The organism is Bacillus sp. Medicinal_06 (genome assembly GCF_056711665.1).
Map to the genome: position 1 here is coordinate 1 of NZ_JBWYHD010000004.1, position 461,373 is coordinate 461,373.

The 461,373-nt window shown below is 35.9% G+C and carries 423 protein-coding genes, 7 tRNA genes, 15 pseudogenes, 6 riboswitches and 1 other annotated feature (1 of these 452 only partly in view); of the genes and pseudogenes, 290 read left to right on the forward strand and 155 right to left on the reverse strand.

The genetic code is table 11. The features are described from left to right. Positions 1 to 49 precede the first annotated feature (49 nt). The 9 genes from AC1M36_RS10240 to AC1M36_RS10280 all read left to right on the forward strand — a co-directional run bounded on the left by AC1M36_RS10240 (position 50) and on the right by AC1M36_RS10280 (position 2,694). Positions 50 to 125: transfer RNA gene (locus AC1M36_RS10240), tRNA-Asp, on the forward strand. 10 nt (positions 126 to 135) lie between these two features. Then, positions 136 to 208 (forward strand) — tRNA-Phe (locus AC1M36_RS10245). Positions 209 to 226: 18 nt separating this feature from the next. Continuing rightward, positions 227 to 302, forward strand: a tRNA-Thr gene (locus AC1M36_RS10250). A gap of 3 nt (positions 303 to 305) precedes the next feature. Next, positions 306 to 376, forward strand: a tRNA-Trp gene (locus AC1M36_RS10255). Between the two features lie 10 nt (positions 377 to 386). Beyond that, positions 387 to 463: transfer RNA gene (locus tag AC1M36_RS10260), tRNA-Ile, on the forward strand. Between the two features lie 3 nt (positions 464 to 466). Then, positions 467 to 541: transfer RNA gene (locus AC1M36_RS10265), tRNA-Asn, on the forward strand. Between the two features lies 1 nt (position 542). Beyond that, positions 543 to 614 (forward strand) — tRNA-Glu (locus AC1M36_RS10270). 170 nt (positions 615 to 784) lie between these two features. Continuing rightward, on the forward strand, positions 785 to 1,204 hold the full coding sequence (locus tag AC1M36_RS10275; RefSeq protein ID WP_336450638.1) for a CBS domain-containing protein: 420 nt from the start codon (positions 785 to 787) through the stop codon (positions 1,202 to 1,204). A gap of 338 nt (positions 1,205 to 1,542) precedes the next feature. After that, the gene (locus AC1M36_RS10280; protein ID WP_336450639.1) at positions 1,543 to 2,694 is read left to right on the forward strand and encodes a DUF3965 domain-containing protein; all 1,152 of its coding nucleotides are present in this window, start codon (positions 1,543 to 1,545) and stop codon (positions 2,692 to 2,694) included. 90 nt (positions 2,695 to 2,784) lie between these two features. On the opposite strand, the gene AC1M36_RS10285 is transcribed toward AC1M36_RS10280, so the two are convergent. Both AC1M36_RS10285 and AC1M36_RS10290 read right to left on the reverse strand, forming a co-directional pair. Continuing rightward, entirely contained in the window at positions 2,785 to 3,117 is a 333-nt protein-coding gene (locus AC1M36_RS10285; protein WP_336450640.1) for a hypothetical protein, read from the reverse strand. 6 nt (positions 3,118 to 3,123) lie between these two features. Beyond that, positions 3,124 to 4,197 (reverse strand): SH3 domain-containing protein, encoded by a 1,074-nt coding sequence (locus AC1M36_RS10290; RefSeq protein WP_479845821.1) that lies wholly within the window; start codon positions 4,195 to 4,197, stop codon positions 3,124 to 3,126. Positions 4,198 to 4,751: 554 nt separating this feature from the next. Continuing rightward, positions 4,752 to 4,863, forward strand: a riboswitch (TPP riboswitch). Between the two features lie 61 nt (positions 4,864 to 4,924). Further along, positions 4,925 to 5,027, forward strand: a riboswitch (TPP riboswitch). An 84-nt stretch (positions 5,028 to 5,111) separates the two neighbouring features. Between AC1M36_RS10290 and tenA the strand changes: the two genes are divergently transcribed. The 19 genes from tenA (at position 5,112) to AC1M36_RS10385 (ending at position 20,981) form a co-directional block, all read left to right on the forward strand. Then, on the forward strand, positions 5,112 to 5,807 hold the full coding sequence (tenA, locus tag AC1M36_RS10295; protein ID WP_336450642.1) for a thiaminase II: 696 nt from the start codon (positions 5,112 to 5,114) through the stop codon (positions 5,805 to 5,807). Next, positions 5,776 to 6,525 (forward strand): ABC transporter ATP-binding protein, encoded by a 750-nt coding sequence (locus AC1M36_RS10300; RefSeq protein ID WP_479845822.1) that lies wholly within the window; start codon positions 5,776 to 5,778, stop codon positions 6,523 to 6,525. Before tenA ends, AC1M36_RS10300 begins: the two co-directional genes overlap by 32 nt. Continuing rightward, positions 6,522 to 7,274 carry an ABC transporter permease gene (locus tag AC1M36_RS10305; RefSeq protein ID WP_479845823.1) on the forward strand — a complete coding sequence of 251 codons (753 nt, stop codon included), beginning with the start codon at positions 6,522 to 6,524 and terminating at the stop codon, positions 7,272 to 7,274. Before AC1M36_RS10300 ends, AC1M36_RS10305 begins: the two co-directional genes overlap by 4 nt. Continuing rightward, positions 7,271 to 8,272 carry an ABC transporter substrate-binding protein gene (locus tag AC1M36_RS10310; RefSeq protein ID WP_479845824.1) on the forward strand — a complete coding sequence of 334 codons (1,002 nt, stop codon included), beginning with the start codon at positions 7,271 to 7,273 and terminating at the stop codon, positions 8,270 to 8,272. Before AC1M36_RS10305 ends, AC1M36_RS10310 begins: the two co-directional genes overlap by 4 nt. A gap of 10 nt (positions 8,273 to 8,282) precedes the next feature. Next, positions 8,283 to 8,903, forward strand: coding sequence for a thiazole tautomerase TenI (gene tenI, locus AC1M36_RS10315; RefSeq protein ID WP_479845825.1), 621 nt, complete (start codon positions 8,283 to 8,285; stop codon positions 8,901 to 8,903). Further along, entirely contained in the window at positions 8,896 to 10,005 is a 1,110-nt protein-coding gene (gene thiO, locus AC1M36_RS10320; protein ID WP_479845826.1) for a glycine oxidase ThiO, read from the forward strand. The genes tenI and thiO overlap by 8 nt, the downstream gene beginning before the upstream one ends. A 15-nt stretch (positions 10,006 to 10,020) precedes the next feature. Beyond that, positions 10,021 to 10,224 (forward strand): sulfur carrier protein ThiS, encoded by a 204-nt coding sequence (gene thiS, locus AC1M36_RS10325; RefSeq protein WP_336450648.1) that lies wholly within the window; start codon positions 10,021 to 10,023, stop codon positions 10,222 to 10,224. Between the two features lie 2 nt (positions 10,225 to 10,226). Continuing rightward, positions 10,227 to 10,997: a thiazole synthase gene (locus tag AC1M36_RS10330; protein WP_336450649.1), complete on the forward strand. Its 771-nt coding sequence runs from the start codon at positions 10,227 to 10,229 to the stop codon at positions 10,995 to 10,997. Beyond that, a complete protein-coding gene (locus AC1M36_RS10335; RefSeq protein ID WP_479845827.1) occupies positions 10,990 to 12,009 on the forward strand; it encodes a thiazole biosynthesis adenylyltransferase ThiF in 1,020 nt (339 codons plus the stop codon). The genes AC1M36_RS10330 and AC1M36_RS10335 overlap by 8 nt, the downstream gene beginning before the upstream one ends. 16 nt (positions 12,010 to 12,025) lie before the next feature. Further along, the gene (gene thiD, locus AC1M36_RS10340; RefSeq protein ID WP_479845828.1) at positions 12,026 to 12,838 is read left to right on the forward strand and encodes a bifunctional hydroxymethylpyrimidine kinase/phosphomethylpyrimidine kinase; all 813 of its coding nucleotides are present in this window, start codon (positions 12,026 to 12,028) and stop codon (positions 12,836 to 12,838) included. A 281-nt stretch (positions 12,839 to 13,119) separates the two neighbouring features. Then, a riboswitch (cyclic di-AMP (ydaO/yuaA leader) is annotated at positions 13,120 to 13,267 on the forward strand. Between the two features lie 93 nt (positions 13,268 to 13,360). Further along, a complete protein-coding gene (locus AC1M36_RS10345; RefSeq protein WP_431613305.1) occupies positions 13,361 to 13,759 on the forward strand; it encodes a hypothetical protein in 399 nt (132 codons plus the stop codon). Between the two features lie 16 nt (positions 13,760 to 13,775). Further along, positions 13,776 to 14,006, forward strand: a complete 231-nt coding sequence (locus tag AC1M36_RS10350) for a hypothetical protein (RefSeq protein WP_336450653.1) — start codon at positions 13,776 to 13,778, stop codon at positions 14,004 to 14,006. A 263-nt stretch (positions 14,007 to 14,269) separates the two neighbouring features. Further along, positions 14,270 to 14,415: riboswitch (cyclic di-AMP (ydaO/yuaA leader) on the forward strand. Between the two features lie 101 nt (positions 14,416 to 14,516). Then, positions 14,517 to 14,621, forward strand: a complete 105-nt coding sequence (locus tag AC1M36_RS10355; RefSeq protein WP_336450654.1) for a signal peptide protein — start codon at positions 14,517 to 14,519, stop codon at positions 14,619 to 14,621. Beyond that, a complete protein-coding gene (gene kdpF, locus AC1M36_RS10360; RefSeq protein WP_000972378.1) occupies positions 14,618 to 14,698 on the forward strand; it encodes a K(+)-transporting ATPase subunit F in 81 nt (26 codons plus the stop codon). The genes AC1M36_RS10355 and kdpF overlap by 4 nt, the downstream gene beginning before the upstream one ends. A 19-nt stretch (positions 14,699 to 14,717) precedes the next feature. Further along, positions 14,718 to 16,382 carry a potassium-transporting ATPase subunit KdpA gene (gene kdpA, locus AC1M36_RS10365; protein ID WP_431613307.1) on the forward strand — a complete coding sequence of 555 codons (1,665 nt, stop codon included), beginning with the start codon at positions 14,718 to 14,720 and terminating at the stop codon, positions 16,380 to 16,382. Between the two features lie 22 nt (positions 16,383 to 16,404). After that, positions 16,405 to 18,498: a potassium-transporting ATPase subunit KdpB gene (gene kdpB / locus AC1M36_RS10370; protein WP_479845829.1), complete on the forward strand. Its 2,094-nt coding sequence runs from the start codon at positions 16,405 to 16,407 to the stop codon at positions 18,496 to 18,498. 19 nt (positions 18,499 to 18,517) lie between these two features. Further along, on the forward strand, positions 18,518 to 19,096 hold the full coding sequence (kdpC, locus tag AC1M36_RS10375; protein WP_431613302.1) for a K(+)-transporting ATPase subunit C: 579 nt from the start codon (positions 18,518 to 18,520) through the stop codon (positions 19,094 to 19,096). A gap of 63 nt (positions 19,097 to 19,159) precedes the next feature. Next, a complete protein-coding gene (kdpDN, locus tag AC1M36_RS10380) occupies positions 19,160 to 20,305 on the forward strand; it encodes a KdpD-like non-kinase potassium sensor (RefSeq protein WP_431613301.1) in 1,146 nt (381 codons plus the stop codon). A 121-nt stretch (positions 20,306 to 20,426) separates the two neighbouring features. After that, on the forward strand, positions 20,427 to 20,981 hold the full coding sequence (locus AC1M36_RS10385) for a cupin domain-containing protein (RefSeq protein WP_336450658.1): 555 nt from the start codon (positions 20,427 to 20,429) through the stop codon (positions 20,979 to 20,981). 246 nt (positions 20,982 to 21,227) lie between these two features. On the opposite strand, the gene AC1M36_RS10390 is transcribed toward AC1M36_RS10385, so the two are convergent. After that, entirely contained in the window at positions 21,228 to 22,436 is a 1,209-nt protein-coding gene (locus AC1M36_RS10390; RefSeq protein ID WP_479845830.1) for an MFS transporter, read from the reverse strand. A 149-nt stretch (positions 22,437 to 22,585) separates the two neighbouring features. Between AC1M36_RS10390 and AC1M36_RS10395 the strand changes: the two genes are divergently transcribed. The 3 genes from AC1M36_RS10395 (at position 22,586) to AC1M36_RS10405 (ending at position 24,348) form a co-directional block, all read left to right on the forward strand. Beyond that, positions 22,586 to 23,047 carry a MarR family transcriptional regulator gene (locus AC1M36_RS10395; protein WP_336450660.1) on the forward strand — a complete coding sequence of 154 codons (462 nt, stop codon included), beginning with the start codon at positions 22,586 to 22,588 and terminating at the stop codon, positions 23,045 to 23,047. 127 nt (positions 23,048 to 23,174) lie between these two features. Beyond that, a complete protein-coding gene (locus tag AC1M36_RS10400) occupies positions 23,175 to 24,029 on the forward strand; it encodes a patatin-like phospholipase family protein (RefSeq protein ID WP_336450661.1) in 855 nt (284 codons plus the stop codon). Between the two features lie 85 nt (positions 24,030 to 24,114). Beyond that, positions 24,115 to 24,348 carry a hypothetical protein gene (locus tag AC1M36_RS10405; protein ID WP_336450662.1) on the forward strand — a complete coding sequence of 78 codons (234 nt, stop codon included), beginning with the start codon at positions 24,115 to 24,117 and terminating at the stop codon, positions 24,346 to 24,348. Positions 24,349 to 24,402: 54 nt separating this feature from the next. Here AC1M36_RS10405 and AC1M36_RS10410 read toward each other — a convergent pair whose 3' ends face one another. The 4 genes from AC1M36_RS10410 to AC1M36_RS10425 all read right to left on the reverse strand — a co-directional run bounded on the left by AC1M36_RS10410 (position 24,403) and on the right by AC1M36_RS10425 (position 29,577). Beyond that, positions 24,403 to 25,416: an ABC transporter permease gene (locus AC1M36_RS10410; protein ID WP_479845831.1), complete on the reverse strand. Its 1,014-nt coding sequence runs from the start codon at positions 25,414 to 25,416 to the stop codon at positions 24,403 to 24,405. Continuing rightward, positions 25,394 to 26,881, reverse strand: a complete 1,488-nt coding sequence (locus AC1M36_RS10415) for a sugar ABC transporter ATP-binding protein (protein WP_479845832.1) — start codon at positions 26,879 to 26,881, stop codon at positions 25,394 to 25,396. The genes AC1M36_RS10410 and AC1M36_RS10415 overlap by 23 nt, the downstream gene beginning before the upstream one ends. Then, the gene (locus AC1M36_RS10420) at positions 26,878 to 27,993 is read right to left on the reverse strand and encodes a sugar ABC transporter substrate-binding protein (RefSeq protein ID WP_431613297.1); all 1,116 of its coding nucleotides are present in this window, start codon (positions 27,991 to 27,993) and stop codon (positions 26,878 to 26,880) included. The genes AC1M36_RS10415 and AC1M36_RS10420 overlap by 4 nt, the downstream gene beginning before the upstream one ends. Positions 27,994 to 28,081: 88 nt before the next feature. Continuing rightward, a riboswitch (SAM riboswitch) is annotated at positions 28,082 to 28,186 on the reverse strand. Positions 28,187 to 28,275: 89 nt separating this feature from the next. Next, positions 28,276 to 29,577 carry an NCS2 family permease gene (locus tag AC1M36_RS10425; RefSeq protein ID WP_241818212.1) on the reverse strand — a complete coding sequence of 434 codons (1,302 nt, stop codon included), beginning with the start codon at positions 29,575 to 29,577 and terminating at the stop codon, positions 28,276 to 28,278. A 231-nt stretch (positions 29,578 to 29,808) separates the two neighbouring features. Between AC1M36_RS10425 and AC1M36_RS10430 the strand changes: the two genes are divergently transcribed. The 3 genes from AC1M36_RS10430 to AC1M36_RS10440 all read left to right on the forward strand — a co-directional run bounded on the left by AC1M36_RS10430 (position 29,809) and on the right by AC1M36_RS10440 (position 32,044). Then, a complete protein-coding gene (locus AC1M36_RS10430) occupies positions 29,809 to 30,675 on the forward strand; it encodes an SDR family oxidoreductase (protein WP_479845833.1) in 867 nt (288 codons plus the stop codon). Between the two features lie 119 nt (positions 30,676 to 30,794). After that, complete coding sequence (locus AC1M36_RS10435; protein ID WP_336450667.1) at positions 30,795 to 31,556, forward strand: L,D-transpeptidase; 762 nt, start codon at positions 30,795 to 30,797, stop codon at positions 31,554 to 31,556. A gap of 215 nt (positions 31,557 to 31,771) precedes the next feature. Continuing rightward, on the forward strand, positions 31,772 to 32,044 hold the full coding sequence (locus tag AC1M36_RS10440; RefSeq protein WP_336450668.1) for a hypothetical protein: 273 nt from the start codon (positions 31,772 to 31,774) through the stop codon (positions 32,042 to 32,044). 126 nt (positions 32,045 to 32,170) lie between these two features. Here AC1M36_RS10440 and AC1M36_RS10445 read toward each other — a convergent pair whose 3' ends face one another. The 13 genes from AC1M36_RS10445 to AC1M36_RS10505 all read right to left on the reverse strand — a co-directional run bounded on the left by AC1M36_RS10445 (position 32,171) and on the right by AC1M36_RS10505 (position 42,823). Then, complete coding sequence (locus AC1M36_RS10445; RefSeq protein WP_336450669.1) at positions 32,171 to 32,386, reverse strand: DUF1540 domain-containing protein; 216 nt, start codon at positions 32,384 to 32,386, stop codon at positions 32,171 to 32,173. 72 nt (positions 32,387 to 32,458) lie between these two features. Continuing rightward, positions 32,459 to 32,878: a thioredoxin family protein gene (locus AC1M36_RS10450; protein WP_336450670.1), complete on the reverse strand. Its 420-nt coding sequence runs from the start codon at positions 32,876 to 32,878 to the stop codon at positions 32,459 to 32,461. 12 nt (positions 32,879 to 32,890) lie between these two features. Continuing rightward, the gene (locus tag AC1M36_RS10455) at positions 32,891 to 33,310 is read right to left on the reverse strand and encodes a disulfide formation protein C (protein WP_336450671.1); all 420 of its coding nucleotides are present in this window, start codon (positions 33,308 to 33,310) and stop codon (positions 32,891 to 32,893) included. A 143-nt stretch (positions 33,311 to 33,453) separates the two neighbouring features. Next, positions 33,454 to 34,305, reverse strand: coding sequence for an LCP family protein (locus tag AC1M36_RS10460; RefSeq protein ID WP_336450672.1), 852 nt, complete (start codon positions 34,303 to 34,305; stop codon positions 33,454 to 33,456). A 128-nt stretch (positions 34,306 to 34,433) separates the two neighbouring features. After that, positions 34,434 to 34,682, reverse strand: a complete 249-nt coding sequence (locus AC1M36_RS10465) for a YhdB family protein (protein WP_336450673.1) — start codon at positions 34,680 to 34,682, stop codon at positions 34,434 to 34,436. 121 nt (positions 34,683 to 34,803) lie between these two features. Further along, a complete protein-coding gene (locus tag AC1M36_RS10470) occupies positions 34,804 to 35,310 on the reverse strand; it encodes a PCYCGC motif-containing (lipo)protein (RefSeq protein ID WP_336450674.1) in 507 nt (168 codons plus the stop codon). Positions 35,311 to 35,368: 58 nt separating this feature from the next. Beyond that, positions 35,369 to 36,469 (reverse strand): GerAB/ArcD/ProY family transporter, encoded by a 1,101-nt coding sequence (locus AC1M36_RS10475; protein WP_336450675.1) that lies wholly within the window; start codon positions 36,467 to 36,469, stop codon positions 35,369 to 35,371. Between the two features lie 12 nt (positions 36,470 to 36,481). Further along, complete coding sequence (locus AC1M36_RS10480) at positions 36,482 to 37,564, reverse strand: Ger(x)C family spore germination protein (protein ID WP_336450676.1); 1,083 nt, start codon at positions 37,562 to 37,564, stop codon at positions 36,482 to 36,484. Further along, positions 37,561 to 39,078 (reverse strand): spore germination protein, encoded by a 1,518-nt coding sequence (locus tag AC1M36_RS10485; protein ID WP_336450677.1) that lies wholly within the window; start codon positions 39,076 to 39,078, stop codon positions 37,561 to 37,563. Before AC1M36_RS10485 ends, AC1M36_RS10480 begins: the two co-directional genes overlap by 4 nt. 188 nt (positions 39,079 to 39,266) lie before the next feature. Then, positions 39,267 to 40,469 (reverse strand): NAD(P)/FAD-dependent oxidoreductase, encoded by a 1,203-nt coding sequence (locus AC1M36_RS10490; protein ID WP_479845834.1) that lies wholly within the window; start codon positions 40,467 to 40,469, stop codon positions 39,267 to 39,269. Continuing rightward, on the reverse strand, positions 40,466 to 40,798 hold the full coding sequence (locus tag AC1M36_RS10495) for a (2Fe-2S)-binding protein (protein ID WP_286016861.1): 333 nt from the start codon (positions 40,796 to 40,798) through the stop codon (positions 40,466 to 40,468). The genes AC1M36_RS10490 and AC1M36_RS10495 overlap by 4 nt, the downstream gene beginning before the upstream one ends. Next, positions 40,795 to 41,055 carry a (2Fe-2S)-binding protein gene (locus tag AC1M36_RS10500; RefSeq protein ID WP_174102992.1) on the reverse strand — a complete coding sequence of 87 codons (261 nt, stop codon included), beginning with the start codon at positions 41,053 to 41,055 and terminating at the stop codon, positions 40,795 to 40,797. The genes AC1M36_RS10495 and AC1M36_RS10500 overlap by 4 nt, the downstream gene beginning before the upstream one ends. A gap of 70 nt (positions 41,056 to 41,125) precedes the next feature. Further along, positions 41,126 to 42,823, reverse strand: a complete 1,698-nt coding sequence (locus AC1M36_RS10505; RefSeq protein ID WP_336450679.1) for a sigma-54 interaction domain-containing protein — start codon at positions 42,821 to 42,823, stop codon at positions 41,126 to 41,128. Positions 42,824 to 43,135: 312 nt separating this feature from the next. Here AC1M36_RS10505 and AC1M36_RS10510 point away from each other — a divergent pair, with 312 nt between their 5' ends. Genes AC1M36_RS10510 through AC1M36_RS10520 form a run of 3 tightly spaced genes read left to right on the forward strand, consistent with a single transcriptional unit; the run spans position 43,136 to position 46,320 of the window. Continuing rightward, complete coding sequence (locus AC1M36_RS10510) at positions 43,136 to 44,314, forward strand: NAD(P)/FAD-dependent oxidoreductase (protein ID WP_431613295.1); 1,179 nt, start codon at positions 43,136 to 43,138, stop codon at positions 44,312 to 44,314. Further along, on the forward strand, positions 44,311 to 45,333 hold the full coding sequence (locus tag AC1M36_RS10515) for a proline racemase family protein (protein ID WP_431613294.1): 1,023 nt from the start codon (positions 44,311 to 44,313) through the stop codon (positions 45,331 to 45,333). The genes AC1M36_RS10510 and AC1M36_RS10515 overlap by 4 nt, the downstream gene beginning before the upstream one ends. A gap of 57 nt (positions 45,334 to 45,390) precedes the next feature. Beyond that, positions 45,391 to 46,320 (forward strand): proline racemase family protein, encoded by a 930-nt coding sequence (locus AC1M36_RS10520; RefSeq protein WP_479845835.1) that lies wholly within the window; start codon positions 45,391 to 45,393, stop codon positions 46,318 to 46,320. A 38-nt stretch (positions 46,321 to 46,358) separates the two neighbouring features. Here AC1M36_RS10520 and AC1M36_RS10525 read toward each other — a convergent pair whose 3' ends face one another. Next, positions 46,359 to 46,955 carry a hypothetical protein gene (locus AC1M36_RS10525; RefSeq protein WP_479845836.1) on the reverse strand — a complete coding sequence of 199 codons (597 nt, stop codon included), beginning with the start codon at positions 46,953 to 46,955 and terminating at the stop codon, positions 46,359 to 46,361. 241 nt (positions 46,956 to 47,196) lie between these two features. Between AC1M36_RS10525 and AC1M36_RS10530 the strand changes: the two genes are divergently transcribed. The 11 genes from AC1M36_RS10530 to AC1M36_RS10580 all read left to right on the forward strand — a co-directional run bounded on the left by AC1M36_RS10530 (position 47,197) and on the right by AC1M36_RS10580 (position 55,398). After that, positions 47,197 to 47,760, forward strand: coding sequence for a nitroreductase family protein (locus tag AC1M36_RS10530; RefSeq protein ID WP_336450684.1), 564 nt, complete (start codon positions 47,197 to 47,199; stop codon positions 47,758 to 47,760). 142 nt (positions 47,761 to 47,902) lie between these two features. Continuing rightward, positions 47,903 to 48,130 (forward strand): hypothetical protein, encoded by a 228-nt coding sequence (locus AC1M36_RS10535; RefSeq protein WP_336450685.1) that lies wholly within the window; start codon positions 47,903 to 47,905, stop codon positions 48,128 to 48,130. Between the two features lie 63 nt (positions 48,131 to 48,193). Beyond that, on the forward strand, positions 48,194 to 48,529 hold the full coding sequence (locus AC1M36_RS10540; RefSeq protein ID WP_479845837.1) for a hypothetical protein: 336 nt from the start codon (positions 48,194 to 48,196) through the stop codon (positions 48,527 to 48,529). 84 nt (positions 48,530 to 48,613) lie between these two features. Next, on the forward strand, positions 48,614 to 49,675 hold the full coding sequence (locus AC1M36_RS10545; protein ID WP_431613291.1) for a hypothetical protein: 1,062 nt from the start codon (positions 48,614 to 48,616) through the stop codon (positions 49,673 to 49,675). A 255-nt stretch (positions 49,676 to 49,930) separates the two neighbouring features. Beyond that, on the forward strand, positions 49,931 to 51,349 hold the full coding sequence (gene spoVR, locus AC1M36_RS10550) for a stage V sporulation protein SpoVR (protein WP_336450688.1): 1,419 nt from the start codon (positions 49,931 to 49,933) through the stop codon (positions 51,347 to 51,349). Positions 51,350 to 51,536: 187 nt separating this feature from the next. Continuing rightward, complete coding sequence (cdr, locus tag AC1M36_RS10555) at positions 51,537 to 53,204, forward strand: CoA-disulfide reductase (RefSeq protein WP_479845838.1); 1,668 nt, start codon at positions 51,537 to 51,539, stop codon at positions 53,202 to 53,204. Between the two features lie 151 nt (positions 53,205 to 53,355). Further along, complete coding sequence (locus AC1M36_RS10560; protein ID WP_174102983.1) at positions 53,356 to 53,619, forward strand: metal-sensitive transcriptional regulator; 264 nt, start codon at positions 53,356 to 53,358, stop codon at positions 53,617 to 53,619. 260 nt (positions 53,620 to 53,879) lie between these two features. Then, the gene (locus AC1M36_RS10565) at positions 53,880 to 54,107 is read left to right on the forward strand and encodes a sulfurtransferase TusA family protein (protein ID WP_479845839.1); all 228 of its coding nucleotides are present in this window, start codon (positions 53,880 to 53,882) and stop codon (positions 54,105 to 54,107) included. Positions 54,108 to 54,153: 46 nt separating this feature from the next. Next, positions 54,154 to 54,522, forward strand: coding sequence for a rhodanese-like domain-containing protein (locus AC1M36_RS10570; RefSeq protein ID WP_336450691.1), 369 nt, complete (start codon positions 54,154 to 54,156; stop codon positions 54,520 to 54,522). A 14-nt stretch (positions 54,523 to 54,536) separates the two neighbouring features. Further along, positions 54,537 to 54,833, forward strand: a complete 297-nt coding sequence (locus AC1M36_RS10575; RefSeq protein ID WP_336450692.1) for a rhodanese-like domain-containing protein — start codon at positions 54,537 to 54,539, stop codon at positions 54,831 to 54,833. Positions 54,834 to 54,918: 85 nt separating this feature from the next. Continuing rightward, a complete protein-coding gene (locus AC1M36_RS10580) occupies positions 54,919 to 55,398 on the forward strand; it encodes a DsrE/DsrF/DrsH-like family protein (RefSeq protein WP_479845840.1) in 480 nt (159 codons plus the stop codon). Between the two features lie 64 nt (positions 55,399 to 55,462). Here the strand turns inward: AC1M36_RS10580 and AC1M36_RS10585 are convergent, their stop codons facing one another. Further along, positions 55,463 to 55,903, reverse strand: a complete 441-nt coding sequence (locus AC1M36_RS10585) for a hypothetical protein (RefSeq protein ID WP_336450694.1) — start codon at positions 55,901 to 55,903, stop codon at positions 55,463 to 55,465. Positions 55,904 to 56,076: 173 nt separating this feature from the next. After that, complete coding sequence (locus AC1M36_RS10590) at positions 56,077 to 57,417, reverse strand: LCP family protein (RefSeq protein WP_479845935.1); 1,341 nt, start codon at positions 57,415 to 57,417, stop codon at positions 56,077 to 56,079. Between the two features lie 340 nt (positions 57,418 to 57,757). Between AC1M36_RS10590 and AC1M36_RS10595 the strand changes: the two genes are divergently transcribed. Then, positions 57,758 to 58,756 carry a YhdH/YhfP family quinone oxidoreductase gene (locus tag AC1M36_RS10595; protein ID WP_479845841.1) on the forward strand — a complete coding sequence of 333 codons (999 nt, stop codon included), beginning with the start codon at positions 57,758 to 57,760 and terminating at the stop codon, positions 58,754 to 58,756. A gap of 61 nt (positions 58,757 to 58,817) precedes the next feature. Here the strand turns inward: AC1M36_RS10595 and AC1M36_RS10600 are convergent, their stop codons facing one another. Next, positions 58,818 to 60,473: a Na/Pi cotransporter family protein gene (locus AC1M36_RS10600; protein ID WP_336450696.1), complete on the reverse strand. Its 1,656-nt coding sequence runs from the start codon at positions 60,471 to 60,473 to the stop codon at positions 58,818 to 58,820. A 344-nt stretch (positions 60,474 to 60,817) separates the two neighbouring features. Here AC1M36_RS10600 and AC1M36_RS10605 point away from each other — a divergent pair, with 344 nt between their 5' ends. Then, complete coding sequence (locus tag AC1M36_RS10605) at positions 60,818 to 61,249, forward strand: hypothetical protein (protein ID WP_336450697.1); 432 nt, start codon at positions 60,818 to 60,820, stop codon at positions 61,247 to 61,249. 136 nt (positions 61,250 to 61,385) lie between these two features. On the opposite strand, the gene AC1M36_RS10610 is transcribed toward AC1M36_RS10605, so the two are convergent. Further along, on the reverse strand, positions 61,386 to 62,588 hold the full coding sequence (locus tag AC1M36_RS10610; protein ID WP_336450698.1) for an MFS transporter: 1,203 nt from the start codon (positions 62,586 to 62,588) through the stop codon (positions 61,386 to 61,388). Positions 62,589 to 62,910: 322 nt separating this feature from the next. Here AC1M36_RS10610 and AC1M36_RS10615 point away from each other — a divergent pair, with 322 nt between their 5' ends. Both AC1M36_RS10615 and AC1M36_RS10620 read left to right on the forward strand, forming a co-directional pair. After that, positions 62,911 to 63,999 carry a DUF871 domain-containing protein gene (locus AC1M36_RS10615; protein WP_336450699.1) on the forward strand — a complete coding sequence of 363 codons (1,089 nt, stop codon included), beginning with the start codon at positions 62,911 to 62,913 and terminating at the stop codon, positions 63,997 to 63,999. A 338-nt stretch (positions 64,000 to 64,337) separates the two neighbouring features. Further along, complete coding sequence (locus AC1M36_RS10620; protein WP_336450700.1) at positions 64,338 to 64,655, forward strand: YcxB family protein; 318 nt, start codon at positions 64,338 to 64,340, stop codon at positions 64,653 to 64,655. Positions 64,656 to 64,870: 215 nt separating this feature from the next. Here AC1M36_RS10620 and AC1M36_RS10625 read toward each other — a convergent pair whose 3' ends face one another. The 3 genes from AC1M36_RS10625 to AC1M36_RS10635 are packed head-to-tail and all read right to left on the reverse strand — an operon-like array spanning position 64,871 to position 67,835. Next, positions 64,871 to 66,034 (reverse strand): ABC transporter permease, encoded by a 1,164-nt coding sequence (locus AC1M36_RS10625; RefSeq protein WP_420792328.1) that lies wholly within the window; start codon positions 66,032 to 66,034, stop codon positions 64,871 to 64,873. A 26-nt stretch (positions 66,035 to 66,060) separates the two neighbouring features. After that, a complete protein-coding gene (locus tag AC1M36_RS10630) occupies positions 66,061 to 66,735 on the reverse strand; it encodes an ABC transporter ATP-binding protein (RefSeq protein ID WP_336450702.1) in 675 nt (224 codons plus the stop codon). Further along, entirely contained in the window at positions 66,732 to 67,835 is a 1,104-nt protein-coding gene (locus AC1M36_RS10635; RefSeq protein ID WP_336450703.1) for an efflux RND transporter periplasmic adaptor subunit, read from the reverse strand. The genes AC1M36_RS10630 and AC1M36_RS10635 overlap by 4 nt, the downstream gene beginning before the upstream one ends. Positions 67,836 to 67,929: 94 nt before the next feature. On the opposite strand from AC1M36_RS10635, the pseudogene AC1M36_RS10640 reads away from it, so the two are divergent. The 4 genes and pseudogenes from AC1M36_RS10640 to AC1M36_RS10655 form a co-directional block, all read left to right on the forward strand. After that, positions 67,930 to 68,109, forward strand: a pseudogene (locus AC1M36_RS10640) (YwaF family protein); the annotation flags it as partial. A gap of 99 nt (positions 68,110 to 68,208) precedes the next feature. After that, positions 68,209 to 69,069: an ABC transporter permease subunit gene (locus AC1M36_RS10645; protein WP_336450704.1), complete on the forward strand. Its 861-nt coding sequence runs from the start codon at positions 68,209 to 68,211 to the stop codon at positions 69,067 to 69,069. 3 nt (positions 69,070 to 69,072) lie between these two features. Then, positions 69,073 to 70,071 (forward strand): ABC transporter permease, encoded by a 999-nt coding sequence (locus AC1M36_RS10650; RefSeq protein ID WP_336450705.1) that lies wholly within the window; start codon positions 69,073 to 69,075, stop codon positions 70,069 to 70,071. A gap of 138 nt (positions 70,072 to 70,209) precedes the next feature. Then, complete coding sequence (locus AC1M36_RS10655) at positions 70,210 to 72,126, forward strand: FtsX-like permease family protein (protein ID WP_479845842.1); 1,917 nt, start codon at positions 70,210 to 70,212, stop codon at positions 72,124 to 72,126. 36 nt (positions 72,127 to 72,162) lie between these two features. Here AC1M36_RS10655 and brnQ2 read toward each other — a convergent pair whose 3' ends face one another. Beyond that, positions 72,163 to 73,482, reverse strand: a complete 1,320-nt coding sequence (brnQ2, locus tag AC1M36_RS10660; RefSeq protein WP_479845843.1) for a branched-chain amino acid transport system II carrier protein BrnQ2 — start codon at positions 73,480 to 73,482, stop codon at positions 72,163 to 72,165. 300 nt (positions 73,483 to 73,782) lie between these two features. Between brnQ2 and AC1M36_RS10665 the strand changes: the two genes are divergently transcribed. Beyond that, the gene (locus AC1M36_RS10665; RefSeq protein ID WP_336450708.1) at positions 73,783 to 74,454 is read left to right on the forward strand and encodes a DUF421 domain-containing protein; all 672 of its coding nucleotides are present in this window, start codon (positions 73,783 to 73,785) and stop codon (positions 74,452 to 74,454) included. Positions 74,455 to 74,496: 42 nt separating this feature from the next. Here AC1M36_RS10665 and cotJC read toward each other — a convergent pair whose 3' ends face one another. The 3 genes from cotJC to AC1M36_RS10680 all read right to left on the reverse strand — a co-directional run bounded on the left by cotJC (position 74,497) and on the right by AC1M36_RS10680 (position 75,673). Then, positions 74,497 to 75,066: a spore coat protein CotJC gene (gene cotJC / locus AC1M36_RS10670; protein WP_017153162.1), complete on the reverse strand. Its 570-nt coding sequence runs from the start codon at positions 75,064 to 75,066 to the stop codon at positions 74,497 to 74,499. A gap of 119 nt (positions 75,067 to 75,185) precedes the next feature. Continuing rightward, on the reverse strand, positions 75,186 to 75,449 hold the full coding sequence (locus AC1M36_RS10675) for a spore coat protein CotJB (RefSeq protein WP_336450709.1): 264 nt from the start codon (positions 75,447 to 75,449) through the stop codon (positions 75,186 to 75,188). An 8-nt stretch (positions 75,450 to 75,457) separates the two neighbouring features. After that, a complete protein-coding gene (locus AC1M36_RS10680; protein WP_336450710.1) occupies positions 75,458 to 75,673 on the reverse strand; it encodes a spore coat associated protein CotJA in 216 nt (71 codons plus the stop codon). A gap of 111 nt (positions 75,674 to 75,784) precedes the next feature. Here AC1M36_RS10680 and AC1M36_RS10685 point away from each other — a divergent pair, with 111 nt between their 5' ends. Further along, positions 75,785 to 76,156, forward strand: coding sequence for a VOC family protein (locus AC1M36_RS10685; protein ID WP_431613023.1), 372 nt, complete (start codon positions 75,785 to 75,787; stop codon positions 76,154 to 76,156). Between the two features lie 29 nt (positions 76,157 to 76,185). Further along, positions 76,186 to 76,965 carry a DUF2935 domain-containing protein gene (locus AC1M36_RS10690; RefSeq protein WP_336450712.1) on the forward strand — a complete coding sequence of 260 codons (780 nt, stop codon included), beginning with the start codon at positions 76,186 to 76,188 and terminating at the stop codon, positions 76,963 to 76,965. Between the two features lie 20 nt (positions 76,966 to 76,985). Here the strand turns inward: AC1M36_RS10690 and ku are convergent, their stop codons facing one another. Beyond that, the gene (ku, locus tag AC1M36_RS10695; protein WP_336450713.1) at positions 76,986 to 77,810 is read right to left on the reverse strand and encodes a non-homologous end joining protein Ku; all 825 of its coding nucleotides are present in this window, start codon (positions 77,808 to 77,810) and stop codon (positions 76,986 to 76,988) included. A 131-nt stretch (positions 77,811 to 77,941) separates the two neighbouring features. Here ku and AC1M36_RS10700 point away from each other — a divergent pair. The 5 genes and pseudogenes from AC1M36_RS10700 (at position 77,942) to AC1M36_RS10720 (ending at position 82,612) form a co-directional block, all read left to right on the forward strand. Continuing rightward, a pseudogene (locus AC1M36_RS10700) lies at positions 77,942 to 78,496 on the forward strand (spore coat protein). Positions 78,497 to 78,740: 244 nt separating this feature from the next. Next, positions 78,741 to 79,022, forward strand: a complete 282-nt coding sequence (locus AC1M36_RS10705; protein ID WP_336450714.1) for a YkvA family protein — start codon at positions 78,741 to 78,743, stop codon at positions 79,020 to 79,022. A 10-nt stretch (positions 79,023 to 79,032) separates the two neighbouring features. Further along, positions 79,033 to 79,638, forward strand: a complete 606-nt coding sequence (locus tag AC1M36_RS10710) for a DedA family protein (protein WP_336450715.1) — start codon at positions 79,033 to 79,035, stop codon at positions 79,636 to 79,638. A gap of 182 nt (positions 79,639 to 79,820) precedes the next feature. Further along, the gene (locus tag AC1M36_RS10715; RefSeq protein WP_336451010.1) at positions 79,821 to 82,259 is read left to right on the forward strand and encodes an FN3 and LamG domain-containing metallophosphoesterase family protein; all 2,439 of its coding nucleotides are present in this window, start codon (positions 79,821 to 79,823) and stop codon (positions 82,257 to 82,259) included. A 149-nt stretch (positions 82,260 to 82,408) separates the two neighbouring features. Next, on the forward strand, positions 82,409 to 82,612 hold the full coding sequence (locus AC1M36_RS10720; protein ID WP_336450716.1) for a hypothetical protein: 204 nt from the start codon (positions 82,409 to 82,411) through the stop codon (positions 82,610 to 82,612). Positions 82,613 to 82,725: 113 nt separating this feature from the next. On the opposite strand, the gene bcaP is transcribed toward AC1M36_RS10720, so the two are convergent. Continuing rightward, positions 82,726 to 84,129 carry a branched-chain amino acid transporter BcaP gene (gene bcaP, locus AC1M36_RS10725; protein WP_336450717.1) on the reverse strand — a complete coding sequence of 468 codons (1,404 nt, stop codon included), beginning with the start codon at positions 84,127 to 84,129 and terminating at the stop codon, positions 82,726 to 82,728. A 240-nt stretch (positions 84,130 to 84,369) separates the two neighbouring features. On the opposite strand from bcaP, the gene AC1M36_RS10730 reads away from it, so the two are divergent. The 7 genes and pseudogenes from AC1M36_RS10730 (at position 84,370) to AC1M36_RS10760 (ending at position 92,814) form a co-directional block, all read left to right on the forward strand. After that, positions 84,370 to 85,497 carry a cation:proton antiporter gene (locus AC1M36_RS10730; protein ID WP_336450718.1) on the forward strand — a complete coding sequence of 376 codons (1,128 nt, stop codon included), beginning with the start codon at positions 84,370 to 84,372 and terminating at the stop codon, positions 85,495 to 85,497. A 129-nt stretch (positions 85,498 to 85,626) separates the two neighbouring features. Next, a pseudogene (locus AC1M36_RS10735) lies at positions 85,627 to 85,997 on the forward strand (outer surface protein). Beyond that, positions 85,972 to 86,835 (forward strand): MurR/RpiR family transcriptional regulator, encoded by an 864-nt coding sequence (locus tag AC1M36_RS10740; protein WP_479845844.1) that lies wholly within the window; start codon positions 85,972 to 85,974, stop codon positions 86,833 to 86,835. Before AC1M36_RS10735 ends, AC1M36_RS10740 begins: the two are co-directional and overlap by 26 nt. A 327-nt stretch (positions 86,836 to 87,162) precedes the next feature. Then, the gene (locus AC1M36_RS10745) at positions 87,163 to 88,833 is read left to right on the forward strand and encodes an IS200/IS605 family accessory protein TnpB-related protein (protein WP_431613026.1); all 1,671 of its coding nucleotides are present in this window, start codon (positions 87,163 to 87,165) and stop codon (positions 88,831 to 88,833) included. A gap of 409 nt (positions 88,834 to 89,242) precedes the next feature. Next, positions 89,243 to 90,127 carry an N-acetylmuramic acid 6-phosphate etherase gene (gene murQ, locus AC1M36_RS10750; protein WP_336450722.1) on the forward strand — a complete coding sequence of 295 codons (885 nt, stop codon included), beginning with the start codon at positions 89,243 to 89,245 and terminating at the stop codon, positions 90,125 to 90,127. 24 nt (positions 90,128 to 90,151) lie between these two features. Further along, entirely contained in the window at positions 90,152 to 91,516 is a 1,365-nt protein-coding gene (locus AC1M36_RS10755) for a PTS transporter subunit EIIC (protein ID WP_479845845.1), read from the forward strand. 236 nt (positions 91,517 to 91,752) lie between these two features. Then, entirely contained in the window at positions 91,753 to 92,814 is a 1,062-nt protein-coding gene (locus AC1M36_RS10760; protein ID WP_479845846.1) for a DUF871 domain-containing protein, read from the forward strand. A gap of 40 nt (positions 92,815 to 92,854) precedes the next feature. Here AC1M36_RS10760 and AC1M36_RS10765 read toward each other — a convergent pair whose 3' ends face one another. Continuing rightward, a complete protein-coding gene (locus tag AC1M36_RS10765) occupies positions 92,855 to 93,763 on the reverse strand; it encodes a DMT family transporter (protein WP_479845847.1) in 909 nt (302 codons plus the stop codon). A 357-nt stretch (positions 93,764 to 94,120) separates the two neighbouring features. Between AC1M36_RS10765 and AC1M36_RS10770 the strand changes: the two genes are divergently transcribed. The 7 genes from AC1M36_RS10770 to AC1M36_RS10800 all read left to right on the forward strand — a co-directional run bounded on the left by AC1M36_RS10770 (position 94,121) and on the right by AC1M36_RS10800 (position 99,811). Continuing rightward, positions 94,121 to 94,606 (forward strand): Lrp/AsnC family transcriptional regulator, encoded by a 486-nt coding sequence (locus tag AC1M36_RS10770; protein WP_336450726.1) that lies wholly within the window; start codon positions 94,121 to 94,123, stop codon positions 94,604 to 94,606. Between the two features lie 489 nt (positions 94,607 to 95,095). Next, positions 95,096 to 95,551 (forward strand): N-acetyltransferase, encoded by a 456-nt coding sequence (locus AC1M36_RS10775; RefSeq protein WP_336450727.1) that lies wholly within the window; start codon positions 95,096 to 95,098, stop codon positions 95,549 to 95,551. A 242-nt stretch (positions 95,552 to 95,793) separates the two neighbouring features. After that, positions 95,794 to 96,372 carry a TetR/AcrR family transcriptional regulator gene (locus tag AC1M36_RS10780; protein WP_479845936.1) on the forward strand — a complete coding sequence of 193 codons (579 nt, stop codon included), beginning with the start codon at positions 95,794 to 95,796 and terminating at the stop codon, positions 96,370 to 96,372. Positions 96,373 to 96,451: 79 nt separating this feature from the next. After that, positions 96,452 to 96,808 carry a DMT family transporter gene (locus tag AC1M36_RS10785; protein ID WP_241817106.1) on the forward strand — a complete coding sequence of 119 codons (357 nt, stop codon included), beginning with the start codon at positions 96,452 to 96,454 and terminating at the stop codon, positions 96,806 to 96,808. A 2-nt stretch (positions 96,809 to 96,810) separates the two neighbouring features. Beyond that, positions 96,811 to 97,125, forward strand: coding sequence for a DMT family transporter (locus tag AC1M36_RS10790; RefSeq protein ID WP_336450729.1), 315 nt, complete (start codon positions 96,811 to 96,813; stop codon positions 97,123 to 97,125). A 536-nt stretch (positions 97,126 to 97,661) separates the two neighbouring features. Continuing rightward, entirely contained in the window at positions 97,662 to 98,240 is a 579-nt protein-coding gene (locus AC1M36_RS10795; RefSeq protein ID WP_336451012.1) for a TetR/AcrR family transcriptional regulator, read from the forward strand. A 359-nt stretch (positions 98,241 to 98,599) separates the two neighbouring features. Continuing rightward, positions 98,600 to 99,811, forward strand: coding sequence for an MFS transporter (locus AC1M36_RS10800; protein ID WP_479845848.1), 1,212 nt, complete (start codon positions 98,600 to 98,602; stop codon positions 99,809 to 99,811). 54 nt (positions 99,812 to 99,865) lie between these two features. Here the strand turns inward: AC1M36_RS10800 and AC1M36_RS10805 are convergent, their stop codons facing one another. Then, complete coding sequence (locus tag AC1M36_RS10805) at positions 99,866 to 101,617, reverse strand: ABC transporter substrate-binding protein (protein WP_479845849.1); 1,752 nt, start codon at positions 101,615 to 101,617, stop codon at positions 99,866 to 99,868. Between the two features lie 107 nt (positions 101,618 to 101,724). Here AC1M36_RS10805 and AC1M36_RS10810 point away from each other — a divergent pair, with 107 nt between their 5' ends. Then, positions 101,725 to 102,984, forward strand: a complete 1,260-nt coding sequence (locus tag AC1M36_RS10810; RefSeq protein WP_479845850.1) for an MDR family MFS transporter — start codon at positions 101,725 to 101,727, stop codon at positions 102,982 to 102,984. A 59-nt stretch (positions 102,985 to 103,043) separates the two neighbouring features. On the opposite strand, the gene AC1M36_RS10815 is transcribed toward AC1M36_RS10810, so the two are convergent. The 3 genes from AC1M36_RS10815 to AC1M36_RS10825 all read right to left on the reverse strand — a co-directional run bounded on the left by AC1M36_RS10815 (position 103,044) and on the right by AC1M36_RS10825 (position 106,102). Beyond that, entirely contained in the window at positions 103,044 to 103,247 is a 204-nt protein-coding gene (locus AC1M36_RS10815; RefSeq protein WP_174101943.1) for a hypothetical protein, read from the reverse strand. 161 nt (positions 103,248 to 103,408) lie between these two features. Beyond that, positions 103,409 to 104,608: an ABC transporter permease gene (locus tag AC1M36_RS10820; RefSeq protein WP_336450733.1), complete on the reverse strand. Its 1,200-nt coding sequence runs from the start codon at positions 104,606 to 104,608 to the stop codon at positions 103,409 to 103,411. 69 nt (positions 104,609 to 104,677) lie between these two features. Further along, positions 104,678 to 106,102 (reverse strand): amino acid permease, encoded by a 1,425-nt coding sequence (locus AC1M36_RS10825; protein ID WP_336450734.1) that lies wholly within the window; start codon positions 106,100 to 106,102, stop codon positions 104,678 to 104,680. A gap of 151 nt (positions 106,103 to 106,253) precedes the next feature. Beyond that, a riboswitch (Lysine riboswitch) is annotated at positions 106,254 to 106,436 on the reverse strand. Positions 106,437 to 106,665: 229 nt separating this feature from the next. Between AC1M36_RS10825 and AC1M36_RS10830 the strand changes: the two genes are divergently transcribed. Continuing rightward, the gene (locus AC1M36_RS10830) at positions 106,666 to 107,325 is read left to right on the forward strand and encodes an AAA family ATPase (protein WP_479845851.1); all 660 of its coding nucleotides are present in this window, start codon (positions 106,666 to 106,668) and stop codon (positions 107,323 to 107,325) included. Between the two features lie 374 nt (positions 107,326 to 107,699). On the opposite strand, the gene gapN is transcribed toward AC1M36_RS10830, so the two are convergent. After that, a complete protein-coding gene (gene gapN, locus AC1M36_RS10835) occupies positions 107,700 to 109,145 on the reverse strand; it encodes an NADP-dependent glyceraldehyde-3-phosphate dehydrogenase (protein WP_479845852.1) in 1,446 nt (481 codons plus the stop codon). 690 nt (positions 109,146 to 109,835) lie between these two features. Between gapN and AC1M36_RS10840 the strand changes: the two genes are divergently transcribed. The 5 genes from AC1M36_RS10840 to AC1M36_RS10860 all read left to right on the forward strand — a co-directional run bounded on the left by AC1M36_RS10840 (position 109,836) and on the right by AC1M36_RS10860 (position 116,502). Continuing rightward, entirely contained in the window at positions 109,836 to 111,590 is a 1,755-nt protein-coding gene (locus AC1M36_RS10840; protein WP_336450737.1) for an ABC transporter ATP-binding protein, read from the forward strand. Next, positions 111,587 to 113,587, forward strand: a complete 2,001-nt coding sequence (locus AC1M36_RS10845; RefSeq protein WP_431613031.1) for an ABC transporter ATP-binding protein — start codon at positions 111,587 to 111,589, stop codon at positions 113,585 to 113,587. Before AC1M36_RS10840 ends, AC1M36_RS10845 begins: the two co-directional genes overlap by 4 nt. A 666-nt stretch (positions 113,588 to 114,253) precedes the next feature. Then, positions 114,254 to 115,054 carry an amino acid ABC transporter substrate-binding protein gene (locus AC1M36_RS10850; RefSeq protein WP_336451013.1) on the forward strand — a complete coding sequence of 267 codons (801 nt, stop codon included), beginning with the start codon at positions 114,254 to 114,256 and terminating at the stop codon, positions 115,052 to 115,054. Continuing rightward, the gene (locus AC1M36_RS10855) at positions 115,041 to 115,739 is read left to right on the forward strand and encodes an amino acid ABC transporter permease (RefSeq protein ID WP_336450739.1); all 699 of its coding nucleotides are present in this window, start codon (positions 115,041 to 115,043) and stop codon (positions 115,737 to 115,739) included. The genes AC1M36_RS10850 and AC1M36_RS10855 overlap by 14 nt, the downstream gene beginning before the upstream one ends. A gap of 28 nt (positions 115,740 to 115,767) precedes the next feature. Next, positions 115,768 to 116,502 (forward strand): amino acid ABC transporter ATP-binding protein, encoded by a 735-nt coding sequence (locus AC1M36_RS10860; RefSeq protein WP_336450740.1) that lies wholly within the window; start codon positions 115,768 to 115,770, stop codon positions 116,500 to 116,502. Between the two features lie 50 nt (positions 116,503 to 116,552). Here AC1M36_RS10860 and sasP read toward each other — a convergent pair whose 3' ends face one another. Next, a complete protein-coding gene (sasP, locus tag AC1M36_RS10865; RefSeq protein WP_174101963.1) occupies positions 116,553 to 116,756 on the reverse strand; it encodes a small acid-soluble spore protein, SasP family in 204 nt (67 codons plus the stop codon). 551 nt (positions 116,757 to 117,307) lie between these two features. Here sasP and AC1M36_RS10870 point away from each other — a divergent pair. Continuing rightward, positions 117,308 to 117,553: a hypothetical protein gene (locus AC1M36_RS10870; protein WP_336450741.1), complete on the forward strand. Its 246-nt coding sequence runs from the start codon at positions 117,308 to 117,310 to the stop codon at positions 117,551 to 117,553. Between the two features lie 18 nt (positions 117,554 to 117,571). Here AC1M36_RS10870 and AC1M36_RS10875 read toward each other — a convergent pair whose 3' ends face one another. Further along, on the reverse strand, positions 117,572 to 118,960 hold the full coding sequence (locus AC1M36_RS10875) for a YheC/YheD family endospore coat-associated protein (protein WP_336450742.1): 1,389 nt from the start codon (positions 118,958 to 118,960) through the stop codon (positions 117,572 to 117,574). Positions 118,961 to 119,685: 725 nt separating this feature from the next. Between AC1M36_RS10875 and AC1M36_RS10880 the strand changes: the two genes are divergently transcribed. The 14 genes from AC1M36_RS10880 (at position 119,686) to budA (ending at position 135,877) form a co-directional block, all read left to right on the forward strand. Further along, positions 119,686 to 120,822, forward strand: a complete 1,137-nt coding sequence (locus AC1M36_RS10880; RefSeq protein WP_479845853.1) for a DUF445 domain-containing protein — start codon at positions 119,686 to 119,688, stop codon at positions 120,820 to 120,822. A gap of 261 nt (positions 120,823 to 121,083) precedes the next feature. Then, on the forward strand, positions 121,084 to 121,584 hold the full coding sequence (locus tag AC1M36_RS10885) for a hypothetical protein (protein WP_336450744.1): 501 nt from the start codon (positions 121,084 to 121,086) through the stop codon (positions 121,582 to 121,584). A gap of 213 nt (positions 121,585 to 121,797) precedes the next feature. After that, a complete protein-coding gene (locus AC1M36_RS10890) occupies positions 121,798 to 122,151 on the forward strand; it encodes a YlbF/YmcA family competence regulator (RefSeq protein ID WP_336450745.1) in 354 nt (117 codons plus the stop codon). A gap of 336 nt (positions 122,152 to 122,487) precedes the next feature. Then, positions 122,488 to 122,697, forward strand: a complete 210-nt coding sequence (locus tag AC1M36_RS10895) for a carbonic anhydrase (RefSeq protein WP_336450746.1) — start codon at positions 122,488 to 122,490, stop codon at positions 122,695 to 122,697. A gap of 160 nt (positions 122,698 to 122,857) precedes the next feature. Next, positions 122,858 to 123,103: a hypothetical protein gene (locus tag AC1M36_RS10900; protein ID WP_336450747.1), complete on the forward strand. Its 246-nt coding sequence runs from the start codon at positions 122,858 to 122,860 to the stop codon at positions 123,101 to 123,103. Between the two features lie 216 nt (positions 123,104 to 123,319). Beyond that, complete coding sequence (locus AC1M36_RS10905; protein ID WP_479845854.1) at positions 123,320 to 125,611, forward strand: ATP-binding protein; 2,292 nt, start codon at positions 123,320 to 123,322, stop codon at positions 125,609 to 125,611. 32 nt (positions 125,612 to 125,643) lie between these two features. Further along, entirely contained in the window at positions 125,644 to 126,303 is a 660-nt protein-coding gene (locus tag AC1M36_RS10910; RefSeq protein WP_336450749.1) for a response regulator transcription factor, read from the forward strand. A gap of 339 nt (positions 126,304 to 126,642) precedes the next feature. Further along, positions 126,643 to 129,357 carry an adhesive domain-containing protein gene (locus AC1M36_RS10915; protein WP_336450750.1) on the forward strand — a complete coding sequence of 905 codons (2,715 nt, stop codon included), beginning with the start codon at positions 126,643 to 126,645 and terminating at the stop codon, positions 129,355 to 129,357. Positions 129,358 to 129,411: 54 nt separating this feature from the next. Beyond that, a complete protein-coding gene (locus AC1M36_RS10920) occupies positions 129,412 to 129,759 on the forward strand; it encodes an LPXTG cell wall anchor domain-containing protein (protein ID WP_336450751.1) in 348 nt (115 codons plus the stop codon). A gap of 30 nt (positions 129,760 to 129,789) precedes the next feature. Beyond that, on the forward strand, positions 129,790 to 130,575 hold the full coding sequence (locus AC1M36_RS10925; protein WP_336450752.1) for a WxL domain-containing protein: 786 nt from the start codon (positions 129,790 to 129,792) through the stop codon (positions 130,573 to 130,575). Between the two features lie 54 nt (positions 130,576 to 130,629). After that, complete coding sequence (locus tag AC1M36_RS10930) at positions 130,630 to 131,370, forward strand: WxL domain-containing protein (protein ID WP_336450753.1); 741 nt, start codon at positions 130,630 to 130,632, stop codon at positions 131,368 to 131,370. Positions 131,371 to 131,472: 102 nt separating this feature from the next. Further along, positions 131,473 to 132,501: a WxLIP family cell surface protein gene (locus tag AC1M36_RS10935; RefSeq protein WP_336450754.1), complete on the forward strand. Its 1,029-nt coding sequence runs from the start codon at positions 131,473 to 131,475 to the stop codon at positions 132,499 to 132,501. A 908-nt stretch (positions 132,502 to 133,409) separates the two neighbouring features. Beyond that, the gene (alsS, locus tag AC1M36_RS10940) at positions 133,410 to 135,098 is read left to right on the forward strand and encodes an acetolactate synthase AlsS (RefSeq protein WP_336450755.1); all 1,689 of its coding nucleotides are present in this window, start codon (positions 133,410 to 133,412) and stop codon (positions 135,096 to 135,098) included. Positions 135,099 to 135,118: 20 nt separating this feature from the next. Further along, the gene (gene budA, locus AC1M36_RS10945; protein ID WP_479845855.1) at positions 135,119 to 135,877 is read left to right on the forward strand and encodes an acetolactate decarboxylase; all 759 of its coding nucleotides are present in this window, start codon (positions 135,119 to 135,121) and stop codon (positions 135,875 to 135,877) included. 335 nt (positions 135,878 to 136,212) lie between these two features. Here budA and AC1M36_RS10950 read toward each other — a convergent pair whose 3' ends face one another. Next, positions 136,213 to 136,827, reverse strand: a complete 615-nt coding sequence (locus tag AC1M36_RS10950) for a DNA-3-methyladenine glycosylase (protein WP_336450757.1) — start codon at positions 136,825 to 136,827, stop codon at positions 136,213 to 136,215. Positions 136,828 to 136,963: 136 nt separating this feature from the next. Between AC1M36_RS10950 and AC1M36_RS10955 the strand changes: the two genes are divergently transcribed. The 4 genes from AC1M36_RS10955 to AC1M36_RS10970 all read left to right on the forward strand — a co-directional run bounded on the left by AC1M36_RS10955 (position 136,964) and on the right by AC1M36_RS10970 (position 143,307). Beyond that, positions 136,964 to 137,836 (forward strand): Cof-type HAD-IIB family hydrolase, encoded by an 873-nt coding sequence (locus AC1M36_RS10955; RefSeq protein WP_336450758.1) that lies wholly within the window; start codon positions 136,964 to 136,966, stop codon positions 137,834 to 137,836. Positions 137,837 to 137,996: 160 nt separating this feature from the next. Then, complete coding sequence (locus AC1M36_RS10960; protein ID WP_336450759.1) at positions 137,997 to 139,487, forward strand: coproporphyrinogen III oxidase; 1,491 nt, start codon at positions 137,997 to 137,999, stop codon at positions 139,485 to 139,487. Positions 139,488 to 139,829: 342 nt separating this feature from the next. After that, positions 139,830 to 141,386 carry a fatty acid--CoA ligase gene (locus AC1M36_RS10965; RefSeq protein ID WP_336450760.1) on the forward strand — a complete coding sequence of 519 codons (1,557 nt, stop codon included), beginning with the start codon at positions 139,830 to 139,832 and terminating at the stop codon, positions 141,384 to 141,386. Between the two features lie 454 nt (positions 141,387 to 141,840). Continuing rightward, on the forward strand, positions 141,841 to 143,307 hold the full coding sequence (locus AC1M36_RS10970; protein ID WP_479845856.1) for a glucosaminidase domain-containing protein: 1,467 nt from the start codon (positions 141,841 to 141,843) through the stop codon (positions 143,305 to 143,307). Between the two features lie 423 nt (positions 143,308 to 143,730). Here AC1M36_RS10970 and AC1M36_RS10975 read toward each other — a convergent pair whose 3' ends face one another. The 3 genes from AC1M36_RS10975 to AC1M36_RS10985 all read right to left on the reverse strand — a co-directional run bounded on the left by AC1M36_RS10975 (position 143,731) and on the right by AC1M36_RS10985 (position 148,890). Then, entirely contained in the window at positions 143,731 to 144,201 is a 471-nt protein-coding gene (locus AC1M36_RS10975) for a hypothetical protein (protein WP_336450762.1), read from the reverse strand. 620 nt (positions 144,202 to 144,821) lie between these two features. Further along, the gene (secA2, locus tag AC1M36_RS10980; protein ID WP_336450763.1) at positions 144,822 to 147,176 is read right to left on the reverse strand and encodes an accessory Sec system translocase SecA2; all 2,355 of its coding nucleotides are present in this window, start codon (positions 147,174 to 147,176) and stop codon (positions 144,822 to 144,824) included. A gap of 325 nt (positions 147,177 to 147,501) precedes the next feature. Beyond that, entirely contained in the window at positions 147,502 to 148,890 is a 1,389-nt protein-coding gene (locus AC1M36_RS10985; protein WP_431613039.1) for an O-antigen ligase family protein, read from the reverse strand. A 254-nt stretch (positions 148,891 to 149,144) separates the two neighbouring features. Between AC1M36_RS10985 and AC1M36_RS10990 the strand changes: the two genes are divergently transcribed. The 6 genes from AC1M36_RS10990 (at position 149,145) to AC1M36_RS11015 (ending at position 152,945) form a co-directional block, all read left to right on the forward strand. Continuing rightward, positions 149,145 to 149,933, forward strand: a complete 789-nt coding sequence (locus tag AC1M36_RS10990) for an enoyl-CoA hydratase (protein WP_336450765.1) — start codon at positions 149,145 to 149,147, stop codon at positions 149,931 to 149,933. Positions 149,934 to 149,998: 65 nt separating this feature from the next. After that, positions 149,999 to 150,319 (forward strand): hypothetical protein, encoded by a 321-nt coding sequence (locus AC1M36_RS10995; RefSeq protein WP_336450766.1) that lies wholly within the window; start codon positions 149,999 to 150,001, stop codon positions 150,317 to 150,319. 26 nt (positions 150,320 to 150,345) lie between these two features. Further along, positions 150,346 to 150,672 carry a nucleoside triphosphate pyrophosphohydrolase gene (locus tag AC1M36_RS11000; RefSeq protein WP_336450767.1) on the forward strand — a complete coding sequence of 109 codons (327 nt, stop codon included), beginning with the start codon at positions 150,346 to 150,348 and terminating at the stop codon, positions 150,670 to 150,672. 40 nt (positions 150,673 to 150,712) lie between these two features. Further along, on the forward strand, positions 150,713 to 150,898 hold the full coding sequence (locus AC1M36_RS11005) for a hypothetical protein (RefSeq protein ID WP_098359332.1): 186 nt from the start codon (positions 150,713 to 150,715) through the stop codon (positions 150,896 to 150,898). A gap of 425 nt (positions 150,899 to 151,323) precedes the next feature. After that, a complete protein-coding gene (locus tag AC1M36_RS11010) occupies positions 151,324 to 152,373 on the forward strand; it encodes a M42 family metallopeptidase (RefSeq protein WP_336450768.1) in 1,050 nt (349 codons plus the stop codon). A gap of 308 nt (positions 152,374 to 152,681) precedes the next feature. Further along, positions 152,682 to 152,945: a hypothetical protein gene (locus AC1M36_RS11015; RefSeq protein WP_336451018.1), complete on the forward strand. Its 264-nt coding sequence runs from the start codon at positions 152,682 to 152,684 to the stop codon at positions 152,943 to 152,945. A gap of 115 nt (positions 152,946 to 153,060) precedes the next feature. On the opposite strand, the gene AC1M36_RS11020 is transcribed toward AC1M36_RS11015, so the two are convergent. Then, complete coding sequence (locus AC1M36_RS11020) at positions 153,061 to 153,345, reverse strand: hypothetical protein (RefSeq protein WP_336450769.1); 285 nt, start codon at positions 153,343 to 153,345, stop codon at positions 153,061 to 153,063. 199 nt (positions 153,346 to 153,544) lie between these two features. Beyond that, entirely contained in the window at positions 153,545 to 153,691 is a 147-nt protein-coding gene (locus tag AC1M36_RS11025; RefSeq protein WP_336450770.1) for a YflJ family protein, read from the reverse strand. 361 nt (positions 153,692 to 154,052) lie between these two features. On the opposite strand from AC1M36_RS11025, the gene AC1M36_RS11030 reads away from it, so the two are divergent. The 9 genes from AC1M36_RS11030 to AC1M36_RS11070 all read left to right on the forward strand — a co-directional run bounded on the left by AC1M36_RS11030 (position 154,053) and on the right by AC1M36_RS11070 (position 163,946). Further along, complete coding sequence (locus AC1M36_RS11030) at positions 154,053 to 155,495, forward strand: amino acid permease (RefSeq protein WP_479845857.1); 1,443 nt, start codon at positions 154,053 to 154,055, stop codon at positions 155,493 to 155,495. Between the two features lie 16 nt (positions 155,496 to 155,511). Beyond that, positions 155,512 to 156,840 (forward strand): 4-aminobutyrate--2-oxoglutarate transaminase, encoded by a 1,329-nt coding sequence (gene gabT, locus AC1M36_RS11035; RefSeq protein ID WP_479845858.1) that lies wholly within the window; start codon positions 155,512 to 155,514, stop codon positions 156,838 to 156,840. Between the two features lie 23 nt (positions 156,841 to 156,863). Continuing rightward, a complete protein-coding gene (locus AC1M36_RS11040) occupies positions 156,864 to 158,306 on the forward strand; it encodes an aldehyde dehydrogenase family protein (RefSeq protein WP_336450772.1) in 1,443 nt (480 codons plus the stop codon). 21 nt (positions 158,307 to 158,327) lie between these two features. Continuing rightward, positions 158,328 to 158,681 (forward strand): DUF3870 domain-containing protein, encoded by a 354-nt coding sequence (locus tag AC1M36_RS11045; protein WP_336450773.1) that lies wholly within the window; start codon positions 158,328 to 158,330, stop codon positions 158,679 to 158,681. A gap of 128 nt (positions 158,682 to 158,809) precedes the next feature. Then, positions 158,810 to 158,995, forward strand: a complete 186-nt coding sequence (locus AC1M36_RS11050) for a hypothetical protein (protein WP_336450774.1) — start codon at positions 158,810 to 158,812, stop codon at positions 158,993 to 158,995. A 209-nt stretch (positions 158,996 to 159,204) separates the two neighbouring features. After that, on the forward strand, positions 159,205 to 160,143 hold the full coding sequence (gene glaH, locus AC1M36_RS11055) for a glutarate dioxygenase GlaH (protein ID WP_479845859.1): 939 nt from the start codon (positions 159,205 to 159,207) through the stop codon (positions 160,141 to 160,143). Positions 160,144 to 160,203: 60 nt separating this feature from the next. Beyond that, complete coding sequence (gene lhgO, locus AC1M36_RS11060) at positions 160,204 to 161,427, forward strand: L-2-hydroxyglutarate oxidase (protein WP_479845860.1); 1,224 nt, start codon at positions 160,204 to 160,206, stop codon at positions 161,425 to 161,427. Between the two features lie 356 nt (positions 161,428 to 161,783). Then, positions 161,784 to 163,235 carry an MFS transporter gene (locus AC1M36_RS11065; RefSeq protein ID WP_479845861.1) on the forward strand — a complete coding sequence of 484 codons (1,452 nt, stop codon included), beginning with the start codon at positions 161,784 to 161,786 and terminating at the stop codon, positions 163,233 to 163,235. 225 nt (positions 163,236 to 163,460) lie between these two features. Further along, positions 163,461 to 163,946, forward strand: coding sequence for a PH domain-containing protein (locus tag AC1M36_RS11070; RefSeq protein ID WP_336450778.1), 486 nt, complete (start codon positions 163,461 to 163,463; stop codon positions 163,944 to 163,946). Between the two features lie 72 nt (positions 163,947 to 164,018). Here the strand turns inward: AC1M36_RS11070 and AC1M36_RS11075 are convergent, their stop codons facing one another. Both AC1M36_RS11075 and AC1M36_RS11080 read right to left on the reverse strand, forming a co-directional pair. Next, on the reverse strand, positions 164,019 to 165,455 hold the full coding sequence (locus tag AC1M36_RS11075) for an alanine/glycine:cation symporter family protein (protein ID WP_479845862.1): 1,437 nt from the start codon (positions 165,453 to 165,455) through the stop codon (positions 164,019 to 164,021). A 468-nt stretch (positions 165,456 to 165,923) separates the two neighbouring features. After that, on the reverse strand, positions 165,924 to 167,270 hold the full coding sequence (locus tag AC1M36_RS11080; protein ID WP_431613043.1) for an MFS transporter: 1,347 nt from the start codon (positions 167,268 to 167,270) through the stop codon (positions 165,924 to 165,926). Between the two features lie 407 nt (positions 167,271 to 167,677). Between AC1M36_RS11080 and AC1M36_RS11085 the strand changes: the two genes are divergently transcribed. From AC1M36_RS11085 to AC1M36_RS11160, 16 genes and pseudogenes are all read left to right on the forward strand, one after another. Further along, the gene (locus AC1M36_RS11085) at positions 167,678 to 169,282 is read left to right on the forward strand and encodes an ATP-binding protein (protein ID WP_431613044.1); all 1,605 of its coding nucleotides are present in this window, start codon (positions 167,678 to 167,680) and stop codon (positions 169,280 to 169,282) included. A gap of 20 nt (positions 169,283 to 169,302) precedes the next feature. After that, positions 169,303 to 169,977 (forward strand): response regulator, encoded by a 675-nt coding sequence (locus AC1M36_RS11090; protein ID WP_336450782.1) that lies wholly within the window; start codon positions 169,303 to 169,305, stop codon positions 169,975 to 169,977. 23 nt (positions 169,978 to 170,000) lie between these two features. Beyond that, entirely contained in the window at positions 170,001 to 170,981 is a 981-nt protein-coding gene (locus AC1M36_RS11095; protein WP_479845863.1) for a tripartite tricarboxylate transporter substrate binding protein, read from the forward strand. 236 nt (positions 170,982 to 171,217) lie between these two features. Then, positions 171,218 to 171,538 carry a nucleotide pyrophosphohydrolase gene (locus tag AC1M36_RS11100; protein ID WP_431613046.1) on the forward strand — a complete coding sequence of 107 codons (321 nt, stop codon included), beginning with the start codon at positions 171,218 to 171,220 and terminating at the stop codon, positions 171,536 to 171,538. 13 nt (positions 171,539 to 171,551) lie between these two features. Beyond that, a pseudogene (locus AC1M36_RS11105) lies at positions 171,552 to 171,759 on the forward strand (TerD family protein); the annotation flags it as partial. A 181-nt stretch (positions 171,760 to 171,940) separates the two neighbouring features. Beyond that, the gene (locus tag AC1M36_RS11110; RefSeq protein ID WP_479845864.1) at positions 171,941 to 173,908 is read left to right on the forward strand and encodes a DNA/RNA helicase domain-containing protein; all 1,968 of its coding nucleotides are present in this window, start codon (positions 171,941 to 171,943) and stop codon (positions 173,906 to 173,908) included. Between the two features lie 304 nt (positions 173,909 to 174,212). Then, the gene (locus tag AC1M36_RS11115) at positions 174,213 to 174,614 is read left to right on the forward strand and encodes a (deoxy)nucleoside triphosphate pyrophosphohydrolase (protein WP_431613048.1); all 402 of its coding nucleotides are present in this window, start codon (positions 174,213 to 174,215) and stop codon (positions 174,612 to 174,614) included. Between the two features lie 127 nt (positions 174,615 to 174,741). Further along, a complete protein-coding gene (locus tag AC1M36_RS11120) occupies positions 174,742 to 177,630 on the forward strand; it encodes a DEAD/DEAH box helicase (RefSeq protein ID WP_431613049.1) in 2,889 nt (962 codons plus the stop codon). Positions 177,631 to 177,815: 185 nt separating this feature from the next. After that, complete coding sequence (locus tag AC1M36_RS11125; RefSeq protein ID WP_336450788.1) at positions 177,816 to 178,142, forward strand: nucleoside triphosphate pyrophosphohydrolase; 327 nt, start codon at positions 177,816 to 177,818, stop codon at positions 178,140 to 178,142. Between the two features lie 119 nt (positions 178,143 to 178,261). Beyond that, the gene (locus AC1M36_RS11130; protein WP_479845865.1) at positions 178,262 to 179,989 is read left to right on the forward strand and encodes a sigma 54-interacting transcriptional regulator; all 1,728 of its coding nucleotides are present in this window, start codon (positions 178,262 to 178,264) and stop codon (positions 179,987 to 179,989) included. Positions 179,990 to 180,403: 414 nt separating this feature from the next. Continuing rightward, on the forward strand, positions 180,404 to 182,008 hold the full coding sequence (locus AC1M36_RS11135) for an ATP-dependent acyl-CoA ligase (protein ID WP_336450790.1): 1,605 nt from the start codon (positions 180,404 to 180,406) through the stop codon (positions 182,006 to 182,008). A gap of 35 nt (positions 182,009 to 182,043) precedes the next feature. Next, entirely contained in the window at positions 182,044 to 182,835 is a 792-nt protein-coding gene (locus tag AC1M36_RS11140; protein ID WP_479845866.1) for an enoyl-CoA hydratase, read from the forward strand. Between the two features lie 89 nt (positions 182,836 to 182,924). After that, a complete protein-coding gene (locus AC1M36_RS11145) occupies positions 182,925 to 184,361 on the forward strand; it encodes a GntP family permease (RefSeq protein ID WP_479845867.1) in 1,437 nt (478 codons plus the stop codon). A 317-nt stretch (positions 184,362 to 184,678) separates the two neighbouring features. Continuing rightward, entirely contained in the window at positions 184,679 to 185,017 is a 339-nt protein-coding gene (locus AC1M36_RS11150; RefSeq protein WP_431613051.1) for a magnetosome magnetite crystal formation protein family, read from the forward strand. 3 nt (positions 185,018 to 185,020) lie between these two features. Continuing rightward, positions 185,021 to 185,302 carry a hypothetical protein gene (locus AC1M36_RS11155; protein WP_336450794.1) on the forward strand — a complete coding sequence of 94 codons (282 nt, stop codon included), beginning with the start codon at positions 185,021 to 185,023 and terminating at the stop codon, positions 185,300 to 185,302. Between the two features lie 38 nt (positions 185,303 to 185,340). After that, positions 185,341 to 186,051, forward strand: a pseudogene (locus AC1M36_RS11160) (MerR family transcriptional regulator). Between the two features lie 140 nt (positions 186,052 to 186,191). On the opposite strand, the gene AC1M36_RS11165 reads toward AC1M36_RS11160, so the two are convergent. Next, positions 186,192 to 186,782: a hypothetical protein gene (locus AC1M36_RS11165; protein WP_336450795.1), complete on the reverse strand. Its 591-nt coding sequence runs from the start codon at positions 186,780 to 186,782 to the stop codon at positions 186,192 to 186,194. Next, the gene (locus tag AC1M36_RS11170; RefSeq protein WP_336450796.1) at positions 186,769 to 187,551 is read right to left on the reverse strand and encodes an NERD domain-containing protein; all 783 of its coding nucleotides are present in this window, start codon (positions 187,549 to 187,551) and stop codon (positions 186,769 to 186,771) included. Before AC1M36_RS11170 ends, AC1M36_RS11165 begins: the two co-directional genes overlap by 14 nt. Before the next feature lie 1,494 nt (positions 187,552 to 189,045). On the opposite strand from AC1M36_RS11170, the gene AC1M36_RS11175 reads away from it, so the two are divergent. Both AC1M36_RS11175 and dnaB read left to right on the forward strand, forming a co-directional pair. After that, the gene (locus AC1M36_RS11175; RefSeq protein WP_336450797.1) at positions 189,046 to 189,912 is read left to right on the forward strand and encodes a DnaD domain-containing protein; all 867 of its coding nucleotides are present in this window, start codon (positions 189,046 to 189,048) and stop codon (positions 189,910 to 189,912) included. Continuing rightward, positions 189,909 to 191,198 (forward strand): replicative DNA helicase, encoded by a 1,290-nt coding sequence (gene dnaB / locus AC1M36_RS11180; RefSeq protein ID WP_479845868.1) that lies wholly within the window; start codon positions 189,909 to 189,911, stop codon positions 191,196 to 191,198. Before AC1M36_RS11175 ends, dnaB begins: the two co-directional genes overlap by 4 nt. A gap of 83 nt (positions 191,199 to 191,281) precedes the next feature. On the opposite strand, the gene AC1M36_RS11185 is transcribed toward dnaB, so the two are convergent. Continuing rightward, positions 191,282 to 192,094 carry a hypothetical protein gene (locus AC1M36_RS11185; RefSeq protein ID WP_479845869.1) on the reverse strand — a complete coding sequence of 271 codons (813 nt, stop codon included), beginning with the start codon at positions 192,092 to 192,094 and terminating at the stop codon, positions 191,282 to 191,284. 291 nt (positions 192,095 to 192,385) lie between these two features. On the opposite strand from AC1M36_RS11185, the gene AC1M36_RS11190 reads away from it, so the two are divergent. After that, complete coding sequence (locus tag AC1M36_RS11190) at positions 192,386 to 193,462, forward strand: response regulator aspartate phosphatase (RefSeq protein ID WP_479845870.1); 1,077 nt, start codon at positions 192,386 to 192,388, stop codon at positions 193,460 to 193,462. Positions 193,463 to 193,477: 15 nt separating this feature from the next. Further along, a complete protein-coding gene (locus tag AC1M36_RS11195) occupies positions 193,478 to 193,612 on the forward strand; it encodes a hypothetical protein (protein ID WP_479845871.1) in 135 nt (44 codons plus the stop codon). A gap of 458 nt (positions 193,613 to 194,070) precedes the next feature. Here AC1M36_RS11195 and AC1M36_RS11200 read toward each other — a convergent pair whose 3' ends face one another. Then, positions 194,071 to 194,256: a hypothetical protein gene (locus AC1M36_RS11200; protein WP_479845872.1), complete on the reverse strand. Its 186-nt coding sequence runs from the start codon at positions 194,254 to 194,256 to the stop codon at positions 194,071 to 194,073. Positions 194,257 to 194,699: 443 nt separating this feature from the next. Between AC1M36_RS11200 and AC1M36_RS11205 the strand changes: the two genes are divergently transcribed. Beyond that, positions 194,700 to 195,626, forward strand: coding sequence for a hypothetical protein (locus AC1M36_RS11205; protein WP_479845873.1), 927 nt, complete (start codon positions 194,700 to 194,702; stop codon positions 195,624 to 195,626). Positions 195,627 to 195,767: 141 nt separating this feature from the next. Here AC1M36_RS11205 and AC1M36_RS11210 read toward each other — a convergent pair whose 3' ends face one another. From AC1M36_RS11210 to AC1M36_RS11250, 9 genes are all read right to left on the reverse strand, one after another. Further along, entirely contained in the window at positions 195,768 to 197,309 is a 1,542-nt protein-coding gene (locus AC1M36_RS11210; protein WP_336450808.1) for a hypothetical protein, read from the reverse strand. A 99-nt stretch (positions 197,310 to 197,408) separates the two neighbouring features. Further along, positions 197,409 to 198,458 (reverse strand): glycosyltransferase family 4 protein, encoded by a 1,050-nt coding sequence (locus AC1M36_RS11215; RefSeq protein ID WP_336450809.1) that lies wholly within the window; start codon positions 198,456 to 198,458, stop codon positions 197,409 to 197,411. A 3-nt stretch (positions 198,459 to 198,461) separates the two neighbouring features. Continuing rightward, positions 198,462 to 199,265: a glycosyltransferase family 2 protein gene (locus tag AC1M36_RS11220; RefSeq protein WP_336450810.1), complete on the reverse strand. Its 804-nt coding sequence runs from the start codon at positions 199,263 to 199,265 to the stop codon at positions 198,462 to 198,464. Then, positions 199,243 to 200,463, reverse strand: coding sequence for an O-antigen ligase family protein (locus AC1M36_RS11225; protein WP_479845874.1), 1,221 nt, complete (start codon positions 200,461 to 200,463; stop codon positions 199,243 to 199,245). Before AC1M36_RS11225 ends, AC1M36_RS11220 begins: the two co-directional genes overlap by 23 nt. Then, positions 200,444 to 201,916, reverse strand: coding sequence for an oligosaccharide flippase family protein (locus AC1M36_RS11230; protein ID WP_479845875.1), 1,473 nt, complete (start codon positions 201,914 to 201,916; stop codon positions 200,444 to 200,446). Before AC1M36_RS11230 ends, AC1M36_RS11225 begins: the two co-directional genes overlap by 20 nt. A 30-nt stretch (positions 201,917 to 201,946) precedes the next feature. Beyond that, positions 201,947 to 202,915 (reverse strand): NAD-dependent epimerase/dehydratase family protein, encoded by a 969-nt coding sequence (locus tag AC1M36_RS11235; protein ID WP_479845876.1) that lies wholly within the window; start codon positions 202,913 to 202,915, stop codon positions 201,947 to 201,949. A gap of 22 nt (positions 202,916 to 202,937) precedes the next feature. Next, positions 202,938 to 203,576 carry a sugar transferase gene (locus AC1M36_RS11240; protein WP_336450814.1) on the reverse strand — a complete coding sequence of 213 codons (639 nt, stop codon included), beginning with the start codon at positions 203,574 to 203,576 and terminating at the stop codon, positions 202,938 to 202,940. A gap of 13 nt (positions 203,577 to 203,589) precedes the next feature. Continuing rightward, a complete protein-coding gene (locus tag AC1M36_RS11245; RefSeq protein ID WP_479845877.1) occupies positions 203,590 to 204,210 on the reverse strand; it encodes a CpsD/CapB family tyrosine-protein kinase in 621 nt (206 codons plus the stop codon). Continuing rightward, entirely contained in the window at positions 204,194 to 204,946 is a 753-nt protein-coding gene (locus tag AC1M36_RS11250) for a YveK family protein (RefSeq protein ID WP_431613054.1), read from the reverse strand. The genes AC1M36_RS11245 and AC1M36_RS11250 overlap by 17 nt, the downstream gene beginning before the upstream one ends. Positions 204,947 to 205,475: 529 nt before the next feature. Between AC1M36_RS11250 and AC1M36_RS11255 the strand changes: the two genes are divergently transcribed. Both AC1M36_RS11255 and AC1M36_RS11260 read left to right on the forward strand, forming a co-directional pair. Further along, positions 205,476 to 206,705, forward strand: coding sequence for a helix-turn-helix domain-containing protein (locus AC1M36_RS11255; RefSeq protein WP_336450817.1), 1,230 nt, complete (start codon positions 205,476 to 205,478; stop codon positions 206,703 to 206,705). 663 nt (positions 206,706 to 207,368) lie between these two features. Then, positions 207,369 to 208,496, forward strand: coding sequence for an acyltransferase family protein (locus tag AC1M36_RS11260; protein ID WP_336450818.1), 1,128 nt, complete (start codon positions 207,369 to 207,371; stop codon positions 208,494 to 208,496). 275 nt (positions 208,497 to 208,771) lie between these two features. On the opposite strand, the gene AC1M36_RS11265 is transcribed toward AC1M36_RS11260, so the two are convergent. Next, complete coding sequence (locus AC1M36_RS11265; RefSeq protein WP_336450819.1) at positions 208,772 to 209,803, reverse strand: S66 family peptidase; 1,032 nt, start codon at positions 209,801 to 209,803, stop codon at positions 208,772 to 208,774. Between the two features lie 539 nt (positions 209,804 to 210,342). On the opposite strand from AC1M36_RS11265, the gene AC1M36_RS11270 reads away from it, so the two are divergent. Further along, positions 210,343 to 211,092 (forward strand): nucleoside triphosphate hydrolase, encoded by a 750-nt coding sequence (locus AC1M36_RS11270; RefSeq protein ID WP_336450820.1) that lies wholly within the window; start codon positions 210,343 to 210,345, stop codon positions 211,090 to 211,092. Between the two features lie 118 nt (positions 211,093 to 211,210). Here the strand turns inward: AC1M36_RS11270 and AC1M36_RS11275 are convergent, their stop codons facing one another. Beyond that, complete coding sequence (locus AC1M36_RS11275) at positions 211,211 to 211,768, reverse strand: hypothetical protein (protein WP_431613055.1); 558 nt, start codon at positions 211,766 to 211,768, stop codon at positions 211,211 to 211,213. 457 nt (positions 211,769 to 212,225) lie between these two features. Here AC1M36_RS11275 and AC1M36_RS11280 point away from each other — a divergent pair, with 457 nt between their 5' ends. The 4 genes from AC1M36_RS11280 (at position 212,226) to mle (ending at position 216,569) form a co-directional block, all read left to right on the forward strand. Beyond that, positions 212,226 to 212,699, forward strand: a complete 474-nt coding sequence (locus AC1M36_RS11280) for an NUDIX hydrolase (RefSeq protein ID WP_431613056.1) — start codon at positions 212,226 to 212,228, stop codon at positions 212,697 to 212,699. Between the two features lie 117 nt (positions 212,700 to 212,816). Then, positions 212,817 to 213,290: a hypothetical protein gene (locus AC1M36_RS11285; RefSeq protein ID WP_479845878.1), complete on the forward strand. Its 474-nt coding sequence runs from the start codon at positions 212,817 to 212,819 to the stop codon at positions 213,288 to 213,290. Positions 213,291 to 213,998: 708 nt separating this feature from the next. Then, complete coding sequence (locus AC1M36_RS11290; protein ID WP_479845879.1) at positions 213,999 to 215,102, forward strand: LPXTG cell wall anchor domain-containing protein; 1,104 nt, start codon at positions 213,999 to 214,001, stop codon at positions 215,100 to 215,102. A gap of 612 nt (positions 215,103 to 215,714) precedes the next feature. After that, positions 215,715 to 216,569, forward strand: a complete 855-nt coding sequence (gene mle, locus AC1M36_RS11295) for an alpha/beta fold macrolide esterase (RefSeq protein WP_479845880.1) — start codon at positions 215,715 to 215,717, stop codon at positions 216,567 to 216,569. A gap of 124 nt (positions 216,570 to 216,693) precedes the next feature. Here mle and AC1M36_RS11300 read toward each other — a convergent pair. Then, positions 216,694 to 216,894 (reverse strand): annotated as a pseudogene (locus AC1M36_RS11300) (hypothetical protein); the annotation flags it as partial. 249 nt (positions 216,895 to 217,143) lie between these two features. Between AC1M36_RS11300 and AC1M36_RS11305 the strand changes: the two are divergent. Further along, positions 217,144 to 218,474: pseudogene (locus AC1M36_RS11305) on the forward strand (erythromycin esterase family protein). 430 nt (positions 218,475 to 218,904) lie between these two features. On the opposite strand, the gene AC1M36_RS11310 reads toward AC1M36_RS11305, so the two are convergent. After that, a complete protein-coding gene (locus AC1M36_RS11310; protein ID WP_336450826.1) occupies positions 218,905 to 219,435 on the reverse strand; it encodes a GNAT family N-acetyltransferase in 531 nt (176 codons plus the stop codon). Between the two features lie 180 nt (positions 219,436 to 219,615). On the opposite strand from AC1M36_RS11310, the gene AC1M36_RS11315 reads away from it, so the two are divergent. Continuing rightward, on the forward strand, positions 219,616 to 219,996 hold the full coding sequence (locus AC1M36_RS11315; protein ID WP_431613058.1) for a VOC family protein: 381 nt from the start codon (positions 219,616 to 219,618) through the stop codon (positions 219,994 to 219,996). Between the two features lie 242 nt (positions 219,997 to 220,238). Here AC1M36_RS11315 and AC1M36_RS11320 read toward each other — a convergent pair whose 3' ends face one another. From AC1M36_RS11320 to dhaS, 3 genes are all read right to left on the reverse strand, one after another. Then, positions 220,239 to 220,601, reverse strand: coding sequence for a hypothetical protein (locus tag AC1M36_RS11320; protein WP_431613059.1), 363 nt, complete (start codon positions 220,599 to 220,601; stop codon positions 220,239 to 220,241). Positions 220,602 to 220,840: 239 nt separating this feature from the next. Next, entirely contained in the window at positions 220,841 to 221,839 is a 999-nt protein-coding gene (gene dhaQ, locus AC1M36_RS11325; RefSeq protein ID WP_431613060.1) for a DhaKLM operon coactivator DhaQ, read from the reverse strand. A 12-nt stretch (positions 221,840 to 221,851) separates the two neighbouring features. Beyond that, the gene (gene dhaS, locus AC1M36_RS11330) at positions 221,852 to 222,424 is read right to left on the reverse strand and encodes a dihydroxyacetone kinase transcriptional activator DhaS (protein ID WP_431613061.1); all 573 of its coding nucleotides are present in this window, start codon (positions 222,422 to 222,424) and stop codon (positions 221,852 to 221,854) included. 229 nt (positions 222,425 to 222,653) lie between these two features. On the opposite strand from dhaS, the gene dhaK reads away from it, so the two are divergent. Then, the gene (gene dhaK / locus AC1M36_RS11335; RefSeq protein ID WP_336450831.1) at positions 222,654 to 224,405 is read left to right on the forward strand and encodes a dihydroxyacetone kinase subunit DhaK; all 1,752 of its coding nucleotides are present in this window, start codon (positions 222,654 to 222,656) and stop codon (positions 224,403 to 224,405) included. A gap of 142 nt (positions 224,406 to 224,547) precedes the next feature. Here the strand turns inward: dhaK and AC1M36_RS11340 are convergent, their stop codons facing one another. Together AC1M36_RS11340 and AC1M36_RS11345 are read right to left on the reverse strand one after the other, a co-directional pair. Further along, on the reverse strand, positions 224,548 to 224,766 hold the full coding sequence (locus tag AC1M36_RS11340; protein WP_336450832.1) for an alpha/beta-type small acid-soluble spore protein: 219 nt from the start codon (positions 224,764 to 224,766) through the stop codon (positions 224,548 to 224,550). A gap of 121 nt (positions 224,767 to 224,887) precedes the next feature. Further along, the gene (locus AC1M36_RS11345; protein WP_479845881.1) at positions 224,888 to 226,534 is read right to left on the reverse strand and encodes an ABC transporter substrate-binding protein; all 1,647 of its coding nucleotides are present in this window, start codon (positions 226,532 to 226,534) and stop codon (positions 224,888 to 224,890) included. A 102-nt stretch (positions 226,535 to 226,636) separates the two neighbouring features. Between AC1M36_RS11345 and AC1M36_RS11350 the strand changes: the two genes are divergently transcribed. From AC1M36_RS11350 to AC1M36_RS11360, 3 genes are all read left to right on the forward strand, one after another. Beyond that, positions 226,637 to 227,890, forward strand: coding sequence for an MDR family MFS transporter (locus AC1M36_RS11350; protein ID WP_479845882.1), 1,254 nt, complete (start codon positions 226,637 to 226,639; stop codon positions 227,888 to 227,890). A 121-nt stretch (positions 227,891 to 228,011) separates the two neighbouring features. After that, complete coding sequence (locus AC1M36_RS11355) at positions 228,012 to 228,812, forward strand: ABC transporter ATP-binding protein (protein WP_479845883.1); 801 nt, start codon at positions 228,012 to 228,014, stop codon at positions 228,810 to 228,812. A gap of 140 nt (positions 228,813 to 228,952) precedes the next feature. Beyond that, positions 228,953 to 229,264 (forward strand): heavy metal-binding domain-containing protein, encoded by a 312-nt coding sequence (locus AC1M36_RS11360; RefSeq protein ID WP_336450836.1) that lies wholly within the window; start codon positions 228,953 to 228,955, stop codon positions 229,262 to 229,264. Positions 229,265 to 229,778: 514 nt separating this feature from the next. Here AC1M36_RS11360 and AC1M36_RS11365 read toward each other — a convergent pair. Then, the gene (locus AC1M36_RS11365) at positions 229,779 to 230,486 is read right to left on the reverse strand and encodes a DNA alkylation repair protein (protein ID WP_336450837.1); all 708 of its coding nucleotides are present in this window, start codon (positions 230,484 to 230,486) and stop codon (positions 229,779 to 229,781) included. Between the two features lie 214 nt (positions 230,487 to 230,700). Beyond that, a complete protein-coding gene (locus tag AC1M36_RS11370) occupies positions 230,701 to 231,285 on the reverse strand; it encodes a TetR/AcrR family transcriptional regulator (protein WP_479845884.1) in 585 nt (194 codons plus the stop codon). Between the two features lie 223 nt (positions 231,286 to 231,508). Between AC1M36_RS11370 and AC1M36_RS11375 the strand changes: the two are divergent. From AC1M36_RS11375 to AC1M36_RS11410, 8 genes and pseudogenes are all read left to right on the forward strand, one after another. Continuing rightward, a pseudogene (locus AC1M36_RS11375) lies at positions 231,509 to 231,664 on the forward strand (IS200/IS605 family accessory protein TnpB-related protein); the annotation flags it as partial. A gap of 767 nt (positions 231,665 to 232,431) precedes the next feature. Continuing rightward, a complete protein-coding gene (locus tag AC1M36_RS11380) occupies positions 232,432 to 233,862 on the forward strand; it encodes an MDR family MFS transporter (RefSeq protein WP_336450839.1) in 1,431 nt (476 codons plus the stop codon). A 537-nt stretch (positions 233,863 to 234,399) separates the two neighbouring features. Beyond that, complete coding sequence (locus AC1M36_RS11385) at positions 234,400 to 235,611, forward strand: sensor histidine kinase (protein WP_336450840.1); 1,212 nt, start codon at positions 234,400 to 234,402, stop codon at positions 235,609 to 235,611. A gap of 43 nt (positions 235,612 to 235,654) precedes the next feature. After that, positions 235,655 to 236,290: pseudogene (locus AC1M36_RS11390) on the forward strand (IS607 family transposase). Further along, on the forward strand, positions 236,253 to 237,416 hold the full coding sequence (locus AC1M36_RS11395) for an RNA-guided endonuclease InsQ/TnpB family protein (RefSeq protein ID WP_479845937.1): 1,164 nt from the start codon (positions 236,253 to 236,255) through the stop codon (positions 237,414 to 237,416). Before AC1M36_RS11390 ends, AC1M36_RS11395 begins: the two are co-directional and overlap by 38 nt. A gap of 159 nt (positions 237,417 to 237,575) precedes the next feature. Continuing rightward, positions 237,576 to 238,220: a response regulator transcription factor gene (locus AC1M36_RS11400; RefSeq protein ID WP_336450841.1), complete on the forward strand. Its 645-nt coding sequence runs from the start codon at positions 237,576 to 237,578 to the stop codon at positions 238,218 to 238,220. A 213-nt stretch (positions 238,221 to 238,433) separates the two neighbouring features. After that, positions 238,434 to 238,874, forward strand: a complete 441-nt coding sequence (locus AC1M36_RS11405; protein WP_479845885.1) for a hypothetical protein — start codon at positions 238,434 to 238,436, stop codon at positions 238,872 to 238,874. A gap of 179 nt (positions 238,875 to 239,053) precedes the next feature. Next, a complete protein-coding gene (locus tag AC1M36_RS11410) occupies positions 239,054 to 239,443 on the forward strand; it encodes an Ig-like domain-containing protein (RefSeq protein WP_431613066.1) in 390 nt (129 codons plus the stop codon). A gap of 82 nt (positions 239,444 to 239,525) precedes the next feature. On the opposite strand, the gene AC1M36_RS11415 is transcribed toward AC1M36_RS11410, so the two are convergent. Further along, on the reverse strand, positions 239,526 to 239,666 hold the full coding sequence (locus AC1M36_RS11415; protein ID WP_336450844.1) for a YflJ family protein: 141 nt from the start codon (positions 239,664 to 239,666) through the stop codon (positions 239,526 to 239,528). 159 nt (positions 239,667 to 239,825) lie between these two features. Between AC1M36_RS11415 and AC1M36_RS11420 the strand changes: the two genes are divergently transcribed. Beyond that, the gene (locus tag AC1M36_RS11420) at positions 239,826 to 240,185 is read left to right on the forward strand and encodes a hypothetical protein (RefSeq protein WP_336450845.1); all 360 of its coding nucleotides are present in this window, start codon (positions 239,826 to 239,828) and stop codon (positions 240,183 to 240,185) included. Positions 240,186 to 240,210: 25 nt separating this feature from the next. On the opposite strand, the gene AC1M36_RS11425 is transcribed toward AC1M36_RS11420, so the two are convergent. Then, positions 240,211 to 240,396, reverse strand: coding sequence for a YhzD family protein (locus AC1M36_RS11425; protein ID WP_174101553.1), 186 nt, complete (start codon positions 240,394 to 240,396; stop codon positions 240,211 to 240,213). 279 nt (positions 240,397 to 240,675) lie between these two features. Here AC1M36_RS11425 and AC1M36_RS11430 point away from each other — a divergent pair, with 279 nt between their 5' ends. The 5 genes from AC1M36_RS11430 (at position 240,676) to AC1M36_RS11450 (ending at position 247,500) form a co-directional block, all read left to right on the forward strand. Then, on the forward strand, positions 240,676 to 241,917 hold the full coding sequence (locus AC1M36_RS11430) for a metallophosphoesterase family protein (RefSeq protein ID WP_336450846.1): 1,242 nt from the start codon (positions 240,676 to 240,678) through the stop codon (positions 241,915 to 241,917). Next, entirely contained in the window at positions 241,914 to 244,826 is a 2,913-nt protein-coding gene (locus AC1M36_RS11435; RefSeq protein WP_336450847.1) for an ATP-binding protein, read from the forward strand. The genes AC1M36_RS11430 and AC1M36_RS11435 overlap by 4 nt, the downstream gene beginning before the upstream one ends. A gap of 41 nt (positions 244,827 to 244,867) precedes the next feature. Beyond that, positions 244,868 to 245,812 (forward strand): 3'-5' exoribonuclease YhaM, encoded by a 945-nt coding sequence (gene yhaM, locus AC1M36_RS11440; protein WP_336450848.1) that lies wholly within the window; start codon positions 244,868 to 244,870, stop codon positions 245,810 to 245,812. A gap of 396 nt (positions 245,813 to 246,208) precedes the next feature. Then, positions 246,209 to 247,291 carry a response regulator aspartate phosphatase gene (locus tag AC1M36_RS11445; RefSeq protein ID WP_336450849.1) on the forward strand — a complete coding sequence of 361 codons (1,083 nt, stop codon included), beginning with the start codon at positions 246,209 to 246,211 and terminating at the stop codon, positions 247,289 to 247,291. Beyond that, entirely contained in the window at positions 247,288 to 247,500 is a 213-nt protein-coding gene (locus AC1M36_RS11450; RefSeq protein WP_336450850.1) for a hypothetical protein, read from the forward strand. The genes AC1M36_RS11445 and AC1M36_RS11450 overlap by 4 nt, the downstream gene beginning before the upstream one ends. A 55-nt stretch (positions 247,501 to 247,555) precedes the next feature. On the opposite strand, the gene AC1M36_RS11455 is transcribed toward AC1M36_RS11450, so the two are convergent. Continuing rightward, on the reverse strand, positions 247,556 to 247,843 hold the full coding sequence (locus AC1M36_RS11455; protein ID WP_336450851.1) for a hypothetical protein: 288 nt from the start codon (positions 247,841 to 247,843) through the stop codon (positions 247,556 to 247,558). A 540-nt stretch (positions 247,844 to 248,383) separates the two neighbouring features. Beyond that, positions 248,384 to 248,725, reverse strand: a complete 342-nt coding sequence (locus AC1M36_RS11460) for a hypothetical protein (protein ID WP_336450852.1) — start codon at positions 248,723 to 248,725, stop codon at positions 248,384 to 248,386. Between the two features lie 373 nt (positions 248,726 to 249,098). On the opposite strand from AC1M36_RS11460, the gene AC1M36_RS11465 reads away from it, so the two are divergent. From AC1M36_RS11465 to AC1M36_RS11500, 8 genes are all read left to right on the forward strand, one after another. Further along, positions 249,099 to 249,974 carry an alpha/beta fold hydrolase gene (locus tag AC1M36_RS11465; protein WP_336450853.1) on the forward strand — a complete coding sequence of 292 codons (876 nt, stop codon included), beginning with the start codon at positions 249,099 to 249,101 and terminating at the stop codon, positions 249,972 to 249,974. Positions 249,975 to 250,321: 347 nt separating this feature from the next. Next, positions 250,322 to 252,706, forward strand: a complete 2,385-nt coding sequence (locus tag AC1M36_RS11470; RefSeq protein WP_479845886.1) for an immune inhibitor A domain-containing protein — start codon at positions 250,322 to 250,324, stop codon at positions 252,704 to 252,706. A gap of 139 nt (positions 252,707 to 252,845) precedes the next feature. After that, the gene (locus tag AC1M36_RS11475) at positions 252,846 to 253,046 is read left to right on the forward strand and encodes a sporulation YhaL family protein (protein ID WP_016113651.1); all 201 of its coding nucleotides are present in this window, start codon (positions 252,846 to 252,848) and stop codon (positions 253,044 to 253,046) included. 256 nt (positions 253,047 to 253,302) lie between these two features. Next, positions 253,303 to 253,860, forward strand: coding sequence for a glycerol-3-phosphate responsive antiterminator (locus AC1M36_RS11480; protein WP_336450855.1), 558 nt, complete (start codon positions 253,303 to 253,305; stop codon positions 253,858 to 253,860). Between the two features lie 228 nt (positions 253,861 to 254,088). Beyond that, positions 254,089 to 254,910: a glycerol uptake facilitator protein GlpF gene (glpF, locus tag AC1M36_RS11485; RefSeq protein ID WP_479845887.1), complete on the forward strand. Its 822-nt coding sequence runs from the start codon at positions 254,089 to 254,091 to the stop codon at positions 254,908 to 254,910. 13 nt (positions 254,911 to 254,923) lie between these two features. Beyond that, positions 254,924 to 256,414: a glycerol kinase GlpK gene (gene glpK, locus AC1M36_RS11490; RefSeq protein ID WP_479845888.1), complete on the forward strand. Its 1,491-nt coding sequence runs from the start codon at positions 254,924 to 254,926 to the stop codon at positions 256,412 to 256,414. Between the two features lie 133 nt (positions 256,415 to 256,547). After that, positions 256,548 to 258,230, forward strand: a complete 1,683-nt coding sequence (gene glpD / locus AC1M36_RS11495) for an aerobic glycerol-3-phosphate dehydrogenase (RefSeq protein WP_431613069.1) — start codon at positions 256,548 to 256,550, stop codon at positions 258,228 to 258,230. Between the two features lie 288 nt (positions 258,231 to 258,518). Continuing rightward, positions 258,519 to 258,953 carry an SMI1/KNR4 family protein gene (locus AC1M36_RS11500; protein ID WP_336450859.1) on the forward strand — a complete coding sequence of 145 codons (435 nt, stop codon included), beginning with the start codon at positions 258,519 to 258,521 and terminating at the stop codon, positions 258,951 to 258,953. A 69-nt stretch (positions 258,954 to 259,022) separates the two neighbouring features. Here AC1M36_RS11500 and prsA (AC1M36_RS11505) read toward each other — a convergent pair whose 3' ends face one another. Continuing rightward, positions 259,023 to 259,874, reverse strand: coding sequence for a peptidylprolyl isomerase PrsA (gene prsA, locus AC1M36_RS11505; RefSeq protein ID WP_336450860.1), 852 nt, complete (start codon positions 259,872 to 259,874; stop codon positions 259,023 to 259,025). Between the two features lie 440 nt (positions 259,875 to 260,314). Continuing rightward, positions 260,315 to 260,509: a hypothetical protein gene (locus AC1M36_RS11510; protein ID WP_098338972.1), complete on the reverse strand. Its 195-nt coding sequence runs from the start codon at positions 260,507 to 260,509 to the stop codon at positions 260,315 to 260,317. A 119-nt stretch (positions 260,510 to 260,628) separates the two neighbouring features. On the opposite strand from AC1M36_RS11510, the gene AC1M36_RS11515 reads away from it, so the two are divergent. Further along, on the forward strand, positions 260,629 to 260,964 hold the full coding sequence (locus AC1M36_RS11515; RefSeq protein WP_336450861.1) for a DUF1878 family protein: 336 nt from the start codon (positions 260,629 to 260,631) through the stop codon (positions 260,962 to 260,964). A gap of 6 nt (positions 260,965 to 260,970) precedes the next feature. Here the strand turns inward: AC1M36_RS11515 and AC1M36_RS11520 are convergent, their stop codons facing one another. Together AC1M36_RS11520 and AC1M36_RS11525 are read right to left on the reverse strand one after the other, a co-directional pair. Further along, positions 260,971 to 261,528, reverse strand: a complete 558-nt coding sequence (locus tag AC1M36_RS11520; RefSeq protein WP_336450862.1) for an HTH-type transcriptional regulator Hpr — start codon at positions 261,526 to 261,528, stop codon at positions 260,971 to 260,973. Between the two features lie 300 nt (positions 261,529 to 261,828). Continuing rightward, positions 261,829 to 262,191 (reverse strand): YtxH domain-containing protein, encoded by a 363-nt coding sequence (locus AC1M36_RS11525; RefSeq protein ID WP_336450863.1) that lies wholly within the window; start codon positions 262,189 to 262,191, stop codon positions 261,829 to 261,831. Between the two features lie 79 nt (positions 262,192 to 262,270). Between AC1M36_RS11525 and yhzF the strand changes: the two genes are divergently transcribed. Next, a complete protein-coding gene (gene yhzF, locus AC1M36_RS11530; RefSeq protein ID WP_336450864.1) occupies positions 262,271 to 262,462 on the forward strand; it encodes a membrane protein YhzF in 192 nt (63 codons plus the stop codon). A 1-nt stretch (position 262,463) separates the two neighbouring features. On the opposite strand, the gene AC1M36_RS11535 is transcribed toward yhzF, so the two are convergent. Beyond that, entirely contained in the window at positions 262,464 to 262,898 is a 435-nt protein-coding gene (locus AC1M36_RS11535; RefSeq protein WP_003195737.1) for an HIT family protein, read from the reverse strand. Between the two features lie 584 nt (positions 262,899 to 263,482). Between AC1M36_RS11535 and AC1M36_RS11540 the strand changes: the two genes are divergently transcribed. From AC1M36_RS11540 to AC1M36_RS11600, 13 genes are all read left to right on the forward strand, one after another. Continuing rightward, the gene (locus AC1M36_RS11540; RefSeq protein WP_336450865.1) at positions 263,483 to 264,226 is read left to right on the forward strand and encodes an ABC transporter ATP-binding protein; all 744 of its coding nucleotides are present in this window, start codon (positions 263,483 to 263,485) and stop codon (positions 264,224 to 264,226) included. Further along, entirely contained in the window at positions 264,219 to 265,430 is a 1,212-nt protein-coding gene (locus AC1M36_RS11545) for an ABC transporter permease (RefSeq protein ID WP_431613070.1), read from the forward strand. The genes AC1M36_RS11540 and AC1M36_RS11545 overlap by 8 nt, the downstream gene beginning before the upstream one ends. Before the next feature lie 13 nt (positions 265,431 to 265,443). Next, positions 265,444 to 266,163 carry an EcsC family protein gene (locus AC1M36_RS11550; protein ID WP_336450867.1) on the forward strand — a complete coding sequence of 240 codons (720 nt, stop codon included), beginning with the start codon at positions 265,444 to 265,446 and terminating at the stop codon, positions 266,161 to 266,163. Between the two features lie 229 nt (positions 266,164 to 266,392). Continuing rightward, positions 266,393 to 267,379: an alpha/beta fold hydrolase gene (locus AC1M36_RS11555; protein WP_431613071.1), complete on the forward strand. Its 987-nt coding sequence runs from the start codon at positions 266,393 to 266,395 to the stop codon at positions 267,377 to 267,379. 34 nt (positions 267,380 to 267,413) lie between these two features. Beyond that, positions 267,414 to 268,085, forward strand: coding sequence for a response regulator transcription factor (locus tag AC1M36_RS11560; protein WP_431613072.1), 672 nt, complete (start codon positions 267,414 to 267,416; stop codon positions 268,083 to 268,085). Next, positions 268,082 to 269,083: a sensor histidine kinase gene (locus tag AC1M36_RS11565; protein ID WP_336450870.1), complete on the forward strand. Its 1,002-nt coding sequence runs from the start codon at positions 268,082 to 268,084 to the stop codon at positions 269,081 to 269,083. The genes AC1M36_RS11560 and AC1M36_RS11565 overlap by 4 nt, the downstream gene beginning before the upstream one ends. A 131-nt stretch (positions 269,084 to 269,214) precedes the next feature. Then, on the forward strand, positions 269,215 to 269,796 hold the full coding sequence (locus AC1M36_RS11570; protein ID WP_336450871.1) for a TetR/AcrR family transcriptional regulator: 582 nt from the start codon (positions 269,215 to 269,217) through the stop codon (positions 269,794 to 269,796). A 186-nt stretch (positions 269,797 to 269,982) separates the two neighbouring features. Further along, positions 269,983 to 270,165, forward strand: a complete 183-nt coding sequence (locus AC1M36_RS11575; protein WP_336450872.1) for a hypothetical protein — start codon at positions 269,983 to 269,985, stop codon at positions 270,163 to 270,165. Positions 270,166 to 270,252: 87 nt separating this feature from the next. After that, the gene (locus AC1M36_RS11580; protein WP_336450873.1) at positions 270,253 to 270,729 is read left to right on the forward strand and encodes a PH domain-containing protein; all 477 of its coding nucleotides are present in this window, start codon (positions 270,253 to 270,255) and stop codon (positions 270,727 to 270,729) included. Beyond that, a complete protein-coding gene (locus tag AC1M36_RS11585) occupies positions 270,722 to 272,131 on the forward strand; it encodes a PH domain-containing protein (RefSeq protein WP_431613073.1) in 1,410 nt (469 codons plus the stop codon). The genes AC1M36_RS11580 and AC1M36_RS11585 overlap by 8 nt, the downstream gene beginning before the upstream one ends. 182 nt (positions 272,132 to 272,313) lie before the next feature. Further along, on the forward strand, positions 272,314 to 272,772 hold the full coding sequence (locus tag AC1M36_RS11590) for a hypothetical protein (protein WP_431613074.1): 459 nt from the start codon (positions 272,314 to 272,316) through the stop codon (positions 272,770 to 272,772). Between the two features lie 296 nt (positions 272,773 to 273,068). Continuing rightward, positions 273,069 to 274,517, forward strand: a complete 1,449-nt coding sequence (locus AC1M36_RS11595) for a transglutaminase domain-containing protein (protein WP_336450876.1) — start codon at positions 273,069 to 273,071, stop codon at positions 274,515 to 274,517. A gap of 419 nt (positions 274,518 to 274,936) precedes the next feature. Further along, positions 274,937 to 275,323, forward strand: a complete 387-nt coding sequence (locus tag AC1M36_RS11600; protein ID WP_336450877.1) for a VOC family protein — start codon at positions 274,937 to 274,939, stop codon at positions 275,321 to 275,323. A gap of 416 nt (positions 275,324 to 275,739) precedes the next feature. Here the strand turns inward: AC1M36_RS11600 and AC1M36_RS11605 are convergent, their stop codons facing one another. Next, positions 275,740 to 275,916: a hypothetical protein gene (locus AC1M36_RS11605; RefSeq protein ID WP_336450878.1), complete on the reverse strand. Its 177-nt coding sequence runs from the start codon at positions 275,914 to 275,916 to the stop codon at positions 275,740 to 275,742. Positions 275,917 to 276,033: 117 nt separating this feature from the next. Between AC1M36_RS11605 and AC1M36_RS11610 the strand changes: the two are divergent. Then, a pseudogene (locus AC1M36_RS11610) lies at positions 276,034 to 276,108 on the forward strand (Holliday junction resolvase RecU); the annotation flags it as partial. Between the two features lie 87 nt (positions 276,109 to 276,195). Here AC1M36_RS11610 and AC1M36_RS11615 read toward each other — a convergent pair. Both AC1M36_RS11615 and AC1M36_RS11620 read right to left on the reverse strand, forming a co-directional pair. Continuing rightward, entirely contained in the window at positions 276,196 to 277,194 is a 999-nt protein-coding gene (locus tag AC1M36_RS11615; protein ID WP_431613075.1) for an HAAS signaling domain-containing protein, read from the reverse strand. Further along, positions 277,181 to 277,525 carry a PadR family transcriptional regulator gene (locus tag AC1M36_RS11620; protein ID WP_336450880.1) on the reverse strand — a complete coding sequence of 115 codons (345 nt, stop codon included), beginning with the start codon at positions 277,523 to 277,525 and terminating at the stop codon, positions 277,181 to 277,183. Before AC1M36_RS11620 ends, AC1M36_RS11615 begins: the two co-directional genes overlap by 14 nt. 273 nt (positions 277,526 to 277,798) lie before the next feature. Between AC1M36_RS11620 and AC1M36_RS11625 the strand changes: the two genes are divergently transcribed. The 5 genes from AC1M36_RS11625 (at position 277,799) to AC1M36_RS11645 (ending at position 283,330) form a co-directional block, all read left to right on the forward strand. Then, positions 277,799 to 278,275 (forward strand): PH domain-containing protein, encoded by a 477-nt coding sequence (locus AC1M36_RS11625; protein WP_336450881.1) that lies wholly within the window; start codon positions 277,799 to 277,801, stop codon positions 278,273 to 278,275. Beyond that, entirely contained in the window at positions 278,268 to 279,689 is a 1,422-nt protein-coding gene (locus AC1M36_RS11630) for a PH domain-containing protein (RefSeq protein ID WP_479845889.1), read from the forward strand. The genes AC1M36_RS11625 and AC1M36_RS11630 overlap by 8 nt, the downstream gene beginning before the upstream one ends. Before the next feature lie 333 nt (positions 279,690 to 280,022). Next, on the forward strand, positions 280,023 to 280,697 hold the full coding sequence (locus AC1M36_RS11635) for a response regulator transcription factor (protein ID WP_336450883.1): 675 nt from the start codon (positions 280,023 to 280,025) through the stop codon (positions 280,695 to 280,697). Next, complete coding sequence (locus AC1M36_RS11640; protein ID WP_431613081.1) at positions 280,694 to 282,028, forward strand: HAMP domain-containing sensor histidine kinase; 1,335 nt, start codon at positions 280,694 to 280,696, stop codon at positions 282,026 to 282,028. The genes AC1M36_RS11635 and AC1M36_RS11640 overlap by 4 nt, the downstream gene beginning before the upstream one ends. A 177-nt stretch (positions 282,029 to 282,205) precedes the next feature. Next, complete coding sequence (locus tag AC1M36_RS11645) at positions 282,206 to 283,330, forward strand: hypothetical protein (protein WP_336450885.1); 1,125 nt, start codon at positions 282,206 to 282,208, stop codon at positions 283,328 to 283,330. 73 nt (positions 283,331 to 283,403) lie between these two features. On the opposite strand, the gene AC1M36_RS11650 is transcribed toward AC1M36_RS11645, so the two are convergent. Then, entirely contained in the window at positions 283,404 to 283,877 is a 474-nt protein-coding gene (locus tag AC1M36_RS11650) for an antibiotic biosynthesis monooxygenase family protein (protein WP_336450886.1), read from the reverse strand. A gap of 130 nt (positions 283,878 to 284,007) precedes the next feature. Here AC1M36_RS11650 and AC1M36_RS11655 point away from each other — a divergent pair, with 130 nt between their 5' ends. From AC1M36_RS11655 to hemY, 4 genes are all read left to right on the forward strand, one after another. Beyond that, the gene (locus AC1M36_RS11655; RefSeq protein ID WP_479845890.1) at positions 284,008 to 286,125 is read left to right on the forward strand and encodes a transglycosylase domain-containing protein; all 2,118 of its coding nucleotides are present in this window, start codon (positions 284,008 to 284,010) and stop codon (positions 286,123 to 286,125) included. A 184-nt stretch (positions 286,126 to 286,309) separates the two neighbouring features. Then, on the forward strand, positions 286,310 to 287,356 hold the full coding sequence (gene hemE / locus AC1M36_RS11660) for a uroporphyrinogen decarboxylase (protein WP_336450888.1): 1,047 nt from the start codon (positions 286,310 to 286,312) through the stop codon (positions 287,354 to 287,356). Positions 287,357 to 287,370: 14 nt separating this feature from the next. Continuing rightward, positions 287,371 to 288,306, forward strand: a complete 936-nt coding sequence (gene hemH, locus AC1M36_RS11665) for a ferrochelatase (protein WP_431613083.1) — start codon at positions 287,371 to 287,373, stop codon at positions 288,304 to 288,306. Positions 288,307 to 288,330: 24 nt separating this feature from the next. Further along, positions 288,331 to 289,752, forward strand: coding sequence for a protoporphyrinogen oxidase (hemY, locus tag AC1M36_RS11670; protein ID WP_336450890.1), 1,422 nt, complete (start codon positions 288,331 to 288,333; stop codon positions 289,750 to 289,752). A gap of 131 nt (positions 289,753 to 289,883) precedes the next feature. On the opposite strand, the gene AC1M36_RS11675 is transcribed toward hemY, so the two are convergent. From AC1M36_RS11675 to AC1M36_RS11695, 5 genes are all read right to left on the reverse strand, one after another. Beyond that, a complete protein-coding gene (locus AC1M36_RS11675; RefSeq protein WP_336450891.1) occupies positions 289,884 to 290,126 on the reverse strand; it encodes an NUDIX hydrolase in 243 nt (80 codons plus the stop codon). A 108-nt stretch (positions 290,127 to 290,234) separates the two neighbouring features. Beyond that, positions 290,235 to 291,764 carry a UDP-glucose--hexose-1-phosphate uridylyltransferase gene (galT, locus tag AC1M36_RS11680; RefSeq protein ID WP_479845891.1) on the reverse strand — a complete coding sequence of 510 codons (1,530 nt, stop codon included), beginning with the start codon at positions 291,762 to 291,764 and terminating at the stop codon, positions 290,235 to 290,237. After that, positions 291,761 to 292,930 carry a galactokinase gene (locus AC1M36_RS11685; RefSeq protein ID WP_336450893.1) on the reverse strand — a complete coding sequence of 390 codons (1,170 nt, stop codon included), beginning with the start codon at positions 292,928 to 292,930 and terminating at the stop codon, positions 291,761 to 291,763. The genes galT and AC1M36_RS11685 overlap by 4 nt, the downstream gene beginning before the upstream one ends. Positions 292,931 to 293,113: 183 nt before the next feature. After that, positions 293,114 to 294,145 (reverse strand): galactose-1-epimerase, encoded by a 1,032-nt coding sequence (locus AC1M36_RS11690; protein ID WP_336450894.1) that lies wholly within the window; start codon positions 294,143 to 294,145, stop codon positions 293,114 to 293,116. 20 nt (positions 294,146 to 294,165) lie between these two features. Beyond that, positions 294,166 to 295,632: a glycoside-pentoside-hexuronide (GPH):cation symporter gene (locus AC1M36_RS11695; protein ID WP_336450895.1), complete on the reverse strand. Its 1,467-nt coding sequence runs from the start codon at positions 295,630 to 295,632 to the stop codon at positions 294,166 to 294,168. Between the two features lie 246 nt (positions 295,633 to 295,878). On the opposite strand from AC1M36_RS11695, the gene AC1M36_RS11700 reads away from it, so the two are divergent. Beyond that, complete coding sequence (locus tag AC1M36_RS11700) at positions 295,879 to 296,784, forward strand: AraC family transcriptional regulator (protein WP_336450896.1); 906 nt, start codon at positions 295,879 to 295,881, stop codon at positions 296,782 to 296,784. Between the two features lie 663 nt (positions 296,785 to 297,447). Here AC1M36_RS11700 and AC1M36_RS11705 read toward each other — a convergent pair. Then, a complete protein-coding gene (locus AC1M36_RS11705) occupies positions 297,448 to 297,756 on the reverse strand; it encodes a carboxymuconolactone decarboxylase family protein (RefSeq protein ID WP_336450897.1) in 309 nt (102 codons plus the stop codon). Beyond that, complete coding sequence (locus AC1M36_RS11710) at positions 297,749 to 298,165, reverse strand: tautomerase family protein (RefSeq protein ID WP_336450898.1); 417 nt, start codon at positions 298,163 to 298,165, stop codon at positions 297,749 to 297,751. Before AC1M36_RS11710 ends, AC1M36_RS11705 begins: the two co-directional genes overlap by 8 nt. 109 nt (positions 298,166 to 298,274) lie before the next feature. On the opposite strand from AC1M36_RS11710, the gene AC1M36_RS11715 reads away from it, so the two are divergent. Next, positions 298,275 to 299,147: a LysR family transcriptional regulator gene (locus tag AC1M36_RS11715; RefSeq protein WP_336450899.1), complete on the forward strand. Its 873-nt coding sequence runs from the start codon at positions 298,275 to 298,277 to the stop codon at positions 299,145 to 299,147. A gap of 65 nt (positions 299,148 to 299,212) precedes the next feature. Here AC1M36_RS11715 and AC1M36_RS11720 read toward each other — a convergent pair whose 3' ends face one another. Then, positions 299,213 to 300,046 (reverse strand): LysR family transcriptional regulator, encoded by an 834-nt coding sequence (locus AC1M36_RS11720; RefSeq protein WP_336450900.1) that lies wholly within the window; start codon positions 300,044 to 300,046, stop codon positions 299,213 to 299,215. Between the two features lie 121 nt (positions 300,047 to 300,167). Between AC1M36_RS11720 and AC1M36_RS11725 the strand changes: the two genes are divergently transcribed. From AC1M36_RS11725 to AC1M36_RS11735, 3 genes are all read left to right on the forward strand, one after another. After that, entirely contained in the window at positions 300,168 to 300,908 is a 741-nt protein-coding gene (locus AC1M36_RS11725; RefSeq protein ID WP_336450901.1) for an SDR family NAD(P)-dependent oxidoreductase, read from the forward strand. Between the two features lie 876 nt (positions 300,909 to 301,784). Beyond that, positions 301,785 to 303,023: a serine/threonine transporter SstT gene (gene sstT, locus AC1M36_RS11730; RefSeq protein ID WP_336450902.1), complete on the forward strand. Its 1,239-nt coding sequence runs from the start codon at positions 301,785 to 301,787 to the stop codon at positions 303,021 to 303,023. A 300-nt stretch (positions 303,024 to 303,323) separates the two neighbouring features. Further along, entirely contained in the window at positions 303,324 to 305,690 is a 2,367-nt protein-coding gene (locus AC1M36_RS11735; RefSeq protein WP_479845892.1) for a DUF6359 domain-containing protein, read from the forward strand. Between the two features lie 38 nt (positions 305,691 to 305,728). Here AC1M36_RS11735 and AC1M36_RS11740 read toward each other — a convergent pair whose 3' ends face one another. Continuing rightward, positions 305,729 to 306,586: a hypothetical protein gene (locus AC1M36_RS11740; protein WP_336450904.1), complete on the reverse strand. Its 858-nt coding sequence runs from the start codon at positions 306,584 to 306,586 to the stop codon at positions 305,729 to 305,731. Between the two features lie 172 nt (positions 306,587 to 306,758). Further along, positions 306,759 to 307,211: a hypothetical protein gene (locus AC1M36_RS11745; protein ID WP_336450905.1), complete on the reverse strand. Its 453-nt coding sequence runs from the start codon at positions 307,209 to 307,211 to the stop codon at positions 306,759 to 306,761. A 295-nt stretch (positions 307,212 to 307,506) separates the two neighbouring features. Between AC1M36_RS11745 and AC1M36_RS11750 the strand changes: the two genes are divergently transcribed. The 7 genes from AC1M36_RS11750 (at position 307,507) to AC1M36_RS11780 (ending at position 316,880) form a co-directional block, all read left to right on the forward strand. Next, positions 307,507 to 308,079 carry a TetR/AcrR family transcriptional regulator gene (locus tag AC1M36_RS11750; RefSeq protein WP_336450906.1) on the forward strand — a complete coding sequence of 191 codons (573 nt, stop codon included), beginning with the start codon at positions 307,507 to 307,509 and terminating at the stop codon, positions 308,077 to 308,079. 484 nt (positions 308,080 to 308,563) lie between these two features. Further along, a complete protein-coding gene (locus tag AC1M36_RS11755; protein WP_336450907.1) occupies positions 308,564 to 311,086 on the forward strand; it encodes a YhgE/Pip domain-containing protein in 2,523 nt (840 codons plus the stop codon). Between the two features lie 270 nt (positions 311,087 to 311,356). Then, complete coding sequence (locus AC1M36_RS11760) at positions 311,357 to 312,340, forward strand: LacI family DNA-binding transcriptional regulator (protein WP_479845938.1); 984 nt, start codon at positions 311,357 to 311,359, stop codon at positions 312,338 to 312,340. A gap of 103 nt (positions 312,341 to 312,443) precedes the next feature. Then, positions 312,444 to 313,892, forward strand: coding sequence for a sucrose-specific PTS transporter subunit IIBC (locus AC1M36_RS11765; protein ID WP_479845893.1), 1,449 nt, complete (start codon positions 312,444 to 312,446; stop codon positions 313,890 to 313,892). A 65-nt stretch (positions 313,893 to 313,957) separates the two neighbouring features. Continuing rightward, the gene (locus tag AC1M36_RS11770; RefSeq protein WP_479845894.1) at positions 313,958 to 315,430 is read left to right on the forward strand and encodes a glycoside hydrolase family 32 protein; all 1,473 of its coding nucleotides are present in this window, start codon (positions 313,958 to 313,960) and stop codon (positions 315,428 to 315,430) included. Between the two features lie 17 nt (positions 315,431 to 315,447). Continuing rightward, positions 315,448 to 316,431, forward strand: coding sequence for a carbohydrate kinase family protein (locus AC1M36_RS11775; RefSeq protein ID WP_479845895.1), 984 nt, complete (start codon positions 315,448 to 315,450; stop codon positions 316,429 to 316,431). Between the two features lie 146 nt (positions 316,432 to 316,577). Next, entirely contained in the window at positions 316,578 to 316,880 is a 303-nt protein-coding gene (locus AC1M36_RS11780) for a DUF2087 domain-containing protein (RefSeq protein ID WP_431613084.1), read from the forward strand. 89 nt (positions 316,881 to 316,969) lie between these two features. Here AC1M36_RS11780 and AC1M36_RS11785 read toward each other — a convergent pair whose 3' ends face one another. Beyond that, complete coding sequence (locus AC1M36_RS11785) at positions 316,970 to 317,494, reverse strand: DinB family protein (RefSeq protein ID WP_479845896.1); 525 nt, start codon at positions 317,492 to 317,494, stop codon at positions 316,970 to 316,972. A gap of 94 nt (positions 317,495 to 317,588) precedes the next feature. Then, a complete protein-coding gene (locus AC1M36_RS11790; RefSeq protein WP_336450914.1) occupies positions 317,589 to 318,530 on the reverse strand; it encodes a helix-turn-helix transcriptional regulator in 942 nt (313 codons plus the stop codon). Positions 318,531 to 318,729: 199 nt separating this feature from the next. Between AC1M36_RS11790 and AC1M36_RS11795 the strand changes: the two genes are divergently transcribed. Continuing rightward, positions 318,730 to 319,743: a LacI family DNA-binding transcriptional regulator gene (locus tag AC1M36_RS11795; protein ID WP_336450915.1), complete on the forward strand. Its 1,014-nt coding sequence runs from the start codon at positions 318,730 to 318,732 to the stop codon at positions 319,741 to 319,743. Between the two features lie 40 nt (positions 319,744 to 319,783). Here AC1M36_RS11795 and yhfH read toward each other — a convergent pair whose 3' ends face one another. Further along, a complete protein-coding gene (gene yhfH, locus AC1M36_RS11800) occupies positions 319,784 to 319,912 on the reverse strand; it encodes a protein YhfH (protein WP_000567010.1) in 129 nt (42 codons plus the stop codon). Positions 319,913 to 320,115: 203 nt separating this feature from the next. On the opposite strand from yhfH, the gene AC1M36_RS11805 reads away from it, so the two are divergent. The 3 genes from AC1M36_RS11805 to AC1M36_RS11815 all read left to right on the forward strand — a co-directional run bounded on the left by AC1M36_RS11805 (position 320,116) and on the right by AC1M36_RS11815 (position 323,592). Next, positions 320,116 to 320,850 (forward strand): MBL fold metallo-hydrolase, encoded by a 735-nt coding sequence (locus AC1M36_RS11805; RefSeq protein ID WP_336450916.1) that lies wholly within the window; start codon positions 320,116 to 320,118, stop codon positions 320,848 to 320,850. Positions 320,851 to 320,859: 9 nt separating this feature from the next. After that, complete coding sequence (lplA, locus tag AC1M36_RS11810) at positions 320,860 to 321,849, forward strand: lipoate--protein ligase (RefSeq protein ID WP_336450917.1); 990 nt, start codon at positions 320,860 to 320,862, stop codon at positions 321,847 to 321,849. A 210-nt stretch (positions 321,850 to 322,059) separates the two neighbouring features. Then, positions 322,060 to 323,592 (forward strand): fatty acid--CoA ligase family protein, encoded by a 1,533-nt coding sequence (locus tag AC1M36_RS11815; RefSeq protein ID WP_479845897.1) that lies wholly within the window; start codon positions 322,060 to 322,062, stop codon positions 323,590 to 323,592. A gap of 352 nt (positions 323,593 to 323,944) precedes the next feature. Here the strand turns inward: AC1M36_RS11815 and AC1M36_RS11820 are convergent, their stop codons facing one another. From AC1M36_RS11820 to AC1M36_RS11830, 3 genes are read right to left on the reverse strand one after another with little or no spacing between them, the layout of a single operon-like run. Further along, complete coding sequence (locus AC1M36_RS11820) at positions 323,945 to 324,736, reverse strand: DUF817 domain-containing protein (protein ID WP_479845898.1); 792 nt, start codon at positions 324,734 to 324,736, stop codon at positions 323,945 to 323,947. A gap of 15 nt (positions 324,737 to 324,751) precedes the next feature. Continuing rightward, positions 324,752 to 324,976 (reverse strand): helix-turn-helix domain-containing protein, encoded by a 225-nt coding sequence (locus tag AC1M36_RS11825; RefSeq protein WP_241819304.1) that lies wholly within the window; start codon positions 324,974 to 324,976, stop codon positions 324,752 to 324,754. 10 nt (positions 324,977 to 324,986) lie between these two features. Further along, positions 324,987 to 325,463: a DUF2975 domain-containing protein gene (locus AC1M36_RS11830; RefSeq protein WP_479845899.1), complete on the reverse strand. Its 477-nt coding sequence runs from the start codon at positions 325,461 to 325,463 to the stop codon at positions 324,987 to 324,989. Positions 325,464 to 325,676: 213 nt separating this feature from the next. On the opposite strand from AC1M36_RS11830, the gene AC1M36_RS11835 reads away from it, so the two are divergent. Together AC1M36_RS11835 and AC1M36_RS11840 are read left to right on the forward strand one after the other, a co-directional pair. Next, positions 325,677 to 325,925: a hypothetical protein gene (locus AC1M36_RS11835; RefSeq protein WP_479845900.1), complete on the forward strand. Its 249-nt coding sequence runs from the start codon at positions 325,677 to 325,679 to the stop codon at positions 325,923 to 325,925. Positions 325,926 to 326,055: 130 nt separating this feature from the next. Next, positions 326,056 to 327,165, forward strand: a complete 1,110-nt coding sequence (locus AC1M36_RS11840) for a metallophosphoesterase (protein WP_479845901.1) — start codon at positions 326,056 to 326,058, stop codon at positions 327,163 to 327,165. A 68-nt stretch (positions 327,166 to 327,233) separates the two neighbouring features. Here the strand turns inward: AC1M36_RS11840 and AC1M36_RS11845 are convergent, their stop codons facing one another. Next, a complete protein-coding gene (locus tag AC1M36_RS11845; protein WP_479845902.1) occupies positions 327,234 to 328,355 on the reverse strand; it encodes an anti-sigma factor in 1,122 nt (373 codons plus the stop codon). Between the two features lie 5 nt (positions 328,356 to 328,360). Continuing rightward, on the reverse strand, positions 328,361 to 328,846 hold the full coding sequence (locus tag AC1M36_RS11850) for an RNA polymerase sigma factor (RefSeq protein WP_479845903.1): 486 nt from the start codon (positions 328,844 to 328,846) through the stop codon (positions 328,361 to 328,363). A gap of 277 nt (positions 328,847 to 329,123) precedes the next feature. Between AC1M36_RS11850 and AC1M36_RS11855 the strand changes: the two genes are divergently transcribed. After that, complete coding sequence (locus AC1M36_RS11855) at positions 329,124 to 330,029, forward strand: AraC family transcriptional regulator (RefSeq protein WP_336450925.1); 906 nt, start codon at positions 329,124 to 329,126, stop codon at positions 330,027 to 330,029. Positions 330,030 to 330,190: 161 nt separating this feature from the next. Continuing rightward, a complete protein-coding gene (locus AC1M36_RS11860) occupies positions 330,191 to 331,204 on the forward strand; it encodes an asparaginase (protein WP_336450926.1) in 1,014 nt (337 codons plus the stop codon). Positions 331,205 to 331,400: 196 nt separating this feature from the next. Here AC1M36_RS11860 and AC1M36_RS11865 read toward each other — a convergent pair whose 3' ends face one another. Both AC1M36_RS11865 and AC1M36_RS11870 read right to left on the reverse strand, forming a co-directional pair. Beyond that, complete coding sequence (locus AC1M36_RS11865; protein WP_479845904.1) at positions 331,401 to 333,161, reverse strand: sensor histidine kinase; 1,761 nt, start codon at positions 333,159 to 333,161, stop codon at positions 331,401 to 331,403. A 9-nt stretch (positions 333,162 to 333,170) separates the two neighbouring features. After that, complete coding sequence (locus tag AC1M36_RS11870) at positions 333,171 to 333,872, reverse strand: response regulator transcription factor (RefSeq protein ID WP_479845905.1); 702 nt, start codon at positions 333,870 to 333,872, stop codon at positions 333,171 to 333,173. A gap of 141 nt (positions 333,873 to 334,013) precedes the next feature. Between AC1M36_RS11870 and AC1M36_RS11875 the strand changes: the two genes are divergently transcribed. The 3 genes from AC1M36_RS11875 to AC1M36_RS11885 all read left to right on the forward strand — a co-directional run bounded on the left by AC1M36_RS11875 (position 334,014) and on the right by AC1M36_RS11885 (position 335,566). Continuing rightward, the gene (locus AC1M36_RS11875) at positions 334,014 to 334,841 is read left to right on the forward strand and encodes a CPBP family intramembrane glutamic endopeptidase (protein ID WP_336450929.1); all 828 of its coding nucleotides are present in this window, start codon (positions 334,014 to 334,016) and stop codon (positions 334,839 to 334,841) included. Positions 334,842 to 335,076: 235 nt separating this feature from the next. Then, on the forward strand, positions 335,077 to 335,376 hold the full coding sequence (locus tag AC1M36_RS11880) for a hypothetical protein (RefSeq protein ID WP_336450930.1): 300 nt from the start codon (positions 335,077 to 335,079) through the stop codon (positions 335,374 to 335,376). 16 nt (positions 335,377 to 335,392) lie between these two features. Continuing rightward, positions 335,393 to 335,566: a hypothetical protein gene (locus AC1M36_RS11885; protein WP_336451019.1), complete on the forward strand. Its 174-nt coding sequence runs from the start codon at positions 335,393 to 335,395 to the stop codon at positions 335,564 to 335,566. Between the two features lie 290 nt (positions 335,567 to 335,856). Here the strand turns inward: AC1M36_RS11885 and AC1M36_RS11890 are convergent, their stop codons facing one another. Beyond that, positions 335,857 to 336,441: an SCO family protein gene (locus tag AC1M36_RS11890; RefSeq protein ID WP_336450931.1), complete on the reverse strand. Its 585-nt coding sequence runs from the start codon at positions 336,439 to 336,441 to the stop codon at positions 335,857 to 335,859. 296 nt (positions 336,442 to 336,737) lie between these two features. Here AC1M36_RS11890 and AC1M36_RS11895 point away from each other — a divergent pair, with 296 nt between their 5' ends. From AC1M36_RS11895 to addA, 12 genes and pseudogenes are all read left to right on the forward strand, one after another. After that, entirely contained in the window at positions 336,738 to 338,000 is a 1,263-nt protein-coding gene (locus AC1M36_RS11895; protein ID WP_336450932.1) for a M48 family metallopeptidase, read from the forward strand. Between the two features lie 544 nt (positions 338,001 to 338,544). Then, positions 338,545 to 339,765, forward strand: coding sequence for a L,D-transpeptidase family protein (locus AC1M36_RS11900; RefSeq protein ID WP_479845906.1), 1,221 nt, complete (start codon positions 338,545 to 338,547; stop codon positions 339,763 to 339,765). Positions 339,766 to 340,118: 353 nt separating this feature from the next. Next, positions 340,119 to 341,030: a DMT family transporter gene (locus AC1M36_RS11905; protein ID WP_336451016.1), complete on the forward strand. Its 912-nt coding sequence runs from the start codon at positions 340,119 to 340,121 to the stop codon at positions 341,028 to 341,030. 42 nt (positions 341,031 to 341,072) lie between these two features. Then, a pseudogene (locus tag AC1M36_RS11910) lies at positions 341,073 to 341,183 on the forward strand (S-layer homology domain-containing protein); the annotation flags it as partial. 208 nt (positions 341,184 to 341,391) lie between these two features. Further along, a complete protein-coding gene (gene aceB, locus AC1M36_RS11915) occupies positions 341,392 to 342,981 on the forward strand; it encodes a malate synthase A (RefSeq protein ID WP_479845907.1) in 1,590 nt (529 codons plus the stop codon). A gap of 22 nt (positions 342,982 to 343,003) precedes the next feature. After that, positions 343,004 to 344,281, forward strand: coding sequence for an isocitrate lyase (gene aceA / locus AC1M36_RS11920; RefSeq protein ID WP_336450935.1), 1,278 nt, complete (start codon positions 343,004 to 343,006; stop codon positions 344,279 to 344,281). A gap of 298 nt (positions 344,282 to 344,579) precedes the next feature. Then, the gene (cspD, locus tag AC1M36_RS11925; protein WP_336450936.1) at positions 344,580 to 344,783 is read left to right on the forward strand and encodes a cold-shock protein CspD; all 204 of its coding nucleotides are present in this window, start codon (positions 344,580 to 344,582) and stop codon (positions 344,781 to 344,783) included. A 312-nt stretch (positions 344,784 to 345,095) separates the two neighbouring features. Next, positions 345,096 to 345,683 carry a competence protein ComK gene (locus tag AC1M36_RS11930; RefSeq protein ID WP_336450937.1) on the forward strand — a complete coding sequence of 196 codons (588 nt, stop codon included), beginning with the start codon at positions 345,096 to 345,098 and terminating at the stop codon, positions 345,681 to 345,683. Positions 345,684 to 345,909: 226 nt separating this feature from the next. Further along, positions 345,910 to 346,503: a TVP38/TMEM64 family protein gene (locus AC1M36_RS11935; protein WP_336450938.1), complete on the forward strand. Its 594-nt coding sequence runs from the start codon at positions 345,910 to 345,912 to the stop codon at positions 346,501 to 346,503. A gap of 57 nt (positions 346,504 to 346,560) precedes the next feature. Next, positions 346,561 to 347,133: a signal peptidase I gene (gene lepB / locus AC1M36_RS11940; protein WP_241817557.1), complete on the forward strand. Its 573-nt coding sequence runs from the start codon at positions 346,561 to 346,563 to the stop codon at positions 347,131 to 347,133. Positions 347,134 to 347,280: 147 nt separating this feature from the next. Next, a complete protein-coding gene (gene addB, locus AC1M36_RS11945; RefSeq protein WP_431613093.1) occupies positions 347,281 to 350,793 on the forward strand; it encodes a helicase-exonuclease AddAB subunit AddB in 3,513 nt (1,170 codons plus the stop codon). Then, positions 350,790 to 354,524, forward strand: a complete 3,735-nt coding sequence (addA, locus tag AC1M36_RS11950) for a helicase-exonuclease AddAB subunit AddA (RefSeq protein ID WP_479845908.1) — start codon at positions 350,790 to 350,792, stop codon at positions 354,522 to 354,524. Before addB ends, addA begins: the two co-directional genes overlap by 4 nt. A 270-nt stretch (positions 354,525 to 354,794) precedes the next feature. Here addA and gerPF read toward each other — a convergent pair whose 3' ends face one another. The 7 genes from gerPF to AC1M36_RS11985 form a co-directional block, all read right to left on the reverse strand. Then, entirely contained in the window at positions 354,795 to 355,010 is a 216-nt protein-coding gene (gene gerPF, locus AC1M36_RS11955) for a spore germination protein GerPF (protein WP_336450941.1), read from the reverse strand. 45 nt (positions 355,011 to 355,055) lie between these two features. Continuing rightward, a complete protein-coding gene (locus AC1M36_RS11960; protein WP_336450942.1) occupies positions 355,056 to 355,442 on the reverse strand; it encodes a spore germination protein GerPE in 387 nt (128 codons plus the stop codon). 12 nt (positions 355,443 to 355,454) lie between these two features. Next, on the reverse strand, positions 355,455 to 355,649 hold the full coding sequence (locus AC1M36_RS11965) for a spore gernimation protein GerPD (protein WP_336450943.1): 195 nt from the start codon (positions 355,647 to 355,649) through the stop codon (positions 355,455 to 355,457). A gap of 6 nt (positions 355,650 to 355,655) precedes the next feature. Then, positions 355,656 to 356,270 carry a spore germination protein GerPC gene (gene gerPC / locus AC1M36_RS11970; protein ID WP_336450944.1) on the reverse strand — a complete coding sequence of 205 codons (615 nt, stop codon included), beginning with the start codon at positions 356,268 to 356,270 and terminating at the stop codon, positions 355,656 to 355,658. 68 nt (positions 356,271 to 356,338) lie between these two features. Then, a complete protein-coding gene (locus AC1M36_RS11975) occupies positions 356,339 to 356,545 on the reverse strand; it encodes a spore germination protein GerPB (protein WP_336450945.1) in 207 nt (68 codons plus the stop codon). 17 nt (positions 356,546 to 356,562) lie between these two features. After that, the gene (locus AC1M36_RS11980; protein ID WP_336450946.1) at positions 356,563 to 356,784 is read right to left on the reverse strand and encodes a spore germination protein; all 222 of its coding nucleotides are present in this window, start codon (positions 356,782 to 356,784) and stop codon (positions 356,563 to 356,565) included. A 134-nt stretch (positions 356,785 to 356,918) separates the two neighbouring features. Then, entirely contained in the window at positions 356,919 to 357,098 is a 180-nt protein-coding gene (locus tag AC1M36_RS11985) for an aspartyl-phosphate phosphatase Spo0E family protein (protein ID WP_336450947.1), read from the reverse strand. Positions 357,099 to 357,339: 241 nt separating this feature from the next. Here AC1M36_RS11985 and AC1M36_RS11990 point away from each other — a divergent pair, with 241 nt between their 5' ends. Continuing rightward, positions 357,340 to 358,239 (forward strand): fumarylacetoacetate hydrolase family protein, encoded by a 900-nt coding sequence (locus tag AC1M36_RS11990; RefSeq protein WP_431613095.1) that lies wholly within the window; start codon positions 357,340 to 357,342, stop codon positions 358,237 to 358,239. Then, the gene (locus tag AC1M36_RS11995) at positions 358,211 to 358,714 is read left to right on the forward strand and encodes an HXXEE domain-containing protein (RefSeq protein ID WP_336450949.1); all 504 of its coding nucleotides are present in this window, start codon (positions 358,211 to 358,213) and stop codon (positions 358,712 to 358,714) included. Before AC1M36_RS11990 ends, AC1M36_RS11995 begins: the two co-directional genes overlap by 29 nt. Before the next feature lie 36 nt (positions 358,715 to 358,750). Here the strand turns inward: AC1M36_RS11995 and rocD are convergent, their stop codons facing one another. Continuing rightward, on the reverse strand, positions 358,751 to 359,941 hold the full coding sequence (gene rocD / locus AC1M36_RS12000; protein WP_336450950.1) for an ornithine aminotransferase: 1,191 nt from the start codon (positions 359,939 to 359,941) through the stop codon (positions 358,751 to 358,753). A 149-nt stretch (positions 359,942 to 360,090) separates the two neighbouring features. Between rocD and AC1M36_RS12005 the strand changes: the two genes are divergently transcribed. Next, complete coding sequence (locus AC1M36_RS12005; protein ID WP_336450951.1) at positions 360,091 to 360,456, forward strand: YisL family protein; 366 nt, start codon at positions 360,091 to 360,093, stop codon at positions 360,454 to 360,456. Positions 360,457 to 360,514: 58 nt separating this feature from the next. On the opposite strand, the gene AC1M36_RS12010 is transcribed toward AC1M36_RS12005, so the two are convergent. Next, positions 360,515 to 361,063, reverse strand: coding sequence for a DUF2777 domain-containing protein (locus AC1M36_RS12010; RefSeq protein ID WP_336450952.1), 549 nt, complete (start codon positions 361,061 to 361,063; stop codon positions 360,515 to 360,517). 272 nt (positions 361,064 to 361,335) lie between these two features. On the opposite strand from AC1M36_RS12010, the gene asnB reads away from it, so the two are divergent. Then, positions 361,336 to 363,189 carry an asparagine synthase (glutamine-hydrolyzing) gene (gene asnB / locus AC1M36_RS12015; RefSeq protein WP_336450953.1) on the forward strand — a complete coding sequence of 618 codons (1,854 nt, stop codon included), beginning with the start codon at positions 361,336 to 361,338 and terminating at the stop codon, positions 363,187 to 363,189. Between the two features lie 172 nt (positions 363,190 to 363,361). Here asnB and AC1M36_RS12020 read toward each other — a convergent pair whose 3' ends face one another. Then, on the reverse strand, positions 363,362 to 365,923 hold the full coding sequence (locus AC1M36_RS12020) for an Ig-like domain-containing protein (protein WP_479845909.1): 2,562 nt from the start codon (positions 365,921 to 365,923) through the stop codon (positions 363,362 to 363,364). Between the two features lie 600 nt (positions 365,924 to 366,523). Between AC1M36_RS12020 and AC1M36_RS12025 the strand changes: the two genes are divergently transcribed. After that, positions 366,524 to 367,696, forward strand: a complete 1,173-nt coding sequence (locus AC1M36_RS12025) for a glucan-binding protein (RefSeq protein ID WP_479845910.1) — start codon at positions 366,524 to 366,526, stop codon at positions 367,694 to 367,696. A 94-nt stretch (positions 367,697 to 367,790) separates the two neighbouring features. Here AC1M36_RS12025 and AC1M36_RS12030 read toward each other — a convergent pair whose 3' ends face one another. Next, positions 367,791 to 368,588, reverse strand: coding sequence for a LysM peptidoglycan-binding domain-containing protein (locus AC1M36_RS12030; protein WP_336450956.1), 798 nt, complete (start codon positions 368,586 to 368,588; stop codon positions 367,791 to 367,793). A 717-nt stretch (positions 368,589 to 369,305) separates the two neighbouring features. On the opposite strand from AC1M36_RS12030, the gene AC1M36_RS12035 reads away from it, so the two are divergent. Then, positions 369,306 to 369,599, forward strand: a complete 294-nt coding sequence (locus tag AC1M36_RS12035) for an RNA polymerase alpha subunit C-terminal domain-containing protein (protein WP_336450957.1) — start codon at positions 369,306 to 369,308, stop codon at positions 369,597 to 369,599. 490 nt (positions 369,600 to 370,089) lie between these two features. On the opposite strand, the gene AC1M36_RS12040 is transcribed toward AC1M36_RS12035, so the two are convergent. Beyond that, on the reverse strand, positions 370,090 to 370,986 hold the full coding sequence (locus AC1M36_RS12040) for a mechanosensitive ion channel family protein (RefSeq protein WP_336450958.1): 897 nt from the start codon (positions 370,984 to 370,986) through the stop codon (positions 370,090 to 370,092). Positions 370,987 to 371,695: 709 nt separating this feature from the next. Here AC1M36_RS12040 and hemH (AC1M36_RS12045) point away from each other — a divergent pair. The 3 genes and pseudogenes from hemH (AC1M36_RS12045) (at position 371,696) to AC1M36_RS12055 (ending at position 374,778) form a co-directional block, all read left to right on the forward strand. Then, positions 371,696 to 372,655: a ferrochelatase gene (hemH, locus tag AC1M36_RS12045; protein ID WP_431613097.1), complete on the forward strand. Its 960-nt coding sequence runs from the start codon at positions 371,696 to 371,698 to the stop codon at positions 372,653 to 372,655. A gap of 56 nt (positions 372,656 to 372,711) precedes the next feature. Further along, complete coding sequence (locus tag AC1M36_RS12050; protein ID WP_336450960.1) at positions 372,712 to 374,178, forward strand: catalase; 1,467 nt, start codon at positions 372,712 to 372,714, stop codon at positions 374,176 to 374,178. A gap of 189 nt (positions 374,179 to 374,367) precedes the next feature. Beyond that, positions 374,368 to 374,778, forward strand: a pseudogene (locus AC1M36_RS12055) (S-Ena type endospore appendage). Here the strand turns inward: AC1M36_RS12055 and AC1M36_RS12060 are convergent. The 3 genes and pseudogenes from AC1M36_RS12060 to AC1M36_RS12070 all read right to left on the reverse strand — a co-directional run bounded on the left by AC1M36_RS12060 (position 374,758) and on the right by AC1M36_RS12070 (position 376,080). Continuing rightward, complete coding sequence (locus tag AC1M36_RS12060; RefSeq protein ID WP_336450961.1) at positions 374,758 to 375,216, reverse strand: hypothetical protein; 459 nt, start codon at positions 375,214 to 375,216, stop codon at positions 374,758 to 374,760. The pseudogene AC1M36_RS12055 and the gene AC1M36_RS12060 sit on opposite strands and share 21 nt — an antisense overlap. A 131-nt stretch (positions 375,217 to 375,347) precedes the next feature. Continuing rightward, on the reverse strand, positions 375,348 to 375,695 hold the full coding sequence (locus tag AC1M36_RS12065; protein WP_336450962.1) for a DUF3992 domain-containing protein: 348 nt from the start codon (positions 375,693 to 375,695) through the stop codon (positions 375,348 to 375,350). A 20-nt stretch (positions 375,696 to 375,715) separates the two neighbouring features. Further along, positions 375,716 to 376,080: pseudogene (locus AC1M36_RS12070) on the reverse strand (DUF3992 domain-containing protein). Positions 376,081 to 376,600: 520 nt separating this feature from the next. Between AC1M36_RS12070 and AC1M36_RS12075 the strand changes: the two are divergent. Then, on the forward strand, positions 376,601 to 378,061 hold the full coding sequence (locus AC1M36_RS12075; protein WP_336450963.1) for a flavin monoamine oxidase family protein: 1,461 nt from the start codon (positions 376,601 to 376,603) through the stop codon (positions 378,059 to 378,061). 71 nt (positions 378,062 to 378,132) lie between these two features. After that, positions 378,133 to 378,642, forward strand: a pseudogene (locus tag AC1M36_RS12080) (nucleoside hydrolase); the annotation flags it as partial. Here the strand turns inward: AC1M36_RS12080 and AC1M36_RS12085 are convergent. The 3 genes and pseudogenes from AC1M36_RS12085 to AC1M36_RS12095 form a co-directional block, all read right to left on the reverse strand. Next, positions 378,635 to 378,715: pseudogene (locus tag AC1M36_RS12085) on the reverse strand (IS6 family transposase); the annotation flags it as partial. The pseudogenes AC1M36_RS12080 and AC1M36_RS12085 sit on opposite strands and share 8 nt — an antisense overlap. Positions 378,716 to 378,801: 86 nt before the next feature. After that, positions 378,802 to 379,017: a PepSY domain-containing protein gene (locus AC1M36_RS12090; RefSeq protein ID WP_479845911.1), complete on the reverse strand. Its 216-nt coding sequence runs from the start codon at positions 379,015 to 379,017 to the stop codon at positions 378,802 to 378,804. Positions 379,018 to 379,414: 397 nt separating this feature from the next. Beyond that, the gene (locus tag AC1M36_RS12095; RefSeq protein WP_336450965.1) at positions 379,415 to 380,677 is read right to left on the reverse strand and encodes an ammonium transporter; all 1,263 of its coding nucleotides are present in this window, start codon (positions 380,675 to 380,677) and stop codon (positions 379,415 to 379,417) included. 203 nt (positions 380,678 to 380,880) lie between these two features. On the opposite strand from AC1M36_RS12095, the gene AC1M36_RS12100 reads away from it, so the two are divergent. Next, positions 380,881 to 382,188, forward strand: a complete 1,308-nt coding sequence (locus AC1M36_RS12100) for an alpha-amylase family glycosyl hydrolase (RefSeq protein ID WP_431613099.1) — start codon at positions 380,881 to 380,883, stop codon at positions 382,186 to 382,188. A 226-nt stretch (positions 382,189 to 382,414) separates the two neighbouring features. On the opposite strand, the gene AC1M36_RS12105 is transcribed toward AC1M36_RS12100, so the two are convergent. After that, positions 382,415 to 382,906, reverse strand: a complete 492-nt coding sequence (locus AC1M36_RS12105) for a YajQ family cyclic di-GMP-binding protein (RefSeq protein WP_017152866.1) — start codon at positions 382,904 to 382,906, stop codon at positions 382,415 to 382,417. A 143-nt stretch (positions 382,907 to 383,049) separates the two neighbouring features. Here AC1M36_RS12105 and AC1M36_RS12110 point away from each other — a divergent pair, with 143 nt between their 5' ends. Next, a complete protein-coding gene (locus tag AC1M36_RS12110; RefSeq protein ID WP_241817535.1) occupies positions 383,050 to 383,916 on the forward strand; it encodes a CvfB family protein in 867 nt (288 codons plus the stop codon). A 34-nt stretch (positions 383,917 to 383,950) separates the two neighbouring features. Here the strand turns inward: AC1M36_RS12110 and prsA (AC1M36_RS12115) are convergent, their stop codons facing one another. Further along, complete coding sequence (prsA, locus tag AC1M36_RS12115; RefSeq protein WP_336450967.1) at positions 383,951 to 384,811, reverse strand: peptidylprolyl isomerase PrsA; 861 nt, start codon at positions 384,809 to 384,811, stop codon at positions 383,951 to 383,953. Positions 384,812 to 384,934: 123 nt separating this feature from the next. Beyond that, positions 384,935 to 385,066, reverse strand: coding sequence for a DUF3941 domain-containing protein (locus tag AC1M36_RS12120; protein ID WP_336450968.1), 132 nt, complete (start codon positions 385,064 to 385,066; stop codon positions 384,935 to 384,937). A gap of 107 nt (positions 385,067 to 385,173) precedes the next feature. Here AC1M36_RS12120 and AC1M36_RS12125 point away from each other — a divergent pair, with 107 nt between their 5' ends. Then, the gene (locus AC1M36_RS12125) at positions 385,174 to 386,031 is read left to right on the forward strand and encodes a YitT family protein (protein WP_336450969.1); all 858 of its coding nucleotides are present in this window, start codon (positions 385,174 to 385,176) and stop codon (positions 386,029 to 386,031) included. A 26-nt stretch (positions 386,032 to 386,057) separates the two neighbouring features. On the opposite strand, the gene AC1M36_RS12130 is transcribed toward AC1M36_RS12125, so the two are convergent. The 3 genes from AC1M36_RS12130 to AC1M36_RS12140 all read right to left on the reverse strand — a co-directional run bounded on the left by AC1M36_RS12130 (position 386,058) and on the right by AC1M36_RS12140 (position 387,306). Beyond that, on the reverse strand, positions 386,058 to 386,255 hold the full coding sequence (locus tag AC1M36_RS12130; protein WP_336450970.1) for a DUF3813 domain-containing protein: 198 nt from the start codon (positions 386,253 to 386,255) through the stop codon (positions 386,058 to 386,060). Then, positions 386,256 to 386,396: a competence protein gene (locus AC1M36_RS12135; protein ID WP_174103606.1), complete on the reverse strand. Its 141-nt coding sequence runs from the start codon at positions 386,394 to 386,396 to the stop codon at positions 386,256 to 386,258. A 100-nt stretch (positions 386,397 to 386,496) separates the two neighbouring features. After that, on the reverse strand, positions 386,497 to 387,306 hold the full coding sequence (locus AC1M36_RS12140) for a Cof-type HAD-IIB family hydrolase (protein ID WP_336450971.1): 810 nt from the start codon (positions 387,304 to 387,306) through the stop codon (positions 386,497 to 386,499). A 492-nt stretch (positions 387,307 to 387,798) separates the two neighbouring features. Here AC1M36_RS12140 and AC1M36_RS12145 point away from each other — a divergent pair, with 492 nt between their 5' ends. Both AC1M36_RS12145 and clpB read left to right on the forward strand, forming a co-directional pair. Then, positions 387,799 to 387,978: a YjzC family protein gene (locus tag AC1M36_RS12145; RefSeq protein ID WP_336450972.1), complete on the forward strand. Its 180-nt coding sequence runs from the start codon at positions 387,799 to 387,801 to the stop codon at positions 387,976 to 387,978. 204 nt (positions 387,979 to 388,182) lie between these two features. Then, positions 388,183 to 390,783: an ATP-dependent chaperone ClpB gene (gene clpB, locus AC1M36_RS12150; protein WP_431613100.1), complete on the forward strand. Its 2,601-nt coding sequence runs from the start codon at positions 388,183 to 388,185 to the stop codon at positions 390,781 to 390,783. 188 nt (positions 390,784 to 390,971) lie between these two features. On the opposite strand, the gene AC1M36_RS12155 is transcribed toward clpB, so the two are convergent. Continuing rightward, on the reverse strand, positions 390,972 to 391,154 hold the full coding sequence (locus tag AC1M36_RS12155) for a YjzD family protein (protein ID WP_336450974.1): 183 nt from the start codon (positions 391,152 to 391,154) through the stop codon (positions 390,972 to 390,974). A gap of 158 nt (positions 391,155 to 391,312) precedes the next feature. Here AC1M36_RS12155 and AC1M36_RS12160 point away from each other — a divergent pair, with 158 nt between their 5' ends. From AC1M36_RS12160 to AC1M36_RS12190, 7 genes are all read left to right on the forward strand, one after another. Then, positions 391,313 to 392,047, forward strand: a complete 735-nt coding sequence (locus AC1M36_RS12160; RefSeq protein WP_336450975.1) for a lipase family protein — start codon at positions 391,313 to 391,315, stop codon at positions 392,045 to 392,047. Between the two features lie 57 nt (positions 392,048 to 392,104). Continuing rightward, positions 392,105 to 392,965: an NAD-dependent epimerase/dehydratase family protein gene (locus tag AC1M36_RS12165; protein WP_336450976.1), complete on the forward strand. Its 861-nt coding sequence runs from the start codon at positions 392,105 to 392,107 to the stop codon at positions 392,963 to 392,965. Positions 392,966 to 393,395: 430 nt separating this feature from the next. Beyond that, positions 393,396 to 393,569, forward strand: coding sequence for a ComZ family protein (locus AC1M36_RS12170; RefSeq protein ID WP_098206595.1), 174 nt, complete (start codon positions 393,396 to 393,398; stop codon positions 393,567 to 393,569). 117 nt (positions 393,570 to 393,686) lie between these two features. After that, positions 393,687 to 394,619: a beta-ketoacyl-ACP synthase III gene (gene fabH / locus AC1M36_RS12175; protein WP_336450977.1), complete on the forward strand. Its 933-nt coding sequence runs from the start codon at positions 393,687 to 393,689 to the stop codon at positions 394,617 to 394,619. Between the two features lie 29 nt (positions 394,620 to 394,648). Next, the gene (gene fabF, locus AC1M36_RS12180) at positions 394,649 to 395,887 is read left to right on the forward strand and encodes a beta-ketoacyl-ACP synthase II (protein ID WP_336450978.1); all 1,239 of its coding nucleotides are present in this window, start codon (positions 394,649 to 394,651) and stop codon (positions 395,885 to 395,887) included. Positions 395,888 to 396,093: 206 nt separating this feature from the next. Then, complete coding sequence (locus AC1M36_RS12185) at positions 396,094 to 396,882, forward strand: DUF2268 domain-containing putative Zn-dependent protease (RefSeq protein ID WP_336450979.1); 789 nt, start codon at positions 396,094 to 396,096, stop codon at positions 396,880 to 396,882. 430 nt (positions 396,883 to 397,312) lie between these two features. Continuing rightward, positions 397,313 to 398,059 carry a YjbA family protein gene (locus AC1M36_RS12190; RefSeq protein ID WP_336450980.1) on the forward strand — a complete coding sequence of 249 codons (747 nt, stop codon included), beginning with the start codon at positions 397,313 to 397,315 and terminating at the stop codon, positions 398,057 to 398,059. 400 nt (positions 398,060 to 398,459) lie between these two features. On the opposite strand, the gene trpS is transcribed toward AC1M36_RS12190, so the two are convergent. Further along, entirely contained in the window at positions 398,460 to 399,449 is a 990-nt protein-coding gene (trpS, locus tag AC1M36_RS12195) for a tryptophan--tRNA ligase (protein ID WP_336450981.1), read from the reverse strand. 153 nt (positions 399,450 to 399,602) lie between these two features. Continuing rightward, positions 399,603 to 399,820, reverse strand: a binding site (T-box leader). Between the two features lie 165 nt (positions 399,821 to 399,985). Continuing rightward, entirely contained in the window at positions 399,986 to 400,366 is a 381-nt protein-coding gene (locus AC1M36_RS12200; protein WP_336450982.1) for a DUF3899 domain-containing protein, read from the reverse strand. 110 nt (positions 400,367 to 400,476) lie between these two features. Between AC1M36_RS12200 and AC1M36_RS12205 the strand changes: the two genes are divergently transcribed. The 6 genes from AC1M36_RS12205 (at position 400,477) to AC1M36_RS12230 (ending at position 406,383) form a co-directional block, all read left to right on the forward strand. Then, on the forward strand, positions 400,477 to 400,689 hold the full coding sequence (locus AC1M36_RS12205; protein WP_336451017.1) for a hypothetical protein: 213 nt from the start codon (positions 400,477 to 400,479) through the stop codon (positions 400,687 to 400,689). Next, complete coding sequence (locus tag AC1M36_RS12210) at positions 400,686 to 402,320, forward strand: peptide ABC transporter substrate-binding protein (RefSeq protein ID WP_336450983.1); 1,635 nt, start codon at positions 400,686 to 400,688, stop codon at positions 402,318 to 402,320. The genes AC1M36_RS12205 and AC1M36_RS12210 overlap by 4 nt, the downstream gene beginning before the upstream one ends. A 128-nt stretch (positions 402,321 to 402,448) precedes the next feature. Beyond that, positions 402,449 to 403,378: an oligopeptide ABC transporter permease gene (gene opp3b, locus AC1M36_RS12215; protein ID WP_336450984.1), complete on the forward strand. Its 930-nt coding sequence runs from the start codon at positions 402,449 to 402,451 to the stop codon at positions 403,376 to 403,378. Then, positions 403,375 to 404,391: an oligopeptide ABC transporter permease gene (gene opp3C, locus AC1M36_RS12220; RefSeq protein WP_336450985.1), complete on the forward strand. Its 1,017-nt coding sequence runs from the start codon at positions 403,375 to 403,377 to the stop codon at positions 404,389 to 404,391. The genes opp3b and opp3C overlap by 4 nt, the downstream gene beginning before the upstream one ends. A gap of 20 nt (positions 404,392 to 404,411) precedes the next feature. Continuing rightward, positions 404,412 to 405,455 (forward strand): ABC transporter ATP-binding protein, encoded by a 1,044-nt coding sequence (locus tag AC1M36_RS12225; protein ID WP_017152842.1) that lies wholly within the window; start codon positions 404,412 to 404,414, stop codon positions 405,453 to 405,455. Continuing rightward, complete coding sequence (locus tag AC1M36_RS12230; protein WP_336450987.1) at positions 405,448 to 406,383, forward strand: ABC transporter ATP-binding protein; 936 nt, start codon at positions 405,448 to 405,450, stop codon at positions 406,381 to 406,383. The genes AC1M36_RS12225 and AC1M36_RS12230 overlap by 8 nt, the downstream gene beginning before the upstream one ends. Before the next feature lie 328 nt (positions 406,384 to 406,711). Here AC1M36_RS12230 and AC1M36_RS12235 read toward each other — a convergent pair whose 3' ends face one another. Then, positions 406,712 to 408,091: an MATE family efflux transporter gene (locus tag AC1M36_RS12235; RefSeq protein ID WP_336450988.1), complete on the reverse strand. Its 1,380-nt coding sequence runs from the start codon at positions 408,089 to 408,091 to the stop codon at positions 406,712 to 406,714. 634 nt (positions 408,092 to 408,725) lie between these two features. Between AC1M36_RS12235 and AC1M36_RS12240 the strand changes: the two genes are divergently transcribed. After that, complete coding sequence (locus AC1M36_RS12240; protein WP_336450989.1) at positions 408,726 to 410,363, forward strand: peptide ABC transporter substrate-binding protein; 1,638 nt, start codon at positions 408,726 to 408,728, stop codon at positions 410,361 to 410,363. 37 nt (positions 410,364 to 410,400) lie between these two features. Here AC1M36_RS12240 and AC1M36_RS12245 read toward each other — a convergent pair whose 3' ends face one another. Beyond that, positions 410,401 to 410,604 (reverse strand): hypothetical protein, encoded by a 204-nt coding sequence (locus AC1M36_RS12245; protein WP_336450990.1) that lies wholly within the window; start codon positions 410,602 to 410,604, stop codon positions 410,401 to 410,403. Between the two features lie 798 nt (positions 410,605 to 411,402). On the opposite strand from AC1M36_RS12245, the gene spx reads away from it, so the two are divergent. Next, positions 411,403 to 411,798 (forward strand): transcriptional regulator Spx, encoded by a 396-nt coding sequence (gene spx, locus AC1M36_RS12250; RefSeq protein WP_000258267.1) that lies wholly within the window; start codon positions 411,403 to 411,405, stop codon positions 411,796 to 411,798. 233 nt (positions 411,799 to 412,031) lie between these two features. Here the strand turns inward: spx and AC1M36_RS12255 are convergent, their stop codons facing one another. Beyond that, on the reverse strand, positions 412,032 to 412,703 hold the full coding sequence (locus AC1M36_RS12255) for a TerC family protein (protein ID WP_336450991.1): 672 nt from the start codon (positions 412,701 to 412,703) through the stop codon (positions 412,032 to 412,034). Between the two features lie 433 nt (positions 412,704 to 413,136). Here AC1M36_RS12255 and mecA point away from each other — a divergent pair, with 433 nt between their 5' ends. From mecA to pepF, 4 genes are all read left to right on the forward strand, one after another. Further along, positions 413,137 to 413,820, forward strand: a complete 684-nt coding sequence (mecA, locus tag AC1M36_RS12260; protein WP_336450992.1) for an adaptor protein MecA — start codon at positions 413,137 to 413,139, stop codon at positions 413,818 to 413,820. Positions 413,821 to 413,991: 171 nt separating this feature from the next. Continuing rightward, the gene (cls, locus tag AC1M36_RS12265) at positions 413,992 to 415,536 is read left to right on the forward strand and encodes a cardiolipin synthase (protein ID WP_336450993.1); all 1,545 of its coding nucleotides are present in this window, start codon (positions 413,992 to 413,994) and stop codon (positions 415,534 to 415,536) included. Between the two features lie 94 nt (positions 415,537 to 415,630). Continuing rightward, complete coding sequence (locus tag AC1M36_RS12270) at positions 415,631 to 416,872, forward strand: competence protein CoiA (protein WP_431613102.1); 1,242 nt, start codon at positions 415,631 to 415,633, stop codon at positions 416,870 to 416,872. A gap of 48 nt (positions 416,873 to 416,920) precedes the next feature. Then, positions 416,921 to 418,747 (forward strand): oligoendopeptidase F, encoded by a 1,827-nt coding sequence (gene pepF, locus AC1M36_RS12275; RefSeq protein WP_479845912.1) that lies wholly within the window; start codon positions 416,921 to 416,923, stop codon positions 418,745 to 418,747. 743 nt (positions 418,748 to 419,490) lie between these two features. Here the strand turns inward: pepF and AC1M36_RS12280 are convergent. The 3 genes from AC1M36_RS12280 to AC1M36_RS12290 all read right to left on the reverse strand — a co-directional run bounded on the left by AC1M36_RS12280 (position 419,491) and on the right by AC1M36_RS12290 (position 421,676). Then, positions 419,491 to 420,384 carry a ClpXP adapter SpxH family protein gene (locus AC1M36_RS12280; protein ID WP_336450996.1) on the reverse strand — a complete coding sequence of 298 codons (894 nt, stop codon included), beginning with the start codon at positions 420,382 to 420,384 and terminating at the stop codon, positions 419,491 to 419,493. Further along, positions 420,384 to 420,782, reverse strand: a complete 399-nt coding sequence (locus AC1M36_RS12285) for a globin domain-containing protein (RefSeq protein WP_336450997.1) — start codon at positions 420,780 to 420,782, stop codon at positions 420,384 to 420,386. Before AC1M36_RS12285 ends, AC1M36_RS12280 begins: the two co-directional genes overlap by 1 nt. A gap of 315 nt (positions 420,783 to 421,097) precedes the next feature. Next, positions 421,098 to 421,676: a CYTH domain-containing protein gene (locus AC1M36_RS12290; RefSeq protein ID WP_336450998.1), complete on the reverse strand. Its 579-nt coding sequence runs from the start codon at positions 421,674 to 421,676 to the stop codon at positions 421,098 to 421,100. A gap of 144 nt (positions 421,677 to 421,820) precedes the next feature. Between AC1M36_RS12290 and AC1M36_RS12295 the strand changes: the two genes are divergently transcribed. The 5 genes from AC1M36_RS12295 (at position 421,821) to AC1M36_RS12315 (ending at position 427,860) form a co-directional block, all read left to right on the forward strand. Continuing rightward, positions 421,821 to 422,192 carry a UPF0738 family protein gene (locus tag AC1M36_RS12295; protein ID WP_336450999.1) on the forward strand — a complete coding sequence of 124 codons (372 nt, stop codon included), beginning with the start codon at positions 421,821 to 421,823 and terminating at the stop codon, positions 422,190 to 422,192. 30 nt (positions 422,193 to 422,222) lie between these two features. Further along, positions 422,223 to 422,861: a GTP diphosphokinase gene (gene yjbM, locus AC1M36_RS12300; protein WP_336451000.1), complete on the forward strand. Its 639-nt coding sequence runs from the start codon at positions 422,223 to 422,225 to the stop codon at positions 422,859 to 422,861. A gap of 18 nt (positions 422,862 to 422,879) precedes the next feature. Next, positions 422,880 to 423,677 (forward strand): NAD kinase, encoded by a 798-nt coding sequence (locus AC1M36_RS12305; RefSeq protein ID WP_336451001.1) that lies wholly within the window; start codon positions 422,880 to 422,882, stop codon positions 423,675 to 423,677. Positions 423,678 to 423,692: 15 nt separating this feature from the next. Continuing rightward, a complete protein-coding gene (locus tag AC1M36_RS12310) occupies positions 423,693 to 424,580 on the forward strand; it encodes an RluA family pseudouridine synthase (RefSeq protein ID WP_336451002.1) in 888 nt (295 codons plus the stop codon). 496 nt (positions 424,581 to 425,076) lie between these two features. Beyond that, positions 425,077 to 427,860 carry a dynamin family protein gene (locus tag AC1M36_RS12315; protein WP_336451003.1) on the forward strand — a complete coding sequence of 928 codons (2,784 nt, stop codon included), beginning with the start codon at positions 425,077 to 425,079 and terminating at the stop codon, positions 427,858 to 427,860. Between the two features lie 367 nt (positions 427,861 to 428,227). On the opposite strand, the gene AC1M36_RS12320 is transcribed toward AC1M36_RS12315, so the two are convergent. The 3 genes from AC1M36_RS12320 to AC1M36_RS12330 form a co-directional block, all read right to left on the reverse strand. Further along, entirely contained in the window at positions 428,228 to 428,740 is a 513-nt protein-coding gene (locus AC1M36_RS12320) for a hypothetical protein (protein WP_336451004.1), read from the reverse strand. Between the two features lie 180 nt (positions 428,741 to 428,920). Further along, positions 428,921 to 429,661, reverse strand: coding sequence for a bis(5'-nucleosyl)-tetraphosphatase PrpE (gene prpE / locus AC1M36_RS12325; RefSeq protein ID WP_336451005.1), 741 nt, complete (start codon positions 429,659 to 429,661; stop codon positions 428,921 to 428,923). Between the two features lie 79 nt (positions 429,662 to 429,740). Then, complete coding sequence (locus tag AC1M36_RS12330) at positions 429,741 to 430,901, reverse strand: FtsW/RodA/SpoVE family cell cycle protein (RefSeq protein WP_336451006.1); 1,161 nt, start codon at positions 430,899 to 430,901, stop codon at positions 429,741 to 429,743. A 475-nt stretch (positions 430,902 to 431,376) separates the two neighbouring features. Between AC1M36_RS12330 and fabI the strand changes: the two genes are divergently transcribed. After that, positions 431,377 to 432,153 carry an enoyl-ACP reductase FabI gene (gene fabI, locus AC1M36_RS12335; RefSeq protein WP_336451007.1) on the forward strand — a complete coding sequence of 259 codons (777 nt, stop codon included), beginning with the start codon at positions 431,377 to 431,379 and terminating at the stop codon, positions 432,151 to 432,153. Positions 432,154 to 432,336: 183 nt separating this feature from the next. Here fabI and AC1M36_RS12340 read toward each other — a convergent pair. Further along, a protein-coding gene (locus tag AC1M36_RS12340) for an IS3 family transposase (protein WP_479845913.1) occupies positions 432,337 to 433,499 on the reverse strand; the annotation gives its coding sequence in 2 pieces (ribosomal slippage) (positions 432,337 to 433,232 and positions 433,232 to 433,499; 1,164 coding nt in all). Positions 433,500 to 434,014: 515 nt separating this feature from the next. Then, the gene (locus AC1M36_RS12345; protein ID WP_336453946.1) at positions 434,015 to 434,245 is read right to left on the reverse strand and encodes a CGEA protein; all 231 of its coding nucleotides are present in this window, start codon (positions 434,243 to 434,245) and stop codon (positions 434,015 to 434,017) included. A gap of 321 nt (positions 434,246 to 434,566) precedes the next feature. Between AC1M36_RS12345 and AC1M36_RS12350 the strand changes: the two genes are divergently transcribed. Continuing rightward, positions 434,567 to 435,703: a glycosyltransferase gene (locus AC1M36_RS12350; RefSeq protein WP_420792376.1), complete on the forward strand. Its 1,137-nt coding sequence runs from the start codon at positions 434,567 to 434,569 to the stop codon at positions 435,701 to 435,703. A gap of 308 nt (positions 435,704 to 436,011) precedes the next feature. Here AC1M36_RS12350 and pseI read toward each other — a convergent pair whose 3' ends face one another. Genes pseI through pseB form a run of 6 tightly spaced genes read right to left on the reverse strand, consistent with a single transcriptional unit; the run spans position 436,012 to position 441,736 of the window. Continuing rightward, positions 436,012 to 437,061 carry a pseudaminic acid synthase gene (gene pseI, locus AC1M36_RS12355; RefSeq protein WP_336453948.1) on the reverse strand — a complete coding sequence of 350 codons (1,050 nt, stop codon included), beginning with the start codon at positions 437,059 to 437,061 and terminating at the stop codon, positions 436,012 to 436,014. Positions 437,062 to 437,076: 15 nt separating this feature from the next. Next, complete coding sequence (locus tag AC1M36_RS12360; protein WP_336453949.1) at positions 437,077 to 437,655, reverse strand: formyl transferase; 579 nt, start codon at positions 437,653 to 437,655, stop codon at positions 437,077 to 437,079. Between the two features lie 17 nt (positions 437,656 to 437,672). Then, positions 437,673 to 438,758 (reverse strand): UDP-2,4-diacetamido-2,4,6-trideoxy-beta-L-altropyranose hydrolase, encoded by a 1,086-nt coding sequence (pseG, locus tag AC1M36_RS12365; RefSeq protein ID WP_336453950.1) that lies wholly within the window; start codon positions 438,756 to 438,758, stop codon positions 437,673 to 437,675. Positions 438,759 to 438,763: 5 nt separating this feature from the next. Further along, entirely contained in the window at positions 438,764 to 439,501 is a 738-nt protein-coding gene (locus AC1M36_RS12370) for a glycosyltransferase family protein (protein ID WP_336453951.1), read from the reverse strand. Positions 439,502 to 439,521: 20 nt separating this feature from the next. Next, positions 439,522 to 440,715 carry a UDP-4-amino-4,6-dideoxy-N-acetyl-beta-L-altrosamine transaminase gene (gene pseC, locus AC1M36_RS12375; RefSeq protein WP_479845914.1) on the reverse strand — a complete coding sequence of 398 codons (1,194 nt, stop codon included), beginning with the start codon at positions 440,713 to 440,715 and terminating at the stop codon, positions 439,522 to 439,524. Positions 440,716 to 440,770: 55 nt separating this feature from the next. Then, positions 440,771 to 441,736 (reverse strand): UDP-N-acetylglucosamine 4,6-dehydratase (inverting), encoded by a 966-nt coding sequence (gene pseB, locus AC1M36_RS12380; RefSeq protein ID WP_336453952.1) that lies wholly within the window; start codon positions 441,734 to 441,736, stop codon positions 440,771 to 440,773. A 695-nt stretch (positions 441,737 to 442,431) separates the two neighbouring features. Between pseB and AC1M36_RS12385 the strand changes: the two genes are divergently transcribed. From AC1M36_RS12385 to AC1M36_RS12395, 3 genes are all read left to right on the forward strand, one after another. Next, positions 442,432 to 445,128: a glycosyltransferase gene (locus AC1M36_RS12385; protein ID WP_479845915.1), complete on the forward strand. Its 2,697-nt coding sequence runs from the start codon at positions 442,432 to 442,434 to the stop codon at positions 445,126 to 445,128. 248 nt (positions 445,129 to 445,376) lie between these two features. Then, complete coding sequence (locus AC1M36_RS12390) at positions 445,377 to 446,612, forward strand: surface carbohydrate biosynthesis protein (protein WP_336453954.1); 1,236 nt, start codon at positions 445,377 to 445,379, stop codon at positions 446,610 to 446,612. 478 nt (positions 446,613 to 447,090) lie between these two features. After that, positions 447,091 to 447,831 (forward strand): sugar phosphate nucleotidyltransferase, encoded by a 741-nt coding sequence (locus AC1M36_RS12395; RefSeq protein WP_336453955.1) that lies wholly within the window; start codon positions 447,091 to 447,093, stop codon positions 447,829 to 447,831. 290 nt (positions 447,832 to 448,121) lie between these two features. Here the strand turns inward: AC1M36_RS12395 and AC1M36_RS12400 are convergent, their stop codons facing one another. Continuing rightward, the gene (locus AC1M36_RS12400) at positions 448,122 to 449,087 is read right to left on the reverse strand and encodes a CgeB family protein (protein WP_336453956.1); all 966 of its coding nucleotides are present in this window, start codon (positions 449,085 to 449,087) and stop codon (positions 448,122 to 448,124) included. Positions 449,088 to 449,115: 28 nt separating this feature from the next. After that, positions 449,116 to 449,355 (reverse strand): CGEA protein, encoded by a 240-nt coding sequence (locus AC1M36_RS12405; RefSeq protein WP_174099359.1) that lies wholly within the window; start codon positions 449,353 to 449,355, stop codon positions 449,116 to 449,118. A gap of 661 nt (positions 449,356 to 450,016) precedes the next feature. On the opposite strand from AC1M36_RS12405, the gene rfbC reads away from it, so the two are divergent. The 9 genes from rfbC (at position 450,017) to AC1M36_RS12450 (ending at position 459,323) form a co-directional block, all read left to right on the forward strand. Then, complete coding sequence (rfbC, locus tag AC1M36_RS12410; protein ID WP_336453957.1) at positions 450,017 to 450,583, forward strand: dTDP-4-dehydrorhamnose 3,5-epimerase; 567 nt, start codon at positions 450,017 to 450,019, stop codon at positions 450,581 to 450,583. Beyond that, the gene (gene rfbB / locus AC1M36_RS12415) at positions 450,580 to 451,557 is read left to right on the forward strand and encodes a dTDP-glucose 4,6-dehydratase (RefSeq protein WP_336453958.1); all 978 of its coding nucleotides are present in this window, start codon (positions 450,580 to 450,582) and stop codon (positions 451,555 to 451,557) included. Before rfbC ends, rfbB begins: the two co-directional genes overlap by 4 nt. Before the next feature lie 15 nt (positions 451,558 to 451,572). Beyond that, the gene (rfbD, locus tag AC1M36_RS12420) at positions 451,573 to 452,433 is read left to right on the forward strand and encodes a dTDP-4-dehydrorhamnose reductase (protein ID WP_336453959.1); all 861 of its coding nucleotides are present in this window, start codon (positions 451,573 to 451,575) and stop codon (positions 452,431 to 452,433) included. Between the two features lie 451 nt (positions 452,434 to 452,884). Next, a complete protein-coding gene (locus AC1M36_RS12425; RefSeq protein ID WP_336453960.1) occupies positions 452,885 to 453,553 on the forward strand; it encodes a glycosyltransferase family protein in 669 nt (222 codons plus the stop codon). Between the two features lie 297 nt (positions 453,554 to 453,850). Then, positions 453,851 to 454,834, forward strand: a complete 984-nt coding sequence (locus AC1M36_RS12430; protein WP_336453961.1) for a methyltransferase domain-containing protein — start codon at positions 453,851 to 453,853, stop codon at positions 454,832 to 454,834. Positions 454,835 to 455,288: 454 nt separating this feature from the next. Next, positions 455,289 to 456,059 (forward strand): TylF/MycF family methyltransferase, encoded by a 771-nt coding sequence (locus AC1M36_RS12435; RefSeq protein WP_336453962.1) that lies wholly within the window; start codon positions 455,289 to 455,291, stop codon positions 456,057 to 456,059. A gap of 168 nt (positions 456,060 to 456,227) precedes the next feature. After that, a complete protein-coding gene (locus AC1M36_RS12440) occupies positions 456,228 to 456,851 on the forward strand; it encodes a cephalosporin hydroxylase family protein (protein WP_336453963.1) in 624 nt (207 codons plus the stop codon). Positions 456,852 to 457,087: 236 nt separating this feature from the next. Beyond that, positions 457,088 to 457,783: a glycosyltransferase family protein gene (locus tag AC1M36_RS12445; protein WP_336453964.1), complete on the forward strand. Its 696-nt coding sequence runs from the start codon at positions 457,088 to 457,090 to the stop codon at positions 457,781 to 457,783. A gap of 460 nt (positions 457,784 to 458,243) precedes the next feature. Next, positions 458,244 to 459,323 carry a CgeB family protein gene (locus AC1M36_RS12450; RefSeq protein WP_336453965.1) on the forward strand — a complete coding sequence of 360 codons (1,080 nt, stop codon included), beginning with the start codon at positions 458,244 to 458,246 and terminating at the stop codon, positions 459,321 to 459,323. A gap of 135 nt (positions 459,324 to 459,458) precedes the next feature. Here the strand turns inward: AC1M36_RS12450 and AC1M36_RS12455 are convergent, their stop codons facing one another. Then, on the reverse strand, positions 459,459 to 460,118 hold the full coding sequence (locus tag AC1M36_RS12455) for a hypothetical protein (protein ID WP_336453966.1): 660 nt from the start codon (positions 460,116 to 460,118) through the stop codon (positions 459,459 to 459,461). Positions 460,119 to 460,622: 504 nt separating this feature from the next. Here AC1M36_RS12455 and AC1M36_RS12460 point away from each other — a divergent pair. Beyond that, positions 460,623 to 461,373, forward strand: the 5' portion of a protein-coding gene (locus AC1M36_RS12460) for a CotO family spore coat protein (protein ID WP_336453967.1). Its footprint extends 80 nt past the window's final position; 751 of the gene's 831 nt are visible here — the first part of the coding sequence; its start codon is at positions 460,623 to 460,625; its stop codon lies beyond the right edge, outside the window.

Below are 461,373 nucleotides of genomic sequence, written 5' to 3' on the forward strand. Positions count from 1 at the left end.
GCTCATAACCCGAAGGTCGCAGGTTCAAATCCTGTCCCCGCAACCAAATGGTCCCGTGGTGTAGTGGTTAACATGCCTGCCTGTCACGCAGGAGATCGCCGGTTCGACCCCGGTCGGGACCGCCATTTACATAAAGGCTCGGTAGCTCAGTCGGTAGAGCAGAGGACTGAAAATCCTCGTGTCGGCGGTTCGATTCCGTCCCGAGCCATCTTTTTTTTTTTGAAAAGCCGGCTTAGCTCAATTGGTAGAGCAACTGACTTGTAATCAGTAGGTTGGGGGTTCAAGTCCTCTAGCCGGCACCACTTAGGGGCATAGTTTAAAGGTAGAACAGAGGTCTCCAAAACCTCCGGTGTGGGTTCGATTCCTACTGCCCCTGTAAGAAATATGGGCCTATAGCTCAGCTGGTTAGAGCGCACGCCTGATAAGCGTGAGGTCGATGGTTCGAGTCCATTTAGGCCCACCATATTCCGCAGTAGCTCAGTGGTAGAGCTATCGGCTGTTAACCGATCGGTCGTAGGTTCGAGTCCTACCTGCGGAGCCATGGCCCGTTGGTCAAGTGGTTAAGACACCGCCCTTTCACGGCGGTAACACGGGTTCGAATCCCGTACGGGTCATAAAAAAGAGTCAGCAATTAGCTGACTCTTTTTTCTTGTGAAAATATAATGCGAAAGCTTTTTCCTTTTGTATATACGATAACATTAATTTGAAATTCCCTTTATTTCATAATAAATAAAGGGAATTTGGAAAAACTATAGTATGTATAAGAAGGAGGGAATAAAGCTACATGACAACAGTTAGAGAATTTATGAGTACCGATATTGTACAGTGTACACCGCTAGATAATGTATATGAAGCTGCTGTGAAAATGAAAGAAGAGGACATTGGAATGATTCCAGTTGTAGAGAACAATCAAGTGGTTGGTCTTGTCACTGATCGTGATTTAGTTGTTCGTGGAATTGCTGAGAAACATCCCGGGTCTAATAAAATTACAAATATCATGACTACAGGAATTGTGTCTGTTTCTCCTGATGACTCTATTGAAAAGGCTACAGAGTTAATGGCGCAGCACCAAATTAGAAGACTACCTGTAGTTGAGAATGGCGGGCTTGTTGGGATGTTAGCGTTAGGTGATTTAGCAATAGCAGAGAAAGCTGATGATCAAGCAGGATTTGCTTTAAGTGAAATTTCCGAGCATACAGAATAAAGGAATATCTGCAGATTATTTTTCGTTTAGAGAATAGGTAAGATTGGATACGTTTTATTAATAATGTAAATAAAGCTATATTGTGATTAAAGCGTATCCAAAATATTACGCATAGATATAAATATGCTTCATTAAATGTATCTGGAGAATGACATATGTTAAGTTCATTTGAAATTTTATTTAACAATTTCCATTACTAATTTTTGTTATGTTAAAAAATGATATAATAATAAATAAAAGCTTCATAAGGAATTTTGAATATAATAATATTTATAATATTATGATTATCTACTAAACTATCAAAGATTTTATATAAATAGAAACGGAGGGGAAATAATATGAGGGAGGTACAGAGTAATCCAAATTGGAATTTGGTTACAGAGGCTTATGTGGAACCAACTAATTTTGCAGATTTATTTTCCTTACTTGTACCAAATCATCCAAAAGGCGAAGGAAAAGAACGGACAATTTTAGCTTGGAAAGAAAAAGAATTTTATAAACAGGAAAACTTGGCTCCGTTTATTTTATATGGAATGAATAAAGTGAAGGAGTTGCCACAGTTTCATAAAGATGAAATACCAACTTTAGTTCGTATTGTTCGTTTATGTCAGGACATCGGTTGGTATAAGGAAGCTTATACATTTATGGTGAACCATAAATTAGATGAATTTGTACATACATCTATGGAATATGAAACGTGGGATGTTTTAACCCAAGTTGTGGCTTGGAACTACTTAATTGTAAAATATCGCATCGGGAAATCGGAAAATAGAGATGTAATGATATGGGAAAGAATTAAATTTAATGAGGAATGTATTGAAAAATGTGAAAAGCTATTATCTCATAAGGAAGTAATGGAACTTACATTTTTTTATATTTGCAAACAGGCAAAACGATTGTCCAAAGAAGAATTGGATCAAGAGATGATGAATTTAGCAATATACTGTAATACATACGTTTATGACTTATACATATATGACTTATTAAAAAAATATCGTAAGTGTACGGATTTTTTAACATATTATGGACCGAGTCGTTCTGTTGTTGCATGTCAAAGGGCTGTAATCGCTCAAATTTCTGACCGCCTTAATCCGCTAAAAACTACTCATGTGGATGATTATCTTTATGTAATGAAGGAAATGATGGAGCATATGTCATTTGAGTTTATGAATCGATACGAGCACTTCATTGGAAAACTATTATCATATGTACCATTTTTTGAAATGATTCAAGTTCCGCAACATGCATATTATTGTGAAGAGTTGATGTATGTTTGTAAAGGAATTGAACATAAAGAAGAAATCCTGCGGAATTATATATTTATACAATTACACGATTGTTTACCGTCATTTATTAAGCAATTTCTAAAGAATAAGCGTTATGCAACGATTCATGATATTTTATTTTACTGGTGTGATGATGAACAACGAATGGGCTTAGAGAAGAAATATAATTTAAGTTTTATTTATGAACGATATGCGTGTGGATAAAAAGAAATTTTTCAATATAATGTATAGATGAAAAAAGGGGTCTCATTTTAAGTGAGACCCCTTTTTTCGTCGTAAATGTAGAAGGCTGTTCTAAGCTTCTTGTTGGTTCTTACGGTGTTCAGGAATATAAATATATTGGGAAATGATGGTTAGCACCCCTATAAAAAATACAGGGAATATAGCAGCCATATGAAAACCACTATAAATAATATTTGTTATTAAGCCGCTTATAATAATAAATGCAGTATATATATGAGAAATTTGTTTCTTCAGTCGAATTTTGAATGCTTCCATCAATGATTCAATAGCAACAAATGAGATGACGATACCCAAAAAGACAAGGTTCGTATTGTAAATGACTAAGCAACAGATTAAACCGAGAAAAGCTATATACTCAATTATTAATGGTATATTACGTGACATATAATATTACCGAACCAAATAAGGCAGTGGATTTACTGCGTTTGTCTTTTCAAAATTCCATTCACCATTATGTAATTCAAAATGGAGATGTTGTCCAAATGAATGACCTGTATTTCCCATATATCCTAATAATTGCCCGGTTTGAACTTGATCACCAACTTGTACTGAACGGTCTTTCATATGAGCGTAAACGGTTGTATATAGTTTACCTCGAATATGATGTGCTACAAATACGACATTTCCATAGCTAGCAGAGTAATAAGACTTTATAACTTTACCTGCAGCAGCTGCATGAATTGAAACATTACCTGGTGCGGAAATATCTATACCATAATGCATTTGTTCCCAGCGCATATCAAATGTAGAACTAATCGTTCCTTGAGTAGGGAATTTAAAAACAGCAGGAATAGAAGGAGCGGCTTGTCTCGTTTGTGGTTGTTTTTGAATAATATAATGCTTTGCTACAAATCCGTAAGATGTTCCGAAGCGAACTTTGTACCAGGTACCAACTGTTTCTATAACAGTGACTTGTGTTCCGTTTTGTAAAGCCCCAATTACAGCAGTATCTGTTCCAGCTCCACGGCGGACTTTTAAGGTAGGTGTAGCAACGTAAAAGGAAGATTCATTTTGTATTGTAACCCCTTTTACTAATGCTTCTGATGTATGAGATACAAATTCTTTTTTTACATATCCTTGTTGCCCATTATGTGAGACTTTATACCAATCCCCTTTTGTTTCTTGGACGGAGATGAATTTACCATTGGATAATCTATCAATAATAGAGGATTTGATATTTGGTTTAGAACGAATATTTAACACATTGGCATTTACGATATAACTATTGTTCCGTTCAGTATATTTAGTAAACGCAATATTTGTTTTTTTTAAGGAGTTAGTTTTATCTCTTGTATTTATCCTATTATTCAAATATAATATTTCTGGGCCTGGTTTTATATGTTGAATGTTTTGTGTAGGCAATTCTTGGGCTGCTGCAGTACGTGTGTCTACTTGATTTATGGATGGAAGTAGAGATGTGACTGCGACAGTAGTTGCCGTTAAAGCTGTAGCTTTCTGTTTCATCTAATATTAGCCCCCCATCGATGTATTAATATATTTTTTATTATAGTATAAAGATATAATATTTTGTGCATTGTTCACATAACTGTAATATGATATGTGAAAAAAATAACGACTTTTTAATGGAATCGAAATATATTACAAGAATAACAGATAAACAATCATTAGAGTTTGGATAAAAGATAATTATATAAATATCAGTTAAAAAATCGACATAAAACCTTTCTTTTTGAGTGGGAGAGAGGATCCGTCCATGGATAGAAGCGGTCAGGGCCTTTTTCTGCCCCATGCCGTGTGAAAACAAAAAGTGGGGATAAATGGAGAATTGTTTTTGCTTTCATAGCCGTAGCTCATATGTCGAAAAATCAAAATGGAGTTATATAGTATTTTCAGAATAAATATAGAAATACAAATTGAAAAAATGGAAGAAGAACGTTTTTAGGTGGGGAAGAGAATCCGCCTATGCATAGAAGCGACCAGATCCTTTTTAAGTGCCATGCTAATTTAAAACAGTTGCTGATAACACATGACAATGTTATACTGACTATGGTAATTTCATATTGTGCTAGGAGAGCTGGTGTTGCCAGCTGAGAGTAAGACCGAAAGTCTTTTATCCTTTTACTACCTGATCTAGATTATGCTAGCGTAGGGAAGCAATTCGGACATGAACATTAGGTCCCCGTTTCTTTGCGTAAAGAAACGGGGCTTTTTTATTTGCCAATTTAATAGTGAAAACCACTAGGGGTGCTTTGCATGCTGAGAGAGGAATAATCCTTAACCCTTACGGACCTGATCTAGGTAATACTAGCGAAGGGAAGTGGAGCAACGAATAAATGTATTTTTATTTGCTGAACCACTTCTTATATAGAAGTGGTTTTTTATTTTAATAAATAGATATAAAGGAAGGGGAAATATAAATGAAATTTTGTGAGAGGTTATTTGAAACTGTGCAGCCTGTTTGGGAGAAAAGTCATAACCATCCATTTGTAACTGGAATGGGGGATGGCACGTTAGAAAAAGACAAATTCCAATATTACATCGTACAAGATTATTTATATTTGCTAGACTATGCGAAGGTTTATGCAATTGGAGTTGTAAAGGCAACGAATCCATATGTGATGGGGAAATTTGCAGAACAAATAGATGGTATTTTAAATGGAGAAATGACGATTCATAAACAGTATGCAAAACGTCTTGGTATTTCTATACAAGAGATGGAGGAAGCAAAGCCATCTGCTAAAAATTTAGCGTATACAAACTATATGATGTCAGTATCTCAAAATGGCACGCTTGCAGAGTTAATTGCGGCTCTTCTTCCATGTATGTGGAGTTATTGGGAAATTGGAAAGCGTTTAAATGATATTCCAGGAGCGAGGGATCATGAGTTCTTCGGAGAGTGGATTCAAGGATATAGCTCAGAAGAGTATGGAAGTCTTTGCATTTGGCTAATGGATTTATTAAATGAACTAGCTGAAGGGAAATCTGAACAAGAGCTAGCTAGATTAGAAGAGATTTTCTTATATTCTAGCCGATTTGAGTATTTATTCTGGGATATGGCGTATCGTAAGGAGATGTGGGGTTTTGAGGAGCAAGAGCATACTACAATTTCATAATGTTTCCTTTCATTATGATGAAAAGCCAATCATAAACGGTCTAGATGCTTCCGTGCAAGAAAAAGAGTTTGTTAGCATTATTGGGCCGAGTGGCTGTGGCAAAAGTACATTGTTTCGTTTAATTACAGGATTAGAAGAACCTACGGCTGGAAATATTCAACTGACAGAAACAACGAGTCATCCTGTAGGGTATATGCCACAAAAAGATATGCTTCTGCCGTGGAGAACGATTATTGAAAATGCAGCATTGCCGTTAGAGTGCCAGGGGATAAAGAAAAAAGAAGCACATGTAAAAGCAAAAGAGCTGTTAGAACAATTTGGTTTACAAGGATACGAGAACAAATATCCGAAAGATTTATCAGGTGGTATGCGGCAACGAGTATCCTTTATTCGAACCTTATTAACAGGCGGGGACGTTTTGTTGTTAGATGAACCTTTTAGCGCATTAGATGCTTTAACGAAAGCAACGTTGCAAGAATGGTTGTTTGAACAATGGAAACAGTGGCAAAAAACAATTTTATTTATCACACATGATGTGGAGGAAGCGCTTTTTCTTTCCAATCGAATTTTAGTTGTGACCGAGCAGCCTATTACCACTTTGACGGAGCGTATTGTACCACTTGGAATAGATCGCTCAAGAAAAGATTTGCATAAACCTGAGATATTAGCTTTAAAAGATGAATTACTTAGTATGCTGCAAAGGCAGGTGCTCGTATGAAGCGTGTGACAGAGTTATTACCTGCACTGATTTTAAGTAGCATACTGCTCATAGCTTGGGAGGTGGGAGCTAGAATTGTTGACGAGATGTACATATTGCCATCTCCTACTGCAATTCTAGCGAAAATGTGGGCGTTGCAAGATATATTGCTTACAGTTCATTTGCCGGCAACGTTATACGTGGTTTTGATAGGAGTTGTTATTTCCATTGTACTTGGTGTGGGGCTCGCGATGTTAATGAATGCTAGCACATGGATAGAAAGAGCATTTTATCCGTTACTAGTTGCATCACAAACGATTCCAATTACAGCGCTAGCACCATTGTTTGTTTTATGGTTTGGATATTCAATTTGGAGCAAAGTAGTTGTGACCGTTTTGATTACATTTTTCCCAATTGCCGTAAATACGTATGATGGGTTACGCAGTACGAAAAAGGAATGGGAGGAGCTTTTAGTTACATATGGTGCAACGAAAAAAGATATTTTTCTAAAGTTAAAATTGCCATCTGCACTTCCGTACTTTTTCTCTGCTTTAAAAATAGCTGTTCCGCTTAGTGTAATTGGAGCAGCGATTGGCGAGTGGCTTGGTGCACAAGCGGGTTTAGGATACTTTAGTAAACGAATGATGACGCAGTTAGATGGGGCAGGCGTATTTGCACCGATTGTACTGTTATCATTACTAGCTATTTTCTTTGTATTACTCGTTTCGATATTAGAAAAGAAATTCATTAGTTGGAGGAAACATTCATGAAATTATTCAAGCGCATCTTTGTGTTTACATTATTAGTTGTAATGATTGCAGGATGTTCTAGCAATTCAGTATTAGAGAAGCAAAAGAAAGAGAAAGAAATTACAGTGATGCTCGATTGGTATCCAAACGCGGTTCATAGTTTTATCTATGCAGCGATTGAAAAGGGCTACTTTAAAGAAGAAGGAGTAAAGGTGAATATTAAATTCCCATCTAATCCAACCGATCCATTAACGTTAGCGGCAGCAGGAAAAGTAACAGTTGGTCTATACTATCAGCCAGATGTTGTCATCGCAAGAGCAAATGAACAAATTCCAGTGAAATCAATTGGAGCTGTGGTCCGTTCACCACTAAATCATGTTGTATCGTTAAAATCAGCAGGTATTAAATCACCAAAAGACTTAGAAGGTAAAACAGTTGGTTATTCTGGAACACCTTTAAGTGAGGCATATTTAAAAACGATGGTAAAAGAAGCTGGTGGAAATCCTAGTGCTGTGAAAGTAGTAGATGTTGGATTTGATTTGGTGCCGGCGTTAATTACGAAAAAGGTAGATGCTGTCACAGGTGCTTACATTAACCATGAAGTTCCTGTTATGCGCCATCAAGGCCATGAGCCAGCATACTTTAATCCAGCTGAGTATGGTGTACCAAATTATCATGAACTTGTTTTTGTCACAGGTGATAAAACATTGAAGAAAGATAAAGAATCATTACAAGCATTTTTACGTGGTGCGAAAAAGGGCTACGACTTCATGAAGAAAAACCCAGATGAAGCACTAAATATTTTATTAGATCATCAAGAAAAAGAAAACTTCCCGCTTGTTCCGGAAGTTGAAAAAGAAAGTATGAAAATTTTATTAGAGAAAATGGAAACGAAAGATGAGCCATTTTTATCAGACACAAAAGAGTCATGGGAAAAACAAAATAAATGGTTGAAAGAAAAAGGAATGACAAAAGAAAGCATTCCTGCCAATGAATTATTTGAAAATATTTTAAAGTAGGCGAGTGAATATGAAAGGCGAGCTCCATGTTATCTCAAATGGTCAGATGACATTCGAAGAGTTAACGAATGTAGCGATGCAAATTGAGAGTGAGATTGATTATTTGCATATTCGTGAGCGAGAAAAAAGTACGAAAGAGTTGTATGAAGGTGTGGAAGGTCTCCTAAAGAGGGGCTTTCCAGCATCTAAGCTTGTGATAAATGACCGAATCGATATTGCAATTTTATTACATATCCCTCGCGTCCAATTGGGATATCGAAGTGCAGATGTTAGGTCTGTGAAAGAAAAGTTTTCGTATTTGCATGTTGGGTATTCTGTGCATTCTTTGGAAGAAGCGATAACAGCTTTCAAAAACGGTGCAGATTCTCTTGTTTATGGCCATGTATTTCCAACGGATTGTAAGAGGGGCGTTCCGGCAAGAGGATTAGAAGAAATTTCAGATATGGCAAGGCGATTAACGATACCGATTACAGCTATTGGAGGGGTAACACCTGAAAATACAGCAGAGGTTCTTCGGTCTGGTGTGAGTGGTATTGCTGTTATGTCTGGAATTGTCAGTAATCGTACTCCATACGAGAAAGCAAGATTGTATAAGGAAACAATAAGAAAGTGGGCGGAAAATCATGAGTAAGGTATATGATGTAGCCATTATTGGCGGTGGTGTAATGGGTAGTTCAGTTGCACATTTTCTAGCGGAAAGAGGATACCAAGTGGTGATTGTTGAGAAACAAAGAATTGCATCTGAAGCTTCTAAAGCAGCGGCAGGTTTGCTTGGTGTACAGGCGGAGTGGGATGCGTATGATCCACTATTTGAGCTTGCTAGGAAAAGCCGTGAAATATTTCCGCAACTTGCAGAAACGTTACGTGAAAAAACGGGTATTGATATTGGGTATGAAGAGAAAGGTATCTATCGTATTGCTCAAACTGAAGATGAGAAGGCAAGAATACTAGATATTATGGGCTGGCAACAGAAAACAGGTGAAGAATCATATTTTATGACCGGGGATGAGCTTCGTGAAAAAGAGCCATTCCTCTCTTCATCCATTATGGGGGCTGTATACTATCCGAAAGATGGTCATGTCACTGCGCCGGAACTTACGAAAGCATTTGCGCATTCTGCAGCCGTTTCTGGAGCTGATATATATGAACAAACAGAAGTATTTGATATCAAAATAGAGAACAATCGAGTAGTAGGGATTATTACGAATGAAGGTATGATTCTATGTGAAAAGGTAGTAATTGCCGGGGGCTCATGGAGCACAAAACTTCTTCATCATTTTGATAAAGAGTGGGGTACATACCCTGTGAAAGGAGAAGTTGTTGCTGTAAAGAGCCGTAAACCCCTACTAAAATCTCCTATTTTTCAAGAACGATTTTATATCGCGCCAAAACGTGGTGGACGTTATGTAATTGGAGCAACAATGAAGCCTCATACCTTTAATAAATCTGTACAACCAGAAAGTATCACTTCAATACTAGAGCGTGCTTATACAATCTTACCAGCTTTGAAAGAAGCAGAATGGGAAAGTGCTTGGGCGGGGTTACGCCCGCAATCTAATCACGAAGTTCCTTATATGGGAGCGCATGAGGAAATAAAGGGATTGTATGCTTGTACAGGCCATTACCGAAACGGAATTTTATTAAGTCCTGTTTCTGGTCAATATATGGCAGATGTAATAGAAGGAAAGCAGGGGAGTCATTTACTAGATTCATTGCTTTCTAAAACGGTTTAGAAAGGGGATGGAAGCTTGAACTTAAAAATTAATGGTAAGCAAGTAGAGGTACCTGGGAGTGTTAAGACAGTAGCAGAACTGCTTACGCATTTAGGATTAGATACAAAGATTGTTGTAGTAGAACGCAATACAGATATTTTAACAAAAGAAGACCATCAAAGCGTATCTGTTTTTGATGGAGACCAAATTGAGATTGTAACTTTCGTAGGAGGCGGTTGATTATGTTAAACATTGGACCATTTACATTCAATTCTAGACTTTTATTAGGAACAGGAAAATTTTCAGATTATGATGTACAAAGAAAAGCAATTGAAGTATCAGAAGCAGAAATTTTAACATTTGCAGTACGTCGTATGGATATATTTGATGCAGACCAACCGAATTTGTTAGAAAAAATTGATGTGAAAAAGTATACATTACTACCAAATACAGCAGGAGCGAAAAATGCTGAGGAAGCAGTTCGTATTGCGAAATTAGCAAAAGCTTCAGGGCTTTGTGACATGGTAAAAGTAGAGGTTATTGGAGATGACAGAACGTTATTACCAGATCCAGTAGAGACATTAAAAGCCTCTGAAATGCTACTAGAAGAAGGTTTTATCGTTCTTCCTTACACATCAGATGATGTTGTATTAGCTCGTAAATTACAAGAGCTTGGTGTTCACGCGATTATGCCTGGTGCATCACCAATTGGTTCAGGTCTTGGCATTGTGAACCCATTAAACTTAAGCTTTATTATTGAGCAAGCAAAAGTACCAGTTATTGTTGATGCTGGTGTTGGTAGCCCAGCGGATGCTGCGTTTGCAATGGAATTGGGAGCAGATGGCGTGTTATTAAATACAGCTGTATCAGGCGCGAAAGACCCTATTAAAATGGCATCCGCAATGAAACTAGGTATTCATGCAGGGCGCTTAGGATTTGAAGCAGGGCGTATTGCACGTAAGCGCTGCGCGACGGCAAGTAGTCCTTTAGAAGGAATGAGTGTAGTTGAATAATCGATATTCTCGCCAAGAGCTATTTTCTCCAATTAGAGAAAAAGGGCAACAAAAGATAGGAGAAAAGCATGTACTAATTATCGGGGCGGGAGCACTTGGTAGTGCGAATGCAGAGATGCTTGTGAGAGCTGGTGTTGGCCGTGTAACAATTGTCGATCGCGATTATATTGATTGGAGTAATTTACAACGTCAGCAGCTATATTGTGAGGAGGATGTAGAAAATAATCTTCCCAAGGCTATAGCAGCCCAAAGGCGCTTGCAAGCAATTAATAGTCATGTAACGATAAAGGCTCTTGTCCAGGATGTAACAGCTGAAGAATTAGAAGAGCTCGTTAAAAATGTTGATATCATGATTGATGCGACTGATAATTTTGAAACACGTTTTATCGTTAATGATATATCACAAAAGTATTCTATTCCGTGGATTTACGGGGCGTGTGTAGGAAGCTACGGTCTTTCTTATACGATTTTACCAGGAAAGACTCCGTGTCTATCTTGTTTATTACAATCCATCCCGCTTGGCGGAGCGACATGTGATACAGCAGGGATCATTTCACCTGCTGTATCTCTCGTTGTTTCTCACCAAGTAACGGAAACTCTTAAACTTTTAGTAGGAGATGATGAGGCACTTAGGGAAGAGCTTGTATCGTTTGATGTATGGAAAAATGAATATTCATGTATGAATGTACAAAAACTTCGAAAACATAATTGTCCTTCATGTGGTGAGGAAGCTGTGTATCCGTATTTAAATAAGGATAATACGTCAAAAACTGCAGTTTTATGCGGGAGAAATACAGTTCAAATTAGACCTCCCCATAAAGAACAATTAGATTTTGAACGGTATAAAGAACTGCTGCGCGATCGTGTAACTGATTTAATGGTGAATCCATATTTATTATCATTTTCGGTTGAAGATAAGAGACTAGTTGCGTTTCAAGATGGCCGGGTTCTTGTACATGGAACGAAAGATATAGTAGAAGCAAAAACAATTTACCATCGTTATTTTGGATAGGAAAAGGGTGAGTGAGATGAAAGTGAATAAAGCTTTAACAATTGCTGGATCTGATAGCGGCGGTGGTGCTGGGATTCAAGCAGATTTAAAAACATTTCAAGAGCTAGGTGTATATGGAATGACGGTTATTACTGCTATTACAGCCCAAAATACACTTGGTGTGCAAGGTGTATATCCAGTTGCAATAGAAGGGATTCAGGAGCAATTAAATTCTATTGGTACAGATTTAACACCAGATGCTGTGAAGCTTGGTATGCTATTTAGTAGCGAAATTATTAAGGTTGTTGCAGAAAACATTAAAAAATTTGGCTGGAATAATATTGTACTAGACCCTGTTATGATTGCAAAAGGTGGAGCATCTCTATTACAACAAGAAGCTGTGCAAGCATTAAAGGAATATTTACTACCAATTGCCACAGTTATAACTCCCAATGTACCGGAAGCAGAAGTATTAACAGGAATGGAGATTCATAATATAGAAGATAGCAAAGAAGCTGTAAAAGTATTGCACAAATTAGGTGCTCAGTATGTTCTTATGAAAGGTGGACATGCTGAATACCAAGGTAACGAAGTAATTGATTTACTTTTTGATGGTCAGCAGTTTGTTGAATTTAGAAGCGAAAGAATTGATTCAAAACAAACGCATGGTAGTGGTTGTACATTTGCATCTGCTGTAACGGCGGGACTTGCAAAAGGGTATCCGATTGAAGAAGCGGTTCAAGAAGCGAAACAGTTTATTAGCATAGCAATTGAACAGCAATTAAATATTGGAAGTGGTCATGGACCAACGAATCATTTTGCATATAAACGACAAGAAACACGTGTATAAATATTCGTATTCGGAAACAGGAGCTAGCAGGCTCCTGTTTTTGTCGTTATTTGTCGCGCGGTCGATATCCTTTGTCGAATCGCCGATATATTGAAAAAATCGCTGATATATGTTGAGAAACGGTCGATATATTTGGATTTGCGCCGATAAAATTTCATTTGCCAATTTTTCTCTACAGCGCTCTTGCTAAAAATTCTATCTCTCCCGTTTAACGGTCATATAACTGGCTTTTTTGTTGTTTACTTTTTCCATATTTAGGAGTATTATATCAGCCAGAATCTTTTTTTGTAACGCTGAGTCCAATTCATTTGGAGCGGAGGAACCAAATTGTGCATGGTCACTAGGGGTGAATCTTTCATGATGAAAGTAGGGCTACTCTCAAAGTCCGAATCCGACAGCTAACTTCGTAAGCGTCTTGGGAGAGGATGGTGCATGGATGGATATATCGCTTCATCGGTCTGATTAGTATAGGAGAATATCAATCTATATTCGAATTCTTTTATGCTAAGGAGGAAGATGTACATGGATGAGGAAAAAGAATTAACACTCGTTTGTGTAGGGGAAGAAAGTAAAGTAAATAGTTTAAGAAAGTTAATATCTTTTCAAAGTGATTTAATTATTTTTACAGCAAATGAACAAATAGCAGATGAAGTGCGAGCATATGGCTTTGAATCAACGTATTACTGCAATAAGGAACTAAATATAACAAGTATTTGTAACGGAATAAAAAAAGTAATCTTACTAGGAGATGAACTTCCAACGGTTAGTTTCTTTACGGAGCGCATTCGCTTTTCTTTTCAAGCGCCTATTACAGTTGTTACAAGGAATAAACGATATCCCGTAAGGCTCTATGAAACAATTGGAGCTAAATTTGTAGTGTTTACAAATTGTGATAACATTTCTTTTTTATTTTTTGAATAGGGCGGAGGAAGTGAAGATGAAGGTGTTATTACGTGAGGATATAGCAAATCGTTGGGCGGTATCATTGGAGCGAGTTCAAGAATTAGCCATGCAAGATCCTATTTTTCCAGATCCATATATAGTCTTGCCATCGAAAGATAATTTGTATTTAGAAGCGGATATTATTGAATATGAGAAACTGCATGTGGAGCTGTCACAAATTTATATTCGAGGGAGAAATTTACGTTCATTTTTACAAAGAGAATAAGTTTTGAATAGAAAAGAGAGCGAGTTTTAAGTGTTACAAACTATACACTTAAAATCATTCGCTCTTTTTTCTTTCATATTTAAAAGATGATTAATGAAAAAGAAAGGAAAGACAAGGAAACAGATGAGAAAATATTAAAAACCCTTAATGTAAACGCTTAAACGGCGGGATATTTTCTTATTTTAGGTAATTTTCCTCTTTACAAGTGAAATAGAGAGGAGTATATTTACATTCATAAATTGTTCATAAAAATTTCCAAAAACAACCTGATATCGCTGAGTCCAATTATTTGGAGCGGGGGAACCAATTTTGTGCATTGTCACTTGGGGTGAATCTTTCATTACGAAAGTAGGGCTACTCTTTAGGCCCGAATCCGACAGCTAACCTCGTAAGCGTTTGGAGAGGAGGTTTACTTTTGTGTTGTTCATTTTTGAACACTGAGTAGAGCCTCAGTGTTCTTTTTTTGATAGGTAAATGGTAAATTTTAACATTTTGAAATGAGGGATTGGAATGCTAGATGTAGTGATAATCGGAATCTTTGTTGTATTAGTAGCATCGATGATAGGGCTTACGAGCTGGTCAGATAAAGTTGTGAAAGAAGGGAAGCAATCATGATGATTGCCTTATCAGTTATTGTAGCAGCGATTACTGTGTATTTAGTTTATGCGTTATTAAATCCGGAGAAGTTTTAATTAGGGGGAAAAGGCGATGATGGTATGGGTGGCAGCTATCGTAACGATATTATTATTTGTGCTACTAGCGAAACCGATGGGGGCTTATTTAGAAAAAGCGTTTCAAGGTAGTAAAACATTAGAGAAAGTATTTGGACCAATTGAAGGAGTCATTTTTAAATGTGGTGGTATAAAGCAGTGTAATCAGACATGGGTACAATACGCATTAGCGATGTTGTTAACAAATGGACTTATGATTCTATTTGTTTATCTTGTTTTTAGATTGCAAGGTATTCTCCCATTAAATCCAAGTAAAGTGGAGGGTATGGAACCTACACTTGCATTTAATACAGCAATTAGTTTTATGACGAATACAAATTTACAACATTATAGCGGTGAAAGTGGTTTGTCGTATTTATCACAGATGATTGGAATTACGTTTATGATGTTTACTGCACCAGCGACAACATTAGCGTTAGCAATTGCATTTATTCGTGGTCTAGCAGGAAAAGAATTAGGAAATTTCTTCGTTGATTTTGTTCGATCAATTATAAGGGTGTTAATGCCAATCGCATTTGTTATGGCACTTGTATTCATAGCACAAGGAATGCCACAAACGTTCAGTGGCACTGCGGTAGCACATACACTTGAAGGTGCAAAACAGATGATTCCGCGCGGTCCGTTAGCATCTTTAGAATCTATTAAAATGCTAGGGAATAACGGTGGAGGATTCTTTGGGGTTAACTCGGCACATCCTTTTGAGAACCCAACAGCAATTACAAATGTATTACAAATGATGCTTATGATGTTGATTACAACATCAATTCCATTCACATATGGAAGAATGATAGGCAGTAAAAAACAAGGAAGAATTTTATTTGTATCCATGCTCATGATGTTTATTATTGGATTTGGTACAGTTGTAACGGCTGAATTACAAGGAAATCCAGTATTAAATCATTTAGGAATGGATAGTACAGAGGGGAATATGGAAGGGAAAGAAGTTCGATTAGGAACAGTAATGACATCTTTATTTGCGACAGTAACAACTGCTTCTGAAACAGGTGGGGTTAACGCGATGCATGATACATTTACGCCAATTGGCGGGATGTTACCACTTGTGAATATGCTGTTAAATACAGTGTTTGGCGGTGTCGGGGCAGGATTTATAAATGTTATGATGTATGCGATGATTGCGGTCTTTATTTCAGGTTTAATGGTCGGACGTACACCAGAGTTTCTTGGTAAAAAGCTAGAAGGAAAAGAAATGAAGCTAATCGCAGTAACATTATTATTCCAACCATTATTAATTTTGGGTGCATCAGCGATTGCTTTTTCTACAAGTTTAGGCACGGATGCAATTACAAATTCAGGATTCCATGGTATTACACAAGTAATCTATGAATTTACTTCATCGGCAGCAAATAATGGTTCTGGTTTTGAAGGATTAGCAGATAATACACCATTTTGGAATATTTCAACCGGACTTGTGATGTATTTAGCTCGTTTCTTTGGCTTAGTCACAATGCTTGCAGTGGCAGCTTCATTGAAAGAGAAAACATTAGTACCGGAAACAGTCGGAACATTCAGAACGGATAACGGTTTATTTGGTGGAATTTTCGTTGGCACAATTTTTATTGTTGGTGCATTAACATTCTTCCCAGTATTAGTATTAGGGCCAATTGCAGAGTTTCTAACTCTATAAGAAAGAAGCGAGGGGAATAAACATGAGACCAGCTATGGTGAAAGAGAAGCATATACAAGCCGTGCCATCTCCAAAACGAGAAGATGGTGAAATAAGAAGCGCGAAAACAATGGATCGTGATATTGTATCAACTGCTTTAAAACAATCCATTGTAAAGTTAAATCCGAAGCAAATGGTTAAAAATCCAATTATGTTTGTTGTGGAAATTGGCTTTTTCATTACATTGATTTTATCAATTGTACCGAGCTTATCAACAAATGTTCCATTATGGTTCAATATAACAGTTACACTCGTTCTATTATTTACAGTTCTCTTTGCAAATTTTGCAGAAGCGTTGGCAGAAGGACGGGGAAAGGCACAAGCTGATTCGTTAAAACAGTCGAAAAAAGATGTCTTTGCTAATATTGTAAAAGAAAATGGAGAGGTTACGAGAGTTTCAGCATCTAGTTTGAAAAAGGGTGACATCGTTCTTGTGAAACAAGGCGAGATGATCCCAGGTGATGGAGAAGTTATACGCGGTTTAGCATCGGTAGATGAATCCGCTATTACAGGGGAATCAGCCCCAGTAATGAAAGAAGCGGGCGGCGATTTTTGTTCTGTGACAGGCGGAACGATGGTTGTGAGTGATGAAATTACGATACAGATTACAAGTAATCCAGGTGAGTCGTTTTTAGATAAAATGATTTCGTTAGTCGAAGGAGCAACACGTCAAAAAACGCCAAATGAAATTGCGTTAAATACAGTACTAACTAGCTTAACATTAATCTTTTTAATTGTAGTTGTCACACTGCCGTTATTTACGAATTATTTAGGTTTTCAAATTGATACATCGATTCTCGTTGCCTTACTTGTTTGTTTAATTCCAACAACAATTGGTGGATTGTTATCTGCGATTGGGATAGCTGGGATGGATCGTGTCACAAAGTTTAATGTACTTGCAATGAGCGGGAAAGCAGTAGAAGCAGCAGGGGATATCAATACGATCATCTTAGATAAAACGGGTACCATTACATTTGGGAATCGTATGGCGCATACTTTGTTACCTGCCGGAAATGAAACAATTGAAAAATTAGCAAAATGGGCGGCGCTTAGCTCTGTATTAGATGAAACACCAGAAGGCCGTTCCGTTATTGAGTATGTAAACTCAAAAGGTCTTTCTTACAATGCGTCAGAAGCAGAAACAGGAGAATTTGTTCCATTCAAAGCAGAAACAAGAATGAGTGGTGTTGATTTAAACGATGGAGTAAAGGTAAGAAAAGGAGCTGTTGGAGCGGTCGTTGATTGGGTGCAGTCTCAAGGTGGAACGATTCCGAAAGATTTACATCAAAAGGCAGATTTGATTGCAAAAGAAGGTGGAACACCACTTGCGGTTGCAGCGGGGAATCGTATTTTCGGTTTAATCTATTTAAAGGATACTGTAAAACCGGGTATGCGTGAGCGATTTGAACAACTTCGTCAAATGGGGATTAAAACCGTAATGTGTACGGGTGATAATCCATTAACAGCGGCAACGATTGCCAAAGAAGCGGGGGTAGATGAATTTGTAGCAGAATGTAAGCCAGAAGATAAAATAGCTGTTATTAAAGCAGAGCAAGAAAAAGGAAAATTAGTTGCAATGACGGGTGATGGTACGAACGATGCACCGGCACTTGCACAGGCTGATGTTGGCCTTGCGATGAATAGTGGTACAGCGGCGGCGAAAGAAGCAGCGAATATGATTGATTTAGATTCCAATCCAACGAAAATTATTGAAGTGGTAGCAATTGGAAAACAGTTATTGATGACGCGTGGTGCATTAACGACATTTAGTATTGCAAATGATATTGCGAAGTATTTTGCGATTATACCTGCAATGTTTACAGTGGCAATTCCGCAAATGGAAGCATTAAACATTATGGGGTTACATTCGCCATTTTCAGCCATTCTTTCAGCGCTCATTTTTAACGCAATCATCATCCCAATGTTGATTCCGCTAGCAATGAAAGGAATTTCTTATAAACCGATGAGTTCGAATGCATTGCTCTCGCGTAACTTATTTATTTACGGTTTTGGCGGTGTACTTGTACCATTTATCGGTATTAAACTCATTGATTTAGTCGTTGGACTATTCATTTAATAGAGAAGGGGACATACTCATGACAGAAAAACAAAGTTTCTTAGGACCCGTCGTTCGTTTAACTGGTGTGCTTGTTGTGTTATGTGGATTGATTTATCCATCTGCGGTAACTGGGGTTGCACAAATAACGATGAAGGATAATGCAGATGGAAGTTTAATATATGATAAAGGTAAAGTAATTGGTTCTAAATTAATCGGTCAAGAATTTAAATCTCCAAAATATTTTCAAGGGCGTATATCCAGTATTGAGTATAAAGCAGAAGGTTCTGGATCTAATAACTATGCGCCTTCTAATCCGGAACTACTGCAACGTACAGAACAAAGTATTGAAAAATGGAAAAAAGATAATCCTTCTGTACCAGTAACTGAAGTGCCGATGGATCTAATTACAAATTCAGCTTCTGGACTTGATCCAGATATTAGTCCAAAATCCGCATACGCACAGGTGGATCGTGTTGCGAAAGAAACACAAATTTCAAAAGACAAATTAAAAGATATGATTGCTTCACATACAGAAGGTCGTGCACTTGGTTTATATGGGGAAGAACGTGTCAATGTATTAAAGTTAAACATCGAAGTGCAAAAACTAACAAAATAATAGATAAACTACCTCAATCCATATCGATTGAGGTAGTTCGTTTTGTAAGGATGTGATAAGAATATGTACGCTGAAAATGATGAACCCACATTTCAAAGAAGATCACCAGAGGAATATTTAGAGGAAATAAGGAGAATGAATCGAGGGAAATTGAAGCTATATGTAGGTGCTGCTCCAGGAGTAGGAAAAAGTTATAAAATGTTGTTTGATGCGCAGGAAATGAAAAAAGAGAACATTGATATTGTCATTGGTTTAATTGAAACACATGGAAGAAAAGAGACAGAAGAAGCAATTGCTGATTTAGAAAAAGTCCCTTTAAAAGAAATAAACTATAAAGGAAAAGTATTTTATGAGCTTCATGTAGAAGGGATTATAAAGAGAGCACCACAAGTAGTTGTTGTCGATGAACTAGCACATAGCAATATCCCAGGATCAAAACATAAAAAGAGATATATGGATGTAGAAGAACTATTAGAGGCGGGAATATCAGTATTATCAGCGTTTAATATCCAACATTTAGAAAGCGTTCATGATATTGTAGAACAAATTACAAACGTAAAAGTACGAGAGCGCATTCCAGATTTTATTTTACAAAAAGCAAATGAGATTCAACTTGTTGATGTAACACCGGAAGTGCTGCGGAAACGATTAATTGATGGAAAGATATATAAGGAAGAAAAAATTCAGAAAAGCTTACAAAACTTTTTTACAGTTAATAATTTAGGAGCTTTGAGAGAGTTATCGCTTAGAGAAGTTGCAGACGATATGGATGATAAAATTAGCCAATCGGTAATGGATCCAATAGGTGTAAAGGAAAAAATTCTCGTTTGTGTGCAATATAGTTCAACAGCAGAGAAATTAATACGGCGTGGTTGGCGTATGGCAGATCGATTAAATGCTGAATTATATGTATTAAATGTTGAAAGAGAAAAGATAGAATCATTATCGGTAAGCAAAAGGCAAACAATTGATGAGTGGCAATCATTGACGAATCAATTTCATGCTACGTTTTTGTTGGAAGAAGCAAAAGGAAGAAAACCAGCTGATGTCATTATTGAAGTTGCAAAACGATTACAGGTCACTCAAATTTTACTCGGTCAATCAGCAAGAACAAGATGGGAAGAAATTAGAAAAGGATCTATTGTAAATGAAATTATGAGGCAAACGAAGCATATTGATATTCATATTGTTGCTGATCAAAGAGTGTAAAGTGTTTCTTTGAAATAAAGTTTGATCATCTATTACTGCCCATTTATCCCCATTTTGCATCCATATAAATAGGCAGCTGCATAGGATAAAAGGTAAATGAAATCATGAGAGGAGCATGAATATGTACCGTAAATCATGCCATCACTATCAGTGGGAAAATCCAATGCATAGCAATTGGAATAACAACAATTGGATATATAATTGGAATCCTTATTATTGTAATAGGAACAATAACAACTGGAATCCTTATTACGGAAGCAGCAGATTAACAGATTATGGACCGAAACCATTTGTAGTGAATATTGACCAAGCTACTAAGCAAAATAATACTTACCGCACCGCTTTATGGACAGGGGAAAACTTACAGGTGACTCTGATGAGTATTCATGTTGGAGGTGATATCGGTTTAGAGGTCCACCCGACAACTGATCAATTCATACGTATTGAAGAAGGTCAGGGGCTTGTTCAAATGGGGGATAGCAAAGATAAATTAGATTTTCAAGAAATGGCCTATGATGACTATGCGATTATGATACCTGCTGGAAAATGGCATAATGTAACCAATATGGGTAATATACCACTTAAAATTTACGCTATCTATGCACCGCCAGAGCATCCGTATGGTACAGTTCATGAAACAAAAGCAATTGCCACTGAAGAAAGCCGCTATTACTAATCAACTAATAGGTGCTAATGTTCGATAAAACGTATCTTAAAACGATCAAACTTTTTATAAAAAAATTTAAATTTGCTGAAGAAGACTCCATTTTGATCAATCTTTTTTCAAAATGGAGTCTTCTTATATACTTTAAAATATAAGTTTGTGGGGTGTTTTTAATCAGACTTTATTCAAAAACTACATAAAGCGAGAATGTCTAAGTCCAGGAAAAGAGCTGTTCTCGGATACTCTCTTTTTTGCTTGTTATTTAGCCTTTTGAATTTCTGCGTTTCTTACAGGATGATGAGCTAGCTTTTTCATCGAATATAAGACCACGATTAGAAAAAGAACTGCCCCTGTAAAGAAGATCCAAAAGTAATTTTGATTAAATAATAGAAAACCACCTACAATTGGTCCCATGCCCATTCCAATATAACGAATAAAGTTATAAATTCCAATGGCAGTTGCTCTTTCTTCTACAAATTCTTCTGTTAATAAAGTGGTATGTGTCGGCATGGATAACCCCATGCTAAAACCGTATAGGGATATGACAAGGAGAACCGTGGGAATACTTAGATGGTATGTGAAAGAGAATAGAATGACGCATATGATATTGAAAAAGCTAGTAATCAGTAAAGCTTGTTTTGTAGTAAGGAATCTTTGTAAAAACTTGTAGCAATAACTTCCTAGCATAATACATAAGGACATTGGTACAAATATCATTCCAATTTCACCTGCATTTTGATGAAATAAATTTGTGAGTATGCTAGGTAAAAAAACGAGAAAACAAAAGTAAATACAAAACTGTATAAAGCCAATGATTGCGATAGAAAATCCAGTGTTATTTCTTAAAATACTCCGATAAGGCTTAGCTTTTTTAGCTGTTTTAGGCAGAGCGGGTTTTGTTTCTGGTAGCAATGTAACATTTACAATTAACAGGAATACACCAATTGTAGATAAGAATAGAAAAATAGATACGTGACCATTTATATTTCCAAGATAACCGCCTATGAGAGGACCTACAGCAGGAGCAAGGGCAAGTATCATTTGGTAAAGACTCATCGCTTTTCCGCGTTCCTTTCCTTCGAATAAGTCACCAATAATGGTAGCAGCTACAACAGGAATGGCTGCTATTCCTATTGCTTGAACGGCTCTGAAAATAAGAAATATATAAATATTTGCTGTAAAAGCACAGCCAATGGTACCGATTGTACTGATGAATAGGCTAGGAATCAAAATATATTTTCGCCCTTTTGTATCAATGAATGGTCCATAAATAAGCTGCATAATGGCAAGAACAAAAGTAAAAATAGAGACAGTTAAATTTACAAGATAAAGAGAGGTGTGAAAGGAATCTTGAATCATTGGTAAAATAGGTGTGTAAATATTTTGAGCAAAAGAACCTAATAGAGCACTCAGGCAAACAATGTATAGAATGGAGTTTAATCTTGATGAAGATAATGAATGTCTCATAATAAACCCTCCTTAATTTAGTTTCCTCGGAAACTAAATTAATTTTAACATTATTTTCTCACTTGTAAAGATAAAAAAATGATTTTACAATGGTATATAGTTAAATTGTTTCTATGGAAACTTAAACCGTATTATGGAGGGGATCCGATTTGGACCGTACATTAAGGCAAATAGAAATACTTTCGGATATTCGCACACTTGTTCATAAGAAAGAAGAGCATATGAAGGAAAATGATGAGCGGTTTCTTCGTGAGACAGGTGTAAGCGGTATGTCTCTATCAGAACTACACGTAATTCAATGCATAGGAACAAAAGGTTTAATGAATGTGACAGCGATTACGGAAGAGATGGGAATGACAAAGGGAGCCATTTCTAAAATTTGTACAAAATTGTTTCATAAACAATTTGTTGAAAAGATGAAAATGCTAGATAATCAAAAAGAAATATTTTTCCGTTTAACAGATAGTGGAAATGAAATTTATATAGCACATGAGACACTTCATCAACAAGCTGAAGAGAAGTGGCTATTACTTTTAAGTCAATATACAGAAGAGGAATTGTCATTGATTCAAAGGTTTATAAAGGATGTAGGAGCGCATTTAGAAAAGTAGAGGAATAATTTCTGCTCGCATTAAGCCTTCTGAATATGGTTTTTGGAGAGACTCGTATATAATAGAAAGAGATACTTAACAAGATGAATAATTAAAGAGTCTATATATATAAAGAGGAGAGAAAACAATGCTTGAAAATACGGGGTTAGTATTAGAAGGCGGCGGTATGCGCGGCGTATATACGGGGGGAATACTAGAATACTTTATGGAACAGGATTTATATTTCCCATATATTATTGGTGTTTCAGCAGGAGCTTGTCATGCGGCGTCATATATTTCAAGACAAAGAAATCGAAATAAAACAGTAAATATTGATTATGCAACACATCCAAGATACTTATCTTACAAAAATTTATGGAAAAAACGACAGCTATTTGATATGGACTTTATTTTTCGTGAAATTCCAGAAAAGCACGTGCCATTTGATTTTGACACATATTTTAATAGTGCAGAGCGTTTTCTAGTAGGGACGACAGACTGTGAAACAGGTAAACCAATGTATTTTGAAAAAGAAGGTACAAATGAAGATGCATTGACGTTACTACAAGCATCTAGCTCATTGCCATTTATCGCACCAGTTGTAAATTATCGTGGTAAACAATTATTGGATGGCGGCATTTCGGACCCAATTCCAGTTCGAAAAGCGCAAAAAGATGGCTATGAGAAATCAGTTGTTATTTTAACGAGAAATCATGGATATGCTAAGAAAAAATCAAAATTTGGATGGATTGCAGCGAAGGCTTATAAGAAATATCCACACCTTGTAAATACAATGCTAACTCGCTATGAAACATACAATGAGACGCTTCATTACATTGAAAAAGAAGAATTAGCTGGCAATCTATTCGTCATTCGTCCAGAAGTGCCACTTCAAGTAGACCGAATGGAAAAAGACCCACAAAAACTGCAAAATTTATATGAGCAAGGATATAAGGATGCTGCGAGACAGTTTGCGGATTTACAGGCGTTTTTACAAAGTTAATGGATGGAAAACCTCTTAAAGAGGTTTTCTTGTTTTTTAAATAGATTGAATATAAAATCTATTACTTTTCAATATGTGGTATAATATGGATATAACATTTGAAGGAATGGTACATATGGGAAATGTATATAAAGGACTTCGGCACACTGGGTATTTGGCAATGATTATTTTTGGCGGCGTATTTCTATTACGCTTTATGATTCATGATGAATTTTTATTAGATCAACTCATTGGTTTCAGCGCGGGACTGGTGATGTTTATTTCTTCGTTTTTGATTCAAAAGTATAGTAAAGAATTGCAAATGAATGAAGAGTATTAGAAAAAAGCCTTGGTTCACTCAAAATTTGTGAACCAAGGCTTTTTGTTTCCCTCGCTATTTGCGAGTAAGCTTCTTTTTTGTAAATGAAAATGCAAGTGCACCAATTAAGATACTACCTTTTATAATATCTTGTGCATAATAAGGAACATTCATCATTGTTAAACCATTTAATATAATTCCAATTAAGATAGAACCAAGAAATGTTCCAATTACATTTGGCTTTTTTGCGCCAAACATTGCATAGCCAATATAAGCAGCTGCAACGGCATCCATTAGCAATGGTGCGCCAGCTGAAACTTGCCCTGTTCCAATTCTGCTACTCAAAATAATCCCACCAATCGAGGCGAATAAACCACTAATCATATAAGCATATAAACGATAACGATCTGTAGGAATTCCAGCTAGTCTAGCAGCTTCGCGATTTCCACCTGTTATATAAAAGAAACGACCATACGTTGTTTTTTCTAGAAATAGATAGGAAATGAGAACTGCTGTAAGCATGATAATAACAGGAACTGGGATGCTAGCAAGAGCCCCTTGACCGATAAATAGAAAGGATGGAATAAAATGTCCTGAAGCAGTTCCGTTTGCTCCAGACATTCCTTCGTAAATAGAAGATCCTTTTGAAAATGTTAAGTGTACGCCATTAACAATATACATGACACTTAGTGTAGCTAGTAAGTCAGGTAATTTAATACGAATAATAAGTAGTGCATTTAACAACCCGACTAATAGGCCACAAAGAATAGGGATAAGGAGTGTCATCCATAATTCTTGGCGATATAAAACGAGACATGCAGCAGAGGCGATTGTTGCTAGGCTAGCTGTAGAGCCAACTGACAAATCAAATCCATCAACAATTAATGTGAAGGTGACCCCAATTGCAAGTAATGTAACGATAGAAACGGAACGTAAAATGTCACTAATATTGTTATAAGTTAAAAAAGAATCATTTACAATTGAGAAGAAAATTGTCACGCCTATAATAATAGCAATTGTACTAAATTGATAAAAAAGATTAGTAGATAGGAATGTTTTTTTCGTTTTAGTTTCGTGAACTAGATTCAACGGAATAGCTCCCTTCAGATAAATGTAAAAGTTGTTCAGGTGAAAGTTCATGAGGAAGGTATTCACCTATAAATTCTCCATTCACTAGTATTAAAATACGATCAGCAATGTGTAATGCTTCATCCTGTTCGCCTGTAAAGTAGAGAACGGAACTTCCCTTCTCTGTAATGTGCCGAATAAATTGAAAAATGTCTTGTTTTGCAGCTACGTCGACACCTTTTGTTGGTTCATCTAAAAGAAAGAGATTGGGCTTAAAGCCAGTCCATTTCGCAATAGAAACTTTTTGCTGATTACCACCGCTAAGTGAATGGACGGAAGTTTTTGGATTACTTGGTGAAATGCTGAAAGAAGTGATAGCCGTTTCAGCACAGCTGATTTCTAATTTTTTTTGTTTCCAACCTAATTGATGTAAATTCATATGCTCTATAATGTTTTCAGATAAGAATAATCCTTGTTTTCGTCTTTCTTCAGGTACAAGTGCAATCTTTGCTTCAATGGCATCGCGTGGTGTCTTAATGGTTATATTTTTATCATTTATCGTTGCTTGATAAGCATGGCGAGCACCAAATAATGTTTCCGCAAGTGTTGTTTTCCCGCTTCCGATTAATCCATATATAACAATTGTTTCTCCTTTTCGAATAGTAAGCGAAACAGGAGAACGATTTTTGTGTAACTGAAGATGATGAACTTGAAATATATCTTCTGTATGTTGCTTCGTTTTTGTATTTACAGGAATTGAAAGCTGTTTTCCTGTCATTGCTTCAACAATTTTTTGGTCAGTAATCTTTGTGATCGTTTCTGATAATGCAACGGTACCATTTCGTAATATAGTTACAACATCTGCAAATTTTCTGATTTCTGATAAGCGATGGGAAATTAATACGATTCCAATTCCTTGCGCCTTTAATTGCTGCAATAGCTTACCAAAGTTTTCAACTTCTTTTGGCCCAAGTGAAGAAGTTGGTTCATCTAATAAAAGATAACTTGTGTTATTAGATAATGCTCTTGCAATAAGAAGTAATTGTTTTTCATGTAAAGAACAGTTTGAAATATCTTCCCAAACGTTTAAATCGATGTGCACGGCTTGCAAATATTTTTTAGCAAGCTGTGTTAGTTGTGATTTTGAGAATAGAATTTTACTATTTAGTGCTAAATAATCGATTAGTAGATTTTCTAATACAGACAAATTTGGAATAAGCCCGTGATCTACTTCTTGTGTAACGAAAGCAATACCATGTTTTTTTGCATCTCTTGGCGAAGTGAAAGAAATGGTTTGTTCATTAATTTTTATCTTGCCGGCAACTGGACGGATTTCGCCAGTTGCTATTTTTAATAAGGTGCTTTTTCCTGCACCATTCATTCCAAGTAACGCATGAATTTTTCCCTTTTGTACCTCTATGGAAACATCTTGTAGCACAGGGGTAGTTGTATAAGAATGTGTGATGTTTTGAAGTGAGAATGTCATCGTTTTTTCTCCTTCTCTAATTTGTTCATCCAAGGTGAGTACGCATCTTTTGAATTTCCCCAGCCGCTTATGTATTTAGACAATTGTTCCATAGTGATACTTTCTGTAGGTAAACTATTTTTCTTTACAATGTATGGGTCTAACGAGTAAATATCTGGCGTATGTTCGCCGGCAATTTTTTTATACAGGAAGCGTACCTGTACTTTACCTACTTCAGCTGGATCAGTTGCAGTTGTGGCAGCCCAAGGTGAGTTTTCTTTTTGCATTAATTGTAAATCTTCGTTGCTTAAATCAATGCCGTATACTTTTATATCAGTGCGACCAGCTTGTTCAAGTGCTTTTACAGCCCCTTTGGCAAATTCATCCCAAGAAGCAAAAATAGCATGTAAATCGCCTTTGTTAGGATATTTCTTTAATAATGCTTCTACTTGTGTTTGTGTATCTAGTGGCGTGTTATTACTAGCAGTACCGAATCGAGCTACTTCTTTTATATTTGGATAACGTTTATAAAATGCATCAATGATAACGCTGCGACGTTCCATTGGAGCAAAGCCGCCAACCCATACTACAGCTATATTTCCTTTTCCATTTAAATCTTCAGCTAATGTTTTTAACGACTTCCATGCGAGACTATAGTCATCTTGATCAATAACGGTTACACCAGGTAAACGTAAATCATTATCAAATGCGACTATTGGAATGTTTGCTTGTAAGGCTTTTTCTACGCCTGGCTTTAGTGCCTCAGAGCGACCGTGATCAATTAAAATCCCATCAACTTTTGAATTAATCGCAGTATCTAGATTTGCTGCCATTTTCGCTAAGTCATTGTCGGAATTGTATACTTGTACGCTACCACCAAATTGTTCAATTTGCTTTTTTACCCCCTCAATATATTGGGAGGAGAATGTTCCGATAGACATTTGCATAATTAAAGCAACTTTTAACGGTTTTTGCACTTGTTTTGGAATTTCTGTCTGTGAATTACTTTGTGAAGAGGTCGTTTCTTTTTTTACGGTTTGTTGTTTCTGTGAAGAAACAGCATCTTGTTCATTTGTACAAGCTGTTAATGTGAACAAGAGAATGATTAATAAGATGGAACATAATTTCTTCATAAAAAAATCCCTCCTGAATGTAAGAAGAGAGGGGAGGAGAGGAAATAAAAAACGCCTTTTCAAAGAGAAAAGACGTCTTATCACGTTACTCTTATCTTTCAACACAATGTGTTGTAAGAATTAGCACCGTGCCCATTATGGGTCGGTTGCCGGGCTTCGTAGGGCTCATCCCTCCACCTGCTCTTGATAAGACATCAAATATTCAACTAGTTCGAATTATTCCACATTTATATAATGTTGTCAAACACTTTTCATAAAAAAAATTCCTCATTACGAGGAATTTTAATGCGGTAAGAAAATCAACTGATAAGCAAACAAAATACCAAATACGTATACAAGTGGATGTACAGCGCGGAATTGTCCTTTTGCCATTTTCATAAGTGGATATGAAATGAATCCAAGTGCAATACCTGTTGCGATACTTGATGTAAGTGGCATGCTTAAGATTACTAAGAATGCAGGGAATGCTTCGTCGAATGTATCCCAATCGATGTGACGTACAGAGCCCATCATTAAGCTACCAACAATAATTAATGATGGAGATGTAATTGCTGATACGCCAGAAACAGCGCCTACTAGAGGACCGAAGAATGCAGCAACCGCAAATAATGCAGCAACTGTAATTGTTGTTAAACCAGTACGTCCACCAGCTGCAACACCTGCAGATGATTCAATGTACGCTGTTGATGGTGTTGTTCCGAACATAGAACCGATCGTTGCTGAGAAAGAATCAGATAAAAGAGCGCGTCCTGATTTCGGCAGTTTGCCATCTTTCATAAATCCACCTTGCTGTGCAACACCAAGTAGTGTACCTGTTGTATCGAATAGCGTAACAAGGAAGAAAGAGAATACTACGCCGTATAGTCCGTAATTAATGACATCAGAAACAGCTGTAATTGGGTTAGAAACAATAATTCCTTCTGGTAATCCAGGCATTGATGTAATGCCGTTTGAGAATGTTAACTGTCCTGTGAAATAAGCGATAATTCCTGTTAATAACATACCGAAGAATAATGCGCCGTTTATGTTTAAAGACATAAGAATAAGTGTGATTCCAAGACCAGCTAATGCAAGTAGTACTGGAGCAGAGTGAAGGTCTCCAAGGCCAACTAAGTTTGAGTCATGTTTCACTACAATTCCTGTCATACGTAAACCGATAAAAGCAATAAATAAGCCAATCCCAGCAGTAATTGCATGTTTTAAGTTTTCAGGAATAGCTTCCATTAGTTTTGTACGGAATGATGTGAATGATAACAAAATTAAAATCATGCCTGCTACGAATACAGCAGAGAATGCAATTGTAAATGTCATGCCTTCATGCGCTTTTACAACAGAGTAAGAGAAATAAGCGTTAAGCCCCATACCCGGTGCAATTGCAATTGGTAAGTTTGTGAAGATTGCCATAAATAATGTTCCGACAACAGCTGCAATAATTGTCGCTGTAAATGCTTGTTCAAATGGAACACCTGCATCACCAAGGATGATAGGATTTACGACAATAATATATGCCATTGTTAAGAAGGTAATGATACCTGCCATAATTTCAGTTTTAATAGAAGTTTTATGTTTTGAAAGGTTAAACATATAAACATCCTTTCTGTTCACGAATAATTGTCACAACAGTTATATATAATATTCGTTTTTTAACTGTATTGCAAGAGTTTTGCATAAAAAGTTTATAACAATTCATATTTTATGTCTTAATTTCGAATATTAATCGTAAGATTGCTTCTATATTTCGGCTTTTCACGTATAAGTACTTTTCATTATTGTGTACATCATAAGAAAGAGAAATGAGAAGGAGCTGAAAGATACATGACAGAACAAAAAAAGTTTTTAACGTTGCCACCGCAACACCAAAATAAACAACCAGGAATAGAATCGATGATGGACCCTCTTCCGAAGTACGAGGACCCTAATTACCGTGGTAGTGAAAAATTAAAAGGGAAAAATGTACTTATTACAGGAGGAGATAGTGGAATTGGAAGGGCAGTTGCCATTGCTTTTGCTAAAGAGGGCGCACATATTGCTATTGCTTATTTAGATGAGCATGCAGATGCAAATGAGACGACAAGACTTGTGGAAAAACAAGGTGTGAAATGTATATTATTTCCGGGTGATTTAAGTAGTGAACAACATTGTCAGAACATTGTAAAGGAAGCGGCTTCGCAACTAGGTGGTCTGAATATTGTTGTAAATAATGTTGCCCAGCAATATCCGCAGCAAAGTTTGGAATACATTACAGCGCAGCAACTTGAAAAAACATTTCGCGTTAATATTTTTTCTTATTTTCACGTTACAAAAGCCGCTCTCGCACATTTAAAAGAGGGTGATGTAATCATAAATACAGCTTCTATTGTAGCGTATGAAGGAAATGAGCAACTCATTGATTATTCTGCAACAAAAGGAGCGATTGTTGCTTTTACGCGTTCGCTCGCAAAGTCTTTAGTTCAAAAAGGGATTCGTGTAAATGGAGTTGCGCCAGGTCCGATTTGGACACCGCTTATTCCAGCAAGTTTCGATAAGAAAAAGGTAGCTGAATTTGGAAGTAATGTTCCCATGAAGAGACCTGGTCAACCATACGAACTAGCACCTGCATATGTATATTTAGCTTCAGGAGATTCAACATACGTATCAGGACAGATTCTTCATGTGAATGGTGGTGTGATTGTAAATGGATAAAAATAAGAGGGAAGGAGCTTTGTATTTTCATTCATAAGAATAGAACTCATAGTAAAAGCTAATATTGTGCCATTATATATTATGGTCAACTTTAAAGGGAGATGCTTGGGGGGATATGAATGAAAAAAGTATGTTTCGTTGTAGTACTCTTTTTCTGTCTACCAATTAGCACTTTTGCTAGTAGCGATCATTTAATACTAATTAACCTTAAGACAAATCAATTATCTTTTTTTGAAAATGGAAACTATATAAAAACGTTTCCTGTTACAACTGGAAAGCGCCAAACGCCGACTCCTGAAGGTACATTTTGTATCATTAATAAATATAAAAACAAAGAATATCATCGTAAGAAGATTCCAGGTGGTGCACCGAACAATCCACTTGGAACAAGGTGGCTCGGTTTAAATGAAAAAGAATATGCAATTCATGGTACAAATCGAGAAGGAACCATTGGAGGAAGGGAATCAAATGGTTGTATTCGTATGCATGATCGCGATATACAATGGTTATATGACCGGGTATCGTTACAAACAAAAGTCATTATTTCGCAGTTTTATACATCGCCAGAATATGCAGCTCATAAACTTGGATATCGTGTTACAAGCTGGAATGGACGAGTAATGGAAGAGGAACAAATTGGAATAGTAACACTTGTGGATCGCATGAATATATTTTGGCAAGAACCTAATGGTCAATTTACGAAAGTAAAAACGGTATTACCAAATGAACGATATGCCATTTATTCAAAGGGGCAAAATGGCAGCTATTATATAGGAAATAATTTGTATATTATGGATGAAACAGGGGAGAAAATTCGTTATGAGCAAGTTCCTTATTCCATTTTAAGTAATATTTATAAACGGAAATATAATGTACAGTAAAAGCTATCGTCTATTTACGATAGCTTATTTATTGTATAAATAAAAATCGAACCTCCTTTTTGGGGGTGGGAGAGAGGATTCGTCCATGCATAGGAGCGGCTTATATGTTGAAAAATCAAAATGAATTTATATAGAAAAATGTAATTAGCCTGCCCAATCGCAACTATTCTGTTCTTGTGAATATAATACAGTACAGATTGGAGGGCGGACGCGTTATGAGAAAAGGGAATAGCCAATTTGCATTTAAAATCTTTTTGATAACGAATTGTTTATTTATTATTTATTTGTATGTGTCATTTATGTTTGGTTTTTATATTACCTTTATTGATTTAATACTTTTAGTTGGCTTTATTTGGTCCTTTATTGAAGCAAGGGAAGGAGAAGATGGAATATATCGCTGGATAACATTATTTGGAAGCGTTTTTATATTGATTTTGTATATGACGCTGATGCATGATGCTTGGAAATATGGAATTATTATGATGTAGAAGCATATTTTTAGCAGTATGCTTCTACATCTTTAAGCGTTGGAAGAGAAGCGATTGCACTATAGTTTGTACATATTATGTATGAAAGAAAAATCCCCACCTCAAAAAGGGATGGGGACTCATGTATTAATATTTCGGTCTAAACGTCTGGCAACATGTTTCAACGCTTGTTGTCGCAGAACTTTCAAGCGTTTCGCCTGTTAAGGCCGAATTTGTATAAGAGTCAGTATCTGATTGATTCGTGTTTTGATCGTCAGGCTGAACAAAGATTGCGCTTGCTTGACAAAAGTTACCTTGTCCCCAAAATGAACAATTGGAAACAGAACAGCGTACTTCTGGCATAAAATCCCCTCCTTATACATTAGTGTGGGAATTTCCCTAGCTTTCATGTATAGAAGGAGTTTCCTTTTCTCGTTACTTTTTGTTTTCCTTAAACCATTTTTCAAAAGTTTCTTTTGGCTTTTCGCCATGAATACGACTTACCTCTTTGCCATCTTTGAAATGAATAATTGTTGGCGTTCCTTCAATTTTATAATCATCCCAAGTTGAGTTGTCGTTTAAAATATCAATAACTTTCATATCAATGTTCATGTCTTTCGCCATTGGAACAACGATAGGTGAAACTTTCTCGCAATATTGACAACCTGTTTGATAGAAATACACAGTTTGTTCTTTCTTTTCTTCATTATTTTTGCGAATATCTGAAGAGGTAATTTTATTTGTGTAATAATTCTTTCCTTGTTCTTCTTTATTTTTACTTTCCATTTGTGTGACAGCAAAAATAGCTGCAAATAAGACGATAATAATACCGCCGAAGATAAGCATTTTTTTCATGATTTCATCTCCTTATTTGTTTTTAATTACAATAAAGCTACAAATTGCAATCGTGATAAATCCGATAAGTGCTAAAAACGGGATTGTGACGAATCCAAACCAATTTATATATTGTCCCGTACAAGGCACGCGACCACAAGCTGCTCCTGCTTCTGAGAATGCGGAAACTTTTTGAATCGCATAATGATAGAGCGAAATACAGGCACCGATACTTGCAATTGGTAAAGAGTATGTAGCAATGCGGTAGTCTTTTTTTACAACTGCAATACCGAGCCATAAAACAAATGGATACATAAAAATACGTTGATACCAACAAAGTACACAAGGCTCAAACTTCATGATTTCGGAAAAATATAAGCTTCCAAGTGTCGCAATAAAAGAAGCTCCCCAGGCAGTAAACAATGCATATTCTTGTTTTTTCTCACGTTCCATGTCTTTTACCTCTCTTATAATAGTTACATACTAAATTATAGTATGAAGAGGACAAGAAAATAAAGAGAAAATATTTTTATCAAGGAAAGTTTTGTGAGGAGAAAACTTGGAAATGAAAAAAACAAGGTGTATACACCTTGTTCCTAAGGGCGGTTTACAGCTTTTGTTACATTGAAAAATTCTTGAATGGCTTCTTTATTTGTTTCTTGATTCATTTTTAAGACGGAACCAGCATGTTCGATAAAAGCTGATTCATATTCTTTATCAATTGGAATTCGCATCGTTTCCATTTTATCAATGGGCTGAAACAGAATACTATTTCCAAGTGTAAATAGAGTTCCTATATCTAAGTTTGTTTTTATATACGGAGAGAGTTCGTGTGCCATTATTGGTAAACTCAGGGCCCCGTCTATAGAGTGAACCTTATCAGTAAGCGTTTGTTTTAATGCTTGAAGTACTTCCTGTTGCCGTTTCACCCGTCCAAAATCACTTTCAGTATCATGACGAAAACGTGCGTACTTTAGTAAATCTTTCCCATGAAGAGTTTGCACGCCTGGCTGTAAATGTAATCCCATATCATCGATTATTGTTTGTGTAACATTTACGTCAATCCCTTCAGGTGCGACAGTATCTACAGTTTTTACAAATGCTTCAAAATCAATCGTGACGTAATGAGAAACGTCGATTCCAAAATTATGTTGGATTGTCTTTCGTAATAATTCAGGGCCACCATAGTAATGGGCAGCATTAATTTTATTATATTTTTTATCATAAGAAGGAATTTCTACATAACTATCCCGCATAATGGAAGCGAGTTTTGCTGTCTTTTCTTTTTTATTGTACTGGGCAATCATAATTGTATCAGCACGAGCTTGTCGTTCACCTCGTGAATCGCTGCCGATAATTAAGATATTCCATACGTCTTTTTCCTGTTTTACTCCGTGAAACGAATGAGGATTATTCGCTTTTTCACAACCGATAAGCAATATAATCATACAGAGAAATACGCACAAGGATTTATGCAAAGAATCACGTCCATCCATTATTGATATATGTATTATGAACGGTTATATGGAAAAATATTCAAAAATCGCTATTCTCGAGAGGGAGAATAGCGCTTCGTTTACATCTGCATTTGGTCTATTTCTTCTATATGTGACTTTTGTGAGGCATGGTCGATATATTGAAATAGAAGTTGCAGCTGTTTGTCCACTTCTGGTAGTTCTTTTGCATATTTGTAAGCATGTAAAAAATGCTCGATTCGTTTAGAAAATAATTGATCATCGGTTTGTACCATTAAAACAAGCAACTTATCCCAATTACAACAATACGTGTAATAGAGAGCTTTATCGTAGTCGTTATATGTGTGCATTGTGTACCCTCCTTACTGAGGAGTTATATATAGTGTACACCAAGCAAGAAGAAAAACACTTGAAAGAATTTGTTAAGGAAAATGTTATGTGAAAAATAAAAAACGAGGAAATTCCTCGTTTTTACGCGTTTGGCATTGGGGTAGGCGTTGGTTTTGCGTAGCCCTCTTTATATTTATTATCAATGTAGTTTCGAATTTCAAGAGTGGATTTTCCTTTTTGTTGCATCGATGCAGATTCGACCGCAATTTCTAAACAGTTTACACAGGTAGTTGCGTGAGAATCCCAAACAACTTCTCCACTTGGTTTAATTTCTTGGATAAAACAGTTTTTATTGTTTTTATGTCCTACACTTTCTCCGCATCCACAGTAACAAGGTATCCAATTTAATAATTCGGCATTTTTTCCTGCAACTGCATAGATATCCTTCATTTGTGGGTCTAGTTTGTCCAAAAATGTTGGGAGTGTGTCAATCCCTTTTGTCGTTTCTTGGATATCACCTTGCTGAGAATGGGAAGCGTGTTCTTCTTTAGCTTCTTTAGGTTCAGAAGATTGTTGTTTGTCTGCAACGCCGCATCCAGAAAGCAAAAGACTGCTTATTACAAGTAGAGAGAATAGATACTTTTTCATCTGCATGTCCCCTTTGTTTTTGTGTTAGTAAAATTGTATCAAACTCTCTAATGCTTTCCTATGAAGAAGTTTTATTTTGTTTATTTTTTAGGCGCCATCGAATGGAGTGCCATAGAAAAAGGAGAGGGATATAGACATATACAATGTACATACCCGTCTCGGATAAAACTGTATTTAATGTGTTGATACTTTCTCGGTTTGTAAAAAATAAGGAAGCGATGTATACGACAAGAATAAAAAAAGGTAGTGTGATTTTAAATGGGATACGGAATGAACGCTTCATAGACTGACAAGAGGACCATATTGTTAAACAGAGATTTGGCAAAATGATAAGAAACCATATAAAAATAATAATATATTCAAACCGCTGAATAAAAGGGATTTTAATAATTTTTAACATGGTTAATGTAGGCCAAATTGTATGCTTTAGTAGTCCTTCACTATAGTACATAAAAGAGATAAGCGCTAAAAGTACATAAAGAATGGTTGTGAAAGCAGCACCACCATGTGCCCATCTTTTTAGAGATTTTCCTTTTTCAATAAGTGGATAAAAGAAAAGTAGCGCTTCAAATCCTAGAAATTCTAAAGCAGAGTCTTTCGTTGATTTCACAATCTCCAAAGGTGAGTGAGTGAGAATGGGTAGAACATTACGAAAATGTGCGTATTTCATTGGAAAAATTAAAAAGAACAATACGAAAATAGGTAGTATAATTCCCCAAAAACACATTCCAGTTACAGAACGGAACCCACCTTTGATAATATAGTAAGTGATTAATAAAAAGATTAAAGTTAGTTTCCATAATTTAAGGGTCGGGAATACCCAAACTTGAATTACTTCGACATATGTACGAAGGACAGTGAGACAAAATAATAAAAAATAAATCGTAACAAGCAAAGAAAATAAGGAACCGATCCATTTTCCAAAGCATGTTGTATGAATATTGATGAGGTCGTTATCTTTTTCCAACATTTTTAGCATACAAAACAATACAAGGTGAGTTGCAATTCCCGCGAGAATAAGGGAAATCCAAGCGTCATAACCGGCACTTTTTGTAATAATGCGTTGATAACCTAAAATTCCGACTCCAACTTGAAGAGAGTGAATCAAAAAAAATACGAAGTAAGGGGAAACAGTTATTTCTTTACTGGTTGTATCCATCTTATCACCTCACTATTCTCCGATACCAGATTGTACAACGTTAACATCAGCTTCAATATTAATATCTATAGATGGATACATTGCTTGAATTTGTTGTATGCTCCATTTTCTTGACCGACTTCTAATTTGGTCGCGTATTCCTAAAGGGTCTATTTTTTTTTGCTGGAATTGCTGAACCAATTTTTGAGACTGATTTCTAATACTTTTCTCTACTTGATTTTTTATAGAGTTTATATGTTCCTTTTTCGATAAATCAAGCCAACTAGGGGAGTTTTTTATTAATCCGTTTAATTTTAAGCGGATGGTTACTTTAGGAGTAGCGCCTGTTTGATCAACGTGATAGGCACTTTTTCCGGATAAATTTTGTGTTACGACAAGACCTTTATGATTATCTTTTTTTATTTGTGCTTCATAACGACCATTTTTAGTCGGATTAAGGAGCAATTTTACTAAAAAGGAGTCTTTTTTATCGGTATACATTACCACTTTGTCCTCTTTTAAAAAGGCAAGACCTTTTACAGAAGCTGCATGATTATCAGCGATTTGAATGTAAGGAAGAAATGGATCGCATACAAATGAATAATAATTATATAAAAAAACATTTAAAGCTGTCCGAGGAATATTTTCATTCATTATATTTTGTTCAAGTAAGTCAGATAGGTACAATGAACCGTTTGGTGCGACATGATTTAGAAGTTCTTCGACTGAACCATCTACAAGTGCTAACTGTACATCTCGTCCAATATTAGGATCACGTTGTAAATTGTTGATGATTTCATCAATTCCATGTGAACCAATAGATTTTCCAAATAATACGACACGCATTTGTCCTAAAACAACATTGTGAGGTGATTTTTCATTCAAACGAGAAGCGATCGTTTCAAGAGATCTTGCAGTGGTTGACTGAGTTTTTGGTTTTGTTTTTACACCAAGTGTGTAGTCGGGGTATAAGATTGTACCTTGAAATTTTTTATCTTTTGTTATATCAAATCCAGCTACCTGAATCATTCGTTGCGTATCTACTATATATGTTTGCGTGCAGCCAAATTGGAAGCATAAAAAAATAATTACTGCTAGAAATAGAACGTTTCTCATGTTTTCTCACCATCACGTTTTTGTTTTGCTTTGTTTGGGTTATAGCGCCAGTTTGATTTTGGTCGCAGAAAAGAAGGGCGCTGAGCCGTTTGGCTAAATGGCCAGCGAATGAAACCTTCTGCTGAACCGAAACCACGAAATGGATATAAGGGTAATAAGTAAGGCGATCCAAGTGATTTTAAGTGTAGTAAATGTGCCAATATAAAAACAAATCCTATTATAAGGCCTAGTCCTCCGAACGCACCCGCTAAAAGGATGAGTGGGAATCGGAGTAAGCGAATGGTTGTAGACATTTTCACAGTTGGTGTTGTGAAAGAAGCAAGTGCAGATAAAGCCACGGCGATTAATAGGATTGTACTTGTTAAAGCTGCTTCAACAGAAGCTTGTCCGATTACAATTCCACCAACGATACCGATTGTTTGCCCAACTTTTGTAGGTAAGCGGGCGCCGGCTTCGCGTAATAACTCAATTGTAATTTCTAAAAAAAGTGCTTCTAGGATTGGCGGAAAGGGTACATTGGCTCTAGAAAAAATAATGGGTCCTAGTAAGTCTGCTGGAATCATTTGATAATGAAATGTTAATACAGCAGTATAGATTGCTGAGGAAAATAGAGAAAATATAGCCCCAAAAAAGCGAATCAATCTAAAAGCTGAGCCGACCATCCACGGCAAATAGTAATCCTCTGGTGAAATGAAAAAATCTAATAGTGTTGTCGGTCCAGCTAATGCATAGGGAGAATTGTCTGTTAAAATTAACACTTCACCATTGATTAAAGCAAATACAGCTCGATCAATCCTCTCTGTTGGTAAAAGTAATGGAAAAGGTGAATTACTATTATCACTAATAAATTGTTCAATCATTGTTGCATCAAAGGGAACATCGAAATCAATGTCCTCTAGACGTTGTGTAGCAGTGTTAATATGTTGTTCATTTGTGATTCCGTCTATATAGGCCACTACAACTTTTGTTTTGGATATGGATCCAACAACAATTTCTTTAAAAATTAATTGCTCTGTTACAATAGAGCGGCGTAATAAATGTAGATTCGTATCAATGTTTTCCACAAAACCAATCTTTGGTCCAATTACGCTATATTCATTTTCTGTATCGTTATATAAACGCTTACCAAGGACGGTACTTTCTGCTCGAATTAGAGCATATTGTGCAGCCTTTGATATGTTTTGTAGTTTAACGAGTACATATCCACCCAATAATTTTTCACGAATATCGTCAATGGAAGGTGAGATAACAATGTCTTCAATAGAGACGATGTTAGTTAAGTCAGCAATGTCTTGAACATGTTCTAATTGCTTTTTGATAGGCGTTAAAATAAATTGTTTAATGATGAGTGCTTCTACGACAGATTTATAATAAAAAAGACATAGTGCACTGTCTTCTGTAATGTTGTAAGAAACAAAATCAGTAGATTCTTTCATCGCATGAATAAATTCTGGAATGGTGCAGCTCGTTTTTTTATTTTTAGCCTTAGAATTTTTTCGTGGTAAGCCAAACATATTTTTCACTCTTTTCCCTTATATGGAATGCTCTCGTTAGTTTTTGGGGAAGGCGGAATTTTATACAGGAAACATAAAAAACTGTCCAAAAGTTAGACACTGTGTGCCTTTTGAACAGCTTTTTTCGATATTTATATATAAAATTTAATATATAATTTTTATTCCGGAAAAGGTATATAGGTTTTGCTTCATACTTCTTGAGAGAGGGCAAGCAGTTGCTCGCGACCTTTAGAAATATGTGGGTGAAATTGAATTGTTGCATTTTCACGCGTTCTTTTCACATCTTGAATTGCCCGCTGGAGTAAAGAATCAAGATGTGAATGAGATGGTTGTATTTCTTTTGCAATGGCAGTTCCGGCAACAGTTCCCTGTGCTATGGCGACCTTCGCATTTTCAATCCCTGTAATGTTACCAGCAACATATAGGCCTGGAAGCGGTGTAGCCATTGTTTCGTTATGAAGCGGAATATGCCCGCCAAGTTCTTCGATATAATGAAAAGGGCATCCAGCGACAGCTGCTAATTCTGCTAGTGGATAAAGCCCGCCAGCAATACAGACAAAATCAACAGGACGTATTTCTTCAGTTCCAGGAATGATCTCTCCATCTGATGTAATCGTTGCGATTTTCACAGCTTCGGCTTGCTTGTCGCCAATAATTTCAACAGCGGCTTTTCGTAAGTGAAGCGGTACATTCCAAATTTTCATTCCTTGCTTTGGATAAAATTGAATGGCTAATTTTCGCATTGCATGTTGTTTCATAAAGCGGCTCCCAATTTTTAATAAAGGAGAAGGAGCGATGTGAGCAACGTGAAGCAAAGAATTCAAAACATGAAGCGGTTGTGCACTTTGCTTTGTTACTGTATGCTTCGGTGGTAAAACGATGCTATCAATTTCTATTCCAGCAAGCTGTAATTCATGCATAATCGCAAATGATAATATATTTGCTCCGATAATCATTCCTTTATTCCCAACTTTGACGCGGTGTACATTCGTCATAACTTGTGCAGCTCCAATGGACATAACGCCGGGTAATGTCCACCCAGGAAGCGGAGTTGGAAACTCAGCTGCTCCTGTTGCAAGGAGCACATGTTTTGTTTGAAAGAGACCGATATTCGTATGAACAGCCCATTCATTTTCAACTTTTTCTAAATCATGTACGGTTACACCACATTCAATAGGGAGTGCTAAGTCTTGCAACTGTTTTTGTAGTTTCTTTGTTTCTTCTATACCATTCCACCATGTGCCATTTGGTTCCTGATGAAGCTGTCCAAGGAGGCGACCACCAGGTTTTATAAATTCATCAAAAACCTTAACGGATAATCCATACGTTTTGCAGGCAATGGCTGCACATAATCCAGCAGGACCAGCCCCGATAATGATCACATCATTCATATATGATCCTCCTTCTTTAAAGGAGTGGGTTGCTGCAGGCCGCTTTGTACTACCATTTGATCTTCAACTACAGTCATGCATGCACGCACATTTTGCTTGCCATTTATTGTAACGCGGCATTCAAAGCAATGGCCAATATTGCAATAAATAGAGCGCGGTGCTCCGGTTTCTTCATGAACACGAAAAGTCCGAATGTTATTGGCGAATAGGGAAGCAGCGACGGTTTCGCCAGCTATTCCTTCACACTTCGTTCCGTTAAATGTAAAAGAGACGGTTTTGCTGTCTGATAAGTTACCGAGAATTGGGTGATGAATGATGCGATTACTCATGTTCTATCACCTAACAAGTCAAAGGTAATGGGACGGACCGGTGGTTGATGTTTTAATGGCTGATGGTTCTGTTCTCGAGATGATATAAAACTTTCTAGTGCACATCTGCATGTTCGGCCCCCGCAAAACCCCATGCCCGCCCGGGTACGTAGTTTCAATTCTCGTGTAGAGCAATTATATGTGTTCGCTGTATGAAGAAGTTCCTTGTATGTTACTTCCTCACAACGACAAATGACAAAATCGTCTGCAATGTTCATGACAAAGCCCCCTTGTTAGATTGGTTGTTTACTAATTTATATGCAAAATACATGCCAATCTAGATAAGGATTAAAAGGGGATGCTTAATTTTTTCATGCGATTATATAAGGTTGCCCGTGTAATTCCAAGCCGTTTCGCACAAGCGAGTTTATTGCCATTTTCTAATTCAAGTGCATGTTGAATGATATTTCTTTCGTATTTGTTTAAAGCATCATCAAGTAATTCGCCTTCCATTATATCTACTCTAAGAGGAACAGGCGGTTGTTCTTTTTGTGTTTTTGTAGAGAAGGGAAGGTCTTCTCGTTTTATGATTCCATCTGATGCAAAAACAACGAGTCGTTCAATGGCATTACGTAGTTCACGAATGTTTCCAGGCCATGTATGCTCAAGCAATTCATACATAACGTCTTGCGGTATACTTTGAATTGGACGGTTATATTGAATCGAAAACTCATATAAGAAAGAGTGGATGAGCTCCACAATATCTTCTTTTCTTTCACGCAGTGGCGGTACATCAATGCTTACAACGTTTAAACGATAAAATAAATCTTCGCGAAATTTTCCTTTTGCAATTTGTTCTTTTAAGTTTCGATTCGTAGCAGCAATAATATGAAAATCGGCATGTAATTCTTTTATACCACCCACGCGGTAAAAGGTTCTATCTTGTAGAACGCGAAGCAGTTTTACTTGCATTTCCATTGGCATTTCACCAATTTCATCTAAAAATAAGGTGCCCCCTTTTGCTAACTCAATTTTTCCTTTTTTTCCTTTTTGATCAGCTCCAGAAAAAGCTCCTTTTTCATAGCCGAAAAGTTCACTTTCAAATAATGATTCAGGAATTGCGCCGCAGTTAATAGAGATAAACGGTGCTTGTTCATTTTCACGCGCTTCATGAATCGCTTTTGCAAATAGCTCTTTTCCAACGCCGCTTTCTCCTAAAATAAGCACAGTTGATTTTGTTGTACATATCTTTTTCGCAGTTTCAATTGTTTGATGCAGTGCGGAGCTGTTTCCTTTAATCGCATGAAAGGGATCAACAGGCGGTGTTAATTTAGCAACTTGTTTCTCTAATTGATGCATTTTGGTAGAAACAGAGAATAGTTCCTGATTGAGCCGAACTTGGCTCGTAATATCTGTTTCGGATACAACAGCTCCAATAATTTTATTGCGCAAGTAAATGGGATTGGAGTTAATGAGTACAATTAAATCTTCTCTCGGTTGATGTTGGTGTTTATGTAGTGAGCGACCTTCTTGCAGAGTTTTTAATATTTCTAGCATGTTTTCATGAAAAAATGAGGTGATAGGTTTTCCTAAAATATCCTGCCGTCTGACGGAAAAAATTGCTTCTGCCCCGTTTGTCCACACATTGACATTCTCGTTCTCGTCAATGACAGTGACGGACGCATCCGTCGTTTTGATAACGGTTTCAAAATAAGCTTGTAAATATTCATAAGACTGAAAAATAGTTTCAGCTAACATCACAGCTGTAATAAAACCAATTGGTTTATGAGACGCATTTGTAAGAATAACGGCATGGTAGTTTTTTAGTTTCTTTAATATATGTGAAATAGAAGAATAGTAAGAAGTTGTATAGCAAAGTTGATACGTACCGTCAGCAGTAAGCATGTATATATCATTATTTCTTTTGATTAGAACGCTTGTATCTTTATGATTTGTATGATTGTTTTGTTGCGACTCTTCTAGCGATGGAAAGAAGAGAAAATCTTTATTCATAAGTTGATCTATAGAAGGGAGTTCGATTGTCATACTAAAGCCTCCTTATTGGATTGACTGTAAGTTTTTTATACACTATTTCATTATTTTTACACATTTTTAAAGTGCATGTAAAATGTTTTTCGGAAAAGTTAGATAACTGTTTTCGTATGGCTATTTGAGAACAATAAAATATTAGCTTCTAAGTGCCTTAAGAAGTAAAACCATGAAGTGAGGAATAGGAAATCTTTGTTAATAATTCCTTTTTATTAAGTTGGCATTTTAATTGCAAGTAAAAGAATATGTGAGTATAAAAGGTGATAGATGCTATAAGTTTCACTTTATAAGTAGAAAAGAGGGGGAATTATGACAAAGCATTGTGATGTTCTTATCATAGGCGGAGGCATTATTGGAAGTGCAATTGCCTATTATGTTTCAAAATGCGGGAGAGAAGTGACGTTATTAGAAAGGGGAGAATTAGCGAGTGGTACATCGTCGCGATGTGATGGGAACATTTTAGCAATTGATAAAGATCCTGGATTTGATAGTCAAATGTCTCTTGAGAGCCAAAAGCTCGTTGATCAACTAGCGAAAGAATTGCACCACCCTTTTGAATACCGCGCACCAGGCAGTATTTTAGTATGTGAAAGTGAAGAAGAGATGATCGCTGCAGAGAAATGGGTAAAGCGGCAAAAAGAAGCAGGTTTACCATTTCGGATGTTAGACAGGCAAGATATTCGGCAAGAGTCACCATATTTTGCTGATGACTTATTAGGTGGATTAGAGTGTGCAACGGACTCGACTGTTAATCCGTATTTATTATCGTTTTCTTTGCTAGATGGAGCGAAAAGGCAAGGAACAGATGTGTATCTCCATACAGAAGTAAATAGTATTCGAAAAGATATAACGGATGTGTTTATTGTTGAAACAAATAAGGGGACATTTACAGCGAATAAGGTCGTAAATGCAGCGGGAGTATGGTCGCCAGTTATTGGTGAGATGTTAGATGTGAAAATTCCAATTCAGCCGAGAAAAGGTCATATTATTGTGGCTTCAAGACAAGGACCGGTTGGGATGAGAAAAGTAATGGAGTTTGGCTATTTGATTAGTAAGTTCGGCGGCGTACGTCATGTGGATGAGGAAACGGAGAGATATGGAGTTGCTCTTGTGTTTGAACCGACAGAAAGTCAAAATTTCTTAATTGGAAGTAGCAGGCAGTTCGTTGGTTTTCAAACGAAGGTAGATACAAGTGTTATCAAGTCTATTGCGAAGCGAGCGATTCGCTTTTATCCGAAAATGGCTGATATGTTGCTTATTCGAACATATGCAGGGTTACGTCCGTGGACGGCAGACCATTTGCCAATTATTTCTCATGTTGAAGAAGTACCGGGTTTTTATATTGCTACGGGTCATGAAGGTGATGGAATTAGCTTGGCAGCCATTACAGGAAAGCTTATTGCGGAATTGATTGAGGAACAAAGGACAACCGTACCGATTGAATCACTGAGTCACAATCGATTTCAAGAAAGGATGGAACGAGTGTGAATATAAAAAAAGTGTTTACGACAATTGATACGCATACGGGGGGGAATCCAACAAGGACAGTCATAAATGGTCTTCCGAAGCTAGAAGGGGATACAATGTCAGAAAAGATGTTATTTATGAAAGAAAAGTATGATTGGATTCGTACATTTCTTATGTTTGAGCCACGTGGTCATGATGTAATGTCTGGGGCGTTATTAACAGATCCATGTGACCCAGAAGCTGATGTTGGTGTTATTTATATAGAAACAGGCGGATATTTACCAATGTGTGGTCACGATACAATTGGTGTTTGTACCGCTTTAATTGAAACAGGTATGGTTGAGGTGAAAGAACCGTATACCCATATTAAATTAGATACACCGGCAGGCCTTGTTACAACAAAAGTATATGTGGAAAATGGAAAAGCAAAAGAAGTAACATTTTGTAACGTGCCTGCTTTTTTATTAAAGTCTGTAGAAGTACATATCGAAAATATAGGGAATGTACACTGTGATATTGCCTATGGTGGTAATTTTTATGCAATTACAGATGCGAGAAAGTTAGGTGTGCAGCTAACAACAGATAACTCTGTAGAGATTATAGAAACAGCGATTCGGATTCGTGATGCTATTAATGCAACTGTACCCATTTCCCATCCTGAATTTTCTTTCATCGAAGGTGTGACACATGTTGAATTTTTTTGCGATCCAACGAATGAACAGGCTGATGTGAAAAATACAGTAATTGTGCCACCGGGCGGGATTGATCGTTCGCCGTGCGGGACAGGAACATCAGCTAAACTTGCTACATTATACGCTCATCAGAAGATTGATAAGGAAGAGTTATTTGTACATGAAAGTATTGTCGGTTCGCTATTTAAAGGGAAAATCGTTAGCACAACAAATGTAGGGGAAATAGAAGCTGTAATTACAGAAATTACTGGATCAGCATGGATGATGGGAATGCACCAATTTTTATATCATGAGGAAGACATTTTGAAAGATGGATTTATTCTTATTCCACCGATGGAAGGGCATTGATGTAACCATATTTAAACTAGCTAAATAACAGGAGAGATGGAAGACGGGGGAGATTGAATGAAGTTCGCAAAAGCGATTACAACAGTTGATGCACATATGGCTGGGGAGCCACTACGCCTCATTATGAACGGCGTACCTTTATTACAGGGAAATACTTTGCAAGAAAAACAAAATGAACTAGTTGAAAACTATCAAGCATTTCGAAGAATTCTTATGCAAGAGCCACGTGGTCATGCAGCGATGAACGGCTGTATGATTGTACCACCTTGTTCAAAAAAAGCAGATTTTGCAGCGTTGTTTATGGATGCGAATGAATTTACCTCTAGTATAGAAGAGTTTGTGATGATAGCTGCTGTTGTTATGGTGGAAATGGGAAATGTGCAAATAAAAAATGATGTAGTAGCGGTGGAAACAATTGATGGGATATTTTCTGTGAAAATCTGTATAGAAGATGGAGAGATACACGCTGTTTCCTTACAGAAAGATTGTAAATACGAACTTCAACATCATGCTTCTCAATCGGTCGTTTCATTTGGACCAAATGAACACTACGTAATCAGTCATACAAAGCATCTTGGTGTCAAACTAGCTATGGATGATTTAATAGAATTAAAGAACTGGGCGCATAGGGCAAGAACGTCATTATCATCTGAATGTAGTGGTATTTTAATAGATGCGGCGCAGATTGAGGAAAAACGATTCAAAACGATGTTGCAGAAGAAGAATGGACTCGTAAGCCGCTCTCCATATGTTAGAGCAACATGTGCATGTTTAGCACTTTTTAGAGAGGAAGGTATGTTACAAGAAGGAGAGACTTTACAGCATGAAAATATTACGGGCGGGACATATGAAGCAAAACTAATGGAATGCACACAAAATGCCATGACGGTACAAATTACAGGAAGGGTCTTTATTGCGGGAATGCATCAATTTTTATTAGATCCATCTGATCCGCTGGCGGATGGTTTTATTATAGTAGGTTCATAAAGAAAAGGAAGAGTTTCTGTCTCTTCCTTTTCTTTATGTTAGCTTGTCTTTTTTTGTTTGACAGACTGTATTAATTTCATCATTTCAGTTCTTATATCTTCTCTTTTCACATTTAATTTTTCGGCAATTTGTTTGACATGCATGCCATCTTTTTTCATTTGTAATACATTATTAAATGGTGTATTACTTTTTTGTGCAATGATGGTTAAAACTGCGAGGTGACGAAAGTGAAGATGGTTATCTTCCATTGTTTTCTTCATTTGTTCTGGTGTAGATTTTTGCATTTCAGCTACTTTCTTCAATAGTGCTGCTTTCATCTCTTTACTCATATGATGTTTATGCATTTTCTCTGGATCCACGCCAAAATGTTTCGCTGTTTCTTTCCAAGATTTATTTTGTTTATAGTACGATAAAACGTCATTGATATCTTTTTTACTTATTTTCGCAATGTGTGCAGCTTTCCAAATTTCATGTTTTTTGTAACCTTGTTTTTCTAATGACTGGATTTGTTCTTCTGAAATTATCTTATGATGATGTAGCGCAATTTCTTTTGGTGTAGCGGCTGCAGCAGGGAAGACTGCCATTCCACATAAAAGCCCTGTTGCTAAGATGCTTGCTATTACTTTTTTGTACATATAGATTCCTCCTAATTAAATGAAATGGAAAACTTTACACATAGGATGTCCTGAAGTTGTGGAGAAGTTGTGAAGAACTTATGAACATTGCAAGTTTTTCTGCAATATAACAAAAAAGTTTTTTGTTAGTTTCACAACATAAAACATTGATTAATGGTAGAAAACTGCGTTATAATCGAAATTGAAAATCAATATCAATAATAAATGTATACATATAGATAAGAATAAGGGAGAGAAACATATGACTACATATACTTCCATTGCAAATATCATTAAAGAAAGACGTTCCATTCGTAAATTTATAGATAAAGCAGTAGAAAAAGAATTATTAATTGAATTATTAAATGATGCAACGTGGGCACCAAACCATCAGCATCGTGAGCCATGGAAATGTAAATTGTTTATTGGAGAAGGCCGTAAAACGTTAGTAGATGCTGTATTAAATTCCTTCACAGAAGAAGAAAGAGCAAAACGAGGTAAAATTTTATCCGATCGTTTTTTAAGTACACCAGCTCAAATCGTTGTGTATATGGATGAAGATCCGCGTCAAATTCAGCGTGATGAAGACTACGCAGCAGTGTGTGCATTTATGCAAAACTTCCAACTACTAGCTTGGGAGCGCGGACTAGGTTGTGTTTGGAAATCAGGCGGACTGAATTATAATCCTTTATTTATAGAAGGACTTGGGTTAACAAAAGGACAACGCATTGTTGGAATCCTTCATATTGGCTATTTTGATAAGAAGCCAGAAGGAAAAGAGCGTACGCCGATTATAGAGAAGTTAGAAATAATTGAAAATATATAAGGAAAAGCACTTGATAATTTGTTCAAGTGCTTTTTCTTATATGTAATATTAAAAAAATGTTTTATTTTATTTATGTGATATATATAATGGATTTATATGATAAAGGAGGATTAATATGGGAAAAGTTTAGTTTGCAAAAGCTTTGAGAAATGGTTTCTTTTCGGCGTTTTTTATCATTGCTATGCTATTTGCCTTTTTATTTTTAATTAGTGGAGAAATTCAAGGTGTATTTATTTTTTTATTATTTTCTATACCCCTAGGGTATTTAGGGTTTGGTATTGATATTCAAAAAAAGAAAAAGGAAATGGAAATTTTAGAGGCGAATATAGTAGAGCCAATTCAATTTATTGCCGATGGTTATCATGTATAAGAAGGTAGAGGAAATTTAGCATTAACAGATCATTATCTGTTTTTCTTGACTCGAAAAGGGAAAATGTATTCGGTAGATTTACATGCTGTGGAAAGATATGGAACACGTTTTGATGGAACGGGGGTTTATGGAACAACTGTACATCATATGGGATCCTTTAGTGTTGCGAGAGTACTCAAGAGGGGGAAAAATCCTATGTTCTATATTGAAGGACATAGCGGTGGTGAAAGTTTTCATCATGCCTTTAGTACTTTCAAGCATAAGCAATTTTTTAAAATTTTAGAACGTAATATGCAATCTGGAACACTTGCAAAGGAAGAATTTATAAAAATTGGATTTAGAAATGCTATGAATAACTTTATGGTATATCAAGAATTACAAAATAGAGCGACTGTATAAAGTAAAACTTATAAAAAGAGATAGGGTTTTATTAACATTTATCTCTTTTTATGACCTAATCAAAAATATGAAAGGAGAATGGAAATGAAAGTAGTAACAGGGTGTCTTTTAGTATTGTCTTTATATTTTTATTCCATTTCGTTTCAGTCTGTTTCGGAATGGAATTTTTGGATTATAGGCCTATGTACTATATTGATATATTTTATAGAAAATGAAAGAAAAGAAAATATAATTCACACAATTTTATGGTCGGTAGCTGTTGGATTTCCATTAGGGACACTGGCGAATAAGTGGTTACCTTTTCCGTCATCTCTGATCTCGGATTGGGAGATTTCAGGATTTCCGATTACAAGTCAAATATGTTGGGGAATCACACTATCAATTGTAGTTGGAATGATAACACGTACCAATACATTTCGTCATCCTATAAGAAGAGGAGCGTGGCTAGGAGTTATTGGTGGATCTGCGTTTAGTCTTCTATTAGCGATGCTTTTATACACATATTTTGACTTCTTTAGAAGTATTTATGTGATTCCTGTAATGGCTATCGTATTATTTCATTCATATACGCAGTTCACTGCTCATGCAGTTCGTGATATTGGATTTGGAATTTTAACAAGCTCTATTTTATACTATTCGAGTTATCATCTTGAATGGATTCCTGAGGTAATCAAGCCAGTATATGGTGAATTCATTATGTATTTCTCGTTCGCATTACTAGTTGTACTAGCATTCAGTTGGTGGTCTGCCCGAAATTCTACAGCGAAATCGTATGCGGGAGGAGGAATAGCAAGTTTAGGAAGTACGTATAATCATGGCAGCACATCATCATCACCTAATTTTTCATTTGCAAATGATGGTGATTATCGAAATCATTCAAACTATGATACTGAGGATGATTTCTATGATGATACAAATCATTATCACTCTCAATCAAATAGTTATAGCCGTTATGATGATGAGGAAGACGATCATAGCAACTGGGGAATGAAACAGTGGGAGATCGACAAACGAAATGAAGAAGAGTTTTCAGGATATCCTGATTGGTATCGGCAAAAAGAAATTGAAGAAAGAGAAAGTGGCTTACCTTGGTATGCAAGAAGTGAATGTCCTACATGTGGTAATTCACCATGTTCTTGTGATTAAAAACTTACGATATTCGCATTAATAGTTCATATAAGCTAATATTTTGGGGAGAAGAACCGTTATAAAATGTATTTTATAACGGTTTTTTAGTGTAATGTTCTTTTCATGTTTTACGGTACTCCACGTTTGAAGCGCCGTATCCTGTATTTACTTGGCTATTTGAACAGTATTTCATAAAACAAAATTGTTTACTTTTCATGAAAGCTTGTTTCCCTTCATACACTGTCTTAAGGGAAAGTGTAAGGAGGGAAAATAATGAGAGCTAGTGATGATAAAGCACTACAATATGCAATCGCTGAAATTACTGAAATTGCGACTGGATTTGGGCTGGATTTTTATCCGATGCGCTATGAAGTATGCCCAGCGGAAATTATTTATACGTTTGGTGCATATGGAATGCCAACACGATTTTCACATTGGAGTTTTGGGAAACAGTTCTTCAAAATGAAGCTGCATTACGATTTGGGACTTAGTAAAATATATGAGCTTGTCATCAACTCTGATCCATGTTATGCGTTTTTACTCGATACCAATGCACTCATTCAAAATAAATTAATTGTAGCACACGTATTAGCACACTGCGATTTCTTTAAAAATAATATTCGCTTTTCAAATACGAAGCGCGATATGGTTGAAAGTATGGCAGCGACAGCAGAACGAATTAAAGCGTATGAACATAAATATGGAAAAAAAGAAGTAGAAACATTTTTAGATGCGGTATTAGCAATTCAAGAACACATTGATCCATCGCTTATGCGACCAAAACTGGCTTGGAGTATCGATGACTTAGAAGAGGAAGAAGTAGAAAAGAAACGGGTTTCACAGTATGATGATTTGTGGAATTTAGATGATAGAAATAAAAAACGAGAACGACCAAATATGCGGAAGAAAAAGAAAATCCCGCCGCAACCAGAGAAAGATTTACTTCTATTTATTGAAGAATATAGTAGAGATCTAGATGAGTGGCAACGTGATATTTTAACGATGATGCGAGAAGAAATGTTATATTTCTGGCCGCAATTAGAAACGAAAATCATGAACGAAGGCTGGGCTTCCTACTGGCATCAGCGCATTCTTCGAGAAATGGACTTAACATCTGACGAAGCAATTGAATTTGCCAAGTTAAACGCAGGAGTTGTACAGCCTTCAAAAACAAGCATTAACCCATATTATCTTGGTATCAAGGTCTTTGAAGATATTGAAGAACGTTACAATAATCCAACGGAAGAGATGAAAAGACGCGGTGTGAAACCAGGATCAGGTCGTGAGAAAATCTTTGAAGTGCGAGAAATTGAATGGGACGTATCGTTCCTGAGAAACTATTTAAATAAAGAACTTGTGATGAGGGAAGATATGTACTTATTCCAGCGCCAAGGAAAAGAGTATAAAGTCATTGATAAAGAGTGGGAACATGTTCGTGATCAACTTGTAAATATGCGTACAAATGGTGGATTTCCATATTTAGTAGTGGAAGATGGAGACCATTTAAAGAACGGTGAACTGTATATTAAACATTGTTATGAAGGAATTGAGCTTGATTTAAAATACTTAGAGAAAGTACTGCCGTACATTCATCAGCTATGGGGAAGAACGGTTCATATGGAGTCAGTTGTGGAGAATAAAAATGTTGTCTTTTCTTATGATGGGAAGATGGTGCATCGGAAGTATGTATAAAGCCGCTGGGATCAGCGGTTTTTTTAATGCTCAGTTTGTTTCAAATTTGTGAACAAGTATAAATTTGAGTCTATATATTGCCATTATATTTTTTTATGTTTATTATATACCTATACGGGTATACGTGATTTGAAGGTGTTGTATATCTGTAGCAGTAAGCAAAAATAGTTGTGGAGGTTAGGGAAATATGAGTAAAAAAATCGTCATAGTTGGTGGAGTTGCCGGCGGAGCATCAGTAGCAGCACGTCTTCGTCGTTTAAGCGAAGAGGATGAAATTATTATGTTTGAGCGAGGGGAATATATTTCTTTTGCAAACTGCGGATTGCCGTATTACATTGGCGGTGTGATTCAAGAGAGACAGAAACTATTAGTGCAAACCGTTGAAAAGATGTCAAAGCGATTCCATTTAGATATTCGTATTTTAAGTGAAGTGATAAAAATTAATAAAGAAGAAAAAACAATTATCGTAAAAAATGTAATGACAAATGAAACGTATGAAGAGTCGTATGATATTTTAATTCTTTCACCAGGATCTAAGCCAATAGTGCCACCTATCCAAGGAATTGAAACAACAAAGGCGTTGTTTACATTACGGAATGTACCAGATACAGATCGTATTAAAGGGTATATTGATGAGAAGAAACCACGTCATGCGACTGTCATTGGCGGTGGATTTATTGGTGTTGAAATGGCAGAAAATTTGAGAGAAAAAGGAATAGATGTGACGCTTGTTGAGATGAATGATCAAGTCATGCCACCAATTGATTATGAAATGGCGGCATATGTACATGAACATATGAAAAAGCATGGTGTTCAGCTCATTTTGGAAGACGGGGTAGATGCTTTTGAAGAAGATGGAGCAGTCGTACGCTTAAAAAGTGGTTCAAAAATCAATACAGATATGATTATTCTTTCAATCGGTGTCGGGCCGGAGAGTCGTTTAGCAAAAGAAGCAGGGTTAGAACTTGGAGTAAGAGGAACAATTAAAGTAAATGAAAAACTACAAACTTCGGATTCGTCTATTTATGCGATTGGTGATGCAATTGAGGTAAAAGATTTTGTGACAGAAACAGAGACAATGATTCCATTAGCATGGCCAGCAAATCGACAAGGTCGTCTGTTAGCGGATATCATTCATGAACATGCAAAGTCTGTATACAAAGGAACGATGGGAACATCGATTGTAAAGGTCTTTGAATTAACAGTTGCTTCAACAGGAGTAAATGAGAAGGTGTTGCAGCGTTTAAATATATCCTATGAGGTAGTACATGTACAAGCAAATTCCCATGCAGGTTATTATCCAAATGCACATCCTGTTTTATTAAAATTGATCTTTAATAAAGAGTCAGGCGAAATTTATGGTGCGCAAGCGGTTGGACGTGACGGTGTAGATAAGCGTATTGATGTCATTGCAACGGCAATGAAAGCGAAGCTAAAGGCATTAGATTTACCAGATTTGGAATTAGCATACGCACCGCCATATTCTTCTGCAAAAGATCCAGTAAACATGGTGGGGTATGCTGCAAGTAATATAATTGAAGGGCTTGTAGATACAGTGCAGTGGCATGAGATTGATCGTATTGTCCAAAATGGTGGATATTTGATTGATGTTCGTGAACCAAATGAGTTAAAACAAGGGATGATTAAGGGTTCAGTTAATATTCCATTAGATGAATTACGCGAAAGATTGGATGAAATTCCAGTAAATGAAGAAATATATATGACATGCCAGCTCGGTATGAGGGGCTATGTTGCTGCACGTATGTTAATGGAAAGAGGGTATAAGGTGAAGAATGTCGATGGTGGTTTTAAATTGTATGCAACGGCTTTTCCAGGTCAGATTGTATATAAATAGATGAGAAGGTTGTAATCATATAAAGTAAAATAGTGCTTTACAAAATACCCTCAAGGGTATATGATGGTTTGTAAATGCAAATTAAAATCTTACTACAGTAAGTATTTATTTAAATAAAGCATATTTTGGAAAGTATTGAGGTGATCGGGCATTGGAATACAATCAAGATATTAAAAATAGGCTGAAGCGAATTGAAGGACAAATTCGTGGTGTCCTTCGAATGATTGAAGAAGAAAAAGATTGTAAAGAGGTAATTACACAATTAACAGCATCACGCTCTGCTATGGATCGCGCAATTGGATTAATTGTCGGAACAAATTTGGAAAAATGTTTGCGAGAACAATTTGCAAAAGGTGATACATCCAATGAAGATCTAATTAAAGAGGCTGTACAATTACTTGTGAAAAGTAGATAATCTGTCAAACGAATGTGTTGACAGATTTTTAAAACACTATTTTTATACCCCTGTAGGTATATGGGTTTTTTAGGAAACAATTAGAGTTAGAATATAGGATATTAAATTTTTTTAAATGAAAATATACCATAGGGGGTAATGGAGTGGGTGCCCTAGCATTATAAGCAAAAGATGTTGCTGAGAAAGTTTTATTTTAGGTGTTCGTAATGAAGTAGAGCGTATGGATTGAAAAATAGAAGAAACAGATGGAGGTATAGAACATGAATGCAAAACAAGTATTAGATGTGAAAGGCTTAGCATGCCCAATGCCAATCGTAAGAACAAAAAAAGCTATGGAAGCTTTACAATCTGGAGAAGTGCTAGAGGTTCACTTAACAGATAAAGGCGCAATAAAGGATATTCCAGCTTGGTCGAAAAAAGGAGGACATGAAGTATTGCAACATATAGAAGAAAACGATGTGCTGAAGTTCTGGATTAAAAAGGCGTAAAAAATAAGAGACTAATTGCATAGAAAAGGATTGGAGGAGATGGCGGATGAGTGCAAATGTAGTATTCAATATCATTTTAACTATACTTATTGCTTCGTTTATCATTTCTCGCTTTTTACCGGTTAAGGGTGTTAAAAATATAAGTGGGAAAGAGCTCAAAGGTTTACTTCATAAAAAGAATAAACAATTGATTGATGTTCGCACACAAGGTGAATTTAGAGGGCATCACATTCAAGGATTCCGAAATATCCCATTAAATGAATTAGTACAAAAAGCGAGTCGTTTAGATAAAAGTAAAGAAGTAATAGTGATTTGTCAAAGTGGAATGAGAAGTAAACGCGCAGTAAAAATGCTAAAGAAATTAGGCTTTCAACATATTACGAATGTTTCGGGTGGTATAAATGCTTGGAATTAAGGAGGAAATGACAAATGAAAGAAATGACAGCCAAAGAATTAGAAAATAAATTAATGAATCATGAAGTATTAAATATGATCGATGTTCGTGAAGTAGAAGAAGTAGAGGAAGGGAAAATTCCAGGAGCTCTTCATATTCCACTTGGGTTATTAGAATTTCGCATGCATGAACTAGATAAAAGTAAAGAATATATTATGGTATGTCGCTCTGGTGGGAGAAGTTCACGAGCTGCTCAGCTTTTAGAGAGCAATGGTTTCCATGTTATAAATATGACTGGCGGTATGTTAGAGTGGGAAGGTAAAACAGAATAATACGGTACGATGAAAAGTTTTTTAATAAAGGATTTTGTACATTTCCCAAAATACCCATATGGGTATTTTGGGGGGAGGAGTTAACATGGAGAATCAGAAAAAAACAACAATTGTCTTATTTAGTGGAGATTATGATAAAGCGATGGCAGCTTATATTATTGCAAACGGTGCAGCAGCGTATGATCAAGAAGTAACGATTTTTCATACATTTTGGGGGTTAAATGCACTCAGGAAAGATGAACATGTACACGTAAAGAAAAATTTCTTAGAGAGAATGTTTGGAAAGATGATGCCTCGCGGAGCAAATCAGATGGGATTATCCAAAATGAATTTTGCTGGCATGGGCCCTAAAATGATTAAGCACGTTATAAAAAAGCATAATGCTATGTCGCTGCCAGATTTAATTGATATGGCAAAAGAACAAGGTGTTAAGCTTGTAGCTTGTCAAATGACAGTAGATTTATTGGGGTTAAAAGAAGAAGAAATCATGGAAGATACCGAGTTTGCTGGTGTGGCAGCTTATTTAGCAGATGCTTCTGATGGAAATGTGAATCTATTTATTTAATAAGTAAATAAATTCCTTAAGAAAAAACGATGAACGCCACTGGAGAACCAGTGGCGTTCAATGATTAAGCCCAAATAAGCTTCATCAAACTTTCATATTCATCATTTGCAGCTTTATATAATAGTCTCGTATGTTCAAATACAAGGGCAGGATTAAAATATGGTTCTGTAAATACAAGGGACGTTGAAATGTCGATTGAATCATTTTTACTAATTGTGAATTTTGCGAATCGATATGCTGTATTTAACTCGTTGATTACATGTAACAATTCGCTTTTCTTAGCTGCATCATGAACTTGAGCGACATTGAAGCAATATATATCGACAGTAGGATGCTCGTTATGAAAGGCAGCGATAAGACGAACTTTTGCACCGCTCTCTGTTTCTAAGTTTACTGAAAAAAATACGGAACCATCATTTTCATCTATGTTTTCTTCCATATGTATTTCATTGGATTTTAGGTAATCTTTAAAATCTGAAACGTTATGTTTTACTGCGGCTTTCATAGGTTTTTGCCCCCTGTTAATTAGAATATATATCTATCCTTTATTATAATTTAAAGATATGGAAATTGATAGTTGAAAAGTTAGAATTTTTAATATTTTAGAAGGTCTTTGCAGATAGAAGTTTATAAAAAGAGAAGAAACCCAGCTCTATCTCCATAAAGCTGGGTTTCTTATTAATTCTCATCCGATGTAGTTTCTGTATCTGTGTCTTCATCGTTATTGTTATTTTTTTTGTTAGTAGAGTTGTTAGTTGTATCTTTTGTTTTTTCATTCGATGTAGTTTCTGTATCTATGTCTTCATTGTTACTGTTATTTTTTTTGTTAGTAGAATTGTTAGTTGTATCTTTTGTTTTTTCATTCAATGTAGTTTCTGTATCTATGTCTTCATTGTTACTGTTATTTTTTTTGTTAGTTGTATCTTTCGTTTTCTTTTTGTCTTCTTTATCACTAGAATTAACTTTCTTATACTCAGGTAGTCCTAGATGAGTACGCAGTTGATTTGTTAGATTTGTTAGGTCTTTTTCATCTGGTTGGTAGTAATATGTTCTTCCATCACCAGCAGAACGACTACATGTATCATCACCTTTTGCCATGTAACAGTCTGAACCATTGATTTGTAATTTTTCAATTGAAGAATCTGAACCGTATTTATAGAATGATAACATATCGTCAAATGTTAGGTTTGTAACAAATTGTCCATTAATATCATCAATAATACTTCCTACTTTTGTTACAGAGTCAACGCTTGTTACTTTTTTCAAAATGGCCTCGATAACAAGTTGTTGACGTTGACCGCGCATTGCATCACTATCAATGTGGCGTGTTCTAGCAAGAGCAAGAGCTTCTTCACCGTTTAATTTTTGAACACCTTTTTTCAAGTGGATTGCTTCTGCATTATCGTTGCTATCTTGTTCAGTAAATTCAACAGGAACATCTACTTTAATGCCACCTAAATCATCTACAATTTTCATAAATGATTTAAAGTTGAATTTTACAAAGTAATCAACAGGAACATGGAGTAATTTTTCTACCGCATCAATACTAGCTTGTGGTCCACCATCTTTTCCATTTTTAGCAGAACCATATGCATGTGCATGTGTAATTTTATCCATTTTCTTTTCTATTGGGATATAAGTATATGTGTCTCGCGGAATGCTTAAAAGTTTAACAGTTTTACTATCTTTATTAAACGTTGCAAGTAACATTGCATCTGTTCTTATGGCACCACCGTATTCTTTACTACGTACATCGCTTTCATCAACGCCCATTATTAATACAGATACATTATTGGTAATAGGTTTAACAGCTTTATCACGTAAATTTGATTTATCACCGCGTGCTAAATCGTGAGCGGCATTTCGAACAGCAGAGGATGCTTTATTTACTAGAAACCAAGTATACCCGCCTCCTATTATTAAAAATAATAAAAGGACACTTATGATAACTTTTGTTTTTTTCTTTCCTTTTTTATTATTATTTCGTGTATTTTCTTGCAAGGATGGGTTTTGATCCATTTCATATACTCCTTCATTTGGATTGAAATACGACACTCATATCACCTAATTATAATGAAGTTTGGCGAAAAAGAACATTACAAATCATTTACATTTCGCAAAAATTCAATTTATTTTACAAAAAGTCAGATTTTTCGACTCTTTGTAAAGCGAATTTTAGGGAGTTGAACGATAGAACAAGTATAATTTGTTGTATTGGAAATAGAAATATATATTATGAGAAAATAGTAAAGAAGTAAGATTTGTTGAAATATGTTCAAAAGGGCGATTATATCACTTTCTATAAATTTAATATAATGAAGTAAAAGAACGCTTGTTAGGAGTAAAGGAGATAGGCATAATGAATCATACATCGTTTCGAGCAATTCTTGTAAATGAGAAGGAAGAAAATCAATTTGAAAGAACCTTGGTTGAGAGAGAGATAAACGATTTACCAGAAGGAGAAGTACTAATACGTGTTCGCCATTCTTCATTAAATTATAAAGATGCTCTTTCAGCTACTGGGAATAGAGGAGTTACAAGGAAATATCCACATACTCCTGGAATTGATGCAGCAGGAGAAGTGATTAGTAGTCAAGATCCTTCTTTTAAAACAGGAGATCAAGTAATTGTAACAGGGCATGATTTAGGAATGAATACATCTGGTGGATTTGGTCAGTATATTCGTGTCCCTGGATCATGGGTTGTACCGTTACCAGAAGGGCTGTCATTGAAAGAAAGTATGATGTATGGAACAGCAGGATTTACAGCTGCTTTGTCTGTACACAAATTAATTACAGCAGGGATTACACCTGATATGGGAAGAATTCTTGTTACAGGAGCAACAGGGGGAGTTGGAAGTGTTGCAGTTAGCATTTTAGCAAGGTTAGGATATGATGTCGTAGCTGCGACTGGGAAAACGGAAGAGAAAGAAATGTTATTTCATTTAGGTGCAAAAGAGATGATTCATCGCGATGAAATAAATGATCAATCGGGAAAACCGATGTTAAAAGGAAGATATGCTGGTGTGATTGATACAGTTGGTGGAAGTACGTTAGCAACTGCTTTAAAAGTAGTTCAATATGGTGGAAGTGTAACGACGTGTGGGAACGTTGCAGGACATGAATTTAAAACGTCTGTATATCCATTTATCCTGCGTAGTATTAATCTGTTAGGAATAGATTCTGTACAATGTCCAATGATAGTAAGAAAGCAGATTTGGTCAATGCTAGGGGATGAGTGGAAGAATTTAGACTTATTACCTTATACGGCAGAATGCACATTAGAAGAAGTAAATGATAAATTTGAACTTATATTGCAAGGGAAGTTAAAGGGAAGAACGATAGTGAATGTATTATAGTATCGTATGTATAGGACATGATATAGAAAAAGACGACCTTATCAAGGTCGTCTTTTTTGTATTATAGAGTTTGTTTTAAAGCAAACTTCCCTTGTTCTCCTAAAACGCCATCTGCAATATTTACAGCATGGTCGCCGATACGCTCTAAGTTACTTACCATATCAACATAAATAATGCTTGCATCACCTGAGCAACTACGTTCATTTAGACGTAGTACGTGGCGTTTACGTAATACACGTTCCATTTGGTCAATTTTACGTTCTTTTGTAATGACTGTTTGTGCAAGTTCAGTATCAAAGTTTGTTAAAGCATTAATTGCATCTTGCAGTGTTGAAGTTGTTAGTTCAAGCATTTCGTTTAGTTCTGCCATTGCTTCCTCTGATAGTGTAACGCGATTAGAAATTTGGGAGTCAACAAGCTCCACAACATTTTCTACATGGTCTCCAACTCGTTCAATATCTCCGACAACAGATGCTAAGACAGAATGTTTTTCTGAATCCATTGGTGAAAGTGGTTTTTCAGAAAGTAGTACTAAATAATCGGTAATTTTTCTATCTAAGTTGTTAATAGCGCCTTCTAATTGTGCTGCCATATCAGCATGTTTCTTTTCTTTTGTATTTAAAAATAGAGTTGCTTCTTTTAGTCCGTGTAATGAGAACTCTGCCATACGAATAATTTCTTTTTGTGCCTCTGTTAAGGCAATGGCAGGAGATTGTTCAATAAAGATTGGATTTAAGTGCTGCGGTTTAAAGTCAATAGAAGCATCTTCACCGCGAATAATTTTTGTTACAATCCATGCTAACACTGCAATGAATGGGAACTGAATAATCGCATTCGTTACATTAAATGTTCCATGTGCAAAAGCAATTGTCATTTCTGGATTTAAATTTAATGATGTTTGGAAATATTGAATCAAATTTGTAAATGGTACTAATAAAATTGTAAAGATAATTGTACCAACTATGTTAAAGATAACGTGTACTAATGCTGCTCGTCTTGCTGCAATAGAAGTACCAATCGCTGCTAATACAGCGGTAATTGTTGTACCGATATTATCACCAAATAGTACAGGTAAAGCAGCTTTTAAATCAATTGCACCTTGGCCAAATAACTCTTGTAGGATCCCGATTGTTGCACTTGAGCTTTGTACAATTAATGTAAATACTGTACCTACGATAACGCCTAAGATTGGGCTGTTACTCATGCTAACAGTTAATTCTTGGAATGATTCTAGAGAGCGCAGCGGCTTCATACCTGTGCTCATTAATTCTAAACCGAAGAATAACATACCAAATCCGAAAATGACTTGTCCAAGAGAGTGTACTTTTTTATTTTTAAAGAAGAATAGTAAGATTGCTCCAACTGCCATAATTGGAAGAGCATATTCTCCAATTTTAATTCCAATAATAAATGCTGTAACGGTTGTACCAATGTTAGCACCCATAATAACACCAATTGCTTGTCTTAGTGTCATAAATCCAGCACTTACAAGTCCGACTGTTAAAGCGGTTGTTCCTGAGCTAGATTGAATCAGTATGGTAACTAACATACCTGCTAGTACGCCCATAAGTGGGTTAGTTGTAAAACGATCGAGAATGTCACGTAGGCGATCACCAGCTGCTTGTTGCAGTCCGTCCCCCATGTACTTAATCCCGAATAAGAAAATACCTAATCCACCAATAAACTGGAAGATCATGTCTTGAACATTAAATTCCACACATTTCACTCCTTAAATTTCATGTACGGTGTAATTATTAACTAAAATTTGAGGTGATGTAAATGATATCAATGCAAACTTTACATTAAATTTACAAAGCTTTAAAAAATTTACGTAACCTTAAAAAAAGACCGTTTACATTATGGAGAATTATAGTTTAAATGTAATGTTATTCTGTACAATTTACCTGTAATAGTCATAGTATTTGTATGTATGAGATGAGAATATGCACGGAACAAAAAAAGTGGAATTTAACGGTAGGTATGTAAAGAATGAAAGTAGAAATTTCATTTTAGAAAAGCGATTTAATTGTAAGTACATATATATAATTGGAGGGGGAAATTGTGTTAGATAAAATAAATGGTTATTTATTGGCGATGGAACAGGTTAATCATATGACGAATCATGGATATACTTTTCAGTTTCATGAAATAGTGAAACAAGATACGATTCTTGCCACTATTCAAACATATTTTGAGAGAGAGTATCACAGTCATGAAATATGTAATAATTATGAAGAACGATTACAAGAAGTATTAGATCGATGGTTTTTTGAAAGAGAGTTTTATTTAAAATATGATAATCAAATGTTACATGAGGTAGAGAAAGACAATAGGGTTCAAACATTTCTTGAGCTATTAGTCTCATTTTTTGATGGAAGACACGTAATTACGTATGAAGTCCAAAGTGATTACGATTGGTACGTCAGTGCAGAGCATTTTGTATTTGAATTGGAGGATAAAGTGTATGTATTGGAATTTGGAGTAAATGATTGAGCAACTATTTAGGAATATGTACATTTGAAATCATATAGATAAAGTGAAGGCTAATAATCAGTGGTAGACGAAGCCCCACTGATTATTAGTCGTCTTACTGCCCGCAAATAGAGGGATAACATGAAAAGCTGCTGAATCATCCAGCAGCTTTCTCATGTTTTTTATCCAGTCGTTTTTGCTTTCGTACATTTGTAATGTAAATAAAAAGAAACGCGATCAGTAACACAGAGGAATAGCGATATACAGTTGCATAGTCTGTAAAGTGTGCGATGAATCCAAAGATAATGGCTCCGGCTCCAATTCCAAGATCAAATGCAGAAAAGAATGTTGCGGTAGCAACGCCGCGGCGATGAGGATCTACACGGTCAATCATCCATGCTTGTAAGGCGGGCTGAATAGCGCCGAATCCACTTCCGTAACAGCTTGCTGCAATTATTAAACTTGGTATTGTTGTTGTATATGATAATAGGATAATGCCTGCAAATGTTAAAATAACACCGGGAATAATAACAAATGCATGACCTTTTACATCGTATAGTCTTCCGGAGAAGGGACGTGTTACTGCGATGGCAAGGGCATTAAATAAGAAGAAAAGGCTAATATCAGTAATACCAACTTGCGTAGCAAATAACGTGATAAAGCTACCGATCCCTCCATACATTAATGTAATACATAATATTAATAATGAAGGAAGTAAAGCTTTCTTTTCGATAAATCCATCTAAAAATGTTTCGTGTGCTTGGTGAATTGGTTTTTCAGTTGCTTGAATTTTGAGTAATTTTGTTAATAGTAATGAAACTACTGTGCAAGATAGTGCACATAAAAAAAGAATCGTAAAGTTATAAGTTTGCATAAGCCACAGTCCGATAAGAGGGCCAAGTGCCATAGCGATCGTTCCAGAGAGCCCAAAATACCCCATACCCTCACCACGTCGGGCTGCTGGAATTAAGTAGGAGACTACAGTCCCATATGTTGTAGTGGTAATTCCAAAACCAGCTCCGTGTAAAATACGAACAGCAAGAAGAAGGAAGACAGTAGAGGCAAATAGGTAGCTGCCCATGGCAAGTAGGCAAATGGCAGTACCAGTCATTAAAATGAGCTTTTTACTAAATTTTTGTAGTGCATTTCCGGTGAGTGGCCGAATAATTAAAGCCGCCACAGTAAACATTCCAACAACAAATCCGATGTTTGAACTCGTACCACCAATTTCTTTCACGTAAACAGGCAGTGTTGGGATTAACATTTGAAATCCTAAAAACATACATAAGTTAGCGAAAATAAGCGCAATAAATTCTTTTGTCCATAATGGTTCTCGTTTTACGAGTGCTGCTTCTCCCATATATTCATCCCCTAAAATTTTTTCTCTGTTCTTTCGAGTATATGTAGTGGTCAATGTAACAGTCAAGAAAGGTGAACTGAAATGGTATAACAATTTTCCTGGGTAAAAAAATTTACAAATTTGTGTAAATACTACACAAATGTTATCAAAAAAGGTAAAGTATAGATGTATAGTCTGCTAGTTGTTATGATTGATAGAGAAATGTTTCTCTAAAAAGAAAGCGGATTCAAATAAATGGTGAAGTAGAAGAGAGTTTCTACTACTTTACTACATATATTTGAAAAGGTTTACAAAATGATGATGAAGAAAGAGGCGTATACGCATGAGACGATTAGGTATTTCTATTTATCCAGAACATTCTACAGTAGAGAAAGATAAGGAATATTTAACATTAGCACATCAATATGGTTTTACACGTGTATTTACATGTTTATTATCAGTAGATGGAGAAAAAGAGAAAATTGTGAAAGAGTTTAAGGAAACGGTTTCGCATGCAAATAAATTAGGTTTCCAAGTACTTGTTGATATTAGTCCAGCTGTTTTTGAACAACTTGGAATTTCTTATAACGACCTTTCATTCTTCCATGAATTAGGTGCGTATGGTATTCGTCTAGATGTTGGTTTCTCGGGATTAGAAGAGTCGATTATGACATATAACCCATATGGATTAAAAATTGAGATTAATATGAGTAACGGTACAAAATACGTTGATAATATTATGAGTCATCGTCCGAACCGTGAAAATTTAATTGGTTGCCATAACTTTTATCCGCATCGTTATTCCGGTCTTTCTTATAATCATTTTATAAAATGCTCAAAACAATTTAAAGATTACGGCATGAGAACGGCTGCTTTTATTACATCATTTGATGCGACATATGGTCCATGGCCGGTAACGGAAGGATTATGTACACTTGAACAACATCGTGAATTGCCAATGACAACGCAGGCGAAACATTTATTTGCAACAGAATTAATCGATGATGTAATTATTGCGAATGCATATGCATCAGAAGAAGAATTAAAAGCGCTTGGAGAAGTAAATAAAGAAAAGCAAACGTTTGATGTAGAGATTTATGAAACGACAACAGAATTAGAGAAAAAAATTGTATTAGAAGAGCCACATTTTTATCGCGGGGATGTGTCTGAATATATGATTCGTTCTACACAAAGTCGTGTGAAATATAAAAAAGAAGAGTTTAAACCTCATCATACAAGACCAATTAAACGTGGTGATCTTCTTATTGATAATGAACAATATGGTCAATATAAAGGGGAATTACAAATTGCTTTAAAAGATATGGTGAATACAGGGAAAACAAATGTGGTTGGTCGTGTTGTAGAAGAAGAAATTTTCTTATTGGATTATTTACAAGCTTGGGATAAATTTGGATTTGCATTAAAGAAATAATAGGTTGATATGTATGAAGCCATCATGTATACATGATGGCTTTTTTGTCGAGAAAAATCTAGAGGAACGTAAGTATCTAAATGATATAATAGAGGGAACTTTTAGAAGGGAATGGGGGAAATGCAAGTAGAATATATGTTAACGGAACAAGATTTTATAGCATTTAATCTGCATTATGCAAAGCATTCTAAAACAGTAAAGCGTTCTTTATTTCTTCAACGTTATATTGTAGCTATTATTTTTTTGCTGTTCCACTTAGTACTTTTTTGTTAGGACCACCAGGTCAAGTATATACGGAGCTACCTGTTATTTTTTTTCTAGCAGGGGTGATATGGATCGTGTTCTATCCTATGTATTTCTATAACCATATCGAAAGAAATATTAAGAAGATGCTTCGAGAAGGAAGTTATAGCAATTTACTAGGTAAGCACAATTTACAAATAATAGATGAGGGAATTATTGAAACAAACAGTGGTGGAGAGACAAAGCGGAATTGGAAAGGGATCGAGAAGGTAGAAGAAAATGAGGCATACATTTTTATTTATGTGAGCTCAATGAGTGCAAATATTGTTCCTAAAACTGCCTTTGCCCGCGAGAATAGTAAGAGTGAGTTTATGAGAAAATTGCAAGTCGGTATGGAATCTTCAGGTATATAATTTGGATTGTGTAGATTAGTAAATGAAATTTTATCGGCGATTTTTCAAATATATCGACCATTCCTTACAATATATCGGCGCAAATTCGAATATATCGGCGATTCGACAAAGGATATCGACTAGCCGGCAAATAACGACAAAAAACAAGAGTCTACTGGCTCTTGTTTTCCAATACGTTGTAAAAAAGGTTGCCCATTATAAGGCAACCTTTTCTATTATTCATATCGTAAGCATTCAATTGGATCCAGTTTCGCAGCTTTGTTAGCTGGTAGTAACCCGAATAGGATACCGATTAACATAGATAATGCTACTGAGATTAAACCTAATTTTACAGAAACAACAAGTGGCCATCCGGCAAAGATTGCGACAATCCAAGCGAAGAAAATACCAAGCAAGAAGCCGATAAATCCGCCTAATGCTGTTAAAATACAAGATTCAATAAGGAATTGCATTAATACTTTCCCTCGCGTTGCACCAAGTGCTTTACGAATACCGATTTCACGCGTACGTTCTGTTACAGAAACGAGCATGATATTCATAACACCGATACCACCAACAAGTAGTGAAATAGCGGCAATACCACCGAATACGCTTTTTAATATGCCTGTAAAGCTATCGATTTCTTTTAACATTTCTTGTGGGTCTGGTACTTCAAATTTCCCTGTATGCTCTGGTTTTTTTGCATCATTTAATGATTTTACAACTGCATCTTGCACAGTTTCCTTATCTTGACCTGGAGCAATTTTTACTGTTAAGCCGTCATAATTATTTTTCCCAAATAGAACAGGCCAGTTTTCTGCGGAGATAGCACCTTCTTTAAATTCCATGCCACCCATCATTGCTGTTGATTTAGTAGAATATACACCAATTACTTTATAGGGCGTACCTTTTATATCAACATACAAGTTTGATTCCCATGAAGAGAATAATTTATTAAATGCATCTTTGTGTAATACGATTGTATGCCCAGGCTTATCTAAATCAGCGGCAGTGAACAATTTGCCGTGTTCTAGTTTGAAGCGGGATGTATCTTCAAAGTAATCGCCTTTTACACCAGTTATATCAATATCTAATTCCTTTTTCCCTGCATACACTTTTTCTTTGCCTCTAACATCTGGGTACACATCTTGAACACCGGAAATTTTGGAGACATCGTCATACATACTAGCGGAAATTTTTCCATCCATATCAGAATAATCTTCTGTTCTATAGTTCACTGAAAACTGATCTTTCTTTTCATTACCGATTTGTTCACGGAACTTTGCATTTGTTCCGTCTCCGATTGAGATGATGGTAATAATGGCGCTAACCCCAATTATAATCCCCAGCATCGTTAATACAGAACGCATCTTATGTGCGAAGATGGAGGAAAGGGCCATGCGTATATTTTCATTTGTGTTCAAAATTAACCTCTCCAATCTTGGACGATATTTCCGTCACGAATTACAATTTGGCGTGCTGCCGCTTCCCCAATTTCACGGTCATGGGTAATCATAATGATTGTTGAGCCTTGTTTGTTTAATTCGTAAAAGAGGTCCATAATTTGTTTGCTTGTTTTTGTATCAAGTGCACCAGTTGGTTCATCGGCTAAAATGAACTTTGGATTATTTACAATGGCGCGAGCAACGGCAACACGCTGTTTTTGTCCACCAGATAATTCGTTTGGTAAATGTGTTGCGCGGTCTGCTAAACCTACTTTTGTTAGTGCAGCCAGCGCCCGTTCACGTCGTTCTTTTTTATCTACCCCTGCGTAGATAAGTGGTAACTCTACATTTTGCAGCGCATTAAGACGAGGAAGCAGCATAAAGTTTTGGAATACAAATCCAATTTCTTTATTACGAATATGAGCTAACTCCGTTTCAGACATATTTGAAATGTTCTGTCCAGCTAACGAATACGTTCCACTTGTTGGTTTATCTAAGCAACCGATAATATTCATTAATGTTGATTTACCAGATCCAGATGGTCCCATAATAGAAGTGAATTCGCCTTGATTCAGCGTTACATCAATACCGTGTAAGATTTGCACTGTTTCTTCACCGTTTTGAAAGGATTTCGTGATGCCTTTTAAGTCAATCATTGGGCATTAACCTCCATGCCATCTTTTAAGTCTTTTTCTGGTTTAGAGATGATTTGGTCACCTTTTTTTACGCCAGATACTTTTGCTTCGCTATCTGTTTCAAATTCAACAGTAACTGCTTGTTCTTTTGCTTTCCCATCTTTCACGATGAATACAATGTTTTTATCACCTTTTTTCACAATGCTACTTTTTGGAACCACTGTACCAGTTGCTTCGCCAGACTTGCTTGTTACGTATACGTGGAATCCCGTTTGCAGTTCTTCATTATTATCTAATGTAACGATAAATTGATAGTTAGAAACGGTTTTGTTTTCATCCATGCTTTTTACTGGTGTTGTACCGATTTCTGTGACTTTTCCAGTCCATGTTTTTCCTGGTACCGTTTTTGATGTGACAGTTACTTCTTGCCCAATTTTTACGTTAGCTAGTTCATATTCTGATAGCTGTCCTTTTACTTTTAATGGACCAGCGTGACGAATTGTAATACCGCTCATACCTGTTTTTTCGTCTGCATTTTTTGTAATATCATCAATTACGCCATCAACAGGACTTGTTACAGAAAGAGTAGTTAATTTCTCTTTGCTTGTTTGAATCATTTGATCAGCTTTTTCAACCTCAAATTTTTTCATTTCAAGCTGTGATTCAAGCTGTGCGATTTCAGTTTCTGTTGCTTTTAGCATTTCAGTAGGCGCACCAGCGTTTTTATCTTTTTGTAATTTTTGTTTTGCTGCATTTAGTTGTTTGTTTAATAATTCTACTTCTTTATTCGCAAGTTTTTTTTGCATTTCTGCTTCCGTTACACCTAATTTCATAGTAGGGTCATTGTATTTAAAGAGTAGCTGTCCTTTTTTGACTTCATCGCCTTTTTTTACAGCTAGTTCATATGTTCCTTTTGATGGATCAAATGCGATTGTTTCAATTCCATTTGGAATAACTTCACCGCCAAATTTTTGTGCATTTTCAATTTGTTTTTCTGTTACTTTATAACTGCTGTATGCCATAGCTACGTCAGAACCGCCACCAGCAAAAGCAAAATATGAACCTGCTGCAATCCCAATAGCTACTACACTCGTAATTAACACTTTATTTTTCTTTTTCATTTATTTATCACCTTTTCGTTCGTTTTTGGTATCTGTTTTTAGTATAGAAGAGAAGGAAAATATGACAAATCGTTTTAGCTTACAATAACATTACAGTTTTGTAAGGTTGGCGCATAAACCAGAAACAGCTTCATTACTTGATATGTTAGGTCCACATCCATACTATAGTTATAGTATTTCATTGGAAATCGCTGTGTTTATAGGATGTTTATTACTTTATATGCCGTTTGCTAGAAATGAGAAACATATGCATAAAGAATCACTAGAATCATAAGTTAGTGATTCTTTTTTGTAGCAAATATTTACAATTTTCAAAAAAGTTTATAAAATAAAACGGAATAGAATGGAAATTTGTATAGAGAGAAGGGGGAAAATGGCAAGAAGGGTCATTTCAAATGGAGTAGAGGTTACAGTGCAATTTATTCTTTCTGTCATCGGAATTATTTGTTTAGGTGCTCTTCCAAAATTATTTGAAGGGTTAAATATTAACTTTTCGCAGTATGTACAGGCTTTAAAGATGTCAGTTATGAAGCTGATAGATGTTCCAAACTTAACGTATGGGATGAATCGGCCGTTATTTCCGCAACTATTTATTCATTACAAAGAAACGATGATTATTTTTTTAGCTTCATTTTTTATTTCATTATGTATAGCTTTCTGCATTGTGTATATGATGATGAGAAGTCGTTTGCATATACAGCGTCGCATGAAATCATTTCTGCTTTTTCTTGAGTCCATTCCAGACATTCTTCTTATTATCGGATCACAAATTCTTGTCGTATGGTTTTTTCAAAAGACAGGTTTTTTACCTGTTAAAATTGCTGGGCTAAGAGGAGAGTCTATTCGGGGCTTACCTATTATTTGTTTAAGTATTCCCACTACAATTATGTTTGTAAAGCTATTACTCCTTCGTTTTGAAACAGAATTAGAAAAAGATTATGTGTTATTTGCACGGGCGAAAGGGTTTGATCGCTTTTATATTTTAAATCGCCATGTATTGCGGAATGTGTTGCTTAGTACATTGTTTTTTGCGAAAACAAATATTTGGTTTATGTTATCAAATTTGTATATTATAGAATGGCTTTTTAACACACATGGTATTTTTGTATTCATTAAAAATTATCAACCGGTTGAAGTTTTTACAGTGAGTATCTTACTTATTTATATCCCGATCTTTATTCTATTTAAGTCGTTTCATTATTTCGTTCCAGATGCGATGAAAGAGAGGGCATAAGAGATGTGGAAATATATAAAGCGCGATAAAAAGTTTTGGTTTAGTATTTTATTTCTTGTCGTGTTAGTTGGACTTAGCATTGGGAATACGTTATGGAATGGAGGACATATTCGCCAAGTTTCAATACAATATGATGCGCAAGGAAATGTAGAAGCTCCACCATTTGCGCCTTCATGGCAATTTTTACTTGGTACAGATCGAAAAGGTTATGATTTGTTAAATCTAGTTATTGAAGGAGCAAAGTGGACCATTGGTATATCCGTTTTTATTGCGATGATACGGATGGCTTTAGGTGTCTTTTTTGGTGTTATATTAGGGACATATGTAAAAAGAGGGTTTTCAAAAATTGAAGCGTTTTTTGATAGTTTTACAGTGATTCCAACCGTTATGATTGCGTATTTTTTTCTTCAGTTTGCAACTAGTTTTGCCAATGGAGAGGAGACGACCAGTTTTTTTGAGAGAGCATCCTTTCAAGTCATATTGCTTGTTATCCTGGCAGTTCCGACAATTTCTCTTTATGTTGCAAATGAAGTGCGGAAATTACGAAAGGAAGAGTTTGTAGATGCTGCTCGTATATTAGGTGGAAGTAGACGGCGTATTATTGTGAAACATTTGTTTCCGCACTTATATATGACATTTGTACTTGTATTGATGCAGCAGTTTATTCAAACGCTTATTATCTTTCTTCACCTAGGATTGCTTCAAGTATTTTTTGGAGGGACAGTGAGTTTTGGGCCAATTGAGGTAGATTCTTACACACACGAATGGTCTGGTTTAATTGGCGTATATTTTCGTTCTCTAATAGTACATCCATGGATTCCGCTCGTACCAATTACTTTTTTTGGACTCACTATTTTCTCAGGAAACATGATTGTAAGAAGTATAGAGGATGCGATAACAAAAGTGAGATTAGGAGAAATGAAAAAAGACGAGGAAGTAGAAGAGGTGAAATCTATTTCGCTTCCTAAAGAAGAGTTATTTACATTTAAACATACGATGTGAAGAGCCTAGGAAACTAGGCTCTTTCTTCATTTTCTCATTACAAGATTGTAAGAATCATGTAATGAAAATCGATAGGGGGAATGTCATATTTTCGGTACACTGTGTATATCGAAATGTACGAGAGCAGGTGAGAATCAAATGGATTTTTTGGAAGTATCGAAGCGAAGTATAAAGAGGAATATTCGTGATTATTTACTATATTTTATATCTTTAGTAGGTAGCATTGTTATTTATTTTACATTTGTCTCAATTAAACAAAATGAAAGTGTAACCGCACTTCTAAAAGAATCAGATAAGATCGAAACGACATTTACGTTTGCACAAATTTTGTTAATGATTTTTTTAACGATTTTTATCTTTTATTGTAACGGATTCTTTTTACGAAAGAAGAAAAAGGAAATTGTTTTATATAGTTTGTTGGGAATCCGAAATAAAGAAATCGCTCAGTTATTATTTTATGAAACGTTGTTACTTGGTATAGGTGCTAGTATTGTAGGAATTATAATTGGTGTTTTTGTTGCAAATATTTGCGCTGGGCTACTTGTGAAATTAATGGGAAGTGCTTTTACGTTTACATTTTCAGTATCATTTTTATCTATAGTAGAAGTTCTTGTAACATTAGGTGTTATTTTTGTTATTGCATCATGGAAGAGTAAAAAACTCATTTATCAACACCGTTTAGTTGAATTACTATATGGTGAAAATCAAGAAGAAGAGGCACCGACCTTTACAAATAAGAAAGCAAAACAAGCAATTGTATTCCTTGCAGCAGGTTATGTGGTGGCATTATTAACGCAGCTGTTTGGATTTAGTGCCGTTTTTATAACAGGACTTATCATTTTTGTATTGATCGTAAAAGGGACATTTTTATTATTTGAACAATATACAGTTCAATCTCTGCACAAAATAAAAGAAGATAAAGGAAAGTATTGGAACGGAACAAACATTTTATCGATTTCATCTTTGGTTTTCCGTATAAAAGGAAATGTAAAAATGCTTGCGCTTTTATCTCTCTTAAGTGCAGTGACGCTATGTACGATTGGAATGAGCTCTAGTATGTATTACGGCGCGAAGAAAACAGCAGCAACGATGAATCCGGTCAGTTATGAATATATAACAGATAGTAAGGATTTAAATGAGAAAGTAAAAACGACAATTCAAAAATCTCACTATGATATAAAAGGAGAAACGTCTGTATCATTACTTTCAGTGAAAGGGAGTATAGATGGATCATCAGTTTTGACAGGTTATCAAGTCGGTGATGGAAATATACAAGTTATAAAGGAATCGGATTATAATAGAGCGTCTGCCCAATTAAAAAATGACGCAGTTACACTTCGTTCTGAAAAAGATGCTGTTTTATTAGATCCGTATCAATCATATAACTTGGAAAATACATCTTTTAAAGGAAGAACAGCATCGATTAATAATGAAACAGTGACATTTGTTGATCATAGAGAAGAGACGGTTGTGAGTGCAAAATTAGCTCCAATTGGAATTGTTGTTAAGGATTCATTGTTCAAGAAAGTCCAGCAAGGAAAGGCAGTATCACGCGTAAATGGATTTATCGTGGATGGAAATGGGGATGCAAAGTTAACGGAAATGTTAATAAATATTATCCCAAAGGAAGCAAAACTCCAGTCATTTGAACAGGCCAGTCAATCTGAACTACAAGATGGAGCGGTACTGTTATTCGCAAGTGTATTTTTAGGAATCGTATTTATCTTAGCAACAGGTTGTATCCTATACTTTAAGCAAATAACAGAAGCAATGGCAGAGCGTCCTGCATATGACATGTTAAAGAAAATCGGATTAACAAAACAAGAAGCAACGCAATCTGTAAGAAAACAAGTCGGGGCTATGTTCTTTGCACCGTTACTATTAGCAATTTGTCACATGTTCTTTGCCTTTTTAGGTTTAATGGGTTTCAGAGGTATGTTTGAATATATGGTGCCAATTGCAGGAAGTATGCTGGCATATGGTGTCATTTACTTCTGCTACTACATGTTAACAGCTTGCTTTTATACAAACATTGTATGGAATGATAGAAAATAAAAAGAAGCAAGCATTTTTAAATGCTTGCTTCTTTCGTTATTTCGTAGAAACTTCGCCTTCTGTTTGTGTTTGCGGAATTAAGTATCCGACAATACCTCCAATAATTGCTGGGACGATCCAACCAATTCCTAATTTGTAAAAAGGAATTGTGCTTGCGATCGATGTAATGGCATATGGCATCATTCCCACATTATCAAGTGCGTGAATACAGCTAATGATGAATGCAGCGATCATGGCACCGATGTAGACAGATGGTTTCCGCTTCGTATATTTATCAATAAATGATACAAAAATTAAGATGATTGTAACTGGATACAGAATGATTAACACAGGTAACGTAATTTTGATTAATAAGCTGAGTCCTAAGTTTGAAATGATAAAGCTAAAAATACAAACATATAATACAAGCTTTTTATAAGAAACGTTTGTTAATACATTTGTGAAATAGTTGGCAAACGCGCTAACTACGCCAATCGCTGTTGTTAAGCACGCAAATATAATGGCGATGCTTAGCAAAATATTACCGCTTGTCCCAAATAATTGGTACATAACAGTTGCTAATAGCTGTCCACCATTTTCAAATTGTCCTAAGTTTCCATTTGATGCTCCGATATAGCCAAGTAAGAAGTAAACGATTGTTAAAAAGAAAGCAGCAATGCTTCCACAAATAATTGTGTATTTTGCGATAGAAGCTTTTTCGGTTACACCGTTTTGACGAATCGCATTTACGACAATTGTCGACAAAACGAGAGCGCCAATCGCATCTAATGTTAAAAATCCTTCTAAAAACCCTTTGAAAAACGGAATCTCTTTATAGTCCCCGACAGGAGTCGCAAATGAGCCTGTTGGAGAAAGAATTGCTTTTGTTGCCATAACCGCAATAATTCCAAGTAAGATCGGTGTTAATATTTTTCCAATATGATCAACTAATTTGGATGGGTTTAATGATAAGAAGTAAACAACCGTAAAGAAAATAAAACTAAATAGTAACATGGAATACCATTGATCTTTAAAAAGTGGCGCGATTCCAATCTCATAAGAAACAGATCCAGTCCGTGGAATAACAAATAGTGGGCCGATGGAAAGATAGATAATGATAGCTAATACTGCTGCGAATTTGGGATGAACACGGCTCGCTAAGTTTTTAAAACTACCACCTGCAAGGGCGACAGCAACGATTGCTAATAATGATAAACCTACATCTGTAATGATAAATCCTGAAATAGAAACCCACATGTTTTCTCCTGAAGAAAGTCCAAGAAGAGGTGGGAAAATCATATTACCAGCGCCGAAAAATACTGCAAATAGCAATAAGCTAATGGAGAGAATTTGCGATGGCTTTAAAGTTGTACGCATATATGGAAAATCCTCCTATTGATATTTTTGTCGAAAATTCAAATAATTTGTCGAGTAACTGTTATAATTTTAATAGTCTGATGACTAGAAAGCAACAGGAAATTTTAAATAATTTTAAAAATAATGCGTTAAGTTGGATAATTATACGTTTATACTTTTCAAATCTATGGTGGCATACTACAAGTAAAGGTGTTTTGGATTGAGAAAGTAAAGAATCCTTTTCTTAAATCATGAGGTGAAGGTCTTACTGACTGTGGATAGCGAGATAAAAATGTGTGAAGTAGAGAAAGGTGAAATAGTATGGATTATGTAGAAATTTTTATTGAACTGCTCTTTGGATATGCTATGTTGTTTTTAGTCGTTAAAATCCTGGGGAAAACACAAATGAATCAAATTACACCATTTGATTTTATTTCAGCACTCGTTTTAGGAAATTTTTTAGGGAATGCTGTTTATAATAAAGAGGCTCATATAGGAAGGATGGTTTTTGTAGTTATTGTGTGGGGAGCTTTTATACTCATTACAGAAATTATCACCCAAAAATGGAGAAAAGCACGTTTATTTCTTGAAGGAAAACCAGCTATTTTAATTGCAAATGGAAAGCTAGATTGGAACGAAATGAAGAAAAACCGTTTAGATGTTGATCAGCTTCAGCATTTGCTTCGTGCAAAGGATATATTTTCTCTGCAAGATGTAGAATTTGCAATTTTAGAAAATGATGGGTCGATAAGCGTGATGAGAAAATATGATGTAGATATACCAACAAGAAAAGATTTGAAAATAAAGGGAAAGGAAAATGTATTGCCGGTTGTTCTTATTAGCGATGGGGAGTTTATTACATACAATTTAAAAAAGTTTGGATTACAGGAAGTATGGTTGCGTAAAGAGCTAAAGAAGCAGAGAACAGAATTGAAAGAAGTATGTTATGCGGAGTGGAGTAAAGGAGGGAGCCTTTTTATTCAAAAATATTAGTATGAAACGTGCACATACCGTTTCGGTATGTGCACGAAATAGTTAAAAGTATATTTTTCGATCGCGTTCTTCTTTTAAAATTTCAACAGCTTCTCGGAAGCGTTGGGAATGAACGATTTCACGCTCGCGTAAAAAGCGTAGACTATCATTTATATCAGGATCATCTGATAGATCAATTAACCACTGGTAAGTTGCTCTTGCTTTTTCTTCAGCAGCAATGTCTTCATATAAATCTGCAATTGGATCACCTTTTGCTTGTATGTATGTGGCTGTAAATGGAACACCGCCTGCATTGTGATAAAATAGTGCACTATCGTGATTGGCGTAATGAGCATCTAGTCCAGCTGCTTTCATTTGTTCAGGTGTTGCATCTTTTGTTAATTTATACACCATTGTGGCAATCATCTCAAGATGTGCAAATTCTTCTGTACCGATATCTGTTAATAAACCGACTACTTTATCAGGAATGGTGTAGCGCTGGTTTAAATAGCGGAGAGCCGCGGCCAATTCGCCATCTGCCCCACCATACTGCTCTATTAATAATTTAGCAAGTGCTGGATTACAAGTACTTACTTTCACAGGATACTGCAATTTTTTTTCATAGATCCACATATTTTATCTCCTTTATCCCGTTATTTGCGGGTAGTCATACTCCGACTTAAAAAAGTAAAGAAGTTAGGTGGGGGTTGATTATTAGCTAGGGATGCAGCCCCACTGATTCAAGTTTTACTTTATATTTGCCATGGCCAAGGGCCTTTGCTCCATTCCCACGGAGCCTTAGAGTAACTATTTCCAAACTGCTGGAGTGGACCATATTTTTCTTCGATTTTTTGCTTTTGCAATCTTCTTTTATAGGAAAAATCATTAAATTGATTGATAGCTGCAACATCATCTGGATGAGTATCTAAATAAAGCGTGAGTTCGACTAATACAAAATCGAGTTCTTGCAATTCTTCTAGCCACTTATAATATTCATCTGGCAATGTTTGAGCCACGGATTTCCTCACCTTCCTTTCTTATAGGGGTTTTCATAAAAATCATAAAAAGCAGGCCATAAAGTGCCTTTTCTTAATGCTTCGTTAGGCGGAAATTGAGGCAAGTTTGGTGGTTGGAATCCCATAAATAAGTGAGGAGGAGTTGAATAGAATTTCTTTCCAATCGGCGGACAAGGATCATTTGGGCCATGGTAAGGTGTGTAGGATCTCATAAATTTGTCCATAACATAAGCCTCCTTTACAAGTGAAACATTCATCACTACGTATTGTATTCAGACATAATTGTCATTTATGACTCATATAGAAAAACTAGTAGGGTCAAGGAGGAAATATATGTGGAGACGATTACAAATAGCCTTGTATTAGAAGTAAGGAATTTAAAGGACACATTATACTTTTATGAAGGGATTTTAGGAATTAAGCCGAGCAAACATCGACCACAATTACATGTGCCTGGTGTTTGGTATGATGTTGGATCAACGAGAATTTGCTTCGTTTTAAATCGGGACAAATGTAAGGGTGTCAGTGGGGCATTATCTTCTTATATAAACTTAAATTTTTCATTTTGTGAGATAGAAAAAATACGAAAAAAATTAGAATTCTATCATGTGTCATTTAAAGAATTAAAGGGCTATAAAACGGAGAAAAGGGGTATTGTTGTGCATGATCCTGACCAGTATAGAATTCTAATTGAGGCGAGAGAGTAGTTGAGACTATATAAGGGGGAGTTAATCGGATGAATAGCACATATCAAGAAAGCGCATTGTTTGAACATAAATTTTGGCTCAGGGTTCTTGGGGATCATGCCCAGTTTCTTTTAGATGCTTTAGCTCCAAGTGAAAAAGAAGATATTCAAAAAGCGATGTATTTTGTTCAAATATTTGATAGATTTCTCAATAATATTGATACAGTAAATTTGATTACATTTGCGAAAGATGCACATGAAGCCGCAGAGGGAATTAGAAAATTTAAGTTAAGTATTATAAGAAAGCAGCTAGAAGGAAAAATTAAAATTCATTTTACACCAACTTTTCTTAACCATATGGTGAACGAAGTGGAAGAGTATATAACGGTGTTAGAGTATTTAATGAAAGGGGAAGTGCCACCTATTTTCCATGAGTTACATTATCATCTTGTTTGGCTAACGGATGCAGCAGGGCATGCAGGTTCTATTTCAGGTGGACTAGATCTTGTCGAAAAACGACTGAAAGAGAAGTGTGAGGAATATGAAAAGCACTTTGAACAATTTTACTTGAAAGCTGTGGAAATGACGGGTTACTTACGAACGGAACTGCACTCTTTTCCAGCTCTGAAGAAATTTACAAAAGATGTTTCATTAGAACTAACACTATTTTCACGCTTTCTTCACGAACTAGAGGAATTAGAACTATCTGATCAAATATTAACCATCATCTCTGCAAGAATGGCAGATCATATGGCAAGGGAAGAATGTTATTATTTATTGAAATTAGCACAAGCTTCTGGATTAGAAATGCCAAAGTGTAATCCGCTTTAAGAGCGGATAAAAAGCCACAATCATGTGGCTTTTTGTTTGTTTATTTCTTCTTTTTTCTTTTCTTTTTGTCGTTCTATTTGTTCAATGCTAGCATTTAATGTTTCCATAATATTTATGATGTTGGTGCTAGAAGATATAGGTTCATTTTTTTCCTGGTGCTCAATTTTTTCTTCTATAAGATCAGCAAGAGCTTCTCTATATTCATCTGTATATTCTTCAGGTTTAAATGGATGTGTAAGATGGTGAATTAAATTCATTGCGGTAGTTAATTCTTGTTTTTGTATTGGATGTTCTTCGGTGCTAGGAAGATTCGGCGTATGCTTTATATTTCGAATTTCATTAGGGTAATGAATGGTTTGTAAAATAAGTCCATCTTGAAAACTACGGATAATAGCTAAATGTTGTTTTTTACGGATAGAAATATGAATGAGACCAAGCTTATTTGTTCGTTCTAGTGATTCTTTTAATAATAAATACGGTTTTTCGTTACCGGGAGTAGGGCCTATAAAATAGGAGCGTTCGAAGAGAATAGAATCTATCTCATCATTTTGAACAAAGGAAGAAATGCGAATGATCCGTGGTTCATATGCTTTTTGTAATTCGACTAATTCTTTGTCCTCAATAAGAATATATTTATGAGGGGCGTATTCATAAGCTTTTACAATTTCGTCATCATTCACTTCATTATCCGTACAATCAGGAGCAATCTTTTTATATTTAATAGGCGTTAGACATTCTCTATGAAGACTTAAAAACTTAATATCTTTTTCTTCTATAGCGCTATATAGCTTAATCCCAATGTTTAATAATCCGAGTGAAAGAGTGCCTTTCCATACTGTATGCATACTAATTTCCTCCTTTAATGAAAAGAAGATGAATAGGTATATTATGAGGTGTTGAGAAAACTTGTATACACTCTTTTATTTTTTATGTTTTAGGAGAAGCTAAACAGACGATTAGAAAGGAGGAATTATACATGCAATTAGCGACACATGAATTACGAGATTTAAGTGAACTAATAGCTGGATGCTTATAATACGATTAATACAATGTCTACATATATACAGCAAGCACAGGACCCAGAGTTAAAACAAATGTTGCAGGAACATCTGCCTCTTCATGTGCAAGATTATAATTTGAAGATAGAATTTATACAAAGTGAATTGGCTCCAAATATTTCAAAGTTTCAGCAGTCTATATTAAAGCCAATATTAGCTTCTTATACAGAGGCGCCTTCACAAAAGTATGTACCCGTTACACCAAGTGTCACTGGACAAGCGCCTACTGATCGAGCGATTGCAACTGGATATTTACTCAATCAAAAGTCTTCTGCATTAAACTATGCTGGCTCCCTATTAGAGTGTGGAAACCCGGCTTAAGAACTTTTTTAGAAAATGCCTTTTTAAATAGCAGCCGCCATGCTTATGATGTTTGGCAGTATATGGTGAAGAAAGGATATTATCAGCTATCGCCAGCACCGGTTTCTGAAATACAAGCGATAGCAAGTATGTATAAGCCACTTCAACAATAGAAAAGGATTGACAAGTTCTATCAAATATTTTAAGGTGATTTTATAAGATTGCGTATACAAAGGGGAGTAACTTGTCACAATAAAGTCGTCATTACAGGGAGAAACCCTCGGCTTTATTGGCAACAGTTTTGTTGTTAGTGAGACCTTTACCAGCAATGGTAAAGGCCCCTTATTGTCTTTTTTAGGACCTTTACTATATTTGGTAAAGGTCCTTTTTGTATGCAGAAAAAAGGAGAGATAAAAAGTGAAAAAGTTTATAAGTCGATTTCGATTGATGCTGCATTTTCGTCGATTTGGTCCATTCCTATATGACTTTTTTACGTCGAAAGAAGTCGCTATGCAAAAAAAAGTACTGTCTATTGTTTTTTTAATCGGATATGTTGTATTTCCGTTTGATCTTATCCCTGATTTTCTAATGTTTTTTGGGGTATTAGATGATGTTGCTGTTGTTCTATTCATTTTGCAGCGAATTGTGAAAATGGCACCGAAGCACTTACAAGAAAAATATAATTTAAATAAGGGATAGGAGTGAACAAATGGAGCAGTTTATTTTAGATGTAATTGATTATTTAAAGCAGTTTTCTTATTTCGGTGTCATTCTAGCATTAACATTCGAGTTTATCCCAGCAGAAATCGTTTTACCCCTTGTTGGCTATTGGGTATATGAGGGAGATATGAACTTTTGGCTTGCGGTATTAGCTGGGACAATCGGAGGGACAACGGGGCCATTGACTTTATATGCACTCGGTTATTATGGAGGGCGTCCATTATTATTGAAATATGGAAAATACTTTTTTATAAAAGAAGAACAGATTCAAAAAGCTGATGACTTCTTTGAAAAATATGGACCAGCAGTGGCGTTTCTTGGACGCTTTATTCCAGGGGTTCGTACACTTATTTCAGTTCCGTGTGGAATGGCGAAAATGAATATTTGGCAATTTAGCATATACACATTTGTGGCGATGTTACCGCTCACGGCGCTATATGTATATATCGGATTGAAGCTAGGGCCTCATTGGAAAAAGGCAGGTGCAATTGTCGAACAATATACGTTACCGATATTAGGAGTTGTTTGTTTAATTGTAGTAGGAATATTCATTTTCAAGTTTGTGAAAAAGAAAAATAAAGTGGAGTCGATGTGAAAACGCCTATAAAGGCGTTTTTGCGTTGGAAAAGATGATGTGGAACTTTACATGAAACTCACTGTACCTTTACAAAGATGTAATATATTTCATGGTTCATTTAAACGAGATTAATATGTGTTAGCTACAATAATCCTTGTACGAAAATCAAACATACGAGGAGGATTTACGTGAGCAGGAACATGTTTCAGAAAGTAAGAGGTCTTATAGGTTTATTAGCAGTTTTTATTTTAGCATTTGTATCATTTCCGTGGAACACTTCTGTACAAGCAGAAGAGCAGAAAGAAGAGAGAAAGCCGGAGGAGAAAAAACTTGTCTTTCCGGTTGTAAGTGACGTACATATTAAAAATAGTGGAACGGATGATACGTTTCGTTGGAAGAGAGCGATTGAACAGTTTAATACACTTGCACCAAAGCAAGATGCATTTGTTATCGTTGGTGATTTTACAGATTCAGGTTCGAATCAGCAATATGATCGTTTTATGCAAGTGTATAATCAATATGCCAATAAAGATGCAGTGAGAATGAATTCACTTGGAAATCATGATTACTGGAATGGTTTATCAGTAGAAGGTGCACAAAAACGTTTCTTAGAAAAGACAGGCATGGAATCTATTTATTATCATAAGGTAGTGAAAGGATACCACTTCCTTGTTATGTCACCAGAAGATGGGACGACACATGGATATTATTCTGATAAGCAAATTAATTGGTTGAAAGAAGAAATTGCAAAGGCAGAAGCTGATGATCCAGAAAAACCAATTTTCGTATTCTTACATCAGCACATTAAAGAAACTGTGTATGGTAGTCATGAGTGGGGAACGAAGGATAGTGCCAAAATTAATGAAGTATTAAAAGATTACCCACAAGCCATTACATTCTCTGGTCATTCGCATTATCCATTAGATGATCCAAGATCGATTCATCAAAAAGACTTTACATCTGTTGGAACATCTTCAGTAAGTTATATGGAAGTAGAGGGCGGGAAAGTGCAAGGGAATATTCCGCCAGGTGCAAGCGAATTAAGCCAAGGTTTATTAGTAGAAGTCGATGATAAAGAAGTAACAATTAACCGTCGTGATTTCCATACAAATTCTTGGACAGGTGAACCATGGAAGATTCAGTTGCCAGCTAAAAAAGAATCGTTTAAACATGTGGAAAACCGAGATAAAGAAAAACCATCTTTCGAGAAAAATACAAAGTTAAAGGTTTCAAATGTAACTGAGAGCTCAGTAACAGCGACTTTCCCACAAGCGAAAGATAATTTACTTGTTCATTCTTATCGCCTACAAGCACGAGATAAAGAAACAGGAGAAATCAAAAATAAGCTGTTAGCATTCTCAGAATTTTATCGTGATCCAGTGCCGAAAGAACTTACGTTTACATTAGCTGGGCTAGATAGTGGAAAAACATATACGCTAGAAGCAGTCGCTATTGACTCATTTGGTAACGAAAGCGAACAGCCATTACAAGCAGAAGTAACAACGAAAAAAGAAATTATTGATCCAAATGTAAAAGTACCAAAAGCGGATGTGTTTGATGTTAATTTCTTAGATGGTACGTTTAAAGACAATTCACCATTTGAAAGTAAAGGTGATGTAAAAGGAAATGTATCAATTGAATATGATAAAGCATTGAAAAAACATGTAATGAAATTAAATGGCGGGGCAAATACATTTGGTTATATTCCATTCTCTGCAGCACAAAAAGCAAAAGTAGTGGATACATTTACATTAGAAGCAGCATTTTCTATGAATGAAATTCGCGGTCAAGCTATTATGGAAAATACAGAGAGCGGCGGAATTGGATTCGAATCTACTGGAGATGGATATGTGGAGTTATGGGCTCATATTGGTGGTAGCTATAAACGTATAGGTACACAATTAGAAGCAAATAAAACATATCATCTAACAGGAACATATAACGGGAATGAATTAGCAATTTATGTAGATGGAAAAAAAGTAAATAGTCAGCCAGTGACAGGTAAAGTGTATCATCCGAATGTACCATTTGCGATTGGGGCAGATCCAACAAGTAACGGTAACGGTGGAGTTCCACTGAATGGACAAGTAGCACTTGCGAAATTATATAGTAAAGCACTTACTTCATCTGAAGTATTAGCGGCATATAACGAATTTTCAAATCGTACAAAATTAGAAGAGCTAAACGCTTTATATGAAGAAATCGGTAAAGCGAAAGAAACATTAGCAGGTTCATATGAATTTGGTGAAAAGCCAGGTCAATATTCGCAAGTTGCATTTACAGAATTACAAAAGAGCTATAACGGAGCAAAAGCAGCATTTGAAAATATGGCAACTACAGGAGAACAAACAGTTCAAACATACCATAGTTTAAAAACAGCGCATCAAGCATTTTTACAATCAAAAGTAACAGAGCAAGAAACACCAAAAGAAAAATTACAAAAAACAATTGATGAAGCAAAAGCTTTGTTAGCGAAAGTTCAAGCAGGAGAAGATGGGCCGGTTAAAGCATTAGAGAAAAAAATTAAAGTAGCAGAAGCTGTAGTAAAAGATAACAAAGTGAAAGATCAGTATGTAGAAACAATGAATCGTACATTAGAATATGCGATGCAACTTGTTGAAAAGAGTATCAATAAGTAAGGATAGGGAGAAGCTTGCCTTGGGCAAGCTTCTTTTTGTAGTAAGAATTCGTGTCGATATATTGAAATAATCGCCTATATATAGTGATTTCGCCGATATATTATTTCATGTTAAAATAAAAGTAGATGAAACATAAAGGGGCGAATTTTGTGGAAGAGAAAAAGCTAAAAAGAATTCTTGAATACGTATGGATTGCAGTTGTGCTCCTTGTTGGATATTATTTTTTGAAAGACAAAAGCATATGGATTCTATTTTTAATGACCTTTTTATTAGCGGGACTTGGCACGCTATTTATTAACTTTTTCTTTGATAGTCTAGCTGTATGGAGAAAGAAGAAGAAGGAAACCAAATAATAAAGGTGGCTGGACTTGGTCAATCTTGCATCGGTGTATTTCTCATTCTCCAAACGTTAACGGAGAAACAAACTCGAACGTAAAACAGCTCGCTAATATAGCGAGCTGTTTTTTCATGATTCTTTTTGTTCATCATTATTTTTTTCAGTCAGTAAGTGGCTATTGCGTCTAGAGTAAAAGAAATATACACATAGACCAATGATTAGCCAAACCGCAAAGCTTTTCCAAGTTGTTGCAGAAAGGTTAATCATTAAATAGAGACAACAACAAATTGCAACGATTGGTAATATAGGGACGAATGGAGCACGGAAGCCCCTTTTTAAATTTGGATGTGTTTTACGTAAGATAAGTACAGCGCAGCAAACAAATACAAAGGCTGTTAATGTACCGATGTTCACTAAGTTTGCAAGTAGATGTAAGTCTAGTAATCCTGCTAATAAAGCTGCTGCGATTCCCGTAATCCATGTGTTTAATAAAGGGATTTTTACCCTTTGATTGACGCGAGATAACGCTTTTGGAAGTAGACCGTCACGGCTCATTGCATAAGAAACGCGAACTTGTCCGTACATAACAACTAAAAGAACAGTCGTCATTCCTGTCATTGCTCCGACGGCTAATAAGCCAGCGACTGTATCTTCACCAACGAAATGAAGTGCAAAAGCAACTGGATCAGAAACATCTAGTTGTGTGTAAGGTACCATTCCTGTTAACACAAAGGATACAATCATATAGAGTGCCGTACAAATGAGAAGGGAACCGATGATTCCGATTGGTAAATCGCGCTGTGGTTTCTTCGTTTCCTCCGCGGCTGTTGCGATTGCATCAAACCCTAAGAAAGCAAAGAATACAGTTGCTGCACCTGTAATAATCCCATCATATCCAAATGGTAAAAATGGTGTCCAGTTTTCCGGTTTAACGTACTTTGCACCGGCTACGATAAAGGCGATAATAACTGCTAATTTAATTAATACCATAACATTATTAATGCGAGCACTTTCTCGTACACCAAAGCTAAGAAGAGCTGTAATTAAAAGTAAAATACATACAGCGGGTAAATCAATGATTCCGCCTTTTCCCATCCCAGGGGCTGAGGCGATGATGGCGGGCAGGTGAATATTAAATCCCGAAAGTAAGGATTGTAAATATCCAGACCATCCAACAGCTACTGCTGCAACGGCTAACAAGTACTCTAGCATTAAACACCAACCAACGATGAAGGCAACGACTTCTCCAACAGTCATATAGGCATAGGTGTAAACGCTTCCTGACATAGGGATCGAAGAAGCAAATTCTGCGTAACAAAAGGCAACACATGCACAGGTAAATGCGGCAATAAGAAAAGATAACATAATACCAGGACCAGAATGTTTGGCCGCAACAATACCTGTTAAGACGAAAATGCCTGTCCCAATGACAGCACCGATGCCTAAAAAGGTTAAATCTAATGCGGTTAATGTTTTTTGTAATTGTCGTGGTGATTCAGTCGTAAGTGGTTTCTTTCGTAATAAAGACTTCACTTGGACTCTCCTCTCATTCTTCAATTTTCACAACTGCCAAAATAGTATGAGCCCATTTTAAAAGAGTATGTAAGTGAATAGAGGTACAGTTGTGTGAGTATAAAACATATAGAATTGCTGTAGTAATTTTATTATAATTCAGAATATTTTGTCAAATAAAAATGTGACAAATAAAATCGTATATGTAAGGAAAAACTATCATCAGAACTAGATGTATTTTATAAAGTAGGAGAAGATATTATGCTGTTTTATTTTGAACTTGTCGTGATTTTACTTTGTACAAAGTTGGCTGGCGATATTAGTGTTCGGCTCGGCCAGCCATCGGTACTAGGTAAATTAATTGTTGGAATTATTATTGGTCCAGCTGTTTTTGGAATTATTAATAGTTCTGAACTGATTGATGAACTTAGTGAGATCGGTGTTTTATTACTTATGTTTATGGCAGGGTTAGAAACAGATTTAGAAGAATTAAATCGTAATTTAAAATCTTCATTCGCAGTAGCAATGGGAGGTATCATTTTTCCTTTTCTCGGCGGATATTTGGCAGGGCTCGCATTTGGAATGTTGCAATCACATGCCATCTTTCTAGGATTGTTACTCTGCGCAACATCGGTGAGTATTTCTGTTCAAACATTACGTGACTTAGGGAAAATGAATACAAGAGAAAGTACAACAATCTTAGGGGCTGCTGTGTTTGATGACGTTATTGTAGTCATTTTGTTAGCCTTTGTAATGAGCTTTTTAGGTACACAAGATGTAAGCATTACACTTGTTATCGCGAAGAAACTTATCTTTTTTGCAAGTATCGTTTTCATTGGCTGGAAAGTTGTACCGTGGATTATGAAAATGTTGGCACCACTCCGTGTGTCAGAGGCGTTAATTAGTGCAGCACTTATTATTTGTTTTTCATTTGCGTACTATAGTGAGCAGATGGGGATTGCGGGTATCATTGGTGCATTTGCTGCAGGGATTGCGATTTCACAAACAACATATAAACATGAGGTGGAACATAAAATAGAGCCGATTGCGTATGCGATTTTTGTGCCGGTCTTTTTTGTAAGTATCGGGATGGAGATTACGTTTCAAGGGATTGGGAATCAAATTTGGTTTATTGTTATCATGACAATCATTGCTATCCTTACGAAATTAGTCGGATCTGGATTAGGTGCAAGGTTAACAGGGTTTAATTTGAAATCCTCGATTAGTATTGGTGCTGGGATGGTATCGCGCGGAGAGGTAGCGCTTATCATTGCAGCAAATGGACTCACAGCGAATTTATTGGCGAAAGAAAATTTCACTGCGATTGTGATTGTTGTTATCCTTACGACGATTATTACGCCGCCGTTATTGAAGAAGTATTTTGTGTAAAGAGGAAGAGTTTATCCTTTGTGGGTAGACTCTTTTTTATATTCATAAAAAAGAGTGCTAGTGTAGCGTGGTGAAGTAATAATTGTGTTAAAATTTATGTGTAATCTAGTATTAGAAGGAGAAAAATGAATGAAGATTACATGGAAAAAAGTCATATGTATAGTTGTACTTCTTTTAATATGCTTACCATTTACATTAGGAAAAGAATCAAAAGTCAAAGATTTTCCTGTTTCTGTTTTCTCTTCTTATATTGCAGGAGATGATTCGAAAGGATATAGATATACTTCCTTTTTGCCTGATGCTGCAATTTGGATAAAGGGCTGGGAAAAGAAGTGGTCGGAAGGAGAAAGGACGGTCTATCAAAAAGGGGATCGAACCGTAAATGTTTTCATCCTCCTGGTGAAGATGCCTTTTATCTTTATGACTCGCAGGATATGAAAAATAAAAGCAACCGGAAAGAATGGAGGTTGAATGGTGAAACCCTCAACGCTACTATCTAAAATAGAAAATCATATGAATCAATTTTCACCAGCTGAAAAAAAGGTTGCCGAGTATATCATGAATCATGCAGAGATCGTTCCTAATTTAACGACAAAAGAAGTTTCTAATCATGCAGGATCCAGTGAAGCGAGTGTCGTTCGTTTTTGTAAAACAATTGGAATTGGAAGTTTTAAAGCGTTTAAGTTGGCACTCGTTAGAGAATTAACAATTGCCGACTATAATATTAACGATTTTTCGGTGATGAATACAGAGGATGGACCGTTTGATTTATTTAATAAAGTTACATATGTAAATAAGGCCGCGATTGAAGCGAGCATTACTGCGATTGATAAAAAAGAGTTAGAAAAAGCAGCAGATGCCATTTTAGGGGCAAAAAAACTATTATTTTATGGAGTGGGTGGATCAGCAGCGCCAGCGATGGACGGAGCGTATAAGTTTACTCGTTTAGGCTTTACGGCGATGATGCTATCTGATTTCCACATGATGTTGCCTCTTGTAACGAATTTAGAAGAAGGGGATATTTTTGTCGCCATTTCCACTTCTGGCCGGACGAAAGATGTGCTAGAGATGGCGCAGTATGCCAAGCGGCAAGGGGCAACAGTTATCGCGATTACAACGCTCGATCAATCATCTCCATTATATAAAGAATCACACATCCGTCTTTGTATGCCAGATGTAGAACAAGACCATCGTATTGCGAGTATTGCTTCAAGAATGACGCAGCTTAATATCATCGATGCGTTGTATGTGATTACCTTTAATGGAATAGGAAACCAAGTATTGGATAAATTTACAACGACGAGACAAGAAGCAATTCGATTGCGAAAATTAAAGTAAGTAGAAAGAAGACACATTTTATGTGTCTTCTTTAGTAGATTTTAGTAATAGATTGGAGTAGAATTAAAATAACATTTTCTACCTAGTTATAGTCTATTTAGTAGAAAAAGGAGCGGATAACATGCATTTGAAGTATGGAAAACAAATGAATTATCTAGCTATTTTGTTTCTTTTATCATTTTAACCGAGAAGACCCCCTCCTCTAAACGAAGTGAAGGTGGGGGATGAATCGGTTTTTTCTTTTTAAAGAAAACGTCTCTTTTTTTATAAAACATATGTTCGTTTTGGTGTATAATAATCTTATCAAATAAAAGGAGGTGAGAACAGGTGAAGAAAGCGTATTTTTCGAAACGGATCTACAAGATAGATTTACCCCATGGGGTGGTAGCTGCAGTTACACAAACAATTGAAACATGTAATCGGGCGAAACGATTTGCATTTCAAACGATGGTTCGAGAAAAACGTTGGAACCGTAAGATGCATACAGATAGTCTTCATCTCGTTCTCAAGCGGAAATATCAATTGAATGATTATTATGCAAACAGTGCGGCGCAAGAAGCAAAGGCGTTGTTTACAGGTTTAATGGCGTTACAAAAACGATATGAGAAACAAACGCAAGAGAAGTTTAAGAAGCTCAAGAAAAAGTTGAAACAAGAACGGACAAAACTAACAAATCTTCGCAAAATCAAACAAAGTTGTGTGAAAGGAACGCTGACGTTTCCGAAAAACACCCGCTTCGCGAAGCACAACAACCTCATCTCCTTATCTCGTAAAAAAGACACCTTAATTTGGCTAAATGAATATCTGTTTGAACATCAATACTTAGATGTGCAAATCAAAAGAATTCAGGCGAAAATTGGTTATCTCACCCACAGACAATCCCGTTTAACGCAAAAACTTTCATCCGATCAAACGAATATTTCAAGCGCAGTATTTGGAAGCAAAAAACTGTTTCGCTCGCAATTTACCATCCGCGAGTTTGTACGTAACCATGACAAATGGAAAACATCATTTTCTCGTGCTCGAAATAAACAACTAATCCTATCTGGTCGGAAAGATGCCAAACATGGCAATTTTGTATTTCAGTATGTGCCGGAGACAAAAGACTTATGGATGACGACAAGTTCTGGGAAAACACTTATGTTTCCAGCTGTTACGTTCCCATATGGACAAGAAGCCATTGAAGAAGTAATCACAACTCAATTACAGTGTAAGAATAAGAAAAAACATGGCAAACCGATTGCATGGTCTGTGGAAGACTATGGTTCCTATTATATTGTGAAATGTTTAGTCGATGTACCGGAAAATCCACACACGAATTACAGCACATCAGATGGTGTCATCGGTGTAGATTGTAATCTTGAGCATTTTGCTTGGGCAAATGTAACGAAGGATGGAAATTACAAAGGAAGTGGTTCCCTTCGTTTTTCTATCATGGGGAAATCTACAGGACAAATCACAAAAATCATCGAAGTGGAAGCAATTCGCTTGGTGGACTTAGCGGATCGGTATAACAAGCCGATTGTCATCGAGAAGTTAGATACAACCCAATCGAAAACAGGGAATCGATATGGAAATAAACATGTGAATCGGATGAAGAGTATGTTTGCATATGAGAAGATGACAAGTGCCATTCTGAATCGTGCAGATAAAAGAGGCGTGGCTGTCTTTCAAGTGAATCCCGCTTATACTTCAATCTCCGGAAAGATGAAATACATGCGAAAATTCGGTATCTCTATTCATCAATCCGCTGCTTTTACGATTGGGCGTCGTGGATTAGGATATAAAGAAAAAGTGCCTCGGGTTCTGAAATCTTATATTCCAAAGAAAGAAGCGCACCACTGGAGTCATTGGCATCAATTAAACAATCGATTGGATATTCGCACACATCAGTTCTATCAGCTATACGATGTAGATCAGCCGACAGAAGCTTTACAAATCGAGCGGTTACACTTATTTGAAAATGAAAAGAAAAAACTAGCAAAACTATTTGCATGATAAAAAAGAACACTTTGTCCCAGATTTTTACGCCTATTACCAGAGCAGATAATAAGTCTAGGAACTGGATGCATGACAAAGTGTTCTAGCCTCGATATAAGAAAAAGTAGTTGTACCTGTTTTGTTTTCCACGGGAGATAGGATAGGTTGTCTTAGGGACATTACCGAACTTCTATATCGTTGTATCTTCTTTGTTGAACGAGGGGAACTGTTTTTGCCCGAGCAGAAGCAGGAGAATCCCCCACCTCAAGCTCGTTTAGAGGTAGGTGGGGTAGTTCAATTTGCATGAATAGACACAAAGTTGTTATAAAAGGAAATTATATTTCATAAAATAGGATTTAAATATTGATTTTAAATTTCACTTATATATAATGAAGGTGTGAAATAAAATTTCAAAGAGGGTGAGAATATGCTAGAAAATTTATCAACAGAACACCGAAATGAAAATACGATGAACTTAGATGACATGAGCATAAAAGAAATTTTACAAACAATGAATCGAGAAGATCGTAAAGTCGCTGTAGCGGTCGAAAATGAAATCGAGCAAATTGAAAAAATTGTTCAAAGTGTTATTTCCTCTTTTCAAAATGGCGGACGATTAATTTATATTGGCGCTGGTACGAGCGGGCGTTTAGGAATTTTAGATGCTGTTGAATGTCCACCGACATTCGGAACAGATGAGACAAAGGTACAAGGATTTATCGCAGGTGGATTGAAAGCGTTTACGAAAGCCGTGGAAGGTGCTGAAGATCGAGAGGATCTTGCCGTAGCGGATTTAAAGGCTATTGGGTTAAATGATAAGGACACTGTCATTGGAATTGCTGCAAGTGGCAGAACACCTTATGTTATAGGTGGATTAAAGTATGCAAATGCTGCCGGAGCAAGTACAGCTAGCATTTCATGTAATAAGGGCGCTGAAATAAGTAAATTTGCAAAAATTAGCGTAGAAGTAGAAACAGGTGCAGAGGTGTTAACAGGTTCTACACGCTTAAAGGCTGGAACGGCGCAGAAATTAGTGCTGAATATGATTTCAACTGCTTCTATGATTGGCGTAGGAAAGGTTTATAAAAATTTAATGGTTGATGTGCAATCAACAAATGAAAAGTTAGTTGAGCGCTCTAAGCGAATTATTATGGAAGCGACAGGTGCAGAGTACAAAGAAGCAGAGACATATTACGAGAAAGCAAATCGTAATGTGAAAGCTGCAATTGTCATGATATTACTGCAGTGCGAATATGGGGAAGCACTTGAAAAATTAACAGATGCGAAAGGATTTGTGAAAAAGGCATTGTAAAAAAATAGGGAGGGGGATTTTGCAATGAAGAAAGAACAAAGGATGGCCAATGAAATTACGGAGCAACTTGGGGGTATAAAAAATATTCTTGGTATTGCTCATTGTATGACGCGTCTACGTTTAACACTTCATGATGACAGTAAAGTGAATATGGAACTTTTGAAAAAAGTAGACGGTGTTATGGGTGTAATTGAAGATGAAACATTGCAAGTTGTCGTTGGGCCAGGAACTGTAAATAAAGTAGCCGCGGAAATGGAAGTCATAACGGGATTACGAATGGGTGAGGTTACTGAACAGCCTCTTGAAGAGCGTGGTCAAGACATGAAAGCAGCAATTAAGAAGAAAAATAATACGCCTGTTAAAAATCTATTGCGAAAAATCGGTAATATTTTCATTCCATTAATTCCAGGTCTTGTCGCATCAGGAATTATTAATGGTGTTGCCAACTTTGCGAAAAATGCAGGAGCAGATCCAAATGCTACGTGGCTGCAAATGCTACTTTTAATTGGTGGTGGTATTTTTACATTCCTTGGTATTCTGGTAGGCTTGAATACAGCGAAAGAGTTTGGAGGAACTCCAGTTCTCGGCGCGATTGCGGGTATTTTAATCTTCAACCCAGCTATGGCAAATGTGAAAATATTTGGTGAAGCAATGGTGCCGGGGCGCGGTGGGTTATTCGCTGTCATTTTTGCGGCTTGGCTTATGGTTGTTGTGGAAAGACAAGTGCGAAAAGCAGTACCAAATGCAGTAGATATTATTGTGACTCCGCTTATTACCGTATTGGTTGTAAGTTTAGTAACGATGTTAGCAATTCAGCCAGTGGCTGGTTTACTATCTGACGGAATTACAAATGGTATTAACGCTATTTTAAATGTTGGTGGAGCATTTGCAGGAGCAGTGCTTGCAGGAACATTTTTACCGCTTGTTATGGTAGGACTGCATCATGGTTTAACACCAATTCATATGGAGTTTATTAATCAAACACATGTAACTCCCTTATTAACTGTTTTAGCAATGGCAGGAGCTGGACAAGTAGGCGCAGCTATTGCGATTTTTGTAAAAACAAAGAACAAACGTCTTCGTAATGTAATTAAAGGGGCACTACCGGTTGGATTCTTAGGAATTGGTGAGCCCTTACTATACGGTGTTACATTACCACTGGGTAAACCATTTATTACCGCTTGTTTAGGAGCAGCAGTAGGCGGTGCATTCCAAGCAGTTATGAAAACGGCTTCACTCGGAATCGGTGTATCAGGATTATCATTAATTCCGTTAATTGCCGATAATAAATATTTATTATATTTTCTTGGTCTTGTGATTGCTTATGTCTTCGGATTTATCTTTACGTATTTCTCCGGATTTAAAGAAGAAATGGCGGAGAATATATAAATACGGATTGAAAAACCAACATAAAACCATTCCTTTTAGGTGGTGGAGAGGATCCGCCGGTGGATAGAAGCGGTCAGTTCCTTTTTTAGCCCCATGCCATGTGAAAACAGAAGGAGAAAATGAGTGGAAGTCTCTTTTGGGTTTTCATAGCCGCAATTGATATGTTGGAAAATCAAATTGGATTTATATAGAGAGAAAGGGATTCCTTTCTCTTTTTTATAGAAGGAGAGATTACGATGATCGGAGTTTCTATATATCTTTCAAAAGATCAAATGGAGGAGCAGGAAAAATGGTTGGAGACGGTGAGGGAGTACGGATTTTCTTCTATTTTTACTTCTCTGCATATTCCAGAAGATGACCCTAGAACGTATAAAGAGTTAATACAAATACTTGGAAAGCAAGCAAAAAAATACGAAATGGAACTGATGGTGGATGTTTCTCCAAAGTCATTACATCATTTAGGACTTACGTATGAAAATGTGGAACAACTATTAGAGTGGGGAATTACTGGTTTACGCATGGACTATGGGATAGCTCCGAAACAAATTGCACATGTATCACATAAGATGAAGATTGCTTTAAATGCGAGTACAATTACTGAATTTTTCTGGAATGAGCTTCTTGAGGAAAATGTGAAAGTAGAACATGTAGAAGCATGGCATAATTTTTATCCACGTCCAGAAACAGGACTAGCCAAATTATTTTTACAAAAACAAAATCAATTTTTGCATGAGTGCGGAATAAAAAAAATGGCATTTATTCCGGGGGATGGTGAAAAAAGAGGACCTTTATATGAAGGACTTCCTACATTAGAAAAGCATCGATATATACGTCCACTTGAGGCATATTTGGAACTTGTGCAAGATTGCTTCGTTGATAAAGTATTAATTGGAGATATAAGTGCCGCGGTGGAAAGTATAAGTGAAATTTCTAGCGTGAAAGAAGGAATTATTCCGATTCGATATAAGCCAGTTGTAGAAGAGAAACAGGTGTTAGAAAAGGTAGAGCGATTACACACGAACCGGCTCGATCCAGCACGTGATGTCATTCGTTCTGTGGAATCAAGAGAAGAATCCTCATTAGCCTTACAGCCTATAAATACAGTAGAAAGAAAAGTCGGATCGGTTACAATCGATAACGTATTGTATGGTAGATATGCCGGAGAGATGCAAATTACAATGAATGATTTACCTGGGAGCGAAAAGGTGAACGTAATTGGGAGCGTGATTGAAGAGGATCTGCCATTATTGTCTTATGTAGGAGCGGGACAGAAGTTTCAACTTATATCTGAAAAATAATAAAAAAATCGTCGATAATATGATATCGACGATTTTTTTGTTAGTGACTACGTGCTAAATTTGTACTCGGTTGTACAGTCGCTGTTTTAAAATGAGAAAATAAATAACAACCAGTAACGACAATGACAGTTCCTAAAATTTGTACCCACGTTAGCTCTTCGCCTAAGAATAAAAACGCTAAAATAGCGGTGAAAATTGGATTGAAATTTAAGAAGATACCTGACGTGGTTGCCCCTAATTTTTGAACACCAATATTCCAAAATACCATACAAACTACAGTTGAAATTAAACCTGTGTATAGCAGTGAAGTAATAAATGAAGCATTGATATGGGAAACAGTAAAGCTTGGTATGTTAAATGGAAGTAATAGGATGACACCGAAAATTCCAGAATATAAAGTGGCCATCATTGGCGAGGTCGTTTTTGTTGCCCATTTACTACAAACAGAATAAATGCCCCAAATACAAACCGCCGCAATCATCCATAAATCTCCGCTATTGAAATGTAATGAAAATAAAAGCGCGATATTTCCTTTTGAAAGAACGAGAAGAACGCCGAAAAAAGAAAGAATCATAGAAAGAATTTGAAGTCCATTTATTTTTTCTTTTAAGAATAAAGATGAAAATAATGCGATTGAAATTGCATTTAGTGTAGAAATAAGTCCAACGTTTGTTGCGGATGTGTGTTCTAATGCTAAAAACTGAAAAATGTTAAAGAGAACAACGCCGGTGATGCCCATAAGTAGTAAGGGCAGAATTGCGGCGCGCGGCGGGAGAAGCTTCTTCTCTTTAAACCAAACAATCGGTAATAAGCAAAGAACGGCAATGATCCATCTTAAACTTGTAAGCGTCATAGGAGACGCATGATCTACAAGTGATTTTCCAACGACAAAGTTTCCTCCCCATAGTAAGCTTGTGAGCAGTAGTAAAAAGACATAAAAATATGGCATAACTTGTGACTCCTTTTAGTAGTGTGTAAATAAAAACGACAAAACCCTTTCTTTTTAAAGAGGATCCGATTATGCATAGAAGCGGTGGATCCATGCCAATTAGAAAACAAAGAGAGAAAAAGAGAGCAGACCCTTTTTTGTTTTCAAAGCAGTGGCTGCTATGTGAAAATTTTTATATCGTATGAATTGTAAATAATTTTAGCATTTTTCTTTGTTATCTAATATATTCTTTTGTATAATGATGAAAATTCGATAAAATATTTTGTTTTAGGTTATAATTATGAAATTTTATTTGATTTAACTAGTGTTGTTATGCATTTTTTCGAAGAATCGTCGGTAAGAAAAAGGGGGATCTTTATGGAGTCATCTGTTATTAAAGTATTAGATGATTTGGACGTACAAATTTTAGATATTTTACAAAAGGAGTCACAAGTGAGTAATGCTGAACTTGCACGTCGTGTTAATTTATCACCGGCTGCGATGCATGCACGAATAAAAAGGCTAGAAGGGGAAGGTTTCATTAATAAACAAGTCGCGATTTTAAATCAAGAAAAGCTTGGATTTGATTTATTATCCTTTATTTTTATGAGTACAAATATTCATCAATCTGAAAAACTTGAAGTATTGGAACGAGAATTGGAGTCTATGCCTGAAGTATTGGAGTGTCATTGTTTAACAGGTGAATATGATTACTTGTTAAAGGTCGCAAATAGAGACCGGAAAGAACTTGAGCGTTTTATTAGAAAGTTAAATAAGCTTGGGATTACGCGAATACAGACGAGTTTAGCGCTAAGGGAGATTAAATCTTCTACGGTATTGCCGATACGGGATTTGGGAGAATAAGATTTAGAACCATTCTTTTTTGAGGGAAGAGAGGGTCCGGCCGAGCATAGAAACGGTCAGAGCCTTTTTTAGCCCCATGCCATGTGAAAACAAAAGGAGAAAAAGAGAGAAGGTCTTCTTTTGTTTTCGAGGCAGTAACTAGCATACTTAAAAATATTTTTGTATACATGCAAATTGAAAAATTGAGATAAGGCTATTCTTTTTTTGTGGGGAGAGAGGAGTTGGTGGTTTTTGTTTCTAGTCAAAAGTAAGAGTGAAATTCACTTATAGTTTCAACGTGACCTCCCGTTTTGGAGGTTTTTTGTTGTGCATTTGTATCATAAAAAAGCGAGAGATTGAAATGGGTATCATAAAAGAAATCGGTCTTTATTTTTATATAAAAAATTCAGAATAATAATTGACGTGACTAAGGAGTCGGTGTATTATTATATAAATTTATGAATTAATATACATTAGGAGTTATAAATATTTAATGTAAGGAGATAGATCATGCAAATTTCTAACGCAATTACAAGTGATGTAAAAGATATATATAACTTGATAGAAATATATTCGAAAGAGGGGGTTGTTCTGCCGCGTTCACTTTTGTCTCTTTACCAGTACTTACAGTGTTTGTATGTTGTGAAAGAGGGGGAGGAAATTTTGGGAGTTGCTGGTTTGCATGTGTTGGGGGAAGATCTAGCTGAAATACGTTCGTTAGTAGTTTCGCATACATATGCAGGAAAAGGGATAGGGCGTATGCTCGTCAACCATGTGATAGATGAGGCGGCAAAGATAAAAGTAAAAAGGGTCATCTCATTAACGTATGAAACAGCATTTTTCGAAAAATGTGGCTTCGATTTTGTAAATAAAGACTTATTGCCAGAGAAAGTATGGATTGATTGTAGACATTGCTCGAAATTTGATTGCTGTGATGAGGTTGCGATGATTCGATATGTGATTTGAATTTAAGAGCGTATGCAGCACATACTCAGTGCGAATGTATTGTCATCATTGAGTATGTGTGGTTTATGATCAGGCATATCTTTGAATTTAGCGAGTAGTATTTAATTTTTTATAAAGTAAAACTTTAATATATGTATGAACAAGATCAATTATAAAAAAAATTGTGATTGACATTTTATAAATCATCTATGTACAATATATATGAATGACATTCAGTCATTTTATTTCGTGGAAGGGTGTAGATAATGTCTAAAAAAGAAAAAATTGTATACGCTGCTATCGAATGTTTTAGGGAAAAAGGAATTGAAAAAACAAAGATTTCAGATATAGTGAAATCTGCTGGTATTGCGCAAGGAACCTTCTATTTATATTTTTCTTCAAAACTATCTGTAGTGCCTGCTATTGCAGAAGTTATGGTGGAGAAGATGATATGTGCAGTTGAAGAAAAAACAAAAGCTAGCTCTTCTTTCTTAGATACATTTTCGCAAATTGTAGATGCAATTTTTGAGTTTACAAAGGAACATCACGAAATACAAGCATTAATATATATCGGTTTAGCATCAACAGAACATATAAAGAAGTGGGAGAGTGTATATCAGCCTCTTTATGTTTGGATAAAACGTTTTTTAGAAGAAGCGAAGGATGCGAATGTAATACGGAATTCTATTCATGTTGAAAGAACTTCAAAACTTTTTATTGGTTTAATTGAATCAGCAGCAGAACAAATTTATTTATATGATTATGCAAAAGAGGAGGAAGCTAATTTACAAAAAGCTGAAGTTTTGGATTTTTTAACACATGCATTGAATATAGGAAAATAACTATCCATTGGATGTAACATGATGGATAAATTTTTTAAGCGGAAAATGAATGACAATCAGTCATAAAGGGTGGTAATTTATGAAAAATAAAGCTTGGTTATATGTAATATTAACATGTATTTTTGAAGTGTTTTGGGTATTTGGTTTTAACACAGCTCACACTTGGTGGCATTGGGTAATCATTATAGGAATTATTGGTATTGATTTTTACCTGCTTTCTAAAGCGTGTGAACATCTTGCGACAGGAACAGTATACGCTGTTTTTGCTGGAGCGGGAACTGTGGGAACTTTCTTAATGGATGTTTTTCTTTTTGGCGGAAGTTTTAGTCTAGGGAAATTATTCTTCATCGTTATGGTTGTAGCTGGCGTTATTGGTTTGAAGTTAGCTGATAACAAAGAAGAAAAAGAAGAAGAAGTTATGAAAGGAGCTGCTTAATAATGGGGTGGATTTTTGTTTTGTGTGCTGCAATAAGTGAAATTGTTGGAGTAATCGGTCTTAAAATGTACAGTAAGGATAAATCAATAACAAATGGTGCGATTTATCTAGGTGGATTTGGTATTTCTTTCGCATTCTTATACACATCTTTCCTGTTTTTAGAAGTCAGTGTAGCTTATGCAGTTTGGATTGGTATAGGGACAGCGGGTGCCGTTTTGTTAAATATGTTCTTATTTGGAGAGTCTAAAAGTAAGGCACGTATCATTAGTGTGGCTCTTATTGTATGCGGAGTAACGGGATTAAAGGCTCTTTCTTAAAAATAGAAAGACTTATTACAAAGTATACCCGATAGTACAGGAGGAGCTGTATTGGAGTTAATTCGTTTAGTTCTTATTTATCCCGCATTAACGGGCAGTAATACTCCCACCTCAAAATTCAGCGAGAGCAAAGAAGTTAGGTGGGAGATAAACTGTCCGTAAAAGCCCGATTGGTGAGGGCTAATAATCAGTGGGGGATGAAGAAAAACCCCACTGATTAAAGTTTCACCTTATACAGATATATAATGGAATGAAGAATAGATATAAAAACTCATATATTATGATTTGATCTCCTAATAGAAAAAGAAGAATATTCTTCTATGTTCTATTGGGGGATTTTCCTATGGAGAAAATAAAGATGGGATAGTCTAGATTACATCTCTTTTTTACTTTGAAAACCGCTTTTTAAATTTTGATTTGGTTACTCGAAAAATACATTAGAAAATTTTTTTAACTTTCACCCTATTGTTGACAGTACAATAAAACTTCATATAGAATGAATGACAGTCATTCTATACATGTGTGAAAGGACTCGGATAATGAATAAAAAAGAGAAAATTGTTTATGCAGCTATTGAAGTGTTTCAGGAAAAAGGAGTTGAAAAAACAAAGATCTCTGACATTGTAAAATTGGCCGGTATTGCCCAAGGGACTTTCTATTTGTATTTTCCTTCTAAATTATCTGTTATGCCTGCAATAGCAGAAGTTATGGTTGAAAAGATGATACACGCAGTAAAAGAGAAGGTACAAAATAATGAACCTTTTTCAAAGAAAGTTATGCAAGTGATAGATGCTGTCTTTGACTTTATAGAGGAAAATCGTGAAATACAAGCATTAATGTATGCGGGTCTTGCATCTACTGAGCATATAAAAGAGTGGGAAGCTGTATATGAGCCTCTTTATATGTGGTTAAGTCAATTTTTAAGTGAAGCAAAAGATTTAGGGGCAATTCGTAATTCAATTCACGTTGAAAGAACGGCAAAGTTATGTATCGCTCTTGTTGAATCTGCGGCAGAGCAAGTTTATTTATATGATCATAAACAGGATGATCAGGTCGATCTTCAGAAAGCTGAAGTACTAGACTTTTTAACGCATGCATTGGACATTCGTGAATAAATAGTTAGGTGAATCCATTTATAGTAAAGAGATGGGTTCATTTTGTTCGAAAATGAATGAAAGTCAGTCACTGTATCTTATATCAATGGGAAGTAAGATCCGACCTTAAAATTCAGTGTAAGCAAAGAAGTTAATGAGGATGAAGAAAAAAACTTACTGATTAAAGTTTCACTTTATGAAAAATAAGGTAAGAGGTAAATACTACAAATAAATCTCATCATTCCATTCATATAAAGGATATAGCTTTCACCAATTTTGTCCCGCTATTTGTGGAGGATGTCACTAATTAAAAATCCCTTAGGTATTATTTTGAAGAAGAGTTTCACATCAATGATTTTTACAGGAAGAGGTGTTAATAAATGAAGAAATCAATCAAAGAACAAAAGATGGTACTAATCATTCTTTTAAGCAATATATTCATTGCGTTTCTCGGAATTGGCCTCATTATCCCGGTTATGCCGTCATTTATGAATATTATGGGGTTATCAGGAAAAACGATGGGTTATCTTGTTGCTGTATTCGCAGTAGCCCAACTACTGATGTCACCATTAACAGGACGCTGGGTTGACCGTTATGGTAGAAAGAAAATTATCATAATTGGCTTATTTCTTTTTGGTACTTCAGAACTTATATTTGGTTTGGGAACAAATGTATGGGTACTTTATATAGCAAGGGTGTTAGGGGGGATTAGTGCTGCCTTTATTATGCCTGGTGTTACGGCATATGTTGCAGATATTACATCTATTCAGGAACGACCAAAAGCGATGGGATATCTTTCTGCTGCCATCAGTACAGGTTTTATTATTGGACCTGGAATCGGTGGTTTTATTGCAGAATATGGTATACGCGTACCCTTCTTTTTTGCGGCAGCCATCGCCTTTATCGCATGCGTTTCTTCCATATTTATTCTGAAAGAGCCGTTAACAGCGGAACAACTAGCAGAAATTTCGGCTAATACGAAGCAAACAAACTTTATTAGCGATTTAAAAAAATCATTAAACCCGCGTTACTTTATCGCATTTGTTATTGTATTTGTACTTGCTTTTGGTTTATCGGCATATGAAACTGTTTTTAGTCTATTTTCTGATCATAAGTTTGGTTTCACACCAAAAGATATTGCCGCTATTATTACAATAAGCTCAATCTTTGGTGTTGTTGTTCAGGTATTTCTATTTGGAAAGTTAGTAGATATATTTGGAGAAAAAGTCTTGATTCAGCTCTGTTTAATTACAGGTGTAATATTGGCGGTAGTCTCAACCTTAATCTATAATTTTTGGGTAGTATTAGCTGTAACTTGTTTTATCTTTCTCGCATTCGATTTACTTCGTCCGGCATTAACGACATTTTTATCAAAAGCAGCTGGAAAAGAGCAAGGATTTGTTGCTGGAATGAACTCAACCTATACGAGCTTAGGGAATATCGTCGGACCGGCTATGGGAGGAATATTATTTGATGTTAATATTCACTATCCGTATCTTTTCTCTGCTTTCATTATGGCTATTGGTCTTGGTATTACATTCATGTGGAAAGAAAAACAAATGGTAGAAAGTTTAGCGGAAAAAACAAGTTAAAATCTTTATCGTACTACGATAAAAAACAAAGGAGATCATATCTCCTTTGTTTTTTTATAGTTCGCTAGCTGATTCTGTTGGGTGAATCCATAACTTCGAAAAGTCTGTCCAACCAAAAGAGTCAATCGTTACGTTCTTTAAAGAAGATGGATATGTTTTTTTCTTAAAAACATGATAATTAAATAGAATAATATACTCTGTTTGAAGGAATTCTTCTATTTCATACATTAGTTTGTAGCGTTTTTCTGTATTTTCTTCCAATAAAAATGTATCTAGTAAACAATCGAGTTGTTTTTGATAGTGGGGATGCATAAAACGATTAATAAAGCAGCTGTTATTTTTAAATACATTAAGAAAAGCGATTTCTATATCTGAAGAGAAAACTTCTCCCATCAAAATAATATCAGCGTTCTGATCAATAGAGCGATTAGAGTAGTCTGAGACTGGGAAAGGATGCAATTCTACTTGTATACTTAAGTTTTGGCAACGTTCTTTTAGCCAAAGAGCATCATCGGCACTATCTTTAAAGGAGAAGAAATAAATATGTATCGTTTCACCTTGATAGGAACTCTTTTGTAAGTAATTTTTCGCTTTCTGTAAAGACCTGGATTGTTTTTCCGCTATCCTACTTCTTTCTGGAAAGAAGCTACATGCTGGAATAGTGCGTGTTCCTTTTAAATTATGAATGATGGATTCAACATCATATAGTTCTCTCCAAGCTTTTCGAAAATAAATATCATGATGTGGACCGGGTTTTGTAAAGTTAAATGCAGCATATATACAGCCAGTTTCTTCTATTTGTACATCATGTTCTTTTTTATTTTTATTATTTGGAATTTCACAATGTTTATGTATTTGTGCATGTTCTGGAATACCCCAAAACTCGATACGATCAACTAAAGCGCGTTCTTTAAAATAATCAGGAAATGCTTCTAATATCACTTGATCTTCATCATAACAATGTAATGTAAAAGCTCCTGTACCGATATAATGGTGATTTTGTATTTCAACATCATGGGGTAAAATGGCTAATTGCATCGAACTTACATAACGTAGAAAAAACAAGTTTGGCTTTCGGAGGTGAAAGTTTATTTGTAATGGTGATGGTGTTTCAATTTGTACAATTTCTTTTGTGAGCCATGCATAAGGAGATTGTACGTGTTGTAATCTTTCAAACGAAAATTGAACATCTTTGGAAGATAAAGTTGTTCCATGATGAAATTGGATTCCTTTTCGTAAGTAAAAAGTCCAGGTTAATTGATCTTCACTAACTTCCCATGTATGAGCGAGATGAGGCTCAATTTCTTCTGCGCTATAGTTATAAATTACTAATGTATCAAAAATTTGACTAATAAGATGACTCTCAGTTGTGATAGCTGCAAATGCTGGGTCGAGTGGTAATATTTTTCGAGAGCAAGGTATTTTTAACACATCGTACATATCGTTTACAGGTTGGTATCCAAAATGCTGTTGTAGTTTGTCTTCTAAGTTTTTTCGTAGAGAAGAAGGAAAAGGTTGTTTTAAAAGAAGGAAGACTTCTTTTAATTTATCTTGTTGTAAAAGGGATTCAGCATAAGGAATAATGACTTCTGAAATGGTATGGAGAAAGAGAATCTCACTTTTATTTCCACGTCCTCGTCCAGGTGTCCACGTAATTAAGTTTTCTTCACTCATTTTTCTAAGTAAAATTTTCACGTTTTTTGTAGTGCAATATAACATATCGGCTAATTCTTGCAAGCTATTTTGCATGTACTGTTTTTCCGGATCATGCAATCGTAGTTGAATATAATAGTCCATCACTTTCATGTTTAAACGACTCCTTCCCAATAAAAGGGGAATTTCTTTAGAATATTCTAACCTTTTTCTTCCACTTTTTCAAAGTAAAATGAATACCTATAAGGAGGCGGAAAGAAATGGGATTTTGGAGTATGCATCGCAATATAAAAATTAGAATTATAACATCATTTTTAACACGCACTGTATCAACGATGATTTTCCCGTTTATGGCGATTTATTTTTCAGTAAAGCTAGGCAGTGTCCTTGCAGGTGTTTTATTACTAATAAATGTAATGGCAGCGCTAGTCATTGGGCTTTATGGTGGTTATATTGGAGATCGATTAGGACGAAAAAAGGTCATGATTATAGGGCAAGTGGTACAAGTTGTTTCAATTGCTTGTATGGGAATTGCGAATTCAGATTATGTAGATTCACCTTGGTTAACTTTCATTTTTATGTTAACGAATAGTCTTGGTTCAGGACTTATGAACCCGGCAACAGAGGCAATGCTAATTGATGTGAGTACACCTGAGAATCGAAAGGTTATGTATAGTATCAATTATTGGGCAATCAACTTGTCTATTGCGATTGGAGCAATCTTTGGGGGATTATTATTTGAACATTACCGTTTTCAACTATTTGTATTATTAACAGTAGTAGCACTGCTGACGCTATATTTAATTGCTGTATATATGGAGGAGGTATATGTCGCTCGGCCAATTATAAAAAAGCAGCATGTGCTAAAAGAAATGGTAGAAAGCTACAAAGTCGTGATGACAGACCGGGCATTTTTGATATTCTGTTTGGCAAGTATATGTACGTTATCGTTAGAATTTCAGCTTAATAATTATTTAGGCGTGCGCTTACAAGAGGAATTCGAAACAATTCAATTTGCATTTGGAAATAACATTATTTTTGATTTAACAGGTATCCGCATGTTAAGTTGGATTTCTGCGGAAAATACGATTTTGATTGTTTTATTTTCAGCTCTTGTTATTAAAATGACGAAGCGTTTTAATGATTTGAAACTATTATATGTGGGCTTGTTTATCTATACAATTGGATTTACAATACTTGGATCAAGCAATAGCTTGTGGATTTTATTGATAGCTGGCCTTTTTCAAACAGTTGGAGAGATGATGTATGTACCTGTTCGGCAATCGATTATGGCGGATATGGTTCCGGATGATGCGCGGAGCTCTTATATGGCTATCAATGGTATGGTCTTCCAGGTAGCAAAAATGAATGGGGCATTAGGGATTATGCTTGGTTCATTCATTGCATCGTGGGGAATGAGTATTGTTTATTTTTTGATTGGTGTAAGCAGTATTGTATTGTTTATGAAAGCAATTAGAAGGAATGAATATCGTGAAGAAAGCATACCTCATCTTGGATAGAATTATACAAAAAGCGGATCATTTTTAGGATGATTCGCTTTTTATATAGCATTACGTTTCTAAAAAACATCTTCTTCAGCTAATGTATTGTTAGCGCGAGGATTCATTAAAAGATTTTTCAGTTCACCTACTTCAGAGAGAGCGACAAGGATATAGCCACTAATTAATACAATGAGTCCAATGACCCTTAATGTTTGCAAGCTAATTTCTCTTTTGTTTTCCTCGGAGTGATTTGGGGGCGTTGAAGTGTGCTTGTTGTTCATAGGCAGGCTCCCATCTTTTATATATGTGATCAAATATTTTTATACGATCAGGAAAATTCTAGTCATTTTCACTATATGAGAAATGCCTAAAAAAGTGATTAGAAATTAACAGAAGGGTGCTGGATAAGCATAAAAAGACCGCTATTTGCGGTCTTTTGTACTTATAAAGAAGCAATTCTTTTTTTTGCTTTTGGTACAATAATAAATTTGATGAAAAGCAAACTGATTAAGGCGATTGAAAAAGCAGGTAAAAGCTGCTGGATCCTGATTATCAGGATAACTGCAAATACCACTAGTTGAACGATTGCTAATGAAAATACAAGGGTAAGAAATTGATGTATTCGTGTGTCGTGTGAAATCGGATATAATGCTACAATATTATTTCCCGAAAAATATTTCCATAAGGCACGCAATTGCATAGAGGTCATATATAAGAGACAACAAGTAATAGCGCCCTTTGCAAATACATTCGGTACGAAATATAAAATGAAAGAACCAATGACAGTTAATCGAATATATATACCAAAATAATCATTTGCACGTAAGAATGATAAAGTGTTCAAATATAAAAAAGTAGCTTGTTTTTTATGTAAGATAGGTTCTAGCCAACTTGTTAGCCATATTCTTTGTTTCACTTGTTTTTTCAGCTGCGGAACATCGGTGAAAAAGTTGGCAAATTGGTAAAAGCGCATGTCCATTTTTTCTTCTTGTTCAATGATATATTCCCAGCCGATTCGTTTTGTTGGTTGTTTTACTGTATAAAGAAGTATAAAGGCTGGAAGTAAGAGAACAGCACCTAATAGAAGGACTGATACGGATTGAAAAAGCATGTAAAGAATCAGTGCATTGCAAGCGAATCGAATCATAAACCAGATGTGGCCGTTATCGTGATCGCGCCAGATCCAATTGATATATAGGTTCCAACCTTTTAGTAACATTAAAATGAAAAAGATCGTACATAAAAATGGAACGGTTGTCTGTAATGTTTGCATTGCCAGTGGTGTAATGATTAGAAACGTGAATAGCAATGGAAATAGCTGCATGACATAGTTATAGAGAAGAGATTTTTTGAAATAAGATGTTAATTTCTCTTCAAGTGCCAGTAAATAGATAGCATCGGGCTTTTGGATAAACGTGCGGATTTTACATCTCGTTATCATGATTGTAAGCACAGTTATAATGATTAATAATGCGATTCCTTTAGAAGGATAGGTTTTTAAAAACTTGGCGTAATAATACGCACCGATACATGAGATAAAGATGAAGCTATATAATAAACCACTAATCATCCGGAAAAAATACATCATGCTGTTTTGAAGATGTTTTTGAAAACGATCGTTCCACAGTGTTTCAATTGACATGTTTTTCACCTCTATCATCTATTATAAAGGTTTCTTTCGTGCATCAAAATAAAAAACGAACAAATTGCTTTAAGCAACTTGTTCGTTTTTATTTTTTTTATTTCGTTTCTGATCACGATTCATTAATGGGTAAAAGGCAAAGCCAATTACGAATAAGCCAATTCCAAGAAGGAATGTTTTTATATCTGAGGAGCCAGTTTTAATAACCCATAGTGCATAGCAAAGCGCAATGACTGCGACGATACCATCCATAATTCGTGAACCCATTTCATTTTTATATGTTTCACCAGTTACGACCAGTTTTAATTGGAAGATCGGTGAAACGAGATAAGGGATTAAGTAAGCTAAAGTTGAGACGGTAATAACGAATGTATAAGCTTCAGCAATTGTCCCTGATAATGTTGAGAATAGGAAGACTTGCGACATAATATTTGTCAGTCTTAATGAATAAATCGGACTTCCTTTTTTGTTTGTTTTTGCAAAGAAGGAAGGGAAGAAGCCTTCTTTTGCTGCTTGATACGGCACTTCTGAGCTTAATAAAATCCAGCCTAAGATCGAGCCGAATAGGGAAGTAAGAGCAAGGAGCGCCATTAGTTTTCCGCCGCCATGACCCATTGCAGCATTTAATGCGTCAGCTAATGGACGTTCAGACGCTTGTAGTTTATCCATATGAAGAACACCCATTGTTAAAATGGTAATTCCTAAATAAATGGCAACAGTTATTAATAAGCCAGCAACAGTTGCATGTTTTACCGTTTTTGGAGATTTCGCACGGTTTGACAAAAGAACAGCTGATTCAATACCGATAAATGCCCAAAGTGTTGTAAGTGCAGCTAAATTTACTTGTGAAAGCAGTCCGTGTGACACGCCTTCTTTATCAATCACTGGTGTGTACCATTGTCCAAATTTTGAAGCTTGAAATGCAAACAAAGTAACAACGATGAAGAGAAGGAATCCTGTTACCTTCGTTGTTGTCGCTAAAAAGTTTAATTTCCCAGCTCCGTTTACACCGTTTGTTAAAATCATATGTGTTCCCCATAATAAGAAAGAACAGATGGAGAATGTAATGAGCTTTCCAACTTCCACATCGAAAGTACCAATTGAAAATAAGAGACGTGTATCTTTCATAATCGGGAAGAAGAGTGATAAATAACCTGCAAAAGATGTAATAATAGCAACATTACTTGCCCAGTTTGCGACCCAGTAGCCCCAAACCATGCTGAATCCAGCCATTTTTTTCTTTTTTGGTGATGAAAATAAGGCATATGCGTGACTTTGTGGTCCTGTTGTTAAATCAGGACGACGAATTGCTAAATTACCGAAAACAAGAGCTAGCATTAAAACACCGAACCCTGTTGTTAACCAAGCTAAAGTAACACCGAGAGGGCTTGCTGTTTGTGCTAATGTACTTGGCACCATGAAAATACCAGCGCCAACCATATTGCCGACAACAAATGCTGTCAGTACCCAAAAGCCCCATTTTTTCTGTTGCATAAAAAATACCTCCAAAGTTAGTATAACCAAGTCAAGCGAGGAGATATGTATGTCTTCCAAAAAGGGAAGTAAGGTAAGCTTCATACAAAACAAAAAAAGCACGTGTCATTGTCGCTACGTGCTTTCTATCTTATAGGAAACCCACGACATACCTCTCGATAGCTCTCCACAAACAAATTGTTTGTGACAGTTCTGCACTTATTAAGTAGCAGACCCAGCAAGAATGCATGGTGGCCATTTCTTACTTCGGCAACCATTCCTTTCCCATTCGTTCATCGATGCCACTACATCTCCCGAAATGATACTCTTAATGACTGCAACCTCTACCTCACCGAGATACGAATGAGGATTTATGTATTAAATTTACGTATTTAAGGGTAACAAATGAATTTTTATACGTCAATGGATATAGTAATAGTCAGACTATGGCGAAGACTTTGTTATTATTAGAAGAGGGAGCTTTTTCGAAATAGGTTCTTTTGAAAAAGCTTGTCGATAGTTGTGTTAAATTTATGAAGTGTAATGTTTAAATATTATTTTATAAAGAAGAACGGAGGTGTGATATGACGTTAATTTGTTTGGAGGGTGCAAGTGGTATTGGTAAAACGGCAACGTGTAGAAATATTGCGGAATTGTACAATGCTTATGTGATTCCAGAAGTGAATTTCTTATTTCAGCGCCCTAATCCTGAACTGGAAAATTGGTATCTCGAAAGGCAAGTTGAAAGATGGCAAATCGCACAAGAAAAACTAAAATCGTATGATGTAGTTCTATTTGATGGAGATATTTTTCAGCCCATTTGGTATAACTGGATTTATCAGGGGGAATTCCCACAAACTTTACCGTTTTTGAAAGAGTTTTATGTAAATCAAATGAAACGAAAACATATAGGATTTCCGGATGTCTACATTCATCTTTCTACAAGCGAAACAGAATTAAGAAAAAGGAAAGAAAATGATACTACCCGAAGACGAAGTAACTTCGAAAAACATCTAAGTCTTATAGAACCACAAAAGCAGTATTTTCAATATATGCATACTGTTTCTCCTAATGTAGTCCATTTTGTAGATGCAGTTAGTATTGTAGAGAATATAAAAAGTATTTTTGAGATTGTGTCTAATTTGAATAAAGAAAAGCATAATAATGATTCTGTAACTGTATTTGAGAATGTAATGGATTGGTTAATGAACAGTGATCCTAAAGCATGTGAGATAAGTGAATAGGGGAATGAAAGAATATATATCACTTGATTTTCTAACATATATATCCACTCGCTTTCTCTTTTTGTTCTCACCTGGCATGGGACCCAAAAAGACACTGACCGCCTCTATCTATGGCCGGACGCTCTCTTCCCACCTAAAAAGAATGGTTTTTTCCCGGTTTTTCAATTTGTATTTATCCCGCATTAACGGGCAGTAAGACCCCCACCTCAAGATTCAGAGGGAAACGAGGAAGATAGGTGGGGGATCAACTGCCCGTAAAAGCCCGATTGGTGAGGGCTGATAATCAGTGGGGGATGAAGAAAAGCCCCACTGATTAAAGTTTCACTTTATATAAAAAGAAGCTAATCTACAGCCGTAGATTAGCTTCTAAAATGTTACATTAAGTTTAATACAGTTACTTTTTCACGTGTCATAGACTCAAGGCTCTTACGAATACCTTGTGCTCCCATACCAGAACCTTTTACGCCGATGAATGGGAAGTGGTCAGGGCCACGCTCTGTACGTCCGTTAATTTGAACAGAACCAGTGACGATTTTGTTTGCAATTGCAAATGCTTTATTAATGTCTTTTGTGAAGACACTTGCTTGTAAGCCGAAATCTGATTTGTTCGCAATTTCAATTGCCTGCTCATCAGAAGAAACGCGGATGATTGGAAGGATTGGACCGAATGGCTCTTCCCAAGCAACTTTCATATCTTCTGTTACATTGTCAATTAATGTTGGGTAAATTAAGTTACGCTCGCGCTTGTTACCGATAACGATTGTTGCGCCTTTTTCTACCGCATCGTCAACTAAACCTTGAACGAAATCAGCAGATTTATCATCGATTAATGGCACGATTGTGCTGTCTTGTTCTGGAGAACCAACAGTTAATGCAGCTACACGATCTTTTAATAAGCTAACAAGTTCGTCTGCTACATTTTCATGTACAAGTACGCGCTTGATTGCAGTACAACGTTGACCAGAGTAAGAGAATGCACCGCTTACGATATGTTTTGCAGCTTCTTGTAAATCAGCATCTTCACGTACGATGCCAGGGTCTTTGCCGCCAAGTTCTAATACAAGTGGAATCATCGCAGCTTTTTTCGCTAAGTGTTTACCCGTATTTGTACCACCTGTGAACGATACCATATTGATGCCAGGATGTTCTACTAAGTAGTCACCAATTACAGAACCGCGTCCAGTTGCTACGTTTACAAGTCCTTTTGGAAGACCAGCTTTATGAAGTGCTTCTACCATTTTAATACCGCTAATTGCACCTTGTGTTGCTGGTTTAAAGATAACAGCGTTACCCATAATAAGAGCTGGTGCAAGTTTTGCAGCAGATAAGTTTACTGGATAGTTAAATGGTGCGATGGCTAATACAACACCAAGTGGTGCACGTTGAACGATTGCAAGTTTAGATTTAGATCCGCCAGGGAAGCTATCACCCATCATGCTTTCGCCATGCATATGTAATGCTTCGTCTACAGTGTAGCGAATAAGATCTGCTGTACGAACAACTTCTTTTTTCGCATCTTTATAACCTTTACCGACTTCTTTCATTACGATATCGGCAATTTCATCTTGCATATTTACAAGCTCATCAGCCCATTTATATAAATATTTTGCACGATCTTGAAGAGATGCTTCAGCCCAGTCCTTTTGAGCTTCTTTTGCTGATGCAATTGCTTCGTCAACTTCCTCGCGAGTAATCGCTTGTACTTGTCCAATTACTTCATGTAAATATGGTGACGGAATATCAATTGTTTGCTCAGAAGAGCTTTCTCTCCATTCACCGTTTAAATAAAATTTGTACGTATTGCTAGTTATCGTTGTCATGATTCGTCCTCCTAAAATAGCAACTTGTAAGAGTGAGTATATGGTGATTGTAGGGGGTTTGAGAATATTTTTCAAACAAAATGTTTATGAAAACGATTTCTTGTATGATTTTAATTTTGTATGCCCTTTCTGAAAGGGGTTTACTTTATTTTTAAGTGAAACATAGGGTTTATAAATAGTATTAATAGATAATTTTTTCGAGTATGGGAAAGGGAGTATGTATTTTATATTTCTTGTGATAAAAGTTTGTTTTATAAAATAATAAAAAAAACAATTGACAGAAAAGTTCATAAAGTTATAAAATTAAAAATGGAAAATAAATGAAGGAGGTGTGCGTGATGATTGTAATTGTAAATATGACTGGCTTAGCTAGATTACATGGTGGAAAACGTTCATATCATTACGCAACCCGTACGGAAAGATAGTGCTTTTTTGTCTTTAAAAAAGCGTACGTTGCGTATTTCGTAACGTACGCTTTTATGCGTTTTTGCGCATATCGTCAAGCGGCGGTATGCGCTTTTTTGTCTCTATTTTTGGTTGTTTCCATACTTTGTATGGTTCCGATAAAGAAAAATATGGAGGGTGAGAAGATATGGTGAAACAGTATAGCTGGCGAGGTGTAAAATGGGGGGCTTTTGATAGCGGATAACAGAAATAGACTGAAACAAGATCGAGAAGGGAGAGATTTTATTGTTTTCAGTATTACAAAAGTTAACATGGTTTTTTAAAGAGCATTGGAAGAGGTACAGTATCGCAATTGGCGCGCTTTTAATTGTAAATGTAGTAGAGATAATTCCTCCAAAAGTAATTGGCTTAACAATTGATCATATAAAAATAGGATCTTTAACAAGCGAAGTAATTATGAAATATATTTGGATTTTAGTCGTGACGACGATAGTTGGATATATACTCACGTATGTATGGCAACATCAATTATTTGGTGGTTCATTTGTTCTTGAAAAAACGATGCGGTCAAAATTTATGGGGCACTTGCTGAAGATGACACCGACCTTTTATCACAAAAATCGTACGGGTGATTTAATGGCAAGGGCGACCAATGATTTAAAGGCGATTTCTATGACTGCTGGTTTTGGGATTTTGACACTCGTGGATTCTAGCTTATATATGCTAACGATTGTTTTTATGATGGGCTTTTCAATTAGTTGGGAGCTTACAATTGCGGCACTTCTTCCTTTGCCGATTATGGCATATGCAATGAACATATATGGGAAGAAGCTACATGAACGCTTTACAATTGCGCAAGACGCATTTGGAGATATGAATGATAAAGTGCTTGAATCGATTGCAGGCGTGCGTGTGATTCGTGCATATGTACAGGAAAAGGCGGATGAAGACAGGTTTCATAGGTTAGGAACAGATGTATATGAAAAAAATATGAAAGTAGCAAGAATTGATGCGCTGTTCCAGCCGACTGTGAAGATGCTAGTTGGTCTTAGCTATTTGATTGGTCTTGTATATGGAGCATTTTTAGTATTCCAATCAAAGGTGACGCTTGGTGAACTTGTGTCCTTTAACGTTTACCTTGGAATGATGATTTGGCCGATGTTTGCGATTGGTGAATTAATCAATGTGATGCAGCGCGGAAATGCTTCGTTAGACCGCGTTAATGAAACGTTAGCGTATGAGCCTGATGTGAAGAACGTGAAAAAGCCGAAGCGTGTACACGAACCAGAGTATATCGACTTTGATAAAGTTTCCTTTTCATATCCAGCTTCACCAGATATGAATTTGAAACATGTTTCTTTTTCATTGAAACAAGGAGAAACACTTGGCATTGTTGGGAAAACAGGGAGTGGTAAAACGACTCTTGTTCGTCAGCTTCTTCGTCAGTATCCACTTGGTGAAGGGGATATTACAGTATCGGATGTGATGCTAGGTGAAATTTCGACCGAGAACGTACGAGGCTGGATTGGGTATGTACCACAAGAGCATATTCTATTTTCAAAAACAGCACGCGAAAATATTTTATTTGGAAACAGAGAAGCAAGTGAAGAGGAACTTGAAAAGGCGATTGAAATTGCAGCATTCAAAAAAGATTTAGAGTTCCTTCCAGAAGGGTTAGAGACACTTGTTGGAGAGAAAGGCGTTTCTTTATCTGGTGGGCAAAAACAGCGGATTTCGATTGCACGAGCCGTTATTCAAAATCCAGAAATTTTAATTTTAGATGATTCATTATCAGCTGTAGATGCCAGGACGGAAGCGGCAATTATTGAAAATATACGAAGAGAAAGAAGCGGAAAAACAACCATTATCACAACGCACCGTCTGTCAGCTGTGCAGCATGCGGATTGGATCCTCGTTATGGATAATGGTGAAATCATTGAAGAAGGAACGCATAATAGGCTCGTGTTGAACGACGGTTGGTATGCGGAGCAGTTTGAAAGACAGCAGGGCGAAAAGGCCGGGGGTGAGGTGAAAATATGAATGTAGGAAAGAGGTTATTTCAGTATGCTATGAAAGTAAAGGGGCCCATTTTTACGGCACTAGCAATGTTATTTATTTTCGTTATTGCAGAGCTGGCAGGTCCATTTGTAGCAAAGATAATGATTGATGATCATATTGTCGGAATTGAGAAACCGTGGCATGAAACAGTGCAAGGTGAGGATGCCGTACTTTATAACGGAAATTGGTATAAACGGAGTGACCGTTTTGAACAAGGGGAACAAAAAGGAAAAGAAGTTCGTATTATACAGGTCGGTTTCACTTATTATTTTGTACCGAATAAAGTTGCAGCAGAGGGAACACGTTCTGTAAAGGGAGATATGATTACAATTCAAAGCGGAAAAGCGGCGCAAGTGTATAAAGCGAAAATGTTAACAGGTAAAGAAGTATATTCGTTTTATGAACCTGAGATAAAACGATTACTCTTACTTGGCGGAGGATATTTTGCATTATTGTTAGTTGTATCTTTATTTGCATATGGTAAGCAGTTCTTCTTACAGAAAGCATCGAATAAAATCATTCAAATTATGCGTGAGGATGTCTTTTCCCATATTCAAACATTACCAATTCGTTATTTCGATCACTTGCCAGCAGGAAAAATTGTATCGCGTGTAACGAATGATACGGAGGCAATTCGGGAGTTATATGTAACAGTTTTAGCGACATTTGTTTCTAGTTTTATTTATATTATCGGAATTTTTATTGCGTTATTTTTACTGGATATTCAATTGGCACTTTTATGCCTAATCATCATACCAATTTTAATTGTTTGGGCTGTTGTGTATAGAAAATATGCTTCTGTATACAATCATAAGATGCGTTCTCGATTATCAGATATTAATGGAACAGTGAATGAGTCCATCCAAGGAATGCCTATCATTCAGGCATTTCGTCAAGAACGTACAACGAAGAAAGAATTTGAAGAATTAAATGAAGATTACTTCAAGTACCAAAACAAAATTTTAAATTTAAATGCAGCGACATCCCATAACTTAGTAGGTGTCTTGCGCAACATTGCCTTTACGGGAGTTATTTGGTATTTTGGCGGCGCTTCTTTGAGTGCTACGGGAATGATCTCTTTAGGGGTGCTGTATGCATTTGTCGATTATTTAACAAGACTTTTTTCACCCATTACAAATATGGTGAATCAGCTTGCAAACTTAGAACAAGCGCGCGTTGCATCGGAACGTGTATTTGAACTGTTAGATGAAAAGGGAGAAATAGTTGAAGAGGAACGTATCCCACGTCTAAATGGAAATGTTCGATTTGATGATGTTTCATTTTCTTATAATGGGAAAGATGAAGTATTAAAAAATATTTCTTTCGAGGCGAAAAAAGGAGAGACGGTTGCCCTCGTTGGTCATACTGGATCGGGGAAAAGTTCCATTATGAATGTACTGTTCCAATTTTATGAGTTTCAAAAAGGAAAATTGACAATCGATGGGCATGACGTGAAAGATATACCCAAGCAAGCACTCCGTGAACATATGGGAATTGTATTGCAAGATCCATTTCTATTTAGTGGTACAGTTGCATCGAATGTAAGCTTAGAACATCCGAGGATTTCAAAGGCTAAGATTGTAAAAGCACTGCACGATGTAGGGGCGGAGCGATTTGCTAACAATATAGAAGAGGAAATTACCGAAAAAGGAAGCACGCTTTCAACAGGAGAGCGTCAACTTATCTCTTTCGCACGTGCGTTAGCATTCGATCCTGCTATTTTAGTGTTAGATGAAGCAACTTCAAGTATTGATACAGAGACAGAAGCGATGATTCAAAAAGCGTTAGAAGTTGTGAAGAAAGGAAGAACAACCTTTATCATTGCACATCGCCTTTCAACAATTAAGAGCGCAGATCAAATTATTGTGCTTGACCGAGGAACGATTCTGGAAAAGGGATCTCACGCCGAATTAATGGCGAAAAAGGGTCGTTATTACGACATGTACAAAACACAAATGGAAGGAAGCCAAAGTGCATAACTTTCACGAAATGTTCAGAAAACTTTAAAGCAATGTTTACAAATGCTCCCGTCTCTTTCCTTATCCATGTGATATGTTGGAGGAAAGGAGGAGATAGGGATGGAAGAGTTATCAGTAACATTTAACATTGCTTTCTTTTTATTATTGTGCGGGATGATTGGATATTGTGTATTAGAGTCTTGAGAGAGCTTGCTGGTTTAGCAAGCTCTTTTTTTAGTGGGGATAGCTGCCTCTTGTTTTTGTCGTTATGTGTCGGAGCGTCGATATCTTTTGTCGAATCGCTGATATATTTCAATTTGCGCCGATATATTGTGAGAAACGGTCGATATATTTGAAAAATCGCTGATAAAATTTCATTTACTAATTCTCTAGCAACTCAATTCCGGATATGAAGGACAAAAGAATCCTCCTGACCGCATCTATGCATGGTGGGGGTCCTCTCTCCCACCCAAAAAGAAAAGTTTTTTTGTTTTACCTTTTTCTTTATAAATGCTATATTTAAACATGTTACTTATTTTTTGTATGTATCGATTTTGTATCATTCTGTTTGATTATGAAGAAAAAGGATACACTAATGACGAACATTTTCATTGAAAAATTGTTCAAGATTGCATACAATCAATATAGTTTTTAAATTCCTATCAGAATACTTGGAGGATTAACATGATGAAGAAATTATTTTCAGTGTTTGCAGTAGCTACTCTCGCAGTTGGAATTGTAGCGGGCTGTGGCAACGGAGAGAAAAAAGATACAGCTACTAGTCAAGATGCATTACAACAAATTAAAAAGAACGGTGAAATTGTTGTTGGTACGGAAGGTACATACCCACCGTTTACATTCCACGATGGAAGTGGGAAATTAACTGGATTTGACGTTGAGTTAACAGAAGAAGTTGCAAAACGTCTAGGTGTGAAGCCAGTATTTAAAGAAACGCAATGGGACAGCTTACTTGCTGGACTAGATGCAAAACGTTTTGATATGGTTGCGAATGAAGTTGGAATTCGTGAAGATCGTCAAAAGAAATATGACTTCTCTAAACCATATATTTCTTCTTCAGCAGCGCTTGTCGTTCGAAAAGACAAAGATAAGCCAGCATCATTTACAGATATTAAAGGTTTGAAAGCAGCGCAGTCCTTAACAAGTAATTACGCGGAAATTGCAAAGAAAAATGGCGCGGAAATCCAGGGGGTAGAAGGATTTAGCCAAGCGGTAGAATTACTTAACTCAGGACGTGTTGATTTCACAATCAATGACAAGTTATCAGTTTTAAACTATTTAGAAACGAAAAAAGATGCAAACATTAAAATTGCAGCAACAGAAAAAGAAGCATCACAAAGTGGGTTCTTATTCCGTAAAGGTAGCGATACATTAGTACAAGAAGTAGATAAAGCGTTAGAAGAGATGAAAAAAGATGGTACGTATGACAAAATAACGAAAAAATGGTTCGGTGAAAATGTATCTAAGTAGTGCAGTCGTTACAGATCGATTATCTACATGGATAGATATTATGCAAGCATCCTTCATGCCTATGCTGGAGGGTGCTCTTTTCACGACGATTCCATTAACGCTTATCACATTTGTGATTGGTATTATATTGGCGACCTTGACGGCTTTAGCTCGTATTTCAAATAGTCGTTTGCTGCAATGGATCGCTCGTATCTATGTATCTATTATTCGCGGAACACCACTTCTTGTACAATTGTTTATTATTTTCTATGGACTTCCAACTTTAAAAATTGAGATTGATCCATATCCAGCAGCTGTTATTGGATTTTCATTAAATGTTGGTGCGTATGCATCTGAAATTATTCGTGCATCCATTTTATCTATTCCAAAAGGGCAATGGGAAGCAGCGTATACAATTGGGATGACATACCCGCAAGCATTAAAACGTATTATTTTACCACAAGCAACACGTGTATCGATTCCGCCGCTTTCCAATACTTTTATTAGCTTAGTGAAGGATACTTCATTAGCATCGTTAATTTTAGTAACAGAGATGTTCCGAAAAGCACAGGAAATCGCATCGATGAACTATGAGTTTTTAATTGTTTATTTTGAAGCAGGCCTTATTTATTGGGTAATTTGTTTCTTACTATCTATCGTGCAACAAATATTAGAAAAACGTTCAGAGCGTTATACTTTAAAATAATCCTTTCATAAAAGGAGTTTTTGTTTTTATGATTTCAATTCAACATTTACAGAAAAGTTTCGGAGATAATACCGTACTAAAACATATAGACTTATCAGTTGAAAAAGGCGAGGTAGTCGTAATTATTGGGCCATCTGGTTCAGGTAAGACAACATTTTTACGTTGCCTAAATGTATTAGAGACGCCAAATGCGGGTGTTGTTCGTATTGGTAATAAGGAACTGGACTTCTCAAAGAAAATAACGAAGAGCGATATTGTAAATCTTCGTACGCAAACGGGTATGGTGTTCCAGCATCATAATTTATTTCCTCACTTAACAGCGATTCAAAATGTAATGGAAGGGCTTGTTACAGTGAAAAAAATGGGGAAAGAAGATGCGAAGAAAAAAGCGACGTATTTCCTTGAGAAGGTTGGACTTGGTGACAAAATGGATTTATATCCATTCCAGCTGTCAGGCGGACAACAGCAGCGCGTAGGGATCGCCCGTGCGCTAGCTATGGAACCAGAGGTTTTATTATTTGATGAACCAACGTCAGCGTTAGATCCAGAACTTGTGCAAGAGGTCCTAAAAGTCATGAAGGAACTTGCAAAAGAAGGAATGACAATGGTGATTGTAACGCACGAGATGCGCTTTGCTCATCAAATTGCGAACCGTGTGATCTTTATGGATGGCGGCGTTGTTGTAGAACAAGGAACGCCAGAAGAGGTATTTACTACTCCGAAAGAAGAACGCACAAAGAAATTCCTGCAAATGCTTCAGTAAATAGAAAGGTCTCAGGGCGAATGCTCTGAGACCTTTTTTGCCATATATATTTATTTTTGGAATCCACCAAGGCTTTGTTCAGCCATTGCTACTAAACGTTTTGTGATTTCGCCACCAACAGAACCGTTTGCACGAGCTGTAGAGTCTGCTCCTAATTGTACACCAAATTCTTGAGCGATTTCGTATTTCATTTGATCGATTGCAGCTGATGCACCTGGTACTACTAATGGATTTGAAGAATTTTGGTTTGCCATAGGAATATATCCTCCTTAGAGTATAAAAGTTTTTTGGTTGGATTAGCTGGAGTTGAACCAGATGATCGCCCCGTTTGGCGCCAATCCATCGGTTGTGGTGAATGTACTCATAGTATGGATGTTACCTAGAAAGATATGCGAAATAATAATTTGTAAATTTTGTAAATATATAAACCGCCGTTATGGATAATTAAAGATGATCTGCACTCTTTTTCTCTATTGGTTTTCACGTGGCATGGGGCAGGAAAAGAATCTGATCGCTTCCATGCATGACCGGATACTCTCTAAAAAGAAAGGTTTTTCAATTTGTATTTATATACATCTATTTCAATCTTTCCACACATGAATCATGGTTATGAAAACAAAAGCAGATTTCCACTCGCTTTCTCTTTTTGTTTTCACATGGCATGGGGCGAAAAAAGGAACTGCCCGCTTCTATGCATGGCCGGATGCCCTTTCCCACCTAAAAAGAAGGTTTTTTAATTTGTATTTTTCTAAAAGAAGGTCACACTAATCATAAATAGGAAACCTCTATGATTGGAGGAGTTGTAATGGCGATATGTCCACTTTGTAATGCATTGGAGTCTCAAACATATTCTTGCCGGGTTTGTACGAATGTACTCCAAGATTATGGAAAAGTTGTCGATTATATAGATGACTATAGTGCGTACATGGATCAAGATTTGTTAACAGCAGTAGACGGTTTAACGAGGGAGAATTCGGAGAAATATTGTGTTCATGTTTTTTATTGTGGGACATGCGGAACACAAACTGAATTAACAGTGAAATTGATATAATGAAAAAACTTCCACCTATTATCGGGTGGAAGTTTCATCCTTTGGTAATCGTCTTTTCGAACGAGAAAGACAGCTTTCTGTTAAATATATGGCATACTCGTAAAATAACTGTTTCGTCAATTCATCATATTCTTGTAATTTTTCGGACTGAAAGACAGTTCTTCCAGGTTTAGAATTGGCTTCAAATAACCAAACCTTCCCATCTTTATCTAAACCTAAATCAAAACCAATTTCTCCAATATTTCCTTTCATGCACTGATCTAAAGTAGAACTTAATTGTATGGCTACATCTGTTAATTTATTCGTAATTCGAATACGCTCCGTTGCATCAGGGAAAATATCTTGGAGTAGTTTTACTTCTCCGCCGCTATTTATATGAGTTGTCATACTGCCTTTTCCAGCGATTTTCGCAACGATGGCACTAACTCTCCAATTACCAAAACGATTTTTATTTGTATGAATTCGAAAATCTACCGGTTGCCCACCTATACGTAATAAAACAATTCCTTGCTGGACGATAAATTCTTTTAAATCCTGCCCTTGCATAACGTGATTAATCAATGTTTCTAAAGAGTAATACTTTCGTAATTTATTTTGTTGCCCTTCACGGTAACGACAATAATAACAGCTTTCTGTAGTAGAATAAAAAATTTGATAAATGTTTCGTCCAAAACTACCATGCACAGATTTCATATAAACGTGTTTGTATGATGATAAGAAATGTTCTACTTGTTCGAAGTGCTGAAATGTTTCTGTTTGAGGTAACAGAGAAGCAACTGTTTTTTCATTTATAAGAAGTTCATGTATATTCCATTTGTTGAAAAATCCTGGATTGAACCATGGAATGGCGTACTTTGTTTGTAATTGTTTTTTTGCCCGAATGATAGGTTTATAACTTTCTGCTTGCCGATTAGGTAATCGATCGTAAATAACGTTTGGAAAAGGAACTTTACATTGCACCCAGCTTTCCTCTTTGAAAAAGTAGCCATCAATCGTTTCTTCATCCCAGTTTATATGTTGTGCACCAAATAAGAAAACGAATGGATGTAAAGGGTCGGGCGGGATTAGTAAATCCTTGAAACTGTTAGAGCGATTGCCGACGGGATGGGAAGCGGATTCCGTAAAACCTGTTGTGAAAATACCGATTAGTGGCCCAAGTATAAGGGTTTGATTTTGAATGAAAGCATGCATGGCGGTTGAAGATGGAAGCAAGAGTTCTTTCGCAATCTGTTCGCCTATTATAATTTCGTGAGCATAAGTATAATGAATTTCAATATTTTCACATGCCGTATGTCGCGATCCAAAGGAAAGAAATGTAAGGGGAGAAGTACTAGAAAATATATAAGGCAATGTTAGCGACCTTGGATGATCGGTAGAAATTTGTAATGTGTAAATATGATCTTTCAATATAGTCGTCACTCCTTTTTCAGTTACGGTGTAAATGGGTTAAACCGTAATGGACCATGGGTAGCTTCTTTGGCCCATGAATAATCATGCTGTTTTCTCATTAGCATGTATAATCTCAAGTGCTCTATTTTATCCATTATGTAGAAAGAGAAGAGAGAAATACTCCATTATTTTTTGTTTCTATTGTGAAGTTGCGCGATAGTGGCTTCAATACATTGCAAATATGCTTCCATATCATTATACTGTTGTCCGTATAACGATATTCTATTTTTGGATGATCAATGTTTTAGCAGGCAGGTTGAAAAACGTACAGAAAACCTTTTCTTTTTTAGGTGAGAGAGTTCGGCCATAGATAGGAGCGGTCTGTGCTCTCATGCCAAGTGAAAACAAAGAGAGAGCACAAGTGAAGTCCTCTTTTTGTTAGTCGTAGCTGTGAATGAAGCATTAAGACTGTTGGTAATATAAACTGTGGAAAATCGTAAAAGATAGGTGATGGTTTGTTTTATCCCGCTACTTTAGGGCAGTAATACTCCCACCTCAAAGTTCGGCGAAGCAAAGAAGTTAGGTGGGAGATAAACTGCCCGTAACGGCCCGATTGGTGAGGGCTAATAATCAGTGGGGGATGAAGAAAACCCCCACTGATTAAAGTTTCACTTTATCTTGTCCTTGTAACAAGTTGTAGTAAGATATGTGTATACTTGGAGAAATGGAAGGTTGGTAGTGTAATGAATATGTGGTTAAATATGTTAACGACAACAGGATTAGGAGCAATAATTGGTGGATATACGAACCATTTGGCAATAAAAATGTTATTTCGTCCGCATCGCCCGATTTATATTGGGAAGTTTCGTGTGCCATTTACACCAGGGTTAATTCCGAAACGTCGTGATGAACTTGCTGTTCAATTAGGAAAAATGGTTGTAGATCATTTGTTAACGCCTGAAGGAATCGGAAAGAAATTAACAGATGAAAAATTTCAGCAAGAGCTTATTCAGTGGGCACAAGTAGAAATAGATAAAATTTTGGTGAATGAGCAATCGCTGCGAGAGGTTTTAGAAAAATGGAGTTTGGAGCATGTGGAAGGGGAAACAATCAAAAAAATTGAAAGTATGATTGTGGAAAAAATTGATGCGTTTTTATCACAATATGATACATATACGTGGGAACAAGCTTTGCCTCATTCTGTTCATGAAAAAGTGGAGCAAATGATTCCGAATGTAGCGTCATTTATTTTGGAAAGAGGGATAAGCTTTTTTGAAAGCGAAGAGGGAAAAGAGCGGCTTGCCAAAATGATTGATGATTTCTTTGCTTCGCGAGGTACATTATTAAATTTAGTAGGTATGTTTTTAGGGAATGTAAGTTTAGTGGATCGTCTGCAGCCAGAAGTGATTAAGTTTTTAGGACAAGAAGGAACGAAGCAGCTTTTAAGTGATGTCCTGCAAAAAGAGTGGGAGAAATTAAAGGGAAGAGAAGTGAAGGAACTGGAGTCCTTTATCGAGAAAGAAACGGTTGTAAAATCAATCTTATCAACAATTAAAATAGAGGAAACCGTAAGAGGTTTTTTCAATCAATCTGTTCAAAAAGTGTGTGAGCCAGTTCGGGAACGGGTTGTACAAACAATGATTCCGAATGTAGTGAAAAAAGGTGTAGCATGGGGTAGGCACAATACCGAACAAATCTTGAAAAATTTACGTCTTGCTGAAATTGTACAACAAGAAGTAGCTACATTCTCAACAGAAAGATTAGAAGATCTTGTGTTATCCATTACGAAAAGCGAGCTGAAGATGATTACTTATTTAGGAGCGTTATTAGGAGGGACCATTGGATTGGTTCAAGGTGTGTTGTTGCTTTTTCTCGCGTAATGAAAAACCTTTCTTTTTTAGAGGAGAGAGAGGATCTAGCCATGCATAGAAGCGGTCAGTGCCTTTTTTCGTCCCATGCCAAGTAAAAACAAAAGGACGAAGCGAGTGGAGGTCTTCTTTTGGTTTATATAGCCGTGGTTAAAGTTTCACTTTATAAATAAGCTCTGTTCAAGAATATTGTTGCTTTTCTTGTTAAACTAACGTGGCAGATTAGGGTGATAGGAACAAGCGATAAAATAGGGGAAATGGGGGCTTTCTAAAGTGAAGAGGTTTGGTTATTTAGAAATCTCAAATGATACATTAAAAAAATTAATTAAGAGTAAAGAATTAAGAATTTACAGGGATAAGGAAGAAGCCTTTATCGAACAGAGGGAGGAAATAACCCAATTTGTAATTTTAATTAATGAGAATGGAATATTGTTTCGGGTAGAGAATGCTCCTTTTAACGATGAGGATGATATACACTGGGAAATTGATCGTCTGTCAATAACTGTTGATTTAAATACACAGCAAGAAGAGCTAATTTTTATTAGTAAGTGCCTTAATCCCCAATTGCGTTTATATCGAGAAAATTATGAAGTAGGTTCAAGAATTCAAAATGAAATAGATAATATTGAAGCTGATTCTGCACTGTATATAGGAGCTCAAGATAAATCCATTTTTATTTGTTGTTATAACGCGGCATCACTAGAAATAACATATATTGATGCAATACCGGATGGCTACAGAGAAATTGACATAAAGAAATTTTTATCTAGCTAATGGATAGCATTATTTGAACAAAGAATCACTAAAAGGATCAAAGCCGGTTTTTTTCTTTTGATGAAATATTAATATTATCGTTTAACAAAGTCATAAATAAAGTGAAATTTCTTCACATATAGTGAATAGTTTGTTATTGTAAAAGGGTGCGTATCAAAAGGTACTCAAAGAGCGCGGACATTAGACCGAGCTCGCTAAAGGAGGAAAAATACAATGACAAAAAATATTCATGATGTTGCATATGAATTACAAAACGCAATCGCAGAAAATACAGATTTCCAAGCTTTAAAAGCTAGCTATGCAGAAGTACAAGGAGATGCAGCGTCAAAACAATTATTTGACCAGTTCCGTACAATGCAAATGGGCTTACAACAAAAAATGATGCAAGGTCAAGAAATTACAGAAGAAGATAACCAAAAAGCACAAGAAGTTGTAGCGCTTATTCAACAAGATCCAAAAATCGTAAAGTTAATGGAAGCAGAGCAACGCTTAAACGTTGTAATCGGCGATATTAACAAAATTATTATGAAGCCACTTGAAGAATTATATAGTGCTTATCAAGCTTAATGTAAAAGGCGTTTCCTACGATAGATGGGAAGCGTCTTTTTTATGTATGCTTGTGGTGAAATTTGGGTTTTTTGTTATTCGTTTCGTCAACACGCAAATAAATTTCGGTGAAGTGTTTTGACATGGTGAGTATAATTTAATAAAAGGAATTAATTACATCTAGTAGAATAAAAAGGAAATAGAGTGAAAATAAAATGTATACGCTGTAAAAGGGTTATTACTTTCATAATAGATGAAATGGATCAAAGTTATTTTTTGTTACTCATAATTGAACAGGTGCATCAGAAGGAAACAAGAAGGTGAAGATATAACGATAACATACAAAGGGGGAGTTATATGGAGGAAATAGAAAAAGGTTTTTTAGTAATTCAAGAACTAAAGAAGAAAAGAGCTTATTTATTAAATATGACACCGCCTATATATACATGGGATAAAAAATATCAAAGTTTGTTTGAGGAAATTCATCAAGAATTATTGCATACAGTAAGTGAGAAAATTCATGAGTATCAAGGAAAAACAGTAAATAAAACAACAGAAGGTACATGAACGAGGGCATGTTTTTTTGCGCTTGTTTTGTTGTGTGTTCGCAGAAACGCAAGTATTCTTCGGAGAAACGTTTGTAAATCTTAATTATAATTTAGATATTAACGATTCTATAACCTGTAGGATTATTATGAGTTTGTGATAAGGAAAGAGGTTGCAATGAATGGAAATACCTTTAGATTTACATCGCTTTAAGTTAGAGATAGCATCGAAGAAATTACTTCGTATGATTATAGAGAATACTATTTTTTGTCAGGAATCAGTACCGGTAGTTGATTTTTATATGAATGAATCAACGATTTTAATTAATAATATAAAGGTTTTCACTAATGAGATTGAAATTTATAAGAAAAACAATGAGTTTTATTTAACTGATCGTTTCAATCATACGAAAGTTATATTGTATTAATGTTAGCAGGCTGTTTATTTGAATGTGAAAGATAGACCATATATAATCTCTTAAATGTATGGTAGCCTGCTTTTACATTAGCTATATTGTTTATGTAACTCTACTTCTCCTTTGAGGTAGAGTTTATCTATGTGGTTTGATAAATGTATACGGAATGAAAACTAACTAGCAGGCGAATAGATCCAAAATCATATGGATGGAAAGGAGGTTAGCAGCATGCTAGCAAAGGTATTGAAATACAAGTTGCAATCTTTCGTAATACTACTTTCTTTTATAGCTAGTAGTTACTGCATCAATTTAATAATTGAATATCCTGAAATTGGCATAAAGGTGAAGTATGATGGACAGCAATATGTTATAAGTGATATTGTGCGATATAGTTGGGCGGGAAAACGAGATTTTAAAATAGGGGATGTAATAGAAAAAATAGATGGTAAATCACCGGATGAACATTTTACAGTGCAATCGTATCAGTCAATTGAGCAAGCGAAACAAATATTATTAAAACGGGACGGAGCAATCATAGAACATAACATCCAATATAATCCGTATAGTAAGCAATTATTTTATCATCTTTTAATTCCAGCTGGATTTTATATAATCTGTCTTTTCATGACATTATATCTTTTTGTATCTGTTCCTGAGATGAATGATAGTACAAAAAGTTTATTATATTTTTTAATTGCGCTTGGAATAAGCTTTATTAGTATTATGGCGGCACAAAGGAAGGATATTTTTTCTTTTGTTATGGCATCAATTTCATTGGTGAGTTCATTTAAATTTTTCATTAGGTTTATGAAGTTTTATTTTAAAACAAATCAAACACAATTTTTAACGATGAAGAAACGAAAAGTGGTAGATATTATATCTATGCTACTTATTATAGCAAGTATTGTTGTGTACATGGAATATAATGAATTTGCTACTACATTTACAATCACTTTAAGTAGTATTTTATTTTTGTTTATAGGTTACCTTTTGTTAAGGATTTACTTGAAAAGTAAAAATAGTAATGATTTTAAATTTGTAAAAATTATTATTATAAGCTTTGTAGTATCCGTTATTCCATTTGTCTGTTTATATTTAATTCCGAATATATTTCAGGGAAAGGGATTTATAAGTAGCGAAACAACAGGTGTTTTTTTCATATTTATTCCGGTTTGTCTCTTTTATTTAGTGATTGCGGGGAAATTATTTGATTTTAAATTCATTATTCAGCGTATTCCCTATTATATTGCTTTATCAGTAGGGGTTAATATGTTCTGTGCGGTGTTAGGTATTGTAATTTTTGAAAATAGTGATGAAAATGTAGCGGACTGGGTGAGATTTAGAATTCTTGCTACCATTACTTGTATTTGCTTTTTATTTATAAAAGATTATTTAGATCTGAAGTTAAGAAAAAGTTTATATCATCATCAAAAAGATTATCAATTTAGTTTACATCGGTTTTTACATCAAGCGAAACATGAATATAAATTGTCAAATTTGATTTATAGTATACAAAGGGAATTTTCTGATGTGTTAAAAATGGAAGAGACATGTTGTGTGGAAATAAATAAACAAGATAAATCCATTCAGGTTCTTGAGAGTAAATACGTTCCCCGACAAACACTGGAAAAAGTATTAGATTTTCAATTGGAAACATATAAGGTCGGTTCTATTATAAAATTAGAGGATCATTTTGGATTCGTTCTTTCTACTTCGGCAGAGAAGATGATTATCTTATTATGCAATCATAATGGAAAAGATACTTTAAATGTTGATGAAATGGTTTGGATTGAAACGCTATGCAATTATACGGATTTATTATTAGAATGTTCAAACCAAATTGAAGATTTATTAAAACAGTTACAAGATGTAAAAGATATAGAGCAGCCACCAATGTGGTTATCAAAACTTCTGTTTAAGCTATCAGAAAAAGAGAGAGCGAACTTAGCAAGCGATATACACGATGGTGTCTTGCAAGACCAAATACGCTTGTCAAGAAAATTTGAGTCTTATCATAAACGTATTCAAGATGAAGAGATGAAAAATGTACTTGATGAAATACAGGACGAATTATTAGACCATATTTATACAATTCGTGAAACATGCAATAACTTAAGGCCACCATTTTTATATGAATTAGGGTTACAGAAAGCATTGTTGAATTTATTTAAGAAGATAAATCTAAAGGCAACTTTTTTCTTTTACTATGACATTCCTGAACATATCATTGTTCCTAGTGTAGAACATGAACAAGCGATTTATCGGATTGTCCAGGAACTGTTAAATAATGCCTTGAAGCATTCAAAAGCTTCAAATGTAACAATAAAATTATTTCAAAAAGACCACCATTTATATTTAACTTACGTGGATAATGGTATAGGCGTAGAGTTAGATCAATTTAATTATTCGTATAACACGCTAGGTTTATCAGGAATCGTAACGAGAATTCAAAGTTTAGGTGGAGAAATTACAATGGAATCAAAACTGAATAATGGTTTAAATATAGTTATCAAGTTTTAGGAAGTGTGAAGTGTAGTGAAAGGGTGAAATGTATGATTTCAGTACTGATAGTAGATGATCATGTTGCAGTGGGTTTGGGGACAAAGGCGTTAATTGAACAATATGATGACATAAAAGTGGATGTATTACATGATAGTACAGAAGTAGAGGAAGTGCTCCAAAGTAAAAAGTACGATGTTTATTTAATTGACTTACAGATGCCTAATATAAATGGTTTAGATCTTTCAAAGCAAATACTAAAAATTCACCCAGAGGCATCTATCCTTATTTTTACTGGATATGATGTGTTCTCACATTATAATTTACTGATAGATAGTGGAGTCTTAGGCGTATTAAGTAAGACTTATTCTGAAGAGCAAATTATAGATGCGATTCGGCATGCGGTGAAAAAGGAAGTTGTTTTACCGTATCAACTTATTCAACAGTTAAGAGTAAAAGAAAGTGTTTCGAATATAAAAAATCAAGGTGGAGAAGTGGCAAATACAATATCTTTAAATGAAGATGAAAAGAAGATTTTATTAGAGGTTAGTAAGGGAAAAACGAATAAGGAGCTTGCTGAAATCTTGAACTTAAGTCAACGGTCTGTAGAGTATAAGCTAACAGATATATTTCACAAATTAAAAGTTTCTTCTCGTATGGAAGCAGTGCAGAAAGCGAAAGAATTGTGGCTTATTCCTTCTCTTAATTTATAGTTTATATGAATAAAAAAGATGTTCCTTTCTAAATAAAGTAGAAGGGAACATCTTTTTTTATTTGTAACTTAAGTAAGGAGAATTGTTGTTTTGCGTTGCAACGCAAAACATTTTGCGTGAGGGTACTCTGTTTTTTCGTTTCGTTATTTGAAAATAATGGTTAATCTATGAATAGAGTCAATGCGATCTAGAAATTTGAGAAGTTGCATTGATGTGTAAAGAAAAGGTATCTAAATGGGATGGGAATGCAAAGAAATATAATAGTTAAGTTAGAGAATCGTGTAGGGGCAAACTCATAAAATTTAGGTGCCTTTTAATAATAGAGAAAGGAGGAGTAATTTGAGAAAAGGAGTAAAGCAGCTTGGTAAATTGTGTTTAGTAAGCGGTATTATTTTTACTCAGATCAGTCCTTTGGGTGTTGTATCAACTACTGCTTATGCCGTTACAGATCAAGAGGTATCAACCTTTGTTATACAAGCTGACAAGAATAAAGCAAAAGTAGATGAGGATATCGTATTAAAGGTTGAAAACTTCGGTCCTCAAGCTGAAAAAGTTGAATTGCGATTACCTGATGGAGTGAATTTCAATGAAGAAGCTACAAAAAAATTGAATGAAAACAACAAAGCGATTGAATCTATTCGTTTGGTAGATCATTCAATCATTCAAATTCAAAGAGATTCACAAAGTAAGGAATTAGGTAAAGCCGTTTTATCAATTAAGGCAAATAAACCAGGAGATTTTACATTTGTAGCAAAAGTACAGCGTGAAGGAAATGAGTTAAGGACAAAAGCAGTAAATCTTAATGTTTTGGAAAATGATAAGAAGGTTCTTGATCAGAAAGAAACGAAGCAGTTGGATAACACCTTAAAAGAGAAAAAAGCAAAATTGAAGAAAGAGCCGGAAGAGGTTGGGAAGAAAACCAACACTGAAAGGTTAGACGTTCATCCAAAAGAAGAGGTATCTAGCAAAGTAAAAGAAAAAGCTAACATTGAAGAAAATGTAGAAGATACTTCAAACAAAGAAGTGTCAAATAAAGTGGATGAAAAGGCTGTTAATGGTAAAGGATTAAATGAGAAATCGAATGAAAAGACTGTTAATAGTCAAGATTTAGATAATAACTCAGAGGAGAATCCTGTAGATTCCAATCATATAACGACTGCGGAAGAAGAATCGAATGTTGCAAAGGATAAGAATACAGAAATAGTAGAAAGTGAAAGTCAAGTTGATACTGCTCCGGTAGAATATGCCGTTGGATCTTATCAAAGTATACTTAAGTACCCAGGTGTGAAAGTAATTAATGAAAGAACAGGAGAAGGTCCTTCGATTCCTGGGAAATATGCTTTTCAATTAAGATGGAGTCCAGACGTAAGTTATGAAGTTTCGGGAACTTCGGGCACTTATAGTGCTTATTATAGGTTTCACAATGGTAATGCTAATAAAAGTGCCTATGTACTTATAAAAAATGTTGGGGTATACAATGGAGCATGGATGGATTTACGTATAAATATCTTATCTGTTAATGGTGGTTATATAGATGTATATCGTCCGACTACACGAGGTGCTGCCGATAATTTTTTAAGGATTAATTACCATGGTGCTAAAGGTTCTAGTGCTAATATTTCTTATGAATTTCTAAATCATAAAACTGGAAAACCAACTCCCGTATCTTCGATGTGGAACTTTAAGAGATTAAATAGTTATAAATCAATAGACTTACGAACAGATGGAAACTACTTAACTAACCTATATACGTACGATACAACTGCTATTGCATATCAAGAGAATAGCGATAACACAAGTAACTTTGTTGGGACTGTTGGTGGAGAAAAATTAAATACAAATATGACCATTATATATGATGAGATTGCTGAGCTACCTGTTCGTTTAAATTTAGAAAGAACAGTAGGTTATTTAAAATATGATCGTGATGCAATTTCTAAAGTTGAGATGCCAGCACCAGATGTTGAGGGTGGAACGACTGAAAATGATTCTCGCGAATTTTACTATCATATTTATCAAAATGTACCTTCTCAATCATCCAAATCATATTATGCAAAATCGTTATCTATTGAAAGTGAAGTAGATAAAAGCTTCAAGATTAAAAATGTAGTGGTAACTGATGAAGAGTATAACGATGTTAGTAAATATTTCGATGTAGCAATAATGGGTAATAAAATTATTGCTACAGCAAAATCAAATGTAGTTGGAACAGATCAATTCAATGATAAGTTTTATAGACTTAAGGTAACTGGGGCGATTGTAGAGAATTCGGATTTCATGAAGTACTACAAAAACGGATATCTCGAAATTCCCGTTTCTGCCAAAAACTATGTAGATGGCGATAAAAAGGGACAATTAAGTAACCAGGACATCGCAAAAGTAAAGTACAAAGGTACCCCTACAGGAAAAGCAGTTCCACAAACTGTTAAAGTTGGAACAGATTTATCTAAAATGGATATTTCAAAATTTGTAACAGGCTTATCTGTAGATACAGATGCTGATATTGACAAACCGGTATCTGTGATTAAATTAGAAAATATTCCGAAAACGGATATTCCTGGAGATTATTCTGTTACAGCTGTAATTCGAACTGCGCAAGGAGTAGAAGCAAAAATAAAAGTTCCAGTAAAAGTAATAGAGGGAACTTTGAAGTTAGTAGATGTTCCGAGAACGATTTCTTTTAAGGATTTGACTATTCAATCTAAGCTAACGACTTACAATCCGACTTCAGTGAATGGAAAAGTGACAGTAGCAGATGGAAGAGCAAATAAACAAAAGTGGTATGTATATGTAAAAGAAACAAAACCACTTACGTCTAAAGAGAATGATCAGTTAGTAGGAGCGATGATTTACACAAAAAATGGTACTGACTATACATTAAATAAGGATAATATAGAATCATTTTCACATACTTCCAAAGATGATAATGACTTTGTAGTGAACTGGGCGCAAGATGAAGGGGTTCGACTTCAAGTAGCACCAGGACCAAATGTGAAAGTGAATACAAAATATCAAGGTGAGTTAGAGTGGACATTAACAGATGCTCCTATTTAAGAGGAAATATCTAAAAACAATTTAGATATAAATTTTAAAAAGGGAGAGAATGTGATGATAAAAAGAGGCTTATTCTTGATGGTGTTTATGTTTGCATGGTTAACAAGTTTCTCATGTTATGAAACTGTATTGGCAGATACGATGAGTTCAAAAGCAGGAATTACTTTTTCGAATAGTTATATTCCTTCTACAATCATCGATCCAATCATACCAGATGGTTCTATTTTAATAGACCAAATATCTGATGACCAGGTGAATGAGAAGGTGTTACCAAAAACAGGTGGGCATTCGTCCTTCCCAATTCAATATGTGGGGTTAGGAAGTGTGTTAGCAGCTTTAGGTATTTTCGTAATACTAGTTAGAAACAATAATAGGGAAAATAGAAACAATGTTTCTATTTAATAAATAAACTTACAATAATGGAGGCAAGTTATGAAATTAGCAAAATTAGCATTAGCAGGTGCAGTATCATTAACAACATTAGCAGGAGGAACATCAGCATTCGCAGAAGAAGCTGGAAAAATGAACTCTTTAACGGATGTAACTTTTACAGAAAATAAAGAAGTTACAAAACCAATTAACCCAATCGATGAAGAGGAAGAAGTAACAACACCTGGAAATCCAGATGATCCAAAAGACCCAAAAGATCCCAAAAACCCAGATGATCCAGAAAATCCAGATGATAACAATCATGAAGATGGAACACAAGGTCCATTAAGTATTGACTATGTATCTAACTTCCACTTTGGTAAGCATGACATTTCTGGTAGTGACAAAGTTTACTATGCAAAATTAGATATAGTAAAAGGTAAAGATGGCGGAAATAAAGAGGTTCCAAACTTCGTACAAGTAACAGATAACCGTGGTACGAACAAAGGATGGAAACTAACTGTAAAACAAAACGGTCAATTTAAAGCAGGTAACGAAGAATTAACAGGTGCTGAAATGAAGTTAAGCAATCCATTTGTAAACTCTGCAACGGATAAAAAATATGCTCCAGAAGCAAAAGAGGTAACATTAAATCCAGATGGCTCTACACAAGAAGTAGCAACTGCTGCAGCTGGTAAAGGTATGGGAACATGGACAACTGCTTATGGCCAAAATATTGAAGAAGGTTCAAACAGCATCAGCTTATCTGTACCAGGTACAACTGCAAAAGTAAAAGATGCGAAATATAAAGCATCATTAACTTGGACTTTAGAAGATACACCACAATAAGCTAGAACAAATTAAAATAAAACGAAATAGTAAATAAAAAAGGAGATAAAGAATATGAAATTAACAAAATTAGCGTTAGCAGGCGCAGTATCATTAACAACATTAGCGGGAGGAACATCAGCTTTCGCAGCAGAGAAAGATGGAGGAACGCTAAATTCAAACGCATTTATCAAATTTGAAAAAAATACAACTACTGTAGATCCAACAAATCCAACAGACCCAACTGAAGTAGTAGATCCAGTGGTTGATCCAGAGAATCCAGATGATACTCATGATAAGGGAACGAACGGCCCATTAAGCATTGATTATGTATCAAACTTTAACTTTGAAACACAAAAAGCATCTGGTAACAATGAAGTATACTATGCAAAATTAGATACAGTGCAAAATAAAAAGGGCGAACAAAAAGAAGTACCAAACTTTGTACAAGTAACAGATAACCGTGGTACAAACGCAGGATGGAAATTGTCAGTAACACAAAATGGTCAATTTAAAACTGAAAAGGGTGCTGAATTAACAGGTGCTGCTTTAACATTAAAAAATGGTACATTAAATTCAGCAGCTGGAAGCGATGCTCCAACAGCTGCACAAAATATCGCATTAACTCCAGGTGTAGCATCTGATGTGACAACTGCTGGGGAAGAGCAAGGTATGGGAACATGGACAAACGCTTTTGGTAAGGACGCAACTCAAGGTAAAGAAAGCGTAGAGCTAACTGTACCAGGTAAAACGAAAAAAGAGCAAGATAAATATAAAACAACTCTAACGTGGGAATTAAAAGACGCACCTATGTAATATTGCCTATGTAGGTACAATGAACAAAGAGATAAAGATAGGTTTCCTATCTTTATCTCTTTCGTTTGTATATTAAATGATGAAATATAGGAGGAACATAATATGAAGTCTATGAAAAAAATACTTGTTAGCTTATTAACTATTGTATTTCTTTTTAATATTGCAGGCATGAAGGCACATGCAGCAGAAATGAAATTTGCAGTAACAGCAGTGATTCCAGAAAATCAGGTGGATAAAAATCAGACGTATTTTGATTTAAGAGTGGAGCCAGGGCAAAAACAAACGCTTCAAGTGCAAATGAAAAATGATACGGATAAAGAAGTTGTCGTAGAAACACATGCAAATACAGCTATTACAAATAGTAACGGAATTACTGATTATAGCATGATTGACCCTCAACTCGACTCTACTCTTAAAATCCCATTTTCCAAAATTGCCAAAGTACAAAAAGAGACAAAAATCCCAGCTAAAAGTACAGTAACATTAAATGTAAATATTGAAATACCAAATGAATCTTTTGATGGGGTTATTTTAGGTGGATTGTATTTTAAAGAAAAAGAAGATGAAAAAGAAAAGAAAAAGTCTAAAGAGGTACAAATTGAAAATAAATATGCATATGCAATTGGTGTTGTATTAAGAGAAACAGACACCGTTGTAAAACCTGATATGAAATTAAATGACGTAAAGCCAGGACAAGTAAATGCACGTAACGTAGTAACAGCGAATTTACAAAATATCAAACCAGCTATGTTAAAGAATTTAAGTGTAGATGCAAAGGTATATACGGAAAAAGGAAAAGATGTTCTGCATGAAACAAAAAAAGAGAATTTACGTATGGCACCGAATTCCAATTTCGATTACGCAATTAGCTGGGATAATAAGGCATTAGAGCCAGGCACATATCGCTTAGAAATGAAAGCAACTGACGGAGATCAAAAGTGGGAATGGACAAAGAAATTTACGATCGAAGGGAAAGAAGCGAAAAAATTAAATGACAGAGCAGTAGAAGCGAAAAAAGATTATACACTTTACTATATTATTGGAGGAGTGTTGTTACTAATCTTATTACTAGCGTTTGTGTTTTGGTTAGGAAAGCGCTCGAAGAAAAAAGAGGAACAGAAAGAAAAATAAGTTAGAGCTTAAGTAGAGGGAGCTTAATATCTCCTTTACAAACACTGCCTATAATTTAGGTAGTGTTTTTTTGTTTAGGGAGAATTGATGTAGAAAGAGAAATGATACATTGGAGAGGCGAAACAATTGTATTACATAAATGCTAACTTCGGAAATTGCGCAGCTACCCTTCATTGTTGCGAAATAACATTGCGCCCGCGCGAAAAGAGTTTTCGGTGAAATGGTTGCAACCTAACAGTATAATGTAATTAAAGGCAAAACAATCACTCGCGAGAATTAAATTACTTAATTTACTACCTTGAATTAAGTGATTTAGTAACTGTTTTGACGTATCTTTACTTCTCTATCAAAGTGTGAATAGAGTTTACAAGTGTGTTGGGTATCTAGTGCTTTTACTATTTTCAATTTTACCCCTAAATAAATTTAAAATACGAAAACTAGATACCCGAATCTTTCCTGCTTTTATAAACTTTGTAACAAGAACTGACGTTACCCTTGTTATTATTGATAAATATAAGTTAGGAAAATTTTGAGTAAGTGAGTTACTCTAATCTCTTAAATTTCTATACATCGTAGTGATAGAAATTTCTACTTACCTTTTTCATCTGTTGTTAATTTAGAAAAGAGCCTTCTATATGGAAGGCTCTTTTTCGTATTTGTATAGCTATAATAATTGCAGTTTGTACGTGTGTTTTAGTAGTTTGAAATAATAAATAAAATGTAAAGGTTTTCATTTTGTATTGTCAAAATAATGTCAAATTCATATTATTGGAAAAGTAATACATTTATAATATAATAATTAACAAGATATATTACACCATGTTAATTAACTAGGTGTAATATATCTTGTTAAATTACATAATAACTAGCTTTATTGTACACGATTTTGACATAAAGGAATGATTAGTTTGAGTACAGATGTAAAAGCAAGCAACGTGAAAACTAAAACAAAAGGAGCCGATCTTGTTGTCGATTGTTTAACAGAGCAAGGAGTTACGCATGTTTTCGGTATTCCAGGGGCAAAAATTGATTCTGTGTTTGATGTGTTAAAGGAACGTGGACCAGAGTTAATCGTTTGTCGTCATGAACAAAATGCAGCATTTATGGCAGCGGCAGTTGGAAGATTAACAGGAAAACCAGGTGTATGTCTCGTTACATCAGGACCAGGAACATCAAATTTAGCGACAGGTCTTGTTACTGCTACGGCAGAGAGTGATCCCGTTGTTGCTTTAGCGGGTGCAGTGCCGCGTACAGATCGTTTAAAACGTACGCATCAATCTATGGATAATGCTGCACTATTCGAACCAATCACAAAATATAGCGTAGAAGTAGAACACCCTGATAATGTACCAGAAGCACTGACAAATGCATTCCGAAGTGCAACTTCTACTCATCCGGGCGCAACGCTTGTGAGCCTTCCGCAAGATGTGATGACTGCTGAAACGTCTGTTTCATCTATTGGTACGCTTTCTCAGCCGCAACTTGGTATCGCTCCCACACATAAAATTACAGCAGTTGTAGAACAAATTAAATCTGCAAAATTACCAGTTATTTTACTTGGTATGAGAGCGAGCACAAATGAAGTAACAAAAGCAGTTCGTGAATTAATTGCTGATACACAATTGCCTGTTGTTGAAACATATCAAGCAGCTGGAGCAATTTCACGTGAATTAGAAGATCATTTCTTTGGACGCGTTGGATTATTCCGCAATCAACCAGGTGATATTTTATTAGAAGAAGCGGATCTCGTGTTATCTATTGGGTATGATCCAATTGAGTATGATCCGAAGTTTTGGAATAAGTTAGGTGATAGAGAAATTATTCATCTTGATGATCATCAAGCCGATATCGATCATGACTATCAACCAAGTTCTGAATTAATTGGTGATATTGCATTAACTGTAAATAGCATCGCGCAGCAATTACCGAAACTTATTTTAACAACGAAATCAGAAGCGATATTAGATCAATTACGTGCGAAATTATCAGAACAAGCCGAAGTACCAGTTCGCGATTCAGAAGGGCTTACACATCCACTGCAAGTCATTCGTACACTTCGTTCCTTAATTGATGATGAAACAACGGTGGCATGTGACATCGGTTCCCATTACATTTGGATGGCGAGATGTTTCCGTTCATATGAACCACGCCGATTATTATTTAGTAACGGTATGCAAACGTTAGGTGTTGCACTTCCATGGGCAATTGCAGCGACATTAGTGGAACCAGGTAAGAAAGTTGTTTCTGTTTCTGGAGACGGCGGTTTCTTATTCTCTGCAATGGAATTAGAAACAGCGGTACGTCTTAATGCTCCGATTGTTCACCTTGTTTGGAGAGATGGTACATATGATATGGTGGCCTTCCAACAAATGATGAAATACGGCAGAACATCAGCAACGGAATTTGGTGATGTTGATATTGTAAAATATGCAGAAAGCTTCGGTGCTACTGGACTTCGCGTCAATCAGCCAGAAGAGTTAGAAGATGTGTTAAAAGAAGCATTGAAAGCAGAAGGCCCTGTAGTTGTAGATATTCCAATTGATTACCGTGATAACATGAAATTGAGTGAAAAATTACTACCGAACCAATTAAATTAGTGATAAAGGGGTAGAAAAACATGAGTATGGCACAGTTACTAGATATAGATGCCAAAAAAGTGAAAATGAATAATGAAGTATATCAAACATCAACAATGCTAGCTTTATTGGATGGTATATATGATGGGATCATCAATTTTGAACAGTTAAAAGAACACGGTGATTTTGGCATCGGTACATTCGATCAATTAGATGGTGAAATGATTGCTTTTGATAGGGAGTTTTATCATTTACGTTCCGACGGTTCAGTAGAAATGGTAGCGCCGGAAGAAACAACACCGTTTGCGACTGTAACGCATTTTGAGAAAGAAATGAGCTATAAAATTGAACGTTCGATGAATCGTGAAGAAGTAGAAGCTTTATTACAAGAACTTATGCCAAGTAAAAATTTATTTTATGGTATTCGCATGGACGGCACATTTCGTGAAGTAAGAACGAGAACAGTTCCGCGTCAAGCAAAACCATATACACCGCTTGTTGAAGTAACAAAATCACAGCCGATTTTTTCTTTCGTAAATACAAAAGGAACAATGGCCGGATTTTGGACACCAGATTATGCGCAAGGTATTGGGGTAGCGGGTTTCCACTTGCATTATATTGATGATGAGCGGAGCGGGGGCGGACATGTTTTTGATTTTGTTGTAGACAACTGTACCATCCAAATTTGCCAAAAAGCACATATGCATTTAGCACTCCCAGAAACAGCTGATTTTATGGCAGCGAATTTATCGAGAGAAAATCTTGAAAATGATATTGCGACTGCAGAAGGTGCGGAGTAAAAAAGAAAGCGATATTTTGAAAAGATTCTTTTTCATGAAGAACCTTTTTGTGTTATGAGAAATGAGATTTAAGAGTATAACTATGTTTCGTGAGATCATATAAAGAAACTTGTTATATGTGGAATCTGATTGTTTGTTAAAAATTTGATTGGTGGAAATCTTGGATAAGTGTAACCAAAAGCTGTATTCATTAAAGATCTCCTATATTTTGTTGTCTATAAACCCTATATACCGTAGACTCAATAGCGTGAAAAGCGACAAAAAACCTCCTTACGTATAAGGAGGTTTTTTGCTTATTTTTTATTTGAAAGTCACTCTTATATCATATATACGTTTTACTTCGAAATAAATGGATGTTTATCAAAATAAAACCGCCAAGGATAATGAACAGCTTCTTCTGCATAATCAATATTGATACGGGGTCCAGCCATAATCTCATATTGAGAAGATAAGTGTTCTTCTTTAGAGACTAATTCAATATATAATTCATCACCTTGCAGTGATAAGCCGCGTTCTTCTAACGTAATGCCAAGTGCACGGCATAGTTTCCCAGGGCCATTTGTTAAGTTTTTGTATTGTGCTTTCGTAAGCTCTGTTTTACCATAACGCGCCATTTTCATTTCTTCTATTCCATCGACGGGTTCTAGTGCCCGGATCAGAACGCCTTGCGGGGTGCCGACTGGAGCCGTGATGACATTAAAACAATGGTACATGCCATAAATAAGATATACATAAGCATGTCCTGGTGCGCCAAACATAACTTCCGTCCGCTCCGTGCGTCTTCCGCCATAGCTATGTGCCGCTTTATCATCTGGTCCTTTATATGCTTCGACTTCTACAATGAATCCACTTCGCTTTATCCCATCGACTATATGTACAAGCTTATGCCCAAGTAGCTTTTTAGCAACTTCTAATGTATCGCCCTCATAAAAAGAAGGAGGTGCTTTCATATCGGTATCTCCTTTACTAATGATATACGTATATATTAAACCAAATTTGTGTGCGAGATTCTAACTCGTTCTAATTAATAAATTTCTTTCATAAATTAGGGATAGGGTAAAAGCAGCTAAGAGGAGGGAATACGACATGATTTATCGCTTGTTGGCTCTTAATATAGATGGGACACTCGTGCAGAAAAATGGGAAGATACCAAAAGGAACACGAGAAGCTCTTGATTTTGTAAAGCGAAAAGGTGTGTATGTTACGCTGTTTACAAGCAGGCACTTTCAATCTGCTCATAAAATAGCGAAGTCATTAAAACTAGATTCCATATTAGTTACGCATAGCGGCGCTTTTATTTCTGCTTCATTAGATAAACCGCTCGTTCAAAAACGATTATCAGAAGAAAAGACGTTTAATATTGTGCAAGTACTGGAACATTTTGAATGTAATGTCCGGATTTCACATGAACGTTTTTCTATCGGTAACCGTGAGCGCAATACACCGAATTTAATTGCCCGTACTGTATTATCAAGCACAGAACCACTATTTTATCCTGTTCAATTTGTGGATTCATTAGGTGATGCACTTCGCGATCAGCCTGTTGCAGCTCCGAAAATTGATGTTGTGTTTTCAAGTAGAGGAGAAAAAGACCGTGCGCTCAAAACATTGAAAAAAGCATTTGAAAATGTGGAGTATATAGAATCTGGTGGGGGAAGGATAGAAATTCTTCCGCTGCATGTATCAAAATTAAGAGGGTTACAATTATTAGGAGAACACCTTGGAGTAGAACTGAGTGAAATGGTGGCAATTGGAGATAGTTTGGAAGATTTAGATGTCATTGCGAGTGTTGGATTGGGAGTGGCAATGGGGGATGCACCTATTCCAGTGAAGCAAGCAGCAGACTGGATTACGCGTTCCAATGGTGAAAACGGAGTGGAATATATGATTAAGGAACATTTCCGAAAGCAATTTCCAATTCCATTTTTAAAAAATCATTCACAGGTTCATAAACGGTGATAGGGTTTCTAAAAAACGTAGCTTAAAAGCTACGTTTTTTAGTGTCTTTATTCCACAGTTTTGTGAGGCTTTTCCGGGAAAATGAGGTAAAAGCTTCTGTATTGACCTGTACACGCCCTTCAAGTAAACTAAAGAGAGTTTACAAATGAAAAGGTGATAAGTGTTGTTAATTTCAATAAAAACGTTACAAGATGATCGTTTTCTACGTCCGCTGCAAAATATTAGCGGCTTATTTTTTGAAGAAAGCACGATAGGATTTGAGAAAGAAGATGCGAATCTTATTGTTGAAATACAGATAGAAGGAAACGTGACAGCTTCAGCTCGTTTAACAGACGCCCAGACTGGTGATATATATGAAGAAACGTTTTCAAAAGATTTATCTTCTTTTACAGAAGAAAAAGAACGTATGAAACAGGTAAAGCATGTCGTTTCTTATGTGTATCTTTCTGTTTTACAGCAGTTAACTGGAATTGAACAGAGCTGGGGAATTTTAACAGGGGTGCGACCAACGAAACTTCTTCATAAGATGCTTCAAAATGGTATGTCAAAAGAAGAAGCGCATAAAGAACTTCGTGAAAGCTATTTAATTCATGAAGAAAAGATTGAACTTCTGCAGCGCATTGTTGATTGCCAATTAGCAGTTGTTCCAGATTTATATCGTTTAAAAGAAGAGGTAAGTATTTATATCGGTATTCCGTTCTGTCCGACAAAATGTGCATATTGTACATTCCCGGCGTATGCGATTAATGGACGTCAAGGATCAGTTGATTCTTTCTTAGGCGGTTTGCATTATGAAGTTCGTGAAATTGGTAAGTTCCTAAAAGAAAAAGGTGTTAAAGTTACAACGATTTATTACGGCGGCGGTACGCCAACAAGTATTACAGCAGAAGAGATGGACATGTTGTATGAAGAAATGTATCAATCATTCCCAGATGTAACAAAAGTACGTGAAGTAACGGTTGAGGCAGGTCGTCCAGATACGATTACGCCAGAAAAGCTAGAAGTATTAAATAAGTGGAATATTGACCGCATTAGTATTAATCCACAGTCGTATCATCAAGAAACGTTAAAAGCAATCGGGCGCCATCATACGGTGGAAGAAACGATTGAGAAGTATCATCTGGCACGTCAAATGGGAATGAACAATATTAATATGGATTTAATTATTGGTCTTCCTGGTGAAGGATTAGAAATTTTCAAACATACGTTAGATGAGACAGAAAAGTTAATGCCAGAATCATTAACAGTTCACACATTATCATTTAAGCGTGCTTCTGAAATGACGCAAAACAAGCGTAAATATAAAGTGGCAGGCCGCGAAGAAATTACCGCGATGATGCATGAAGCAGAAGAGTGGACGAAGAATCATAATTACGTACCATATTATTTATACCGCCAAAAGAACATTTTAGGTAACTTAGAAAATGTTGGCTACGCAATGCCTTCGCAAGAAAGCATTTATAATATCGTGATTATGGAAGAAGTACAATCGATTATCGGTCTTGGTTGCGGTGCATCAAGTAAATTTGTGCATCCAAAGACAGGGGCAATTACGCATTTCGCAAACCCGAAAGATCCGAAATCATATAATGATGGTTATATCAAATATACAGAAGATAAGCTTGAAATTTTAAAAGAGCTATTTTCTTAAGAGAAGGGACTGGCCTGAAGTTTCGCATGTTGCGAGGCTTTAGGTTTCAGTCTTTTTTTTATAAAAACCATTTCTTTTGGGTAGGAGAGAGCGTCCGCCCATGCATAGAAGCGGTCAGTGCCTTTTTTAGCGCCATATCAAGTAAAAACAAAGGTGGAAAATGAGTGGAAATCTGCTTTTGTTTTTCAAAGCTGTGATTTGGATGCTAGAAAATCAAAATGAATCTATGTTTGTAAAACAGTGTCGAGAATGATCAGAAAAAGAAGGTAAAAATGTAGAGGAAATGTCAACTTATAGACGAAATGATAGATTTATGAAAGTTAAAAGGGGGTATAGTTTGGCATGTATATGACGATTGGGAGGATTTTTGATTTAACGGTTGGCAAGTATCCGAATAAAGAAGCGTTAGTAGAACCAGAAAGGAATATTCGCTGGACGTATAAAGAATGGGACGAACAGGTAAATAAAACGGCGCATGCTTTGCTTGCAGAAGGTGTGAAAAAGGGAGATACCGTATCTGTTTATTTATATAACTGCCGTGAATTTGTAAACGTTTACCTCGCTTGCGCTAAGATCGGCGCAATCTTCAATCCGATTAATTTCCGCTTAAAAGCAAAAGAAGTAGCTTACATTCTTCAAGATGCGTCTTCAAAAGTTGTTGTATTCGAAAAAGCTGTTGAACAAACAGTTGCGATGATTGAACGAGATTTTCCAAACAGTTCTTTTTGGTACATAGAAGATCATGCACCTTCATATGCTGCTTCTTATCATGAAAAAGTAAATGCAGCGTCATCTGAACCGGTGGATATTGTTATTGAGGAAACAGATTATTGCTCAATGCTTTATACAAGTGGTACAACAGGTCATCCAAAAGGGGTTCTGCATCGTCATCGTGAAATGGCTGAACATAGTATGATTTGTACGTATTTCTTAAAATATAACCGTGATAGCGCCGGTCTTGCTGTAGCACCGATGTACCATTGCGGTGAATTAAATGCTGGTATTATACCAAGGATTCAAGTTGGCGGGAAAAATATTATTTTACACCATTTTGATACAAAGACGGTATTACATACAATTGAAAAAGAAAAAATCACGACATTCTTTGGTGCGCCAACGATGTGGAATATGATGTTACAAGAAGATTTGTCACAGTATGAATTAAGATCGATGAAAATTGGGATATACGGCGGAGCAGCGATGGCACCGGCACTTGTAAAAGAATGTAAAGAACGTTTGCATATTGATCTTGTTCAAATTTACGGAATGACAGAGATGGGTCCGGTTATTGCATTCTTGGTAGAGGAAGATCAAATTACGAAAGCTGGTTCAGCTGGAACACCTTGTTTTAGTCACGAAATTCGAATTGTAAAACCGAACGAAGAGGGACCGGCAGAACCAGATGATGTACTGCCGCCGTATGAAGTCGGAGAAATTATTTCACGTGGACCAACGATGATGGCAGGATATCATAATCGCGCGGAAGCGACAGCAAAGTCTATATATAAAGGGTGGTACCATTCAGGTGATCTCGGTTATTTTGACAAAGATGGTTATCTATATGTAGCAGATCGCGTTGACGATATGGTGATTAGTGGCGGAGTGAATATCTATCCGCGTGAAATTGAAGACTTCTTGCATAGCCATCCTAGCATATTAGATGTGGCTGTACTTGGTGAACCGGATGAGTTGTGGGGGGAACGCGTTGTTGCGGTAGTGGTCAAAAAAGAGGAACATATTACAGCAGAAGATTTAGAAAGGTATTGCAAAGAAAGTGATGAATTAGCTGACTATAAACGTCCGCGTCACTATATATTTGCAGATGAGCTACCTCGTAATGCGAGCGGGAAATTGCAGAAGTTTGTGTTGAGAGAATCACTAAAGGGTGCTAAAAAGTAAAATAATAGCTTTTCAATTTGTTTTATTACAAGTTAAGATATTTTTTGAAATTCTTTGTTAAAGAGAAGATTTATAAAATGTTGCATATTATAAAAAGGATAGAGAAAGCAGAAAATATTTATGCTTTCTCTATCCTTTTTTGTACTACATATAGCTTTATTATCATAACGTTTAGGTTTTACTACACTAGAATTTTTTTAAGAACGTGCAGTGTTTTCTACAAATTCTTTTATTTTCATGCTTAATACTGAATGTGTACTTTAGTATATGAGTTTGTATTCTCCTTTAAGAAAGTTCATTTCACGAACAATTATATAAAAATATTAATATGAGTTATTTTAACGGTAATTATTAGACTTTTATGATATTTTACTTGTTTTTTGTTCGGTTCTTGTTACAATAGTAGTTTGGTTCATATGAAACTAAAAACTACTAAAAGGAGAAGTATTAAGAAATGTTTAAAAAATCTGCATCAATTGTCTTAGCATCTAGTATACTTTTTATTCCTATAAAAGGACTAGCTGAAACCGTACCAACTTACAATACAGCAACTACAACAAATAACACTGTCCCCCCAAAAAAACAATCTGGATGGATTCAACAAAATGGTACATGGTATTACTTCAATCTAGATGGAACTGTAGCAAAAGGTTGGTTACAAAACAGTGATACTTGGTATTTCTTAAATTCAAGCGGAGCTATGCAAACAGGATGGGTATTTGATGGTAGCGCTTGGTATTACCTAAATTCTAGTGGAGCTATGCAAACAGGATGGGTATTTGATAGTGGAGCTTGGTATTATTTAAGCTCAAATGGAGCTATGAAAACAGGGTGGCTTCTCGAAGGTAACCAGTGGTATTACCTAAATTCTAGTGGAGCCATGCAAACAGGATGGGTATCTGATGGTAGCGCTTGGTACTATCTAAACTCAAATGGTGCTATGAAAACAGGATGGCTTCTTGAAGGTAACCAGTGGTACTACTTAAATTCAAATGGCTCGATGAAAACTGGTTGGCTACAGGAAGGAAGTGCATGGTACTATTTACAGTCAAATGGTGTTATGCAAACTGGATTCGCTTCTATTAATGGAGAAACATACTATTTCAATAACAGTGGTACTTGGATTCCTAAAAATAAAATTACCGCTACTTCATACATAAATCTTGATTTAACGTATGCTTCAAATGTTACTGGTAAAGAAATTGATGCCGATATTAAAAAGTATCAACCAGATAGTCCATTAATTGGACATGGAGCTGACTTTGTTGCAGCTCAGGCTAAGTATGGTGTTAACGCGCTTTATTTAGCGGCACATGCTATTTTGGAATCTGGATATGGTAAATCTGAAATCGCATATCGCAAACATAATTTATTTGGTTTGCGCGCTTATGATTGGGATCCGTTTAAATATGCGAAATATTTACCAACTTTCGGTGATAGCATTGCCTATAATGCCGATTATGTAAGAGATAAATATTTAGAGGAAAATGGATCATATTATTATGGGCCTACATTACAAGGGATGAATGTGATGTATTCAACAGATCAGGAATGGTCTACCAAAATCGCAAAAATTATGGAACGTATTAAACCTTTCCAAAAGCAAGATTATTTATATGCAACAAAATTACCTAAAAATCAAAATACATTAAATGTTGACGGACTTTCAAATAACATTCCATATAAAACATATCAACAAGGGGCGACAGCAAAAGCGAAACAAGCTACTTCTTATTACGTGGTGCCATATCCATTTGATGGAGAAATTAAAAGTCAGTCTGTTACAGCAAACGTCCAAAGTACATTAGCATTAGGCAAATCGGTATATGTTTATCGCGAGGATCCAAACGGATGGATTGAATTTTCATTTGAAAAAAATGGGGATAAATACTGGGTATTAAAAACTGGATTAAACATGTAGACGGCACAACTTTTAGGAAAAAGCTACAAGAGCCATAGCTTCTGAGGAAAGTATGATGCATTTTTACTTAAGTAAAGATAGAAACTCCAATCAGCCGAGCGCCTTTTTCAAAAAGGTCTTGGCTTTTTTGTATGCGTTCATTCTTTTTTTGAATAGAACCGGTGCACATAGTGTGAAAAACAATGTACCATTTCTTCTTTCGTACATTCACCTTGTATGTACGAATTTTGCCACCATATTTGATTCTTGTGTATGAAAGCGGGGTGGAAATATGTTTCTTATTACATGAGGCTATGTAGAAGTCTTATCAAATAAAAAAGTACAACACTACATATGAGTGGTGTACTTCTCTATATGATGTACAATATGAAAGACAAGATATCAGGTATATAACCATCATGTACAATCACTTATCTTTCGTTTTTATTTGCGTGAAAAACCTTCTTCATCAAGGTATTCTGCAGCTTCTGGATAAGAATTAAATGTTCCATCTAAATTCACGCCAGCATATACATTCCACATATCATCTTCTTGGATAAGAGTAAGGATGTGTCCATCTTCATTCTGCCATTCTTCTTCTTTAGTAGGTGCAGCTTGTGCTACAACTTCTTCTGGCTCTTGAGATAGAAGTTCAATTGATTTTTCAATTAATGAGCGTAATTCGTCTGCTGAAAATTCACGGATGTTAACCATGCCTTTATCATCTGTTTTATAACCGCTAATACCGCCTGCGTATACAAAGCCATTACCATTTGGATGTAAATGATAAACGACGTTCTTTTTGTCTAAGCGGCTTTCTTCAAAGTGAAAGTTCACACGTTTTAATGATACGTTCTTTCTTTCCAACTCTGGGAAAGATTCGATAATCGATAATTTTTCTTCAAAAGTTAGCATAATGCCTCCAAATATATAGTAAAAGATTTAATCTGTTCATTATAGCACAGTCGCTTATCTTTCCAAAGGTAGAATACATGAATACGGTTACTTCACGAGACTGTAAAGAGTTTCTTCTAAAAGTCACTGACGAATGCGCTTTTCGGACGTTACAATGGTACGTGGACATTACCCGCATTAACTGGTAGTAACACTCCCACCTTAGAAGTCGGTGAGAGCAAGGAAGTGAGGTAGGAGATGAACTGCCGGTAAATGCCCGATTGGTGTGGGCTAATAATTAGTGGGGATGAAGAAAACCCCCCACTGATTAAAGTCTCACTTTATATTGCGGTGATTTTTTTATGGTTCAAAAGATAGCAAAGGAGTGCTTAGCAGGTTTTACTGTTGCGATTGCATTCGGGATTGCAGTGACAGGAACATCTATCTGAAGGTGCGTTAGTTGGATTTAGGTGCGAGTGTAACGCTTGAACATGTACAACTACATATTGAACAGACACTGTTTAGCTTGACGAATGATAAGCAAAGAGAAAAGTTGAAAATGGTGAAAGAGCGGTAGAGGTGTAAGAGAAAAAGCGTCTTTCTGAAAGAGAAGAACGCTTTTTTCTTTGAAGAATGATACATTATACACTTTGTGGAACGGTTAAGTACTGTGCAATATATAAGCACATTTCCTTTTCGAAATTACTATATGTATATAAGAAGATTTCAAGACCTTCTCTTTGATAAATATGTATAGGATCTTCCTGTTGATATTGCCGTAATTCGATTGCTTCTTTTAAATTATGCATCGCATCTAAATAATTTGCCCAGTGTTGATCGAGAGAGTGTAAGCCTACTTGTTGTAATGCTTGTTCTAGTTCTGTACGATCATGTAGCGCGCGCACTTGATCCAAATAGCTTGCAATTGTATTTGCTAACAATTTATTGAGCGCTTCAATTGAGTTCACCGTGCTTGCTGACAATGTTGGTAGTTCTTCTATTGGCATAATAGATTGTAATTCTTCTATTAATGCAGTGAAATTCCATTCTTCTGGAATCATTTCTTCCAGAAGGTATTTTTTAGCGGTAGAATCAATTGTATGCTCTATCATTGGAAGTGCTGTTTCGGTTATACTTGTTTCTTCACGTAAGAAACGATTGCGAAGTTTATAGATTACATGTCGATGATCATGAATAACGTCGTCTAACTTTACATGATATTCACGAATGGAAAGGTGAGTGCCCTCACAAATGAGTTGTGTACGATTCACTAAATCATGTATTTTTGGAGTGAGAATGAGTCCGTTATCGTCCGTTTTTAATGATTTCTTTAGTTTTGCTACTTCTTCTTGAGCAAAGCGCTGGAACATATCATCTTCTAATGAAAGGAAAAATTGTGAACTACCAGGGTCACCTTGTCTACCAGCTCGACCTTTTAATTGGTTATCGACACGTCGAGATTCATGACGTTCTGTCCCGATAACATGTAGACCTCCAAGTTCGGGTACACCGTCTTCTAATAAAATATCTGTACCGCGACCAGCCATATTTGTAGCGATTGTAATTTGGCCTTTTTGTCCAGCTTTTGCAATGAAAGCAGCTTCTTGTTCTGTGCTTTTTGCATGTAGTAATTGATAAGATAAATTTGCTTTATCTAAATAACGAGCAGTCACTTCCGATTGCAGGGTGGATCTTGTTTCGATTAAAATAGGCTGACCTTTGGCATGTCGTTTCATAACTTCTTCACGAACTGCATTATACTTATTATCAGCCGTCATATAAACTAGGTCTTTTGCATCTTCACGAATGATAGGACGATTTGTTGGAATTGGTATAATATCCATACCGTATACATGATTAAGCTCTTTTTCCGCTGTACTTGTCATTCCGGATAAAGTCGGGTACATACGAAAGAAATTTTGAAGTGTAATAGACGCTTGTGTCTGATTTTCTTCTGTAATTTTCAAGCCTTCTTTCGCCGCAATTGCTTGATGTAAGCCATTGCTTAATGAACGTCCGTCCAGTACACGTCTTGTAAACATGTCAATCAGCATAATTTTGTTATTGTGCACGATATAATCAATATCTCGTTGGAATGTAACATATGCATACAAAGCTAGTGTCATATAATGATAAAGACGTTGATGTTTCATATTATATAAGTTATCAATATGAAATAAATCTTGTATTTTGGTTATTCCCTTATGTGTAAATTTAGATGACTTTGTCTCTGCATCATATGTATAGTGAATGGTGTCTTGAAATGACTTGATTGCTTTTGCGCATAAGTAATGTAATTTAGAACTGTCAGTTTTTTGTCCAGTAATAATGAATGGAGCTTTAGCTTCATCAATTAAAATGTTATCAATTTCATCAATAATTGCAAAATGATAAGGGCGTTGTACCTGTGAGAGCGATGAAGTTTGCATGTTATCTCGAAGGTAATCAAGGGCAAATTCAGCTCCGGTTCCGTATGTAATATCGGCTCCATATGCATGTTTTTTTTCAAGAGGTTCCATTTCTGGAATGTTTAATTCGACTTGTAATCCAAGAAATTCGTGAATCTGACCGATTAAATTTTTATCACGTTTTGCTAAATATTCATTCACTGTAATAACGTGTACACCTTTTCCTTCTAAGGCACGTACATAGGTTGGCAGGGAAGAAGTGAGTGTTTTTCCCTCTCCGGTTGGCATTTCTACAATATTTCCTTCTAATAATATGAGTCCTCCAATTAACTGAGTATCATAATGGCGTAATCCAAGTACACGCTTTGCCGCTTCACGAACGACAGCAAATGCTTCCACTTTTATATCATGAATTGTTTTTCCTTTTTGAAGAATCCCCTTGAAAATCGTAGTTTTTTCGCGTAATGCCATGTCAGATAGTGTTTCCATTTGCGGTTCAAGTGCATTAATTTCACCAATGAGTAGTTCATATTTCTTGAGCTTGCGTTTTGGTGAGTCCCCCAATATTTTTTTGAACGAATTCAACATGCTATTTACACCCCTCTTACTGACAATAGCCTCATTATAGCACATGTTATTAGGAACAAGTAGAAGTAGTAAGTAGAAGTAAAAGGCGAATGATGATATATGGAAAATTAAATATAAGTCCTTTTGTCCGATTTATCCCGCATTAACGGGCAGTAAGACCCCCACCTCAAGATTCAGAGTGAAAAGAGGAATCTTGAGGTGGGGGATGAAGAAAACCGCCACTGATTAAAGTTTCACTATATAGTTTTTAGAAAATAAAGTGATAGTAGTGCTGTAAAAATGAAAAGTAGCATCCAAATAAATGGATGCTACTTTTGAAGGTTTTTTAGTCTGCTCTTAAATCAACAATGACGTAGGCTAATATGACGACAAAGAAAATACTAACAGCTGGTGCAGTTAATACATGTCCAGCCGTAAAGGCAATACCTAGTGCCAGTACAATCACGCTGGCAAGTAGCATATATCTTACAGTCATAATCGATTTGAAGTTCGTAATGACACGGATGAATAATCGAATTCCAAAATAAACAAAAGGTAACAGATAAAGCAAGAAACCAATGATTCCAAATGCAAAGAATAAATCATGAAAGTCCATTTCAATCAGCTTAATTGTATTTTTATCTGCATAGTTTCCTGAATACCCCATACCGAGTAACTTTTGTGATGTAGGGGCTTCTTTATAGTATTGTTTATACATTTGTAAGAATTTATCACGGTCACTATAAATTAAACTATTCATTTCTCCACTTGTTAATTTTCCTTCTGCATCTTCAGGATCCTCTGTAATTACCTTGCCGTCTTTTCTTGCTTGTTCTTCGCTTGCTAATTTTTTATCTTCATATATTTGTAAATGAATGCCCATATTTTTGGCGATAGGAGTAAGTGGTGTGACTGCCAATAAACCGCCTAGTACAACGAGAGCAACAAGGGCATTAACAAGATGTGCAAACCCTTTACCTACTTTTTTACGATTCATTATATACTCAATAAAAGAAAAGAGAAGTGCAATGCCAAGTGTAAGGACAATTGCGCCATACCCTACTTTTGTTCCAACCATAATACTGGCATACATCGCTAAAATTGTTGGAATCCAGTAGTATATTTTCGAAAAAGAAGTTGTTTTTTGTACAGAGTAGAGTACAACCATTGGGAACGTGATTGCTAAAATAGAACTCAATTCATTTCCCGCAAAGAACCATCCTCTAGAGCCGATTTTGTCGTACGAGTAACTTGAGAAATCTGTTCCGGATGCTATAGATACAACCATAACCATACTTACAATTAGCGCTGCATATAAGAAATATGTAATGAGTTTATCTGAAGCATAGTGTTTATCTTTTAATTCTTTAAATACAAGAATGTATCCAAACAGTAAAACGATTGGATAGGTACTTTTTAAAATAAATTTAATTTCCTCGCCAAAAGAAATTGGTTGTTTGACGATCAGATTGTTTACAAGACCGGCAGCAAGCATGATGCCAAGTAAGACTAGATAGAAAACGTATTTCTTATTACCAGGTTGTTTCCAATTGAAAAGTAGATATCCTAGAGCGAGAGTCATAAAGGCAAATCTTACTACAATTCCGACTGTCGCACTCATGTGTAATGTGTAAATAGAAAAAGATGTTAATAAATCTAAAATTGGTTGCAACACAATGAATAGTAACAGGAAATGTGGGAAGTAGTTATTCGTCTGGTTCAACTTGTTAACCATGGTTTCCTCCATTTCTTCATTTTTACATGATAAGGTTCATACATCAAAATAAGAATACACCATTTTATTATAACGGTAAATAGAAGCGGATATGCGAAAAATATGTTTTAATTCAGTTGCTTTTTTACATGATAATGGTAAGATTCCTAAATTTTCGGGAATATTAGACAGAAAATTACGAAAAAAGAAGGGTTTTCTACCTCTTTTCTTTAATTATACAAGTATAATCTTTAGAGAAGAAAGAGGGATATATAATGGAAGTAAAAAGTAAAGCAGAGTCTGTAGTTGTGAAATATGAAGGACGAGTAGCAACAATTATGATGAATCGCCCAGAAGTATTAAATGCATTAGATGAACCTACGCTCAAAGAATTATTAACAAAACTGAAAGAAGTAGCTGAGAGCTCCGTTCATATTGTCGTACTATGCGGAAATGGACGTGGTTTTTCTGCGGGTGGAGATATTAAATCTATGCTTTCCAGTAATGATGAAAGCAAGTTTGAAAGTATTATGAATACCATTTCTGAAATAGTTGTTACATTATATACGATGCCAAAACTAGTGATCAGCGCAATCCATGGCCCAACTGCGGGACTTGGCTTAAGTATTGCTTTAACAGCTGATTATGTATTGGCAGATATTTCATCGATCATTGCGATGAACTTTATTGGAATCGCTTTAATACCAGACGGCGGAGGGCATTTCTTCTTACAAAAACGTCTCGGTGAAAATACAGCAAAACAAATCATTTGGGAAGGGAAAAAGTTATCTGCAACAGAAGCGCTAGAACTTGGATTAATTGACGAAGTGATCGGAGAAAACTTCCAAGGTGCTGTGAAACAAAAAATCAATGAATGGCTTCAAAAACCAATTAAAGCAATGATTCAAACGAAACAAATTTTATGTGAAGTCAATCGCTCAAACCTAGAACAAACACTGCAACTAGAAAAGCGCGGACAATACGCAATGAGAAAAACAGCTGATCATAGAGAGGGAATTGCTGCATTTTTAGAAAAACGTCCGCCAGCGTTTAAGGGGGAATAAAAGGGAAGAAAGTGTTAACACATTTTAGTATAATTGTGTTAGCACTTTTTTATTGGGAGATATAGATGAGAAAAAGAGTTATTGTGATGATACTTTTATTTGTTATGTACATTACGTTGCATAGCACTCCTAGTTTAGCAGTCCGAACGGCTATTTTTCTTTCGGGACATCCTACTATTGCTTTTCAGGGAGAAATTCAAAAGAGATCGAATCCATATCAAGAAGCGATACCAGAATCACTGCGGGTGATATATGGAGAGGAGCAAGAGGGTTATGATGTATATTATTTCCCTAGTCCATATGCGAAGGAAAAAGAGCGAGGCTGGGGAAGTGCGTACGTAAAGAAAGTATGGTTTATGTACAATGCGGAATTAGGTGAATTGTAAGGAATGAAAGGGGCGATAGAGAGACTATGTCAACTTATAACAAGCTAGTTAGAGATCTTGTTCCAGAAAAGATTTTAATGTCTGGAAAAACATATACGTCGAAGAAATTAACAGGTCAAGCATACATAGAAGCATTAGCGAAAATCGGGACAGAAGAAATCCGTGAATTTGCCTCAATGAAAGAACGAGAGCACGCACTAGACTCACTTGCGGATGCACTAGAAATCATTATTTCGCTAGCGCGTGCAGAAGGAGCAACATTAGAGGATGTTGAACGTCTCCGTAAGCAAAAAGAAGAAGAGCGCGGTGGGTTTGAAAGAGGAATCTATTTGCTGGATGTTTCGGAGGAGTAGTTTGATAGAGGGGATCTATTTTAGACAGGGAGAGAATGACATGGAAAACAGCAAACACTTGTATCAGGTTGGGGACTATCGTCTATGGCTAAACACTGAAACAGGAGCCCTGCAAATGAAACTTGATGGGAATAGAGAATTGTACAATATACCGAAGAATACGAAATTGTACGAGCGGCTATTAAATGACTTTTTCAGCAAGCCAGTAGAGCAGGAAAATAAGTAGTTAAGACAATTGATAGTTGCATATAATAGATGAACAGCTCCCTTTTTAGAAAGAAGGAGCTGTTTATTTTAATTTTTCCGGATTTTTGATTTTAATTGAAGCAACTTCCCGCAATCTAAGCAAACGGTATAGATTTTCTGTGAACCAATACCCATTTTTTTATGTAAAGGACGAAGATTGATATAATTTGTTGCTTGTACAAATGAATTTCCTCCGCAATTTTTGCAATGCATGCTATTCACCCTCTACTATTTATAATATTAAAAAATTTGTAATTCTGAAATGGTTAGGGAAGTATTTTTTGTTTTACTGACATTATATAATTTTAGAAAAGAAATATACAAAGATCCCCAACGTTATTAGTAGTGGTTTCGTGACAATTCCGTTATACTGAATATTAGAAAAACGAAGTGGGGGGACCAACATTGGCACATCATGCAAAAGAAACAATGGAACTTATTAAACAGCTTGTTTCCATTCCAAGCCCATCTGGAAACACAGGGAAAATCATTCATTTTATTGAAAACTACGTAAAAGAATGGAATGTAGAAACGAAGCGTAACAATAAAGGTGCGCTTATCTTAACATTAAAAGGACAAAACGACGAGCAGCATCGCTTACTAACTGCTCACGTTGATACATTAGGCGCAATGGTAAAAGAAATTAAATCTGACGGTCGCCTTCGTTTATCAATGATCGGCGGATTTCGCTGGAACTCTGTTGAAGGAGAATATTGCGAAATCGAAACAGCAAGCGGAAAAACATATACAGGTACAATCTTAATGCATCAAACATCTGTCCACGTTTACAAAGATGCAGGCGAAGCAAAACGCGATGAAAAAAATATAGAAGTTCGCATTGATGAGCGCGTATCTTCAGCAGATGAAGTTCGTGAGCTCGGAATTGAAATAGGGGACTTTGTCTCATTTGACCCACGCGTCCAAATTACAGAGAGCGGCTACATAAAATCGCGTCACTTAGACGATAAAGTAAGCGTGGCAATTCTACTAAAATTAATTAAAAGATTACAAGACGAAAATATCACATTGCCATATACAACACATTTCTTAATCTCTAATAATGAAGAAATTGGCTATGGTGGTAACTCTAACATCCCAGAAGAAACAGTAGAATACTTAGCTGTTGATATGGGGGCACTGGGAGACGGGCAAGCATCAGATGAATACACAGTATCTATTTGCGCGAAAGACTCTAGCGGTCCATACCACTACGGTTTACGCAAACATCTAGTAAATCTTGCAAAAGAAAACAATATTGAATATAAAGTAGACATCTATCCATACTACGGATCAGATGCATCCGCTGCAATCCGCGCTGGCTTTGACGTGAAGCATGCACTAATAGGAGCGGGAATTGATTCTTCTCACGCATTCGAGCGTACACATGAAAGTTCGATTGCGCATACAGAGGCGCTTGTGTTTGCTTATGTGATGTCTGAGTTGATTAGGGAATAATAGAATAGAAATTAGGAAGAGCTAGCTGATTGAAAGTGCTGATGTAAGGGCATTTTCAATCAGCTTTTTGTTTTAAGAGATTAAGAGAGGATAATACTAGTTATTTTAAATTCGAGATAGTATTGTATGTTACGGTTTAATTATTTTTAGAGGGAATAGTATGAAAAAAGTATTGGCGGGAGAAATAGCTGTTAGTTTTTTACTAGCAGGATGCGAAGGTGATGAAAATACTAGAAAATAAGGATATTAATTCTAGTAAAGACAATAAGAACGAAGCAAAAGTGAGCTAGGAAATACAAGGATCACAAGTGAATCCGCAAGTACAGAGCCGTTACACCGTTGCGATGAATCCTTTTGAAGAGGATACTTATACATTGTATGTGTTTGCGAATAATGAAAAACATGAAACACAGGTGGATATATGTGCAGGGGCTACAGCTGGGGATGAGATATGCAAAGGGACATATCAACTTGCACTTCAATCGACGAGTTCCGTATTGTATTTACAAGAAGCACAAATGGAGACAACGTGCTGCAGAAGCAATTTACTCCGGAATTTTAGATTACTATGAGTGGAAAGGGAATGACGTTTCGGCTTACCGTTTATAATAGATAGAGAGGCTCCCGTGATGGGGAGCCTCTTTTTTGTGTGGCACGGTGAAATTTGACGGGCAGTCGATATCGTTTTTATACATGCTTATCTGCCTGATCTAGCAGGTTTGCCAGTATCATGCTATTTTCCTGATCTGCATCATACTGCACAATATCGTCATACTCAAATAGCTCGAATTCTTCACCAAATTCCTGTTTCATGAATTCGATAAATTCGCTAATGTTTTTCTCAATCTCTTTATTGCGGCGAAACTCCATCATAATCGTCCGAAATCTGTGCGGGGGAATATCGCATTTAATATGATAAGACTTGCTAATACTAAAAGAATCCCCTGAATCGTATAAACTGTATGTATACAACAGAAACTCAGCTCCTTTTCTTACATGATATGTATATCGTTCCCGTTTTTATGAGATGCTTATTCGCAAAAAGAGGCTACTCCGTTTGGGTAGCCTCTTTTTGTATGACGGAATTTGTCGGAAGGTCGATATCTTATGTCGAATCGCCGATATATTTGAAAGAACGATCGATATCGTTTTATCGATAAATTATGATGAGTTACTTTTCCTTAAGTTCTTCTTGTTTGGCTGCTAATAAGTTACGTAAAACATGCCCTCGGTAGCTTTCTAGTTTTCTTCCTTCTAAATAACGAACACCTAATTTTTTTAATTCGGCTACGTACCATCCTTTTGATCCAAAATGCATGGAAATCACTTCCTTTTTTCTTTTAAACAGTATATGTCTTAGAATTGATAAATTTCGCTTTTTATAACAGATAACTGACTTTAAAATAAATGTTGAATATTCTGTCAATTTATATTATGATTAGCTTATTATCCGATGACAGCGATTAGCCTCTCTGCATGCCCGGATACAAATTCGTTCAATTTCATAGAAGATAATTGGCTTCTTTCCACTTGAACTTCCTTAGCAGGAAGACGAGCCATAGGGATAGAGACAGTAAAATCCAATGTAACTTTTACATTGTTTTTCTGGCTCTTTTTATTTTTTTCAGAAAGCGTTATCACAAATGGTGATGTTTCAATCGTATGAAGGATTTATGAAAATGAATACTTATAGGTTGGTGATCTTTTTGGCGAAAGAAAAACAGGAATTGCAAAAAGACTTGAAAACCAGACATATCACGATGATTTCAATTGGCGGGGTAATCGGGGGCGGATTATTTGTAGGAAGTGGAGCAATTATTCAATCAACAGGTCCAGCTGCCATTTTGTCTTATATGATTGGGGCTTTAATGGTTGTGCTTGTGATGCGGATGCTTGGAGAGATGGCTGCGGTAAATCCTGATAGTGGTTCTTTTTCAACATACGCCCATAAAGCAATTGGGCCTTGGGCAGGCTACACAATCGGTTGGTTATATTGGTTCAATTGGCTCATTATTATCGCAATTGAAGCAGTGTTGTTAGGGGTGATGATTAACAATTGGTTCCCAGCCATACCAACATGGATTGCGAGTTTGTTCGTGCTGATTATTATGACAATGACAAATATTTATTCAGTGAAGTTATATGGAGAGTTTGAATATTGGTTAGCGTTCATTAAAGTTGTAGCCATTCTAGCATTTTTAGCGTTAGGAATTGCGATGATTTTTGGAGTGGTTCCTGGTGTGGACAGGCCAAGTCTTTCGATTATTACTGAAAACGGAGGCTTTTTTCCAAAAGGGATTATGCCTGTACTACTTAGCGTTGTATTTATTTCTTTCTCTTTATCGGGGAGTGAGGTAGCTGCGATTGCGGCTGGAGAATCTGAAAATCCAGAGAAGAATGTAATCAGGGCGATTAACAGTGTTGTATGGCGCCTTATGATTTTCTTTGTAGGATCTGTATCGATTTTAGTTATTTTTATGCCGTGGAACAACGCAGAATTATTAAAACTGCCGTATGCAAGTTTATTTCAGATGGCAGGAATCCCTGCAGCTGCGGAAATGATGAACGGAGTTGTGTTTCTGTCGCTCCTTTCGGTTATGAATTCCGGCATATACACGAGTTCCCGTATGTTATTTTCGCTTGCGAAAAAGGGAGACGCTCCTTCGGTTTTTTCAAAGTTAAACAGCCGCGGGACACCGGTTTGGGCGATCTATGCAAGTATCACATTTGCCTTCATTTGTGCCATGCTCAAGTTCATCTCTCCTGATAAACTATTTGCTTTTTTAGCGAATAGTTCAGGCGGCGTTACGATGCTCATGTATATGTTCGTTGCCGTTTCTCATATTCGCTTACGAAGAAAAGCGGAACGGGAAGATCCAGGAAAACTAAAGGTGAAAATGTGGCTCTTTCCTTATCTCACTTACGCTACACTTGCGATGATTATTACGATATTTGTTGCACAAGCATTTATCGCGGATATGCGTATGCAATTTTATATGACAATGCTAGCGGCTGCTATCGTAATCGCAATCTATTTCCTCAGAGATAGAAATAAGCGAATACCAATAGAAGAAGAGTTTTCGATTATAAAAGATTCAAAGGTTAGCATAGAGAAGGAGTAAGAAAGGGGTATATTCCATGTTAAAAGAAGAGCAAAATATTGTAACGACAAAATCTAATCAATTACATGAAAGAAGAAATAATGCGGTGCCTGGAGGGTCTTATAATATTACGCAGTTATATGTGAAATCGGCAAAAGGGGCAATCATCACGGATGTAGATGGCAATGAATTAATAGATTTTGCAGGAGGGATTGGTATGCAAAATGTTGGGCATTGTCATCCGAAGGTCGTACAAGCCATTCAAAGCCAAGTGGAATCTTCTATTCATAGTTGTTTTCATGTAGCGCCGTATGAAAGCTATATTGAATTAGCTGAGAGAATGAACGAGTTAACGCCAGGAGATTGTAAGAAAAAAACGATGTTTGCTAATAGCGGGGCAGAAGCGGTAGAAAATGCGATAAAAATCGCAAGAAAAGCGACTGGGCGCAGCGCGATTGTTTCATTTGAGCGTGCGTATCATGGACGTACACTCATGACAATGTCGCTTACGAGTAAAGTAAAACCGTATAAACATGGATTTGGTCCATTTGCATCAGATGTGTACAAACTACCTTATCCATATTATTACCGTGCGGAAAACGATTTGTCGCAAGAAGAAATAGATGCGCAAATCTTAGCGTATTTTGAACGTTTTATGTTAGAGGAAGTAGCAAGTGATAATATCGCTGCCATCATTTTAGAACCGCTTCAAGGTGAAGGTGGATTTATCGTTCCAAGTACTACGTTTATACAAGGCGTCAGAAACCTTTGCGATAAATATGGAATCATTATGATTGCTGATGAAATTCAAACGGGCTTTGCTCGTACAGGAAGTTTGTTTGCAATGGACCATTTTGGCGTGGTGCCTGATTTAATGACATTTTCAAAATTGATTGCTGCCGGGATGCCGCTTAGCGCAGTGACAGGAAGAGCAGAATTGATGGATGCTCCTGAGCCAGGACAACTTGGCGGTACTTTCTCAGGAAGCCCAGTTGCTTGCGCAGCTGCACTCGCTGTTTTAGATGTAATTGAAGAAGAGCAGTTAGTAGAACGCGCGCGAGTAATCGGTAGCCGTATGATGGAAGTGTTCCATAGTTGGAAGGAAAAATACGAATGTATTGGAGATGTGAGAGGTCTTGGGGCTATGGTAGCAATCGAGCTTGTAAAGGATCGAAATACGAAAGAACCGGCAACAGAAGAAGCAAAAGCGATTATGCAAGAAACACATAATAAAGGGGTAATCACAATAAGTGCTGGTATTTATGGAAATGTCCTTCGTTTCTTACCGCCGCTTGTTATAACAGATGAACAACTGGAGGAAGGGCTTCACATTCTTGAAACGGCAATTACGAAACTATCAAAATAGGAAACGATGATGGAGGCAGAGTAATGAGGTTTTTCAATTATATAAACGGTCAGTGGAAAGAGCCATCTACGAATCAATATTCAAAGAACGATAACCCGCATAATGGAGAAGTGTTAGGTGAATTTCCATTAAGCTCAAGAGAGGATACTGGGGCCGCGATTGCGTCAGCGAAAGAAGCGTTTCAAAGTTGGCAAGGGTTATCATTTCATGAGCGAGCGAGTTATTTATGGAAAGCAGCAGCAATTTTAAAAGAACGAGTGACGGAAATCGGTCAAGATTTAACGAGTGAAGAAGGAAAGACACTTGCCGAAGGGATAGGAGAAACGAAGCGAGCAATCAGCATTTTGGAATACTATGCGGGGGAAGCAAATCAGCCGGTAGGAGAAATGATTCCGTCTGCAAACCCGAAAACAATGCTTTATAGTAAACGTGTCGCAGTAGGACCAGTTGGGCTCATTACACCTTGGAATTTCCCGATTGCGATTCCAGCTTGGAAAATGGCGCCGGCACTGATTTATGGAAATACAGTTGTCATTAAACCTGCTGAAATTACACCAAAATCAGTCTATCATCTTGTGAATGCTTTTCATGAGGCGGAAATTCCGGCGGGGGTGATCAATTGTGTATTTGGAAAAGGATCAGTCGTTGGAGCAGAATTAACAGAAAACCCTGATATAAAAGCGATTTCTTTTACAGGTTCGAATGGTGTTGGAAAAACGATTCAACAAACAGCGATTGCAAGTAGAAAGAAAGTGCAGTTAGAAATGGGAGGAAAAAACCCATTAGTCGTATTAAAGGATGCTGATACCCAGAAGGCAGTCGATATTGCGATAAGAGGTGCATTTATGTCAACGGGGCAAAAATGCACAGCGACAAGCAGAGTGATTATTGAAGAGGAAATTTATGAGGAATTTCGAAATGAGCTCCTATTACGTACAGAGGCACTGAAAGTTGGAAATCCATTCGAACAAGATACGTTTATGGGACCATGCGTATCTGAGAACCAACAGCACTCTGTTTTATCGATGATTGAAGTAGGAAAGAAAGAAGCTTCTTTACTTTGCGGAGGCAAAGTACCAGAAGAAGATGCGTTAAAACAAGGATATTATGTCCTGCCGACTATTTTTGAAGATGTACCGCAAGATGCACGAATTGCGAAAGAAGAAATTTTCGGCCCTGTTATTTGTTTGTTTAAGGTGAAGAATTATCAGGAGGCGATTCATTTAGCGAACAATACAGAATATGGATTGAGCGCATCTGTTTGTACAAATAACCTCAGCCTAGCCCAGCAGTTCATTGACGATATGGAAGTTGGAATGGTTCATGTTAATTCAGAAACGGCAGGAGCAGAGCCGCAAGTTCCGTTTGGCGGAATGAAAAATTCGAGTGCGGGACCAAGAGAACAAGGAAAAACAGCTGCAGAATTTTATACGAGAGTAAAAACAGTATATATCGATCAAGTATAAGTTATTAAATGGGGGATGAACATGCGTAAAGGTACTTTTTTCATGGCAGGACACTCAAGACTTCCGAAAGGGATGGCTGTACGCAGTGTCTATGAAACATTAACAATTACAATAGAGGCAGATCACAAATATCACGTTATTATTGAAGCATCATGTACCCTTGCTACAGAACATGGGAGAGATTTTATTGCTCAAATTTTAAGAGGACATAGTTTACGAGATGGGATTGAAGAGATCACGCAAGAAATCTCGCACCATTATCAAGGAAAAGCACAAAATGCGATTATTAGCGCTTTAAAAGACTTGTACCGCCAATATACAAGCTATGTAAACGGAGAAAAGCCACAAGAAGAATATGAAGAAACAAATCTATAACAAACTGCCTAGTTTATTGCACTTTACTTTCTAAAGAGCATTCATAAACAAGAGCCAGTTATATTTCAGCTTATTTAGTGAGCGGAATATAACTGGCTTTTATTTTTATATCATGAGGAGGAAGGAAAATGTCAAAATCAAACCAAGGTGTAAAACAAAAAAGAAGATGTATGGAAAATGGTGTGGTGAAAACTTGTAAGATGTGTAAAGCGTGTGCAGCGATAAAGGAACTACCAAACGAACAAAAATTAAAATTGCGAAAGAAACATATTGACAGTGTAAATATTTTGAATTATCATTTAATTATAAAGTGATAAGATCCATATGAGAAATTAGCCTTCTCTATATCCGATCTTCATATTCTGTTTGCCCATATTTGAATAAAAAAACTGTCTATTATTACTGTACTTTAAGAGATTAAAGAACACTCGTAATGTAAAGCCAGTTGTACGTTTTCTACAATTTGTATTGTAGATGCGTATGACTGGCTTTTTTGCTTACTTAAACTAAAGGAGGAAATAACATGCCAGTGATTACGAAGCAAGAAGTGAAGATGAAGTTTGCAAAGAAATATGAGGGTTATGAAATTGTGCCTCATCCAGAACATAAACGTTTGTATCATATTGTGTTAGACGGGGAATTGCTTCAGCAATTTTTCCAAGAGGTAAAAGACCATTCGGAGCAATCACTGCAATACATTCCGTATTCTCGTTTTATCCTTGCTGATGGAATGAAAAAGCTCTTTGGTGAATCGTTTATGGAGAATGTTCGCGGTATTATTCATGATCGGGAAACAGGCGGATTTACAATTGGTGTACAGGGTGAAACGACAGATGCAGGAGATTATGTGAAGTTTGCAACGGCATTAACACATTTAATCGGTACGTCTAACTTTGATGCGATGACAGGAACATACTACGCAAGATTTAATGTGAAAGATACAGACAGCAGTGATTCGTATCTGCGCCAAGCGTATCGGCTATTCACGCTTCATACAGATGGAACATTTGTTGATGAACCGACAGACTGGCTTCTGATGATGAAAATAGAAGAAAAGAATGCAGTAGGGGGCGAATCACGTTTGCTTCATTTAGATGATTGGGAGGAGCTTGATAAGTTTCGTAAGCATCCACTCGCATCTGTTAAAATCACGTACAAAGCACCGCCAAGTAAAAACACACAAGAAATTGTATACCGTGAAACATTCTTTGATATAAACAATGCGCCATGCATTTGCTTTATCGATCAATTTGCTTATCCAGATAATATTGAACAGGCAACATATTTGAAGGAATTATCAAGCTCTGTGGAGAATTCACCAGCAACGCACGCATTAAAATTACCAGTTGGAGATCTCGTTCTATTAAACAATCTATTTTGGATGCACGGGCGCGCTCCTTTTGAGAAAAATAAAGATTTATATCGCGAGCTTATGCGTCAACGCGGTTGTTTTTCTAAATAATAGATGTGGCGGGTCTTACAATAAGGCCTGCCTTTCCTAATATATAAGGGGGGAAGTTATATGTATGATTTTCTAATTATCGGCGGAGGAATTGTTGGCCTTTCAACTGGAATGGCGTTAACGAAAAGATTTCCTCATGTCAAAATCGCAGTAATCGAAAAAGAAGACGAACTTGCGCATCATCAAACAGGACATAATAGCGGTGTCATCCATTCCGGCATTTACTATAAACCAGGCAGCTATAAAGCAAGGTTCGCAAAAGAAGGAAACGCAGCGATGGTAGAGTTTTGTAAGGAGAATGGCATTGCCTATGACATGTGCGGCAAGGTGATTGTAGCGACAGAACAAGAAGAACTTCCTCTTTTACATAACCTGTACGAAAGAGGTCTACAAAATGGGCTGAACATTTCTCAAATCGACCAAGGAGAATTAGCGGAAATCGAGCCTCACGTAAAAGGACTCGAGGCCATTCGCGTTCCTTCTTGCGGCATCGCCGATTATAAAGGAGTCAGTCATACATTTGCACGTTTTATAGAGGAGAGCGGAGGAGAAGTGCACTTAGGCACAAAAGCAGAACAAATTTTTGAGCACAAAGACTTCGTGACAATTGAAACAAACAAAGGCGCATTTGAAACGAAATTTCTCATTAACTGCGCTGGACTACATAGCGACCGAATCGCCAAAAAAACAGGAATACTAACAGACATGAAAATTGTCCCGTTCCGAGGCGAATATTACGAACTCGTTCCAGAAAAGCGTCACCTCGTCAAACACTTAATTTATCCTGTTCCAAATCCAGATTTTCCGTTTCTTGGTGTTCATTTTACAAGAATGATAAATGGAGACGTACATGCTGGGCCAAATGCAGTCTTAAGCTTTAAACGGGAAGGTTATACAAAAAAAGACTTTGATATAAAAGACTTCATCGAAACAATGACATACGCAGGCTTTTGGAAAATGGCAATGCCGAATATGAAAGAGGGCATGAAGGAAATGATTCGTTCTTTCAGTAAACAATCCTTTCTTAAAAGCTTGCAGCGCCTCATACCAGAACTTACAGAGAAAGATATCGTCCCAACGCACGCTGGCGTCAGAGCGCAGGCGATTTTATCGAATGGAAATATGGTAGATGATTTTTGCATTATCCCTGGTATAAATTCCATGCATATTTGTAATGCACCGTCTCCAGCGGCAACAGCGAGTTTGAAAATTGGAGAGGAAATTGTGGGCAAGGTGCCAGATGTAATTTTAGACCGGATTTTCTTGTCAAAAGCTACTTTTTGAGGTAGCTTTTTAATTTTTTTTGGTAAATAACAAAATTTGTTGAATTACGGATATATATTGAGAAACAAGCGATATCTTTGAAAAATAATTAATATAGGAGGGTAATACTCAATATTTCTGTATAAAATAGGATGTATACGGATATTTTCGAAATATTTATGAGGTGTAATTTCTTCTGTGAAAGCGCTTTATTCATTAACATACAATCCATATCGTTAGACAGGGAATTGATTTTATGAAACAATAGTAACAGGTAAGGAGAGGGTGCTTTTCCTTAAGTGCTTCGTATTGAATTTATTCTATAAGAGAAAGTGTGCTTAATGATTTTAAATGAAATAAGGAGCTGTTTTGATTATATGCAACAAAAAAATGATTTAGATTTTGGACCTCAAGATGTAAATGTAGTGAACCCAAAACAAGCCAGGAAAGCCGTTGTCGCTACTGGTATCGGGAATGCGATGGAATGGTTTGACTTTGGATTATATGCGTATTTGGCGGTTATTTTAAGTCAATTATTCTTCTCTGGTGTTCACAATAGTGGCTTACAGCTTGTACTAACATTTGGTACATTTGCTGCTGCCTTCTTAGTGAGGCCGATTGGTGGTATTTTCTTCGGTAGAATTGGTGATAAATATGGCCGAAAGATTGTGCTGAGTACAACGATTATTTTAATGGCACTTTCCACATTATTCATCGCGCTACTACCAACCTACGAACAAATTGGGATTTGGGCACCGATTTTATTATTAGTTGCTCGTATGGTTCAAGGATTTTCCACAGGAGGCGAATATTCAGGAGCGATGGTGTATATCGCTGAATCTTCTCCTGATAAGAAGCGTGGTATACTCGGTAGTGGCCTTGAAATTGGGACGCTTTCTGGTTACATCGCCGCTTCAGTAATTGTTACCGTTTTGACGGTAGTGTTAACAGATGAACAAATGCTTAGCTGGGGATGGCGTATCCCGTTCTTAATTGCTGCACCAATTGGTTTGGTCGGTTTATATTTACGCCGCCATTTAGATGAATCTCCTATATTCCAAGAGATGGAAAAGGCACAAGAGAATTCTGAAGAAGATGAACAATTTTCGTTCATTGATATTTTGAAATATCATAAAAAAGACTTTCTTTTAAGCACAGTAATTGTTGCCTTCTTTAATATTACGAACTATATGATCCTTTCTTATATTCCTTCTTATCTAACACAAGTATTAAAAATCAAAGAAACGACTGGTTTAATCATTATTTCAATTACGATGGCACTCATGATTCCACTGGCGCTTTATTTCGGGAAATTAAGCGATAAAGTTGGTAATAAACGTGTAGTACAATTCGGATTACTCGGTTTGACATTATGTTCAATTCCTGCCTTTTTACTAATCGGCAATGGACATATTGCGGCTATTTTTATAGGTATCTTTATTTTAGGTTTCTTCCTTAGTGTTTATGAAGGAACACTGCCTTCCTTATTACCATCTCTCTTTTTCACAGATGTACGTTATCGTGCACTCTCGATATCATTTAATATCTCCGTATCCATCTTTGGTGGAACAACACCGCTCGTATGTTCATATTTAGTTCATGCTACTGGAAATGCACTAGCACCCGCATTTTATTTAACTAGTGTCAGCTTAATTGGCTTACTTGTATTTAGCCTACTATTTATCACAACGTCAGGTCGCGCACTAAAAGGTTCGTACCCGACTGTAGAAACGAAAAAAGAAGCACACGAAATAGCGAAGCAAGACCCAGAAGAAGCACTTTGGTGGCATGAAGAATCTTTAGGAATTGAAGCAGAGAAACAATCATAATAATGATTGTTTGAATTTTCAATATAAATAGGTTGAAGGTTACTGCATGCAAAATATGAAAGGTGACTATTCGTTCAATTTTGAACGAATAGTCACCTTTTTTTCTTTATTTCTTTTTTATTTGGTTCTGTTGATCAGCTTAAAATTTATACTCTTTTATTAGAAAAATATGGGTATAATCAAATTGTGTAGAAAAATGTGAAACTTGAAAGGGAGGGGATCGTGATGCAGTTAGAACAACAAGATTTGTTCAAAGGGGAAAGAGTTGTTATGGAGCGAAAAGCGAATGCAATGATTGATTTTGAAGAATTTGGTATGAAAAAAATGAAATATAACCCTTTTAGAAAACAGGAAGCAATTGGCGGAAAGTTATATGTAACGAACTATCGGCTTATTTTCAAATCACATGCTATAAATCGTGTAAGAGGGATGTACAGTATCCTACTACCTATGATTCAATCTGTTAAGGATGCGTCTTTTCTTGTGGTTAAGAAAATTGAAGTGTTATCAAAAGATCATACGTACATATTTGTCGTTTGGGGAATTCAAGAGCTTTTAGAGGAAATAGAAAGAGTGAAGAGCAATCTTTCGGTAGAAGAGAAGATGTGGCTAGAAAATATAAGGGAATCTGATGAAGAAAAATGTGGGGAAGGATTAAAGAGATTCAAAGAGATGGAAGAGATTGTGGAAATAATGGAGCACTTGTATTAAAAGTAGTCGGTAAATATACAAAAACAAAAATCCCTCTTATTACAAATATCAAATGTAATAAGAGGGATCTTTTTATGATACAGCTTGCTCTTCTTTTTCTACACGGTGATCTTCCCAACACTCTGTGTTCTGTAAGCCAGGAATAGAATCAGCTTGGAAAACGGGTGTCTTTCCAGCTTTCTTTTGCTTGATATAGTCTGCTAAAGCGGCGTATGCAAATTTACCAAGAAGGGTAATGGCAATTAAATTTGTAAATACCATAAGACCCATAAATAAATCCGCCATATTCCAAACTGTTTGAAGCGTCGCAACGGAGCCGAATACAACCATCGCAACCACCGCAACGCGATAAATCATTAACCATGCTTTACTTTCTTTAATGAATGCAATATTTGTTTCACCATAGTAGTAGTTTCCTAGTAATGAACTAAACGCAAATAAGAAAATAATAATCGCTAAGAAACTGCTTGCCCATGGACCAATTTGTGAACTTAATGCGTTTTGTGTTAACTCAATTCCTTCTAAATTCGCTTGCTTATATACTCCAGAACATAGGACTATAAATGCTGTTGAAGTACATACTAAAAACGTATCAACGAAAACGCCAAGCGCTTGAACAAGTCCTTGCTTTACAGGGTGTGAGACATCTGATGTAGCGGCAGCATTTGGTGAACTACCCATACCAGCTTCCGTTGCGAATAAACCGCGCTGAATACCGAACTTCATTGCTGCCCCAATGCCACCCGCAACTGCTTGATCTAAACCAAATGCACCTTTAAAGATTTCCAAGAACACATCAGGTAATATATAGAAGTTTTTAATCACAACAAAAACAGCTACGGCGATATAAACAATAGCCATTGGCGGAACAATCGTTTCTGTAATACGTGCAATGCTTTTAATACCACCAAAAATAATAATCGCAACGAGTGTAGCCATTGCAATTCCTACGATGTAACGTTCTAACCCAAAAGCATTTTCAAATGCTAATGTTACTGTATTTGCTTGTACAGAGTTGAAAATTAACCCATAAGTAACGGTAATCAGAAGTGAGAACCAAACGCCCATCCAGCGTTTATTTAGCCCCTTTTCCATATAATAAGCGGGACCCCCGCGGAAGCCACGTCCGTCTTTTATCTTATAAATTTGTGCAAGCGTACACTCTACAAAACTTGTAGCGGCTCCAATAATCGCGATGAACCACATCCAAAATACTGCACCAGGACCACCCATTGAGATTGCCAGTGCTACACCAGCTAAGTTTCCGATACCAATACGAGCTGCTGCGCTTAAACAAAATGCTTGGAAGGGGGATATACTATCCTTTTTCTTTGTCTTGCGGTTAAATCCATTACTGATTAACCGTATCATGTCACTAAAATGGCTAATTTGTACAAATTTTAATTTGAAAGAAAAATAAAGCCCGAGGCCGATTAACATTACAATAAGAATATATGACCATAAAATGTTATTCGTTATCTCAAGGAATCTACTAAAAGTATCGATCATGTAATGCACTTCCTTTTTTTATTTATAAGAAAAGTATATTTTAAAAATATCGTAGAAGCAAATCGAGTGTGGGAGAACGTTGATTTATAAGGGTTTTTAATATTTTTCTGGCTTTTTTGTTTTTTCTGAAATAACTGCATGGATTGGGGGAAGATGGCGAATTTTGTCGTTTGGTCGATATGTTGTGTCGAATCGCTGATATATGATGAGAAACGGTCGATATATTTGGGAAAGCGCTGATATATTTGGGGGAATGGTTGGTATCGTTTTATCGATTGATAAAGATGTCTCAGAATTAATAATATCGAAGAATGAACAAAGGATTCTTTGTCTATTCCTTTTCTGTAGAGATGCTGTATAAGTATCGTACGGAAAAAAGGTGTAGAGGGAAATGACTGGGAGAATAAAAAGTTTATTACCTGAACAATCCCTTGATAAACAAGGGATTGTTAGGATGAATTATGATAGTTAAGAGTGCCTTGAACCAGATTTGCGGACAGCTAACGTATCTTTATCAGTCAGCTCAGCTTCAATGTGAGAAGTTTTCGAAGACTCCCCCATGCGCCAATAAGTGATAAAGCTTATCGCAATACAACCAGCTACATAGAAGTAGAAAAGCGATTCGTGTCCAATACTCTTCAGCCATAACGCAATGAACTCAGCCGTTCCGCCGAATACCGCAACAGTGATTGCGTAAGGGAATCCCACGCCAAGGGCACGGATTTCAGTTGGGAAGAGCTCAGCTTTTACAATCGCATTGATAGAAGTATAACCAGTAACAATAATGAGACCGACCATCATAAGTAAGAAAGCAACGATAGGATATGTCGTTTGCTCCATAATTAGGAACAGCGGTACTGTCAGTAAAGTTCCCAATATGCCGAAACTAATTAATAGCGGACGGCGTCCAATCCGGTCAGATAACATACCGGCAATCGGTTGAAGTACGACGAATACCAGTAAGGCAATAAAGTTAATCCAGCTAACGACTTCCTTAGGAAGACCTACAGTATTCACCATGAACTTTTGTAAATACGTTGTGTACGTATAGAAGGCAACAGTTCCACCGAGCGTTAGCCCGACTACTGTTAATACTGCTTTAGGATGTTTCATTAAAGTTTTAATGGTTCCAGCACTTTCGCGGCTTTTAGAATCCATTTTTGAGAACTGTTCCGACTCATCCATCGTACGGCGCAGCCATAATACAGCTACTGCTCCCATTGCTCCGATAATGAAGGGAATACGCCAGCCCCAAGATTTCATATCCGGCTCGCTGAGTATTTGCTGGAGAACGATCTGAACACCAAGTGCTACCAGCTGTCCCGCAACAAGTGTTACGTATTGAAAGCTCGAGTAGAAACCACGGCGACCGCTACTAGCCATTTCGGATAAATATGTAGCAGAGGTTCCGTACTCTCCACCTAATGATAATCCTTGAAGTAGACGTGCAAGAACGAGAATAATAGGGGCCATTATACCAATGGTGCTATAACCTGGCGTACAGGCAATGATTAGAGAACCACCAGCCATAATGGTAATAGAAAGCGTCAATGCAGCACGTCGACCATAACGATCCGCATAACGGCCCATCAACAGACTTCCGAGCGGGCGCATCAAGAAGCCAACGGCAAAAATAGCAGCCGTATTAAGCAATTGACTGGTCGGGTCTCCCTTAGGGAAGAACTCGGCCGAGAAATACACGGCGAAAGCAGAATAGACGTACCAGTCGTACCATTCAATCAGATTTCCAACTGAACCTTTGAAGATGTTTCCTGTGATGCGTTTTGTATTTGCGCGATGGGTGGATTGAGCCATGATTAAGATCCTCCTTTGAACAAATTTCTTTTCTACATTTGAAAAACATCATCATGAATTAAAAAAAATGAAAGCGGATTCAATGTAAAAAGAATTATAATATTCTGTCGAATTAATCGCAATATAATGAAAATTTTGTTCTTTTTGTACTTTATGTACATGGACATTTCTATTTTCGAAAAGGCAATTAATTTTTGTTTTTTAGGTATCTAGTTTGTGATAGATACCGTTATTCATGTTCCTTTGATTAAAAAGGAATCCAATTATATCCAAATAAGATTCGTGTTATAAAAAGGTTGATTAATGGTGGATTTTATAATAATAATTAAACAGAAGATTAATATTTTAGAATATTCTTTTAAATAGTAGATGTATATGTCGATAATTTTTTGTTAAAGGGTGTAAACATGAATAAATCGCTTAAATTTTCATTACAAACGAAGATACTCACTTTAATTATTACGCTCATTTTATTTGTTGTTTTTCTTTTGTCAGGAATATTTGTTTACATCCAGTCTGTTGATACGAAACGTCAAGTTGAACAGCTGGCCCTGCAGACGGCTAAATCTATTTCTTTTATGCCAGAGGTTAAAGAAGCATTTCACACTGGTCATTCTAAAAGTTACATCCAACCAATCGCTGAACAAGTTTGTGAGCAATCAGGCGCAGATAATGTAATCGTGGAAGATCGTCATGGCGTTGTCTATTCACACTCCGATCCCGATTGGATTGGTAGAGAAATAGACAATCTGTATAACGATCAAGCACTCAGTTTTGGAGGGTACTATACGCTAGAAGGAACAGGAACAACTGGTCCTGCTTTAATGGCGAAAGCACCGATTATTGTGGATTATGGGGACTATGATCAAGTAGTAGGGGTCGTTACAGTAGAGTTTCTGAAAAAAGGTATCCAGTCCAATATATTGAATCAAACGAAAGAAATTATTCTATTCTCGTTGGCTGTCTTGCTAGTTGGAATAGTTGGAGGGACGCTTTTAGCGCGAAGCATCCGAAAAGATACGCTTGGTCTTGAACCGAATGAAATTGCTTCGTTGTACCGAGAGCGTAATACGATACTGCTATCTATAAAAGAAGGAATCATTGCCATCGACCAAAAAGGGCTCATTACGATGATGAATACTTCTGCGAAGGATATGTTGAGTTTAGATAACGATTATTTACACCGACATATTACGGGAGTTTTTCCAGATTCTCATATGATGAGGGTACTTGAGATGGGGATTATGGAAAACAATCAAGAAATTCAGTTTAAAGATAAAGTGTTCATTTTAAATATGACACCTATAGTGGAAAATAGCCAAACTGTTGGCGTTGTATGTAGCTTCCGAGATAAAACAGAGTTACAAAGATTAATTGATACGATCTCTGAGGTGAGAAAATACTCAGAAGATTTACGTGCTCAAACTCATGAATTCACAAATAAGCTTTTTGTGTTATCAGGTTTACTTCAATTAGGTCATTATGCAGAGGCATTTGAATTTATCCAACAAGAATCTAGCGTTCATCAAAGTCAGAATCATATTTTATTTCATCAAATTCTTGATACAAAAGTACAGGCTATTCTACTCGGGAAATTGGGAACAGCGTCTGAGAAGAAAATTCAGTTCAATATTGAAGGTGATAGCACGCTTAATCCATTGCCAGATCATATTGAAATCTCACATCTTATCACTATCCTTGGAAACATGATTGACAATGCATTTGATGCGGTTAGTAATCAATCGGAAAAATGTGTCTCTTTTTTTGTTACGGATATTGGCAATGATGTTGTCTTTGAAGTGATAGACAGTGGAATAGGTGTGCCAAGTGAAAATATAGATACGATCTTTGAAAAAGGTTTCTCCACGAAAGGAAACAATCGCGGTTACGGATTATCGAATGTGAAAGAAATGGTAGACTCCCTTCAAGGAACGATTGAAATCACTAACTCAAAAAATGGAGGAGCTATTTTTACAATCTATCTTCCTAAGAAATTGGAGGAGAATAGATAAAGTAGGAGGGGGATGTACATATGTTGAAGGTTGCAATTGTAGAAGATGATTTCCGAGTAGCACAAATTCAGGAAGGCTTTTTATCAACAATAAAAGATATAAAAGTGGTAGGGAAAGCATTGAATACCAAAGAAGCAATGGAACTGTTAGAAAAAGAAGAAGTTGATTTACTTTTATTAGATATCTATTTACCAGATGGAAATGGTACAGACTTGTTGCCGAAGATTCACGTAAAGTTTCCAAACGTTGATGTGATTATGGTTACCGCAGCTAATGAAACAAGTATGCTCGAAAAAGCGATTCGAAACGGAGTATGTAATTATTTGATTAAACCTGTTACGCTCGAAAAATTCGTTCGTACTATTGAAGATTATAAGAAAAAGAAGCAACTATTAAATAGCCAGAGTGAAGTCAATCAGCCGTTAGTTGACATGTTTTTTGGTACTGCCCAAACAAACGATACTACTCAGAAAAACTTACCTACAGGTGTTGATCCGCTATCACTGCAAAAGGTAAAAACAATCATACGGGATTTAAAGGGCGGCATTACAATAGAAGAAATGGGAGAACAGATGGGAGCTTCACGAACAACCGCAAGAAGATATTTAGAGTATTTAGTTGCGACGAATGAATGCACAGTAGAGTATACATATGGCATTATCGGGCGTCCAGAACGTAAGTATCGCCTTGTATGAAACGGGGGATAGGAATCATAATCATGAGAAAAAGATCGTTCGCATTCATATGGCTACTTGCAGGGGCGATAGCAGGATGTTCTTTAGAAAAGCCCCAAACTACTAACAAACTAGACATAGACCAAGTGGAATTCGTTGCACCCAATGTTGCAGGTGCAGGGTGGGACTTAACAGCACGAGCGATGCAAAAAACATTGCAAGAAGAGAAAATTTTCACAAAACCAATTGTTGTAACGAACAAAGTAGGCGGCAGCGGTGACGTAGGATGGAAATATACAAAGAAAAAAGGCGGTCATGTACTTGCGATTAATTCGAGCTTACTCATAACGAATCATCTATTAGGTCACAGTAAGCTAACATATAAAGATTTCACACCGATTGCTACTTTAGCGGCCGAATGGGAAGTCGTGGTAGTGTCAAAAGATACTAGCATAAACAACGCAAAAGAGCTAATGGAGAAACTAAAGAAAGGCAAAAATAAGATGAAAATCGGCGTTGCCCCCGGTTTAGGCAATGACGATCACTTATCATTTGTACAAGTAAGTAAAGCATCTGGAATCAACCCTGCGGAGCTTAATTTTTTCGTCTATGAAGATAAAGAGAACGTGATAAATGCTTTAATTGATAAGCAAATTGATGTAGCGACACTAACCTTATCAGAAGCAGAAAAACAATACAAAGCAGGAAAAGTGAAGATATTAGCCGTATCCTCTCCCGAAAGGTTAAAAGAACTACCAGAAGTTCCAACTTGGAAAGAACAAGGGATTGATGTCGTATTTCAACATTGGAAAGGAGTTATGGGACCTCCTGATATGACAGAAGAAGAGGTTGCTTATTGGGATGGGGTTATTGGGAAAATGGTTGGAACAGATACGTGGAAAAGTATTTTGGTGGAGAAGGGATGGGGGAATTTTTATAAGGATAGTGGGGAGACGAGGTTGTTTTTGGAGCAAAAGAGTGAGGTGTATGAGGGATTGATGTATGGTTCGGGGGTGGGGGAATAATGGACAGTATTTCAAATGATAAGGTGTAAAAGTTATTTAATCATACGGTGTAGCGTATGATTTTTCTTTTGTAGATAGTTTGTTAAAATAGTAGTAATTGTAATTAATTGTAACTGTGGGGGTTAAATCCTAAAAATTTGTTTATAAGGTATGAAGAAAACTATATTCTTTTTATAAGTTTGTCCAATTTGTAAAATAGGATATAACTATGTTTGTGTTGTAGAAGAGGAGCGATTGTGTTGAAAAAAATTTGTGAAAAAATTCTAGAATTTCGTGATCAAAGAGATTGGAAACAATACCATAATGAGAAAGATTTGGCCATTTCAATTTCATTGGAAGCAAATGAGTTACTTGAAAATTTTCAATGGAAAAGTAGTGAAGAAGCGCTTGCTACATCTCGACAAAATATAAAGGAAGAGATGGCTGATGTATTTATATATTTAATTCAAATGGCCGACAAAATGAATGTAGATTTGGAGGAAGAAGTTCTTAAAAAGTTAGAGAAGAATGCAAAGAAATATCCGGTTCCTCAAAGAAGAGAAGGAACCGTCAAATAATTATTTATAATATATAAATATAAAACCTAAGCTGGTAACAGCTATCCTTGAATGGAAGACAAATAAGGATTTGGATCTATATTGTTTCTATGTGACAAAGGCTGGAGAAAGTAGGAAAGACCTATTATAGAAATTTAGGATCTTCTAATGTGTCGCTGTATATTGTGTTTGATGGAGATGCACAAGAACCAGTTAAAGAAACGATTCGTATCTATCAACCATAAGAATGAGGAGAATTATGTGAATTATTGTAAATGATGCAATGAAATAAGTTCTTAAAGATATTGTCGAATCTCTAAGAAAATAGTTTTGGACAACATGTGGTGTAGAAACAATGGAGGAGTTGGCTGTGAATTTAAGGAGTAATTTGATGTATACGGTTTAGGGAGAGGAAATAGAAAAATGATTATATATGAAGCAACTAAAAGTGAATTTCTAGAAGATGTATTTCATGATGAATTGGTTACAAATATTTGTAGTAATTATAATGAGAAAATTGGAAAGATAAATGAGAGAGAAGTAAGGGCATGGGATAATTCCATGCAGTATATGTATAGAGTGCTAAGCGATCAAGAAATACCTGATAATGCTGGAGTTGCGATTGAGTTTAAAATTCCCCATACTTCCAAGCGAGTTGATTTTCTTATTACTGGTACTGACAATAATGCTAGTCCATCTGTTGTGATTGTGGAGTTAAAGCAGTGGGGAAGTATTGAAAAAATTGAAGATAAAGAGGCTATTGTTAAAACAGCTATGAATAAGGGGATGGTTGAGACAACTCATCCATCGTACCAAGCCTGGTCTTATGCTGCTTTAATAAAAGACTATAATGAGAATGCACAGCAAGAAAATATGAATCTTTATCCATGTGCATATTTGCATAACTATATTAATTTAGGAGAAGTTGATCCTCTAACTGATTCTATTTATGAGTATTACATTGAAAAAGCTCCTGTTTTTGTTAAAGGTGATTCTGGAAAATTACGTGATTTTATTAAAAGAAATATTGTGTATGGAGATAACAAAGAGAACTTATATAAGATAGAAAAAGGTCGGATAAGACCTTCGAAGTCACTGCAAGATGTGCTCAACAGTATGTTGTTAGGGAATCAAGAATTTATCATGATTGATGGTCAAAAAGTCGTTTATGAAACAGCTCTAAAACTTGCAAATAAGGCAATTCGGACGAATACAAAACAAGTTTTAGTAGTGGAAGGTGGTCCTGGTACAGGGAAATCTGTCTTAGCTATCAATTTATTAGTAGAGGCAACAAATCGTAGCTTAGTAGCTCAGTATGTAACGAAGAATGCAGCACCAAGAAATATATATGCAACGAAGTTAAAACAAAGTTTTCGTAAGGGACATATTGATAATTTATTTAAAGGTTCAGGGAGTTACATAAATGCACCTACAAATGAATTTGATGTTCTTATCGTGGATGAAGCTCATCGACTTAATGAAAAATCTGGCATGTTTAATAATCTAGGAGAGAATCAAATTAAAGAAATTATAAATGCTTCCAAGCTATCTACATTTTTTATAGATGAAAGACAACGAGTTACTTTAAAAGACATAGGTAGTATTAGAGAAATTGAAAATTTCTCACAAGAGATTGGGGCAAATATAACAAAATTAAAACTAGATTCACAATTTCGATGTAACGGATCTGATGGTTATTTGAGTTGGCTTGATGATGTTTTACAAATTCGTGAAACAGCTAATTCTAACTATATCGGTACTAATTATGATTTTCGGGTATATTCAAATCCTAATGACTTAAGAAAAGAAATTGAGTTACTCAATGAAAACAACAATCGCTCCCAATTAGTAGCAGGATATTGCTGGGATTGGATTAAAGAAGGAAAGACAAATACGAATATGCATGACATCGTGTTACCTAATTATAATTTTGGGATGAGTTGGAATTTAAATAATTCTGCAACTTGGGCAATCGATAAAAATTCTATTCATGAGATAGGGTGTATTCATACATGCCAAGGTTTAGAATTTGATTATGTTGGTGTCATTATAGGTGATGATTTAGTCTTTCATGAAGGAGAAGTACTTACAGATTATACGAAACGTGCAAAAACGGACAACTCCTTAAAAGGTTTGAAAAAAATGTTGAAAGAAAAACCCGAGGAAGCTGAAAAACTTGCAGATGAAATTATTAGAAACACATACAGAACTTTAATGACAAGAGGGCAAAAAGGCTGTTTCATTTATTGTACCAATAAAGAATTAGAAGAGTATTTCAAGAAGAGATTTAATGAAATTCAACAAAATTATGGTGTGAATGAATTCTTTAGTAGACCATCTAGCGTGGCGGAGAATAAAGGATGTTATAAAAAAGAGGGAATAGATCAGTAGACGGAATTGTTTTTTTTATGACTATTTTTAATGTTTTCTTAACTAAAATTGTTTAACCGAAATAGATTAGCAGCTAAATTTGCTGTACTTATCTAGTCTCCATCATCAATCACCCTTTCATTCTATATTTATTTCTATTAGTATAAAGGGGATGAGAATAGTGGGCTAATTAATCTGAAATAGTAAATGAGATAATAACAATGACACAGGTTTGATCCCACTGATTAAAAAACATATTAGTTGTTAAAATATATAGAAGGAATCTTTTGTATGATAGAGTTTCTGTTAAGTCAAGGAGGACGCAATGAAAAAGAATATTTATGTTGTTGGAGCAGTAATTATTGAAGATGAGAAAATTTTATGTGCACAAAGGGGACCATCTAAAGCGCTGCCTCTTAAATGGGAATTTCCAGGTGGGAAAATAGAAGAGGGAGAGTCACCTCAAGAAGCATTGCAACGTGAAATTAATGAAGAAATGCATTGTAAAGTGCAGATTGGTGAAGAAATTGAGTATACTGCTTATGAGTATGATTTTGGTATTGTGCATTTGAAGACTTTTTACTGCAAGCTGATTGAGGGAAGCCCAGTGTTAACTGAGCATGTAGCGATGAAATGGTTATATCCAAATGAACTTGCCTCTTTAGATTGGGCACCTGCTGATATTCCGGCTATTGAGAAGTTATCAAAGGGATCTTTTGTGAAATAATGTTATAAAAAATACATGAAGCTATTCACAGTATGTGGATAGCTTCATGTATTTTTTATAGTAAATTTGCACCCTGAAACAGTGAGTATTACAATTAGTATAAAAATTTGTCAAAAATGGTGATCATATGGAGAATTTTATTCGAAAGTTAGAAGCATCTTTATATAGAGGGTTTATCGATCAAAAATCTAGTCAATCTGGGAATTATAAACCTAAGTTGTTAGTAAACAATGCAAGAAAAAATGAACATGTTTTAACTTCATTGCTGGAAGAGCTTGAAAATAGTACCTCCTTTATTTTTTCAGTCGCTTTTATTACAGAAAGTGGCCTGGCTACTTTAAAATCCCATCTTCTCGATCTGAAGCGAAAAGGAGTTAAAGGGCGAATATTAACATCAACGTTTTTAAATTTTAATCAACCAAAAGTATTTAGAGAACTAATGAAAATAGAAAATGTAGAAGTAAGATTAACAAATTTAGCCGGTTTTCATTCAAAAGGATACATATTTAACCATAAAACTCATTATTCGTTGATTGTTGGAAGTTCTAATTTAACAGCGCATGCGTTAAAAGTAAACTATGAATGGAATGTAAAGCTAACATCGCATGAAAACGGAGAGATTGTTCATCACTTCAAAAGTCAATTTGAAGAAGTGTGGAAAGACGCTCAAACATTAACTACAGAGTGGATTAATAATTACGAAAAAATTTACAAGCAAATTGATAATAAAGTAGCGGATCAAGTTATAGAATTACCTGGTCAATATAGTAATTCTATTGAGGAAGCTTTGAAAGTTGTTCCAAATAAAATGCAACAGGCAGCGCTGCAAGAAATACAGGCTGTTAGAGATGCTGGAAAAGACAAAGGATTGGTTATTTCGGCAACCGGAACGGGTAAAACATACTTGTCAGCATTTGATGTGAGACGTTTTGCACCTAAGCGTATGTTATTTATTGTTCATCGTGAGCAAATATTACTTAAATCAAAATCAGATTTCCAAAAAGTTCTTGGTGGTATTGATAACGATTTTGGAATATTCTCAGGATCGAATAAACAAACAGATGCCAAATATTTATTTGCGACCATTCAGACCATTTCAAAAAAAGATAACTTATCTCAATTTGATCCAGAGGCATTTGATTATATTTTAATAGATGAAGTTCATAAAGCTGGAGCACAGTCTTATCAAGACGTAATTGAGTATTTCAAACCTAAATTTTTAATGGGGATGACCGCTACACCTGAACGGACAGATAACGTCAATATTTATGAGTTATTTGATTACAATGTTGCATATGAAATTCGGTTACAGGAAGCACTTGAAGAAGATATGCTTTGTCCGTTTCATTACTTTGGAGTAACGGATTTTGAATATAATGGGGAAACGATTGATGATACTACAGTTTTATCTAAGCTTGTTACTGAAGAACGCGTAAATCATATAATTGAAAAAGTTCAATACTATGGTTTTTCTGGTGAAAAAGTAACAGGATTGATGTTTTGTAGTCGAAAAGAAGAGGCAGAACAATTATCCCGTGCACTAAACGAAAAGGGTTTCCGCACAGTAGCATTAACAGGGGACCATTCTCAAGAAGAAAGGGCACTTCAAGTAAATCAATTAGAAAACGGAATGCTTGATTATATTTTAACTGTAGATATTTTTAATGAGGGAATTGATATCCCAAGTATTAATCAAGTGGTCATGTTAAGGCAAACTCAATCTAGTATTATTTTTATTCAACAGCTTGGACGGGGACTTCGTAAGCATGATTCCAAAGATTTCGTTACGATCATTGATTTCATTGGTAATTATAAAAACAACTATTTAATTCCAATGGCGCTTTCAGGTGATAAATCACAAAACAAAGACAATATACGTAGACGTACAAATGATACAAGCTATATTAAAGGTATTTCAACGGTTAACTTTGAAGAAATAGCAAAAAAACAAATCTTTAAGGCTATTAATAATAGTAATTTAACTGCATTGAAAATTTTAAAAGAAGCTTATGTTGAGCTAAAAAATAGAATAGGTAGACTCCCATATCTATACGATTTTATATTAAACCACTCTATTGATCCTACTGTACTTGCGGAAGGGTATTCGAACTACTATCAGTTTCTATTAAAAATGAAAGAAGAAGTTCCTGTACTAACAGATTATGAAAATAAAGTTTTAACAATGTTTTCATTAGAAGTATTGAATGGAAAACGTAAACATGAAATTATTTTACTAGATTTGTTATTACGCCAAGAAAAGGTTAACCATGATGAGTATCTTAATTATTTAATAGAATCTAATTGTCAAACAGACGATGCTACCATAGCTTCAGTTCAACGTATTTTTGATTTATCATTCTTTACGCAAAATAGTAAGAAAAAATATGGAGAAAAACCAATTGTTACTTATTCTGAGCATAAAGACTATATGTTTAATGATTCAATCCGTGAGAGTTTAAAGCGAAATAATTATTTTAAAGAAATGATTATTGATATTATTCGAAGTGCAAAAGAAAAAAATGAATTTTATCAATGCGATAAACCGCTTACTTTGTACAAGAAATATTCAAGGAAAGATGCTTGTAAATTATTAAATTGGGATAATGATGAACACTCAACGATGTATGGATATAAAACTAAACATCATACTTGTCCAATATTTATTACGTATCATAAAAAGGATGAGGTAGAGTCTAGTGTGAATTATGGTGATGAGTTTCTCAACCAAGAAGTTCTTAAATGGTATACCAGAAGTAAGAGAACATTGAAGTCCCCAGAAGTCCAAACGATCATTGAGGCAGAAGAAAACAACATTGACATTCACATTTTTGTAAAAAAGGATGATGGTGAGGGGAGTGACTTTTACTATTTAGGTAAAGCAATTCCTGATAAAAAGAGCGTGGAACAAACGGAAATGGAAGATAAGAAGTCTGTTGTTACAATGAATATGATTATGGAGCATGCTGTTGAAAATAAAATTTATTCTTATATTAAGGAAGGACATGCTTTGAGTTGAATTTAAGCGATATGACCATTCATGATAAGAAGCTGCTAAATAATTAATTGATGAAAAGGTCCTCTAACAAATTTATGATAAATTTGTTAGAGGACCTTTTCAAATTTTAGGAATGCTGTATGGATGCGTATAGGAGAATAGGGTTCGTGTTATAATTGAAGAAAAATCCAATCGGAGGAATCCCAATGCCAACCCACAACAAACTAGTCCGCGACCGCATCCCAGAAATAATCAAACACAACGGAAAAACACCAATAACAAGAATACTAAATGATAAAGAATACATAGAAGAAGTAGGCAAGAAAATAGGAGAAGAGTTAACGGAGTATTTAGAAGCAGAAAGTAAAGATCATAAGGTAGAAGAACTAGCCGATCTATTAGAACTCATAAACACACTAGCTCAGCACGAAGGTGTAACACTTGAAGATGTGGAAAAAATACGGGAACAAAAAGCAGAACAACGCGGTGGTTTTCAGGAGCGAATCTTTTTAGTTGAGGTACATGATGACTAAAGTTTAGCTTAACCTTTAAAGCATATATTGGCTTAAAATTGTCCGAATATTTCACAAGCTGTTATAAAATAGATATATAAGATGCGAGAAAGAGCAAGATTTAACGGGGAGGCTTCCAAATGTATACGGACGAAGGAGGAAATTTACAACTAACGAGTCAAGCTCTTCAGATAATGAATAACGGAATTGCGGTTACAAACAATGATGGAACAATCACATTCAGCAATCCAGCATTTTGCAGCATGCTAAACAAAACAGAAAACGAAATAATAGGTAAGCACATATCAATGATTATTCCTAATCGTAAAAAGCTAGTAGTAAATCAGAATGATAGTTTGCACAAGTACGAGTGTAAGATTGGCAACCAAGTGTTCACCGTGAATGAATCCCTTGTATATCAAGATGGGAAAGAAGACGGATTGATTGTCATTTTAGAAAACAAGGAGAAAAGTATACAGTCCTTGGAAAGTACGATCAGCCGATATGAAAATGCTTTGAATTTATTGTCTGAATGTATTATAGGGGTGGATGAGCAAGGAATCATCAATTTTTTTAGTGGTGCTTATGCACAATTTTTAGGAATTGATGATCCGAAGGAAGCGATTGGGAAGCATTGTACGGAGGTTGTTGAGAATACGAGGATGCATATTATCGTGAAAACGGGACAGGTGGAAATTGGGCATATTCAGCGAGTTAATAGTCAGAATGTTATTGCAAATCGCATTCCTGTTATGAAGGAAGGGAGGGTTATTGGTGCGATTGGTAAAATCATGTTTCATGATATCCAGCAGTTTAAAGTTTTGGCGGATCAGATTAGCACAATGGAATCGAAGTTATCATACTATCAAACTGAGTTAAAGCGACTGCAAGAAGGAAGGTTTTCGTTTCAAAGTATTGTAGGAGAGAGTGCGAAAATGGAAGAAGTGAAAGCGATGGCTTTGAAGGTTTCGAAAAGCCGGTCTACGGTTTTGATAAGAGGCGAAAGTGGAACGGGAAAGGAGCTTTTTGCTAATGCAGTTCACCATGCGAGCCCGCGTGCTGATGGTGCGTTTATTCGGTTGAATTGTGCTGCGATTCCGAGGGATCTTTTAGAAGCTGAATTGTTCGGGTATGAAGAGGGTGCTTTTACCGGTGCGAAAAAAGGTGGTAAGCCAGGGAAGATTGAGTTGGCTCATAAGGGAACTTTGTTTTTGGACGAGATCGGAGACATGTCTTTGGACATGCAGGTGAAGTTGCTTCGGGTGCTGCAAGAGAAAGAGATTGAAAGAATCGGTGGCACAAAAACTCACAAGATTGATGTCCGCTTTATTGCGGCGACACATCGGAATCTCCGTGAAATGGTGCAAAGAGGAGAGTTTAGAGAGGATTTATATTATAGGCTACATGTGTTTGGAATTGATATTCCTCCGCTAAGAGAGCGAAAGGAAGATATCGTACATTTAACGGAATTTCTAATTCGGAAATTGAATGAGGAGCTTAGTAGTCGTGTTCTTTCATTGGACGGCAGGGTAAGGGACATTTTTATGGAGCATGATTGGCCGGGGAATATTCGGGAGCTAGAGAATGTGCTGGAGAGAGCGATGAATGTTGTGGAAGGAACGGTTATTCAAGTGCAACATCTTCCTGTTTATTTACGGCAAAAGAATTTGGAAGAAGCGCTAAGTTGTGAGGGATATCAAGAGAAGAACGAGATAAGCTATTCACTGCAGGCGGAAGTGGAATCCGCTGAGAAAAGGGTGATTGCGAGGGCTTTGGAAAAGACAGATGGAAATATAAAAGAGGCAGCGGAGCTTTTGGGGATTCATCGGGCCAGCTTATATCGAAAAATAGAAAGATACGGAATGTGATGAAGGGATGTAAAGGGCAAATAGGCCCTTTTTTTGTTTGGTTCACAGTAATACATGCTGTCTCGTTTTTGCGACGCTTTCTTATATATGCGACATGATCGCTACCATTTGTAGCATATATGCGACATGTGAAGGTGGATATGTAAGGGCGATCGGGGAGCTTGTCCTTGAAGGAGTAAGGAAATGGGCAATGAGTCGATTTTTGGCATAACTCTTGCTATATAAAGTGAAACTTTAATCAGTGGGGGTTTTCTTCATCCCCCACTGATTATTAGTTGAACCAATCGGGCTTTTACGGGCAGTTAATCTCCCGCCTATCTTCCTCGCTTCTTTCTAAATCTTGAGGTGGGAGTCTTACTGCCCGTTAATGCGGGATAAATGAAAAGAATTGTAATAGGAAGGGGATGGAATCTAGTGCTAGAGAATCAGAGTTTGCCACATTTTCTTATGCAAAGTATCGACAAGTCGCCTAATAAGGTGTATTTACAATTTGAAGAACAAAGGGTTACGTATGAGGAGCTTTATCACCGAATTACAAGGGCCGCAGCGGGACTTTGTGAACTTGGTATTCAAAAAGGTGACAAGGTTTGTATTATGCTTCATAACAACCCTGAATATCTGGATGTATGGTTTGCTTTATCTTTTATGGGAGCAATTGCGGTGCCTCTTAATGTGCATTTAAAGGGAGAAGGCTTGCGGTATATTGTATCTCACTCTGATTGTAAGTTAATCATCGTTGATAAGGAATTTGTTCCTCAAATTGCTTCTTGTTTACCATTTATACAAAGGGAAATTTGGATTGTTGTTTACGGTAATAATGAAAGCGCAATCATATCGGATAATGGTGAAGAACGACCGGTAATCGGATTGAAAGATGTATTGCATACAAATCATCACTATCTTCCAAATGAATCTGTTTCTTCCTCTTCTATCAACAGTATCCTGTACACCTCTGGAACGACTGGATTACCGAAAGGGGCCATGTTAAGTCATTCTGCTTATGTCCATTCTGCAAAGTCATTCGCTACCTATATGGTTGGCGCAAATTCGCAAGATATTTTATTTACGGCGCTGCCGCTATTTCATATTAATGCTCAAGCTCATACAGTACTCGGTGCGATTTCTTCCAATGCGACGATTGCGCTTGGAAAGAGGTTTAGTGCTTCACGTTTTTGGGATGAAATTCGCAGTCACGGCGCAACGATTTTCAATTCTTTAGGATCTATGATTCCGATTCTTTGTAAGCAACCGGAAAAAGAAAACGATTATGAAAATCCAGCAAGGGTGACAGCTTGTGCCGCTACGCCTAAGGAATTTTGGAAACCGTTTGAGGAGAGGTTTGGCGTTCGGATTGTAGAAGGTTACGGATTAACGGAAACGACAGGGTTTTGCGTAACGAATCCATTGAACGCGAATAAGCCACCTTCTATCGGAAAACCGTATTCCTACGTAGAGACGAAGGTTGTGAATGAAGGTGGAAACGAAGTGCGGACTGGTGAAATCGGAGAGATTTTTATTCGTGCTTTACAAGGAAAAACGTTCATGGACGGTTACTATAAAATGCCGGATAAAACAGAAGAAGCGATGGAAGGAGGATGGTTCCATACTGGGGACCGCGGTTACCAGGACGAGGAAGGCTACTTATACTTTTGCGATCGAATCAAGCAGTGTATTAGAAGGCGCGGAGAAAATATCTCGTCTTGGGAAATTGAAAAGGTCGTGAATAACCATCCGAAAGTGCTTGAATCCGCTGCGATCGGTGTTCCATCAGAAGTGGGAGAAGAGGATGTCAAATTATATGTGATTGTAAAACAAGGGGAAACGCTGTCCCATGAAGAGATTATTGATTGGTGCCAAGAACGCATGGCTTATTTTATGGTGCCACGATACGTTCAGTTCAGTGAGTCTTTCCCAAAAACCGCAACGGAACGGATTCAGAAGTTTAAGCTGCAGGAAGAAGGAATCGGTACTGCGTGGGATCGCGAGCAGGCCGGATATGTCATTAAAAGAACGAGTTAAAGTACCTCATTACATATTGGAAAGAAGGGATTACATTGGAAAATAAGCGAGTTGTTTCATGGTCTAAAGAAAAGGGAATCGCCACTATTATCATTGATAACCCTCCTGTGAATGTACTGAGCTACGCGGTGATTGAGCAAATGACGGAGGTTGTTGATGAAATTGAGAGAGATGATGAAGTCATTGTTGTGCTTCTAACTGGCGCTGGAGAAAAAGCTTTCGTTGCTGGTGGGGACATTAAGTCATTTCCAGAATGGATTGGAAAAGGAAGTGAATATGCAGAGGGAAAAGCATTGTGGCTCCAGAACCCGTTAAATAAAATAGAAAGCCTGCCGAAGCCTGTCATCGCTGCGATTAATGGATTAGCGCTTGGGGGCGGGTGTGAATTAGCCCTATCATGTGATTTACGGATTATGGAAGACCATGCCAAAATCGGTCTTCCGGAAGTGACGCTAGGTTTGTTTCCAGGTGCGGGAGGAACGCAGCGTTTGCCTCGTTTAATAGGAGTTGCGAGGGCAAAAGAAATGATGTTTACTGGTGAACCGCTTAGTGCTGAAGAAGCCCTGCGAGTTGGTTTGGTGAATCATGTTGTTCCGCGCGGCGAAGCGTTGAATAAAGCAAAAGAACTGGCTGCGAAAATGGCTCGATTTTCTCTTCCTGCTTTGTCGTTGATGAAGCAATCTATTAATAAAGGATTATCGTATTCTCTTGAGGAAGGGCTAAAAATAGAGGCTGAAAATTTGGGCCATGTCTTTCAAACGAGTGATGTAAAAGAGGGAGTGGGTGCTTTTATAGAAAAGAGAGTACCGCTTTTTCAGCATAAATAAAAAGAATACGATGTCTACCTTTGGTAGGCATCGTAACAACATATGTAAGCGTAAAACAAATTTGGGAGAATTGAGGGGGGACTACAGTTATGGATTTATTGATTGTGTTGTTATCGCTCGGCTTGCTTATATTTGTGGCTTATCGAGGATTCTCGGTCATTTTATTCGCTCCGTTATGTGCTTTGCTAGCGGTGTTTTTGACTGATCCAGCGCACGTTTTACCGTTCTTTTCTAATGTTTTTATGGCGAAGATGGTCGGATTTATAAAATTATACTTTCCTGTGTTTTTGCTTGGAGCGATATTCGGTAAAGTGGTTGAAATCACTGGAATCGCAGAAAAAATCGCGAAAATCATCATCCGTTTTATAGGTGTGAAAAGAGCGATTCTTTCCATCGTGTTAATGGGGGCGATTCTTACATACAGTGGCGTTAGTTTATTTGTCGCAGTATTTGCGATTTATCCATTTGCGGCGCAATTATTTCGTGAAGCAAATATTCCAAAACGTCTTATTCCAGCAACAATTGCATTTAGTGCATTCACGTTCTCTATGGATTCGCTTCCTGGATCACCTCAAATTCAAAATGTGATTCCAACTACGTTCTTTAAAACAGATATTTATGCAGCCCCTACATTAGGAATCATTGGAGCGTTATTCATTTTTACATGCGGCATGCTGTATTTGGAAAGGTGTAGGAAGAAGGCGGCGGCTAAAGGAGAAGGTTATTTCGGAAAAGGTGATGTCGCTTCTGAAATGGCTGCGACAACTAGCGCGCAAGCGGCACCAACACCGATTGTTTCAGGTGATGCAATTCCAGTTCGTTACTGGTTGGCTTTTCTACCGCTTGTACTAGTTGGAGTGATGAATAAAGTCTTTACAGAATTTATTCCTGTTTGGTATACAAAGGGATTTGATTTTGCGTCCATCGGTTTGAAGGAGTACGGAACAATTGATATGGCACAAGTTGTAGGTATTTGGTCAGTGGAAATCGCACTTCTTATTGGTATACTAAGTGCTATATTATTAAACTTCCAAGCGGTAAAAGAACATTTTCAATCTATTACAAGCGTGGGTGTAAGTGGTTCCATCTTAGCTGCGATGAATACGGCAGCCGAGTATGGATTCGGTGCTGTTATTGCAGCTTTACCTGGCTTTGTTATGATCCAAAATTATTTGACTGGGACATTTTCCAATCCTTTAATCAACGGAGCGGTTATGACGAATATATTGTGCGGGCTAACGGGGTCAGGATCGGGCGGAATGAGTATTACGTTAGGTTTAATGGCAGAACAATATATTGAAGCAGCGGCGAACTTTGGTATTCCATTAGATGTGCTGCATCGCGTTATCGCAATGGCGGCAGGAGGTATGGACACTCTTCCGCATAACGGAGCAGTCATTACTTTGCTTGCAGTGACAGGATTAACGCACCGGGAAGCGTATAAAGAGATTTTTGGTATTACGTTAATTAAGACGGCTGCGGTTTTCTTCGTTGTTGGCGTGTATTTGATGTTTTCTATTGTATAAGCGTAAACAAGCCATCATTTTATGGAGTGATGGCTTGTTTGTGTGTCTATGTATATGAAAAGGCCTTCTTTTAAGCCATTGCCAATATATCATCATAGGAGGCTTAGTTAAGCTGTAATTTTTAAAGTTGTTCCTTTGTTTAATAAGGAAATGGGTTTAACGCAAAGCATGGTAGGTATCATCGCAAACTTTAGTTAATGACGATATAAAAAACAGAATAGATTTAAAATTGGTCTGTAATTTTTGAAAAAATTCCATCTCCCCTCTTGAACTTCCCCTAACGTCACCCTCTACGATAAAAAAAAGGGGGGGATTCTATGAAAAATACCACAAAAGAAAAAACAAATATCATCATCATGTTACTATTCTCGGCTATTGTAGGCATTTTCTCACCACTACTTATGTACATTACGCTAGCACGTAAAAATGAAGTATACAAATACCATTGTCGAAAAGCTTTCAATTTTCATTTGCTGATATTTCTTTTATTCAATATTAGCTCACGTATAAGCTCAGTTTTATTCTGGATTGTGTTTGTTTTTGAAGTAATCCAAGTAGGAATCGTCGCATGGAAAGTAATCCGTAATGAGCCGTACCGATACCTCATTCGCATTCCGTTATTTAAAGAAGACAAATACGCTATGGAAGGAGAATAAGTGATGAAAACAGAAGTGGAAACAAAGAAAAAGAGAGTTGTTATTGTGATAATGGCTTTTCTTGCTGCTGTTTATTTGATGATGCGAAATAGAAACAATGATCTGTACGATGGTGATGAGGAATATGATAGTTGTGGAAATTCAACTCGAAACAATTTCAAGTTGTTATTGCTTATAGTAATGTTGTTCCAGTTTGGGCTGCGACTGAAGAATTATACAGGTATATCGGCAAATGTTTCTGCAATGATTCAACATGCGATTAGAAAACGAAATATTGAGTTGTAAATAAAATTTGAAAAGTAGGTGAAACCATGTCCTGAACTATTAGCGAATTTGCCAGTATAGCTGATGTAACAGTACGAACGCTTCGGTATTATGACAAAATTAATCTATTAAAGGCAAGCGATTATACAGAAGGTGGACACCGTTTATATGTGAAAGATGATTTGTATATATTGCAATAAATTCAAGCGTTGAAGCACTTTGGATTTTCACTAGGAGAGATTCAAAATATCATTTTCCAAAATGATATTCCTAAGGAGAAATTTATGGAGCGAGTCCATTTTCAACGAGAGTTACTTTTGGCAGAACAAGAACGAATTACGAAGGTACTCAAACATATGGATGAAATGGTAGAAGTAGTAGAGAAGGAAGAAAGAATCGATGTATCTTTATTTTGTTCTTTCTTGCAAACATTCATAATGGAAAAGGAAAATAGAGAGTGGTTAGAAGAGCGAGGAATACAAGATGTTGATGATAAGGAACTAAAATTGAAATTCAATCAGCGGTTTATGAGTTTAATTAAGCAGGTAAAGAGATATAAGGAAGAGAAGAAGGATCCATTGCACGCTGATGTTCAAGCGGTTGTGAAAGAGCTTTATCATATAATAGAAGAAATCATTCAAAGTGCAGGTGTATCACAAGCTACCTTTGTAAATATTGCAAAACAAGATGATATTCCACTAGCTGAATTCCCTACCCTGTTAACAAAGGAAGAAGAGCAATATTTAAAGGAAGCGATGAAGGGGATTTAGTGATAAAAAGGTACCCTAATGAATCCATACTCCATTTTGAACTGCCCCCCGAATCGTGGACAATAAAAAAGACCATGATTCGGGGGCAGTTCATTTGGTATAGTGATTTTTTAATCATTAACTTGCATAATTCATGTTTTTTATAAATTATCAAACGTCTTAAATATTTTATCTACAACATTATCTGCTGTAATGTCAGTAAGCGGAATACGTTTACTGGTTATTTTTTTTACTCCCCAATAATGCTGATTACTGGCTTCCTGATCTCTTGCAGTGATATGTAAATAGGATTCATTTTCTTGAATATTCATAATATCATTTCGTCGTAGAGGATAATAAAATCTCCAGTGATTAGCTGGAGAGCAGCCAGATTTCCACTCTTGCAGATTATCATATTCGAATTTAGAAAGTCGTATACAAGGAAGGTCCGTTAACCTTTCTAATTCAGATTCTACATTATACAGTTCAATTTCCAGTACATAAATAGGACCATCTCGCCATTCATTTTCCAACTGAATATCATTTTTATTTTGAAATAACACTATGAAGTCTTGAATAAACCAACCCGAAGGACTACTATCCGATTTGTAACGTAAAAATTTATCTACAACATTTATGTAATTACTTTTCTCTGGTCCGATTATTTTACAATAATCTATTAGTTTTTGAACATTTTCATATGACTGATAAACAACATGGAATGCATTCCGAATATTTTCAGCTGAACTCATGATATAATCCCCCATCAATTATTAATTCCGTATGAAACCTAATTTTAACTTTATTATCAATATCGAAAAGGAAATATTCGTCACCATTTATTGATTTCGGAACTTCAATATTCATATTTGTAAAATCTTCGAATCCTTTTCGTTTGAGCAGTGCAATTATATCATTAATAATAACTTGGTAATATGAGTCTGTTACATGTAAGCTTTTTAGCTGAAACAAAATATCCTGCCATGATATATAACCAAACTCAACATTATTCTCTAAAATATTTCGCTTCAAGATATTTTCATAAATTTCTTTACAAGAATGGCGGTCAGCAATAAATAGAAGAATCTTCTTCTTGTGTTTTCCTTTTTGTGACAAAATTCGAGATTCACGGGCTAACTGGTTGATACTTTTTTTCATTTCTTTTTTATTTGTATCTTCGTTATCTTTATTATTTGAAATATCATCATCTGAAGATAATCCACTTATATACTTCACTTCAATCCCTATGATTGTATTTTGAAATTCAATAAGTGCATCAATTTCACCTTCTTGATTATATGGCCAAAATTGTATTTTATCAGCCCAAAATTCACATTTTATATTTCTAATTTTGTCACCAACGAATTTTGGATACACTCCATTTGCAAGTATTTTCCCCATTGCAATAGAAAAAGGGAGGTATCTTAATACCCCAAACACATTTCCAGTCAAATTATCTTCTAGCCGTTCCGTTAAATTTGAACCAGAACGGCTTATTTTTCCTTTTATTTCAGCTATCATTATAATTCCCCTAACATCGTTATTAAACTTCTCTGAATCATATAGAATTCAATAGATAAACAGTTTTTAAAAATATTTTTCATGGATGAGATCCCAATTAAATACATAGTTATTCTTTAATTGAATCAAAGGATTATATGGATTCACTGTATTATATTCTAGTACGGAACTGGCCTTATAAAAAATCCCTAGTGTTTTCAGAATAGCTATCTTGATTTACATAATGTAGATGATTGCTCTCTACTATAAAGAATTCAAAATTATATTGATTAGAATAAACATATTCTTCTAAATTCATAAGATCATTATAAGAAAACTGAAATTGAAAAGATAATCTTTAACTGTTTCGGACATCTCAATCTATTCAATTTTGTTTCTAAATTCTTTCATCTCAAGAGGGAACGTTTTGTTAGTATTGAAAATAGGTTTAGTCACCTATATTTTACTAAATAAACGGAATCAAGAGTGTCTTGTCTATAGAAAATATTTGGTCGTTAGGAGCGCATTGATGAAGGTAAACTTTTTGTTTTGTTATCAGCATATATTTCTTAGTCATTATAAAACAATCAACAGTTCTACCTGGTATATTAAGTGTTTTATAATATTCCATTTTTATTTGTTTAAAGCAAGTGCAAATATTTATTTACCATTAAATCCTCGTGATAAGGATCAAATTAATATTATGTTAGAACATGTGAATTTTGTTGCGGATATCAAATTGTTGATTTAAGTAGCATATGAAGAAAGAGAGTAAGGTTTTAGGTTAGTTCCAAGTAGGTTACTGCATATAGTGGGGATTTATAAAATGAATGAAAGAGGGATGAACTCTATGAAAAAGACGTTAATCGTAGAAGAAATATCCCTGTATTTTAGATGAAAAGGTGTTTTCTTTAAACATGGATATTAAGAAAGAAGACAAGGATCTTTTATGCGAATGGACGAAGGAGATTTGTGAGTATCGTCTTCATGTGTATTTTGAAAGAAAAAACATGATATCAAAATGAACTGTTTCCTGAATTGGAAATGTTTATTGGAGGAACAGTATGATTAAGAAAATTTGCTATATACTATTTTAGTGCTAGGAGCATTAATGGGAAGATGAATATTTTTAATCATGTATGAAAGATAGAGTTCAAGAAAAAATAAATTTGTGCAAGTAATTAAAAATTTAAAGGTTTCTAGTCTGAGACATTAATACAAATGAATAGCATATTTCCATCCCCCCCAGTAATCATTACTGGGGTTTCCTATAATAAAACAACCCCTCCCAAGCCCCTTACAACCCCATCCCCACCCCCTCTCAATAAATAAATCACTACAAAGAAACAAAAACAAAACAAAAAAACTACTACAAGCATTCCTTCGAAGTAAAAGTAGTCGTAGTCATTTTTTTTAAAATATAAAATAAACCCGCCAAAATTCCTTCTTCATTCCTATATACATGATGGAACCATCAATTACATATGTTTCATTAAGGGAATGGGAGGCATAAACATGGCAGTATACCGTAATGTACAGGTGAATTTTTGGCAGGATGATTTTGTTTTGGATTTGACGCCGGAGGAGCGGTATTTTTATATTTATTTGCTGACTTGTTCGAAGACGACGCAGTGCGGGATTTATCCGCTTCCGAAGCGTTTGGCGGAGATGGAGACTGGCTATAATCGGGAGACTGTTGAGAAGCTATTGCAGCGCTTTGTTGAGTATGGAAAGATATTATATGATGCGGAGACGAAGGAGTTATGCATCCTAAATTGGCTGCGTTATAACCCGATTACGCATACGAATGTGGAGAAATGTGTATTGCGTGAGCTGAAGACTGTGAAAAGTAAAGAGTTTGTCCAAATGTTTCTTCGGAAGTGTTTGGAGGACGAGATGAGTATTCCGCTACTTTTAGAGCAATTCGGTTCGCCTTATGATGTGTCTGATATTGTTACAGAGGAACTGATTAATCAGTATGGGGCAGAGGAACAATGTGAGGAAGAGGAGGAAGAAACGGGAAACGGTGTATTTCTGTTTTATGAACAGAATTTCGGTAGTTTGTCGCCTTATGTGGCGGAAGAATTAAGTGAGTGGGTGACAGATTTATCGGAGGAGCTAGTTTTAAAAGCACTTCAGATTGCTGTTGAAAATAATAAGCGGACGATTGGTTATGTGAAGGGAATCTTGCGGGAGTGGCATAGAAAAGGCTATATGAAGCTTAGTGAAGTGGAACAGGCGGAAGTGAAGTTTCGGAAGAAGGAGCCGCCTGGTATGCAAGAGACGGAGAAGTTTTTGGCGGAGTGTGAAGAGTGGGAGAAGAATACTCCGTCTGAAGAAGAGTTGCAGAAGTTCTTGCAGGAGCATGGGTGGCGGCCATGAGCATTCAAAATATCGAGGCAGAACAGACGGTATTAGGTTCTTTACTGCTTGAGGGGGAATTGATTCAGGAATGCCGGCTTACTGAACATCAGTTTTCTGCGGCGGTGCACCGAGCGATATTTAAGTTGATACGGGACATGGAGGAAGAAGGGCAACCGATTGATCTTGTTACGCTTATTGCTAGGGTGGATTCCGGCTTTTTGAAGCAAGTTGGTGGTATTGAGTATTTTGTAAATATGATGGAGAGTGTTCCTACGACGGCGAATTTCGCGTATTATGAGGGACTTGTTTGGAGTGCGTGGAAAATGAATCAGGCGGGGAGTGCGGCGCACAATATGTGTGAACGGCTTCTTGCGGAGAAGGATGAAAAAGTGATCGGTGAGACGATTGCGAAACTTTCTGAACTGGAAGAAGGGAAGTGTACGCTTGATTTTGATTTGAAGGGTACGTTAGTCGATCTTTATGAAGAGCTCCATCAAGATACAGATGAGGTAACGGGCATTGAGACAGGTTTTACAGCTTTAGATAAAATGACATGTGGCTTGCAGGAAGGTGACTTCGTTGTGATTGGGGCGCGGCCTTCGATTGGAAAAACGGCGTTTGCCTTAAATATTGCGCTTCATGCGGCGAAATCGGATGCGGCAGTTGGATTGTTTTCTCTAGAGATGAGCAATAAGCAATTGCTGAAACGAATGCTTTCTTGTTTGGGCGGTGTATCAGGAGAACGGCTGAAAAATCCGAAGCATCGTTTTACGATAGACGATTGGGGGAGAATGAGCCGGGTCTTTGCAGAGATTGGGGATCTGCCCATGGAAATCTATGATAAGGCCGGCGTTACAACGCAAGAGATTTGGATGCAAGTGCGCAAGTTAAAACGAAAGTATGAGGATAAAAAGCTGCTTGTGATGATTGATTATTTGCAGCTTATTACAGGTGATTCAAATTATAGAGGAAACAGGTTTCAAGAAATGAGTGAAATTTCCCGTAAACTGAAGTTAATGGCACGTGATTTAAATGTGTGCGTTGTAGCGCTATCGCAACTCTCCCGCGGAGTGGATTCACGTCAAGATAAGCGTCCGTTTTTATCTGACTTAAGAGAGACAGGGCAGATTGAACAGGATGCCGATTTGATTATGCTTATGTACCGGGAAGATTATTATGATAAAGAGACAGAGCATAAAGATATTACAGAAATTCAGATAGCAAAGCATCGGAACGGGCCTGTTGGGATGATGAAGCTGCGTTTTTTGAAGGAGTTTGGGAAGTTTGTGGAGGGGGAGGGATAGAAATGTTTTTTGAGTCCTTTAAAAAGAAAAAGGATAGATGCAGTAGAATGTTCTAGAACTATCTATCCTTTTTATCTTATAAATTATTGTGCTTTAAATTCAATCACTTGCTCTTGAGTGGTTGCTTGACCATTTAAAAGCCTTTTTGCTGTTATGTAAATAATTGTTTTCTTCGAGTCTTCCAGCTGACCAATTGCATACTTTACATTCATGTTATCATTGCTTAGTCGCCACTGTTCACCATTCCATCTTCCAGTTATTTTTTGACCATCGTCAGCTAGGATTTTATCATCGTAATTTAGTGTACCAAACTCTGTTTTTAATGTATTGCTAGCAAAATCAATTTGAACTTTGTTTAATAATTTGATTGGAGAACTCGTTTGAATCTCGTATACATTGTCACTGATCTTTTTGAAGTGAATTTTTCCTTCTTGTTCTTTAACAAGTTTCATATATTGATCAGATGATAAGAAGAATTCATATTCTTCTTGTGTAATTCCCATATTTTCATGGTACGGTAATCTTTCTCCAGGTTGTACAGTTTTTAAATATTCCATGTACCAATCATGATTTTTCTGAATACTCGCTTGCGTTTTTTTAGTAATTTCCTCAAATTTTTGTTTCTTATCTTCTTGCATTTGTATTGTCATAATATCAGCAGTTGTTTCTGATTCTACTAATAATGGTGTGATGGAATCTTTTGTACTCTGATTAGTAGGTGATAAAACTTCTTCAGTTTTTTTCGGATTTGTATCCTGTTTATCCTCATTTTTTGTAGATTTCGTTGTTTCTTCTGCCGCATTCTTTTTTGTATCGACTGGTTTACTTTCAGTAGAATTATTACATCCAGCTAATAAAAAGGAAGTTGTTAGTGCCCCTAATATGATTTTTTTCATTAAAAACTCCTCCGTCTTTTTTTGTGAAAAATAAACAATACCATAATTATACATTGAAAATATTACCATAAAAATTGTTGTTTTTGTGGAGGAGGGTTCAAAATAACTTGGTGAGTTCTACAACTAAAATAATCTTCATCTGCTGCAATTGACCTCCTTTTTAAAAGTATGAAACGTTATAGTTATATGTTGGAAATAAAAGTCTAGAAGATGAATTTTCTCAACATCCTGTATATACAAAATATGCTAGGATGAAGGTAAAACTTAGTTGTAGATAAAGGGGGCCACGAAATGAATATTCAATTAAAAGAAAATGAAAGAGTTACACAAATGTTAAATAATTGGCATCACGAAATCCGTAAAAGAAATATAGAAAAATCTCGTGAATTAAAAAGTGAAATTGAAAAGTATATTCATGATGTAAATAATGATCAAAATGTGCATCTACATTATGCTTTATTACAGTTTAGATTTCAGTATTTAATAGATAGTTTGAGTATCGGGAAAGATAGTTTTAATAAAATAGAAGAGTTCGGAAAACCAACTGATGTTCTATTATCGTATTACTATCACTTTTTTAAAGCAATGCATTTAACTATGACTGGTGAATATAATTTGGCTAAAAATCAATATGAGGAAGCAGAAAAGAAATTGCAGCATATTTCGGATGAATTAGAACATGCAGAATTCTACTTTAAGCTCTCTACTTTCAGTTGCCATAACCAACAATATGTTTTAGCTTTAAAACAAGCATCTAAGGCTAAAGATATCTTTTCTAAACATCGAGGTTATGAATTGAATATTGGATACTGTAAAAACGTTTCAGGGTTGGTTTGTATACATTTAAAGGAATACGAATTAGCAGAGGAATATTTAATTTCTGCAATGGATATATTCCAAAAACAACAAGAGGAACAAGCTACTTTATATGTTCGACATAATCTAGGATTTATGTATGCTAAACAAAATTTATCGGACTTAGCAATTCGGTATTTATCCGAAGTAACTAATAAAATACCTAAGAACTATCGGGCGATATTACTTGAAGCATGCGAACATGCCAAAACAGGTAATAGGGAAAAAGCGTTAGAACTTCTAAACCAAGGGTTAGAAATTAGTCTGGAATTAAAAAACGAAGAGTATAAGCACCGTTTTAATATTTTACTAGCAATAAACAATGATTTGCCAGGGGAACAATTAGAAGGAATAGTACAAGCAGGAATGGTATATTTTGAAAGAGAATTCCTATACGAATACATAAATGAGTATAGCGAACTATTAGCAATTAAGTTTTACCAAGAAGATAATCATGTAAAAGCAAGTAAGTATTTTTATCTCAGTTCGCAAGCAAGTAAAAAACATTCATGATTCGGGGGTGATAAAATGAAAAAAACACTTTTAACTTTAATGGGAATTATTACAGTGTTTACTCTTACGTTAGACATTAACGATACCACAAAAGAAGCAGCAGCTACTGAAGAAACAGTATTATATTCAGATGGACATACTGGCGGTTGATAAATCAGGTATTTATTGTGAAACCTATAGTACACCTTACAACATGTAAGGTGTTTTTTATTGTTTCTATAATAGTTTTTAATGGAATACTTATGCAATTGAGTATGAAATAATGCATCACCCGAAGGAGTTTAAGCTCCTTTATCCAAATCCAGATATACCTATGTATCTTGCTAAAATCCCTCTAGAGAGGAATGGAAAAATCAGCTTCTCTTTTCCAAATGATCGTTTTAATTACATGAAAAAACTTATAAAGGAGATAGATAATAAACTAACCTGTTTCTAATAACGTTAAAAGATTCAAGCTTTGAACTAATATGGGGTATCGCCAACATCGTAACGAAAACATATGTTAAGCAAGGGGCAACATGAAAAAACATTGATTTAGCTACTCTAGGCAATGTATATATAAATGAAATTTTTAAATCAAACAATATAGATCAGCTTCTTCTATCTCTCTAACGCACAGAATCTTCTTCTATTGGTTTGAGCTGGATTTGAATAATATCATTGGGTGTTAATCCAAGTGATAGCATTTCCTTTTTAAATGTTTGCCCAGGTTTAACTTTAACAGATATGATACGGTTATCTCTTAATGTATAAAATCGCATGTAATGTGACTTCTGTTCTTTCTCTTGATTCATTCGTGCTTCCTCCAATGGATATACCTTGTGTAATCATTCATATACTAAGCCTACAGTATCTATCTTAAGATTTTCTTAAATTATGTAATGTTTGTTGATAATTCAGAGGTGAATCTGTAAGGAAAAGAAATACACCTTTTGCTTGCAAAAAATATCTATCTGCACGAAAATAAAAGAGGTAAGGGTTGTAAAAAATGTTATAAAATCCAATTAGTCTCTTTTTAGTAAAATATCCCCTATCAATAAAGATTAAAACAGCCTTATTCAAAGGAGTTTTTTATACTTTTCTTGCTTAGGGGAGATTATATCGGTTCTTAAGGAATGTATGGTAGTCTTTTAATCTTTTAATCTTCTTTCATGAAAGTATTAGTATTTAAAGGCAACAATAGGGTATTCATATATAACGAACCGAAGAGAGGAAACTAAATATGAGGATGAGTACGATGAAAAAAATGATTGGTTTAATCTTCTTAGGTATAGCACTCGTTATTTTTGTTCTTTACTATCAGAATCATTCTAATTCAGATCGAAAAGAGAAGGTATACGTTGAGGATTTTAAAGGGACAAATGATTCTGATAAAATTCAATCAGCGATTAATAAAGCAAAGGATAATAAAATAAAGACTGTTTTGCTTGATGACAAAAAGTACAAGATTACTTCACCTATCGTTGTGAAGCAAGGTGTTAAGTTATTATTCGGGTATGGAACGCAGTTCATTGTTGATGGTAACTTCAGAGTGATTGAAATAGAGAAGAATGCTTCAATTGAAGGGGCCTATATTGCCATTGATGATGCGAATTTTAACTCGGAAGTAATCTATTTAGATGGTAAACACAAATATTATAACACTTGGAACAAAACATATATAAAGGATATAAATATTATCAATTGGTCTGAAACGAACAAGGGAACAGGTATATCGTTATACGCTGGTGGAAGAGAACATGAGATTTCTTTTGTTAATTTTGAAAACGTTAAGGTAGTAGGAATGAAGAATGGAGTAAAGTTAAAAGTAGATAGACCGAATTCTGGAGATGCTTGGATAAATGCGAACCGGTTTTTGAATTTCTCTTTAGAGGATTGTGTAAACATGATTTACATGGATAGTCATTCAACGATACCGAATGAGGCGAGTGGGAATCAATTTACTAATTTACAGATACAACCTTCAAGTAAAACAAAAAGTGTTTTGAAGGTGAGCGGACAACACAATGAGTTTCATGGGATGGTGTGGGATTTGAACCAGATCAAGCATGAGAATGCTATTATTGAGCTTACGGATAAGAGTATGGATACGACTATTGATCTTTCTTCTGTGCCTACGAGCAGAACCTCTGATAGGGGACAAGCAAATAAAGTGAAACAGTAATTGTAATGTTCTCTCAATTGGACATTGCGAGCCCCCTATGAGGCAATTATGACGTATAAGTTGAATGGGGCATGATGATATAAAGTGGAGCGTTTTCGAATCCTCTAAGTGGCAGAAGGTGAATCTTAGTTTGTTGTATTCTTATAGTTTAGACGTGTTAATTTGCCCTTGATCATTTATACTCAATTTCCATTTTGTTCCGTTCGGGGAGGTCAACGTCACGGCATTCCCTTTTTGAAATTCTAAATCTCCATATAATGTGCCGCCAGTAGTTGGAAACCATGAGGAGCCATGCTGTAAAGATGATTTTGCGAATATTCGATTTATACGAAATCTCTTGTGATCTTGTGTATATCCGCTTAGTGTTAGTTTAACTTTATACAACGTAGTTGCTCTTACGTCTGAAATTACGGTGTTTCCAACATTAAACTGGAGATCTTTAGCAACCTCCCATGGTCCGTTTAGGCTCCGCTGATATTCGATTAAAATACGACTTGGACTTTCATTCCATCCAAAATAGATACCAATACAATTCAGCATTTTAATAGGCTGCTTGAAAAAATCTAACTCGATTACAATTGGTTGAGTGCTAGGAACATCTAGGTAATTCACACTTTGTTCATCGAGTAGGTTAAAACAATTATTAATATGTCCCCCATAAGGGGCTTTTCCAGAAAGTTGGCGTATTGTATAGCGGGTATTTGCGTTTACTAAGATATCATCTTGATTTCCAACTAGATGTGCTTTTCCTAATGCAAGGGGAGGGTATATAGGAAGAGATTCTTCATGTGGTGAGGTAAAATGGTTGTATAGGCCACGATCAAGAATAGATGTGGAGGCTTGATTTGAGAATAGATAGTTATGATGAGAAGTGGAAGAAAATTCGATAACGAGAGGAGGAGTATCCATACGAAAGACGTCCCATATTACTCCATCAAACATATTATAGGCACCGGAGCATCGGATTACTTTCTTTGTTTGTTTCCGGCATTGTACTTGGATTCCGGTAAAGGTGTTCCCAGAAATTTCGTAAGGTAATTCACCATTTCCTACAATCTCGATACCGTACTGACAACCATCTATGAAAATAGAATGGAAGGAGTTTGCATTAATCCAGCAAGGATTGTTTATATCCTCGAGCTTTTCTGTTTTTAAATAGATAGCCGTATGAAAGTTTGTGATTTGGATTGAGTGTGCCTTAACGAAACTTATGAAATCCCATGCTTTTGTGCAAGAGAAATGAATTGCGATACCTTGGTAAGTGGTTGTACGGTTTATGATATTCAAATTTGATATAGAAGTGTGATTATGAATTTCTATTTGCTGGGCACCGGAAAGAAAAAGAACGGATGAGTTAAAGCTATTATCCACGATTTCAATTGAACCACCAGAGATTGAAGAGTTTTTTTGAAGCTCGAACACTTGGAAATTCCCTTTGACGATTAATGTTACAGTGGGATCCATTTCAAGGTGTACATTCGATTTCATAACAATAGGAGAGGATATGGTGTATTGTTTCTTCCCGGTGATAACAACTTTGGAATAATTGTTGGTCACGCAATAATCAATGGCTTCTTGAATAGCTTGGGAATTATTTGGTAAATCTGGACTGGCACCAAAACAATCAATATGAACAATACTTTGATTTTGGCAGTCTTCAGCAAAGTTAAGAGGTTCTGTCAATTTATAACACTCCTTATATAGTGGAATATTATATAATATGCATGTTTTAGAAAATGCATATCAATATTAAAAAAACAAACGATGATTTCGTTTGTTTTTTTAATATTGATATGTTTCGAGTGTAGAATGAATCATGTTTGAGAGGGAAAAGGATGTTTCTACTTTTTCTCTTGCCGCTTTTCCTAAACTCTTTCTTAAGTCTTGATTGTTATGAAGTAACTGAATTTTTTTGGCGAATTCTTTTTCAGAGTGATGGGAAATGAGAATGCCGGTTTCCTCATCTATAATCGCCTCTTTGATACCACCAACATCTACAGAAATAATAGGGGTTCCAGAAGCCATTGCTTCAAGGACTACCATCGGAAATACTTCTCTTAGGGACGTTAGAAGCAACATGTCCATACTGCAAATAAATTCATAAGGATTAGATGTATTCCCTAAAAGCTTCACCTTATGATTTAACTTGAAATCACGAATCATTCTTTCGATAAAGTCTCGTTCAGGTCCATCTCCAGCAATATAAAACATTACGTTCCCTATATCTTTTAACTCATTTGCAATTTTTAAAAAAAGTTCGTGGTTTTTCTCTTTTGATAATCGGGCTAAAATTCCAATATTGAGGGTTTCTTTAGGTTGTATTTGTTGAAAAGAAAAGTGTTTTATATCAACACCATTGTAAATCGTTCGAATAAGGTCTTTTCTTATACCAAATTGCAGTAATCTCTCCTTCTCGAAGTTACTCACTGCGATAATTCGATTCACATGTTGATTTAACACTTTTTTAAATAGCGCAGGGAACTTTTTTTCGAGTATTGTAACATTATGTTTTGTATAAACTAGCTTCATTTTTCTTCCCGTGATTTTTTTTATTACGATGGAATACAGTAACATTCTAAGACTATTTGCATGGATCACATTAATGTCCAATTTCATCACTTGTTTACGTAATGTATAGAGGTTAGCAGGGTGATTGTTAAGATGTAAAGGAATAAAATGATGTTTATTATGGATTTGATTATACAACTCACCTGTGGCAGCTGCTGAATAAAACGTCATGTTTTCATCTTTGAGATGGTTTTCTAATTTGCAAAAATACATCTCAGCGCCACCTGTTATGAGTTTGTCGGTTAATAGTAGAATATTGCTCATTTTTTATTTCCTCCCACTGGACATAGAAGTAGGTTGATTTCCTCTGTTTTTTTTATATGCATGATAGGCATATTGACTAAAATAAAAGTTAGCTTTTACAAAGTTTAATTTTTCTTGGTTTCGTAACAGTTTCCAATATCGGTAGGCAGCTTTTAATTTATTCCTTGAAGTAGAATTACTTACAATGCGGTAGTTAGATAAAATCTTTTGTAAACCATGGGCTTGATATCCTAGCCGTAATAATATTAACCATAGAGCAGTATCTTCAGGTTGGATAATGGGCATTTCAATTTGTTTAAATTGATGCCTATCTAACATCACTGTTAAACAGCCAATCGTTGTATTTCCTAGCAGATATTTATAATCTACAACTTTCGGTGCATGAATTTTAATATTCATAGAATTTCCTTGTTCGTCAATTAAAGAGTAAGAGGTAAAAGAAAAAGCAAGATTATCTTTTTGCATAAAAGCGACTTGTTCTTCTAGTTTGGTAGGTAACCAGAGATCATCGCTGTCTAGAAAGGCGATATAATCTCCTTGAGCTTCTTTTAATGCTATATTTCTAGCCCTAGCAGCACCAGCATTTTGATCTAAAGTAATAAGTTTAATTCGTGGGTCTTTTTTTATATATTGTTTGATGACATGGACTGAGTCATCTTTTGACTGGTCATCAACGATAATCATTTCCCAGTTAGCATATGATTGAGTCTGAACGGATTCAATGGTTTCTTTTATAAAAGGAGAGCTGTTATAAGAGGGAGTGATAACAGAAACCAATGATTCATTATTTTTTTGTGTGTATATCATAAAAACCAGCCTCTTTTCTTTCATATACAGAAATATATTTTAAAGCAATTGCTAAAAAGGAGAAAAGTGCTTCATTAATCATGAGAGAAAGGGATATCATCTGTAATAAAAAAGCGAAAAGTGTAAGAATAATAAACGGTTTTTCACGATGCAATTTCGTTTTAAAGATCTTGATTAGGAACAGGAATAAAAAAGAAAGGTAAAAAAGAAAGCCAATAATTCCTGCCTCTACTAAGATTTCTAGATATGTATTATGAACATATAGTCTTTCATTATGTTCAAATGCATAATAATCCGAAAAATTAAAGGCGCCGATTCCCAAAAGGGGATGAGACATAAAATAGTGAATCGCCTGTTTCCATAATTCAAATCGACCACTTCCGTTATCAGAAGAAAAGTCATTGATACGGCTGGAAATAATCTGATTCAAATCGATTTGCATAAAAGAACATGCGACGTAGATGGCAACTAGACATAACAGAGCAACAAGTATCATTTTTACCTTTTTTAGAAAATCCGCTAACAGTATATATAAAATGATAACGAGTATTAGGGCGACAATACCGCCCCTGGAAAAAGTAAGAAGGTTGGTAATAATACATAAGATGAATCCAAATGAGTTTTTAAATCCTTTTAAGTGTGTTAAGTAAAAACAAAAAAATAATGTATTATAAAAAATGAAGATGTTTGGGTCATCAAGTAGTCCAATTAATCTTGGATAATCCCTATCTAATAGTAATCCGTAAGAGGTAATCTCAACGCCTGTTGGGGATCCTCCGGTTATCTGCAGTCCAATTATGTACAATAACAAACTCGTAATGTTAAATAGTATCCCGACATTTGCAATGGAAGATTCAATAGCACGAATTGAAGCTTGCTCCATCATATATCTCATAATGAAGTAGCAAATAAGGACAAGGATTACTCCTAGAATGACGCGAATACTTGATTCAGGATACTGTGAAAAAGCACCGCTTAGGCAATAGGTAAAATAAAATAAAAGCAATAAAATTTCATAATGATAAAGAGGGCGAAAGTAAAAGTTTCGAAAGTAAATACAGAAAAAAATGGCTAGAAAAATCATGTAAATTTTTAATGAAAAACCGATGGACAAATTATATTTACTAAGTGTAATAAAAAATAACAAAAGAAAAACTTCTAAAGTAGAAGTATTTCTTTTAATTTGTAATCTTTCCATTCTCCCGTTGTCCCCCGTCTTTTAAATGATTGATATTCTGTTGTTTTTTCTTTCTTATAAAATCTTCAATCAAGTCCCGGATTGTTCGATCAAATAGTAAAACCATCGTAGACATTAAGATAATGGTAGAGAACATGGCTATAAAAGGAAACTTATATAATAAGTAGTGTAATAGGATAAAACTTATCGAAAAGTAGGTTCCATATGGAATAATGACTTTATTTAATACTGCTCTTCTGATTGGATTAGCTAATATATAACCAATCAATGATACGATTTCCATCGTTAAAACAGAAAAAGCTGCTCCCGCTATTGCATAAGTAAGACTCAGATAATAAAAAGACACTAAGCCAATAGAGATGGTTATAAACTGAACAATAGTACGGCGGTTTTGCAGTCCTCTTGTTGTGAGACCATCAGCTATGGCGATGTTAAATCCTTGTAAGACAATAATAAAGGACAATATTTTTAACGGTTGAACCGCAGATCCCCATTTATCTCCAAATAAAATCGTGATTAAATAGGGAGATAAATAGAATAGAGATATTGTCATGCACATCCCAATCAAGGACATAAATTTCATTTGCAGGATATTTAGTTCTGTATGTTTCTTCACCTCCCCATGACTATAATGTTTAAATAACAGTGGGAAAAATGCACCTGCAATAACCCCTGGAATTTGATAGAGGGCTGAGGGGATCCGGTAAGCTACTGCAAAGAGCCCAACAAGTCCTAAGGGAAGTGTTTTTTCTAATACTAATGGACCTAGTTGCGGAGTTAAGATAATAAATAACCCACTCATTAAGAAAGGACTAATATGGATCAGTAATTTTTTTTGAAAAGGGACTTTCCATTGAAATTCCATGTTTTTTCTGAGTAAATACAGACAGTAAATCCCACCGACTAAATAAGAAAAACCATATAAAAAAGCTGTTACATGTATATCCACCTTGAAGCTTATGCACAAGATGGTAAATATGACTAAGATAATGGATGAGAAGATTTTTATAGATGCGATAAATTGCATTCTTTCAGCTAATTGAAAGTAGGTTATTCCGATGCTTTGCAGCACGAGTCCGATGATTAAAGGAATCATTAAACTATACATCATATAAAGAATTTGTTGTTCATGGTAAAAGATATGGATACCGAAAGAAAAAATAATAAATGTTAACAGTAAACATACTACTCGAACTTTTATATAAGAAAAAAATGTAGCATGGAGGTTTTCCTGTTTTGATCCGTCACGAAGGAACGTATTACTAACTCCTAAATCTGTAAAAAAATGCATGACCATGGAAAGAGCTAGTGCTACACTAAATATTCCATAGTTCTTTGAGTTAAAGTAATTTGCCAACAGTATGAGCGTACTTGCATTTAAAACATTAGCTAAAATTGTACTGTAAAGTAAGTGGAATATATTTTTAATAATTGAGTTTGTTTTCTTATTCACTTATTTCTCTCCCAATTTACAACTGTAAAGTTACTTAAGTACAGATGTAGGTTCTTTTCCACTAGATAAAATAGGGTCTTTTTGCTTAAGGTAATAATCATATGTATTCGCAAGACCCTTTTCCAATGAATATATAGGTTGCCAGTCTAATTTTTGAATGCTCTTTTTATTGCAGAGCAAGCTTTCTTTGAGATCACCATCTTTTGCAGGTTGATAAATGGGGGATACATTTTGTTTTCCAATTGATTGAATCATCGAGAATACTTCATTGATACTTGTACAAGTGGATGATGATATATTGAAAGTACCGCTCCCATTATATTTCAATGCTTGAAGATTGGCGCTTGCTACATCGTCTACATAGATAAAATCTCTTGTTTGTAAGCCATCCCCGTAAATAACAGATTGCTCCTTTTGAATTACATGGTTGATGAAAATTGAAATAACTCCGCCCTCGCCGTTTACAGTCTGCCTTGGACCATAAACATTGCTGTATCGAAGAATGACATAGTCTATATCATATAATTCTTTTGCGAGCTTTAAATATTCCTCTGCTGTTTGTTTAGAGACGCCATAAGGTGATAAGGGACGAGTAGGGTGTGAGACTGGAATAGGCATGATTTTCGAATTGCCATATACAGCTGCTGAAGAAGCAAATATAATCTTTTTAACACCATATTTCTGAGAGAGCTTTATGATATTTGTTGAACCTATTATATTGATTCTTGCATCATTTGTTATATTTGAAACGGAGTTTTGTACGCTAATTTGTGCAGCTTGATGAATTACAAAGTCAGGCTTAAATGTTTTCATCGCTTTTTCTAATGCTCCTTCATCTTCTACGCTATCAAAGAAAGCGATCCCTTTTGAATGAACATTATTTATGGATCCGGTGGATAAGTTATCATACACAGCAACTTCATAATTATGATGAACTAATTTTTCTACAATATGGGATCCGATAAATCCGAAGCCCCCCGTTACTAGCACTTTCTCCATTTTTTCTTCGCCCCTTCAATATTTATCTAGCTCCATTTCCAGTAAATACAATGGCCAATGTTTGACATAAAATCTTGATTTCCATAGTGAATGATCGATGCTGGATATAATATAAGTCAAATGCTAATTTTTCTTCAGGAGTTAAATCATATCCACCATTTACTTGTGCCAACCCTGTTATTCCAGGTGTTACAAGTAAACGATGTTTAAAATTAGGTAATAACTTATCAAACTCTTTATAGAAATATTCTCTTTCAGGTCTAGGGCCAATGAGAGACATATCTCCTTTTAACACGTTAATAAATTGAGGGATTTCATCAATTCTTGTTCTTCTTATAAACGCACCTATTCTTGTAACCCTAGGGTCCTCTTTAGTTGCCCACTGAGGGCCGTTTTTTTCAGCGTCTAAAAACATGGAGCGCAATTTTATTAATTTAAAGCCTCTGCCATCTTTTCCTAGACGCCATTGATAAAAGAAGGGAGAGCCGGTTGATTCAATTGGGATAAGGATGCAAAAAAGAATTAAAATGGGTGATAAAAGTAACAGCATGAATAACGAGACAACAAAATCTACCAGCCGTTTAACAAGAAGGTAAGATGAAGTTGATAGAGGTTTTACTTGTATTTCTACCTGTCTATCAATCTTTATTTTTGGATCCAAAAGTTACCCCCCTTTATGAAATAATGACTGCACCGATTATTTCATGTTTGCTATGTTCGAGTTGTTTTCTTACACTCGCAATTTTTTCGAACTTATCACGACCTTCCTGTATCATTAAAACAACGCCATCACAATGTTTTGCGAGGATTTGTGCATCTGGAGTGTTTAGGAAATCGGATGTGTGAAATAGAATGATATCAAAATGCTCTTTCCACTCCTCAATTAGGATTGGGAAGGTCTCTAATGTTAACAATGTCATTGGCTCATAAAGGTCTTCACCTGTAGATAAACAAGATAGATAATCCGTTATTTCTATTGCAGTATCCTTATTTTGCTCTCTTAAAAGTAAGTTGCTTAGGCCAAATGAATGATCGATATGAAACACATGGTGTAAAGAAGGTTGACGCAGATTCGCATCCACTACCAATACTCGTTTTCGTTGTTCTGAAAAAGCTAGGGCCAAATAAGCAGTAGCATTGGTCATCTTTTGTGTTTGTGCAAGGGAAGTAATCATTAATATTGACTTTTCCTTTTGAAAGCTCGGTTCAATCTGGTTACATATACTATAAAATCGTTCTTTGATGGCGATGTCATGTGGATTAAACAAATATTTCCGCTTAAATTTGATGGTCATTATGTTCACCTCGTTTCATAGAAGGTAAGATTTTATAAGCTGTTTTTTGTTTGTTTTTTCTTTTTTTTGTATGTAAATTCACCCTTCCTAATAACGGGATTCCAAGATGTTCGAGTTCTCGATTGTTGTAAGTGGAATCATCAAAGTGTTCTCGCAGCATTGCCATGCCAATTCCGGCAAAAAAGCTGATTATGATGGAAATAGCTATAATGAATTTGGGCTTTGGAAAAAGTAGTTCAGCTTCTTCTGTCATCTCGGAATTATTAAGAATATTAAGTTGATTTGCATTTGCATAGTTTTTAAATTTAGATATGGATTGATTTACGACAGATTGTGCAATTTTTTTAGCTAATTGTGGATTGGAATCTTTCACTGAAATTGTAATAATCTGTGAATCATTTCTATTCGTAACGGAAACCTGTTTAAGCAAATCATAGCTTGAACGAGTCAGGTTTAACTCTTTTTTTACGCCTATCATGATATATGGGCTTTTTATAATATCCATGTATGACAGAGCGAGCTGCTTGTTATCTTGCACTCTATTTACTGGATTTTCCTCTTTTTCTACGCCTAAAGATCCGGCAAGAACTTGGGTGGAGTACTGATAGATTGGTTTCATAAGGTACATGGATGAAATAATAATGAACCCGTTAGTACAAATTGTCGTAAGTATAATGATTAAGAATCGCCTTTTTAAAACTTGTATAAACTCTTTTATTTTTACTTTTTCATTCATTTAGTTCACCACTTTTTCAATTTAATAGTAGAGTTTTGGCGTAATTTTCCGAATGGGAATTATCACCTTTGATTTTGAAAAGGTCCTTAGCACATTTATACTAGGGCGAAGAATTTTAAACCTAGCATCTGAACAAAAACTGAACAGAATTCTTCTTCTCGAATTTTTACTATGCAGGGCATAGCCACATCGTCATCAAGTTAAGAGTGACAAGGGGTATATGTGAGTGTGTGTTGGAAGTTTCTATGACTACACGAAAGGTGTGCCTAACAAATAAATCAATCAAATGGATACTGGAATAAAAAAGTTCATCATTATGATATTGCATCTTATAAATCTAAATAATAAATGATTTTTCTGAATATTTATGGTAAGATTTTGATATAAATTGTATTTTTTTGAAATTAATAGAATTTTTTAGTGTAATTTCACTCTTCACAATGTATTTATCAATCCATAAATGTAGTACATAAATGTTTGGTTTTTTATATGAAGCTTTATTATCTTATCTAGTTAAAAGGAGAATATAATGAATCATTCTATGGATATACAATATTTGTGTGATATCTTATATCAAACATTTCAAGTATCTATTCAATTTGTATCTACAGATGAAAAAATCTTATATAAATCTACTTCTAATGATATTTGCAGTCCTTTTTATTCTTCTAAGGAAGAACAACTTAGTGAACTTTTTCAAGAAAATGACCCCTATAATTTTCCGCTTATGAGAGGAAACAGTTATCTAGAAAATTTCGTTTTCATTCACGTAGTAGACCATGAATCTATAAAAGGAACCTTTGTTATTGGACCTTCTGCATATCCCAAGGTATCAGAAGATATGGCCATTAGACTTATGAATGAATTTGGAAAAAATGCTAGCATACAAGACGGAATTGACTACTATCATTCCATACCTGTAATAAAAAAAATAACTTTAATTGATATAGGAATTTTATTGCATTACATGATTTTTAAAGAAAAGTTAGATGTCGGTGCTGTTTGGAGTGAAAATAAATTATTGGAGAAAACTTCCTATGAAATTGCGAATCCTGATTTATATATTTCAGCCCGTCGTCAAAATAGTCCTAATCATTACGATATAGCATTGGAACGGAAATTTTTCACATGTATTAAAGAAGGGAACAAAGAAAAATTAATACAATATGCATATGCATTTCCGCAAGAAGATGCTGCAATTTCATCAAAAACAAATCAACTAAGAAATCAAAAAAATAATGGCATTATGGCCATTACTCTAGCTACTCGTTATGCGATAGAGGGAAATCTCCCATCAGAAATTGCTTTTTCGCTTAGTTCTCTCTATATGGAGACGATTGAACAGCTAGATAATATGTATTCAGTCAATAGATTAATTGAGGATGCTTTATGCGCTTTTGCTGATCGTGTTAAAGAATATAGTATTCAAAGATATTCGCATACAATTACTACATGTTTAAATCATATTAGCAAAAACATTTATCATGAAATATCTCTCAATAATCTCGCTACGCTGCTTGATATGAATCCTACTTATTTATCTAAATTGTTTAAACAAGAAGTGGGAATCCCTTTTAGTGAATATATTCAAAGGGAACGAGTAGAAGAAGCGAAAAAACTATTAACATTAACTACATATCCACTATCAGATATTTGTGCTTGGCTTAACTTTTACGATCAAAGTTATTTTACAAGAGTTTTCAAAAAAATATGTAATATGACTCCTAGGCAATACCGTGAAAGACATACAGTGGTATAGGATACACTAACTTAATTTACCTCTTCATTTATAAGTAATAATACTTTTGTTTTGAATTTTTTCCATGTGTTAAAAATATATGATCTATTTTTTTATGATTTTGCTAACCATATGAATATAGTAGGGAAATGGATTTTAAATAAAGAATTTATTTGAATAAGTATAAGAATAGAACAAAATAGTTAAGAGATGTTTGCTTTTTCATGTTCGTCCCTTTTAACGTGGATTAAATAAATGTTTGAAATAAAAAAGAATCCCATATTTCTTGTGGGACTCTTTTTTATTTTGTATAGAATTTGTTGACTTTATTATGAAGATTAGTCAAAGGTATAGTTTGAATTGTTTTACCTAACAAAGATATGTCATGTGATTTGCATTTTCTCGTTTCCCTTATATTAAATTCCTTGTGTCATATTTGAAAGATTTTAAAAATTTTTAATCATCGAGTGTTCAATAGTATTTTCATTTATTGTCAAAGCGTGTTATATTTTGTAGCAATAGATAGTTAGAGGAGGCTGGTTTGTGTTCGTATATACCAAAGTGAAATGAGTACATATTAGAAATTTATAATTATTCTGAAATATTAAACACTGTGATAATTCTATGAACAGGAAAATGGAAGGCAAACTATATTTTAATAAAAATCTTTTTGGTAGGAGTAATATGATGAAAAGATATGAGGAGTTTGACTCTCTCAGAGGATTAGCAGCACTTCTTGTAATAATCGGGCATCATATGATGTTATTGCCTGCGTATGAAAATTATCAATATAAGTTAAACAGCCCCTTCATCATTTATTTATTCAAGGAAACTCCTTTACGTCTTGTCTTTAGTAGCGGCAACGAATCTGTTATTCTCTTTTTTGTATTGAGTGGTTTTGTTTTGTATTTATCCATTCATAATGAGAAATTTCATTATGATACATACATAATAAAACGGATTTGCCGAATTTATATACCATATTTAGTAGCAATCAGCATTTCTATTATTGCTAAAATGCTTTTTAGTCATAATGATATGCCATTTATTAGCGATTGGTTTAGTAAATCATGGACGGCTGAAGATACACTCGTTTTATTCTTACAACATCTTGTTTTTATCGGTGAATATAACACGGACGCATATAATAATGTTATATGGTCTCTTGTTCATGAAATGAGAATTTCGATTGTATTTCCATTTCTGACTTTCTTTTTTGTTCGAAAAAAGCTCAGATATTCCTTATTGTGGTTTATAATTTTAAGTCTTTTTTCGACTCTTGGTCTGTATTTGTTTGATTCTGGTAGAAGCATAACTAGTAGTTTTTTAAGCTTTCACTACATCACTCTTTTTTTTATGGGAGCTCTATTAGCCAAGTATCGTTATTTTATTTTTCATTATGCATTAAAGATGAAAAAAACAGTGAAAATCATATTACTGCTGACCGCAATTATTTGTTTTATGTATGAAGGAATGATTGGCGAAGTGGATTTTTTGAATAACTATATATTGAGAGACTACGTTGTCTCGTTCGGGGTTTGTATAGTGATGATTATGAGTATCTCTTCATGGACATTTAGTGCGTTATTAAGAAGAAAAGTATTTATTTTTCTTGGAAAGATTTCTTACAGTCTTTATTTATATCATCTTGTTTCTTTATTCACAGTTATGTATTTATTTTATGATCAACTACCTACCATATTAGTAGTCTTTCTTTCTTTTTTTCTTTCTTTTTTACTGTCTTCATTAGGATATTTATTTGTTGAAAAACCCTGCATAAAACTTGGGCGGTATTTAACTAGGAGAGGATGAACAGTCCAAAGTTTTCGATTTCCTAAATGGTGTTGAAATTAAATCACAAGAGGAATTAAATGTTATGAAAAAAGCATTAGGTGATTTTCCTAATGATTTTATGAATGCTAAGTTTGTGTATGAGGAACAAATGAAGGCAAAGAGTAAGCAGGAATAATGAGTGATAAAAAGGTTCCTTAACAAACGAAGTGTAAATGTTAAGGAACCTTTTTATATATCCGGAACCCCGTAAGTAAGAGGGGAGGAAATCAACCTCCACTAATTAAAGTTTCGTTCTATTGTACCCCACTCTCCAAAATCGAAAACGTCTTCCTCTCACAATCAATCTCTGCCGTTGCGCCGTAAGGCAAAATAAACTTAGGTTCCGTATGACCGAAGTTTAAATTATAAAGAATCGGCAAATCTTCTAAACGATATTCTTTCATAACTGTTAGAATTTCCTGTTTGTATTCTTCATAATACTTCTCGTCTTTCGGTTTGCCGAAAATGATTCCGTTTAGGTTTTGTAAAATGCCTTGCGCAGCATAATTACGTAACCAATATGTTACGTAATTTGGATCTGGTTTGTCTTCAGATGTTTCAAAAAACAGGATGCTGTTTTCCCAATATTTTTTCTCAGGCCAAAGAATTGTCCCTTTTGTGAACTCGAGTACTTCTATACACCCTCCGATTAAACGACCTTGTTTGATACCTGATCCTTGAAGGAGTTCGTATCCCGTATTTTTTTGCATGGTACGACGTGTATTTTTGTTTGATTCAATCCATTCTAAACGTTCACTCGTCCATTCTGTAGCTGGCACGATTTCCCCAATCGGTTCATTTGAAAAAAGAGTTCGATTTACCATTTCAATTGTATACGGATCCATTTCAACATTTTCAGCAAAATCGGTTAAAATGGCTGGGCCGTAAAAGGAAGAAAGGCCCGCTTTATGACAAAAAAGATGTGAAATGGTCACATCTGAATAGCCCATAAAAATCTTTGGGTTTTCACGTATAATGTCAAAATCAATATAAGGAAGTAAGCGAATGCTATCGGATCCGCCAATATTTGCAATGATGCCTTTAATACTTTCATCTTGAAATGCCGCCATTAAATCTTGTGCACGAGCCTGTGGGTTTTCGTAAGTATATGCCGAACCTTTCAAACTATTTGGCATGGGTATAACCTCAAGGCCAAATACTTCTTCTAATCTTTTTACCCCTTGTTCATAACGCCACCTAAGTTCTGGATCGCCTGCGCCTCCCCAAGAAGGACTAATGGTTGCGACGCGATCACCTCGTTGTAATTTCTTTGGTTTTCTTAACACAGTAACTCCCACCCTTAATCATTCGATTCACTATACAATTCGTATAGCATATGACTCTTTTCGACACTATCCCAAAATCCCCTGCTGTTATTCAAGGACATACCCCGTTTGCTGACTAAGAGTAAATGAAAATCTTAGTTTTAAATTCATCGTTGTAAATCTATTGAACAAGAGCGATTAGAATGCCACCTTTATGGACAACTCATTAGTATTCTATTATGTTCTTCCACTATGTTTAAAATACGAGTCAGGGGTTACTTGATATGCCTACATTTATAAAATTTATAAAAAATAATAAAAAAACTATGTGAAAAGACCGCGTTTTACATAAAAATATACTTTAAGTTGATGGCTGTGTAGTGATACTTGAAATGTAACTGAAAAGTAATAATAATTACATTTTAAGTGGGTTTATTTCATTTAAATAAAAAAGATTACATTTTCGTTACAAAAACTATTGATTATATTTAAATACCATAATATAATTCTGTTTGTGGAAATAAAAACTAAAATTATTCATTATTTGGGGGAAATGGAAAATAAAGAAAACTATTTTACCAGTTTTAATGTCTGCAATGTTTGTAGTTCCTGCAGTATCTCATGCAGAAGAACATGTAGTTTCACAAAATAATACGTATAAAGTTGAGCAAGCTCAAGAAAAGAGTGGCTGGGTTCGAGATAAAGGAGACTGGTATTACTATAATGAAGATGGAACTATGGCTAAAGATTGGAAAAAAATCAATGGCCTTTGGTATTACTTTAATCAAGATGGAATTATGGCTAAATATATGAAAAATATCCAAGGAAATACATATTACTTTAATGATGATGGTGCTATGCAGATAGGATGGAAGAAACTTCAAGGTTCCTTTGGCGGAAAATGGTATTACTTTAACGAAGATGGAGCTATGACTAAAGATTGGAAAAAAATCAATGGCTCTTGGTATTATTTTGAAGAAAATGGTGCCATGGCGACAGGTCAAAAAACTGTTAAGGGAAATACATATTACTTGAATGAAGATGGGGCTATGCAAATAGGATGGAAGAAGCTTCAAGGTTCCTTTGGCGGAAAATGGTATTACTACAATGAAGATGGCTCAATGGCAACAGGTTGGGTAAAAGTGAATGATACATGGTACTACATGAATAAAGATGGTGCAATGCAAACAGGTTGGTTACAAAAAGATGGGGATTGGTATTATTTACAATCTAACGGTGCAATGGCAGTAGGAAAACATTTCATTGATGGAAGATGGTATTCATTCAAAGATAATGGCGTTATGATGTAACAAAAGGTCTTTTAAATTGAATATAGGACACCAGATATGTATTTTAAGATATTTCTATAATAAGAAAAGACACCTAACAGTCTGAAAGCTTGCCTTTTTGGCAAGCTTTTTGTTTAAGTTACTCTTTTTCACCTGGGTTATGAAATGGAAAAAGATTATGTAATTCAAGTAAAAGTCGCCCTGTAGGTTTTACATTCATTGGATTTCCGCTTTGCGCTGTATATTCTGCTAGTCGCCAAGACGGCAAGTCTTCCCCTTCATTTGGTAAATTGTAATCTCCGCCACCTGCATCAGAGAGGCGATATAAAATTTCATTCATAGCGGACCGAGCTATCCAGTACGCGAACAATCCGATCTTTTCAGGTGGGATCTCTGCTTGCACCATTTCTTTTATAATCAAGTCGTTTGTATGAGGTGTTGCTAGTTCATTCGCACGTTGAATCGATCTTTGAACCCAGCTGTCATTATGATATAAGTACATATCTAATGTTTCTTGTAACGGTCTTAAAAAGCGAAAGCTGGCAAGAACAGCTTCTTTTCCTTCAATCTCATCTTTCGCCCAATATTCAGAGGACTCCATGCCAAATTCTTTTAATATTTCGGTTATAGTTTCTTTCGTGGGCTCCTTTTTTAAGTCTTCTAAAAGGGGGATTAAATTATCCTTCATATCATCCATATCCATTCTCCTTTTTATATATTTATTGCACAATTGTTTCACCTTGAATGATCGTTTCTCATTTTCTATTATTCTTAATCTTTACATATATTTTACCATTTCTTGTTCGTTTGGCGGTAATGTGGTGATACATATCGTATTGGTGTGTAGTGTTTAAAGAAATGGAAGTATTATTTGAATAGATGCGATCTTATAAAATTTTGTAGTGAACTTTGGGGGTTCTGACTATTAACTGAACTGGGGCTATTTATTGTTCATAGACCTCTAATATTGATGTGGGGCACTCCACATGAAATCAAATATAAAACAACGGATTACCTGTCAATTTCGACAGGTTTTTTATTGTTTTAGAAGGAATATTATGGTTAATGTCGAATGCTCCTGTTTAGTAGATTGCATAGATAGATTTTAATTCTGATAGCGCAAGGATTACAGAATTTTTAAAGGAGACATATATATGGGATATATTATGGATTTGCGTAATTTAGTTGGAAGTAGACCTTTAATTATGGTCGGAGCGTGTGTACTTGTTATAGATTATGAGCAACGAGTTTTATTGCAACTTCGAAAAGATAATGGATGTTGGGGACTGATTGGGGGAGCGATGGAGTTAGGAGAAACACTTGAACAAGTAGCGCATAGAGAATTGTTTGAAGAAACAGGACTAACGGCTGAGAATCTTAAATTGATTCATACATATTCAGGGGAAGCTTTTTATTATCAATATCCTCATGGTGATGAAGTCTATAATGTTGTGACGGCTTTTGAATGTAAAGAATATAACGGTTATTTAAGTCATGATAAGAATGAGTCAACAAACCTTCAATTTTTTTCTTTATATGATTTGCCAAAAAATATAAGCCCACCAGATAGACCTGTACTCGAAGATTATAAATTAAAATATACTTTATCCCGCATGAACGGGCAGTAAGATCTCTACTTCAAAATTCAGCGAGAGCAAAGAATTTGGGTGCATGTAAAAGCTAGATTGGTGAAGAAAAAGGTTTAATAGTTCAATTCAATAATGTTGGAATAGAAGGTGATTCTAATGGGGATTTTTATTCTTAATCGTTTTAATGGAGTTGAGAAATATGAAATTTCTGAAGCGAAAATCTATGCGGTTAAAAAAGACGAGAATGACATAATGGTATGGCTTGAAGTAGAAACAAAGGAAGAGCCAATCCAATCACTACCCGATACAGCGGATTGTAAAATGAATCCAAGTGGAGAGATAACAATTTATCTGGATCACTTAAATCTTGAAAATTTTGAAGAACAACAATTTACTATTTCAAAAGGGTATGATGAAGACAGCAACGATTTGGTAGCAAGACTATATTATTTTGAACATCAAGGTGTTAATAGTAATATGTTGAAAATGAAATACAAAGGAAACGGAATTTTTGATATCCATTGGACAGGTGTAACCACGGATATCTCTTATTATGATGGAAGTAAGCCAGATACTACTATTGAAGTTGTGGGAGAATTTATTTTTGAAGAATATAAGGAATGGTTATAAAGGGATAATCACAAATATATTAGGGGAATTCGGAAACGGATTCTCCGTTATTTTTATCTAAATATGGGTGGGAATATGTAACGGAATTTTATAAAAAAGACACTCTTATGAGTTTCTAAAATAATGATTGTTTCAAATCAAAATGATTAGTTGGTGAGGCGGGCTCGGCCCTCTTATACGTTTTTTTCAAACTATGAAAAGCAATGATTCTACCTCTATCGTATGCTAAGGTATGGTGATGCAACACTGCTACTTGGTTGTGGTAAATAGAAATTCAAAATTTGCTTTATACAATCAAGTCGATTATCAAGCAATTGTTAACGAACCTTTCGTATTATATTAAAATGAAAAAGGTTGAGAAAACTTTTGTTGATTAAAGTTTCACTTTATAAACATTTGGTATACTATTATTATATTAATATGATAATACATTTTTAGATTTGTATATATATATCCAACTTGATTTTCCGACATATATATCCATTTTGATTTTCAAGCACCTAAGTCGCGGCTATGAAAACAAAAGAAGATCTCCACTCGCTTTCTCCTTTTGTTCTCACTTGGCATGGGGCTAAAAAAGGCACTGACCGCTTCTATGCATGGTCGGATGCTCTCTCCCATCTAAAAAGAATGGTTTGATGTTGGTTTTTTAATTTTGATTTATATACATAACAGTTTAATACTCAGGAAAGAAAAGGGGACAAAATGATGAGTACGAAAAAAACAGTCGCAATCTCTACAATAGCTTTAGCGATGATGGCAGGGGCTAATACAAGTTATGCCGAAGTTAATGAGGCCGCTCCAACACATGATTCGATTCAGCAACATGCAGAGGAGAAGTTATCAGAACTTAAGCAGGCGCGGCAGCGTGCAGAAGAGCGAGCAGCGGAATTAAAACAAGCAAAGCAACATGTAGAAGAGCGAGCATCAGAGTTAAAACAGGCGAAACAAAATGCGGAAGAAAAAGTAACGGAAGCGAAGCAACATGTAGAAGAACGAGTATCGGAATTGCAACAGACGAAACAGCATGTAGAAGAAAAAGTAGCGGAAGCAAAACAACATAGAGAAGAGCGAGTATCGGAATTGCAACAGACGAAACAACATGTAGAAGAAAAAGTAGCGGAAGTGAAACAACATAGAGAAGAGCGAATATCGGAATTACAACAGGTGAAACAAACTGCAGAAGCGAAATTAACAGAATTACAACAGGTGAAACAAACTGCAGAAGCGAAATTGGCAGAATTAAAACAGACGAAACAAAATGTGGAAGAGAAACTAGCAGAATTAAAGCAGATTAGGAAAGACGCGGAAGTGAAAATTTCTGAAGCGAAGCAACATAAAGAAGAGGTAGCATCAGACTTAAAACAAATACACGAGACAATCGAAAGTAAATTAGCAGAATTACTCCAGGCGAAACAAGCGATAGAGGGAAAAGTAGTAGAGTTAAAACAAATGAAACAAACGCTGGAAGATAAATTAGCAGAATTACTCCGTACAAAACACACTGTAGAGGAAGAGAAACTAGCAGATGTGAAACAGACGAAGAAAAAGATAGAAGAGAAATTAAATGAATTAACACGTGCGAAACAAGATGTAGAAGCAGAGATAGCGGAATTAAAACAGGCGAAGCAAAATGTAGAAAATAAAGGAAACGAAATAAAACAATCGAGTACACCTCTTAAAGTGGAAAACGATAAGAGAGAACTTCCTAACGCCGGGGGAACAGAATCTAATACAACCACTCTAGGAATGTTATCAATTTTAGGTGGAATTTTATTAGCAATGCGAAATAGAATGAAAAAGATGTTTTAATAAAGTGTATGAAAACTGTTTTTTTGCAATAATTTATATTCCTAAGGAGTGTCTCATAAGTCAAATTTTTGACTATGAAACACTCTTTTTTGTTGTTTTATAGATGGATAGGTTAAATTATTCTAGTTTGATGAATCAGAACTATCACCGCCAGTGTCCGAGTCATGATCAACACTTTCGTTTTCACTAGCACTTTTCATAGGTGCAGTAACAAAAGTTGCTGTCATCACAGCGTCCATCCACTCTGCTTCGGCATCTTTCGTAGTTATATTAGCGTTTTTATGTCCTGCTGTATCGGTTGTAGAGGAATGTTTTTTAGTTCTTTTCTTCAACTAAGAGTGCGGATTCATACAGTAAGAATTATTTTTTCAATTATTAAATAAGAAAAAATGGACCCATATTATAACTGACAGAGGTATGTTATTATCAGAATAAGGGTTTTACCCTTATTTACTTTTTATAGGAGAGTGTTTAACATGATTATCAAGTTCATTCGTTTACGTTAATTTTAAACACAATTCGTTATGCCCAGCTATTTTTTTCAAAACATGTGGGTTTATTTGAGTGTGTCTTTTTTTATTAACTAAATACGAATGAAATGAGGAGTTAATCATGACTGAAAAGATTATTAAAATTAATGAAATTGATATATGTACAGAGAGCTTTGGTAATTCAGCAGATCCAGCAGTTTTACTGATTATGGGAGCAATGTGTTCAATGGTTTATTGGGATGAGGAATTTTGTCAACAATTAGCTGATACGGGCCGATATGTTATTCGTTATGATAATAGAGATGTCGGACGGTCAACTACTTATGAACCGGGGAGTTCCAACTATACTGTGGTAGATATGGCTGATGATGCGATTGGGGTACTCGATGCATATCATATTGACGAAGCCCATATTGTTGGAATGTCATTAGGTGGAATGATTGCTCAAATTGTAGCCTTAAGGAACCCTCAGAGAGTTCTAAGTATAACTTTGATTGCATCAGGTATTTTTGGTTCTGAAGACAACAACCGGAATTTGCCTCCGATCGATGAGAAGATACTCGCTTACCATGCTAATGCGGCCAAACTAAATTGGTCGGATGAAGAATCTGTTGCAAATTACTTGGTTGCAGGATCAGCTGTACTCTGTGGTTCAAAGCATAAATTCGATGAGAAGAGGGCTAATAAGCAGGTAGAAAAAGAAATAAATAGAGCAAATAATCTACTGAGTATGTTTAATCACTCCCTTCTTAAAGGCGATGATTCTTATGAGGGGAAGTTAAAAGGAATCAATATACCTACTTTGGTTATCCATGGTACAGAAGATACAGTGCTTCCATACGAGCATGGTCTTGCTCTTGTTAATGAAATTCCGCATGCTTTGCTACTAACCCTAGAGGGATCGGGACACGAGATTCACTGCGATGATTGGGATCATATAATCAACGCTATTTCGAACCATACTTCAGTCCTGTAATCATTATAGGAATCGTATAAAACAAAAAACATTTGGAAAAAGGGCTACAATCGAATTTGTAGCCTTTTTTTTCTATTAAAAATCAGTTTTGGAACTGTTACTCAGTTAAAGAATACTAATTACTTCGTTTTCCTGGTTCAATTTCCACATCAGAAAATTTTCCACTCAACAAGTCATGCTCTAGTTGAATCTTCACACCAGCTGTATGACTACATCCTCCGGCACTAGGATAAGTAGTTGCGAATCAATCTGGAACTTGGAAGGTTGTAGAATCATAGGAAAGGATAACGTTTTTTGTAATAAAGTTTAACCGTTTGAAAAATGATTAACCTGAGCATTAAGCTTGCGAAATGAATAACCAAATAACCTGCTCCCTTTATTTTTTGATGGAAGGTTATTTGGTTTTATATTGGTATGAGTAAATTAAGGGTTTCTTAAGAACCTATTAAGAAATAAGTGAGTTTTAGGAACTAGAATAAATTTATCTTAACAGTAAATAAGAGAATTAATGGTTTAAACGGAAGTCCTTAGAGCATGTCAAAAAACTAATAAATAAGTATTTCAGGAGGTTTTTATGAAAAAGAAAATGATTATTGCAATTGGTGCTTCTGCTATAATACTGACTAATTTTGTAGGAAGTATTTATGCAGATTCGAAAACAGAAGTTTCTGTTACAGCTCCCTACAATACAAATCAAATAGCGGAATGGTTAGAAGCGCATGCAAAGCCTTTAAAAACAACTAATCCAACTGCATCTCTTAATGATTTAAAACCACTTAAGAATATGGTAGGATCAGCTTCAATTGTAGTTTAGGTGAAGCTACGCACGGGGCCCATGAAGTTTTTACAATGAAACACCGAATTGTAAATTATTTAGTATCTGAAAAGGGCTTTATCAACTTAGTTTTAGAAGAGGGATGGGATAGAGCTTTGGAACTTGATCGATATGTTCTTACTGGTAAGGGAAACCCAAGCCAACATCTATCACCTGCATTTAACACGAAAGAAATATTAAATCTACTTAGTTGGATTCAGCAATATAATGCTAATCCGAAACATAAATCTAAAGTGCGTGTCATTGGGATGGATATTCAATCAGTAAACGAAAATGTTTATAATAATATAATAGAATATTTAAAAAGAAATAATTCAGATCTTGTGCCTAGAGTAGAAGAGAAGATAAAAGACCTTATTCCTGTAACAAAGGATATGGATACCTTTGGCAGCCTTACGAAAGAAGATAAAGAAAAGTATATTTCAGATGCTAAACAAATCAGTGCTTTATTAGAACAAAATAAAAGTTATCTAAATGGAAAATCCAAAGAGTTCGCATGGATAAAACAAAATGCCCGTATTATTGAACAGTTTACTACAATGTTAGCGTCACCTTCTGATAAACCATCGGATCTTTTTTTGAAACATGATATTGCAATGTATGAAAATGCGAAGTGGACTGAAGAACATTTAGGAAAAACCATTGTATGGGGACATAATGGACACGTTTCGAAAACAAATATGATTCCTTTTATATACCCTAAAGTAGCTGGGTAGCGTTTGTCGGAATATTATGGAAAACGGTATGTATCTATTGGAACATCTGTTTATGAAGGACGATATAATGTATATAATAGTAACGGTGAATTTGGCCCATATGGAACATTAAAATCAGATGATCCAAACAGTTATAACTACATCTTTGGACAAGTCAAAAAAGATCAATTTTTTATTGATTTACGTAAGGCAAACGGCGTGACAAAAACTTGGTTAAACGAACAACATCCAATTTTCTCTGGAATAACTACCGAAGGCCCTGATATACCAAAAACTGTTGATATATCATTAGGTAAATCGTTTGATATACTTGTTCAAATTCAAAAAGTGAGTCCATCTCAACTACATCAATAAATTTGTAATAATGTGGCTCAACGAAGTGTAGTATTGATGGTAGTGTTAAGTGTCAAAAGAGTTGTTTAAAAACACTTATTCCATTAAAGGGTCATTTAAAAACCAATAAGGACTTTTCTTTTATTATCAAACTCATTTAGGTACCTAGTATTTTCGTAGCCAGGCTTTTTATGTTTTACGGTTCTTTGATATTAGGGAGAGGAGATGTTTTAGAGTTTATCAACCTGTTCCATAGATAAGGGGAAAAATACCTTTCTTCAAATAACCTGTCAGTTAGTTAAGTAATTACACAAACTCATTTTAACATAATACCCCATTTTCGAATCGTAATTTTCTGAATAGTTGATGTTTAATGGGAATGATAAAAGCCGATTTCCATCGTTAATAGGAGAACGGCTTTTTTTGCGTGGTATTTGTGGTTAAAGTATCCCTAAACGAGTTTATACATCAGAATATCATCTACATATTCATTATCCTTCATTTTAAATTCTTTTATTTTACGGCCTTCTTCAATGAACCCCATTTGTTTGTATAAAGAGATTGCATGATGATTTGTTGAGAAAACTGCTAAACTTACTTTTTCAATGAGTGGATTTTTCTCTGCCCAGTCTAATAAAGCTTGTAGGAGCATTTTTCCAATTCCGAGTCCTCGGTAACTTTTACTGATCATGATTCCAAAGGAACCTGTATGAGACAATCGCTCTTTATTCTCGTTCATAAATACGATCCAGCCCACAACTTCACCATCTTTTTCAGCGACAAGTAAGGTTTCTCTCTCATTCTTCAATACGTTCTGTACCCATTCTCTTTGCTCGGATGATGTTTTTTTAAACTCTTCAGGTAACGAAATGAGAAAGTGGCCTTCAGAAACAACCGATTTCTGGATGTCTAAAGTTGCTTCGGAATCTTCTATTGTTCCTGTACGAATCATGTAACTAACAGTCTCTTTTGAAATTGACAATGATATTCCCCCTTATAAAAATATTTTGTTAATATTCTCTGCCACCCTGATAATCTCCTACTTACATTTTAGAAGGAAGTTTTGAAGTATTGTCGTATCTATTAAGTTGTCATCGGGTTTTAGAAACCTTGGCGATGGAAGGCACAGGTATTTACTTAATATAAGGGAGTGGGAAGATCTATGATTCATAGAGTTGGCCAAATTATGTTGTATGTAAATAACCAAGATAAGGCAGTGGAGTTTTGGACAGAAAAAGTAGGGTTTCGTGTCGTTGCTGAAGAAGATAACGGGCAAGGGATGAGATGGATTGAAATTGCTCCAGCAAAGGGCGCAGAAACAAGCATTATTTTGCAGAATAAGGAATTCATTGCTAAAATGTCACCTGGATTAAATCTTGGGACACCTTCTTTAATGTTTTTCACGGACAATCTCGATGAATTACGTAACGACCTATTAAATAAAAATATTACAGTCGGAAAAATTGTGAATATGCCTTTTGGCAGAGTATTTAACTTTGCTGATTATGAAGAGAATTACTTTGCTGTGATGGAGAAGAAATAAAGTGAAACTTCCATCAGTGGAGGGGCTTTATCCCCCACTGATTATTAGACTTCACGAATCGGGCTTTTACGGGTAGTTATCCTCACCTATCTTCCTCGTTTCTCTCTGAAGCTTGAAGTGGTAGTCTTACTGCCCGTTCATGCGGGATAAATTATCAAAACCTCCTGCTTATTGAACAAAAAGCAGGAGGTTTTCTATGTTTCAGAATCGAAAGGTGTCTTCGGACTCTATAATGATGCCGCCTACGAGTCCACGCCATCGAATGAATCACCGTGACCTGCTGCATCAGAACTATCGCTGTCAGTTCCTGAGTCATGGTCGGTATTTGAATGTTCATTGGCACTTTTCATAGAAGCAGTAAGAAAAGATGCTGTCATCACTGCATTCATCCAATTCGCTTCCGCATCTTTCGTCGCTAGATTAGCATCTTTATGTCCTGCTGAATCTGTTGTGGAAGAATGTTTTTTCAGGTCTTTTTCAACAGCACGATGTTTATTCATTGGTTTTCCAAAAATCTTCATGAGTATCATTAAGATGAAACAGATTACGGATAGGGTGAGGATAAACAAGATGAAGTATAAAGATAAATCTAGTATCTCTGTCATATGTATACCTTCCTTCATTTACTAAGTAAAGTATAAGAATAACAAAAAATTCGGCACTATGAAACAGTGAGTGTATATAGAAACACAAAGAGTAATGGAATTGATCCTGAATCAAGTATTAATTTCCATCTTGAATTAGGGGGGAACATATCTCTGTCGAGTTAGTGAAAATAGCTATATTTGCAAAATACAAAAATCCTCAGATGTGTTTATAGGTTCACACCTGAGGCTAATCTCAGCTACCAGCTAGCCACCTCAACATTCGCTTTTAACCATTTCTCCCAAAGGGGATCTTCTATTTTCAAAAAGCTTAATGACGTGCCTTGCATATCTAAAGAAGTTAGATGGGTACCAACTTTTACAAATCGAATATTCAATCCTTCCAGTTCACATAAACGGCGAATGTCGTTTGCAAATATATATTGTTCCATTAATGGAGTAGCACCTAATCCATTAATCAAGATGGCAAACTTATCACCTTTTTTCCAGCGGTAAATACTTTTGAGTTTATTCATCAGTTCGATCGCCAATTTTTCAGAAGAAGATAAGACTTCTCTCCGGTACCCTTTTTCTCCGTGGATGCCGACTCCATAGAAAACTTCATTGTCTTGCAGTGTAAAAGAAACGTTGTCTTGAGTAGGATTGGTTGCTGGAGAGAGCGCGACTCCTAATGTATGCAGATTACGGATAACAGAATGGCCGATGTCTGTTAATTGTTGTAGTGAATGGCCTTCAAGAGCTGCTGCTCCGAGTATTTTATGAACGAAAATTGTGCCAGCTACTCCTCGTCTTCTTTTATTGAAGGAAGCGTCATCTTCAATGGAAACATCATCATTTACAATGACATGATCAATCAGTCTTCCTTCTTGCTTTGCTAAAGATTCAGCAGTTAGAAAGCTTTCTACGTCAGCTTCGAAGTTTTTAATAATGAATAGGATACTTTTGTCTTTGGGCACAGAGCGAACTGCCGCTACGATTTGTTCTGGTGTAGGGGGAGTGAATATCTCACCGTTGACTGCTGCTGAAAGCATGCCTTTTCCTACATAACCAATATCAGCTGGCTCATGCCCGCTACCACCACCGCTTATGATGACAACATCTTGCTCGATTGCGGCAAGGTCTTTCTGATAAATGATGTTGTATTCTCTGTTATAAGATATTCTATCGCTATGTTCAAAATAAAAGCCATGTAACATATCCTCAACAATATTTTGAACATCATTCATAATTTTTTTCATTGTCTTTCCACCTTATGATTTGTTTGCTGATTGCTTTAGTAACAGGACTAATTGATTGTTTATCATATTTTTCATCATCGAAGACATGATAGACGGATCAATAGCGCAATGATTCTCAATCCAATCTTTTACTGTTCCAACAAAGCCATGACTATAAAAAGAGGCCAGTGTATCTTTTTTTACTTCAGAAATGTCTAATTTACAGCCAATTAATAGCTCATCGATAATTTTGATATATAAGTTTTTCGTATGTTCAAAGAGATAGTAATTAAATGAATTTTGCTCGATTACTTTAAATGCATTTCGGTAGAACCCTTGATTTTGATAAAAGTAATGGAATAATAGGTCGAAAATATTCTCCCATTTTTCATAATCGAGAAAATCTATAATATTTTCTTTCGTTTCTTCTCTATAAATCCAACTTAGCAATTCGAATTTATCTTTAAAATGATAATAAAACGTCTGCCTGCGCATCTGACAATTTACCATAATATCACTCACAGATATTTTATGAAATGGTTCTGTTTCCATTAATTGTTTTAGCGAGTTCGCTATGATTTTTTTGGAAATGATAGAAGAGCTCATGATAATCATCCCTACAAATTTATTCTTTTAATAATAACATCCTATCTCTAAATGAAGAGGGTGTCTTTGGACAAATCGTTCATTTTGTCCGTTTACCATAAAACGCTTTCATTTTACTATAGTTAATAAGAAGGCGCTTTCAAATATATCATAATTCAAAAGAGAATGTATTGTGAGCATGAATAGGTTAACGAAGAATATAACAAAGCTTATAGAGGAGGAATAATAAATGAAAAAAATTATAAATCAACCTGAAACGCTCGTTATGGAGATGTGCAATGGGATGGTTATGGCTCATCCGGAACTAGAGCTTTTGAAAAAGTATAAAGTAATCAAGAAAAAAGAAATGAACGAAGATAAGGTCACTTTAATTAGCGGTGGCGGCAGTGGACATGAACCGGCACATGCGGGGTTAGTAGGAAAAGGAATGCTGGATGCGGCGGTATGCGGAGATGTGTTTGCTTCTCCATCACAAATCCAGGTATATCAAGCAATTAAAGCAACTGCTAGCAAAAAAGGTACGCTGCTAATTATTAAAAATTACAGCGGAGATATTATGAACTTTAAAAATGGAGCTCATTTAGCTACTGAAGACGGAATTCAAGTTGAATATGTCCGCGTAGATGATGATATTGCGGTAGAAGATAGTCTTTATACAGTAGGACGTCGCGGCGTTGCAGGAGTTGTGTTCGTGCATAAGATTGCCGGTGCCGCAGCGGAAGCAGGCATGGATTTAATGCAGGTGAAAGCTGTAGCGGAAAAAGCAGCGGCAAATGTTCGAACAATTGGTCTCGCATTAACTTCCTGCACGGTTCCGGCTAGTGGATCGCCTACTTTTAAACTCGGTGAAGATGAGATGGAATATGGCGTTGGTATCCACGGAGAGCCAGGCAGAAAACGTGAAAAAATTATGACTGCAGATGAACTCGCTTTACGTATGACAAATGATCTTGTGAAAGATTTAGGCCTGGATGATGATGCTGAAATTGCTGTTTTAGTAAATGGTTTTGGCGGCACACCGCTTCAAGAACTATATCTGTTTAACAATGCAGTTACGAGAGAGTTAAGCAAAAGAAATATACGAATTAATAGAGCGTTTGTCGGTAATTACATGACGAGTATTGATATGGCCGGAATTTCTCTAACGGTGATGAAACTGGACGATGAGCTGAAAACATTGCTATCGAAAGAGTGTAATACACCGGCATTTAAAGTAGATGGACCAGTTGAGAGCGTAGAATACATTGATATTGAAGAAAAAGGAGGAGAAAAACCTGTTTCCTTTGAGACGGAAACAGCGGAAGAACACGCGGTCATCAAGAATGAGGTTATCACATTAAATAATATGATGTATCTTGTTGATAAAATGAGCGAAATCATTATTAAGAATGAAGTACCATTCTGCGAGTTGGATACGCATGCAGGTGATGGTGATTTTGGGATGAGTGTTGCGAAAGGATTTAAGCAATTAAAGAGAGAATGGAGCTCGATTTTAAACCAAGAACGTTTAAATATAGGAACATTTTTAGATGCGTGTTCTATGGTAATTATGGAACATTGCGGAGGAGCTTCTGGCCCAATTTGGGGCGGTGCTTTCCGAGCGGCAGGTAAGGCAATAGATGGAAAGATAGAATTAACAGTCCGAGAGTTTGCTGAAATGCTGGAAGCTTCACTAAAAGGGATACAGTCTATTGGTGAGCGCTCTTTCGGAAGAGGAGCAGAGGTAGGCGATAAAACGCTTGTAGATGCGCTTGCACCTTGTGTAAATGCTTGGAAAGAAAGTGCTAAAACAGGTGCGGATTTTAAAACTGCTTTTGAAAAAGGAGCAGAGGCCGCTGTTAAGGGAGCAGAATATACAAAAGAAATCGTAGCTCGAATGGGCCGCGCTGGTACAGTTGGTGAAAGAAGCTTAGGGTATCCGGATGCTGGTGCTTATGCGCTAGGGGTTATTTTTACGGAGCTTTCTCGTAGCCTAAAATAGTGGCAGTTTGTGTTTCTGGATACTGGAAATTCCAAAGTATGTAGATAAATAGAAGGAAAATAAGAAAGAGAAAACGCTAAAAAGGTACCTGATGAAGCAACAGGTACCTTTTTTATTATTATTCTTTTTTATGTAGATATCTTTAATGGATTCTATATTGTCCCATTAGTTTTTCTTGACCCATTCGAACTAAACGCTTTGTAATTTCTCCACCAACAGAACCATTCGCACGTGCAGATGTCTCTGGACCAAGTGTAACCCCAAATTCGCTTGCAATTTCATATTTCATTTGCTCAATTGCTCCTGCTGCACCAGTTATAAGAATCTCATTTGAATTATCGTTATATCCTTGGATATTCAATTTCAACACCTCCATTTAATTTGTATATAATGTTCTTCTAACTGTAGATAAGTATGTATACCAATATCAGGAAGTTTTATGATTTCATTTGATAACGATGTCTCCGGATTTCTTGTAAGCTCTAAATGAAAGGTCTTACCCAAAGTTGAGAAAAATCCACATATCCAAAATATTTCATCTTAATATTCGTTAAATCTGATGAAAAAGGAATCTGGCGTTTATCATAGTATAAGGGAATCATAATAGAGGATTCTATCAGTTCTTTTTCAATCTTTTTATTTAATGTGGCCCACTTCTCAAAATGTGTATGTTTGTATGTAGCGAGTTGCTTTTTTAATGTTTTATTTGTTTTTAAAATCTTAGCCAATGGTGAATATCTAGCCGTTAGAAAATAATAAAATGATATCTCTTGATTCATTTCGAATACTTCACCATGAATAAAGAGATCAACTTGTTCATTAAGTTTTTCATCCCTAAGGTAGTTTTCGAAAGGAACCCATTTCACTTGAAAAGGTATATTTTCCTTTTCGAAGACATTCATTAACCATTTTGTTGTTGTTTCTGTATACTGAGTAGCTTTTATAATAAGCGGTTCTGTAAATTCGGGACGTTTTCTTTTTGGAATATTGATTTGATGATCTGTGTCTTTTAAGCAACTTTTTATATTTGGGATTTTCTGAGAATCATATTCGTGCATATGATTCATATTGTTAACGATAATATAATGCAAGTAATTACGAACATCTTTATGTTGAATTGATGAATTGCGCCAAGCGTTCATAATTATAACACCGAACCCTGAATTTCTTTCTACTTGAAACGTAGAATTACTTTCATGGTGTTTGGAAGATTGATAAATAGTATCAAATTCTAGAGGAACCTGAATGAATTCTACTGTATCTAGCAAAGGTCTTTCTTGAAAATAATCATGAAATGCTATTAATGATGTTTTCTCCTGGTTATTGTCTCCTATATAAAAACCACCTGTCCCTATAATTAGACCGTTATTTTCTTTATAAATACTTGTATTGATCATACATAACATTTGTAAACAATAGCTACACCCATCTGGATAATGTATATCAATAATTAATGGTGATACAATGTCGATTTTTTCTATAGGTGCCCATAAGTCTTTATAGTATGTATGACTACGTAGTTTTGAGAGACATCGTTTCACGTCATCCGCTGTTAAGATGGATCCATCATGAAATTTTATAGACTTTTTTAAATATAGTCTAAGCTTAGATTGAGTTAAATCCCAACTGTGAGCTATTTCAGGAAATATGTGCCCCTTTTCATCCATATAAACAAGTCGATTGAAAACGTTCGCGACAATATGTGCACTATGTACATCGGCAGCTTCTAGCGGATGTATTGTTAAAAAGGGCTTTCTTCTAGGAATAATTAATTTATCATCCGAATTATGTATATAACCAAATTTAGAATGAAACTTAGTCATCAAGCGTAGTTTACTGTTTGGAGACCAATTATATAGTAAATATTTACTGCTTTTTTCAACAGGTTGTTGATCCATCATTTCCATTACTTGTGACTCATAGATTTGTTCTATATTTTTCAACCATTGCAGGGAGGAGGTATTTCCTCTGCCTTTTCCAGAAGTAAAAATCAGCCAACCTTCATCCATCCATTTATGTAAGTAACGCACAGTTTGCTTTGTACTTAAATTTAAAAAATCTGCTAGGTCGTTTATTTTTATATTTCCTGAAGAAAATGATTGCCATAGATTCAATAAATTTTTATCCATTTTCCTATCTCCTTCTATAAGTGGACATGTTTTTCTGAATGTGTCCATTTTTAGTTTGATAAGTCTAGTTTAATATAACATTAGATAAAAGGGGGAGATGCGATGAATTGGAAAGAATTTGAGCAAAATATAAAAGTACGCTTAATTACATCGTTTTTTAATCGTGCTGTTACATCAGCAGTAATGCCTTTCATGGCATTGTTTTTTGCTCAAGAAATAAATAAAATATGGGCCGGATTATTTTTAATCTTAACGGTTATTTTAAGTTTTTTTTCAAGTTTAATAGGGGGGTACATTTCAGATCGCTTTCAACGAAAGAAAATCTTATTGTTAACTTCTTTTTCTAGTACTGTAATGTTTTTATTCATGACCTTAAGCTTATATCCTACAGATAAAATGATTTGGTTATTTGCAATCGCTTATGTAGGATTTGTAATATTTAGCAGTCTTGGTCGCCCATCCATGCATGCTATTATCATAGACTCAACTACACCAGAAAATCGAAAAGCTATTTATACAATTGACTATTGGCTTATGAATCTTTCTATGGCAATTGGTGCAGCATTAGGTGGACTTTTATATACCAATCACCAAAAAGAATTGTTTATATTACTGACTTTTGTTTCTGCTACATTACCAATTGCTTATAAAATTTGGCTAGTTGCAGAAGTGAAAGAGTGCTTAGAAAAAAAGCATGAAAATATCGTGCTTGATCTCATTCAAAACTATAAAGTTGCGATTCAAGATAGAGCATTTTTAAAAGTTGTAATAGGGTCTACCTGCATATTTGCGGCAGAGTTCACTTTAAATAGTTATATTGGTGTACGACTTTCCGAAACATTTCATCCAATAAGCCTTGGGAACTTTGAAATAGTAGGGGTAAGGATGCTCAGTATTCTTAACATACAAAATATGCTGTTAGTAGTATGTTTAACGTTTATTGTAAATAAATTTACCGATCGTTTAAGCGGAAAAAAAGCGTTACTTTTCGGACTTGTGCTCTATGGTATAGGCTATGTGACAGTAACATCTGCAAACACTTGGTACGTATTGGTTATTTTCAATTTTATTGCTACTGTTGGTGAACTTGTCTACTCTCCAATCAGAAATACACAACAAGCTAATATGATTCCTGCTGATAAAAGAGGGTCGTATTCAGCTTTTGCAGGTCTATCAGATATTGGCGCGGATTTACTTGCAAGAATGACTATTATCGTTGGTGCATTTTTGGCTCCTACGATGATGTCCGTTTACATTGGTATCATTGTAATAATGGGGACATTCCTTTTATACACTGGACTGTTTGTTAGAACTAATAGTCAGTCTCAGGAAAGATTAAATAAAATGTCATCGTAATAGCGTGTAAGGTGAAAAAATGGCTTCGATATTGCATCGAAGCCATTTTTTTCTAGGGAATTCCATCTATTTTTGATACATTAATAGTTGAGAAATATAAATAAGGGGTAGAGATGCGGAAATGGAATTATTTGATTATTATAAGCGGAAAGGGAGATTTAAGCTTCTGATTGGAGCAGGTATTTTTCTATTTGCACTATGGGATGTATATGGAACTTGGGGAATGGTGAATTGGGGACAGACTATCTTTATTATGACCGTTTCTTCTGTTTTCCTCGGAATTGGATTTTGGCAACTGGGAAAAGGGAATGTGATTCAGAAGAATGCGGTGAAAAGTGATGTAACGTTTTGGGATGTTGATACGTTTGTCGTATTGGAATTGCCGAAACGAAATGCACAATTTGGTTTATACCATCCTGATGGAAGGTATATTGCTGGAACAAAAATCATTTCATCTAACATTCTGTTTTCAGTGATCCCTTTTTTAGGAAATAGAGATGTGTATGGATTAGAAACGAACAGCGGGGAAATTCTTGCCTATTTTCATACGGAAGTTGATGGGTATGATTGGGTAATCTATGATTCGAATTATAACCAGATTGGTATGTTTAAGGAAAAGATGATACAAGGATTTACCATAGTACGTGGTTCTTTAATGGCGGATAAAGAAACGAAGTTGTCCGATGTAGAAGTGGAGTTTGATTTTATCCAAAGTACGCTCCGTACAATAGATGGACGCACACTAGCGATCGGTAAGCAAGGGTATATGCCGATAGAATGGAGCGAAAGATTTATGGGGCTTAATGTACCTACTATTACATTCGGTTCCAATGCATCTAACAATGAAAAAATGTTAGGTCTAGCGGTGTTCCTTTATAGTTTACGTATAATTGAGATTCGAAAAGCTAGAGCGAGTGTTTAATAGGAAGGTACTTTTAATCTGTTTATTTATATATCTTACAAAGATGTCACTTTTCTGTAAGGTTATTAGATAGTTACTTTATAGTTTCAATGTCATAATAAATGTATAAGAAATATAAGTACATAAGGAGAGTGTCAGTTATGATTGTAACAACAACTTCAGGAATTCAAGGAAAAGAAATTACCCAGTATGTGGATATTGTAAACGGTGAAGCGATTATGGGTGCAAATATTGTTCGTGATTTATTTGCTTCTGTTCGTGACGTTGTCGGTGGCCGTGCAGGTGCATATGAAAGTAAATTAAAAGAAGCACGTGATATTGCGATGGAAGAAATGAAACAACTTGCGCAGCAAAAAGGAGCAAACGCTATTGTTGGTGTTGATGTAGACTATGAGGTTGTTCGCGACGGTATGTTAATGGTTGCGGTAAGTGGTACTGCTGTACGTATATAAAATAAAAAAACCTTTAGAGTAGATATACTTTAAAGGGTTTTTTATATTTTTTAATTTTCTCAATATTTTATAGGCGTAAATGTGATAGAGTAGTAAGTGGATGGGAGTCCAATTACATATTATTAAAATTAAAGTGGTTATCAAGTCGGAGAGGGGCACTCATGAGAGTGTCTTTTCTTTTTTATAAAAGGTTCTGTTAAAAATATAGTTGTTTAATTTTTGATATAAGATACTTCACTACACTAAAAAATATAACAATAAAGTCGTTTGGAAATCTAAGCTTTATTCAACGATAGCGCCCTTTTATGAAATAAAGGAATAGATGTATTTATACAAAGATTGAATATTTTACAGGATTTCCGAATCCTAATTTTTCTCAAAATCATAACTGCTGGAGTGAACTCCAGCAGTTATGATTTAAATTTTCCTTCACCTTCCTACCCGTTAGTTCAGTAACTTCAACAAAAAGAGTGTCAATCTTTCTTGGATCAACACTCCGATACTAAGCTAATTTTTAACATCTTACATATTTACGTTTGAAACCAAGTCTGCCTTTATCAATTTCTTTATGAATACTTTCGTAAGCATTTAGAAAACTGCTTTTTTTCTTGTCCTGTTTTACTTCTACTGTACCTACTTCCTTTGCGGTCTCGACTGCCTTTTCATGTAGTGGCACATATGAAATCCCTACGGTGTATAGAAAATTATTCATAGCGGATTTCGTTCGTTCTGGCGAATCATGAACCGTATTTTTCACAATTTCAAGCATATTGGAAATCTTGCTTTCGGAAAATTCATTGTCTAGGCGATTCCCTAAAAGCCAGCAGTAGCAACTCCAGCCCGCTGACATTCTCATCTCGTCACCGCTTGCAATCCATTTATCAGCAACGTCTTGCGCAAAATCTGACTCTGATAAAGTTACTGCCACCACATAATCGGATAGCATATAAAAATACGCCCCATCTATCCAACGATCAAAATCCGACTCACTCATAGCTTTTGGGTTTGCAATAATGCCTGCAAAGTACATTGCATCGTAGTTACCTGTGGAATAAAGCTCTTCAGCTAAATGTTGATTTATTTTTATTTTCTTTGCGATTGGTTTCATAGCACCTGTAGCTACGCCAAAAAGCGGCTCGTGCGCACCATTGGATATGTATATTTTTTTCGTTCGTTCCTTACCGAGGGCTTCAAGCTCCTGCATAACTGTTTCGAAATCCATAGTTTTGCACTTCCTCCTTTAATATTAAGCAATTGTAACCAATTAGTTTATATTCTTAATCAAGTCTTCCATACTTCTCAATTTTACCATTAATCTTATCCAAGTAGGATGTCTACTGTCTATGTATGGCTTTGTATGAAAGTTTGAGAAAAACAATGGCTTAGAATTAATTTTTTATTAAACAGCTTAACAATTTCTGTAACGAATAGAGTCGTCATAATCGGACTTTGTTTACTTTTTTTAATGCCTCCAAGGAATCTGGTAATAGTTTGGCTATCGCTTTTAAAGGATCTGTTGATTTTTGCGTTAAACAAAGCATCATCGCACCTTCAATTGAAGCTGTCATCAACACTGCAATATCGGAAGCCGTTTCATTCGAAAAGCCTTCCGTTACAAGTTTTGCATAGTAAATGTGCTGAATGTTTTCATATAGCGCACTACATGCGTTGCGGACAGGTTCCTTCACCGTGGCCATTTCACTGATAATGCTGCTAAATGTATAGCCGGTAATGGTACCCTCTGATTCTAAAATGCGAATCAACGTATCAATCAGTGATTGGGTGGTTTCCTTAGCTGATAGGTGCTCTTTGAAAATAGCCTTAATATCTGTAGTGATTGCTTCGTTTAAAGTTTGTAAACAAGTAATTAATAGCTCTTCTTTACCATTTGGAAAATGATGATAGAGCGCTCCTTTTGTCACGTTACAAGCTTTTAAGATCTCATTGAGTCCGACACTTTTATAGCCTTTCTGCTGAAAAAGGCTTGTAGCAGTATCAATTATGAGTGATTTTGTATCCATGTTTCTTCCCTTAACATACCAACTGGTACATTTGTTAGTGTAGCAAAATAAATCCTCATGATGTAAGTGTTTTATATTATTTTAACCGAGAAGCCTCCTTCCTTTAAACGAAGTGAAGGTGGGAGATGAATCATTTTTTTCTCAAAAAAACGTCTCTTTTTTGTAGAACATATGTTTGTTTTGGTGTATAATAATCTTATCAAATAAAATGAGGTAAAAACAGGTGAAGAAAGCGTATTTTTCGAAACGGATCTATAAGACAGATTGACCCCATGAGATGGTAGATGCAGTCACATAGACAATCGAAACATGTAATCGGGCGAAACGATTTGTATTTCAAATGATTGTTCGGGAAAAACGTTGGAACCGTAAGATGCATGACAAAGTGTTCTGCCCTCGATATAAGAAAAAATAGCTGTACCTGTTTTGTTTTCCTTTCGTTGGAAAATAGAGTGGGTCGTCTCACATAAAGTGAAACTTTAATCAGTGGGGGTTTTCTTCATCCCCCACTGATTATTAGCCCTCACCAATCGGGCATTAACGAGCAGTTGATCCCCCACCTAACTTCTTCGGTTTTCTCTGAATCTTGAGGTGGGGGTCTTACTGCTCGTTAATGCGGGATAAAGACACTACTGAAATCTATATCGTTTCATCCCCTTTGTTGAACGTGAGGAACTATTTTTGCCTTAGCAGAAACAGGAGAATCCCCCAACGCAAGCTCGTTTAGAGGTAGGTGGGGGTAGTTCAATCAATAAAAGAAGGTTAATTTTGTGACGGTTATTTTGGCTTCCTTTCAATTGCATAAGGATGGGTTTATTCTCCTTTACTCTGAATCACAGGCTGATTACCTGTGATTTTCTAATTTGAAAGGAAGCGGTATTGTGGTTGAAAAATAAAAAGTGCAGAGAACGTGATGGATTGATAATTAAGGTTGTGCCTTGTTCTAATTATTTGAAAGAAGGAAGAGAAGGAGTTGGGGTAAATAAGGAATGATGTAAAATATTTTTACGTTTTATAAGGAATTAGAAAGATATATTATCTGTAAAATAAACAAGCTGTGGCAAATGAGACGATTTCAGAAGGCATTTTAAATAATGGATTACCGCTCATTATATTTGTTTATGGTGGAAATATCGGAGGAACTTTATGGAAAATAAGATTAATTCTAGAGTAATATTAATAACTTTCATCATTGGTGCATTTTTCGTAATATTAAACGAAACCTTATTGAATATTGCTTTAACTAAGTTAATGACTGTATTCAACGTTGATGCTCCAACTGTCCAGTGGCTGGCAACTGGATTTATGCTTGTTATGGGTGTTTTAATGCCAATTTCCGCATCATTAATTCAATGGTTCACTACAAGACAATTGTTTATAGGTGTTATGACTATTTTTTTAATTGGAACAATGATTGCTGCTTGTGCAGTGAATTTTCCAATGTTGTTAATCGGTCGTATGGTACAAGCTATTGGTACAGGGGTGTTAATCCCTGTTATTATGAATGCTTTGCTCTTACTTTATCCTCCTGAAGTGCGTGGGAAAATTATGGGGACCTTTGGCTTGGTTATCATGTTTGCACCTGCACTGGGGCCTACTATATCGGGGATAATTGTTGATCTATTCGGTTGGCGATGGTTATTCTTATTTGTTATACCTTTCGTGTTATTTTCAATTGTATTTGCGTTAAAATATTTACAAAATGTCGGAGAGGTTACACGTCCTAAGATAGATATGATATCAATTATTCTCTCAACGATTGGTATTGGTGGAATGATTTATGGTTTTAGTAGTGCTGGAGAACATGCAAGAGGTTTCTTATCAACAACAAGCATTTCTATTATCGTGATTAGCATCATTAGCTTAGTCCTATTTGTTCTACGCCAGTTGAAATTAGAGCAACCACTATTGGATGTTCGTGTATTCAAATACAAAAATTACACAAGAGGCGTCAGTCTTTTTGTTATTGTGATTATGGCGATGTTTGCATCTGAAATTGTAATGCCAATGTATTTACAAGGACCTCTCGGATACACTGCGAAGGTAGCTGGATTATTGTTATTGCCAGGTGCGTTATTAAACGGATTAATGTCGCCAGTAATGGGTACTTTATTTGATAAATATGGTCCTAGAAAATTAATCATTCCTGGTACAATTATGTTGGTTGGGGTCATGATATTCTTTAGTAATATCACGCCTTCTATACCGATATGGTCTTTCATAATGGTATATATCATATTGATGCTATCTATTTCAGCAATTATGATGCCAGCTCAAACAAATGGATTAAATGAATTACCGAAGCATCTATATCCACACGGCACAGCGATTGCAAATACTTTGCAGCCAATTGCAGGAGCACTTGGAGTCTCTATCTTTGTAAGTATTATGACCCAAAGTACTCAGAGTCATATTGAAAAACAATCAACTCCAGTAACAGAACAATTAATGAATGAAGCCATGACAATCGGCGTGCACCATGCCTACTGGTTTGCTTTATTCTTATGTTGTATTGCTTTCGTTATTGCGTTATTTATCAAAAAGGCAATGGCTCCAGAGTCTGATACGGAGTCTTGAAAGTAAGGTTTTCATTCGATAAGTGAATAGATTTATCATATATTGTTGAATCATTAGATCCTCATTTTTTAGTGGCATCACTAAAAAATTAATATTAATAATTTTTCATATCAATAAAGTAACGTAAAAAAGCATCCAAAACGGTTGCTTTTTTCTTTGTTATGATAGAAATTATATGTAGAGTTATATGTTAATGAACAATGCTAGGATAATTAATCCAAATAGAAATAATAAGAATCCTAAAATAAGCCACATTCCATTGAAATTAAACATAGTTGAGTTCTCCTTGTGATATAGGATTAGTTTAATATATGATAGCACCAATTGAAAAGGACAAGCATATATTATAGTGTAGGACAAGCTAGCTTAGTCTTATACTAGGGAAACTCCACTCCCAAAAGAGCATCCACTGGCACAGGGTGCTCTTTTTTATTGAATAAAATGGACATTTTAACGGTAGTGGTAACAGTTAAGAATGATACCCTGCAGGATGTTGTAAGGTTAATTTATAGTATAATCTAATGGTGGAGGTCGAATATGAAGAAATTAAATGCAAATATAGATTTGAATACAAATTTATTAGAAGCGATGTTTATCCCGAGGAGATTTATCGTTTTATGGATAACACTCGTATATATAGCTTCGATGCTTTTAGAATTCCGTAACAACATTTTTTCCATTGATAGCTTGTTTTTTACAATTGTAATTGTTATACATACTATTTTTCATTGGTACGCTAGTTTATTAAAGAATAGCCAGTTGCTTTACTTTTTTTTCATACAGCTTTTTATTGTGTTTTTCGCTGCATTTATGGTGCCGCATGCCTCGATAGCGGTTTTGGTTGGGTTAACTCCTATTTTAATTGCACAAAGTTTATATATGTATAATAAAATATTTAAAGTAATTGCAGTTTTTACGATTATGTATGCAATATTTTGTGTTGCCAGTAGTATCAATTATGGTGGCAATAAATTAGCTATTCTTATTTCTATGTTCCTTTTGATATTAGCTATTATTATTCCTTTTTCTTATATTAATAAGCAGCAATTTGAGGCGCGTAATCGCATTCAGAGGTACATTCAAGAGTTAGAATTTGCATATATGAGAGTGGAAGAATTGACATTAGCTAATGAGAGGCAGCGAATGGCAAGAGATTTACATGATACATTAGCCCAAGGTTTAGCAAGCTTAATTATGCAATTGGAAGCAATAGATGCCCATATGCAAAGAGGGAATACAGAGCGTTCGCAAGAAATTATTCAACAAACGATGGTAAGAGCGAGGGAAACTTTACATGATGCAAGGTTGGTTATAGATGATTTGCGCTATACCACCAATCCATTTCATAAAGCAGTAGAGGAAGAAATAAAGCGTTTTTCTGAGGCTACATCTATACATGTAAGATTTCATATTCAAAGTACCCCTCATATTTCAAGCTTAGTAAAGGAACACTGTTTATATTTAATAAGTGAATGCTTAACGAATATCGCCAAACATTCACAAGCAACAGATGTAAATATAAAAGTCGATTATATAGATGACCTTAGAATACTAACGATCCAAATTCAAGATAACGGAATTGGTTTTGATACTGGGTATATCGGTAAGGTTCCTGGGCATTATGGTTTAATTGGTTTAAATGAGCGTGTTCGTTTGATTGAGGGGAAAATACAAATAGTAAGTGACAAGATGAAAGGTACGAAAGTATACATTCAAGTACCGATAAATAAAGAAGGAGATGTCTTTTAGTTAATTAAAATGTTTTCCCACATAATCATAAGGAGCTGATTATGTGGGAAAACATTATAAACCGAAAGAATTCTCTGAATTATTAAATGTCTCCGTGTTGACTTTACAACGTTAGGATAATCAAGGGAAATTAAAAGCTTTTCGTTCTCCTAGTAACAGAAGATATTATACACATGAACAATATTTGGAATATATAGGAGTTCACAAAACAAACGAACAAAGAAAAATTGTTATTTATGCACGAGTTTCCACTTCCAATCAAAAAGATGATTTAAAGAATCAAGTTGAATTTCTTAGGGATTTTGTAAATGCAAAAGGAATGATTGAGGATGGAGTCATAGAAGATTACGGTAGCGGTCTGAAGTATAACCGTAAAAACTGGAACGGTTTAATCAATACATACATGACAAATGAGATAGATACAATTGTGATTGCACATAAAGATAGATTGATCCCTTTTGGTTATGATTGGTTCGAAAGACTCTTACATTCATTCAACGTAAATATAATTGTTGTAAATAATGAAAGCCTTTCTCCGCAAGAAGAACTTGTTCAAGATATGATTTCTATTCTTCATATTTTTAGTTGTAGAATTTACGGTTTAAGAAAATATAAAAAGAAAATCAAAGAGGATGAGGATGTTGAAAAAAGCATACAAAACAGAAATCAAACTCACTGATATTCAAAAAAACAAAGTTATTCAAACGATTGGAGTAAGTCGATATATTTACAACTTCTATATCGCCCATAATAAAGAAATATACGAAAAAGAAAAGAAATTCATCAGTGGAATGGACTTTTCTAAGTGGTTGAATAACGAATATATTCCGAATCATAGAGATAAAATGCGGATCAAAGAAGTGTCTTCTAAAGCAATGAAAAAAGCTATTATGAATGGAGAAAAAGCATTTCAAAATTTTTTCAAAGGAAAAACAAAATTTCCTCGTTTCAAAAAGAAACGCGACCAAGATGTAAAATGCTATTTTCCGAAAAATAACAAAACAGATTGGATGGTCGAACGACATCGCATTAAAATACCTACCATTGGATGGGTACGATTAAAAGAATTTGGTTACATCCCCACGAATGCTAAGGTAAGTAGTGGAACTGTTTCTCAAAAAGTAGGTAAATTCTTTGTATCTGTACTTTGTGAAGTGGATACAAAGAATACGCAAATAAACACACAAGATGGTATAGGTGTAGATATTGGAATTAAAGATTTTGCAATTTGTAGTCATGACGTTACTTTTAAAAATATCAATAAAACACAGAAAATAAAAAGATTAGAAAAATCTTTAAAACGACAACAAAAATCTTTAAGTCGTAAATATGAATATTTGAAAAAGAGAGGTGAAAAATCTGCCACTAAAAAGAATATCAATAGACAAATCTTAGTGATACAAAAACTTCATAATCACCTTGCGAACATCCGCGAGGAATATATTAGATATGTTGTAAATACTTTAGTGAAAGCCAAACCGAAGTATATAACAATTGAAGATTTGCATGTTAAAGGGATGATGAAAAATCGTCATTTGTCTCGTGCAGTATTTGTGCAGAAATTCTATCGCTTTAGAGAATGGTTGACGTATAAATGCAATGAATATGGTATCGAATTAAGAATGGTACATCGTTTTTATCCTAGTTCGAAAACATGTTCTTGTTGTGGATATAAAAAAGTTGAACTACGTTTATCTGATAGAATTTTTAAATGTGACAACTGCGATGTTGAAATGGATAGAGACTTTAACGCAAGTCTAAATTTGAAATATGCAATAGAATATACAATCATCACATCTCGATAACGTATATATGTAGGGTGGGCTACATCCGAATTTACGCTTGTGGAGTGCTATATCAAATTGTAGTAGCGAGTAAGTGGCGAAGCGAGGCGAGGCACATAGAAACAAGAATGATCTAACGTAGATGATTATGTTTGTCTATGTTTTTAGTTGCAGATAGACATGAAGTATAATGTATTAATTGTTGATGATCATTTCGTTGTAAGAGAAGGTCTAAAATTAATAATAGAAACGAGTGATTCATTTCAAATCATAGGTGAGGCTGAAAATGGGGAAGAAGCTCTTTGTTTGATAGAGGAAAAGAAACCAGATGTCATTTTAATGGACTTAAATATGCCTAAAATGAATGGTTTAGACACAATTGAACATTTAAATAAAAAACAGGATAAAACTCCAATTATTATATTAACGACCTATAATGAAGACGAATTAATGATAAAGGGAATTGAATTAGGAGCAAAAGGATACTTATTAAAAGATACTGGTCGTGACAATTTATTTCGGACATTGGAGGCGGCTATTAGGGGCGAGACCTTACTACAACAAGAGGTTATGGAAAAAATCGTTAATTATAAAAGGAAACAGGTACATATAAATTCTTTTGAAAAGCCTAATTTGACAGAAAAAGAACTTTTTGTTCTAAAAGCCATCGCACGTGGATATAAGAACAAAGAAATTGCATTTGATATGGGAATAGCAGAACGAACAGTAAAAGCGTATTTAACCAATATTTATAATAAACTAGGTGTAAATTCACGATCAGAAGCGGTAGCTATATCTATTGAAAAGAAATTAATTCATCTTTAAAACATGAAATATTATAAATGCCCAATCGTACATGGAAGGCTTGCCCTTTTGTACGATTTTTTTATTTCTTCTTCATGCTATGCTCAGAAAGTATCGAAAAGTTACATGTTTGATAATGTTAATTTCACAAGTGAGCTTCAAGAAAGATTGAAACAATACAATCTCATTAGAAATACAGAAGCTTCTAATAGAGAAAGGAAATAGAATCATTAAATGATAACTTTGTTTTTGATTTCTACAGTCATTTTCTTTGTTTGGATTCAAATTAAGCCTCGAAAAATAAAATGGATAGATATTTTCATTTTCCTAATTGTTGCAGGGATTGTAATATACACGATGCCTTATCCAATGACCTGGGATTTACAAGCTGAGCTGTTGGCTATTTCACTCTTTGCTTTTGGTATTGGCGTTTGGCAAGGGAGTGTCATGGAAGTCTATTATGATGATGGGATTTTATATATCAAAAGTGGAAGACAGTATGTAATCTCTTGGATCTTCTTAATAGTCGGCCAGATGGTTATTATGGATGTATTTGAAGGAGGACTTCCATCATTAGGGAATGTAGCATGGTTCCTTTTATTTAGCGTTGTTATTGCATCTGGAATAAAAAGCTGCATTATATATATGTTCTGTAAGATATGTAGTAAACAGTAATATATGAATTCGAAAAATATTCTATAAGCAATCAATGAGATTCCTTTTTGATTCAATAATCGTATTTATAGATGTAAATTCAGTTTGTTATATCGAGTTTAGGCGTGTAAGGACAGATTGTATACAATGCTGTAAATGAATTAAAAATGCTTGAAGAAGTGGAGGGGGAGTTAGCGCAAATGCTTCCATATGGTTTCATTGACATATTGTATAGGTTTGGTTGGCAGATAAATTTGAGTTTTAGTCCCCAAAAAGCTGATATGAATCGAGAATTTCCAGGAATTGAAGATGTAACGGAAAAGAATAATATTCAGTCTGTTGATTATATTGATACAAAAATAACGGTAGATTCTGTGACACATAATGATAAATATGTAACAGGCTATGCGAAACCGTATTCAACAATCGTATTAATGAATGGTGATGTACTTATTGGAAGTGGTCGAGTTGATAAATATGGGAAGTTTCGTATACATACGTATCATCACTTAAAAGAACATTCAATTATAACAGCTCAAGTGATATTCGATGGTTCTTATCAAGAGAGCGTAATGATTCATGTTAATTGATTACGAAAATCCTACTTATTGCGTCGTAGAAAAGTAAAATAAAAAAGAAGCAACGTAAATAAATGTTGCTTCTTTTTATTTATTAAGCCGATTCCCTCTGAACTCTCTCAAGCAAACTAGCCAACACATGCGTACGATATGATTCTAATTTTCTACCTTCGTAAGTACGGATACCTAATTTTTTTAGTTCTTTTACATACCAACCTTTGCTTCCGAAATACATGTAATCGCTCCCCTTCATTTTTTGGTGTAGTTTATTGGTTCTGATTGTTACTTGGAGGTACGGGAAATAGATGAAGGAAATGAATTTCGTATGAAAATGGTTAACTTTGATGCAAAAGACATATATACTAAAGGTAGTATATAACGAGGTGGGCACGACGTGATTATAGAGAAGCACGAAATTCAAATTGACCAAATTACGAGCGGAAAGGTGAATATATTTACTTTCTACCGAAATCGAAAGCAAATTGACGATCCGTTTTTAAAATTGCAAGAGCCATCGCTTACGGCGAACTACTATTTCCATTTTCATTTGGATATAGAAGGCCTTCATCTTCTGCAGGAAGAGTTCCAGGGCGTATATCCGTACGACGGGAATGGAAGCATTCACGACTGGACGGAAAAGATGAAAGATGAACTGCAGCGCCAAATTCAAACTGGAAAGTGGAATAGACGCGTGCGTATTGGTAACCGGATTCTAGATGTGGTATTTACGTGGTGTGATGAAGATATAGTATGAAAAAGAAGCGGATGACGCTTCTTTTTTAGCGCTGGAATAAAACGAGCTTTCCTGCGGAAGATGTGCAGCGATGTGTTTTTTCATACAATCCTTTTTCTCGTAAAATGGATTCGCCTTTTGACTTCGCTTCTGCTTCTGTCGCTACCTCAAATGATTCGTCTAGCACTTTTGAACCATCTTTTTCAAAGACTGTTAGAACGTATACTCCCATGAAAATTCCCCTCCAAAGATTAAAATCAGAATCTTATAACTATTTTGTCATAAATCGCTAGAATATGCAAAGAAATATGTGACATTGCGTGGTAAAATAAAGTGAAACTTTGGTCAGTGGTTTGTACTGACCATTAGTCTTCACCAATCGGGCTTTTACGGGCAGTTTATCTCCTGTTTAACTTCTTTGTTTTTGTTAGACTTTGAAGTAGGAGTATTACTGCCCGTTAAAGCGGGGTAAAGTGAAACTTTTATCGGATAAGGAAAGGATCGTTTATTTGTGAAACAAGTGAAGTTTATACATGCGGCGGATTTACATTTGGATAGTCCGTTTAAAGGAATGGAAATGAATGTGCCGTCATCTGTTTGGGAAAGAATGAAGCAAAGTACGTTTCAGTCGTTTGAGCGTATTATCGATAAAGCAATTCAAGAACGCGTTGATTTTGTGCTACTCGCGGGAGATTTATATGATGCGGAAACGAGAAGTTTGCGTGCGCAAGTGTTTGTGAGAGAGCAAATGAAGCGCCTTTCGCAGTATGAGGTTCCAGTTTATATCATTCATGGTAACCACGATCATTTAGGCGGAAGCTGGGCGGCCATTGAGTTTCCTGAAAATGTTCATGTGTTTACAGAACCATATGTAGAAGCGAAGCCATTTTATAAAGATGGTGAACTGCTTGCATCTATTTATGGGTTTAGTTATCTCCAGCAAGCTGTCACAGATAATATGACAGCGCAGTATGAAAAAATGAGCGATGCGCCTTTTCATATTGGGATGCTTCACGGGAGTGTAGAAGGCGATGCGGAACATAATCGTTATGCACCGTTTCAAATTCGTGAGCTGAAGGAAAAAGGGTTTGATTATTGGGCTCTTGGTCATATACATAAGCGCGAGATTTTAGCAGAGGAGCCTTATATTATTTATCCAGGCAATATACAAGGGCGTCACCGGAAGGAAACGGGAGAAAAGGGGGCATACCTCGTTACGATTACAGAGCGAGGTACGGATTGTTCGTTTTTTGGTACGGCGGATGTAGTTTGGGGAGAAATAGAAATTCCTATCGATGGACTACAAACAGTTGATGACCTTATGACAGTTTGTACGGAAGCGTTGAATGAGGGACGCAAGGGAGAGGAAGGAACTCTTTTGACAGTCGTGTTTACTGGGCAAGGACCACTCGCTTCTTATTTGCGCGATGAAAAACGAGTGGAAGAGATTTTTCATATTTTAGCAGCGGGAGAAGAGCGCAGGGATTTCGTGTATGTGATGAAGTGGAAGAATGCGACGATTTCATTTGTGGAAACGGAGCGGTTAAAAGAGGAGAATCATTTTGTTGGTAGTGTACTGCAAGAACTAGAATCTTTTACAAATATGGATGCGGTGCTTAGGTCAATTTGGACCTCTCCTGTCGCGCGTAATGTGGTTGAGTCTTTTTCAGAAGAGGAGAAAGCAGAGATTCAAAAGGAAGCGGAAAATATTATATTAGAGCAATTATTCCAGCAAGAGAGGGATAAAAAATGAGAATTGAAAAACTCCATATTTACGGTTATGGGAAATTAGAAAATGTGGAAATGGATCTTTCATTGCTGACAGTGTTGTACGGTGAAAATGAAGCGGGAAAATCAACGATTCGTTCGTTTATGAAGAGTATTTTATTTGGATTCCCAACGAGAGGACAACGGCGGTATGAGCCGAAAGAAGGCGGGAAGTATGGCGGCGCCATAACGGTGCTGACGGAGCAGCATGGGAGACTCAAAATCGAGCGCCTTCCGAAAACGGCTGCTGGGGAAGTAACGGTCTACTTTGAAGATGGAAAAACAGCTGGAGAAGAAGTACTGCAGACTGTGCTGAGCGGGATGAATGAGCACTTGTTTGATTCTGTCTTTTCGTTTGATATGCATGGCCTTCAAAATATTCATCATATTGGAGAAGCTGAAATCGGAAATTATTTATTTTCAGCGAGTGCAGTTGGAAGTGACGCACTTCTGCAGCTAGATAAAAAGTTAGAAAAAGAAATGGAGCAGCGTTTTAAGCCAAATGGTCGTAAGCCCGAGATTAATGCGCTGCTGCAAGAAATAAAGAAACTCCAGGAAAAGCTTCATGCGTGGCAAGGGAAGATTGGTACGTATGAAAAGGTGATGGGGCAGTTAAAAGAAAGTGAAGGGCGCCTTGCTCATATTCGGAATGAAAAAGAGATGGCAGAAAGGCGTAAGCAAGACTATGAAGTATTGGCCACGCTGCAACCGCTTGTCATTGAAAAGCGTGCATATGAAAAAGCGTTAGAAGAGCAGAAGAATCCGTTTCCAGTTCGAGGTGTGGAGCGTTATGAAACGATCAAAGCAAAGCTTGAGCCGCTCGGCGTGCAACTGGATTCAATCCAAAAAAGAATGGAAATGGTGCAATCGGAACTAGATGGGATAGAAGTACAAGAAGAGCTACTGCAAAAAGATAGTTATGTAGAAGAACTTCTTATGCAGCATATGTCATATGAAAATGCGCGCCAAGAAATGCGTGATATTACAGTAAGTACCCGAAATATGAAAGAAGAGATAGAAGAGCTTGAGCAACAAATTGGTGCTACTTTTGAAAAGGAAAGTATACTGTCATTTGACACAAGCCTTGCCGCAAAAGAAATGATAACGCAAACGGTGCAAAAGGCGAGAGAATTAGACAAGCGGAAAGAGCAGCTTGATGAGCGTTTTAAAGTAGCCCAAGAGCAATTAGAAGAACAAGAGGAGAATGTAAGGCACATTCAAAAGCAAATGTTAGCGGATGAAGAGCGGCAGAAACTTGTAGAAAAGGAAAAGGCGTTTCAAGGTACAAGTTTTATTGGGACTAGTAGTCAATATGAAGAAAGAATGAAAAGTGCGCAGGAAAAGAAAAAGCGTTGGCAGAAAGTCTGTTTCTTTTTGTTAGCTATTAATACAGTGATTTTGCTGACAAGTGTATTGTTAGATAACCGTACATTGTTATTTACGAGCGTTATTGTTTTTGTTCTTATTGTACTTGCCCTTGTTTTATATAAAGATAATGCTTCAGATAGCTTACAAGCGGAACTGCTTACATTGCAGCAAAGTGCAGGGGGAAGGCAAAATGAAGAGGCGCTATCCATTCGTTATCAATTAGAAAAAGATGAAGAAATGCGTAAATTATTTGAGCGCGAGTCTTATAAGTTGCAACAAATAGAACGGGCCTATGATAAAGTGGTTTCTGCATATGAAGAATGGGAGCAGGATACGTTTCATGTGGGAGAGCAAGTAGAGACATATCATGCACGCTATTCTTTCCCGCGCTTTTATACATATGCACATATATTGCCGGCATTTGAACGTATGGAAAAGATGCAGCAGTTATATCGTGAAGTAGGAAAGTTGTTGGAGCGAAAAGGAATTTTATATGAAATGATTTCGCAGTTTGAACATAAACTAGAGAACGTTATGAAAAATACAGATTTTGATCATCTTCATATGATTCGTGATCGTATTCAAAAGGAAAAAGAAAAAGGGCAAAAGAAGGAACAACTTTTAGGAAAGCTTGCTGATTGGAAAGAAGAACGAGAAGTACTGCAACATCAAGTACATCAGCTCATACTAGAAAGAGATGCGCTATGGAGAGTGGCGGAAGCTACTGATGAAGAAACGTTTTTAGAAGCTGGCAAGAGAGCAGAAAAGCGTGAAGAGGCAGAGAAGCAAGTAGAGCGGTTATCACCTCAAATTGATATGCTAGAAAAGCGTTTAACAAGTTTATCATTAGTGGAACACTACCAAGTGGAAGGGTATGAAGAAAACTTAAATCAAGAAGTGCTTCATATACGAGACTTCCTTTCAGAAGAGAAGAAATTGACGGAGCGCATTGCGGAGTACCGCGTAGAGATTGCGAATTTAGAAGAAGGCAGTACGTACGGTGATTTATTACATGAATGGGAAATGAAAAAATCACAAGTACGTGAGCAAGTGAAGAAATGGGCTGCATATGCCACGGCAAAAACAGTGTTAACAAAAACGAAGCAATACTATCATGAAGTACAGCTGCCACGTATTTTACAAAAGGCCGAGGAATATTTTATATACTTAACAGGCGAAAAGTATAGTAAAATATTTTCACCATCTGAAGCAGAGCCGTTTATTGTAGAGCGGAGTGATGGGATTCGTTTTTACAGTCATGAACTCAGTCAAGCGACAGCGGAACAACTCTATTTATCACTAAGATTTGCGTTAGCGCGGACGTTTGAACATGATTATCCATTTATTATTGATGATAGCTTTGTGCATTTTGATGCGATAAGAACAGAACGAACAATCCAGTTAATAAAAGAAATTGCGAAGGATAGACAAGTGATTTTCTTTACATGTCATGCCCATCTATTATCATTCTTTACGGAAAAACAGATTATAAAATTATCACGTGAGCGTAAAGAAAATAAGGTGTAGTGTGCTATACTAAAAGTACTTAAGTTGGTGGAGGAATCAGAATGAAAAAGAAAATTGCAGAGTATGAAGTTGGTGAACAAGTCGATATCTTCCTGCTAATTAAAACGGCGACAAAAGGTATCGCGAGTAATGGGAAGCCATTTTTAACAGTAATCTTACAAGACCAAAGCGGCGATATTGAAGCGAAGCTATGGGATGTATCACCTGAAGTAGAGAAGCAATATGTAGCGGAAACGATTGTGAAAGTAGCTGGGGATATTCAAAATTATAAAGGGCGCATTCAACTTCGTGTGAAGCAAATCCGCGTTGCAAATGCGAATGAAGTAACAGATATCTCAGACTTTGTTGAAAAAGCACCAGTGAAAAAAGAAGATATGGTAGAAAAGATTACACAGTACATATTTGAAATGAGAAACCCAAACATTCAGCGTCTTACAAGACACTTACTGAATAAACATCAAAATGAATTTTTAGACTATCCAGCAGCGACGAAAAATCATCACGAGTTCGTATCAGGACTTGCGTATCACGTTGTATCGATGCTTGATTTAGCGAAAGCAATTGCAACGCTATATCCATCTTTAGATAAAGACTTACTGTATGCAGGCGTTATTTTACATGACCTTGGAAAAGTAATTGAATTATCTGGTCCAATTTCAACAACATATACACTAGAAGGAAACCTGCTCGGTCACATTTCCATCATGGTAAACGAAATTGGAAAAGCAGCCGATGAACTGAAAATTGAAGGAGAAGAAGTATTAATCCTTCAGCATATCGTCCTATCTCATCACGGGAAAGCAGAATGGGGGAGTCCGAAACCACCATTAGTAAAAGAAGCAGAAATTCTGCATTACATCGATAATTTAGATGCGAAAATGAACATGATGGATCGTGCCCTAGGACGTGCGAAACCAGGTGAATACACAGAGCGTGTCTTTGCCCTTGATAATCGTTCGTTCTATAAGCCTTCTTTTCATAACTAAATAAAGTGAAACTTTAATCAGTGGTTGGGGGCTTCATCCTCCCACCACTGATTATTAGTGATCACCAATCGGGCTTTTACGGACAGTTAATCCCTCACCTCATTTCTTTGTTTTTGCTGATTTTTGAGCTGGGGATCTTACTGCCCGTTAATGTGAGAGAATACTTATTAGGCAAGTGATTTTAGCGTAAAGCTGAGGTCGCTTGCCTTTTTTATTTTTTAAAGTGGGGGAATAGGAAAGCTATCTCTTATGAGTCGGGTTTTAATTGTTTCTTAAAAGGAAAATATTCTGATAATTATTTTTCAATTAACGGAAGGGGAGGATTTGATATACAATTTATGTAATTGTGTTAATATTCAGAGTATTCGAGGTGAAACATAAGAGGGAGGAATCATTATGAGTGCACATATAGTTACGAAAGATCAAATTAAGCATTCATTAGATATTTGGTATCAGTCAATGTTGCAACAGCAAGTGGAGAAAGCGACACGATGTAAAGAAGAGATTGATAATAAAATTAATCATGTAGAAACAGATCAGGACGTATTATTGTATTATGCATTACTAAATTTTAGATATCATGCTCTAATTGACTGGGGGGCAGTTAAAGAAGATAGTTTTGACCAGGTAGAATTTTTTGAGGTTCCAAAAGAGGGGTTTCTGGCATATTATTATCATTTTTTGAAAGGCTTTCATTGTACTTTAACTTCAAATTATAAAGAAGGAAAAGAACATTATGAACAAGCTGAAAAACTTTTAATGTACGTTCCTGATGAGATTGAAAAGGCAGAATTTAATTATAAACTAGGGGTACTAAACTACCACATTCACCAACCTTTATTAACAATTAAGCATGTACTTAAGGCAAAAGAATTGTATGAGAAGCGGTTAAGTTATAAACTTAATCAGTTAGAATGTGATGTCACTTTAGGACTAGCAAGTATTACCTTAAAACAGTTTGAACAAGCTGAAGAATATTTTGTAAAAAGTTTAGAATTGGCCAAGAAACAGAATCATGAAAATTTAATTATATTGCTTCGCTACAATCTAGGTTTTCTCTATGCAAAACAAAATTTATCAGAAACGGCTATACGTTACTTAACAGATGTTTATAACAATGAGGAACCATACCATAAGACATTATTTTTGTTAGCGCAGGAACACTACAAGATAAATCAAATTGAGAAAGCTAAAGCATTTTTAGAAGAAGGTATTGAGATAGCTGATATTGAATATGCACATCATTTTCGCATAATACAAGCTTTATATGATATAGAATATAAGCAGAACCTAGAATCTGCTATTATTGCAGGTATTAATTATTTTGAAACACAACAACTATATGGTTTTATTGAAGAGTACGCAGGGTATCTTGCAAAACGCTTTTATGATGAAGGTAATCACGAAAAGGCTAGTAAGTATTTTAATACTGCATATGAAGCAAGACAAACACTTATACAAAGGAGTGCATTGAAATGAAAAAATTATTAATGGGTACTGTTAGTTTTATAGCTGTTTTAGGTATAGGTACTTTTACGGATTCATATTCATCACAAGCAGATCACGGACGTCCGCCAGCACTGCAAATACCTGATTATGCACCTACATACAGTGTTGACGATTATAATAACATGCCTAATTTTGACCACGGTAGACCACCTATGGTGAACAATCACGCAGACCTATAATAAAAAAGAAGAACGTTTACCCTCACAAATAAGCGTTCTTCTTTTATTTTGCGCTTTATCTCCAGCGCCATGCGATCGTTGTATCTTCTATGTAAATAGCCGGTATATCGATCCCTAAGTATTTACTTTCATTTTCATCTAAAATAGACCAATTACTTTCCGCTAAAAATTCTGGATCTGCGCTGTTAAAATCAAATTCAGTGTCTTCATCAACCATCCCGCGAAAATATTCATGAAATGGCTTACTATTTTCATTTAAGTGAATCGTCCCATACATCCACGGTGTATCTGCGGATACTTCTGTAATATCACCTAATTCAATATCTTTAAAATATAGTTTCATATGGACACCCGCTTGTCTGTGAATTTTATGTAATTCTCTAGTATTTTCTTCTTTAATTCCATACTTATTACCTATTTTATTATAGATAGTTCATTTAACTTTCATTAACAATAATTTTACTAATTCTCCATTTGCATCAAGAGGATCAATAATGTGTAAAATTTCACCTTTTCTCATCGTACTTTTATGATGCTATCCTCCAGCAGCTCCTGCTCTATTTATATTCCCGTGAAACATATGTTCAACGGTGCCATTGTTATTATAAATAGAATGAGGATGAGATTTAAAACGGATTAAAGAATAAGAAAGTATCTTTAGCTTGTCTAAAATCAGGCGTATCAAATTTAGGTCGCAAATCACTTCCGTCAGCAAAAGCAAATCGGTCTTTCAATGGTAATTGGCTCGAGTTTGTCCGTAACGAATAGCATGATTATAAATTTAAAAATAAATGTTATAATCACCAAAAATAAAAGGCGTGAGCTATCTGGCTCACGCTTAAGAAGGATTGTAATTTAAATGTTGTTGTAAAAGTTAATTTTTTTAGTTGTTATCTTTATACATTTTTTGTGCTTGTCCCCAAACCTCAATTAAATTTCTAAGTTCAGTTGTTTCGATTTTACATACATTAGGATCATGGATAGAATATAAATCTACAAGTATAGTTTCATCCTTTTTTACTTGAATTGCACATAATGTACCTTGAAATTCATTATATTCTTTTAGGTTATTTAATACTTCATCGATTTGTTGTAACCACCATTTAATTGGAATCCCTTGGATATCGTTTTCTAAAAATGTTGCTACAATTTCTAGTTCTTTTGGTAATTCTATTTTTAAAGAATCTAAGCCTTGATTTTTTGTTACTTTATATATGTATTTCACTTTTTGTTACCTCATAATCTTTAATACATTGGATAAACAGTTATAATCTTACCATTTCTTATAAGACTACTGAATGATGTTTGATAGAATCATCTCAAGCTTTTAGTAGAGTAGAATTTAAATTTCTCTGAAAAGAATTGACTTACTTTTTGTTTGTAACTATAATGATTACAAGTAAATTAAATAGTATGAAAGAAATTAAATAAAAGAAATATTCCAGGTGCATTCTCATTTAGAGAGAGAGCGTGTTTTTTTATTATTGTTGTAACTTATTTAGTTACAACAGTGTAGCTATAAAATGCTGACAAAAAGTGAAAGCTTATGTTAAGTGTATTTTTTTATGACTCAAAGTAGCGGAAAGGAGACAATCAACTTGAAACGATTAAAGTTCTATATTATTAGTGGCATTGCGCTTCTATTATTAGTAATTGTTAATATTGTCGAAAAGCCAACAGCAAAGGTAGAAGAAGTAAAGGATACAGTGGTAACAAAACTAAATACAGAAGAAAAAATGGCAGAAATCGACGGACAAACGATCTATTTTAAACAGATTAGTGAAGGAAAACCGCCGCTGCTTATGCTTCATGGCTTTGGAGGTTCTTCTGATGGATTCCGTGATATTTATCCGGAACTCGCGAAAGATCATACGATTATTGCGGTTGATATTTTAGGATTCGGACGTTCTTCGAAGCCGATGGATTTTCAGTATTCATTCCCGGTGCAAGCAAATTTATATTATAAGTTAATGAAAAAACTAGGCTATGATCAGTTTGCGGTGCTCGGTCATTCGATGGGGGGAGAGATTTCTCTTAATTTAACGTATTTATATCCTGAGGCGATTACGCATCTTATTTTAGCGGACTCGACAGGAATCGAATCTTTCCGGCAAAAAGGAGATACTCAAAAGCCAAAATTATCAGCTGATATAAATACGGTATCTACTATTACGGATTATGATAAAAATGAAGTGAAAAATAGAAGAGATGATAAAGAACATTATCGTGAACTAACGAAAATGAGAGAGCGCCGCATTGTGATGGATGCAGATGCGATTCAAGTGCCCACATTAATTATTTGGGGGAGAAATGATAAAAGCGTGCCATGGAAAAATGGTGAGACCTATCACCAATTATTCAAAAATAGTACATTCCATATAATCGAAAAAGGATACCATGCGCCGTTTCGTCAAGAGCCGGAAGAGTTTATGGGATATGTCCAAGCTTTTTTCGAAAAACATGCGAATCATTAACCAGTGTTTCAGTATGAAAAAGGGAAGGTAATAGATTCTTGTTTATGTCGTTATTTGCTGAATGGTCGATATCCTTTGTCGAATCGCTGATATATTTCAATTTGCGCCGATATATGGTGAGAAACGGTCGATATATTTGAAAAATCGCCGATAAAATTTCTCTACACCCTGAAAAAGGTTCTACTGAAGCAAGCAGAGCCTTTTTTGTATGTGTAATTGTCAGAAAAATATTTCTCAATATTTTTTATGTCGTAATTTTTAAAATATATTGAAAATTAAATAACCAAACAATATTATTTAAATATCGACAAAAAACGATAATTCGCAGGACATAGGGAGGGAATGGATTGAAAAAGAATAAGAAGTTAAAACCTTTATCAGTATTAGCAACAGCGGCAGTGCTAAGTAGTACGTTTGCATTTGGAAGTCAGGCAGCGGCTGAAACGCCATCATCATCGTTGCCGATTGATGAGCATTTAATACCGGAGGAACGTTTGGCGAAAGCGTTGAAAGAGCGCGGAGTCATTGATAAATCAGCATCACAAGCTGAGACATCAAAAGCTGTAGAAAAGTATGTTGAGAAAAAGAAAGGGGAAAACCCTGGAAAAGAGATTGTTACAGGAGATAGTTTGACGCAAGAAGCTTCTGATTTTATGAAAAAAGTAAAAGATGCAAAGATGCAAGAAAAGGAACAAGCAGATAAGCCGGCAGTAGGACCAGTAGCTGGTCAAGATGCAGGAATGAATCCTAGGAAGTTAAACGGGAAAGTTCCGACTACACCAGCGAAACAAGAAGAATATAATAGGGCAGTTCGCACAGATAAAGTGCTTGTTTTACTTGTAGAATTTAGCGATTTCAAACATAACAATATTGATCAAGAACCAGGATATATGTATTCGAAAGACTTTAATCGTGAGCACTATCAAAAAATGTTATTTGGTGATGAGCCGTTTACGTTATTTGACGGATCAAAAATTAACACATTTAAGCAATATTATGAAGAGCAATCAGGTGGTAGCTACACAGTTGATGGAACTGTAACGGAATGGTTAACTGTTCCAGGAAAAGCTTCCGATTACGGTTCAGATGCTGGAACTGGTCATGATAATAAAGGGCCTTTAGGACCACGTGATTTTGTGAAGGAAGCATTAAAAGCAGCGGTAGCAAAAGGGATTAACTTAGCGGACTTTGACCAATTTGATCAGTACGATCAAGATGGTGATGGAAATAAAAATGAGCCAGACGGCATTATTGATCATTTAATGGTTGTGCATGCGGGTGTTGGACAAGAAGCTGGCGGCGGTAAATTGAAAGATGATGCGATTTGGTCTCATCGTTCAAAACTTGGATCAAAACCATATGCGATTGATGGAACAAAATCTTCTGTTTCAAATTGGGGCGGAAAGATGGCGGCATACGACTATACAATCGAACCTGAAGATGGAGCGGTTGGTGTGTTTGCTCATGAGTACGGTCATGATTTAGGTTTACCAGATGAGTACGATACAAAGTATACAGGGAACGGTGAGCCAGTTGAATCTTGGTCTCTTATGAGTGGCGGTAGCTGGTCTGGGAAAATTGCCGGAACAGAGCCAACAAGTTTCTCACCACAAAATAAAGAGTTTTTCCAAAAAAATATGGGTGGCAACTGGGCGAATATTTTAGAAGTAGATTATGATAAACTTCGTAAAGGTATTGGGGCTGCAACATATATCGACCAAAGTGTTACGAAGTCAAAACGACCAGGGATTGTTCGCGTGAACTTACCTGACAAAAATATTAAAAATATCGAAGCAGCATTCGGTAAGCAGTTTTATTACAGTACAAAAGGGAATGACATGCATACATCACTTGAAACACCAGTATTCGATTTAACAAATGCGACAAATGCGAAGTTTGATTACAAGGCATTTTATGAGCTTGAAGCGAAGTATGATTTCCTTGAAGTGAATGCAATTACGGAAGATGGAACAAAAGTGCGTATTGATAGAATTGGTGAAAAAGATGTAAAAGGCGGTATGGATACAACTGAAGGGAAATGGGTTGATAAGTCATACGATTTAAGCCAATTCAAAGGAAAGAAAGTAAAACTACAGTTTGAATATGTAACAGATATTGCAGTGTCTTACAAAGGGTTTGCTCTAGATAATGCAGCATTAACTGTAGATGGTAAAGTTGCGTTTTCAGATGATGCAGAAGGACAATCAGCAATGACGTTAAAAGGATTTACTGTATCTAACGGATTTGAACAGAAAAAACATAATTACTATTTAGAGTGGAGAAATTATGCTGGTTCTGACACGGCATTAAAACATGCGCGTGGTCCAGTATTTAACACAGGAATGGTTGTATGGTATGCGGATCAAAGCTTTACAGATAACTGGGTAGGCGTGCATCCAGGTGAAGGATTCTTAGGAGTAGTAGATTCTCATCCAGAGGCAATTGTAGGAACGTTAAACGGACAACCAACTGTGAAGAGCAGTACGCGTTATCAAATTGCAGATGCGGCATTCTCATTTGACCAAACGCCGGCATGGAAAGTAGATTCACCAACTCGCGGAATTTTTGATTATAAAGGATTGCCAGGGGTTGCGAAATTTGATGATTCTAAGCAGTACATCAACAGCATTATTCCAGATGCAGGACGTAAGTTACCAAAACTAGGATTAAAGTTTGAAGTAGTAGGTCAAGCGGAAGACAACTCTGCAGGTGCAGTTTGGATTCATCGTTAAAATGAAGCTAGGAGCAGTACTCTTAATGGGTACTGCTCTTAGAGTTTGAAAAAGAATGTGTGGAAAAGAGTCATAATCTTGTCCTTCCTCTCATACAGTGAAACTAACAAGGCTTGTCTTAGGAAAGGAAGGAAATCAAGTGGAAACTTTACCATGGTGGATTTATCTTGTTATTATCGGGATTGTCGTAAGTGGCTACATGGTTTTATATACTTCTAAAAAAGAGCAAGAGATGGATAATGAGTTTATCGAAAAAGAAGGCGAAGTATATATGAAGCGTTTAGAAGAAGAGCGCGAGAGACGTAATCAAGAAAGTGATAAGGATTCTGTGTTGCTTTAATTGAAAAATATATATCAATAGCAGCTGCCCCTAAATTAGGGGCAGTTTTTTATATCGGCGGAAAGTACGAATATATCAGCGATTTTTCAAATATATCGACCGTTTCTCATCCTATATCGGCGATTCGACATAGGATATCGATCGTTCGACGCAGCTCGACAGTGAAGCGAGCTAAAAATTTCTCCTACTCGCTTTTCTTTTCGTCTAAATTGTGTACTATAAAAGGTATGATGACGTAAAGAAGGGGATTTTTAGAATGGAATTTCATGAACAAAAGATTTTGCCAGCTGTTCGGCAGATTAAAGATTTAGAAAAGTTATTACATAGCTCGTATGAGTATATTGTTATTTTAGATATTCATATCGGTCAATTGAAGAGTGTTGTGGCACTGGCGAAGCAGCATGGTAAAAAAGTATTTTTACATGTTGATTTAATTCACGGATTGCAAAGTGATGGACATGCGACAGAGTTTTTATGCCAAGAATATAAGCCGTATGGATTATTGTCGACAAAGGCAAGTGTCATTATGAAGGCGAAGCAAAAGGGCGTTGTCGCGATTCAGCGTATCTTTTTAATTGATTCGAGTGCGATGGAGAAAAGTTGCAATCTGTTAGAAAAAACAAAACCAGATTATATTGAGGTACTTCCGGGCGCTTTAACAGGTGTGATTGCTGAAGTGAAAGAACGGACGGGTGTGCCGATTTTAGCAGGCGGATTTATCCGTACGGTGGATGATGTAGAAAGAGCGTTAGAGGCTGGTGCGACAGCGATTACAACGTCGAAAAAAGAACTATGGAAACATTTCCAAAAATAGTGTCGAAAATGTGAAAAAATTTTATTGACACCGCTTTCATTTGAGGTTAACATTATAGACAAGTTAATAAACGTGACGGAGAAAAGTAGAGATCCACATTTCATTGTTTCTATAGTTTTTATATAGAAGCGTGTAGGCTGTGGATCTTTTTCTTTTGAAAAAAACGAATGGCCATTCATTTTCTCTCTATCACATTGGAATCATTTAAATTGATTGTGGAGGGATTTTATGTCAGCATTTTTAGGGGAATTAATAGGGACAGCGTTGTTAATCGTTCTTGGTGGCGGCGTTTGTGCTGGTGTCAGCTTAAAGAAGTCGTTTGCTAAGGATTCTGGTTGGATTGTTATTACGATGGGATGGGGCTTAGCAGTTGCCATCGCAGCATATGCAGTAGGATCGATTAGTGGGGCACATTTGAATCCAGCTTTGACAATTGGACTCGCATTTAAGGGAACGTTCCCATGGAATGATGTACCAGGTTACATTGTAGCGCAAATGATTGGGGCAATCATCGGTGCAATTATCGTATATTTACATTACTTACCGCATTGGAAAGAAACAGAAGATCCATCTGCAAAGTTAGGCGTTTTTGCAACAGGACCAGCAATTCCGAACACATTTGCAAACCTTTTAAGTGAAATGATTGGAACATTCGTTTTAGTATTTGGTATATTAGCAATTGGTGCAAATAAATTTGCGGATGGTTTAAATCCATTCGTTGTTGGTTTCTTAATTGTAAGTATCGGTTTATCATTAGGTGGAACAACAGGGTATGCAATCAACCCAGCTCGTGACTTAGGTCCGCGTATTGCACACTTCTTCCTTCCGATTGCAGGAAAGGGCGGATCAAACTGGAAGTATGCATGGATTCCGGTAGTAGGACCGATTTTAGGTGGATCACTTGCAGGTTTATTCCATCAAGTTGTATTTGAAGGAAAACAAAATGCAGCACTTATTTATGTGATAATTGCAACTGTGATTGTACTAGCAATCTCTTATATGACAAGCAAAAAGAGCGGAAGCAATACAAATAGTAGAAAAGTAGCATAAGGGGGAACTAATTATGAAAAAATATATTCTTTCATTAGACCAAGGAACAACAAGCTCACGTGCAATCCTTTTTAATAAAGAAGGTAAAATTGTTCATTCAGCTCAAAAAGAATTTACACAACATTTTCCAAAGCCAGGCTGGGTAGAACATAATGCGCAAGAAATTTGGGGATCTATCTTAGCAGTTATTGCAACTTGCTTAAGTGAAGCAGATGTAAAACCAGAGCAAATCGCTGGTATCGGGATTACAAACCAACGTGAAACAGCGGTTGTATGGGATAAAGAAACTGGTAAACCAGTTTATAACGCAATCGTATGGCAATCACGCCAAACAGCTGAAATTTGTGATGAGTTAAAAGAAAAAGGCTATAGCGATATGGTTCGCGAAAAAACAGGTCTTTTAATTGATGCATACTTCTCAGGTACGAAAGTAAAATGGATTCTAGATAACGTTGAAGGCGCAAGAGAAAAAGCGGAGCGCGGCGAATTATTATTCGGAACAATTGATACATGGCTTGTATGGAAATTGTCTGGTGGGAAAGCGCACGTAACAGACTATTCAAACGCATCACGTACATTAATGTTTAATATTCATGACCTAGAGTGGGATGATGAGCTTTTAGACATGTTAACAGTACCGAAAAGCATGCTTCCAGAAGTACGTCAATCTTCTGAAGTATACGGTCATACAATTGATTATCATTTCTTCGGTCAAAATGTACCGATTGCAGGTATCGCTGGTGACCAACAAGCAGCGTTATTTGGACAAGCTTGCTTCGGTGAAGGTATGGCGAAAAACACGTACGGAACTGGTTGCTTCATGTTAATGAACACAGGTGAAAAAGCAGTTGCGTCTGAGCATGGTCTATTAACAACAATTGCATGGGGTTTAAATGGTAAAGTTGAATATGCATTAGAAGGAAGTATTTTCGTAGCAGGTTCAGCAATCCAGTGGTTACGTGACGGCATGCGCATGTTTAAAGATGCAAGTGAAAGTGAAGAATACGCAAATCGCGTAGAATCAACAGACGGCGTATATGTTGTTCCAGCATTCGTAGGGCTTGGAACACCGTACTGGGATAGTGAAGTACGCGGAGCGGTATTTGGCGTAACGCGCGGTACAACGAAAGAACACTTTATCCGTGCAACGCTAGAGTCATTAGCATACCAAACGAAAGATGTATTATGCGCAATGGAAGCTGATTCAGGTATTCAGCTGAAAACATTACGCGTGGACGGCGGAGCTGTTAAGAATAACTTCTTAATGCAGTTCCAAAGTGATATGTTAGATGTGCCAGTAGAGCGCCCAGAAGTAAATGAAACAACGGCTTTAGGGGCAGCATATTTAGCAGGTCTTGCAGTTGGATATTGGGAAAACCAAGAAGAAATTAAATCGCAGTGGAATATGGATAGAAGCTTTGCACCAGCAATGGAAGCAGAAACAAGTGAAGAGCTATATGCTGGCTGGAAAAAAGCAATTGAAGCAACAAAAGCTTTTAAATAATCATAAACAGTGTTATAATGATGATAAGTTAATAATTCGGTAGGAGATATGGAGAGACCACAACACGCTATAGAAGCGATTTCTATAGCGGAGTTTGTGGTCTCTTTTTTCGTATAAATAGGGAGGAATTACCATGAAATTTTCAAGTAAACAACGTAAAGACGTATTAAACGGAGTAAATAAACAAGAATTAGATGTGATCGTAATTGGTGGAGGTATTACTGGTTCTGGTATTGCATTAGACGGAGCAACACGCGGTTTATCAACGATTGTGTTTGAAATGCAAGACTTTGCAGCAGGTACATCAAGTCGTTCAACGAAACTTGTACACGGTGGTTTACGTTATTTAAAACAACTTGAAGTGAAAATGGTAGCAGAAGTTGGGAAAGAGCGTGCGATCGTATATGAGAACGGTCCCCATGTAACAACACCAGAGTGGATGTTACTTCCGTTCCATAAGGGCGGCACATTCGGTTCATTTAGTACATCAATTGGTCTTCGTGTATACGACTTCTTAGCAGGTGTAAAACGAAGCGAGCGTAGAAAAATGTTTAGCCGCGAAGAAACAATGAAGAAAGAACCGCTTGTAAAACAAGAAGGTCTAAAGGGCGGCGGTTACTACGTAGAATATCGTACAGATGATGCACGTTTAACAATTGAAGTAATGAAAGAAGCAATTGAGCACGGTGCAAAAGCAGTTAACTATGCAAAAGTAGACGGTTTCTTATATAAAGATGGAAAAGTATGTGGTGTACGCGTTATCGACTTATTAGACGGAGAAGTATATGAAGTGTACGGTAAGAAAATTGTAAATGCAGCTGGTCCTTGGGTAGATACACTTCGTGAAAAAGATAATTCGAAAAAAGGAAAAGTATTGCAATTATCAAAAGGTGTTCACTTAGTTATCGACCAAAAACGTTTCCCGCTTGGTCAAGCGATCTATTTTGATACACCAGACAAACGTATGGTCTTCGCGATTCCGCGCGGCGGGAAAACATATGTAGGTACAACAGATACGTTCTATGATAAAGACGCAGCAGTACCACAAATGACAACAGAAGATCGCACATACATCATCAATGCGATCAACTATATGTTCCCAAGCGTAAAAATTACTGAAAAAGATATTGAATCAAGCTGGGCTGGTGTTCGTCCATTAATTTATGAAGAAGGTAAGAGTGCATCTGAAATTTCTCGTAAAGATGAAATTTGGACTTCTGAATCTGGCTTAATTACAATTGCGGGCGGTAAATTAACAGGATATCGCAAAATGGCAGAGATGGTAGTAGATTATGTAACGTCTCTATTACAAAAAGAAGATCACAGTTCTTATCCGAAGAGCGAAACGAAACATATGCCAATCTCTGGTGGTCATGTAGGTGGTTCTAAACAATTACCAACATTCATTGCGAAAAAAGCTGGGGAAGGAACAAAGTACGGTTTAACAACGCAGCAAGCAGAAGAGTTTGCGAAATTCTATGGTTCTAACGTTGATATTCTCTTTAACTTAGCAAAAGAGCTAAAAGCAGATGCAAAAGAGTATAACATGCCGTTAGACGTACTTGTACCGCTTGTATACGCGATGGATTATGAAATGACAGTGAAGCCTGTTGACTTCTTCGTACGCCGCAGAGGGGCTGTATTCTTCAACATTCACTGGGTATACGATTGGAAAGAAAACGTAATTGCGTATATGGCAGCAAAATTAGGCTGGAGCAAAGAAGAACAAATGAAATATACAGCTGAACTAGAGAAAGCATTAAGAGACGCTGTAGTGCCTGTAGATCAGCAAGAGCAAGCGGCAGCATTAGCATAAGAAATGAGGAATAAAAGAGTGCGTGCCTAAGGGGAGAAAACGCCCTTCAGGCACTTTTTATAAAGTGAAACACATTTTTTATGTTTTTTTTTATGGTTTTTTTGTTATAATAACATACGGGTTAAGGGAAGACTTTTATCTTCCCTTGTGTTTTTATCTGCATCTAGCTTTTTGCTAGATGCTTTTTTTATAATATTTCATTTCTAAAAGAAATAAATCGTAAAACAAAAAAAGTCTACATAGAGATCTAATTTCCTCAAGATGTATGAAATGAGAGGGGACACGGATATGTGGAAGGAATGGATAAGAACGATTTCAAAAGAGTATGTGTTTCATGCGCCTGCTGATGTAAATAAGCTTGAAGAAATGAAGGCCATATTCAATCTAAAGCTTCTGGATGAATTACAGAGTTTGCTAGAAGAAACAGATGGTGTAACCGATCGATATGGATGTCATCTCGTTTGGTCGACAAGCCGAATGGTAAAGGAAAATGTAAATCTTAGAAGTTACGAGGAATTTAAAGACTTATATATGCCTTTTGATGGCTTATTATTCATTGCAGATGCAGGGAATGGTGATTTATTTGGGTATTCCATTTTAAACGGCTCTATACAAAAGGCCGATATTTATGTATGGAATCATGAAAATGATAGTCGTACTTGGGTTGCTCCTTCTTTAAAGAAATTCATTGAATGGTGGAGTAATGGAACAATTCGCATTTAGTAATACCCAACTAAAAAAGGGTAATAAAATAAGCTGTCAGGAAAGACCTGACAGCTTATTTCATAAGAATTATTTTTTCTCTTTTTCATCAGCTTTTGGAGTTTCAAAGATATCTTTTAAATCTTTATCGTTAACTTTCACGTCAGCTTTTTTCAATTCTTTCTCTTGAAGTTTAGCCATGAATTCGCCATCTTGCATCTTTTTCGCAACAAGTTCTTTTTTGATGTCAGCTTTTGCTTGATCAAATGTTTTTTCTTGTTCTTTAATATCAGTTACTTTAATGATGTGATAACCGAATTGTGATTTTACTGGCTCACTTACTTCGTCTTTTTTCATTTTATATGCAGCTTCTTCAAATTCTTTTACCATTTTACCAGGTCCGAAGAAACCTAAGTCGCCGCCTTTTTCTTTTGATCCTGTATCTTCTGAGTATTGTTTTGCAAGTTCTTCAAAAGATTTACCTTGTCCAAGTTCTTCTTTTACTTTTTTCGCAGTTGCTTCATCTTTTACAAGGATGTGGCTTGCCTTAATTTCAGGTTTATAATTTTCTTTTAGTTCTTTGTCAGTGATACTGCCTTCAATCGCTTTTGTCATTGCTAATTCAGCGCGAACGCTTTCTTTAAATGATTTATCCGTAAATCCTTGTTGTTTTAGAGCGGCATCAAATTGATCACCAAGTTGCTTCTTATACTCGTCGTATTTCTTGTCAACTTCTTTATCATCGATTTTATAGTTTGTAACAAGTACTTTTTCTAATACCATACCATTTAAAATTTGTTTACCAGCTCTGTCTTTCATCTTTTCATAAAATTCGTCTTTTGAAATGTCACCAGCTTTAGAGGTAACGATTTTATCAGCTGATCCACATGCTGATAAGGCAATCAAACTTGTTGCTGCTAAGGCAAGCATAGCTTTCTTCATTCAATAAACACTCCTACTATTATGTATTTTTAATTCATCCCGCACAAATAAACATTTTTGTTCATAAGAGCCCGATTAAGTCTCACTGGTTTGCTTTTTTATAAGGTAAAAAGCCTTGCTTAACAGGGCTTACCGAGGCTGAGGATGAAATCTAGCTGAAGGTAATTTTATTCTATAGTATAAGCAATATGTACAAAATTTAATATATCATATTTCGACGTCTTTTCCTATTGATAAAGAAAAATTGCCCATTTGTTTATGATGATTGTCAGATTAAGGAGAGAGTACCATATTGGGCGATTGTGCATATAAAGGAAAGAGGAGGGATGGGGGAATGAATTCATCACTTATTATTTTATTGCTTGTACTGTTTATTTTATTGGTTATAGTAGGTATAATTTGCTTATAGAGGAAAAAAGTGAGGAAGGGACTTCCCTTCCTCACTTTCCATGAAATATAATTTCTATATAACTAGAAATTAATAGAATCGTAATACATACATTAATCACTCGAAAAGCGCTCGTTTGGCGTCTCTCGGATAGTTGTTTTCGCACGCAGAGTGTATGCGTCAGGAAATTCGTGTAGAATAGAACAATAAGTGCAAATGTGACAAAAACAATTTCTATAAGAGTCACGAGGAGATACCTCCTTTTGGCCAAAATACATATACTTTTATATATTGTATCATACGATATTTTGTTCGTGTTATAAAATTCAGAAATAGAAGACATTGTGTTAGAAAGTGAGGGAGAAAATGGACGTTGTAAAGAGACTAGAACAAGCTGAATATTATGTAGAACTTCTTTTTCAAATGATCGACGAAGATAAGTGTCCATTTTATTCTTTAATTATAAAGAAAAAAGCTCGTAAAAAGGATATTGAACGTATACTGAATCTTTGTGAACAATTGAACGAACAATACATAGCAGAGAAACAAGAAGGCTTACTTTTATTTGATACTCTTTTGGAGCAGTTTGAAAAAGCGCTTCCACATCAGCTCGAAGTAAACGAGACTGCAGAAGCGCTCCATAGACAAGGCTTATTTCAGCCAATTATGCAAGAATTTTTACGCATGACAGCGAAAAAATAATCGATTTTATTTTTTAACTAATTTTTGATCGTGTTCCGTAAAATTTTCCTCAATATCTTCTAGTGATTTCTCAAAAATATCGATAAAATCCTGTCCATAAATGTTTCTTAAAATCGCGATTAATTCGATATTTTCTGGGAACTTACCGTAGAAGTTTCGAAGAGCAAGAGCGCCATTAAAGACCGAATTATTTTCAGGGTCATACTCCTCCATTAATTGCAGCAGCAATTCTTCCCCTTTTGGTGTAATTTCAATATACGTATTTCGCTTATCATCTTCTTTCTTTGAGAATACAAGATAGCCGCGCTCTTCAAGTTTTTTAGAAAAGTTAAATGCCGTCGATACGTGCATCACGCCAAACTTTGCAATCTCAGAAATAGAAGCCCCTTTCAAATGATAAGCAATGGTTAAAATATGGTGCTCATTAATGTTTAAATCGTATGGTTTAATCCACTGTTGCCAATCTTTTTCTACACATTTCCATAATGCTTTTGATAATTGAGCAATGCGTTGGCTAAAAATCATTGCTTCTTTGACCGAATAATCTTTTTCTCCACTTTTCATGTACTCACCCACTTTAACATTCTTTTTCATTAGTATCTATTATGCCAGTAAAATAAAAATTAATAAAGTCTTTTTGTGAGAATTGTGAAAATTTTTCGGAAAAATTATAATTTTGTACAAATCATGCATAATTGTGGAAGCGTTTTAGGTGTCGTAACTATAAGTGTCATCTTCACATCGTAATGGATAACATATATTGTAAATGCATAAAAACACGACATATCTATGTGATATGTCGTGTTAGGACAAATATTTATAAAAAATATTTGTTATATGCAAAAACTAAGAATGGAACATCGTTTACGCTTTTTCTGGAACTGCTTGTTGCAATTTTTCAATTGATTTTTGAATGTCTAAAATCTCTTGTTCAATATGAAGTTTGTTTTGAGAAATATCTTGTTTCCATGTGGAAAGCGTATCTTGCATATCATCTTTTAATTCTTGAAACACTTCTTTACCTTCTGAAGCTGTTTCAACAATTTGGCGTTTTAATAATTTCGTATCAGCTGCAATATCTGATAACGTTTTTTTCACATCATTTCCTTTTTCTTTTAGCTTACTGCGCATATCTTTACCAGAAGAAGGAGTTGAAAAAAGAACGGCTAGTCCAGCGACAGCGCCACCGCAAATTAAACCTGTTACAAAAGATTTAGCTTTTGACATAAAAGGAAACCTCCTTATTTTTTGTTCATATTCATGATGTATAAAACGATGCATATGCTTAAGACAAGGGGGGATAAAAGTGAAACTCGTGACAACGATTTGCTTTATCGTAAGTCTTTTCTTTCTTGTACGTGCTATGCATTTACTGTTATTTGTAAAACAAAAAAGATCGTATCCTCCAGCATTTTGGGTGAAGAAACAAGCCATGCAGTATATGTCTTTTGGAGGAATAGGCTTGTTATGTACAATTTTATTTTATATGCTACTATAGTCTATTTTACACTATTTGCAATGGTACTTGCGATGTTTTGTAAATTTTCCGTCGTATATTCATTTTGGTGTGATTTCCAAACAGCGCCAAAACCATCGTTTTCACCGTAGCGTGGGATTAAATGGAGGTGGAAGTGGAATACAGTTTGTCCAGCTTTTTCACCGTTGTTATTTAGAAGGTTAAAGCCAACTGGGTTAAATTCAGATTTAATCGCATTTGAGATTTTCGGAACGACAGAAAAAATGTGTGATGCAATTTCTGGCGTTAAAGCAAAAATGTCTTGCTTATGTACCTTTGGAATAACAAGTGTATGTCCTTTTGTCACTTGACTAATATCTAGAAATGCAAGTACATGCTCATCTTCATATACTTTTGAGCAAGGAATTTGTCCTTCAATAATTTTACAAAAAATACAATTATCCGCTGTATGATTCATTGTCCTCATCCTTTCAAGTAGGTCTTAGCCGTATTTTACCATACTTACATAGGAGAACAAACACGAAAAACAGGAAGCTGACTCAGCTTCCTGTTTTCTGAAGAGGGATTGAAAAAGCATTTCATTTAATCTACCGTTCACAGACACCTCATTTATTTAGGAAATATGTGACAATTCGGCTTGTATTCTGCCGTAGACACCCCATTTACAATGAAATGATAATCCTTTATAAAATGAACTTGTTTATTTTATAAAACAGTATATACTCTCCTCGAGACACCCCGTTTCTAAAATAAAACAAATTATCTGGTTTCGTGTAAATTTTCTTTGTCCATTATGGACACCCCATTTCATGATGATTTCGCTAGGCTATATTCATCAACTTGGTGGCTGCTTTTTCAATGTGTTCCTTCTTCACTCATTATGATGTCCCGTTTCAGAAATGGTATGCAAAGAAATTAATTTTTTTGAAGAAATTTAGGTACTATGTAGTATCTTTTGTTTTTTGGTAAGATAAATATATACATTCGATTGAAGGATACGCTTTTCTAAGCGGATGAATATAAAGAAGAAAGTGGTGTCATATGGGACAGTTATTACATGTGGAAAATGTCACAGGAGGATATACGAAGCGGCCGGTGCTGCAAGACGTTTCATTTTCTGTGAAAAAAGGTGAACTTGTTGGCTTAATCGGTTTAAATGGAGCAGGTAAAAGTACGACCATCAAACATATTATCGGGTTAATGGAACCGAAAAAAGGAAGCGTTACAATTAACGGAAAAACAATTCGAGAAGATATGACTGCATATCGATCTAGTTTTTCATTCATTCCAGAAACACCTGTATTATATGATGAGTTAACGTTAGAAGAACATTTGAAGTTAACAGCGATGGCATATGGTGTTGATGAACAACAATATGAAGAACGTGTTCAGCAACTATTAAAAGAATTTCGAATGACGAATCGTTTAAAATGGTTCCCGGCTCATTTTTCAAAAGGGATGAAGCAAAAAGTAATGATTATGAGTGCGTTTCTTGTTGAACCATCGCTTTATATTGTCGATGAACCTTTCGTTGGACTTGATCCGTTAGCGATTCAATCACTCCTTCAAATGATGGACAAGATGAAAAAGAGTGGTGCTGGCATTTTAATGAGTACCCATATTTTAGCGACAGCAGAACGTTACTGTGATTCCTTTATTATTTTACATCAAGGTGAAATCCGTGCGAAAGGAACACTATCTGAGTTGCAGTCACAATTTAACATGCCAGGTGCAACGCTAGACGATATTTATATTGCGTTAACAAAGGAAGAAGATTATGAATAGCAAAGCGTTATGGAAAGAACGGTTCAAGTATTTCTTAAAAGAAGTTCGTACATATAGTAAGTATGTTTTTAACGATCATTTAAAATTTATTTTTGTATTTATCATTGGAGCAGGTGCGTATTATTATCAGCAATGGCTGCAAACACTGACTCCAGCATTTCCGACCGCGCTTGTTATGGCGGTGCTACTCGGGCTTGTATTAACGGCAGGATCGATTCAAACGTTATTAAAAGAAGCAGATCTTGTGTATTTGCTTCCAGTTGAAGAAAAATTAAAGCCGTATTTTACAAAGGCGTTTCTCTTTACATTTATGATTCAGCTGTATGTAATCGCAATCGTATCAGCTGCACTTGCTCCGCTATATTTCCAGCAGATGAAGCAAACAGGCGGTGCTTACATATGGATTGTGGTCGCACTTGTGTTAGTTAAAGCATGGAATTTATTTGTAGCATGGGAAAAATCGTTTTTAACAGATCAAGGCATGCAGCGCGCGGATTGGTTCATTCGCTTTTTATGTAATGGATTATTTGTGTACTTTCTTGTCGAGCGTACTTCAGTGATTTACACCGGAGTCATCCTCTTTGTAATGGTTATCTATCTTGCCTTCATGTATCAAAAGGTAAAAGGAAAACCGCTAAACTGGGAATATTTAATTGCAGAAGAAGGCAAGAAAATGATGTTTTTATACCGCATTGCCAACATGTTTGTTGATGTACCAGCATTAAAGGAGCGAGTATCACGCCGAAAATGGCTTGATTTTGTGCTTTCAATAATTGGTGAAAAACGTACATATTTATATTTGTATACACGTACATTTTTAAGATCTGGGAATTACTTTGGTCTATATATTCGCTTGCTTGCGATTGGCGGTGTGATTCTTTACTTTATACCGTTTTTATATGGACGTTTTATTGTAAGTATCGTATTTCTATACTTAATTGGTTATCAACTATTAAGCCTTTGGAAACACCATCGTTTAAAGCTTTGGCTTGATTTATATCCGGTGACCCATGAAGAAAAGAAAAAGGATTTTCTGAAATTGCTCAGTGCAATTTTATGTGTTGGCAGTATTGTATTTACAATCATATTTGCTTTCGCAACAAAAGATATCATCATGACTTGTGTTGTACTTGCCATTAGCATAGCTTTTAGTATCGGTTTTGTTTATCAATATGGCGTAAAACGTATCGAACGTTTAAATTGAAAGGAATGAACTTATGACTGAATATGAAGAGAAGGTCATAAAAGAATTGCAGCAGTGGAAACATACAATCATGAAAGATTCTTCTATGATGACTCGTTTTTCAAAAAAGGTACAAACGAAAGTACAACAGTTAATCCCAGAAAAAGTGCAAAACGTGCTAACGGAAACAATAAAAAAGATGGTACAAGGGATTAGTGCTGGATCTCATTTTATAAAACCGAAGTTAAAAGAAACAGACTGGTCCTTGCAAAGAAGAGATGAAGAAGTGTTAAAGAAAATGGATGAGTACAAAAAGATTGCCGCAGCAGAAGGCGCTGGAACAGGAGCGGGCGGCTTTCTTTTAGGGCTTGCCGATTTTCCGCTTTTACTCAGCATTAAAATTAAATTTTTATTTGATGCCGCGACTCTATATGGATTTGATACGAGCAAAGAAGAAGAGCGTCTTTTTATCCTGCATGTATTTCAACTTGCTTTCTCAAGTGATGACCATCGCAAGGAAATATGGAAAGCAATTGAAACGTGGGACACAGAGAAAGAAAATCATATGGACTGGGAGAAATTTCAGAAAGAGTACCGCGATTATATCGATTTAGCGAAGATGCTACAGCTTGTGCCGGTCATTGGTGCGCCGGTTGGGGCGTATGCGAATTATCAATTGTTGCAACGCCTTGGCGAAGTGACGATGAATTGTTATCGTTTGCGGTTGCTTCAGGAGAAGAGAATATCGATTTGATGTATGGTTTTGAAATAAAGTTGTATGCTTTCCCCTTTGGTTATGCTTACCAAAGGGGATTTTTATGTGTAAAAGAAGAATATCTGAAGTGGGAACGTGGATGAGGCTTTCGTTTAAAAGAGTATTATCTCAATCATTCAAACTGAACAAATGATTTCTATCTATAAAAATTTATTAGAAATTTATTTTTGTATCGTATCCTTTCAATATAGCTTGAAAGGAGAATTCTATGAGACAATTATGTAAAGTGTTAAAGCGTCTATTTGTTATATGTATTGGGGTTATCTTACTTGTGTCAGTATCTGTTTTTCTATACCATAACTATCAATTAAGTAAGGAATCAGCATTCATAAAAAATAAGGGAACATTCGTTAATTTGAATCCTAAAAAAATGAATGTATATAGTGAAGGCAGCGGTGAGGATACATATGTATTTATGTCTGGATCTGGGATAGCTGCTCCTGTTTATGAATTAAAGGGACTATATAGTAAGTTTTCAAAAGAAAACAAAATTGCTGTTATTGAAAGAGCTGGTTATGGATACAGTGATGTTTCTCACGATGACAGAGATATTGATACAATATTAGAACAAAGTAGAAAAGCGCTCATACAAAGTGGAAATAAACCTCCGTATATATTAGTGCCACACTCTATCTCAGGTATCGAAGCGATTTACTGGGCACAAAAATACCCAAATGAAGTAAAAGGAATTATTGCTGTAGATATTGGTTTACCTAAGCAGTACGTAATTCATAAAACGGGGCTAGTGGATTCATTAAAAATAAGAGGAATAAATATTTTAACGAAACTAGGTGTACACCGTCTTATTCCTTCTGTTACTTATAATCCCGAAGTGATTCGGCAATCTTTTTTAACTGAACATGAAAAAGAAATATATAAAGCGCTATCATATAAACAATTTTTTAATGATGATATGGAGCAAGAGTTTTTACAGAGCTACAATAATGGTAAAAAATCAGTTAACCTACCGTTACCAAAAGAAACACCTATTTTATTTTTAGATGCGATCGCTGAGCAAAATAAAAATTCGAAATATACAAAACAAAAAAACAAGGATTATGAGGAGTTTGCAGGCCAATTATTAATCGCAGATGTAATGAAAATTCAAGGTACGCACAGCATTTATTTATACGAGCCTGATGAGATATATAAGCTTGCTATGGATTTTATCAATAAAAAAGTAGAAAAAAATTAAGAGATTTTTATTTTAAAAATGAAAGGTCTATGTGATGAATGGATATAAAATTTTAATTGTTGAAGACGATTTAATGATTGGAGATGTATTACAAAAAATTTTGCGACGCGAAGGGTATAATGTATGTTGGAAGAAAGATGGGAAAGAAGTTATTGATATCATCCATGAGATAGATTTAGTCATAATGGATATTATGTTGCCAGGTGAAGATGGCTATCAAATTACAAAGAAAATAAAGAATCTGGGATTAAATATTCCAATTATTTTTTTATCCGCTCGAAGTGATATGGACAGCAAACTTCAAGGTTTGACAATTGGAGAGGATTATATGATAAAACCATTTGACCCTAGAGAACTATTATTAAGAATGCAGAAAATGCTAGATAATCGATATGGTACTTTTACACAAATCAAACATTTATATATTGATTCTGAGCATAAAAAAGTTTTCAATCATAACTTGCATCATGAAGTTGCTTTTACTGCGATTGAGCGTAAAATATTTTTCTATTTATATGAAAATAGGGATCGTATTTTGACCAAAGAACATTTCTTTGATTATTTATGGCAACTTGAAGATCGGAATCAAAATATCGTGAATGTGCACATAAAAAAAATAAGAACAAAGATTAATGATAACACAGGTGAAATTATTCAAAATATATATGGAGAAGGGTATAGATTAAATACCTATATAAAGAAATGAAATTAAAGAAAAAATACCAGTTTTTGTTGTTCTCAGCTGTTATAAGCGTACCATTTTTATTACTATTGATTAGTATCTTGATGTCAGTCATTTATAATATTGCTTTTAAAACGAAAAATAATGACATTCCTTTTCATGAATCTTTTGCATATCCTACAATGCTTGTCGTATTTTTTTTATCACTATTATTGTTAGCCGTTTTATTTTCGAAATCCATTCATTCACTATTAAATAAAATAAATATATTGAATAAAACCATTCGAAATTTAGCCAGTGATGAAAAAATTCCGAATAAATTAGATGTTAAAAACAACGATGAAATAGGGGAACTCATTAGGTCGGTAAATTTATTAATTGAAAGAACTACATATCGAGAATTAGAACTTAAACAACAAGAGGAAATAAAAAAGGAACTTTTAAATAAATTAAGACATGATATTAATACACCTTTAACAGCTGTTAGGTTACAATTATTCTATTTAGAAGGTCAATATCATGATCAATCGCCAATACTAGAGTCATTATATCAACAAATACAGTATATTGCTGAATTAACCAATGAATTTAACTTACAATCTACTGATAAATTAGAGAGTTCTTATGTTGTAAATCATGAGGTGAATATACATCATTTATTAGAAGCGATGGTTAAAAAGTGGGACTATTTGTACAGTATTCATGATATTGAATTAATATATAATCCAATAAATAACGATTTAATATGGACGAGTAACGATTTATGGATTCAAAGGTTATTTGATAACATTTTTCAGAACACGTTAAATCATTCAAAAGCTAAAAAACTTGAGATAACCATTGAAAATCATGTTGTTTCTATTAGGGATAATGGAATTGGTTTCGATATGAATGAGAAAAGTGCAGGGCTAGGGTTAAAAATCATTCAAGATATATCTAGAATGCTCGATATAAAATATACGTTACAATCAAGTGAAGACGGGACTATATTTTGTTTTACAACAAGTGAGAAAAATATATAGAGTTTAACAATATTATTTCGAATCTACATGAAGAAAGCTTTCGCATTTTGTGAAAGCTGTTCTTTCGTTGCAAAGTCTATTTTTTTATTTTATAATTTACTTACCGACCGTTAAGTAAAAAAGGAGTAGCTATGGCAAAAAATTTACAAACATCAAAAAATATAGTAGAAGCAGCTTTTAAACTGCTGGCAGAGCAGGGCATTGAAAAGATGAGCCTGTCTATGATTGCAAAGGAAGTTGGAATATCAAAACCAGCTATTTATTATCATTTTCCATCTAAAGAAGCGTTAATTGATTTTTTATTTGAAGCAATTTTTGCAGATTATTATTTCTCAGCGTACTTTGCAAAAGAGCAGTACACAAAGAAGAATTTTGAAGAGCGATTAATAGAAGATGGTCTGCATATGTTATCAGAATACGAAGAAGATCCAGGGACACTCCGCGTGCTAAATGAATTTATTTTAACCGCAGTACGAAATGAAAAGTATCAGAAGAGATTATTTGAAGTGCAGGAAGATTTCTTAAACGGTTTTGCAGATTTACTAAAGAAAGGTGCAGACTTAGGCGTTGTTTCAAAAGAAAAAACGGAAGAGAAGGCCCATATGTTAGCATTAGTGATTGATAATATGAGCAATTCGATGTTAATGGGATTCAAATTAAATTATAAAGATATTTGGACTGAGAGTGTGAAAAGTGTGCGAGTAAGTAGATAAGCACAAATTGAAAAACTGATAAAAAGCTTTCTTTTTAGGGGGAAGAGAGGATCCGCCCATGGCTAGAAGCGGTCAGAGCCCTTTTTGACCCCATGCTGAGTGAGAACAGAAGGAGATCTCTTTTGTTTTCGAAGTCGCGATGTGGATGCTCGGAAATCAATGAATTGGTAGAGAGGAGCGAGAAATATGAAATTTCGAAAAGATTGGTGGCTTGGTTTTCTTGGGTTCATTGGAGTGTATAAACTGCCGAATGTAATTGATGCGTTTCAAGGCGAGAAGGATTGGACGTCATTGATTGGACTCATTTGGTTTATTTGGTTCGGTTATTTCATCCCAGAGAAGAAAGAGGATAAAAAGAAAGAAATGTAAAGGAATGTTTCTCTTTTCCTGTAAAGTTTTGTAAACTTATAGAGTAAGATAATTTGTATATTCGATTTTTAGATTTGGAGTGATTAGATGCAGCCATTGGAAAATGAAATTCATCCTGATATGGTCAAAGTTTGGAAAGCTCGTGTTTTAATTGAGCTAGGTATAAGTATATTAGTCATCCTTGCTTATCTCTTTTTCATGATTAAGTTCAATTGGTGGGCTTGGATCTTGTATGTTCTTATTGGATTGACGGTTGTGTATACACCGTTTGACTATTTTATCTTTCCGAAAATACGTCAGCGTTACTATAGCTATCGGTTAAATGATGAAGAATTAGAAATTCAGCACGGTATGTTTACAGTTAAGCGTGTATTAGTTCCAATGATTCGTGTACAACACGTTACAATTGAACAAGGACCAATTATGAGAAAACATGGTCTAGCAGAATTACAAATTTCAACAGCAGCTACTTCTCATAGTATTCCAGGTTTAAAGATGAGAGAAGCGGAACAGTTGAAGCGTCAAATTGGAGAACTTGCGAAGGTGAGTGATGAGGATGTATAAGAGGCAGCATCCGATCACGATGTTATTGGAATTAAAAATAAAAGACTTTATACCATTTATTATTTTTCTGTTTAGTTTAAAAGGGAAATTCCCGTTTTGGTATTTAGTGCCGTTAGGCTTTTTAGGGATTTCTATTATCTCAGTTATTGTGAATTGGTACTATAAAGTATACTGGATCGAAAATGATGTGCTGCACATTAAACAAGGATTGTTTGTGAAAAAAGAAAGCTATTTGAATAAAGAACGTGTTCAGACGATTAATACAAGTTCAAGTATATTGTATCAAGTATTAGGTTTAACAAAGCTAAAAATTGAAACAGCTGGCGGTGGTGACGAGCCTGAAGTAAGTTTAGCTGGTATTACAACTGATGAGGCAAAAACATTAATTGCGATGTTAAATGAACCGGCAGAAGGTCCTATAGAAATAGAAGAGAACCCTTCACAAATTCATGTGGAAGAGGAAAATAAAACGGAATATAAGTTGACTTGGAAAGAGATTTTATTAGCTTCTGTGACATCTGGGCAATTTGGTTTGTTATTTTCTCTATTGTTCTTTGTTTATTCCCAAGTAGATGAATATATCCCAAAATGGGTTGAAAAAAGGGTAGAAACATATGTAATGGATAATGATGTTTTTGGTTGGATTTATATGGTTGCGATATTACTTGTTGTTTCTTGGATCGTCTCCACGATAGGTTACGCTTTAAAGCATGCGAATTTTACCGTGCATCGGAAAAATGATGAAGTTCGCATTTCACAAGGGCTTCTAGAAAGAAAAGAACTTGTGTTAAAATTGCATCGTATTCAAGGGATTACGATAAAAGAAGGGATATTCCGTCAACCATTTGGTTACTGTTCTGTTCATGTGGAAGTCATTCAAAACAATGAAAAAGGTGAGGAGAATGTTACACTCCACCCGGTTATTCGAAAAGATCGCGTCGCAGAATTGCTTGCTCACCTGCAGTTGCCATATGAACTAAACTCTAATATTACAGCCTTGCCAAAAACGGCACTGCGCCGCTATTTGTTAGATGGTTTTCTTTTCTTTTGTATATTAGCAGTTCCGATTACGGGCGCAAGTATATATTTTGAAAAATACTTTATGATTTGGACACTGTTACCTTTGTTTGTACTACTGATGTCACTTGGTTATGCGACATTCCGTGCAGGTGGTTACAGGGTAGAAGAGGAACAGTTAACGCTTGTGTATCGTAATATTGCTAAATATACAGGATTAGTACGAAGAAGACATGTACAGTCAATCGAGAAAACGCAGTCTTATTTTCAGCGGGAAGCTCATTTATGTTCGCAGACGTTCTCTAGTGCATCCACAAATTATAAATTAGAGCATACGCGTTTAGAAGATGCAGAGCGTATGGTGGATTGGTATAAGAATAAATAGGATACAAGGGAAAAGTAGCACAGACGATTTTTTGTCTGTGCTACTTTTGGTTTTGCTTGGTAAATGATTGATTTGATAACTATATAAATCAGAATATTCATTTATTTGATTGTGATTATTATAATGATATGGGATAATTTAGTAAAACGAGATAGGATGAAGAGAATTGGGGTGATATCATTATGCTTATTTTTGTTGTATTGAAAGTGGTATTGAATTTTCTATTAATTGGATTGATTGTTTTACTTAGTATTACATGGACAAAAATAGAGAGGTTTTTGAATGAAACTCTATTGAAAGGTGTTTCTAAAAAAGCTAAAAATTTAATGCAAATGGTATTTGTGATGCTAATCGAACTTATGATTATATGTATCATTTCATTCAATTGGAGTATTTCGTTTCTTGATGCGTTGTTTGTGGGAAGCCTTGTCCTATTATGCTATGTATGGTTAGTACCTTATTCTATTCACTACAGGCAAAATATTGCTAGAGTAACTGACAAGCATTTTAGTGGAGGAGTAGAATTAGGTGAAGTGACCCCATATCGGATGAATTTTTCTGCATTCAATTTGGCGAGTTTAGGTTTTTCTGTAATTGGGATTATTGTTAATGTTTGTTATTATTATAAATATTTTTTATAGAAACAATTGTATTTAGAGTGTTAGTTTGTAAATATAGGCGTGAATAGAATGATTACTTTTATTCCAACTTATTTTTATGTAATATTACATAAAAATAAGTTGGAATTTTTGCTATAATATCATAATTGTATATTTCTAATCTTAATTAAGATGTTTCATAAGCAGAATACCTTTTAACTTGTTATTTGCAACGAGTAAATCTCCGTATCATATTGAGTATTTATTTTAGTTTTGCAGCGCCCTCGATGTGAATGCTTGATAGATAAATAGGTCAAGAGAAGGGGAATACTAGATTTATGAAACAGAATATAAAAGCTTTAGCTATGGCAGTTGGTCTAACAGTTATGGGATCAACAGTAGCTACTTATGCAAGCGCTGATACAGGTTGGAAACAAACTGGATCAGTATGGAATTACTATAATGGAAACGGCGTGAAACAAACAGGCTGGCAACAGGTAAATGGAGTGTGGTACTACTTTGGTGGAAGCGGAGCAATGCAAACAGGCTGGCAGCAGGTAAGCGGAGCATGGTACTACTTTAACGGAAGCGGAGCAATGCAAACAGGCTGGCAGCAGGTAAACGGAGCATGGTATTACTTTAACGGAAGTGGAGCGATGCAAACAGGCTGGCAGCAGGTAAATGGAGCATGGTACTACTTTAACGGAAGTGGAGCGATGCAAACAGGCTGGCAGCAGGTAAATGGAGCATGGTACTACTTTAACGGAAGTGGAGCGATGCAAACAGGCTGGCAGCAAGTAAACGGAGCATGGTACTACTTTAACGGAAGTGGAGCGATGCAAACAGGCTGGCAGCAGGTAAATGGAGCATGGTACTACTTTAACGGAAGTGGAGCAATGCAAACAGGTTGGATTCAAGATAATGGTAAAAAATACTATTTGGAAAGTAATGGTGTTTGGAACCCAAATGCTACATCTGTAAATAATAGTTCACGACCTGACGGGCGACTATTAGACGCATTTCAAAATGAAATAAAAACTCATATTAATAATCAAGAAGAAAATATAACGATGACATACAAATCCAAAAACTCTAATATTAATGAGGTTATGGATGCACTTATTAAAGAATACGATAAGGCAGTCGAATCTAACGAATACTTGAATTATAATATTGCGCGTGCGCAATATTATGTTCGTGGTATCCCAGGGAATTATACGTTTACAGTACAGATTACATACCGTGAATCCAAAGAACAAACGAATTATGTAAAGGCACAAGCGAAATCAATCGTCAAGTCCATTATCAAAGCTGGCATGGATGAACACGAAAAAGTAAAAGCAATTCATGATTATGTCGTAAAACACGTTTCTTATGATACTTCTTTTCAAGCTTATACAGCGTATGAAGCTTTAGCGAACCGCTCTGCGGTTTGTCAAGGATATGCATTATTAACGTATCAATTGTTAAAAGAGGCTGGAATAGAAAATCATATTGTAACAGGAACTGGAAATGGACAACCACATGCTTGGAATCAAGTGAAAATTGAAGGGAAATGGTACCATCTTGATACAACTTTTGATGATCCAATTCCTGATGTACAAGGACGAGTGGTGTATTCATACTATAACTTGTCTGATGAACAAATCGCTAGAAATCATCAATGGGATCGTAATAAATTTGCGGTAGCAAAAACAAACTATGCGAATGAATTGGCAAGTAAAATCCAGTCGGGTAGCCCTAAATCAGGGAAATATCAGGAGATTTTAAAAGTTATTAAACATTAAAGTTTAAGTTTTGATACAAACGCTTTAAAACACGTGCTTAGACATACGGATAGTATGAACCTGTAAAGATAAGGAATATCCGTATGAAAGAGTACATGTATTCACGTAGAGGGTGTTGCAAAACCCAAATAAATATTCTTACCAATAAAACTAGCTAAATATAAAATATATAGTGATTCAGTTTTTACGATAGTAGCGGCTGTTGGAGCTGCAATTAAGAAGTCAAATCATTACTCCAAAAACAAAAAACACTATTCTTTCTGTATCACGATAGAAAGTGTTGAACGATAATCCTTTATGTTTTATTTGTTATGAGAATAACAAATAAAACATAAAGGAATATTGGAATCAGTAACGAAATGTTCAATGAATGACGACGGTATTGGCTCTTCGATAATATTTTTCAGGAGATGATTGATTTGAAGTTGTTGCAAATAAGACTTTTGGTCAAAGATTTTAAGAAAAGTGCCATGTTTTACAGAGATATATTGGAATTTCCAGTGAGTTGGTACGAGGAAAATATGGAATATGCTCTTTTCAATAATGGGGAAACGAAAATTGAACTTGTATCTCGAAAAGTGATGACCGAATTGGTCAGAGAAAGAAATAAACCTTTAGAAGCTGAGCATCAATCAAAATTTTTGTTGCAATGTGAAGTTGAAGATGTCGATAAAACGTATAACCGTTTAAGAGAAAAAGGAATTGAATTTGTTAATGAACCGCATGATCGTAAAGAATGGCGAGCGCGTGTTGCGCATTTTCGGGACCCTGACGATAATTTAATTGAAATATATAAAATGCTGTAATTTGATTTGTCAAAATGGGGTTAGGTTAAACGATATTAAATAATCTTAGTAGCACAGTTCAATTTATTTGAACTGTGCTACTTGTGTTTGAAGTGGGAGATGCATATATTCAGTACGGTTTCAATTCTATGAAAAGAGGACCAGCTAAGAATAGCAGGTCCTCTCCACGATGGCAAAGAATAGTTCTTACTCTACTCTTTAGTTAAAATAATACACGATTATTAATGAGAATTCTAGGTTTTGTATATTGAGAAATAAAGAAAATGAATTTTAATAAAAATTCATTTTGTGGAAAAATAAAGCCCTAGTTTCCTAGGGAAATGGGTATACCTGCTCTTTTGTTGGTAAGGGAAGAAATGGGGTATTTGTGTTATTAACGGAATATTTAGTTTTATCGAGATGGAGAAGAGAGAAATTTATATTATATATTTGATGAAAAATTCTTTTATTAACAGTACCATTCCCAGAAAAAACAAGACTTCAAGTGAGAACCAGAACATACTTTTTTGTGGATTTTTAAATTCCATCATGACAGAGAAAAATAAATAAATTGCAATGAGCATGATAATAAAGAGACGGATTATATCAGCCATTTATAGCACTCCTAATATTTTAATGAGTTTTGTTATATAGTTATTTCCAACGTGATGGAATTTAAGAAGTGTCTTATCAGAATTTAAACAAAATAAAATAGAAAGCGTGGAATAACAATGGGCTTAAGAAGCCGAGGACTGGCATTTGAAATGCTTATTAATCTGTCTAATGAAATGTACCAAAGAGAGGGGAGGCACTTCACCTATAAACTAAGGATCCGACTTTTCAAGGAGGGGCTTGTTGAACTAAGCCCCATTATATGAATAGGCAAATATTAATTAACGAATTTTAGCCTTGCGGATACCATCAAATACATTGATTGCCGCAGATAATAGAAAGATGAAAATTGCGCCGCCAATTATCCGCGATTCAAATTGTTTAGCAGTAATATGAAACAAATCTGCTGTATACGTAAAAAAATCTTGATTCCATACACTTGGATTCGCCACGATTACAATGAATATAATGGTTCCAATAAGCTGGAGAGCGGTATTAAATATTGCGATTCCTTTTGTCCATTGCCTCTTCATTAATTTATAAATAGACAATGCGATTTCCAAAACGATCACAACAAGAACGAGTGGCCAATATTGAAGCAATACATCCTGATTAAAAGCTGAGGTTACAAAGTCGAGTCCATTTGTACTACCTCTATACATGCCTACAAGCTGATTTGCGTAAAAATAAACGGTTGCCCAAATAGCAGTCCATAATAAACTTCCAAATACTTCACATTTCGTAATAGCTTTTTTCTTAGGAATATAAGATATATTTTTCAAATTGTCCGCAGTCCATTTTGTAATCCTTGTTGTGAATGCGTGACTTGTTTTTGAATGATCGACCCGTTCTATAAGCGCGAAAACAAGTGTAAGCCAGAAAAAGACCTGCATACCTACCTCAATGATTTTCCATATACCAAAACTAATAATATCTAAAACTACATTTATTACTGCTTCTTCCCCACGATACCCTACAAAATACTCGGCAATGAGCGAAATTAGAGCAATAGTAGCAGCAATTGGTACAATCATTTTTAATAACGTGACATATGCTTCAAAATAGTGAGGGCCAATCAGATGCATTGGTCGATCGCGGTATTTACTAGCTAATATAGCGGGACTCCCTAATGTTTCAAGGACCACTTTTATATTTTCTTCACTGTAATCATCAAGTAACATATCTTCAATAGTTGATTTTAACTCGAGAGCGATATCTTCACGACTTTCTTCAGGCAGTCTTCGAGTCACTTCTTGTATATAAATCTCAATTAGATTCATCATCTTCCTCCTTTAACACCTTTAAGAGTTTTTTAGAATTGTCCATCCATTCCTTTTTTAACTGTAAAAAAATTTCTAAACCATATTCACTTAGAACATAGTACTTACGCGGCCTACTTTCAGAGGTATCCCAGCTACTTGTTACTAATTCTTGTTTTTCTAAGCGCCGTAGCAATGGATATAAAGTACTTTGATCAATATGAATACCTGACTGTTCTAACAATTGAACAAGTGAATATCCGTACTGGGGTTTTTGTAATTGACTTAAAACAGCTAACGTCAAAGTTCCTCTTCTAAGCTCTGTCGTTAATGAACTCAATAAAGTATTCATTCATCCACCTCTTTTCTTGGTGTATGTTATACAGTATCTGTTTTATACTATGCGTCACACACCATTATTGTTCCAACATCAATGTAAAAAATAATTTAGTGCGAAATACATATTCTCTGAGCGACATCGTTGTATTCTACATACTAAGAAAAATAACAATCTATAAATTTACATAAAATGTTTGTTTTACCTTGTTTTGTGTGATTGTGACATATTACAATTAAGGGGAAATAATATACATATTTCATAGATTTTTTAATTTGGAGTGATTACATGCAGCCACTAGAAAATGAAATTCATCCGAATATGCTCAAGGTATGGAGGATTCATGCTTTGATTGAGGCAGGGGTACTGGTAAGTATTGTTTTAGCATATCTCTTTTTTATGATTCAATTTCATTGGTGGGGCTGGTTGTTTGGTGTATTGGTTACCGTAACGATTGTATATGCACCGCTCGATTATTTTACCTTTCCGGCACTGCGTCAGCGTTATTATAGCTACCGGTTAGATGAAGAAGAGATTGAAATTCAAAAAGGGATGTTTGTTGTAAAGCGTGTGCTCGTTCCGATGATTCGCGTACAGCACGTAACAATTGAGCAAGGGCCAATTATGAGGAAATATGAGCTAGCAGAATTGCAAATTTCAACGGCAGCGACTGCTCATAGTATCCCAGGTTTAACAAAGAGAGAAGCAGAAGAGTTAAAACGAAGAATTGGGGAACTGGCGAAAGTGAGTGATGAGGATGTATAAGAGGCAACATCCGATTACGATCTTATTTGATATAAGAATTTCTAGTTTAATTCCTCTTATTATCATTGTGCTGCTTGATGAAGATGGGGTAGAGCCTTGGTATTGGTTTCCTATTTTTATTGTAGGATTTGTGTTAATTTTAGCCTTATTTTCATGTGTGAAATGGTACTTTAAAGTATATTGGATTGAAAATAATATTTTACATATAAAACAAGGAGTATTTGTTAAAAAGGAAAGCTATTTAAATAAAGAGCGTGTGCAAACCATTAGCACAGCTTCCAATATCATCTATCAGCTTTTTGAATTGACGAAACTCAAAATTGAAACGGCTGGTGGCGGCAGTGAGCCAGAGGTCACGTTAGCTGGTATTAAGGAAGAAGAGGCAAAAGAATTAATCGCCTTATTAAATAAAGTAGAAGCTGAGGAACCTTTAAAAGAAGAGGAGAGCTTGCCACAAGAAACAAACACAGCGATTTATCAGCTAACAGCGAAAGAAATTTTGCTAGCGTCTCTTACATCTGGTCAGTTTGGCTTATTATTTTCAGGGTTGTTTTTCCTCTATACACAGTTTGATAACGTTCTTCCTAAGTGGTTAATAGATAAGATAGAATCGTATGTGAAGGACAATAGTGTATATGAGTTGTTATACATGGGTGCTATTTTAATCGTCATCTCATGGGTCATTTCTACAATCGGCTATGCTTTAAAACATGCGAATTTTACCGTGCAGCGAAACGGAAATGAAATTCGTATTTCACAAGGGCTGTTTGAGAAGAAAGAAATGGTTTTAAAACTGCACCGAATTCAAGCGCTAACAATGAAAGAAGGAATTCTTCGTCAACCTTTTGGATATTGTTCTCTTGAAGTAGAAGTGATTCAAAGCATAGATACAAAGGATATGCATGTCATATTGCATCCGCTCATGAAGAAAAAGGATGTACAAGAGTTGTTGACATATTTAAAGTTGCCGTATGACATGGAAGAGGAAATTGTACATTTGCCAAAAGCAGCGCTAAGCCGTTATCTGATTATGGGGTGGATGATTTTGGGGGCTATTGCGGCACCGATTATAGGAGCAAGTGTGTATTTTGAGCAATATAGTGCTTTATTTACCTTAGTGCCATTATTTTTATTCTTTACGATTCTTGGATATGCCAAGTATAAAACGGGTGGCTATGCGATAACAGGTGATCAGGTAACGCTTGTGCACAGGGGGATTGCGAAGTATACAGGTTTTGTGAAAAGAAGACATGTACAAGCAATGACAAAATCGCAATCGTATTTTCAGCGGGGAGATCGGTTGTATACATATATTGTAGTGGTAGCTTGCAGCGCCATGGGGCGTCATTATGAATTGAAGCATGTGTGTGAAGAGGATGTAGCTTTTATGCATGAGTGGTATAAGAAAAAATAAAAGAAAGTTAGGTATGTAACCCGGATAGTAGATAATTCTAAAGTTCTATTATGCGGTTTTTTTTATGCTATGGTCACTCTTAAATTAAGAATGGGAGAGATAGGTGAATATTAGAAGCTCAGTGCAGGCAGTTATCATCAAAGATAATCAAATATTAATGATAGAAAACAACACTTTCCCTGCATGAACTGTCCGTAAAAGCCTGATTGGTGAAAGCACCTCGCTGATTAAAGTTTCACTTTATTTAGTTAAAAATGGACACTTATAAGCATATTTTGTGGTTAGAGAACTTAAATAAATGTGTGAAGATTCATTGTAGAGGAGAGAAGTGTGATGGGATTAACAATTTTACATATAGAAGATGATGAAGAAATTGGATTATGGGTAAGTGAGTTTTTTACTGAACGGGGATATAAAGTAATTTGGTTGAAGTCTGGCCATCATGCATTTGATTACATGGAACAAACGGACGTTGTTATTATGGACATTATGCTTCCGGGGCTCGATGGTTATACAGTTGGGCAGCGAATGAAGCGAAAGTTTCCTGAAATACCAATTATGATGCTCACAGCGAGAGCTTCAATAGAAGATAAACTGCAAGGGCTTGCTTTTGCAGATGATTATATGACGAAGCCGTACCATCCTGATGAACTCGAGGCCCGCATTCATGTTCTCTTAAGGCGACTCGGTGTGGTTTCCACGGATCATATCCAGTTGAACCATTTAAGTATTGACCGGAAAGCCAACCGTATTTTAAGTTCACAAACGAATAAAGAGATTGTCTTAACTGGTAAACAGTTTCATATCTTTATGTTTCTTCTCAATCACCCAAATCAGATTTTGACTCAAAAGCAAATATATGAAGCTGTGTGGGAAGATTCCTATATAAAAGGGGATCGGACCCTTATGGTCCACATTCGTCATTTGCGTGAAAAAATAGAGATTGACCCCAGTCATCCGCAGATTATCGAGACGATTCGCGGCATCGGGTATCGGTTGAAGTTATGAATATTCGAAAATCACTCGTTACCAAATATTTGTTATTGATCCTTGCCTCTTTACTCATGTGGCCTATTTTGCCAGCGATCTATTATTTACCTGACATTTTGCTTAAACAAGATGCGATATATGAGCCGCTGGAAATAGAGAAAATGTGGAAATATGAAGCTGAACAACTACATGAAGCTAATGAGAATACAATCAATGAAAAACTCGGTAAGATCCAAGGACATTATCCGAAAGCTGAGCTGTTTTGGGTCAACAAAGCAGGGAAAGCCCATGTGATCAATCAGCGTATCGTAGACATTCCCGATCAATGGACACCTTTGAGCCTTATCAACTATCTCGATAGGAAAAAGCAACAAGATACATTCACTGTGACAGCTACCATTGGTAAAGATGGTGAACAAGGATTTATGATATTTCAGATCCCAAAATCTATTACGACGCTTGCGATTCAGCCAGTAAATGGAGATCTCTTTTTAATCCTTATTATTTTTGTCGTAGGTGTTTCGATTGTAGTGGTATCTTTGTTATTTTTCTTAAGTATTCGCAAAAGACTTATACAACTTCAAAGCGCAATGTCAGATACCGTAAATGATGGAATACCTGATAAGGTTATAGTCAATAACAGTGATGAGATTGGACAATTGGAAAAAGCCTTCAACAGAATGATTAATCAGTTAAAAGACAGTCGGAAGCGCGAGAAGGAAGAAGAGTATCTACGAAAACAATTGATTGCGAATATCTCCCACGATTTACGGACGCCTTTAACCGTTATTAGACAGCATGCCTACTCCATTCAGAATAACCCTTCGTCCTTAAAAGCAACCGCATCGGTACAAATTATCGTCAACAAACTGAACGATGTTGGAAAATTACTTGAAAATCTTCTTACTTACACATTGCTTTCAGCTGGAAAGTATCCATTAGAGAAGACAAACATAGATGTGATTGAAGAGCTACGTAATGCTGTCGCCGAGTGGTATCCGGTTTTTGAGAAAGAAGGTTTTGAAGTGGATGTTCATTTGGCTGACTGTTCATTGATTTGGCAGGTGGATCCTCTCTGGCTGCGCAGTATATTGGATAACCTGTTTCAAAATGTCATTAGGCATGCTAATTCTGGCGGATATATTTGTGTAGAAACAATTGATCGTGACAGCGACTTATTTTTGGTCATCAGAGATAAAGGGCGGGGAATGGAGCACCGTTCAGAAGCAAAAGGAGCGGGCATCGGGCTATCTATCGTTTCGCTCATGACCAAGGAAATGGATATTTTTTGGGAGGTATCCAGTTCACCGAAAGGTACATGGCATTATTTAAGGAAAAAATTAAACTAGATTTAAACTTGAGGTCACCTCGATTTTCCATTCGCTCAATACAATGGATATCGAGGTGATTTTTATGGTAGCTAAAAAAGGAAATAGCCTGTGAGTAAGGTTAGTGGCAAACTTGGATGCATGTGTATAAAAGAGTAGATCAGTTTCAAGAAAATAATAGGAAAGGGTGTTTTTTGAGTGGATTCAAAGACTCCGATTGACAAATCTAGCATGGATACAAATTATGCATTGCCTTCACCAAAGAAAAGAGAAGGAATGAGTCTAAAGCGATGGCCATCTTGGATTGGGTATATAGCCATTGCTTGGTCAGTCCTTTATGGATCGATGCACCTTTACTGGTTGTTTGGAGGAGAAGGGTATCCTTTTAAGAGTGAAAATGGTATGGATTTGTTTGCTGGAAAGGTTACTTATCTTCCGCCTTATGTTGGAGGTATCATATTTGTTGTTCTTTGTCTCATAGGTATAGTGGTTGGATTTTCAATGAGGAAGCCAGTGGAAAAAACTTTCCAACAGCGGCTTATCCTCATCTATGCCTGGGGATGGGCGGCTGCTTTACTCCTCTTTGTACCGGATGCCAGTCTGATTGCGGCCATGGCCTATGCTTTTTTATTAAAATTTAAGTTTGACTGGCTGATGTTCAATCAAATTATATGTGTTCTAGGAGGAATATCTTGGGGGTTTTTCGCTGTAGCTTACCGAAGAAAAATACGCCATGCATGTGAATATTGCGGAAGGAAAGCGGACGGGAAAACATCTCTTCTCATGCGATGGAGTCGATGGATTACCTATCTTGCGGCTCTTGCTCCTATTCCATACGCAATTACGCGCTATGCTTGGGCATTGAAAATCCCGCTAGGAATTGACGCGAAGTTTTTGCAGGACTTTTCCAATGTCAATCCAGCGCATCAGATTACGGAATGGACTTTCGGATCGATATGTATCGTTGGTAGTATTCTTACGCTAGGTTTGATTCAGAAATGGGGTGAAACATTCCCGCGGTGGTTCCCATTCGTTAACGGTAAGAGGGTGCCAATCCTACTGGCGGTGATTCCAGCATCTTGTGTGGCGATTGCTGTAACCGCTGCTGGTTTCACCTTTACTTCCGCTTTTGTCGCGGTTAAACTCCACCTCGTGCCTACAGATAATATTTTGCTGAGTCACATTTGGGGTTCAATAGGACCAATGCTTTTATGGATTCTCTGGGGGATAGCGCTAGGTCTTGCTTCTATCGCTTATTATTATCGTAGGAGAGGTCGATGTAACCATTGCGGTAGAGATGAAGTAGAAAGTATTTCTGGATAACAGGATCATAACTTTGTGGAAGACATAGAAAAAAGCTGTAGCTTCTTCTCAATCGAAGTTACAGCTTTTTTGTTTAAGCTAATACATCAAACGTCGTCACAAAAGAAGGTCTTGAGAAGATACTCTTTTGCGGCTCTGCACTCGCTTGCGTCGGACGTTTTTTATGTGCGTTTTCGAAAGAACGTGATTCAGTCCAGTCTTTAAAGTTTTGCTCTGTTTCCCACATTGTCATAATGACATATGTATCGTTACTTAATGGGCGCAGAACGCGGATTGCTTGGAAGCCAGGTTCGTTTTCAATCAGTCCTGCACGGTTTTTGAAACGATTTTCAAAAACGGGACGGCCTTCGTCTGTAACGGAAATGTTGTTACAAACAATAAATCCAGGTTGTCCTTTAAATTCTCCAACAGCGTCTAGCACGTCATAATGAAGTGCTCCTTCTACCGCTTCTTCTGTATTTTCTTTATAAAACATATCTTTGTCATTATCTTTTGCAGTGAAATGTGGCTTTTCTAGAGGTGTTTCGTATGAAATAATCGCTTTCATTTGTAATGCCCCCTTTTATGTGTTTGGTTTCATTATAGCAACTCTTCCGAAAAAGTTCGAAGATTATATACATAAAGAGAATCGTTTTTCAAATAATAAACATACCATCATTTGGAAAGAAGGACGATGTATGAAGAAAATAAAGTGGACTTTAATAAGCGGCGTAGCAGTGTTTGTAGTTGCGATTGTACTCTATAAACTGATTGTGTTAGCTGGTGGTTATATGATGGATGAAAAAAAACTTGTTTTCCACTCTTCATCACGTATCGTTGATCAGCGAGGAAAAGAAATTACAAAATTATATGTAGAAAATAGAGATCTTGTACCGATTGAGCAAATTCCGAAACATGTGCAGCAAGCATTTATCGTTGTAGAGGACTCCAGGTTTTATGATCATCATGGAATTGATTATCCTTCTGTATTTCGCGCGTTGTATAAAGATGTTTTAGCGAGAGAAAAAGTAGAAGGTGGTAGTACGATTACGCAGCAACTCGTCAAAAATGTTTTTTTAACTCATGAAAAAACGTTCACGCGTAAATTAAAAGAAGTAGCCATCGCTCTTAAATTAGAACAAACCTATACGAAAGATCAGCTACTTGAAATGTATATGAACCATATTTATTTCGGTCATGGAGCGTACGGAATTCAGGCCGCAGCAAAATTGTATTTTAATAAAGATGTAGAAAAGTTAACGGTAGAAGAAGGGGCGCTACTTGCGGGGCTTCCGAAATCACCAAATGGGTATTCTCCGTTTCTGCATCCAGAAAAAAGCAAGGAACGCCGTGATTTAGTATTGTCTCTTCTCCATAAACAAGGGTATTTGTCAGCAGAGGAAAGCGTTCGCTATCAAGGGAAAACAATTGCGCTATATAAAAATTTAGATGAAAGGGAACTAGCTTATATGCCGTATGTCGATATGGTTGTAGATGAAGCGGCGCGTTTGTATGGTTTATCGCATCAAGAAGTTCTCCGCGGAGGCTATACATTTGTCGTTTCTATGGATGAGAAAATTCAAAAAGTAGCTTACGATCAATTTCAAGATGTGCGGAATTTTCCAGGGAAAGAAAACGGGGCACAAGGTGCTTTTTTATTAATGGATCATGCGACGGGAGGCATTAAAGCCGCAATTGGCGGGAGGGAGTATGTGCCAAGAGGATTTAATCGAGTGTTTGCAAAACGTCAACCAGGTTCTGTTTTAAAGCCGCTTATTGTGTACGCACCGGCGCTAGAAACGAAAAAATATAATCCGTATTCTTTATTAACAAATGAACGAGTCTCTTTTGAAGGATATGAACCGCGAAATTATAATCACAGGTATTCAAAAGAAGTAACGATGTATGATGCGCTCTTGGAATCGGCAAACGTACCAGCTGTATCTTTATTACATGAAATGGGAGTCGAAGAAGGGAAGCAATATTTAGAGAAGGGAAATATTCATATTGCAGATGCTGGCTTAAGTACGGCACTTGGTGGGCTGAAAGAAGGCGTCTCTCCATTTGAACTTGTAAAGATGTACCGTGCATTTTTGGCAAATGGAAAAATTATTGAGCCACATGTGATTGAGCGGGTGCTTGATCGGCACGGAAAGGTTATTGGAGAATCACCTAAAAATGAAACGAAAGTTTTTTCAAAACAAACGGCATGGTATATGACAAAAATGCTGGAAGGTGTTGTAAGAGAAGGAACCGCAAAGATGGGCGAATATAAAGGGGCACTAGCAGGGAAAACGGGTACAACGTCACTTCCAAATCAAAGTGAAGGTGCTAGAGATGTTTGGTTTGTTGGATATACGCCGAGTTTAGTAGGTGCCGTATGGATTGGATACGATCGTACGGATAAAGAGCATCAACTGTACGATGGAAGTGCGTCTGCAACAGAATTATTTAAAAAGATTTTAACGAAAGCGAATGTACAAGATAAACCGAAGTTTAAGCAGCCAAAAGGTGTTGAGACAATCGGAAACCCAATTCACCTAAGTAGAATTGAAAATATAGAAGCGAAATTATCGTTTAATCCATTTGGTTTATTTACGACGAAATTGCGCTGGAAACCACTGCAAGATAAAAGGGTTATATATCGAATTTATAAGGTTGAGAATGGAGTCCATACTCATGTTGGAACAGTAAAAGGGATTGGTGAGTATGAAGACAAGTTTACGAATATATTCGCGAAACCAAGTTTTTATGTTGTCCCGTATAACCCACAAACAAATCGAGAAGGAGAAAAGACAAAAGTAGCTAAACCGTAGTTTTTGCTTATGATATAATAAGAATGTTGTGAAAAAAGTAAGCGGTTTTACGAACGTTTGTGTCAATTTCATGAACAACGTACATAAAGTTATGCATTTTGTTTTTACAAGCTGTATAGTAAAAAAAGATAAAAATATCGGATAGGATTCGTTAGAAGCATTGGTAAGGAAGGGAGCAAGGGTCTTGGTAAGAACTATAAATGAGACATTTTTAAAAGCGTGTATGGGGGAACAAACAGAATATGTACCAGCATGGTATATGAGGCAAGCAGGTCGTTCACAGCCTGAATATAGAAAGATAAAAGAAAAGTATTCTTTATTTGAAATTACACATAATCCGGAGCTATGTGCGTATGTTACAAAGCTTCCAGTTGATCAATATAATGTAGACGCAGCGATTTTGTATAAAGATATTATGTCACCACTTCCAGCAATCGGTGTGGATGTAGAAATTAAATCGGGGATTGGACCGGTGATTGATAACCCAATTCGTTCGTTACAAGACGTAGAAAAACTTGGCGAAATTCATCCAGAAGAGGATGTTCCATACATATTAGATACAATTCGTTTATTAACAAACGAGATGTTAGATGTTCCGCTAATTGGTTTTTCAGGGGCGCCATTTACATTAGCGAGTTATATGATTGAAGGTGGACCTTCTCGTAACTATCATAAAACGAAAGCATTTATGTATGCAGAGCCGAAAGCTTGGTTTGCGTTAATGGATAAGCTTGCAGATATGGTCATTACGTATTTGAAGGCACAGATCAAAGCAGGAGCAAAAGCGGTACAAGTCTTTGACTCTTGGGTTGGAACAGTGAATGTAGCAGATTACCGCACATTTATTAAACCTGCAATGGAGCGTATTTTCACGGAAGTTCGCGCTATGAATGTTCCAATGATTATGCACGGCGTTGGAGCGGGGCATTTAGCAAATGAATGGAATGAATTACCTCTTGATGTAGTCGGACTTGATTGGCGTCTGTCAATTGAAGAAGCGCGCGCACGTGGCATTTATAAAGCGGTGCAAGGTAATATGGATCCTTCTTTCTTACTTGCGCCATGGGACGTAATCGAGGAGCATGTAAAAACGATTTTAGATCAAGGAATGAAGCAGCCGGGTTATGTATTTAACTTAGGTCACGGTGTATTCCCAGAAGTAAATCCAGATACATTAAAACGCTTGACTGCATTTATTCATGATTATTCGAAAGAACAGTTAGCGAAGTAAAGGAGGATACGGATATGAAAAAGAAGATTGGTTTGCTTGTCATGGCATACGGAACACCGTATAAAGAAGAAGATATTGAACGTTACTATACACATATTCGTAGAGGCAGAAAGCCAAGTCCAGAAATGTTAGAGGATTTAACAGAACGTTACCGTGCAATTGGCGGTATTTCTCCTTTAGCTACGATTACATTAGAACAAGCGAAAAAGTTAGAACAACGTTTAAACGAAATGCAAGATCATGTGGAATTCCACATGTATCTTGGTTTAAAACATATTGAGCCTTTCATTGAGGATGCTGTCGGGGCTATGCATAACGATGGGATTGAGGAAGCAATTGCCCTTGTTCTTGCTCCGCATTATTCTACGTTCAGCGTAAAATCATATGTTGGCAGAGCACAAGAAGAAGCAAGTAAGCTTGGAAACTTAACGATCCATGGTATCGATAGCTGGTATAAAGAGCCTAAGTTTATCCAGTACTGGATAGATGAAGTGAAAAAAGTATATAGCACTATGTCAGAAGAAGAACGCGAAAAAGCAGTTTTAATTGTATCTGCGCATAGTTTACCAGAAAAAATCATCGCTTTAGGTGATCCGTATCCAGAACAGTTAAATGAAACAGCTGATTATATCGCACGTGGTGCGGAAGTTCCAAATTATGCGGTTGGTTGGCAAAGTGCTGGCAATACACCGGACCCATGGATTGGGCCAGACGTACAAGATTTAACGAGAGAATTAAATGAAAAATATGGTTACACTTCATTTGTATATGCACCGGTTGGATTTGTAGCTGAACATTTAGAAGTGTTATATGACAATGATATTGAATGTAAAGTCGTAACAGAAGAAATTGGAGCGAAGTATTATCGCCCGGAAATGCCAAATGCATCAGACGCATTTATTTCTTGTCTAGCAGATGTCGTGTTAAAAAAACAAAACGAAGTTTCATAATCCCAGAGGAGAGGAGGGGCCTTTTTGAAAAAGAAAGTTGTTATCATCGGTGGTGGAATTACAGGTTTAACAACAGCGTATTACTTACAAAAAGAAATTCGCGAAAAAGAATTGCCGGTTGATACATTGTTAATAGAAGCGTCGGGCAAGCTTGGAGGCAAAATTCAAACCGTTCGAAAAGATGGATTTACAATTGAGCGTGGTCCAGATTCTTTCTTAGAAAGAAAAGAGAGTGCAGCTAGATTGGCAAAAGAACTAGGGCTTGAAGATCAGCTTGTAAACAACGCAACTGGTCAGTCATTTGTTCTTGTGAACAATCGATTACATAAGATGCCGAGCGGATCCATGATGGGAATTCCAACGCAAATTACCCCGTTTTTATTTTCAGGATTGTTCTCTCCGATTGGTAAAGTAAGAGCAGGTTTTGATTTTGTATTACCACGTTCAAAGCCTGTTTCTGATCAATCACTTGGTCAATTTTTCCGTCGTCGTTTAGGAAATGAAGTGGTTGAAAATTTAATTGAACCATTGTTATCTGGAATTTATGCGGGAGATATTGATCAAATGAGTTTAATGTCAACATTCCCGCAGTTTTATCAAGTAGAGCAAAAATATCGTAGTATTTCACTCGGTATGCGTAATTTAGCTCCGAAAAAAGCAAAAGATGCAGCGCCGAAAGGAATCTTTTTAACATTAAAAACAGGTTTGCAATCTATTGTGGACAGGGTAGAAGAGCGACTCGATGCGGGAACAGTTGTGAAGGGAACTCGCATTGAAAAAATCGCAAAAATGGGCGACGGTTATACGATTACACTAAGCAATGGGAAAGAAATTGAGGCGGATTCCATTGTGGTTGCTGCGTCTCATAAAGTACTGCCATCTATGTTTGCGCAGTATAAAGAGTTCCGATTCTTCCGCAATATTCCATCGACATCCGTTGCGAATGTTGCATTAGCCTTTCCAAAAGAAGCCATCAAGCGTGATATTGATGGAACAGGTTTCGTTGTATCTCGCAATAGTGATTTTTCGATTACAGCATGTACGTGGACACATAAGAAATGGCCACATACAACGCCGGAAGGGAAAGTACTTCTTCGCTGCTATGTTGGGCGCCCTGGTGACGAAGCAATCGTCGAACAATCAGATGAAGAAATTGTTCAATTTATATTAGAAGACTTGCAAAAAACAATGGATATAACAGCTGAGCCAGACTTTACTGTCGTAAGTCGCTGGAAAGATGCAATGCCGCAATATACAGTAGGACATAAAGAGAGAATGAAGAAGTTAACAACATTTATGGAACGAGAATTACCTGGTGTATATTTAGCTGGTAGCTCTTATGCAGGTTCTGGTCTTCCTGATTGTATTGATCAAGGGGAAGCAGCAGTAAGGAATGTATTGTCTTATTTGGAAAAAGTGGATGAGACGGAATTGATTGCGCAGTAATGATAAAAACAGGAGCTAGTGGGCTCTTGTTTTTATCATTATTTGTTGTTTGGTCGATATCCTTTGTCGAATCGCCGATATATTCGAATTTGCGCTGATATAAGTTCATTTACTGATATATGTATAAGTTATCATTTTATATTTTCTAATTCTTTGTATTCATACTGAATCATCTTATTATTGTGAATGACACATCGATGTTCAAGAGTCTTCGAGTCATCCAGAATTTTAGGTAAAATGTGAGGGATGATCTCATCTAACCCATAATTCTCTTCATCTAAGAGCCACGAAATCTTTTTCCAGTCTAATATGCCCTCAGCTACTTTTTTAGGAGTAGGGTAAGAATAATCTTGTGGAAGCGTAACCAAGTACACATACATACCGCCAAAATAGGCATCATCAAATTCCCACATAGCCATTTGTGATTAATTGATTGACGGCATGTGAATCGATATAGCCTGCACCACCTAAAACTAAAACTGTCATCTAGTCATTACCTCTCGATTTGTACTTTGTAATTCTTTGATAAAGCGATCAAACCCTGCTCTACCATCTTTATTCATCTTATAGACACCAGCATCTTCTAAGACGCGTTCAAATTTTTTTGCAACTTCAGTTTGAAGAAAGCTTTGGATGGTCTCTGCCGTATAGCCGCCCTGGGATTTTAATTCATCTGCCCATTTTTGATGGATTTCAGGAACATTGGCTTCCTTATCTAACAAGTACAGCTCAACTTCATGAAGCTCCTCAATCAAACGTGGAGGGAGAATTGCAAGGCCCATGACTTCAATAAGTCCGATATTTTCTTTCTTAATATGCTGTACATCTGGATGTGGATGAAAAATTCCATCAGGGTATTCTTCACTTACATTATTATCACGTAGTACAAGATCAATTTCATACTTTTCTTCGCGACGCCGCACAATTGGTGTAATCGTATGGTGTTTTGTGCCATCTTTTGATTGCGCACGAATTTGTAAGAATTCATCTGAATAGTTCTTCCAACTTTCATGGATGTAGGTGCTGGCATTAATTAGTTCTTCTTTGTTTAAAGAAGAGAGGCGAATCACACTCATTGGCCAGTTGACAATACCGCAAGAAATATTTGGGTAGTCAGATAGTTCAAATGTTTTAAGAACTTTAGCCTTTGCCATTGGAAAGTTATGGCGTCCAGCTTGATAGTGATCATGACTTAAGATAGATCCTCCTACAATAGGTAAATCCGCATTTGAACCAATGAAATAATGTGGCATGATTTCTACAAAACTAAATAAACGAGAGAATGCCTCACGAGAAATTTTCATTGGTCGATGCTTCTTAGATAATACGATGGAGTGTTCGTTAAAGTATGCATATGGTGAATATTGAAAACCCCATCCTTCTCCATCTAGCTCGATGTTAATGATTCGGTGATTGCTTCTACCTGGATGGTTCAAGCGACCGAAATACCCTTCATTTTCAATACAAAGTAAACATTTTGGATAATTGCCCCTTGGTGCATTTCTAGCCGCTAATATTTCTTTTGGATCTTTCTCTGGTTTGGACAAATTAATAGTAATCTCAAGTTCACCATATTTTGATTCTGTTAAATAATGAATATTTTTTTCAATCGCACGGCTCTTTATATAATCATTGCGTTTACTTAGTTCAAAGAAATAATCCGTCGCTTGTTCAGGACTTTTGCGATATGCCTCCTGAAAATTCGCATTGACCTTGGATGGAAGTGGTGTAATCACATTCATTAAAAGCGCTTCGAACATATCACGATTAGCTTGGTTTTTAGAGATAATAAGATTTTCCGTCGCTTTATCCATAAGCGTATCTAACAGCACATGTGGGTCCGTTTCGACTACACTAGTAATCTCTCCCATTTCCGATTCGCCAATCAAACGTAATAGTTGATTGTGCATATAAATTCGGTCGTTTTCCTCAATGGCTCCACTCTCAATTGCAAGTGTAGTAAAATCATAAATTGCTTGACATGTGTTCATCGTTTCCACCTCATTCATCATCCAATCACTGTAGTTCCACTATCAATGTGTGCCACATAAAAGACAGGCGCATATCCCACAACTTTGAGATATTCATCATAAACATTGTTTTTAAAAGTGTGGGTTTCACTTTCTTTTACTAATGCGATAGCGCATCCCCCAAATCCTGCTCCAGTCATACGGGCTCCAAGCACACCCTCTTGTTTTTGCGCAGCGGCCACCAATGTATCTAATTCAAGGCCGGTTACTTCATAGTTATCTCTTAAAGATGTATGAGAAGCATTCAATAGCTTTCCGAATTCTTCTAAATCACCTGCAGTAAGAGCTGCTTTGGCCTTTTTTGTGCGTTCATTTTCGTAAACTGCATGCTTCGCACGTTTAATTAGGATTTCATCTCCAATAAGATTTTGATTTTCATCAAATTCTGTTTCGCTTAGTTCTCCAAGTGCACTAATCTCTAACTTCGTTTGGAGACGTGCGAGTGCTTCTTCACATTCAGCACGGCGCTCATTATATTTTGAATCTGCTAGCTCACGACGTTTATTAGTATTCATAATTACAATAGCATAGTCGCCCAAAATCACTGGAACCATTTCATACTCTAACGTATTGGTATCAAGGAGAATCGCTTTGTCTTTCTCACCAAATCCAATGGCAAATTGATCCATGATACCAGAATTTACACCGATGAATTCATTTTCAACTTTTTTACCCATTTTCACTAATTCAAGTCGCGTTACATCTAAGTTGAACAAGTCTTCTAATACTACGCCTACAAGTAATTCAAGTGAAGCACTACTTGAAAGTCCCGCTCCATTTGGAATCGTTCCTTCAACTAATAACTCAAAACCACAGTCTATTTTATGACCTGCTTCTTTCAGTGTTAAGATAACTCCTTTTACATAATTTGCCCAATTAGCATTTTTATCGTAATCTAGTTCATTCAACGTGAAACTAATCACTCCAAGTTCTTCAAAGTTCGTTGAGTAAACTAATACTCTATCATCCTCACGACGTCTAGCTACTCCGTAAGTTCCATAAGTAATAGAAGCAGGGAATACATAGCCACCATTGTAGTCTGTATGTTCTCCGATTAAGTTGATACGGCCTGGAGAAAAATATTGAGTTGTTTCTTGAGGTCCAAATACCTCAGCAAATTTTAAAGCTAGTTCACGTTTCTTTTCCATAAGTATAAACATCCCTTTTGCATTCATTTTAAATAAGGAAATTAGCTCAGTATTCACTGGCTCACTTCTAACAGTTCATCATTATCTCTAGACACAACATATAATTTTTAAAAAATTCAGATGGTAGTATCTAATTTTTTCTGTACATGTTTCATATTTAAAGAGACTATCCAAAATATGATCTCAAGTAATATGAAATTCTGTTATCGTTTGATAAGTTGAATCTGCTCTAAGAACCATATCCCCAAAATCAGAATACTGTTCAGCACCCGGGGAAACCTGTGTTTCAAAGGTAATTCCACCATGGTTTGCAAGTTGTTTGCCATGCATGAGAGGCGTATTCTCACCAAAATTTGCCGTAAAGATGACGACACTTGGTTCTTTTGTGGCTATTTCAATTGTAACCACTTCATCCGGGCTAATGAGTTTCACTGAACTATGTGATAGTTCAGGTTGATTCAAGAAAAATGGGTGATCAATTCCATCCACTAATTCTTTTTGACCAAAAGTACTATTGAAGGTTTCTTTGAGTTTAACTGGCTTTCGAAAATCAAACGCAGTTCCTTCTACAGGCAACTTTTCACCAATTGGAATACTTTCCCGATTAAGTGACGCAAATCTATCACTATCCACCCATAATGTGTGTTCATTTACAGGTTGCGTTACATCACCAGTTAAGTTGAAATACACGTGGTTTGTTGGATTAAACAAGGTATCTTTGTCACTTGTCGCCCTAGTTTCTACTTTCCAAACATTCGTGTTAGTTAACGTGTAACGTATCTCGACATCAAGATTCCCCGGAAAACCATTTTCACCATCTTGACTCACCGTGTGAAAAATCACTGAGATCTCATCATTATTATCAATAACTTGATATTGCCACTTTTTGCTTTCAAATCCTGGAGTACCGCCATGTAAAGTGTTTCCGGTTGTCTCATCAATTTGTACTTTATAGATTTTCTCATCAATTTGAAAAGTTCCATTTTGAATTCGTCCAGCTACTCGTCCAATTGAGGCACCAATATATAAATCTTTTTCAAGATATTCCTGTGCCGTATCAAAACCAAGTACGAGCTCACGTAGACCATTCTTTGTTGGTACCTTTAAACTCGTAATCCGAGCACCTAAATCTGAAACAGTCAATTGCAGGCCATTCAGATTGGTAATAGTGATAATCGTATAACCTGCACCGAAATCTTTTGTTGTAATGTTCATTTTAGATATCCTCTACTCCTTTATTTAGAATGAGCAAGTGCAGTACTAGAATTGAACTCTTCAGTTGCTTTCTCGCCATGAGTTAGCTTTGCTTCTAGCTCTTTGACGATTTGTGCATGTTTTTTCTCTGTTAATGTGATCTTCCATGCAAAAATGATAGCAGAGAAAATCATGAGTGCTGCTGGAAGGTAGAACGCATAAGCATGAAACGTCGAAACACCATCTGCAGTAATGTCTGCTGCTGTAGCATTGCCGGTCATCCCAGCAGCAACAGCTACAAGCCCAACGATCCCGTTTGATAAAGCTCCGGCAATTTTATCGAGTAATGGACGAATTGATAAAGTCACAGCTTCGTTTCGGGTACCATTTTTCCATTGTCCATATTCAACTGAGTCGGTAATAGTCATCAAAGCCGAAAGGAAAATTAGCTGCTGAGGGAAGTAGTAGAGCACCAATCCCACCATAACCACTGGTAAACTTGTTCCAGCTAAGATGAAACATACATATGCCAGAAGCATCATCACAATACCGCCAATATAGACAAAACGTCTTGAAATTAATTTCGTGAGCGTTGGGAAAAGTGGAACAGCAATTAAGCCTGATACAGCTGCAATTAACCCCACAATCCAGAAATCACCTGAATTTCCTAGAATATATTTGAAGAAGAAGAATAACACAGCAGTAGTTGCAACATTGGCAATAGCATATGCAATATATGAAAGTGCTAGCCACATTAACTGATCGTTTTTAGTAATAGCTTTGAAAATATCTTTAATGCCTGCTTTTTCTTGTTGCTGACGAATTACGCTATCATTTTCTTTTGTGCCAAGTGCTGTAATAATCGCTGTTCCACCAGCAATAACAGCAGCAATCAAGCCAAACCAAAACCAACCAGAGGCACCTTGAGAATCTTTACCAGTCATCAAGAAAGTAAAGAAGGTGACGATTGGTACAACTGCTAGTGTAGTCCCATTTGCACCAAGTGATGAACCAAGTCGTGCAAATGTTGCCAATTTTTCTCGTTCCTTGGTGTCAGTGCTTAACGCTGGAATCATCGACCAAAAAGCAATATCCTTAAATGAATAAAAAATATCGAGCAAGATATAAACAATTGCAAACAAAATGATGAACAGTGTAGTATTATGAATTGCAAGACCAAAGAAATTGGTAAATATGCATACAAGAAAGATAGAACTAACTAAACCACCAATGACTAACCAGGGCTTAAACTTCCCGAATCTCGTTTTTGTGTTGTCAATTACTCCTCCAATAATCGGATCAAAAACAATTTGTACCAATCGGATTACTACGATTAAACTCGTAATAATTCCAATCATTTTTCCGGTCGTTGCTTTATCAGCCCCAGTGAACATCGCACTCGTAACAAAGACCATAAAATAGGTGCTCAAAGTTGTATAAAATATGTCATGACCAAATGCACCTAAGGCATAGGAAACACGTTGTTTTACTTTTTCATTCATTTTCATTCTCCTTTTTTGTAATTTTTCTCTTCACTGAATTTTAAGAATGATATAAAAGCGTTTACAAAGTTAAGCATAAAAAAACTAACGAACTACATTAATTTCCTTCCTATGGTTTTCTTTTTCAAGTATAGTTTAACAAGAAAGCGTTTTCTGTTTTATATCATTTTGTGACCTTGATTTAACCTTTTGTTGCAGTTCTTCCTTCAAAAGGTAGATTAGGTTATAGTAATCACGAAGAGGGAGAAGCCCATGGAACAAGCAATCTTTATGAAAAAAGAACACTGTTACTTCTCAAGCGAACTATATTTTGATTTTTGTGGTTTTTCAAAAACACTGCCTTTTCATACTTTTGGACCAGCTGTACGTAACAGCTATATTATTCATGTTGTGTTGGATGGAAAAGGAACGTACTATGTAAAAGATAAAAAATATTCATTAAAGAAAGGAAATATTTTTCTCATTCGCCCAGGAGAGTCGACCTTTTATCGCGCGGATGCAGAAGAACCATGGGTGTATGCGTGGCTGTCATTTGGTGGGAAGGTAGCAGACGAAATTATTTATTATTCGAGTTTTAAAGAAGATAACCACTCTGTTACTTCAACTAATATTCAACAATATTTGGATATTATCTTGGAGTGTATGAATTGCTCCCACGGTACATTAGAAGATGAATTAAAGTTGAATGAGTTGACCTATCGGTTTTTAAGATTATTACTTACAGATGGTGTCGAATTCTCAACAGGAGTAAAGCAAAAGTTTTCACGACTCGCGGTTGAAGCGATGACATATATTGGAGAGCACTATGTAGAAGAGATTACAGTAAGTGATGTGGCAAATCATCTTGCGGTCAATCGAAGTCATCTTTCGCGGGTCTTTCACAATCATTTCGGGATGAGCATGAAGGACTGGATTTTAAGGGTGCGTATGAATCACGCAGCGTATTTACTTTCAATGACAAATGAATCAGTAGAGAACATTTCTTATGAGGTGGGCTTTCGTAGTTTAGTAGTCTTTAGCCGCATATTTAAAAAAGTGACTGGAGAAACACCTACGCATTATCGAAAACGTATGTCGAAAGAGAATTTCCAAACAATCTCTTTATCAAGCTTGAAGTTCTTACTTGATGAACAAGAAATTATTTCACGGGCCACTTAGGAAAAATGAATGAAATTTCTAGAATAGCAACTACACATTAAATGTTCAAAAAATAACGAATAATTTAATGTGTAGTGTGCTTAAAGTTGTAACGTAAACGTAAAGTAACTCCAAAATATACAAGAAAAGTTGATTTTGGAGTATTTTTTGTTTCCTTCGCTTTTTTTCGGCACTCTGCATCTAGACGGTAAATCCGTTGACCACGGCAAGGCTTTATCAATATCTTCTTTTTTATTTTTTTAATGACTTTATTGTTTTTTATACAACTTTATCCCGCATTAACGGGCAGTAAGACCCCTACCTCAAAATTCAGCGAAAGCAAAGTCCAGCTCCAACGTCCTGTGATTCTGAGCGAGCCGCTTCCGCTTTTCTAAAGAAGTTAGGTCAAGGGTCAACTGTCCGTAAAAGCCAGATTCGTGAGGGCTAATAATTAGTGGGGGATGAAGAAAATCCGCACTGATTAAAATTTCACTTTATATAGCAACTAATCAATCTCACCAACATAAACAGGCCCTGACTCATTACCGGCATGAAAGTCTTGAATCATTTTCAATAATAATTGCTCCAGCTCTCACTCTAATATGGTAATTCATTAGTTATATCCCACCTTTTGAAAAATATACCATATTATTTTGCAGTATTTTTAAGGTTTTTTGTTCGATTTTAGTTGAGTATTACATTTAGTGTTGCAGCTGCTTTCGGCCATCCAACGTAAAAGGCTAGATGTGTTACTAGAGAGATGATTTCTTGCTCAGTCATTCCGTTCTTTTCAGCTAATTGTAGATGAAATGGTAGTTGTTCCGTATTGCCGATGCTAATTAAAGCAGAAAGTGTAATGAGACTTCTTTCTTTTGCTGTTAAAGTAGGGTCTCTCCATACTTTTTCAAATAACACGTTTTCACTATAATCAACAAAGTCGGGAGCGATATCTCTCATTTTCTGTGAAATATTGAGTTCGATACGATTATTCATGATTCTTCTCCTTCATTGTAACCATTTGGGCTATTCCTTGACCAAATGACCAGTTTTCAGCAGGTGTTTCGTTTAGTGTAATAAAAATATCGGTTGCAGGAATATGTAAATGGTTATAAAAAGATTCTGAGATAGATTGATATAAATTCTTTTTTTGATCTATTGTTCTCCCAGGCCCACATGTAATGGAAACATGTATCATTTTATCTGTTCGCTTTCTCCCCGTTTCTAAGAGATAGTATGGGTTATAAAAGAATTGATGAGATGGATAGGGTAAAAACATTTGAAAGTAATCATCTTTTGGAATTTGAAAATGCTCCATTAATGCAAGATGAATACTATGACTTACCTTTTTCAACTCTTCTTTATGCAATTGACCGTCTGAATAATAAACAGTAACAAATGGCATACATTCACTCCCTTTCGTATGGATTTATTTTACTCCTACCATTTCAATTTTGATAATTGAAAAAATATCATATAATTATCAATAAAACCGATAGAGATTAGGTGTAAAAATGGAAATAAAAGAGATGAAAACATTCAAAATGATTGTTCAGGAAGGAACGTTTTCACTTGCGGCCAAAAAATTGAACTACGCTCAATCAACTGTAACAACACATATAAAAAAACTAGAGAAGGAACTTGGATTCCTTTTATTTGAACGAGGATGGGATGCAAAGTTAACAGATGAAGGTGCATTATTTGCAGAAGAAGTAGATCATTTGCTAATGCATTGGGAGTATTCAATATCTCAAGCGCAACGTATAAGCAATGAGGAGAAGGGAACGATAAGAATCGGTCTATTAGACTCACTTGCAGAAAAATTGATTCCGCCGCTATTAAAATATTTAAATGAGGAGAAACCATATATACATTGTGATTTTGTTGTAGGGAATACAGCGCTTTTATCACAAATGATAGATCAAAATAAGATTGATTTTGCAGTTTGTGGAAACAATAAAAATATTGCTAATGTGAGCTTCACTCCACTTTGTAAGGAAGAAATACAATTTATTGTTAATAATCCTCATCACCCGCTATTGCAAAAACAGTCAGTGGGAATATCTGATATTATTGATTATCCTATTTTAATAGGAGAGAATAGTTGTTATTATTATCAATCTGTGAATGCTTTCTTATCGGAAAACAACGTATCCTTTAAAAAAGTCTATAATTGTAGTGCACTACACCTTATTCCACAAATGATTTTTGGAGAGATGATAGGTATTATTCCTAAGGGAACTAATTTAAAAGAAGAAAATATATCGTTTAAGGTTAAAGGATTTGATCCTAAAATGCCGATAGGATTATGCATTTCTTCTAAAAAAAGAGACTATTTGAGTCATACGAAACAACAGTTGATGAAGAAAATTAAATTGTTGTTTTAAATCATTATTGTATCTAGAAATCTTGAAAAGCCCCTTTCGAAATCAGAAGGGGCTTTGTGTTACACTTATAACTCTCTTAAAAAACGAATGAACTTCTTTAAGCCTTGCGGTTGCTGTTTTCGGCGTTTAATTACAAAATCAATTTTGACTATTTCATGTATTTCTTCATAACGAATTGCTTCTGTCTTTGTCCGGCTATACGCAACATTAGCAGGTATAATCGTAATCCCAAGTCCACCATGAGCAGCTTGCATAATAGCCTCAAGTGAATCGAATTCCATTATCGTATTCTGATTAAAGTCATTTTTATTACAGTAATCTAATAGTTGTTGTCTATATATACAATTTGAATCACTATTTACGAGTAAAGTTTGGTTTTCGATCGGAGTGTCTTTTGATGAAATGAGAATCATATTTTCAAAATAACTGTACACAGTTTTCAGTTGTGATTCATTATACGTACCGTTTAAAAAAATCCCATCAAGTTCCCCGTATAAAAGCATTTCTTGTAACTTTGCGTTATCAGTCGTTCTGATTTTCACATCAATATTTTTATGTGCTTCTAAAAAAGAAGAGAATAGCTGAGGCACTTTCACAGCGGAAATGGTTTGAGATGCTCCTAGTGTTAAAGATTCTCTCCATTTCTGAGGGTTTATTTTGGATTTCGCTTCATTCATTAAAAATAGAATTTGATTTGTGTAATCTAATAAAACTTTTCCTTCTTCCGTTAAGGTGACGCCTCTGTTATTACGCTTTAATAGTTTTACGCCAAGTTCATCTTCTAAATTTTTGATTCGCTGGCTTATATTCGGTTGTACATATCCTAGCTTTTCAGCAGCTCTGGATATAGATTGTAGCTCTGCAACATGTTTAAAAATCCATAAGTCATGGCTCTCCAAGAATCGATCCCTCCACATAGGTATCATTTAAAATGATACCTGCTTCATTATTCAGTATTATACTCCTCAAATGAATGAAGATAAAATGAAATAAAATCAGACCAAGTGAGGAGATTGTAAAATGGATATAAAAGATAAAGTAGTTATTATAACAGGCGGTGGTACTGGTATTGGAAAGGCTGCTGCTTTGAAGTTAGCGAGTTTAGGAGCAAAAGTTGTGGTGAATTATAGTCGTTCGGAAAAAGAAGCGCTAGAAACGATTCATAAGATTCAAGAGCGAGACGGAACGGCAATCGCCATTAAAGCTAATGTAGCAAAAAAAGAAGAAGTAGAGAATATGGTTTCTCAAACTGTTAACCTCTTTGGAACAGTCGATTGTTTAGTAAACAATGCGAGTATAACAGCTCAAATACCGATGAATGACTTAGGGTCTGTAACTGATGAAGTGTGGGATGACCTTTTTAGCGTAAACGTGAAAGGGATGTTTCATTGTATAAAAGCTGTTGTTCCTTATATGAAGAAGCAAAAAGCAGGTGCTGTCGTGAATATGGGGAGTGTTGCCGGGATAACGGGACTTGGATCATCCGTGCCGTATGCTGCAACAAAATCAGCCATTCATACAATGACAAAATCACTAGCAATTGCATTAGCACCTGATATTAGAGTAAATAGTATTTCTCCTGGTGCAGTCGATACATGCTGGTGGGCAGGGAATGAGGAAAAGATGTACCAGCTGGCAGGAAATCTGCCACTTCAGAGAATTTCAACACCAGATGATATTGCAGAGGCGATTCTTTTTCAATTAACCCAGGAATCTATTACAGGACAGATATTTACAATTGATAATGGACAGACGCTTTAGTATTACGTGGCATTATGCAGTAAGATTATCAGCTTACTAGAAAGTTGTATTCATTTTATCCCGCATTAACGGGCAGTAATACTCCCACCTCAAAATTTGGCGGGAGCAAAGAAGTTAGGTGGGAGATAAACTGCCCGTAAAAGCCCGATTGGTGAGGGCTAATAATCAGTGGAGGATGAAGAAAACCCCACTGATTAAAGTTTCACTTTATATAATTAGAAGAGGATACTATGTCCGATATGAGGACATAGTATCCTCTTTTTTGCAAGCACCACATCGCTATCAAGCTAATGTTGATTTGAAATAAAATCGCGATGTTTTGAAAAAAGTTGTGAAGCTTTACCCTTTTGGATACTTTTGTCTGAAGGTGTGTTTTTATGACTAAAAGAAAAAGAACATCTGAATAATAGGTAGTGTTTTTGTGTAATTAAAGCACTGCTTTTTCTTTTAGCTATGAAAGCATGATTCATGCAGTGATTGTTGATGTATATTGTTTTAGGTTTGTTATAATTTAACAATTTAGATTTTTTTGAAAACAAGGAAAATAATATTGTTATATACGAAAAAAATCATTATAATACTACTTATTGATAAGATAGTTATTTTTATAGAGTAAAATGTGATAAAAGAGGCCATCTATCGAAATAATTATCTGAATTTTTTTATTATAAAAAATATTTTGGTGTATCCCAGAATAGCGTAGAAGGATAAGATCAAAAGCACAACCCTGGAATGGAGATTGGCTTTCATAAAAGTCATCTATTATTCAACGGAATCTATGTGGAATAGATTTAATTTTATTGTATGGTTGTGAGAAATGAATAGCTCTATAGCAGCAATGTTGCAATTTTATCTTCAATTGATGGGGGAGTATTTATGAACAGTATACTGAAAAAGTGGAATCAAGTGAGTCTAGTAAAACAAATCATTGTAGGGTTGATTATCGGTATTATTCTATCTGTGACAATCCCAGAAGTAGCAAAACCTGTTGTCATTTTAGGTACTTTATTTGTAGGTGCTTTGAAAGCGATTGCGCCTGTGCTGGTACTTTTCTTAGTTATGTCGGCCATCGCACAACACAAGAGTGGTCAACAAACGAATATGAAGTCCATTATCTTCCTATACCTTTTAGGAACATTTTTAGCTGGATTAATCGCCGTTGTTGTAAGTTTTATTTTTCCTGTAACTTTAACACTTGCAAAGGGTGCTGAAGGTGTGACTGCTCCTGGTGGTATTGTAGAGGTTCTCAAATCTTTACTGCTGAACATTGTTGATAACCCAGTTAAAGCAATTTATAATGCGAACTATATCGGTATTTTAGCTTGGGCGACACTCCTTGGTTTGGCTTTACGAAATGCCTCTGATACGACAAAAACGATGATTTCAAATTTTTCAGATGCTGTATCTAAAATGGTTACATGGATTATTAAGCTTGCGCCATTAGGAATCATGGGTCTAGTAGTGGATTCTATTACTACAAATGGAATTGAATCATTACTAAGCTATGGGAAATTACTTGCTGTTTTGATTGGTTGTATGTTCTTTGTAGCACTGATTGTCAATCCAATCATTGTGTTCGCATTTATACGTCAAAATCCTTATCCGCTTGTTTTTAAGTGCTTAAAGGAAAGTGGTATTACAGCATTCTTTACACGTAGCTCAGCTGCGAATATTCCTGTAAATATGAGATTATGTGAAAATCTAGGTTTGAATAAGGATAGTTATTCAGTATCCATCCCATTAGGCGCAACGATCAATATGGGTGGTGCCGCTGTTACGATTTCTGTTTTGACACTTGCAGCAGTTCATACACTTGGTATTCAAGTAGACTTTCCTACAGCAATCATCCTAAGCGTACTGTCAGCTGTATGTGCGTGTGGTGCTTCAGGGGTTGCTGGTGGATCTTTATTACTGATTCCTCTAGCATGCAGCTTATTTGGAATCTCACCTGATATTGCTATGCAGGTAGTTGGAGTAGGCTTTATTATAGGTGTTTTACAAGACTCTTTTGAAACGGCACTTAACTCATCCACAGACGTACTTTTCACAGCAACAGCTGAATTTAAAGAGTGGCGTAAAGAAGGGAAAAAAATAAATATTCGCAAAGTATCATAAAGAAGAAATCTAGTTCTGGTACAAATGTGATTTTTTAGAAGCATAGAACATCAATAACATGTTTAGCTATGGATCGGTAATATGCATTACAACTAAATATATAATTCAACATAAAAGACAGTGAGCAACGAGCTCCTGTCTTTTATGTTGAAAATTCGAGTCGTAGTTAAAGAAATCTTTACTCACAGTTACAAAAGGATGAGGTTAATTTTTTGTAAAATTTGTCGAAAATACATTCTTTATAAAGAACATTTTGTTATGATAGTACATGCTGAGAGAATATAAAATTAGGGGAGGAAGATGGGTGTGAAGAAAGTAGTAAGTATTGTTTTGTCATTCATACTGCTGATTTCATTTACTGGCACGATCGTAAAAGCGGATGAAAATGCTCCGTTATCAGTGGCTAGTGCGATTCAACTGTTTAAGCAGCAAGGAAAAAGTAAAGGGGTAGTGGAAGGGTATATTGTTGGATATACACAAAGTCCTTCTAATTACACGAAGGATCCAGCGAAGTTTGGAGATACGAATGTTGCGATTGCAGATTCTCCAAATGAGACAGATCCTGAGAAAATTATGCCTGTTCAGTTGCCAAAAGGTGACGTGAGAACGGCAGTGAATGTAAAAGATCATCCTGAAAATGTTGGGAAGAAAGTTCAATTAACAGGGACACTTGAATTATATTTTAGTAGTCCTGGTTTAAAATCAGTGATAGCATATAAGTTTGAAGGGGAAACAGAAAACCGTGTGAGCGATGTGACTGCATCACCAAATGGTGGAGAAATTGAAAAAGGGACAGCAGTTACATTAACAACAAATACAGAGGGAGCAACGATCTACTATACATTAGATGGATCAGTCCCAACAGATAAAAGTATTCGTTATAATGAACCGATTGTATTAGACGAAAACAGTGTTATGAAGGCAATTGCAGTGAAGGAAGGTCTTACATCTTCATCGGTTTCAACATTTTCTTTTACAGTTGTAAAAAGTGAGCAAGTCCGTATTCATGATATTCAAGGGAAATCGCATATTTCTCCTTATGATGGGAAGAAAGTACGAAATGTAGAAGGGGTTGTAACAGCGTTAGATAAGTACGGTTTTTACATGGAAGAACCGCAGCCTGACGAAGACCCAGCAACTTCAGAAGGAATTTATGTCTATAAGAAAGATGCGAGTGTTGCAGTAGGAGATCTTGTTCAAGTGGATGGAGAAGTGGAAGAATTCATTGGACCTGGATATGCTGAGAAATTTGAAACAGATTTAGCAATTACAGAAATTAAAGCAAGCCGCGCCCTAGTAAAAGCAAAGAATCAACAATTGCCACCTGCTGTTGTGTTAGGTGAAAACGGCGTAAAGATACCAGATCAGATCATTGATAATGATGCATTTGGCGTATTCGATCCAAATGAAGATGCAATTGATTTTTATGAAAGTGTAGAAGGTATGCGTGTGACAATGCAAACTCCAAAAATTATTGCACCGCAAAAAAATGGAAATCTATATGTAACAGTTGCAAATGGTAGTGACAAAGTCGTAACGAAATATGGGACGCCGCTATTAGATGAAAACCAACTAAATCCAGAGCGTCTTTCTCTAAAAGTATCTCGCGATTATGTAGCGAAAGTTGGAGATCAGTTTACTGGAGATATCACAGGTGTAGTTGGATATGACTACGGTGCGTATCGCATTTCACCGACGACAGAGTTACCATCCGTAACAGATGGTGGATTTAAACAAGTGGGTGCAAATATTCAACCACGCCTTGGAAAGTTAACAGTAGCAACATACAACATCGAAAACTTCTCAGCGAATAAAAAAGAAACATCTGATGAGAAGGTAAAAGCACTTGCTTATTCCATCAAATATAATTTGAAAATGCCAGATATTATTGGTGTGCAAGAAATGCAGGATAACAATGGGGCAGTCAATGATGGAACAACAGATGCTTCTTTAAGTGCAAAACGTATCATTGATGCAGTACAAGAAATTCGCGGGCCAAAGTATGAATATGTAGAAGTTGCTCCTGGGAACAATCAAGACGGGGGAGCACCAGGAGCGAACATTCGCGTTGGTTTCTTCTACAATCCATCACGTGTAAAATTAGCAGCTAAGCCACAGTTATTAGAAACAAATCCAACGCGTATTGGACAAGAAAATCCATTATTTGAAAGTACTCGTAAACCGTTAGCTGCTGAGTTTACATTCCAAGGACAAAATATTGTCGTTGTTTCCAATCACTTAAATTCAAAAATTGGGGATGCGACGCCGTTTGGAAAAATTCAGCCGCTCGTATTAAAGAGTGAAGAGAAGCGAATTCAGCTTGCTAAGGAAGTGAACAGCTTTGTAAAAGGCATTCAAAATCGAGATGCAAATGCACCAGTTGTAGTAGTTGGGGATATGAACGACTTTGAATTCTCAAAACCACTGCAAGCATTAAAAGGTGATGTAATGAAAGATATGTTAGAAACGGTTTCGAAAAAAAATCGTTACACATATATTCATGATGGAAACGCACAAGTATTAGACCACATTTTAGTAACAAATAACATTGCACCGCATACGGTTGTAGATCCGGTACATTTAAATTCAAACATTATGAAGGAACATGGCCGTGTAAGCGATCATGATCCAGTACTGGCGCAAATTGATTTGAAAAAAGCTTCATAAAAAATATCCCTTGGCAACGTTGCCAAGGGATATTTGTATTACATACCAATTGATTTTTGAATCGACTTTTTACAGCGCATTCTTCTTTGCAGTCTACGCATATATTTTTTTTGATCTTTATATACACCTTTTATATACATAAATAAACTAATTCCTAAAAATAGTATGCATTGTACGACTAAAATATAAGGTGACATTCCTTGGAGAGGCTGTTTTGGATCATATAAATGAATAGGTGCGCCACCAATCGTAGGGAATACGACATTTAAAATCACATATGGCAATGAGCTTATCGCAAAAGGAAATAGAATTGCCATATAGTCTTTTTTTGACCATATTGATGCAGAGAGACCGAGTACTGCCATCAGAGCAGCAAATAAAAAATTTATCCCAATATATAGGGAGATATAAGTGATGGGAGAAGAGAAGTATAATGATGCAAACATACTATTGTCCTTTATCATACCCAAGGTGGGCGTAGGACTACCATCTGGGATTGTCAGCTTACAAAACAACAATGAAAATACAAATGGGAGAATATAAAGAAGACCCCCGATTAGGAAGGTAACGATATATTTCGTACATACATAAGGAAAAAAGGAAATCTCTTTACTTACAAATGATTTGAATTTATCAGCTTTATCAAAGTTATAACTTGTACTAAAAGGGAGTGCTGCTAGTACGGGCATTAACAGTAAATACACATCCATTTCATTATCGCGAAAGCCAATCCATTTATAAGCTGTTGTGAAAAGCTCGTCAGGTTCGCCTCCTAAATATTGAATGATGTAGTAATAATGATAAATTGAAACAAGAATGAACCAACTAAATAAGAGAGTAAGAGAAATCTTATTGAAAAAGGCTTGTTTTATATGTAAACGAAGTGCACGTATCATGATTGAACTAGCCCCCACTATTTGTAATAAATATGTCTATGTTCTATATTACTATCAAATGTAAAAAAATTCTTGTTTTTTCATTGAGAATTTAAAAAAGAGGGGAAGTTTGTATTGTGATATAAACTTCGGGGGCTCTTATTTCTCCTTGCCCTAAAAATAAATGATCCATTTAAATTCCTTTTTTAACTTGCTTGTTTTCTATCCTCCATTCATCGTTCTTCTTAATTTCTAAAACGATATTCATCCCGCTAGATTCTTTGTAAAGGACATACCCATGATCTAACTTGATATATATCGCAGGCTCTCCTACGCACTGTTTCGCACAAGATTTGTTGATTAATTCAATTAATGATAATTCGCTACGATCAGTTTTACTGAAGTTAATCAAGGTATCCATATTGGTTTTACGGAACCCTTGCAAATCTACACCAAAGCTCTTTTCCATATCTGCAGTAATAGTAGGATTGATTGCTTCAACTACATTCTTTTTTTCTAAAAGAAATCCGTTTCCATAAAGGAATTTCACATATCCAACCCATACAATTAAAAACAGCATAAGAAATAAACTAGCAATTTTGATTTGCCGCAGGCGTTTACTCACTAGCGTTTCTGAACGCTTCATCCAGCTTAATCCTCCTTACATTTTTGTTTAAACTTATGCTTGTCTACATATATTTAGAAGCAAGCTGATGAAGTAATGGGAAGCTGAATCAATCTGTACAAAACAAACCTTTTTATCGTTCAAGTTTTTGTTGATACACTATGACAATGGTATAATGTATTGTGTATGCATCGATTGGAATTTTTTATATTGGCAATAAATAAAAAGAGAACTTGTAATGAACGGGAAACCGTGATAATATCAAAAATGTACTAATTGACTATATTATCCAAACGGTCATTTTGGAGGTGGAGATGTGGCGATTGATAGAAAACGTTCTATTATTGAAGCTGCAACAAAATCCTTTTCAGCATTTGGCTATAAAGCAACAACAATGGATCAAGTTGCAAAATTAGCGAATGTTGGAAAGGGAACAATTTATACTTTTTTCAAAAATAAAGAAGAATTGTTTGGAGAAATTATTTCTAACTTAATTACAGAAATGAAACAAGTTGCAAAAGATGCAATTCGTCCAGATGTTTCATTTTTTGAAAATGTACATAAAGCATTATATCGTATTTTAGAATTCAGAAAAGAACATCAATTGATGATTAAACTCATTCAAGAAGAAAGAGATATGGGTACGAAAGAAGTACAAGAGGGTATGCAGCAAGTGGAGACTGAGATTGTATCCGTTATTCAATCTTATTTAGAAGTTGCGATTGAAAAGGGTGAGATTAGTAAATGTGACCCGGAAATTACAGCATTTATTATGCTTCGTTTATACGTATCCCTTATTTTTGATTGGGAAAAAAATCATGAACCATTAGATAAAGAGCGAATTGCAGAACTGTTTGAACTTTATTTATTAAAAGGATTGTCAAATTAAGATAATCCTTTTATTATAGTTAAATATGACTAAATGAACAAATTGGTCAATAATGTATAAATCCGAATTAAAAAATGAACATCAAACCATTCTTTTTAGATGGGAGAGAGCATCCGGCCATGCATAGAAGCGGTCAGTGCCTTTTTTAGCCCCATGCCAAGTGAGAACAAAAGGAGAAAGCGAGTGGAGGTCTTCTTTTGTTTTCATAGCCGCGACTTAGGTGTTTGAAAATCAAAATGGATATATACGTCGGAAAAACAAGTTGGATATATATAAGAGGGGAGGGATATGAGGTTGTGAAAAGATAATGTTTTATTTGTTTACATTGACCGAATGGATTAAATAGTCATATGAAATAAAAAGGTGCATAGTATAGAGAGAAGATTATGAGAGTTAGGTAATATGTATAACAGGATATAACCTTTTTATTTGCTTCGAAATGACTAATTGAACATTATGGTCATATTTAAAAGGAGGGGAAATCATGAGAGGATTTACGTTGCTTGGCAAGGAATTTACAGAGATTATAAAGAGCAAAAAAGTCTTAATACCGATTATAGCCGTTTTATTTGTACCACTTTTATATGCGGGCATGTTTTTATGGGCGTTTTGGGATCCATATGAACAGTTAGATGATTTACCAGTTGCGGTAGTCAATCTCGATAAAGGGGCAGTCTTTGATGGGAAACCAATTGAAGTTGGGAATGGATTAGTCGATAAGTTAAAGGATAATAAAAATTTTAAATGGGAGTTTGTGAGTGAAAAAGAAGCAAAAGAAGGGATGGAAAATCGAAAATATTATATGTTGGTGCGAGTTCCAGAGAACTTCTCAGATCATGCAACAACGCTGCTCAAAGAAAATCCCAAACCATTAAACTTAGAATATATTCCAAATGAAAGCTTAAACTTCTTATCTTCACAAATCGGCGGAACTGCGATTGAAAAAATTAAAGGTGAAGTTTCCAATACGTTAACAAAAACGTATGCAGAGAAAATGTTTGATTCTATTAAAGATGTTTCACAAGGATTTGCTGATGCAAAGGATGGAGCAAATAAGCTACATGACGGAGCTGGGGAGTTGCAAGACGGTTCTGGAAAAGTAACAGATGGCTTGTATACGTTGCAAGGGAAGTCTAGTGAGATGATAGAAGGGATCCATAAATTAAAAGGTGGTTCAAGTCAAGTTAGTAATGGTTTGAGTGTATTAGTAAATAAATCAGGTGAGCTGCAAGGCGGAATTGGTAAACTAGTGGATGGATCTGGTCAATTATATGAAGGGCTAAATAATCTAGCAGGTAAATCTATTCAATTTAATGATGGTTTAAAACGTGCTTCAGGTGGATCTGGTGAGTTGCAAAAAGGTACTACCGACCTTTCAAGTGGAATGAAACAACTTGGTAGTGCACAAGGACAATTGGAACAAGGAGCAAAAAAAATTCAAACAGGATTACAAGATTTAAATAATCAATTGCAAAATGCTACAGCAGGATTGTCAGATATGAAAACTAACATGCCAGCTGAATTGAAACAAGCAACTGAACAAATTACTGGATCGGTGGAAAAAGTAAATCAATTAAATGAAGTTGCCCAGTTAAATGCAGGTGATGCGAATAAAGCAGTACAAGATGTAGTTGCTTTAAAAGAGCAAATTGAAAAGTTACCTAAGGAATCTCAAGATAAGTTAAAGCCATTTATAACAAATGTTGAAAATAGCACAGCTACTGTGCAAAAGAAATCAGCTGGAGTAGCAGGTGCAACCGCTAAACTTGAAGGAGAGGTATCACAGTTAACGGTCAAAGTAAAGGAAACGGCAAACGGCTTACAAACGAAATTACCGAACCCTGAGAATCTTAACGCTTTAGCTAGTGGTGTTGAACAATTAACAAAAGGGCAAAATGAGTTTGTCGTTAATTTTCAAGAGTTTGGTAAAGGGTTAGATGGGGCTAAATCTGGAGCAGAGAAATTAGCAACTGGAAGTCAGCAACTAAATGATGGTATAAATCAATTAGCTGAAAATGGTCCGAAACTAGTGAGTGGAGTAAGTGAATTAGCGAATGGAGCGGGTAAACTAAATGGAGGTATAAATCAATTATCAGATGGATCCGGTCAATTAGTAGCAGGTGTGAACAAGTTAGCAAACGGTTCAGATCAAGTAACAGGCGGCTTAAATCAATTATCAGATGGCTCTAGCCAATTAATCGACGGAGTAAACAAATTAGCAGATGGTTCTGGCAAAGTAACAGACGGTTTAGTCAAAGTAAATGACGGAACTGGTGAACTCGCTGAAAAATTAGGAGAAGGTGCAGAAAAAACGAGTGAAGTAAAAGGAACAGATAAAACATACGACATGTTTGCAGATCCAGTGAAAGTGCAAACGGAGAAGATGTCAGAAGTTCCTAACTATGGAACAGGATTTACACCATACTTTTTATCTCTTGGTCTATTCGTTGGGGCACTTCTTTTATCGATTGTGTTCCCATTACGTGAGACAGTTGGTAGACCAAAATCAGGATTTAGCTGGTTTATTAGTAAGTTCGGTGTACTACTTGCAGTAGGAGTAATTCAAGCGCTTGTGGCAGATGCTGTACTATTATTAGGATTAGGTATTGAAGTACAAAGTGTGGCATATTTCGTATTGTTTAGTATTCTGACAAGTATATCGTTTATCGCGTTAATTCAGTTCTTAGTAACTACCTTCAGCGACGCTGGACGTTTTATCGCGATTTTAACATTAATTCTACAATTAACAACAAGTGCGGGTACATTCCCACTTGAGTTAATTCCAAAACCATTACAAGTATTTAATGCATGGTTACCAATGACATATTCTGTGTCCGGATTTAAAGCAGTTGTATCAAGTGGAGATTTCGGGTTTATGTGGCAAAATGCAGGTATATTGATGATATTTATTGTTGTGTTATCGCTTGGAACAATTGGTTCGTTGACTTGGATGCATAAGCGGCAATATGGAAATCTGACTGAAGCAGAATATAGTCAGGGAGTTTGAGGTCAATCATAGAAATAAGAGGAACAGTCCTTCACTTAATTTTTTCATCAAGTGAAGGACTGTTTTATATTTTACGTAAAAAGGTGAATAGTTCCATTAAACTTTCTAAATAGAATAATTCACTTTATACTTATGATAAAAATAGAATGGCCTATAAGGTTTTGAGCAAAAGGATATTGAATTTTATTTATAAAAGGTTGATTTCTTAGAAGTTGTAATATAGGAAATGTGAAATTGACATAGTAAGCAATCGGATATGGAGATGAAATGATGAAAAAGACGATTTTGGATATAGCGCAAATAGCGGGGGTTGCAAAGAGTACGGTTTCTCGTTATTTGAATGGAGGGTCTGTCAGCGATGGGACCAAACGAAAAATTGAACGTGCAATTCAAGATACAGGATATGTTCCGAATACATTTGCTCAAAGTTTAAAGGCGAAGAAAACGAATATTATTGGTACAATCGTCCCGCGTTTGGATTCTTATGCGTCATCGCTCACATTAATCGGTATTGATGAACAGTTAAGAGAGCTAAATTATCAAATGTTAATATCGAATTCCAATCAAGATTTGGAACGAGAAATTGAAAATATTTATACATTGGCTAATCAAAAAGTCGCGGGGATTATTTTATTGGCTGCACAAGTTACTGATCGGCATATCGAGGCGTTTCGTAAAATTGATATACCAGTGATGCTTGTTGGACAGCAGCATCAAGAGGTGTATAGCTTTATTCATGATGATTATGGAGCAGCCTATGACATAGGACAATATATCTTGGCGAGAGGGCATAAAAAAATTAGTTATTTAGGTGTAACAGAGCACGATATTGCAGTTGGTATAAAGCGAAAGCAAGGCTTCAAACAAGCAGTAGAAGAAGCTGACGGATGTGAAGTGAAATATTACGAAACAAGTTTTAAGATTGAAGATGCAATTGAAAAAGCCTCTGAAATTATTGAAGAATTTCGTCCATCTGCTTTAGTGTGTGCAACAGATAATATCGCGCTCGGTGCACTAAAAGCAGCCTATATGAAAGGGTTGCGAGTACCTAAAGATTTGTCTATTACTGGCTTTGGGGGGTATCAAGTAACAGGAGTGATTCACCCCGCTGTAACAACTGTGAAATTTTATTATAAAGAAGCTGGACAAAATGCAGCTCGAAATATTGTAAAACTCGTAAATGAAGAAGCAGTAGAAAAAATTTCGGTATCACAATACGAAATAATTGAAAGAGAAAGCGTTGACAATATATAAACGTGAGCATATAATCTAATTGAAACCGGTTCCAATGACTGGTTTTAATTAGAATTATTTTTGGAACCGGTTCCAAAAATAAAAATAATAAAGGGGGAGCATTATGAACTACAATCAAATTGCAAAAGAAATTTTAGATGCAATTGGTGGTAAAGAGAATGTATCGGCAGCGGCACACTGTGCAACCCGTTTACGTTTAGTTCTACATGATGAGGGGAAAGTGGATCAAAAGAAACTTGATCGTATGGATGAGGTGAAGGGGACTTTCTCTACGGGAGGACAGTTTCAAGTTATTATCGGTTCAGGAACTGTGAACGAAGTGTATAAAGAGTTTGCAAGATTGACAGAGATTTCTGGGATGTCTACAACAGACGTGAAAGCTGCTGGGACGAAAAAGTTGAATCCACTTCAGCGGTTTGTCAAAATGCTTTCTGATATTTTTGTTCCTATTATTCCAGCTATTGTAGCGGGCGGATTATTAATGGGGATTAATAATTTATTAACAGCAAAAGACTTATTTATTGCAGGAAAATCATTAGTAGAAGCAAATCCTCAAATTACAGATTTAGCAGCTCTTATTAATACATTCGCAAATGCAGCATTCGTATTCTTACCCATTTTAATAGGTTTCTCGGCAACACAACGGTTTGGCGGGAATCCTTATCTTGGGGCAGCTCTTGGTATGTTAATGGTCCATCCAGATTTACTGAATGGTTATGAATATGGGGCAGCTTTATTGGCTGACAAAGTACCGGCTTGGCATATACTAGGTTTTAGTATTGAGAAAGTAGGGTATCAAGGCACTGTATTACCAGTTCTCGTGGCATCATTTATTTTAGCGAAAATAGAAACATATTTAAGAAGAGTTATTCCAACGGCACTTGATAACCTTCTGACGCCTTTATTAACGATTTTTGTTACAGGTTTACTAACATTTACGGTAGTAGGACCCATTACACGTTCTGCAGGTAATTTGTTAACAGATGGAATTGTTTGGTTATATGATACAGTTGGATTTATTGGTGGCGGTATTTTTGGATTACTGTATGCACCAATTGTTATTACAGGTATGCACCATAGTTTTATTGCAGTGGAAACACAATTACTTGCTGATGTTGCAAAAACAGGTGGTTCATTCATATTTGTAATTGCGGCAATGTCTAACGTTGCTCAAGGCGCAGCAACTCTTGCAGTCTCTTTAGTTACACGAGATAACAAAGTGAAAGGAGTTGCCTCAGCAGCAGGGATTTCTGCCCTCTTAGGTATTACAGAACCAGCGATGTTTGGTGTTAATTTAAAATTAAGATATCCGTTTATAGGAGCGATTATTGGTGCAGGAACTGCATCTGCCTTTGTAACCTTTTATAAGGTAAAAGCGATTGCATTAGGAGCTGCTGGGTTGCCTGGTATTATTTCTATTAGACCAGATAGTATTATCCCGTATGTAATTGGAATGGTAATTTCTTTCATAGTGGCTTTTGGTGTAACACTTCTTTTAGCAAAACGAGCAAAAAAGCGGGGAATGGACTCTTCTCAAAAAGATGCAGCTTAATTTATTGTAATGAACAGAGGAGAATGATAAGGTTCTTCTTTGTTCATTAAGGGAGTTTGATGGAAATGATATGGACAAAAGAACAACGTTATCGTCGGATTGAAGAAGTAAGCGACGAAGAAATGCAAAGTTTAAAAGAAAGAGTAAACGATTGTTTGTGGAGACAAACATTTCATATACAGCCTGAAACAGGTCTACTGAATGATCCAAATGGGTTTTCTTATTATAATGGTGAATACCACCTATTTTATCAGTGGTTTCCGCTCGGACCTGTGCACGGTTTAAAGTATTGGTATCATACGAAATCAACAGATCTTGTTCATTGGAAAAATGTTGGTATAGGGATTAAACCGACAAATGATTACGATAGTCATGGCGCTTATTCGGGAAGTGCAATTGAGCATGAAGGGAAGTTGTATTTACTTTATACGGGTAATACTCGTGATGAAAATTGGGTAAGAAAGCCATATCAATGTATTGCTGTTATGGATGAAGCAGGGGAAATTACAAAGTTAGAACAGCCTGTTATTGATAAGGTACCAGATGAATATACAGATCATTTTCGGGATCCGAAGGTCTTTAAAAAAGATGAGATATTTTATACAGTTATTGGGGCACAGCGGAAAAATGGGACAGGGTGTGTTGTAGTGTATTCTTCTCCTGACTTGTTACATTGGCAGTGCGAAGGGGAAATACAAACGGATTTAAATCACTTCGGTTATATGTGGGAATGCCCAGATTATTTTGAAGTAGAGGATAGAGGCATCCTATTATTTTCTCCACAAGGTTTAAACGCTAAAGGAGATCATTATGAAAATATTTTTCAATCTGGTTATATTCTTGGAGACAAGTTAGATATAAAACAAATGTTTATGTCACACGGCTCCTTTCATGAATTAGACAGAGGGTTTGATTTTTATGCCCCGCAAACAACAGTTGATCCAGAGGGCAGACGTATTGTAGTTGGATGGATGGGGTTACCAGAAATAAATTATCCAACTGATAAAAATGGTTGGGCGCATTGTTTGACATTACCAAGGGAATTACTTGTTCGTGGAGATAAACTTATTCAGCGTCCAATCAAAGAATTGCAAGTACTTCGTAAAAGGGAGTATAAAATAAAGGATAGAATATGTAGCGAACAGAAAATGTACAAAGGATTTACAGGGAAATCATATGAAATGATTTGTGAATTTGAAAATAACAATGCAGATGAATATGGAATTATAGTGAGAGCAAGTGAAAATGAGGGAACAATCGTTAAGTATGATGCTGTTCAGAAAAAAGTTATATTAGACCGTGCACATTCAGGCGAAGCAGTAGGAGAGGCTTATGGGACACAGAGGAAGTGTTCAATAGAATCACAAACAATTAAATTTCATGTATTTGTAGATGTATCTTCTGTTGAAATCTTTATAAATGATGGGGAAGAAGTATTTACTAGCCGGATTTTCCCGAGAGCTGATAGTACTGCAATTCGTTTCTTTGCTAATAAAGGAAGTGTAATGCTCCAAGCAACAAGATGGGATTATGAATAAAAGAAGAGGTGAAGTGTATGAAGCGATTATATGCGATTGGGGAAGTTTTAATTGATTTCATTCCTGTTCAAAAGGGAATGTTTTTAAAAGATGTGGGAGAGTTTCAAAGAGTTCCAGGGGGAGCGCCTGCAAATGTAGCAGCTGCTGTCGCAAAATACGGAGGAAATGCATCTATAATTACCCAATTGGGTTTTGATGCATTCGGCGACTTCCTTTTAGAACAATTGCAGCAAGTAGGTGTAAATACAGAAAAGGTTACGAGAACGAGCGAAGCGAATACAGGTCTTGCTTTCGTCTCATTACGTGAAGATGGTGAACGTGATTTTTCATTTTATCGTAATCCTTCTGCAGACCTATTGTTTAGTGAAAATGAAATAGATGAAGAATGGTTTGAAGAAGGGGATATTCTTCATTTTTGCTCTGTTGATTTAGTAGAAAGTCCGATGAAATATGCACATGTGAAAGCAATCCGTTCTGCTAAAACAAAAGGAGCGATTATTAGTTTTGATCCCAATGTGCGGCTACCGCTTTGGAAACATGCAGAAGATTGTAGAAAGACGATTTTAGAATTTATACCAAGTGCACATATCATAAAAATTTCAGATGAAGAATTAACATTTATTACAGGGATTTGTAATACGAAAGAAGCGATTGCATCTTTATTTATAGGGGATGTAAAAGCTGTAATTTATACAAAAGGATCCCACGGTGCGGAATTATATATGAAGAATAAACAGTATGAGTTGGCTGGATATCATGTAGTAGTACAGGATACAACAGGTGCAGGGGATGCATTCATTGGTGGGTGTTTGTATAAATTATTAGAGAAAGAAGTAAAACAACACAATGTAGAAGAGATACTTCATATGCATTGGCAGGAGATACTAGCATTCGCCAATGCTAGTGGGGCCCTTACTACGACAGGAAAAGGAGCGATGTCTTCTATTCCAACGAAAGAAGGGATTAATGAGTTGATTCAAACTTCACTTTATAAAGTATAAAAAAGAGTCGTATGTATCATTACGGCTCTTTTTTGCATGAAAGATAAAGAAAGAGAAAGTGACTTAATTGTATTCTGTAGTATTACAGTTTCTAATCATATACTATATAATTTACTCATTGAACTACCCCCACCTTCACTTCAGCAATGAGCGACAGTCAAGTGAAATTCAGAGATACGATCATTAGAAATTTTTTTGATGCAAATGGTAAGTTAAAAGCAATTCCTGGTCAAAAGAAGAAAAAGTTAGTGATATTCGAGTACCTTATAAGTAAATTAAATCCTGAACAACAATATACAGAAAAAGAAGGAAATGCATTTATAAAACAGCATCATGAAGATTTTTGTACGATTAGAAGAGAATTCATCATTCATGGATTTATGGATCGGAATGAAAGTATGTATAGTATAAATCCAAAGCAAGAATGGAAGAAGTGGGAAGAGTTATAAGGAAAGAACTATTAATAAAAAGAACCGCTGTGAATAATTTCTATTAACAACGGTTCTCTTAGGCATAATAAGTAAAGAAAGGTCATCTTTTATTTTAGAATAATACTCTGTTCCAAGCGTTCTTTCTGATGAAGATGGTGTGAAAAGTGCATAAAAATCAATTGAAACCACTCTCCAGCGTTTAGATATCCAAGTCCTGGATGTTCCACTTTATAATCGTTTGGAATCGCAGGGAGTTTTGGCTCAATTTCTTTCATTTTCTCAATGAGTTGTAACAACTCTTGTTTAATAATTTCTTTATCTGTTGGATTTTCAGGTGCGTATCCAGGCCGATTTGGCAATTTGATTTGTATCGGGGGAAAAGCGCCAGCACTATATACTTTTTCACCCATATCTGTTTTTTTACCATCTATAGCTGCAGAATCAGTTGTACACTTTTCAATGGCATCTAATTGCATATTTGAAGCTGCAAGTAAGTGATTATACATTTGTCCAAGAGACCATTCGTCTTCGGCCGGTTTTCTTCTAAACTGTTCAAGGGAGTATTTTTCTAATTCGTTAATATAGTATGTTGCTAAACTTTCAAATTTCTCTAAAATGACATTTGGATTCATAGAATTAGCTCCTTTTCTTTTATAAAATGTAGTTCTTAAAGATCACTATAAACGAGCAATGTTGACACCATTATGTCAGCAGGGAAAGAAAAAATTACATTTGTAGCATTTTCTTTGCTTCTTCTCGAATTTTCTTCGACAGAATAGTCGGTTCTAACACTTTTACTTGGCTTCCCCAGCTCAATATCCAAGAAAATACTTCATCTATATTTCTTGATTTCAAAAATACATGAAAGCCATCATCTTTTTGTTGGTAGGAATCTATATAAAAATAACGGGATTCGATAACTTTGTGAGAGACGGCAGAATGAAATAGTAAATGAATCGTAGTGGTTCGGGTATTCACTGGTTGATAATCTGGTAAGTAGAAATCTTCAGGTTTAGCAAAGAATTTCTGTTCCTTTTGTAAATCGCTCATACGATCTAAACGAAAATGACGTATTTGTTGCCGCAGAAGGCAATGAGAAACAATGTACCAAATTCCTGAAATATTGACTAAGCCATAAGGATTCACGGTACGCTTTGTTTGATCAGCTTGATTCGGTTTACGATAAGAAAAAGAAACGCATTGCTGTTTTTGAATGGCTACTTGCAATAGAAAAAGATGTTTTTCTAACTGTTCTTGTTCTGATTTTTGATGAAAAAAAGCATTAGAGAGGAAGCGAAAAGTTCCTTTTAGCTCTTTGACTTTTTTCTGTTGTTCAGGGGGAAGGATTACTTCTAGTTTCTCTTTAGCAGATTTTGCATGTGTAGCATAGCCCGAATCAAGGTTTTGTTGGACATAATCGCTCCCTAATAGAAGGGTTACCGCTTCTTCAGGATTGAATTGAATAGGCGGTAAAAAATAACCTTCCATTAAAGAATAACCTCGTCCTGGCATCGAAAATATAGGGACACCAGATTCACTCAGTGCTTGCATATCACGGTATATCGTTCTCTTACAGGTTTCAAATTTTTCCGCTAAGCTTTTGGCCGTAACAAGTTGTTTTCTCTGCAATTCTATGAGAATAGCAAGTAAACGATCGGTCCGATTCATTATGTATCACCCTTATTTACGTAATAATAATCTGTACAATGGAGTGTTCGAAAGATACAATTCCTTCTCCTGCATATACAGACTTTTTCCTATGTATAATATTAATATAGTAAAATCATGCGAATCCATATTGCAGTTTCCAATAATATACTATATAATCTACTTAAGAAAACGTTTTCATACAAAGGGGGAGAATTTCGTGTCAACGATCGAGGACGTGGCGAAATTAGCGGGGTTATCAAGAACAACGGTTTCTCGGGTGATTAACAACCATCCGTATGTATCAGACGAGAAGAAAAAGAGGGTCCAATTGGCGATGAAGCATTTAGGCTTCGTTCCTAATTCTGCAGCAAGACGGCTTAGAAAACAAAAAACAGAAACAATTGCGGTGCTTGTTCCAAGGATTACAAATCCTTTTTTCAGTAGATTTATTGAAGCAATTGAGATTGCTGCTTCTGAACATAAATATAAACTGATTATTTGTCAAACAAGATACTTACCGGAAAAAGAGATGGAATACTTACAACTGTTATCAACAAAACAAGTTGATGGTATTATTTTATGTTCACTTGAGAATCCATGGGAGAATGTAGAGCCATATTTACAGCACGGTCCAATCGTGTTGTGTAATGAATATATTGAAGAAGCCAATATTCCAACGGTTAAATTTGATCATGCACAAGGAGCTTATATCGCTGCGAAGCATGTGTTAGAACAAGGGTATCGCAATCTTATTTTTTGCCGCGGGAATGAAACGAAAATAGTGAGTCAACAAAGAAAAATGGGCTTTTTACGTGCAATCACTGAGAAGAGCAAAGAAGTAGAAGCAATTGACTTTCTTGAAAACGCTTTCTCTTGGGAAGATGGCAAAAGAATGTTCCATGAAGTATTAAAGGACAAAAAAAATCCTACCGCTATTTTGGCAGGAGGCGATGAAGTCGCAGCTGGAATTATCGCAGAAGCGAAACGCCATGGCTGGAGCATTCCTGATGATTTAGCTGTAGTTGGCTTCGATAATCAAATTTTATCACAGATTACAGAGCCTGGTATTACAACAATTGAACAGCCAATTGATGAAATGGCTCGAAAAGTTGTTGATTTAATGATGGATAAAATCCATACGAAAAATTATCGAAAAAAAGAATTGTATGAGTTTGAACTAGAGCTTTTAGTCAAAGGTTCAACGATGAAGAATACGATGTTACTAGCCTAGTAGACGATGTCTGCTAGGTTTTTCTTATGTTTAAAAACTACTATTCTTCGTGAACGCAATCGTCACATTTATTATGATATGCTTCGTGTTGCTCATCAATTTCCTTCCCGCAGTGCGCACAAGTTTTTGTTGGCAAATTTCTGAAAAATTCCATTGGTTGATCGATCATGTAAATCCCTCCATTTCCATTTCTTAGTATCATTGTATTAGTACAAATAACGAATGTCAACAACTGTTTTATAACAAAAGTGAAAAATAATGAAAAAGTTTAGGAAATGGATTATAGTTAACAATGTAGAGTGTAAGTAAAAATCTTTCTCATTAGAGGAGGAATACTACATTTCTATTGGTTGTTAGAAAGGATGGATACATATGAAAATGACTGTTGTTGGCTTTTGGGGTGGCTTTCCAGAAGCGGGAGAAGCAACGTCGGGGTATTTATTTGAACACGATGGTTTTCGTTTACTTGTTGACTGTGGTAGTGGTGTACTAGCACAGCTTCAAAAATATATAACACCGTCTGATATAGATGCAGTTCTGTTGTCACATTATCATCACGATCATGTTGCAGATATTGGGGTATTGCAATATGCAAGGTTAATTACAAGTGCGACAAAAGGACAATTACCACCATTGCCAATCTATGGGCATGGCTTTGATGTGCAAGGATTCGCTGCTTTAACACATGAACCGCATACGAAAGGGGTTGTGTACAATCCGGAAGACACACTTCAAATTGGACCATTCTCGATTTCATTTTTAAAGACAGTTCATCCGGTTATATGCTATGCGATGCGTATTACGGCGGGAGATCAGGTGATCGTATATAGCGCTGATTCCAGCTACATTCCTGAATTCATTCCATTTACAAAAGACGCGGATTTATTTATTTGTGAGTGCAATATGTATGCACATCAGGAAGCTGCAAAAGCAGGGCATATGAATAGTACAGAAGTGGCGAATATTGCAAAGGAAGCAAATGTAAAGGAACTTCTTTTAACGCATTTGCCGCATGCAGGAAACACATCTGATTTAGTAGAAGAAGCAAAACAAATTTTTAGTGGCCCTATTGTGCTTGCGCATAGCGGTTACGTTTGGAATTCATGAGGTGATTACATGTTATTTATTGATAATAAAGGGATTACAGATCCTACAATTAATTTAGCAATTGAAGAATACTGTGTGAAAAATTTAGATATTAATGAAACGTACCTACTGTTCTACATTAATGAGCCTTCCATTATCATTGGAAAAAACCAAAATACAGCCGAAGAAATCAATGCTGATTATGTAAAGGAAAAAGGGATTCATGTTGTACGTCGCTTATCAGGTGGCGGCGCTGTATATCACGATTTAGGAAACTTAAACTTCAGCTTTATTACGAAAGATGATGGCGATAGTTTTCATAACTTCAAAAAATTCACAGAGCCTGTTACAAAAGCGCTGGGGAAATTAGGTGTAAATGCAGAATTAAGCGGTCGTAATGACATTTTAGCTGAAGGACGAAAAATTTCAGGTAACGCACAGTTCTCAACGAAAGGTCGTATGTTTAGTCACGGTACATTACTATTTGATTCTGAAATTGATCATGTTGTATCTGCACTGAAAGTAAAAATGGACAAGATTCAATCAAAAGGAATTAAGTCAATCCGTAGCCGCGTAGCGAATATTACGGAATTTTTAAATGAAAAAATGACGACAGAGGAGTTTAGACAACTGCTTCTTGAGACAATTTTCGAAGGAGAAACAGAAATTCCAACATACGAGCTAACAGAAGAGGATTGGAAAGAAATCTACAAAATTTCGGAAGAGCGCTACCGTAATTGGGATTGGAACTACGGTAAATCTCCTAAATTCAACTTACAACATTCACACCGTTTCCCAGTTGGACAAGTTGATGTTCGCCTAGAGGTAACAAAGGGAACAGTAACTGAATGTAAAGTATACGGTGATTTCTTCGGCGTTCTAGATGTTCATGATATTGAAGAGCGTTTAACAGGTGTTCAGTTTGATAAGGACGCTTTTGCCGCGGCTTTAGAAGATGTGGATGTAAAACGCTATTTTGGTAATATAACAAAAGAAGATTTCTTAGCGCTATTCTTTTAATTGGTAAAAACAGTCATATTTTTCGTATGACTGTTTTTTATTTTGTTGCAAAAAAGCGCATAAAAACAATGAATAGAGTCTCTCATTGAAAAATGAATGAATGCTCATTTATATGCAAGTATTTGAATGTTACTTGCTACTTGAATTTTCTTTTAATATAATGTATTTAGAATTTTTAAATTTTCTAAATTTTATAAAGGTGGGGTTTGTGTGAATCTCGTTCAATCTTTGGCTGAAACAGCAAAACAGAAAGGAGAGAAACCAGCGTATATATTTATGGACCAGTCGGTCTCGTATGACCAATTAAACGAAATGGTCACGAGGTTTTCTAGTAATTTAGCAAAAATGGGCATTGGAAAAGGGGACAATGTTGCATTAGTTGTTGGTAATTCACCGCATTTCTTAGTTGGTTTATATGGAACGATGAAAGCTGGAGCAACTGTCATTCCAATTAATCCAATTTATACAGCAGATGAAATGCATTATATTTTGCAAAATGGAGATGTAAAAACAATCATCACACTCGACGTCCTTCTACCTGTTATACAATCTCTTACAACAAGACTTCCTTCTCTCGAACATATCATCATATGCGAAACCTCATCAGATTTCAATCATACAGAAACCGAAAAAATGAAAACGTTTACTAGTCTTATAGGAAGTGGCGACCTATCATATGAAGGGCCTGCGTTAGATGAAGAAGATGTAGCTGTTATTTTGTACACTTCCGGAACAACAGGAAAGCCAAAAGGGGCTATGTTAACACATAAAAACTTATATAGTAATGCCAGTGATGTAGCGGCGTATTTACAATATACTGCGGACGACCGTATTATTGCGGCACTTCCTATGTTCCATGTATTTTGTTTAACAGTTGCAGTGAATGCACCAATTGTGAACGGGGCGACGATTTTAATGTTACCAAAGTTTAGTCCGAAAGAAGTATTTCGAATTTCTCGTACATATAAGCCAACTATATTTGCGGGCGTACCAACGATGTATAATTATCTATATTTATATGAAGAAGCAAGCGCAGACGATGTTCAGACGCTGCGTCTCTGTATTTCAGGCGGAGCTTCGATGCCGGTTGCGCTTCTGAAAAACTTTGAAAATCGCTTTAATGTTATTGTTTCAGAAGGATATGGGCTATCAGAGGCTTCGCCAGTAACTTGTTTTAACCCGCTAGATCGCCCACGTAAACCAGGATCAATTGGAACGAATATTTGGCATGTAGAAAATAAAATTGTGAATGAGCTTGGGGAAGAAGTACCTGTAGGCGAAGTTGGTGAATTAATTGTTCGCGGTCCGAATGTAATGAAAGGTTACTATAATGCACCTGAAGACACAGCGGCAGTGCTTCGCGATGGCTGGCTGTATACAGGAGACTTAGCGAGAATGGATGAGGAAGGTTATTTCTATATTGTTGATCGTAAAAAAGATATTGTACTTGTCGGCGGTTATAACGTATATCCTCGTGAAGTAGAAGAAGTACTATATCAACATGAAGCGGTTGCGGAAGTTGTTGCGATTGGTGTTCCAGATGAAAACTTAGGAGAAGCTGTACGCGCCTATGTTGTTCTGAAGAATGAGGCGGTAACAGAAGAAGAGTTAATGCATTACTGCTCTTTACACCTTGCAAAATATAAGGTGCCAAAGAGCATCGAGTTTTTGGAGGAACTGCCGAAAAATACGACAGGTAAATTACTGAGAAGAGCGCTTCGGGAAAAGGCGTTAAAGGTGTAATTGTAGGTTTGGAATGAAGTTTGATCAAAAATAAAATAGAAACCTGTATTTTACGGAAAACTCAAAGAATCCATTTTGAAAAAAATCAATCAAAATGGATTCTATCGTTTTGAATATAGATGGAATTTTTTGCTACGTAATAGTCTCTTATGGCTTAAGTGAATATCATGCATTCTTAAAAAATGGTCAAAAGCTATTTATCCCGCTTTAACGGGCTGTAATACTCCCACCTCAAAACGTAAGAGAATGCGAAGAAGTTTAGGTGGGAGATAAACAGCCCATAAAAGCCCGATTGGTTAGGGCTAACAATCAGTGGGGGATGGAGAAAACCCCCACTGATTGAAGTTTCACTTTATAAAAATTGACTAGTATCTACCTGTGTGGAATTTTTTCCCTTAACCTGTTTTAACGTCGCTACTATAAGAAAGCTAACAATCACTAATAAAAGCCACGAACTCACCTTTCCTAGATGAACGAGATTCCATGTATCGGTTTGGTTTGGATACTTCCAAGCTCCAAAGAACGTTGCAATATTTTCAGCTACCCATATAAAAAATCCGATGAGTACAAAAGAAAGTGCGAGTGGCATACGGTAACGCGTTCCGCCAACCTCGTATGTGACCCATGATTGCCAAAAGACGATAATAACAAGTGCGGATAACCACCAACGAATGTCGATCCAAAAATGGTGGGTGAAAAAATTCAAATAAATTGCAGCTGCAAGAGGAACAACTACGAAAAACGGTGGCCACTTAACGAGTTCAACTTTCAACCTCCTCCACGCCTGGCAAAGGTAACTCGCTACACTTGCATACATGAATCCGCTATATAAAGGCACTCCGAAAATTTTGAAATATCCTTCCTCCGGATAAGACCAGGAGCCCATATGTACCTTGAAAAGTTCAAGAGCAAGTCCAATCAGATGGAACAATGTGATAACCTTTAGTTCATCACGTGTTTCAAGTCCAGAACGCACCATCCACCACTGCATCAGAAGACAGATGATGAGTAGCCAGTCATATCGCGTGAGGAAGGGAAGAGGCACGATTTGTGTAAACGCTAAAGATGTGAAAATAACGACTGGAAACAAACACGATAGAGCCTGCTCAAAGCCGAAACGAACGAGTTGTTTTAGTGCTCCCATGATTTGCGCCTCACTTTATGAATCTTGATTGTCTTCGTCATTTCTGTATTCTAAAATGTCTCCAGGTTGGCATTCCAATGCTTTGCAAATTGCCTCTAAAGTGGAAAAACGAATTGCTTTTGCCTTTCCATTTTTCAATATAGAAAGGTTAGCCATTGTTATTCCAACCCTCTCTGAAAGTTCTGTTACACTCATTTTCCTTTTAGCCAACATCACATCAATATTGATTATTATTGCCATGTTCATCACCTCAGACCGTTAAGTCATTTTCTGATTTTATATCAATCGCTTCTTTTAAAAGCTTTTGAAGAACAGCAGCAAACACTGCAATTACCATTGAAGCAAAAATAATGACTAAGCCAATTAGTATGATACCTGGTGCGTCGTCTATCTCCGCCATGAAATAAAAGAATGGCATGCCTACCGCATATAAGAGACTGATTGTGATTGCACAGTATTTTATATTTTTTAAAGATTTTACAGATAATTTCGAGAAAGCTTTGTTCTTGTCAATATAGCTTAGAAGTCGGAACGCCTGATACAACGCAACGAAAAATGGTATCACTGATACATACATAATGATTAAAATGGGATATAGTATATAGGCATAATCTGGATTTACTGGATTATTAGCTAACCAAGGTAAGCCAAATATACATAAAGCAAGAATCGGAATTCCAATAAGCATAACAGCGATCTTTAAAAAGAGCGTTGAAACTTGTTTCATAAAAAGCACCTCACTTATTTATTATAAATTTGAATTTAACATATTATTTATCGTTTTACAATAAACTTTTATTTATTATAATGATGTTTTTGTTGTTAAGTAAATGTTAGTTGTATACGGAAATAAAAAGTATTTCTGATTACATGAATGGATTAAGCTGTGACGTTATATATTTAAATCAGTATGAATTGCATGGATGAGGAGGAGGCTTTTGTGAAGAGAAAAGAAATGCGGTTACGTAAAGTACAACACCTTGTTTATGATATTATGGATGAAATGCATAGGAAAAAGAAAGAAAGAGATATAGAAACTTTACAAAAGATAATTGATCATCTTTCAGGAGCAATTGGTGATTTAGCAGACCCTTCTGGGACTTATTCATTAGATTATTTGGAGAAAAAAGTAAATAGTGCGCATTCCTTACTGTTTCAAAATAAGAAAAAAGTACACTTACATTCTTAAATATAGAAAAATAAGAAACACTAGACAAATCGTTTAGTGTTTTTATTTGTGAAATCTTGGGTAGTACATATGATTCGCAGTATAAAAAAGTTACAGGTTATAATAAAAGAAATAGAAAAGGAGGCACATTGTGAAGATTAGTCGATATTTTAATATAGTTACTATTTTCATTCTATATACATTACTGATGTTTTACATTGGATGGAACGGATGGGTTTGGCTTCAAGCGACTTTCGGCTGGGAATCGTGGGGGTATTACGCCGCGATAGTTGGATTATTTTCATATGCGTATTTAATTGTTCAGGTATTCAAATTTCTACCTTTTTTAAGGACAATTGGTTCCTATTGGTTTGCGGTCATACAATATGCAATTATCTTGTTGCCACTCGCTGATATAGCAGTATTCATTTTGCAACCATTCGCAGTACCGATAGATACAGTTATTATGTGGACAGGGATTGTGACTCTTAGTATGTTCATTTTCATATTCGGTTATGGAACATTTAACGCATATAATCCGGTTGTTCGAAAATATGAAATTCACATACCAAAAGAAGCAAAAGGTCGTAAAACACTTCGCATTGCAATGGCTTCCGATATGCATTTTGGCAAATTGTCAGGTCTTTCGCATTTAAAAAGATTAGTGCATCATGTAAATGAAATGAAGCCAGATATCATCTTGTTACCAGGAGATATTATTGATGATCATCCAGGAGAATTCATTAAGAAAAACATGGGGCAAGTAATGAAAGAGATGAAAGCGCCTCTTGGTACATACGGTGTGCTGGGAAACCATGAATATTACGGAAGAGCCATTCCGGAATTTCTACAGGAGATGGATAAGATAGATGTCCATATCATGTTAGATGAAGTAATCAAAGTGGAAGACAGTTTTTATCTCGTTGGAAGAAGAGATAAAACAGAGCGAGATCGAAAGAGTTTTGAAGAACTTATGATTACAGTAGATCAATCACTACCTGTTATCGCGATGGATCACCAGCCGTTTGAATTAAAACAAGCGAAGGAAGCAGGCGTTAATTTACTATTATCAGGTCATACACATAGAGGACAAATGGCGCCAAACCACCTTATTACGAGAAGAATGTATGAACTAGACTGGGGATACTTACAAAAGGAAACATTTCATGCGATTGTTTCTTCTGGATTTGGTTTTTGGGGACCACCGCTACGGCTTGGTAGTCGGTCGGAGGTTATTCAGATTGAGGTTATGTTTGGGTGAATAGAGAAGAGGGAATTACATTTTAGATATGTAGTTCCCTTTTTTTATAGACGAAAACCACTTACAAATCAATTATACCAATTCCAAAACTCAATATCTCCAAGAGTAGCATCACGTACATGAGGTGAATTTTGTAATTTTACTAATTCTTTCGTTGGGCCAGTAATGACAATGCCGTAAACTTTGACACCATTTTTTTTCACATATTGATATTGTTTTTGTAGATTTAATTCTTCACTGCTGCGCCGCGCAACTCGTTTTACGGTTTCTTTATGTTGTGATAAAATGCGCATCATTTCGATTACTTTTTCTTCTGTTGTTTTCAATTGTTTTGTTTCAAGGTTATGAAAATGTAAGTCTTTTGGGAATCCGAAAACTTCAAAACTAGAGAGACGGAGGTCTTCTTCCTTTTTTGCTTCTAATCCTGTATCTAAAGCGTACCATACAGGTGTTGGCGGTATTTCTTGCGCTTCGAACACACTATAAAGAATAGGCTCTAACTCTTGCAATGTGTAAGCTTTATCAAAAGAAATGGCGAGTTCCGCTACGGTTCCATCAGGTACTTTTTGCAGTGCTTCCCACACTTTTTTTGTATTTTCTTTTAGATGTTCAATTTGTTGCGTTTTCGGATGAACAAAGAAAAGGTTTTGTTGATATGCTGTATCAGCCCACTTTTGTTCTACGTGTACAGATGAAAGAAAACTATCAATCTGGACTGTACCAAGTTTAAATTCCTCTTTACCAACTGTTTTGACTAAATTGATTGTACCGTTTGTACGAAAAAAGGCTTCTACTTTCGTCCCTCCGCCGGTAACTCGGCTATTTGGGATTGTTGCTTCTAGTGCAAGTGCAGGGAGGTCTCTAACTTCTTTTAGTTTTTGTTCATTGTTAAATTGAAAATAGATAGAAGATAAGACACCACCAACCGCATATATGACCATACAAACCGCAAGTAGGAAAGCAAGAATGTGCAAACGATGCTTCCACTTAATCTTCCAAAAAGGAACTTGAACATTCGAGACCGGTGGGAGTTTTTTCTTTCTTTTTTCTGTTTCTGCAAGTAGTTTGTCTAAATATGCTTCACATATTGTACAAGTTTCAATATGGTTTTCTAATTCTCCTTGTTCTTCAGGTGTAATGGTACTTTGTTCATATTTCTTCCAAAGATCTTTGCACTTCATACAAGTCATTTGTATCACTCCTTTGCTGGTCGCATTTCTTTTCGGCCACGATGCAGTTCGATTTTCACTTTTGCTAATGTAAGACTAGTCATCTCCGTAATTTCTTTATAGGAGAATCCATAGTAATCTCTTAGTAAGAGAACATTTCGCCTGGCGATGGGAAGAGAGGAGAGGCGCTCTAGCCACTCTGTAATTTCATATTTTGTAAGATAGGCGTGTTCTGTACTTGGAACATCAGGTAAGTGAAAATCTTCTAGCATCGTTGTTTTTTGTTTTGTTTCTTTCCGCTTCCAATCAATAAAAGCATGGTAGGCGATTGTAAATAACCAAGGCCTAATTTCTTCACCTTTATAATAATCAATGTGGATAAGCATCCGATAAAAGGTTTCTTGCATCAAATCCTCTGCCGAGTGGAAGTGTCCTGTTAGGGAGAGAAGATAGCGAAAAAGGTCATGCATATGTTGTTTGTAAATTTGTTCAAGTGTTTGCTTGTTTTTCACTAATTTCCCTCCCTTCACTTATAACAACGAATTTCATTTATAAAAGTTACAAATTTCTGTAAAATAAAGTGAAACTTTAATCAGTGGGGAGTTTCATCCTCCACTGATTATTAGCCCTCACCAATTGGACTTTTACGGGCAGTTGATTCCCTCTAGCTTCTTTGCTTTTGCTGAATAGGGGTCTTACTGCCTGTTAATGGGGGGATAAAAGCAAAAAACGTCAAGAAAACAATTGTCTTTTCTTCTATCATAATACATATAAGGCGGGTGAACAGAGATGGAAAGCTATGAAACGCAAATTCAAAAAGCAATTAATTATATTGAGGAAGATGTAATGGAGAAACAAACATTAAGTGATTTGGCTCGTATTGCAGGATTCTCGGAGTATCATTTTCATCGCGTATTCCAAGCGTTAGTAGGCGACACTGTGATGGAGTATGTTCGGAAGAGGAGGCTAGCCCGGGCAGCTTATCAGCTTTCTCATACGGACGAAAAAATTCTTGATATCGCATTAGAACACGGCTTTCAATCTCATGAAACGTTCATTCGTGCCTTTAAAAAGTTGTTTCAGATGACACCGAGTAGCTACCGAAAGCAAGGGATTCAGACACCGATGTATTATAAAGCAAATGTGAAGCAGCGGAAGTTCAATCCATATTTAGGGGGAATACAAATGGAATTTCGTATTGAAAAAAAACCGGTGTTTTATGTAGCTGGATATGAGATGAAGACGTCTAATAAAGAAGGGAAAAACATGAAAGATATTCCAGTGTTCTGGGATCATTATTTAAAAAATAATCTTGCGAGTAACATTACAAATCGTAAACATACCGACCAATATGTAGAGCTTGGAATGTGCACGGATTTCAATTTAGAAACAGGAGATTTCACTTATATTATTGGAATGGAAGTAACAAGTTTTGATGGGTTACCAAATGAATTAGCGCAGCGCACGTTCCCGGAAGCGACGTATGCGGTATTTACAACGCCAAAAGTGCCACATAAAGAAATGGTATCCTCCATTCAACAAACGTGGAATGCGATTTTCTCAGAGTGGTTCCCGCACTCAGGATATGAGCATGCTGGGGTTACAGAGTTCGAGTTATATGATGAGCGTTGTCATGAGGATAAGAGTGAGTTTGCACAAGTTGAAATTTGGTTGCCAGTGCAGAAGAAACAGTAATAAGAAGAAAAAAGTTCCCTAGATTTCTAGGGAACTTTTTTGTGTATAGAGTCTGTTTATTTTTGTAATATTGACAATATTTAATTTTCATTGTTACGATGACGATACTGTTGTAGAAAAAAGGGGTATATAACGAATCATATGGGAGGGGAATAGGAGAAATGAATTACGAATTTTTAGTAGAAGAAACAAGGGCTAATTTGCTAGAAAATATTCATGTAGGTGTAATATGTGGTGTGGATGAGAAAAAAGAAGTGAAATATCAGGTAGGTAATGCAGAACATAAAGCATATTTTCGTTCCGCAGCGAAACCGATTCAAGCGCTGCCTGCTATTCTTGCAGAAATTGATCGTAAGTACGGTCTTACGAAGAGGGAAGCAGCTTTACTTACAGCTTCTCATCGCGGGGAAAGCTACCATATTGAAGCACTGGAGACAATGAAAACAAAGCTGTTAATCAATGAAAATGAATTGTTTTGTCCAGCTTCGTATCCATTGAATGCGAAGCCAAAAGAAGATATGCTATGGCAAAATCTAGAGAAACGAAAGCTATATCATAACTGTTCTGGTAAACATATGGGATTTATCGCTGTATGTCGCGAGTTAGGATATCCGATAGAAGGGTACTGGGAAAGAGAACATCCACTTCAACTTAAAATACTAGATATTCTATCATATTTATCTGAGTGTCCACTTTCTGATATACATATTGGCGTAGATGGGTGTGGTGTTCCTGTGTTTGCTATTCCTTTACGCAATATGGCAATTACGTATTTAAAGTTAGCGTGTCCGCATTTAATTGATGACGTTACTTTGAGAAATGCGGTAGAGAGAATGACAAGTGTTATGAATCAAGAATATAAGATGGTTGCTTCTGAAAATTTTATTTGTTCTACTTTGTTGGAAGATCCAAACATTGTAGCAAAAGGCGGGGCAAAGGGGGTTTACTGTTTTGGCTTGAAAGAAGAGCAGCTCGGTTTTGCATTAAAAGTGCTGGATGGTTCAGAAGATGTATGGCCTAATATTGTTGCCTCTATTTTAGAACAAATTCAGTATACGAATAAAGAAACAATAGCTCGACTTCGTACGCTGCGTCCAACGATTATGAAAAGTGATGGGGACATTGAAGTAGGTGCTGTTCATGAAGTGTTTAGATTAGATAAAGTAAAACTTTAATCAATGGGGATTCTTAATCTCTCGCTGATTATTAGCCCTCACCAATCGGGCTTTTAAGGATAGTTAATCTCCCACCTAACTTCTTTGTTTTTGCTGAACTTTGAGGTGGGAGTCTTACTGCCCTAAAATAGCGGGATAAATAAAGTGTTGTTATTATATGAGTCGAAAATAGAAAAGAGCTTCCTAGATTTACATACTAGGAAGCCTTTTTGTCGTTAGGCGAGAATGGAAACACCATCGTAATAGATGTGCCTTTTCCAATTTCACTTTCAATAGCGATTGTACCTTTATGCGCCAGAACAAGTTGTTTTGTGATCGCTAAGCCGAGACCAGTTCCATCGTTATTTTCTTCTGTATTTGTACCACGATAGTATCGATCGAATAAAAGTTCTTTCGTTTGTTCATCCATTCCTTTCCCGTTATCAGAAATAGAAAGTGTGAAAGAGTGTTTATCCTGTCCAAGTTTTACAATGACATTTGTTGTTTCATTATTATGTTTTACTGCATTTGCTAATAAGTTCTCGATGATGCGCTGGAACCATTTTTCTTCAATAGAATAATGAATGCTACTGGAGCTAGGAACAAATTCTATGTTTTGATTTTGAAGTGTTGGGTTGTTAATAAATTGTAATAAGACTTTTTGAACAAATTGATTAATCTCTACTTCGGCATATTGAGAGGGAATCGCATTGTTTTTCAATTGGTACGTTAAGCTTAAGTCATCAATTAATGTTGTCATATATTGAGATTTGTCTCGTATAATACGACCGAATTCTTGAATATCATGATCATTCCAGCTATATTGTTTCGATTCTAGTAAGAGAGAGTATCCGTAAATAGAACTTAGCGGCGTTTTTAAATCATGAGAGAGCCCGGTAATCCATTCTTCACGTGTTTGTTCAATTACTTTTCGTACTGACTCATTTTTTTTGAGTGTAATCGTGAGGTGTTCTAGCGCGTTTGTTACGTCTTTAAAAAGACGGAATGACCATTTTTCCTTACCAGAGCGCCGGAAGCGAACTAGTTTTCCTTTTTTACTGACAGGTTCTTCGTATGTTCCGCTAGCTATATTTTTGAGCCATCGCATTGCATGCAATAGTGGCTTGCCAAATTTTCTTCCGTACCAAATAGAAAGAATAACTAGGTAGACAAACGCGATTAAAATAATAACGCCAAATCCTATTAATATTTTTTTGATTAATACATCTTCATTTATATCAGATGGATAATAATGGTTATTTTTTACTGTTATAGTAAATAAGGTTTGATCTTCCGGATTATACAAACTCGAGATATTTTCTTTATGATTCCAAGGTTCTTTTTCAGAAAGTACAGCTTGGATGGCTGAAAAGGATTTTCTTTTTGTTTTTGGATAAGCAAAAATCTCTTCTCCTTTTGCGTTAAATATTTGCAGCGTAGCACCTTCTTTAGTAAGTTGTTTCTTTTCTTTTTCTGTTAAAGAAAACGCAGCTGATAACGGTGCACCGTGTTCTTGTTTTAGCTGTTGAAGTAAAGTACTACTTTTTAACTCCCCACCATAAATCACAATTCCTTTTTTCTCCTCTAATTCAATATTCCAATACGTCAATTTATAAGGAGTCTGTATATGGTGCTGTAAATAAGCAACTAATGATGTTTTTGTATAAGAACCAGGAACATCTTCCGGAGTATTAAAGTCATAAAGTACTTTTCCATGTTCATCAACGATTTGAAGCCAATCATTTTTTTCTTCAATCATTTCTTTTATTTCGGGGCTTAATGTAACGCGTCCGTTTTCTGAAGAAACGTATTGAGAAATAGTAAAGTCATCAAACTCCGGAACATTTGGCTCATAAAGAGTCGTACTAAAAAGATGACCGAGGTAGACGAAAGCGACGATTACTACAATGAGTAAAGTAAATAAGACAAAAATATGCTGGATAATAAATTGGATAATCAATCTTCTACTTAAGTTCATAGCCGTCACCTACTTTGCAACAAACTTATAACCAAGTCCACGAACAGTCTTTATATACTTCGGGCTACTTGGATCAAGTTCGATTTTTTCACGTAGTTTTCGAATATGAACCATAACGGTATTGTCATCACCGTTATAAGCAGGGGCTCCCCATACTTTTTCGTATATCTCTTCTTTTGAAAATACGTAATTTGGATGCTCACAGAAAAAGAACAATAGTTGAAAGAGCTGAGCTGAACATTCAACAATTTCTCCATCTACTTTTAATTCAGCAGCATGTTTATCTATTTGGAATCTCCCAAATGAAAGGGTATGTTCTTTTGTTGGTTGCGGCGTTTGTTTCATATGTCTTCGAAGCTGTGCTTTCATACGAGCGACAACTTCAAGCGGATTGAATGGTTTTGTAATATAGTCGTCTGCCCCATATAAGAAACCAGCTACTTTATCTAAATCAGATGATTTAGCTGTTAGAAAGAAAATTGGACAGTCAGTTTTTTGACGGATCATTGGACAAATATCAAAACCGGATTGTCCTGGAAGCATGACGTCTAAAATCATTAAATCGTAATGATTTTTCTCCACTAAGAGTAAAGCTTCTTCAGCGGAAGTAGCCGTTGTAATATGGGAAAAACCTTCTTTTTGTAGAATCGTAGTTAATAGTTGTAGAATTGCTGTTTCATCATCAACAAGTAAAATATTTGCATGATACAATCTGAATCGCCCCCTATTTTCATCGATTATCATAACATTTTCTTGTAAGTTATGGGATTTTTAAGGAAAATTTAAGGTTTTCTTAGCTTAAAAATAAGATTGGAATGATATGATAAATGTAACATAGGGGAGGAGATGAGGATGAATCCGTTTTATTCAATGCGAGCCAGATATTTTTTAATTGTATTTACACTACTTGTTTTGATTGAACGTATTGGTAAACAAGTACTAGAGAATACATTTCATATATCACTTTCTTCTTTTACAAGCATACTTGTACTATACGTATTTCCATCCGTTTGGTTATTCTATCAATGTAAGCGTCATCGTGTTCCGTTTACTGTATTTATGAATAGAAGAGAATCATTTAATTTTTTACAAGTTTTGATGATTACAGGAATGCTATGCCTTTTTAGTTATGGGTACCTCGTATTATATATGTATAGTTTTACGTGGATTACACCAAATTTTATTATAGATATATTAAATGAACCTATTATAGGCAATACGGGTGGATACATATATCAATATATAATCATCGTTTTGGTAGCTCCCATTATATGTGAATTTGTATTTAGAGGTTTTTTATTCCAACGCCTTGCAGCGAAATGGGGAACAGGAAAAGGGATGATCGTTGCAGCGCTTCTCTTTGGTTGCTTCCATATTGATTTTCTTGGTGCTGTTGTGTTTGGTATTGTTTTAACAATTGTATACATGCGGACGAAAAGTTTACTTATGCCTATCACCATTCATATGTTAAATAACGCTACTGTACTTATTACATCTTTTATGGTCAGTAAAGAAGAAAAGATGAGCCTTGCAGATTTTTCTACTTATACGCCATTTTTAACAGGACTTATTATCTTTATCATTGGATTAAATTTCGTGCTTGTCTTTTTGTTTATGAATCGTCGTTATATGAGTAAAGAGGTGCCGGTAGTATACGCAAATAAAGTGAGAGAATTATAGTTTTGATAACATAGAATTTATTGAATAACGAAAAATAAAAGAGATATAAACCCTTTCTTTTTAGATGGGAGAGAGAATCCGTCTATGGATAGAAGCGGTCAGTGCCTATTTTAGCCCCATGCCGCGTGAAAACAAAGGTAGAAAACGAGTGCAGGTCACCTTTTGTTCTCATAGTAGCGATTTATGTGTTTGAAAATCAAATAATATTTATATAGAAAGGAATGTATCTGATTCTATGAATGAAACGATAGGGTCAAATAAACTGTTTTATTTGATTATGGTGAGTTTAATTGTTATTACGACAGTGAATGTAGGAATTCACTGGAATGAAGCATACTTTTTTGTTTATTTAGCAATTCATCTTCTAGGACTGCTATGTATTGCGGGTGGAATTGTAGTTGAGAAAAGAAGTGAAGATGGAATTAATTATATATGTGTACTTGGTCTTATACTACTTCTAGCTGTACAAGGAATTATGAAATATAGCTCCATTTCTTTTCAAGATCTTAATTTTTTCGTTAACATTTTTCAATAGAGGATGCTGATTGATATTGTCGAAAAAACAAATTGGATATGTTGTTGTTTTACTTGGACTTATCCTAATTATTGTAGGAAAAGTGTATGTAAACCATTATGAATACGGGAAATATATAAGTGGTTTCGGCCTTGTTTGTTGGATCATGAGCGAGTTTCTGATTCCAACATATGAGCTGAAGAAAATGTAGAGAAATAATAGAATGGATAGGCTGTTAAATTCGTAGCATAATAAATAGAAAAAACCTCTTCTCATCACAGAAGAGGTTTTGCAGCGTATTGGGAAACAAGATCTAGTAGACACTTGCTTTTGTCGTTATTTGCCGAATGGTCGATATCCTTTGTCGAATCGCCGATATATGTTGAGAAATGATCGATATATTGAAAAAATCGCCAATAAAATTTCATTTATCATTTCACACCAACTAACCCTGTGGATTTCATCATGTTTCTTCTTGTAGTTTTGTAACATTTACCTTTTTCATAATGCATCTTTAATTTTCTCAAGCACTTTTTTGCTGTTAAATCCACGTTCCCCCATACCAAAAACTTCAATTAAACGGTCATTTTCATCGAGTAAATAGGAGTTCGAAGTATGAATATAGAGCCCGCTTCCAGGGTCGCGGTACTGAAAGTTAAATGTATCTGCTAGTTGTTTTGTTTCATCTACATCACCGCGAAGTAAGTGCCAGCCTTTTGTTTTTTGCATTTCAAATGTATTGGAATATGTAGTTAAAATTTCTTTTGTATCGAACTTAGGATCAATGGTAATTGTGATAAATTCGATTTTTTTACCAAATAGTTTCTCCTTTTCTAATTCGTCTCGTAAATGTTTCATTTTGTATGTCGTAACAGGGCAAATATCGGGGCATTTTGTGTATATAAATTCTACGAGTTTAAGTTTCTTCGGTAGTTGATCAAAAGATAGCGTCGTACCATTCACATCTTCCATAACAATCCCGCTTGGTATTTCAGCAGAAGCTTTACGATAATCTGTAAAATAGTAAATTCCAATTCCAATTACGATGACTAAACCTAATGTAAAAGTAATATAAATTCTTTTCATTTTTCCATCCCCTCCCAGTTTCATTTTATAAGAAAAATCCGATAATTTTTTTGAAGGGAATGAAAATTGCATGACAATTCGGTTATCCCGCTATTTGTGGGTAGTAACATCCCGCACCTCAGTATTCAGGGTGTGGGGTATCAACTGCCCGTAAAAGCCCGATTGGTGAGGGCTAACCATCAGTGGGAATAGAAAAAAATCCCCACTGATGGAAGTTTCACTTTATTAGCTTGTTCTATTTTGGGAAGAACGAACTTACAATAATAAGAGACAGGCAGCATAGAGGAGGTAGTAATGTGAAAAAGGTTGTGAAATGGTCACTTTTTTTGTACGTTGGTTTTGCACTATTTATATATTGGTATTTATTTGGATGGAATCATGAGATTATTCCAGATGCGTATAAAGGAACAAGTGCTGATCCACAAACGTTTATGAACGCGAAGGAACTTACATTAAGTCAGGATTACTCACGTGTGAAAAATTTACTCTTTTTTTTAGCGACGCCTCTTGAATGGATTATTTTATTGTTTGTTCTTGTTTTAGGGGTGTCAAATCGTTTTGAAAAATGGTCAAAGGAAACAGCAAAAGTACGGGTACTTCAAGTCGCTATCTATCTTTTCTATCTATCATTGCTTACAACTGTTCTTGCATTACCGCTGCAATGGCTGGGGCATCAAATCTCAATTGATTACGGCATTTCAACACAATCAACAGCGAGCTGGATCAAAGATCATGTGATCAGTTTTTGGGTTAATTATATTACAATGTTACTCATCGTCTCTGTCCTTTTATGGCTGATTCATAAATTTCCAAAGCGATGGTGGTTAGCGGGCTGGGCTTTATCTGTGCCATTTACAATCTTTTTAACGTTTGTACAGCCGGTTTTAATTGATCCGTTATACAATGACTTTTCTACATTACAAAATAAAGAACTAGAGGAGAAGATTTTAGCAATTGCTGACAGGGCACATATTCCAGCTGAACATGTATATGAAGTGAATATGTCGGAGAAAACGAACGCGCTAAATGCGTATGTAACAGGAATTGGATCGAATTCCCGAATTGTATTATGGAATACAACGCTCCAGCAACTGAAAGATAAAGAGATTTTATTTATTATGGCTCATGAAATGGGGCATTACGTAATGAAACATATATATTGGGGCGTGGCGAGTTATATTGTATTAACATTTATAGGGATGTATTTGATTTACCGCATTATAAACATGTGTGTACGAAAATGGGGAGAAACATTACAAATTTCAAAAGTAGCATGTTTCTCCATTCTACCATTGTTTTTCCTGATTTCTTCCGTATTATCTTTTGCGGTGAGTCCGCTATCTAACTATGTATCTCGCATAGAAGAGCGAGCGGCTGATCAATATGCGTTAGATATGACGAAGGATGGAAAATCTGGTGTGAAAACATTTCAATATTTATCAAAAACAGGATTAAGTCAAGTGAATCCGCCGGCGCTAGTGAAGTTTTTCTTATATACACACCCGCCGATATTTGAGAGAATTCATGCGTTTGAGGAGTATGATAAGCAGAAGAAATGAGGAGCAGCGAGTGAGCTGCTTCTTTATTTATGTGAATATAATATCCAAACCTTTCTTTTTGGGTGGGAGGGTCCGCTCATGCGTAGAAGCGGTCAGGACCTTTTTTATCCCCGTGCCGTGTGAAAACAGAAAGAGAAAATGAGCGTGGGATAGTTTTTGTTTCCAGAGCCGTTATTTAGATGCTAGAGAATTGAAATGGATTGATAGAAGTATAGATTAGAAAGATATAAAACTATTCTTTTTTATCGTCTAATGCTCTTATGTTTGCAAGTGCTAGGTAAGATAAAGTTCATTCAGCACCATATGATTTATCCCGCATTAACGGGCAGTAAGACCCCCGCCTCAAGATTCAGAGAAAAACGAGGAAGATAGGTGGGGGATCAACTGCCCGTAAAAGCCCGATTGGTTCAACTAATAATCAGTGGGGGATGAAGAAAACCCCCACTGATTAAAGTTTCGCTTTATCGTACGTATGGTATAATTAGTTATATAATATAATCCTATTAAAATAATATACAAATAACCAAAAAAGAGGAGTCATGTAATGAAACAAATGATTGTCTTGCTAGGTGTAGTAGGAAGTTTACTAATAGCCCCTATACAAAATTTTGCAGAAGTAAATACAGGAGGGAATCAGCAAAGGATCGTAGGAGATAATAGGTATGATTCTAATAATAAGAAAGTAACTGGATGGAAATTTGATAATGGTAAATGGTATTACGTACATACCAATGGAGCTATGGCTATTGGCTGGACAAAGGTGAACGGAAAATGGTATTTCCTTCAGCCAGATGGAGCAATGCGAACAGGTTGGTATTTTGACGGTTCAACCTGGTACTATTTGCACCAAGGTGGAGATATGGCAACAGGCTGGACAAAGGTGAATGGAAAATGGTATTTCCTTCAGCCAGATGGAGCAATGCGAACAGGTTGGTATTTTGACGGTTCAACCTGGTACTATTTGCACCAAGGTGGAGATATGGCAACAGGCTGGACAAAGGTGAACGGAAAATGGTATTTCCTTCAGCCGGATGGAGCAATGCGAACAGGTTGGTATTTTGACGGTTCAATCTGGTACTATCTGCACCAAGGTGGAGACATGGCAACAGGCTGGACAAAGGTGAACGGAACAAGGTATTACCTTGAGAATAGTGGTAGATGGATTGCTAACAATGATGCTGATTATTTATCGACAATAGGAGAAAATCAACAGCTTATTCTTGTGACAGCAAGTGATTATAGAACGAGTAAGGCAAAAATTCAAACATTCGAGAAACGAAGTAATAAATGGTATCCAGTGAATGGTGATGTGTCAGTATATATTGGACGCAATGGCTTTGCTTATACGATGGCAGAAGGTGGAATGAGTTCACCGAGAGGGAAGTATACAGTTGGTATGGCGTTTGGGCGCTATCAGAACCCTGGGACTAAGCTTCCTTATCATAAAATACAACCAAATGATGTGTGGGTGGATGACTCTAATTCAAAACTCTATAACACATTACAACAAAAACCTGTAAATGGACGTTGGAAAAGCGCTGAAAACATGAATATTCCAGCATATGACTATGGTTTTGTGATCGACTATAATACTGAACGTATTCCTTGTAAAGGGAGTGCAATTTTCTTTCATATATCTCATACATGGACTGCTGGATGTACAGGTGTATCTAAACAAGAGATGATTGATATTTTAAAATGGCTTGATCCAGCTAAAAAACCAGTTATCATCCAAACTCCAGAGAGTGAATTAGGTAATTATTAAGATATATCAGATTACATACATATAAATAATACCAAAATAACACCACAACGCTATATGTGTCGTGGTGTTATTTTGTTTTACTCATTTTATCCCGCTATTCGCAGGTGATAGGACCCACTAGTTAAAGCTTCACTTTACTTAAGAATATGTTTCTTGCGCCAGCAGTTGAGCTAATTTTAGAGAACAGAATTGGTTAGCATTATGGATATTCAAGTATCTTCATATGACTTTTTTTTACATTTTATTCCTCGTAGTGTAAAATGAAAGTTAAGAATATTAAGGAAAAATGAGCGGAGATGTATGTTTTAAATTAATGGGGGTTGTTTATATTGTTTCAAAAGAGCATGACAAATATGTTATTCCAAACAAAATCATTGCCAGCTATAAAAATGATCATATCGATGTCTATTTTTGGCTCCATCGGATTTTTTTCAGTGAAAACAAATTTACCATCATTTGAATTGGTATTTGTTCGCTGTATTTGTGCGACTATATTTTTAGCGTTATGCTGGCTTGCGACAGGGCAATTTAAAGAAGAGAAGTGGAACAGAAAAGAAGTACTACAAATACTAGCTTGCGGCGTTTTTCTTGTTTTTAACTGGGTGTTTTTATTTAAAGCTTTTGAGGTCATGTCAGTGACGATTGCGATCTCTGTGTATCATCTTGCACCAATTATTGTATTAATGATTGGGAGTGTCGTATTTAAAGAAAGATTAACAATGTTATCTATTATTTCGATTCTGATTTGTTTTGGTGGCACTGTGTTAGTCGCAGGTGTGGATGGGAGTGTTTCTATAGAGAAACTGATGTCTTCCGGGATGGTTTGGGCACTTCTTGCAGCGTTGTTTTATGCATTTACCACTTTATTGGGGAAAGGGATTAAACAAACAAGTGCATATGCGATGACATTTTTGCAAACTTTTTTAGGCATATTTCTATTATTACCATTTGTAGACTTTGGAGAATTTCAAGGTTTGACGCAAAGTAATTGGATTGCAATTACAGCGACAGGACTGATTCATACTGGTTTTGTTTATTATTTATTTTTTGATAGTTTACGAGATTTACCAACACGTTTAATTTCTATATTAGTCTTTTTAGATCCTGGAGTGGCTATTTTACTTGATACAGTATTTACAGGTTTTCGTCCGACTACAATGCAGATAGTAGGGATTATCCTTATTTTTGTTGGGATGGCGTTTACTTTTCGAAAATCAGAAGATGAAGTGGTATGCCAGGAAGAGAAAGTTTACTCTAAAGGATGAGGTAGTAAAATTCGAGAAATTCAAAATAATAATAAGGAATAGGTTGTAGTAGGAACTGGTGACGGGAAGTATGAATCGCAAATGCTTGTAACGCGTGAACAATATGCGCAGTTTTTATACAATGCAATTATAAATGATCCTTCTGCAGAATAAGAAACAGTGAATAGATCAGATTTATAAAAGAGGGTAGGTGTTGTATAACACCTGCCTTTTTGATGTTTGAATACGTAGATGAAACCGGTGCTTCACAAAAAAATAAGTTAAATTTTCAAAAAACTCCTTCCTTTTCTGAAAATTTGTTATATAATATAAAACATAAAATCAAATCTGTTATAAAACAGTTTGAAAAGGAGATGCTAATATGTCGACACAAACTTCACGGGTTACACTCGTTGGAGAAATATTACCGGCGTATGGAGAAATTTTGACACCGGAAGCGCTCACTTTTTTAAAAGAGCTGCATGAGAATTTTAATACACGCCGCAAAGATTTACTGCAAAAACGAGTGGAAAAGCAAAAAAGAATTGAGGCAGGGGAGTTTCCAAGCTTTTTATCAGAAACAGCACATATACGTGCTGGAGATTGGACGATTGCCCAGCTTCCAAAAGATTTAGAAGATCGTCGTGTGGAGATTACAGGTCCAGTAGATCGTAAGATGGTGATTAATGCTTTAAATTCAGGTGCATATCTTTTTATGGCAGACTTTGAAGATTCGAACTCGCCGACGTGGCATAATGCGATAGATGGCCAGATTAACTTAAGAGATGCGGTGAAGGGAACGATTTCATATAAGAATCCGAGCGGTAAAGAATATCGTTTAGGAGATAAAACAGCTGTACTTATCGTTCGTCCACGCGGTTGGCATTTAGAGGAAAAACATATGTTAGTTGATGGGGAAAAGATGTCAGGTAGCCTTGTTGACTTTGGTTTGTACTTTTTCCACAATGCAAAAACATTATTAGAAAAAGAAAGCGGGCCATATTTTTACTTACCGAAAATGGAAAGCTATTTGGAAGCGAGATTATGGAATGATGTTTTTATTTTTGCGCAGAAATATATCGGGATTCCGAATGGAACGATTAAAGCAACTGTATTATTAGAAACGATCCACGCTTCTTTTGAAATGGATGAAATTTTATATGAGCTTCGTGACCACTCAGCAGGACTAAATTGTGGACGCTGGGATTATATTTTTAGCTTCTTAAAGGCTTTTCGTAACCATAATGAATTTTTACTTCCAGATAGGGCGCAAGTTACGATGACAGCGCCGTTTATGCGCAACTATTCTTTAAAAGTAATTCAAACGTGCCATCGCCGGAACGCACCAGCAATTGGCGGAATGGCAGCACAAATTCCGATTAAAAATAACCCGGAAGCAAATGAAGTTGCTTTTGAAAAAGTTCGTATGGATAAAGAACGTGAGGCTTTAGACGGACATGACGGGACTTGGGTTGCCCACCCGGGACTCGTACCGGTTGCGATGGAAGTGTTCGATCACATTATGAAAACACCGAATCAAATTTTCAGAAAACGTGAAGAGATTTATGTAACAGAAAAGGACTTATTAGAAGTACCGATGGGAACGATTACAGAAGAAGGGCTTCGTATGAATATTAGCGTTGGTATTCAATATATTGCATCGTGGTTAAGCGGCCGCGGGGCAGCACCGATTTACAATTTGATGGAAGATGCAGCAACGGCAGAAATTTCAAGGGCGCAAGTGTGGCAATGGATTCGTCATGAAGGCGGGAAGCTGAATGACGGCCGTAACATTACATTTGCTTTAGTAGAAGAGTTTAAGGCAGAAGAGTTAGCGAAAATAGAACGAGAGATTGGCAAGGAGCAATTTGAGAAAGGTAGATTTGTAGAAGCGACAAAATTATTTACTGATTTAGTACGTAATGATGAGTTTGAAACATTTTTAACATTACCGGGTTATGAAATTTTATAAAAAAGAAAAGGGGATGGAAGAGATGACAAACGAAAGAGTACAAAAATTACAAGAAAGCTGGGAGTTAGATGAGCGTTGGAAAGGGGTAACGCGTCCTTATTCTGTTGAGGATGTAATTCGTCTTCGCGGATCAATTGATATTGAACATACATTAGCACGCCGCGGGGCGGAGAAACTTTGGCAATCGCTTCATACAGAAGATTATATTCATGCGCTTGGTGCGTTAACAGGAAACCAAGCGATGCAGCAAGTAAAGGCAGGATTAAAAGCAATTTACTTGAGTGGTTGGCAAGTGGCAGCGGATGCTAATCTATCCGGGCACATGTATCCAGACCAAAGTTTATATCCAGCGAACAGTGTACCAGCTGTTGTAAAGCGTATTAATCAAACGCTGCAACGTGCGGATCAAATTCAGCACATGGAAGGCAGCGGTGATACAGATTATTTTGTACCGATTGTTGCGGATGCTGAAGCGGGATTTGGTGGACAATTAAACGTGTTTGAATTAATGAAAGGTATGATTGAAGCAGGTGCATCAGGCGTGCACTTTGAAGATCAATTATCCTCAGAGAAAAAATGCGGACATTTAGGCGGAAAAGTGTTGCTACCAACGCAAACGGCGGTACGTAATTTAATTTCTGCGCGCTTAGCAGCGGATGTAATGGGTGTGCCAACAATTATTGTAGCAAGAACAGATGCAGATGCAGCCGATCTAATTACGAGTGATATTGATCCAGTTGATCAAAAATTTATTACAGGAGAGAGAACGCCAGAAGGTTTTTACCGGACGAAAGCAGGGCTTGATCAAGCAATTGCGCGCGGTTTAGCATATGCGCCATATGCAGATCTTGTTTGGTGTGAAACATCTGAACCTAATTTAGAAGATGCGAAGCGTTTTGCGGAAGCAATTCATGAGAAATATCCAGGGAAATTACTAGCATATAACTGTTCACCATCCTTTAACTGGAAACAAAAATTAGATGAAAAAACAATCGCAACCTTCCAAAAAGAAATTGCTTCATACGGATACAAATTCCAGTTCGTAACATTAGCTGGATTCCATTCATTAAACTATGGCATGTTTGAATTAGCGCGTGGTTATAAAGAGCACGGCATGGCAGCGTATTCTGAACTGCAACAAGCTGAGTTTGCAGCAGAAGAGCACGGCTACTCTGCAACGCGCCATCAACGCGAAGTTGGAACGGGTTACTTTGACGAAGTAGCACAAGTGATTACAGGCGGAACATCTTCTACAACGGCCCTGAAAGGTTCTACGGAAGAGGCGCAGTTTACAAAATAAGTGCTGAAGCGGGTGTCCTTTAAGGGCACCTGTTGTTTTTCATATAGGAAATCGATTGATAGTGTTGTAAAAATTTAGAAAGGAATATTTTCAAAAAATATTGTACATTCTATTTTAAGTATGCTATGATTATCTCAGTTGAATAACTAAATCAAGCAATCCATATATTATCAAGTGCTGAAAACGAACGAGAAAAAGTATGTGAGAACTGTTTTATGTTTCGTATTTGATAATGTGTGGATTCTTTTTTTATGTATGAAAACTAAAAAAATATGTATTTTCTTAGGAGGAAATAATTATGGCAGTAACAGGACAAGTAAAATGGTTTAACAACGAAAAAGGCTTCGGTTTCATCGAAGTTCCAGGCGGAAACGATGTATTCGTACACTTCTCTGCAATCGAAACTGAAGGTTTCAAATCTCTAGAAGAAGGCGAAAAAGTTAGCTTCGAAATCGAAGATGGCAACCGCGGACCTCAAGCTAAAAACGTTGTAAAACTATAATTTTATAGTACGTGATAAAAAAGGATGGCTTATGCCATCCTTTTTTTGTGCGCTTAGGGTTATTTTACTATGTTACAAATATTTCAAAAAGAAAAGATTGCATTTTTCTATAGCAATCCATCTTTTTAAGTTAAGAGAATAAGTGGATTTTATACGGATATTTGTATGAAGAAATATAATGAAATTTTAAAGTTTTATAAGAAAATGTAAAATATTTGAAAAAATGAACAATTTTGTTTTTTGTAGTGATACAATTATCCATGCAGCTGCTGTTATGAATTGTAAGAAAAATAATGAAGGAGCGAGTGTAGGATGGGTGAACAAGCAGAACGCTATGTTGAAAATTATGTTGTAAACAAGAAAACTATGGCCTTACTTCCAGTTATTTTAGGTGAAAAACGTATTGTAACGCGAGTAGTTGAAGTAGAAGACAGTTTTTTCATGTTTCAAAAGCCTCTTGATATTGTGGAACGAAGTTGTCGCAAGCACGGATCTAGCTTCTTAGGTAGAAAAGACGGTACAAAAGAGTTGACACGTATTACACATAAAGCACCCATTGCAATTAGCCCGACAGATCAGCTTTACTTTTTTCCTACGTATTCTTATTCTAGAAAGGAATGTGCATGGTTGTCGCACTTTCATATTGCAAATAATAAAGAACTAGCAGATGGTAATCTAATCATTCGATTCATTAACGGTCTCGCAGTGAAATTAGAAATATCAAAGAACAGTTTTGAGAATCAGCAAAATCGAACCGCAAAACTACGAACAGAGTATGAGGATCGCAAAAATAAACAAGGAACACTTCAGTTTAAGCAGGTCGATAAGGAAGATGAATCAGCGCTAAAGCCTGCCTATGAAAAAGCGTATCTTGTGAAAGAAGAAGACATAAAGGAATAATAACTTATAAGTGGAAAGGGTGGGATAACCATCCTTTTTTTATTTCTCAATATGTAAAACCATGTCAAATATTGATAGATTATCATACAATAATAATAAAGGATTTTTACATAAAAATATGGAACATTAATAAATACATCTCCATATGTCGTATCTACCATTTCCTCTTTCTGACAAGCAATGATAAAGTATAGGGATAGGATATTATAAAGGGGCAAATTGTAGAATGGATTTTCAAACAATCAAAGAGTATTTTTCAGAAGAAAATATGGAGCAAATTGTAGCGAGTTATCGGGCATTTGGGCCGCTCCTTGGTATTGGTTTGCCGATGGTGGAGGCGATTATCCCAGCGCTGCCACTCATTTTGTTTGTGATGGCGAATGCAGTTGCTTTCGGGTTATGGCTTGGATTTTTGTATTCGTGGCTTGGGTCGGTTCTTGGTGCATTACTTGTATTTTCGGTTATTCGCCGTTTTGGACGAGGTCGGTTCTTCTCGTTTGTGAATAAACACCCGAAAGTGCGCAAAGCGATGGGATGGATTGAACGGAAAGGGTTCGCACCTATTTTTATCTTATTTTGTTTTCCTTTTACACCGTCTGCACTTATTAATGTTGTGGCTGGTTTATCACGTATTAGTAGACGACAATTTGTGTTAGCACTAGCGCTTGGAAAGTTAGTCATGATTTTTATTTTAAGTTATATTGGGCATGATTTAACTTCTTTTATTTATAAGCCGGTGAAAACAATTATTGTGATAGGTGTTATTTTTATTTTATGGTATGTCGGTAAGAAGATTGAAGTAAAGCTAGAACTACATTAAGACTAGTCTGCACTGTAAGTAAGGCTCCATTATAGAAAAGGGTGAGGGGAGAGGCAGATGAAGCGAGCTTTGAAAAAAGAAGGCCTAGAATGGATGAGGACAATCCTTATAGGCGTGCTATTAGCTGTTTTTTTTCGAACGTTTTTCTTCTCAACGTATGTTGTAGAGGGGAAGTCAATGATGCCGACACTTCAAGATGGAAATATGCTTGTGGTAAATAAGGTTAGCTATCAAGTTGGGGAGTTGAACCGATTTGATGTTGTCGTGTTTCATGCAAATAAGAAAGAGGATTACGTAAAGAGGATTATCGGTTTACCAGGTGATCATATTGAATATAAGCATGATAAGTTGTATATAAACGGCCAATTTGTGGATGAGCCTTATTTGGAGACCTATAAGAGGCAAGCGGAAGGCCGACAGTTGACAGGAGACTTTACGTTAGAAGAATTAACGAGAGAAAAGACTGTTCCAAAGGGGTCTATTTTTGTAATTGGTGATAATCGTCTCGGCAGCTGGGATAGCAGACACTTTGGCTTTGTGAAAGCAGATACTGTTGTTGGGAAAGTGGATTTACGTTATTGGCCAATTAATGAAGTGCAGACGAACTTTTCAAAGGGGAATCATAAATAAAATTTTATCGGCGATTCAACAAAAGATATCGACTATTCAGCAAATAACGACAAAAAACAGGAGCCTGCTAGCTCCTGTTTTTTTGTGTTATAATACAAGGATGATATCAAACTAACGTTCGTTATGTCAGTGAAAGGTGGGGATTACATGTCGCTTCGATTTGTGATTGGACGGGCTGGAAGTGGAAAAAGTACATTTTGTTTACACGAAGTACAAGAAGAATTGCGGCAGCGTCCAAGGGGCGAAACTATTTTATATCTTGTACCGGAACAAATGACGTTCCAAACACAGCAAGCATTGATAGGAAATGAAGAAGTTAGCGGCTCTATCAGGGCGCAAGTATTTAGTTTTTCAAGGTTAGCGTGGAAGGTCCTTCAAGAAGTTGGTGGCGCGAGTCGTCTTCATATTGATGAGGCGGGCGTGCATATGCTACTGCGCAAAATTGTAGAATCGCGTAAGGAAGGATTGTATGTGTTTCAAAAAGCAGCAGAACAAAATGGCTTTTTTGAACATTTAGGAAGCATGATTGCTGAGTTTAAACGCTACAATGTTACACCATCGAATGTATATGAGATGTGGCAACAATTAGATGCTCATTCAAATGGTGATGAGCAAAAATTATTAGCAAATAAAATGTACGATCTGCAGCTTCTATATGATGATTTTGAACGAGCTTTGATTGGTAAATATTTAGATTCAGAAGATTACCTGCAGTTGCTTGTAGAAAAGCTTCCAGAATCTGACTATGTAAAAGGTGCAGAAATTTATATAGATGGATTTCATTCCTTTTCACCTGGGGAATTAGAAATCATTAGAAAGCTCATGGTTTGCGGAGCAAGAATTACAGTTACGTTAACAGTAGACGAAAAAACGTTATCACAGCCAGTAAGCGAACTAGATTTGTATTATCAAACAGTCCTTACGTATGAAAAAGTGAAACAGTTAGCGCGTGAAGAGAAAGTCGTGATTGAAAATACGATTCCGATGAGAGAACAACCACGTTTTCATTCACCAGGACTCGCACATCTAGAAGCGGAGTTTGAATCTCGTCCTTCTAAGAAGTTTCAAAGTGAACCAGGTATTACACTATATACAGCGGCAAACTTGCGAGCGGAAGTTGAAGGTGTAGCTAGGGAGATTCGCAAACTTGTTGCCGAAGAAGATTATCGCTACAGAGATATTGCGGTTCTTCTTCGGAATGGAGAAAGCTATTATGATGTAATGAAAACGTTATTTACGGATTACGATATTCCGCACTTTATCGATGAGAAGCGTCCGATGTCGCATCATCCACTTATTGAATGCATTCGTTCTGCGCTAGAAGTCATTAGTGGAAATTGGCGTTATGATGCAGTATTCCGCTGCATAAAAACGGAACTATTATATCCGTTAGATGTAAGAAAAGAATCCATGCGCGAAGAAATGGATGAGTTTGAAAATTATTGTTTAGCATATGGTGTACAAGGAAAGAGATGGACGGCAGATGAACCGTGGACATATCGTCGTTATCGCTCGTTAGATGGGGCAGGCGGAACACAAACCGATAGTGAGCGTGAAATGGAAGAGAAAATCAACCGTCTCCGTGATGTAGTACGAACACCGATTATTCGTTTGCAGAAGCGTTTCAAACGTGCAAGTTCAGTCATGCAAATGTGTGAAGCAGTGTATTTATTTTTAGAAGAATTAGATGTTCCTAAAAAACTAGAAGATTTGCGTATGCGTGCTGAAGAAGAAGGGAATTTCCTGTTTGCAAGTGACCATGATCAAGTTTGGGAAGAGGTAATGAATCTTCTCGATACATTTGTAGAAATGCTAGGCGAGGAAAAGATGTCTCGTGCAATGTTTATCGATGTAATGACAACTGGACTTGAGGCACTTCAATTTGCAAATATCCCGCCTGCTTTAGATCAAGTGCTGATTGCAAATATTGATCGAACAAGGTTATCGAATGTTCGCGCTGCTTTTGTAATTGGTGCAAATGAAGGAATCATTCCAGCAGCCCCTTCAGATGAAGGGATGTTATCAGATGAAGAGAGAGAATCTCTCGCTACAGCTGGTGTAGAATTAGCACCAACAACAAGGCAGACTTTATTAGAAGAGCAATTTGTTATTTATCAAACAGTAACCCGTGCATCTGAGAAGTTATATATTTCTTGTCCGCTTGCGGATGAAGAAGGAAAGACGTTACTGTCATCTAGCTTTATTAAGAAAGTAAAAAGAATGTTCCCTTCTATCAAAGAAGTCTTCATAACGAATGATGTGAATGATTTATCTCGTCAGGATCAAATTTCGTATGTAGCAACGCCAGAAGTTACGTTGTCGTACGTAACGCAGCAACTTCAAAACTGGAAACGATACGGTTTTGAAGGGAATCTTGATTTTTGGTGGGATGTATATAACTTCTATGTGATTTCACCTGAGTGGAAGCAAAAAAGTAGTCGCGTGTTGTCTAGTTTATTCTATCGAAATCGTGCGCAGAAACTTAGTCCGGTTGTCAGTAGAGAGCTATACGGAGATACAATTAAAGGAAGCGTCTCTCGTATGGAACTATTTAATCGCTGCGCATATGCTCATTTTGCCCAGCACGGATTATCGCTAAGAGAACGTGATGTGTTCAAATTAGATGCACCAGATATCGGCGAATTATTCCATGCGGCATTAAAGAAAATTGCTGACAAGTTACTGAGGGAAAATCGCACGTGGGCTGATTTATCGATAAAAGAGTGTGAGCATCTTTCTGCAGTAGTAATCGAAGAAATTGCACCGCTTCTGCAAAGACAAATTTTATTAAGTTCGAATCGAAATCATTATTTAAAACAAAAACTGCAGCAAATCATTTTCCGTACGTCACTTATCCTGCGTGAGCATGCGAAGTCAAGTGGATTTGTGCCAGTTGATTTAGAGGTTCCATTCGGTATGGGCGGCACGGGTTCTCTTCCACCGATGGAATTTACACTCTCAAACGGTGTGAAAATGGAAGTGGTTGGCCGCATTGACCGCGTAGATAAAGCGGAAGATGAAAACGGTACGTTCCTTCGCATTATTGACTATAAATCGAGTACAAAAGCTTTAGATTTAACGGAAGTGTATTACGGTTTAGCACTTCAAATGTTAACGTATTTAGACGTTGTCATTTCAAATGCAAATACGTGGATGAAAAAAGGTCAGGCGGCACTGCCTGCTGGCGTTTTATATTTCCATATTCATAACCCAATTGTGGAGATGAAAGGCGATGCTTCAGAAGAAGAAATCGAAAAAGAAATCTTAAAGAAATTTAAAATGAAAGGTCTCGTGCTAGGAGATGCGGATGTTGTTCGTTTAATGGACAATAAGTTAAGTACGGGAAGCTCAGACATTATTTCTGCCGGTCTGAAGAAAGATGGTAGTTTTAGTGCGCGTTCTAGTATTGCAAGTGAACAAGAATTTACAACCTTACAGCGATATGTGCATCATACATTTGAAAATATTGGGAAAGACATTACAGAAGGTGTGATTGATATTGCGCCTTATAAAATGGGGAATAAAGCAGCTTGTACGTTCTGTAATTTCCGCTCTGTTTGTCAGTTTGATGAATCACTTGAAGATAACCAGTTCCGCACGTTAAAAGATATGAAAGATAGTGAAGCGATGGAGAAAATAAGAGAGGAGGTTGGCGAATGATAGAGAACTGGCCACAAAAGCCTGAAGGTAGTCAATGGACGGATGATCAATGGAAAGCAGTTGTCAGAGATGGCCGTGATATTTTAGTCGCGGCAGCAGCAGGATCGGGAAAGACAGCTGTACTTGTAGAAAGAATTATTCGCAAAATTATTAATGCCGAGAATCCAGTAGATGTAGATCGCTTGCTTGTTGTAACATTTACAAATGCAGCAGCGCAAGAGATGAAGAACAGAATTGGTGAAGCGTTAGAAAAAGTATTAATCGATGAGCCTGGGTCAGAGCATATTCGTAAGCAGCTTAGTTTATTAAATAAAGCGTCGATTTCAACGATTCACTCGTTCTGTTTACAAGTCATTCGAACGTATTATTATATGCTCGACGTTGATCCGCGTTTTCGCATTGCGAACCAGACAGAAAATGAATTATTAAAAGAAGAAGTATTAGATGACATACTAGAAGAGGAATATGGCACCGAGGGAAATGATATATTCTTTGAACTCGTTGATCGTTATACGAGTGACCGAAGTGATGATGATTTGCAGCGCATGATCCTAGCACTTCATACAGAATCGAGGGCGCATCCAGATCCAGAGAAATGGCTGGATAAGCTTGTTGAAGCATATGATGTGGAAGGAAAATCGATTGAAGACTTAACGTATGCGTCTTACTTACTAGAAGATGTGAAGTTTCAGCTGGAAACGGCTGAAAAGCATGTTCAAAAAGCAATTGAACTTGCGATGCTTCCAGACGGACCAGCACCGCGTGTTGAAACGTTGCAGGCAGATCTTGTTTTACTTGGAACACTATCTAGTGCAGCTCATCAGTCTTGGACAAGTGTATATGAAGCGATGCAAAATGTTTCGTGGCAAACGTTAAAGCGTATTAAGAAGAGTGACTATAATGAAGAGATTGTCAAACAAGTAGATTCACTTCGAAATAAAGCAAAAGATGAAGTGAAAAAACTACAAGAGGAGTTATTTAGCCGGAAACCAGAAAGCTTTTTACGTGATTTTAAGGAGATGCATCCTGTATTAGAAAAACTTGTACAAATTGTAAAAGTATTTACGGAGCGATTCCAAATAATCAAGCGTGATAAAGGAATGGTTGATTTCACCGATTTAGAGCATTTTTGCTTGCAAATTTTAAGTGAACGAACGGAAAATGGTGGACTGCGTCCATCGCCGGTTGCGCTTCAATATCGCAATAAATTTGCCGAAGTACTTGTCGATGAATATCAAGATACAAACTTTGTGCAGGAATCGATTATTAAGTTTGTAACGAAAGACTCTGAGCAAGAAGGTAATCTGTTTATGGTCGGTGACGTGAAGCAATCCATATATCGCTTCCGATTAGCAGAGCCGGGCTTGTTTTTAGGAAAGTACAAACGTTTTACGCCTGAAGGTATAGGCGGCGGTATGAAAATCGATTTAGCAAAAAACTTCCGTAGTCGTCATGAAGTGCTAGCGGGTACGAACTTTATTTTTAAACAAATTATGGGTGAAACTGTCGGGGAAATCGACTATGATGCAGATGCAGAACTAAAGTTAGGTGCAAGTTATCCAGGAGGGGAAGATGTAGCAGCCGAGCTGTTATGTATTCATCAGTCTGAGGGAGAAGAATCGGCAGAAGGAGAAGACGGTGTAGAAGTAGAAAAAGCACAGCTTGAAGCACGTTTAATGGCTCAGAGAATTAAGGCGATGGTGGATTCAGGTTATGAAGTATATGACCGGAAAAATAATTGCATGCGCCCAGTGCAATATCGTGATTTTGTCATTTTACTTCGTTCGATGCCGTGGGCTCCGCAAATTATGGAAGAGTTAAAGCTGCAAGGTATTCCTGTTTATGCTGAGCTTGCGACAGGTTATTTTGAAGCAACTGAAGTAACCGTTATGATGAATGTATTTCGCGTAATTGATAATCCGATGCAAGATATTCCGCTTGCGGCTGTACTTCGTTCCCCAATTGTTGGCTTAAACGATGAGGAACTTGCGATGCTCCGTGCTCATGAAAAGAAAGGCTCGTTTTATGAAGTGCTGCGTTCCTTCTTACAAGGAGCACCGCTTGAGGAAGAGGCAGAATTACATGGAAAACTACAATGGTTCTATAGCCTTCTGCAAGGATGGCGTGAATTTGCCCGTCAGCAATCTCTTTCTGATTTAATTTGGAAAGTATATCGTGAGACAGGTTATTATGACTTTGTTGGTGGTCTTCTGGCGGGAAAACAACGCCAAGCTAACTTACGTGTACTATACGACAGAGCAAGGCAGTATGAAGCAACATCTTTCCGCGGGTTATTCCGTTTCCTTCGTTTTATTGAGCGTATTTTAGAGCGCGGGGATGATATGGGAACAGCGAGAGCGCTTGGTGAACAAGAAGATGTTGTTCGGATTATGACGATTCATAAAAGTAAAGGGTTAGAGTTCCCCGTTGTATTTGTAGCGGGTCTTGGGCGTCGTTTTAATACACAAGATTTAATGAAGCGGTTCTTACTGCACAAAGATTTTGGTTTTGGATCGCAGTTTATTGATCCTCGTAAACGAATTAAATATACGACGTTATCACAGTTGGCTATTAAACGTAAAATGAAAATGGAACTGATTGCGGAAGAGATGCGTGTATTGTATGTTGCTTTAACGCGTGCGAAAGAAAAATTGATTTTGATTGGTACAGTGAAAGATAAAGAGAAAGAAATAGAAAAGTGGCTTGATGCAAGGGAGCATACAGATTGGTTACTGCCGGATTACGTTCGTGCGGGAGCATCTTGTTATTTAGATTGGATCACGCCGTCACTATATAGACATCGTGATAGCGAAATGCTCCTTGAACTTGGACAAGGAAATATACCAAGTGAAATTTATGAGTACGATGCGAGCTGGAAAGTGGAAGTAGTTGACGGTAACACTTTACTTGCACCTGAACCAGTGCAAGAAGAAAAACAAGAATTGTTAGAGGCACTTCGTGAGAAAAGAGCGGTTCCGTTAGAAAGTGAACGAAAAGAAGAAGTATATGCTCGCTTAACATGGGAATATGCGCATGAAGGTGCAACAGCACATCGGGCGAAGCAGTCTGTTACGGAGATAAAGCGGAATTATCAATCGGAAGATGGAAGTGATCATACCTTTATTAAAAAGCTTCGTACTCCTATCAAAACGCGTCCGCGTTTTATGGAGAAAAAGGGGTTAACTTACGCTGAACGTGGGACGGCTGTCCACGCCGTTATGCAGCATGTTAATTTACAAAAATCAATTACGCCAGAAGTAATTCAAGAACAAATTGCGGAAATGGTAAATAGAGAATTACTGACATTTGAGCAAGCAGAAGACATTCCGATTGATCGCATTGTAGCATTTTTTGATACAGATCTTGGTAAGCGTGTGCTAGCTGCGAAGAGCGTAGAACGTGAAGTACCATTTACGATGATGCTTTCAGCACAAGAAGCGTATCAAGATTGGCAAGGGCAGAGTAAAGAATCTGTACTTGTCCAAGGGGTTATTGATTGTATGATAGAAGAGGAAGATGGGATTGTATTAATTGACTTTAAAACAGATACAATTGAAGGACGTTTTCCAGGTGGATACGATCAGGCAAAACCTATTTTAGAAGATCGTTATAAAGTGCAAATTACGCTATATGCGAAAGCGCTAGAGAAAAGCTTGCATCATCCGGTAAAAGAAAAATATTTATACTTCTTTGACGGAGGTCACATACTGCGTGTAGAAGATAGTATGTAATGTAAAACGAATTTGGCTGCAAGCTGAATTTGTATAAATCTATTTTAGTTTTCGGTATATAAGCCGCTCACGTGAAGAAGAAAAGGTGACTTGCTCTTGTTTTTTTATTTGGCGCGGGGCAGGAAAAGGATCTGATCGCTTCTATTCATGGCTGGACCCTCTCTCTCACCTAGAAAGAAAAGCGTTTATATCGTTTTTTTAACTTGTGAAGAGTGTAAAAATAAGAAAATGAAACAAACGAAAAAAGTAGGGGGATTCCCCCTACTTTTTTTATGCTGTTCCCGCCTGATTTTGATCCGCAACATCTGAATCAAATGTATTGGTTGCACTGACACCGTTAAATGTATTGACTACAAAACCAACATTTGATGCTCCTGAACCGTTATACGCCTTTGTGTTTTCTTTTGGAGAGACATTATAGAAGTCACCTAAGTTAAAAGAGCCGTTACTATTTTGCACAACGAGGTTCCCAACTACAGAGGGCATGTGATTCACCTACCTAAGCACTTTTCTTTAACATTACTATATGATTTATTGGTTGAAAGGTTCATCTGTAATATACTGGCGGATTTGGTGAATGCGTGAATTATTAAATGCATAATCAACTGATCCAATTTGAAAGCAAGCGGAATTTAATATGGTACGAACTGTAACATCACCTACTTCAATAAAGGGACATTCATTTATAATATTCATTTTGACATCCGTGGAACGGGTAGGAATTGTGATTTCATCATCTGTAAAGATTTTAAAAGCTTCCAATTTTCCTTCATCCTTTAAATAGTAAGGAATTTCACGGTGTACAACAAGAGCTCGGAATATTAACTCCATTTGATTTGCATCGCCAATTTGAAACGTGCCAGACCCTCCCATAGAGATAATATTTGTCCGATGGACCACTGAAATGTGTTGAAGCATGGAGAGACCTCCTTAACTTGGCGTAGTAGGCACATCCGTTACAAGTGGTACAAATGGACCCTCAGTAACGGATTCGAAAGGTGTATCGAGAATAGAAGAGAGAATTAAAAGGTTCGCATCACCGATTAAAAAAAGGGCAGATGAAGAAACCCCGTTCATTTTGATCTGCCCAACCTTTATTTCACGATTCACAACGGTAAAATTCATACATGTTTACTCCTTTCGGAAGTTGCTAGGAATGTGTTGAATAAAGGAAAGGAATGCTTTATCGATATCTTGTTTCATAGCTTGAATAATTACCTCTTTCATATACTGAGGATTTGATGTAATGTCCTCATATGGCTGTACTTGTGATAAGTAATAAGGAAGGCGGTGTTCCATTTGTTTTTTTATATCGTCAATCATCATTTGTCGATACATATCATCAAGTGGTGTTCGCTCTTCATGTTCAAAATGAAGAATTCTGCTGTAGGCTTCTTCATCCAAATAGCGATGCATCTCTTGAATAATATCTTGATAAAAATCAGGGTTTGTTTGTGTTTCTGGATTTACTTTTAATGTTTCGGTATCTACTTGAAAATCTTCAATTTGTTGATCTGTCGTAGCGAATGGGTTTAAGCCGATATTTAATGTGCCATTTAAGTTCTCCACTTTTAGTTGATCAAATTTATATTCTACTTTTCCTATAGAAGAGGAGGGACGGCTTTTTAGTTCATCAAGCTCTTCTGTTAATGCTCGTACTTGCGCTTCTAATGCACAGATTGCTTCTTGCTGCTGTTGAAGAACTTGTTGAAGTTGTTGTAGGTAAATGTATATATCTTGATTCACTATGTGAAACCTCCTTTTCAATAGGGAGGGTGTGTATACTTGCTCTATATGTGTATGATAAAAGTGGCTTAAGAAGAACTCATCATCGGTTTAATAGAAATAATTTGTCCTTTGGCTGTTAAGGGACGAAGTGGCTCTGTAAATCCCCCGGTATTGGAAAGCTTAGATAATGCTTTAATGCTACCAGCAGTTCCAATTTGAAAAACGGAAGATGTTGTAATACTTTCAATTTTGATGTTGTTAATGATAATACTTTGCTGTACATAAAAGTTCACTCACGATTCGCCTCCCTTTAGTTTGATCCAATGATAGCTTGATCAATGACGTCTGTATCATTGACTGTCGTCGTATTTTGATAATTGTATACCGAAACGTTTTCACCTACATTAAAAGAACCAGCTCCTGCAAAAGCACGAGAGTAACTAATCGGTCTGATTGCAAATACATCTCCAATATGAAAAATCCCACTTGATCCAATATTAACGATATGAATATGTCCAACCATTGCTGGCATCGCAAACACCTTTCATAAATGAAATTTTTAATGCTGTCATCATGTATGTTCAATGTGAAAAATAAATATTCTTTTCTATTATTGTATGGGCATTTTTATTAAAATGTGTTTTTTTTTAATAAAAGACACACACTTCATTGTGTGTGTTCGTCTATCGTATAAGTTGGGGCGAAATCTTCTTGCAAAAGCCAAACAACATTTAAGAGCCTGTCCAGTTCTTGACTACAATTCACTGTTTTTTGAGAAGTTATTCCATAGCGCTCAGCAAAATACATCATTTTTTCACGTTTTTTTTCAATGGCTTGCTCAAACATAGAATCGGCTCCATCTCTTTATAAATTTTATGTATATATGTAGTACATATTATACAAAAATTCCATAAAAAAGAAATGCATTCGATAAAAAAAGTAAAAATTCTACATTTTATTCCAAAATAGTATTTTGGGTTGTAAAAAATAAAGAATTTTGTAAAAATTAAAATGGATTGGCAGGGTTTTTTTGAAGGAATGCGAATACAATTACAGTGTATGAGTTTTAGGATGGAGAGTGGAAATCGTGCGATTTGTGACGGTGAAGAAGGAAGAAAAAGTATTTGTTGGTATTGTGGATGAGCACGAAGAAAAGGTGCTGCATATGAGAGAAGCACAAAGGCAAAAAGGCGAAAAGATTACAGTTCCTATTACAATGTTAGAGTGTATCGAACAAGGAAGTACCTTTATTGAAAAGGCAACAGAAATTGTAAGCTGGGCAAAAGAGAATGAAACAACAGCATATTATTCCATGCAGGACATTAAAATATTAGCACCTATTCCAAGGCCGAGAAAGAATATTCTTTGCGTCGGAAAAAACTACCGTGATCATGCGATAGAGATGGGCGGAGAAGAAGCCGTTCCGAAAGATATCATGATTTTTACAAAGGCGCCAACGACGGTTATTGGAAACGGGGAGAAAATTCACAGTCATCCGCATGCAACGAATGAACTAGATTATGAAGGTGAGCTCGCAATTGTAATTGGAAAACGTGGAAAACAAATTACGAAAGAGAAGGCACTTGAATATGTTTTCGGCTATACAATTGTAAATGACGTAACGGCTCGAGATATTCAAAGAAAACATAAACAATTTTTCTTAGGAAAAAGTTTTGATACATTTTGTCCAATGGGGCCATATTTAGTTCATAAGTCGGGAATTGAAAATCCAAACGAATTAAACATTGAAACAAAAGTGAACGGGGAAGTTCGTCAAACTTCAAATACTGCAAATATGATGTTTTCGATAGAAGATATTATTTCGATCGTAAGTAAAGGGATGACGTTAGAGCCTGGGGACATCATTGCGACTGGAACACCAGCGGGAGTTGGAAAAGGATTTACTCCGCCAAAGTTTTTGCATGCTGGTGATGAAGTGATAATTACGGTACAACATATTGGAACACTTCAAAACGAAGTTAAATAGTAGTTTCTCCATTTGGCTCATCCCTATATTATTTGCATTTCATAATGCTGAGGAATATTATTTTTTTCCTGAAATAAAATATTTACAGCCGATTCGTATGGAAGAAAGTGCAGGACAAAAACAATATTTTTTCATTGCGTTATGTATATTGACAACTATTGTTTTTCTGCTTGTATGTATTCATACTATATTAAAAAAGAAATTCACACTTTATCTATTACTTGTTACGCAAGCAATGATTTTTATGAATGGGTGGTTTCATGTAGGCGTGGCGATTGTAACAGAAAGATACGTTCCAGGATTGGTAACAGCATTGGTATTGATTATCCCTTTTTCATTGCTTTGGTTTCGGGAAGGGATAAGAAGTGATTGGTGGAAGTTGAAACCTGTGATTGTCTCCTGTGTAGTAGGTGTATTGCTTCTACTTCCGGTTATTGCTGGTATATTACTTTTCTCAAGAATGATTGTTTCATAAAAAACAAGCTGCCTCGTAAAAGGCAGCTTGTTTTGATTAAGATAATACCGCTTTAATTTTTTGGAATGCCCACTCTAAATCTTCTTCAGAGATTACAAGAGGTGGTGCAATGCGGATTACATTTTCATGTGTTTCCTTACATAATAACCCTGATTCTTTTAATTTTTCGCAGTATGGACGAGCAGGCTCGTTCAATTCGATGCCGATAAATAATCCTCTGCCGCGGATTTCTGTAATCATTGGGTTGTCAATTTCTTTTAATTGTCCTACTAATTTTTCCCCTAATTGAAGAGAACGCTCTGTTAATTTCTCATCTAGTAATACATCAAGAGCTGCGATAGAAACAGCACATGCAAGTGGATTACCACCGAATGTAGAACCGTGAGAACCTGGCTCGAATACGCCTAAAATGTCGCGGTTTGCAGCAACGCAAGAAATCGGGAATACACCGCCCCCAAGTGCTTTACCAAGTATGTACATGTCCGGAATTACGTTATCCCAATCACATGCAAATAATTTACCAGTACGGCCTAAACCAGTTTGGATTTCATCAGCTACAAATAATACATTCTCTTCTTTACAAATATCATATGCTTGTTTTAAGAATCCAGCTGGTGGAATGTTAATGCCAGCTTCACCTTGAATTGGTTCTAAAATAAATGCAGCTGTATTTGGTGTAATTGCAGCTTTTAACGCTTCTAAATCACCGTAAGGAATGACAACAATGCCAGGAAGCATTGGGCCAAAGCCGCGCTTGTATTCTTCATTAGATGACATAGAAACAGCGCCCATTGTACGACCGTGGAAGTTATCTTCACAAACGATAATTTCAGCTCTGTTTGCTTCAACTTTTTTCACATCATATGCCCAGCGGCGTGCTGTTTTGATTGCGGTTTCAACAGCTTCCGCACCTGTATTCATTGGAAGTACCATATCTTTATGTGTTAATTTCGCTACTTTTTCGTACCAAGGACCTAATTGATCACTATGGAAAGCACGAGAAGTTAACGTAACACGATTAGCTTGTTCGATTAACGCATTAATAATTTTCGGATGGCGATGTCCTTGGTTTACCGCAGAGTATGCACTAAGTAAGTCCATATAGCGATTTCCTTCAGGATCTTCTACCCAAACACCTTCCGCTTGAGAAATAACGATTGGAAGCGGATGATAGTTATTTGCACCGTATGTGTCTGTTAGTTCGATAATATCTTTTGTTTGAATCATGATTGTTCCCCCTTTTGTTATTACAAGAAGTTTGTAAATACTCTAAATATTATATCATTTAAATTGGAAAAAGCGAAACATTTCCTGAAAAGAAATGGTCGTGGTATCATATAGTGTGAGAAAGTGTGAAAAAGAGGAGGTAGGGATACATGACACACATGCATATTACAGCGTGGGCATTAGGGCTCATTTTATTCTTTGTGGCGTATTCAATGTATACGGCAGGGAGAAAAGGTAAAGGCGTACATATGGGGCTTCGTCTTATGTATATCATCATTATTGTAACTGGTTTCTTACTATATCAAGGCATTATGAAAACAGCGACAGGGAATGTACATATGTGGTATGGCTTAAAAATGTTAGTTGGTGTTTGGGTGATTGCTGCGATGGAAATGATTCTTGTGAAAACGAGTAAGAAGAAACCAGCAGGGGCGTTTTGGGCTCAATTTATTATTGCGCTTGTAGTTGTATTATATCTTGGATTACGATTACCGATAGGTTTTGATCTATTTTAGTAAAGGAAAACCACCTTATTTTACTCGTGATGAGAGAAATAGGGTGGTTTTTTTCATTTCATTGAATATGTAATTCCTCGCCATTCGTTTTTATAAACTTAAATATATTTTTATTACAAGTAGAAAAACGAACGTAATGATGTTGCAGCGAGCAAATCATTTCCTCGTTATCAAATAATAGGAGGTTTACACCTTCACAAGGCTGATCTTTCGGTTGAAACGATAAGAAATTATGGCAATAAATACAGTCATATAGAGAATAATTGAATGACTGCAATGTTTCTGCAAATAATGAAAATGTAGAATCAGATAGTTCTTCTAACCATTCATGATAACTAAGCAGTAATTTTTTGCGAATTCGTATCAATTCTCCATTTTGCAGTGGATGATGTTCATCTGCGATTTTTAATATATTTTGTTCGTAGAATCTTGCTGGCAGCCAATTGTTGTTATATAAAACTTCAAACCCATCTTCAATAATATCATCAAGCAAAAATGCTTCATCATTTTCATCATCAAAGAATATCCACTCATTGTTTATATATTCCACATTCCCAATTGTATGAGCACGTGGCTGATTATACAAAATATGTTTGCGTTGTTTCATTCGTGATTTCTCCTTTTATCAAAGTACTTATTCTTGTTATGGACAGTTCAGTCGTTCTTTATAACTATGGAACCCATAAAGAAAGTTGGGCATAGAATAAGAACATGCTTCATACAGTGAATTTTTTATTCAGGCAGAGAAATTTCGTCTGAATCTTTAGCCCTCACCAATTAGGCATTTACGTGTAGTTGTTTCATCTCGGCCTTTTTGGTTCTATTTGGGTTTTGAACGGAGTAAAGTTATACGGATATAGGATAGGAAGGATGATTTATATGTGCGGGATTACAGGTTGGATTGATTATAAGCGGTCGTTAGAAGGTGAAAGAGAGACGGTTACGAAGATGGCAGAAACACTTGCGAAGAGGGGACCAGATGATACGAATGTCTGGGTAAAAAGGCATGTTGCTTTCGGGCATAAACGGTTAATTGTAGTTGACCCTGAGGGCGGAAAACAGCCGATGACATGTAGGTGTATGAAAGAAGAAGAGAATTACACAATTTGCTATAATGGGGAGCTTTACAATACAGAAGATATTCGTAAAGAATTGCTGAGAAGAGGTTATACGTTTAAAGGGCATTCTGATACAGAAGTGTTATTAGCATCTTATATAGAGTGGAAAGAAGAATGTGTCGATCATTTAAATGGGATATATGCATTTGCAGTTTGGGATGAGAAAAAAGAACAAGTGTTTATTGCACGGGATCGATTAGGTGTCAAACCATTATTTTACAAATATGATAATGGGAGATTATTGTTTGCCTCAGAATTAAAAGCTATTTTAGCTCATCCGGATGTCAAGACAGAAGTTACGACAGAAGGACTATCAGAAGTATTTGGATTAGGACCGTCTCGAACGCCTGGGCATGGTATTTATGGGGGAATGCAAGAACTTCGTCCGGGGCACGCTCTTACATTTTCAAAAGATGGATTATGTATATGGAGATATTGGAATGTTGAAAGTAAAAAACATGAACATTCATTTGAAGAAACAGTAGAACAAGTGCAGTTTCTACTCAAGGATGCGATTACAAGACAATTGGTTTCAGATGTGCCCTTATGTACATTTTTGTCAGGCGGGGTAGATTCAAGTGCCATTACTGCATTTGCAGCAATGGCATATGAAAGAGAAGGGAAAGGAAAATTGCATACGTATTCGATTGATTACGAAGATAATGAAAAATATTTTAAAGCGAATGCGTTTCAGCCAAATTCCGATGCACCGTTTATTGATTTGATGACAGAAACATTCGGTACGATTCATCACCGCTGTGTGATTTCCAATGAACAGTTAGCAGCGTATTTAACAGAAGCGGTACTCGTGCGTGATTTACCTGGTATGGCAGATATCGATTCTTCATTATTATGGTTTTGCCGAGAAATTAAACAGGATTTTGTCGTTGGTTTGTCGGGTGAATGTGCCGATGAAATCTTTGGCGGTTATCCGTGGTTTTACAGGGAAGATGATTTACAATCAAGCGCATTTCCATGGATGCGTTCTACAGAGGCGCGCGAGCAACTTCTGAAGAAAGAATGGCGTAATAAATTAAACTTAAGGGAATATGTACAGCAGCGCTACGAAGAATCGATACAAGAAGTACCGGTTTTAGAAGGAGAAAGTGCAATTGAAGCAAAAAGGCGGCAACTGTTTTATTTAAATATGGTTTGGTTTATGACAACATTATTAGATAGAAAAGATCGAATGAGTATGGGGGCGAGTCTAGAAGTCCGTGTTCCATTTGCAGATCATCGCCTTGTCGAATATGCGTGGAATATTCCTTGGGAAATGAAAATGTATAAAAACCGCGAAAAAGGTCTGTTGCGTAAAGCATTAGAAGGAGTATTACCAAACGATATATTATATAGAAAGAAAAGCCCGTATCCGAAAACACATAATCCGCATTACACAAAAGCGGTCACTGTGTGGTTGGAGGATTTACTAACAGATAAAAATTCTATTTTGCATGAGTTGTTTGATAAACAGCAATTACAAGGATTGATCCAATCAGGAGGAAGTGCATTTCAAACGCCATGGTTTGGTCAGTTGATGACAGGACCGCAGCTATTGGCGCACTTAGCTCAAATTCACGTTTGGTTTAAGGAGTATGGAGTGAATATTAAGGAATAGGGAAAAGCGGCTTACAATTATTGTGAGCCGCTTTTTGCGATTATACAGAGTTCTATCTTTGTTGCTATTAGTCGGTTGGTCGATATCTTTAAAAAACGCTGGTAAAATTTCATTCACCAATTTACACTAACAATCTAGAAAATCGGTTTACAGAGACTGTAAGCCGATTTTGCTATTTCACTTGAATATAAACATATTTATTATATTTTCCATCTTCCGTCGTTGCAGTTAAAACAACGCGCCCGGGTTTCAATGCTTTTACATAAGTTGCACCATTTTGGTTTTCAAGTGCAGCGATGCTAGGGTCACTGCTTTTCCATGTTATGTTTCTATTTGATGCATTTTCAGGAAGAACGGAAGCAGATACAACTTTGGAATCTCCTTGTTTAAGCTGGAAAGATCGTTCGGCTACTGTGATTCCTGTAACAGGCACATGATTTGGTTCAACAGTAACTTTACATGTTGCTACATATTCACCAGTAGCAGTTGTTACAGTGATTGTTGCCATACCAGCTTTTTCAGCAGTGATAATTGCCTTGTCATCCGTTGCTTTTATTGTTGCGATAGTTGGATCATCACTTTTCCAAGTCAATTTTTTATTTGTAACATTAGGATTAATCTTTGCAGTGATTTCAAACGATTCTCCTTCTTTTAAGGTATGTTCCGACTCACTAAGTTTAATGCTAGTTGAGAATGTTTCTAATACATTTTCAGGCACTGTTGCATCCCAAGTTGCTGGTTTGTTTGAGCGTAGTGCTTGCGCGACGATCGCTGCTGTATCCATATTTGTCATTGGGGCAGTAATGGTTGTTTTTGCTGGAATTCCAGGACCATTTGCAGCCCAGAAAATCGTTTTTTCTTCAGGAGATTCTCCGCCGTGACCGTAGCCTTTCCCGCCGTGATCTGTTGTCATAATAATAAGGCTGTCTTCTAGTAAACCAGCGTCACGAATTGCATCTAATACAACCCCTACATTTTTATCTGTTTTTTCAATTTGTTTCACATATGCCGGGCTACCGTAGCCTTGAGAATGACCAGCGCCATCAATATCGTCAAAATGAATGAATGTGACTTCCGTATCTTTTCCGTCCGTTTTAATATAATTTGCGATTTTTGGTGCTAACTGATCATCTCGAACAGACTCTAAGTGAGCACCTACAGATTGTTCGATAATCCCTATATTAATTGGATTCCATGCAGAGAATGAAGCTGTTTTTGCATATGGTCGTTCTTGTTTTAGTACTTTCATAAATGATGGATAAGGTGAGTTTTCAGGATATGCTTGGGATCCTGCGGTTGTATTATTGATATTTGTTTTATCAGGTGTTACCCCATGTAAGATTCCGCCCCAGTTTTGAGCACTAATTGTTGGAGAAAGAGCTTTCGCATTGTAAGTACTTACGCCGCTCTCAATAAAATTTTTAATGTTAGGAGCATTTGCATCTTTGACAGCAATACCAGCTCCGTCTAATCCGATAATAAAGATATGTTTGTACGGATAATTTGTAGATTGTTTTAGTCGTTCCTCAAGAGGAAGTGTATCTTTTTCATCAATTTTTCCGTCTCCATTTACATCAGCGTGCTTAATTTTATTCCAGTTTTGACTATTTTCATCAGATCCAATGTATTGTTTTACAAAGTTTACATCACTTTGTTCGAGCAAACCATCCCGTGTTACATCTAAAGAATTTGTAACAGTTAGTTCTGCATTCGCGACTTTTTTTCCGTCTTCAGAAATAGCTTGAATAGTTGTTTTTCCTATGCTTTTTCCAATTACTTTTACTTTTCCATCTATCGTTTCAACGTTTGCGATGTCTTTATTACTACTTGTCCAAGTTACATTTTTATTTGTTGCATCTGACGGTTTGATATCGGCTTTTACATATGTGTAACCATCAACGTTTAAATGAACAGTTGGTTGGTCAATTGAAATATCAGTAACAGAGATAGGAGGAGCAGACTGATACATCTTTTGCACATCTTCAGCTGTTACGGCTTTTTTTAGAATCGATACTTCATCTAATGCCGCATTGAAGTTGTTTCCGAATAAGTTTCCTTTGCCATCGACACCGATTTTTGTTGTGTAATTCGTATCGATTGTACCTTTCATTTTACTAATATCAATTTGTTTTTCTAACTTGCCATCTTTATAAATTGCAGCATATCCATTACGGTCATGAGAAATTACAATATGATGCCAAGCATTATCAGCAACATTTGGGATAGAAGCATCAAGACGAGAGCTACCAGATGTTTTGAAATTCCAAAGGAGGGATTTATCCTTTAAGCCGATAAACCAGCCTAAATTCCCGCCGCTTTGCCAATCTTTATTTGAAATAATAGCCGGGTCAGCGTTCACACCTGATGATCTCACCCAAAAGGCTACTGTGAAGTTTGTGTTTTCTCCAAATTTTAATTGCGGTGTATCTCCTAAATCGATATAAGAAGCATTTTTCTGTGATGTTGATTTGAAGTTGAGAGCTTTATTTACGCGTCCATCTGTAAAAGAAGGGCTTCCATTTTTATATGAAACACTATGATTGGAAGCGGAACTATCATTGAGATTTTCTTCAAATGATAGCTTCATAATTTCCTCAGAAAGTTGTTCTTGCTGCGCTTGTATTGCTTCATTAGGTGCTTCTGCTAAAACGTTAAATGGAATTGTAGTGGATAGGATTGTACTCATTGTAAGGGTAGAAATCAGTACTGCTTTTTTAATAAAAGGCTGTTTCATTATAATTCCTCCTCATATGCTTGTTAGAATTCAACGGTTATCCCGCATTGACGGACAGTAAGACTGCCACCTCAAAGTTCGGCAAAAGAAAGAAGTTAGGCAGGAGATCAACTGTCCGTAAAAGCCCGATTGGTGAAGGCTAATAATCAGTGGGGATGAAGAGACTCTACACTGATTAAAGTTCCACTTTATCCGTTTGCTTTTCTAAGTTACATAGTAAAGCGCAAATTTTGAGGAATCATAACTGCAATATTGAGAATTTTTTAAGGTGATGTGAAGTTCCACAGTTATTGGGGATCATATACATCTATCAATTCACGACTTATTTTCATTCGAAAAATTTGTGGCAGGGTAGATTTAGAGAATGTTGACCCTCCATCTATTTTTTATCACTCAAAATATAGCGTCTGTAAAGGTTTATTAAAACAAAAGTGTAACGAAAAGGTGATTTTAATTACTGTTAAACGATTTTTGTTTCGGATAGATAAAAAATATTTCATTTTCGTTACAAAAATGTATTGATTATATTAAAACATCGTAATATAATTCTGCTTGTGGAAATAAAAACTAAAATTATTCATTATTTGGGGGATATGGAAAATGAAGAAAACTATTTTGCCAGTTTTAATGTCTGCAATGTTTGTAGTTCCTGCAGTATCTCATGCTGAAAATCAAGAAGCTGTAAAACAACTTGCTCTAAAAGCAGAACAGGCAATGCAGAAAACAGGTTGGGTAAAAGAGGGGAATACATGGTATTTCTATGATCAAAATGGTGTGAAGAAAACAGGTTGGTTAAGTGATGGGGGAAAATGGTACTACTTTGATGGAAACGGAAAAATGAAAACTGGTTATATTGTAGATCAATATGAAGGTTACTTACTAGGAGCAGACGGTGCGATGTATGCCAATAACGGTTGGGTTCAGTATGGTGGAAAGTGGTATTATGTACATCAAGGCGGAAAGCTACACCACGGATTACTTGAATATAATGGGAAAACTTATTTTTTAAATCCAGATAATGGGGAAATGTTTACGAAAGCTTGGATTGGAGAATATCGTACAGGTAACTATTTTCTCGAAGATGGATCCATGGCAATAGGTTGGACTTTAATTGATAATAAGTGGTACTACTTTAATGATAAGGGGCTTAGTTATAATGGTTGGCTAAGCTATAAAGGAAGCTGGTACTACTTTATTGGTGGTAAGATGCAAACAGGTTGGATTGAAGATAATGGGAATTGGTACTATATGAACGCAGACGGAACGATGAAAACAGGGTGGTTAAAAGATAAGGGTACGTGGTACTACTTAAATGCAAATGGCACAATGAAAAGCACAGCAAATGGGTGGAACGAAGGTTGGTTAGATGAAGGAGGAAAGCGTTACATCTTTGATGATAGTGGCGCTATGCGGACAGGGAAATTAGCTGAAGGCGGTACTATTTGGCACTTTAATTCAGATGGTTCAATGGTAACAGGATGGAAACAACTAGACGGTGAATGGTATTACTTTGATGATGAAACTGGTGCAAATAAGCAAGGATGGTTTAGTTATAATGGAAAGTGGTATTACTTTTTTGATGTGATGCAAACAGGATGGATAGAAGATAATGACACATGGTATTACATGAATACAGATGGAACGATGAAAACAGGATGGCTACAAGAAAATGGCGCATGGTATTATTTACAGTCTAACGGTGCAATGGCAACAGGGAAACATTTCATTGATGGAAAATGGTATTCATTCAAAGATAATGGCGCTATGATGTAACGAAAGTTTTTTATGAGTATGTAGGATACTAGATACATATTTTAAGAGATTTTTACAATGAAAGAAGACACTTGTGAGAGTGTCTTCTTTTTCATTATTTAGCAAACACATGATTACCAATTACTGCAACAGTTTGACGCGTGGTAATCCATTTGTCAGTAGAAGTTTTTGGATTATAGAAATAAAGCCAATCAGAATCACTTCCTTTCGTAGAGATTGCTTCCTCTACTGCCATTCTTGCTTCATGGGTTGCTGGTTGATTAATCCTTCCATCTGTAACCGGAGTAAAGGCATAGCCATATTTAATAGGTTCATAAATTACATCGGTAATTGTATTTGGAAATTCTGTTGAATTAACGCGATTTAATATAACTTTTGCCACTGCAACTTTCCCAGCGTAAGGCTCTCCTCCGGCTTCGGCAGTAACCAAACGAGCCATTAAGTCCATTTCTTGTTCTGAAATGCCTGTCGTAATGATTAAGTGTTGACCTGCATAAATTCGGTCACCGTTTGTATGGTTAGCTTGTTTAATGGCTTGTATGGATACATTGTATCGTTTTGCGATAGCTCCTAATGTATCCCCGCGTTGAACTTGATAAACAGCTTGAGCTGAATGATTGGAAACTGCTACATCTTTTTGCGATGTAGATTCGCTTGAGGAAGGCGAGAATGGAATGGTTAACTGTTCTCCAATATAAATTCGATCATTCGTCTTATGATTCGCTTGTTTCATTGCCTGAACTGAAACTCCATATTGGTTACTAATATCCCAGAGAGTGTCATTCTTTTTAACAGTATAAACCGTTGCGGCATCGGCCACTCCTTGATTAGATACGAGTGTAATTGTTGCAGCAGATATAGGCAGCAAATGTTTCATCTTATGTAACTTCATCGAAAAAAACCTCCTGAAAATCGTTGAGATAGACTTAATTTGAATATAAATGCATAAATTCGTATAATTATTGCTAATTTATGGTTAAGTCATTTATATACTAACAAATTGAAAGAGTATCGTCATTAATTGTATATCAATATTTAAACGATATAATTGAAGTCGAATATTGCAATGGGATTATATACCACTAATTATTTGTATACATCTTTTATTCATTTTATTGTGATTTTATAATATTAAACTTAGTGAGTCTTATACCATTCGTTTTCGTAGCTGCACCTAAGGAAAGATGAAATATATGTGGAAACTTGGTGTCTCTATTCATTAATCCGCCGCTTTGACGATTGGTCGTCTTGTATAAAGACGCTACCGAATTTCTAAATTGTTGTATCCTTTTTGTTGAATGAGAGGAACTGTTTTTGTTAGGTCAGAAATAGTAGAATTCCCCACTTCAAGATTATGTAGAGGTAGGAATCAATTGTCCGTAAAAGCCTGATTGGTGAGGGCTAATAATCAGTGAAGGGGGAAGAAAGCCTCCAATGATTAAAGTTTCACTTTATGTTAAAATCAAATAGAAAATCGTGCGATAAGGGGATAGTGAAGCGCATATCAAAGTATAAATATCAAACTTGGAAAAATTAAATAAATCAATCCTCGATAATTAGTAGGATGTTGAAAGAGAAAATAATTTCAAAAGAAAGGAGATATTTTAATATGACAACTTCAGAAAAAAATGTAAGGATTTGCGATAAAGGACACAAATATTATAAAAGTAGCGATTGTCCGACCTGCCCGACTTGTGAGAAAGAACGCAAACCTGATCATGGATTTCTTTCTTTACTATCGGCACCAGCAAGACGAGCGTTGGAACACAATGGAATTACTTCTTTGCAACAACTATCAACATATAGTGAAAAAGAGATTTTACAATTTCATGGTATGGGACCAGCATCTTTACCTAAACTTAGAACTGCTTTGCAGGAGAGTGGGTTATCATTTAAAAATTAAATGCCGAGAACGAGTATACTTACAGAAATGTATAATATGACTACCGAAGTATTAAAAATAAGACACATGAATAAAATGCCTGGCTTAATTGTAGCTTTAAAATAAAGTTTGAACAAATTAATGAGAATGGCGCTGATAAAAGACAAATAGAAAGAGCATGTTTTGAAAAAAGATTAATCAAAATATGCTCTTATTTCATTTAATTGCTCAAATGTTTTATAAAAAGTTTGATTCATTCACTGTTCCTTATTCTACTAACGCGCCATCTTAAATTTCCATTATTTCCACAATTAGTTATTCAGGAATATGTCCCGATACATAAAGAATGAGCACAATTCTTGCTGCAGAATTGCACCCGAGTACGGAAGTTCCTTTTTTAGGAGGAATTGTTTAACCCCTTAAGCTCATCAAAATCTGCCGGTCTACAAACCGAATTTCTAAATATAATTTCCAATCACACCTCATGAACTGACCTAGGGTCTCCAATCAGCTAGTTTTCTTTACCTACTTGGTGAAAGCTGCTCTCCAGCTGTAATTTTTCAGTATGAACGAACATATTTGCTGCGGGCATTTGTACTTGATTCTCATGGAATATAGACATAAGTTCAAACCTTACTTGCCTAGAAGTTTCAAAATACTCCTCAGGTTTAACCGAACCTATAATACAAAATTCGTACCCAACATATTTAAGACTTGGATTTAAGTCTGTAACACCAATATAGTGAAATGATTCAACAGCCTCGTCCTCTATCCTATATAGGCTTTGATCCAATTTTTCATTGCAGATAACACATACTTTTTCTAACAATTCCTTTATTCTTGTAGGATTTTCCTGATAACTTACCGTAATCCGTTCAATAACCCGCATCCAGCCTTTATTAAAATTTTGTATCGTTCTAATCTCTCCATGTGGGATGGTAAGGAGTTTTCCCGACCATTCACGAATTTGCATAAAGCGAATACTGATTTCCTCAATGGTACCTGAACTTGTTCCGTTAAAAGTAACAAAATCGCCGACACGAAACTCTTTGTCCGTTAATCTTGCGAACCCTAATATAACATCTTTTAGCATCTGTTGTGCAGCAAAACCAACGACAACTCCGGCAATCCCTGCGCCTGCAAGAATACCTTTTATATCTACAAATTGACTAATTAGATAAATAACAAGACTGATTAAAATTCCATACCTAAAAATTGACCGAATTACACTTTGAATCGTCTGTTCTACTTCTTCGTCAAAAAAACTTGACTTCCTAAAAAACCAATCAATAATACGGTTTATGACAAAGGAAAAAGTCATAAGGATCAAAGCAAATAGTATAAATCTTAAAAGTAAAAACTCCCTTACATAATTAAAAAATTCCTCAGTAAAAGTTAATAAATTCATCCATCCACTTCCTTAACTATGTATTTTGATTTTTATTCCCAGTTCATCTTCAACAACATCACCCTTTAACGAAACAACTTATTGTCACTCAACAGTTCCTTAATCGATCTTTCAATTCCAGATGTTCTTTTCCTTTTTACTATAAATATACCCCTTTAGATTATCTAAAGGGGTATAACGGTGCAATTTTTTTTAAAAAAAGTACGACTTTATTTCAAATCCACATTAATTTAAATCCAGGCGTTTTTTATACGCTAAATGTCCTGTTATGTCCTATGTCATTTCTATTGTGATTTCAGGCATGATGTCTTCTCAGTTTATATTTTATCCCGCTACTTTAGGGCAGTAATACTCCCATCTCAAAATTCGGCGGGAGCAAAGAAGTTAAGTGGGCGATAAACTGCCCGTAAAGGCCCGATTGGTAAGGGTTAATAATCAGTGGGGGATGAAGAACCCCCCCACTGATTAAAGTTTCACTTTATGAGTAGCATGCACCGATAGCAATCCTATATCATATTCGTTTTATATAGATAGAAGCAAACCAGAATATGACAAGAGATATTAAATAAATTGTCAAATAAAATTAAAAATCATATTATAAATAATACTTATTTATAATTATTATTTTGACGTACTCATTATCAATTGTTATACTGGAAACAAATGTTCTTGAAAAAGATTCTCATTTCCGATATTGGGGTGAATATAGATGAATAAGAAGAAAATAGGTTTACTTGTGATGGCGTATGGAACGCCAGAGTCATTAGAAGATGTGGAGGCGTATTATACGCATATTCGTCACGGACGTAAGCCATCTCAAGAAGCGCTTGACGATTTAGTGGGACGCTATAAAGCGATTGGTGGTATTTCGCCACTAGCGAAGATTACAAAGGAACAAGCTAGAAAATTAACAAATGAGTTAAATAAACGTTTTTCAGAATTTGAATTTGTATGCTATTTAGGATTAAAGCATATCGCTCCATTTATTGAAGATGCTGTAGAAGAGATGAAGCAGGACGGTATTGAGGAAGCAATTAGTATTGTGTTAGCGCCTCATTATTCAACGTTTAGTATTAAAGCATACAATGATCGTGCTCGAAAAATTTCTGAAAGTATAAATGGTCCCGCTATAGAACCGATTGAACAGTGGTACGACGAACCGAAGTTTATTGCATATTGGGCAAACGAAATCAAAGAAACATTTACTAGAATTGCAGATAGGGAGAAAGCTGTTGTTATTTTTTCGGCGCATAGTTTACCAGAAAAAATTATTGCAGCGGGAGACCCATATGTGAAGCAACTCCAGCATACAGCAGATTTAATTGCTGAAGCAGCAGGTACCCAGCATTATACAATCGGCTGGCAAAGTGCAGGAAATACACCAGATCCATGGATTGGACCAGATGTACAGGATGTAACGAAAGAGTTACATGAAAAGCATGGTTATGAATCTTTTGTATACTGTCCTGTTGGTTTTGTAGCAGAACATTTAGAAGTGCTGTATGACAATGATTATGAGTGTAAAGTTGTGACTGATGAATTAGGTGTATTCTATTTCAGGCCAGCTATGCCGAATGCGCAAGATTCATTTATTGATTGTTTAGTAGAAATTGTTTCCAAAAAATTGAATGAAATAATTGACAAAAAAGTAATTTTGAATAATAATTAATTTATAATAATTTTAAAAAAGTAATTATTATCATGAAATAATAGGAGGTTCCCCTGATGAATCCAAATAATCGCTTAACAACAAACCAAGGTGCTCCAGTAGGAGACAACCAAAATTCTCGTACAGCTGGTCGCCGTGGACCGGTATTATTAGAAGATTATCATTTAGTAGAAAAGCTTGCTCATTTTGATCGTGAACGTATTCCTGAGCGTGTCGTACATGCGCGTGGTGCGGGTGCTCATGGTGTTTTCGTAACGAAAAATAGCATGAAGCAATATACAAAAGCAGCATTTTTACAAAACGCGGGAACAGAAACACCTGTATTCGTTCGTTTTTCAACGGTTATCCATGGGCAAGGCTCTCCAGAAACAGCTCGTGATCCACGTGGATTTGCTGTGAAGTTTTATACAGAAGAAGGAAACTATGATATCGTTGGTAACCATTTACCTGTTTTCTTCATTCGTGATGCAATTAAATTCCCTGACATGGTGCATTCTTTAAAACCAGCACCAGATACAAATATTCAAACGCCAGATCGTTACTGGGACTTTATGACATTGTCTCCAGAGTCTACACATATGATGACGTGGGTATTCTCTGATTACGGAACTCCAGCAAACTATCGTCAAATGGAAGGTTTCGGAGTACATGCATTTAAATGGATCAATGCAGAAGGTAAAATTGTTTATATTAAATATCATTGGAAACCACAGCAAGGTATTCGTAACTTAAGTGCAAAAGAAGTAGAACAAGTGCAAGGAAAAGACTTTAACCATGCAACTCGTGACTTATTTGATGCGATTGAAAAAGGGAATTATCCAAAATGGGATCTTCACGTACAAGTGATGCAACTGGATGAAATGGATTCTTTAGACTTTGATCCGTTAGATCCAACAAAAGTATGGCCAGAAGATCGTTTCTCATTAATGGAAGTAGGAACAATGACATTGAATCGTAATCCGCAAAACTTCTTTGCAGAAGTAGAACAAGCGGCGTTTACTCCAAGTGCAACTGTACCTGGCATTGAACCGTCTGAAGATAAATTATTACAAGGACGTTTATTCTCTTATCCAGATACACAGCGTTACCGTCTTGGGGCGAACTATTTACAAATTCCTGTAAACTGCCCGTATGCAGCTGTTCGTAATCAACAACGTGATGGTGCAATGCAAATGAATCAACAACCATCAACAATTAACTACGAGCCAAGTCGCCATGCGGAAAACCCAGTTGAGGATCCAGCATACCGCGACTCAACTATGAAGCTTGAAGGTTATGTATCTCGTGAAAAAATCGATAAACCAAACGACTTCAAACAAGCAGGTGAGCGTTACCGTTCATTCTCTAAAGAAGAACAAGACAACTTAATCACCAACTTAACAAACGACTTAAAAGATGTGCATGAACAAACAAAATTACTTGCAATTTGCAACTTCTTCCGTGCAGATCAGGAGTACGGTATGCGTTTGGCGAAAGCTTTAAACGTTGATATTTCAGCGTATGTAGGAAAACCTGCGAAATAAAAAACATTTTTAATTCTCTTTTATTCTCAAATTTAAATTGCGATATGTATCTATAAATATAAAAAGGCGACTGATTTTTTGCAGTCGTCTTTCATTTTTGTTTATGTGTAGATGATTTATAATTAATAATCTTCTTTTCTCAAGCATTTATTAGTAAAAAGCTGTGTTATTTAAAGGGGGGAGATATCGTTGAACAAGAAAAAACAAATTGGTTGCTATGCACCTCTTGGATTATCTTGTCAACCTATATATCCTCCATATCCACCCCCGCCAAATCCAGAGTGTGAACTCGTTTCTAATGAATTTTCAGGGAATTTTCTTGTGAGGATGGGCAAGTACAAAGTTTAGAACTATGGAAATTTGATGGAAAATACAGTCTCTGTATACAATAGCTCAAACAGCACAGATCCTGTCAAGATTGTTATTAACGGTATATCTACAGCAACTTTAGTTGTTTTACCTGGCAATACAACTTCTTTTACAGGAACAGAGTTTCAATCTGTTGTGATGATAGACATCCCGAATGCTTCTCTGTCTTATTTAGAGGGGAAGTATTGCTGTCAATTTACATATTGTCACTCAAAAAGTAATCGCATTTAATGTTCTTGTTTGAGCGGTAACCGTAATGGAACCAGCTCCTATAGATCTTTGAGAAAAATTCACAACAACCGTATACGTATTTGTTCCAAGCAATGTATTGTTATCAACAAATGATATTGGAATCACATCTGTTTGCGTGACAGTTGCTAGAAGGGAAAGTGTTCCTCCTAGCTGGTATGTCTCTGTTATTAATGGAGTTCCGTTTCGTTGTAATTGAATCGTAATACCGCATTGAAATACAACTGCGATTAAGGTTTGAAGTACCACTTGTAACTGTAAGGTCCCATCTATTTTTACTGGCTGTAAACTGTTTGTTGTTGTAACAGGTAATGTTAATACAGTTGTATCTGTTGCAAATGGAATTGCTACATTTCCAGTAACAATTTGTAAAGTACACGTTTGTCTGATTGCTATTATTATTACAATTAGATAAACCATTGCAGCTTAGTGAACCACAACAATTGCAACAACCCATACAAATCTTCCCTCCTTTCTCTATCGTTATTTTTTAAATAAAATATAAATTTCTAGATAAAGAAAGTATGCCAGCTTTGGCATACTTATCGTTGTTATGAAAGCGAATAGCGGCTTGTAATACAAATTTCGCCTTGATGAACGCCGGCTCCGGTTGTTGTAACGCGGATTTGGTTAAAACCGCGCTCTGTAAAGGCAGAGCTACTTTGAGCTGAAATCGTTAGTGTATCAACCACTGTAGCGCCGTTTAAAAAGTCTACTGTAACCGGGTTTGATCCAGCATCGTATTTTATATATCCGGAAGCAAAAATCTCTTGCGCAATATTATTAGCGTATATAATGGTCGTTCCGGTTCCAGTCACACTCCAAGTACTGCAAGCCTGATCTTGAACAAACACTTTGCTTGTACAACAAGAAAGTGCTGAACAACTAGTCTGTATCATTTGTTACATCCTCCCATTCTTTATGAAATTGCATACCGTGTTGTAATACAAAATTCACCTTGATAGGTACCTGGAGTTGCGACTGGTAAAGTAGTTTGAATACGATCAAAACGACGATAGGTAAATGCTACGCTCGTTCCTGTAGTAAGTGTTAAAGTATCAATAGTCCCGCCGGCCGCATCGAGAATTAATACTGTTATAGGCCCTGGCCCGACGTCGTACTTAATGAAACCTGTACCGACGATATTTTGATTTATATTATTATTATAAAGAGTTAAAGTCAACCTGTAACTGTGGTACCAGACCAGGGACTACAAACCTTATCTTGAACATAATTTTTTTCGGGGCAACAACTTAAAGCTGTTACTGAGCAATTACACGACATAGTTCTTCCCCTTTCCTTATCACCTTTTGAATTCTATATATGTTTATGTCCATGGTTTTCTTTTGCTTGTGCAAGTACCTGTTTTGTATTTGTGACATTTTTGATTTATTAGTAGTGGGGAGTTTTGGTGATTTCTAGTTATATCTTTTAAATGCTTTACAGTGATTTTGAATACTGATCTGTTTTTTCAATCTGTTCTTTGATGCGAAAAATAAAACCTAATAATTATGTATATAAATTTTATGTTTTTCAAGTTAAATTTAAAAAATGAATTTATATATTGGTAGATTACCTACAGGTTGATTAATCTTTAGCAACCTTAAATAAGACAACTGATTTTCAGGCGCTTTGTATTTTAAAATATCTATAAGAACTTTATTTCTTTGCTACATCTTTTACTTTCTCAGTTTTAATTGGGATATCGATCTTAATGGTAAATATCTACATATATGTTAAAAACACATAGACATCCCTGCAAAGGAATATAATGCAAGGAATACTTTTGCAGAGGAGAGAAGAGATGCCTAAGAATAGGAACAATCAATTAACCACTGAGCAAATGATTAGTATTATTAGAAATGGTCTTGAAAACTCGCAATCCCCTAAACATATTATTGTTGTTGGTGCGGGAATGGCTGGACTTGTTGCAGCCTCTTTATTAAAAGGCATCGGGCATAAAGTCACAATTCTTGAAGCGAATGATAGATTGGGTGGACGTGTTCATACTTTGCGCTCTCCTTTTAGTAATGGATTATACTTTAACGCAGGACCAATGCGTATTCCTAATACGCATTCTTTAACTTTAGAATATATTAAAAAATTCATGTTACCCACAAATTTATTTATTAATAGAACTCCGCTAGATATTATTTACGCAAATGGTGTTCAAACACGTCTCAACATGTTTGAACGGAATCCGAGTATTTTGAAATATCCAGTTGTCCCTAATGAAAGAGGGAAAACTGCTGAGGAACTGTTGCTTTTCGTCATACAACCTATTATCAATTTTATTAAACAAGATCCGGAGAAAAATTGGCCACTGCTAGAAAAACAATTTAGAAAATATTCGTTGGGTTTTATCTTAAACTCCTATTTTTCAAACGGTGCAATAGATATGATTGGTGTACTTCTTGATATGGAAGCGTATATGGGGATGTCCTTTGTTGAAGTTTTACGGGAATCCATATTTTTCACATCGACAACTCATTTTTATGAGATAACAGGTGGCATGGATCGATTACCTCAATCATTTCTACCGCAATTAAAAGAAAATATTTTGTTCCATCAAAAAATGACCAAAATCGTTCAGGAAAAAAACAGTGTAACCATTCATTCTATTCATGAACAAACCTCAGGGTATTCCGCGATAACAGGGGATCTCGCTATTATAACCGTCCCATTTTCAGCTTTGCGATTTGTGAAAGTCGAACCGTATGATTCTTTTTCATATAATAAACGAAAAGCAATTCGTGAACTCAACTATATGGCCTCAACCAAAATCGCAATCGAGTTTAAAAGTAGGTTTTGGGAAAGAGTAGGTCAATATGGTGGTAAATCTATAACTGAACTACCAATTCGGTTTACCTATTATCCAAGCTATGGGATTGGTACAAGAGGGAATGCGGTGATTTTGGCAAGTTATACATGGGCGGATGAAGCTTTAACATGGGATAGCTTATCTGAAAAAGAGCGAATTCGATACGCCTTAATGGATTTAGCAGAAATTTACGGAAATCAAGTTTATTTTGAGTTCGTATCAGGTGCTTCCTTTAGTTGGGGGCAAAATCCTTATTCTTGTGGAGCTTTCACGGCTTTCGAACCGGGACAGGAATTAGAGCTGTATCCTTATATTCCTACGCCTGAAGGAAGGGTACATTTTGCTGGTGAACATACGACACTTACCCATGGGTGGATGCAAGGAGCAATTGAATCAGGAATACGGGTTGCGTATGAAGTGAATAACTTGCCGAACGTACCATAACTTGGATCATCGATAGTTGAAAAGGTTTTTGTAAGTGATAAAGACATAAGTGTAAAAACCTAAAGAGGTGAATAAATGGGGGGAAAGTTCTATTCTTTGGTGATATAGGAATTGATGATGCGGTAGCACTTATATTTACATACTTAACCGACAAAATTGATATTGTTGGGATTGTTGCTGACTATGGTAATGTATCCCGTGAAATTGCGGCCCGAAATGTTCGATATTTAGCAGGGAAAATTGGAAAAATGGATATTAAAATTATGGGTGGTGCACAAAGATCAATGACTGGAGAAGCTCCAGTCTATTACCCTGAAATTCATGGCTTTCATGGATTAGGGCCAATCGTTCTACCTTCAGACATACCAGCTGAAGAATTAGAAAATTTCTTTGGAGTTATAGAGATTATTGAAAGATATAAAGAGGAAATTATTATTGTTAATACTGGAAGGTTAACTTCGCTTGCTACGATGTTTATTCTGTACGGAGATTTAATGAAACAAATAAAATCTTATTATATTATGGGTGGGGCTTTTTTATATCCTGGAAATGTTACTCCTGTATCAGAAGCAAATTTTTATCAACGGTCAAAACACAAGGTTTAGAAACATGAAAAGACTGCAAAGCTTTCTTAAAAAAGCACTTTGCAGCCTTTACGCTTCAACGTAAAAAAGACCGTCAATGACGATTATTCTTGCTCAATTAAAGCTACCCTTCAGTTCAAGAAAAAGAAGTATGAATCAATCTGAATAAGGTTTTATCTCTCTAGCTCCTAAGATTTTTCCTGATCTTGCATCAACCTCTACAAGGAATCTTTTGTTATCTTCTGTTGAAATATAGAATTTATAAAACATTACTCCATATATTAGAGACATTTTTACACGTTCAACATTTCCAGGTACTTGTTTAAGGGCTATACCTTGAGCATAATCCATCGTTAATATTCTTTCATACACTTAAAATTCCTCCTTAAATTTTTTTTTGAAATATATTATGAAAAAAAGAAAAAAGTGCTTGTACTAATAAACCAGAGTGACAATTTTTTACTTGCATACTATTAGGGGCCCTGACGACAAAACGCATATATTATACGCTAAGGGCTGCTTTGACCAATAACGAATATTTTTGGTGATTTATCCCGCACTAACGGGCAGTAATACTCCCACCTCAAAATTCGGCGGGAGCAAAGAAGTTAGGTGGGAGATAAACTGCCCGTAAAGGCCCGATTGGTTCAACTAATAATCAGTGGGGGATGAGGAAAACCCCCACTGATTAAAGTTTCACTTTATAGGGTACAGTTCAAAAAAGAGACAACCCTTTTTTTATTGTACAAGTTATATATTTTAAAATGTATCACTTAGCCTCTTTCTGTATTGCCACTTCACCTAATGATTTCTCGCTATACTCATAAGCCTTCTCCCCATGCATCGAAATATCGAGTCCCAGTTGTTCCTCGTGCTCATGTACGCGAACAGGAAGGAAGAAGTTAATCGCTTTAATAATGGCGTATGTCATGATAATTGTAAAAGCGTATGTTGCCCCAATTGCGACAAGCTGCTTCCAAAGAAGCACGGCATTTCCGTAAAATAATCCATCAGCGCCACCGCTATTTACAGAAGTAGTTGCGAATAGTCCAGTTGCAATACCGCCCCATGTACCACCGATACCGTGACATCCGAATGCATCAAGTGCGTCATCATATCCAAGTTTATGTTTTAAAAAGAAGACAGCTCCGAAACATAGAACCCCTCCAATCGCTCCGATTAAAAGGGCGGAGAACGGAGTGACAAATCCGCAAGCTGGCGTAATCGCAACGAGTCCAGATACGGCCCCGCAAGCTGCTCCCATTACAGTCGGTTTTGATTGGAAGAACCATTCTGCTAAAATCCATGTTAAAGCAGAAGCTGCTGCGGCGGTATTTGTATTAATGAATGCAGTGAGTGCTACGTCGTTTAGTGTAAGGGCACTACCAACGTTAAATCCGAACCAACCAAACCATAATAAGCCTGCGCCTAGAAGTGTAAATGGTAGATGGTGAGGGGAAGGGCCGTTTATGTCTTTTCGTTTACCTAGGAAAATGGCTAATACAAGTCCAGCAACCCCGGATGTGATATGGACAACGTTACCACCAGCGAAATCTAATGCGCCGAGTTCGCGAAGCCAGCCGCCAACGCCCCATACCCAGTGGGCAACTGGATTATAGACGATTGTCGTCCAAAGAAGAATGAAAATAAGAAAAGCAGAAAATCGCATTCGTTCAGCAAATGCTCCTGAAATTAACGCTGGAGTTAAGATTGCAAACATAAGTTGAAACATCATAAATAAATTGTGTGGAATAGTAGCGGAGTAGTCTGGATTTGGTGCGTAGGTTACGTTTTGTAAGCCGAACCAATCTAATGTACCAATGATGCCGTTCCAATCTGGGCCGAATGATAAAGAATAGCCGATAAAAATCCATTGAATTGAAACAATCGCCATTGCGCTATAGCTGTGCATGGTTGTACTCAGTACATTTTTGCTACGAACCATCCCGCCGTAAAAAAGTGCCAAACCTGGCGTCATAATCATAACCATTACTGTCGCTAAAAATAAAAATACAGTATCTCCCATATTCATTCTTTTCCCCTCCTATAATGTTATAAAATATTACATTTAATGTTATGATTCATATCATATTCAATAACTAATAAAAAATCAACATATTTTTCAGAAAGTTTTAAATTTTATGTGAGTAAATCTAACATAGATTTTATGTAAGTGCGGTTTGTTCGGAAAATTGATATACTATTCTTACAATTAGAGAGAAGTTGGGGGATATTATGTGGAAAAGAGGAGTGTTCATTTGTTTTTGTATGATATTTGCTTTTTTGGCGCCTATGCATACACTAGCGGAAGAAAAAAGAAAGTGGCAAGATGAAGTGATCTATTCTATTATGGTGGATCGTTTTAACAATGGAGATGCAAAAAATGATAAACAGCTTGATGTCGGAAATTTAGAAGGATACCAAGGGGGAGATATACAAGGGATTATAAAGCGAATAGATTACATAAAGGACATGGGATTCACCACGATTATGCTTTCGCCAATTTTTAAAAGTAAAACGTATGATGGACATGATACGGTTGATTTTAAAAAGGTGAATGAACATTTTGGATCACTGCAAGATGTAAAACAGCTCGTGCAGGAAGCGCATAAACGAGATATGAAAATCGTGTTGCAGTTTGTTATAGAAAAAGAAGAAGCTGTGCTGATTGAATCGATACGATGGTGGATGAAAGAAGTAAATGTAGATGGAAGTTATCTTATACATAGTAAAGAAATATCTCGCGCCTTTTTAAATGAAGTAAAACAAAGTGTTCAAGGAATGAAAAAAGATTTCCTCGTTATAACTGATGGGGAAGAGGGGATACATAATGAGTATTATAAGCATATAACAGATGTTTTCACGAAATCGGATACGTCTATTAAACCGCTTTATGACGCGAGTTTAATAGAAAATGAAAAAATGACAAGTACTTTTGTAGATAATCAAGATAAGAAGCGGTTTGTCAGAAGTGCGAAAGAGAACGGATACTATCCGCCGTCGCGTTTGAAATTAGCGCTTGCGTATTTATACACATCACCAGGGCTGCCGATTGTCTACTACGGAACGGAAATCGCGCTTGATGGTGGGGATGTACCAGATAATCGCCGATTAATGGATTTTAAAACGGATGAAAAGTTTTTACAGTATGTAACGAGATTAGGAGAGCTGCGTCAACAGTTATCATCTCTCCGTCGCGGTACATTTGAGTTGTTATATGATAAAGCTGGAATGAGTGTGCTAAAAAGGAAGTATAAAGATGAAGTGACACTGATTGCGATTAACAACACAAAAGAGACACAAAAAATTTCGTTTTCGGCAAATGAGATAGGGGGAAATAGAGAATTAAAGGGATTATTAGAAGATGAAATCATTAGAGAAGAAGGTGGGAATTATTATCTCATATTGAAGCGAGAAGAAGCAAATGTATATCAAGTGAGAGAAAAAACAGGAGTGAACTGGCTTTTTATTTCTTTATTAGTTGGTGTAAATGTACTGTTTATTGCGTTTTTAATTGCGGTAAAGAAACGGAAGAAATCATAAGAGTGGATATGTTTTGATAGGGCGTGTATTGTGTATAGCAATGAAAACAAAAGCGGATTTGAATTCATTCTCTCCTTTTGTTTTCGCGTGTCAGGGGGCGAAAAAAGGCCCTGACCGCTTCTATGCAAGGTCGGATGCTCGCTCCTGCCTAAAAAGAAAGGTTTTTCATTAATAGTTCACATATGAGCTAAAAGAAAAAATCCTCCGAGTAGAGGATTTTTTTCTTTTAGCGATAGTTGATGAATTGTACATCAATTGGTAAATCAGCACCACGAATCGCTGAAATGACTGCTTGTAAGTCATCGCGGCTTTTTCCAGTAACGCGTACTTGATCATCTTGTACTTGTGTTTTTACTTTTAATTTTAAATCTTTAATGATGTTGTTGATTTTCTTAGCGTTATCTTTGTCGATACCTTGTTGCAGTGTTGCGCGTTGACGTACTGTGTTACCAGCAGCGCTTTCTACTTTACCGTAGTCTAAGTTTTTAATTGGTACTTCGCGTTTAACTAGTTTTGAAATAAGAACGTCTTTTACTTGCTCTAATTTAAATTCATCATCAGAAGTTAAAACGATTACTTCTTTTTCTAATTTAATATCACTTTTGCTTCCTTTAAAATCATAGCGATTTTGAATTTCTTTTAACGCAATGTTAATAGCATTTGTTACTTCTGGTAATTCTACTTTTGAAACGATGTCAAAAGAACTATCTTTTGCCATAGTAAGCACCTCCAAATTAAATTCCAACTCCTATTATAGTTAATTTTGGTCAGTTGGACAAATAAAGGAAAATTCGTGTTATAATGAAGCTTTCTTTGGAATGATAAACATATAACTTTATATATAGAAGGGAATTAAAATATATGTATTTACAACCAGGATCGATTGAACAGGTAACTGTTTTACGCGAAACGGAAATTGGATATATGGTCGGATTTGATGATGAAGAGGGCTATGAAGAAGTATTTCTACATAAAAACGAAGTAGCGGGAGAAATCGAAGAAGGCGATGAGATTGATGTATTTTTATACCTTGATCATAAAGAACGAATTTCTGCCACAATGAAGACGCCGATCATTACAGTACATGACTGGAACTGGGTAAAAGTTGTAGAAGTAAAACCTGATCTAGGTGTATTCGTTGATATCGGTGTTTCTAAGGATATCTTAATCCCAGCTGATGAGTTTCCGATTTATACGCCGGTTTGGCCAGAAGAGGGCGATGAATTATATTGTACATTAAAATTAACAAATCGTGGTCGTTTAATCGCTCTTCCAGCAAGAGATTCAGATATGCAGGAGATTATCGTAGATGCAACACCATCTATGCGTAATAAAAATGTGAACGGACGCGTGTATCGCTCGCTTCAAGTTGGTTCATTTGTATTAACGGATGAGCATTTCCGTGCCTTTTTACATCATACAGAAAGAAAAGAACAAGTTCGTATTGGCGAGCGTGTAACAGGCCGTATTATTGATGTGAAAGATGATGGTACGATTAATATTTCACTTCTTCCGCGTAAAGAAGAGGGAATGGAAGATGATGCTGCGGTAATTTATGAGTATATGGAGACACGTGGCGGAGCAATGCCATTTTGGGATAAGAGTTATCCAGAAGATATTAAAGAACGTTTTAATATGAGTAAAGCAGCGTTCAAGCGTGCGCTTGGTAAGTTGATGAAAGAAGAAAAAGTTTATCAAGAAGAAGGATGGACTTACTTTAAAAAATAAAAAATCAGAACAGGCATATGCCTGTTCCGATTTTTTATTGTTGTTGCTGTTCTGAAAGACGAGAGAATGTATCTTTCAAATCACTATCTTTTACTTTAATATCAGCTTTTTTGAATTCATCTAACAATATTTTTTGACCGGCAGTTTGATCTGCTAAGCGCTGTTCTTCCAGATCCTTACGAATAGAATCTTTTACTTCATCATATGGTTTCAATTCTTTTTTATCAGTCAATTTAATAATGTGATAGCCGTTTGATGATTTGACAGGGGCGCTAATTTCACCGACCTTTAATTTATAAGCAGCTTTTTCAAATTCAGACACCATTTTACCTGGGCCGAAGTATCCAAGGTCTCCGCCGTTTTCTTTTGAACCTGGATCCTGGGAGTGTTGTTTTGCTAACTCTTCGAATGATGCACCTTCATCTAGTTGTTTCTTAATGTCATTTGCTGTTTTTTCATCATTTACTAAAATGTGACTGGCCTTAATTTCAGGTTTATAGTTTGCTTTTACATCTTTATCTGTAATGCTCTTCTTAATGGCTTCGTTCATTGCTAATTTGAATCTAATTTGATTTTTAAAGTCATCTTCATCTTTTAGTCGGTTACTTTCTAATACTACTTTAAATTGATCACCAAATTGCTCTTTTGCTTTTTTAAACTCTTTGTCAACTTCATCATCAGATACTTTATATTTTTTTGTAATGATATCTTGTGCCATCATTTCATATAGCATATCTTTTCCGTACCGTTCTTTTAATTGTTTGTCAAAATCACCTTTTGTAATGGTTGAAACTTTTGACGTTGCAATTTCCTCTGAGCTATCTTTTGCGCCACAAGCAGATAGCATTAACGTTCCGAGCGCAGCTGTAACCATTAATAATTGTTTTCCTTTCATACGAACACCTCATCTAATTATGTTGTTGTTATTGTAAAATAGTGAAGTGAACATGAAGTGAAATTGAGATGTTTTTTGTGAAATGAAAAAGTACATCAACAATCTTGTTGATGTACGAACGAATTAAAGATGATCTGTTTTTTTAGAATAGGTACGTTTTCCTTGCTGAATATTTTTTTGTTCCTGTTCATTCTTTAGTGCGCGCTTTGCATTATTATCTCGTGCTTTTTTATCATTATCGCTCGTATGTGGCATACGTATCAACTCCATTTCTAAATGGTTGTACGTTTATCATTTCCGTTTTCGTAAAGACTATGTATACAGATAGTGGTGAACTCATGATCTATAAAGGTGGATGGAATATGGATTTGAAATTAAATTATGCTGAATTAATAAAGAAACTCATTGTTGTTATGATTGCAGGTTTGTTAAATGCAATTGGAATGAACTTATTTTTAACACCTGCAAAAGTGTATGCAAGCGGTTTTGCGGGATTATCTCAATTGCTTTCACAAGTATTAAATGATTTTGCGTCGATTCACATATCGACAGGGGTACTTTTTGCTTTATTTAATATTCCGGTTGTGATTTTAGCTTGGAAAAAGGTGGGGAAGGCGTTTACGTTATTCAGTTTTTTATGTGTTGTATTTATGACACTCTTTTTAGAAATCGTGCCAGTAAAGGCTGTATCAAGTGACATTATATTAAACGCTATTTTTGGAGGGCTTATTTCGGCAATAGGAGTAGGGATTGCCTTGAAATGGGGGGCTTCCACAGGTGGTTTAGATATTATTGCAATGATTTTATCAAAAGTGAAAGATAAGCCAGTTGGAACGTATTTCTTTTTCTTTAATGCAATTATTATCATTGCGGCTGGCTATATGTATGGCTGGGAAAAAGCGTTATATACACTAGTGACGTTATATGTATCGACACGGATTATTGATGCGATTCATACACGTCATGTGAAAATCACGGCGTTTATCGTTACGAAGAATGGTGTCGATGTAAGGAAAGCGATACAATCTCGTTTAGTAAGGGGTATTACGACTGTACCAGCAACAGGCGCATATACAAATGAAAATAAAGAAATGTTAATGATGGTGATTACGCGTTATGAGTTATATGAACTAGAGAGAATTATTAAACAGGTAGACCCTGGTGCATTTACAAATATAGTTCAAACAGTCGGTGTATTTGGATTGTTTCGGAAAGATTAAAGAGGACCGGAATCGGTCCTCTTGTTTTAATGTGTGTTAGTAATGTTTTGTAGTTGCTGTTGCATCTCACGCAGTTGTACCTTTTCTGCAGTTGAAGAATTGGCATAAGCGGACTGCAAAGCATTTTTTGCTCGATAAACGAGTTCCTGTTGTTCGTTACCGCTTGAACAAGAAACGGCATTAGAAACAGCATCTCGCGCTTGTCTAAATAATAAGTTACCCATTTAAACCCCTCCGAGAGAAGAGTTATTTCGTTCTTTTTCTGCATCAGCTAATGTACCGCGGTACGGGAATCTTGCAGCATGCTGCATAACAGCATCGGCACCTTGTTGGACGAAACGTTTTGATTTGTTCTTTTTACCCAATTTGAATTCCCCCTTATTTAGCAGAAAATAACTGACGCATCGCTGCGTCTGATTATAGTATGAGCGTTTTACGGGAAACTATAAGTAGGGAATTTTTAGATTACAATCCAAGCACCTCTTCTAGATAAAGAGCGATTCCGTCTTCTTCATTTGTTAATGTTGTGTGATTTGCGAGTGACTTTAATTCAGGAATGGCATTTCCCATTGCAATGCCATGACCTGCATATTCAATCATTTCAAAATCATTATCTTCGTCACCGAAAGCGATGATTCGTTCCTGTGGAATGTTATAATAACTAGAAACTTTTTGAAGACCAATTGCTTTATTAAGACCGCTTTTTACAATTTCAATAATCGGCCAAGGAGCACCCCATTTACGGTGATCAATTACTTCGGCGTGCATATCTGTTAAATGCTGACGAATCGCAATTGATTGTTCATCTAATGCATCAATTAATAAGCATGTTGGGTGATCTTGTAAAATGTTTAATAAGTCTCCTGTGAAAATTTTTGGAGAACCAAATTCAAATATATGCTTTTTATCCTCATCAATTTCGCGAACGTATACATCATCCATTACTTCGGCATAAATGTTTTTTACACCAAAATCAAAGCAAGCGCGAACGATTTCTTGTGCAGTGGAAAGTTCAAGTGGAGAATGGTGCGTTCCCCAATTTGCATCAAGAGGGTGATGAACATAAGCACCGTTAAAGTTAACGATAGGTGTGTTCAAACCAAGTTCTTTATAATAAGCGTGACTAGCGCGAAATGGACGTCCTGTTGAAATAACAACAACATGTCCTTGCTCTTTTGCTTTTTCAATTGTTTTCTTTGTTCGTGTGGAAATGATTTTATCGTCTGTAAGTAAAGTGCCGTCTAAATCTAATGCGATTAAATGTTGCTTTTTCATGTTTTCACCTCTTATGAAAATTTTTTTGTTTCTATCTGTATTTCCGTTTTAATATGCAGAAATAAGAGGTTGGAAAGTATATACGAAACGACCGTGCATGGAAGTTTCGTTATATATTCATCTTACGTCGAGAAACGTGTTAGTGTCCACTACTTCCTCCTGAAAATTAGAAAAGTCAATGATTTTTTCGAAAGTTCAAATAATGTTTCTTTCATTTTGTACAATTTGTGAAAAGGGTTACATTGTGTGTGCGACAAGACATATAATAAAAATGTAATCTTCTCGTATATGTTTGACTCTCCTTTGAAACTGGCCTGGAATAGGTCGGTTTCTTTTTTTTCAACGAATGATGTTTTTTCTCCTGCTTTATGATGTAAATTTATACATATGAACGGTAATCAAAAATATGACAGGTTTCCTAAACATAACAGAAAGGCTTTTTCAAAAATGGACATACTAACGGTGTAAAGATGTCATGGAAGGAGAATGAAGATGGGACAAAATCGTAGGTTTCGTTCTGGACAGAAAGCACCGAATGATGGGATATATGTAGAAATTGGTGAAACAGGGAGCATGGTCAAAGATCCACAAATGGTAAAATTAACTGCTGGTGAAAGATTTCCTGAAAATACAAATCAAGATCGTCAGTGGACGTATAAAAGAAAACCGTAAGGGAAGCCGCAATTTATATTGCGGCTTTTGTAATTGGAGAGGAAAGGTATACATACTTTTTTTGGAACAAAATTCAAATTTCATAATCAAATTCATTGTACAAAAAAGACAATTGGCGTATAATCAAATTAAAGGTCAAAGAAAGTCAAATAATCAAAAAAGGTCAAACATAAATAGGATTTCAATGTTTGGAGGTTTGTGAAGATGGACTTAAATCAAATGACAACGAAAACACAGGAAGCGATTATGAGTGCCCAGTCTTTAGCCGTATCTCATCATCATCAAGAAGTAGATACTGTTCATCTATTACTGGCATTACTGGAGCAGAAAGATGGATTAGCAGTACGTATTTTTCAAAAAATGAATGTCAATATAGAACAAGTAACGAAAGAAGTACAAAGGCTTGTTCAAAAAAAGCCATCTGTTACAGGAAGTGGTGTAGAAGCTGGCAAAGTGTATGTGACAAATGCTTTGCAGCAATTGCTTGTTACGGCAGAAGCTGAAGCGAAAAAATTGAAAGATGAATATATTTCAGTGGAGCATATACTACTTGCCTTTTGTGAAGAGAACAGCGATATAAAACGGTTATTTATAACGTTCCATATAACAAAGAATGAGCTCTTACAATCGTTAATGGAAGTTAGGGGGAATCAAAGAGTGACTAGTCAAAATCCAGAAGTAACATATGAAGCGTTAGAAAAGTATGGCCGTGATTTAGTGGCAGAAGTAAGACAAGGAAAAATTGATCCTGTCATTGGACGCGATAGTGAAATTCGCCGTGTTATCCGCATTCTTTCGCGTAAAACAAAAAATAACCCTGTATTAATTGGCGAACCTGGGGTTGGTAAAACAGCGATTGTTGAAGGATTAGCACAGCGAATTGTAAGAAAAGATGTACCAGAAGGATTAAAAGATCGAACAATTTTTGCATTAGATATGAGTGCGCTGGTGGCAGGTGCAAAATTCCGTGGTGAGTTTGAAGAGCGTTTACAAGCTGTATTAAATGAAATTAAAAAAAGTGAAGGTCGTATTCTTTTATTCATCGACGAACTTCATACAATTGTTGGAGCAGGTAAAACAGAAGGGGCAATGGATGCAGGGAATATGTTAAAACCAATGCTTGCGCGTGGTGAACTTCACTGTATTGGGGCGACTACTTTAGATGAGTATCGAAAATACATTGAGAAAGATCCAGCACTAGAACGTCGTTTCCAACAAGTGTTAGCAGAAGAGCCAACAGTAGAAGATACAATTTCTATTTTACGTGGTTTAAAAGAGCGTTTTGAAATTTATCATGGTGTAAATATTCATGACCGTGCGATTGTAGCGGCGTCTGTATTGTCTGATCGATATATATCTGATCGTTTTTTACCAGATAAAGCGATTGACCTTGTCGATGAAGCGTGCGCAACAATTCGAACAGAAATTGATTCCATGCCAACAGAATTAGATGAAGTAACGCGTCGTATTATGCAGCTAGAAATTGAAGAAGCTGCTTTAGGGAAAGAAACAGACCGTGGTAGTCAAGAACGACTCAAAACATTGCAACGTGAATTATCTGATTTAAAAGAAGTTGCAAATGGAATGCGAGCACAGTGGCAAAAAGAAAAAGAAGAAATCCATAAAGTTCGTGATTTACGGGAACACCTTGAACGTTTACGTCGTGAATTAGAAGAAGCAGAAGGAAATTACGATTTAAATAAAGCAGCTGAGCTTCGCCATGGCAAAATTCCAGCAGTGGAAAAAGAGTTAAGAGAAGCAGAAGAAACAGGAGCGCATAATGGACAGGAAAATCGTCTTCTTCGTGAAGAAGTAAGTGAAGAAGAAATTGCTAACATTGTTTCACGTTGGACAGGAATTCCAGTTGCCAAACTTGTAGAGGGTGAACGTGAAAAATTATTACGCTTAGAGCAAATTTTATCAGAACGTGTAATTGGGCAAGAGGAAGCAGTAAGTCTTGTATCAGATGCAGTTCTTCGTGCTCGCGCGGGTATTAAAGATCCAAATCGTCCAATCGGTTCATTCATTTTCTTGGGACCTACAGGGGTAGGGAAAACAGAGCTTGCGAAAACATTAGCGCAATCTTTATTTGATAGTGAAGAACAAATCATCCGCATTGACATGTCTGAATATATGGAGAAACATGCTGTGTCTCGTTTAATTGGAGCACCTCCTGGATATGTAGGGTATGAGGAAGGTGGACAATTAACTGAGGCGGTACGTCGTAAACCGTATTCCGTTATTTTATTAGATGAAATTGAAAAAGCACATCTAGAAGTATTCAACATTCTATTGCAAATGTTAGATGACGGGCGTATTACAGATTCGCAAGGACGAACAGTAGATTTCAAAAATACGGTTATTATTATGACATCTAATATTGGTTCAGGGTATTTATTAGAAGGTTTACAAGAAGACGGTACAATTAAAGAAGAATCAAGAGATCTTGTGATGGGGCAACTACGAGGACATTTCCGCCCAGAGTTTTTAAACCGTGTGGATGAAATTATTTTATTTAAACCACTTACAACAAATGAAATTAAAGGCATCGTTGATAAAATTGTCAAAGAATTACAAGGGCGTTTAACGGAACGTCATATATCAGTGGAATTAACAGAATCTGCAAAAGAATTTGTTGTAGAATCTGGATTCGATCCGATGTATGGAGCACGTCCACTAAAAAGGTATGTACAGCGTCAAATTGAAACGAAATTAGCGAGAGAATTAATCGCAGGGACAATCACTGATAATAGTCATGTCATTGTTGATGTAGAAAACAATGAATTAGTTGTGCGTGTTCAATAAAAAAAGAGTTCGGATGTAATCCGGACTCTTTTTTTTATCCCGCTTTAACGGGCAGTAAGACCCTCACTTCAAAATTCAGAAAAAGCAAAGAAGTTAGTTGAGGGTTAACTGCCCGTAAAAGCCCGATTCGTGAGGGCTAATAATCAGTGGGGGAAAAGCTCCCCCACACTGATTAAAGTTTCACTTTATCAGTGTTGTTCTACTGGTTCGTTTGGAATCGCTGCTGCAATTGCCATTACAAGTACAGCAAGAACAACTGAGAAAATAGACGCTTGTTGGAAATCGTATGTACCACCTGTCATAGAGCTAATTACATAACTCATCATATGTACAAGCAGGAACGACCAAATAAAGGCCCAAATTACACGCATCTTTTCACACCCCTATTCGTTCAATCTGTCTATATTGTAACACAATTGAAAAAAGAATATAGAAAAATATTTGTGGATTTTTCAACGCAAATTCGTATTCTGTTCATACATTATAAAAGGAGTAGTTTTTAATGTTTAGAAAATAAGGCGGGAGAATAATGAGTGTTACGGAACGTTTTTTTTACTTAGAACAAGAACCATGTGTAATTTACTTACCAGAGAAGCCGAATGGATTCGGTGTCATGCTTCTTGGCGATTACAATTATTTTATTGAGAATGGTACAAGTTTATGGACGCAGCATGCGGGGCGAGCTCATTTTTTAAATGGGCTAATAGAGAATGGGTATACAGTTTTTTCATCTAATTTATACGGGCGACACTGGGGGAATGATCAATCGGTTCGTTTAGCGAAGCGCTTGTATCATGTCGTTATGAAAAAAGAAACGTTAAACGAACAAATTCATATCGTTGCAGATGGCATGGGGGCGCTTGTGGCTCTTGAAATGATGAATCGGTACCCAGAATGTATCCGGTCTGTCGTGATGCTGAATCCATGCTTAGATTTACCTGCACATGTAGAACTTGAAAAAGAGCATAAATTTTTCTATAAAAGGCTAGTGAAAGAGTTATTGCTTGCGTATGATGTGGAGGAAGTGCAGTTAGAAGCGAAAATTGCCAAGAAATCCTTTTCTTATTTACCTTCTTGTGTGCCTGTGAAAATATTTGTATCTACACAAGAACAAAAAGCGCGTAAGCAGTTGTTACGTGAATATGAAAAAAAACGAATAAATGAAAATTGTGAGACGTCCCTATCGTTTCATTTACAACATGTAAAATATAAAATGGTTCAACATACATGTCGTTTCTTTAAAAAATATGAAGAAGATTTATGAAGCTCCAATATACATCGATGAGGAGCTATTTGTTTAGAGGAAGAAAGGGTTGGTGACATGAAGCGCGTACTTATTATAGGAGCACTTTCATTTGTAGGTTATCATCTTGTAAATAAAATGCTTGCAGAAGAAGTGGAAGTATATGGCCTTGATTTTGCTGATCTAGAAAGTATGTCAAAAGTAAGTGAAGAGAAGTTATTTTTAATTGGACGGAATGGTTTGTTTACTTATTCGTCTATAAGAGATGAGAGCGGATGGAAGACGATAGAAATCGATGATTTTGATGCGGCTTATTTTTGTTTATGTGAACCGAATCAGCAAAATGGATTTCGGAATGAACGAATCATTTTACAATATTTAAAGCGTGTGATTTATATGTGCGAAAAAAAACAAGTGAAGCTAAATGTACTTTCTTCTATTGAAGTAGCGAATCTGCAAGAGCAATCTGAAAATAAACGATTATTTATGAAAATAGAGGAAGAAGTGGAGAAAGCGAATATTCGTTATAGTGTACTTCGTGTTCCGACTTTATATGGGCCATGGCAACCTTCCTTTATGACGTACCACAGACTTATTCTTTCTGAAGTTATGGAAAAGGAATATCAGCTTGTTCAATATGAAAATGGAGCGGACCTCCTTTATGTAGAGGATGTGTGTGAGTATTTATTGGAAAATGGTAATGGTCTAGAAGATTTAGGTATCTATAATGTAATCAGTGGTAAAAAAAATCTATGGGAAAAAGGAATTCTCCTTTTAAATGCTGAGGATAAAGTGAAAAAAGTTATTAAAGAAGTAAAAAGGGAAGAGATAAAGAGTATTTGTATTATGAAAAACACACCGCTAGAATTCGGTTTAAATAAGCAACTTGCACATTTAAAACGATATAAAGCGTTATACGAAGGCCAAAACACATGTTAAACTATATAAATACAAATTGAAAAAACGATATAAAACCTTTCTTTTTTAAGTGAGAGAGAATTCGCCCATGCATAGAAGCGGTCACCTTTTGGTTTTGTAGCACCAATTTATCCCGCTACTTTAGGGCAGTAATACTCCCACCTCAAAATTCGGCGGGAGCAATGTCCAGCTCTAGCGGCTAGAATCTCCGGTCGTTTCGCCCCCTCACGAGGCAAAAAGCGCCTCTCTGCCTAGGGCGCGGGCGTCCTGCGATTCTGAGTGAGCCGCTTCCGCTTTTTTAAAGAAGTTAGGTGGGAGATAAACTGTCCGTAAAGGCTCGATTGGTGAGGGCTGATTAAAGTTTCACTTTATATGTTGAAAAATCAAAAGGAATTGATATAGTGTAGAAGTAAGGGGTGTATTACTTCTTTTATAGAAAGGATGAAGAACGATGAACGAAAAAAATATGCAGTTTTTACAAATTGCTATGAAACATTTGCCGGAAGCAAAGGCTATTTTGGATGATAATGGGATTGCGCTTGATATGGAAAAAGCCCAGCCAGTACTAGAGCTATTAATGAAAGTAATGAATGAAGCATATGAGCTTGGGAAAGCGGAAAAATAAGGTCGACAATATGTCGGCCTTATTTTTTTATTAGAAATATATTCTAGACAAATAAACATTTATGTTTTAGAATTAGTACCAAGTCATAACAATTGATATAAAACGGAGGGCTGCGATGTGAACGTAGGCATTTTAGGGATCGGTAGATATGTGCCAGAAAAAGTAGTCACTAATCACGATTTAGAGAAAATCATGGATACATCCGATGAATGGATTCGTACGAGAACGGGAATTGCAGAGAGACGCATTGCCGATGATACAATAGATACTTCATATATGGCGGTAGAAGCTGCCAAGAAAGCACTTGAAGATGCAGGGGTTAGTGGAGAACAAATTGATCTTATTTTAGTAGCGACGGTAACGCCAGATCAATCTTTCCCAGCGGTTGCTTGCGTGATTCAAGAACAAATTGGTGCAAAACATGCAGCGGCGATGGATTTAAGTGCGGCATGTGCTGGATTTATGTACGGAATGATTACAGCGCAGCAATTTATTCAAACTGGAACTTATAAAAATGTATTAGTAGTTGGTAGTGATAAATTATCTAAAATTGTAGACTGGAATGACCGCAATACAGCAGTATTATTTGGAGACGGAGCGGGAGCTGTTGTAATGGGAGCTGTTTCAGAAGGAAAAGGTATTCTTTCATTTGAATTAGGAGCGGACGGAAGTGGTGGCAAGCACCTTTATCAAGATGAATATGTTATGATGAATGGCAGAGAAGTCTTTAAATTTGCTGTTCGTCAACTTGGTGAATCCTGTCTTCGCGTTGTTGAAAAAGCCGGTTTTACGAAAGAAGATGTTGACTTTTTAGTTCCACACCAAGCGAATATTCGCATTATGGAATCAGCAAGGGAACGATTAGATTTGCCACAAGAAAAAATGAGTACAACAATTGAAAAGTTTGGGAATACGTCAGCTTCTTCAATTCCACTTGCTATGGTAGAAGAATTACAAAATGGACGTATTCAAGATGGCGATTTAATTGTCTTAGTTGGTTTTGGTGGTGGATTAACCTGGGGAGCAGTTGCTCTTCGTTGGGGTAAATAAGGACTGAGAGAAAAAGGAGTGTATTTTGTATGGGAAAGAAGCGTGTCGTAATTACAGGATTAGGAGCTGTTACACCGATTGGAACGGATGTTGAAACAGCTTGGAATAACATTAAAAATGGTGTATCTGGAATCGGACGTATTACACGCATAGATCCAGAATTATTTCCTGCAAAAGTAGCAGCAGAAATTAACGACTTTGAAGTCGAGAAATATATAGATAAAAAAGAAGCGCGCCGTATGGACCGCTTTACGCAATATGCTGTAGCAGCAGCGAAAATGGCCGTTGAAGATGCGAAATTAGAAATTACAGAAGAAAACGGTCCACGCATTGGGGTATGGGTAGGTTCTGGTATTGGTGGTATGGAAACATACGAGGAACAATTTAAGATCTTTACAGAAAAAGGGCCACGCCGTGTTAGTCCGTTTTTCGTACCAATGATGATTCCTGATATGGCTGCTGGCCAAGTATCGATTGCAACAGGTGCAAAAGGAATTAATACTTGCTCTGTAACAGCTTGTGCATCTGGAGCAAACTCAATCGGTGATGCTTTTAAAGTGATTCAGCGCGGTGATGCGGATGCGATGATTACAGGCGGAGCAGAAGCACCGTTAACACATATGGCATTTGCAGGCTTTAGTTCAGCTAAAGCACTAACATTTAATGAAGACCCAGCAACTGCTTGCCGTCCATTTGATAAAAATCGTAGTGGATTCGTAATGGGAGAGGGCGCAGGGATTCTTATCCTGGAAGAGTTAGAACATGCATTAGCACGTGGTGCACATATTTATGCTGAACTTGTTGGATACGGTGCAACAGGCGATGCATTCCACATTACACTCCCAGCCCCTGGCGGTGAAGGTGGCGTTCGTGCAATGCGTCAAGCATTAGCAGATGCAGGGCTTCAGCCTGACGATATCGATTACATTAATGCGCATGGTACAAGTACAGATGCGAATGAGAAATACGAAACGATGGCAATTAAAGAAACATTTGGTGAACATGCATATAAAGTAGCGATTAGCTCTACAAAATCAATGACTGGACACTTATTAGGCGCAGCTGGTGCTGTTGAGGCAATTTTCTCTGTTAAATCTATTCAAGATGGAGTGATTCCGCCAACAATTAACTATGAAACACCAGACCCAGAATGTGATTTAGATTACGTACCAAATAAAGCGAGACATCAAGAAGTAAATACTGTTTTAAGTAACTCATTAGGGTTCGGTGGTCATAACGCAGTGTTAGTATTTAAAAAATATCAATAGTATATTGTAGTGAGAGAGGGGGGCTTAAAACCCTCTCTTTTTTATATGGGAGAGAGCGTCCGATCATGGATAGAAGAGGTCAGTGCTTTTTTCGCTCTATGCCCTGTGGGAAAGATGTAGTTGCAAAGCCAATCAAAAGTTTTACTTTATCACTTCGCGTTCGCTCCTTTTCGTGCATATATATAGAAGAAAAGGGAGGAGTGAAGATGGGGGTTATTCAAACGGCAGATTGGTTGCGCCTTTATTATGGACGTCCCGAAAAGCTTTGTGAGAAATTTACAAAATACATTCCATTGCCAAAGGAAAGGTTGTACCATTTTTTAATTTCTAAAGGTATGTATCGTCCGGTGATGGAAGGACAAAAAGAAATTGAGCAGCTAGAAGAAAAACAGATGTGGAAAGAGCTTGCCAAGGAGTATGCAGAACTAAAGAACTGGTTACAAGGTCCAGATGTCCCTGTCTTTATTTTATTATCTGATTCATATAATCGGACTGTGCAAATGGAATATAACGGAAAAGCTGGTTTAACCATGCGTCATGTTATTTTTTTGTTTGTAAGTGGCCGAAATTCAGTGAAGGAGCTAAAAGCCTTACTTACGCATGAATATCATCATATATGTCGATTACATCAAATTGGAAAGAAAGAAAGAGACTATACATTGCTTGATACAATTATTATGGAGGGGCTAGCAGAGCAAGCTGTGTATGAAAGACATACAGAAACGGATTATGCACCGTGGACGTCGTACTTTTCAAAAGAGGAAGCGGTTCATTATTGGGAGAAGATTGTAAAAGAGAGAATAGATATAAAGAGAGGAACAAGGGAGCACGATTGTTTACTAAATGGAATGCAAATGTATCCGAAGATGCTTGGGTATGGCGTCGGATTTCATATTGTCAAAGATTGTGTGGAAGTTGAGAACGATGATACGCTTTCTTTATTGTCCTTGGATGCTATGCATATATTAAATAAAGCGAATGCTTTTACTGCTTAATAGGTGATCAATCAAAAACTTGGCGCTGCCAAGTTTTTTTGAGGTTGTATAGAAAGTTTTTGCCGTTTAGTCGATATCCTTTGTCGAATCGCCGACATATTTGAATTTGCGCCGATATATTGTGAGAAACAGTCGATATATTTGAAAAATCGCTGATAAAATTTCATTTATCTTTTCTTGCAAGAGTACGTTTTGTAATATTCCACTTTTTCAACAGTTGCCAAGTTTTTTACAGGATGAAAATGAAAGTAAGAAGTGGTGAAGAAATAATATATAATGACATAAGCCATTCGATCAAGTATAGGAGTAGTCAGGGTGCCAAGTGAAAAAAATAAATATATGCATAGAATATATTTCCTTTCATGGAATAAAAATTACAAAAAATGAACATAATGAGATGTACAAACAGTAGTGAAGTGAGGGGTAGAAAATGTTATATCTGCATGATGTATGGGTAAATTGGTTTGAAGGTGAAGAAAATGGGTATAACGTTTGTCATTTTTACGAATGGCGGAAGGATGATACGATCGAATTATTAGATCAAGTGCCATTATTAAAAGTAGATTCCACATTATATCATTACATCGAGAACGAATTATTGGAACTTCCGCAAAAACTATTGGAAGACGTACATCATAAGGCGTATATTCGTAAAAATCACGAGCGTTTGCAACAGGAGTACTGTTTTGTTGTTACAGATGGAAAAGGAATTATTGCAGTAGATTCAATTGGCTACAATGTACCGATTCGAAAAAGTAGGCTTATTCCTCGTCAAGAGCAAATGGTATATGAGATGGTAGAAAATGTACAAGCAGAAAAGTATGAGTTTCAAATGGAAGAATCACAAAAAGAATATCATATTTTATCACCATCGCCATATATTATGAATGGCTTAACGCGCAAAGAACGTCAATTAAAACAGTTGCTTTTTATGGCCCTAGATCAACTACATACAACGAAAAATCCAGCTGCGATTCGCTATTGGTATACAGAGTGGGATCCATCAGCATATGGAACGGTTCAACATATGAAATTTGAAGATGTTTGGGAGCGCCTTTATGAAGAAGCACAATATGGCTGGTCAGAGAAACACGAACAGCTATGTGAACGCCTTGTAAAAGGGCAACCATTCTTTGAAAAGTTATGGGAAATGGAAAATGAACAAAAGGTAAATTAAAAAACCACCAAATTTGGTGGTTTTTTAATTTTGTCTAGCTTAAGACGGCAAGCACTTCATGTCTAAGAACCTTCCGCATAAGAAGGCAAAGAGCGCCTTCTATGCGAAAGAACCTTAGCCAGTCAGAGCTAAACGAGCCACTTCTGCTTTTTGTATAATCTAGCTCTGGCTCCTAGCCCTTCGCGTCTAAGAACCTTCCCCACAAGAAGGTAAAAAGCACCTTCTGTGGGAAAGAACCTTAGCCACCCAGGGCTAAGCAGTCGCCTGCGCTTTTTGTGTAATCCAGCTCCAGTGGCAAGAATGTTCGGTGGCTTCGCTCCTTCCTGCGAGGCAAAAAACGCCTCGCAGGAAGGAGCTCCATCCCCCTCACATTCTGAACGAGCCACTTCCGCTTTTTAAGTTACCTACGTTTTCTGCTCAATCCCATTGCATTTTCAACTTTTCGTAGTTGTTTGAATGCAACGCGGTTTGCTTTTTCGGCACCTTTGTCAAGGATTTCGTCTAATTCAGGAGAATTGATGAGTTCGTTATATTTTTCTTGAATTGGACGAATTGCTTCTACGACTACTTGAGCTAGATCTCCTTTAAAGTCGCCGTATCCTTTTCCTTCATAGTAAGCTTCTATTTCTTCGATTGTTTGGCCGGAGAAGGAAGAGTAGATTGTTAGTAAGTTGGAAATGCCAGGTTTGTTTTCTTTGTCGTATTTTACAATGCCATCAGAATCAGTTACCGCACTTTTAATTTTCTTTTCGATTGTTTTTGGATCGTCAAGCATACTAATCATTGATTTTGGATTCGGATCAGATTTGCTCATTTTTTTCGTAGGCTCTGTTAATGACATAACGCGCGCGCCTACTTTTGGAATACGAATCTCTGGGATTGTGAAAATTTCACGGAAACGTTTATTGAAACGCTCTGCTAAATCACGAGTTAATTCCATATGTTGTTTTTGATCGTCGCCAACTGGCACAATCTCAGTATTGTAAAGCAAGATGTCAGCTGCCATTAATGGTGGATACGTAAGTAATCCAGCTGGAACGGATTCTCTGCCAGATGATTTATCTTTATACTGCGTCATACGTTCTAATTCTCCAACATATGCGATAGATTGCATAATCCATCCGAGCTGAGCATGCGCGGGTACTTCTGATTGTACAAATAAAGTTGCTTTTTCAGGATCAATGCCGCAAGCTACATATAGTGCAGCTAGGCTACGAATATTTTTACGAAGTTGTACAGGATCTTGAGCTACTGTAATTGCATGTTGGTTTACAATGCAGAAATAACAATCATGTTCGTTTTGTAATTCTGTAAATTGTTTCATTGCTCCTAAATAGTTTCCAAGCGTAATTGTTCCGCTCGGTTGAATACCAGAAAAAATAACTGACATAGGTAATTCCTCCTTGAAATTTGTATGTATTTGAAGAGTGGGGGAAGTGGATCAATATGAGCCGCCGCTTTTTATATAATCCATCCCCCTCACATTCTGAACGAGCCGCCTGCGCTTTTTATGTATACAAAAAAGCCCATTCATCCCAATGTATCTAGGGACGAATGGACCGCGGTGCCACCCTAATTATTTCACAAATCGTGAAATCTCTTTTATCCATTATAACGTCTGGATGTAACGCCAAAGCCTACTTCTTTCGGTTCGGTTTGGTGCTCAAAAGCCCATTCCATACTGTACAATTACTTGTTCGCACCGACCACAAGCTCTCTGAAATTGTTGCAATATGTACTTTTCTTTATCATTGCATACATATGAATTTATTATAATCTAGCTCCAGTGGCAAGAATACTCGGTGGCTTCGCGCCTTCCTGCGAGGCAAAAAGCGCTTCTACGTCAGGAGCTCCATCCCTCTCGCATTCTGAGCGAGCCACTTGCGCTTTTTGTTGTATTATATCATATGGAAAAACGTTTGCAAACTACATCAAAATAGTAAAGCTAATGATTGTAGAGGTGAGACCTAAGAGAATACCTGTCATGCAGATCGGGTAGGTCCAGGCGAAAGAATATGTTTTATATATTCTTTCTTTTTTATCTATTGTTGATTCTTCTTCTTCAATTAAAGACTCTACTTTTTTGTTTGTTCCAAATACTTTTTGAAAAGCGTATATCGTTATGTTGAAAAATCCCCTTTGAAATAAAAATAAAAATCCCCCTAAAATAATAAAAAGTAGCGCGATATAAAACGAAATATTTACAAAATTCAACAAATAATGCGTGGAAGCCAGGAATGCTCCAATGATAGAAGTGGTGATTGCCAATAATAGTAATATACCAGTGCGAAAATAAAGTCTATTCAAAATGTTCCCCTCCGTCAAAATATTACTAGGATTATTATACTATAAAAGTTATAATGAGTACTAGAAATAATTATTTGAAAATTATACGCAATTCTGCATTTTATTTCAATATGATGGCAGCAATGTTAAGTTATCCCTTTACAAAAAATAAAAAAAATAAAAATTTTATTAAAAATTTTAACAAAAAAACAAAAAACTATATTCACAATCGTCGTATTATATGTATAATGAAAATTGTAGAAACTTGGAGATTATTCTTTCAATTCTATCTTTTGACAAGTGAGGGTACAGGAAGTGCAAATAGGGGAGGCAGTACAACATGAAGAAAAGGATACCGCTATTACTTGCATCGACATTGACGGTCAGTATGCTTGGCGCTTGCAGCTATCAACAAGAAGATACGAAAGCAAGTGTAAAAGGATCCGGTAGCTCAGGTAAGCAAGTGCTAAATTTACCTGAATCTGCTGAAATTCCGACAATGGATACAACGTTATCAACTGATGCATCATCTTCCAACATAATGAATAACACAATGGAAGGATTATATCGCCTTGGGAAAGACGATAAACTCGTTCCAGGTGTGGCAAAGTCTTACGAGAAAATGGAAGATGGTAAGAAATATGTATTTAAATTACGCGATGATGCGAAGTGGTCTAATGGGGAACCTGTAACAGCTAAAGATTTCGTCTATTCTTGGAGACGAGCTGTTGATTCAAATACAGGTGCGAAATTTGCTTACATATTATTCGATGTAAAGAATGCCGAAAAAATTAATAAAAAAGAGTTGCCAGTCGAAGAACTTGGCGTAAAAGCAATTGATGATTACACACTAGAAGTGGAGTTAGACAACCCTGTTCCTTACTTTGTTAGCTTAACAGTATATCCAACATTCTACCCATTAAATGAAAAGTTCGTAAAAGAACAAGGGGATAAGTTTGGATTAGAATCGAATACGACGCTCTATAACGGTCCATTTGTTTTAAATGAGTGGAAACATGAACGAAGTTTCCAGCTTAAGAAGAATGAGACATACTGGGACAATAAAGTGGTGAAGCTGGAAGAAATAAACTTCAATATTATAAAGGATCGTTCAACTGCAATAAATTTATATGAGACAAAAGCAATTGATCGTGTCGTATTAACCTCAGAATTTGTAGATAAATACAAAAAAGATTCTGATTTTAAGACAATTAAGAAACCTTCCACACAGTTTATTCGTTTAAATGAAAAGAACAAGTTCTTAGCAAATAAGAATATCCGTAAAGCAATATCGATGGCCTTTGAACGTGAAAACATCGGAAAAGTTATTTTAAATGATGGTTCACAGGGGATATACGGTTTTGTTCCGAATGGTTTAGCGAAAGGACCAAATGGAAAAGACTTCCGTGAAGAAAACGGTAAGCTAATCAAAGAAGATATAAAAGAGGCTCAAAAATATTGGGAAGCTGGTAAAAAAGAACTTGGTGTTGATAAAGTAGATTTAGAGTTGCTCAACTTTGATACAGATGATGCTAAAAAAATCGGTGAGTATTTAAAAGGGCAATTCGAAAAGAATTTACCAGGCTTAACAATTTCAATGAAAATGCAGCCATTTGCACAAAAATTAAAACTTGAAGCAAGTGGAGAATATGCAATGTCGTATGCAGGATGGGGCCCAGATTATATGGATCCAATGGCATTCCTAGATATGTATACAACAGGAAATGCACAAAACAAAGTAAACTATGCAAATCCAGCGTATGACGAATTAATTAAGAAAGCAAAAGTGGAGACAGATGTACAATCTCGCTGGGATACACTGTTAAAAGCTGAAAAACAATTGCTGGATGATGCAGCAATTGTTCCAGTATATCAACCAGGAAAAGCATATTTACAACGCAGCTCTATTACAGGGTTGTTAGAACATAAATATGGTGGCGAATTTAGCTACAAGTGGGTTGAAGTAAAAAAATAAAAATGGTTTCCATCATGAATAAGGGTATATGCCTATGATGGGCAGATACTCTTATTTTAAAAAACATAAAAGTAAGAATATTTCAAACTATCTTATTGCTTTTGAGAAAAATGGGGAGGTGCTTGACGATGGGACGTTATGCATTAAAACGTTTCGTGTACATGGCTTTGACATTATTTTTAATTACTACGCTAACATTCTTTCTAATGAAATTATTGCCGGGTTCTCCACTTAAAAACCAAGAGAAATTATCACCCGCGCAAAAAGAAATTATCTTAGAAAAATACGGTTTAAATGATCCAGTACCCGTGCAATATGCGCGCTACTTAGGAAACTTAGCAAAAGGTGATTTAGGAGTATCATTCCAGTACGATAACCGTCCTGTAACAGATATGATTATTGATCGTATTGGACCATCAGCACAGCTTGGTTTACAGGCAATCATGTTAGGGACATTTATCGGTTTAATCTTAGGGATTGTCGCAGCACTTCGTAATAATACATGGGTCGATTACGGAGCAACTGTAATTTCAGTACTCGGGATGTCGGTACCATCATTCGTATTCGCAGCATTATTACAATACTTTGTAGGTGTAAAACTTGGCTGGTTCCCAGTAGCATTCTGGAAAGGCCCTGAATTTACAGTTATGCCTACAGTTGCTTTATCGATGGCGGTTATCGCAACAATCGCACGTTTTGCCCGTGCAGAATTAATTGAAGTTATGCAAGCTGATTACATTTTAACAGCAAAAGCAAAAGGGGTTAGTCAAGGCGTTATTATTGTAAAACATGCACTTCGTAATGCGTTGATTCCAGTTGTTACAATTTTAGGGCCGATGGTTGCAGGATTAATTACAGGGACACTTGTTATTGAGCAAATCTATGCTGTACCTGGACTTGGGGAGCAATTCGTTAAATCAATCCAATTGAATGACTATACAGTTATTATGGGAACAACAATTTTCTATAGTGCAATCTTCATTTTAGTTATTTTTATCGTCGATATTTTATATGGAATTATTGATCCTCGTATTCGTTTAGCGGGAGGGAAAAAATGATGAAAGATTTACAAAAATTATCTCCAGATTTATTTCAACCAGCCAATCAAAGCAATGTTGATAATGAAGTCATTGCCCGTCCGAGCTTAACGTTTTGGCAAGATGTAAGAAGACGTTTGTTTCAACATAAAGGAGCAATGTTTGGTCTTGTATTACTTGTTCTGATTACGCTTTTAGCAATTTTTGGACCGATGGTAAGTAAATATTCCTATAAAGATCAAGATCTAGGTCGCGCAAAAATGCCACCTAAAATTCCGGTATTAGAAAACGTTCATTGGCTACCATTTGATGGTACAGATCAATATGGCGTTGATCAATATGAAAAACGTGATATTAAAGAGTACTTCTGGTTTGGTACAGATGATCTTGGCCGTGACCTTTGGACAAGAACATGGGAAGGAACACGCGTATCATTATATATCGCTCTTTTAGCAGCAGCAATTGACCTAGTAATTGGGGTTGCATACGGGGGTATTTCAGCGTTCTATGGTGGACGAGTGGATAATATCATGCAGCGTATCATGGAAATTATTAACGGTATTCCGTATTTAATTATCGTTATTTTGATGGTAATTATTATGGGGTCAGGTATTTGGTCAATCACACTTGCGATGGCAATTACAGGTTGGATTGGAATGTCGCGGATTGTACGTGGACAAGTATTAAAATTAAAAAGCCAAGAATATGTATTAGCATCTCGTACATTAGGTGCAACGAACACGCAATTAATTGTGAAACATTTAATTCCGAACGTAATGGGACCAATTATCGTTATGACAATGTTCACAATTCCTTCAGCGGTGTTTGGTGAAGCGTTCTTAAGTTTCATCGGGCTAGGTATTCAGCCACCATTAGCATCACTTGGTTCTCTTGTAAATGATGGATATAAGTCAATTCAAACGTATCCACATATGATGTTCATCCCTGCGGTTGTCATCAGTATGTTAATTTTAGCATTTAACTTAATGGCAGATGGATTACGTGATGCGTTAGATCCAAAAATGCGTAAGTAAACGAGGAAGGAGAAGTAAAAATGAAAACATTGTTAGAGGTAAAAGATTTACAAGTCTCCTTTGATACACATGCTGGTGAAGTACAAGCTGTTCGCGGAGTTACATTTGATTTGAAAAAGGGAGAAACATTAGCGATTGTAGGAGAATCTGGTTCTGGGAAATCAGTTACTTCGAAAGCGCTAATGGGACTTATCCCAAATCCTCCAGGACGTATTAAAAATGGAGAAATTGTATTTGATGGTCGTGATTTAACAAAATTAACGGAAAAAGAAATGCAGCAAGTGCGCGGGAAAGAAATTGCAATGATTTTCCAAGATCCGATGACATCATTAAATCCAACGATGACAATTGGGAATCAAATTATGGAAGGTCTTATTAAGCATCAAGGAATGAGCAAAGCGGATGCTCGTAAAGTTGCTTTAGAGCTTCTTGATCTTGTTGGAATTCCAAATCCAGAAGCACGTTTAAAACAATACCCGCACCAATTCTCTGGTGGTATGAGACAGCGTGTTGTTATTGCGATGGCGCTAGCTTGTAATCCGAAATTATTGATTGCGGATGAGCCGACAACAGCACTTGACGTTACAATTCAGGCGCAAATTTTAGAGCTTATGAAAGACATTCAGCAGAAAACGGAAGCGGCGATTATTTTCATTACGCATGATTTAGGCGTAGTGGCAAACGTTGCCGACAGAGTTGCGGTTATGTATGCTGGTAAAGTTGTTGAGATTGGTACGGTTGATGAAATTTTCTACAATCCAAAACATCCATATACATGGGGATTAATCGCATCTATGCCAAGTTTAGATGGTTCAGAAGAAGAGTTATATGCAATTCCTGGAACGCCTCCAGACCTATTAAAACCGCCAAAAGGGGATGCATTTGCACCACGTAACCCACAGGCGTTAAAAATTGACTTTGAAATGGAACCACCATTATTTAAAGTAAGTGACACACATTATGCGGCAACATGGTTACTTCATGAGCAAGCACCAGAAGTACAACCGCCAGAAGTCGTTCAAAAACGAATTCTTCAAATGAAAGCAGGTGAACAACATGACTAAGCAACGTGAAAAATTAATTGAAGTAAAAAACGTGAAACAACACTTTAACGTGAGTGGTGGTGTTGTAAAAGCGGTTAACGATATTTCATTTGATATTTACCGCGGTGAAACATTTGGACTTGTAGGAGAATCTGGTTGCGGAAAATCAACAACTGGAAGAACAATTATCAGGTTATACGATGCAACTGCTGGTGAAGTGTTGTTCGATGGTGAAAACGTACATGGTAAAAAATCACGTGCAGAGTTAAAGAAATTTAACCGTAAAATGCAAATGATTTTCCAAGATCCATATGCGTCATTAAACCCACGTATGACAGTTGGAGATATTATTGCAGAAGGCATTGATATTCACGGTTTAGCAAAAAGTAAAAAAGAACGTATGGATCGTGTGCATGAATTATTAAACACAGTTGGTTTAAATAAAGAGCATGCTAATCGTTTCCCGCACGAGTTCTCTGGTGGACAACGTCAACGTATCGGAATCGCTCGTGCACTTGCGGTAGAACCAGAATTTATTATCGCGGATGAACCGATTTCAGCACTTGACGTATCGATTCAGGCGCAAGTTGTAAACTTATTGAAACAACTGCAAAGAGAAAAAGGTTTAACATATTTATTCATTGCCCATGATTTGTCAATGGTAAAATACATCAGTGATCGCATCGGTGTTATGTACCGCGGGCAAATTGTTGAATTAACAAGTAGTGATGAGTTGTACGAGAATCCAATTCATCCGTATACAAAATCATTACTATCAGCGATTCCGCTTCCAGATCCAGATTACGAGCGTAATCGTAAGCGTATCGTATATGATCCATCTCAGCATCAATACGGAAATGAAGAGCCAAAGATGCGAGAAATTCGTCCAGGACACTTTGTTCTTTGCTCAGAAGCAGAATATAAGAAGTATAAAGAAATCTATCAATAATAGAAAGAAGCGGCCGGAGAGGTCGCTTCTTTCTATTATTGGTAGAAAAAACTTTCTTTTTGGGAGGGAGAGAGGATCCACCTAAGCATAGAAGTGGTCAGGGCCTTTTTTAACCCCATGCCGAGTGAAACCAAAAGGAGAGAATAAGTGGAATCTACTATTGGGTTCAAATAGTAAATGAAATTTTATCGACGCAAACTCAAATATATCGACTGTTTCACACAATATATCGACGATTCGACAAGGGATATCGACGTTCCGACAAAAAACGACACAAAAAAACGGACTGGAGAAGGCTTTCTCCAATCCGTTTTCATTAACATTAAGCTTAAGCTGACTCTTCAGAAGTCTCCGGTTTAACAAGCGCATAATTTTCCCAAGCTCTACTTCTCCAGCGGAAGAACATGATGATGGCACGCGTCCATTCATCAATCGAAATGGCTAACCAAATGCCAGCAAGCCCCATGTCTAAATGGAACACAAAAAAGTAACCGAGCGGTAAACTCATTAAGACCATGGAAAATGCTCCAATTAAAACGGGGTATTTCGCATCACCTGCTGCACGCAGTGAATTAATGATGACAATATTCATCGTCCGGCCAGTCTCTAACAGAATGCTTAATAAAAGAACAGTTGCTCCTAAAGTGATAACGTGAGGATTATCTGTAAATAACCCCATTAACTGCGTGCGGAATGTTATGACAAGAATAACCATACATAACGTAACACTGATGGCCCACTTTACACTTTTCCACACGCGTACATATGCTTCGTCCTTCTCATTGCCGCCAACTAAACGACCGACAATGATCGCAGTCCCCATTCCAATCGCAATAGCGAATAGGAAAGTAAACATGGAAATGTTTGTTGCGTATTGTCTTGCAGCTAATGATTCTGCTCCTAAGTATGTTGCGTAGTATAGGAAAACAATTTGGCACGCTTGGTACATCACTTGCTCAAAAGCCGATGGGATACCAATTTTTAAGATTTTGCTAATATATTCTTTTGATAATGTAATATAGTAGTTCAATTTAACACGGTATTCCATGACGCGGTATAGTAGCCAGAAGAAGACAACAAGTGCGATAAGTCGACTGAAAGCAGAGGAAATTGCTGCTCCTTCAACACCTAATTCAGGCATGCCGAACTTGCCAAAAATAAGGACATAGTTACCAGCGATATGAATAATATTCATTCCAAGTGAAATAAACATCGCTTGCTTTGTAAATCCGTGAACGCGAATAATAGCAGCGAGTGAATTGATAATAGCTTGTAAAAAGATTGCTCCCCCAACAATGGATAAATAATTTTGTGCGTAAGCTAATACATCGCCTTGTAAATTCATTGCAGTCATCATATGTTTTGAGAATAAAAGAAAACCGGCGCTTATAACGAGCCCGACCCCTAAGTTTAATGTAACCGCTAATGCAGATATTTTTGACGCTTCCATATATCGTTTGGAACCAAGATATTGCGATACAACAATCGCGGCTCCATTTCCGATTACTTCTAGTACTAAGATTGCGATGTGGAGATATTGATTGGCAGCCCCAACGCCTGATACCGCGTCATCTGATAATGCACTTAGCATAAAAGTATCAGCAATCCCCATTAGCATAAAAAGAAAAACTTCTAAGAAAATAGGCCATGTTAAGAAGAATAAATTTAACTTTTGTTCTTGTTCTTTTTTGGACGTAATCTCTGTCATATCATCCCCCACTTTTCTGAGATACATTTTGAAACAAAATGTATCTTAACACACTTTAGCAACACTTGCATTTATTTTGTAGCTTGGTTAACGATTATTTATTAGAGTAGTATTTTTTAAATATATAAGTATGAATTGAAACCTTGATATAACCCTTTTCTTTTTGGACGGAAGAGAGGGTTCGCCCAAGCAGAGAAACGGTCAGAGGCTTTTTTGCCTCATGCCGCATGAAACCAAAAGGAGTGTAGGTCTCTTTTTGGTTTCAAAGCTGTAATTTGTATGTGGGAAAATCGCGATAGATTAATATAAGATGTAGGAAAAAACGATAGAGTCGCTACAGATTGATTTTATTTTAAAAGAGAATAATTATACAAAAAATATTATGTAATATAAAATTAATTATACTTTGATAATTTTGATAATTACAAAAATGGGTGAATTTAGTATTTTAATCACCAAAATACGCAATATAAAACGTTTACAGAAAATGAAATGTTAACAGAAAATTTTAATAAGATAGAAATATGAATATACAAAGAATATATTTATGTGTATAATATGAATTATTAGAACATACATATATTTCTTTCTGTTTGAAAATGAAAGGGTTAACATTTTGGGGAGGGGTAGCAGAATGAAGAAAAAGGTACCAGTTTTTGTAGCATCGACATTGGCAATGAGCATGATGTTAGGGGCATGTAGTTATCAAAAAGATGAGCCAGGGGCGAAAGCAAAAGGGGAGAAAAATACAGGAAAACAAGTCATCAATATGACGGAAACACAAGAAATTCCAACGATGGATCCAGCGTTATCAGCTGATGCGGTATCATCACGCGTGATGAATAATACAATGGAAGGGCTATACCGCCTTGAAAAAGGAGATAAGCTCATTCCAGGTGTAGCGAAATCAAGTGAAAAATCAGCAGATGGTAAAAAGTATACGTTTAAATTGCGCGAAGATGCGAAATGGTCTAACGGAGACCCTGTAACAGCGAAAGACTTTGTATATGGATGGCAACGAGCGATTAATCCTGATAAAGCAGCGGTATCAGCATATATTATGTTTGATGTAAAGAACGCGCAAAAAATTAATAAAAAAGAAATGACGTCAGATCAACTAGGTATAAAAGCCATTGATGATTATACATTAGAAGTAGAACTTGAGCATCCAGTTCCTTATTTTGAAAACTTAATGATTTATCCTCTGTTTTATCCTGTAAATGAAAAGTATGCGAAAGAACAGGGAGACAAGTTTGGTTTAGAAGCAAATACAACATTATATAATGGACCGTTCGTATTAAGTGAGTGGAAGCATGAGACAAGTTTCAAAATTAAGAAAAACCCTTCATATTGGGACAATAAAACAGTGAAGGTAGAAGAAGTGAATTTTAATATTGTTAAAGATTTAGCAACGGCGATCAATCTATATGACACAAAAGCAATCGATCGTGTTATTTTGAGATCTGAGTTTGTTGATAAATATAAAGGGGACAAAGATTTTAAAACTGCACAGGAAGCTTCTGTATTCTTCCTTCGTTTCAATCAGAAAAGTGAAGCTTTAGCAAATAAAAATATTCGTAAAGCAATTTCTCTTGCTTTTGAGCGTAAACCACTTGTTGATACGATTTTAAACAATGGCTCTACTGAAGCGACAGGATTAATTCCAAGCAAATTTATTACAGGACCAAATAAAAAAGACTTCCGAGCTGAAAATGGCGAGTTAGTAAAAGCAAATGCAAAAGAAGCCAAGAAATATTGGGAAGCAGGTAAAAAAGAATTAGGGAAAGACAAAATTGAAATTGAGTTATTAAATGAAGATGTAGATTTATCTAAGAAAACAGGAGAATATTTAAAAGGGGAACTAGAAAAGAACTTACCAGGTTTCACGCTGAAAATTAAGCAACAGCCATTTGCACAAAAGCTTAAACTTGAGGAAAACGGAGACTATGACATGACATTTGCTGGATGGAGCCCAGATTTCCCAGATCCAGTAACTTACCTTGATATGTTTGTCACAGATGGTGCGCAAAATAAAATGAAATATTCTAATCCGAAATACGATGAAATTATTATGAAGGCAAAGACAGATGGTAGCGATGTAAAAGCGCGCTGGAATAGTTTACTTGAAGCAGAAAAACTGCTGATGGATGATGCGGCAATTGCTCCTGTATACCAACGTAGTGCAGCTTACTTACAAAGAGGAACGGTTAAAGATATTTATAAGCATAATTACGGCGGAGACTTAAGCTTCAAATGGGCATCAGTTGAATAATTATCAAAAAAAGAAGCAGGTATGTTCCTGCTTCTTTTTAATACGTACGTTTTTTATAAATCCCTTTTCCACCAACTTGCTTCCAACCAGATTGTACTTCTGCACTTTTATCAACAAATTTCATTTTTTCTTTCCGGCCAAATAACCTTTCACCAATACCATTTGTAATGACGCCAATCAATGCTGTGATTCCAATGACGAGGGCAGCGACAATGGCAAAATCAATAAAGAAAGCAACCATATGGAATCCCCCTTTGCCTGTCTATATTTTTATTGTATGAGAAAAAAAGTTAAAAAGAAAGAAAAGTTAGAAAATAAATATTTTACTTGAAAATAGTCTATATAAATCCAAATTAAAAAACGAACATCAAACCATTCTTTTTAGATGGGAGAGAGCATCCGGCCATGCATAGAAGCGATCAGTGCTTTTTAGCCCCATGTCAAGTGGGAACAAAAGGAGAAAGCGAGTGGAGATCTTCTTTTGTTTTCATAGCCGCGACTTAGGTGCTTGAGAATCAAAATGGATATATATATGTTGGAAAATCAAGTTGTCTATATATAGACAGTAACTGGGAGATTTGATAGAATGAAATAGAACGAATGTTCCTTTTGTTGATATGTCTTACATTTTACTGCTGTTTTGTGATGAAAAGAGTAAGAAAACGCTATCTTTAGCAACTGGTTGATTGGATGGACAGCTTCTATGAACATGTTAAGAAGTAGCAGGAAAGGGATATATGTTAATAAAACAGAAGGATTTGTTCCATGAAAATTTCAGCTTAATAAAAGATGAGTTTTCCTATTGGAAAGGAAATTTACTGTATATTTCTTTCAGAATCTATTGTATAATGATTATAGAAGTTACTTATTTAAAGTAATTGTTGTTTAATAAGAGTTACTTGCTTAAAAGTTGTTGTTTACATGTAAGGCGATTTTTCATTTTGCTGTAAGACAAGTCATAGTGAAGAATTGCTGGAAAATAGAAATTTAAACTGTAATTAGTACAGAATTTGTACTCTTTAAGGAGAGTGAGTCTTGTATGGTAACACTATATAGTTCTCCAAGTTGTACGTCTTGTAGAAAGGCGAAATTATGGCTAGAGGAAAATCATATTCCTTATACAGAACGTAATATTTTCTCCGATCCATTAACGATTGAGGAAATTAAAGAAATTTTACGCATGACAGAAAGCGGAACGGATGAGATTATTTCCACTCGTTCGAAAGTTTTCCAAGAGTTAAATGTTAACTTAGAATCTTTACCACTTCAAGATTTATATAAGATGATTCGTGACTACCCAGGCATTTTACGTCGCCCGATTATGATTGACGAAAAACGTCTTCAAGTAGGTTACAACGAAGATGAAATTCGTCGCTTCTTACCACGTACAGTAAGAACCTTTCAATTACGTGAAGCACAGCGTCTTGTAAATTAATATTATAAGTTTTGTATATGAAAACCTTCTACCTAACAGTAGAAGGTTTTCGCATACATATATTTATTATTGTATATAACTTCATTTTTATTTTCCAACGTATAAATCAAGGCTTTGAAAATAAAAGAAGCTTTCCACTCATTTTTCCTTTTCCTTTTACGCGGTATGGGGACCCGCTTCTATGCATGAGCGGACGCTCTCTCCCACCCAAAAAGAAAGGTTTTTTGCATGTTTTACTTTGCATTTCCTAATCTGATATGCTGAACAATAAACCCAATAGCTAATACTGTGAAAATAAAGAGGAAGGGTATACTTGTTGTAAAGGTAGGGTTATGTTGGAAAAAGTTTGCAAGCCTTGTTTCATGGGTAATCATTCTTCCAGCTGTGTAAGCAAGAATGGCTCCTCCGCAATAAATGAGAAAAGGAAAGCGTTCCATAAATAGTAAGATGAGCTTGCTTCCCCAAATAATAATGGGAATGGAAATTAATAATCCGATAATTACGAGTGTGAAATTTCCATGAGCGGCCCCAGCAATCGCAAGGACATTGTCAAAACCCATAACGAGATCCGCAAATACAATCGTACGAATCGCTTGAAATAATGTTGTTTTCCCTTGTATAGAAGAAAGGTCATTGCTATTATCGGTAAGTAAATTTACGGCAATAAGTGTAAGTAAGATGCCACCAATAAGTTGTAAGAAAGGAATGTCGAGTAAGTACACGGCAAGAATGGTAAGGAGAATTCGCAGTACGATTGCTAGGACCGTACCAATAAAAATAGCTTTATTCCGTTTAGATTCAGGTAAGTTTCGGCTTGCAAGTGCGATTACAATTGCATTATCACCGCCTAATACAACATCGATACCGACAATCATTAGTATAGATGTCAAAAAATCTAACTCCATTATTTTGCCTCCATTTATTCTGTTTTAATAAAGAGTACAGTTTGGATATATGTATGAAACGAAAAAGATTGACCAGCTCTACTACAATTGTACGGTGCTAGGTGGCAATGTATGTCCAATTTTTTAGCTGGTAATACTTTCACATGAAAATTCGGCAGAAGAAAAGAAGTTAGGTAGCGGCTGATTAAAGTTTTGCAGGAGGGAATGAGGGCGTTTATATCGTAAGTGTGTATAGTGGAATATATAAGGGTTAGGAATTATAATGAATTAGTGCAAGATAATCTAGGTGAATGACTGTTTTTGTAAAATAAAACGATTTTATTTCCATTCTGGAGAATCTTATCATAAAATGAAAGTACAAGAATCTATTGATTTGTCATATGAGTGGGGAGTCCCTTCATAACAATTCCAAATAGGAAGGGAGAGTTGGATTTTGGACATTGAAAGAATTAACGATCATACGATGAAATTTTTTATTACGTACGTTGATATAGAAGATAGAGGGTTTAATCGAGAAGAAATTTGGTACAATCGTGAACGAAGTGAACAATTGTTTTGGGAAATGATGGATGAAGCTCGTGATCACGATGATTTCTTTATTGATGGGCCATTATGGATTCAAGTACAGGCACTTGATAAAGGTATTGAAGTACTTGTAACGAAAGCGCAGCTTTCAAAAGATGGACAAAAATTAGAATTACCAATAGGTCTAGATAAAATTATTGATATCCCTCTAGATGAGCGAATTGAATCGCTATTTCAACAAGAGTTAGAGGAAGAAGTAGAAGTAGAAGCGGGGACACCCTTTAACGAAGATGGAACGTTTGGCTTTTTAATTAAATTTGATGATTTTGAAGACGTCATTTCGTTAAGTCATCGTCTTATATTTGAAGATATAAAAGATGAACTATATTCGTTTGAAGACCGCTATTATGTATATGTTGAATTTGATGAAGTGCTACACGATGAAGAAGAAATTGACCGTATTTTAAGTATTATTTTAGAATATGGGGAAGAATCTACTTTAACGGTTCACCGTGTAAGTGAGTACGGCAAACAAGTTGTTAAAGAACATGCACTTGAGACGATTCGCAGTCATTTTCCTTCTAAGACGTAGGCCGATTTCAATATTATGAAATCGGCTTTTTATATGATAGGGCATGCTAATAGTGTGTGCGAAAGATAAAGAGAGACGAGAAAATATGGGATGTAGATCAAACTACATGAGTACCAGACTTTTTGAGTATCCTCTAATAGTAGAAAAGCTTTGTACGTAAGGGGGGTAGGAATGAAAAATACATTAAAGTTACTTTTCTTTTTTCTAGGTTTATTTGCAGTGTTTGTTTCATTACGAATGTTTATTGATGTAGCGTTTTATTCGGATGTTATAGGCATGAAAAATATTTCGTTTGTAGGAATTATAAGTATTTTATTTACTGTTTCTGCATTTTTAATTGGCTGTGTGATTTTCTTGGAAAACAGGCATCCATCTAAAACATTGACATGGCTAATTGTACTAGGGATTTTTCCTGTATTTGGCTTTTTTGCGTATTTACTTTTTGGACAAAACTTTCGCCGAAAACGAATGTTTCAAAAGAAGGCTCTTTTGGATGAACAAGCTTTCTTACAGTACAAAGGGCATGAAGATTACCAAGAACGCATTTTACAGAATCATAAACATCAAGAATTACTATTTCGTCTCGCAGATAGGTTGGGTGCTTTAAACATTTCATTTCAGACAGAAACAAAAGTGTTAACGAATGGTGATGAAACGTTCCAAGCCATTTTACAAGGTTTACAAAAGGCGAAGCATCATATTCATATGGAATATTACATTGTACGTGACGATAAGCTTGGCACACAAATTAAAGATATTTTAATTGAGAAGGCCAAGGAAGGGGTTACTGTCCGTTTTTTATATGATGCGGTTGGCAGCTTTAAGCTATCAAACGCTTATATTAATGAATTAAACGGTGCAGGTGTCGAGATGATTCCATTCTTTCCAGTAAGGTTTCCGATTTTGAATGATAAAATTAATTATCGAAATCACCGGAAAATTGTTGTCATTGATGGGAATGAAGGATTTGTAGGCGGACTTAATATTGGTGATGAGTATTTAGGAAAAAATAAATATTTTGGATTTTGGCGAGATACGCATTTATATTTACGAGGTGAGGCGGTTCAAAGCCTACAACTCATATTCCTGCAAGATTGGTTTTATATGACGGGTGAAGCTGTATTAGCACCAGAATATTTGCAGGCGCAAGCGGTAGATGGAGATCATTGGGGTGGTGTCCAACTTGTTGCAGGCGGGCCAGATAATAAATGGGAGACAATTAAGCATCTTTATTTTGCAATGATTGCTTCGGCAAGAAAGTCTATTTGGATTGCTACACCTTATTTTATTCCGGACGATGATATTTTATCTGCATTAAAAGTGGCAGCTCTTGCTGGTATTGATGTCCGTTTATTAATGCCGAGTAAACCGGATAAACGAACTGTGTTCTATGCATCAAGGTCTTATTTCCCGGAGTTATTAGATGCAGGCGTGAAAGTATACGAATATGAAAAAGGTTTCTTGCACAGTAAGATTGTCATTGTTGATTCTGATTTAGCTTCAATTGGGACAGCGAATATGGATATGAGAAGTTTTCATTTGAATTTTGAAGTGAACGCCTTTTTATATGATACAAACAGTATTCGAAAGCTTGTTAAGGATTTTGAAGAGGATTTACAAGTATCGAGTGAAATTCATGTGGATCGCTTTCATAAGCGCCGTCTTCATAAGCGAATTGTGGAATCGACATATCGTTTATTATCACCTTTATTATAAGGGGGATGTTCTTACAAGGACGTCCTCTTTTTGTTTTGAAAGGAATTTGTAACAAATTGTAGAATAGAAACCAGTATAGAAAGGATGTGATATGATGTTTGTCGCAAGGAGAGAGAACGGTGAAAAGGTTCATCTTCTTCATAACCAAGATGAAAAGAAGTTGCAAATCATGCGAAAGAAGGAACGCTTCTTTTGCCCGGTTTGCAGGCGAGAGGTGCAACTCAAGTTAGGAAAGCAAAAGAGGTGGCATTTTGCTCATAAAAAAGTAAATCAGTGCCTCATTTCATCTGAGCCAGAATCTGCTTATCATATGCGTGGGAAGGAACAATTATATAGTTGGCTTATATCACAAGGGTTCCATGTAGAAATTGAACATTATCTTCCGGAGATTCGGCAAAGACCGGACCTCTTTATTGAAAGGAATGGAAGACAGATTGCCATTGAATATCAATGTGCCTCTTTATCCACTGAACAATTATTAAAACGAACTCGTTCCTATTGGAAAGCAGGAATACAAATCATTTGGATATTAGGTGGAAATCAAATGAAAAGGCACTCTGCTTATTGGATTTCATTATCCTCGTTTCACTTTCTCTGCATACAATCTTATCCTCAGCCTTCACTTCTCTTTTTTTGTCCCAATGAAAAATCATTTATCAAATGCGAACTTCTTATTCCGTTTTCTACAAATGTTTATTTTTCTCATAGTATGTATCTCCCGCTGCGTACCGTTACTTTTGAGGAACTCTTTTGCGAGGCTCCGATTACGAAAGAACGGCTAGAGCGGGAGTGGCAGAATAAAAAAAACTACTTTCGAACGAATGTCCTTCCGATTTGGAATTATAATCATAAATCACTTTTACACCTCTTATATCAATATCACCTTTCTCCCTCTTGTTTTCCATCTGAAATTGGTGTTCCTCTTCCGTCTGCATTTGCATTGCAAACACATCCTTTTATATGGCAAGCTCTTCTTTGTATAGACTTCATTGGTAAATTTAAAACTGGAGAATACTTTTCATTACATGCTGTTTTTTCCTATGTAAATAAAAGACGGAGTATTCAGCGGCGCACGTTACCGTATTTTCCGCAATATGTATGGCAATTTGCAATCGTAGAATATGTAACGTTTTTATGTAAAGTAGGGATGATTGAGAAAGTAGACGTGCATAAATACCGAAAGACGAGGCAATTTACGATGCCGAAAACAGAAGGAGAAATAAAAGAGTATGATGCGATTTGTTTGTCGCATGCGTTATCTTTGTTCGAAACAAAGTACAACATGGGAAAAGGAAAAGCGGATATAATAAAAGAGTACATGGAAGGATTTACATAAGAAGAATCGAATTGTACTTTAGATAGAGATTAAAAGGAGGTATATTTTATGTCTGAACAAACAACAGCAAAAACATTGCCAGACCGCAGTGAGATTGAAGAAATGAACACATGGAGATTAGAAGACATTTTCCAAACGGATGAAGAATGGGAAAAAGAATTTCAAGCAGTGAAAGAGCTACTACCAAAGTTAGCTGAATTTAAAGGAAAACTTGGTGATTCTGCTGATTCATTATTAGAAGCTTTACAATATGAAGATGAAGTCTCAATGAGATTAGGAAAATTATATACATATGCTCATATGCGTTACGATCAAGATACAACAAATTCTGGTTATCAAGCGCTAAATGATCGAGCAACAAACTTATATTCGCAAGCATCCAGTAGCATGGCGTATATCGTTCCTGAAATTTTAACAATTTCAGAAGAAACATTACAATCATTCTTACAAGAAAATAAAGAATTAAGCGTATATGAACATGCGTTAGAAGAAATTACACGTCAGCGCCCGCATGTATTGTCCGAAGCAGAAGAAGCATTGTTAGCAGAAGCAGCTGAAGTAATGAGCGCATCAAGTAGTACATTTGGTATGCTGAATAACGCAGACTTAAAATTCCCATCTATTAAAGATGAAAATGGCGAAGAAGTAGAAGTAACACACGGCCGTTATATTCAATTTTTAGAAAGTGATGACCGTCGTGTTCGTCAGGATTCGTTTCATGCTGTTTATGAAACGTATGGAAAATACAAAAATACATTTGCAAGCACGCTTAGTGGTGCGGTGAAACGTAATAATTTCAACGCGCGCGTTCGTAAATATGATTCTGCACGTCAAGCTGCGTTAAGTAATAATAACATTCCTGAAACAGTGTATGATCAACTTGTTGAGACAGTAAATGATAACTTACATTTATTGCACCGCTATATTGACATTCGTAAGCGTGCATTAGGTCTTGATGAACTGCATATGTATGACTTATACACACCGCTTGTACCAGAAGTGAAAATGAATGTGAAATATGAAGAAGCCCAAGAAATTTTATTAAAATCATTAAACGTTCTTGGTGATGAGTATGTTGAAATTTTGAAAGAAGCATATGAAAATCGCTGGGTAGACGTGTATGAAAACAAAGGGAAACGAAGTGGAGCATATTCATCTGGTGCATATGGAACAAATCCGTATATTTTAATGAACTGGCATGATAATGTAAATAATTTATTTACACTTGCACATGAGTTTGGGCATTCTGTGCATAGCTACTATACAAGAAAAACACAACCACATGTATATGGTGACTATTCCATCTTCGTTGCGGAAGTTGCATCAACTTGTAACGAAGCAATTTTAAATGATTATTTATTAAAAACGACAGAAGATAAAAAAGAACGTTTATACTTATTAAATCATTATTTAGAAGGATTCCGCGGAACTGTATTCCGTCAAACGATGTTTGCTGAATTTGAACATATCATTCATAAAAAAGTACAAGAAGGCCATGCAGTTACGCCAGATATGTTAACTGAACTTTACTATGACTTAAATAAAAAATACTTTGGTGATGCTTTAGTCATCGATAAAGAAATTGGTTTAGAGTGGTCTCGTATTCCGCACTTCTATTACAACTATTATGTATATCAATATGCAACAGGATTTAGTGCGGCAACAGCGTTATCAAAACAGATTTTAGAAGAGGGACAACCAGCAGTAGAGCGTTATATTAACGAATTCTTAAAAGCTGGAAGCTCTGATTATCCAATTGAAGTGCTGAAAAAAGCAGGAGTAGATATGGCATCTCCAGAGCCTGTTAAAGAAGCACTACAAGTATTTGAAGAGAAGTTAAACGAATTAGAAGCGCTATTATTTGAGGGTAAGTAATAGTGAAAGAAGAAAGGCGGGAGTGGAAATTCTCGCCTTCTTTCTTTTTAGCTATGTTAAATAATATTGTTAATTTCAGAAAAAAAGTAAGGGAACCCCTATTTATCCCGCTACTTTAGGGCAGTAATACTCCCACCTCAAAATTCGGTGAAAGCAAAGAAGTTAGGTGGGAGATAAACTGCCCGTAAAGGCCCGATTGGTGAGGGCTAATAATCAGTGGGGATGAGGAAAACCCTCACTGATTAAAGTTTCACTTTATCAATTTCATCTTAACTAAGGTTTTTGAAAGAGTTTCAGTTGTTTCATATAGTCAACAGAGAAATTTAACATAACTTTCTTTTTAAAAGCCTTTGAACCGCTTTCTATGATTGAAATAAGAGAGGCTAATGACAATGATTGCGAATAAAAGCGGAAACGCAATAATTTTTGGAAATGCTTGTAATAGGGAAAGAATGTACAGAAAAAAAGAAATACAAATACAAAAAAGTAGAAAGAAGATATGCGTTTTTTTCATAAAATCCCTCCTAAAAAGCTTCTTTTTAAAGCTTATTCAGGAATGAAAACGTTTAGAATGTGACAAAAGTGTGAAATTCGACAAAAAGGGTTGTCATCTGACGTCGAATCTTGTAATATAATAGACGTGAACGAATTCACATACAAACATATACCCCTTTGTTTGAACGTGAAAATTTCTCCCATCCCCTTTAATATTTTTATAAGCCGTAAAGAAAAAGACCTGGTATTTATACCAGGTCTTTTTCTTTTGCAATCCATTTCCAATAACGTTCACATTTTACTTCAATCATTCGTACTTTTCTTTTTAATGATAATTTTTTAAGCTCTCGTTCTATTTCTTGCTGCGAGCAGTCATAGATAAATGCAATTTCTTTAGAAGACATAAATTGTACCGTTTCTAGTAATGCTTCTAGTGGTGGTAGAGGTGCTGGCTCAATGTCACATTTTACAATTTCTTTTAAGAGTTGTACGTATACATCATACGAATAAATGCCCGCAATCTTAATACCTTCCTCATCGGAATTTGCATGAAAGAATACAAGAGAAGGGATTTCGGTAATGTGCATTTCATTTGTGAACTTTAAATCGCATTGGAATGCTTTTTTTGCACTAGTCGAATGCAAATCTTTTTTAAATTCTTCTACATCAATACCGCTTTGCTCTGCGCACGTAAGTAGTAATTCCAAATCTGGTTTTGATACATTTTCAAGAAAAATGTATTCTTGGAGTTTCCGCAAAAATTTTGAACCTGCTTTTCGGCCTTGTAACTCAGCTGCTTTAATTGCAATAGAAACTAAATACGGTGTAGATGAGGCATCTTGCATATGCACTTTTCCATCGCATGAAAAACCTTGCAAACTTGTTGTTTTTTCCCACACAAATCGAATATTAGCAGGTTTATTCCATTTGTGTGGGGAGGCGATTGCCCCTTCCACTTTGCCGGTTAATATGTGCCGAATCGAAAAATATTTTCCGTATTCGAGCCATAATTTAATCATAACTGGTTCGATTTCCCAGCAATCCATGCAAAGTGGATCAATAAACAAATAGGCTTCTACAGACTTATGTTCGCACTTGGAAAGAGAAGGAATGCGCATATGCTTTGCTTCCTGTTTATCCATTACTCTTCACCTGTTTCGTTTGGAGTGTTGACCATATGCTGCGCAGTTAATCTTAAACGTTCAAAAACAAATTCTCGAATCTGTCCGTGTATCCCCGTATCTTCCATCGCTTGCTCCATACATGCTAACCAGGCTTTTGCTCGCTTTGGTGTAATCTCAAAAGGGAGATGGCGTGCTCTTAGCATAGGATGACCGTGTTCTTCTGTATACAAACTTGGCCCACCTAAATACTGCGTTAGAAATTGCTTCTGTTTCCTGGCTGTTTCTGTCAAATCGTCTGGGAAGATGGGAGATAAGTCAGGGTGTTTACTGACATAGGAATAAAACGTATCGACTAATGTTGCAATGACTTGTTCACCGCCAATTGCTTCAAATGGTGTCATCGGTTGCTTGTTCATCCTGTATAAACTCCTTTTTCCATCAAATGTATATCTATTGTAGCAATGGATTGTCACGAAGAGCAACTAAACAGCTCTGGGACAACCTTTTGCTCGTTTTCTCCTTAAAATAAAGCGAAATTGATGTGGGCTGGCTAACCACCAGCGAGAAAATCGTTCGCTGATGGAAGTTTCACTTTACCCCGCTCTAACGGTCAGTAACCTTTCTTTGCAAAGTAGAAAAAACAAAGAAGCTGAGAAAGGACTGCCCGTAAGAGCCCGATTGGTGAGGGCTAACCATTAGTGAGAAAACCGTTCGCTAATGGAAGTTTCACTTTAGCGTTCTTCGTTTTGTTTTGCAAGAAAAAAGCGTTGTACTTTATTTTTCGTATGGCGAACAGGTATATGATATTTGTTCAATAAATTGAGGAAATTCACTTTACCTACAGCCTCATCTTGCACTTCATATTCAAGTTCATAATCATCGTGATTGTAATAGAAACTATGATCAAATACAAGCGTGCCGCCTTCAAATGTAATTTCTGCTCGCTCTGTTGTTAAGCTTCCCATATAAGCTAAAGTAGAAACAGGGATTTGCATTGTATGTAGTTGATCTAGTACAGGGCCCGCAATGAGCTGATTTGTTTTCATCATTTGTTGTGCTTCTTCTTCTGTTACAGATTGATGAGTTTCCAGTAATCCAATTTCAGCTGGTTGTTTTAAAGTTAATGTATAAGCTCCGCTTTTATGACGAATACGAAGAGCAGAGCCTGCTGCTTTTAAAGAAAAATGAGGTGTTTCAAAATAATGATTCACTTGTTGTGCAAATGACTGGATAGAAAACGCATCACATAATGTTTGAAATTCTTCTTGCGTTACCATATTTTTAAATTCAATTTCAATTTCTTGTGTCATTGTATAGGCTCCTTCTGAAAAGTAATTCTTTAGACATTATCGCTTTTTCACAAATTTGGTTCAATGTTTTATTTGTTTGCGTCTATGTTATGATACAATAATAGTGTGAAGTAAGACAGGAAGTTGATATGGAGGAGTTAGAGCATGCAAAATAAAATTCAAGTTAAGAGCGTAGAAGAAAGAGAAAATGCTCTTATTTTTTGTGCAGAAAATACTGAAATACAAGTGGAGGAGTTAAAAGCACGCAATCACGTACTTGTAGACTCAGATCATTTATCATTTTTATATATTTTAGAAAACGAATCAGCTTTTATTTATGTAAGCATTCCGCATACATGCTGGGAAGCAATGAATGGTGCAATGAAGAGTGATAAAGCAATGTTCGTTCGCGTAAATAATACTGAAATTGAGTTAAAGCAATTGAAAGAAGAAGTGGAATATTTAATTGAAAATATTGAAGGAAATGCAAATTACGGAGACGAACTTGTAACTGCTGTAGAAAAGGTATTTCTATAAGCAAATGGATTGACTTTGGTGGTGGTTGAAATGAATCGTAATTGGGAAGAATTTTTAGCGCCGTACCACCAAGCGGTGGCAGAGCTAAAAGTGAAGTTAAAAGGAATGCGTTCTCAGTTTACAATGTTAACAGAACACTCTCCGATTGAGTTTGTAACCGGCAGGGTAAAGTCAGTTGCAAGTATTATTGATAAGGCAGAAAAACGAAATGTACCGCTTGACAGGCTAGAAGAAGATATGCAGGATATCGCGGGCCTTCGGATGATGTGTCAATTTGTGGATGAGATTAAGCCTGTTGTTGAATACCTTCGAAAACGAAATGACTTTGAAATTGTGGAAGAACGAGATTATGTGACGCAAAAGAAAGAAAGTGGTTATCGTTCGTATCACGTTGTCGTTAGTTATCCCGTTCAAACAATCCGCGGGGAGAAGAAAGTATTAGTTGAAATTCAAATTCGGACGTTAGCGATGAATTTTTGGGCAACAATTGAGCATTCTTTAAATTACAAATATAGTGGACGTTTTCCAGAAGATATTAAAATACGTCTTCAACGTGCAGCAGAAGCAGCATTTTTATTAGATGAAGAAATGTCTTCGATTCGTCTTGAAATTCAGGAAGCACAAAAGATTTTTTCGCGCAAACAAGAAGCGAAAGAATCCGAATCATAAACTAAAGGGTGTTGGGCGATGAAATTTGCAATTATGTCAAAGGGAGATCAATCATCAAACGCACTTGCAAGTACAATGACAGATTACTTGCAGGATTTTGGGTTTACAATGGATGAAGCAAAGCCGGATATTGTAATTTCTGTTGGGGGAGACGGGACGCTCTTACACGCGTTTCATCGCTATTATCATCGATTAGATGAGACAGCGTTTGTTGGTGTGCATACAGGACATTTAGGTTTCTATGCAGATTGGTTGCCAACAGAGGTAGAAAAACTTGTGATTGCGATTGCGAAAACACCGTTTCAGGTTGTGGAATACCCGCTTTTAGAAGTCATTATTCGCTATGTGAATGGCAGTAAAGAATCACAGTATTTAGCAATGAATGAAGCGACCGTAAAAAGCTTGGAAGGAACATTAGTAACAGAGGTAGAAATTCGCGGAGAATATTTTGAAACGTTTCGCGGGGATGGCCTTTGTATTTCTACTCCTTCTGGAAGTACGGCCTACAATAAAGCGCTAGGCGGAGCTATTATTCATCCTTCGATTGAAGCGATTCAAATTGCGGAAATGGCTTCAATTAATAACCGCGTGTTCCGTACAGTCGGTTCACCGCTCGTTTTACCAAAGCATCATACATGTGTTATAAAGCCGACGAAGAGAATGAATTTACAAATTACGGTGGATCATTTAACGATGGTTCATCAAGACGTAAAATCAATTCAATACCGCGTCGCAAACGAGAAGGTGAGATTCGTTCGTTTTCGTCCGTTCCCATTTTGGAAACGCGTTCGTGATTCGTTTGTTGCGGATGAATAGAGAGGGTTTATGCATGTGAGAAGATTTACATTAAAATGGTGTATGACAGAAGCAGAGAAGGGAATGCTCATTCGGGAGTTTCTAAAAACGAAAGGAATTTCTAAAGCTGCTTTGACAGATATAAAATTTCAAGGCGGAGCAATTGAAGTTGACGGTAAGCATGCGACAGTGCGGCACGAATTACAGACCGGAGAAGAATTACAAGTCTGCTTTCCACTTGAGGAAAGAAGTGAAGGAATGCTTGCTGAAGATATTCCGCTGACTGTTGTATACGAGGATGAATCCGTACTTGTAATCAATAAGGAACCATACATGTCAACGATTCCGTCTAGGGAACACCCGACCGGAAGTGTTGCGAATGCCCTTTTATATCATTATGATAAGCAAAACCTTGCAAGTACAGTACATATTGTAACACGGCTCGACCGTGATACGTCAGGACTGATGCTGATTGCGAAAAATCGTTTCGTTCATCATCTTTTATCAAAACAGCATCAACAAAAGCAAGTGAAACGAATATATGAAGCAATTGTTCATGGGCAATTGATACAAGACTCAGGAACGATTGATGCACCAATTGGAAGAAAAAGCGACAGCATTATTGAACGAATGGTATGTGAAGATGGCCAAAAAGCCGTTACGCATTTTCAGGTGCTGGAGAGATTTCCTGATAAAACGCGAGTTTCACTGCAGTTAGAAACAGGAAGAACGCATCAAATTCGTGTACATATGGCATATGTAGGCCATCCGTTGTTAGGAGATGACTTGTATGGAGGTAGTAAGTCCGAGATGAAGCGGCAAGCACTTCATAGCACGAGTTTAACCTTCTATCATCCGGTGTTAGAAAAACAGATGACATTTCATGCGGATGTGCCGGAAGATATGAGAGAATTATTGAAATAAGCTGCCTTCAGTATTGAAGTAACCCCATAAAGTGAAACTTCAACCAGTGGGGGGCTCCATCCCTTACTGATTGTTAGCCCTCACCAATTGGGCTTTTATGGGCTGTTTATCTCCCACCTAAACTTCTTCGCATTCTCTTAAGTTTTGAGGTGGGAGTATTACAGCCCGTTAAAGTGGGATAAAGTTAGACAGGTTATTTCATTAGACAGTTTCTTGGGCATGGGCCCGGTATTGTACCGGGTCCATGCCCTTTTGTTTTGTCTTCATTCTTTTATATTTGCATTAAGTTATTAGGAACATATAATGTTGTTTCACAACTGAAAGGAAATTGAAAAAAAACTGATACCTTTCTCATTAAAATTCAATCTTACTCAAAAAATGAAAGAAAAGTGAAATTTTCCAAAAGAAATTCTTTGTTAAAATAAAAACATAAATACAAAAAAAGTGTTGACACATGGAGAAAAATGTACTTTTTCAAGATGTAGTGGGGGAAAAAATGAGATTAGAAAAACAATTAATAAAAAAGATATATTATGAAACATTCCTAATGGAAAATGAAACACATCCACCTCTTCAAGTGCTTGGAGAAGCATATTTAAACGAACAAAAAAATGAGACTTCCGATGGATCTTATATTCGTTTTGCACAAGGTGAATTTTATTATCATCATCAAGATTTTGAAACAGCTATTTTTAAATGGGAGAAAGTCAGTAATGAATTAGCACCATGGGCACAAAAAAATATTGCGGATGCTTACTTCGAACTTAATCAATTATCAGTTGCTGAAAATGTTTATAACTCGATTACTACTGATAACAAAATACTTATGACCGAAATTGTACTGCAATTACTGTCTCTTTACATCGAGCAAAATAATCTTGATTCAGCTTTCGCTGCTATTAAAGAAGCGGTTTCTTTAAATCCCGATTATCCAAACGTCACAACAATTGCACGTTCCTTTTATGAAGAACAGCAAGATTTTGACAGTGCAGTAGAACTTGCTGTGAATGAGTTAATTCGAACAGAATCTTTTCTATGGTTTGAGGTTCTAAAAGAATATATCGATCAAGGATTTACTAAAAATATTTCACCAGACTATTTTTATCAAGTATTAGTTACATTAAATAATGTAGATCAAGAACGATTTACAGAAATTGTTTCATCACTTTGGTGCAGCTATAAAAATGAACAAAATTACTTATTATGGCTTAAAACAATAAATGAATTTTTCTTACATATCGAAATACATTCGTCCGATATATGGGACAATATTTCTTCTCTTTACGAAGAAACGTACTTTGAATTAATTCAAGGTCAATATATGCTGAGACAATTACACGATATCATTCCTAATTTTTTAACAAATTGGTTAAAGGTAGCCAATCCGTCTCATTCTGTATTTCCATCTGCAGCAGTATTGGCATGGGATGAGATTTTCCCTTCGAAAATAGATTCAGCAAATATAAAACATGCGGAAAATTTACTGTCATATGCTATTAATCCTGTGAATGGTTTAGAGTATAGTTCACATCTTTTTGAATCTATTACACAGTGGGCACAAAAACAGGATTTAGAAATTGGTCATCGATTTAGATGGTTAGTTGGCGAGCTTGCAGATGTAAGGACAAATCGCATTTTAGTAACTGGGACTTCAGGAAACGGAAAAGTCTCATTTATTAACTCTATACTAGGAGAAAATATATTAGAAAACTCAATCTCAAATGTAGTTGTCTTTAAAAATGATGCTCATACAGAAATTAACGCTATAACAGATTCAGCAATTACAACAACTGAGAATTTCTCTGATTTCCATAACATGATGTCCTTGCACCGCCAAACATATAGAGATAGAGCATGTGTTGAATTTAAATTACCATGCAGATTTTTAAGTAAAAATAAACTTACATTCGTTGTTACACCTAGCTTTAATAGGAACAACGACACTAGAGATGAAATATTCGAATATTTAAATTCTGTAGACGAATTATTATTCGTATTGAATGCGGATTCACCTTTTACTGACAAAGAGCGTGACATTCTATTAAATATTAAAGAACATATACCAAATCTACAAATTCATTTCTTATTAAATAAAATCGATAACATTTACAGTGAAGCAGAAGTAAAAAGAGTTATACATGATACGCAAGCAAGAGTAAACGCATATTTCCCGCAAGCGAGAATTTTCCCTTACTCTTCGTTATATACAAATAGCCAACAGCTAAACGATTTAACTGATTTTATTCAGTTTAACTTTAACCATAAAAATATCGATACAGAACGTACTGAAAAGCTATTATTTTTCATTCGAAAAACAATTACATATCTTTTAGATAAACGCGTCGAGATGGAAAACAACCTAGTGGATTCTATTAACTGGAATGAAGATATATTAGTTAAACTAAATGGTTGTATTAATAACCTTGCTGCTTTTGAGAAGGAAAAAATTCATTTCATTACAGAATCATATCGTACAATGAAAAACGAAATTACGAATGATCTTACAGAACATATTCCGAAATTATTGCAGAGTTGTTCTGATTTAATTAGTGAAGAAAGCGATTTTGGGCACATTGATATTGAACTAAATACAGCGATGAACGAAAGAGTTCAAAAATATCTAGAACAAACTGTGTTACCTAATTTTGCTCGCTCTATGCAAAATTGGATTGCAACTTCTAATAACGAGTTCCTTCAAAGTCAATCGTACTTAGAAGAAATCAGTGAAGGACTTAATTCTTTATGTGGAGAAAATCGAATACAGTTAGAATGTGACTTTAAAGTGCTTGATGACTGGCGCAGAGATACTGATAGAATGACAACTAGAATACATATGGAAGAAGTAAATATCTTACGCCGATTTACACCAGCACAATTTTTACTGAAAAGCGCGGGTAAATTATTTGGAGTTCTTCCTAAAAATAAAGCTATGCTATATAACAAATACAAACAGTATTTAGAAAATGAAGATTATACCGATGTAACAGCTTCTATTATGAGCAAATTTTTCTTGCAATTTGAGCTATTTGAAAACGCACTAGAGCGGGATATTAATATATTCTTTAGAAATCCATTTGGCGCGTTGAAACAAGCTGTAGAAAACACTCATTTAGAAATAAAAGAAAAACAAGATACACTGCATAAAATGAAGTCAGATCCTGAAGTTTATCATGATTCTATAACGCTCTTTGAATTGAGATTACGTCAATGTGAAGTAATCTTACATATAGGTGAGGATAATTCCGATGCAGATGTAACTTTAGAAACAAACATAGAGTAAAGTGAAACTTTAATCAGTGGGGGTTTTCTTCATCCCCCACTGATTATTAGTTGAACCAATCGGGCTTTTACGGGCAGTTGATCCCCACCTATCTTCCTCGTTTTTCTCTGAATCTTGAGGTGGGGGTCTTACTGCCCGTTAATGCGGGGTAAACGTAAAGTAACTCCAAAATCTACAATAAAAGTTGATTTTGGAGTTATTTTTGTTTACTTCACTTTTTTCGGCACTCTGCATCTATATAAGCTGAATTTAATTCTTACACCTTCTTATTCAGTTGCTAAATCATCATTCAAATTGCCTTTGTAGGGCAATGTATTCTGTATGAATTTGTGCTGCGATGGGGTTATGGGAAAATATTTAGTTCAACTTATATAGATGAGATCCGTTTAAAATCTCCATAATCAATGATAATGATTTTATCTTTTTCGGATAGCATCATATTATTCATATTCGGCTCGTTATACCAATATATATCTTCAGGTATGATTCCGGTCTTTAGAAATCTGTTTTTTAATTGGGATAACTTTTCGTTATATATTTCATCTTCAGGAACTTCAAGTGAGAATTTTTTCATAATAATCCAACCGAATCCAAACTTTTTTACAGGGCAAAGGTGTTCTCGTAACTCAGGAGGACAGTTTTTATATATTTCAAATTCGGTTTTATTGCTTCTAAGTCCCCATCTAGTGATGGCTATCTTTAATACATATTTATTGTTAAGATCATAGACAATCCTATTTTCCCCATATCCAATCATTTTGTATTTTAATTTTAAGATGTTTTGAGCTTTTTCAGCCTTCTGTTTTTTATCTCTACCCCGATAATGCTTCATTTGTGATAGCCATATATTAATAAATTGTATATCACGTAAACTTATCACTCTTCATTCCCCCCTTTTTTTTACCTCTAATATTACAGTTTATTTAAAAGAAAGTGGTCTTGACAGGGCGTTTTTATATAAATCGAATATACCTGGATTTTATCTGGGGTTCCGCTAATATTCCGGAATTTGCTGTTAGTACCCCGGGATGAAGAAAGAGAAAGAATCAGCATTTCTTAATTATGTAATCTCGCGAAATTTCTCAGGAACAAACGGCATCGAAGAAGGAACAGAAACGGTCTCCATCTCCGGATAACGCAGTCCTGTTAGCTTTCCGCCAAATACAGCCCCCGTATCAATATTCACCGTATGATTGACAAAACGAGGTTCTGCCACAGGGGTGTGCCCGTATACAATCCACGCTTCTCCTTTATAATGCTTCGCCCAATCACGGCGAACAGGAGAGCCGTCAGGATGCTTTTCTCCAGTAATGTCGCCATATAATACGAAAGTTTGGACCTTCTTATCTGTTCTTCCGATATAATCTTGGCGAATGCCAGCGTGACAAACGATAAGTTTTTTGTTATCAAGAACGTGATAGAGCGGTGACTGTTCGTAAAGATCAATAAACTTTTTCTGTACGATTTTTTGCTCACGAGTTGATAGTGCTTCATACTCAGCGACGGTCGTTTCTAATCCATGTGCAATTGTTACATTACGTCCGATGAAAAAACGATACAACTTATTACAATGATTACCAGGAGCGTAATAAGCTACTTTTTTATTCATAACAAGTTCCCATACAATTTCAATCATTTTTAGGGATGCGGGACCACGGTCAGTAATATCCCCGACAAAAGCAAGCTGTCTCTTCTCTGGATGGATAGGGAGACCGCTATCCCAGTTATAACCGAGCTGCTTTGTTAACGCTTGAAACTCTTCTAAACAGCCGTGAATATCCCCGATAATGTCGTATTTCATTTTGTAACCTCCATCTCGAGTTTTTTTCTTAGTATACCTAAAGTGGATATAGAAAAAACCATACCCAAGTGGATATGGTTTAGTCAAACATAAATGTTTTCGTTCGCGATCGTACGTTCAGTATGAAGCCAATCGCAATCATATAGGTTAGTAAGGAACTACCTCCATAACTCATAAGAGGAAGCGTAATCCCTGTAATCGGAAGCAATCCAATTGTCATCCCGATATTTTGGAATACTTGGAACGTAAACATTCCGATCGTTCCTGCACATAAATAGCTACCGAATGGATCATTACTTTCCAAAGCGATATGAATCATTCGATAAATAAGAAGGAAGAACAGGGAAATAACAACACTTGCTCCTAAAAATCCGAATTGCTCGGCAATGTTTGTAAAAATAAAATCGGTATGAGGTTCTGGGAAATATACTTGACCATTCTCCCAGCCTTTACCGTGCAGTTCACCGGATCCGGTTGCTAAAACAGCCTGACGCAACTGATATCCTTGCGTTTCGTATTCATAAGGTGCTAGCCAGCCGTAGAAACGATCTAATTGATATTCTTTTAAAATATGTTCCTTAAAGAATGCTGTATGTTCAAAATAAATATACGTTAGCGTCGAAGCAGCTGCTATAACAATAGTAGCTAAACCGAAAATAAAGCGCCAGCGTACACCTGAAACTAAAATCATTGCTGCAATCATCGCTGAAATAACCATTGTATTTCCTAAATCAGGTTCTTTCGCAATTAAAAGCAGTGGTGGTAAACTCGCAGCGAATATTTTACCGAGTAAAATTACATCCTCGCGTGGCGAGCGAAATGGATACTTTTCATTATGATTGACGATAATGCGGCCAATAACAATGATTAAAAATAATTTCATAATCTCGGAAGGCTGGAAGTTACCAAGGCCTGGCACACTATACCAAGCAGTAGCCCCTTTAATTGTTACAGCTCCAGGAACTTTTAATTCAAGTCCAATCAGTAAAACCATCGCAAACCCGTACAAATACCAAGCGATTTGCTTATATCGGTCAAAATCAATAACCATAATGGCAACAATTGCGATCGTCCCAATGACATACCATTGAATTTGTTTTGCTACAAAGTTTACTTTTTGCAGAGCTGGTGGTAAAGATGGCTGAGCACTTGCAATAGCAAAACAACTAACAGTTGCTATTGCGAGTACAATCAGGATCAATATGTAATCTATTCGATATTGGGAATTCTTATCTTTCACCGTACGTAGTCCTTTCTATTGCTCTTTATAAAATGAAAAAAAGACGCTATTACCATATTAGCGGATTTTGAGTGGTTTGCAAATATGTTGTTTTGATTTTGGTTGTGAGATGTTAGATTATATAGATATAAATTGAGATAAAACCTTTCTTTTTTAGGTGAGAGGGAGGATCCGTCCATGGGTAGAAGTGGTCAGTTCCTATTTTAGCCCCGTGCCGAGTTAGACCACAGAGAAGAAAATGAGGGTAGGTCTGTTTTTGTTTTCATAGCCGCGATTTATCCAGCAAGTACTTTTAAATAGATGAAATACAGATTGAGCTTTCTGAGTAGCAGGAAAGTAGACGAACAAGAGAGAAATAAAGAACCAGTCGTAATGATATTTTTATTTTGCCTTCTTGTAATTTTGTGATATGATATAAATATATTACCAGGTACTAATAACTGATGTTATTTAATAAATTTAGGGGGATAAATAAATGAATCTTCTCAACTTAAAAGGAAAAAACATTATCGTAATGGGAGTTGCGAACCAACGAAGCATCGCTTGGGGAATTGCTCGTTCATTACATGAGGCAGGAGCAAACTTAATTTTCACATATGCAGGTGAGCGTCTAGAAAAAAACGTACGCGATCTAGCAGAATCATTAGAAGGACAACAGCCACTTGTTTTACCATGTGACGTAACAAACGATGAAGATATCGCGCGTTGCTTCCAATCAATTAAAGAAGAAGTTGGCGTTGTGCACGGATTAGCACACTGCATCGCATTCGCAAACCGCGATGACTTAAAAGGTGAATTCGTTGATACATCTCGCGACGGATTCTTACTAGCGCAAAACATTAGCTCATTCTCATTAACAGCTGTAGCACGAGCAGCGAAGCCATTAATGACAGAAGGCGGCAGCATCGTTACATTAACATACCTTGGCGGCGAGCGCGTAGTATCAAACTACAACGTAATGGGCGTTGCAAAAGCATCATTAGACGCAAGCGTAAGATACTTAGCAAACGACTTAGGACAGCACAACATTCGCGTAAACTCTGTATCAGCAGGTCCAATTCGTACGCTATCAGCTAAAGGTGTTGGCGACTTCAATAGCATCCTAAAACAAATCGAAGAGCGCGCACCACTTCGCCGTAACGTAACACAAGAAGAAGTTGGTAACACAGCGCTATTCTTATTCAGTGATCTAGCAAGTGGAGTTACTGGTGAGAACATTCATGTGGATTCTGGGTATCATATTTTAGGTTAATGAAGAGTTTTATTAAGCTGTAGGACAGGTATTAAAAATATGTTTGGTATTTTCTGAGTAAAAAAACACCAAACATATTTTTTAAACTAAGTTTGTATCTATATAATATAAAGAGAAAACGCTATTCTTTTTGCAAAAATGTGCAGTGGTCTGACCCCATTTGGTGAGACAAAGAAAAAACACCTAGACAACATGTTTCCTATAAGCTATAGGTGACATATTATCTAATTTTCTCTGAATCCGTTCATTATTATAGTAGTGGATGTATTCCTCCACAGTTTGTATTATACTAGCATTATTCGATTGTTTTATATTTTGCGCATAGAATCCTTCGGATTTCAAATGAGAATGAAAGGATTCTATGAGGGCATTATCATGGCAGTTTCCTGTACGAGACATGCTTGTGATAATGCCTTTTTCTTTGGCATATGTTTGAAATTGTTTTGATGTATACACTTTTCCTTGATCGGAATGTAAAATCGTATCAATCACATTTCGCTTTCTTAAAGCCTCTTTTAGAGTATCTAATACAAGAGAAACATCCTGTGTTTCACCTATTTTATAACTTACAATTTCATTGTTAAACCCATCTATAATAGATGAAAAATAAAGAGTCTTATTGCCGAACATTAAATACGTGATATCAGTGAACCATTTTTCATTAGGCTTGGTAGCTTTAAATCTCCGTTGTATTCTATTTTTAGCTACCACTGGTTCATGACCGAGCACAAATATCTTTTTCTTTTTTCTAACCCGAGATAATACGTTATATTTTCTCATGATACGTAATACTTTTTTATGATTCATTACGATGTTAAATTGATCACGTAGACAAGCTGTAACCCGACGATATCCATACCGATATTTATGATGTTGACATATTTCTATTACGGTTTTTTCTGCATGATTAGTTACTGTTTTCTCCTGCGTTTTCCAACGATAATAAGTAGCACGTGAAATATTAAATATGGAACACAGTTCTGCAATTGTAAAAATTGATTGCCATTCCTTTATCATTTTCATTATTTCTTCTTTTCCTCCCACCTCCTTAAGATTTCTTTGCACTTTTCCAGCAATATAATCTTTGCCTTTAAATAACGTATTTCTAATTCTTTTTGTTCAAGTTCTGTTAACTTTTTTAAGCCTTTTCCATGTGCAGATTGTCTCCCAATAGATTGTTCAAACCGATAGGTTTCGCCTTCACGATACCATTTCATCCAAGTTTTAATTTGAGCCACATGTTTAATTCCTAAGGCATCCATAATTTCTTTATTTTTGAATCCTTGGTGTTTCATTTCAACTACTTTCCACTTTATTTCGGCAGGATAATGCGTCTTTTTTCCCATACGAAAAACACCTCCATTAAAATCATAACTGATACTTACGATTTAGAGAGGTGTTTTTTATCGTCTCATTCTCAGGGTTCACTCCAATAGGAAAGGATAGCGTTTTTTATTTCTATTTTAATTTAAGACGAATTGTAAATCTTATTTGTTTTTCTAGTATGCTTTGGATGGAAGAACTAATACTAAGGGGAAATAAAAAGAGTAAATTGAATATAAAGCTATGAATAATAAAAGGCAATACTTAAGAACACATGAAAAAATTTTTTCGAGTTTCATTTGTTAGAAAAGAGGAAGAAAGTCGCAGTTTTATGAGGAAAAATTTTTACATACTAGGTGTTATCTAAAAGTATTCTATACCTGGTGCAATAGTAGTTTAATTGTAACCAATCAAATCCGATAGCGTTTATTTATCATGTATGTTTTTAGAGTTAGAAAAAATTTTTTTTGATCGGATAGTTATAATATCCTGTTATTGATTCTTGTTACTTGAGAATACAAAATTACAGTTCATGAAGTTAAGCAGAGATAGTGACACTTTCTATATCCTCACAACTTATGAATATAAAATTAGTGGCTGGTGGTGTAATTGAACTTTCTTCTTCTAATATAACTAGACACAGATTGGAATAAAATGCAAAAAGAGAAGCAGGCCCAATAATTTGTCCAGATCGGGTTGTTATTGTAACAATAGTTCCTGGTGGCCAACTATCAAATAAAAAACAAGCTATACCTTCGCAATTTGCCATATTTTTCACCTAACCTTAAATTTGTTATTTGAATACATATTTTCTAAATAAAGATATATTTAATATATGTAGAGGGATATAAAATGTTTGGGTAAAGTAAACATGTATCCATTTTTGGGTAATTCAAGGAAATGAACTTTAGTAATCATTTGTCTTATGGTAGTGGTTACTTGATGACGGGGACACAATTTCGCCTTATTATTTTATGTAAAAATAAATGGTGTAATATTTTTGTTTATGAAAATATATATTTATAAATTATTGAAGAAGACGAGTTGAGATGATAACTTAAAAAGTTTAACTGAGGAGGGAGGAGTGTTGTTGGAAAAAGTCGGCACTTCAAAAAAGAAAGGTATTTTATTTGTGATGAATCCTATAGGCGGGGGCGTAGAATACTACCAAAATACGTATATTCAGCAAAATAAACATAAGTATAGAATTTATAAGATGACGTTTAGAGCTGGAATGTTTCGTATAGAAGATATAAATCAAAAAAAAACCTTGTACGATGAATTCGAGTTTCATAGTTATGATGAAAATAGCTTCCGATTACTACTCAAGTCAATGGATATTGAATTCATTTATATCAATCATCTCATTAAATTCCCTATATTTGATTTTATAAAATTCATTCAACATTCTGGAATTGATTACATTTATTTTATACATGATTTTTTTTGTATATGTCCTCTCGTTAATTTAATTAAAAGGAATGGTCCTTACTGCAATAATGAAACAGATGTGAATATATGTACGGCATGTTTGAGTGGAGGAAAGGAAACAGATATTCAAGCTTGGAGAAAAAAATTTGAATCTTTTTTATTAAATGCTCAGAAGGTAATTGCTCCAAGTAACAGCACAAAAGAAATTGTAAAAAAACATTTCCCTAACATTGCTATAGATGTACAGGAACATCCTTTATCTCCTAATATCCACTATACATATACCCCTGAATTTGCAAGTGAAAAAAAGCTTAATGTCGCCTTCGTAGGAAATATACACAAAAATAAAGGGTCACATATTTTATATAGACTAAAAATGGAAATTGAAAGGAGGAAACTGCCTGTTTGTATAAAGGTAATTGGGTTAACAGATAGACATAAAAGAAGATTTGTTAGCCCCAGTGGACATTTTGTTGTAACAGGCCCATATGATAATAGGGAAATTTCTAATCTTTTAGCAACACATAAAATAGCTATCGTTATAACTTCTTCTATATGTCCAGAGACATTTTCTTATACAACCAATGAGGCTATGTTTTCAGGGTATCCGGTTATTGCATTTGATATGGGAGCCCCAGCGGAGCAAATAAGAAAATATAAAGGGGGTTGGATTCTAAAAGAAATTAGTAGTAGGAGTGTCTTACAAGTATTACAAAAGCTCTTCGTAAATCGCAATGAAATATTGGAGAAAGCAAGTAATCTATCGGTAGCTTGTCAAAATAAAGGGATTTTTTAATCTTTTCATCACTGAAAAAGAGAAACAGATGTAAGATATTATTGTGCTCTGTAATTCTAATTCAAAAATGATAAGTGTGTATGTAAAAGAGGCACATTAAATCGTTCATAATGGGATGAATGATTGACTCTTAAAGACCAATAGAATAGCTGTTGATAAAGGATTTTTTAGAGACCTTTTTTAATCATAGTAATTGAAGTAGGGCTATTTGACGGAATGCGAAAATAGCCCCTGATAGAAAATGCTTCATAGGTAAAAAAGGTGAGATTTATGTGGGAAGGTTGCTTTTCTATTTAAGAAGTTTTTCGTTAAATCAAATCCCAATTTACAGGTGTTCCCTTAACAACATTTTTTTTCACTGTCTTTCCTAGCAAAATAGGAAGATATTTTGGTGCCAAACCATATCCAGGTCGAATGGCTTTTATATTCTCTGTTGTTAAAAGATCTCCAGCTTTCATATCTTGTGCAACATATAGAGAACGACGAAACTTTAATGAGCTTTTTTCCATCTCAGTCGGTCCATAATAAACCTTCCCTAGTGCCTGCCATGCTCGTTCTGTTTCCATAACAAGAGATTTTAGTTCGTCTGCTTCCATTGAAAACGCGGAGTCTACTCCTCCATCAGCCCTAGATAAAGTGAAATGTTTTTCAATTACAGTTGCTCCCAGTGCAACACTTGCGACTGCAGTACCTACTCCTAATGTATGATCTGATAAACCTACTTCACATTGGAATAATTCCCTCATATGAGGAATTGTATAAATATTAGTGTTTTCCGGGGAAGCAGGATACGTACTTGTACATTTCAACAAAATAAGGTCTTTACAGCCTGCTGATTTGGCAGCCTTGACAGTCTCATCTAATTCTGAAATTGTAGCCATACCGGTGGAGATAATAAGTGGTTTGCCAGTAGAGGCAGCTTTGCAGATTAGAGGGATATCAGTATTTTCAAAAGAAGCAATTTTATAACAAGGAACATTTAGGGATTCTAGAAAATCAACTGCTGTTTCATCAAATGGGGTGCTAAATGGGGTTATACCTAGTTCTTTACATTTATTAAAAATCGGTTTATGCCATTCCCAAGGTGTGTAAGCTTGCTGATATAGTTTATAAAGAGTGTTTCCTTTCCATAAGCTGTCTGCATCTTCTATTTTAAAATCTTTATTATCTATATCGAGTGTCATAGTATCAGCCGTATACGTTTGAATTTTTAGAGCATGTGCTCCAGCTTTTGCTGCAGCTTCAACGATTTGTAATGCACGTTCCAATGACTGATTATGGTTTCCAGACATTTCGGCAATGATAAATGGTTGTTGATTACGACCTATTTTTCTTCCATTAATCTCAACATCTTTCATTCTATCTTCTCCTTTCTAACCGTTCATTTTTGCTTTACCTATTATATCTTTCACTGACGTATCCCATCCATCAGTAAGGAAATTCAAATACTTTTCTTTATCTTTTAATCTATGATAACTGCCGCCAGGAGGTTGTGGTTTCCTCGTAACTTTTCCAGAACGAATTAACTCCCAATTCTCAATAAAAAGTCGTTCTATTTCTTGGCATAGTCTATCATAAGAGGTTTTTAGTGTATCATTTTCCTTGTAGGGAACTTTCAATTGAGCGATAATATCCCCTGTATCTAATCCGTTATCTATATAATGAATTGTAATCCCTTTAGGTGTATCTTCAAGAAAACTCCATAAATTGGGATCAGCCCCCTTATTCCAGGGAAGATAAGATATATGCAAGTTAATAATCTTGTTATTAAATTTCTCTATAATCGAAGGAGGAATCATATATCTATATCCATAGCTGACAATAAAATCAATATGAGTAAGAATATGTGAGTGGATGTCTATTTTATCTTCATAGAAAACAACACTATCTCCATATGATTTAAGAAAACTGTATAAGTTATTACATTTAGATCCTAATAATAGAATGTTCATAATATCTTCCTTAACATTTAATATAGTAAAATCTCCGATACTACACGCGTTTTCCCAAAACCATCTACAATTTCTAATGCCTTTTTAGAAGAGACCTCTAAATTAAAGTTTCCGCTTCTAACAATCTCAATAGCATTACAAATATCTTTCTCGTAGATTTTTTCTGAGTTTCCGATATAAAAATCAATACCTAAATTTCCTACTGCTTTACATATTTCAATTTGATTATATGCCACTGAGATTAATAGTGCAGGTAACCCTAAACAATATCTTTCCCAAGTTGTCGAACCTCCAGCACATATTGCCAGATCTGCTTCATTCATTAATCGGGACATATAATCAATATTATAATGGAAGGTCATATTTGAATGTTTTTTGCATAAATTTTGAATGAAGTCTTTTTGAGGATTTGCTTGACCGACAACTACATGAATAAGAAGCTGTGTACAGTCTAGTGCTTCTAGAGTTTTGATTACTTTGGATGTTTCATTAGTGGGATCACTTCCACCAAAAAATATGAGTACTGTTTTAAGATTACCAGTTCTTTTTCTTACATTTTTCCGTTCCTTTAAAAATTCTGTCCTTAGCAGTGCATATTTGGGACCTAATAATTTTATACAATTTTTAGGGAGTAATTTTGTATATCTTTGGTCTATATTTGTATAATAATTTTGATCGAGCAGTACATCACACATATGTAATCTATCTGCTAAATCATCTATAACCATTATATATTGGGTGAATTCCTTCAATTTTTCTTCCCATTTTTTATCTAAAGCGTAATGGTCTACAATAAGCCAATCCACAGGAGAAATGTTCTGACTTATAATATTTATTGTTTGTTGTGCGTCTATTTCCCAGCTAGTTTGAAGCCAGTGAGCATGAGCGGTATTACAATTATTATTCACTAGTTTCATTTTGGGTAACATATATACTGTGTATCCTTTGGATTTTATAAAGTTACACATATGGCCATTTAATTCCCTAGATATAAAAGCTACCTGATGTCCCCGATTTTTTAATTCCTCTGCTAAGGTTAAACATCGCATTACATGACCTGTTCCGATTTCTATAGAAGCATCTACTCGAATGAATATGCTCATCTGATTTACATACCTATCTTCTTTTGTTCTATATGACTATTAATATAAAACAAATCTGGTTCTTGTTTTAATAAATTTAAAATATCGCTGAAAGAAAATTGGCTATTAACTGGATATAATCGGGTAATAATGTTTTTAATCAGAATAAAGTCTTCTTTCGTGTCGACAGTCCAGCGATGTTTACTTTCATCTAAGTCATGTTGAACATTTAACAGTTTGAATTTCCCAGGGTTGTTATATATATAAGCAGTCACATGCTCACGATGTGAGGGCTCATTGGCTTCTTCATATGTTCGTTTTAAAATTCGATAGGGTATAACCTCTGTATCTAGTCCTCTCGGATACGTACGGGTTAGTGTATTAGAGATATAATCATATTTATTTTGCTGTTTTAAATAGCAATGAACTACTTTATCAATAATATTAGGATCGATAATGGGGCAATCTGAAGTTAATCGAACTACAACATCCACAGAAAAATTTGTTGCAGTTTCATAATAGCGTGATAATACATCATCTTCTGATCCACGATAATAAGGAACAGAAAGTTGCTTACAAAGCTCAATGATTGGATTATCATTGAGCTTTGTAGTAGTAGCTACAATAATTTGGTCAATTGTTTTTGCTTTTTTTACTCGTTCAATTTGATATTCTAATAGTGTTTTATCAAGAACTTTCTTCAGGATTTTTCCCGGAAGCCTAGTTGAGCCCATTCGAGCTTGAATAATAGCAGCAACTTTCATTTCATCACCTTTTTATTCATTTATTTTTTATAAAAATTTATTACTTTTTTAACTGCATGAATAATATCATTAGCGTCTTGTTCACTCATTTCTGAAAATAGTGGTAGAGTAATGATACTTTCATATAATTTTTCGGCCTGGGGGCAAATTCCTTTTTGATAACCTAATTTTTGATAGTAGGGTTGTAAATGAACCGGAATGTAATGAACATTGACACCAATATTTTCTTGTTGTAACGCTTGAAAGATTTCTTTTCGGTCAACTTTCAGCATTGATAAATTTAACTGAATGATATATAAGTGCCAACTTGAATCAACATGGTTTAATCGTTTTGGTAGAATAACTTCAGGTAAATCTTTTAATTCCGTATCATACATTGCTACATATTGTTTTCTTTTAGCAATAAAAGAATCTAGTTTTTGCAGTTGTGATAATCCAAGAGCAGCTTGGATATCTGTCATCCGATAGTTATAGCCAAGAAATTGCATTTCATAGTACCAAGGACCATGATTCTCAGTTAGTTTGTTAGGATGACGGGTGATTCCATGTGTTCGAAACTGCAGAAGTTTTTGATAGTAGTCCTCATTATTTGTTGTAATGATTCCACCTTCGCCTGTTGTAATATGTTTGACGGGGTGAAAACTGAACATGGTCATATCGCTAATTGAACCAATTTTTTTCTTTTTGTAAGTAGCGCCTAATGCATGAGCTGCATCTTCGATTACTGTTAGATTATATTCTCGAGCAATTTTTGAAATTTCTTCAAGTTCAACGGGTTGTCCTGTAAAATGTACAGGTATAATTGCTTTTGTTTTATTTGTAATCTTATCTTTTATTAAATTAGGATCAATGTTGTAAGTATCGGAGTTTATATCTGTAAATACCGGCACGCCACCTTGATAAAGGACACAGTTAGAACTGGCAGCGAATGTCATCGATGTGGTGATAACTTCATCATCAGTGGAGATTCCCGCTGCAAAGCAAGCTCCATGCAAGGCGGCTGTTCCACTTGAAAATGCTACGGCATATTTGGCACCTACATATGCTGCCATTTGATCTTCAAATTGTTTTATTGTTGGGCCGGTTGTAATAAAATCACTTTTTAAAATGTTTATTACGGCTTGGATATCACCTTCATCTATGGATTGCTTACCGTATGGCAAATAATGATCTCGTACGGGTTTTCCTCCATGAAGCGCTAAAAGATGTTTCATGATTATTAATACTCCCTTATAGATTGTTTTCATTCATTTTAGTTATTCTGTTATCTTATTCATTAATGAATCTTTTTAACTCTTCCTTTGTTAACCAATGATCATTTTTGTCGCTTGCATAACTAAAACCTTCTGGAAGCGGTTTGCCTTCACCTATATTTGCTTTATCCCACCAATTGAATTCTGGTTGAATGATATAGTAATTTTCAAATTCTAAAGTATGACGAGCATCGTCTTCAGTTATCATGGCCTCATGAAGTTTCTCCCCTGGACGGATCCCTATAAACTCAATTTTACATTTAGGTGCAATTACTTTTGCCAAGTCTGTTACTTTCATGCTAGGGATTTTAGGAATGAAAATTTCTCCGCCCTTCATTCGCTGAAGGTTATCAAGAACAAATTGCACGCCTTGATCAAGTGTTATCCAAAATCGGGTCATACGTTTATCTGTAATAGGGATCTTCCCAGTATTTTTTATACTTTTAAAAAATGGCACTACACTGCCTCTGCTGCCTACTACATTTCCGTAACGTACAACTGAAAATCTTGTATTCTTGCTCCCTACATAAGCATTTGCTGCCACAAAAAGTTTATCTGATGCTAATTTTGTTGCACCGTATAAGTTAATTGGAGAAGCAGCTTTATCTGTACTTAAAGCAATGACACGTTGCACTCCACAATCTATAGCAGCTTCAATGATATTCTGAGCACCATAGATATTTGTTTTAATAGCTTCAAACGGATTGTACTCACATGCACCTACATGCTTCAGAGCAGCTGCATGAACTACAATATCAACCCCAGCAAATGCCCGGTATAAACGAGCTTTATCACGTACATCCCCAATAAAAAAACGAATACGCGAATCGGTATACTCTTGAGCCATTTCGTATTGCTTCAACTCATCACGACTAAAAACAATGATCTTGTTTACACCAAGTTCCAGGGCTTTTTTTATAAATCTTTTTCCGAAAGAGCCTGTTCCACCAGTAACTAAAATTGTTTTTCCTGTTAAATCCATTTTATTCACATCCTTTTTTATTGAATACATTTTCTCTATCTATTACTATGAATATTTCGTGGAAACGTTTGGGTATCATCTCCATATTTCCTTATAGTTTTATCGAAATAGTAAATAAGCCTAGATTGTAATTTACTTGTAATTGTGCCTTACCGTTTTTTTATTTTATGGTTCAGGAATGATAAATCTGTTTAATAGCTTTTTTATATTATGGAAATGCTAGAAATCAAAATCTTCGTTTTTAGATATAAGTGGTACCCCAAAATTTTCTAATCTAAAAGTGTTACATGTTCATAAGCTGTTCAAGCACATAGAGGGGATTATGTCTTTAATATAGAGCATAATGCACCATCTTTTTTCAAGATAGGCTGTGTAACTATACAAAAAACAAAACAAAACATAGCATGATAAAAGTAAAAGCCTAAGTTCGATTTCTATTGTTTGATTGCATAGTTTATATCACTAATTAGTAATGAATAAAAACATCGATCGTGTATAATTAGTCGATTATAAAACTCAAATAATAATAATGTATCTTCATTAATAAAAAACATTTAATTCAATGAACTTGAAATAGGCGTTAAATAGTGCTATTAAATAATTTGCAAAAAAGTATATATATCTTTTAATTTTAATAGTTAAATATTTCCGTTTTTTGAATTGTAGAATGAATTATATAAGCGAGGGTGAACAATGTGTTGCAAGGATTTTTAAATTTCAAAGGGCAGGAAATGATAAAGACAAAGGATTTGTTTAGAAATGTTAAAAATAATTTCACTTATGAGTTTTGGATAAAGCCTCAAAAGGAACTTAACTTAAATTGGGAATCGGCTGAAGGAAAGTATAGTATTTCCGGTCAAAGGTTCATTATTAGCCCGGGGAAATCTGCCATTGAGCAAAAAGATGAATCGGGTACGGGAATATCAGTTGGAACGAATGGGGTAACAGTATATGAACTTAGTGGCAATGATGCATTTGCTCTACTCATATATAAAAGAAAAATAGACGATTGGACTCATATAGCTATTGTTTATGAAAACAATACTCCAAACTTATATGTGAATGGAAGTTTTGTAAAAAAAGGATTAAAAAGTGCAAAGAGTAATATCTTTGCATCAGGAAATATTGGAGGATGTGAAGTATACGGATATTTTGAAGGACAAGTAAATCATTTGAGAATTTGGGATTATTCAAAAAACGAAAGAGAGATTAAGTCCCATATGGATAAATATTTAAAGGGTGGCGAACAAGGATTGATTTTAAATTTGAACTACGAAAAGCCAACAGATATCCAATCTATTTCGAACATAAGCGAAGAAGCTGATGAACCATCTTTTTTAAATGATTCTATTCTTGATCAATTTAGTTTAGAAACATTTGATGAAATAAATTATGTTGAATATAAGAATAACTTACCTCAAGATACTGAAATAGATGTGATTATACCAATATATAATGGTTATGAATTTACGAAGAGATGTATTGAAAGCATATATGATAATGCAGATCTTCAATTTAATTTATTTTTAATTAATGATGCTAGTACAGATGAACGAATATATCATTTTTTGGAGAATTTGAAATCAAACAAATCACCTCAAAATTTAAAAAAGTTAGTGGTTATACACAATAATAAAAACCTGGGATACGTACAGAGTATTAATAAAGGATTACTTTTAACAATGAATCACCCCATTTTATTAAATAGTGATACAGAAATTCCCCCTCATTGTTTTCGGCGTTTAATTAACCCTATTCTAGTAAATAATAAAATCTCATCAGTTACTCCTTTCTCAAATAGTGCTACGATTTGTTCCTATCCAAATTTTCTTCAAGATAATGAATTACCGTACGATATGAATACAAATGAAGTCGATTCATATTTTTCAAAATATATCATTAACAAAGGGATAGTAATTCCAACAGGTGTAGGCTTCTGCATGGCATTAAATAGAAATGTTATTCATGATATCGGAATCTTTGATGATGAGGTTTTTGGCAAAGGATATGGCGAGGAAAACGATTGGTGCATGAGAGCTCAGCATAAAGGATATCAAAATATATTGATCCCAAATGTGTTCATTTATCATAAACATGGTGTCAGTTTTAATCAAATAGATGGCAGTAAACAAGAGTTAATGTCAAGTAATTTGAAAAAATTACTTAACCGATACCCCAATTATAATAAAAGAATACAAGAATTTATAAGGCGCGATCCAATGAAAAATATAAGAGAATTTATGAAAAGTGTAATGGTCGCCGATAAATATTCTTCTAAAAAGGGCAGATTATTTATCGACCATGGCTTAGGTGGTGGTGCCTCAATCTATCAAGCTAACCATATAAAAAAATTAGAAGATGATGAGAGGATATACACACTAATACCTAGGACAGATTATTTAATTTTAACTGATCATAATCATTCTGAACCAATACATTATCATCTTAAACTAAATAAACTAAATGAAATGAATTTTAAAAAATTATTAAATGCTTTAAGAATTGATCTCATTTTTATTAATCATTTATTTAAGTATCCAATTGCAAAGATGTTCAGTTTAATACAACACTCACTGGTGGATTATTGTTTTTTTGTTCATGATTTTTATTGTATTTGCCCAAGTTATAATTTAATTAACTATGAAAAGAAATATTGTAATGCTGAAACGAATCCAGAAATCTGTCAGGGGTGTATTGCAAAATTATATCCAAAAGAAACGATTAACATTGAAGATTGGAGAAAAGCGTTTCATTCTTTTTTGATAGGGGCCAAAAAGGTGATAACACCTAGCTATAACACGAAAGAAATTCTTTTGAAATATTATAAAGATATCCAGATAGAAGTAATAGAACATTCCATTGATTCAAAAATAGCATACACTTTTAATAAGGATTTTCTAAATAAACAAGATTTAAATATTGCTTTTGTAGGAGCCATTGATTATCCAAAAGGATCAAGTATTATATATGAGCTAAAGGATTTAATTATTAAAGAAAATTTACCAATAAACATAAAGGTAATTGGGATAACAAATATTCACTTTCATCCACACAAAAGTGTTGAAGGTAAGTTTGAAGTAACAGGAAGATATGAAGTTGATGATTTATCAGAAATATTAGCTGAAAAAGAAATAGCATTGGTGATTACTCCCTCAGTTTGTCCTGAAACGTATTCCTATACAACAAGTGAAGCGATGTTATCGGGATATCCCATTATTACATTTAATCTAGGTGCTCCTGCTGAACGAGTGAAAAGATACCAAGGTGGATGGATTATTGATAATGTAACTAGTACTAAAATATTAAGCTTATTAAAAAGATTATTAAAAAACAGAGAAGAAATTAATGAGAAAGCAACAAATTTAAAAAATTTTCAAGAAAGGAATGAATGATAGTAAATATTAATGGATTCAGTAGGTTTATTCCATTATTTGTGGGCAGTAAGACCCCACCTCAAAATTCCGAAAAAGCAAAGAAATTAAGTGTGAGCTGCCCGTAAAAGCCTGATTGGTGAGGGCCAATAAACAGTAAGGGATGAAGGAGGCCTTCGTTAATTAAAGGTTCATCTATAAGAAAAAATACTATTCGCTACTAAAGGCAAGATTATTTTTGATTGAAACAATAAGAAGGGGTGATGTTTATGTCGCAAAAGTTTCTTTACTTGCCAATCGAATCAAAAACAAGGGAATTCGACGCAAAATTACTCTTAACCTATTATGCAATTAAAGAGAATTATCGGATTGTTCTAGGAACACATACGCCTATTCTCGCTCATTTGGAGTTATTACCTAAGGGGATTATTTGTTCAAAGGGAACTCCTTATGGTGATGCAAGGAAAGAATATATGGATCATGCATACAAACTAGGCTATTCTATCGTTGAATTAGATGAAGAAGAAGGATTATTCCTTAATAGCAATAATTATAGCCGTCTTGGAAAAGATGATAAGTATGTCAAAATACTTGAGCATGTTTATTGCTGGGGAGATGCTCATAAAGAAATCGTTACAAATACTTTTCCTGAATTTAAGCAGAAATTTCATTTAACTGGTCATCCGCGTTTCGATCTACTCAAGAAAAAGTTCCGAGGTTTATATAGTGATGAAGTTAAAATGATTGAACAAAAGTTTGGTGATTTTATTTTAGTAAATACAAGATTTACTCAATATAATCACTTTCTAAGAGGATTTAATCCTAATGAACGTTATATAAAGAAGGTATATGAACATTTTATCCAATTAATTAAAGAATTAAGTGGGAAATATCCAAATCTTAATATTGTTGTTCGTCCTCATATTCATGAAAATGTAGAGAGTTATCGAAAAGAATTGTCGAATTATAAAAATGTATTTGTGGCCCATGATGGTAATGTTGTGATGTGGATTTTAGCTTCAAAAGTTGTAATACACAATCGTTGTACGACAGGCATTGAAGCTTTGTTACTTGATAAACCAGTCATTGCTTATATGCCAATTGATTATGAAAGAGAGAAAAAATATTTACCTAATGCGGTTACCTATAAATCAGTGAATAGTAGTGAAGTATTCAACTTAATCGATTTTTGTTTATCTAAAGGAGAAAAAGGTGAAGGAAAAAAAATTCTATCCAAAAATTATTATGGGGCTATGGATGAAGAAAACTATGCGTATAAGAATATTATTAGTTTATTAGACAAAATCAATTCAACAGGTGAAAGTTCCATCCAGGAGTCTTCAGTAAGAGCGCTCTCTACAATAAAAGGGGATCATACGTTAACTTCAGAAGAAGAAATAAAAAGTTTCTTCAAAAAACTGGATTTAATAGAAATAAATAAAAATGAAGTGAGTGTTCGAACATTAGCTCCTGATTTATTTGAAATAACAGCTAATAAAAGTTGAGCCCTTGCTTTCTGTGAGACTTAATGTAACTTCCTTAGTTAGATAAAAACCCTTGTTACCAAGGGTTTTTATTGTTTTATAGAATAAAGAATGAACGTTTATAAAGCGTGTGTTTTTTATAATAAATCAACCTATACAGCATTTTGTTTTGAAGTCGTTGTTATGAAGAAATTTACTATTGTTACTTCACTGAGTTTTCTTCAAAAGTATTTTAGCAGTTTAAGGTTTCCGAGAAAAGAATAAAAAAATTTTATTCATTCGGTGTCACGTGCGTAGCAAAAAACGTATTTATGAAAAGATGAAGAATAAAAATGAGCCTTAAAGAATTGTATTAATACTGCAAAGAATTTCCATTGGTACACTATGGGATTTGAGGGTAGAGACAGAAGGGTACCTTTGGATGCATGGATATTTTTCTGCTCTTACTTAAAACATCAGGCTATGTTCTAGACTTTTATAGAGGGAAAGGGGCAACCTTATGAAAGGCATTATTTTAGCTGGAGGTACAGGATCACGATTATACCCTATCACTAGGGTGACTAATAAACACTTGCTGCCTGTAGGACGTTATCCAATGATTTATCACTCAGTTTTTAAATTAAAAGAATGCGGGATTACAGACATTATTGTCGTAACAGGAAAAGAACATATGGGTAATGTAGTTAATTTCTTAGGGAGCGGAACAGATTTTGGAGTTTCATTTACTTATAGAGTACAAGAAAAAGCAGGAGGAATTGCACAGGCTTTAGGGTTATGTGAGACATTTATCGGTAATGATAGAATGCTTGTTATTCTAGGTGATAATATATTTTCTGATATATTACTTCATTATGTAAAAGGATATCAGAAGCAAAAAGAAGGAGCGAAAATTCTTTTGAAGGAAGTTGATGACCCAAAAAGATTCGGAGTTCCTGAAATACAGGGGGATTATATTGTAAATATAGAGGAAAAACCAAAGAATCCGAAAAGTCCTTATGCAGTAACAGGAATCTATATGTATGACGCAGATGTATTTGAGATGGTCAAAAAATTAAGTCCATCTAGCCGCGGAGAATTGGAAATAACGGACTTGAACAATGAATATATTAAGAGAGGTACTTTAACTTATGATGTATTAAAGGGCTGGTGGACTGATGCTGGAACCCATGATTCCCTCCATAGGGCAAATACGCTGGCAAAAGATTTATATTTTGGGAATGGATTTGACAGTACACCTTAAGAGTTTAGATATAAAAAGAAATGCATATTGTAATTATCCTGGAAGTGATATCTATTTCATAGGAAATAAATCCTGATATTGTTATACATTGTGTTGTTTATCCCGCACTAACGGGCAGTAAGATCCCCACCTCAAAGTTTAGTAAAAGCAAAGAAGATAGGTGGGGGATCAACTGTCAGTACAAGCCCGATTGGTGAGGGCTAATAATCAGTGGGGATATACAAAACCCCCACTAATTTAAGTTTCACTTTATTTTTTAAATAAATTATGTTTACGATAGAATACAATTTTTATGCTTGAATAATATTCATCATTTCTTTTACCCTTTGACCAAATGTGTGCTGCTTTATCACTCGTTTTTGAGCTTTTTGAGCAATACCCTGCCTTTTTTCTTTGTTATTCATATAGGTAACGACTTTACATAGACAATCTTCATAATCCCGGTAAGATACCATTTCTTCTTCAGTAAAGAAAGAACGAAGGTTAGGTTTTTCCTCTATTAGTTGAAAAGCTCCACATGCCGCAATATCAAACGTTCGGTTATTAATGCTTTCGCTAATAATTCCAGATGCGTTTTGATTATGCAAGAAATTGTGGCTTCGATGAGGGTTTAATACAATGCTGGCTCCGTTGTAAAAATAGGAAACCACTTTTGGATTCATCCATGTATCTTTAATCGTAACTCTAGGGCTGTTTCTCCAGAGTTTTTGTAGTCTATTACGCCAGCCTTTCCCAACTAAGCAGATGTGATAGTTTGTATTTTGTAAGAGAAAATGGATGAGGTATATCCTTGTGGGATATGGATATCCTACAAGGAGTAAATCGCTTTTGTATGCGTGTCCCGCTAGTAGAGTTCTAAAAGTCGTAGAATCCGTTCCTAACGGTAAATGATAGGCATTTGGATGGACTAATTGATAGTGTTTTAAAGATCCTGTATCGATAGTAAAGATATAATCGAATCTATTAATCATTTGATAAGTCTTATCAAAATAATAAGGGTCCTCAGTCATCCAACATGCTAGCTTAATACCATTTTCTTTAAAATATTGAATAGCTTGTACAGAAAGATAGTCTCCTAATATAGTTAGAACCACTTGTGGTTGAAACGTGGCAACAATAGATTGCAGCTTTTCTATGGGTTCTAATGGATGAAAGGAGATCCATTCATAACCATTATCGTTTAGCCCAGCTTTCATACTGTGATCTAAATAATTGTAAATACCGTGATAACCAGAAGAAATATACAGTAACTTCATTATATATCACCAATTGTAACAATGATTTCTATTCTTCTGTTGTAATGATGCTTTCAACATTATTACAACTAATTTTTATAATGTTCGTCGCACTTGGAGATGGTAAATCTTCTTCTTCTAATGTAACTATGCCAGTCCAGTTATTAAAGTCTATAAGTTTGGCTGGTCCATAAACAAAACCAGATTTACCTACGACCGTTATAATAGTTCCAAGTGGTATGTTGGCAAACTGGCGACAAATGCTACTTTTACATAGTAAGAAAGCCATAGACAAATTCCCCTTTCTTTTTATCAATTAAGTTGATATTTAATAACACTTATAATATATGCGAATAGATAGATTTTGTGCGAAGAATGTTCCGATAAATACACCCTTTTATATCAATTTAAATATCTAATTTGAGTAATAAATGCCAGTTTAAAAATCCAGTAACCGACTGAAAACAGTAGGCCTTTTTTTATGTGTGTACTACGTTAAATATTCCATGTCATTATGGAATCAGCAATGAAATGAACAGAAGAAATTAAAATTGTACAGGATTCAGCTAGTACCGTATGGTTATAAACGGCATATATATGATGTTTAAAAAGTAAAATAAATAAAGAGATATGTTTATTTTGCTATTCGTGGAGTAAGTAAGGAACCGATTAAAGTTGAGATTAGATGAGAAGAGTTATTTTTACTGATGGTACAGAATCACGTCCATATCCCACGACAAAATTAATAAGGAATCATTTACTTTCTTTCTGGCAATCAATTAGCAATAACATATTAACATAACGAAGAATAGTAACCTATATATTTAATGGAGTGATGAAGTAGCAGAGAGGTTTATGAACCCTCTTTGGCGTAGCAATGTACTCGCAAGAGAAAGCCGATTCGGGAAAGAATTTGATGAAAAACCTGAATAATGGAGGTGATGATGAAAATGAACGTAATTAAAACTTTATTCGAGAATGTAAATATTGTAGAGCCGGACGTATATAAGGATCATAGAGGATTCTTTAAAGAAAGTTATAACAAAAAAGTATTTGAACAATTACAAGTGCCGTATCAATTCGTTCAGGACAATATATCAAAATCGGTGGAAGCAGGGACAATAAGAGGCTTGCATTTTCAAACAAATCCTAAAGCTCAAACGAAGCTTGTGCAGGTGATGAAAGGAGTTATATTTGATGTTATCGTGGACTTGCGAAAAGAATCCCCCACATATAAGAAATGGCAAGGATTTATATTAAGTGAATATAATCATCGGCAGTTGCTTGTGCCAAAAGGATATGCACATGGTTTTTGTACATTAGTTCCTAACACAATTGTCCTGTATAAGGTCGATGAACATTACGATTTCCAATCTGATAGTGGGATACGCTGGAATGATGAAGAGTTGCAAATTGATTGGCCGGTTAAGTACCCGATTTTATCCAACAAAGACCAGGCATTGCCGTCTTTACAAGATGGTAATCATAATTTTCATTTTAGGGAGAAAAGCACATGAATATTTTAGTAACAGGCGGAGCAGGTTTTATTGGTAGTAATTTTATAAGATCTTTAGTTAAGAAGTACCCGCACTATAACATTATTAATTACGATGTATTGACTTATTGCGGAAATTTATTGAATTTAGAAGAGATAAAGGGTAGAAAGAATTACCGGTTTATTAAAGGAGATATTCAAAATAAAGAATTGCTTTATCATGTAATAGATCAATATGAAATTAACAGTATTATTAACTTTGCCGCAGAATCACATGTTGACCGCAGTATTGAAAATCCACAAATCTTTTATTCTACAAATATATTAGGAACAACTACATTGTTAGAAGTTGCTCTTGCAAATCAAATTGAAAAATTTATTCAAATTTCTACTGATGAAGTGTACGGTTCATTGGGGGAAACAGGAGTATTCACAGAGGATACGCCATTGAACCCTAACAGTCCTTACTCTTCTAGTAAAGCGAGTGCGGATTTGATTGCGTTAGCTTACTGTAAAACGTATGGTTTACATGTAAATATTACACGATGTTCTAATAATTATGGTCCTTATCAATATCCGGAGAAATTGATTCCTCTTATGATTACAAATGCCTTGGAGAATAAACCTTTGCCTGTATACGGAACGGGTAGAAATATTCGAGATTGGCTCCATGTATATGATCATTGTACAGCGATTGATTTAGTACTCCATAAAGGGAAAAAAGGCGAGGTATATAATATCGGCGGAAATAATGAAAAGCGCAACATTGAAATTGTAGAGCTCATTCTTGAACAGCTAGGCGCCTCTAAAGATCAAATTACATTTGTAAAGGATCGGCTAGGACATGATTGGCGCTACGCTATTGATGCTGAAAAGATTAAAAAAGAGCTTGGATGGAAGCCAGTATATACGTTTGAAGCGGGCCTTCAGGAGGTTATTCAATGGTATAAACGGAATGAAACCTGGTGGAAGCCTCTAAAATACGGTACATCTTAGTAGAGGGAGAGAGTTATGAAGAAAGTAATAGCGATTACTGGGGCGAAGGGGCAATTAGGCAGACAGTTTGCTGAAGATTTACATGGTTTAGGTTATCGGGTTTGTGCTTTAAGCCGAGAAGATTTGGATATAACGGATTTTTCAAAGGTCGATCTCATTTTAAGAAAAATAAATCCTAACATTATTATTCATTGTGCTGCATACACAAAGGTAGATTTAGCCGAAACTGAAAGAGAGAAAGCATTTCTTGTAAATGCTCTTGGAACAAGAAATGTTGCTGTAGTAGCGGAGAAGTTGTCAGCTAAACTTGTTTATATTAGCACGGATTATGTATTCGATGGAAAAAAAGACACTGGCTATGATGAGTTTGATACTCCTAATCCGATAAACGTGTATGGAGCCTCAAAATATGCAGGAGAAAATTTTGTTAAGAACTTTCATTCACGCCATTTTATTGTGCGTACTTCTTGGCTTTACGGCAAATATGGAAATAACTTTGTTGAAACGATGTTGAAGCTTGCAAAAAATCAGCTGGGGATTAAAGTAGTGAATGACCAAACAGGATCTCCAACTCATGTAAAAGATCTAGTACAATGTGTGAAAGAATTGATGGAGACAGAACTATATGGAACGTATCACGCATCCAATGCTGGAGCTTGTACATGGTATGAGTTTGCTAGAGAGATATTTTCTTTATGTGATATAAGCGTTAATACAACACCTATTTCTACGAAGGGATTTGGCGCGGGGGCTCCACGTCCTGCTCATTCGGTTTTAAAACCTTGTGCGCTGCGATTGAATAGACTCAATTTAATGAAACCTTGGCAAGAAGGGCTGGGGGAATATTTGAAAGAAAGGGCAACGGGTAGACTGTAAAGTTCTTATTTGCTTAGTTCCTAAAGTATGCTGCACGAAAAATAATGCTAACTTCTAATGGTATTTTTAAGAACGAAGGATAATAGATCTTCTCAATGTAGAAGGAAAGATATGATCGCGATAGACTTAGCTATTTAATGAAACATCGCATGAGAAATTGCTCTACCCTTAGCAAATCTAATCTTCATGTACGTGGGTGAATGTCTATAGAAAAACGTACATGACATGGTGGAAACGGGGGAAGGGAACAGATCTTTAGTATTGCCTTGGTGGGAAAGATAAATATCCGTCTAAATTCTACTATCATAGATATAATTCATATATTATAAAGAAATTTATCATTTTGATAACCAAAAGAACCAGGGCGCATAATGTAAAGAAGGGATTTAAAAGTGTGCAAAAAACCAGCATGGAAAATAAATCGAATTCTGAATTTATAGGAGAAGATTAGATGAACAGTAAAAAAATAAGTTTTATATCTTGTGTTAATGATTTTGAACAGTACAAGATAGCGTTACGTCATATTGATTCCTTGAAGGTTCCTCCTGGTTATGAGGTTGAAACCGTAGCTATCGAAAATGCTACCAGTCTTACATCTGGATATAATGAAGCGATGAAAAAAAGTGATGCGAAATATAAAGTTTATCTTCATCAGGATGTTTATATTCTAAACGAGCAATTTATATATGATGTAATTAGATTATTTCAGAACTATCCTAAACTAGGAATGCTTGGAGCAGTAGGGGGGAAAACAGCCCCAAATGGATTATGGTGGGGGAGTTCAGAAGTATACGGAGATGTATATGATGGTTCCAAAGGAAGAGGTAACTTAGAGTTATTGGCGCATCGTAAAGTAATAAATGATTATGAGCAAGTGAGGGCTATTGACGGTTTAATAATGATTACTCAGTATGATCTTAGATGGAGAGACGATTTATTTCAGGGATGGCATTTTTATGATATTTCCCATAGTTTTGAGTTTGCAAAGGCTGGATATGAGGTAGGGGTTGCGAAACAAATTAGTCCTTGGTGTTTTCATGATTCTGGTCCTCTAGATTTTACTGGTTATGAGGAAAATAGGAATATTGTTGTTCAAAATTATCCTGAATATGTTTTTTAAAAACAATTGCTATGAGCCTTGTAATAGTTTCATAAGAACTCGACATCGATAAGTAACGTTTTAACTTACACAGTGAAGGATAGCTTATTTACTATGTTATTAGACATAACTGTCACATGTCACTAGGATAGTTTATTTGATAATTTTACAGGGAAAAGTAATAGATTATCGGATTTAAAACAATACATTATATCGCATCTTATAAAGCATGGAAAATCGTATATAAATTTTTAATTTTCGTAAAAATAAGTTTATCAACTAGAGAGAAAATTCAATTCAAATAGGAGGTAGCTTATTTTGAACTTTGAAGGATTTTTTGATGTTTGCAATCACCATATGCTTCTAGGATGGGGAATGAATAAAGATAGAGACGATCAAGTTATAAATTTTGATATATATGATTTTGATCAATTAATTGCAACAGTACCTGCTGATCAATTCCGTGAAGATTTATTAGTACTTGGAAAGGGAAACGGCCATCATGCTTTTCTATACCCAGTTCCGTGGTATTTAAAAGATGGTAAAGAACATGTAATTAGTGTGAAAATTTCAGGAACGAATATGCATATAATGGGAAGTCCTAAAGCATTAGAGTATGATGTTTTTACAAAACAACGTATTGAAGTTGCTAGAGATTGTTTACACGGAATAGGTATTGAGATAGGTGCGCTGCATAGTCCATTACCAGTAAGAGGTTTAGGTAGCATCCAATCTCTCAAATATGTCGATAGGATGGATAAAGAAAGTTTACGTAAGTATTATCCGGAGTTAAATAATTATGATCTTGTAATGGTAGATATTATTGATGATGGAGAAAAATTAACCACAATAGACGACAACTCCTTAGATTTTATCATATGTAATCATATGTTAGAACATTGCGAAGATCCGATTGGAACAATTAAGAACTTTATGCAAAAGTTAAAGGTTGGTGGAGTGGTTTATTTAGTAATTCCTGATAAACGATCTTGCTTTGATAAGGATCGTGAATTAACGTCGTTTGAACACTGTGTGCAAGATCATCTGCAGGGGTCGGAAACCTCTAGATATAATCATTATCTTGAGTGGGCTAAACTTGTTGATAAAGTATCGGAAGAAGAAATCATAAGTGAAGCAAATAAAAATATGACAAAGGGGTTAAACATCCATTTCCATGTATGGGATTGCTATAGTTTTTATGAGTTTTTAGTTAAAACAACAGTATATTTGAACAATAGTTTTAATATTGAAAAATATGAAAAAAACACAGCGGAGATCATTACTGTATTAAGAAAAAAATAGATTGGTTTAATAATCTCTTCGTATACTTCAATGAAAAAATGTGTAGTCGAGCATCAAGATATAAACAGAATATTTAGTTGTACTAAATAAGACTGATATTTATATTTTTTTTAATATGTTGTTTATCCATTCGAAAATGGATAATCTGTTGCCAGAGTTTACAGCGACAGGATATCTTTTTTATAGAAATAGAAAGATGAAAGGGAATTTTAGTAAAAATGTAATTTAAAAGTTTTAGAATTTACTTTAAGCTATATGAACAGTCTTATAGATGCGTGAAAATGAAAGTAATTATTTGGGTTTTTATGAATATATTGGGATATATCTGAGGTGAATACATTCATTGAGTATTTCTGTTGGTAAAGTAGCATTGTCATAATAAGGAACTTTGAATGACTGATTATATTATTATGAAAACAAACATACATCAATATCATATGAAGGGGAGGAGATTATGTATACAGATCGCGGGAAAGAAATGTATATTGAGTTACTAAAAAAGGCGATTTTGTTTGAGATTTGGCAAGAGCATGAACAAGACCTTCTTGCTGGATGGGTTGCTAAACGAGAAATGCCTGCAGATCCCGAAAAAAAGAGAATGGGAGAAATCTGGCCGAAATTTGCTCACAGTATGGTCGGACGTATGCGTATGGATAATTTACAGATGTGTATGGAAACGGTTTTGAACGAAAATATAGAAGGCGATTTTATTGAAACTGGTGTGTGGCGAGGGGGAGCCTGTATCTTTATGTGTGGTTTTTTAAAGGTTCATGGAATTGAAGACCGCAAAGTATGGTTAGCGGACTCGTTTCAAGGGTTGCCAGCTCCAAATGAAATAAAGTATCCGAGAGATAGAGGCGCAGGATTTCATACGTTTGATTATTTGCGTGTATCCTTAGAGCAAGTACAGGGGAATTTTCAAAAGTATGACTTGCTTGATGGGAATGTTCGATTTCTACAAGGGTGGTTTAAGGATACGTTACCTATTGCTCCAATTGATAAATTAGCAATTTTACGATTGGATGGTGACCTTTATGAATCTACAATGGATAGTTTGACAAATTTATATGATAAGGTATCAAAGGGTGGTTTTATTATCATTGATGATTATGCGTTGCCTACTTGTGAACCAGCAGTTACAGATTTTCGTAGAGAACGCAATATTACGGAGCCTCTTATTCGAATTGACAATCATGCCGTATACTGGCGAAAATTAAAAGATTGATTCTTCCCAAGATGTTTTCACTTTATTTGTTATGAATGTATTCTTAGTTTTTACAGATTAATTTTCTGAATGTTTGGATTTTTGAGCGTGTAATCCACCATTTAAACATATTATATCTTTGGGGTATTTTATAGAATAAAACGAAAATGTAGATGAGAGGTGTTCGATATGTATAACTTTATCGAAGAATTTCACAAACATTATTATAATAGCTTAGTATGGGATACGAGCACGAGATGGCTAGGAGTTCCGATTCAAAAATTGCCTTCAGATTTATTTTTATATCAGGAAATGATATATGGAATTAAGCCCGATCTTATTATTGAATGTGGGACACACAGTGGAGGAAGTGCGTTATTTTTTTCATCAATGCTGGATTTAGTTCAAAAAGGGAAAATTATTTCCATTGATATAGCACCTCAGCCTAATCTTCCTACTCATCCACGATTAACTTATTTGCAAGCATCTTCAACATCCCCTGAAGCGATAGACAAAGTCAAAAGTATGATTAATCCCGGAGATGTAGTAATGGCGATTTTAGACTCCGATCACAGCAAAAATCATGTGCTTGATGAATTAAGATTATATAGTAAATTTGTTACAACAGGAAGTTATTTAGTTGTCGAGGATACAAATATAAATGGTCATCCCGTATTACCGCATTGGGGACCAGGACCAATGGAAGCACTAGAGGAATTTTTGAGGGAGAATAATGAGTTTGTCATAGATGAAAGTAAGCATAAATTCTTTGTAACTTTCCACCCTAAAGGATTTTTATATAAGGTAAGATGAGGAATATAGTATCTTAAATTGAACGGTTTGCAAGTTCTTTTTATAAAGACTTAGTTTTTTTATTGTAGTGGAATGATTTTTATTTAACTCAGAGTAAGAGAATGTATATAAACTAATATGGAAAGCACAAGTTTTTAATTAACCAAAAGGAAGTTAGTGCATATTTTAAAAAGGAGGACTTAAAAATATGAAGAAGAAAAAGTAACTATAATTTTTAACTCATAGGGGACAAATTGATGAATAATAAAAAAGTGTGTTTCATATCTTGTGTGAATAATTATGATGAGTACAATACGGCTTTACGGTATATTCAATCCCTTAAGATTCCTGACGGTTATGAAATAGATACAATAGCTATTGAAAATGCAGTTAGTCTTACATCTGGATATAATGAGGCAATGAAAAAAAGTGATGCGAAGTATAAGGTATACATTCATCAGGATACTTATATTTTACATGAAGACTTTCTATACGATATCATTGCATTATTTGAAAAAAACCCTAAATTAGGTGTGGCTGGAGTATTAGGGGCAAAAGGGATACCGAGTCTTTCTGGATGGCCACGTAGATTTACGTATGGAGGGTTATATCAAGCGCCTACCAAGGAAATAATACAGCTGTTATGGTTTCATACTGTAAAGAATGACTATGAAAGAGTGTTAGCTGTCGATGGTTTCATCATGTTTACTCAGTACGACCTCCCATGGAGAGAAGATATATTTCAAGGTTGGCATTTTTATGATATTTCCCAAAGCTTAGAATTTGTTAAAGCAGGATATGAAGTAGGCGTTGTTAAACAAGTAATTCCTTGGTGTCTTCATGACTGTGGAATTATAAGTATAGAAGGATACGAAGAAAATAGAAACATCTTTCTTCAGAGTTATGGTAATGATATTAAAAATAATCAGTGGCGTTTATTTTGGAATGTATAGTTTGGTGAATCACCTGCTACGATGAAGATATTTCTAACGGTATTTATGAACAAGTAATATGATTTAAGAAGAATACAGGTTTTCTAGATTATTGAGATATAAATAATTAGTAGAAGAAAACGATTTATAAATATAAATTATTTTTGGCAAATAGGTAGAATAGTAATTATTCTACCTTATTTTTATAGAGAAGAATTTTGGGGTATTAAGGGGGTATTTTTTGAGAGAAAGTTATGAAGTATTTAGATGTAATTAAAAGTATAGGAAGTAGTAGTTTCGATTATTTTGTAACTGGAATTATTCTATTAGTTTGAAGTAAAAAATATTTGCTTGTATCCTGCATTAACGGGCAGCAAGGCTCCACCTCAAGTTCAGAGAGAAACGAGAAAGATAGGTGGGGGCTGATTAAAGTTGCAATTTACAATAATTATAATCTAAGGAAGGAGTGTATTAAAGTATCATGAAAGAAGATTACGGATATCAGAATTTGTATGATCATCCTCTAAATTCTTCTCAAAATAATTCCAATGCAATTTCACAAAATAAATTTAAAGATCTTATCATCATATTTGTATCTTCTGAATATGATGTCCCATATTGGCCATTAGAAAGAGGAATTATTGATAGTCTAAAAAAGGCTATTCGGGAATTACATGTAGTATCACCAAAGCAGGATTTAGTTCGAGTAGCACAAAAAATAAAACCAGATCTTGTACTTGTTTTTAGTGGATTCAAGATACCTTTTTATCACGTAGAAATGCTGAGGAGCATTGGTATAAAAACAGCTGTCTGGATGACGGATGATCCATATGTGATAGACCAAAGTAAAAAAATTGCTCCTCATTATGCTTTTGTTTTTACACAAGAAATCAATTGTATTTCTTTTTATAAATTAATAGGTTGTCAAAATGTTTATCATCTGCCGCTTGCTGCAGACACTAACGTATTTCATCCGAAAGATATTGATGAGAAATATAAAACAGATATTTTGTTTATCGGGGTTGCATTTTCAAATCGTGTAACATTTTTTGATGAAATTGCAGGCTATTTGGCAAGTAAAAATACGCTAATTTCTGGCGTCGGATGGAACAGTTTACAGAATTATCATTTGCTGCAGCAAAGAATCAATGCAAATCATTGGCTGTCTCCTGAAGAAACCGCAAGCTATTACAATGGGGCAAAAATTGTGCTCAACATACATCGTTCGCACGATGACCCAACTATTAATAAGAATCGCGAAAGGATAGAAGCCTTATCTCTTAATCCTCGAACATTCGAAGTATCTGCTTGTGGGGCGTTTCAATTAACTGATATTCGTTCAGATTTAAGTAAGTTTTATCAACCTGGCTATGATATTGAAACATATTGTACACCTCAGGAGTGTATACAAAAGATAGAATATTATTTAAGTAATGAAGAAGAAAGAAAAATGATAGCGGCAAGGGCTTTAAACAGAGTTCAAAATGAACATACTTTTTCACATAGAATCTTAGATTTACTTGGCATAGTTTTTCCTGAAAAAGATCGGGAAGAAGAATAGTAGTATGTATGATTATATAAAGAAGTATTATAGATAAGAACATCCATGAGGCTTTTTATTGTTGAATTTTAGAATAAAAAGAAAGCAATGTATAGAAGATTCTCTATACATTGCTATTTTTTTAGAGAGTGAATGTTATTCAATCTCTAAGAAAGCGTAAGTGACAGCTACCACCGAAGCAGCAACAAGACCAGTAGATTGGATAAGTTGAATTTGAACTACGTCACCAGCGTTTAATGGCACATCAGGAACACGGATTGTTCCTCTTAGTAATGGAAGGGCAACGACACCTGGAATAGTTGCTGTCGTTGCTAGAGGGATTGTAGCAATAGGCTGTGGCGTATTAGTGCCAATTCCGCCTGGGAATCTCACTATTTGGGCAATGAGGCCGCCGCCAAGTATACCCGCAACAGCGCCAATCAATGAAAGTCCAGCAGTGATATCGAATAGACCAGATGTAGTTACTCCTACACCAGTAAAAGGATTTGCTGGGAGTGTGATGGATCCTGCGAAACCTGGAGGAACAGGAGTTGCTGCTGTTACAGGAATTGTGGTTGGAAGAGGAGGTAAGAATCTATCAAAAGCGATTGGAGCTCTGTTAGTTCCTCCTAGTAGTATTAGGCCTGCCACGTCTACTAACGCAATAGTTTGAAACGTACCACCGTCCTGAACTGCAAAAGCACCATCTTCACCAGCACGACTAGGGAAAGGAACAGTGATAGGTCCCGGAGTAGGACATGAAACAGCATCCGGAGACCGGAAAGCATGATGATTTGATCCACAATGATTAAACATATATTCACCTTCTTTTCTTTTAGAGTACATTATATTTAATGCAAGTAGGTATAAAGTTGAAATGGACAAATTCCTATTTTTTTGTGAATAGTGGAGATGTCTAATGTGTTTTAATCTGAAAATTCGAACTCCAAATGACAAAGATAATTTATTCAACTATTTGTGAGTAATAACTATCGGTAAAAGGCCGACTGGTCGGACTGACCATTAGTAGGAATGAAAGTTTCACTGTATTAAAATGTTATCTTTTTTTCTGTTTATTATATAATTACGATAATATTAGAGGAGAAGAGTCGTTATTTCAATGATAATAGTGTAGCAAAGTGTTATATTTTAAGGTTTATAACATTAGAAAATATGATAGGTGAGTTCATAAATAATCTATATTTTAGAAGGTATATGAAACTGTATATTATGTCTGTATACAAAAAAAGAACGCAAATTTCCGTACCCGCTGAATATACATCTAACAGTAAGAGTTTGTAAGAACAGGAGGGAAAGGATTTGAAGCGGAAACCAAGCAAAAAAAAAGATAAGCGGTCGATCATATATATTTCACAACCTACATTTGATGAGGCTAAATTGAACATGCAAAAGACATTTGTTATAAAGCCGGAAAAACAAGTAGAATCTGCACGGGAAGAGGAAATAGATACTAAGGAAGAAATAATAAACATAAAGAAAGAAGTGGATGTGAAAGCAAAAGCTGAAGTCATTGAAAAAGTAAAGAAAGAGGCAATAAACATAAAGAAAGAAGCGAATGTGAAAGCAAAGGCTAAAGTCATTGAAGAAGTAAAGGAAGAGGCAATAAACATAAAGGAAGAAGCGAATGTGAAAGCAAAGGCTAAAGTCATTGAAGAAGTAAAGGAAGAGGCAATAAACATAAAGGAAGAAGCGGATGTGAAAGCAGAAGCTGAAGTCATTGAAAAAGTAAAGGAAGAGGCAATAAACATAAAGGAAGAAGCGGAAATTACTCAAGAACTGCAAGGGGAGGAGAATTCACCAGAAACAGAGGTAATAGCTGCAAAAGAGAATAAAGAATTTGAAAGGGCAGCGTTGAATGAGGGAAAAGGTAAGGAAATAAACTCACCTAGAGGAGTACGAAAAAGAAAGTCCTTTAAAGATATGAATAATGAAGAAAAACTCTATTTTTTAATACAAAAACCTAAGTATATTCCGAAAGTGAAATGTCAAATTAAAACAGTAAAAGAAAATTTAACTGGATACGTACTTTCTTATGAAGAAGGATATGTAG

Excerpts from the sequence above, each read along its gene's own strand:
- AC1M36_RS10275 (WP_336450638.1), top strand. The coding sequence starts at position 785 with ATGACAACAGTTAGAGAATTTATGAGTACCGATATTGTACAGTGTACA.
- AC1M36_RS10280 (WP_336450639.1), top strand. The coding sequence starts at position 1,543 with ATGAGGGAGGTACAGAGTAATCCAAATTGGAATTTGGTTACAGAGGCT.
- AC1M36_RS10285 (WP_336450640.1), bottom strand. The coding sequence starts at position 3,117 with ATGTCACGTAATATACCATTAATAATTGAGTATATAGCTTTTCTCGGT.
- AC1M36_RS10290 (WP_479845821.1), bottom strand. The coding sequence starts at position 4,197 with ATGAAACAGAAAGCTACAGCTTTAACGGCAACTACTGTCGCAGTCACA.
- tenA (WP_336450642.1), top strand. The coding sequence starts at position 5,112 with ATGAAATTTTGTGAGAGGTTATTTGAAACTGTGCAGCCTGTTTGGGAG.
- AC1M36_RS10305 (WP_479845823.1), top strand. The coding sequence starts at position 6,522 with ATGAAGCGTGTGACAGAGTTATTACCTGCACTGATTTTAAGTAGCATA.
- AC1M36_RS10310 (WP_479845824.1), top strand. The coding sequence starts at position 7,271 with ATGAAATTATTCAAGCGCATCTTTGTGTTTACATTATTAGTTGTAATG.
- tenI (WP_479845825.1), top strand. The coding sequence starts at position 8,283 with ATGAAAGGCGAGCTCCATGTTATCTCAAATGGTCAGATGACATTCGAA.
- thiO (WP_479845826.1), top strand. The coding sequence starts at position 8,896 with ATGAGTAAGGTATATGATGTAGCCATTATTGGCGGTGGTGTAATGGGT.
- AC1M36_RS10330 (WP_336450649.1), top strand. The coding sequence starts at position 10,227 with ATGTTAAACATTGGACCATTTACATTCAATTCTAGACTTTTATTAGGA.
- thiD (WP_479845828.1), top strand. The coding sequence starts at position 12,026 with ATGAAAGTGAATAAAGCTTTAACAATTGCTGGATCTGATAGCGGCGGT.
- AC1M36_RS10345 (WP_431613305.1), top strand. The coding sequence starts at position 13,361 with ATGGATGAGGAAAAAGAATTAACACTCGTTTGTGTAGGGGAAGAAAGT.
- AC1M36_RS10350 (WP_336450653.1), top strand. The coding sequence starts at position 13,776 with ATGAAGGTGTTATTACGTGAGGATATAGCAAATCGTTGGGCGGTATCA.
- AC1M36_RS10355 (WP_336450654.1), top strand. The coding sequence starts at position 14,517 with ATGCTAGATGTAGTGATAATCGGAATCTTTGTTGTATTAGTAGCATCG.
- kdpF (WP_000972378.1), top strand. The coding sequence starts at position 14,618 with ATGATGATTGCCTTATCAGTTATTGTAGCAGCGATTACTGTGTATTTA.
- kdpA (WP_431613307.1), top strand. The coding sequence starts at position 14,718 with ATGGTATGGGTGGCAGCTATCGTAACGATATTATTATTTGTGCTACTA.
- kdpB (WP_479845829.1), top strand. The coding sequence starts at position 16,405 with ATGAGACCAGCTATGGTGAAAGAGAAGCATATACAAGCCGTGCCATCT.
- kdpC (WP_431613302.1), top strand. The coding sequence starts at position 18,518 with ATGACAGAAAAACAAAGTTTCTTAGGACCCGTCGTTCGTTTAACTGGT.
- kdpDN (WP_431613301.1), top strand. The coding sequence starts at position 19,160 with ATGTACGCTGAAAATGATGAACCCACATTTCAAAGAAGATCACCAGAG.
- AC1M36_RS10385 (WP_336450658.1), top strand. The coding sequence starts at position 20,427 with ATGTACCGTAAATCATGCCATCACTATCAGTGGGAAAATCCAATGCAT.
- AC1M36_RS10390 (WP_479845830.1), bottom strand. The coding sequence starts at position 22,436 with ATGAGACATTCATTATCTTCATCAAGATTAAACTCCATTCTATACATT.
- AC1M36_RS10400 (WP_336450661.1), top strand. The coding sequence starts at position 23,175 with ATGCTTGAAAATACGGGGTTAGTATTAGAAGGCGGCGGTATGCGCGGC.
- AC1M36_RS10405 (WP_336450662.1), top strand. The coding sequence starts at position 24,115 with ATGGATATAACATTTGAAGGAATGGTACATATGGGAAATGTATATAAA.
- AC1M36_RS10415 (WP_479845832.1), bottom strand. The coding sequence starts at position 26,881 with ATGACATTCTCACTTCAAAACATCACACATTCTTATACAACTACCCCT.
- AC1M36_RS10420 (WP_431613297.1), bottom strand. The coding sequence starts at position 27,993 with ATGAAGAAATTATGTTCCATCTTATTAATCATTCTCTTGTTCACATTA.
- AC1M36_RS10425 (WP_241818212.1), bottom strand. The coding sequence starts at position 29,577 with ATGTTTAACCTTTCAAAACATAAAACTTCTATTAAAACTGAAATTATG.
- AC1M36_RS10430 (WP_479845833.1), top strand. The coding sequence starts at position 29,809 with ATGACAGAACAAAAAAAGTTTTTAACGTTGCCACCGCAACACCAAAAT.
- AC1M36_RS10435 (WP_336450667.1), top strand. The coding sequence starts at position 30,795 with ATGAAAAAAGTATGTTTCGTTGTAGTACTCTTTTTCTGTCTACCAATT.
- AC1M36_RS10440 (WP_336450668.1), top strand. The coding sequence starts at position 31,772 with ATGAGAAAAGGGAATAGCCAATTTGCATTTAAAATCTTTTTGATAACG.
- AC1M36_RS10445 (WP_336450669.1), bottom strand. The coding sequence starts at position 32,386 with ATGCCAGAAGTACGCTGTTCTGTTTCCAATTGTTCATTTTGGGGACAA.
- AC1M36_RS10450 (WP_336450670.1), bottom strand. The coding sequence starts at position 32,878 with ATGAAAAAAATGCTTATCTTCGGCGGTATTATTATCGTCTTATTTGCA.
- AC1M36_RS10455 (WP_336450671.1), bottom strand. The coding sequence starts at position 33,310 with ATGGAACGTGAGAAAAAACAAGAATATGCATTGTTTACTGCCTGGGGA.
- AC1M36_RS10460 (WP_336450672.1), bottom strand. The coding sequence starts at position 34,305 with ATGATTATATTGCTTATCGGTTGTGAAAAAGCGAATAATCCTCATTCG.
- AC1M36_RS10465 (WP_336450673.1), bottom strand. The coding sequence starts at position 34,682 with ATGCACACATATAACGACTACGATAAAGCTCTCTATTACACGTATTGT.
- AC1M36_RS10470 (WP_336450674.1), bottom strand. The coding sequence starts at position 35,310 with ATGAAAAAGTATCTATTCTCTCTACTTGTAATAAGCAGTCTTTTGCTT.
- AC1M36_RS10475 (WP_336450675.1), bottom strand. The coding sequence starts at position 36,469 with ATGGATACAACCAGTAAAGAAATAACTGTTTCCCCTTACTTCGTATTT.
- AC1M36_RS10480 (WP_336450676.1), bottom strand. The coding sequence starts at position 37,564 with ATGAGAAACGTTCTATTTCTAGCAGTAATTATTTTTTTATGCTTCCAA.
- AC1M36_RS10485 (WP_336450677.1), bottom strand. The coding sequence starts at position 39,078 with ATGTTTGGCTTACCACGAAAAAATTCTAAGGCTAAAAATAAAAAAACG.
- AC1M36_RS10490 (WP_479845834.1), bottom strand. The coding sequence starts at position 40,469 with ATGAATGATGTGATCATTATCGGGGCTGGTCCTGCTGGATTATGTGCA.
- AC1M36_RS10495 (WP_286016861.1), bottom strand. The coding sequence starts at position 40,798 with ATGAGTAATCGCATCATTCATCACCCAATTCTCGGTAACTTATCAGAC.
- AC1M36_RS10500 (WP_174102992.1), bottom strand. The coding sequence starts at position 41,055 with ATGAACATTGCAGACGATTTTGTCATTTGTCGTTGTGAGGAAGTAACA.
- AC1M36_RS10505 (WP_336450679.1), bottom strand. The coding sequence starts at position 42,823 with ATGACAATCGAACTCCCTTCTATAGATCAACTTATGAATAAAGATTTT.
- AC1M36_RS10510 (WP_431613295.1), top strand. The coding sequence starts at position 43,136 with ATGACAAAGCATTGTGATGTTCTTATCATAGGCGGAGGCATTATTGGA.
- AC1M36_RS10520 (WP_479845835.1), top strand. The coding sequence starts at position 45,391 with ATGAAGTTCGCAAAAGCGATTACAACAGTTGATGCACATATGGCTGGG.
- AC1M36_RS10525 (WP_479845836.1), bottom strand. The coding sequence starts at position 46,955 with ATGTACAAAAAAGTAATAGCAAGCATCTTAGCAACAGGGCTTTTATGT.
- AC1M36_RS10530 (WP_336450684.1), top strand. The coding sequence starts at position 47,197 with ATGACTACATATACTTCCATTGCAAATATCATTAAAGAAAGACGTTCC.
- AC1M36_RS10540 (WP_479845837.1), top strand. The coding sequence starts at position 48,194 with ATGTATTCGGTAGATTTACATGCTGTGGAAAGATATGGAACACGTTTT.
- AC1M36_RS10545 (WP_431613291.1), top strand. The coding sequence starts at position 48,614 with ATGAAAGTAGTAACAGGGTGTCTTTTAGTATTGTCTTTATATTTTTAT.
- spoVR (WP_336450688.1), top strand. The coding sequence starts at position 49,931 with ATGAGAGCTAGTGATGATAAAGCACTACAATATGCAATCGCTGAAATT.
- cdr (WP_479845838.1), top strand. The coding sequence starts at position 51,537 with ATGAGTAAAAAAATCGTCATAGTTGGTGGAGTTGCCGGCGGAGCATCA.
- AC1M36_RS10565 (WP_479845839.1), top strand. The coding sequence starts at position 53,880 with ATGAATGCAAAACAAGTATTAGATGTGAAAGGCTTAGCATGCCCAATG.
- AC1M36_RS10570 (WP_336450691.1), top strand. The coding sequence starts at position 54,154 with ATGAGTGCAAATGTAGTATTCAATATCATTTTAACTATACTTATTGCT.
- AC1M36_RS10575 (WP_336450692.1), top strand. The coding sequence starts at position 54,537 with ATGAAAGAAATGACAGCCAAAGAATTAGAAAATAAATTAATGAATCAT.
- AC1M36_RS10580 (WP_479845840.1), top strand. The coding sequence starts at position 54,919 with ATGGAGAATCAGAAAAAAACAACAATTGTCTTATTTAGTGGAGATTAT.
- AC1M36_RS10585 (WP_336450694.1), bottom strand. The coding sequence starts at position 55,903 with ATGAAAGCCGCAGTAAAACATAACGTTTCAGATTTTAAAGATTACCTA.
- AC1M36_RS10590 (WP_479845935.1), bottom strand. The coding sequence starts at position 57,417 with ATGGATCAAAACCCATCCTTGCAAGAAAATACACGAAATAATAATAAA.
- AC1M36_RS10595 (WP_479845841.1), top strand. The coding sequence starts at position 57,758 with ATGAATCATACATCGTTTCGAGCAATTCTTGTAAATGAGAAGGAAGAA.
- AC1M36_RS10610 (WP_336450698.1), bottom strand. The coding sequence starts at position 62,588 with ATGGGAGAAGCAGCACTCGTAAAACGAGAACCATTATGGACAAAAGAA.
- AC1M36_RS10615 (WP_336450699.1), top strand. The coding sequence starts at position 62,911 with ATGAGACGATTAGGTATTTCTATTTATCCAGAACATTCTACAGTAGAG.
- AC1M36_RS10625 (WP_420792328.1), bottom strand. The coding sequence starts at position 66,034 with ATGGCCCTTTCCTCCATCTTCGCACATAAGATGCGTTCTGTATTAACG.
- AC1M36_RS10630 (WP_336450702.1), bottom strand. The coding sequence starts at position 66,735 with ATGATTGACTTAAAAGGCATCACGAAATCCTTTCAAAACGGTGAAGAA.
- AC1M36_RS10635 (WP_336450703.1), bottom strand. The coding sequence starts at position 67,835 with ATGAAAAAGAAAAATAAAGTGTTAATTACGAGTGTAGTAGCTATTGGG.
- AC1M36_RS10645 (WP_336450704.1), top strand. The coding sequence starts at position 68,209 with ATGGCAAGAAGGGTCATTTCAAATGGAGTAGAGGTTACAGTGCAATTT.
- AC1M36_RS10650 (WP_336450705.1), top strand. The coding sequence starts at position 69,073 with ATGTGGAAATATATAAAGCGCGATAAAAAGTTTTGGTTTAGTATTTTA.
- AC1M36_RS10655 (WP_479845842.1), top strand. The coding sequence starts at position 70,210 with ATGGATTTTTTGGAAGTATCGAAGCGAAGTATAAAGAGGAATATTCGT.
- brnQ2 (WP_479845843.1), bottom strand. The coding sequence starts at position 73,482 with ATGCGTACAACTTTAAAGCCATCGCAAATTCTCTCCATTAGCTTATTG.
- AC1M36_RS10665 (WP_336450708.1), top strand. The coding sequence starts at position 73,783 with ATGGATTATGTAGAAATTTTTATTGAACTGCTCTTTGGATATGCTATG.
- cotJC (WP_017153162.1), bottom strand. The coding sequence starts at position 75,066 with ATGTGGATCTATGAAAAAAAATTGCAGTATCCTGTGAAAGTAAGTACT.
- AC1M36_RS10680 (WP_336450710.1), bottom strand. The coding sequence starts at position 75,673 with ATGGACAAATTTATGAGATCCTACACACCTTACCATGGCCCAAATGAT.
- AC1M36_RS10690 (WP_336450712.1), top strand. The coding sequence starts at position 76,186 with ATGAATAGCACATATCAAGAAAGCGCATTGTTTGAACATAAATTTTGG.
- ku (WP_336450713.1), bottom strand. The coding sequence starts at position 77,810 with ATGCATACAGTATGGAAAGGCACTCTTTCACTCGGATTATTAAACATT.
- AC1M36_RS10710 (WP_336450715.1), top strand. The coding sequence starts at position 79,033 with ATGGAGCAGTTTATTTTAGATGTAATTGATTATTTAAAGCAGTTTTCT.
- AC1M36_RS10715 (WP_336451010.1), top strand. The coding sequence starts at position 79,821 with ATGTTTCAGAAAGTAAGAGGTCTTATAGGTTTATTAGCAGTTTTTATT.
- AC1M36_RS10730 (WP_336450718.1), top strand. The coding sequence starts at position 84,370 with ATGCTGTTTTATTTTGAACTTGTCGTGATTTTACTTTGTACAAAGTTG.
- murQ (WP_336450722.1), top strand. The coding sequence starts at position 89,243 with ATGCTAGAAAATTTATCAACAGAACACCGAAATGAAAATACGATGAAC.
- AC1M36_RS10755 (WP_479845845.1), top strand. The coding sequence starts at position 90,152 with ATGAAGAAAGAACAAAGGATGGCCAATGAAATTACGGAGCAACTTGGG.
- AC1M36_RS10760 (WP_479845846.1), top strand. The coding sequence starts at position 91,753 with ATGATCGGAGTTTCTATATATCTTTCAAAAGATCAAATGGAGGAGCAG.
- AC1M36_RS10765 (WP_479845847.1), bottom strand. The coding sequence starts at position 93,763 with ATGCCATATTTTTATGTCTTTTTACTACTGCTCACAAGCTTACTATGG.
- AC1M36_RS10770 (WP_336450726.1), top strand. The coding sequence starts at position 94,121 with ATGGAGTCATCTGTTATTAAAGTATTAGATGATTTGGACGTACAAATT.
- AC1M36_RS10775 (WP_336450727.1), top strand. The coding sequence starts at position 95,096 with ATGCAAATTTCTAACGCAATTACAAGTGATGTAAAAGATATATATAAC.
- AC1M36_RS10785 (WP_241817106.1), top strand. The coding sequence starts at position 96,452 with ATGAAAAATAAAGCTTGGTTATATGTAATATTAACATGTATTTTTGAA.
- AC1M36_RS10790 (WP_336450729.1), top strand. The coding sequence starts at position 96,811 with ATGGGGTGGATTTTTGTTTTGTGTGCTGCAATAAGTGAAATTGTTGGA.
- AC1M36_RS10800 (WP_479845848.1), top strand. The coding sequence starts at position 98,600 with ATGAAGAAATCAATCAAAGAACAAAAGATGGTACTAATCATTCTTTTA.
- AC1M36_RS10805 (WP_479845849.1), bottom strand. The coding sequence starts at position 101,617 with ATGAAAGTGATGGACTATTATATTCAACTACGATTGCATGATCCGGAA.
- AC1M36_RS10810 (WP_479845850.1), top strand. The coding sequence starts at position 101,725 with ATGGGATTTTGGAGTATGCATCGCAATATAAAAATTAGAATTATAACA.
- AC1M36_RS10815 (WP_174101943.1), bottom strand. The coding sequence starts at position 103,247 with ATGAACAACAAGCACACTTCAACGCCCCCAAATCACTCCGAGGAAAAC.
- AC1M36_RS10820 (WP_336450733.1), bottom strand. The coding sequence starts at position 104,608 with ATGTCAATTGAAACACTGTGGAACGATCGTTTTCAAAAACATCTTCAA.
- AC1M36_RS10825 (WP_336450734.1), bottom strand. The coding sequence starts at position 106,102 with ATGCAACAGAAAAAATGGGGCTTTTGGGTACTGACAGCATTTGTTGTC.
- AC1M36_RS10830 (WP_479845851.1), top strand. The coding sequence starts at position 106,666 with ATGACGTTAATTTGTTTGGAGGGTGCAAGTGGTATTGGTAAAACGGCA.
- gapN (WP_479845852.1), bottom strand. The coding sequence starts at position 109,145 with ATGACAACGATAACTAGCAATACGTACAAATTTTATTTAAACGGTGAA.
- AC1M36_RS10845 (WP_431613031.1), top strand. The coding sequence starts at position 111,587 with ATGAATGTAGGAAAGAGGTTATTTCAGTATGCTATGAAAGTAAAGGGG.
- AC1M36_RS10850 (WP_336451013.1), top strand. The coding sequence starts at position 114,254 with ATGAAGAAATTATTTTCAGTGTTTGCAGTAGCTACTCTCGCAGTTGGA.
- AC1M36_RS10855 (WP_336450739.1), top strand. The coding sequence starts at position 115,041 with ATGTATCTAAGTAGTGCAGTCGTTACAGATCGATTATCTACATGGATA.
- AC1M36_RS10860 (WP_336450740.1), top strand. The coding sequence starts at position 115,768 with ATGATTTCAATTCAACATTTACAGAAAAGTTTCGGAGATAATACCGTA.
- sasP (WP_174101963.1), bottom strand. The coding sequence starts at position 116,756 with ATGGCAAACCAAAATTCTTCAAATCCATTAGTAGTACCAGGTGCATCA.
- AC1M36_RS10870 (WP_336450741.1), top strand. The coding sequence starts at position 117,308 with ATGGCGATATGTCCACTTTGTAATGCATTGGAGTCTCAAACATATTCT.
- AC1M36_RS10880 (WP_479845853.1), top strand. The coding sequence starts at position 119,686 with ATGAATATGTGGTTAAATATGTTAACGACAACAGGATTAGGAGCAATA.
- AC1M36_RS10890 (WP_336450745.1), top strand. The coding sequence starts at position 121,798 with ATGACAAAAAATATTCATGATGTTGCATATGAATTACAAAACGCAATC.
- AC1M36_RS10895 (WP_336450746.1), top strand. The coding sequence starts at position 122,488 with ATGGAGGAAATAGAAAAAGGTTTTTTAGTAATTCAAGAACTAAAGAAG.
- AC1M36_RS10900 (WP_336450747.1), top strand. The coding sequence starts at position 122,858 with ATGGAAATACCTTTAGATTTACATCGCTTTAAGTTAGAGATAGCATCG.
- AC1M36_RS10905 (WP_479845854.1), top strand. The coding sequence starts at position 123,320 with ATGCTAGCAAAGGTATTGAAATACAAGTTGCAATCTTTCGTAATACTA.
- AC1M36_RS10910 (WP_336450749.1), top strand. The coding sequence starts at position 125,644 with ATGATTTCAGTACTGATAGTAGATGATCATGTTGCAGTGGGTTTGGGG.
- AC1M36_RS10920 (WP_336450751.1), top strand. The coding sequence starts at position 129,412 with ATGATAAAAAGAGGCTTATTCTTGATGGTGTTTATGTTTGCATGGTTA.
- AC1M36_RS10925 (WP_336450752.1), top strand. The coding sequence starts at position 129,790 with ATGAAATTAGCAAAATTAGCATTAGCAGGTGCAGTATCATTAACAACA.
- AC1M36_RS10930 (WP_336450753.1), top strand. The coding sequence starts at position 130,630 with ATGAAATTAACAAAATTAGCGTTAGCAGGCGCAGTATCATTAACAACA.
- AC1M36_RS10935 (WP_336450754.1), top strand. The coding sequence starts at position 131,473 with ATGAAGTCTATGAAAAAAATACTTGTTAGCTTATTAACTATTGTATTT.
- budA (WP_479845855.1), top strand. The coding sequence starts at position 135,119 with ATGAGTATGGCACAGTTACTAGATATAGATGCCAAAAAAGTGAAAATG.
- AC1M36_RS10950 (WP_336450757.1), bottom strand. The coding sequence starts at position 136,827 with ATGAAAGCACCTCCTTCTTTTTATGAGGGCGATACATTAGAAGTTGCT.
- AC1M36_RS10955 (WP_336450758.1), top strand. The coding sequence starts at position 136,964 with ATGATTTATCGCTTGTTGGCTCTTAATATAGATGGGACACTCGTGCAG.
- AC1M36_RS10965 (WP_336450760.1), top strand. The coding sequence starts at position 139,830 with ATGTATATGACGATTGGGAGGATTTTTGATTTAACGGTTGGCAAGTAT.
- AC1M36_RS10970 (WP_479845856.1), top strand. The coding sequence starts at position 141,841 with ATGTTTAAAAAATCTGCATCAATTGTCTTAGCATCTAGTATACTTTTT.
- AC1M36_RS10975 (WP_336450762.1), bottom strand. The coding sequence starts at position 144,201 with ATGCTAACTTTTGAAGAAAAATTATCGATTATCGAATCTTTCCCAGAG.
- secA2 (WP_336450763.1), bottom strand. The coding sequence starts at position 147,176 with ATGTTGAATTCGTTCAAAAAAATATTGGGGGACTCACCAAAACGCAAG.
- AC1M36_RS10985 (WP_431613039.1), bottom strand. The coding sequence starts at position 148,890 with ATGGTTAACAAGTTGAACCAGACGAATAACTACTTCCCACATTTCCTG.
- AC1M36_RS10990 (WP_336450765.1), top strand. The coding sequence starts at position 149,145 with ATGGAAGTAAAAAGTAAAGCAGAGTCTGTAGTTGTGAAATATGAAGGA.
- AC1M36_RS10995 (WP_336450766.1), top strand. The coding sequence starts at position 149,999 with ATGAGAAAAAGAGTTATTGTGATGATACTTTTATTTGTTATGTACATT.
- AC1M36_RS11000 (WP_336450767.1), top strand. The coding sequence starts at position 150,346 with ATGTCAACTTATAACAAGCTAGTTAGAGATCTTGTTCCAGAAAAGATT.
- AC1M36_RS11005 (WP_098359332.1), top strand. The coding sequence starts at position 150,713 with ATGGAAAACAGCAAACACTTGTATCAGGTTGGGGACTATCGTCTATGG.
- AC1M36_RS11025 (WP_336450770.1), bottom strand. The coding sequence starts at position 153,691 with ATGCATTTTGGATCAAAAGGATGGTACGTAGCCGAATTAAAAAAATTA.
- AC1M36_RS11030 (WP_479845857.1), top strand. The coding sequence starts at position 154,053 with ATGAATACTTATAGGTTGGTGATCTTTTTGGCGAAAGAAAAACAGGAA.
- gabT (WP_479845858.1), top strand. The coding sequence starts at position 155,512 with ATGTTAAAAGAAGAGCAAAATATTGTAACGACAAAATCTAATCAATTA.
- AC1M36_RS11040 (WP_336450772.1), top strand. The coding sequence starts at position 156,864 with ATGAGGTTTTTCAATTATATAAACGGTCAGTGGAAAGAGCCATCTACG.
- AC1M36_RS11045 (WP_336450773.1), top strand. The coding sequence starts at position 158,328 with ATGCGTAAAGGTACTTTTTTCATGGCAGGACACTCAAGACTTCCGAAA.
- AC1M36_RS11050 (WP_336450774.1), top strand. The coding sequence starts at position 158,810 with ATGTCAAAATCAAACCAAGGTGTAAAACAAAAAAGAAGATGTATGGAA.
- glaH (WP_479845859.1), top strand. The coding sequence starts at position 159,205 with ATGCCAGTGATTACGAAGCAAGAAGTGAAGATGAAGTTTGCAAAGAAA.
- lhgO (WP_479845860.1), top strand. The coding sequence starts at position 160,204 with ATGTATGATTTTCTAATTATCGGCGGAGGAATTGTTGGCCTTTCAACT.
- AC1M36_RS11065 (WP_479845861.1), top strand. The coding sequence starts at position 161,784 with ATGCAACAAAAAAATGATTTAGATTTTGGACCTCAAGATGTAAATGTA.
- AC1M36_RS11070 (WP_336450778.1), top strand. The coding sequence starts at position 163,461 with ATGCAGTTAGAACAACAAGATTTGTTCAAAGGGGAAAGAGTTGTTATG.
- AC1M36_RS11075 (WP_479845862.1), bottom strand. The coding sequence starts at position 165,455 with ATGATCGATACTTTTAGTAGATTCCTTGAGATAACGAATAACATTTTA.
- AC1M36_RS11080 (WP_431613043.1), bottom strand. The coding sequence starts at position 167,270 with ATGGCTCAATCCACCCATCGCGCAAATACAAAACGCATCACAGGAAAC.
- AC1M36_RS11085 (WP_431613044.1), top strand. The coding sequence starts at position 167,678 with ATGAATAAATCGCTTAAATTTTCATTACAAACGAAGATACTCACTTTA.
- AC1M36_RS11090 (WP_336450782.1), top strand. The coding sequence starts at position 169,303 with ATGTTGAAGGTTGCAATTGTAGAAGATGATTTCCGAGTAGCACAAATT.
- AC1M36_RS11095 (WP_479845863.1), top strand. The coding sequence starts at position 170,001 with ATGAGAAAAAGATCGTTCGCATTCATATGGCTACTTGCAGGGGCGATA.
- AC1M36_RS11110 (WP_479845864.1), top strand. The coding sequence starts at position 171,941 with ATGATTATATATGAAGCAACTAAAAGTGAATTTCTAGAAGATGTATTT.
- AC1M36_RS11115 (WP_431613048.1), top strand. The coding sequence starts at position 174,213 with ATGAAAAAGAATATTTATGTTGTTGGAGCAGTAATTATTGAAGATGAG.
- AC1M36_RS11120 (WP_431613049.1), top strand. The coding sequence starts at position 174,742 with ATGGAGAATTTTATTCGAAAGTTAGAAGCATCTTTATATAGAGGGTTT.
- AC1M36_RS11125 (WP_336450788.1), top strand. The coding sequence starts at position 177,816 with ATGCCAACCCACAACAAACTAGTCCGCGACCGCATCCCAGAAATAATC.
- AC1M36_RS11130 (WP_479845865.1), top strand. The coding sequence starts at position 178,262 with ATGTATACGGACGAAGGAGGAAATTTACAACTAACGAGTCAAGCTCTT.
- AC1M36_RS11145 (WP_479845867.1), top strand. The coding sequence starts at position 182,925 with ATGGATTTATTGATTGTGTTGTTATCGCTCGGCTTGCTTATATTTGTG.
- AC1M36_RS11150 (WP_431613051.1), top strand. The coding sequence starts at position 184,679 with ATGAAAAATACCACAAAAGAAAAAACAAATATCATCATCATGTTACTA.
- AC1M36_RS11155 (WP_336450794.1), top strand. The coding sequence starts at position 185,021 with ATGAAAACAGAAGTGGAAACAAAGAAAAAGAGAGTTGTTATTGTGATA.
- AC1M36_RS11165 (WP_336450795.1), bottom strand. The coding sequence starts at position 186,782 with ATGAGTTCAGCTGAAAATATTCGGAATGCATTCCATGTTGTTTATCAG.
- AC1M36_RS11170 (WP_336450796.1), bottom strand. The coding sequence starts at position 187,551 with ATGATAGCTGAAATAAAAGGAAAAATAAGCCGTTCTGGTTCAAATTTA.
- AC1M36_RS11175 (WP_336450797.1), top strand. The coding sequence starts at position 189,046 with ATGGCAGTATACCGTAATGTACAGGTGAATTTTTGGCAGGATGATTTT.
- dnaB (WP_479845868.1), top strand. The coding sequence starts at position 189,909 with ATGAGCATTCAAAATATCGAGGCAGAACAGACGGTATTAGGTTCTTTA.
- AC1M36_RS11185 (WP_479845869.1), bottom strand. The coding sequence starts at position 192,094 with ATGAAAAAAATCATATTAGGGGCACTAACAACTTCCTTTTTATTAGCT.
- AC1M36_RS11190 (WP_479845870.1), top strand. The coding sequence starts at position 192,386 with ATGAATATTCAATTAAAAGAAAATGAAAGAGTTACACAAATGTTAAAT.
- AC1M36_RS11195 (WP_479845871.1), top strand. The coding sequence starts at position 193,478 with ATGAAAAAAACACTTTTAACTTTAATGGGAATTATTACAGTGTTTACT.
- AC1M36_RS11200 (WP_479845872.1), bottom strand. The coding sequence starts at position 194,256 with ATGAATCAAGAGAAAGAACAGAAGTCACATTACATGCGATTTTATACA.
- AC1M36_RS11205 (WP_479845873.1), top strand. The coding sequence starts at position 194,700 with ATGAAAAAAATGATTGGTTTAATCTTCTTAGGTATAGCACTCGTTATT.
- AC1M36_RS11215 (WP_336450809.1), bottom strand. The coding sequence starts at position 198,458 with ATGAGCAATATTCTACTATTAACCGACAAACTCATAACAGGTGGCGCT.
- AC1M36_RS11220 (WP_336450810.1), bottom strand. The coding sequence starts at position 199,265 with ATGATATACACACAAAAAAATAATGAATCATTGGTTTCTGTTATCACT.
- AC1M36_RS11225 (WP_479845874.1), bottom strand. The coding sequence starts at position 200,463 with ATGGAAAGATTACAAATTAAAAGAAATACTTCTACTTTAGAAGTTTTT.
- AC1M36_RS11235 (WP_479845876.1), bottom strand. The coding sequence starts at position 202,915 with ATGGAGAAAGTGCTAGTAACGGGGGGCTTCGGATTTATCGGATCCCAT.
- AC1M36_RS11245 (WP_479845877.1), bottom strand. The coding sequence starts at position 204,210 with ATGACCATCAAATTTAAGCGGAAATATTTGTTTAATCCACATGACATC.
- AC1M36_RS11250 (WP_431613054.1), bottom strand. The coding sequence starts at position 204,946 with ATGAATGAAAAAGTAAAAATAAAAGAGTTTATACAAGTTTTAAAAAGG.
- AC1M36_RS11255 (WP_336450817.1), top strand. The coding sequence starts at position 205,476 with ATGAATCATTCTATGGATATACAATATTTGTGTGATATCTTATATCAA.
- AC1M36_RS11260 (WP_336450818.1), top strand. The coding sequence starts at position 207,369 with ATGATGAAAAGATATGAGGAGTTTGACTCTCTCAGAGGATTAGCAGCA.
- AC1M36_RS11275 (WP_431613055.1), bottom strand. The coding sequence starts at position 211,768 with ATGGATGATATGAAGGATAATTTAATCCCCCTTTTAGAAGACTTAAAA.
- AC1M36_RS11280 (WP_431613056.1), top strand. The coding sequence starts at position 212,226 with ATGGGATATATTATGGATTTGCGTAATTTAGTTGGAAGTAGACCTTTA.
- AC1M36_RS11285 (WP_479845878.1), top strand. The coding sequence starts at position 212,817 with ATGGGGATTTTTATTCTTAATCGTTTTAATGGAGTTGAGAAATATGAA.
- AC1M36_RS11290 (WP_479845879.1), top strand. The coding sequence starts at position 213,999 with ATGAGTACGAAAAAAACAGTCGCAATCTCTACAATAGCTTTAGCGATG.
- mle (WP_479845880.1), top strand. The coding sequence starts at position 215,715 with ATGACTGAAAAGATTATTAAAATTAATGAAATTGATATATGTACAGAG.
- AC1M36_RS11315 (WP_431613058.1), top strand. The coding sequence starts at position 219,616 with ATGATTCATAGAGTTGGCCAAATTATGTTGTATGTAAATAACCAAGAT.
- AC1M36_RS11320 (WP_431613059.1), bottom strand. The coding sequence starts at position 220,601 with ATGACAGAGATACTAGATTTATCTTTATACTTCATCTTGTTTATCCTC.
- dhaQ (WP_431613060.1), bottom strand. The coding sequence starts at position 221,839 with ATGAAAAAAATTATGAATGATGTTCAAAATATTGTTGAGGATATGTTA.
- dhaS (WP_431613061.1), bottom strand. The coding sequence starts at position 222,424 with ATGAGCTCTTCTATCATTTCCAAAAAAATCATAGCGAACTCGCTAAAA.
- dhaK (WP_336450831.1), top strand. The coding sequence starts at position 222,654 with ATGAAAAAAATTATAAATCAACCTGAAACGCTCGTTATGGAGATGTGC.
- AC1M36_RS11345 (WP_479845881.1), bottom strand. The coding sequence starts at position 226,534 with ATGGATAAAAATTTATTGAATCTATGGCAATCATTTTCTTCAGGAAAT.
- AC1M36_RS11350 (WP_479845882.1), top strand. The coding sequence starts at position 226,637 with ATGAATTGGAAAGAATTTGAGCAAAATATAAAAGTACGCTTAATTACA.
- AC1M36_RS11355 (WP_479845883.1), top strand. The coding sequence starts at position 228,012 with ATGGAATTATTTGATTATTATAAGCGGAAAGGGAGATTTAAGCTTCTG.
- AC1M36_RS11360 (WP_336450836.1), top strand. The coding sequence starts at position 228,953 with ATGATTGTAACAACAACTTCAGGAATTCAAGGAAAAGAAATTACCCAG.
- AC1M36_RS11365 (WP_336450837.1), bottom strand. The coding sequence starts at position 230,486 with ATGGATTTCGAAACAGTTATGCAGGAGCTTGAAGCCCTCGGTAAGGAA.
- AC1M36_RS11370 (WP_479845884.1), bottom strand. The coding sequence starts at position 231,285 with ATGGATACAAAATCACTCATAATTGATACTGCTACAAGCCTTTTTCAG.
- AC1M36_RS11380 (WP_336450839.1), top strand. The coding sequence starts at position 232,432 with ATGGAAAATAAGATTAATTCTAGAGTAATATTAATAACTTTCATCATT.
- AC1M36_RS11385 (WP_336450840.1), top strand. The coding sequence starts at position 234,400 with ATGAAGAAATTAAATGCAAATATAGATTTGAATACAAATTTATTAGAA.
- AC1M36_RS11400 (WP_336450841.1), top strand. The coding sequence starts at position 237,576 with ATGAAGTATAATGTATTAATTGTTGATGATCATTTCGTTGTAAGAGAA.
- AC1M36_RS11405 (WP_479845885.1), top strand. The coding sequence starts at position 238,434 with ATGATAACTTTGTTTTTGATTTCTACAGTCATTTTCTTTGTTTGGATT.
- AC1M36_RS11410 (WP_431613066.1), top strand. The coding sequence starts at position 239,054 with ATGCTTCCATATGGTTTCATTGACATATTGTATAGGTTTGGTTGGCAG.
- AC1M36_RS11415 (WP_336450844.1), bottom strand. The coding sequence starts at position 239,666 with ATGTATTTCGGAAGCAAAGGTTGGTATGTAAAAGAACTAAAAAAATTA.
- AC1M36_RS11425 (WP_174101553.1), bottom strand. The coding sequence starts at position 240,396 with ATGGGAGTATACGTTCTAACAGTCTTTGAAAAAGATGGTTCAAAAGTG.
- AC1M36_RS11435 (WP_336450847.1), top strand. The coding sequence starts at position 241,914 with ATGAGAATTGAAAAACTCCATATTTACGGTTATGGGAAATTAGAAAAT.
- yhaM (WP_336450848.1), top strand. The coding sequence starts at position 244,868 with ATGAAAAAGAAAATTGCAGAGTATGAAGTTGGTGAACAAGTCGATATC.
- AC1M36_RS11445 (WP_336450849.1), top strand. The coding sequence starts at position 246,209 with ATGAGTGCACATATAGTTACGAAAGATCAAATTAAGCATTCATTAGAT.
- AC1M36_RS11450 (WP_336450850.1), top strand. The coding sequence starts at position 247,288 with ATGAAAAAATTATTAATGGGTACTGTTAGTTTTATAGCTGTTTTAGGT.
- AC1M36_RS11455 (WP_336450851.1), bottom strand. The coding sequence starts at position 247,843 with ATGAAACTATATTTTAAAGATATTGAATTAGGTGATATTACAGAAGTA.
- AC1M36_RS11480 (WP_336450855.1), top strand. The coding sequence starts at position 253,303 with ATGGAATTTCATGAACAAAAGATTTTGCCAGCTGTTCGGCAGATTAAA.
- glpF (WP_479845887.1), top strand. The coding sequence starts at position 254,089 with ATGTCAGCATTTTTAGGGGAATTAATAGGGACAGCGTTGTTAATCGTT.
- glpK (WP_479845888.1), top strand. The coding sequence starts at position 254,924 with ATGAAAAAATATATTCTTTCATTAGACCAAGGAACAACAAGCTCACGT.
- glpD (WP_431613069.1), top strand. The coding sequence starts at position 256,548 with ATGAAATTTTCAAGTAAACAACGTAAAGACGTATTAAACGGAGTAAAT.
- AC1M36_RS11500 (WP_336450859.1), top strand. The coding sequence starts at position 258,519 with ATGTGGAAGGAATGGATAAGAACGATTTCAAAAGAGTATGTGTTTCAT.
- prsA (WP_336450860.1), bottom strand. The coding sequence starts at position 259,874 with ATGAAGAAAGCTATGCTTGCCTTAGCAGCAACAAGTTTGATTGCCTTA.
- AC1M36_RS11515 (WP_336450861.1), top strand. The coding sequence starts at position 260,629 with ATGGACGTTGTAAAGAGACTAGAACAAGCTGAATATTATGTAGAACTT.
- AC1M36_RS11520 (WP_336450862.1), bottom strand. The coding sequence starts at position 261,528 with ATGAAAAGTGGAGAAAAAGATTATTCGGTCAAAGAAGCAATGATTTTT.
- AC1M36_RS11525 (WP_336450863.1), bottom strand. The coding sequence starts at position 262,191 with ATGTCAAAAGCTAAATCTTTTGTAACAGGTTTAATTTGCGGTGGCGCT.
- AC1M36_RS11535 (WP_003195737.1), bottom strand. The coding sequence starts at position 262,898 with ATGAATCATACAGCGGATAATTGTATTTTTTGTAAAATTATTGAAGGA.
- AC1M36_RS11540 (WP_336450865.1), top strand. The coding sequence starts at position 263,483 with ATGGGACAGTTATTACATGTGGAAAATGTCACAGGAGGATATACGAAG.
- AC1M36_RS11545 (WP_431613070.1), top strand. The coding sequence starts at position 264,219 with ATGAATAGCAAAGCGTTATGGAAAGAACGGTTCAAGTATTTCTTAAAA.
- AC1M36_RS11550 (WP_336450867.1), top strand. The coding sequence starts at position 265,444 with ATGACTGAATATGAAGAGAAGGTCATAAAAGAATTGCAGCAGTGGAAA.
- AC1M36_RS11555 (WP_431613071.1), top strand. The coding sequence starts at position 266,393 with ATGAGACAATTATGTAAAGTGTTAAAGCGTCTATTTGTTATATGTATT.
- AC1M36_RS11560 (WP_431613072.1), top strand. The coding sequence starts at position 267,414 with ATGAATGGATATAAAATTTTAATTGTTGAAGACGATTTAATGATTGGA.
- AC1M36_RS11565 (WP_336450870.1), top strand. The coding sequence starts at position 268,082 with ATGAAATTAAAGAAAAAATACCAGTTTTTGTTGTTCTCAGCTGTTATA.
- AC1M36_RS11570 (WP_336450871.1), top strand. The coding sequence starts at position 269,215 with ATGGCAAAAAATTTACAAACATCAAAAAATATAGTAGAAGCAGCTTTT.
- AC1M36_RS11575 (WP_336450872.1), top strand. The coding sequence starts at position 269,983 with ATGAAATTTCGAAAAGATTGGTGGCTTGGTTTTCTTGGGTTCATTGGA.
- AC1M36_RS11580 (WP_336450873.1), top strand. The coding sequence starts at position 270,253 with ATGCAGCCATTGGAAAATGAAATTCATCCTGATATGGTCAAAGTTTGG.
- AC1M36_RS11585 (WP_431613073.1), top strand. The coding sequence starts at position 270,722 with ATGTATAAGAGGCAGCATCCGATCACGATGTTATTGGAATTAAAAATA.
- AC1M36_RS11590 (WP_431613074.1), top strand. The coding sequence starts at position 272,314 with ATGCTTATTTTTGTTGTATTGAAAGTGGTATTGAATTTTCTATTAATT.
- AC1M36_RS11595 (WP_336450876.1), top strand. The coding sequence starts at position 273,069 with ATGAAACAGAATATAAAAGCTTTAGCTATGGCAGTTGGTCTAACAGTT.
- AC1M36_RS11605 (WP_336450878.1), bottom strand. The coding sequence starts at position 275,916 with ATGGCTGATATAATCCGTCTCTTTATTATCATGCTCATTGCAATTTAT.
- AC1M36_RS11615 (WP_431613075.1), bottom strand. The coding sequence starts at position 277,194 with ATGAATCTAATTGAGATTTATATACAAGAAGTGACTCGAAGACTGCCT.
- AC1M36_RS11620 (WP_336450880.1), bottom strand. The coding sequence starts at position 277,525 with ATGAATACTTTATTGAGTTCATTAACGACAGAGCTTAGAAGAGGAACT.
- AC1M36_RS11625 (WP_336450881.1), top strand. The coding sequence starts at position 277,799 with ATGCAGCCACTAGAAAATGAAATTCATCCGAATATGCTCAAGGTATGG.
- AC1M36_RS11630 (WP_479845889.1), top strand. The coding sequence starts at position 278,268 with ATGTATAAGAGGCAACATCCGATTACGATCTTATTTGATATAAGAATT.
- AC1M36_RS11635 (WP_336450883.1), top strand. The coding sequence starts at position 280,023 with ATGGGATTAACAATTTTACATATAGAAGATGATGAAGAAATTGGATTA.
- AC1M36_RS11640 (WP_431613081.1), top strand. The coding sequence starts at position 280,694 with ATGAATATTCGAAAATCACTCGTTACCAAATATTTGTTATTGATCCTT.
- AC1M36_RS11650 (WP_336450886.1), bottom strand. The coding sequence starts at position 283,877 with ATGAAAGCGATTATTTCATACGAAACACCTCTAGAAAAGCCACATTTC.
- AC1M36_RS11655 (WP_479845890.1), top strand. The coding sequence starts at position 284,008 with ATGAAGAAAATAAAGTGGACTTTAATAAGCGGCGTAGCAGTGTTTGTA.
- hemH (WP_431613083.1), top strand. The coding sequence starts at position 287,371 with ATGAAAAAGAAGATTGGTTTGCTTGTCATGGCATACGGAACACCGTAT.
- galT (WP_479845891.1), bottom strand. The coding sequence starts at position 291,764 with ATGATGAATGAGGTGGAAACGATGAACACATGTCAAGCAATTTATGAT.
- AC1M36_RS11685 (WP_336450893.1), bottom strand. The coding sequence starts at position 292,930 with ATGGAAAAGAAACGTGAACTAGCTTTAAAATTTGCTGAGGTATTTGGA.
- AC1M36_RS11690 (WP_336450894.1), bottom strand. The coding sequence starts at position 294,145 with ATGAACATTACAACAAAAGATTTCGGTGCAGGTTATACGATTATCACT.
- AC1M36_RS11695 (WP_336450895.1), bottom strand. The coding sequence starts at position 295,632 with ATGAAAATGAATGAAAAAGTAAAACAACGTGTTTCCTATGCCTTAGGT.
- AC1M36_RS11700 (WP_336450896.1), top strand. The coding sequence starts at position 295,879 with ATGGAACAAGCAATCTTTATGAAAAAAGAACACTGTTACTTCTCAAGC.
- AC1M36_RS11705 (WP_336450897.1), bottom strand. The coding sequence starts at position 297,756 with ATGAATAATCGTATCGAACTCAATATTTCACAGAAAATGAGAGATATC.
- AC1M36_RS11710 (WP_336450898.1), bottom strand. The coding sequence starts at position 298,165 with ATGCCATTTGTTACTGTTTATTATTCAGACGGTCAATTGCATAAAGAA.
- AC1M36_RS11715 (WP_336450899.1), top strand. The coding sequence starts at position 298,275 with ATGGAAATAAAAGAGATGAAAACATTCAAAATGATTGTTCAGGAAGGA.
- AC1M36_RS11725 (WP_336450901.1), top strand. The coding sequence starts at position 300,168 with ATGGATATAAAAGATAAAGTAGTTATTATAACAGGCGGTGGTACTGGT.
- sstT (WP_336450902.1), top strand. The coding sequence starts at position 301,785 with ATGAACAGTATACTGAAAAAGTGGAATCAAGTGAGTCTAGTAAAACAA.
- AC1M36_RS11735 (WP_479845892.1), top strand. The coding sequence starts at position 303,324 with ATGGGTGTGAAGAAAGTAGTAAGTATTGTTTTGTCATTCATACTGCTG.
- AC1M36_RS11740 (WP_336450904.1), bottom strand. The coding sequence starts at position 306,586 with ATGATACGTGCACTTCGTTTACATATAAAACAAGCCTTTTTCAATAAG.
- AC1M36_RS11745 (WP_336450905.1), bottom strand. The coding sequence starts at position 307,211 with ATGAAGCGTTCAGAAACGCTAGTGAGTAAACGCCTGCGGCAAATCAAA.
- AC1M36_RS11755 (WP_336450907.1), top strand. The coding sequence starts at position 308,564 with ATGAGAGGATTTACGTTGCTTGGCAAGGAATTTACAGAGATTATAAAG.
- AC1M36_RS11760 (WP_479845938.1), top strand. The coding sequence starts at position 311,357 with ATGAAAAAGACGATTTTGGATATAGCGCAAATAGCGGGGGTTGCAAAG.
- AC1M36_RS11765 (WP_479845893.1), top strand. The coding sequence starts at position 312,444 with ATGAACTACAATCAAATTGCAAAAGAAATTTTAGATGCAATTGGTGGT.
- AC1M36_RS11770 (WP_479845894.1), top strand. The coding sequence starts at position 313,958 with ATGATATGGACAAAAGAACAACGTTATCGTCGGATTGAAGAAGTAAGC.
- AC1M36_RS11775 (WP_479845895.1), top strand. The coding sequence starts at position 315,448 with ATGAAGCGATTATATGCGATTGGGGAAGTTTTAATTGATTTCATTCCT.
- AC1M36_RS11780 (WP_431613084.1), top strand. The coding sequence starts at position 316,578 with ATGAGCGACAGTCAAGTGAAATTCAGAGATACGATCATTAGAAATTTT.
- AC1M36_RS11785 (WP_479845896.1), bottom strand. The coding sequence starts at position 317,494 with ATGAATCCAAATGTCATTTTAGAGAAATTTGAAAGTTTAGCAACATAC.
- AC1M36_RS11790 (WP_336450914.1), bottom strand. The coding sequence starts at position 318,530 with ATGAATCGGACCGATCGTTTACTTGCTATTCTCATAGAATTGCAGAGA.
- yhfH (WP_000567010.1), bottom strand. The coding sequence starts at position 319,912 with ATGATCGATCAACCAATGGAATTTTTCAGAAATTTGCCAACAAAAACT.
- AC1M36_RS11805 (WP_336450916.1), top strand. The coding sequence starts at position 320,116 with ATGAAAATGACTGTTGTTGGCTTTTGGGGTGGCTTTCCAGAAGCGGGA.
- lplA (WP_336450917.1), top strand. The coding sequence starts at position 320,860 with ATGTTATTTATTGATAATAAAGGGATTACAGATCCTACAATTAATTTA.
- AC1M36_RS11820 (WP_479845898.1), bottom strand. The coding sequence starts at position 324,736 with ATGGGAGCACTAAAACAACTCGTTCGTTTCGGCTTTGAGCAGGCTCTA.
- AC1M36_RS11825 (WP_241819304.1), bottom strand. The coding sequence starts at position 324,976 with ATGGCAATAATAATCAATATTGATGTGATGTTGGCTAAAAGGAAAATG.
- AC1M36_RS11830 (WP_479845899.1), bottom strand. The coding sequence starts at position 325,463 with ATGAAACAAGTTTCAACGCTCTTTTTAAAGATCGCTGTTATGCTTATT.
- AC1M36_RS11845 (WP_479845902.1), bottom strand. The coding sequence starts at position 328,355 with ATGACTTGTATGAAGTGCAAAGATCTTTGGAAGAAATATGAACAAAGT.
- AC1M36_RS11855 (WP_336450925.1), top strand. The coding sequence starts at position 329,124 with ATGGAAAGCTATGAAACGCAAATTCAAAAAGCAATTAATTATATTGAG.
- AC1M36_RS11860 (WP_336450926.1), top strand. The coding sequence starts at position 330,191 with ATGAATTACGAATTTTTAGTAGAAGAAACAAGGGCTAATTTGCTAGAA.
- AC1M36_RS11865 (WP_479845904.1), bottom strand. The coding sequence starts at position 333,161 with ATGAACTTAAGTAGAAGATTGATTATCCAATTTATTATCCAGCATATT.
- AC1M36_RS11875 (WP_336450929.1), top strand. The coding sequence starts at position 334,014 with ATGAATCCGTTTTATTCAATGCGAGCCAGATATTTTTTAATTGTATTT.
- AC1M36_RS11880 (WP_336450930.1), top strand. The coding sequence starts at position 335,077 with ATGAATGAAACGATAGGGTCAAATAAACTGTTTTATTTGATTATGGTG.
- AC1M36_RS11890 (WP_336450931.1), bottom strand. The coding sequence starts at position 336,441 with ATGAAAAGAATTTATATTACTTTTACATTAGGTTTAGTCATCGTAATT.
- AC1M36_RS11900 (WP_479845906.1), top strand. The coding sequence starts at position 338,545 with ATGAAACAAATGATTGTCTTGCTAGGTGTAGTAGGAAGTTTACTAATA.
- AC1M36_RS11905 (WP_336451016.1), top strand. The coding sequence starts at position 340,119 with ATGTTATTCCAAACAAAATCATTGCCAGCTATAAAAATGATCATATCG.
- aceB (WP_479845907.1), top strand. The coding sequence starts at position 341,392 with ATGTCGACACAAACTTCACGGGTTACACTCGTTGGAGAAATATTACCG.
- aceA (WP_336450935.1), top strand. The coding sequence starts at position 343,004 with ATGACAAACGAAAGAGTACAAAAATTACAAGAAAGCTGGGAGTTAGAT.
- cspD (WP_336450936.1), top strand. The coding sequence starts at position 344,580 with ATGGCAGTAACAGGACAAGTAAAATGGTTTAACAACGAAAAAGGCTTC.
- AC1M36_RS11930 (WP_336450937.1), top strand. The coding sequence starts at position 345,096 with ATGGGTGAACAAGCAGAACGCTATGTTGAAAATTATGTTGTAAACAAG.
- AC1M36_RS11935 (WP_336450938.1), top strand. The coding sequence starts at position 345,910 with ATGGATTTTCAAACAATCAAAGAGTATTTTTCAGAAGAAAATATGGAG.
- lepB (WP_241817557.1), top strand. The coding sequence starts at position 346,561 with ATGAAGCGAGCTTTGAAAAAAGAAGGCCTAGAATGGATGAGGACAATC.
- addB (WP_431613093.1), top strand. The coding sequence starts at position 347,281 with ATGTCGCTTCGATTTGTGATTGGACGGGCTGGAAGTGGAAAAAGTACA.
- addA (WP_479845908.1), top strand. The coding sequence starts at position 350,790 with ATGATAGAGAACTGGCCACAAAAGCCTGAAGGTAGTCAATGGACGGAT.
- gerPF (WP_336450941.1), bottom strand. The coding sequence starts at position 355,010 with ATGCCCTCTGTAGTTGGGAACCTCGTTGTGCAAAATAGTAACGGCTCT.
- AC1M36_RS11960 (WP_336450942.1), bottom strand. The coding sequence starts at position 355,442 with ATGCTTCAACACATTTCAGTGGTCCATCGGACAAATATTATCTCTATG.
- AC1M36_RS11965 (WP_336450943.1), bottom strand. The coding sequence starts at position 355,649 with ATGAATTTTACCGTTGTGAATCGTGAAATAAAGGTTGGGCAGATCAAA.
- AC1M36_RS11980 (WP_336450946.1), bottom strand. The coding sequence starts at position 356,784 with ATGCCAGCAATGGTTGGACATATTCATATCGTTAATATTGGATCAAGT.
- AC1M36_RS11985 (WP_336450947.1), bottom strand. The coding sequence starts at position 357,098 with ATGTTTGAGCAAGCCATTGAAAAAAAACGTGAAAAAATGATGTATTTT.
- rocD (WP_336450950.1), bottom strand. The coding sequence starts at position 359,941 with ATGATTCAAACAAAAGATATTATCGAACTAACAGACACATACGGTGCA.
- AC1M36_RS12005 (WP_336450951.1), top strand. The coding sequence starts at position 360,091 with ATGACACACATGCATATTACAGCGTGGGCATTAGGGCTCATTTTATTC.
- AC1M36_RS12010 (WP_336450952.1), bottom strand. The coding sequence starts at position 361,063 with ATGAAACAACGCAAACATATTTTGTATAATCAGCCACGTGCTCATACA.
- asnB (WP_336450953.1), top strand. The coding sequence starts at position 361,336 with ATGTGCGGGATTACAGGTTGGATTGATTATAAGCGGTCGTTAGAAGGT.
- AC1M36_RS12020 (WP_479845909.1), bottom strand. The coding sequence starts at position 365,923 with ATGAAACAGCCTTTTATTAAAAAAGCAGTACTGATTTCTACCCTTACA.
- AC1M36_RS12025 (WP_479845910.1), top strand. The coding sequence starts at position 366,524 with ATGAAGAAAACTATTTTGCCAGTTTTAATGTCTGCAATGTTTGTAGTT.
- AC1M36_RS12030 (WP_336450956.1), bottom strand. The coding sequence starts at position 368,588 with ATGAAGTTACATAAGATGAAACATTTGCTGCCTATATCTGCTGCAACA.
- AC1M36_RS12035 (WP_336450957.1), top strand. The coding sequence starts at position 369,306 with ATGACAACTTCAGAAAAAAATGTAAGGATTTGCGATAAAGGACACAAA.
- AC1M36_RS12040 (WP_336450958.1), bottom strand. The coding sequence starts at position 370,986 with ATGAATTTATTAACTTTTACTGAGGAATTTTTTAATTATGTAAGGGAG.
- hemH (WP_431613097.1), top strand. The coding sequence starts at position 371,696 with ATGAATAAGAAGAAAATAGGTTTACTTGTGATGGCGTATGGAACGCCA.
- AC1M36_RS12050 (WP_336450960.1), top strand. The coding sequence starts at position 372,712 with ATGAATCCAAATAATCGCTTAACAACAAACCAAGGTGCTCCAGTAGGA.
- AC1M36_RS12060 (WP_336450961.1), bottom strand. The coding sequence starts at position 375,216 with ATGGTTTATCTAATTGTAATAATAATAGCAATCAGACAAACGTGTACT.
- AC1M36_RS12065 (WP_336450962.1), bottom strand. The coding sequence starts at position 375,695 with ATGATACAGACTAGTTGTTCAGCACTTTCTTGTTGTACAAGCAAAGTG.
- AC1M36_RS12075 (WP_336450963.1), top strand. The coding sequence starts at position 376,601 with ATGCCTAAGAATAGGAACAATCAATTAACCACTGAGCAAATGATTAGT.
- AC1M36_RS12095 (WP_336450965.1), bottom strand. The coding sequence starts at position 380,677 with ATGAATATGGGAGATACTGTATTTTTATTTTTAGCGACAGTAATGGTT.
- AC1M36_RS12100 (WP_431613099.1), top strand. The coding sequence starts at position 380,881 with ATGTGGAAAAGAGGAGTGTTCATTTGTTTTTGTATGATATTTGCTTTT.
- AC1M36_RS12105 (WP_017152866.1), bottom strand. The coding sequence starts at position 382,906 with ATGGCAAAAGATAGTTCTTTTGACATCGTTTCAAAAGTAGAATTACCA.
- AC1M36_RS12110 (WP_241817535.1), top strand. The coding sequence starts at position 383,050 with ATGTATTTACAACCAGGATCGATTGAACAGGTAACTGTTTTACGCGAA.
- prsA (WP_336450967.1), bottom strand. The coding sequence starts at position 384,811 with ATGAAAGGAAAACAATTATTAATGGTTACAGCTGCGCTCGGAACGTTA.
- AC1M36_RS12120 (WP_336450968.1), bottom strand. The coding sequence starts at position 385,066 with ATGCCACATACGAGCGATAATGATAAAAAAGCACGAGATAATAATGCA.
- AC1M36_RS12125 (WP_336450969.1), top strand. The coding sequence starts at position 385,174 with ATGGATTTGAAATTAAATTATGCTGAATTAATAAAGAAACTCATTGTT.
- AC1M36_RS12130 (WP_336450970.1), bottom strand. The coding sequence starts at position 386,255 with ATGGGTAACTTATTATTTAGACAAGCGCGAGATGCTGTTTCTAATGCC.
- AC1M36_RS12140 (WP_336450971.1), bottom strand. The coding sequence starts at position 387,306 with ATGAAAAAGCAACATTTAATCGCATTAGATTTAGACGGCACTTTACTT.
- AC1M36_RS12145 (WP_336450972.1), top strand. The coding sequence starts at position 387,799 with ATGGGACAAAATCGTAGGTTTCGTTCTGGACAGAAAGCACCGAATGAT.
- clpB (WP_431613100.1), top strand. The coding sequence starts at position 388,183 with ATGGACTTAAATCAAATGACAACGAAAACACAGGAAGCGATTATGAGT.
- AC1M36_RS12155 (WP_336450974.1), bottom strand. The coding sequence starts at position 391,154 with ATGCGTGTAATTTGGGCCTTTATTTGGTCGTTCCTGCTTGTACATATG.
- AC1M36_RS12160 (WP_336450975.1), top strand. The coding sequence starts at position 391,313 with ATGAGTGTTACGGAACGTTTTTTTTACTTAGAACAAGAACCATGTGTA.
- AC1M36_RS12165 (WP_336450976.1), top strand. The coding sequence starts at position 392,105 with ATGAAGCGCGTACTTATTATAGGAGCACTTTCATTTGTAGGTTATCAT.
- AC1M36_RS12170 (WP_098206595.1), top strand. The coding sequence starts at position 393,396 with ATGAACGAAAAAAATATGCAGTTTTTACAAATTGCTATGAAACATTTG.
- fabF (WP_336450978.1), top strand. The coding sequence starts at position 394,649 with ATGGGAAAGAAGCGTGTCGTAATTACAGGATTAGGAGCTGTTACACCG.
- AC1M36_RS12185 (WP_336450979.1), top strand. The coding sequence starts at position 396,094 with ATGGGGGTTATTCAAACGGCAGATTGGTTGCGCCTTTATTATGGACGT.
- AC1M36_RS12190 (WP_336450980.1), top strand. The coding sequence starts at position 397,313 with ATGTTATATCTGCATGATGTATGGGTAAATTGGTTTGAAGGTGAAGAA.
- trpS (WP_336450981.1), bottom strand. The coding sequence starts at position 399,449 with ATGTCAGTTATTTTTTCTGGTATTCAACCGAGCGGAACAATTACGCTT.
- AC1M36_RS12205 (WP_336451017.1), top strand. The coding sequence starts at position 400,477 with ATGATGGCAGCAATGTTAAGTTATCCCTTTACAAAAAATAAAAAAAAT.
- AC1M36_RS12210 (WP_336450983.1), top strand. The coding sequence starts at position 400,686 with ATGAAGAAAAGGATACCGCTATTACTTGCATCGACATTGACGGTCAGT.
- opp3b (WP_336450984.1), top strand. The coding sequence starts at position 402,449 with ATGGGACGTTATGCATTAAAACGTTTCGTGTACATGGCTTTGACATTA.
- opp3C (WP_336450985.1), top strand. The coding sequence starts at position 403,375 with ATGATGAAAGATTTACAAAAATTATCTCCAGATTTATTTCAACCAGCC.
- AC1M36_RS12225 (WP_017152842.1), top strand. The coding sequence starts at position 404,412 with ATGAAAACATTGTTAGAGGTAAAAGATTTACAAGTCTCCTTTGATACA.
- AC1M36_RS12230 (WP_336450987.1), top strand. The coding sequence starts at position 405,448 with ATGACTAAGCAACGTGAAAAATTAATTGAAGTAAAAAACGTGAAACAA.
- AC1M36_RS12235 (WP_336450988.1), bottom strand. The coding sequence starts at position 408,091 with ATGACAGAGATTACGTCCAAAAAAGAACAAGAACAAAAGTTAAATTTA.
- AC1M36_RS12240 (WP_336450989.1), top strand. The coding sequence starts at position 408,726 with ATGAAGAAAAAGGTACCAGTTTTTGTAGCATCGACATTGGCAATGAGC.
- AC1M36_RS12245 (WP_336450990.1), bottom strand. The coding sequence starts at position 410,604 with ATGGTTGCTTTCTTTATTGATTTTGCCATTGTCGCTGCCCTCGTCATT.
- spx (WP_000258267.1), top strand. The coding sequence starts at position 411,403 with ATGGTAACACTATATAGTTCTCCAAGTTGTACGTCTTGTAGAAAGGCG.
- AC1M36_RS12255 (WP_336450991.1), bottom strand. The coding sequence starts at position 412,703 with ATGGAGTTAGATTTTTTGACATCTATACTAATGATTGTCGGTATCGAT.
- cls (WP_336450993.1), top strand. The coding sequence starts at position 413,992 with ATGAAAAATACATTAAAGTTACTTTTCTTTTTTCTAGGTTTATTTGCA.
- AC1M36_RS12270 (WP_431613102.1), top strand. The coding sequence starts at position 415,631 with ATGTTTGTCGCAAGGAGAGAGAACGGTGAAAAGGTTCATCTTCTTCAT.
- pepF (WP_479845912.1), top strand. The coding sequence starts at position 416,921 with ATGTCTGAACAAACAACAGCAAAAACATTGCCAGACCGCAGTGAGATT.
- AC1M36_RS12280 (WP_336450996.1), bottom strand. The coding sequence starts at position 420,384 with ATGGATAAACAGGAAGCAAAGCATATGCGCATTCCTTCTCTTTCCAAG.
- AC1M36_RS12285 (WP_336450997.1), bottom strand. The coding sequence starts at position 420,782 with ATGAACAAGCAACCGATGACACCATTTGAAGCAATTGGCGGTGAACAA.
- AC1M36_RS12290 (WP_336450998.1), bottom strand. The coding sequence starts at position 421,676 with ATGACACAAGAAATTGAAATTGAATTTAAAAATATGGTAACGCAAGAA.
- AC1M36_RS12295 (WP_336450999.1), top strand. The coding sequence starts at position 421,821 with ATGCAAAATAAAATTCAAGTTAAGAGCGTAGAAGAAAGAGAAAATGCT.
- yjbM (WP_336451000.1), top strand. The coding sequence starts at position 422,223 with ATGAATCGTAATTGGGAAGAATTTTTAGCGCCGTACCACCAAGCGGTG.
- AC1M36_RS12305 (WP_336451001.1), top strand. The coding sequence starts at position 422,880 with ATGAAATTTGCAATTATGTCAAAGGGAGATCAATCATCAAACGCACTT.
- AC1M36_RS12315 (WP_336451003.1), top strand. The coding sequence starts at position 425,077 with ATGAGATTAGAAAAACAATTAATAAAAAAGATATATTATGAAACATTC.
- prpE (WP_336451005.1), bottom strand. The coding sequence starts at position 429,661 with ATGAAATACGACATTATCGGGGATATTCACGGCTGTTTAGAAGAGTTT.
- fabI (WP_336451007.1), top strand. The coding sequence starts at position 431,377 with ATGAATCTTCTCAACTTAAAAGGAAAAAACATTATCGTAATGGGAGTT.
- AC1M36_RS12345 (WP_336453946.1), bottom strand. The coding sequence starts at position 434,245 with ATGGCAAATTGCGAAGGTATAGCTTGTTTTTTATTTGATAGTTGGCCA.
- pseI (WP_336453948.1), bottom strand. The coding sequence starts at position 437,061 with ATGAAAGATGTTGAGATTAATGGAAGAAAAATAGGTCGTAATCAACAA.
- AC1M36_RS12360 (WP_336453949.1), bottom strand. The coding sequence starts at position 437,655 with ATGAACATTCTATTATTAGGATCTAAATGTAATAACTTATACAGTTTT.
- pseG (WP_336453950.1), bottom strand. The coding sequence starts at position 438,758 with ATGAGCATATTCATTCGAGTAGATGCTTCTATAGAAATCGGAACAGGT.
- AC1M36_RS12370 (WP_336453951.1), bottom strand. The coding sequence starts at position 439,501 with ATGAAAGTTGCTGCTATTATTCAAGCTCGAATGGGCTCAACTAGGCTT.
- pseC (WP_479845914.1), bottom strand. The coding sequence starts at position 440,715 with ATGAAACATCTTTTAGCGCTTCATGGAGGAAAACCCGTACGAGATCAT.
- pseB (WP_336453952.1), bottom strand. The coding sequence starts at position 441,736 with ATGGATTTAACAGGAAAAACAATTTTAGTTACTGGTGGAACAGGCTCT.
- AC1M36_RS12390 (WP_336453954.1), top strand. The coding sequence starts at position 445,377 with ATGTCGCAAAAGTTTCTTTACTTGCCAATCGAATCAAAAACAAGGGAA.
- AC1M36_RS12395 (WP_336453955.1), top strand. The coding sequence starts at position 447,091 with ATGAAAGGCATTATTTTAGCTGGAGGTACAGGATCACGATTATACCCT.
- AC1M36_RS12400 (WP_336453956.1), bottom strand. The coding sequence starts at position 449,087 with ATGAAGTTACTGTATATTTCTTCTGGTTATCACGGTATTTACAATTAT.
- AC1M36_RS12405 (WP_174099359.1), bottom strand. The coding sequence starts at position 449,355 with ATGGCTTTCTTACTATGTAAAAGTAGCATTTGTCGCCAGTTTGCCAAC.
- rfbC (WP_336453957.1), top strand. The coding sequence starts at position 450,017 with ATGAACGTAATTAAAACTTTATTCGAGAATGTAAATATTGTAGAGCCG.
- rfbB (WP_336453958.1), top strand. The coding sequence starts at position 450,580 with ATGAATATTTTAGTAACAGGCGGAGCAGGTTTTATTGGTAGTAATTTT.
- rfbD (WP_336453959.1), top strand. The coding sequence starts at position 451,573 with ATGAAGAAAGTAATAGCGATTACTGGGGCGAAGGGGCAATTAGGCAGA.
- AC1M36_RS12425 (WP_336453960.1), top strand. The coding sequence starts at position 452,885 with ATGAACAGTAAAAAAATAAGTTTTATATCTTGTGTTAATGATTTTGAA.
- AC1M36_RS12435 (WP_336453962.1), top strand. The coding sequence starts at position 455,289 with ATGTATACAGATCGCGGGAAAGAAATGTATATTGAGTTACTAAAAAAG.
- AC1M36_RS12440 (WP_336453963.1), top strand. The coding sequence starts at position 456,228 with ATGTATAACTTTATCGAAGAATTTCACAAACATTATTATAATAGCTTA.
- AC1M36_RS12445 (WP_336453964.1), top strand. The coding sequence starts at position 457,088 with ATGAATAATAAAAAAGTGTGTTTCATATCTTGTGTGAATAATTATGAT.
- AC1M36_RS12450 (WP_336453965.1), top strand. The coding sequence starts at position 458,244 with ATGAAAGAAGATTACGGATATCAGAATTTGTATGATCATCCTCTAAAT.
- AC1M36_RS12455 (WP_336453966.1), bottom strand. The coding sequence starts at position 460,118 with ATGTTTAATCATTGTGGATCAAATCATCATGCTTTCCGGTCTCCGGAT.